Source organism: Streptomyces sp. NPDC088147 (genome assembly GCF_044741565.1).
GTDB lineage: Bacteria > Actinomycetota > Actinomycetes > Streptomycetales > Streptomycetaceae > Streptomyces.
Genome location: NZ_JBIUSY010000001.1, coordinates 336,634 through 798,006, shown reverse-complemented (window position 1 = coordinate 798,006; position 461,373 = coordinate 336,634). Strand labels below are relative to the sequence as shown.

Here is a 461,373-nt window from a genome sequence, read left to right as displayed (position 1 = left end):
AGCATCAGGACGAGCATGGTGATGATGGAGAAGACCGAGGTGATCAGCTCGGCGAGGGTCTGCTGGAGGGTCTGCTGGAGGTTGTCGACATCGTTGGTCGTACGGCTCAGCACCTCGCCCGCCGGATTGCGGTCGAAGTAGCGCAGCGGCAGCCGTCCGAGCTTCTCCTCCGCCCGCTCCCGCAGATCGAAGACCACCCGCTGGACGACGGACGCGACCAGCCGGCCCTGCGCCAGCATGAACAGCGAGGCCGCGACATACAGCACGAGCAGGAGCAGCAGCACCCGCCCGACCGCGCCGAAGTCGACACCGCCGGTGGTGCCCCCCGGCGCCGGGGCGCCCAGACCGTCCACGATCAGGTCCGTGGCCCTGCCGAGCAGCAGCGGGCCGAACGCGTTGAGCGTGATCCCGCCGATGCCCACCAGAAGGGCGACGGCGATCCGCGGGCGGTGCGGCCGGAGCAGTCCGAGGAGCCGGCGACCGGGCCCCCGGGTTTCAGTGGGGCCGGGGCCGGCCGACGAGACCATGGACGGTCTCCTCCTCGGTGAGCTGGGAGAGGGCGATCTCGCGGTAGGTGGCGCTGTCGTGCAGGAGTTCGTCATGGGTGCCGGTGGCGACGACGCGTCCGCCGTCGAGGACGACGATGCGGTCGGCGTACCGCACGGTGGCGACCCGCTGCGCGACGGTGATCACGGTCGACCCCGCGATCTCCGGCGCCATCGCGGTGCGCAGCGCGGCGTCCGTGGCGTAGTCGAGCGCGGAGAAGCAGTCGTCGAAGAGATAGACGGCGGGGCGGCGCAGCAGGGTGCGCGCGATGGCGAGCCGCTGGCGCTGGCCGCCCGAGACGTTCGTGCCGCCCTGGGAGATCTCGGCGTCCAGCCCGTCGGGCATGCGCGCGACGAACTCGTCGGCCTGGGCGATCCGCAGGGCGTGCCACAGCTCGTCGTCGGTGGCGTCCGGGTTCCCGAAACGGAGGTTGGTCGCGACGGTTCCGGAGAACAGATACGGCTTCTGCGGTACGAAGCCCACGGCCCCGCTCAGGACGTCCGGGTCCAGCCGCCGTACGTCGACGCCGTTGACCCGTACCGAACCCTCGGTGGCGTCGAACAGCCGCAGGACGAGGTTGAGCAGTGTCGTCTTGCCGCTGCCGGTGGAGCCGAGGATCGCCACGCTCTCCCCGGGGCCCGCGGTCAGGTCGATCCCCTGGAGCACCGGCTTCTCGGCGCCCGGATAGCGGAACTCCGCCCCGCGCAGCTCCAGCCGGCCGACGGCGTCCGGCGCGGCCCCCACCGGCTCGGACGGCGGGGTGACACTCGTCGGCGTGGCCAGGATCTCCTGGATACGCCCGGCGGAGACCTTCGCGCGCGGCACCGACAGGAACACGAACGCGACCATCACGACCGACATGAGGATCAGCGAGAGATAGCTGAGGAAGGCGCTGAGCGCGCCGATCCGCATCGCCCCGCTGTCGATCCGGTAGGCACCGGCCCAGAGGACGGCGACCATGAACCCGTTCATGAGCAGCAGCACCAGGGGCAGCATCGACGCGATGAGCCGGCCGACCCGGCGCGAGACCTCGAACAGCTCCGTGCTCGTCCGGGCGAACCGCTCGCGCTCGTAGCCGTCGCGTACGAAGGAACGCACCACGCGTACGCCGGTGATCTGCTCGCGCAGCAGCCGGCCGAGCCGGTCGAGATACGTCTGCATCCGCTCGTAGAACGCGCCCATCCGCACGAGCAGCAGCCCGAACGCGACGGCGACGACGACCACGAGGACCACCAGGATCAGCGCCAGCGGTACGTCCTGCTGAAGCGCCAGCACGACGCTCCCCAGACACATCAGGGGCGCGGCCACCACGATGCCGAAGCCCGACTGCGTCAGCGTCTGCACCTGCTGCACATCGTTGACCGTCCGGGTCAGCAGCGACGGCGTACCGAAGCGGCCCACCTCACGTGCGGAGAAGTCGAGCACCCGGCGGAAGACGACGGCGCGGATGTCGCGTCCCATCGCCATCGCCGTACGGGAGGCCAGGGACACCGCGCCGGTCGCCGCGGCCACCTGGACCAGAGCCAGGGCGACCATGACCGCCCCGAGCCGCGAGATGTAGCCGCTGTCCCGCGCGACGACTCCGTTGTCGATCAGGGCGGCGCCGAGCGTCGGCAGCAGCAGCGTGCCGAGGATCTGGATCAGTTGCAGGAGGACCAGCAGGGCGGCGGCTCGCCGGTACGGGCGCACATGGGTACGCAGAAGTCCGAACAGCACGGAAAGACGCTCCGGTTGACAGAGCCGGCCCGAACGCCGACGCACACAGTGCACCGCATCGCGGTCCCGAAAATTACTAGTGTTCCGCCTCTCCGCGCCTTCCCCGCTCCCCTCCGACTCGGGAATTCCCTAGTAAGCACGGGATTTCTTGACACCGTGGTCGGAGGCTTGCGAGCGTGCCGATGTCTATCGTCCGGACAGAAGCGTATTCGATGCAAGGTCGTCGACCGAGCTCTGCGTTTGGGCGGTCTCTCCGTGGTCGAGAAGGGGTTGGTATGACCAAGCGTGCGCTGATCACCGGAATTACCGGGCAGGACGGTTCCTATCTGGCCGAGCATCTCCTGTCACAGGGCTACCAGGTTTGGGGATTGATCCGAGGACAGGCCAACCCGCGAAAGTCCCGGGTCAGCCGACTCGTCTCCGAACTCTCGTTCGTGGACGGCGACCTGATGGACCAGGGCAGTCTGGTCTCCGCCGTCGACACCGTGCAGCCGGACGAGGTGTACAACCTCGGCGCGATCTCGTTCGTGCCGATGTCCTGGCAGCAGGCCGAACTCGTCACCGAGGTCAACGGCATGGGCGTGCTCCGCGTCCTGGAGGCCATCCGGATGGTGAGCGGCCTGAACAGCTCGCGCACCGCGGGAGACGGCCAGATCCGCTTCTACCAGGCGTCGTCCTCGGAGATGTTCGGCAAGGCCGCCGAGACTCCGCAGCGTGAGACGACGCTGTTCCACCCGCGCAGCCCCTACGGCGCCGCCAAGGCGTACGGGCACTTCATCACCCGCAACTACCGTGAGTCCTTCGGGATGTACGCCGTGTCCGGGATGCTCTTCAACCACGAATCCCCGCGCCGCGGCTCGGAGTTCGTGACCCGGAAGATCTCTCTCGCCGTCGCCCGGATCAAGCTCGGACTCCAGGACAAGCTGCATCTCGGAAACCTCGACGCGGTACGTGACTGGGGCTTCGCCGGCGACTATGTGCGCGCCATGCACCTCATGCTCCAGCCCGACGAGCCGGACGACTACGTGGTGGGCAGCGGCACCATGCACTCGGTACGGGACGCGGTGCGCATCGCCTTCGAACACGTGGGCCTGGACTGGCAGGACTACGTCGTCATCGACCCCGAGCTGGTCCGCCCCGCCGAGGTGGAGGTCCTCTGCGCGGACAGCGAGCACGCCCGTACCAAGCTGGGCTGGAAGCCCAGCGTCGACTTCCCCGAACTGATGCACATGATGGTCGACGCCGACCTGAATCAGGTCTCCAGGGAACACGAATACGGGGACCTTCTGCTGGCCTCCAACTGGTAGCGGAACGAAGGCCGCGGAGGACTAGGGAATTCCCGTAGCGGTCCGTACGACACTCGCCACATGGCTTCCCGCGGAACGGCTGCGAAGCCATGTGGCTTTCTCTTTATCGCATTGCACGGCGAACGCGAGATGCCCCGCGTGATTCATGTTCGGCCGTCGGCTGTCGAGATGGGTTGAGTTGAGATGGACAACGAACAGAAGCTCCGGGACTACCTCAAGCTTGCGACCGCCGATCTCCGACGGACGCGGCAGCGGGTCAACGAACTGGAGACGGCTGCCCAGGAGCCGATCGCCATCATCGGAATGACCTGCCGCTACCCCGGTGGTGTCCGCAGCCCGGAAGACCTCTGGCGGCTGGTCGAGGCCGGTGGGAACGGCATCACGGCGTTCCCCGCCGACCGTGGCTGGGACGCCGAGGCGCTCGCCTCGTCCAGCACCTCGTCCGGCGGATTCCTGCACGACGCCCCCGACTTCGACGCCGACTTCTTCGGCATCTCGCCGCGCGAGGCCGTCGCGATGGACCCGCAGCAGCGCGTCGCGCTGGAGTCCGCCTGGGAGGCGTTCGAACGCGCGGGCATCGACCCGACCTCGGTCAAGGGCAGCCAGACCGGCGTCTTCATGGGCGCGATGGCCCAGGACTACCGGGTCGGCCCCGCCGACGGCGCCGAGGGGTTCCAGCTCACCGGCAACACCGGCAGCGTCCTGTCCGGACGCATCTCCTACACCTTCGGCACGGTCGGCCCCGCCGTCACCGTGGACACCGCCTGCTCCTCCTCGCTCGTGGCCGTCCATCTCGCCACCCAGGCACTGCGCACCGGGGAGTGCGCCCTCGCGCTGGCCGGCGGCGTCACCGTCATGTCGAGCCCCGGCACCTTCATCGAGATGGGCCGTCAGGGCGGCCTCTCCGCCGACGGCCGCTGCCGTTCCTTCGGAGACACCGCCGACGGCACCGGCTGGGCCGAGGGCGTCGGCATCCTCGTCCTGGAACGGCTCTCCGACGCCCGCCGCAACGGCCACGAGATCCTCGCCGTGGTGCGCGGCACCGCCGTCAACCAGGACGGCGCGTCGAACGGACTGACGGCCCCCAACGGCCCCTCCCAGCAGGAAGTCATCCAGCAGGCCCTGATCAACTCCCGGCTCTCCGCCGCCGAGATCGACGCCGTCGAGGCGCACGGCACCGGCACCACGCTCGGTGACCCGGTCGAGGCCCAGGCCCTGCTCGCCACCTACGGCCAGGGCCGCGACGAGAACCGGCCGCTGCTGCTGGGCTCCGTCAAATCGAACATCAGCCACACCCAGGCCGCCGCCGGTGTCGCCGGTGTCATCAAGATGGTCATGGCGATGCGCCATGGGGTGCTGCCGCGGACCCTGCTGGCCGACGAGCCCTCGTCCCATGTCGACTGGTCGCGCGGCGCGGTCCGCATCCTCGACCGGAACGCCCCCTGGCCCGGGACCGGCGCGCCCCGGCGCGCGGGCGTCTCCTCGTTCGGCATCAGCGGCACCAACGCGCACACCATCATCGAGCAGGCCCCGGCCGCGCCCGAGCCCGAAGGCGGCACCGACGCGGCGGACGCCCCCTCGGACGGCGCCCGCGTCGAGCCGGGCACCGTACCGCTGCTGGTCTCCGGACGGACCCGTGAGGCGCTGCGCGCCCAGGCCGCCGGGCTGCTGGCCGCGCTGGAGGCCGACCCGGCCGCGACCGTACTCGACACCGCCTACTCCCTGGCCACCACCCGCGCCGGTTTCGAGCACCGTGCCGTGCTCATGGCCGCCGACCGCGACGGCGCGCTCGCCGCGCTGACGGCGCTGGCCGGGGACGAGGAGACGGCCGGCCAGGTGCGGGGAGCCGTCCAGGGCGCCGTCCAGGGTGAGGGGAAGCTGGCGTTCCTCTTCACCGGCCAGGGCTCTCAGCGTCTCGGCGCGGGACGGGAACTCCACGCCAGGTTCCCGGTGTTCGCCCAGGCGCTGGACGCCGCCTTCGCCGCGTTCGGCCCGCTGCTCGGCCGGCCGCTGCGTGACGTGCTCTGGGGCGAGGACCCCGACGCGCTGCACCGCACCGAGTACGCGCAGCCCGCGCTGTTCGCCGTCGAGGTCGCGCTGTACCGCCTGGTCGAGTCCTGGGGCGTCAAGCCCGACTATCTGACCGGCCACTCGATCGGCGAGATCACCGCCGCCCATGTCGCCGGAGTGCTGTCGCTGACCGACGCCGCCGCCCTCGTCGCCGCCCGCGGCCGGCTGATGCAGGCGCTGCCCGAGGGCGGCGCGATGATCGCCGTACAGGCCACCGAGGACGAAGTCGCCCCGCTGCTGGCCGGCCACGAGGACACGGTGTCGGTCGCCGCCGTCAACGGGCCCTCCGCGCTCGTCCTCGCCGGTGAGGAGAGCGCGGTCGCCGCGATCGCCGCCCGTCTGGCGGACGAGGGGCGCAAGACCAAGCGGCTGACGGTCTCGCACGCCTTCCACTCGCCGCTCATGGAGCCCATGCTCGACGAGTTCCGTGCCGTGGTGGCCGGTCTGTCGCTCCAGGCCCCGCTGCTGCCGTTCGTCTCCAACCTCACCGGTGAGCCCGCCACGGTCGCGCAGGTCACCTCCGCCGACTACTGGGTGGACCATGTCCGCCGGGCCGTACGGTTCGCCGACGGCGTCGGCTGGCTCGCCGGCCACGGCGTCACCACGTTCCTCGAACTCGGCCCCGACAGCGTCCTGTCCGCGATGGCCGAGGACTGCCTCGACGCGACGGACACCGGGGGCCACGCCGCGCTGCCCGCGCTGCGGGCCGGCCGCCCCGAGACCGACACCCTCACCACCGCGCTGGCCGGACTGTACGTACGCGGTGTCACCGTCCGCTGGGCGGAGTACTTCGCGGGCACCGGCGCGCACCGTCACGACCTGCCGACCTACGCCTTCCAGCGCCGCAGGTACTGGCCCAGGGGAGGCGCCCAGAACCAGTCGGCCGACCTGCGGGCCGCCGGGCTCGGCGCGGCCCACCACCCGCTGCTCTCCGCCGCCGTCTCCCTCGCCGACTCCGAGGGCGTGCTCCTCACCGGCCGGCTCTCGCTCCAGTCCCACCCCTGGCTCGCCGACCACGCGGTGCGCGGCACCCCACTGCTGCCCGGCACCGCCTTCCTCGAACTCGCCCTCCGCGCGGGCGACGAGGTCGGCTGCGACCTGGTCGAGGAACTGACCCTGGCCGCGCCGCTGATCCTCCCGGAGCGGGGCGGTATCCAGGTCCAGCTGTGGATCGGCAACCCCGACGACTCCGGCCGCCGCACCGTCAACGTCTACTCGCGCCCCGAGGGAAGCGACGAGACGGCCTGGACACGGCACGCCACCGGCGCGCTGGCCGTCGACGAGCGGGCCGGGGAGCGGGGCGCCGGGTTCGACGCCGCGGTGTGGCCCCCCGCCGGGGCCGAGCCCGTCGCCGTCGAGGGCGTCTACGACCGGCTGGCCGACGACGGCTTCGCCTACGGCCCGGTCTTCCAGGGCCTGCGGGCCGCCTGGCGGCGCGACGACGACGTGTACGCCGAGATCGTGCTGCCCGAGGGCGGCGCGGCCGACGCCGACGCGTTCGGTCTGCACCCCGCGCTGCTGGACGCGGCGCTGCACGCGGCGTCCTTCGTCGACCTCGGCGCGGACAGCCGCGGCGGACTGCCCTTCTCCTGGGAGGGCGTGTCGCTGCACGCGACCGGCGCCTCCGCGCTGCGCGTACGGCTCTCCCCGGCCGCCGAGGACGCGGTCTCGATCACCGTCGCCGACACCTCGGGCGAACCGGTCGCCTCCGTCGAGTCGCTGGTGCTGCGCGCGGTCGCCGAGCGGCAGTTGGGCGGCGCCGCCACGGCCGCCCGCGACGCGCTGTTCGGCCTGGACTGGGTCCCCGTACGGCAGGGCGCGAACGCCCCCGGATCCGTTGCCCTGGTGGGCGCCGACGCGTTCGGACTCGCCGGGACCGAGGCCCTGGCCGAAACGGCCGCGGTCCATCCGGATCTGGCGGATCTGGCGGCGGGCGAGGAGCCGGTGCCGGCGGTCGTGCTCATGACCGTCGGCGGTACGGCCGACGCGGACGCGGCGCGCTCCGCCCACGCGCTGACCGCCGAGGTCCTGGCGTCGGCGCGGGCCTGGCTCGCGGAGGAGCGGTTCGCCGGATCACGGCTGGTGTTCGTGACGCGCGGCGCGGTGGGCGGCGCCGATCCGGCGTCGGCCGCGGTGTGGGGACTGGTGCGCTCCGCGCAGTCGGAGAACCCCGGCAGCTTCGGACTGGTCGACCTGGACCCGGCGGCGCCCGTCGCGCTCCCGCTCGGGGCGCTGGACACGGACGAGCCGCAACTGATCGTGCGGGACGGCGAGATCAGGGCCGGACGGCTGGTGCGCAGGGCGCTCGGCGAGATCGGGGCCGGGCCGGTCTGGGACACCGAAGGCAGCGTGCTGATCACCGGGGGTACGGGCGGTCTGGGCGCGGTCATGGCGCGGCATCTGGTGACGGAGCACGGCGCGCGCCGGCTGCTGCTGGTGAGCCGCCGGGGCCCGGACGCCGAGGGCGCAGGAGCGCTGAAGGACGAGCTGACGGAGCTGGGCGCCGAGGTCACGGTCGAGGCGTGCGACGCCGCCGACCGCGACGCGCTGGCCGGGCTGCTGGCCCGCCACACCGTCTCCGCCGTGATCCATACGGCGGGTGTGCTGGACGACGGACTGCTCGGTTCGCTCACTCCGGAACGGCTGGACACGGTCCTGCGTCCCAAGGCGGACGCGGCCTGGAACCTGCACGAACTGACCCGTGGTCAGGACCTGGCCGCGTTCGTGGTCTTCTCCTCGGTCGCCGGAGTCATCGGCAGCGCGGGACAGGGCAACTACGCGGCCGGGAACGCCTTCCTGGACGCGCTGATGGAGCGCCGCGGGTCCGAGGGCCTGCCGGGCGTGTCCCTCGCCTGGGGTCCCTGGGAGCGTACCGGCGGTATGACGGGCTCCCTGGCGGAGGCCGAGGCGGAACGGCACGCACGCTCCGGGGTGCCCGCGCTCCCCGTCGAGCAGGGCGTGGCGCTGTTCGACGCGGCGCTGACCACCGGCGAGGCGGCCGTCGTACCCGTACGCCTGGATCTGCCGGTGCTCCGCGCCCAGGGTGACGTACCGCCGCTGCTGCGGTCGTTGATCCGCATCCGCGTACGCCGCGCGTCGTCCGTCGCGGGGGCGGGTACGGCCGGCGGCCTCGTCCAGCGGCTGACCAGGCTGGAGGCGACCGGGCGCGCCGAGCTGCTGCTCGATCTCGTACGCGGACAGGTCGCCCTCGTCCTGGGACACGCCAGCGGCGCGGACATCGACGCCGGGCGCGCCTTCCGTGAGCTGGGCTTCGACTCGCTGACGGCGGTGGAACTGCGCAACCGGCTCGGCACCGTCACCGGACTGCGGCTGCCCGCCACCCTGGTCTTCGACTACCCGACCGTGCGCGCCCTGGCCGCCCACCTCCTCGATGAACTGCTGGGCTCCGACGCGGCGGTGGCCGTGCCGGCCGCCACGCGGACCGCCGCGGTGGCCGACGACCCCATCGTGGTCGTCGGGATGAGCTGCCGCTATCCGGGCGGGGTCGCCTCGCCGGAGGATCTGTGGCGGCTGGTCACCGAGGGCGCGGACGCCATCTCCGGCTTCCCCACCAACCGCGGCTGGGACATCGAGTCGCTCTACCACCCGGACCCGGACCACGCCGGTACGGCGTATACCCGCTCGGGCGGATTCCTGCACGAGGCGGGCGAGTTCGACCCGGCGTTCTTCGGAATGAGCCCCCGCGAGGCGCTCGCCACCGACTCGCAGCAGCGGCTGCTGCTCGAAGCCTCCTGGGAGGCCGTGGAGCGGGCGGGCATGGACCCGACGACGCTGCGCGGCAGCGCGACCGGGGTGTTCGCCGGGGTGATGTACAGCGACTACGGCGCGGTGCTGGCGAGCCCGGAGTTCGAGGGCTTCCGGGGCGGCGGCAGCTCGGCGAGCCTGGCCTCCGGCCGGGTCTCCTACACGCTGGGCCTGGAGGGCCCCGCGGTGACGGTGGACACCGCCTGCTCGTCGTCGCTCGTCGCGATGCACTGGGCCATGCAGGCGCTGCGCAGCGGCGAATGCTCGCTGGCCCTGGCCGGCGGTGTGACGGTGATGTCGACCCCGTCGGTGTTCGTGGACTTCGCCCGCCAGCGCGGCCTGTCGCCCGACGGCCGCTGCAAGGCGTTCTCCGACTCGGCGGACGGCGTCGGCTGGTCCGAGGGCGTCGGCATGCTGGTCCTGGAACGCCTCTCGGACGCGCGGCGCAACGGCCACGAGATCCTCGCCGTGGTCCGGGGCTCGGCCGTCAACCAGGACGGAGCGTCGAACGGTCTGACCGCCCCCAACGGCCCGTCGCAGCAGCGCGTGATCCGCCAGGCACTGGCGAGCGGCGGACTGTCGGCCGACGACGTCGATGTGGTGGAGGCGCACGGTACGGGCACGACGCTCGGCGACCCGATCGAGGCGCAGGCCCTGCTCGCCGCGTACGGCCGGGACCGCGACCCGGAGCGCCCGCTGCTGCTCGGCTCCGTGAAGTCGAACATCGGTCACACGCAGGCCGCCGCCGGTGTCGCCGGTGTGATCAAGATGATCATGGCGATGCGGCACGGGGTGCTGCCCCGGACGCTGCACGTCGACGCCCCGTCCTCGCATGTGGACTGGTCCGAGGGCGCGGTGGAGCTGCTCACCGAGCAGACCCCCTGGCCCGAGACCGGCCGCCCGCGCCGGGCCGGCGTCTCCTCGTTCGGTATCAGCGGCACCAACGTCCACACCATCGTCGAGCAGGCCCCGCGCACTGCGGCCCCCGCGCGCACCGCCCCGCGCCGCGAGCCCGGAGCCGTGCCCTGGCTGATCTCGGGCCGGACCCGGGACGCCCTGCGCGGCCAGGCCGCCCGGCTGCTCTCCTACGTACAGGCGCGGCCCGGACTCGACCTGGTGGACGCGGCGTTCTCGCTCGCCACCACCCGTACCCGGTTCGAACAGCGCGCCGCCGTCGTGGCGGGGGACCGTACCGCGCTGCTGCGGTCCCTCACCGCGCTCGCCACCGACCGCCCCGACGCCGGACTGATCGAGGGCGAGGCGGCACGGCGGGGCAGGACCGCCCTGCTCTTCACCGGCCAGGGCAGCCAGCGGCCCGCCATGGGCCGCGCACTGTACGAGCGGTTCCCGGCGTTCGCCGAGGCGCTGGACGCCGTGCTCGCCGAGCTGGACCCCCTGCTCGACCTGCCCCTGCGCGAGGTGCTGTTCGCCGGCGAAGGCACGGCCGAGGCCGCGCTGCTGGACGAGACCGGCTGGACCCAGCCCGCGCTGTTCGCCTTCGAGGTCGCGCTGTTCCGTCTCGTACGGTCCTGGGGCGTCACCCCGGACTTCGTGGCCGGCCACTCGATCGGTGAACTCGCGGCGGCCCATGTCGCGGGCGTGCTGTCGCTCGCGGACGCCTGCGCGCTGGTCGCGGCCCGCGGCCGGCTGATGCAGGCGCTGCCCGCCGGCGGCGCGATGGCCGCGGTACAGGCGGCCGAGGACGAGGTCACCCCGCTGCTCGCCGGCCGCGAGGACACCGTCTCGATCGCCGCGGTCAACGGGCCGGGCTCGGTCGTCGTCTCCGGCGACGAGGACGCGGTCCTGGAGATCGCCGCCGCGTTCGACGCGCGCGGGCGCAAGACCAAGCGGCTGCGGGTGAGCCATGCCTTCCACTCGCCGCGCATGGCCGGGATGCTCGACGCGTTCCGCACCGTCGCCGAAGGACTCACCTACCACGCGCCGCGGATCCCGCTGGTCTCCAACCTGACCGGCGCCCTCGCCACCGACGAGGCGATGTGCTCGGCTGAGTACTGGGTCGCGCACGTCCGCGAAGCGGTCCGCTTCGCCGACTGCGTGCGCACCCTGCGCGACGCCGGCACGACCACCTTCGTGGAACTGGGCCCCGACGCACCGCTCTCCGCCATGGTCCAGGACACCCTGGGCGACACCGGCGACGCCGGACTCGTCCCGCTCTGCCGCGCCGACCGCGGCGAGGAGACGGCCGTCACCACCGCGCTGGCGCGGCTCCAGGTACAGGGCGGCACGGTCGACTGGGCGGCCTACTTCGCGGGCGGCGCCCGCCGCGTCGATCTGCCCACCTACGCCTTCCAGCACACGTTCTACTGGCCCGAGCTGCCCACGGCCGCCGCCACGGCGAGCACCGACCCGGGGGACCAGCGGCTGTGGGCGGCCGTGGAGCGCGGCGACGCCGACGAGCTGGCCGCCCTCCTCGGTCTGGGCGAACAGGAACACGACTCCCTCGGCTCCCTGCTGCCCGCGCTGACCTCCTGGCGCCGCGGCACGCGGGAGAAGACCCTGCTGGACTCGCTGCGCTACCGCGTCGAATGGACCGGGCTCGGCAAGCCGGCCGCCCCGGTCCTGGACGGCACCTGGCTGCTCGTCACGAGCGACACCGGCACCGGCACCAACACCGACACCAATACCGACGCCGAAGCCGCGCCCGCCGGGGACGGCGACGACCTCGCCGAGCGGCTGACGGGCGCGCTCAGCGCCCACGGCGCGCGGGTACGCCGCCTCGTCCTCGACCCCTCGTGCGCCGACCGGCAGGTGCTGGCCGCGCGGCTCCAAGCCGCCGCGTCCACCGACGGTTTCGACAGCACCGCCCACGTACTCTCCCTGCTCCCTCTCGACGAGCGCCCGAGCGACGGTCACGCACCGCTCACCCACGGCCTCGCCCTGACGCTCGCGCTCGTCCAGGCACTCGACGACACCGGATCCCGGGGACGCCTGTGGACGGCCACCCGGGGCGCCGTGTCCACCGGCCCCGCCGACCCGGTCACCCGCCCCGTCCAGGCCGCCGCCTGGGGCCTCGGCAGGACCGCGGCCCTGGAGTACCCGCGGCTCTGGGGCGGACTGATCGACCTGCCCGGCACGCTCGACCAGCCGGCCGCGCAGCGGCTCGCGGGCGTGCTCGCCACGAAGGACGCCCCCGACGGCGAGGACCAGGTCGCGCTGCGCGCCTCCGGCGTCCTCGGCCGCAGGCTCGTCCGGTACACCGTCGACGCGCTGCCCGCCGCGGAGGAGTTCACCGCCCGCGGCACCGTACTGGTCACGGGCGGCACCGGTGGCCTCGGCGCCGAGGTCGGCCGCTGGCTGGCCCGCTCCGGCGCCGAGAACCTCGTCCTCACCTCCCGGCGGGGCCCGGACGCCCCCGGCGCCGCCGAACTCCGCGCCGAGCTGGAGGAGCTGGGCGCGCGCGTCGAGATCGTCGCCTGCGACGCCGCCGACCGCGACGCGCTCGCCGCCGTACTCGCCGGCATCCCGGACGAACTGCCGCTGACCGGCGTCGTCCACACCGCGGGCGTCGGCCAGTACGGCCCGCTGGCCGAACTGACCCCCGCCGAGTTCGCCGGGCTGACCGCCGCGAAGCTGGCGGGCGCCGCCCATCTCGACGCCCTGCTCGGGGACCGCGAACTCGACCTCTTCGTCCTCTTCGGCTCCATCGCCGGTGTCTGGGGCAGCGGCGGCCAGAGCGCCTACGGCGCCGCCAACGCCTATCTCGACGCCCTCGCCGAGCACCGGCGCGCCCGGGGACTGACCGCCACCTCCGTCGCCTGGGGTCCCTGGGCCGAGGCGGGCATGGCCACCGACGAGGCGGTCTCCGGCGCCCTGAGGCGTCAGGGACTCGGCTTCCTGGAGCCGGGCCCGGCCATGACCGAACTGCGCCGCGCCGTCGTCCGGCGGGACATCACCGTCACGGTCGCCGACGTCGACTGGGACCGCTACGCGCCCGTCTTCACGTCCGTACGTCCCAGCGCGCTGCTCACCGGCCTGCCCGAGGTACGGGCGCTCGCCGACGCCGGCTCCGGCGCACCGGACGGCCCCGGTGGCGCCTCGGAGTTCGTCACGCGCGTACGCGCCCTGGACGGACCCGAGCAGGACCGGCTCCTCTCCGACCTCGTACGGAGCGAGGCCGCGGCGGTCCTCGGCCACAGCTCCGCCGACGGCGTCCCGGAAGGACGTGCCTTCCGCGACATCGGCTTCGACTCGCTGACCGCCGTCGAACTGCGCAAGCGGCTCTCCGGCGTCACCGGTCTCACCCTGCCGAGCACCATGGTCTTCGACTACCCGACCCCGGTGGAGCTGGCGCGGTATCTGCGGGCCGAGATCCTCGGCTCCGTCCTGGAGGTGACGGGCCCGGTCGCCACCGGCGCGGCCGACGACGAGCCCCTCGCCATCATCGGGATGAGCTGCCGGTTCCCCGGCGGCGCCGACTCCCCGGAACAGCTGTGGGACCTGGTCACCCACGGCGCGGACGCGGTGACGGAATTCCCCGTCAACCGCGGCTGGGACACCCAGGGGCTCTTCGACCCCGACCCCGACCGGCAGGGCAAGACCTATTCGACACTCGGCGGATTCCTGCACGAGGCGGACGCGTTCGACCCCACGTTCTTCGGCATCTCCCCGCGCGAGGCGCTGGTGATGGACCCCCAGCAGCGGCTGCTGCTGGAGACGTCGTGGGAGGCGTTCGAGCGCGCGGGGATCGACCCCGCCGAGGCGCGCTCCAGTCTGACCGGTACCTTCATCGGCTCCAGCTACCAGGACTACGGACTCGGCGCGGGCGACGGCGCCGAGGGCCACATGGTCACCGGCAGCAGCCCGAGCGTCCTGTCCGGACGCATCTCGTACGTCTTCGGGCTCGAAGGCCCCGCCGTCACCGTCGACACGGCCTGCTCGTCCTCGCTGGTCGCACTCCACCTGGCCTGCCAGTCGCTGCGCAACGGCGAATCCACGCTCGCCATCGCGGGCGGCGCCACGATCATGACCACGCCCGCCCCCTTCGTCGCGTTCAGCCGGCAGCGGGCCCTCGCCCAGGACGGCCGCTGCAAGGCGTTCTCCGACGAGGCGGACGGGATGACGCTCGCCGAGGGCGTCGGCATCCTGCTGGTCGAGCGGCTCTCCGACGCACAGCGCAACGGGCACCCGGTCCTGGCCGTGATCCGCGGCTCGGCGATCAACCAGGACGGCGCGTCCAACGGACTCACCGCCCCCAACGGCCCCTCGCAGCAGCGGGTGATGCGCCAGGCGCTGGCCAACGCGCGCCTCGCCCCCTCCGACATCGACGCCCTGGAGGCGCACGGAACCGGAACGCCGCTCGGCGACCCGATCGAGGCGCAGGCGCTGCTGGCGACGTACGGCAGGGACCGTGACCCGGAGCGCTCCCTGCTGCTCGGCTCGGTCAAGTCCAACATCGGGCACACCCAGTCCGCCGCCGGTGTGGCGAGCGTCATCAAGATGGTGATGGCACTGCGCCACGGCGTCCTGCCCAGGACGCTGCACGCCGAGAACCCGTCCTCGCACGTGGACTGGTCCTCCGGCACCGTGCGGCTGCTGCACGAAACCGTCGAGTGGCCCGAGACGGGCCGCCCGCGCCGGGCCGCCGTCTCGTCGTTCGGCATCAGCGGCACCAACGCCCATACGCTGCTGGAGCAGGCGCCCGTGGCCGACGAGCCCGAGGAGGCCGGTCCCGCGCTCCCGCCGGTGCCCGTCGCGGGCGGCGTCGTCCCGTGGGCCGTCTCGGCGAGGACCGGAGCCGCGCTGCGCGAGCAGGCGGACCGGCTGGTCTCGTACGTCGAGAACGCGGACCCCGCGCCGCGCCCGCTCGACCTGGGCTTCTCGCTCGTCGCGTCCCGCTCGGTCTTCGAGCACCGCGCCGTGGTGGTGCCCACGGAGGACAGCGACCCGCTGGAGGCGCTGCGCGCCGTCGGGACCGACGGACCGTCGTCCGTGGTGGCCCGGGGCGTGGCCGATGTCGAGGGCAAAACGGTCTTCGTCTTCCCGGGGCAGGGCTCGCAGTGGGCCGGAATGGGCGCCCGGCTGCTGGACGAGTCGCCGGTCTTCGCCGAGCGGATCGGTGAATGCGCCGCCGCTCTCGGCGAGTTCGTGGACTGGTCCCTCATCGATGTGCTGCGGGAGACGGAGGGCGCGCCCACGCTGGAACGCGTCGATGTCGTCCAGCCCGCCTCGTTCGCGGTCATGGTGTCGCTCGCGGCCCTCTGGCGCTCGCGGGGTGTGGAGCCCGCGGCGGTCGTGGGCCACTCGCAGGGCGAGATCGCGGCGGCCGTCGTGTCCGGCGCGCTGTCCCTGCGGGACGGCGCCCGGGTCGTGGCGCTGCGCAGCCAGGCGATCGGCCGCACGCTGGCCGGCCACGGCGGAATGATGTCCGTGGCACTGCCGGTGGAGCAGCTGGAGAGCCGTCTTGAGACCTGGTCGGGCCGGGTGTCGGTGGCCGCCGTCAACGGGCCGCGCTCGGTCGTCGTCTCCGGCGAACCGGACGCCCTGGACGATCTGTCGGCGGAGCTGACGGCCGAGGACGTACGGGTCCGCCGCGTCGCGGTGGACTACGCCTCCCACTCCGCGCAGGTCGAGAATCTGCGCGACGAACTCCTCGACGTGCTCGCGCCGGTCCGCCCCCGCGCCTCCGACGTCCCGTTCTTCTCGACGATGACCGGCGACTGGCTGGACACCGGGGAGATGGCCGCGGACTACTGGTTCCGCAATCTGCGCCGGCGGGTCCTCTTCGCCGACGCCGTACGCGCGCTGCTGGGCGCCGGGCACCACGCCTTCATCGAGGTCAGCTCGCATCCCGTACTGACCATGTCGGTGCAGGACATGATCGACGAGACGGCCGAACCGGCGGTCGCCACCGGCACATTGCGCCGTGACCAGGGCGGCGTCTCCCGCTTCCTGCTCTCGGTCGCCGAGGCGTACGTACGCGGCGTCGAGGCCGACTGGGCCGGGCTCTTCGCCGGCACGGGCGCCCGCCGGGTCGAGCTGCCCACCTACGCCTTCCAGCACGAGAGGCTCTGGGCCGTACCGCCATCCCCCGCGCACGCGGTCGCCGCCGACCCCGCCGACGAGGAGTTCTGGACGGCGGTGGAGCGGGAGGACCTCTCCGCGCTGACGTCCGCCCTGGGCACGGACGAGGACTCCGTGGCCGCCGTACTGCCCGCGCTGTCGTCGTGGCGCAGGTCCCGCAAGGACCGCGACACCGTCGACTCCTGGCGCTACCGGGTGTCCTGGACACCGGTGGGCACCGTCCCGCGTCGGTCGCCGGCCGGCAGCTGGCTCGTCGTCTCCGCCGACGGGCACGACACCGGTGAGGTGGCCGACGCGCTCGGCGGCCAGGGCACCGAGGTGATCCGGCTGGTCCTGGACGAGTCCTGCGCGGACCGCGCGGTCCTCGCCGAACGGCTGTCCGGCCTCGGCCAGTTCGCCGGAGTCGTCTCGACGCTCGCCGCCGCGGAGGAGCCCGGCGAACTCCATCCCGGACTGACGCTCGGCCTCGCGCTGACCGTCTCGCTCGTCCAGGCCCTGGGCGACGCCGGAATCGAGGCGCCGCTGTGGTTCCTCACCCGGGGCGCGGTCTCCACCGGCCGCTCCGACGAGGTCACCTCGCCCGTCCAGGCGCTGGTGTCCGGCGTCGGCTGGACCGCCGCGCTGGAGCACCCGCAGCGCTGGGGCGGCGTCATCGACCTGCCGCAGGCGCTCGACCGGCGGGCGGCCGAACGCCTCGCCTCCGCGCTCTCCGGCGCACTGGGCGAGGAGGACCAGCTCGCCGTCCGCCCCTCCGGTGTCTTCACCCGCCGTATCGTCCGCGCCGGAGCGGGGGAGCAGGAGGTCCCCCGCGACTGGACGCCGCGTGGCACCACGCTCATCACCGGCGGCTCGGGAACCCTCGCGCCGCATCTCGCCCGCTGGCTGGCCGCACAGGGCGCCGAGCACCTGGTGCTGATGAGCCGCCGGGGCATGGACGCCCCGGGCGCCGCCGAACTGGTCGCGGAGCTGGCCGCGTCGGGCACCGAAGCCGCCGCCGTCGCCTGTGACGTGACCGACCGCGACGCCGTCGCCGCGCTCCTCGCGGACCTCAAGGCGCAAGGCCGTACCGTACGCACGGTCGTCCACACCGCCGCGCTCATCGAGCTGTACTCCCTCGCCGAGACCACCCTGGACGCCTTCTCCCGCGTCCTGCACGCGAAGGTGACCGGGGCGCGGGTCCTGGACGAACTCCTCGACAACGACGACCTGGACGACCTGATCCTGTACTCGTCCACCGCAGGCATGTGGGGCAGCGGGGCGCACGCCGCCTATGTGGCGGGCAACGCCTATCTCGCCGCGCTCGCCGCCCACCGGCGCGCCCGCGGTCTGCGCGCCACCTCCCTGTCCTGGGGCATCTGGGCCGACGACCTCAAGGCCGGCCGTGTCGACCCGAAGATGATCCGCCGCAGCGGTCTGGAGTTCATGGACCCGCAGCTCGCGCTGAGCGGACTGAAGCGGGCCCTGGACGACGACGAGACCGCCATCGCCGTCGCCGACGTCGACTGGGACACGTACCACCCCGTCTACACCTCCAGCCGCCCGACGGCACTCTTCAGCGAGGTCCCCGAGGTCCGCGCGCTCACCGAGGCCGCGGAACAGACCACCGGCACCGTCGTGGAAGGCGAGTTCACGGCCCGGCTGCGCGCGCTGTCCGCCGCCGAGCAGGAGCGGCTGGTGCTGGAGACCGTCCGTACCGAGGCCATGGCCGTCCTGGGCCTCTCGTCCCCCGACGCCCTGCCCGACCAGCGCGCCTTCCGTGACGTCGGCTTCGACTCGCTCACCGCCGTCGGACTGCGCAACCGTCTCGCGTCCGTCACCGGCCTGACGCTGCCGACGACCATGGTCTTCGACTACCCGAGCCCCGCCGCGCTCGCCGGCTTCCTCCGCTCCGAACTGGCCGGCGCGCGCGGCGCCTCGGACCCGGCCGCCGTCACCGCGTCCCTCTCCGCCGCCGACGACGACCCGATCGCCATCGTCGGCATGAGCTGCCGCTACCCCGGCGGGGTCACCTCCTCCGAGGAGCTGTGGAAGCTCGTCCTGAACGGTACGGACGCCATCTCCGGCTTCCCCGCCGACCGCGGCTGGGACGCCGAGGGGCTCTACGACCCGGACCCGGACCGCTCCGGCAGGACCTACTCCGTCCAGGGCGGATTCCTGCGGGACGTCGCCGAGTTCGACCCCGGCTTCTTCGGGATCTCGCCGCGCGAGGCCATGTCGATGGACCCGCAGCAGCGCCTGCTGCTGGAGACGGCCTGGGAGGCATTCGAGCACGCCGGGATCGACATCGTCGCCCAGCGCTCCAGCCTCACCGGCACCTTCATCGGCGCCAGTTACCAGGACTACGCGTCCAGCGTGGCCAACTCCGCCGAGGGCTCCGAGGGCCACATGATCACCGGCACGCTCTCCAGCGTGCTGTCGGGCCGGGTCTCCTACCTCTTCGGCTTCGAGGGCCCCGCCGTCACCCTCGACACCGCCTGCTCCTCCTCGCTGGTCGCGCTGCATCTGGCCTGCCAGTCGCTGCGCAACGGCGAGAGCTCCCTCGCGCTCGCCGGCGGCGTCAGCATCATGTCCACCCCCAGCGCCTTCGTCGGTTTCAGCCGGCAGCGGGCGCTCGCGGTCGACGGCCGCTGCAAGGCGTACGCCGAGGCCGCCGACGGGATGACGCTCGCCGAGGGCGTCGGGCTGGTCCTGCTGGAGCGTCTCTCCGACGCCCGGCGCAACGGCCACCCCGTACTCGCGGTCGTCCGCGGCTCCGCCGTCAACCAGGACGGCGCGTCCAACGGACTCACCGCCCCCAACGGCCCCTCCCAGCAGCGGGTCATCCGCCAGGCCCTCGCCAACGCCGGACTCGCGTCCCGCGAGGTCGACGTCATCGAGGGCCACGGCACCGGCACCGCGCTGGGCGACCCCATCGAGGCACAGGCCCTGCTCACCACCTACGGACAGGACCGGGACGCCGAACGGCCCCTGCTCCTCGGCTCGGTGAAGAGCAACATCGGCCACACCCAGATGGCCTCCGGCGTCGCCAGCGTGATCAAGATGGTGCACGCACTCCAGCAGGGCATCGTGCCGAAGACCCTGCACATCGACACCCCGTCCTCGCACGTGGACTGGTCCTCCGGCGCCATCGGTCTGCTGACCGAACAGGCCGACTGGCCCGAGACCGGCCGGCCGCGCCGCGGCGCCGTCTCCTCCTTCGGACTCAGCGGCACCAACGTGCACACCATCCTCGAACAGGCCCCCGCGGACGAGCCCGTGGACCGGCGCGCGGAGGAACCGGCACCCGACAGCGGGTCCCGCCCCGGCGTCCTGCCGCTGGTGGTCTCCGCCAGGAGCGAGGCCGCGCTGCGCGCCCAGGCGGGACGGCTGCTCTCGCTGGTGGAGGAGCGCCCCGACGCGCGCCTCACCGACCTCGCCTTCTCCCTGGCCATCTCCCGGGCCGCTCTGGAGCGCCGCGCCGCCGTGGTGGCGGGGGAGCGTGACGAACTGCTGCGGGGCCTGCTGGCCCTGCGCGACGGACTGCCCGGCCCCGGCGTCATCGACGGCGGTACGGGCCGTGGCCGTACGGCGTTCCTCTTCACCGGCCAGGGCAGCCAGCGCCCCGGCATGGGCCGGGAGCTGTACGAGCGGTTCCCCGTCTTCGCCGACGCGCTCGACGCCGTACTGGCACGGGTCGACGGCGCGCTGGACCGGCCGCTGCGCGAGATCCTCTTCTCCGCCGAGGGCTCGCCGGAGGCGGCCCTGCTCGACCGGACCGCGTACGCGCAGCCCGCTCTCTTCGCCGTCGAGGTCGCGCTGTTCCGGCTGGCCACCTCCTGGGGCATCACACCGGACTATCTCGCCGGGCACTCCATCGGCGAACTCGCCGCCGCGCACGTCGCCGGGGTGTTCTCCCTGGAGGACGCGTGCGCCCTGGTGGTGGCGCGCGGCCGGCTGATGCAGGCACTGCCCGAGGGCGGCGCGATGATCTCCGTGCAGGCCGCCGAGGACGAGGTCCTGCCGCTGCTCGCCGGACGCGAGGACCAGGTGTCCATCGCCGCCGTCAACGGCCCGGCGTCGCTCGTCATCGCGGGCGCCGAGGACGCCGTCCTCGACATCGCCGCGACGCTCGGGGCCGACGGGCGCAAGACCAAGCGGCTGCGGGTGAGCCATGCCTTCCACTCGCCGCTCATGGACGCCATGCTCGACGACTTCGCGCGGGTCGCGCGGGGCGTCACGTACCACCCGCCGGTGATCCCCCTCGTCTCGAACGTCACCGGTTCGCTCGCCACCGACGACCAGGTGAGCACCCCGGAGTACTGGGTCACGCACGTGCGGCGGGCCGTGCGCTTCGCCGACGGGATCAACTGGCTCTCCGCACAGGGCGGGGTCCGCACCTTCCTGGAGACCGGCCCCGACGGCGTGCTCTGCGGCATGGCCAGGGAGAGCCTCACCGACGCGCCGCGCACCGGACTGCTCCCGCTGCTGAGGGCCGGCCGGCCCGAGGAACAGACGGTCGTCACCGCACTGGCCGGGGCGCACGCCCACGGCGTGGACGTCGACTGGGCCGCGTACTTCGCGGACACCGGCGCCCGCCGCATCGAGCTGCCGACCTACGCCTTCCAGCGCGAGCGCTACTGGCCCGACACGCTCGCCGTCGCACCCCCGGAGGAGAGCGCGGGCAGCGCGGCGGACGCCGAGTTCTGGTCGGCCGTGGAGCGCGACGACATCGGCTCGCTCGCCGCCTCGCTCGGCCTCGACGACGCGACCGTCACCGCGATGGTCCCGGCGCTCACCGCCTGGCGCCGACGCCGCGACGAGCAGTCCGAGGTGGACGCCTGGCGCTACCGGGTCACCTGGAAACCGCGGAGCGGATCCACCGGGCCGACCGCGCTCACCGGCCGCTGGCTCGTCCTCGCGCCGTCCCGTACGGATGACGCCGAATGGTCCGCCGAGGTCGTCCGCGCCCTCGGCACCCCGACCGTCCTGTGCGAGGTCACCGGCGCCGACCGGACCGCGCTCGCCGCACGGCTGGCCGGACTCCGCGCAGAACACGGGGAGTTCGCCGGAGTCCTGTCGCTGCTCGGCCTCGCCGGCTGCGAGAGCGTCGCCCGCACCGGCGTACCGGACTCCCTCCTCCTGACCACCGTCGCCGTACAGGCGCTCGGCGACGCCGGGATCGGCGCGCCGCTGTGGGCCGTCACCCGCGGCGCGGTCTCCGTGGGCCGCTCCGAGCCGGTGGTCGGACTCGACCAGGCCGCCGTCTGGGGCCTCGGCCGTGTCATCGCGCTCGAACAGCCCGACCGCTGGGGCGGCTGCGTCGACCTGCCCGAACGGCTCGACGCCCACACCGCGCGCAGGCTGCGCGGCGTCCTGGCCGGGACCGGCGGCGAGAGCGAGTCGGCCGTACGCGCCTCCGGCGTCTTCGTACGCCGGCTCGCCCACGCCCCCGCCGCGCGGAGCGACGGGCGCCCGTTCGACCCGTCGGGCACCGTCCTGATCACCGGCGGCACCGGCGGCCTCGGCGGATATGTCGCCCGCGGTCTCGCCCGCGCCGGCGCCGAACACCTGCTGCTCGTCAGCCGGCGCGGCGAGGACGCCCCCGGCGCGGACGCGCTGCGCACCGAACTGACCACGCTCGGCGCCCGGGTCACCCTCGCGGCCTGCGATGTCGCCGACCGCGAGGCGCTGGCCGCCCTGCTCGGCACCATCCCCGAGGACACCCCGCTCGGCGCGGTCATCCACACGGCCGGTGTCGTGGAGGACAGCGTGGTGGACACGCTCACCCAGGACAGCTTCAGGACCGTCCTGGACGCGAAGGTCGCCTCCGCGCGCCATCTGCACGAACTGACCGCCGGGCTGCCGCTGTCCGCGTTCGTCCTCTTCTCCTCCACGGCGGGCGTCTTCGGCGCCGCGGGACAGGGCAACTACGCCGCGGCCAACGCCTATCTGGACGCCCTCGCCGAATACCGGCGCGCGCACGGACAGACCGCGCTCTCGGTCGCCTGGGGCCCCTGGGCCGGATCCGGCATGGTCGCCGACGCGGCCGAGATCGAGACCCGCGTACGGCGCGGCGGATTCGAGCCGCTCGCCCCGGAACCCGCCGTCCGCGCCCTCTTCCGGGCCATCGAGCAGGACGACACCGCCCTCGCGCTCGTCCACATCGACTGGACCCGCTTCCTCCGCGCCTTCGCGGCGACCCGCCCCCTGCCGCTCGTCGGCGACCTGCCCGAGGTACGGCGGTCCGCCACCGCCCCGTCCGGCGCCGCCGGCGGGGAGCCGGAACCGCGCCAGCGGCTCGCGGAACTCCCCGAGGCGGAGCGCGCCGGATACGTACGGGACCTGCTGCGCGGTCAGGTGGCAGCCGTGCTCGGTCACTCCGACGCCGGTGCCATCGAGGACGACCGGGCCTTCCGCGACCTCGGCTTCGACTCACTGACCACACTCGAACTGCGCAACGGGCTCGCCGCCGCCACCGGGCTCAGCCTCCCCGTCTCCCTCGTCTACGACCGGCCGACCCCGCGCGAGATGGCCGAGTTCCTGCTCCACGAACTCCTCGGCTCGCTGCCGGAACCGGCCGCCGCCACGCCGCCGGCAGCGGGACGCCCCCTCGACGACGACCCGATCGCCGTCGTCGGCATCAGCTGCCGCTTCCCCGGCGGGGTCTCCTCGCCCGAGGAGCTGTGGCAACTGCTCGACGAGGGCAGGGACGGCATCACCCGCTTCCCGGAGGACCGGGGCTGGGACATCGAGGCCCTCGGCGCGGGCGCGTCCGACACCCTCGAAGGCGGATTCCTCACCGGGGTCGCCGACTTCGACGCCCGCTTCTTCGGTATCTCGCCGCGTGAGGCGCTGGCGATGGACCCGCAGCAGCGCCTGCTGCTGGAGACCACCTGGGAGGCGCTGGAGCGGGCCGGGATCGACCCGTCCACCCTGCGCGGCTCCACCACCGGCGTCTTCGTCGGCACCAACGGCCAGGACTACCCCCACCTGCTGCGCCGGTCCGCCTCCGACGTCCAGGGGTACGTGGCCACCGGCAACACGGCCAGTGTCATGTCCGGCCGGCTCTCCTACGCCCTCGGCCTGGAGGGCCCGGCGGTCACCATCGACACCGCCTGCTCCTCCTCGCTGGTCGCGCTGCACTGGGCCGGCAAGGCACTGAGCGCCGGTGAGTGCTCGCTGGTGATCGCGGGCGGCGTCTCGGTGATGTCGAGCCCCGACTCCTTCGTCGAGTTCTCCACTCAGGGCGGACTGGCCCCCGACGGCCGCTGCAAGGCGTTCTCCGACTCCGCCGACGGCACCGCCTGGTCCGAGGGCGTCGGCATCCTGGTCCTGGAACGGCTCTCCGACGCCGTACGCAACGGACACGAGGTCCGCGGCATCATCCGCTCCACCGCCGTCAACCAGGACGGCGCCTCCAACGGGCTCACCGCCCCCAACGGCCCCTCGCAGCAGCGGGTGATCCGGCAGGCCCTCGCCGACGCCGGACTGACCGCCGCCGACATCGACGCCGTCGAGGCCCATGGCACGGGCACCACCCTGGGCGACCCGATCGAGGCCCAGGCCCTGCTCACCACCTACGGCCGGGACCGGGAGCGCCCGCTGCTCCTCGGCACGGTCAAGTCCAACATCGGCCACACCCAGGCCGCCGCCGGCGTCGCGGGCGTCATCAAGATGCTGCTGGCGATGCGGCACGGCACCCTGCCCAAGTCGCTGCACATCGGGGCCCCCTCCGCGCATGTGGACTGGACGGCGGGCGACGTCCGGCTGCTCACCGAGCCGGAGGCATGGCCGGAGACCGGCCGCCCGCGCCGCGCCGGAGTCTCCGCGTTCGGCGTCAGCGGTACGAACGCGCATGTCATCGTCGAGCAGGCACCGGCCGTCGAGGCGCCGTCGGCGGAGACCGCCGAGCCCGTCGCCACCCCGGCCGTCGTGCCGTGGATCGTCTCCGGCAGGACCCGCGAGGCGCTCCACACCCAGATCGACCGGGTCACCTCCTTCGCCGCGGCGCACAGCGGCCTCTCCGCGCTGGACATCGGCCGCTCGCTCGCCACGGACCGTACGCTCTTCCCGCACCGCGCGGTGCTGCTGGCCGGCCCCGACGGCGTACGGGAGAGCGCGCGCGGTGTCGCGCGCCGCGCCCCCGGCACGACCGCGTTCCTCTTCTCCGGCCAGGGCAGCCAGCGCGGCGCCATGGGCCGCGAGCTGTACGAGCGGTTCCCGGTCTTCGCCGAAGCCCTGGACGCGGTGCTCGCCCATCTGGACACGGAGCTCGAATTCCCGCTCAGGGAAGTGCTGTTCGCCGATCCGGGCACCTTCGAGGCGGAGCTGCTCGACGAGACGGGATGGACCCAGCCCGCGCTGTTCGCGGTCGAGGTGGCGCTGTTCCGGCTTGCCGGATCCTGGGGCCTCACCCCGGACTTCGTGGCCGGGCACTCCATCGGTGAGATCGCCGCCGCGCACGTGGCCGGGGTGTTCTCCCTGGCGGACGCCTGCCGGCTGGTCGCGGCCCGCGCCACGCTCATGCAGGCGCTCCCGCAGGGCGGCGCGATGGTCGCCCTCCAGGCCACCGAGGACGAAGTCGCCCCGCTGCTGGACGGCGACGTCTCCATCGCGGCCGTCAACGGCCCGCGCGCACTGGTCATCGCCGGTGCGGAGGACGCCGTGCTGGAGATCGCCGAGGTGTTCGCCTCCGACGGCCGCCGCACCAGGCGGCTGCGGGTCTCGCACGCCTTCCACTCGCCGCTGATGGACCCGATGCTCGCGGACTTCGCCCGGGTCACCGAGTCACTCACCTACGAGGAGCCCCGTATCCCGGTGGTCTCCAACCTGACCGGCGCCCTGGCGACGGCGGACGAACTGCGCTCGCCCGCCTACTGGGTACGGCATGTACGCGAAGCCGTACGGTTCGCCGACGGCGTGCGCACCCTGCGCGACGCCGGGGCCGGAACGTTCGTGGAACTGGGCCCCGACGGCGTGCTCGCCGCGATGGCCCAGCAGAGCCTGGACGGTGTCGAGCCCGCGCCCGCGGTGGTGCCGCTCCTGCGCAAGGACCAGGGCGAGGAGGCGGCCGTCGTCGCCGCGCTCGCCGCGCTGCACACACACGGCACGGGACCGCGCTGGGCCGCCTTCTTCGAGGGCCTGGGCGCGCGCCGGGTCGAGCTGCCGACGTACGCCTTCCAGCGCGAGCGGTACTGGCCCGAGCCCGCCGCGCTCGCCGCCGCCGGCGCGCCCGACCCGGTGGACGCCGAGTTCTGGTCGGCGGTGGAGCGCGAGGACCTGGAGTCGCTGGCCGCCTCGCTGGACCTGGACGGCGACACCGTCACCACGATGGTGCCCGCGCTCTCGGCCTGGCGCCGCCGCAGGGGCGAGCAGTCCGCCGGTGCCACCTGGCGTTACCACGAGACCTGGACACCGCTCGCCGCACCAGCCGCGACCGCGCCGTCCGGCGACTGGCTGGTGATCGTGGCGGCCGGCGACGACTCGCCGTGGCTCTCCGCCGCCGTCGAGGCGCTGCGCACGGGCACGGCACGGCTGGACACGGTCGTGGCCGACCCCGCCGACCCCAGCGGACTGGCGGCACGGCTGGCCGCGGCGCGCACGGACCGGGACGGAGCCCGCTGCACCGGCGTCGTCTCCCTGCTCGCCGCCGCGGCCACGGCCGCCACCGACGCCGGGTACCTGCCCGCGGACGCGGCCTGGCCCGACGCGCTGCTGACGGCGCTGGGCGAGGCGGGGATCGACGCGCCCCTGTGGTGCGTCACCCGCGGCGCCGTCTCCGTGGCCCCCTCCGAACCGCCGCTCAGCGCCGGGCAGGCCGCCGTATGGGGCCGGGGCCGGGTCACCGCCCTGGAGCAGCCCGACCGCTGGGGCGGCCTGATCGACCTCCCCGGGACGATCGACGCCCCGACGGCCGCCGCCTTCGCCGCGATCCTGACGGACGATCAGGGCCGTGACGGGGAGGACCAGATCGCGGTCCGCGCCGACGGAGCCCGCGGACGGAGGCTGGCCCGTACGACCACCACACCGGCCAACCCGTCCGGCGCCTCCTGGCGGCCCACCGGCACGGTGCTCATCACCGGCGGTACGGGAACGATGGGCGGCCTGGCCGCCCGCAGGCTGGCCCGCGAGGGCGCCAGGCATCTCGTACTGACCGGCCGTCACGCCGCCGACCTCGCCGGGGCCGACGCGCTCGAAGCCGAACTGAAGCGGCTCGGCGCCACCGTCACCTTCGCCGTCTGCGACCTCTCGGACCCCTCGGACCTGTCCGACCTCTCCGGCGATGACGCGCTGAGCGCACTGCTCGCCGCGCTCCCCGAGGACGCGCCGCTGACCGCCGTGATCCACGCGGAGGAGGCGACCGCCACCGGCACCGCGGCCCTCGCCGCCGCGGCGGCCGGAGTCGGCCGGCTCGACACCGTCCTCGGCGACCGGCCGCTCGACGCGTTCGTCCTCTTCGGCACTGTCGCCGGGGTCTGGGGCGTCCGGGGCCGGGCGGACGAGGCCGCCCTCGGCGCGTACCTCGACGCCTTCGCCCGGCAGCGCCGAGCCCGGGGAGCCACCGCGCTCTCCGTCTCCTGGAGCGCCTGGTCGGACGCGGTCGACACCTCCATGGCCGCGCACCTGCGGATGAACGGACTGCCGGTCCTGGACGCCGACGCGGCGCTCGCCGCGCTCGGCAGGGCCGTCGCGGACGGCGAAGCCGCCGTGACCGTGGCCGACGTGCGCTGGGGGACCTTCGCACCGGCCTTCACCGAAGCACGCCGCAGCGCCCTGCTGGCGGACCTGCCCGAGGCGCGCGAGGCCGTCGCCACGGCCGAACACGACCGCGGCGACGAGCGGCCGGCGGCCGACGCCTACCGGCGGCGGCTGCTCGAACTGCCCGAGGCGGAGCGCGCCGACGCCCTCCTCACGCTGGTCACCGACAAGGCCGCCGTGGTCCTCGGACACCCGGACACCGCGGCCGTCGAAGCCGATCTGCCCTTCCGCGACCTCGGGTTCGACTCGCTGACCGCCGTCGACCTGCGCAACCAGCTCACGGCGAGCACCGGCGTCGCCCTGCCCGCCACCCTGGTCTTCGACCACCCGACCCCGGCCGAACTCGCGGCCCATCTGCGCGGCCTGCTGCTCGGCGAACTGCCCGACACCGCGGCCCCCGTGGCGGCCTCCGCTCAGAGCGGCGACGACCCCGTCGTCATCGTCGGCATGGCCTGCCGCTACCCCGGCGGTGTCGGCTCGCCCGAGGACCTGTGGCAGCTCGTCATGGACGAGACCGACGCCGTGGGGGAGTTCCCCACCGACCGCGGCTGGGACCTCGACACCCTGCTCGGCGGCCCGCCCGAGGGCGGACGCGGACGCAGCACCACCGGAAACGGCGGCTTCCTCTACGACGCCGCCGACTTCGACCCCGGAGTCTTCGGCATCTCGCCGCGCGAGGCCATCGTGATGGACCCGCAGCAGCGCATCGTGCTCGAAGCGGCCTGGGAGGCGCTGGAGCGGTCGGGCATCGACGCGGCGACCCTGCGGGGCAGCACCACCGGCGTCTACGTCGGCGGCGGCAGCGGCGACTACCGGCCGCCGGCCGAGGCGGGCCAGTGGGAGACGGCCCAGTCGGCGAGTCTCCTGTCCGGCCGGCTCGCGTACTCCTTCGGCCTCCAGGGACCGACGGTCTCCGTCGACACCGCCTGCTCCTCGTCGCTGGTCGCCCTGCATCTGGCGGCCCAGGCGCTGCGCTCGGGCGAATGCTCCCTCGCGCTGGCCGGCGGGGTGACCGTGATGGCCACCCCGGCGGGCTTCGTCGAATTCAGCGCCCAGGGCGCGCTGTCGCCCGACGGCCGCTGCAAGGCGTTCTCCGAGGACGCGGACGGCACCGGCTGGTCCGAGGGCGTGGGCATGCTCGTCGTCGAGCGGCTCTCCGACGCCCGGCGCAACGGCCACCACGTCCTGGCGGTCCTGCGCGGCTCCGCCATCAACCAGGACGGCGCCTCCAACGGACTGACCGCGCCCAGCGGACCCGCCCAGCAGCGGGTGATCCGGCAGGCGCTCGCCAACTCCGGCCTGACGGCCCCCGAGGTGGACGCCATCGAGGCCCACGGCACCGGCACCAGGCTCGGCGACCCGATCGAGGCACAGGCGCTGCTGGCGACCTACGGCCAGGACCGCGACCCGGGGCGCCCGGTGCTGCTCGGCTCGCTGAAGTCCAACATCGGCCACACCCAGGCCGCCTCCGGTGTCGCGGGCGTGATCAAGATGGTGATGGCGATGCGGCACGGCACCCTGCCGCGGTCGCTCCACGCCGGAACCCCGACCTCGCACGTGGACTGGACGGCGGGCGCCGCCCGGCTGCTCACCGAACCGGTCGCCTGGCCCGAGTCGGGCCACCCGCGCCGCGCCGGAGTCTCCTCCTTCGGTGCCAGCGGCACCAACGCCCACGTCATCCTGGAACAGGCGCCCGCAGGGTCCGCGCCCGCACCCACCGCGCCCGGAGCGCCCGTTCGCGAGGCGGAGACACTGCCGGTCCTGCTCTCCGGCAAGTCCGGGAACGCGCTGCGGGCCCAGGCGCGCCGGCTGCTCGCCCACGTGACGGCGCGGCCCGACGACCCGCTGACCGACCTGGCGTACTCGCTCGCGACGACCCGCGCGGTCCTCGACCACCGGGCCGCCCTGACGGTCACCGGCCGGGACGGTCTGCTCGCGGGACTCGCCGCGCTGGCCGACGGCGGTACCGCCTCGGACCTGGTCGAGCACCAGGTGGAGCGGACCGGGAAGCGCGCGTTCCTCTTCTCCGGCCAGGGTTCGCAGCGGATCGGCATGGGCCGCGAACTGTACGAGGCGGTCCCGGTGTTCGCGGAGGCGCTCGACACCGTACTGAGCGCGCTGGACGCCGAGTCCGGACGTTCGCTGCGTGCGGTGATGTGGGGCGACGACGCCGAGGCGCTGAACGAGACGGGCGTCACCCAGCCCGCGCTGTTCGCCGTCGAGGTGGCGCTCTTCCGGCTCGTGGAGTCCTGGGACCTGAGGCCGGACTTCGTGGCGGGCCACTCGATCGGTGAGATCGCCGCGGCGCATGTGGCGGGGGTGTTCTCGCTGGAGGACGCGGCCCGGCTGGTGGTCGCGCGGGCCCGGCTGATGCAGGCCCTGCCGGCCGGTGGTGCGATGGCCGCCGTCCAGGCCACCGAGGAGGAGGTCCTGCCGCTGCTCTCGGAGCGGGTCTCCGTCGCGGCGGTCAACGGCCCCACGTCGCTGGTGATCTCCGGTGACGAGGACACGGTCCTGGAGGTCGCGGCCCGCCTGGAGGCCCAGGGCCGCAAGACGAACAGGCTGCGCGTCTCGCACGCGTTCCACTCGCCGCTGATGGACCCGATGCTCGACGAGTTCCGCGCCGTCGTCGCCGGGCTGTCGCTCCGGGCGCCCCGTGTCCCCGTGGTGTCCAACCTGACCGGCGCCCAGGCCACGGCAGACGAACTGTGCTCGCCGGAGTACTGGGTACGCCACGTCCGCGAGGCCGTCCGCTTCGCCGACGGCGTACGGACCATGGCGGAGCGCGGCGTGACCACGTTCCTGGAGCTGGGCCCGGACGGGATCCTCTCCGCACTCGCCCAGGAGACGGCGCCACGCGGCGCCGTGGCCGTACCGGTCCTGCGCAAGGGCCGGGGCGAGGAGACCACGCTCGTCACCGCGCTCGCCCGGCTGCACGTCCACGGGGCGAGCCCCCGATGGTCCGCGTTCTTCGCGGGCACCGGAGCCCAGTGGACCGATCTCCCCACCTACGCCTTCCAGCACGGCCGGTTCTGGCCGGACGTCATGCCGGGCGCCACCGCCGCCGACGCCGCCGCGCGGGAGACGGAGACCACGGACCGGGCGTTCTGGGACGCCGTGGAACAGGAGGACTTCGCCTCGCTGGAATCCGCCCTGGACGTCGAGGGCGACGCCCTGTCCAAGGTGCTGCCCGCCCTGATGGACTGGCGCAGGCAGCGGAACGACGAATCGGTCGTCGACGGCTGGCGCCACCGGATCGTCTGGAAGGCACTGGCCGGCGCGTCCCTCGCCCACCGCAAGCCGCTGACGGGCACCTGGCTCGCCGTGGTCCCCGCCGAACTGACCGGGGACGCCTGGGTGTCCGGCGCGCTCGACGCGCTCGGCACCAAGGTCGTACGGCTGGCCGCGGACAGCCCCGACCGGGCCGCGCTGGCCGGCGAACTGCGCGACCTCGCCGCGAGCGCGCACGCCGAGGACGGCACGCGGTTCGCCGGTGTCGTCTCGCTCCTGGCACTGCGCGAGACCCTCGCGGGCAGCGTGCCCGGGGGAACCGCCCTCACCGCCGTACTGCTCCAGGCACTCGGCGACGCCGGGATCGACGCGCCCCTGTGGTGCGCCACCCGGGGCGCCGTGTCCGTGAACCGCGCGGACGGCGCGCACCGCCCGCTCCAGGCCGCCGTATGGGGCCTCGGACGGGTCGCCGCGCTGGAGTACCCGGAGCGCTGGGGCGGTCTCGTCGACCTCCCCGGGACGCTGGACGAGCGCGCCGCCGCGGGCTTCGCGGCAGTGCTCGCGGGCCTCGACGGCGAGGACCAGGTGGCGGTACGCACCTCCGCGGTCCTCGCCCGGCGTCTCGTACGGGCCCCCGGCAAGCGGTCCGCCCGCGCCTGGGACCCGGACGGCACCGTCCTGATCACCGGCGGCACCGGCGCCCTCGGCGGCCAGGTCGCCCGCCGGCTCGCCAGGGACGGCGCCCAGCACCTGGTGCTGCTCAGCCGGAGCGGCCCCGAGGCACCGGGCGCCGACGCCCTGCGCGCCGAACTCGACGCCCTCGGCACCGCCGTCACGATCGCGGCCTGCGATGTCGCCGACCGCGCCCAACTGGGCGCCGTACTGGCCGGCATCCCGGCGGAGCACCCGCTCACCGGCGTGGTCCACGCGGCCGGTGTCCTGGACGACGGAGTGCTCGACCGGCTCACCCCCGAGCGGTTCGAGGCGGTCTTCCGCGCGAAGGTCACCTCGGCCCTCCTGCTCGACGAACTGACCCGAGAGCTGGACCTCACGGCGTTCGTGCTCTTCTCCTCCGCCTCCGCGGCCGTGGGCAACCTCGGCCAGGCCAACTACGCCGCCGCCAACGCCGTCCTGGACGCCCTGGCCGAACGGCGCGGGGCCCAGGACCTGCCCGCGACCTCCATCGCCTGGGGCGCCTGGGGCGGCGGCGGAATGGCCGGCGGGGCCGGCGCCGACGAGGCCGCCAAGCGCGCCGGAATCGGTGCCATGGACCCGGAGCTGGCCTGCGAGGCGCTGCTCCGGCTGGTCATGGAGCCCGAGCCGACCGCGGTCGTCGCCGACGTCGCCCTGGACCGCTTCGTCGGAGCCTTCGGCGCGGCCAGGCCGAGCGCGCTGCTCCGCGAACTCCCCGGCTACGCCGAGAGGGTGGCCGCCACGGCGGCGACGCCCGGAAGCGGCGCGGCCGAGGGCGGTCTGCGGGACCGGCTCGCGGGCCTCCCGGCGAACCGGCGGCTGGAGAAGGTCGTGGACCTCGTCCGTACCCGGGCCGCGCAGGTGCTCGGCTACCCGGACACGGACGCCGTCGGCGCCGAACGGTCCTTCCGGGACCTCGGGGTGGACTCGCTCGGAGCCGTCGAGCTGCGCAACCAGCTCAGCACGGCCACCGGCCTGAGCCTCTCCGCGACGCTCGTCTTCGACCACCCGACGCCCACGGCCCTCGCCGGGCATGTGCTCGGCGAGCTGATCCCCGACGAGGCGGACGCGGCCGGGGCCGACGGCGAGGAAGCGGAGATCCGGGCCCTGCTGGCGTCCGTACCGCTCGCGCGGCTGCGGGACATCGGCGTGCTGGAACCGCTGCTCCAACTGGCGGGCCGGGGCGAGACGGCCCCGGAGCGGGACGAGGAGACCGACGACACCGACGAGTCCATCGACGCGATGGCAGTGGCAGACCTGGTGCGGGCCGCGCTCAACGGCCAGTCCGACGCGTAGCGCGAGAGAGTGATGGAGCAGACCATGAACGCCCCCACCGAGAAAGCCCCCGACGCCCATGTCGTGGACGCGCTCCGCGCCGCGATGAAGGAGGCGGAGCGGCTGCGGCGGCAGAACCGCATGTTCGTCGCCGCGGCAAAGGAACCCATCGCCATCGTCGGAATGAGCTGCCGGTTCCCCGGCGGCGCGCATTCCCCCGAAGGACTCTGGGACCTCGTCGCCTCCGGCACCGACGCCATCTCCGGATTCCCCGCCGACCGGGGCTGGGACCTGGACGCGCTGCGCGACAGCACCACCGACGCGCGCGACACCTCCGTCAGCCAGCAGGGCGGATTCCTCAGCACCGTCGCCGACTTCGACCCGGGCTTCTTCGGGATCTCACCGCGCGAGGCCGTCACCATGGACCCCCAGCAGCGGCTGCTGCTGGAGACCACCTGGGAGGCCATCGAACGGTCCGGGATCGACGCCACCCGGCTGCGCGGCACACGTACCGGCGCGTTCATCGGCACCAACGGCCAGGACTACGCGTACCTGCTGGTCAGGTCGCTGGACGACGCGACCGGCGACGTCGGCACCGGCATCGCGGCCAGCGCCGTGTCCGGCCGGCTCTCGTACACCCTCGGGCTCGAAGGCCCGGCCATCACCGTCGACACCGCCTGCTCGTCCTCCCTGGTCGCCCTCCACCTCGCCGTGCAGTCGCTGCGCAACGGCGAATGCGGACTCGCGCTCGCCGGCGGCGTCAACGTGATGTCCACCCCCGGCTCGCTGATCGAGTTCAGCCGGCAGGGCGGGCTCGCCAGGGACGGCCGCTGCAAGGCGTTCTCCGAGTCGGCCGACGGCACCGGCTGGTCCGAGGGCGCGGGCGTCCTGATGCTGGAGCGGCTGTCGGACGCGCGGCGCAACGGGCACCCGGTCCTCGCCGTCATCCGGGGCTCCGCCGTCAACCAGGACGGTGCCTCCAACGGCTTCACCGCGCCCAACGGCCCCTCGCAGCAGCGGGTGATCCGGCAGGCCCTCGCCAACGCCGGACTCACCCCGGCCGACGTGGACGCCGTGGAGGCCCACGGCACGGGCACCCCGCTGGGCGACCCCATCGAGGCACAGAGCCTGCTCGCGAGCTACGGCCAGGACCGGGAACACCCGCTGCTGCTCGGCTCGGTCAAGTCCAACATCGGGCACACCCAGGCCGCTTCGGGTGTCGCCGGTGTCATCAAGATGGTCATGGCGATGCGGCACGGCGTGGTGCCGAAGACGCTGCACGCCGAGGAACCGTCGTCGCACGTCGACTGGTCGTCGGGCAGGGTCGCACTCCTCACCGAGGCGCGCCCCTGGCCGGAAGCGGGCCGTCCGCGCCGTACGGGCGTCTCCTCGTTCGGGGTCAGCGGCACCAACGCGCATGTGATCATCGAGCAGGCGCCGGATGCCGGGGAGTCCCCGGCCCCGCGGGACGAGACCGCCCCGGCCCGCCGCGCGACCGCGCTGCCGTGGGTCATCTCGGGGCGTACCGCCGAGGCGCTGCGCGACCAGGCCGCCGCGCTGCTGAGCAGGCTGGAGGCCGAGCCCGGAACGCGCGCGCTGGACACCGCGCTCTCCCTCGCCACCTCCAGGGCGAGCCTGGAACACCGTCTCGCCGTCGTCGCGGACGAGGACGGCCGGGCGGGACGCGCGGCGCTGGAGAGCTGGATCGAGAACGGCGCGGCGGCCGGCGCGGTCGAGGGCACGGTGGCGGCACGCGCGAAGAGCGCGGTGCTCTTCTCCGGCCAGGGCAGCCAGCGGCTCGGAATGGGCCGCGAACTGTACGAGGGCTTCCCGGTGTTCGCCGAGGCGCTGGATACCGTACTGGCCCAGCTGGACGGCGCGTTGGACCGGCCGCTGCGCGAGGTCGTCTGGGGCGACGACGCGGAGGCGCTCAACGACACGGGATTCACGCAGCCCGCGCTGTTCGCGGTCGAGGTGGCGCTGTTCCGGCTGGTGGAGTCGTGGGGCGTGGTCCCGGACTTCGTGGCGGGGCATTCGATCGGTGAGATCGCCGCCGCGCATGTGGCGGGGGTGTTCTCGCTGACGGACGCCTGCACGCTCGTGGCCGCGCGGGCGCGGCTGATGCGGGCGCTTCCGCAGGGCGGCGCGATGGTCGCCGTCCAGGCCACCGAGGACGAGGTGCTGCCGCTGCTGTCCGGCGAGGTGTCCGTCGCCGCCGTCAACGGCCCCGCCTCCCTGGTGATCTCCGGTGACGAGGACGCCGTCCTCAAGGCCGCCGCGCTGCTGGGGGAGCAGGGCCGCAGGACGAGCAGGCTCCGGGTCTCGCACGCGTTCCACTCGCCGCTGATGGACCCGATGCTGGACGAGTTCGGCGCGGTGGCGCGGGGCCTCGCCTACGCGGAGCCGGTCATCCCCGTCGTCTCCAACCTGACGGGCCGTCTCGCGTCGGCCGAGGAGCTGTGCTCCGCCGAGTACTGGGTACGGCATGTCCGCGAGGCCGTCCGGTTCGGCGACGGGGTGCGGACGCTCGGCGAGCAGGGTGTGACCACCTTCCTGGAGCTGGGCCCTGACGGTGTGCTGTCGGCCATGGCCCAGGAGTCCGTGCCGGACGGGGCCGTGACCCTGCCCCTGCTCCGCAAGGACCGCCCCGAGGAGACCTCGGCCGTCACCGCGCTGGCCCACCTGCACGTCCACGGCGTACGCGTGGAATGGCCGGCGTTCTTCGCTGGCACCGGCGCCCGGCTGGTGGATCTGCCGACCTACGCCTTCCAGCACGAGCGCTTCTGGCCGAAGACGACCTTCCGGCCCGCCGACGCGACCGGTCTCGGACTGACCTCCGCCGACCACCCGCTGCTGGGCGCCGCCATGTCCGTGGCCGGCTCCGACGAACTCCTGCTGACCGGCACCCTCTCGCTCGCCACCCATCCGTGGCTGGCCGACCATGTCGTCAGCGGGATGGTCTTCTTCCCCGGCACCGGATTCCTCGAACTGGCGATCAGGGCCGCCGACCAGGCGGGCTGCGACCGCGTCGAGGAACTGATGCTCGCCGCCCCGCTCATCCTGCCCCGCACCGGCGCCGTCCAGGTGCAGATCTCCGTCGGCGGCGCGGACGACGAGGGCCGCCGCGAACTGCGCTTCTACACCCGCCCCGCCGACGCGCCCGACGACGAGTGGACCCTGCACGCCTCCGGCCGCATCGGCAACGGCGAGCGCATCCTCGGCTTCGACGGGTCCGTCTGGCCGCCCAAGGGCGCGACCGTGGTGGACATCGAAGGGCTGTACGACCGTTACGCGGGCAACGGACTCGACTACGGACCGGTCTTCCGCGGCCTGCGCGCGGTCTGGCGCCGGGACGAGGAGATCTTCGCCGAGGTCGCCCTCGACCGGGGTGTCGGCGACGCGAACGACTTCGGCATGCACCCGGCGCTGCTCGACTCCGTCCTGCACAGCACCGTGTTCGCCAGCGTGGACGGCGACGACCGCAGCCTGCTGCCCTTCGCCTGGAACGGCGTCTCCCTGCACGCCTCCGGCGCGTCGGCGCTGCGCGTCCGGATCACCAGCAACGGCCAGGACTCCGTCCGGCTCGCCGCCGTCGACGTCCAGGGCGAACCCGTCATCTCGGTGGACTCGCTGCTCCTGCGGGCGGCGGGCCCCCAGGCCGCCGACAGCGGACGCCGGGACGAACTGAACTCGCTCTTCCGCGTCGACTGGGTGCCCGGCACCCCGGAGAAGGTCGCCGAGGACACCGAATGGGTGGTGCTCGGCACGGACCGACTGGGTCTGACGGCCGCCCTCGCCTCGACCGGCGCGGCCACGCTCGGCGCCCCGGCGCGTACGCTCGCCGAGCTGACCGCCCGCGACGAGACGGCGGTGCCGGGGACCGTCGTCGTACCGCTCCGCGGCGACAGCGCGCGCGGCGCCGAGTCGGCACACGAACTCGCCCACTACGCGCTGACGTTGGTGCGGGAGTGGCTGGCCGAGGAGCGCTTCGCGGACTCACGGCTGGTGTTCGTCACCCGGGGCGCGGTCGCGGACGGCGCCATGGACGTCACCGATGTCGCCGCCGCCCCCGTATGGGGCCTGGTGCGCTCGGCGCAGGCCGAGAACCCCGGCCGGTTCCTGCTGGTGGACGCCGACGACGACGCCGGCTCGGCGGCCGTACTCCCCACGCTGCCGGGGCTGGTGGCCGCCGACGAGCCGCAGGCCGTGGTCCGCGCGGGCGCGCTGCGCGTCGGCCGGCTCGCCCGGCTGGAGTCGGGTACGGGACTGGTGCCGCCGGCCGGGGTGCCCTGGCGGCTGGGCAGCCGGGCCAAGGGAAGCCTGGACGGGCTGACCCTGGCGCCGTTCCCCGAGGTCCTCGAACCGCTGACCGGCCGCGACGTACGCATCGAGGTCCGCGCCGCCGGAGTGAACTTCCGCGATGTCCTCAACGCCCTGGGCATGTACCCGGGCGACGCGGGGCTGTTCGGCTCCGAGGCGGCCGGTGTCGTGGTCGGGACCGGACCCGATGTGACCGACCTGCGGGTCGGCGACCGGGTCATGGGCATGCTCTTCGGCGGCTTCGGCACCCATGTGGTGGGCCACGAGCGCATGATGACCCGCGTACCGGACAACTGGTCGTGGGAGACGGCGGCCTCGATGCCGCTCGTGTTCCTGACCGCCTACCACGCGCTGGTGGAGCTGGGCGGGCTGCGGCGCGGCGAGAAGGTGCTGATCCACGCCGGAGCGGGTGGCGTCGGCATGGCGGCGATCCAGGTGGCGAACCATCTGGGTGCCGAGGTGTTCGCGACGGCGAGCGAGGGCAAGTGGGATGTCCTGCGGTCGCTGGGCGTGGCCGAGGATCATCTCGCCTCGTCGCGTACGACGGACTTCGAGGCGGCGTTCGCCGGAGTCACGGGCGGCCGGGGCGTCGATGTCGTACTGAACTCGCTGGCCGGTGAGTTCGTGGACGCGTCGCTGCGGCTGGTCGGTCCCGGCGGCCGGTTCCTGGAGATGGGCAAGACCGACATCCGCGAGGCCGCCGACCTGCCGGAAGGCGTGCACTACCAGTCCTTCGACCTCGGCTGGGTCGACCCCGAGGGCATCCAGCGGATGCTGCTCACGCTGGGCGAACTGTTCGAACGCGGCGTACTGGAGCCGTTGCCGGTGCGGTCGTGGGATGTGCGCCGGGCGCGGGACGCGTTCCGTTTCATGAGCATGGCCAGGCATGTCGGCAAGATCGTGCTGACCATGCCGCCCGTATGGGATCCCGAGGGCACGGTACTGATCACCGGTGGCACGGGCGGTCTGGGCGGTGTGCTGGCCCGGCACCTGGTGGCCGAGCGCGGCGTACGGCACCTGATGCTCACCAGCAGGCGCGGAGCGGAGGCCCCCGGCGCCGCCGAACTGGCCGCGGAGCTGCGGACCCAGGGGGCCGAGGTCTCGGTCGTCGCCTGTGACGTGGCGGACCGGGCGGCGCTCGCCGGGCTGCTGGCGTCCGTGCCCGCCGCGCACCCGCTGACGGCCGTGGTGCACACGGCGGGTGTGCTGGACGACGGCATCGTCGGCTCGCTGACCCCCGAACGCCTGACCCGCGTGCTGCGTCCCAAGGTCGACGCGGCATGGAATCTCCATGAGCTGACCCGCGATCTCGACCTGGCCGCGTTCGTGCTGTACTCGTCCACCGCCGGCGTCATGGGCAGCCCCGGACAGGCCAACTACGCGGGAGGCAACACCTTCCTGGACGCCCTGGCCGCGCACCGCCGCGCCCAGGGCCTGCCCGCGCTGTCACTGGCCTGGGGCGCCTGGGAGCAGGGCGTGGGCATGACCAGCACGCTGGAGGACCAGGACGTACGCCGGGTCAGCGGCGGCTCCGGGATGCCGCTGCTCCCGGTGGAACAGGGCCTGGCCCTGTTCGACGCCGCGACCGTGAGCGACGAGCCGCTGATCGTCCCGCTCTCCCTCGGCGGCGGCGCGATCCCCTCGGCGGCCGGCGTCCCGGCCCTCCTGCGCGGACTCGTACGGACGGGCCGCCGCGCCGCGAAGAGCGGCGCCGCCGGAGTGTCCCGCGCGGGCCTCGTCGAGCGGCTGGCCGCGCTGCGCGAGAACGAGCGGCCCCGGCTGCTGGCCGATCTCGTCCGCGCCGAGGCGGCGGCGGTGCTGGCGCACTCCTCGCCCGAGGCCATCGCCGTGGAACGGGAGTTCAGGCAGCTGGGCTTCGACTCCCTGACGGCCGTCGAACTGCGCAACCGGCTGGCGTCCGCCACCGGACTGACCCTGCCCGCCACCCTCATCTTCGACTACCCGACACCGGCCAGGCTCGCCGCGTACCTTCTCGATGAACTGGTCGGCGAGGACGACGTCGCGGCCGTCACCGCGCGCGAGTCCCGCGACAGCGCCGACGCCACCGACGATCCGATCGCGATCGTCGGGATGAGCTGCCGCTTCCCCGGCGGCGTGGAGTCCCCCGAAGGACTCTGGGAGCTGGTGCTCTCCGGCGGCGACGCCATCTCCGGTTTCCCCGACGACCGCGGCTGGGAGGCCGACGCCTCCATCGGCGCGGTCGAGGGCCAGGGCGGATTCCTGCGGGACATCGCCGACTTCGACGCCGGATTCTTCGGAATCTCGCCGCGCGAGGCCCTCGCCATGGACCCGCAGCAGCGCGTCCTGCTGGAAGTCGCCTGGGAGGCGGCGGAACGCGCGGGCATCGCCCCGGCCACCCTGCGCGGCAGCCGCACCGGCGTCTTCGTCGGTGTCAGCGGCCAGGACTACGCCGGTCTCGTCATGCGGTCGAAGGACGACATGGCGGGCCACGCCACCACCGGCCTCGCGGTCAGCGTCGTCTCCGGCAGGCTCGCCTACGCGCTGGGCCTGGAAGGCCCGGCGATGTCCGTCGACACGGCCTGCTCGTCGTCCCTCGTCTCGCTGCACCTCGCCGCCCAGGCGCTGCGCGGCGGTGAGTGCTCCCTCGCCCTCGCGGGCGGTGTGACGGTGATGACCACCTCCGCGAACTTCGCCGGCTTCTCCCGGATGGGCGGACTGGCCGGGGACGGCCGCTGCAAGGCGTTCTCCGAGTCGGCCGACGGCACCGGCTGGTCCGAGGGCGCGGCCGTGCTGGTCCTGGAGCGGCTGTCGGACGCGCGGCGCAACGGACACAGGGTCCTGGCGGTCGTACGGGGCAGCGCCGTCAACCAGGACGGCGCCTCGAACGGCCTGACGGCCCCCAACGGGCCCGCGCAGCAGCGGGTGATCCGGCAGGCGCTCGCCAACGCCGGGCTCTCCCCGGCCGAGGTGGACGCGGTGGAGGCGCACGGCACCGGCACCCCGCTCGGTGACCCGATCGAGGCACAGGCGCTGCTGGCCACCTACGGCCAGGACCGCGACCAGGACCTGCCGCTGCTGCTGGGCTCGGTGAAGTCCAACATCGGCCACACCCAGGCCGCCGCGGGCGCCGCCGGTCTGGTGAAGATGGTGATGGCGCTGCGCCACGGGACGCTCCCGAGGACGCTGCACCTGACCGAGCCGTCGAGCCATGTCGACTGGTCGGCGGGGGCCGTGGAACTGCTCGCCGACACCACCGCGTGGCCGGAGACCGGACGCGCCCGCCGGGCGGGCGTCTCGTCCTTCGGGATCAGCGGCACGAACGCGCATGTGGTGCTGGAGCAGGCGGACACGGAGCGGCAGGCAGACAGGGCGGAGCAGGCGGGCCCTGAGCGGGACCGGGACGGCGCCGACAGCGCGCCGGTCACAGCCGTGGCCGTCCCGCGCGCCGTACCGTGGCTCGTCTCGGCCAGGAGCGAAGCGGCGCTGGACGGACAGATCGACCGGCTCGGGGCCTTCGCGCGGGAGCACCCCGAGTGCTCCGCCGTGGACATCGGCCACTCGCTGGCGACGGGCCGTTCGGTCTTCGAGCACCGCGCGGTCCTGCTGGCGACGGACGAGGGCGTCTCGGACGTCGCCCGCGGCCTCGCCACCGAGCGGTCATCGGCGGTGCTGTTCTCCGGCCAGGGTTCGCAGCGGCTCGGCATGGGCCGTGAGCTGTATGAGCGCTTCCCGGTCTTCGCCGAGGCGCTCGACTCCGTACTGACCGCGCTGGACGCCGAGTCGACATCCGGGCCGGGCAGTTCGCTGCGTGAGGTGATGTGGGGCGACGACGCGGAGGCGCTCAACGACACCGGGTTCACCCAGCCCGCGCTGTTCGCGGTCGAGGTGGCGCTGTTCCGGCTGGTGGAGTCGTGGGGCGTGCGGCCGGACTTCGTCGCCGGTCACTCGATCGGTGAGATCGCGGCGGCGCATGTGGCGGGGGTGTTCTCCCTGGCCGACGCGGCCCGTCTGGTGGCGGCCCGTGCCCGGCTGATGGGGGCGCTGCCGGCCGGCGGCGCGATGGTCGCCGTACGGGCCACCGAGGCGGAGGTGCTGCCGCTGCTGTCGGCCGGGGTGTCGATCGCCGCCGTCAACGGCCCCTCGTCGGTGGTGATCTCCGGTGCGGAGGACACCGTGCTGGAGGTGGCGGCCCAACTGGAGGCCCAGGGGCGCAGGACGAGCGGGCTCCGGGTCTCGCACGCGTTCCACTCGCCGCTGATGGACCCGATGCTGGAGGAGTTCCGCACCGTCGCGGAGGGCCTGGCGTACGCCGAACCGTCCCTTCCCGTCGTGTCGGGACTGACGGGCGGCCCGGCCTCGGCGGGCGAGCTGTCCTCGGCCGCGTACTGGGTACGCCAGGTCCGCGAGGCCGTGCGCTTCGCCGACGGGGTGCGCGCGCTCGCCGACCGCGGTGTCGGTACGTTCCTGGAGCTGGGCCCGGACGGGGTGCTCTCCGCGATGGCACGCGAGTCCCTGCCCGCCGGCGCCGTGGTGGTACCGGCGCTGCGCAAGGACCGTGACGAGGAAGCCGCGCTGGTCACCGCGGTGGCCCGGCTGCATGTCACGGGTGTGGCCGTCGACTGGACCGGGGTCCTCGCGGGCACCGGCGCCCGGCAGGTCGATCTGCCCACCTACGCCTTCCAGCGCGAACGGTTCTGGCCCGAGGTGGTCGGGGCCGCGCCCGCCGACGGTACGGACCCGGCCGACGCGGAGTTCTGGGCCGCGGTGGAGCGGGAGGACCTGGAGTCCCTCGCGGCCGGCCTCGACCTGGACGGCGATTCGCTCGGGGCCGTACTGCCCGCGCTGTCGTCGTGGCGCAGCCGGCGCAAGGCCCGGTCCACCGTGGACGCGTGGCGCTACCGGGAGAGCTGGAAGCCGCTGACCGTCAGCGGCTCCACGGCCACCCTGGCCGGGACCTGGCTGGTCCTGGCACCCCCGGCACCGGTCGCCGACGCGTGGGTGACCTCACTGATCGACGGGCTCGGCCCGGCGGCCGTCCGGGTCGACGTCGAAGCGTCCGACATTGACGCGTCCGACGTCGAAGCGTCCGACAACGAAGCGTCCGGCATTGACGCGTCCGACGTCGAAGCGTCCGGCAGGGGAGCGTCTGACATCGACGCGTCCGTCCCCGGCTCGTCCGGCAGCCTGGCCGCCCGGCTGGCCGAGGCCGCCTCGGGCGCCCCGGCCGAGATCACGGGTGTGGTGTCGCTGCTCGCCCTGGACGAGACGGCCGGCCCCGCCGGTGTGCCCGCCGGGCTGACCGCCACCGCCGCGCTCCTCCGCACGCTCGGCGACGCGGGCATCGCGGCCCCCCTCTGGGCCGTCACGCGCGGCGCCGTCTCCCCCGTCCGCTCCGAGCCGCCGACCAGTCCGGCGCAGGCCGCCGTCTGGGGCCTCGGCCGGGTCGCGGCGCTCGAACACCCCCGCCAGTGGGGCGGGCTGGCCGATCTGCCCGAGGAACTGGACGAGCGGTCCGTACGGCGGTTCCTCGCCGTCCTGGGCGGCCGGGACGGCGAGGATCAGGTGGCCGTCCGCGCCTCGGGCGTTTTCGGCCGCAGGATGGTGCCCGCGCCCGGCACCGAGGAGGGCGCCGGGTCCGCCGAGGAGCGGTGGCAGCCGTCCGGCACCGTGCTCATCACCGGCGGCACCGGCGCGCTCGGCGCCCGGGTCGCGCGCCGGCTGGCGAGCGAGGGCGTCCGGCATCTCGTCCTCCTGAGCCGCCGCGGCCCCCGGGCGCCCGGCGCCGAGGAACTGCGCGCCGAACTGACCGCGCTCGGCGCCCAGGTCACTCTCACCGCCTGCGACGCCGCCGACAGGGAGCAGCTGACGCGGGTCCTCGCCGAGGTCCCCGAGGACAGCCCGCTGACGGGCGTGGTGCACACGGCGGGTGTCCTGGACGACGGCGTGCTCGCGGGGCTGACGGCCGAACGGTTCGAGACGGTGTTCCGTGCGAAGGCCGCCTCGGCGCTGCTGCTCGACGAACTGACCCGGGATCTCGGTCTGACGGTGTTCGCGCTGTTCTCCTCGGTGGCGGGCGCCGTGGGCAACCCCGGCCAGGCCAACTACGCCGCCGCCAACACCGTCCTCGACGCTCTGGCCGAACGGCGAAGGTCGCTCGGACTGCCGGCGACCTCGATCGCCTGGGGTGCGTGGGACGGCGGCGGTATGGCCGCGCAGGGCACCCACCCCGGCCCGTCAGCCGAGCCCGCCCTCCGGGCGGACGGCGCTGCTTCGCACACCGGCCCCGGCGCGCTCGACCCCGACCTCGCGGTCTCCGCGCTGCTCCGTGTCGTGGTGGAGCCCGAGCCGACCGTGGTCCTCGCCGACCTCCAGCAGCCGCGGCTGCTGACCGCGCTGCTGAGTCTGCGCCCCAGCCCGCTGCTCGCCGATCTGCCCCGGGCGCGCACGGCGCTGACCGCGGTACGGGAAGCGCGGCGGGAGAGCGAGTCGGCCGCGTCCGGGCTCCGTGAGCGGCTGCGCGCGGCGACCGCGGCCGACCGGACGGCCGTACTGCTCACCGTCGTCCGTACCCAGGCGGCGGCCGTACTGGGACACACCGGAGCCGACGCGATCCGGGGCGACAAGGCCTTCCGCGACCTCGGCTTCGACTCGCTGACCGCCGTCGAACTGAGCAACCGGCTCACGGAGACGACCGGTCTGGCCCTCCCCGCCGGCCTGGTCTTCGACTACCCGAACCCGCACGCGCTCGCCGGACATCTCCTCACCGAGCTGCTCGGCGAGGAGGCCGGGGAGCGGACGGGCCCCGGCGCCCCCGGCGCCGATTCCCCCGCCTCCGCCGAGGTCACCGACGACCCGGTCGTCATCGTCGGCATGGCCTGCCGTTTCCCCGGCGGCGTGCGCTCGCCCGAGGATCTGTGGCGGCTGCTCACCGAAGGCCGGGACGGCATCGGGGAGTTCCCCACGGACCGCGGCTGGAACCTCGATGTCCTCGCGGGCGACGGCCAGGGCCGCAGCGCCACGCGCGAGGGCGGTTTCCTCCACGAGGCCGCCGACTTCGACCCGGACTTCTTCGGTATCTCACCGCGCGAGGCCCTCGCCATGGACCCGCAGCAGCGGCTGCTGCTGGAGACCGCGTGGGAGGCGTTCGAGCGCACCGGGACCGACCCGGCCTCGCTGCGCGGCAGCAGGACCGGGGTGTTCGTCGGCACCAACGGACAGGACTACGCCAACCTCATCCTCCGGGCGAACGAGGATGTGGAGGGGCACGCGGGCACCGGACTGGCCGCCAGCGTCATCTCCGGCAGGCTCTCCTACGCCTTCGGCCTCGAAGGCCCCGCCGTCACCGTGGACACCGCCTGCTCCTCCTCCCTGGTCGCGCTGCACTGGGCCGCCCAGGCGCTGCGCGCGGGGGAGTGCTCCATGGCGCTGGTCGGCGGTGTCACCGTCATGTCGACCTCGACCAGCTTCGCCGGGTTCACCCGCCAGGGCGGGCTGGCCCCGGACGGGCGCTGCAAGGCGTTCTCCGACTCGGCCGACGGCACCGGCTGGTCGGAGGGCGTCGGCGTGGTGGTCGTCGAGCGGCTGTCCGACGCCCGGCGCGGCGGCCACGAGGTCCTGGCCGTGCTGCGCGGTTCCGCCGTCAACCAGGACGGCGCGTCGAACGGACTGACCGCCCCCAACGGCCCCTCCCAGCAGCGGGTGATCCGCCAGGCCCTCGCCGCGGGCGGGCTCACCCCCGCGGACGTGGACGCCGTCGAGGCGCACGGTACGGGCACCACCCTGGGCGACCCCATCGAGGCGGGCGCCCTCCTCGCGACGTACGGACGTGACCGCGACGCCGGACGGCCGCTGCTGCTCGGCTCCGTGAAGTCGAACCTCGGGCACACCCAGGCCGCCGCGGGCGTCGCCGGTGTGCTGAAGATGGTGCTGGCGCTCCGGCACGGCGAGCTGCCCCGGACACTGCATGTCAGCGAGCCCTCCACCCGGGTCGACTGGTCGTCCGGCGCGGTGGAGTTGGTCACCGAGCGGCGGGAATGGCCGGAGACCGGGCACGCCCGCAGGGCCGGTGTGTCGTCCTTCGGGATCAGCGGCACCAACGCGCACGTGGTCCTCGAACAGGCGCCGCCCGCCGAGCCGGTGGCCCCGGCCCCGGCCCCCGGGGTGACGCCGGCCGCCGTGCCGTGGCCCGTCTCGGCCAAGAGCGAGGCCGCGCTGGACGCACAGCTGGACCGGCTGCGCTCCTTCGTGGCGGACCGCCCCGGACTCTCCCCGCTCGACCTCGGTTTCTCGCTGGCCGGCAGCCGGTCGGCCTTCGAACACCGGGCCGTGCTCATCGCTCCGGGCGACGGCGCGGCCTCGGACACGTCCGCGGGCGTGTCCGCGCCGCAGGTCGCCAGGGGAGTGGCCGGGGAACGGCCGACGGCGGTCCTCTTCTCCGGCCAGGGCAGCCAGCGGCTGGGAATGGGCCGTGAGCTGTATGAGCGCTTCCCGGTCTTCGCCGACGCGCTCGACTCCGTACTCGCCCATCTGGACGGGGAGTTGGACCGTCCGCTGCGCGAGGTGATCTGGGGGGACGACGCCGGCACGCTGAACCGCACCGCGTACACCCAGCCCGCGCTGTTCGCGGTAGAGGTGGCGCTGTTCCGCCTGGTGGAGTCGTGGGGCGTGGTCCCGGACTTCGTCGCCGGTCACTCGATCGGTGAGATCGCCGCCGCGCATGTGGCCGGAGTGTTCTCGCCGGCGGACGCGGCCCGGCTGGTCGCGGCCCGCGCCCGGCTGATGGACGCGCTGCCCGAGGGCGGTGCCATGGTCGCCGTGGAGGCCTCCGAGGACGAGGTACGGCCGCTGCTCTCCGCCGGGGTCGCGATCGCCGCCGTCAACGGACCCACGGCGGTGGTCGTCTCCGGCGCCGAGGACGAGGTCCTGAGGACCGCGGAGCGCCTGGCGGCGGGTGGACGCAGGACGACCCGGCTCCCGGTGAGCCACGCGTTCCACTCGCCGCTGATGGACCCGATGCTGGACGCGTTCCGGGCGGTCGCCGAGAAGGTCAGCTTCGAGGAGCCCCGGATCCCGGTCGTCTCGAACCTGACCGGCGAACCGGCCACGGCCGGTGAACTCTCCCGCGCCGACTACTGGGTACGGCACGTCCGCGAGGCGGTCCGCTTCGCCGACGGCGTACGGACCCTCGCGGGCAAGGGAGTCGGCACGTTCCTGGAGCTGGGCCCGGACGGTGTGCTCTCCGCCCTGGTCCGCGCGTCCGTACCGGACGACACGGTCGTCGTGCCCGTCCTGCGCAAGGACAGGTCCGAGGAACTGACCGCCGTCACCGCCCTCGCCCGGCTGCACGCGCACGGTGTGCCCACCGACTGGGCCGGGATCTTCGCCGGCACGGGTGCGCGCCGGGTGGAGCTGCCGACCTACGCCTTCCAGCGCGAGCGCTACTGGCCCTCGGTGGCACAGACCGCGGCGGGCGACGCCTCCGGCCTCGGCCTGGTGGCCGCGGGACATCCGCTGCTGGGCGCGGCGATGACGGTGGCCGGCTCCGACGACGTGGTGCTGACGGGCCGGCTGGCGCTCCCCGCGCTGCCCTGGCTGGAGGCTCACCGGATCTCCGACGGGCCCGTGCCGCTGCCCGCGGCGGCCTTCGCCGAGCTGGCCGTACGCGCCGGTGACGAGGCGGGCTGCGGGCTGGTCGAGGAACTGACCGTGGAGTCCGGGCTGTTCGTGCCCGAGACGGGCGCGGTACGGATCCAGGTACGGGTGGGCGCCGCCGACGAGACCGGCCGCCGCACCCTGGACGTGCACGCCCGCCCGGAGGCCGGACCGGATCTTCCGTGGACCCGGCACGCCACCGGCGTGCTGGCCCCCGGCGACGGGGCCGCGGCACCGGACGCGGAGTTCGACACCTCCCTCTGGCCGCCGGCCGGTTCCCGGGCCGTCGCGTTCGAGCGGGACGACGCCGGTCCGCGCACCGCCTGGCGGCGGGACGGCGCGGTGTTCACGGAGGTCGCGCTGGACGAAGAGACGGGCGGGGCCGGCGCGTTCACGATCCATCCGACCCTGCTGGACGCCGCCGTCCGCGCGGCGGGACTGCTGGACGACGTCACCGCGGCCGGGGACGTCGAGGCGTTCGCCTGGCACGGGCTGACGCTGCACGCGGGCGCCGCCACGGCGCTGCGCGTACGGCTGACCGCCACCGGCCGGGACACCGTGTCGCTGGCGGCCGTCGACATGGACGGCGCGCCCGTGATCTCCGTACGCTCGCTCGCCCTCCGCCCGGCCACCGCCGCCGCTCCCGTCGCGGCGGGAGCGGGCGGAGAGGCGGCCTCGCTGTTCGGCGTGGTCTGGGAGGCGGCGCCCGCCCCAGCGGTCCCCGCGTCCCCCGCCGGCCTCCGCTGGGCGGTCGTCGGCGCGGACCCGGTGGGCCTGGCGACCGCGCTGGACGCGGCGCGTACGGCGGACGCGGTGCCCGCCGTACGCGCCGGATCCCTCGCCGAACTCCTCGGCGCGGAAGGGGCGTTGCCGGACCTCGTGCTGGCACCGGTCATCGGGGACCCGTCCGGCGCCGGGCCCCTGCCCGCGGCCCTGCGGACCACGACGGGCGCCGCCCTCGATCTGCTGCGCGCCTGGTCCGCCGATCCGCGGACCGCGGGGTCGCGTCTGGTGTTCGTCACCCGCCGCGCGGTCGGCGCCGGCGCCGAGGACGTACACGACCTGGCCGCCGCCCCCGTATGGGGCCTGGTCCGCTCCGCCCAGTCGGAGGAGCCCGGCTCCTTCCCGCTGCTCGACCTCGACGACCTCGACGACCTCGACGACCACGACGCCACCGATGTCCTGGGCCGGGCCCTCACCGCCCTGCCCGGACTCCTGGACGCCGGCGAGACCCAGGCGGCGCTGCGCGACGGCGCCCTGCGGGTCGCCCGGCTCGCCCGGCTGCCCGAGAGCGGCGTCACCTCGCCGTCCGGCCGGGCCCGCCCGTGGGACCGTGACGGTACGGTCCTGATCACCGGCGGCACCGGCGGCCTCGGCAGCGCACTCGCCAGGCATCTGGTGACCGCGCACGGCATGAAGCACCTGCTGCTGGTGGGCAGGAGCGGCCCCGACGCGCCCGGCGCCGAGAAGCTGCGGGCCGAACTGACCGCGCACGGCGCCGAGATCACCGTCGCCGCCTGCGACGTCGCCGACCGTACGGCGCTCGACGCGCTGCTGGCCGCCGTACCGGCCGCACACCCGCTGACCGCCGTGGTGCACACCGCCGGTGTGCTCGGCGACGCCACCATCGGCTCGCTCACCCCCGCGCTGGTCGACCGGATACTGCGACCGAAGGCGGACGGAGCCTGGGAGTTGCACCGGGCGACCCGTGAACACGCCCCCGATCTGGCCGGGTTCATCCTGTACTCCTCGTTCGCGGGGATCACCGGAGGAAGCGGACAGGGCAACTACGCCGCCGCCAACACGTTCCTGGACGCGCTGGCGGGGCACCGCGCCGCCCTCGGCCTGCCCGCCCTGTCGCTCGCCTGGGGCCCCTGGACCTCGGACACCGGGATGACGGGCACGCTCAACGACACCCATCTGCGCCGGATGTCCCGCTCGGAGCTGGCCCCGCTCCCGCTGGAACAGGGTCTCGCGCTGTTCGACGCGGCGAGCGTCCGCGACGACGTACTGGCCGTGCCGGTACGGATCGCGGTCGGCACGGGCCCGGGGGCGGCGTCCGCGACGGCCGAGGTCCCGGCGATCCTGCGCGGCCTGGCACCCGCCAAGCGCCGTACGGCCGCCGCCCGGAGCCGCGCCAAGGGCCTGGTGGAGAGCCTGGAAGGGCTGGGCACGGAGGAGCGGGAAGCGGCCCTGGTGGAGCTGGTGCGGACCGAGACCGCCGCCGTACTGGGACACGCCACCCCGGACGCCGTCCCGGCCGACCGGGACTTCAGCCGGCTGGGCTTCGACTCGCTGATGGCGGTGGAGCTGCGCACCAGGCTGACCGCGGCCACGGGGGTACGGCTCTCCGCCACCCTCGTGTACGACCACCCCACGCCGCTCGCCGTCGCCGCGCATCTGACGCCGGCGCTGTTCGGCGCGGACGCCTCCGGCACGGACGGCTCGCCGCTCGCCGCGCTCGACCTGCTGGAGGCGGCGCTCACCGACGGCACGCTCGACGAGGTCACCAGGACCGGAGTCGCCGGACGGCTGCGCCGGCTCCTCGCGCGGTGGGACGGAGCCGCACCGGAGCCCGGCGGAGCCGTGGTCACCGAACGGATCGAGGCCGCGAGCGCCGACGAGATCCTCGCCTTCATCGACAACGAGCTCGGCAGGTCGACGGATTCCTGACAGGGGCCCACTCCCTTCGCACGCGATACATCTGAGGAAGGTTCACGGACGATGCCGGACGAAAAGAAACTCGTCGAATACCTGAAGTGGGTCACGACGGATCTGCACCAGACCCGCCAACGACTCGAAGAGGCCGAATCCGGCCGTCACGAACCGGTCGCCATCGTGGGGATGGGATGCAGGTTCCCGGGCGGGGTCCGGTCCCCGGAGGACCTGTGGGCGCTGCTCGCCGACGGCCGGAGCGCCATCTCCGGATTCCCCGACGACCGCGGCTGGGACCTGGACGTACTCGCGGGCGGCGGAGAGGGAAGCAGCGCCACCCAGGAGGGCGGCTTCGTCCACGACGCGCCGCGGTTCGACCCGGGCTTCTTCGACATCTCGCCGCGCGAGGCCCTCGCCATGGACCCGCAGCAGCGGCTGCTCCTGGAGGTGGCCTGGGAGGCCGTCGAGCGCTCCGGCATCGACCCGGCCACCCTGCGCGGCAGCAGGACCGGGGTGTTCGTCGGCACCAACTCCCAGGACTACGCGCACCTGGTGCTCGCCTCGCGCGACGACATGGGCGGCTACGCGGGCAACGGCCTCGCGGCGAGCGTCCTGTCGGGCCGGCTCTCGTTCGTCCTCGGACTCGAAGGCCCCGCGGTCACGCTCGACACCGCGTGCTCGTCCTCGCTGGTGACCCTGCACCTCGCCGCGCAGGCCGTACGCAACGGCGAATGCGCGCTGGCGCTGGCCGGCGGGGTGACCGTGATGGCGACCTCCTCCAGCTTCGCCGGGTTCAGCGTCCAGGGCGGCCTGGCCGCCGACGGGCGCTGCAAGGCCTTCTCGGACGCGGCGGACGGCACCGCCTGGTCCGAGGGCGCCGGCCTGCTGGTCGTCGAGCGGCTGTCCGACGCCCAGCGCAACGGGCATCCCGTCCTCGCGGTACTGCGCGGCAGCGCGGTCAACCAGGACGGCGCGTCCAACGGGCTCAGCGCGCCCAACGGCCCCTCCCAGCAACGGGTGATCCGCCAGGCGCTGGCCGGCGCCGGGCTCTCCCCGTCCGATGTGGACGCGGTCGAGGCGCACGGTACGGGCACCACCCTGGGCGATCCGATCGAGGCGGGCGCCCTGCTCGCCACCTACGGCCAGGACCGCGAGCCGGACCGCCCGCTGTGGCTCGGCGCGGTCAAGTCGAACATCGGACACACCCAGGCGGCGGCGGGAGTCGCGGGTGTCATGAAGGTCGTGCTCGCGCTCCGCAACGGCGTGCTGCCCAGGACGCTGCACGTGGACGCGCCCTCCTCGCACGTGGACTGGACGGCCGGTGACGTACGGCTGCTGACCGAACCGGTGGCGTGGCCGGAGGGCGACCGGGTGCGCCGCGCCGGGGTGTCGTCGTTCGGCATCAGCGGCACCAACGCGCATGTGGTCATCGAGCAGGCGCCGCCCGCCGGGGCGGCGGACGAGCCCGAGCCGGAGCCCGCCATCACGCCGAAGGCCGTGCCCTGGCCGGTGTCGGGCCGCGGCGGGGCCGCGCTCGACGCACAGCTGGACCGGATCCGCGCCTTCGCGGACGCGCCCGGCGGCGACCCGCTCGACATCGGCTTCTCGCTCGCCACGACCCGCACCGCCTTCGAGCACCGCGCGGTGCTGCTGGCCACCCCCGGCACCGGGGACGGGGCGCCCGTCGAGGTGGCGCGCGGGACGTCGGGCAAGGGCGCGCTCGCCGTGCTCTTCTCCGGGCAGGGCTCGCAGCGCATCGGGATGGGCCGGGAGCTGTACGCGCGCTTCCCCGTCTTCGCGGAGGCCCTGGACGCCGTACTGGCCCAGCTGGACGGCGCGTTGAACCGTCCGTTGCGCGAGGTCGTCTGGGGCGACGACGCGGACGCGCTGAACGACACCGGCCGCACCCAGCCCGCCCTGTTCGCCGTCGAGGTCGCGCTGTACCGGCTGCTTCGCTCCTGGGGCGTCACACCGGACTTCCTGGCCGGCCACTCCGTCGGTGAGATCACGGCCGCCCATGTGGCCGGGGTGTTCTCGCTGGAGGACGCCTGCCGGCTGGTCGCCGCACGCGCCCGGCTGATGCGGGCGCTGCCCGCCGGGGGCGCGATGGCCGCCGTACGGGCCACCGAGGACGAGATCACACCGCTGCTGACCGACCGGGTGTCGGTCGCCGCGGTCAACGGCCCCGACGCGGTGGTCGTCTCCGGCGACGAGGCCGCGGTGCTCGACCTCACGACCCGGCTGGCGGCCGACGGCCGCAAGACCACCCGGCTCGCGGTCAGTCACGCCTTCCACTCGCCGCTGATGGAGCCCATGCTCGACGCGTTCCGCGAGGTGGTGGCGGGGCTGTCCGCCCAGGAGCCGGCCGTACCGGTCGTCTCGAACCTGACCGGCGAGGTGGCCACCACCGGCGAACTCACCGACCCCGGTTACTGGGTCCGCCATGTCCGCGAGGCCGTGCGGTTCGGCGACGGCGTCCGCACGCTCGCCGGACGCGGCGTACGGACCTTCCTGGAGCTGGGCCCCGACGCGGTGCTCTCCGCCCTCGTACCCGAATCCGTCCAGGACCCGGCCGTCACGGCGCTGCCGTTCCTGCGCGCGGACCGGTCCGAGGAGACCACGGCCGTCACCGCGCTCGCCGCGCTGTACACGCGCGGTGTCGCGGTGGACTGGGCCGGGCTGTTCGCCGGCACCGGCGCGCGCCGGGTGGAGCTGCCGACGTACGCCTTCCGGAGCGAGCGGTACTGGCCCACGGTCCGCGCGGTCGGCGGCGACGCCTCGGGGCTCGGCCTGGTGGCCGCCGCGCATCCGCTGCTCGGCGCCGCCGTCACGATCGCCGAGTCGGACGAGATCGTGCTGACCGGCAGGCTGTCGGCGCAGTCGCATCCGTGGCTGGCCGACCACCGGGTCTCGGGGAGGACCGTGCTGCCGGGCGCGGCCTTCGCGGAGCTGGCGATCCGGGCGGGCGACCAGGCGGGCCTGGACCGGGTCGCGGAACTGACGCTGCCCGCACCCCTCGTACTGGCCGGACGCGACGCGGTCACCGTGCAGGTACGGGTGGGCGCGTCGGACGACTCCGGCAACCGGACGCTGACGGTGCACTCCCGCCCCGCCGACCGCGACACGGACGGCTGGACGACGCACGCCCGAGGTGTGCTCACGTCCTCCGGGCAGGCCGAGGAGCCCGGCGGCTTCGACACCTCCGTATGGCCGCCGCGCGACGCCAAGCCCGTCGCCCTGGACGGACTGGACGCACGGCTCACCGCCGCCGGCCTGGAACACGGGCCCGTGTTCCAGGGCCTGTCGGGCGTCTGGCGGCGCGAGGGCGAGATCTACGCGGAGGTGGCGCTGCCCTCGGCGGCCGAGGACGCCGGCGCGTTCGGGATCCACCCGGCACTGCTGGACGCCGCCGTCCGCGCGGCGGGCTGCCTGGCCCCCGACGGCGCGTCCGCCGCCGTCCCGGTGTCCTGGAGCGGACTGACCCTGCACGCCGCCGCGGCCTCCGCCCTGCGCGTACGGCTCACCGCGACCGGCCCGGACGAGGTGGCGCTGAGCGCGGTCGACGCGACGGGCGCTCCGGTGCTCTCGGCCGACTCCCTCGTCCTGGGCCCGCCCTCCGGCGAGCCCCGCCGGGCCACGTCCACGGCCGGCGGCAGCGAGCGCGGCTCGTTCCTCACCCTCGACTGGGTGCCCGTCCCCGAGCAGGAGGCCGCCACCGGCACCCGCTGGGCGGTCGTCGGCGTCGACGAACTCGACCTGGGCTACGCGATGCACCGCGCCGACGAGACCGTCAGCGCGTACGCCGAGTCCCTGACCGGCGCGGTCGGCGACAGCGGTGTCGCCCCCGATGTCTTCCTGGTGCCCGTGGTCGGCGACCCGGCGGCGGCCGGACCCGAGTCGGTGCGCGCCCTCACCACCTTCGTCCTCGGCCTCCTCCAGGAATGGCTGGACGAACCGGCGCTGGCACGCGCACGGCTGGTCTTCGTCACCCGGGGCGCCGTCGCCGTCGACGGCGAGGACGTCAGGGACATGGCCGCCGCCGCGGTCTGGGGCCTCGTCAGGTCCGCGCAGACCGAGAACCCCGGCAGCTTCCTGCTGGTCGACATGGACGACGCGTTCCTGTCGGCGGGGGTCCTGCCCGGACTGCTCGGCCTCGACGAACAGCAGCTGGTCGTGCGCTCCCACACGGTCAGGGCCGGCCGTCTCATCCGGCTGCCCGAGAACGACGAGACCCCCGCGGCCGGCGGCGCGGCGCGCCCCTGGGACCCCGAGGGCACCGTCCTGATCACCGGCGGGACCGGCGGCCTCGGCAAGGAACTGGCGCGCCATCTGGTCGCCGAGCACGGCGTACGGCATCTCCTGCTGGCCAGCAGGAGCGGCCAGGACGCCCCGGGCGTGCCCGAACTGCTCGCCTCCCTGGCCGAGCGGGGCGCCGAAGCCTCCGTGGTCTCCTGCGACCTGGGCGACCGCGCGTCGGTGACCAAGCTGATCGCCGGTGTGCCCCGGGAACATCCGCTCACCGCCGTCGTCCACACCGCCGGTGTGCTGGGCGACGCGCTCACCGGCTCGCTGACGCCGGAGCTGCTGGAGCGCGTACTGCGGCCGAAGGTGGACGCCGCCTGGTACTTGCACGAGGCGACCCGCGGCCTCGGTCTGGCCGCCTTCGTGCTCTACTCCTCCGTCTCCGGTGTGCTGGGCGGCCCCGGCCAGGGCAACTACGCCGCGGCCAACGCCTTCCTGGACGCCCTCGCCCGGCACCGCAGGAGCCAGGACCTGCCCGCGGTCTCCCTCGCCTGGGGTCCCTGGGGCCGGGGCAGCGGCATGACCAGCCATGTCAGCGCCGCCGACCTGGAGCGGATGGCCCGGGGCGGCATGCCTCCGCTGGCCATCGACGAGGGTCTGGCGCTCTTCGACGCCGCGCTCGTCCGGAACCTGGCCACGGTGGTCCCGACCCGGATCAATGTCGCCGGACTCCAGGAGCAGCAGGCCCTGCCCGCGCTGTGGCGGGAGCTGGTGCCCCGTACCCGCCGCTCCGCCGCCGCGGCCGACCGCTCGCCCGTCACCCTGCGCGAGCGGCTGCGGCTGCTGGCCGCCGCCGAGCAGGAGGGCCTGCTCACCGAGCTGGTGGTGGGCTACTCCGCCGCGCTCCTCGGCCACCCCGACCCGAGCGGTGTCGACCCCGAACGCGGCTTCCTGGAGCTGGGATTCGACTCGCTGGTCTCCGTCGGGCTGCGCAACCAGCTCGCGGAGGCGCTCGGGCTGCGGCTGCCCAGCTCGGTGGTCTTCGACAACGCGACGCCCGTGAAGCTCGCCCGTTGGCTCCACGGGGAGCTGGCCGGGCAGCTGGCCGCCGGTGCCCCGGGCACCGCCGCCGGAGCCCCCGCCGCCGCGCGCGGCACCGTGAACCGGGACGAGACGCTGGAGGGCCTGTTCTACGCGGCGGTGAAGGCCGGGAAGATGGTCGAGGGCATGCGCATGCTGAAGGCGGTCGCCAACACCCGGCCGACCTTCGAGACCCCCGCCGACCTGGAGGAGCTGTCGGCGCCCGTCGTCCTGGCGGACGGCCCGAGCAGCCCCCGGCTGGTCTTCGTCAGCGCCCCGGGCGCCACCGGCGGCGTCCACCAGTACGCGCGCATCGCGGCGCACTTCCGCGGCAAACGGCATGTCTCCGCGCTGCCGCTCATGGGGTTCGCCCCCGGTGAGCTGCTGCCGGCCACGAGCGAGGCCGCGGCCCGCATCGTGGCGGAGAGCGCCCTGCACGCCAGCGACGGCGAACCCTTCGTCCTGGTGGGCCACTCGACGGGCGGCTCGCTCGCCTATCTGGCCGCGGGCGTGCTGGAGGAGACCTGGGGCATCCGCCCCGAAGCGGTGATCCTGCTGGACACCGCGAGCATCCGGTACCAGCCGGGTGAGGGCAAGGACCTCGACAGGACCACTCGGTACTACCTGGCCGACATCGACTCGCCGTCGGTGACGCTGAACAGCGCCAGGCTCTCCGCGATGGCGCACTGGTTCATGGCGATGACCGACATCGAGACGGTGCCCACCACCGCGCCGACGATGCTCGTGCGGTGTGTGGAGTCGCTGGACGGCTTCCTGTTCGACACCGCGGGCGTCCCCGCCGACGACATCCGCGAGATCCGCGCCAACCATCTGTCCCTCGCCAAGGAGCACTCCGCGCTGACGGCGCGGACGATCGAGGAGTGGCTCGGCGGCCTGCCCGACGGCGAGGCATGACCCCGGGCGGGGCCGGGCGGGGCGGTGGCCGTACGAGGCCGCCCCGCCCGGCCCCGCCCCCACAGGCGGCGGGGACCGGACAGGGACCTGGCACCTGCGCACCACCGACCGACCGTCCAGAGGAGAGACACCCCATGACCACATCCCGCGAGCTGCCGTCGCTCAGGGGCGTGCCCCCCACCGTGCTGCGGCTGAGCCCGCTGCTGCGCGACCTCCAGACCCGGAGCCCCGTCTGCAAGGTGCGTACCCCCGCGGGCGACGAGGGATGGCTGGTGACCCGCCACGCCGAACTCAAGGAGCTGCTCCGTGACGAGCGGCTGGCACGCGCGCACCCCGACCCGGCGAACGCCCCGCGCTATGTCCGGAACCCGTTCCTGGACATGCTCGTCAGCGACGACGCCGAGCTGGCACGTAAGCTGCACACCGAGACCCGCGCGATGCTCACCCCGAACTTCTCGGCCCGGCGCGTGCTCAATATGATGCCGAAGGTCGAGGCCATCGCGGAGAGCCTGCTGGAGGGCTTCGTCGCCCAGGGGCCGCCCGCCGATCTGCACGGCGGGTTCTCCCTGCCGTTCTCGCTGTCCGTGCTCGGTGAACTCATCGGTGTGCCCGCCGAGGACCGCGGCCTGCTCGTCACCCTGCTGTCCCGGATGGGCGGACTGGACGACCCGGACACCGTCCAGGACGGACAGCAGGACCTCTTCGGCTATCTGGTGGAGCTGGCGGGCCGCAAGAGGGCCGAGCCCGGCGACGACGTGATCTCCCGGCTGTGCGTGAACGAGCCCTCGGACGAGCGCATCGGTCCGATAGCGGCCGGGGTGCTCTTCGCCGGTCTGGAGGCCGTCGCCAGCCATATCGACCTCGGTGTCGTGCTGTTCGCCCTCTACCCCGGGCAGCGCGACGCGGCACTGGCGGACCCGAAGCTGATGTCGGGGGCCGTGGAGGAGATCCTGCGCGCGGCGAAAGCGGGCGGGTCGGTGCTGCCGCGGTACGCCACCGAGGACGTCGAGATCGGCGGGGTCACCATACGGTTCGGTGAGCTGGTCCTGCTCGACTTCACCCTCTCCAACTTCGACACCCAGGTCTTCGACGACCCGGAGCTGTTCGACATCACCCGCTCGCCCAACCCGCATCTGACGTTCGGTCACGGGATGTGGCACTGCATCGGCGCCCCGCTGGCCCGGATGCAGCTGAAGACGGCGTACACGCTGCTCTTCACCCGCCTGCCGGGACTGCGACTGGCCCTCCCGGTCGAGGAGCTCCAGGTGCTGGGCGGCCAGCTCTCGTCCGGCCTCACCGAACTGCCGGTCACCTGGTAGCACGGACCCGGTCCCGGCGGGACATCACCACGGGCTCTGCCCCCACCGCCGGTGGGGGCAGAGCCCGTGATGTGTGTGCGGCGCCCCGCTCAGTTCTCCGTGACGGTGATCGCCTGGGACGGGCAGATCAGCCCCGCCTGCCGCGCGGCCTCCCGCCCCGGCTCGTCCCCGGGCTCCTCCAGGACCATGACGATCCCGGAGTCGTCCTGGTCGAAGACATCGGGAGCCGACAGCACACACTGCCCCGCTCCCACACAGCGTTCGGTGTCCACGCTGATGTGAACCATCATTCCTCCGTCGGTTACCTGCGGTCGTGCGTCTTCCCTCACCTGCGCCGGCCGGTCTACCAGCGGACGGGCAGGGCGTGCAGCCCGTACAGCACTCCGTCGTACTTGAGCGGCAACTCCTCGATCGGAACGGCCAGTTCCAGCGTCGGGATCCGCTCGAACAGGGTCCGGTAGGCGATGTCCATCTCGACCCTGACCAGGTTCTGGCCCAGGCACTGGTGCACGCCGTAACCGAACGCCACATGCGAGCGCGCGGACCTGCCCGGGTCGAACTCGTCGGGGCGGTCGAAGACGGTCCCGTCGTGGTTGGCCGCGGCGACCAGCGGGATGATGCCCTCGCCCGCCCTGATGAGCTGTCCGCCGATCTCCACATCCTCGACGGCCACCCGGAAGGCGACCAGGTCGGCGACCGAGTAGTAGCGCAGCAGCTCCTCGACCGCCCGTTCGTCTCCGATCCACCGCGGGTTGGACAGCAGGGTGACGACCCCGAGCCCGATGTTGTTCGCCGTCGTCTCGTGCCCGGCGATCAGCAGCAGCATCGAGACACCGGACAGTTCCTGCTTGCTCAGCGTCCCCTCGGCCAGCAGCTGACTGATCAGATCGTCGCCCGGCCGCTTCTGCTTGATGGTGATCAGCCGGTTGAGATAGCGCAGCAGCGCCGTGGACGCGGCCTGCCGCTGCTCGTCCGTGGAGGTGAGCGTCACCAGCACCCGGGTCTTGGTCTCGAAGAAGTCCCGGTCGGCGTTGGGCACCCCGAGCAGACTGGAGATGACCAGGGACGGTACGGACAGCGCGAAGTCCGCGATCAGATCGGCGGTGTTGCCCGCCGCGAGCATCGCGTCGACGCGCTCGTCGACGATCTGCTGGATGGCCGGCCGCATCTCCCTGACCTTGCGGACGGTGAACTCCGGAATCAGCGTCCTGCGGAACCGTCCGTGCTCCGGCGGGTCCAGCGCCACGAACCAGCCGGGCACCTCGTCCTGGGACGGGACGCCGCCGGTCTTCGCCGCGCGGGGGAAGCCCGGGTGCGAGGGGTTGGAGCTGATCCGCGGATCGGTGAGGACCGTACGCACGTCCTCGTGCCGCGTCACCAGCCACACGGGGACCCCGGAGGGCAGTGTCGTACGAACCAGCCCGTCCTGCTCACGGAAGCCCTGGTACTCCGGCGGCGGAAAGGACTGGCCGGGCCGCCGCAGCGGGAAGGCGACCGGGCACCTGTCGGTAGTTGTCATCTTCTCAATTCCCCTGAGGATCGGAACGTCACAGGCCACGGCTCGCGGGTCGCGCGGATATGGCCTAGCCGCCGTAGAACTTGCGGATCTTTCCCGTGATGAACTCCTGGTCCTCCGCGGTGAGCCCGGTGTGGGTCGGGAGGTAGAAGCCGTCCTCGCTGAAGCGGCTGGCCTTCAGCGAGGGCCAGTCGGGGTGGAGGTATCCGGGCTGCCGGCTCATCGGCTTGAAGAAGAGCCGTGTCTCGACGCCCTCGTCGGCGAGGAAGTCCCGCAGCTCCTCCCGGCGTTCGGCGCGCAGGTCGTACATCCACAGCACATCGCGCGGCGGCATCAGGGTGATCCCGCCGATACCGCTCAGGCCCTCGTCGTACCGCCGCTCGATCTCCCGGCGCGTCTCCAGGATGGCGTCGAGCCGCTCGGTCTGCGCCAGGGCGACGGCCGCCTGCATGCTCGTCATACGGAAGTTGTAGGCCAGCTTCTTGTGCAGGAAGCTGTGGTCCTTGGTGAAGGCCATCGCCCGCAGATGCGCCATCTGATCGGCGAGACGCTTGTCGTCGGTGAGACAGATACCGCCCTCACCGGCGGTGATGATCTTATTGGCGAAGAGCGAGAAACAGGCGATGTCGGCGACCGGCCGCACTCCGTGCGCCTCGGCGGAGTCCTCCACGACCCGCAGGTTGTACTCATGGGCCAGATCCATGATCGTGTCCATGTCGCAGCGGCGGCCGTAGATGTGCACCGGCATGATCACCTTGGTGCGGGGGGTGATCTTCTCCTCGATCAGCGAGACATCGATGTTGAGATCGTCGCCGCAGTCCACGAAGACGGGCGTGGCACCGGTGTAGGTCACCGCCCACGCCGTCGCGATCATCGTGAACTCCGGGACGATCACCTCGTCGCCGGGGCCGACACCGAGGGCGCGCAGGGCCAGCGTGAGCGCCGTCGTACCGGACGAACAGGCGACGCCGTGCGCGATCCCGTTGTAGTCGGCGAACGCGCTCTCGAACTTGCGGACGTAGGGCCCCTGCGAGGAGATCCAGCCGCCGCTGACGGCGTCCGTCACATACTCGAGCTCACGCCCGCCGAGCCAGGGCTTGGAGACAGGATGGGTGTAGGACATGGAAGCCTCGATCAGTCGGTGGCGGGAGCCGGGTCGGAAAGGGCCGGGTCGGAAACGGCCGGGTCGGTGAGGGCCGGACCGGTGAGGGCGGGAAGGCCCAGGAGCAGATCCGCGGCGGCGGCGCGTCCGCCCGCGGCGCGCAGCAGCTTCGCGAAGTGCTCGGCACGCTCACGGAACGCGCTGTCGTCGAGCACCCTGGTGAGCTTGTCGAACACATCGTCCGGATCGACGGTCTCCGGACGGTCGAGGGTCAGACTGACCCCGAAGTCCTGGCCGCGGATGGCCTGGTCGTCGCAGTCGACCCAGAGCGGACGCACCACCAGCGGCTTACCGAAGTACAGCCCCTCGTGGTAGCCGTTGCCGCCGGCGTGCGTGAAGAAGACCTTGACGTTCGGATGGGCCAGCACATCGAGCTGGGACGGGACCCAGTTCTCGATCCTCAGATTGTCCGGCAGTTCATCCCGGGAGGGCAGCAACTCCTGCTGCTCCTTGGGGAGTTTCCACAGGACCGCGTGCTTGCCCGCCAGCCGCCGCGTCACATCCACCAGCGCCCCGACCTGTTCCTCGGTCAGCCGGGTGATCGTGCCGAACCCCATGTAGACCACGGATTCCTGGGCGTCGAGCCACTCGGAGAGCCCGTCGTCGTCCGGAGCCTGCGGCAGCGGCGGCACCATCGCGCCGACCAGCCGCATCTTCTCCGGCATCGGGAACGGATAGTCCAGCTCGGGCACCGAGTAGCAGAGGACCATCTCGGCATGGTCGATCCTGGCCATCATCTGGCGCGCCTCGGGCGCGATCCCCAGCTCCGCGCGGATCCGGTTGTCCTCCTCGACCACCTCGCGCACCGAGGACGTCATGAACATCCCCAGCGTCCGCAGCCGGAACAGCTGGTTCTCCACCCGCTGCGCGAACGTCATGTCCAGCGGCAGCCCCGAGTGCGGCACCGGGAAGCCGCGCGGGGTGTACGACGTGGCGAACGGCACATGCGAGGTGAGCACATTGCTCGGCACGAACGGCACGCCCAGCACGAAGGGGATCTTCTTCGTGATGGCCAGCTCGTACCCGAACTGACACATCGACTCGATGACCATCAGCGCCGGCTTCACCTCGTCGACGACGGCTTCGAGGCGCTTGTACTTCTCCACCCGCGACTCCGGCGCGAAGGAATGCTTGATGACCGCGCGATGCGCCTTGAACCGGGAACGCTGGGTCACCTCCCGGTACGTCTCGTCGTCCCAGGTGACGGCCGACATCTGCGACACCACATCACCCAGTGAAGCGAACTCCACGGGCGTTCCCGCTGTGGCCGCGCCGATATCGGAGCGCCCCTTTTCGTCGGTCGCGAACCACAGATCCTCCACCCCCCGGCGGGACAATTCCTCCGCCAGTACGAGCAGCGGGTTCAGAAGACCGCTTTCGGCATAGCTGACGAACAGGATCGGCCGCCGAATCGAGCCCATGGACAACACCCTTCGGAAGTGGCAGCCGGAGCGTTCGGTGCCACAGGTACCCACACGGCCGGTCGCCGGGTGGCCGCGCCGCGCGAGGAAGCGGAACAGTTACTTGGTCTCACACCACGTTCCGGAGAATCCCTAGTCTTCCGCGGTCATCCGCGCGGAACCGCCGAATTCCTTAGGGAAAAGTACAGCCTTGACACCCATACGATCCGGCACGGAGAGGTGTCCGAGGCCCGACTTTCCCTAGGGGTGTGCAACGTCATGACGATCGGAGCCGACGAAGACCCGGTAGTGGTCGTCGGGATGGCCTGCCGCTGTCCGGGAGGCGTGCGCTCCCCCGAGGAGCTGTGGGACCTGGTCCTGACGGGCCGTGACGCGATCTCCGGCTTCCCGGCGGACCGCGGCTGGGACCTGGACGCGCTGGCCGGTGAAGGACCGGGCCGCAGTGTGACCCGCCACGGCGGATTCCTGCACGACGCCGCCGACTTCGACGCCGGGTTCTTCGGCATGTCGCCCCGCGAGGCCGTGTCCACGGACCCGCAGCAGCGGCTGGTGCTCGAAACCTCCTGGGAGGCCGTCGAACGGGCCGGGATCGACCCGTACGCGCTGAACGGCAGCCGTACCGGCGTGTTCGTCGGCACCAACGGCCAGGACTACGCCACCGTCACCCAGCGGTCCGGGGAAGACCTGGCGGGCCACGCCATGACCGGGCTCTCACCCAGCGTCGCGTCCGGACGGCTCGCCTACACCCTCGGCCTCGAAGGACCGGCGGTCACCGTCGACACCGCTTCCTCCTCCTCGCTGGTCGCCCTGCACTGGGCGGCGCGCTCCCTGCGCGCGGGGGAGTGCTCGATGGCGCTGGCCGGCGGCGTCACCGTGATGTCCACCCCCGTGGGGTTCGTCGGCTACTCCCGGCAGGGCGGGCTGGCCCCCGACGGCCGCTGCAAGGTGTTCTCCGACGACGCGGACGGCACCGCCTGGGCCGAGGGCGTCGGCATCGTCGTACTGGAACGCCTCTCCGACGCCCGCGCCAAGGGCCACCCCGTACTCGCCGTCATCCGCGGCAGCGCCACCAACCAGGACGGCGCCTCCAACGGCCTGACCTCCCCGAGCGGCCGGGCACAGGAGGACGTCATCCGCCGGGCGCTCGCCGACGCGGGCCTCTCCGGAGCCGACATCGATCTCGTCGAGGCACACGGCACCGGTACGAAGCTGGGCGACCCGATCGAGGCACAGGCGCTGCTCGCCGCCTACGGGCGCGACCGTACCCCCGGGCGCCCGCTGCGGCTCGGCTCCCTCAAGTCGAACATCGGGCACGCCCAGGCGGCGGCCGGGGTCGTGGGCTTCATCAAGACGGTGATGGCCATGCGGCACGGGCTGATGCCGCGCACGCTGCACGTGAACCGGCCGACCACCCAGGTGGACTGGTCGGGCGGCGCCGTCGAGCTGCTGACCGAGCCGGTCGCGTGGAACGCGGACGGCCGGCCCCGGCGTGCGGGCGTGTCGTCGTTCGGGATCAGCGGCACCAACGCGCATCTGATCGTCGAACAGGCCCCGGACGCGGACGGACAGGCCCTGAGCGCGGGCGGGCAGGCCCTCGACGCGGGCGAATCGGTCCCGTCCGCTTCCGTACCGGGCACCACGCCCGCCGTGGTGCCGTGGCTCGTCTCGGCCAGGACGGAGGCGGCGCTGAAGGACCAGCTGGCCCGGCTCACGGACTTCGTGGCGGGCGCCCCCGGCCTCCCACCGGCCGACATCGGATACTCCCTGGCGACCGGCCGGGCCGCGCTGCGGCACCGGGCCGTACTGCTCGCGGACGGCCGGGGCGTCACGGAAGCCGCCCGGGGCGAGGCGGGCGACGGCACCACCGCGATCCTCTTCCCCGGCCAGGGCAGCCAGCGCCTGGGCATGGGGCGCGAACTGTACGCGCGCTTCCCGGTCTTCGCCCGCGCCCTCGACGAGGTGCTGGCCGAGCTGGACGGACATCTCGACCGGCCGCTGCGCACGGTCATGTGGGGCGACGACCCGGAGACGCTGAACCTCACCGGCTGGACCCAGCCCGCGCTGTTCGCCGTCGAGACGGCGCTGTTCCGGCTGGTGGAATCCCTGGGCGTGCGCCCCGCCGTGGTCGGCGGCCACTCGATCGGCGAGATCGCGGCGGCCCATGTCGCGGGGGTGTTCTCGCTCGCCGACGCCTGCCGGCTGGTCGCCGCGCGCGGCGCCCTGATGCAGGCACTGCCCCCGGGCGGCGCCATGATCGCCGTACAGGCCGCCGAGGACGAGGTCCTTCCGCTGCTCGCGGACCGCGCGGACCAGGTCTCCCTCGCCGCCGTCAACGGACCCGCGTCCGTCGTCGTCGCGGGCGAGGAGAGCGCCGTAGCGGAGATCGCCGCGCACTTCACCGGGCAGGGCCGCAGGACGAACCGCCTGTCGGTGTCCCACGCCTTCCACTCGCCGCTGATGGAGCCGATGCTCGACGGCTTCCGGCGCGTCGTGGACACGCTCACCTTCCACGAGCCGGCCGTACCGGTCGTCTCGAACCTCACCGGCGAACCAGCCGGCGCGCGGCTGCTGTGCACCCCCGACTACTGGGTGCGGCATGTACGCCACGCCGTGCGCTTCGCCGACGGCATCAGGGCGCTGCGCGACGAGCACGTGGACGTCCTGCTGGAACTGGGGCCCGGAAGCGTGCTCTCCGCGATGGCCAAGGACAGCCTCGGCGAGGCCGCCCGGCGCATGACCGTCGTACCCGCGCTGCGCAAGGACCGTACGGAGGAAGCCGCTCTCGTCGCCGCGCTGGGCGGGCTGCACACCGCCGGAGTCCCGGTCGACTGGCGGGCCTTCTACGCGGACACCGCCGCCCGCCGGGTGGACCTGCCCACCTATGCCTTCCAGCACGAACGCTTCTGGCCGGCCCCGCCGTCGGCCGGCGCGGGCAACGACGGCGCGGGCGCCACCGGACACCCCCTGCTCGGGGTCACCGTGGAACTCGCGGACGGCGAGGGCCTGGTGTTCACCGGCCGGCTCTCCACCCGCACCCACCCCTGGCTGGCCCAGCACGCGATCGCCGGGCGGATCACGCTGCCGGGAAGCGCCCTGCTGGAGCTGGCGATCCGGGCCGGAGACGAGGCGGGCTGCGACCGCGTCGAGGAACTGACCCTCACCGAACCGCTCGTCCTGCCCGAGCACGGCTCCGTACGGCTGCAAGTACGCCTCAGCTCGCCGGACGGCATCGGGTGGCGCGCCGTCACCGTCCACTCCAGGCCGGAGGGCGCCGTCCACCGGCCGTGGACCCGGCACGCGACCGGCGTCCTGACCCCGGTCCCGGGCGAGCCGCGCACCGTCGCCGACCTCGGCTTCGGCACGGGCGTCTGGCCGCCGGAGGGCGCCGAGCCGGTGGACCTGGCGGACCACTACGAACGCCTCGCCGACCTCGGCTTCGACTACGGCCCGGTCTTCCAGGGCCTGCGGGCGCTGTGGCGGCGCGGCGCCGAGACCTTCGCCGAGATCGCCCTGCCCGCCGAGGTGGCCGACGCGGAGGCGTACGGACTCCACCCCGCCCTGCTGGACGCGGCGCGGCACGCCGCCATGTCGGACGAGGGCGGTCTTCCCGACCGCTGGCGCGGCGTGTCCCTGCACGCCTTCGGGGCCTCCGCACTGCGCGTACGGCTCGCCCCGCGCGGCGACGGCGACGGCGGCGCCGGTGACGACAGCACCGGTGACGGCGGCGCGGTCCGTGAGCTGGAGCTGACCGCCGCGGACTTCTCCGGGACACCGGTGCTCACGGCCGAGACGCTGCGCGTACGGCCGCTGACCGCACGGGAGTTGCTGCCCGCCCCCGCGGCGCCCCGGAACGGAGCCCGTACCGAGTCCGCGGGCGCCCGCACCACCCGGCCACCGGCCGCCAGGCCGGGCGCGCGGGACGGAGATGTCCCCACCCTGGTCAAGCGGCTGGCGGAGATGCCCGAGGCCAAGCGGGCACGGTATCTGCTCGATCTCGTACGGACCGAGGCCGCCGCCGTGCTCGGCCACGGCGGCGCGGACGCCATCGGCGCCCGGCACGCCTTCAAGGAAATGGGCTTCGACTCGCTCGCGGGCGTCGAACTCCGCGACCGGCTCGGCCTGCTCACCGGCCGGGAGCTGCCGACCACGCTCGTCTTCAACTTCCCGACGCCCGTACGGATCGCCGATCACCTCGCGGCGCTCCTCACCGCGCCCGCCGCCCCGGCGACGGGCTCGGCGGACGACGAACTCACCAGATTCGAGGCGGTCATCCACTCGGTGTCGTCGGACGGCTGTGAACGCCAGGTGATCGCCGACCGCCTGGAGAAAATCATCTCCACCCTTCGGCAATCCACGCCCTCCGCACTGCGCACTTCCGGCGAGGACATCGAGACGGTGTCGGTCGACAGACTGCTCGACATCATCGATGAAGAGTTCGAAACCACATAGAGAATTGCTGCTTTCGTTCGCGACCCGATGATGAGGACGGACCGGTGCCAGAAGACCAGCAGGACAAAGTCGTCGACTACTTGAGGCGGGTCACTTCCGATCTCCGCCGCGCACGGCAGCGCATCGGCGAACTGGAGCTCAAGAACAATGAGCCCATCGCCCTTGTCGGAATGAGCTGCCGGCTGCCGGGAGGCGTACGTTCCCCGGAAGCCCTCTGGGAACTCGTCGAGTCCGGTGGCGACGCCATATCGGTATTTCCCGCGGACCGCGGCTGGGATCTCGACCGGCTCACCGGGACCGGCGAAGGAAACAGCGCCACCCACGAGGGCGGCTTTCTCTACGAGGCGGCCGAATTCGACGCGGGCTTCTTCGGGATCTCGCCGCGCGAGGCGATCGCCATGGATCCCCAGCAGCGGCTGCTGCTCGAAGTGACCTGGGAGGCCCTGGAGCGGGCCGGGATCGCCCCGGGCTCGCTGCGCGGCAGCCAGGCCGGCGTGTTCGTGGGCGCCTACCACTGGGGAGCGCCCTCGGCCGCCGCGGCCGGTGAACTCCAGGGACACGCGCTGACCGGCACCGCCGCCAGCGTGCTGTCGGGACGGCTCGCCTACACCCTGGGGCTCGAAGGACCCGCCCTCACGGTCGACACCGCCTGCTCGTCCTCGCTGGTCGCCCTGCACGTGGCGGCGCAGTCGCTGCGCAACGGCGAGTCCTCGCTCGCCGTCATCGGCGGCGTCACGGTACTCACCGAGCCCTCCGTCTTCGTGGAGTTCAGCAAGCAGGGCGGACTGGCCCCCGACGGACGGTGCAAGGCGTTCTCCGACGACGCGGACGGCACGGGCTGGGGCGAGGGCGTCGGCGTCCTCGTCGCGGAACGCCTCTCGGACGCCCGCCGCAACGGGCACCAGGTCCTCGCCGTGCTGCGCGGCTCGGCGGTCAACCAGGACGGCGCGTCCAACGGGCTCACCGCGCCCAACGGCCCTTCCCAGGAACGGGTGGTCCGTCAGGTCCTGGCGACGGCCGGACTCTCCCCGTCCGACGTGGACGCGGTGGAGGCGCACGGTACGGGCACGAGGCTCGGTGACCCGATCGAGGCGCAGGCGCTGCTGGCGACGTACGGCCAGGACCGCGACCCGGACCGTCCGCTGTGGCTCGGCTCGCTCAAGTCGAACATCGGCCACACGCAGGCCGCCGCGGGGGTCGCGGGCGTCATCAAGATGGTGATGGCGCTGCGCAACGGCGTGCTGCCCAGAACACTGCACGCGGAGAACCCCTCGTCGCACGTCGACTGGTCCTCCGGCGCGGTACGGCTGCTCACGGAGGCCGTCCGGTGGCCGGAGACCGGACGGCCGCGCCGCTGCGCGGTGTCGTCGTTCGGTATCAGCGGCACCAACGCCCACGCCCTGCTGGAGCAGGCCCCGGTCCCGGCGGAGGCGGAGGCGGCGGGAGACGGGGAAGACGCCCCGGTGCCCTTCGCGGGCCCCGCCGTGCCCTGGGTCGTGTCCGGCCGCGGTGAGGCCGCCGTACGCGACCAGGCGAGCGCGCTCGTGGCCCGGCTGGAGAGCGACCCGTCGGCGCGGCCCGCCGACGTCGGCCACTCCCTTCTCTCGTCGCGCTCGGTGTTCGAGAACCGCGCGGTCGTGGTCGGCGCGGACCGTGCCGGACTCCTGGACGGAGCACGGGCGCTGGGCACCGGCCAGGCATGGCCGGATCTCGTCTCGGGCCTGGCCGATGTCGAGGGCAGGACGGTGTTCGTCTTCCCGGGACAGGGCTCGCAGTGGGCCGGGATGGGCGCCGGACTCCTCGCGGAGTCACCCGTCTTCGCCCGGCGCATCGCCGAATGCGCGACCGCGCTGGGCGAGTTCGTGGACTGGTCGCTGGAGGATGTGCTGCGCGGGGCGCCGGACGCCCCGTCGCTGGAGCGGGTCGATGTGGTGCAGCCCGCGTCCTTCGCCGTGATGGTCTCCCTCGCCGCCCTCTGGCGCTCGTACGGCGTGGAGCCCGCGGCGGTCGTGGGCCACTCGCAGGGCGAGATCGCGGCGGCCGTCGTCGCCGGAGCACTCTCGCTGGAGGACGGCGCGCGGGTGGTCGCGCTGCGCAGCCAGGCGATCGGCCGCACCCTGGCCGGCCACGGCGGGATGATGTCCGTGCCGCTGCCCGCCGACGAGGTGGACAGCAGGCTGGAGACCTGGCCGGGCCGGGTGTCGGTGGCCGCCGTCAACGGGCCGCGCTCGGTCGTCGTCTCGGGTGAGCCCGGCGCCCTGGACGAGCTGTCGGCCGAACTGACCGCCGAGGACGTACGGGTCCGCCGGGTCGCCGTGGACTACGCCTCGCACTCCGCGCAGGTCGAGGACCTGCGCGACGAACTCCTCGACGTCCTGGCGCCGGTCCGCCCCCGCGCCTCCGACGTCCCGTTTTTCTCCACGGTGACCGGCGACTGGCTGGACACCGAGCGGATGGACGCGGGGTACTGGTTCCGCAATCTGCGGCAGCGCGTGCGGTTCGCCGAAGCGGTCGGCGATCTGCTGGCCGACGAACACCGGGTGTTCATCGAGGTCAGCTCGCATCCCGTACTGACCATGTCGGTACAGGACATGACCGAGGCCCACGGTGAACCGGCCGTCGCCACCGGCACGCTGCGGCGCGACCGGGGCGGCCTCTCGCGCTTCCTGCTCTCCGCCGCCGAGGTGTTCGTACGCGGCGTCGACGTCGACTGGGCCGGGCTCTTCGCCGGCACGGACGTCCGCCGGATCGATCTGCCCACCTACGCCTTCCAGCACGAGCGTTTCTGGAACATCCCCGCCGTCCTCGACCGGGTCGACGCCATCGACCCGCTGGACGCCGAGTTCTGGGCGGCCGTGGAGCGGGAGGACCTGTCCGCGCTCACCACGGCGCTGCGTACGGACGAGAATTCCGTGGCCGCCGTACTGCCCGCGCTCTCCTCCTGGCGCAGGTCCCGCAACGACCGCTCCACCGTCGACTCCTGGCGCTACCGCGTGACCTGGTCGCCGGTGGGCACCGTCCCGGCGCGGTCGCTGACCGGCGGCTGGCTCGTCGTCTCCGCCGCGGGCACCGACGACAGCGAGACCGTCGGCCTGCTGGAGGGCGCCGGAGCCGAGGTGACCCGGCTGGTCCTGGACGAGTCGTACGCGGACCGCGCCGTGCTCGCCGAACGGCTGGCCGGTATCGGTCAGTTGACCGGGGTCGGCCAGTTCGCGGGGGTCGTCTCGACGCTCGCCGCCGCCGAGGAGCGCGGCGCGCGCCACCCCGGACTGACGCTCGGCCTCGCGCTGACCGTCTCGCTCGTCCAGGCCCTGGGCGACGCCGGAATCGAGGCGCCGCTGTGGTTCCTCACCAGGGGCGCGGTCTCCACCGGCCGCTCCGACGCGCTCACCCACCCGGTACAGGCCCAGGTCGCCGGAGTCGGCTGGACCGCCGCCCTGGAACACCCACGGCGGTGGGGCGGCGTCATCGACCTGCCGCCGGCGCTGGACCGGCGCACCGCCGGACGCGTGGTCTCCGCCCTCGCGGGCGCGCTGGGCGACGAGGACCAGCTCGCCGTCCGTCCCTCCGGTGTCTTCACCCGCCGTATCGTCCGCGCCGGAGCCGGCGGACAGGGCCCCTCCCGTACCTGGACACCACGCGGCACGACACTGGTCACCGGCGGCTCGGGCACCCTCGCACCCGACCTCGCCCGCTGGCTCGCCGACCGGGGCGCGGACCATGTGGTGCTCGCCAGCCGCCGGGGCATGGACGCCCCGGGCGCCGCCGAACTGGTCGCGGAACTGGCCGCGTCGGGCACCGAAGCCGCCGCCGTCGCCTGTGATGTGACGGACCGCGACGCCGTCGCCGCGCTCCTCGCGGACCTCAAGGCGGAGGGCCGTACCGTACGCACGGTCATCCACACCGCCGCCGTCATCGAGCTGTACACCCTGGCCGAGACCACGATGGAGTCCTTCTCCGACGTCGTGCACGCCAAGGTCACCGGTGCCCAGCACCTGGACGAACTGCTCGACGACGAGGAACTCGACGACTTCATCCTCTACTCGTCCACCGCCGGCATGTGGGGCAGCGGCCACCACGCGGCCTATGTCGCGGGCAACGCCTACCTCTCCGCGCTCGCCGTCAGCCGCCGCGCCCGTGGCCTGCGCACCACCTCGGTGCACTGGGGCAAGTGGCCCGACGACATCGAGCGCGAGCTGGCCGACCCGCACCACATCCGCCGCAGCGGTCTCGCCTACCTCGACCCGCGGCTCGCGCTGGACGGGCTCGGCACGGTCCTGGACGACGACGAGACCGTCATCGGGCTCACGGACATCGACTGGGACACGTACTACCCGGTCTTCACCGCGGGCCGGCCCACCCGCCTCTTCGACGAGGTGCCCGAGGTCGCCCGTCAGCTCACCCGCGCCGAAGAACAGACCGGCGGACGGCCGGAGACGAGCGATCTCGCGGCGCGGCTGCACGAGCTGCCGGGCCCCGAGCAGGAGCGGCTGCTGCTCACCCTGGTCCGTACCGAAGCCGCCGCCGTCCTCGGCCACGCCTCCGCCGAGTCCTTCCCCGAGCGGCGCGCCTTCCGTGACATCGGCTTCGACTCCGTCACCGCCGTGGACCTGCGCAACCGCGTCGTCGCGGCCACCGGGCTGACCCTGCCGTCGACCATGGTCTTCGACTACCCGAACGCCGTCGCCCTGGCGGGCTACCTGAAGTCCGCCGCCCTGGGCGGTGGCCAGGAGACGGCCGTGGCGGCACGCACCACGCCCGCCGGGGCCGACACGGACGACGACCCGATCGCCATCATCGGCATGAGCTGCCGCTACCCCGGCGGCGCGGGCTCGCCCGAGGAACTGATCCGGCTCGCCCTGGACGGCGCGGACGTGATCTCCGAGTTCCCCGCCGACCGTGGCTGGGACGCCCGGGCGCTCTACGACCCCGACCCCGACCGGCAGGGCAGGACCTACTCCACCCAGGGCGGATTCCTGCACGAGGCCGCCGAGTTCGACCCCGGCTTCTTCGGCATCTCACCGCGTGAGGCCGTGTCCATGGACCCCCAGCAGCGCCTGCTGCTGGAGACCTCCTGGGAAGCCTTCGAGCGCGCCGGGATCGACCTGGACTCGCTGCGCGGCAGCGCCGCCGGCACCTTCATCGGCGCCAGCTACCAGGACTACTCGACCAGCGTGCAGAACGGCACCGAAGGCTCCGAAGTGCACATGGTCACCGGCACGGCGGCCAGCGTGCTGTCCGGCCGGATGTCCTACCTGTACGGGTTCGAGGGCCCGGCCGTCACCGTCGACACCGCCTGCTCGTCCTCGCTGGTCGCGATCCATCTGGCCTGCCAGTCGCTGCGCGGCGGCGAGAGCTCCCTCGCGCTGGCGGGCGGCGCGGCCGTCATGGCCACCCCGCACGCCTTCGTGGGCTTCAGCCGGCAGCGGGCGCTCGCGCTCGACGGCCGCTGCAAGCCGTTCTCCGAGGCCGCCGACGGCATGACCCTGGCGGAGGGCGTCGGTGTCGTCCTGCTGGAGCGGCTGTCGGACGCCCGGCGCAACGGCCACCGCGTCCTCGCCGTCGTCCGCGGCTCCGCCGTCAACCAGGACGGCGCGTCCAACGGACTCACCGCCCCCAACGGCCCCTCCCAGCAGCGGGTGATCCGCCAGGCCCTCGCCAACGCGGGACTGACGGGCGCCGAGGTCGACGCGGTGGAGGCGCACGGTACGGGGACGAAGCTGGGCGACCCGATCGAGGCGCAGGCGCTGCTGGCGACATACGGCCAGGACCGTGAGCCGGAGCGTCCGCTGTGGCTCGGCTCGCTCAAGTCGAACATCGGTCATACGCAGGCCGCCGCCGGAGTCGCGGGCGTCATCAAGATGGTGATGGCCATGCGCGCGGGCGTCCTCCCCGGAACGCTGCACGCCGACATCCCGTCCTCGCACGTCGACTGGTCCTCCGGCGCGGTGGAACTGCTCACCGGGCGGACCGCGTGGCCGGACGCCGGCCGGCCGCGCCGCGCGGGCGTGTCGTCCTTCGGGATCAGCGGCACCAACGCCCATCTGATCCTGGAACAGGCGCCGACGGCCGAGGCCGCGGCGGCCGACGGGGAAACGCCGGCGGACGGTGAGCCCGAGGACGAGCGCGTCGTGCCCTGGCTCGTCTCGGCCAAGTCCGAGGCGGCGCTGCGCGACCAGGCGGCCCGGCTGCTCGCCCTCGCCGACGCCGACCCCGGCCTCTCGCCCACCCGCGTGGGCTGGTCCCTGGCGACCACCCGCTCCGCCTTCTCCCACCGCGCGGTGCTGCTCGGCAGGACCCGCGGCGACTTCCTGCGCGCCCTCGAAGCGCTGGCCACCGAGCGCGCCGCGGCGGGCGTCGTCCACGGCACCGTCGGCGAGGCCTCGACAGGTCCCGTGTTCGTCTTCCCCGGCCAGGGCTCCCAGTGGTGGGGCATGGGCCGCGAACTGCTCGCGCGCTCCACGGTGTTCCGGGAGACCGTCGACGCCTGCGCCGGCGCGCTCGCCCCGTACATCGACTGGTCACTCCACGACGTACTGGCGGGAGAGGGAGACCCCGCGCTGCTCGAACGCGTGGATGTCGTCCAGCCCGCGCTGTTCTCGATGATGGTGGCGCTCACCGCGCTGTGGCGCTCGTACGGGGTGGAGCCCTCGGCGGTCGTCGGCCACTCACAGGGCGAGATCGCCGCCGCCCACGTGGCGGGCGCGCTGACCCTGGAGGACGCCGCCGCCGTCGTGGCCCTGCGCAGCCGGGCACTGCCCCGGCTCTCCGGCCTCGGCGGCATGATGTCGGTGGCCGCGCCCGTCGAGCGGGTGACCGCGCTGCTGGAACCGTGGGGCGAACAGCTCTCGGTCGCGGCCGTCAACGGCCCCTCCTCGGTCATCGTCTCCGGCGACGCCGGTCCACTGGACGAACTGCTCACCGCCTGCGAACACGAGGGCGTACGCGCCCGCAAGGTGTCCGTGGACTACGCCTCGCACGGCGCGCACGTCGAGGCCGTGCGCGACGAACTCGCCCGCGTGCTCGCACCGGTCCGCTCCGAGGCCCCGCGCGTGCCGTTCTACTCGACCGTGACCGGCGCCCGGCTGACGGACGCCGCGTTCGACGGCGCGTACTGGTACACGAACCTGCGCAGGACCGTACGGATGGAGGAGGCGACCCGGGCGCTGCTGGCCGACGGGCACCGCGTCTTCATCGAGATGAGCCCGCACCCGGTGCTGGCCGCCCCCATCCAGGAGACCCAGGAGACCGTGGCGGAGGCCGTCGCCGACTCCGCGGTGGTGCTCGGCACCCTGCGCCGGGACGAGGGCGACCTCAGGCGCTTCCTGGCCTCCCTCGCCGAGGCGCACACACACGGCACGGCGGTGGACTGGCGCGCGGCGTTCCCCGCCGGCGGTGCCGTCCCTGTCGAGCTGCCCACGTACGCCTTCCAGCGCCGCCGGTACTGGCCGGAGCCCCGGCCCGTCGCCGGGACAGGCGTCGGTGGCGGCGGTGGCACGGACGCGGACACGGCGTTCTGGGATCTCGTCGAGAGCGAGGACCTGGAGTCGCTGGCCGACGAACTCGGCGTCGGCGCCAACGGGGCGCGCTCCTCGCTCGGCGCCGTCCTGCCCACGCTGTCGGCGTGGCGCGCCAAGTCACGTGAGCGCTCCGCCGTCAACGCCTGGCGCTACCGCGTCGACTGGACCCGGCTGAACGAGCCGGGCGCCACCGCCACCGCCGGCCGCTGGCTCGCGGTGGTCCCGGCCGGCCACGCCGACGATGCCTGGATCTCCGCCACGCTGGCCGCGCTCGGCCCGGACACGGTCCTGTTCGAGGCGGAGGACGGGGCCGGGAACGGCGCCGACGGCGCCGACCGTGCCGCCTGGGCCAAGCGGATCACGGAACTGACCGCCGACGGGACGGAGTTCACCGGCGTCCTGTCCCTGCTGGCACCCGTCGAGCAGCGCCTCCAGGACCATGCCTCCGTGCCCGTGGGGCTGGCCCTGACGCTCACCCTCGTCCAGGCACTGGGCGACGCGGGACTCCGCGCCCCGCTGTGGTGCGCCACCCGGGGCGCCGTATCGGTGGGCCGGGACGACCGGCTCACCCGTCCCGTGCAGGGCGCCCTGTGGGGTCTCGGCCGGGTGGCCGCGCTGGAGCACCCGGACCGCTGGGGAGGTCTCGTCGACCTTCCCGAGACGCCGGACGCGCGGGCCGCGGCCCGGCTGACGGCCGTCCTGGCCGGCCTGGACGGCGAGGACCAGGTCGCCATCCGCCCGTCCGGGGTCTACGGCCGCCGCATGACCCACGCGGCGCCCACCGCCGACACCCCCCGGCGCCGCTGGCGGGGCCGGGGTACGGCACTGATCACCGGCGGCACCGGCGGCATCGGCGGCCGGGTCGCCCGCTGGATGACCGAACGCGGCGCCGAGCACGTGGTGCTGACCAGCCGTCGCGGCGAGGACGCGCCCGGCGCGGCAGCGCTCCGCGCCGAACTGGAGGAGCTGGGCGCCCGCGTCACCATCGCCGCCTGCGACGCCGCCGACCGCGACGCGCTGGCCGGCGTACTGGCCGCGATCCCCGACGCGTTCCCGCTCGCCTCCGTGTTCCACGCCGCGGGCGTGGCGGACGGCGACGCCACCGTCGAGTCGCTGACGCTGGAGCAGCTGGACGCGCTGATGCGGTCCAAGCTGACCGCCGCCCTGCATCTGCACGACCTCACTCGCGAACTCGACCTCGACGCCTTCGTCCTGTTCTCATCGGGCGCCGCGACCTGGGGCAGCGGCGGCCAGCCCGGCTACGCGGCGGCCAACGCGTTCCTCGACGCCCTCGCGGATCACCGCAGGGCCGAGGGCCTGACCGCCGCGTCCGTCGCCTGGGGCACCTGGGCGGAGGTCGGCATGGCCACGGTCGACGAGGTCCACGAGCGGCTGCGCCGCCAGGGCGTCATGCCCATGGAACCGGCACTGGCCATCGCCGCGCTCCAACGGATGCTGGAGGACGACGACACGGCCCTCACCGTGACCCTGATGGACTGGGAGCGGTTCACGCCCAGCTTCACCGCGACCCGGCCCAGCCCGCTGCTCTCCGGGATCCCGGAGGCGGGCCGGGCACTGGCCTCCGGCGAACCGCCGGCCGGCGACGGCGCACCGGCCGCCTCGCCGCTCAGGCAGCGGCTCGACTCGCTGCCCACGGCCGAACGCGACCGCGCGCTGCTCGAAGCGGTACGCGCGGAGGCGTCCGCGACGCTCGGCCACGACGCCGCCGACGCCCTCCCCGCCACCCGCGCCTTCCGCGACGTCGGATTCGACTCCGTGACCGCCGTCGAACTGCGCAACCGGCTGCGGACGGCCCTGGGCCTGCCGCTGCCCGCGGCCCTGGTCTTCGACCACCCGACCCCGGCCGCCCTCGCCCGGCACATCGGCTCGCTGCTCTTCGGAACCGGCCCCGGGCACGCCCACGAGAACCGCGCCGACGATCCCGACGCGGAGATCCGCGACGCCCTCGCCTCCGTTCCCATCAGCCGACTCCGTAAAGCGGGACTTCTGGACATGGTGCTCGAACTCGCCACCGCCGACGCCGCCGAGGCGACCCCCCAGGCCACCGACGGCGAGGACTCGCTCGACGACATGGACGCCGAAAGCCTGTTGCGGCTCGCCACCGAGATGTAGCCCCTCCCGGCGGCGTCCGCCCCGCCCCGCCGTGCCGGGCAGACGCCGCCGGTCGCGCGGTACGTGCGGCACCTGCGAACTGAAAGAGATCTGGAGAGTCCGATGAGCACGTCCACCAACAAGTACGTCGAGGCGCTGCGGTCCTCCCTGAAGGAGATCGAGCGGCTCCGTCAGCAGAACCAGCGGCTGGTGGCGGCTGCCGAGGAGCCCATCGCCGTCGTCGGGATCGGCTGCCGCTACCCCGGCGGGGTGACGTCCCCCGAGGACCTGTGGGAGCTGGTCACCGAAGGCCGCGACGTCATGGCCGGCTTCCCCGCCGACCGCGGCTGGGACCTGGAGCGCCTCGCCGGGGACGGCCCCGGCCGCAGCCTCGCCCAAGAGGGCGGGTTCCTCTACGACATGGCGGACTTCGACCCCGGGTTCTTCGGGATCTCGCCGCGCGAGGCCGTCGCCATGGATCCCCAGCAGCGGCTGCTGCTGGAAGTCGCCTGGGAGGCCCTGGAGCGCGCCGGGATCGACCCGGTCACGCTGCGCGGCAGCCGGGCGGGCGTGTTCGTCGGCACGGCCGGGCAGGACTACGCCACGGTCATCAAGGCGTCCGACGAGGACGCGGAGCTGTACTCGACCACCGGGCACGCGGCGAGCGTCATCTCCGGCCGGCTCTCCTACACATTCGGCGCCGAGGGCCCCGCCGTCACCGTCGACACCGCCTGCTCCTCCTCACTGGTCGCGCTGCACTGGGCCGCGCAGTCCCTGCGCAACGGCGAGTGCTCCATGGCCCTGGCGGGCGGCGCCTCCGTGATGGCGACGCCCGGCCCCTTCGTCTCCTTCACCGCCCAGAGCGGCATGGCCGCCGACGGCCGCTGCAAGTCGTTCTCCCAGGACGCCGACGGCACCGGCTGGGGCGAGGGCGCCGCCGTCCTCGTACTGGAACGCCTCTCGGACGCCCAGCGGGCCGGTCACCCGGTGCTGGCCGTCCTGCGCGGCAGCGCGATCAACCAGGACGGCGCGTCCAACGGCCTGTCCGCGCCCCACGGCCCCTCGCAGCGGCGCGTCATCCGCGCCGCCCTGGAGAACGCCCGGCTGGCACCCGCCGAGGTGGACATCGTCGAGGCGCACGGTACGGGGACGACACTCGGCGACCCGATCGAGGCGCAGGCTCTGCTGGCCACCTACGGCCAGGACCGCGAACACCCGCTGCGGCTGGGATCGGTCAAGTCGAACATCGGGCACACCCAGGCGGCCTCGGGCGCCGCCGGTGTCATCAAGATGATCATGGCGATGCGGCACGGACTGATGCCCCGCAGCCTGCACGTGGGCGAGCCCTCCCACGACGTGGACTGGACCACCGGCTCCATCGAACTGCTCGACCAGCCGCTCGCCTGGCCCGAGACGGGCCGCGCCCGGCGCGCCGCCGTCTCCTCCTTCGGCGTCAGCGGCACCAACGCGCATGTGATCCTCGAACAGGCCCCGCCGGCCGCCGAGAACACCCCCGCCGAGAACGCCTCCACCGGTAACGCCTCCACCGGGAACACCCCCGCCGAGGACTCCGCGCTCCCCGGTGTCATCCCCTGGGCCCTCTCGGGCCGGACCGCCGCCGCCCTGGCCGACCAGCGCGCCCGGCTGCTCTCCTTCATCGAACGCGCCCCCGGGACCCGGCCCGCCGACATCGGCCACTCCCTCGCCACCGGGCGCTCGGTCTTCGAGCACCGGTCCGTGCTGCTCGCCGACCCCGCCGGCACCACCGAACCCCCCACGGTGATCGCCGAAGGCGTCGCCGACGAGGGCGCGCTCGCCGTCCTCTTCTCCGGGCAGGGCTCCCAGCGGCTCGGAATGGGACGTGAACTCCACGCCCGATTCCCGGTGTTCGCCGAGGCGTTCGACGCCGCCGCCGGCGTACTCGACACCCACCTCGACCGTCCGCTGCGCGACATCGTCTGGGGAACCGACCCCGGCCCGCTCGACGAGACCCGCTGGACACAGCCCGCACTCTTCGCCGTCGAGGTCGCGCTCTACCGCCTCGTCGTCTCGCTCGGCGTCACCCCCGACTTCGTCGGCGGGCACTCCATCGGTGAGATCGCGGCCGCCCATGTGGCGGGCGTCTTCTCCCTGGAGGACGCCTGCCGCCTCGTCGCCGCCCGCGCCTCGCTGATGGCGGCCCTGCCCGCCGGCGGCGTCATGGCCGCCGTGCAGGCCACCGAGGACGAGGTCGCCCCGCTGCTCGCCGGAGTCACCGAGCGGGTGTCGATCGCCGCCGTCAACGGACCCACGTCCGTGGTCGTCGCCGGTGACGAGAGCGCCGTACAGGACATCGCCGCACACTTCGAGGCACGGGACCGCAGGACCAGGAGGCTGCGCGTCTCGCACGCCTTCCACTCGCCGCTGATGGAACCGATGCTGTCGGAGTTCCGCGCCGTCGCGGAGAGCCTGACGTACGAGGAACCCGCCATCCCCGTCGTGTCGAACGTGACCGGCCGGATCGCCGAGGTCGCGGAGCTGTGCTCCGCCGCCTACTGGGTACGGCACGTACGCGAGGCCGTACGGTTCGCCGACGGCGTCCGCACCCTCACCGGACGCGGCGTCACCACCCTGCTCGAACTGGGCCCCGACGGCGTGCTCTCCGCCATGGCCCAGGACTCGCTCACGGAGCGGGAGGTGATGGTGCCGCTGCTGCGCAAGGACCGCCCGGAGGAACCGGCCGCCGTCACCGCCCTCGCACGGATCCACGTCCGGGGCGCCACCGTGCGCTGGTCCGGCCTCTACGAAGGGTCCGGCGCCCGCCGCGTCGACCTGCCCACCTACCCGTTCCAGCGCCGCCGCTTCTGGCCCGCCGTCACCCTCGACACGGCCGGCGACATGCGCGCCGCCGGACTCGGCTCCGCCGGACACCCGCTGCTCGGCGCGGCCGTCGAACTGGCCGACGGCGAGGGCGCGCTGTTCACCAGCCGGCTGTCCACGCGGTCCCACCCCTGGCTCGCCGACCACGGCGTGCGCGGCCGTGCCCTGCTGCCCGGAACGGCCTTCGTCGAACTGGCCATCCGCGCCGGTGACGAGGTCGACTGCGGCCGTGTCGAGGAACTGGCCCTCGCCGCACCCCTCGCACTCCCCGAGCACGGCGCCGTACAGCTCCAGGTGCGCGTCGGAGCGGCCGACGCCGCCGGACGCCGCCCGCTGGGCATCTACTCGCGCGTCGAGGACGGCTTCGACCTCCCCTGGTCGCAGCACGCCACCGGTGTCGTCGCCCCCGGCACGGGCGCCCCCGACCCCGGCTTCGACGCCACCGTATGGCCGCCCGCGGGCGCGGAACCCGTCGACCTCGACGGCTGCTACGAACGGCTCGCCGGACTCGGCTTCGACTACGGCCCCGTCTTCCAGGGCCTGCGCGCCGCCTGGCGGCGCGGCGACGAGGTGTACGCCGACGTCACCCTCCCGGAGGACGCGGGCACCGACGCGAGCGCCTTCGGCCTCCACCCGGCACTGCTCGACGCCGCCCAGCACGCGGCGGCCTTCACCGACCTCGGCGCCATCAGCAGGGGCGGCCTCCCGTTCGCCTGGGAGGGCGTGTCACTCATCGCCTCCGGTGCCACGTCGGTACGCGCCCGGCTGTCCCCGGCGGGCGACGACACCGTCTCCATCGCGGTCTACGACGCGGCGGGCGGCCCGGTACTCTCCGTGGACTCCCTCGTCTCCCGCACCGTCCCCACCGAGAGCCTCGACGGCACCGGCGTGGTGCACCGCGACTCCCTGTTCCGCGTGGAGTGGACCGCGGTGAAGGGCCCGGCCCCGGCCGGACCCGACGCGGTGGCCGTGATCGGCGCCGACCCGCTCGGTCTGGCCGGCGCGCTGCGTACGGCGGGCACCCCGGTGACGGCCCATCAGGACCTGACCGCGCTCGCGGCCACGGACGGACCGGTTCCCGGCATGGTCCTGATCACCGCCTCCGGGGCACCCGGCGGCCGGGGCGACGGCGAGGGCGAGGGCGGCGGTGACGGCGACGGAGCGGGTGCCGTAGCGGCGACCCACGCCCTCGGCGCCCGCGTGCTCGGAGACGTACAACGCTGGCTGGACGAGGACCGGTTCGCCGACGCGCGCCTGGTGTTCGTCACCCACGGCGCCCTGACGGGCCACGACCTCGCCGCCGCCTCGGTCCACGGCCTCGTACGGACCGCCAGGACCGAGAACCCCGGACGCTTCGGCCTGCTGGACCTGGGACGTCCCTCGCACGCCCCGGACACCGGCGCGGCCCCGCTCCCCCCGGAGGCCGGGCCGGCCCTCCTGCTCTCCGCCCTCGCGGTCGCGGCCGACGAGCCCGACCTCGCGGTGCGCGACGGAGAACTGCTCGCCGCCCGCCTGACCCGCGTCCCCGCCCCCGCCGCCGAGGAGCGGGCCGCCTGGGATCCCGAGGGCACCGTCCTCATCACCGGCGGTACCGGCGGACTCGGCGGCGTCCTCGCCCGGCACCTGGCCGCCGAGCGCGGCGTACGGCACCTGCTGCTCGTCAGCCGCCGCGGCCCCGCCGCCGACGGCGCCGAGACGCTCCAGGCCGAACTCACCGCACAGGGCGCCCACGTGACCATCGCCGCCTGCGATGTCACCGACCGGACCGCCCTCGCGGAACTGCTGGCGGCCGTCCCCGCCGCACACCCGCTCACCGCCGTCGTCCACACCGCAGGCGTCGTCGACGACGGCGTGATCGGCTCACTGACCCCGGCGCGGCTCGACAGCGTGCTGCGCCCCAAGGCCGACGCGGCCTGGAACCTCCACGAACTGACCAGCGGACTCGACCTGGCCGCGTTCGTGCTCTTCTCCTCCGTCGCCGCCACCCTCGGCAGCCCCGGGCAGGCCAACTACGCGGCCGGGAACGCCTTCCTGGACGCGCTCGCCACCCACCGGCGCGCCCGCGGACTGCCCGGCCTCGCCCTCGCCTGGGGCCCCTGGACCCAGAGCGTCGGCATGACCAGGACACTCACCGACATCGACGTGGAGCGCATCGCACGCTCCGGCATGCCACCGCTCACCGTCGAGCAGGGCGTGGCGCTCTTCGACGCCGCCCTCGCCACCGGCCTGCCGGCCGTCGCGCCCGTACGCCTCGATCTGCCCGTCCTCCGTACCCAGGGCGAGATCCCGCCCCTGCTGCGCGGCCTCATCCGCACCCCCGGCCGGCGCGCCGCCGCACAGGTCTCCGAGACGGCGGGCGGCCTCGCCCAGCGGCTCACCGGACTGAACGCCGCCGAACGCCGCGAGATCCTCCTCGACCTCGTACGCGGCCAGGTCGCCCAGGTGCTCGGCCACGCCGACGCCGCGGAGGTGGAGGCGTCCCGCCAGTTCCAGGACCTCGGCTTCGACTCCCTGACGGCGGTCGAACTGCGCAACGGCCTCAACACCGTGACCGGCCTGCGGCTGCCCGCGACCATGGTCTTCGACTACCCGACCCCGAGCGCCCTCGCCGACCACATGCGCGACGAACTGCTCGGCACCGGGGCCGAGACACCGGCCGCGCCCGTGGCCGCGCCGCCGCCGGTCACCGACGACCCCATCGTGATCGTCGGCATGGCCTGCCGCTACCCGGGCGGGGTGACCTCGCCCGAGGACCTCTGGCGGCTCGTCACGGAGAACGGCGACGCCATCTCCGGCTTCCCCACCAACCGCGGCTGGGACCTCGACGGCCTCTACGACCCGGACCCCGACCACCCCGGCAGGACCCATGTCCGCGAGGGCGGATTCCTGCACACGGCGGGCGAGTTCGACCCGGACTTCTTCGGGATGTCGCCACGCGAGGCGATGGCCACCGACTCGCAGCAGCGCCTGCTGCTCGAACTCTCCTGGGAGGCCATCGAGCGCGCCGGTATCGACCCCGTCTCGCTCCGCGACAGCCGGACCGGTGTCTTCGCCGGTGTCATGTACAACGACTACGGGCCGCTGCTCACCGGCGAGGAGTACGAGGCCTTCCGCGGCAACGGCAGCGCGCCGAGTGTGGCCTCCGGCCGGGTCTCCTACACGCTCGGGCTCGAAGGCCCCGCGGTGACCGTGGACACCGCGTGCTCCTCCTCCCTGGTCGGCATGCATCTCGCCGCGCAGGCGCTGCGGAGCGGTGAATGCTCGCTGGCGCTGGCCGGCGGTGTGACCGTCATGTCCACCCCGAGCACCTTCGTCGAGTTCTCCCGGGCGCGCGGTCTGGCCCCCGACGGCCGGTCCAAGGCGTTCTCCGAGTCGGCCGACGGCGTCGCCTGGTCGGAGGGCGTCGGCATGCTGGTGCTGGAGCGGCTGTCCGACGCGCGGCGCAACGGCCACCAGGTGCTCGCCCTGCTGCGCGGCAGCGCGATCAACCAGGACGGTGCGTCGAACGGGCTGACGGCGCCGAACGGCCCGTCGCAGCAGCGCGTGATCCGTCAGGCGCTGGCGAGCGGTGGACTGTCGGCCGATGACGTCGATGTGGTGGAGGCGCACGGTACGGGGACGACGCTCGGCGATCCGATCGAGGCGCAGGCGCTCCTCGCCACGTACGGACGGGATCGCGACCCGGAGCGTCCACTGCTGCTCGGCTCGGTGAAGTCGAACATCGGTCACACGCAGGCCGCCGCCGGTGTCGCCGGTGTGATCAAGATGGTGATGGCGATGCGGCACGGGACGCTGCCGCGGACGCTCCATGTGACCGAGCCGTCGTCGCATGTCGACTGGTCGGCGGGCGCGGTGGAGTTGCTGACGGAGCCGGTGGAGTGGCCGGAGGCCGGTCGGGCGCGTCGGGCGGGTGTCTCGTCGTTCGGCATCAGCGGGACGAACGCCCACGTCATCCTGGAGCAGCCGCCCGCCGTCATCCGGGGAACGGTGCTCGCCGGGTCCGACGTCCCGGGTGAGGTCCCGGCCGAGGTCCCTGGTGTGGAGCCGGGCGTGGTGCCGTGGGTGTTCTCGGGCAGGACGCCCCAGGCGCTGGCGGATCAGGCGAAGCGGCTGCTGTCCCTCGTCGAGACGGGCCGGGGAACGCGGCCGGTGGATATCGGCTTCTCGCTGGTGACGGGCCGTTCGGTGTTCGAGCACCGCGCGGTGGTACTGGCCGGTGACCCCGCCGACACGGAGCGCGCGCTGACGGCGCTGGCGGCCGGCGACCCGGACAGGGCCGCGGTCTCGGGCACGGCCGCGGTCCCGGGCACGGTGACGGCCGGTAAGCATGCCTTCCTCTTCTCCGGTCAGGGGTCGCAGCGGCTGGGGATGGGCCGTGAGTTGTATGGGCGGTTCCCGGTGTTCGCGGAGGCGCTGGATTCCGTGCTCGCGCTGTTGGATGCCGGGTTGGGCAGGTCTCTGCGTGAGGTGATGTGGGGTGAGGACGCTGATCTGCTGAATGACACGGGGTTTACTCAGCCGGCGTTGTTCGCGGTGGAGGTGGCGCTGTTCCGGTTGGTGGAGTCGTGGGGTGTGCGGCCGGACTTCGTGGCGGGGCATTCGATCGGTGAGGTTGCGGCGGCGTATGTGGCGGGGGTGTTCTCGTTGGAGGATGCCTGTGTGTTGGTGGTGGCTCGTGCGCGGCTGATGGGTGCGCTGCCGTCCGGTGGTGCGATGGTCGCGGTCCGGGCGACGGAGGACGAGGTTCTTCCGCTGTTGTCCGAGCGTCAGGGCCGGGTGTCGGTCGCTGCCGTCAACGGCCCGTCGGCCGTGGTGATTTCAGGTGACGAGGACGTGGTCCTGGAGGTCGCGGCACGCCTGGAGGAGCAGGGCCGCAAGACGAGCAGGCTCCGGGTGTCGCACGCGTTCCACTCGCCGCTGATGGACCCGATGCTGGACGAGTTCCGCGCGGTGGCGGAAGGGCTGTCGTTCGCGGCGCCGCGTATCGGAGTGGTGTCGAATCTGACCGGTGGCCTGGCGTCGGCGGAGGAGCTGTGCTCGGCCGAGTACTGGGTACGTCATGTCCGCGAGGCCGTGCGCTTCGCCGATGGGGTACGGACGCTCGGCGAGCAGGGCGTGGGTACATTCCTGGAGTTGGGCCCGGACGGCGTGCTGTCGGCCATGGCCCAGGAGTCCGTGCCGGACGGAGCCGTGACCGTACCCCTGCTCCGTAAGGACCGTGCGGGAGAGTCCGCCGCGCTCACCGCTCTGGCGCGGCTGTACGTACGAGGCGTGCCCGTGGACTGGCCGGCCGTGTTCGCCGGAACCGGCGCGTCGCGGGTCGATGTGCCCACGTACCCCTTCCAGCATCAGTGGATCTGGCCGGCCGGCTCACAGGCCGGCGCCGCCGGTGATGTGCGGGCCGCCGGACTCGGCTCCGCCGGGCACCCGTTGCTGGGTGCGGCGGTCGAACTCGCCGAGGGTGAAGGCGCGTTGTTCACCGCACGGCTGTCCGTCCAGTCACACCCCTGGCTCGCCGATCACGCGGTGATGGGCCGCATCCTGCTGCCGGGCACCGCCCTGCTGGAACTGGCGTTCCGCGCCGGTGACGAGGTCGGCTGCGACCGGGTCGAGGAGCTGACGCTCGCGGCGCCGCTCGTGCTGCCGGAGGGCGGCGCGGTCCAGGTGCAGGTACGTGTCGGGGTCGCGGACGACGCGGACCGGCGCTCCCTCACGGTGCACTCCCGGCTCGACGGAGCCGACGAGCGGTCATGGACACAGCACGCCATGGGGGTGCTGACGGTCGGAGGCCGGACCCCGGCCGACGGCTTCGACGCGACGGTATGGCCGCCTGAGGGCGCCGAGGCGCTGGAAGCGGCGGGCTGCTACGAACGGTTCGCCGAGCTGGGGTTCGCGTACGGACCGGTGTTCCAGGGCCTGCGCGCGGCCTGGCGGCGTGACGGTGAGATCTTCGCCGAGGTGAGCCTTCCGGAGAGCGCGGAGGGCGACGCGGCCGCGTTCGGTCTGCACCCCGCGCTGCTCGACTCCGCGCTGCACGCCTCGCTCCTCGCGGGCGACGGCGAGGAGGGCGACGGAGGACTGCCGTTCTCGTGGGAGGGCGCGTCGCTCCACGCCACGGGTGCCTCCGCGCTACGGGTGCGCATCGCCCCGGCCGCGGGCCGGGACGCGGTGTCGATCGTGGCCGCGGACCAGTCGGGGGAGCTGGTCGTCTCGGTCGATTCACTGCTCGTACGCGCTGTGTCGCGCGAGGAGGTGAGCGAGGACGCGGCGCTGGCCAGGGACGCGCTGTTCGGCCTCGACTGGGTGCCGGTGCCGGCGGCGTCCGGTACGGATGTGCCCGAGGCCGTCGCGCTGGTGGGGCCCGACGCGCTCGGGCTCGCCGACGGACTGGCGGACTCCGGGGCGCGCGTCGAGCCGCATCCGGATCTGGCGTCGCTGGCGGCGGGGGAGTCCCCGGTGCCGGACGTCGTGCTCGTCGCCGTGTCCGGGGACCGGAACGGGGCCGTGGACGCGGGCGCGGATCCGAGCGGGGACGGGCGCGGGGACGGCCGCGGGGTGGCGGAGTCCGCCCACGCGCTGACCACGGACGTACTGGCGCTCGCACAGGGCTGGCTGGCCGAGGAGCGGTTCGCCGGCTCGCGGCTGGTGTTCGTCACCAGGGGCGCCATGGCGGCCGGTGACGAGGAGGCCGGCGATGTCGCGGCGGCCTCGGTGTGGGGCCTGGTGCGCTCCGCGCAGACGGAGAACCCCGGCTGCTTCGGCCTGGTGGACCTCGGCAGCGCGGACGACGGCGCCCTGGCCCGGTCCCTGACCACGGACGAGCCCCAGGTGGCGATCCGTGACGGTGTGATCCTGGCGGGCCGGCTCGCACGGCTGGCGTCGGGCACCGGTCTCGTACCACCGGCCGGGGTGCCCTGGCGGCTCGACAGCGCGACCCAGGGAAGCCTGGACGGGCTGACCCTGGCCCCGTTCCCCGAGGTCCTCGAACCACTGACCGGCAGCGAGGTCCGTATCGATGTACGGGCCGCCGGGGTCAACTTCCGCGATGTTCTCAAGGCCCTCGACATGTACCCCGGCGACGCCGGACGCATGGGGCGCGAGGCCGCGGGCGTGGTGACCGAAGTGGGTCCCGAGGTGACCGGGCTGCGGCCCGGAGACCAGGTCACCGGCCTGGTCTCCGGCGGCTTCGGCTCGCTGGTGGTCGGCGACGCGCGGCTCCTCACCCGGCTGCCCGACGGCTGGTCGTGGGAGACGGCGGCCTCGATGCCGCTCGTGTTCCTGACCGCGTACTACGCGCTGGTGGAGCTGGGCGGGCTGCGGCGTGGTGAGAAGGTGCTGATCCACGCCGGTGCGGGTGGTGTGGGTATGGCGGCGATCCAGGTGGCGAAGCATCTGGGTGCCGAGGTGTTCGCGACGGCGAGCGAGGGCAAGTGGGATGTCCTGCGGTCGCTGGGTGTGGCGGAGGATCATCTCGCCTCGTCGCGTACGACGGACTTCGAGGCGGCGTTCGCGCGGGTGAGCGGTGCTGGGGGTGTCGATGTCGTACTGAACTCGCTGGCCGGTGAGTTCGTGGACGCGTCGCTGCGGCTGGTCGGTCCCGGCGGCCGGTTCCTGGAGATGGGCAAGACCGACATCCGCGAGGCCGCCGACCTGCCCGAGGGCATGAACTACCAGGCATTCGACCTGGGTTGGGTGGAACCGGACGGTATCCAGCGGATGCTGGTCGCCGTCATGGACCTGTTCCGGCAGGGCGCGCTGGAGCCGCTGCCGGTGCGGTCGTGGGATGTGCGCCGGGCGCGGGACGCGTTCCGTTTCATGAGCATGGCCAGGCATGTCGGCAAGATCGTGCTGACCATGCCGCCCGTATGGGATCCCGAGGGTACGGTACTGATCACCGGTGGCACGGGCGGTCTGGGCGGTGTGCTGGCCCGTCATCTGGTGGCCGAGCGCGGCGTACGGCACCTGATGCTCACCAGCAGGCGCGGGCTCTCCGCCGAGGGAGCCACGGAACTCGTCGCCGAACTGACGGCACAGGGCGCCGCGGTGTCCGTCGAGACCTGTGACGTCGCGGACCGCGACGCCCTGGCGGGCCTGCTGGGCGCGGTCCCGGCCGAGCATCCGCTGACGGCGGTCGTCCACACGGCGGGTGTGCTGGACGACGGGATCATCGGTTCACTGACCCCGGAGCGACTGGCCCGCGTGCTCCGTCCGAAGATCGACGCGGCCTGGAATCTCCATGAGCTGACGCGCGGTCTCGACCTGGCCGCGTTCGTGGTCTTCTCCTCCGTCTCCGGTGTGATCGGCGGCGCGGGACAGGCCAACTACGCGGCGGGCAACGCCTTCCTGGACGCGCTCGCCGCACACCGGCAGGCCACGGGCCTGCCGGGGGTCTCGCTGGCGTGGGGCGCCTGGAACCAGGGCGCGGGCATGACGAGCGGCCTCGGCGAAGCCGATCTGCGCCGGGCCGCCGAAGCCGGTATGCCCCTGCTCTCGGTCGACCAGGGCGTGTCACTGTTCGACGCCGCGCTGGCCACCGGCCAGGCCGCGGTGGCACCCGTACGGCTGGACCTGTCGGTGCTGCGTACGCGGGGAACCGTCCCGCCACTGCTGCGGGGGCTGGTCCGTACGACCGCCCGGCGCACAGCGGTCGCGGGACCCGGAGCGGGCACGGACGCCGGGCTCGCCGAGCGTCTCGGCAGGCTGGAGCGCGCCGAACGGCACGAGACGCTGCTCACGCTCGTACGCGGCCAGGCGGCGCTGGTGCTCGGCCACGCGAGCGGCGACGGGGTCGACCCGGCGCGGGCCTTCCGTGACCTGGGCTTCGACTCGCTGACGGCGGTGGAGCTGCGCAACCGGCTCAACACCGCGACAGGACTGCGGCTGCCCGCCACGATGGTCTTCGACTACCCGACGGTCGAGGCGCTCGCCGAGCACCTGCTCGACGAACTGGTCGGTCCCGACGCGGACATGGACGCGGAGACGGCGGCGCCGGAACTCTCCCGTGCCATGCTCGACGACGACCCGGTCGTGGTCGTCGGCATGAGCTGCCGCTTCCCCGGCGGCATCGGATCGCCGGAAGACCTGTGGCGGGTGGTCACCGAGGGCGCCGAGGTGGTCTCCGACTTCCCGACGAACCGCGGCTGGGACGTCGACGCGCTCTACAACCCCGACCCGGAACACCTGGGCACCTCGTACACGCGGCAGGGCGGATTCCTGCACGACGCGGGCGAGTTCGACCCCGGCTTCTTCGGGATGTCGCCGCGTGAGGCGATGGCGACGGACTCGCAGCAGCGGCTGTTGCTGGAAACGTCCTGGGAGGCGATCGAGCGGGCGGGTATCGACCCGGTGTCACTGCGCGACAGCCAGACCGGTGTGTTCGCGGGTGTGATGTACGGCGGCTACAACACCACCCTGAGCGGCAAGGAGTTCGAAGGCTTCCAGGGCCAGGGTAGCGCGCTGAGCGTGGCCTCGGGCCGGGTCTCGTACACCTTCGGCTTCGAGGGGCCGGCCGTCACGGTGGACACGGCCTGCTCGTCGTCGCTGGTGGCGATGCATCTGGCCGCGCAGGCGCTGCGGAGCGGTGAGTGCTCGCTGGCGCTGGCCGGCGGTGTGACCGTGATGTCGGTCCCCGACACCTTCGTGGAGTTCTCCCGGCAGCGGGGCCTGGCCCCCGACGGCCGGTCCAAGCCGTTCTCCGAGTCGGCCGACGGCGTCGGCTGGTCCGAGGGCATCGGCATGCTCCTGCTGGAGCGGCAGTCGGACGCGCGGCGCAACGGCCACGAGATCCTTGCCGTGATCCGGGGCTCGGCCGTCAACCAGGACGGTGCGTCGAATGGCCTGACGGCGCCGAACGGTCCGTCGCAGCAGCGCGTGATCCGTCAGGCGCTGGCGAGCGGCGGACTGTCGGCCGATGACGTCGATGTGGTGGAGGCGCACGGTACGGGGACGACTCTGGGCGATCCGATCGAGGCGCAGGCCCTGCTGGCGACGTACGGCCGGGACCGCGCCCCGGAGCGTCCACTGCTGCTCGGCTCGGTGAAGTCGAACCTGGGGCACACCCAGGCCGCCGCGGGCGCCGCCGGTGTGATCAAGATGATCATGGCGATGCGCCATGGCACGTTGCCGCGGACGCTGAACGTGACCGAGCCGTCGTCGCATGTGGACTGGTCGGCGGGCGCGGTGGAGTTGCTGACGGAGCCGGTGGAGTGGCCGGAGGCCGGTAGGGCGCGTCGGGCGGGTGTCTCGTCGTTCGGTATCAGTGGGACGAACGCCCACGTCATCCTGGAGCAGCCGGCGACGGTGATCCAGGGAACGGTGCTCGCCGGGTCCGACGACCCGGGTGAGGTCGCGGGTGAGGTCCCTGGTGTGGAGCCGGGGGTGGTCCCGGGTGTGGTGCCGTGGGTGCTCTCCGGCAAGACGCCGGAGGCGCTGCGCGGGCAGGCGGGGCGACTGCTCTCCTACATCCAGGCACGGCCCGAACTGCGGCCGGTCGACATCGGGTTCTCGCTGGCGACGGGCCGGTCGGTGTTCGACCACCGGGCGGTGGTGTCGGCCGGCGGGCGCGCGGAGACGGTACGCGCGCTGGCGGGCCTCGCGGTCGGCGAGCCGGACGCCTTGGTGGTGTCGGGTCCGGTCGTTGGTGGGAAGACGGCGGTGCTGTTCTCGGGTCAGGGGTCGCAGCGGTTGGGGATGGGTCGTGAGTTGTATGGGCGGTTCCCGGTGTTCGCGGAGGCGCTGGATTCCGTGCTCGCGCTGCTGGATGCCGGGTTGGGCAGGTCTCTGCGTGAGGTGATGTGGGGTGAGGACGCAGATCTGCTGAATGACACGGGGTTTACTCAGCCGGCGTTGTTCGCGGTGGAGGTGGCGCTGTTCCGGTTGGTGGAGTCGTGGGGTGTGCGGCCGGACTTCGTGGCGGGGCATTCGATTGGTGAGATCGCGGCGGCGTATGTGGCGGGGGTGTTCTCGTTGGAGGATGCCTGTGTGTTGGTGGTGGCTCGTGCGCGGCTGATGGGTGCGCTGCCGTCCGGTGGTGCGATGGTCGCGGTCCGGGCGACGGAGGACGAGGTTCTTCCGCTGCTGTCCGAGCGTCAGGACCGGGTGTCGGTCGCTGCCGTCAACGGCCCGTCGTCCGTGGTGATTTCAGGTGACGAGGACGTGGTCCTGGAGGTCGCGGCTCGCCTGGAGGAGCAGGGTCGGAAGGTCACCTGGCTGCGGGTGTCGCATGCGTTCCACTCGCCGTTGATGGATCCGATGCTGGACGAGTTCCGTGCGGTGGTGGAGGGGCTGTCGTTCGCGGCGCCGCGTATCGGGGTCGTGTCGAATCTGACCGGTGGCCTGGCGTTGGCGGAGGAGCTGTGCTCGGCCGGGTACTGGGTACGGCATGTCCGCGAGGCCGTGCGCTTCGCCGATGGGGTACGGACGCTCGGCGAGCAGGGCGTGGGTACGTTCCTGGAGTTGGGCCCGGACGGCGTGCTCTCCGCGATGGCACGGGAGTCGGTACCGGACGAGGCCCTCACCGTGCCCATCCTCCGCAAGGATCGTGCCGAAGAACTGTCGGCCGTCACCGCGCTGGCTCAGCTGCATGTGCGTGGGGTCGTCGTGGACTGGGCCGGGTTCTTCGCCGGTACCGGCGCGTCGCGGGTCGATGTGCCCACCTACGCCTTCGAGCATCAGCCCTTCTGGCCCAGCGGCATGCGAGGCGGCACCGACGCGGCGGCCATCGGGCTCGTGGAGGCCGGGCATCCGCTGCTCAACGGCGTCGTGGAGCTGGCCGAGGGCGAAGGCGTGCTGCTCACCGGCCGGCTGTCGGCGCGCTCGCATCCGTGGCTGGCTGATCACGCGGTGATGGGCCGGGTTCTCGTACCGGGAACGGCGTTGCTCGAACTGGCGATCCGGGCGGGTGACGAGGTCGGCTGTGATCGTGTGGAGGAGTTGACGCTCGCGGCGCCGCTGGTGCTCCCGGAGCGGGGCGCGGTGCGGACGCAGGTGCGGGTGGGTGTGGCGGATGAGTCGGGGCGGCGTACGGTCGCGATTCACTCGCGTCCTGAGGGTGAGGTGGAGTTGCCGTGGACGCAGCACGCGACGGGTGTGCTGGCCGTAGGTGCTGCTGGTCCTGGTGCTGAGGCTGGGGCTGTCGTTGAGTTTGATGCGTCGGTTTGGCCGCCGGTGGGTGCTGAGCCGGTGGATCTGGACGGTTTCTACGAGGCGCGGGCCGTGGAGGGCTTCGCGTACGGGCCGGTGTTCCAGGGGCTTCGGGCGGCCTGGCGGCGTGACGGTGAGGTCTTCGCCGAGGTGAGTTTGCCTGACGGCATCGAGGGTGATGCGGAGGCGTTCGGTCTCCATCCCGCGTTGTTGGATGCGGGGTTGCATGCGGCGTGGTTTGTGGGCTCGCCAGGTGACGGCGCTGAGGGTGTTGGTCGGCAGTCGGGTGGTGTCCCGTTTGCGTGGAGTGGGGTGTCGTTGCGGGCGTCGGGGGCTTCTTCGGTGCGGGTGCGGTTGGCGCGTGGGGTGGATGGTGCGGTGTCGATCGCGGTGGCCGATGTGATGGGTGTGCCGGTCGCGTCGGTGGAGTCGTTGGCGATGCGGGCGTTGTCGGTGGAGGCTCTGGATGAGGCGGGTGCGCTGACGAGGGACGCGCTGTTCCGGCTGGACTGGACACCGCTGACCACCCCCTCTGTCGGCACTTCGCAGACGATCGCCGTGGTCGGCCAGGACACCCTGGGACTGGTCGAGGCCCTGCGTGATGCGGGAGCCGAGTCCGAACGCGTCGCGGATCTCGCCGCGTTGGCCGCTGGCGAGGGTCCGGTGCCAGATGTGGTGCTGATCCCGGTGGTCGGAGAGTTGACCACTGACCCGACCGATGCGGTGCGGGCGTTGACGCATCGGGTGCTTGGGGTGCTTCAGGAGCGGTTGGTGGAGGAGCGGTTTGCGGGGTCGCGGTTTGTTTTTGTGACGCGGGGTGCGGTGGGGGGTCGTGATGTGGCGGCGGCTGCGGTGCGGGGTCTTGTTCGGTCGGCGCAGTCGGAGAATCCGGGCTGTTTCGGTCTGGTCGATCTTGACCTTGACCTTGAGTCGGTCGAGTCGGGTGGGTTGGTTGTGTTGCCGTTGTCGGCGTTGGGTGTGGATGAGCCGCAGGTGATGGTGCGGGGCGGTGAGGTGCTGGCGGGGCGTCTGGTGCGTGCGGCGGTGGGTGATAGTGCGGCGGGCCCGGTGTGGGATGGCGCGGGGAGTGTGCTGATCACGGGGGGTACGGGTGGTCTGGGCGCGGTGGTGGCGCGGCATCTGGTGGCCGAGCACGGGGTACGCCGACTGCTCCTGGTCAGCCGCCGCGGCCTGGCCGCCGACGGAGCCGAGGAACTGGTCGCCCAGCTGGAGCTGCAAGGGACCGAAGTCCGGGTCGAGGCCTGCGATGTCGCGGACCGTGATGCTCTCGCCGAGCTGCTGACGCGCCACACGGTGTCGGCTGTGGTGCACGCGGCGGGTGTGCTCGATGACGGTGTGGTCGGCTCGCTGACGCCGGAGCGGCTGGACAAGGTGCTGCGGCCGAAGGTCGACGCCGCCTGGCATCTCCATGAACTGACCCGTGAACAACCGCTGTCGGCGTTCGTGGTCTTCTCCTCGGCTGCCGCTTTGTTCGGGAGTGCGGGGCAGGGTAATTACGCGGCGGGTAATGCGTTTTTGGATGCGTTGGTGGAGCGTCGGCGGGCTGAGGGGTTGCCGGGTGTGTCGTTGGCGTGGGGTCCGTGGGAGCAGTCGGGTGGGATGACGGGGACGTTGTCGGAGGCCGATGCGGAGCGGATGGCTCGTGCGGGTGTGCCGGCGTTGTCGGTGGAGTTGGGTGTGGCGTTGTTCGATGCCGCGCTCGCGACCGGGGATGCGGTGGTGGCTCCGGTGCGGTTGGATCTGCCGCTGTTGCGTGGGCGGGGTGAGGTTCCGCCGTTGTTGCGGTCGTTGATTCGTGTGCGGTCGCGTCGGGCTGCGGCGGTGGCGGGTTCGGCTGCGGCGGCCGGTCTGGTGGAGCGGCTGGCCGTACTGACGGTGGTTGAGCGTCAGGAGGTGCTGTTGGACCTCGTACGTGGCCAGGTGGCTCTGGTCCTGGGGCACGCCGATGGCAACGCGGTCAACCCCGGCCGCGCCTTCCGTGAGCTGGGCTTCGACTCGCTCACGGCAGTGGAGCTGCGTAACCGGCTCAACACCGCCAGTGGGCTGCGGCTCCCCGCCACGATGGCCTTCGACTACCCGACGGTTCAGACACTCGTCGATCATCTGCTCGATGAACTGCTCGGTGCCGATGCGGAGGTGGCCCTGCCCGTGGCGGGGCGTGTCGCCGCGGTGGCCGACGATCCGATCGTGGTCGTGGGGATGAGTTGCCGGTATCCGGGCGGGGTGGCCTCGCCGGAGGATCTGTGGCGGCTGGTCACCGAGGGCGCCGACGCGATCTCGGGATTCCCGACGAACCGTGGCTGGGACGTGGACGGTCTCTTCAACCCGGACCCCGACCACATGGGCACCTCGTACACGCGGGAAGGCGGCTTCCTGCATACCGCGGACGAGTTCGACCCGGCGTTCTTCGGGATGTCGCCGCGTGAGGCGCTCGCGACGGACTCGCAGCAGCGGCTGCTGCTCGAAGCGTCCTGGGAGGCGATCGAGCGGGCCGGTATCGACCCGGTGTCTCTGAAGGGCAGCGCGACCGGCGTATTCGCCGGTGTCATGTACAGCGACTACACCACTCTGCTGGGAGGCCCGGAGTTCGAGGGCTTCCAGGGAGGTGGCAGCACGAGTCTGGCGTCGGGCCGGGTGTCGTACACGCTGGGCCTGGAGGGTCCGGCGGTGACGGTGGACACGGCGTGCTCGTCGTCGCTCGTCGCGATGCACTGGGCCATGCAGGCCCTGCGCAGCGGCGAATGCTCCTTGGCGCTGGCAGGCGGCGTCACCGTGATGGCCACGCCGACAGTGTTCGTGGACTTCTCGCGGCAGCGGGGTCTGTCGCCGGATGGCCGGTGCAAGGCGTTCTCGGAGTCGGCCGATGGTGTGGGCTGGTCGGAGGGTGTCGGCATGCTGGTGCTGGAGCGGCTGTCCGACGCGCGACGTAACGGCCACGAGATCCTGGCGGTGGTCCGGGGCTCGGCGGTCAACCAGGACGGTGCGTCGAACGGGCTGACGGCGCCGAACGGTCCGTCGCAGCAGCGCGTGATCCGCCAGGCGCTGGCCAGCGGTGGACTCTCCATGGACGACGTCGATGTGGTGGAGGCGCACGGTACGGGGACGACGCTGGGCGACCCGATCGAGGCGCAGGCCCTGCTGGCGACGTACGGCCGGGACCGCGACGCGGAGCGTCCGCTGTTGCTGGGCTCGGTGAAGTCCAACATCGGTCATACGCAAGCGGCTGCGGGTGTGGCGGGTGTGATCAAGATGATCATGGCGATGCGCCATGGGGTGCTGCCGCAGACGTTGCACGTCGATGCTCCGTCGTCGCATGTGGACTGGTCGGAAGGCGCGGTGGAGCTGATCACCGAGCAGACGCGGTGGCCGGAGGCCGGTCGCGCGCGGCGCGCGGGCGTCTCGTCGTTCGGGATCAGCGGGACGAACGCTCACGTCATCCTGGAACAGCCGACCACGGTGATCCAGGGAACGGTGGTCGCCAGGCCGGAGGCTCCTGCGGTGGAGCCGGGTGTGGTGCCGTGGGTGCTCTCCGGCAAGACGCCGGAGGCGCTGCGCGGCCAGGCGGAGCGGCTGCTCGCCTATGTCGAGTCCGGTCCGGAGCTGCGGTCGGTGGATGTCGGGTTCTCGCTGGCGACGGGCCGGTCGGTCTTCGACAACAGTGCGGTCGTGTTGGCGGGCGATTCCGCAGATGCGGTGCGGGCCCTTGGGGCTCTGGCGTCTGGTGACGTGGATTCGTCGGTGGTGTCGGGTTCGGTCGTTGGTGGGAAGACGGCGGTGCTGTTCTCGGGTCAGGGGTCGCAGCGGCTGGGGATGGGGCGTGAGTTGTATGGGCGGTTCCCGGTGTTCGCGGAGGCGCTGGATTCTGTACTCGCGCTGCTGGATGCCGGGTTGGGTAGGTCTCTGCGTGAGGTGATGTGGGGTGAGGACGCTGATCTGTTGAACGACACGGGGTTTACGCAGCCGGCGTTGTTCGCGGTGGAGGTGGCGCTGTTCCGGTTGGTGGAGTCGTGGGGTGTGCGGCCGGAGTTTGTGGCGGGGCATTCGATTGGTGAGATCGCGGCGGCGTATGTGGCGGGGGTGTTCTCGTTGGAGGATGCCTGCGCGTTGGTGGTGGCGCGTGCGTCGTTGATGCGGGGGTTGCCGGTGGGTGGTTCGATGATGGCGGTGCAGGCGACGGAGGACGAAGTCAGCCCGCTGCTGTCTGGCCAGGTGTCGATTGCCGCGATCAACGGTCCGTCGTCGGTGGTGGTTTCGGGTGATGAGGATGCTGTCCTGGCGGTGGCGGCGCGGTTGTCGGAGCAGGGTCGTAAGACCACGCGGTTGCGGGTGTCGCACGCGTTCCACTCGCCGTTGATGGATCCGATGCTGGATGAGTTCCGTGCGGTGGCGGAGGGGCTGTCGTTCGGGGCTCCCCGGATCCCGGTGGTGTCGAATCTGACCGGTGGCCTGGCGTCGGCCGAGGAGTTGTCCTCGCCCGAGTACTGGGTACGGCATGTCCGCGAGGCCGTCCGGTTCGGCGATGGGGTGCGGACGCTCGGCGAACAGGGTGTGACCACCTTCCTGGAGCTGGGCCCGGACGGTGTGCTGTCGGCCATGGCCCAGGAGTCCGTACCGGAGGGAACCGCGACCGTACCGATCCTCCGCAAGGACCGCCCCGAGGAAGCCTCGGCCGTCACCGCGATGAGCCGACTGCATGTGCGTGGGGTCGTCGTGGACTGGGCCGGGTTCTTCGCCGGTACCGGGGCGTCGCGGGTGGACGTGCCCACGTACGCCTTCGAGCACCAGGCGTTCTGGCCCAGGAGCCTGCGCGGTGGCGCCGACGACGCGGCGGCGATCGGGCTTGCGTCGGCGGGGCATCCGCTGCTCAACGGCGTGGTGGAGTTGGCCGAGGGCGAGGGCGTGCTGTTCACCGGCCGGCTCTCCGCCCAGACACATCCGTGGCTGGCTGATCACGCGGTGATGGGCCGGATTCTTCTCCCTGGCACCGCGTTGCTCGAACTGGCGATCCGGGCCGGTGACGAGGTCGGCTGCGACCGTGTGGAGGAGCTGACGCTCGCCGCGCCGCTGACCCTGCCGGAGCCCGGCGCCGTACAGATGCAGGTGCGGGTGGGTGTGGCGGATGAGTCGGGGCGGTGTACGGTCACGATTCACTCCCGCCTGGAAGGTCAGGTGGAGTTGCCGTGGACGCAGCACGCGGCGGGTGTGCTGGCCGTAGGTGCTGCTGGTCCTGGTGCTGGGGCTGGGGCTGTCGGTGAGTTTGATGCGTCGGTTTGGCCGCCGGTGGGTGCTGAGGCGGTGGATCTGGACGGTTTCTACGAGGCGCGGGCCGTGGAGGGCTTCGCGTACGGGCCGGTGTTCCAGGGGCTTCGGGCGGCCTGGCGGCGTGACGGTGAGGTCTTCGCCGAGGTGAGTTTGCCTGACGGCATCGAGGGTGATGCAGAGGCGTTCGGTCTCCATCCCGCGTTGTTGGATGCGGGGTTGCATGCGGCGTGGTTTGTGGATTCGTCGGGTGACGGCGCTGAGGGTGTTGGTCGGCAGTCGGGTGGTGTCCCGTTTGCGTGGAGTGGGGTGTCGTTGCGGGCGTCGGGGGCTTCCTCGGTGCGGGTGCGGTTGGCGCGTGGGGTGGATGGTGCGGTGTCGATCGCGGTGGCCGATGTGATGGGTGCGCCGGTCGCGTCGGTGGAGTCGTTGGCGTTGCGGGCGTTGTCGGTGGAGGTTCTGGATGAGGCGGGTGCGCTGACGAGGGACGCGCTGTTCCGGCTGGAGTGGACACCGCTGACTGTTCCGTCGCTCACTAGCACTTCGCAGACGATCGCCGTGGTCGGCCAGGACACCCTGGGCCTGGTCGAGGCCCTGCGTGATGCGGGAGCCGAGTCCGAACGCGTCGCGGATATCGCCGCGTTGGCCGCTGTCGAGGGACCGGTGCCAGACGTGGTGCTGATCCCGGTGGTCGGAGAGTTGACCACTGACCCGGCCGATGCGGTGCGGGCGTTGACGCATCGGGTGCTTGGGGTGCTTCAGGAGCGGTTGGTGGAGGAGCGGTTTGCGGGGTCGCGGTTTGTTTTTGTGACGCGGGGTGCGGTGGGGGGTCGTGATGTGGCGGCGGCTGCGGTGCGGGGTCTTGTTCGGTCGGCGCAGTCGGAGAATCCGGGTTGTTTCGGTCTGGTCGATCTTGACCTTGACCTTGAGTCGGTCGAGTCGGGTGGGTTGGTTGTGTTGCCGTTGTCGGCGTTGGGTGTGGATGAGCCGCAGGTGATGGTGCGGGGCGGTGAGGTGCTGGCGGGGCGTCTGGTGCGTGCGGCGGTGGGTGATAGTGCGGCGGGTCCGGTCTGGGGTGGTGCGGGGAGTGTGCTGATCACGGGGGGTACGGGTGGTCTGGGCGCGGTGGTGGCGCGGCATCTGGTGGCCGAGCACGGGGTACGCCGGCTGCTGCTGGTCAGCCGCCGCGGCCTGGCCGCCGAGGGTGCGGAAGCACTGATCGATGAACTGACGGAGCGCGGCGCCGAGGTGTCGGTCGAGGCCTGCGATGTCGCGGACCGTGATGCTCTCGCCGAGCTGCTGACGCGCCACACGGTGTCGGCTGTGGTGCACGCGGCGGGTGTGCTCGATGACGGTGTGGTCGGCTCGCTGACGCCGGAGCGGCTGGACAAGGTGCTGCGGCCGAAGGTCGACGCCGCCTGGAACCTGCACGAGCTGACGCGAAGTCAAGATCTCTCGGCCTTCGTCGTGTTCTCGTCCATTGCCGCTTTGTTCGGGAGTGCGGGGCAGGGTAATTACGCGGCGGGTAACGCGTTTTTGGATGCGTTGGTGGAGCGTCGGCGGGCTGAGGGTTTGCCGGGTGTGTCGTTGGCGTGGGGTCCGTGGGATCAGTCGGGTGGGATGACGGGGACGTTGTCGGAGGCCGATGCGGAGCGGATGGCTCGTGCGGGTGTGCCGGCGTTGTCGGTGGAGTTGGGTGTGGCGTTGTTCGACGCGGCTCTGTCTGCCGGGGATGCGGTGGTGGCTCCGGTGCGGTTGGATCTGCCGGTGTTGCGTGGGCGGGGTGAGGTTCCGCCGTTGTTGCGGTCGTTGATTCGTGCGCGGTCGCGTCGGGCTGCGGCGGTGGCGGGTTCGGCTGCGGCGGCGGGTCTGGTGGAGCGGCTGGCCGTACTGACGGTGGTTGAGCGTCAGGAGGTGCTGTTGGACCTCGTGCGCGGCCAGGTGGCTCTGGTCCTGGGGCACGCCGATGGCAACGCGGTCAACCCCGGCCGCGCCTTCCGCGACCTGGGCTTCGACTCGCTGACCTCCGTCGAACTCCGCAACCGGCTCAACACCGTGACCGGGCTGCGACTGCCGGCCACGATGGTCTTCGACTATCCGACCGTCGAGGCGCTGGTCGATCACCTGCTCGATGAACTGCTGGGCTCCGACGCGGCGGTGGCCGTGCAGACCGCCACGCGGACCGCGGCGGTGGCCGACGATCCGATTGTGGTCGTGGGGATGAGTTGCCGGTACCCGGGCGGGGTGGCCTCGCCGGAGGATCTGTGGCGGCTGGTCACCGAGGGCAGCGATGTGATCTCCGCCTTCCCGACCAATCGTGGCTGGGACGTGGACCGGCTGTTCAACCCGGACCCCGACCACAAGGGCACCTCGTACACGCGGCAGGGCGGATTCCTGCACGAGGCGGGCGAGTTCGACCCGGCGTTCTTCGGGATGTCGCCGCGTGAGGCGCTCGCGACGGACTCGCAGCAGCGGCTGCTGCTGGAAACGTCGTGGGAGGCGATCGAGCGGGCCGGTATCGACCCGGTGTCTCTGAAGGGCAGCGCGACCGGCGTATTCGCCGGTGTCATGTACAACGACTACAGCACCGTCCTGGGAGGCCCGGAGTTCGAGGGCTTCCAGGGGAGCGGCAGTTCGCCGAGCCTCGCGTCGGGCCGGGTGTCGTACACGCTGGGCTTGGAGGGTCCGGCGGTGACGGTGGACACGGCGTGCTCGTCGTCGCTCGTCGCGATGCACTGGGCCATGCAGGCCCTGCGCAGCGGCGAATGCTCCCTCGCACTCGCCGGTGGCGTGACCGTGATGTCGACCCCGTCGGTGTTCGTCGACTTCTCCCGACAGCGCGGACTCTCTCCCGACGGTCGCTGCAAGGCGTTCTCGGAGTCGGCCGATGGTGTGGGCTGGTCGGAGGGCGTCGGCATGCTGGTGCTGGAGCGGCTGTCCGACGCGCGACGTAACGGCCACGAGATCCTGGCGGTGGTCCGGGGCTCGGCCGTCAACCAGGACGGTGCGTCGAACGGCCTCACCGCCCCCAACGGCCCGTCGCAGCAGCGCGTGATCCGCCAGGCGCTGGCCAGTGGCGGACTCGCAGCCGACGACGTCGATGTGGTGGAGGCGCACGGTACGGGCACGACGCTCGGTGACCCGATCGAGGCGCAGGCACTCCTCGCCGAATACGGCCGGGACCGCGACGCGGAGCGTCCGCTGCTGCTGGGCTCGGTGAAGTCCAACATCGGTCACACGCAGGCCGCGGCCGGTGTCGCGGGTGTCATCAAGATGATCATGGCGATGCGTCATGGAATGTTGCCTCAGACGTTGCACGTCGATGCTCCGTCGTCGCATGTGGATTGGTCTGCGGGCGCGGTGGAGCTGCTGACCGAGCAGACGCGGTGGCCGGAGGTCGGTCGCGCGCGGCGCGCGGGCGTCTCGTCGTTCGGTATCAGCGGGACGAACGCTCACGTCATCCTGGAACAGCCGACCACCGTCATCGAGGGAACCGTCCTGGGTAGTACGGAAGCCCCGGAGACCGAGTCGGGCACGGTTCCGTGGGCGCTCTCGGGCAAGACGGCCGAGGCGCTGCGCAGCCAGGCGGCCAAGCTGCTGGCGTCGATCGAGGCGCGGCCGGAGCTGCGGCCGGTGGATGTCGGGTACTCGCTGGCGACGGGCCGGTCGGTGTTCGATCACCGGGCGGTGGTGTTGGCGGGCGATTCCGCGGATGCGGTGCGGGCCCTTGGGGCTCTGGCGTCTGGTGACGTGGATTCGTCGGTGGTGTCGGGTTCGGTCGTTGGTGGGAAGTCGGCGGTGCTGTTCTCGGGGCAGGGCAGTCAGCGGTTGGGGATGGGTCGTGAGTTGTACGGCCGGTTCCCGGTGTTCGCGGAGGCGCTGGATTCCGTACTCGCCGTGCTGGACGGCGAGTTGGACCGTCCCCTGCGTGAGGTGATGTGGGGTGAGGAGGCCGAGCCGTTGAATGACACGGGCTTCACTCAGCCCGCGCTGTTCGCCATGGAGGTGGCGCTGTTCCGGCTGGTGGAGTCGTGGGGTGTGCGGCCGGACTTCGTCGCTGGTCACTCGATCGGTGAGATCGCGGCGGCGTATGTGGCGGGGGTGTTCTCGTTGGAGGATGCCTGCGCGTTGGTGGTGGCGCGTGCGTCGTTGATGCGGGGGTTGCCGGTGGGTGGTTCGATGATGGCGGTGCAGGCGACGGAGGACGAAGTCGCTCCGCTGCTGTCTGGCCAGGTGTCGATTGCCGCGATCAACGGCCCGTCGTCGGTGGTGGTTTCGGGTGATGAGGATGCTGTCCTGGCGGTGGCGGCGCGGTTGTCGGAGCAGGGTCGTAAGACCACGCGGTTGCGGGTGTCGCACGCGTTCCACTCGCCGTTGATGGATCCGATGCTGGATGACTTCCGCGCGGTGGCGGAGGGGCTGTCGTTCGGGGCTCCCCGGATCCCGGTGGTGTCGAATCTGACCGGTGGCCTGGCGTCGGCGGAGGAGTTGTCCTCGGCCGAGTACTGGGTACGGCATGTCCGCGAGGCCGTCCGGTTCGGCGACGGTGTACGGACGCTCGGCGAGCAGGGTGTGACCACCTTCCTGGAGTTGGGTCCGGATGGTGTGCTGTCGGCCATGGCTCAGGAGTCCGTACCGGAGGGAACCGCGACCGTACCGATCCTCCGCAAGGACCGCCCCGAGGAGTCGACCACGCTCGCCGCGCTGGCCCAGCTGCATGTGCGGGGAGTTCCGGCGGACTGGCCGGCGTTGTTCGCGGGGGTCGGCGCGCGGCGGGTCGAGCTGCCCACGTACGCATTCCAGCGCACGTGGTTCTGGCCGGCGGGGCCCCTGGGCGGTACCGGCGACGTACGGGCCGCTGGGCTCGGTTCCGCCGAGCATCCGCTGCTGGGTGCGGCCGTCGAACTCGCCGAGATCGAGGGCACGTTGGTAACGGGCCGGTTGTCGGTCCAGTCGCATCCGTGGCTGGCTGATCATGCGGTGATGGGCGTGATTCTTCTCCCTGGCACCGCGTTGCTCGAACTGGCGATCCGGGCGGGTGACGAGGTCGGCTGTGACCGTGTGGAGGAGCTGACGCTTGCCGCTCCGCTGACTCTGCCGGAGCGTGGTGCGGTTCAGGTGCAGGTCGCGGTCGGTATCCCTGACGAGTCGGGCCGTCGGTCGGTGGGGATCTACTCCCGCCCCGAGGACGCGGCGGACGGATCATGGACGCAGCACGCCACCGGCGCGCTGACGACCGCCGACACCACTGCCGCCGACTCCGGTTTCGACGCCACGGTGTGGCCGCCGACCGGCGCCCGCTCTCTGGAGGTCGAGGGCTGCTATGAGCGGTTCGACGAGCTGGGCTTCGAGTACGGCCCGGTGTTCCAGGGGCTGAGGGCGGCCTGGCGGCGTGACGGTGAGATCTTTGCGGAGGTGAGCCTGCCGGAGAGCGCGGAGGGTGACGCGGCCAGGTTCGGTCTGCATCCCGCGCTGCTGGACGCGTCTTTGCATGCCTCGCTTCTGGCGGGTGGCGGAGACGGCGACGGGGGCGGTGGTGGTCTGCCGTTCTCGTGGGTGGGTGTGTCGTTGTATGCGACGGGTGCTTCGGCGTTGCGGGTGCGGTTGGCTCCGGTCGGTAAGGACGCGATGTCCGTGGCCGTCGCCGACGCGTCCGGTCAGCCGGTCGCCACCGTCGACTCGCTTCTCGTACGAGCCGTGTCCCGCGAGCAGTTGACCGGCTCCGCTTCCGCGGACCTCGTCCGTGACGCGCTGTTCGGTCTGGAGTGGACGCCGGTGACGGCGGCGGCCGAGCCGGCCGCCCAGGCGTCGCCCACGACGGGGTTGCCCACGACGGGATCGCCCACGACGGGGCCGGTCGTTCCGGGGTCGGCAGTCCCGGGCTCGCTCGTCGTCCTCGGACCGGACCCGATCGGACTCGCCGACGCCATGACCGCGTCCGGTGCGGAGGTCGGTACGTACACCGATCTGGTGTCGCTGGCGGCGGGGGAGTCCCCGGTGCCGGGCACGGTACTGGTGGGCGTCGACGGTACGTCGCCCCTGAACGAGGTCGTGGAATCGGCCCACGCGCTGACCGCCGAGGTCCTGGCGCTGGTCCAGGGCTGGCTGGCCGAGGAGCGGTTCGCCGGTTCGCGGCTGGTGTTCGTCACCCGGGGTGCGGTGTCCGTGGACGGCGGTGCTGTCGCCGACTTGGCGGCGGCCTCCGTATGGGGTCTGGTGCGGTCCGCGCAGTCGGAGAACCCGGACTGCTTCGGGCTCCTGGATCTCCCCGCCGAACTGTCGTCCCTGTCCGACCTGTCCGAAGCGCGAAAGGCTCTCGGTTCCGATGAACCACAGCTGATCGTCCGCGACGGCGCGATCCGCGCGGGACGACTGACCCGTGTCCCCCTGACCGCCGGCGAGAACGGAGACCAGGCCGGCCCGGCCTGGAACTCCGAGGGCACGGTCCTGATCACCGGCGGTACGGGCGGCCTGGGCGGCGTCCTGGCCCGGCATCTCGTCGCCGAGCGCGGCGTGCGCCATCTGCTGCTCGCCGGCAGGCGGGGTACGGAGGCACCCGGCGCCGCCGAACTGGTCGCCGAGCTGACCGCGCATGGCGCGCGGGTCACGGTCGCGGCCTGCGATGTCGCCGACCGGGAAGCGCTGGCCGAGGTGCTGGCCGGCGTACCGTCCGCTCATCCGTTGACCGCTGTGGTGCATGCGGCGGGTGTGCTGGATGACGGTGTGGTCGGTTCGTTGTCGCCTGAGCGGTTGGACACGGTGCTGCGGCCGAAGGTGGACGCGGCGTGGCATTTGCATGAGCTGACGCGTGATCTTGGTCTGAGGGCGTTCGTGGTGTTCTCGTCTGTGGCGGGTGTGTTCGGGGGTGCGGGGCAGGGGAATTACGCGGCGGCCAATGCGTTCCTGGACGCTTTGGTGGCGTGTCGGCGGGCCGAGGGTCTGCCGGGTGTGTCGCTGGCCTGGGGTCCGTGGGATCAGGTGGGCGGGATGACGGGGACGGTGAGCGAGGCGGACATGCGGCGCCTGGCACGTTCCGGGATGCCGCCGCTCTCCGTCGAGCAGGGCATCACCCTCTTCGACGCGGCGCTCGCCTCCGGTGAGACCGTGGTGGCGCCCGTACTGCTGGACCTCCCGGCGCTGCGGGCACAGGGCGATGTACCGCCGCTGCTCAGGTCGTTGATCCGCACCCGCTCCCGGCGGAGCGCGATCGCCGGATCGGTCACCGCCACCGCTGCCGCCGCCGGGCTTCTCGGCCGGCTGGCGGGGCTGACCTCGTCCGCGCGGCACGAAGCGCTGCTGGATCTCGTACGGAGTCAGGTCGCCCTCGTACTCGGCCACGCCGACGCGGCAGCCGTGAACGCGACGTCCCAGTTCCGGGAGTTGGGCTTCGACTCGCTGACGGCCGTGGAACTGCGCAACCGGCTGAGTACGGTGACAGGTCTGCGGCTGACCGCCACGCTGATCTTCGACTACCCGACCGCGACAGCGCTCGCGGACCATCTCCGGGAAGAACTGTTCGGCACCGAGGCCGGGGCCGACGCCGCGACCACGATCCCGGTCAGGATGCTGCCGCCCGTGGCCGACGATCCGATCGTGCTCGTCGGGATGAGCTGCCGCTACCCGGGCGGAGTGGCCTCGCCCGAGGACCTGTGGCGACTGGTCACCGAGGGCACCGACGCGGTCTCCGGCTTCCCGACCAACCGTGGCTGGGACGTGGACGGTCTCTTCGACCCGGACCCGGACCACGCGGGTACGTCGTACACCCGCTCGGGCGGATTCCTCGAGAACGCCGGCGACTTCGATCCCGCCTTCTTCGGGATGAGTCCGCGCGAGGCGATGGCGACGGACTCGCAGCAGCGGCTGTTGCTCGAAGCCTCGTGGGAGGCGATCGAGCGGGCCGGTATCGACCCGGTGTCGCTGAAGGGCAGCGCGACCGGTGTGTTCGCCGGGGTGATGTACAACGACTACGGCACCACACTGAACGGCAAGCAGTTCGAAGGACACCAGGGCCAGGGCAGCGCGGGAAGCGTGGCCTCGGGCCGGGTCTCGTACACCTTCGGGTTCGAGGGCCCCGCGGTGACGGTGGACACGGCGTGCTCGTCGTCGCTGGTGGCGATGCATCTGGCGGCCCAGGCGCTGCGCGGCGGTGAATGCTCGCTGGCGCTCGCGGGCGGTGTGACGGTCATGTCGACCCCGGGCACCTTCGTGGAGTTCTCCCGGCAGCGGGGCCTGTCGCCCGACGGCCGGTGCAAGGCGTTCTCCGAGTCGGCCGATGGTGTGGGCTGGTCGGAGGGTGTCGGCATGCTGGTGCTGGAGCGGCTGTCCGACGCGCGGCGCAACGGCCACCCGGTGCTGGCGGTGCTGCGCGGCAGCGCGATCAACCAGGACGGCGCGTCCAACGGACTCACCGCCCCCAACGGCCCGTCCCAGCAGCGCGTGATCCGTCAGGCGCTGGCCAGTGGCGGACTGTCCCTGGACGATGTGGACGCCGTGGAGGCGCACGGTACGGGGACGACGCTGGGCGACCCGATCGAGGCGCAGGCGCTGTTGGCCACATACGGACGGGACCGGGACCCGGAGCGTCCGCTGCTCCTCGGTTCGGTGAAGTCCAACATCGGTCACACGCAGGCCGCCGCCGGTGTCGCCGGTGTCATCAAGATGGTGCTGGCGATGCGACACGGAACACTGCCGCGCACGCTGCACGTGACCGAGCCCTCGTCGCATGTCGACTGGTCGGCGGGCGCGGTGGAGCTGCTGACCGAGCAGACGCGGTGGCCGGAGAGCGACCGGGTACGGCGTGTGGGTGTCTCGTCCTTCGGTATCAGTGGGACGAACGCGCATGTCATCCTCGAACAGCCGCAGCAGGTAGCCGAGTTGACCGCTGTGCCGACTGCGCCGACCGGGCCGACCGACTCGGCCGAGCCGACCGAGTCGGCGGAGTTGGCCGGGGCGGAGTCCGCGTCGCCCGCCGTGGTGCCGTGGGTCCTCTCGGGCAAGACCCCGCAGGCGCTGGCGGCCCAGGCCGCCAGGCTGCTCTCCTACGTCGAGGAGCGGCCGGAGCTGCGCCCGGTGGATGTCGGGTACTCGCTGGCGACGGGCCGCTCGGTGTTCGAGCACCGCGCGGTGGTGCTGGCGGGTGATACGGCCGGGTCCGACGACGTGGTTCGTGCGCTGGGCGCCCTGGCGTCCGGGGACGCGGATCCGTCGGCGGTGTCGGGAGCGGTGCTCGGCGGCAGGACGACGGTGCTGTTCTCCGGTCAGGGCAGTCAGCGGCTCGGTATGGGCCGCGAGCTGTACGGCCGGTTCCCGGTGTTCGCCGCCGCGCTGGATTCCGTACTCGCCGTGCTGGACGGCGAGTTGGAACGGCCCCTGCGCGAGGTGATGTGGGGCGAGGACGCCGAGCCGCTGAATGACACCGGCTTCACCCAGCCCGCGCTGTTTGCCATTGAGGTGGCGCTGTTCCGGCTGGTGGAGTCGTGGGGCGTGCGGCCGGACTTCGTCGCCGGTCACTCGATCGGTGAGATCGCGGCCGCGCATGTGGCGGGGGTGTTCTCGCTGGAGGACGCCTGCACGCTGGTTCTGGCGCGGGCGAAGCTGATGCGGGCCCTGCCGGCCGGTGGCGCGATGGTCGCGGTACGGGCGACGGAGGACGAGGTTCTTCCGCTGCTGTCCGACGAGGTGTCGATCGCCGCGGTCAACGGTCCCGCTTCCGTCGTCGTCTCGGGCGACGAGACCGCGGTCCTGGCCGTGGCGGCGCTGCTGGAGGCGCAGGGTCGCAAGACCACGCGGCTGCGGGTGTCGCACGCCTTCCACTCGCCGCTGATGGATCCGATGCTGGATGACTTCCGCGCCGCCGCGGAGGGGCTGTCGTTCGGGGCTCCCCGGATCCCGGTGGTGTCGAATCTGACCGGTGGCCTGGCGTCGGCGGAGGAGCTGTGCTCGGCCGAGTACTGGGTACGGCATGTCCGCGAGGCCGTCCGGTTCGCCGACGGTGTGCGGACGCTGGCCGAGCAGGGCGTGCGCACGTTCCTGGAGCTGGGTCCGGACGGTGTGCTGTCGGCCATGGCCCAGGAGTCCGTACCGGACGAGGCGGCGATCGTACCGATCCTCCGCAAGGACCGCCCCGAGGAATCGACCGCCCTCACCGCGCTGGCTCGCGTCCACGCGCACGGGGCGACGGTCGACTGGACCGGGTTCTTCACGGGGACGGGGGCGCGGCCGGTCGAGTTGCCCACGTACGCCTTCCAGCACCAGTGGTTCTGGCCGGCCGGATCGCAGTCCGCCGCCGCCGGTGATGTGCGCGCGGCGGGTCTCGGTTCCGCCGAACATCCGCTGCTGGGCGCGGCCGTCGAACTCGCCGCGGGCCAAGGGGTGCTGTTCACCGGCCGGTTGTCGGTCCAGTCGCATCCGTGGCTGGCTGATCATGCGGTGATGGGCCGGGTTCTTCTTCCTGGTACCGCGTTGCTCGAACTGGCGATCCGGGCGGGTGACGAGGTCGGCTGTGACCGTGTGGAGGAGCTGACGCTCGCCGCGCCGCTGACTCTGCCGGAGCGTGGTGCGGTTCAGGTGCAGGTCGCGGTCGGTACCCCTGACGAGTCGGGCCGTCGGTCGGTGGGGATCTACTCCCGCGCGGACGACGTGTCGGACGTCTCGGACGCACCCTGGACCCAGCACGCCACCGGGGCGCTGGTCGGCCGCTCCGAGGGGGCGGAGACCGGGTTCGACGCGACGGTGTGGCCGCCGGCCGGAGCCGAGTCCCTCGATGTCGAGGGTTGCTATGAGCGGTTCGACGAGCTGGGCTTCGAGTACGGCCCGGTGTTCCAGGGGCTGAGGGCGGCTTGGCGGCGTGACGGTGAGATCTTTGCGGAGGTGAGCCTGCCGGAGAGCGCGGAGGGTGACGCGGCCAGGTTCGGTCTGCATCCCGCGCTGCTGGACGCGTCTTTGCATGCCTCGCTTCTGGCGGGTGGCGGAGACGGTGACGGGGGCGGTGGTGGTCTGCCGTTCTCGTGGGTGGGTGTGTCGTTGTATGCGACGGGTGCTTCGGCGTTGCGGGTGCGGTTGGCTCCGGTCGGTAAGGGCGCGATGTCCGTGGTCGTCGCCGACGCGTCCGGTCAGCCGGTCGCCACCGTCGACTCGCTCCTCGTACGAGCCGTGACGCGCGAGCAGCTGACCGGCCCCGGCGGCGCGGGCAGGGACTCGCTGTTCGGACTGGAGTGGACGGCGTTGACGGCCACGGCCGAGCCGGACGCGCCCGAATCGGCCGCGATCCTCGGACCGGACGCCTTCGGGCTCGCCGGCGTATTCGCGGAGGCCGGTACGTCCGGAACGGCTGTCGAGGCGCACGCCGGTCTGACCTCGCTGGCGGGCGAGGACTCCTCGGTGCCGGGTGTCGTGCTGGTGCCCGTCCTGGGCGAACAGGGCGGTGCCGCAGGACCGGCGGCCGTACCCGGCTCGGTGCGCGAGGTCGTCTCCCGGGCGCTGGGACACCTCCAGGGCTGGCTGGCCGAGGAGCGGTTCGCCGGTTCGCGGCTGGTGTTCGTCACCCGGGGTGCGGTGTCCGTGGACGGCGGTGCTGTCGCCGATCTGGCGGCGGCCTCGGTATGGGGTCTGGTGCGGTCCGCGCAGTCGGAGAACCCGGGCTGCTTCGGGCTGCTGGACCTCGACCCGGCGGATGACGCCGTCGCGTCGGCGCCACTCGCTCGGGCTCTCGGCTCCGAGGAGCCGCAGTTGGTGCTCCGAGGGGGCGAGGTCAGGGCCGCCAGGCTGGACCGCGTCACGCTCCCGGAGCCCGTCACGCCCACCGACGGGGAGCCCGTCAACCAGGCCGACGGGGAGCCCGTCACCGTGACCGACGGGGAGACCGGAGACGTCCGGGCGACAGGAGTGAGCTGGGAGCAGGGCGGGACCGTACTGATCACCGGCGGAACCGGCGGCCTGGGCGCCGTACTGGCCAGGCACCTGGTCGCGGAACGCGGCGTACGGCGGCTGCTGCTGCTCAGCCGCCGCGGTCCCGGCGCCGAGGGCGCGGGAGCGCTCGTCGAGGAGCTGGAGCGGCTCGGAGCCGAGGCCACGGTCGCGGCCTGCGATGTCGCCGACCGGGAAGCGCTGGCCGAGGTGCTGGCCGCCGTACCCGCCGCACATCCGGTCTCGGCGGTCGTCCACGCGGCGGGTGTGCTGGATGACGGTGTGGTCGGTTCGTTGTCGCCTGAGCGGTTGGACACGGTGCTGCGGCCGAAGGCGGATGCGGCGTGGCATTTGCATGAGCTGACGCGTGATCTTGGTCTGAGGGCGTTCGTGGTGTTCTCGTCTGTGGCGGGTGTGTTCGGGGGTGCGGGGCAGGGGAATTACGCGGCGGCCAATGCGTTCCTGGACGCTTTGGTGGCGTGTCGGCGGGCCGAGGGTCTGCCGGGTGTGTCGTTGGCCTGGGGTCCGTGGGATCAGGTGGGCGGGATGACGGGGACGGTGAGCGAGGCGGACATGCGGCGCCTGGCACGTTCCGGGATGCCGCCGCTCTCCGTCGAGCAGGGCGTCGCCCTCTTCGACGCGGCCGTCACCGGCTCGCGGGCGCTGGTGCTGCCCGTCCAGCTGGATCTGGCGGCCCTCCGCGCCCAGGGCGAGATCCCGGCTCTGCTCAGCGGTCTGATCCGTACTCCGGCACGGCGCTCGGCCACGGCCGCCCCGCGGTCGGCCGAATCGCTCGGGCAGCGGCTGACGGGACTGACCGAACAAGACCGCCGTGCCGTTCTGCTGACGCTGGTCCGCGAACAGGCGGCCGTGGTGCTCGGACACGCGGACGGGACGGCGGTCGGCGCCTCGCGGCAGTTCCAGGAGCTGGGCTTCGACTCCCTGACGGCCGTGGACTTCAGGAACCGGCTGAACGCGGCCACGGGGCTGCGGCTGCCGGCCACCCTGCTGTTCGACTTCCCCACCCCGGCCGAGGTCGTGGACCATCTCCACTCCCGGCTGGTTACCGAAGAGGTCACCGGGGCCGGATCGGTGCTCGCCGTCCTCGACCAGCTGGAGAAGGCGATCACGGAGATGACGGTCGACGCGCAGGAGTTCAAGCACGTCGCCGGACGCATCGAGGTGCTCAGGGCGAAGTGGGCCGCGTTGCGGCAGGAGTCGGCGAACGGCTCCGGCGAGTTCGACCTGGAGGCGGCGTCGGACGACGATGTGTTCGCGCTCCTCGACGACGAACTCGGCCTGTCCTGAACCGCGGGGGCTCCGGGAAGCGGCACGGTCCGCCTCCCGGAGCCCCGGACAGTCAGAGCCCCGGACAGTCAGAGCCCCGGACGGTCAGAGCCCCGGACGGTCGGAGCCCTGAGGGGTCGGAGCCCCAGTCGGTCGGAGCCCCGGGCTCCGGGCACCAGGTTCCGGGAGGCGTTTCCTTCACTCCCGAGCGGGTTCCGTCACCGATGTCCCTACAGAGACCAGGGAGAGACTAGGGAATTTCCCACTGTCCGTCCTAGTGGAATGGGGAGGTCGGTCACCGGGCCGGCACGTGGCGGTCGATGAGAGTGCGAGTGGGACGACGCGAGTCGTCCGCCCACTCTGTTGGGTAGGAGTGCCGCATGGAACGTTCGGTTGCTTCGGCGCGATCACGGCGCGCGCGGTGTGCCACGTCCCGTCATATTCCACTGTCATTGGCCCGGAGGCCCGGATCGCTGCGCGGTCCGGATCGCCCGGCCCACGCCGAGGAGGATGCAACACGATGACGACGTCCACCGAGGAGAGCCTCTGGGCACGGTGCTTTCACCCCGCACCGGCCGGCTCGGAACAACTCTTCTGTTTCCCCCACGCGGGTGGCTCGGCGTCCTTCTACTTCCCGGTCTCCGCCCAACTGTCGTCCGTGGCCGAGGTGTTCTCGGTGCAGTACCCCGGCCGCCAGGACCGGCGCAAGGAGACCAGCTCCGGCGATCTCGGGGTCATGGCCGATCAGATCTACGAGGCGCTGCGCAAGCGGCTCCGGGCCCGGCCGACCACGTTCTTCGGGCACAGCATGGGCGCGACGATCGCTTTCGAGGTCGCGCGGCGGTTCGAGGCCGACGGCGGTGAACTGTCCCATCTGTTCGCCTCCGGCAGGCGCGCCCCGTCGCGCCACCGGGCCGAGAATGTGCACGAGCGCGACGACGACGGCATCGTCGCCGAGCTGAAACTGCTGTCCGGTACGAATACGGCGCTGCTCGGCGACGAGGAGATCCTGCGGATGATCCTCCCGGCGATCCGCAGTGACTATCGGGCCATTGAGACCTACCGCTGCGATCCAGCGACGAGGGTCCGGGTCCCGATCTCCGCGCTGACCGGCGACAACGATCCGAAGACGACGCTGGACGAGGCCGAGGACTGGCGTGGCCACACCACGGGAGCCTTTGACCTGAAGGTCTACCCCGGCGGGCACTTCTTCCTCAGTTCACAGGCGCCGGCGGTGATCGCGCTCCTGCGGAAACATCTCTCCGCCCAGGCGTAGTCCGCCGATCCGGCTGAGCCGACCGAGCCCCCTGAGCGGCCGAAATCAGTGAGCGAGCGGTCAACGCCTCTCGGTTGATCAACACCTTCGGGTGGTGTGTGCTCCCTGATGTGCCTCTAGCGCCCGTGATGGCACGGTTGTGCCTGTTGCTCTGGAAGAATGTCTTCTCGTGCGGTCATCCGGATCATCCGGTCATCCGGTTATCCGGACATCCGGGTCTTCGGAGTCGGCGCTGCCCGGACGACGGGCGGCTCGCCGGGCGGGCGTGTCACCAACTCCCGCACGGCGCAATGGCGTCCAGCGGACAGAAGTGCTTGATCCAGTTTGCGCTGGGTAGTTCCCAGGTGCCGAAACGGGCCTCGTGGGTTTCGTGGGTTGCGGGATCTTGTGATCATGTAACCGCGCGCCGCCGATCGTGGAACGTTCAGTTGTTTTTGCGAGATGTGCGAGTTGCGCGGGATGAGCGGGATGCCTCGAGGAGTCATCGCGTCTGTTGTGTCCCCCGAGAGGCGAGGAGACCATGATGCTGGAACAGGCCGACCTCTCCGGTTTGTCCAGCACACTGGTCGGCCGCGCCCGTGAGCTGCGGGTGCTGCGCCGCCACGCCGACGCCGCGCGCGCCGGACGTGCGGGCCTGGTGATGCTGTCGGGCCCCGCGGGCATAGGGAAGACCAGTCTTCTGCGGACGTTCCTCAGGAGCGACGCGTGCCGCAACATGGCGGTGCTGTACGGCTCGTGCGGCGAAGTCGCCGCGGGCGCGGGATACGGCGGCGTACGGGAGCTGTTCGGCTCCCTGGGGCTCAGCGGAGAGGACGCCGGCAACTCCCCGCTGCTGCGCGGCCTCGCCCGTCGCGCGCTGCCCGCTCTCACGGCGGGACCGTTCGAGCAGGAGACATCGGGCGAGTCCGCCGCCTATCCGGTGTTGCACGGGCTGTACTGGCTCGCGGCGAATCTCATGGTGGACCGCCCGCTCGTGCTCGTCCTGGACGATGTGCACTGGTGCGACGAACGCTCCCTGGGCTGGGTGGACTTCCTGCTGCGGCGCGCGGACGATCTGCCGCTGCTGGTGGTGCTCGCCCACCGGAGCGAGGCCGAGCCGGTCGCGCACTCCGCGCTGGCCGACATCGCCGCGCAGCGCCGGCCCGCGCTGATGCGGCTGGCGCCGCTCACGCACGCGGCCGTCGGGGAGATGGCCCGGCAGGTCTTCCAGGCGCCCGTCGAACCGTCCTTCGCCGAGCGCGCCGCCGCCGTCTCCGGCGGCAACCCCCTCACCCTCAGCCGGCTCCTGGGCGAACTGCGCGCCGAGGGCGTGCAGCCCGACGAGAAGGGCGTACGGAGAGTCGCCGAGGTGGGCGGCCAGGTGATCGCGTCCTCCGTGAGCGCGCTGCTCGACAATCAGCCGCTCTGGGTGCGTGAGGTGGCCAGGGCGATCGCGGTCCTCGGCGAGGAGAGCACCGATCTGGTCGGCATGCTCGCCGATGTGCCGCCCGCGCTCGTCGCCGAAGGCGTTGTGTCCCTGCGGCGCGCCGAGGTGCTGGCGGCGGACCGCGCGGACCTCGTGCACGAGGTGGTGCGCGCGGCCGTCCTGGAACCCCTCGGCGTCGAAGCGCTGGCCGGGCTCCGCACCAGAGCCGCCCTGCTGCTGAGTGACGCGGGCAGGCCCGCCGAGGAAGTCGCGGGCCGGCTCATGCTGTTGCCCGCCCTGACGCAGCCCTGGATGCCCGCGGTGCTCCGTGACGCGGCCGTCCAGGCCGAGGGGCGTGGTGCTCCCGAGGCCGCGGTGCGGTATCTGCACCGTGTGCTGGAGGTGGAGCCGGACAGTGTGCCGGTACGTGTCCAGATGGCCACGTCCCTCGCGGAGATCAATCCGGCGGAGGCCATCCGGCTGCTGGAGGAAGCGCTGCCGCTGGCCGGCGACCCACGCGCCAGGGCGATGGTCGCCGTGCGGTACGGAATGGTCTGCCTGGCCGTTCAGCGGGCGCCGGCGGGCGTACGGGTCCTCGAAGAGGTCCTCGCGGAGCTGGAGGCCGAGTTGGGACCCGGCCCGGATCCCGCCGACCGTGAACTGCGCACGCTCGTCGAGTCGGTCCTGCTGATCGCCGGGGCGGACGAGAAGTCGACGGTCCCCGCGACCCTGGAGCGGGCGGCGCTGCTGACCGCGCCCCCCGGTGATACGCCCGCCCAGCGCCAGATGCTCGGGATGATGACCGTACTGACCGCGATGGACGGCCGGTCGGCGGAGCGTACGGTCGAGCAGGCCCGCCGCGCGCTGAGTTCGCCCGGGACGGAGCTGGAGAGCTGGCCACTGCTCGCCTCGTCCTTCGCGCTCAGCCTCGCCGACGAGGCCGAGGAGGCGCTGGACGCGCTCGACCGCACGCTCCAGCACAGCCAGGACAACGCCGCCGTCCGGACCTTCGTGCTCGCGCTGTCCACCCGCGCGCTGGTGCTGCACGGCGCGGGCGCGTTCCCCGACGCGCTGGCCGACGCCCAGACGTCCATCGAGATCATCGGCGAGGAGAGATGGGGCGACGGCGCCGCGCTGCCGCAGATCGCGCTCGCGACGATGCTGGTCGAACGGGGCGAGCCCGAACGGGCCGAGGAGGTGCTCCGCGGTATCACACGGGCCGGCCTGGACCGGTTCGTCCTCGAATACCACTGGTGGCTGATGGCGCGCGCCCGCGCCCGATGGGCGGTCGGCGACCGGGAGGCGGCCCTCGGCCTCTACCGCGCGTGCGGCAGGTCGCTGGAGGAGTCCCGGTTCAGCAATCCGGCGTTTCTGCCGTGGTGGTCCGAGGCGTCCTGTCTGCTCGCGGTCATGAACCGCGGCGACGAGGCCCGGGGCATGAGCGAGTACGGCAGCGAGCTGGCCCGGCGATGGGGCACCCCCCGCGCCCTCGGGCTCGCCGCGCTCGCCCGCGGCGTGATCGCCCCTGGCGGCACGGGCATCGAAACGCTCACCGAATCGGTCCTCACCCTGGCCGGCTCGCCCGCCAGGGCGGAGCACGCCAAGGCGGAAGTGATTCTCGGCCGCGCCCTGCTGAAGACCGGCGACCAGCGCGGCGCCCGTGAGCATCTGCGCACCGCCACCGACCTCGCCCAGCGCTGCGGAGCCCTCGCGCTCGCCGGGGTGGCCCGCAGGCTGCTGGTCACCGCCGGCGGCCGGATGCGGAAGATGAGCGCCTCACCGCTCGACATGCTGACGGGAATGGAACGCAGGGTGGCCGGCCTCGCCGCGGCGGGCGCCAGCAACCGCTCGATCGCGGAGACCCTGTTCGTCACGGTACGCACCATCGAAACACATCTGACCAGCGTGTACCGGAAACTGGGCGTGAGCGGGCGTACCGAACTGGGCGCCGTTCTGCGCACGCCCGACATCCCCGATGGACAACCACCGGGCTGGGTATCCGAATCACGCTGGCGACGCTGAAGCGAACGAGGCGAGGCGGTGCGTGTGACTGGCCGGAACAACAATTGTCTGAGCACGCGGTCCCAGGAGTGGACGCATGGATCCGACACCCCTAGAGACGCGATGGACCTGCTCGAACGAGGCCGCGAGCAGGCGGCGCTGACCTCCCTGCTCACCGCGCTGGGCGGAAGACGCGCGGGCATCGTGACCCTGACCGGGAGACCGGGCCACGCGCAGAACGCCCTGCTGAGATGGGCCGCCCGGCGCGCCCGGGACGGCGGGCTGTCCGTGCTGCACGCCCAGGCGGCCCCCGCCGAACGTGACGTGCGCTACGGCGTGATCGCCCAGCTCATGACCTCGCCGACGGGCCAGGCCGAGTGCGGCCCGGCCGGCGGCTCGCTGCGGGAACTGATGGAGCACCGGCATCCCGATCCGCTGCCCGGACTCGACGCGACCCTTCATTCCGCACAGGAGATGCCTACCCTCGTGGCGATCGAGGACACGCAATGGCTCGATCCCGCCTCCCTGCGCTGGCTCCACGCGCTGGTCCGGCGGCTGACGCCGGACACACCGGTCGCCGTGCTGGCGAGCGGCAGCGGCGTGTCGGCCAAGGGCCGGGACTGGCTCGGCCTGCTGCCCACCTCCCCGGTGCCCGCCAAACAGCTCGTGCTGCGCGGTCTGACCGAGAACGCTGTCGCCACCGTGGTGGAGACGGTCTGCGGCACCCCCGGCGACCAGCGGTTCACCGCGACGGTCGCGGCGGCCACCGAGGGCAACCCCGCCGTACTGCGCGATGTGCTGGGCCAGTTCACCGACCAGGGCCATGAACCGGTCGCCGCCCGGCTGCCCGAGCTGCGTACGATCACCGCCGCTGTCGTCGGCGACCACGCGACGCGCGCACTGCACGGACTGCCCGCCGAGGCCGTCGCGCTGCTGCGGGCGCTGGCCGTCTGCGGCGAACTGCTCAGCTTCCCCCTCGTCCGCGCGCTGGCCGGGCTGAGGCCCGTACGAGGCCAGGAACTGCACGTGATGCTGGAGGCGGCCGGACTCACCGTCTCGGGGGGAACGAAGACACAGGTACGCCACCCCACGGTGAAGGCCCGCGTGCTGGAGGACATGGCCACCGGCGAACGGGCCCAGCTGTACTCCCGGGCCGCCGAACTGGCCCACCGGGCCTGGGCGAACGACGAGGACGTCGCCCAGATCCTGCTCCGTACGCCGCCGCTGGGAGCCCCCTGGGTGGTCAGCACGCTGCGCGACAGCTTCGCCGCCGCCCTGAGGACGGAGGACCACGGCCGCGCCGCCGCGTATCTCTCCCGCGCGCTGCGCGAACCGCTCGAACCGCGCGAGCGCGCCCGGCTCACCCTGGAACTGGCCGCCGCCGAAGCGATGTCGGCGCCCCTGGCGGGGGACCGAAGGCTCGGTGAACTCGTCAGGGCCGGCAGCGGCGCCCCCGAAGGACTCCGGGCCCGCGCCGTCGACCTCGGACTCGCCCGCGGCGACAGCGACTGGGCGCGCAGGGCCGCGGCCGAGGCGCTCTGCGACGTCCGGCCCGGCGAACGCGACAGCCTGATCGCGCTGTTCTGGCTCGCCGACGAGTCCCGGGACGACACCGAACCGATGGTCCCCGAGGTGCCCGCCCTGCCCGAGCGGCCCTCGTCCCCCGCGCAGAGCGGTGCACGCGCCTGGCGGCTCGCCGTGCGCGGCGAGGACCTGGAGACGACCAGGAAGCTGGCCCGCGCCGCTCTCACGGGCGACGGCTCCGGCACCCCGCTGGTACTTCCCCGGCTCGCCGCCTGCCGGGCCCTGATCCTGACCGATGACCACGAAGAGGCCCGCGCCGAGCTGGACGCGCTCCTCACCGCCGCACGGCACGGCCACAACAGGGCGGCCACCGCACGGGTCCTGACGCTGCGCGCCGAACTGTCCCTGCGCGCGGGCAGGTTCGACGCCGTGGAACGGGACGTCGAGACCGCGGAGCGGGCCCTGCCCATGTCGAGCAGGCATCCGCTCATCGCCCCGAGCCTGACGGCCCTGCGCATCGTGACGGCCGTGGAAGCCGGTCGCCAGGGGTACGCGCGGTCGCTCGCCGCCGCGCCCACCAGGCCCGGGGCGGAGGAGAGCGTGGCGTGGTCCGCCCTCCTCTTCGCCAGAGCGCGCGTGGCCGCCGTCGACGGGCGCTGGACGGAAGCGATGGAGCTGGCGAAGGAGAGCGGCAGACGGCTGCTGCGCCGCCAGTGGAGCAATCCGGCGCTGCTGTACTGGCGCCCGCAGGCGGCCGCGGCCTGCTACGCACTCGGCGACCGCGAGGAGGCGGAGCGGCTGAGCCAGGAGGAACTGAGGCTCTCCCGCCGGTGGGGCTCCGCGAGCGCGGTCGGCCTCGCCGAGCTGTGGACCGCCCGGATGCCCGGCGCCGACGGCAGGCCCGTGGTCCGCGCCCGCGAGGCCGTCCGCGTGCTGCGCGACTCACCCGCCCGGCTGTCCTACGCGTGGGCGCTGGTCCGGCTGGCCTCCTGCGAGCTGGAGGACGGCGACAGCCGGGCCGCCGCGCTCTCCCTCTCCCAGCTCTCCACGTTCACCACGGCCTGTCCGCAGGGCCGGCTGGCGACGGCCGTGCGCGGGCTCACCGAACGGCTGGAGAGGCCGGCCGGTCCTGTGCCCCCCGCCCTGCCCCGGGAGTGGACCACGCTCTCGGAGGCCGAACAGCGCACCGCGACCTTCGCCGGACGCGGCCACGGCAACCGCGAGATCGCGGAACTGCTCTCCGTGAGCAGACGCACCGTCGAGCTGCGACTGAGCAACACGTACCGAAAGCTGCGTATTACCGGGCGCGAGGAACTGTGCGTACTGGTAAGGAACATGGGAGAACGGCCGAGCGATGCTTCTTGAGCGGGAGACGGAACTGGCACGGGTGGGGGCCGCGTTGGACGCCGCCGAGGGGGGCACCTCGTCGATGATCCTGTTGTCAGGGCCCCTCGGCATCGGAAGAACGGCCCTGCTGCGGCAGCTCCCCGGTGTCGTCTCCGGCACCGACGTACGGGTCCTGCGCGCGAACGCCGCCCCGATGGAACGGGACTTCGCGTTCGGCGTGGTCCGGCAGCTGCTCGACAGTCTGCTCGCCAGTGCCTCGTGGGCGGACCGCGAGCGCTGGGCACGCGAACCCGACCAGGCCGCCGGCCTGATGCTCGGCGCCGACGACCTTCCGTCCGGCTGCCCGCTCGCCGAAGACACGCCGAGGGGGAACACACCCGGCGGCGCGGGTACCGGAGGACCGGCCGGCGCCGCGTCCGAGGCGACCCTGCACGGCCCGCGCTCGCTCCTCGCCGACATCAGCGAACACGCCAGGCTGCTCATCCTCGTGGACGACCTCCAGTGGGTGGACATCCCCTCGCTGCGCTGGCTCGCCTATCTCACCAAACGGCTGCGGGGCCTGCGGGCCGTACTCGTCTGCACACTCCGGGACGGGGACCAGGGAGCCGGACACGCCCTGGTGCGCGAGATCGCCGCCGCCGCGACCCAGATACTGCGCCCCGCCCCGCTGTCGCGCGACGCCACCCGGGACGTGATCCACGAACGGTCCGGCGTGCCCGGACACGAGGAGTACGTACGCGCCTGTCATGAAGTGACCGGCGGCAACCCGCTGTTCCTGATGTCCGTACTGCTGGGCATGGAGGCACGGGGCCACGCGCCGACCACCGACCACACCGACCGGGTACGCGCCCTGCGGCCGGCGGGGCTGCGGGAGCGGCTGGCGAGCTATCTGAGGACCCGGCCACGGGCGGTACGTGACACGGCCGCGGCGATCGCCGCCTTCGGCGGTCACGGAGATCCCGCGCTCATCACGGAACTCGCCGGACTGGACGAGACCGGCTTCGGCGCCGCCCGGCGCGCGCTCCGCGAGGCGGGGCTGCTGGCCGACGCGCGCGAACCGCGCTTCATCCACCGTGTCGTCCAGGACGCCGTCGAATCCGCGATGTCCGTGGCCGAACGCGAACGCTGGCACGCCGCCGCCGCGGACCTGATGTACCGCAGCGGCCGTCCCGCCGAGCAGGTCGCCGCCCATCTCATGGCCGTCACCACCTTCGGCCGCCCCTGGTCGGTGATGGTGCTGCGCGCCGCGGCCGACACCGCGCTGCGCCGGGGCGCTCCGGAGACCGCCGCCCGCTATCTGCGCCGCGCGCTGCTCGGCCACCGCCGCCAGGACGAGAGCCGGGCCAGACTGCTGGTCGATCTGGCCACCGCGGAGCGGGGGTTCGACCCGGAGGCGTGCCGGCGCCATATCGTCCAGGCGATGCCCCTGCTGACCACGGTCAGGGACCGGACCGCCGCCGCGCTGCGTACCCCGCCGCCGCTGCTCGACGCCGTACCCTCCTCCACCGCCACGCTCCTGCGCGGTGTCCGTGACGAACTCGGGCCGGCCGCGGAACTCGACGAGCCGGCCCGGGAGATGGCGCTGCGGCTCGAAGCCCGGCTCAGGCACTACGGGCACGAGAACCCCGGAGAGCTGGCCTCGGCCGTGGAACGCCTGCGCGAGCTGGGGGAGGAGCCCCCGCTCGACTCCGCGGCCGAACGCGAGCTGATGGCCGTGCTCCTCTTCTCCGGCGCCCTCACCGGCCGGCTGTCCGCGGCCGAGGCGGCGCGCACGGGCGCCCGCATCCTGGAACGCGAACCGGCGGCCTCGGCGGGCGTGCACACCACACTGCCGCTGGTCGTCGTCACCCTCTTCGCCGCCGAGTCGGTACAGGACGTGGGCTCGTGGCTGTCGACCGAACAGCAGACCCGGTGGCAGAACGCGACGGGCGCCGACGGCGTACTCCTCCTCGCGGAACGGGCGTTCGTCCTCGTCTCGCAGGGCAGGCCCACCCAGGCACGCGAGTATGCCGAGCGCGCCCTGGGGTCGGCCGGTGCGGACTGGCGCGAGGTCTCCCTCGTCATCCTGTCCGCCGTCGCGCTCGAACTGCGCGACCCGGCGCTCAGCGAGCGGATCCTCGCCAGGGCCCGGCGGCGCCGGACGGCGGGGCTGGCCCTGACGGCCTCACTCCAGATTCTGCAGGCGTCGGTGGACGCCCAGCGGGGACTGCGGCCCAGAGCACTGGAGACTCTGCTCGCCTGCGGCCGTCAACTGGACGCCTCCCACTGGCGCAACTCGGCGCTTTTTCCCTGGCGTCCGCATGCCATCGGCCTCTACCAGCGGCTCGGCGACCCCCGTTCCGCGCAGCGGCTCGCCGAGGAGGAACTCACCTGGGCCACGGCATGGGGAGCCCCCGCCGCGCTCGGCCGCGCCCTGCGGCTGAAGGGCTGGCTCCACGGCGCGCAGGGCGTCCCGCTGCTGCGCGAAGCGGTCACCGTACTGCGCGGCTCATCCTTCGAACTGGAACTCGCCAGGACACTCGTGTTGCTGGGCCGGCAGCTGGGCAGCGGCACCGAGGCGGAGGCGGCGCTACGGGAGGCGGGCACCCTCGCGGCGGCCTGCGGTGCTCCATGGCTGGTCGAGCGGGCCGAACACGGCCTCGGTACGGCCGCCGCGCCGAAGACCGCCGTCCTCACCCGCAGCGAGCGCAGGGTGATCACTCTCGTCGGCCGCGGGCTCACCAACCAGGAAATCGCGGATGAACTCGGCGTGAGTTCGCGCGCCGTCGAGAAACATCTTACGAATTCCTATCGGAAGCTTGGCATCTCGGGCCGGCATGAGCTGGCGGATGCTCTTCCCGCGTAGCCGCCGAGGCGTAACTGTTAACGGCATGCTACGCGGAGCTGTGACCTGTGCGGCCCCTGGGCGGCCTGGTTCGGTCCCTCTTGCCACGCGTACCCTCAAGGGAACCTCAAACAGGGCTGAATTGCACGGATGCCTCGCCAATCCGTCCCGCCCGGCATGCCGGGTTTTTCCCACCGTCGACATCGTCATTGCGGACCGAACCTTCCGGGGGTGGGACCACAGCTTTAGCCATGTGAGCAGGGCTCTTGTTGACGGGCAACCGCAAAACTACCTACTCTCAATTCAGTAAATGGATAACCCCGCCAATGAGGTCAGGGGAGGCCGGCTGCCGGTGTTATCCCACCCGCATAATGATGTTGAGTATTCCCAATGAATCGGGGGAACTCGAAAGGATGGCGGTCTCGTGGCGATTGCTGCACTCGCAGATTCGGCGCAGGTCACAACGAGCGATCACAAACCAGACCAGAACGGGCACGCCCAGCAGTTCGACCAGCCGGGGCTGTGCATGGCCTCACTCGACCCGGCTCTGACCATCCAGCAGGCGAACGAGGAGTTCTTCCGCCGGTTCGGCGACTCCTCGGCAGGCGTCTGTGGCCGTAGCTTCCGGGATCTGGTGCATCCCAGCGTCCAGCAGCCGCTGATGCGCCAGTTCTCCCGCCTGGTGGAGGGCAAGCGCCAGCGGTTCGCCTCGCACGTGGTGGCCGTGGGACCCGAGGACTCCGCGTTCGCGGGGACGCTGACGGCCGCGGCCGTCAGCGGGGAAACCCCCGACGTGGCCGCGATCCTGGTGCTCATGCGCTCCACGGAGGGGGCTGAGGACGCGGGCGTACTGACCCATCAGAAGAAGATCCTCACAGAGATCGACGCGCGCATTCTCGAGGGCATAGCCGCGGGTCTGTCCACGATCCCGCTGGCCTCCCGGCTCTATCTGAGCCGGCAGGGCGTCGAGTACCACGTCACAGGGCTGCTCCGGAAGCTCAGGGTGCCCAACCGGGCCGCTCTGGTCTCCCGGGCCTACTCGATGGGGGTGCTGAACGTCGGCACCTGGCCGCCGAAGGTCGTCGAGGACTTCATCAAGTGACGACGGAGCCGGAGCCGGCCGCCAACGGCTCGGTCCGCCGCGGTTGATACCGCCTGTACCGCGCGAATCCGCCGAACCGCGCATTCACTCCGGAACCGCAGGTTCTCCCCGGACCGCACATCCACCCGCAGAACCGTGACGCCTTGATCGGCGCCACGGTCCTGCGGGTTTCCGCGTTCTTGTCCGAGTTCCCTCACCGATCCACTCCGTCGGCTATTTCTCCCGGTATCCGTCACGGGTCCGGCCGGCCGGGCGACCGTGATAACTCACTCACGCGTCCGCTTGTGCCGTCTCCGTTGTCTGTTTGCCGAACTCGACAGCACGGGACAGTGGATTTCACATGTTTGTGCTATTTCGCATGACGTGCGAGAAACGTTTCACTTCAGCTGCCCGCAACTGCTCCGAGCCGTGGAGAGTGTGCGACCCACAGTAATTGTGCTGCGCGGCACATTTCGAAGCCCGATGTTCGAATGGAATGGTTACCGTGTGGTTTTGGCCACCGCCGCTTGTGGTTTTGCTGACCGATTCGACCGGCGATTCGGGGCGGGACGGGGGCGGGGCGACGGCGGGCGGGATACCGTCCGCCGGTATCGGCGTCCGAGAAGTGCCAGATGCATAGTCATGCGTCCCGTGAAGCCGCCGTCCGCCTTTCCCCTCACGCCCCGTTCTCAATCTCCCGGCAGCAATCGAATCCGGACCGGCCGTGGCTCAGCCACGGCCGGTCCGGAAGAGACCTCCATACGAGGGCGGACACAGGCGGTGTGGGGGGCGGTGGTCGATCAGACGGACGCTCAGCCGGCGGACGCCTGATAGAGGCCGCGGCCGGCGCGGTGGGCCCGCGAGGTGCCGACGAGCCGGTCGAGCGTGCTGCGTACCGCGTTGATGCTGCCGGGGGTGCTGTCGCGCCCCAGCTCCTTCGCCACATCGCGGGCACGGACGGGAGTGCCGTCGGATGCCGCCAGCACCGCGAGGATCTGCTCGGTCAGTCCGCTCGCCGACTCCTCCGCCGTGGCGGGGGCGGCGGCCGTCTTCTTCGCCGCACGGGTCTTCGTGGCCGCGGCGGGCGCGGACTTCTTGGCCGGGCGGCTCTTCCGCTCCTTGGGAGCCGACGACTTCGCCGCGGAACCCCCGCCGGAGGTACGCGCCGACGCCGGGGCCGACGCCGACGCGGTCGCGGCCTTACGGGACTTGGCCGCCTTGGCCGGCGCGGGCTTCTCCTTGGCGGGGGCTTCCTTGGCGGGAGTCTCCGCGACGGGAGCCTCTTCGGCGGGAGCGTCCACCGCGGGAGTCTCCTTGGCGGGAGTCTCCACGACGGGAGCCGGGGAGGCGACCGTCTCCGCGGCCGACGGCTCCGCGGCCCGCTGCTCCGGCACGGTCTCCTGTGCCTGGCGGGCGGGGGCGAGCGCCTGGAGGGCGCTCAGGGCCGTACGCACCGACTCCAGGCGCTCGGTGACGCCGGCGAGTTCCTGTTCCAGCGACTGCTGCTGTGTTTCCAGCTGGGGCAGTTCACCGCGCAGAAGCTCCGTCGTGGTTTCGATGCTGTCCGGTGTGCCGGATGGTGATGTCATGGTGTAGCCCTCTCGTTCCGTGTCACCGTTGTCGTTGTCCCCGTTGGTGACCGTTGGAGAGCAGACTAGGCTCTGTTGCGTTGTGATTGGTAACGGATGAGCCAGGTACGGCCCGGGGTTCGGGGCGAAGTGCCCGTGCGCCGAGGTGTGAAACGGTGGCCACAGCGGGCCAACTCCCCCTTGAATCAAGGGTGGTGGGGGACGGAAGCGTGAACTGCCTCCCGCGAGGACGCCGTCATAATTACCGGCGGCATTATTGTCGGCGACGGCAGTGTGGTCGTGGGGGTGATCCCGGTGGCCCGAGCGGAGCCGGGAGCCCACCGGGCGGTTCCACCGGCCGGGGCCCACCTGCCGGGAGCCCGCCGACCGGGAGACCACCGCCCGCCGGAGCCGCCCCGCCCCGGAACGCGTGCGACATATGTGCGTAACAGAACGGCTGCTCGAAGGACGAGCGTCGGTGTTACGGTCGTGGGCACGCGGTCGCCGCTGCCCGCCGGTCTGCTTCCCCCGCTCGACGAGACCGGTCGTACAGGAGACTCGTGTCCGCACCGCCTTCCCTTCGCTCTCTTTCCTCCCTCGCGCGCTCCGTGCCCGCCTGGCTCACGCACCCACTGGGCTGGCGCTCCGCGCCCATCCCGTGGACCGCCGTGCTCCGCGGCGCCCTGAGCGCGGGACCGCTGCTGGCGCTCGGCCTGCTGACCGGACACCTGAGCCAGGCGGTCCTCGCCGGGCTCGGCGCGATGCTCGCCGGTGTCAACGACCGGCCGGGTACGCGGCGTACCGGTGTGGTCCACATCGGCCTGCCCGCCGTCGGCGGCGCACTCGGACTGCTGTGCGGGGGACTGCTCGCCGACGGCGGGAGCCGCTGGACCGCCGTGCCCGCGCTCTTCGTCGTGGGCTGGCTCTCCGGCGCGCTGAGTGTGACCGGCCCGGTGTGGTCGGCGGCCGCCATGCAGTGTCTGGTCACCGCCTCGATCGGCGCCGGGATGCCGATTCCCGGCCCCGCGTGGCTCAAGGCCGTCTGCTATCTCGGCGGCGCGGCCTGGCTCCTGCTGCTCCGGTTCCTGCTGCGCGCCCCGCGGCACATGCTGCGGCGCGGCGCCCGCCGCGAGGGGGAGCGCGAGGCCGTCGCCGCGGTCTTCGACGCGCTCGCCGACGCACTTCTCGCCCTCGGCGGCTCCGACGCGGAGCCGGCCCGCCGGCGGCTCATCGCCGCACAGCACCGCGCGGACGAATCGTTGCGCCTGATGCGGCTGCTGCCCTTCCCCGGACGGCGCGAGGGCCGAGGCTCCGCCCAGGCGTACCGGATAACGGAGCGCTTCGCCGCCGCCACCGCCCTGTGCGAGGCGGGGATCGCGCTGCTGTGGGAGGGCAGGCCGCTGCCCCGGCAGGTGGCGGAGGCACCGCGCCTGCTGGCCGCCGCCGTACGGGCCGACTCGGCCCCCGGCGCCCTGGCGAGCCCCGTCTCCGACACCGTCCAGCGCGGCGCGTTCGACCGCGCGCTGCTGGCCGCGGCGGTGACCTTCGACCGTACGGCGCTGCGCGGGACGCCCGTGGCGCCCGCACAGACCGGCCCGTCCGAGCCCTACGAGCCCGATGCGCCGGCGCGTCCGACTCGGCCGGTGCGCCACCCGCGACCGTCCCCCAACACGCGAGGCGTCCGCCGGGCGCTGAAGGAGCTGACGGCACGCGGCTCGCTCCGTACGCTCGGCCGTGTGTTCGCCCCCGCCAGGCGCGAGAACGCGCTGCGCGTGGCGCTCTGCGTCGCGGCGAGCACCGCCGTCGCGCTCAGCCTCCACCAGACCCACTGGTACTGGCTCCCGGCCACCGCGGCCTTTCTGGTGAAGCCCGATCTCGGGCCGCTCTTCTCCCGTGTGGTCAACCGCGTCGCGGGCACCGCCACCGGGGTGCTCGTCTTCACCGTCCTCACCCTGGCGATGGCGGGACTCGGCGCGCTGTGGTGGCTGGTCGCCGTGGTCGTGGCGGGGGGCGCGCTCATCCCGGTCGCCACCCGCCACTTCGGGTTCCAGACCGCGGTGGTGACGCTCCTCGTCCTCTCCTTCGTCTACGCGCTGGGCGACACCGAGGCGACCGCCGCCCGGCTGCTGGACACGGCACTCGCCTGCGGGATCGTGCTGCTCGTCGGCCACCTGCCGCATCTGACGGACCCGCGCGTCCGGGTCGGCCACCGCTTCGCCGTCGCGCTGCGCCGCACGGAACGGTATCTGCGGCACGTACTGGACGCCCCGGAGACGGCGCCCACCGCATCCGCGGGCGCCCCGGGCACGGAGGACACAGCGGGCACAGCGCCGGTGGCGCCCCGCGGCGGGGACGCGACGGGCATCGCGCTGCGGTACGCCGCGTACCGGGCGCTCTCCGAGGCGCGGGCCGCGGCGGAGACGGCCGCGGCCGAACTGCCGGGGCCCCACCGCGCACACCGCCACGACTGGCTGGCCGTGATGGCACGCGCGGAGCGCATCGTGGACGCCGCCACCGTCTGCGCCGTACGTGTCGAGCAGGGGGTGCCCCGGCCCACGGCCACCGAGGCGCGGTGGGTGACCGAGGCGCTGGCCGCGACGGCGGACGCGCTGGAGGGCGGCCGTGGCACGCCGATGCCCACGCTGCCGCCGGTCCCGAAGGACTGCCGTTCGCTGCGCGATGTGATGACCGAGCTGCACGGCATCCAGTCCCTGACGACGGTCACCTGAGCTGTGCGCCGGTCGCCACCCCGGCAGCGGGTTTCGGGCGTTTGCGCCGGGTGAGCGGCTTCTCGATGAGGTAGTGGGACGCCGTGGCGGCGAGGAGACTGGCGGCGACCGTGGCGGTCGCGTGCCATGTGTCGTCCACTCCCAGATCGGAGACCAGCCGGCTGAGCGGGTAGTGCCAGAGGTAGAGGCCGTAGCTGAGATTGCGGCCCACCCAGACGAGCGGGGCCAGGGACAGTCCCCGGGAGAGCCAGGTACGGGGCTGGAGTTCGAGCGCCGCCACCACCGTCGCCGACAGCACGGCGGTCACCAGGAAGCCGACGGTGTACCAGGGCATGGTCCAGGCGTTCGAGCCGGTCATCGGCACGTACCGGACGATCAGCGCCAGGACCCCCAGCGCCGGCCAGGCGAGCCGCGCCGACCAGCGGCGCAGCGCGGCGAGCCGCGGGTCGTCCCTGTGCAGCCGGGCCACCAGGACCGCCAGCACCGCACCGGCCAGCAGTTGGTCCGCGCGGGTGTCCACGCCGTTGTAGATACGGTGTGCCGCGGTCGGGTTCCACAGGATCAACCGCCAGACCAGCGGCAGCAGACACAGCACCGCGGCGCAGAGCAGCACGGTCCGCGCGCCGACCCGACGCAGGAGCAGGACCAGCACGGGCGGCCAGATCAGGTAGAACTGCTCCTCCACACTGAGCGACCAGGTGTGGGACAGCAGAGAGGTGTCACTCGAATAGATGCCGGGCTGGGCGGCCCTGACGATGTTCATCAGGAACGTGGCGGCCAGCACGATCGCCGCCCACGCGCTGTCGAAACTCGGCAGCCGCGTGGTGAGCGCCAGCACCGCGCACACCGCACAGACCGCCAGCAGGGCGGGGACCAGCCGCAGCCAGCGCCGCCAGTAGAAGGACCGCATGGCGACATCGCCGGTACGGGCGAACTCCGCCAGCAGCAGCCGGGTGATGACGAAGCCGCTGATGGTGAAGAAGACATCCACCCCCAGGGCGCCGCCCGGCAGCAGGCCTGGTTCCAGGTGGTAGACGATGACCACCGCGACGGCCAGCGCCCGCAGACCGTCCACACCCTGGACCCGCCCGCCGGCCCGCAGCGCGGAGGGGAACCCGCGCCCGCCCCGGACGAGCCGGCCGCCGACCCGTCGTGGGAGGAGGGCCAGAGCGACACCGGGCCGGGTGGAGTGATGTCCGGCCCGGTCGGGTAGGTGAGCGGCAGCGGTGCCCGCGCTGCCTCGTGTGTCCGCGGTGGGTGGGGTGTCCATTCATTTCCCGTGCCCGCGATGCGGCGGAGCACGCGGCAGTTAACCGAAATCTCAGAAACACCACCCGTCCGCCCCACACCGGCGGCTGCTCCACACCGGCGTCCGGGCCGCGCCGTGGTGTCGCCGCGGTGTCCCGGAAAGCGGCGGGCTACTTCAGGGGTTCGGCGAGCAGCGGGACGACCTTCTCCAGCGCGTACGCCACCGAGAACACCGAGTCCGTCGAGAAGGCCGCGCTGAGGGTCGCGTCGTCGAACACCACCGAACGGCCGGCCTTGACGGAGGGGACGGCCCGGTACAGCGGGTCGTCGCTGATCTTCGCGGCGGGGATCCCGATGGGTGTCATCACCGTCAGATCGGCGTCGAGCAGATCGAGGTTCTCGCGGGAGACGTTGATGAAGAACGACGCGCCGGCCTTCGCGTCGACCCGCGGGTTGTTCGTGAAGCCGAGGCGCTCGACGAAGTCGACGCGGCCCGTGCCGTGCACATAGGCGCCGAACCCCTCGCTGGTCCGGGAGCCGAGCGTGATGGTCCTGTCCTTGAACTCGGGGTGGGCGGCGGCCGAGTCCCGGAACTTCTTCTCGGTCTCGGATATGACCGTCCTGCCCTTCCCGGGAACACCGAGGGCGGCCGCGACCATCTCGGTCTGCTCACGCCACGAGATCTTGTACTGCTCGCCGCCCTTCGGCACGCCGATGGTGGGCGCGATCTTGCTGAGAGTGTCGTAACGGGACTGGTCGCCGCTGGACTTGGTGTCCAGGATCAGATCGGGCGCGAGGGCCGCGATCTTCTCGAACTCCGGCTCCAGTGTGCCGATCATCTGAGGGCTCTTCTTGTAGAGGCCCTTCGCCCAGGGCCCGACCCCGTCGCCGCCGAACGCCAGCCAGTCGCTGGCTCCGACGGGCTGTCCGCCGAGCGAGAGCACCGCCTCGGCGTCGCCCCAGCCCAGTGCGACGACGCGCTCGGGCCGCTTCTCCACGGTGATGTCCCCGAACTTGGTCGCGACGGTGGCGGGGAAGGCACCGTCCTCGGCGCCGGACGCGGCTTCCGGGGAGGAGCCGGCGGAGTCCGATGCGGTGCCGCAGGCCGTCAACCCCATGACGAGGGCGGCGAGTACGGCCCACAGTGCGAGGAGAGCCGGCCGGGAGCGGTGCGGGGAGGGAGCGGAGGGGTTCTTTCGTGATGACATGGAATTAGGTTAGCCTACCCTAAATCACGCCTGAACCGGGGTGATGTGATGACGCCCGATCGGTACGATCATGGGCGTGCCCGAGGCGGGGTCCTCGGTGATCGAACAGCGCATCCCGAACACCTCCGTGACCAGTTCCTCCGTCACGATGTCGCTGGGAGCGCCCTCCGCCACGATCCGCCCCTCCTTCATCGCGACCAGATGGTCCGCGTACCGGCAGGCCAGATTCAGATCGTGCAGGACGGCCGCGATGGTGGAGCCGTACTCCCGGTTCAGATCGGTCAGCAGGTCCAGCACATCGAGCTGGTGGCTGATGTCGAGGAACGTCGTCGGCTCGTCCAGCAGCAGGATGTCCGTACGCTGCGAGAGCGCCATCGCGATCCAGACCCGCTGCCGCTGGCCGCCGGACAGTTCATCGACCGGCCGCCCGGCGAGCTCCAGCACATCGGTGGCCAGCAGCGCCCGCGCCACGGCCGCGTCGTCCTCGGACGTCCAGCGGCGGAACCACCCCTGGTGCGGATAGCGGCCACGGCCCACCAGATCGCTCACCGTGATGCCGTCCGGCGCCACCGGGCTCTGCGGCAGGATGCCGAGCACCGACGCCACTTCCTTGGTCGGCATCTCCTGGATGCTCCTGCCGTCCAGGAGCACACTGCCCGAGGACGGCGCCAGCAGCCGGGCCATCGCACGCAGCAGGGTGGACTTCCCGCAGGCGTTCGGGCCGACGATCATGGTGATCGCGCCGGGCGGTATGTCCAGACTCAGCCCGCCGACGACCTCACGGCCGTCGTAGCCGAGCCGGACGTCCCGCGCCGCCAGCGTGTGCTCCGCACTCATGCGCAGATCCTTCCGTTCCATCGGTCAGCCGCCCTTGCCCACACGGTTCGAGCGGGCCAGCAGCCAGAGCAGATACGGGGCGCCGATCAGGCTCGTCACCACGCCCACCGGGAACTGGACGGAGCCCAGCAGATGTTGTGCCGCGAAGTCCGCGACGCTCACGATCAGCGCTCCCGTCAGCGCGGCGGGCAGCAGGGCCGCGCCCTGCCCCGGCAACAGCCGGCGCGCGATCGGCGCCGCCAGGAAGGCCACGAAACCCACCGGTCCCGCCGCGGCCGTGGCCACCCCCGCGAGCGCCACCGCGCAGCCGATCAGCGCCAGCCGGCCGCGCTCCACCCGGGTGCCGAGGCCCCGCGCGGTGTCGTCCCCGAGTTGGAGCGCGGGCAACGACCGCGCCGCCAGGAAGGTCAGTGGTACGAGCACCACCATGGCCCCCAGCAGCGGCCACAGCTGCGACCAGGACCGGCCGTTGAGGCTGCCCGCCAGCCACGCGAGGGCGTCCTGCGCCTCGGTCACCGCCGAACTGGTCAGCAGATACGAGACAAGGCTGGACAACGCCGCGCCGACGCCGACGCCGACCAGCACGAGCCGGTATCCGGCGACGCCCTCGCGCCAGGCCAGGGCGTAGATCGCCACCGCGGTCAGCACCGCCCCCGCCAGGGCGCAGAGCGAGAGCGGGAGACCGCTGAGGCCGAAGGCCGCACTGGCCAGGACGCCCGCGGCGCTCGCGCCCCAGGTGATGCCGATCATGTCGGGGCTGGCCAGCGGGTTGCGCAGCAGCGTCTGGAACACCGCCCCCGAGAGCCCGAACGCCGCGCCCACCAGCAGACCGGTCAGCGCGCGCGGCAGCCGCAGTTCGATGATGACGAACCGCGAACCGGCGTCGCCCCCGCCGGCCACGGTGGCGACGACCTCGCGGAGCGGGAGGACGAGATCGCCCACGGACAGCGCCAGACACAGCGTGGCGAGCGCCGCGACCAGCAGGCTGACGGTGACCACGGCGGCGCGGGCCCGGCCCGCCCTGCGGACCAGGGCGACCTCCCGTACGGCACCGGCCAGTCGCTCCTCCGTGAACGGGCCGCCGGGGGTCCGTATCTCTCCGGCCACGTCACGTCCCACTTCCGCCGCCCACTCCCTCACAGCTCCGCCAGATCGCGGCGGCGCACCAGCATCACGAAGGGCACGGCGCCGATGGCGGCCGTCACGATCCCCACCTGTATCTCACCGTTCGAGGCGATGAGCCGCCCCACGATGTCCGAGACCAGCAGCAGCACGGGCGCCAGGAGCATGCTGTACGGCAGGATCCACCGGTAGTCGGGGCCGGTGACGACCCGGGCGGCATGCGGGACGAGAAGGCCGACGAAGCCGATGGGCCCGGCGACCGCGGTGGCCGCGCCGCACAGCAGCACCACGGCCGCGGCGGACGCCAGCCGGGCCATCCCCACGCGCTGCCCCAGCGCCCGCGCGAGGTCGTCACCGAGCGAGAGCGCGTTCAGCCGCGGACCCAGCGCCAGCGCGAACACGGCGCCCACTGCGATGAACGGCAGCGCCTGCCAGAGCACATCGGGATCCCGGTCGGCGAGCGAGCCGACCTGCCAGAAGCGGAACTGGTCGAAGGTCTGACGATCCGTCAGCAGCAGGGCGGTGGTCAGCGAGGTGAGGACGGCGCTGGTCGCCGCGCCCGCGAGAGCCAGCTTCACGGGTGTGGCCCCCTCCCGGCCGAGCGAGCCGATGCCATAGACGAGGACGGCCGCGCCGAGCGCGCCGAGGAACCCGAACCAGATGTACTGCGGCGGCCGCGTCAGCCCGAGCACCCCGATCGCGAACACCACGACCACGGACGCGCCCGCGTTGATCCCGAGGATGCCCGGGTCGGCCAGCGGATTGCGGGCCACCCCCTGCATGACCGCCCCGGCCAGGCCCAGCGCCACGCCCGCCAGCAGACCGGCGACCGTACGCGGAACACGCACCTCCCGCACGATCAGCTGCCCCTTGTCGGACAGATCGGGATCGAGCAGCGCACGGAACACATCACCCGCCCCGGCGTCTCCCGAACCGGTCACCAGGCTCGCCCAGGTCGCCAGCGCGAGGACGGCGGCGGTCAGCAGCAGCCCCAGGGCGAGCAGCGGACGGCTCAGGACCGCACGACCGGCTTTCCCGGTCCCCACGCCGGCCAGTGAGTCCGCCGTCACGCCCCGGGGACCTTCGAACCGATCGTGCCACCACGCATGCGAGCCGCCCTCACTGCCTCTCCGCGACCGGCTGTCCACCGGGCGGAATCTCACCATCCGAAAAGTAAGGTGACCCTAACATTGAAGCGCGGCCGGGTGTGCACCCGGCCGGGAGCACCGACTCGCCCGCCGGCACCCTCGGCGTCACGCCGATTCGCGCCGTACCAGTTCGGTGGGGAGGATCACCGTGGACGTGTCCTCACCGCCGATCTGCGCGAGCAGCACGCGCACCATCTCCGAGCTGATGCGGTCCCACGGCTGCCGGATCGTCGTGAGCGCGGGCCGGGTGCCCAGCGCCGCCGGGGAGTCGTCGAACCCGCCCACCGCCACGTCGTCGGGCACCCGGCGGCCCGCGTCCCGCAGCGCGCTCAGCACACCCTGCGCCATCAGGTCGGACGCGACGAACACCGCGTCCAGGTCCGGTGCCCGGCGCAGCAGTTCACCGGCGCACGATTCGCCGCTCGCCCTGCTGTAGTCCCCGGTGGCGACCAGCCGTTCATCGGCCTCGATACCGGACTCGGCGAGGACGTCCCGGTACCCGGCGAGCCGCTCGGTGCCGCCCGGGGTGTCGAGCGGACCGGTCACCGTCGCGATCCGCCGGCGCCCGCTCCGTACGAGATGGCGGACCATCTCCCGGGCGCCGTCCCGGTCGTCGGCCGCGACATAGCTGACCCGTGAACTCTGCCCCAGCGGCTTGCCGCAGGCCACCAGTGGGACGCGCGCCGCGCGCAGCTGCTCGGCGACCGGGTCGCCGGAGTGACTGGACACCAGCAGCACACCGTCCACATGGCCGGCGGTGATGTACCGCGTGATCCTGCGCCGTTCGTCCTTCGTACCCGCGATCATCAGCAGCAGCGGAATGTCATGGCCGGCCAGCGCCTGCGTACAACCACGCAGCAGCACATTGAAGTTGGGGTCCTCGAAGAAGCGCTCCTGCGGTTCGGTGAGCAGAAAGGCGACCGAGTCGGACCGGCCCGTGATCAGACTGCGCGCGTGCCGGTTGACCACGTACCCGGTCTTGCGGATCGCGGCGTTGACCGCCTCCTCCGCCGCCGGGCTCACGTAGTGGCCGCCGTTGAGCACGCGCGAGACGGTGCCCCGTGAGACACCCGCCTCCCGTGCCACGTCATGGATCGTGGGCGGCTTGCGGCGGCCGTTGCTGTCCGTGCGGCTCATACCTGTCGTTCTCTCATGATCGTGCCTGTCGCGTCAGGACTTTACGGCCCCGGACAGCAGATCCAGGCTCCAGAACCGCTGGATGACCAGGAACAGCGCGATCAGCGGCAGCACCGCGAGCAGTGCGCCGGTGATCACCAGGGTGTAGAGGGCGGGGGTGTTGGAGCCCTGCTGGAGCAGGGTGTAGAGGCCCAGCGTCACAGGGAACTTCCGGTCGTCGCCGAGCATGATGTACGGGAGCAGGAAGTTGTTCCAGACGGCGACGAACTGGAAGAGGAACACCGTCACCAGTCCCGGCACCATCATCGGCAGCGCCACCGACCGGAAGATCCGCCACTCGCCGCCCCCGTCCATCCGCCCCGCCTCCACCACATCGGGCGGCACGGCCGCGGCCGCGTAGATCCGGGCGAGATAGACCCCGTACGGAGAGAGGATCAGCGGGAGCAGCACGGACGGATAGCTGTCCGCCAGGCCGGCCTTCGCCATCAGCAGATACTGCGGTACGGCCAGGATGACCGGCGGCATCAGTACGCCCGCCAGCAGTACGTTGAAGAGGGTCTCGCGGCCCCGGAAGCGGTAGACCGCGAGCGCGTAGCCGCCGAGCGCGGACACCGCGGTCGACAGCAGGGCGCCGAACCCGGCGTAGAAGAGGGAGTTGAGCATCCACCGCCAGTACACCCCGTCCCGGTACGCGGACAGGTCGGCGACATTGCCGGCGAACCCGGTGCCGGGCAGGAAGGTGAAGGTGGAGAACAGCTCCCGGCCGGACTTCGTGGCGGCCACCACGACCCAGGCCACCGGCAGCAGGCAGTACAGGGCGCCGAGCAGCAGCGCCGCGGTCGGCACCCAGGCGATACGGCGGGTGGTGGCGGCGGTCACTGGGTCTCTCCCCGGTTCGAACGGGAGCCCACGGTCCTGAGGAAGCCGAAGGACAGCACGAGCGTGATGACGGCGATGACCACCGAGGTGGCCGCCGCGGAATAGATGTCTCCCTTGACGAAGGCGTCCTGATAGACCTTCATCAGCGGGGACCAGGTGGTGGACAGCGAGTTGGTCAGCGGCTTGAGCGTCGTGGGCTCGCTGAACACCTGAAGCGTCGCGATGATCGAGAAGAAGAAGGTCAGCACCAGCGAGGGCGCGACGATCGGGATCTTGATCCGCAGGGCCGTCTGGAGCGGGGACGCCCCGTCGAGCCGGGCCGCTTCGTGGATCTCCGCGGGGATCGAGCGCAGCGACGTATAGATGACGATCATATTGAAGCCGGTGCCGCCCCACAGGGCGATATTGGCGAGGGCCGCGTAGAGCGGTCCGCCGTCCAGCAGATCGGGCGCCGGCAGACCCGCCCTGCCGAGCAGATAGTGGAACGGGCTGACGTCCGGCAGATAGAGGAAACCCCACATCAGCGCCGCGATCACCCCCGGGACGGCGTACGGCAGGAAGATCGCGAGCCGTGAGAAACCGCCGAGCCGGGTGCGCTCGGCGTCCAGCATCAGCGCCAGGACGAGGGCGAGCCCGAGCATCGACGGCACGACGATCGCCCCGTAGCCCAGCACGCGCAGCGCACTGGCGAGCAGCTCGGAGTCGGACAGCGCGACGGTGTAGTGGGAGAGCCCCGCCCACACCTCCTGCCGCGCCCCCGAGCCCAGCCCGAGCCCCTTGACCTCGACCTTTCGCAGGCTCAGATAGACGGCGTAACCGATGGGCAGGGCGAAGAAGAGCGCGAACAGTACGACGGCGGGGAGGAGGAAGGCGTACGGGGCGCCCCGCACCCGCCACCCGGAGGGGCCGCGTCCGGAGTGCCCGGCCCGAGCGGCACGCGGGTCCTGGGCCATCACCCGGTGACCTCGAAGCCCTGCTTCTCCAGGTCGGCGACGGTGTCCCGCTGCATGACGCCGAGGGCCGCGCCGAAGTCCGACGTGTTCTTGGCCGCCGAGGCGAACGCGTCACGGAACGCGGTGTACGCGACGTTCACATTCGGCCCCCACGCGGAGGGCGCGGCGGTCTTCGCGATCCCGGCCGCCTCGGCGTAGAAATCCGGCTGGTTGGGGAAGAAGGCGGGGGCCGCGCTCAGCGCGCCGCCCGTCTGCGCGGCGGTGGCGGCGGGATAGATCCCGCCCTCCTTCACCAGCGCGGCCAGCGCCCGGCTGTCCGTGTTCAGCCAGGCGGCGAACCGCGCGGCGGCCTTCTTGTGGCCGGAGTCGTTGGTGACGCCGGTGGAGGAGCCGCCCCAGCTGCCCGTCGTACGCTCGCCCGCGCTCCACTGCGGCAGCGGCGCCATCGCCCACTTCCCCTTGGTGTCCGGCGCCGCGGTGGTCAGGGTGCCGGGCGCCCATACCGCGCTCACCCAGGCGAGTTGCCCGCCCGTGTTGAGCGCCTTGTTCCAGGAGGGCGTGTACATGGGCTGGTTGTCGATGACGCCTTCCTCGACCAGGCCGCCCCAGAAGTCCGCGACCTTCGCCGTCGCGGCGTCGGCTATCCCGACCTTCCACGTGTCTCCCCGCGTCGTCCACCACTTGGCGCCCGCCTGCTGTGCCAGACCCGCGAAGAGCCCCGCGTCATTGCTGGAGAAGGTGGTCAGCGCCCTGGACGGGTCCTTCTTCTTCAGAGCGCGCGCGGTGTCGGCGAACGCGTCCCAAGTCGTGGGCACCGTCAGCCCGTACTTCTTGAAGAGATCCTCGCGGTAGTAGAACATCATCGGCCCGGAGTCCTGCGGGACCGCGTAGACGGCGTCCGTGCCGAGTGTCGTCTGCTGCCAGACGCCCGGGGCGAACGCGCCCTCGGCGGACGCCACTTCGGAGGAGATGTCCGCCAGTACGTCATTGCTGACGAGCGTCGGGAGCGCCTGGTACTCGGCCTGCACGAGGTCGGGGGCCTTCTTCGCCTTGGCCGCGGTGATGATCTTGGTGACCAGATCGTCCCCGGACGCCTGCTTCTTGACCGTGACGGTGACGCCGGTCTTCCTGCCCTCCGTCGTGTTCCAGATATCGGCGACCTTGTCCATGCCGGGTGCCCAGGCCCAGTAGGTGAGGGAGACGGGACCGTCGGACCCGGACTCCGCGTCGTCCCCGTCGCCCGAGCCGCAGGCGGCGAGGGTGGTGGCGCCGAGCGCGACGGTGAGGCACATGGCCACGAGGCGTCCGCGCGTGCTGAATTGCATGGTGTTTCTCCCCTGACGAAGGTCCCCGACCTGGCTGCGTCGGACCGGCCGTGCTCTGTGAGCGTTCACAGTAGAGAAACGTCCCGGACACTTGTCAATGGTTGTTCCTGTGCGCTTATGTGGGAACTGCGTCGCCGCTTATGTGTGTGCACGTTCCCACACTCCGCAGTCCTCATCGCACGCAGCACAGGAGGCACCTTCATGCCGGACACCGCACCCCGAGGGCTCGAAGGGCTCGCGTTCGGCGGGGACTACAACCCCGAACAGTGGCCGGAGGAGGTCTGGCAGGAGGACGTCCGCCTCATGCGCGAGGCAGGCGTCAACCTGGTGAGTCTCGGCATCTTCTCCTGGGCCCTGCTGGAGCCCGAGCCCGGCCGCTACGACTTCGACCGGCTCGACCGGATCATCGGCCTCCTGCACGAGCACGGCATCCGGATCGACCTCGCCACCCCCACCGTCGCCCCGCCCGCCTGGTTCTACCGCGCCCACCCCGACGCCCTCCCGGTGAGCCGGGAGGGTGTGCGGTACGCGTTCGGCTCGCGCGGGGCGATCTGCCACAGCTCACCGGCGTACCGTGCCGCCGCGGCGGCCATCACGGGACAGCTCGCCCGCCGCTACGGCGGCCACCCCGCGCTGGCGCTGTGGCACGTCCACAACGAGTACGGCGTCCCCGTCAGCGCCTGCTACTGCGACAACTGCGCGGTCCACTTCCGCAGCTGGCTCCGCGCCGCGTACGCCACGGTCGACGCCGTCAACGAGGCCTGGGGGACGGCGTTCTGGGGTCAGCGCTACGGCTCGTTCGACGAGATCGAACCGCCCCGCGCCACCCCCACCGTCTGCAACCCCGCCCAGCGCCTCGACTACACGCGCTTCGCCGACGCCACCATGCGGGAGAACTTCGTACGCGAACGCGACCTGCTGCACCGGCACTCCCCGGGCATCCCCGTCACCACCAACTTCATGACGGCGCTCAGCCAGTGCGACTCCGTCGACTACTGGGCCTGGGGACGCGAGGTCGACCTCGTCACCAACGACCACTACCTCATCACCGACGGCCGGCGGACCCATGTGAACCTCGCCATGGCCGCCGACCTCACCCGGTCCGTGGCGGGCGGCGCCCCCTGGCTGCTGCTCGAACACTCCACCAGCGGTGTCAACTGGCAGCCGCGCAACCCGGCCAAGGCGCCCGGCCAGATGGCCAGGAACAGCCTCGCCCATGTGGCCCGCGGCTCGGACGGCGCGATGTTCTTCCAGTGGCGCCAGTCCCGGCGCGGCGCCGAGAAGTTCCACTCCTCGATGCTCCCGCACGCGGGCACCGACAGCCGCGTCTGGCGCGAGGTCGTCGGGCTCGGCGCCGCGCTGGGCGGTCTGGAGGCGGTACGCGGTACGAGAACGGCCGCCGACGCCGCCCTGGTCTGGGACTGGCAGTCCTGGTGGGCACAGCGCCTCGAATGGCGGCCGAGCGAGGACCACGACGCCCGCGAACGGGCCGACACCTTCTACGAGGCGCTCTACGACCGCCATCTCACCGTCGACTTCGCCCACCCGGAAGCCGATCTGTCGCGCTACCCCCTCGTCGTGGTGCCCGCCCTCTATCTCGCGGTCGAGGTCACGGGACGCAACCTCCGTACCTACGTGGAGAACGGCGGCACACTCGTCGTCTCGTACTTCTCCGGAATCGTCGACCAGCACGACGCCGTCCACCCCGGCGCGCACCCCGGCGTCCTGCGCGACGTCCTCGGCCTCACCGTCGAGGAGTTCTCGCCCCTCGGCGAGGGCGAACGGGTCCGGCTCACCGAGGCCGGCGGAGCGGAGCTGACCGGCGACGTCTGGAGCGAGTTCGTCGTCCCGCGCGGCGCCGAGACCGTCTGGACCTACGCCGACGGGCTCACCGCCGGACGGCCCGCCATCACCCGGCACCGGCTGGGCCGGGGCACGGCCTGGTACGTCTCCACGCGCCTGGACGCCCGCGCCCTCGACACCGTCCTCGACGCCGCCGCCGAGGACGCCGGGCTCGCGCCGCGCACCGGCCTGCCGCGCGACGTCGAGGTCGTACGCCGCACCGGCGAGGGCGGCGACTACCTCTTCGCCGTCAACCACACCGGCACCGACGCCAAGGTGCCGCTGCCCGCGCACGGCACCGAACTCCTCACCGGTGAGAGGACGGCGGGCCGGCTCGGCCTGCCCGCCGGAGCGGTACGTGTCGTGAAGCTCGACGACTGAGCCCCGTCACCCCCCGAAGGGACATCGACGATGCACCTCGCACATCGCACCCGGACCCGGCGCTCACCACGCGCCGCCGCGCTCTGCGTGCTGGGCGCCCTGCTCCTCACCGTCCTGCCCGCCCAGCGGGCGCACGCCGCCGACAGTCTCGGCAACGCCGGATTCGAGGCCGACCCCACCGGTACCACCACCCCGGCCGGCTGGAGCACCTACTCGGCCACCGGGCAGAACACCGCCTCCTACAGCGAGAACGGCGGCTACAGCGGCAGCCGCCGGCTCACCCACTGGTCGGCCTCGGCCTACAAGGTCGAGACATATCAGTACCTGACGGGACTGGCCGCCGGTACCTACACACTCAGCGCCCGGGTCCGCTCCAGCGGCGGCCAGAACGCCGCCTACATCGCCCTGCGCGACTGCGGCGGCGCGGAACAGCGCACCGACCTGCCGCCCACACCGAACGGCGAGTGGATCCGTATCGTCACGTCGGTACGGGTGAGCGGCGGCAAGTGCACCGTCAGCCTCAACTCCGACGCCCACGCGGGGGAGTGGGCCAACTTCGACGACCTCACCTTCACGGCCGGCACGACGGGCCTGGCCGTCAAGGGCGGAGACCTCTCGACACTCACGAAGAACGAGGCGTTCGGCGCCGCCTACCGCGCCGCCGACGGCACGAGCGCCGACGCCCTGCGGATCCTGCGCGGCGCGGGGATGAACTACGTGCGGCTCAAGGTCTGGGTGAACCCGGCCGACGGCTACAACAACAAGGCACGGATCCTGGCACTGGCCAAGCGCGCCAAGGCCGAGGGCATGAAGCTCCTGATCGACTTCCACTACTCGGACCGCTGGGCCGACCCGGGGCAGCAGAACAAGCCGGCCGCGTGGGCCTCCCACCCCTACAGCCGGCTGCGCACCGACGTCCACGACCACACCTTCGATGTGCTGAACGCGCTCAAGGCCCAGGGCACCACCGCCGACATGGTGCAGATCGGCAACGAGATCAACGGCGGGATGCTGTGGCCGGAAGGCTCCACCGACAACTGGACGCAGCTCGCCGGACTGCTCACCTCCGGAGCGCGGGCGGCGAAGGCCGTCTCCGCCACCACCCAGGTCGTTCTGCATCTGGCCGAGGGCGGCGACAACGCGGGCACCCGCTGGTGGTTCGACCAGGCGGTGGCGCGGCAGGTGCCGTTCGATGTGATCGCGCTGTCGTACTACGGCTACTGGCACGGCCCGCTCTCCGGTCTCCAGGCCAACCTGGACGATGTGGCGGCGCGGTACGGGAAGCCGGTCCTGGTGGCCGAGACCGCCTACGCCCACACGCTCGCCAACGGTGACTCCCTGGTGAACAACGTGTCCTCCGCCGCCCAGCTGGCGCCCGGCTATCCGGCGACCCCGGCCGGTCAGGCGGCCAATCTGCGCGATGTCATGAACGTCGTCGAGGCGGTCCCGGGCGGTCGCGGCCTCGGCGTCGTCTACTGGGAGCCGGCCTGGACCGCGGTGAACGGAAGCGGCTGGGACCCGCAGGACCCCTCGTCGGGCAACGCGTGGGAGAACCAGGCGCTCTTCGGGTACGACACGCGACTGCTGCCCGCCGCGGGGTGGTTCGGGCACCGGTAGAACCGCCATGGGGGTGTGTGCCGGAGGGCATTTACCATGGTCGCCGTGACCGTGATTGATGCCGAGGAAGTCCGCCGTATCGCGCTGTCCCTCCCACAGACCGTGGAGAAGGAGGCGTGGAGCATGCCCACGTTCCGTGTCGCCGGGAAGATGTTCGTCACGGTCCCGGACGATCAGACGTCGTTCGCCGTGCGCTGCCCCCGGTACGAACGGACGGAGCTGATCGCGGCCGAGCCGGAGAAGTTCTGGGTGCCGCCGCACGAGGCGAGTTCCGCGTGGGTGCGGGTACGGCTGAGCGCGCTGGAGGATCTGGACGAACTGCGCGACATCCTCGTGGACTCCTGGAAGCAGGCCGCGCCGGACCGCCTCGTGGAAGAGTTCCCCGCCGCGGAGGCCGGTACGGGCACGGACTGAGCCGCACGGACCGGCCCGCACGGACCGGCCCGCACGGACCGGCCCGCACAACAAGAACGCCCCCTCCGTCGGAGGGGGCGTCGTGCTGCTCGATCACGTCGGCCGGGGCCGACGGCGGGATTCGTACCCGCGAACTGGGAAGACCATAGCCCGCGATCGCCGCGCGTGGGTGGAGTCCGGCGGGACACGCCGGCCGGCAGGGGAGTGGATTCACCCATTCGGCTGAGCCGTCGACGGTATTGATCACGGTGGGGCCCGGGACATACATTCCGGTCCGTGCCGCGCCGACGGACCGTGGGAGGGGCGGGACGGACAGGACCGACGGGCTGTGCGAGGCGGATGGGGGGCCGAGATGGGGAAGTCCGGAGTGACGGTCACGGAAGGCGGGGAAGACGCGCAGGTCGTGATCGTCGGTGGCGGACCGGTCGGCATGCTCCTCGCCGCCGAGCTGGGGGCGTACGGCGTCGACACCGTGGTCCTCGAAGCCCGTGCCACCACATCGGACCGGCCGAAGGCCACCACCGTGCACGCGCGGACGGTGCAGTGCCTGGCGCGGCGCGGCCACTTCCCGGCGCCCGACGCGGCGGCGGAGGGCACCGTCTCGCGGCTCTTCCACTTCGCCGGCCTGCCCGGACTCCGTATCACCGCTCCCGCTTCCGAACCCGAGCCTCTCCTGAAGGAGTCCCAGGCGGTTCTGGAGCGGTCCTTCGAGGCACGGGCGCGGGCCGTCGGGGCGCGGGTGCTGCGCGGGTACCGGGTGACCCGGGCGCGGCAGGGCCCCGAGGGCGTGGACGTCACGGCCGAAGGCCCGGACGGCGTACGGGTGTTCCGTGCCGCGTATCTGGTGGGAGCCGACGGTTCGCGCGGCGCGGTCCGCGCCTGGGCGGGCATCACGGCGGACACCCGGCCCGCGACGGTGTCCGCGCTGATGGGGCTGGTCCGCTTCACGGGGGAGCGGGTCCCGCCGCTCGGCTGGCACCGTACCCGACGCGGCTGGATCGTCACCAAGACCATGGCCGACGGGCGCGTCCTGGTCCGTGCGCTCGACTGGAAGGGCGGGCACGGCGACCGCAACGCCCCGGTCTCCCTGGACGAGTTGCGCGCGCGGGTGTCGTGGATCGCCGGACACGATGTGGAGATGGCGTCCCCGAGCCGGCTGAGCCGGTTCAGTGACTTCGCGCGGCAGGCGGACCGTTACCGCGCCGGGCGGGTGCTGCTCGCCGGCGACGCGGCGCATGTGCATTTCCCCATCGGCGGGCAGGGCCTGAGCACCGGTCTGCTGGACGCTCTGAACCTCGGCTGGAAACTGGCGTTCACCGTGCGGGGTACCGCGGGCGCCGGTCTCCTCGACACCTATCACGACGAGCGCTGGCCCGCCGCCCGCCGGGTCATCGACAACACCTCCGTCCAGGTCGCCCTGATGCGTCCGGGCCCCGAACTCGACCCGCTGCGCGCGTTGTTCGCCGGCCTGCTCGCGGGCGACGAGGCGAAAGAGGGAGACGGCGCGGAGCGAAACGGCACGGAGGGAGACGGCGGTGAGGGGCGAGACCGGGGCGAGGACGGGGCCCGGCATCTGAGCGACATGATCAGCGGGCAGGACACGGCGGTCGCGCCCGGGTCGGTCCGGTCCTCGCGGTGGGAGGGACGGTTCCTGCGGAACACCACGCTGCTGACGGAGTCGGGCCCGGCGCAGGTGATCGGGCTGCTGCGCGGCGGCAGGCCGCTGCTTCTGCTGTTCGGTGAGCGGGGCCTTCCGTACGCGGCCGACGCCCGGGGATGGGCCCATGTGCTCCGGGTGGTGCGGACCGAGCCCGTACCGGCGTTGCCCTGCGCCGCCCTGCTGGTACGCCCCGACGGCTATGTCGCCTGGGCCGCGGAGGACGGCGCCACGGACGGCGCGGGTCCTGGCGAGGCGCTGCGCCACTGGTTCGGCGGGCCGCGATGAACGCGCGCGCCCCGGACGGTCGTTCCAAGGGGAGTTCGTGCCAGGTAGTGCGCCACAACTGAGTGATCTGCGCCACATTCGGACCGATTGTGGATTGAACTGCACGCGAGGGCGACTGGCGGCGGCTCGGTCCGCATGGTCGCGTCGGCGCAGGTCGGAGCCTGCCTGAGGGTGTTCGTACGATCACACGGTGTGGCGCATGTGGCGGATGGGACGGCTTCCGCACGTAACGGGACGATCGCTTTCCGTATTTTTCTTGGGTGTCGCGTTGCACGTTTGACCACCCCGGTCCGAAAAGCTGCTTCTTGAGGACATCGAAGTCCTCCAGCACCAGCGGGAGTTCGAGGTGCTGCTCAGTAGAAGAAGGACATGCCGTGACGCCCAACGACGTCTTCGCCCTGCTGGTGCTCGCCACCGCCGCGCGCGTCTTCGCCTCGGACCTGCGCTACCTGACGCGGCGTCTGCTGCGCGCCGGGGTGCGGGTGGGAGCCGCCGCGCTGATAGAGGACCGCCACCGCGGTGCTCCCCGTGCTCCCCGGACCGAAGTGCTCACGCCCGCCAGTCACGACGAGGAGGCCCAGCCGTGAACACCGACCTCCCGTCGCCGGACGACCACGGCGAATACCTGGCCGAAGTGCAGTACACCCTGCCGCCCGCCCTGGAAGCCTTCCACGACCTGTATGTGAAGGCCTATCTGAACTACGCCCACGCCATGCTCGGCGACAAGGCCGCCGCCGTCGCGGTGGTGCGCCGCTGCTTCTCCCATCTGGCCCTCAACTGGGAGCGCGTCATGCGGGCGGAGAGCCCGGAGGCGTACGCGTGGGCACTGCTCAAGGCGCGGGTGGACACCCATCTGCGGCTCGCGGGCCTGGACCCCCAGCTCGTGGAGACCGCCGCGTTCCAGCGCACCGCCCGCGCGGTTCTGGAGTCGGTGCGGTGCAAGTTCGAGGTGATGGAGACCTCGCTCGGCCTCTACACCGCCATCGCCTCCCTGCCCGAGCGGCAGTACGACGTGATCGTGCTGCTGTACGTGCTGGGCTACCCCTCGTACCGGGTCGCCCGCATCATGGGCGTGGAGCGCGACACCGTCCGTTCCCACCGGCGGCTCGCCAAGCGGCGCATCGCCCAGAAACTCGGCCTGCCCCCGTACACGGACGCCGGCAAGGAGAAGGAGTGAACCCCATGCAGCCCCCGCGCGGCATCGACGAAGTCCTGGAAGACGCTGTGATCCCCGACGCGTTCGCCGAGTACGACCTCGCGGCCTCCAAGGCGCAGCTCGCCCGTGATGTCGCCGACACCCTCATGTTCGACACCTCCGGCGCCCGTGGCGCCGGTATCGCCCGCTCCCATCCGGCGGCCCCGGCCGGCTTCTTCCCGACCGTCCACGACCAGGCGGGCAAGGATCTGCACGCGCTGTCGGCCGAGGCGCTGCACGGCATCGACGCGGCCGGGCAGCTGGCCCGGCTCGCCAACTCCCGCCGTATCGACCCCGACGGCGCACTGCACTTCGCCTGCCTGCTGAATCTGGCCGGATGGCATGAAGGCGCCCAGTTCTGGTGGCAGTTCGCGGCCGGCGCCGGCAACCCCACGGCCGCCTACTGCCTCTATCTCCTCCACCTCGGCAGAGGAGAGCGGCGCGACGCTGCGCACTGGGCGGACCAGGCCGCCGATCTCGACTCCGGGCTCGTGGCGCTCCCGGCGGGGCGGCTCAGCGTCTGCCACCCCACCACACACCACCGGCGCCCGCCCAGCCCGGCACTGCGCGCGGCCGTGCAGCGCCTGACGATCGAGGAGGACGAGGAGTTCGGCAGCGTCCCCCACCCCGACCCGCATCTCGCGGAACAGATCGGGGAACTCGCCGACGCGTTGTGAGCCGACGCGTGGTGAGCCGACGCGTGGTGAGCCGACGCGTGGTGAGTCCGTCTCCGCGCTTCCCCGGCCTCCTCACCGGTGGAGGGCCGTGTCGCGGAAGGTGCGCAGCACGGCCGGCGGCGGCGCGTCCTCCGGCGCCGGATGGGGGTGACCCGCGGCCAGGACGTACAGCGGGGTACGGGCGATGTTGTCCAGGGCACAGCGCTCCGCGACGGCCGAGTCGTGGAACGCGCCGGTCTGCGCCGGGCCGAGGCCGAGCGCGGTGGCGGTGAGGGCGAAGGTCTGGCCCAGATGACCGGCGTTGAGCAGGCAGACGCGATAGCAGCGGGGTGTCGGGTACTTGGCGCTCATGCGCTCCAGCGCGGCGCTGAGAACGACCAGGAACGCGGCGCCGCCCGCCCAGGCCTGGTCGGCGCAGAGATGCGCGGCCTCGTCGGGGGTGAAGCCCTCACCGATCAGTTCGAGTGAGTGCTCCAGCGCGTTGTAGTGGTACATGCCGGGAGTCACCTCACTGACGTTGAGGACGCCGACGTACGCGTCGAGTTCCTGCCGGGCGCCGCCGGCCGGGCTGGTGCGCCGGAACAGCGCGCCACGGCCGGAGTCGATGAAGTCCACGGGCCCGAACACCACGGCCAGCAGCGTGGCCAGCGTCCTCAGCGGAACGGGCTCGCGGGTGAAGTCGCGGTGCGTACGCCGGCGGTAGAGCACCTCGTCGTAGGGGACGCGCAGATCCGCGGGCAGCCGGGGCAGCGGCAGCCGGTCCGCACCGGGATGGGTGGTGAACAGCGGGGGCATGTCCGCGGCGCCGGGGGCCCGTTCGGAGACCGCCTCATGGTCGGGGTAGGGCACGTCCTGGGTGGCGTAGTGGAAGAACGGGGCCTCGGGCGCCCACGTACCCCAGTGACGGGCGATGAGCTCGTCGTGCTGCGCCTGCGGATTGCCCTCGGACATCAGCAGCCCGGCCTCGTGCAGCGCGGGAATGGCCTCGCCGAGCGTCTCCGGCGCGAGATGACCGAGTGTCCGCGCGGCCTCGGCGGGGTCGGTCCACTCCTCGAACGCGGAGAGGATCTCCGCCGCCGCCGGGTGGAGTGCGACGGGTGTGCCGCGCGGATACGGATGCACGACGAACTGGCCTTCATGCCAGTAGCAGGACAGGCCGCGGGGACGGCGAAGACGCATCACGAACCTCCGGTGTGACCGGTGTATGAGCGGCGCCGGCGGACGGAGGGGCCGGCGGACGGTGGGCCCTGGAGGGCCGGAGCCCCTGCGGACTCCGGCCCCGGCGCGCGAACACGGGCGAGTGGCCGGTTACGCGTAGTACCACCGCCAGCTCCACGGCAGTCCGGCCCGGTCGGAACGGGACACTGCCTGGGCGTTGATCGAAATACGGCGCATGGCTCACACCTCCTCTCAGCACCTGATGGGAGGCGTTATCCCCGGCTTGAACGCAAATATGAGAAATGCGGCCTGATAGGGGTTGAAACAACCTTTTAGTGTGCTGTTGAGGCGTGCCGCTCTCTCATCGCACGCTTGAGGTACGGCTGGTCGACCTCCGGCGCACGCCCGGCGAGGGGCGCGGAGCCCGGTCCCCGGCGACGGCCTGTGGTGACGACTTCCGGTGACGGACCGCGGTGATGGCCCGTCAGCTCCGTGCCGTCGCCGGCAGAGCCCGCAGCCAGTCGGTCAGCAGCCGGTTGACCTCGTCGGCGCGTTCCTGCTGCACCCAGTGCCCGCAGCCGTCGAGGATGTGCGAGGAGACCAGACCGGGCAGGGTGGTGGGATACGCCGCGATCGCGTCGGCCAGCCATGTCGTGGACGCGTCGAGCGCACCGCCGATGAACAGCGACGGCTGGGTGATCGGCGCCGCGTCCCACGCGGCGAGATCCTCCCAGTCCCGGTCCATGTTGCGGTAGCGGTTGAGCGCTCCGGTCAGCCCCGTACGCTCGAACTCGGCCGCGTAGACATCGAGATCGGCCTCGCCGAGCCACGACGGCAGGGCGGCGTCGGGGAAGCGGTCCGAGAGCTTGCCGCCCGCCGGGACGAAGTGCGGGTCGCCCCCGTCGGCCGGGGGGACCGCGTCGCCCGAGAGCGCGGCGTAGAACCCCGCCAGCCAGCCGCGCACATCGCGTTCGATCTCCGCCTCCGCCCGGCCGGGCCGCTGGAAGTAGCTGACGTAGAACTCTTCGGGGCCGCCCATCAGGGAGAAGGCGTCCGTCGGCCGGAAACCCCCGCGCGGCGCGTAGGGAACGCTGAGCAGCCCCACGGCGGTGAAGACATCGGGCCTGAGCAGCGCCGTATGGGCGGCGATGGTCGATCCCCAGTCATGGCCGATGACGACGGCGGTCTCCTCGCCGAGCGCCCGCACGACACCGACGTTGTCGGCGACATGGGCCAGCATCCGGTACGCCTCGATGTCCTGGGGCTTCGACGAGCGCCCGTATCCCCTGACATCGACGGCCACCGCCCGGAACCCGGCCGCGGCGAGCACCGGGAGCTGGTGGCGCCAGGAGTACCAGGACTCGGGGAACCCGTGGATCAGCAGAACGAGGGGGCCGGTGCCCTGCTCCACCAGATGGATCCGGCCGCCCGGAACATCCACCAGCCGGTGTGTCACGTCCAGTACCTGAGCGGGCTGAGTCATGCGTCCTCCTCGTGCGTTCTGCGTTGGCCGTGCGACGGCGCACCACGGCGGGGAAGCCGCCTGTCAGCGCCTCCCCGTGGCGAGCGCCGCTGTGGCCGGCGCCGCCGTCACGACACGACCATGTCGCCGTGACCGGGCCATGGGCAAGTTTCCTTGCCGACTCGGCAAACCGGCTCAGGGACACCCGGACAGGGGCCGGGGCGTGTCCGCGGACGCCGCGCGCAGCAGCCGGAGCTGGCCGATCTCGGCGACGTTCTTCATCAGCTCGGAATTCACCCAGCCGGCCATATCGGCGACGGTGTGCCCGGGGTCGTTCTGCCACGGGAAGGGGGCGGTGGCGTCCAGGCCGGTGTCGGTGAGCCGGTCGAGCACCGCCAGCCACTCCGCACGGAGGGCGCGCAGCCAGGCGATGGCCGCCTCACCGTCACCCGGCCACCGCACGTCCTCCCGCTCCCGTGGCGTCCGTCCCCGCGCGTGATCGACGGTCACGCTCCACCACCACCCGATGTGCCAGCTCAGCCAGCCGATCGTGGGGACGGGGACGGGGTCGGGTTCGGTCTCCGCCCAGTCCGGCACCCATGTCCCGTCGGCGCCCTGCCGTACCGTCCAGCAGTGGGACGTCGGCTCCCACAGGAAGTCCGCGGGCTCCAGCCGCTCCAGGTGGTAGTCGAAGAGCTGCCAGGTGAGGTCGAACTGCCGGCGCAGCAGCTCACATCGGGATGCGTTCACCGGCCGACCCTGTCATGCCGCCGTCCCGCCGGGGAAGCCGTTTTCCGGTGCCGGCCCGGTACGGGAAGCCCTCGCGGGGTGTCAGATCTTCCCCGTGCCGGCGCCCGCCGTCACCGAGGCGACGACGCTCGACGCCGGTTCCGCCGTGTAGCTGTACGGCGGCGCGGTGAAGGACCCCGTCTGCGAGACCTCGGTGGCGGCGCCCCCGAGGTCGTTTCCGCGCAGCACCGCGTAGCCGTCCACATCGCTGCTGCGGTTCGTGGTCACCGCGACCTTCGTGTCGCGGAAGACGTTGTTCTCGACCAGCATCTGCGCCCCCATCCGGGAGTGGCAGGCGGTCTCGGCGCCCTGGACGTAGTTGTCGTAGAAGTGGCCGGTGCCGAAGCGCAGGCTCGGGATGCGCGAGTAGACGTTGCTGAAGTGGTTGTGGTGGTACGTCACGCGCAAGTGCCCGGTGTCCTCACCGCTGTTCTTGTCGCTGTGCCCGACGAGCGATCCCTTGTAGTGGTCCTTGAATGTGTTCCAGGACACCGTGACCTGGTCGGACGCGTGGGAGATGTCGAGCAGACCGTCGTAGTGGTCCTTGTCGTGGTCGCGGTCCGCCGAGAAGGCGTTGTGATCGATCCACACCTTCGTGGACTTCTGCACGGTGATGCCGTCCGCGGGCGCGACGGGATTGCTGATCCGGAGGTTGCGGATGATGACATTGGCCGATTCCTTGACGCGCAGTCCGCCACCGGTGAAGCCCGACGCCGAACCCACCCCCAGGACCGTGGTGTTGGAGCCGATGTCGACCTGGCCGCTGAGCGTGATCAGCCCGGAGACCCGGACGACCTTCGCGGAGTCGTCCGCGACGGCGGAGGTGAACGCGGCGAGTGTGCTGACCGTGACGGGCGTCGCGCCGCCGCCTCCGGTGGTGCCCGCGCCGAACCCGACGGGCGTGGTCTCCGCGGCGGCGGCGGAGTGCTGCGGTATCGCGCCGAGGGCGGCGACGGCGACGGTGGAGGCGAACAGGGCCGCCAGGCGGCGCCGGCTGATGATCGAGGACATACCGGTGTGTCCCTTCGAGGGCGAGGAGAGGGAGGGGGACGGGCGCTGTGCGCCCGGGGCACTTCACCCTCTTGTCGCCGACGGGGACGGAAAGGTTGCCGGTCCGCGGGGGACAGGGCCGGCGCCCGGCGAAGGTCAGCCCCCGGCAGCCGGGCCGGCGGAATCCGAGGAGTCGGCGGCCGGATCGGTCGGGCCGGCCGGATCGGACGAGTCGGCGGCCTGCGTGATCGGCAGACACACCTGGAACCGGGTACGGCCCGGCCGCGACTCCACTCTGATGTCGCCGTGATGCTTGTTGACGACGATGCGGTACGAGATGTCCAGACCCAGGCCGGTGCCCTCGCCCACCGACTTGGTGGAGAAGAACGGTTCGAAGATCCGCGGCCTGACCTCCGGCGGGATACCGCTCCCCGTGTCCGTCACCTCCACGAACAGCCGGTCGCCCTCCCGCCGCGTGCCCAGCGTGAGCGTGCCCTCGCCCTCCATGGCGTCGACCGCGTTGTCGATCAGGTTCGTCCACACCTGGTTCAGCTCGGCGCCGAACGCCGGGACAGGCGGCAGCGTACGGTCGTACTCCTTGACCACCCGGATCCCGGCGGGGATCTTCGCCCGCATCATCGTCAGCGTGGCGTCGAGCAGCGCGTGCACATCCACGGCCTGATGGGGCGCCCGGTCCAGCTGGGAGTACTGCTTGGCCGCCCCGACCAGGTCCGAGACCCGGGTCACGGCGTCATCGATCTCCCCCATCAGCAGCTCGGTGTCGATGGTGTACGCCAGCCAGCGCACCGCCGAGTCCAGATGGTCCTCGCCCACCGCCTCGGCGACGGCCTCCAGCCAGGGCACATTGACCCCTCCGGAGACCAGGACGGACGCCACGTCCCAGGGGCCGGCCACCTCGTGCTCCTCCAGCCAGTCGGTCAGTTCGTCCTCGGCGTCCGAGGCGTCCAGCGCCGACAGGGGAGAGGCCGCGGCGGCCTGCTTGACCGCCGCGTCCTGGAGCTCCACCAGTCCGCGCAGCCGCGTGCCGTCCAGCCGGCCGTCCGCGATCAGGGCGAGTTTGTGCCGCATACCGGTCACCCGCTCGCGCAGCGCCTCAGTGGCTCGCACCGCCGCCGCGGCCGGATTGTTGAGTTCATGGGTGAGCCCGGCGGACAGCGCGCCCAGCGCGACCAGCCGCTCCCGCTCGCCCAGGATCGTGTCCGCCGCACGCGAGCCGAAGAAGAGCCCCTCCAGCAGATGGAGCGCCATCGGGAACCAGGTGCGTATGGCCGTGGCGAACTCATCGGCCGGCAGGACGAAGAACTCCGCGTCGCTGACGGCCCGCAGCGTGTTCGGATAGACCTGGTCGACACGGTCACCGAGGTACGCCTGCGTCGCCCCGCTGTAGACACCGCGCCGGTCGGTCCTGGTGACCTCGATGTCGTCGCCGTGCAGCCGCCTGCTGAGCGTCACCGCACCACCGAGCAGCACGAAGAAGCAGGTGGCCGGTTCACCCTCGTTGTAGACGGCGCTCCCGCCCGTCCGCTGTTCCACTCTGCCCCGCTCCGACAGCCAGGCCAGCTGGCTCTCGTCGAGCGCCTCGAACAGGAACAGGGTGCGCAGTTCCGTCGGCGTCAAACGGTTCGAAGCGCTCACTGTGACTCCAAGTAGCGGTGGACCAGGGAAATGGCCATCGCGCCGTCACCGACGGCGGAGGCGACACGTTTGAGCGACGCGGCACGCACATCACCGGCCGCGAACACCCCCGGCACGCTGGACTCCAGGTGGTACGGGTCGCGTGGCAGCGGCCAGTTGGCCGGCCGCTGCCCGTCGGCCACCAGGTCGGGGCCGGTGATCACGAACCCCCGCGCGTCGCGCTCGACCACGCCGTCCAGCCACTCCGTACGCGGCTCGGCGCCGATGAAGACGAACAGCCAGGACGAGTCGACGGAGTCCGTCGCCCCCGAGCGGACGTCCCGCAGGGTGAGCTGCTGCAAGTGGCCGTCGCCCTTCCCGCCGACCACCTCGGTCCAGGGGTGCACGACGATATGGTCGATGTCGCCGATCTGCTCGATCAGGTACCGGGACATGGAACGGGTCAGCTCGGCGCCCCTGATCAGCAGGTGCACCCGCCGTGCGTAGCGGGAGAGATACACGGCCGCCTGCCCCGCCGAATTGGCGCCGCCCACCAGATACACGTCTTCGCCCGAGCAGGTGGTCGCCTCGGTGACGGTGGACCCGTAGAAGACCCCCGCCCCCGTGAACTCGTCCAGGCTGGAGGTCGCCAGGCGGCGGTACGAGACGCCGGTGGCGAGCACCACCGTATGGGCGGTGATGGCGCTGCCCTGCCCGAACCGCACCACCCGGCCCGATCCCGCCGCGTCCAGCCCGACGACCTCGCGGGCACTGAGGATCTCGGCGCCGAACTTCAGCGCCTGGCGGCGGGCCCGGTCGGTCAGCTGGGCCCCGGAGACGCCGTCGGGGAACCCGAGGTAGTTCTCGATCCTGCTGCTCTGTCCCGCCTGCCCGCCGGTCGCCTCGCGCTCGACCAGGACCGTACGCAGCCCCTCGGACGCGCCGTACACAGCGGCGCCGAGCCCGGCGGGTCCGCCGCCGACCACCACGAGATCGTAGAAGTCCGAGGTGGGGATGGTGCTCAGGCCGACATGCGCGGCCAGCTCGCCCTCGGCCGGTGCCACCAGCGACGTGCCGTCGGCGGTCACCACCAGCGGTACGTCGGCGGGGGCCACCCCGGCGGCGGCCAGCAGCCTGGCGCCCTCGGGCTCGTCGGCCGGCAGCCACCGGTACGGCACCAGATTGCGGGCGAGGAAGTCACGCACGGCGAAGGACGGAGCCGACCAGCGGTGCCCCACCACCCGGGTCTCGGTGATGCCCGGGTCCGGGGTGGTCGCCCAGGCGTCGAGCAGCTCGTCGATCACCGGGTACAGATGCTCCTCCGGCGGGTTCCACGGCTTGAGCAGGTAGTGGTCCAGATCGACGACATTGATCGCGTCGATGGCGGCGCCCGTATCCGCGTACGCGGTCAGCAGCACCCGCCGCGCGAGCGGGAAGAGGTCCATCGCCGCTTCGAGGAACTCGATGCCGTTCATCTGCGGCATCCGGTAGTCGGCGAGCATGACCGCGAGCCGTTCACCGCGCAGCTTGATCTCGCGCAGCGCCTCCAGTGCCTCTGCCCCGGAGGCGGCGCGCACGACCCGGTACCGGCCGCCGTATCTGCGCCGGATGTCGCGGGCGACCGCCCTGGAGACCGCCGGATCGTCGTCGACGGTCAAGATCGTCGGGTTCGCCATGCCATCACCATCGCCTGAGGACGAAACGGCCTTCAAGGAAACAGTCTACGAGCGCCCGCCCCGTCCGCCTCCAGACGGACGACGTACGGATCAGTGCGGAGATCAGTGCGGAGATCAGTGAGGAGACCGGAGGTCACCTGCGGTTACATACGGTTACAGTCCGGCCGGCCCAGGGGCGGCGCCCGGCCCCGGCGCCCCACCGGTACCCGGCGGCACGCGGTGCCCGCTCCGGGGGACACCCTCCCCCGAGGCGGGTGGGGCGGGCGGGGCTGGCGAGGGGCCCGGTTACGGTGTGGCAGATCATGGTCTTCGAGATGTCAGCCGCCCGTTGGCGTCCGGGGGTTGCGGGGAGGGTCGATGAGGCTCTGTTTTGTCGTGGAGGAGCAGTACCGGTTCGACGGCATGCCGGTGGAGGTGATCCGTCAGCTCGCCGTGTGGGGGCACCGGGTGGACGTGGTGCGGCCGGGCACGTCACTGCTGCGGTTGTCCGAGGTCGTACGGGCGGGCGGACATGACGCGTGGGTACTGAAGACCGTGTCCGGGGGCCCGGGGCTGGCGCTGCTGGAGGCCGCCGCGGCGGTCGGACTGACGACGGTGAACGACGCCCGGTCGATCCGAGGCGTACGGGACAAGGTGGTGGCGGCGGTGATCGGCCGCGGCCGGGGGCTGCCGGTTCCGGAGACATACGCCGTCGCACGCCCCGAGTTGCTGGCGGAGCTTCCCGCGGCGGCGTTCCCGCTGGTGGTCAAGCCCGCCGAGGGGAGTTCCGGACGGGGGGTGCGGCTGGTGCGGTCACCGGATTCGCCGGCGGCGAGCGCCGGGCTCTCGGAGGAGGGGATGCTGATCGCCCAGCCGTACATCCCCAACTCGGGCGTCGATCTGAAGGTGTACGGGGTGGGCGGCGAACTGTTCGCGACGGAGCGGTCCTCGCCGCTCCATCCCGGCGCGCCGCGGCGGGAGCGGTCCGTGCCGCTGTCCGCGGAGGTGGCGGGGATGGTCGCCGAGGCCGGTGAGGTCTACGGGCTCGATCTGTTCGGTGTGGATGTGCTGCTGGGCCCGGACGGTCCGGTCATCGTCGATGTGAACGACTTCCCGAGCTTCCGGTGTGTGCCGGACGCGGTGGCGCGCGTGGCGAGGGCGGTCCTCGATCTGGCCCGTACGGGCGGCAGCGCCCCGGGCACGGCGGCAGTTGGCCCGCTCCCGCCGCCGGAGCCGGTGGCCGGGCCGGTGTTCGGCACGATGCCCGGCCCCGTCTGCGAGTCGGTCCCCGTTCCGGGTCCGGTGTCACTCCTGACATCCGCCGGGGTTCCGTTCCGGATACCCGCGACGGCGGGTGAGGCCGGATGAGGATCTGTCTGATCACGTCCCGGCCCGATCACCCGCTGCTGGCGGCCACCACCGCGCTGCTGACGCCCCACCACCGGGTGGAGACGATCGACCCCGGGACGGAGGGCGACGGCGCGCCGGGTGACCCGGCGGCTCCGGGCCCGCTCGCCGACGTCTACCTGCTGAAGGCACACACACCGCGGTCGCTGGCCCTGGCCGGATCGTTCGAGGAGCGCGGGGCCCGGGTGCTGAACTCGGTGGCGGCGACCACGCTCTGCCAGGACCGTACGGCGATGGCCGGTCTGGCCCGGCACGCCGGGCTGCCGTTCGCGGCCACCCGGACCGTGGCGAGCCTGGCCGAACTCGCCGACGAACGGGACCTGCCGTACCCCCTGGTGGTCAAGAGCAGGCACAGCCGGCGCCACGACCTCGTCACCCGGGTCGACAACGCCGCGCGACTGCGCGGACTGCGCTCCGGCTGGGCCCAGGAGCCGGTCGTGGTGCAGGAGTTCACGGAGAACAGCGGCTGGGACCACAAGCTCTGGGCGATCGACGGCCGGGTCTTCGCCGCCCTGCGCCGCTCCGAACTGGCCGAGGGCGGGCAGGGCCCGACACTGCCGCTCGCACTCGGTGATCTCCCGCACGGCTGGCAGGACGTGGTGCGCACGGTCGGTTCCGTCTTCGCGCTGGACGTGTACGGAGTCGATGTGATCGACGCGGGCGACGGCACCCCGCTGATCGTGGACATCAACGCGTTTCCCGGAATACGCGGCCAGAGCGGCGCCCCGGAAGCCCTCGCGGCCCTGGCACTACGCGCGGGCGGGCGTCCCCGGGGCCGCTCCTGACGTGCCGGGCCGTCGGCGCGACCGGCGCCTCACCCGCTGTCCGTGCCGCCTTCGGCCCGGGAGCCGGGGCGGCGGGTGCTCTCCCGCCTGCGGGCGCGGTGGCTGGCCACGTTGAGCCGGTTGCCGCACACCTCCGGCATGCAGTAGCGACGGCGCCCGGCCTTGCTGGTGTCGACGAACATCCCCTCGCACACCGGTGAGGCGCAGCGGCGGAACCGGTCATGGCTCAACGTCCGCAGGGCACCGAGCAGCCCGGTGCCCATGAGGACGGCCAACTCGTCGGCGACGGACGTACCGGGTGAGGTCGCGACGTACCACTGCCAGCGGTTCCCGGCGTCGCGGTACAGGGAAGGACCGATGCCTCCCCGCCCGACCAGCGCGCTCGCGGCCTCCACGACGTGCTCCTCGGAGCCGGCCTCCAGAATGGCGCGGATCTCCCCGCGCAGGGCGCGTACCTGGTCGAGGTCGGCGTCGTCCGGCCGCCGGCCGTCGGCCAGGGCGTCGGGGCGGACGTCGTGCTCCGCCAGGAAGAGCGCCAGCGCGGCGGGGCCGGTGAGGATCTCGCCCAGGCCCGTACGGACCACGGGTGAGGTGTTGACCAGATCGGTCGCTACGCCCGCCCCCAGCTTGTAATCGGAAAAAGGAATCTTCAAGCCTTACTCCATGCTAGGGTAACCGGATAAATCAACTATACCCATTAGCCTGCGACCTCTCGGAGCCGGCCGTCAGGGGTCGATACGCCGGTGCCACCGAAACCCGCTGAGGAGAACACCATGGACACCGCTCCCTTCCTGGCCTACCTCGACGGACGCCACGTCCGCTGGCAGCTGACACTCGACCAGTGTGTCGACGACGCGGGCGAAGACCCGCGCGCCCGGCTCCTCGCCGTCTTCGACGCACTGCGGTCGTGGGCGGCCTCGTCGCCGGGCTTCCGCGGCTGCGCGCTCGTCAACGCCATGGTCGAGCTGGCCGACCCGCGGCACCCGGCCCGCTCCGTGACCGCGGCCCACAAGCGGGCGCTGCGCGCCAGGATGCTGGAGCTCGCGGAGGCGACGGGCGCGCCCGATCCCGGCCTGCTCGTGGACCAGCTCCTGCTGGTCTACGAGGGAGCGATCGCCGGACACGCCGTGGGCAGCGTCGAGAAGGCCGAGGACAAGGCCCACCTCACGGCCCGCCGGCTGATCGCCGCCGCCACCCCGTACCCCATGGACGGCTTCTGGGCCGGCCCTGATCCCACCTCGCGTTAGCGCCGCGGAGGAACGCGCCAGGCCCGGGTGACATCATCGGGCGCATGACTCCGATCGAGGTCGTGCAGGGCGACATCACGCGCCAGGACGTGGATGCCATCGTCGCCGCGGCGAACGAGTCGCTGAGGGGCGGAGGCGGCGTGGACGGCGCGATCCACCGGGCCGCCGGGCCGCGGCTCGCCGAGGCGGGCGCCGCGATCGGGCCCTGCCGGCCGGGCGACGCCAAGGCGACCCCCGCGTTCGACCTCGACCCACCGATCACGCATGTGATCCATACCGTCGGCCCGGTCTGGAGAGGCGGACAGCACGACGAGGCCGAGGTCCTCGCCTCCTGTTATCGCCGCTGCCTCGAAGTCGCCGACGAACTGGGCGTCAGGACCCTCGCCATTCCGGCCATCGCCACCGGTGTGTACGGGTTCCCGGCGGAGAAGGCGGCGCGGATCGCCGTCGCCACCGTCAGATCCTCGCCGACCTCTGTCGAGCGCGTCCGGCTCATCGCCTTCGACCAGGAGACACACGATCTGCTGGCAGCCGCGCTCGCGGAGTGACACGCTCCGGACCGGACCCGGCACTTCCCGTACGGCCCGGTCCACGCCAGGCTGGGGCGGCACGAGTCACCAGCGAGAGGAGCCGACGGCAATGACCTTCGACGTGGCGGCGGTACGCGCGTCCTATCCCGCGCTCAGCGACGGTACGGCGTATCTCGACGGCGCGGCCGGCACGCAGGTGCCGACCGCCGTCATCGACGCGATCACGGACACCTACCGGTCCGGGATCGGCAACGTGGGCGGCTCGTTCGCGGCCAGCCGGCGCGCGGGGGAGATCGTCGCCGCGTGCCGCCTGGCGGTCGCGGACCTGGTCGGCGGGGTCCCCGAGGGCATCGTCCTGGGCCCGAACACCACGTCGCTCATCTACCGCTTCTCCCAGGCACTCGCCTCGACCTGGCGGCCCGGCGACGAGATCGTGGTCTCCCGGCTCGACCACGACGCGAACATCCGGCCGTGGCTCCAGGCGGCGGCCCGCGCGGGCGCGGTCGTACGGTGGGCCGAGGCCGACCCGGCGACGGGCGAACTCCCGGTGGAGCAGTACGACGCCCTGCTGGGCGACCGTACCCGCCTGGTGGCGGTGACGGCGGCCAGCAACATCCTCGGTACCCGGCCCGATGTCCCGGCCATCACCGCCAAGGCGCACGCGGTCGGCGCCCTGACGTTCGTGGACGGGGTCCACGCCACCCCGCACGGCCCCGTCGACGTCATACGGCTGGGCGCGGACTTCTACGCGACGAGCGCCTACAAGTGGTCCGGTCCGCATATCGGCGCGGTGGCGGCGGACCCGCGGCTGCTGGAGTCCCTGAGCCCGGACAAGCTGATCTGTTCGCCCGCCGCGGTGCCGTCCAGGTTCGAGACCGGCACGGCGCCCTTCGCGGACCTGGCCGGAGTCACGGCCGCCGTCGACCATCTGGCCGCACTCGCCGGACCCGCCCCGGGAAACCGGCGCGAGCGGCTGCTCCGCTCGATGGCCGCCGTCGAGTCGTCCGAGCGGGAGCTGTTCGCCGTGATGCGGCGGGGGCTGGCGGAACTGCCCGGCGTCACGCTCTATGGCGAGCCCGCGCACCGGACCGCGACCGCCTACTTCCGGGTGGCGGGCCGCACGCCCGGAGAGGTCTCCGCGTGGCTGGCCGGACGCGGGGTGAACGTCTGGGACGGGCACTGCTACGCCTGGGAACTGGCCGGCGCGCTGGGGCTGCGGGACACCGGCGGCGCGGTACGGGCCGGGCTGGTGCACTACAACGACCGCTCGGACGTGGACCGGCTGCTGGCGGCCGTCGCGGAGCTGGGGGACTGACGGGCGCGCCACCACCGCCGGGCGCCGTCCCGCCGGGAAATCCGGTGGGCCCGTGGCCGCCGGTTGCCTACGATGCGGACGACGCGGTCCTCCCGGCCGTCGCCGCGGCCGTGTCGCGTACGAAGGGACGCCAGTGACAGGCCCAGGTACCGAAGACATCGTCGGCGTGGTGCGGCAGGTGCTCGGCGCGGACGTCGTCGGCGGCTACCTGCACGGCTCCGCCGTGCTCGGCGGCCTGCGGCCCCACAGCGACATCGATGTGCTCGTCGTCGTCCGCCGGCCCACAACACCACGGGAGCGGCGGGCACTTGTCGACGGGCTGCTGGAGATCTCCGGCCAGAAGGCCCGGCACGGCCCCGCCCGTCCCGTCGAGCTGACCGTCGTCGTCCAATCCGACGTCAACCCGTGGAGCTACCCGCCGCGCTGCGACTTCCAGTACGGGGAGTGGCTGCGCGAGGCATACGAGCGGGGCCTGACGCCCTCGCCGGTGCCGAGCCCCGATCTGGCCCCCTTGATCACGATGGTGCTGCTCGGACAGGCCCCGCTGACCGGCCCGCCGCCGGGCGACGTACTCGCCCCCGTCCCGCACGAGGACCTCGTCCGCGGGATCGTCGACGGCGTACCGGACCTGCTCGCCGAGCTGGGATCCGACACCCGCAACGTCCTTCTGACGCTCGCCCGGGTCTGGATGACCGTCGCGACCGGATCGGTCGCCTCCAAGGACGCCGCCGCCGCGTGGGCACTCGCACGGCTCCCGGCCGAGCACCGCCCGCCGCTGGCACGCGCGCGAGCCGTCTACCTCGGAGACGAGGAGGAGCGCTGGGACGATCTGCTGCCGTACACGGACGCGCTCGCCGCACATGTCGTGGCGGCGATCGACCGGGCGACAACGAGGCCGGACGTCACCTCCTAGCGACCGTCGCTGAGGAGCACGGGGGAGACCGGGAGGAACACCGACGGGTTCCCGGGGCGTGTCCCGGCGCGGGCGTGTCAGGCCGGGGCGCGCGGTGTACGGACGTACGCTGAGCCGGCGGCCCGGCCGGACCTCGGGCGTCGCACCACGAGGACGGCACGGAGGCCGGTGTCCGGCGCGCGCGACGGTCCGCGGCCCTTCCCTCTCGCCCCGGAGGCGTCCTTGCGGTTCAGCACACCCTCGCCGCGTCTGTTCAGCCGTATTCCGCTGGCCGGGCGCTATCCGGCGGCGGTGGCGCTCTCACTGCTCGCGCTGAGCCCGTATCTGATCCTCACCACCGCCACCGCCCTGGCGGAACCGCAGATCATGGGGGACATCGGCGCCACCGCGTTCGAGCTCCAGCTCGCAAGCGGCATGTCGAACGCGGCGTACGCGTTCGGCGCGGTGCTCGCCGCGGACCTCGTCCAGCGGGTCGCGCGGCGCAGGATCTACCTCATCGCCGAGACGGCGTTCGTGCTGAGTTCGGTGCTGGCGCTCAGCGCACCGGGCGTCGGCCTGTTCACGGCCGGTGTGGTGATCCAGGGCCTGTGCACCGGGATGCTGCTGGTCGCGGCGCTGCCCCCACTGGTCACCGGGCACCCCATCGGACGGCTTCGGACGACCGCGGCCGTCGTCAGTCTCGGGCTGTTCGGCATGGTGGCCTTCGGGCCGCTGGTGGGCGGGCTCGTCGGCAGTCTGGGCGGCTGGCGGGCGCTGTTCGCGGGCCTCGCCGCGCTGGCGGCGATCGGCCTGACCGTCGGGGCCCTGACGTTCGAGGGCAATGAACCACCGGCCCGCCGGGCGCGGTTCGACTGGTCCGCGATCCCCCTCGCGTTCGGCACCACCACACTGCCGTTCTTCGGCGTCTCATGGCTGACCCGCGGCTCGTTCAGCGACCCCGAGTTCTTCGTGCCGGTCGTCTGCGGGCTGATCTGCGGAATGCTTCTGGTGGGAGGCCAGTACCGCAAGGCCCGTCCGCTGATGCCGGTACGGCCCATCAGCAACACACTGCCGGTCGTCGGGACGGTCAACGCGATGCTCGTCGGTGCGTGCTTCACCTCGCTCCTGGAACTCACCGAGGTCTATCTGACGCGGGAGGCGCACTACGCCCCGCTGCGTGTCGGGGTCCTCATCACGCCCCAGATCCTCGGCGTGTTCGTGGCCGCCGTCCTGTTCCGGCGGCTGGTGTCGACCCGCTGGACCCCGTATCTGGCCCTGTCCGGCACGGTCAGCGTGGCCATCGGCGCCGCCGTCCTGCTGACCGTGTCCACGGCGAACGCCTCCTCGGTCGTCCCCGTCGCCGCGCTCTTCCTGGGCTTCGGTGCGGGCGCGGGCGTGACGCCGGGACTCTTCCTGGCCGGCTTCTCCGTACCGTCGGCACAGATCGGCCCGACCTTCGCGCTCGTCGAACTGCTGCGGTCGGAGGCGGCGTTCCTGGTCGGGCCCGTGCTGCTGCACCTCGCCCTGACCACGGGTCTGGCGCACGGCTTCCACCTCGCCGTGACGATCACACTCGCGATCATCGTGATCGGCGCGCTGCTCCTGGTGGGCCTCTACGCGCTCGGCGGCGCGCGTCCCCAGCCGCCGGACCTCGAATCCTGGCTCTCCGGCCCCTCGACGGCGTACCACTCACCGGCTCTGCTCGCCGCGATCCGCAAGACCTGAGCGGGGGAGCCGGTGGCGCTGGGGGCGCACCCGCCGGTGGTGCGCCCCGGTGACCGCGTCAGCCGGGCGACGGCGCCTCCAACAGGCCGCGGACCTCCTCCGCGGTGGTTTCCTGAAGCTCATCCGCGAGGAGCAGCCAGCGGGTGATGCCGGCCGCCTCGAGGAACGGCAGATCGTGGCTGGCGATCAGGAGCGCGCCCTCGTACGACGCGAGCGCGCTCGTCAGCTGCCGCACACTGGCCGTATCGAGGTTGTTGGTCGGCTCGTCCAGCATCAGCAGTTGGGGGGCCGGCGCGGCGAGCATCATCGCCGCGAGCGTGGCGCGGAAGCGTTCTCCGCCCGAGAGAGTGCCCACGGGCTGCTCGGCGCGCGCGCCCTTGAACAGGAATCGCGCGAGCTGGGAGCGGATGTGGTTGTCGGTCACCCCGGGAGCCATCCGGGCCACGTTCGCCGCGACGCTCAGCTCGTCGTCCAGCACATCCAGGCGCTGTGGCAGAAACCGCAGTGGCACGAACGTCCTGGCCTCCCCTGCCAGCGGAGCCAACTCCCCGGTGAGGGTGCGCAGTACGGTGGTCTTGCCCGCGCCGTTACGCCCGACCAGCGCGATCCGTTCGGGCCCGTGCACCTGGAGGTTCCCCTCGCGCAGCCCCCCGAACCGGGGACGCAGCTCGCGCAGGCTCAGCACGGTGCGGCCCGCGGGCACGGCCGTACGAGGGAGGCTCACGCGGATCTCCGCGTCGTGACGGACCGCGTCCGCCGCCTCCTCCCGGCGCTGGCGCGCCTCATGCAGCCTGTCCTCCTGAAGGCCGCGCAGCTTGTCCCCCGACTCCTGCGCGGAACGCTTCCGTTCGCCCGCCACGATCCTCGGGGCCCGCCGCTGGGCGTCCATCTTCTTGCTGTGCCGCTGCCGCCTGGCCAGCTTCACCTGGGTCTCCTCCAGCTCGCGTTTCTGCCGGCGTACGTCCGCCTCGGCGGCCCGCAGCATCCGCCCGGCCGCTTCCTGTTCGGTGGCCAGGGCTTCCTGATAGGCGGACCAGCCGCCGCCGTACCAGCTCACGGATCCGGCACGCAGCTCGGCGATACGGTCCACGCGTTCGAGCAGTTCGAGGTCGTGGCTGACGATGACGAGCACACCGGAGCGCCAGGAGTCGACGGCCTCATGGAGTCTGCGGCGCGCGGACAGGTCGAGGTTGTTGGTCGGTTCGTCCAGCAGGAGGATGCCGGGACGCTCCAGCAGCGCGGCGGCCAGTCGCAGCAGGACGGTCTCCCCACCGGACATCTGGCCCACGGTGCGGTCCAGCTCGACATCGCCGAGGCCGAGGGAGCCCAGTGTCGCCAGGGCCCGTTCCTCCACGTCCCAGTCGTCGCCGATCGTCTCGAAGTGTGTTTCGCGGACGTCCCCGGCCTCGATGGCGCGCAGCGCGTCCCGCCGCTCGGCGATGCCCAGAGCCTCGTCGACGCGCAGCGCGGTGTCGAGGGTGACGTTCTGGGGAAGGTACGCGAGGCTGCCGCTCGCGCCGACCGACCCCTGGGCGGGGCGCAGCCGGCCGGCCAGCAGCCGCAGCAGTGTGGACTTGCCCGCGCCATTGGCGCCGACGAGACCGGTGCGGCCCCGGCCGATGGTGAGGGACAGCCCGTCGAAGAGGGTGGTGCCGTCGGGCCACTGGAAGGACAGGGCGGAGCAGGTCAGGGAGGCCGTGGGGGTGGTGGGTGTCGCCATGGGGATTCTCGCAGTCGAAAGCGCGGTGGACGGGGGGCTTCGTGGGCGAGCACCACGCGGCGACCAAACCGGGAAAAGGGGAGAGTGCGGCGGTCCGAGGGACGGGGAGGACGGCCCATGCACCGAGGTCGCATCCACGCGGGCGTCACGGGCGGCACAGAAAGCCGCTACGACGTGACAGGCGTACGGCGAGAGCCGTACGGCGCGGTGATCGCGAACCTCAGATGCGCAACGTCCACCTCAATCGGAGACAACAAGGCCGTGTGAAACCATAACGACCCGTCCGGCGAAAGGCAAAGCCCTTGCCGGAGGCCCTCCTCCCGGGGCCCGACGCGTGCGGAGGCGGTGCGGCCGTGCCGCGGCACACGCCGATCGCCCGGTCGGCCGTACGGATTGTTGTGCCGGGGCCGTCGGGGGTACGTGGCCCTTGATCGCGGGTGCGCGGGTCCTGTGGACCCGCGACCGTTCCGCTGAACCCGCGACCGTTCCGCAACCCCCGAGAACCCGGAATCCGAGGGAGCCGCTGTGAAGTTCGGTGTATCGACCTTCATCACCGACCAGGGCATCGCGCCCACCACGCTGGGGCGCGCCATCGAGGAGCGAGGACTCGACTCCTTGTTCATCGCCGAACACACCCATATCCCGGTGGAGCGCCGGTCGCCGTACCCCGGCGGCGGCGAACTGCCGGAGATGTACTACCGCACTCTCGACCCGTTCGTCGTGCTCAGCGCCGCCGCCGCGGTCACCGAACGGATCCTGCTGGGCACCGGCATCGCGCTGGTGGTCCAGCGGGACCCGATCATCACGGCCAAGGAGGTGGCGTCCCTGGACCTCGTCTCCGACGGGAGGGCGGTCTTCGGCGTCGGCGTCGGCTGGAACGAGGAGGAGATGGAGAACCACGGCACGGACCCGCGCACCCGGGGCCGCCTCGTGGACGAGCGGCTGCGGGCCATCCGCGAGCTGTGGACGAAGGACAAGGCCGAGTTCCACGGGGAGTTCGTCGATTTCGACCCCGTCTACTCCTGGCCGAAGCCGGTCCAGCGTCCGCACCCGCCCATCTACGTGGGCGGCGGCGAGGGTGCCTTCCACCGGGTGGCCGCCTTCGGTGACGCCTGGCTGGCCAACAGCATGCCGCCCGAGGAGCTGGGGCCGAGGATCCACCGGATGCGAAGCGTCGCGGGCCGGGAGGTGCCGGTGACCGTCTACGGGGTGAGGAAGGAATCCGAGCTCGTCGAGCAGTACGCACAGCTCGATGTGGAACGAGTGCTGTTGTATCTGCCGACGATGCCCGAGGCCGGGACGCTGTCGTATCTGGACGAACTCGCCGCCGTAGCGGAACGCTTCCGGTGAGCCGGCGGATCCCGCCGTGCCGAGGATGACGAGCGGCCTGGCCCGGGAGTACTTCGCCCGTGCCCGGATCGCCCGTCTCGCGACCGTCGACGCCGCCGGCCGCCCGCACCTGGTCCCCGCCGTCTTCGCCCTCACCGGTGACACCCTGGCCTTCGCCGTGGACCACAAGCCGAAGCGGTCGGCGCGGCTGAAGCGGCTGGCCAACATCCGGGCCCACCCCGGGGTCTGCCTCCTCGTCGACGGCTACGACGAGGACTGGGACCGCCTGTGGTGGGCGCGCGCGGACGGAACAGCCACCGTGCTGCCGCCGGCCGGGGGATCGGAGGTGTCCGCGCGGTACGTAAGCCTGCTCACGCGCAAGTACCGGCGGCAGTACGCCGACCGCCCGCCGGAAGGACCCGTGGTGGAGATCGCGGTGGCCCACTGGTCCGGCTGGCACGCCACCTGACTGACCGGCTGCCCTGGCCGGATGCCGGACCTCGGCGTTTGGACCCGGGGGTCCCGTAATCACAGTGCGAGCTGTTTGTCCTGTTCTGATGGGCTGAGCGGGTGACATAGTCTGGGATTTCGCGGAAAAGGCGGTATACCAGGGCATGCATCCGATGTTCGCTTCACCTGACGTAGGGAGCTCACATGCGTATCCGTACGGCGCTCGCCGCCACCGCCCTCGCCACCACCGCTCTGCTGGGCGGCGCCAGTTCGGCGTTCGCCGGGGAAGGTCACGAAGTGACCGCCGCGGCGGGCGGCTTCGAGGCGGCGGGCGGCACGGGTCACTACCACAACCTGGGCGGCGACGCGGGAATCACCGAGGCCGACCACTCGGCGTTCGAGATCGCGGGCTGGTTCGGCTTCCTCGACTTCTGATCCGCACTGCCGTTGCCGCACCGCCCCCCGCGCCCAGCGCGGGGGGCGGTCGGCGTTCCACGCGACGTGGGGCGGTCAGTAGACGCTGACGCCGTACGCGTTCAGTACCGGAATGATCGGCTGGAAGAACGACGTTCCGCCGCTCGCGCAGTTTCCGCTGCCGCCCGAGAGCACACCGATGGCACGGTTGCCCGCGTAGAGCGCGCCACCGCTGTCGCCCGGTTGTGTGCAGATGTTGGTGACGATCAGGCCGTTGACGATGTCGCCGCCGCCGTAGTTCACCGTGGCGTTGAGGCCCGTGACCACGCCGCTGACGACGCCGGAGACCGCGCCGCGGAAGGTGACGGCCATACCGATGGTGGCATGGGCCGCGCCGGTGATGTCGACGCTTCCGACCGTGCCGGACGCGGGCACCGCGGAGGTGTAGCGCACGAGGCCGTAGTCGTGGTTGGGGAAGCTGGACCCCACGGTGGGGCCGATGACCGTGGTCAGCCCGGAGTTGGCGTACCAGGTCGAGCCGGCGCGGGCGCAGTGTCCCGCGGTCACGAGGTAGTACGTACCGCCGCTGACGACATTGAACCCGGCCGAGCAGCGCGCGCCCGCGGAGTAGATGGCATCGCCGCCGGAGAGCTGGGTGGAGAGCCGGCCGGCGGTGCGCTCGATGCGCAGCGCACCGGCGTGCGGGCCCGCTGCCCGTTCGATCGCGGCGGTCTGCGCGGCGGTGACGGTGCTGTCCGCGGTGACGACCACGGTGCCGGACGCGGGGTCGGCGTACCAGGCGGTGCCCGCCACACCGGCGTCCAGGACCGCGTCACCGGCGGCGGCGAGCACGCTCGCGCCGGACGCGTCGGTGACGGTCCCGGCGCTCGCCGCGGGGACCGCGAGCGCCACGGCGGCGGCCAGGCCCGTGGCGACGGCGAGCAGACGCGGGCGTCTGGGTGTGCGGGCGCGGTGAGAGGTGCGCTTGATCCTCACTTGGCGTTCTCCCGGGAATCGGGGGCCCTCCGAGGCGTACGGGCCCGTGAGGCGCGGCGTGGGTGGCCGTGCACTCCGGCCGGACCGCGCGCCCCCGGCCGGCGTTGCTCGGGAGTATCGGGGGCCTCAACTCGCCGCGCAAGGGCGCCTTTTGGCCGTGACCCGGCGTGCCGGCGGACCGCGGGCCGGACCCCGGGGCGACCACCGGTCCGGCTGTCAGCCGAGGTGCAGGAGACGCTCGGCGTTGCCGTGGGCGATTTTGCCGAGATCGGCGTCGCTGAGGGGGAGGCCGCGGAGGAAATCGGTGGCCTGGGTGCTCGACTCGTACGGGTAGTCGATGGCGAAACAGATGTTGTCGATACCGATCGCGAGGACCGCCCCCAACAGAGCGCTGGTGGCCATGACGCCGCTGGTGGTGATGTGGAAGTTGTCGATGAAGTACTCGGAGGGCTTCTTGGCCAGCTTCACGTCGGAGTCGATGTACGACAGCCGGGTGTCGACCCGGGACAGATGGAAGGGCAGCATCTCACCCATGTGGCCGAGGATGACCTTGGCGGTGGGGAACTGGTCGAACAGTCCGGCGCAGATCAGGCGGAGCGCGTGGGCGCCGGTCTCGATGGTCCACGCGTAGGTCGGTCCGATCAGCTCGGGACGGCCCTCGAACACCGACCAGCCCAGGGGTGCGCTGTTGGGGTGCAGATACAGCGGCACGTCGTGTCCGGCGAGCGCTTCCCAGAAGACACGGAACTGGGGTTCGTCGAGGTAGTGGCCCAGGGTGTGCCCGTTGACCAGAACGCCGGACAGGCCGAGGCCGTTCACGGCGCGGTCCAGCTCGCGCACAGCGGCGGCGGGGTCCTGAAGGGGCATCGCGGCGAGCCCCGCGAACCGGGTGGGGTGGTCCTGGACGACGCCCGCGAGGACGTCGTTGGCCAGTTGTGCGTCGGAGACGGCGATGGCGGCGTCGGGCTGCATCTGTACGCCGGGATTGGTCAGGGACAGCACCTGCATGTCGACGCCGTGCTCGTCCATGTCCTTGAGGCGCAGTTCGTTGAAGTCGGGCAGCCGGCGCTCGAACTCGGCCAGCACGCTGGGCCGGAATTTCGTCGGCTGGTGGAGGGACGCTCCGGCGGTGGCCATGCCGGGCACGCTGAAGGCCTCCTCAAGCGCGATGATCTTCATGATGGTATTCCCCTTCTGCTCGGTCGTCGTGTGCCGGGGCGCCGAGGCGGTCCGTACGTCACCGTGCGGTCGGCGAGGGCGGGGCAGCCGTCTGCCTCCTGGGAGCCGGCGGATGGACCATTGGGGGTGGCCGTCCCGCGCCGTATGAGAACGCGGCCTGCCGCGGCTCCTTCGCGCCGTGGCCGTCGGCGGCGGGGCCGTGCGTGCGGAGGCAGCTGTGCGGAAGTGCTGTGTGGAAGTGCTGTCTCGAATATGGAGGACGCCGGTGCCGGCCGCAAAGCGGGGCCGGCCCGGCCGGAGAGGCCCGGCTCCGTGGTTCCGTCGGTGTCGGCACCTGTCGTGCGTCGGTGACGACAGGCGCGTACCGGGTCAGCGCTGATAGCGGTCGAGGATGCGGTTGCCGTCGTCCGCCAGGCGTTCGCGCAGTTCCGCGACGCCGAACGCGCCGTTGTAGTACTCCTGGTAGGCGGGGGTGGCGATCTTGTCCTTCCACTCCGGGTAGCCGCGTACTCCGAGCACCGGGGACGGGCGCAGGCCGGCCGCGAGGTCGGCGCCGGTCTTCCATCCGTACGCCTCGGTGTTGAGGGACGGATCCTTCAGGGCTTCGACGCTGGTGGGCAACAGCCAGTCGCCGCGTGCCAGGCGCACCTGGTGTTCTGGCCGCGTGAGGAAGGCGATGAAGTCGGCCGCCGCCCGCTTGTGCGCGCTGGCCTGGGAGACCGAGAGGGTCTGCGGGATCGTGCCCTGCGTCGGCTCCCCGTTGCCGCTGGGCATCGGCAGGACCGTCCAGCCGAAGCCCTTGGGGGCCTGCTGCCGCACCTGCTGGCGGAAGGAGAAGTTGAGCGGAAGCATCGCGTAGCGGCCCGCGAAGAAGCCGGGCAGGGTGTCGGAACCCGACATACCGAGGCCGTTCTTGGGCGCGGTCCGGTCGTCGTTGACCTGTCGGTCGATCAGCTGTGCGACGGCTGAGTCGGCGCTGTCGTAGCGGATCTCGTTCTTGCCGTCCGCGTCCTTGTAGAAGATCTTGCCGCCGGTGGACAGCGACAGATTGACGGACTGGGCGACCGGCTCCTTCATGGACCAGGCCACGCCGTACTGGTCGTTCGTGCCGTCGTTGTTCTTGTCGCGTGTCAGCTTCTTGCTGACGTCCTCGAACTCGTCCCAGCTCCAGGGGTACCGGGGGGTGGGGATGCGTACGTTCGCCTGTTGCAGGAGAGTGGTGGCGGCGATCAGGACGCGTGGTTCCTGGAGGAACGGGACGCCGTATGTTCCCTTGCCGTAGGCCGTGGTGTCCCACGAGGCCTGCGGGATGTCCCCGCGCAGCGTCCTCGGCAGATAGCCGCTGAGGTCGGCGAGATAGCCGCCGTTCGCGAAGTCGGTCAGGTCGGAGGCGTCGTTGTGGATGATGTCAGGGGCCTCACCGCCCTCGAAGGAGGTGAGGAGCTGGTCGTGGATGTTGTCCCAGGCGCCCTGTACGTATCTGACCCGCACATCGGGGTGGGACGTGTTCCACTGCCTCACGAGCGCCTTGTTGGCCTCGACGGACTCCTTCTGCCAGGCCAGGCTGAGGAAGTCGAGGGTGATCACGCCGTCGGAGGAGTCCGGCTCCGGGCCGGTGCAGCCGGCGACCAGGGCCAGCGCGAGGGCGGTGGCCGCGCAGGCGCTCAGCCTCTTCGTACGGACGCGCATCAGCCCTTCACCGCCCCGCTGAGCATGCCGTCCACGAGCCGACGCTGGAGCAGCGCGAAGAAGAGGAGGCTGGGGATGGTCGCGAGGACCGAGGCCGCCGCGAGCGGGCCCAGGTCCACCACGCCCTCGGTGCCGAGGAAGCGGGTGAGGATCACGGACATCGTCTGGTTCTCCGGAGATTTGAGCAGCACGAGGGCGAAGAAGAACTCGTTCCAGGCGGTGACGAAGGAGAACATCAGCGTCGCCACCAGGCCCGGCGTGAGCAGCGGCAGGACCACGCTGACGAGCGTCCGCAGCCGGCCCGCGCCGTCCATCGCCGCGGCTTCTTCGAGGGAGCGCGGCACCGACGTGACGTAGCCCTGGAGCATCCACAGCGAGAAGGGCAGGTTCCAGACGACGTACACGATGATCAGGCCGGTCAGGCTGTTGATCAGGTGCAGGTTCTTCAGGACCAGGAACAGCGGGATGATCACCAGCACGAACGGGAACATCTGGCTCACCAGAATCCAGACGGTGCCCGCCTGGCTGACCCGCGTCTTGTGGCGGACCATCACATACGCGGCCGGGACGGCGATCGACACCGAGATCACCGAGGAACTGACCGCCACGATCAGGCTGTTGAGCGCCGAGCGGAGCAGTGGCTGCGTGTCGAACGCGGCGCGGTAGTTGTCGAGGCCGGCGTCGGTCGGCAGCCACGTCGGGTCGATCGAGCCCAGCTCCTGGGGCGATTTGAAGGACGTGGACACCAGCCAGAGGAGCGGGAAGGCCAGGAAGACCAGGAAGCCCAGCAGTGCCACGTACTGGCCGGTGCGGCCCGCGGCGCGCAGGGCACGGACCTTGGGCGGGACAGGCGTCGTGCTCATGCCGCGTCCTCCGTCAGCTTCCTGCGCAGGAACAGGGTGAGGAGGACCGCGATCACGGCGACCATGACCAGGCCCATCGCGGCGGCGTAGCCGAACTGCCCGTATTTGAAAGCCTCTTCGTAGGCGAAGAGCATCGGAAGACGCGTCTGCCCGCCCGGACCTCCCTGCGTGAGGACGTACACCAGGCCGAAGGAATTGAAGTTCCAGATGAAGTTCAGGGCCGTGATCGCGAGGACGACCGGCTTGAGGGCGGGCCAGGTGACCGAGGCGAAGCGGCGCCAGAGGCCGGCGCCGTCCAACTGGGCGGCCTCGCGCAGCTCGTGAGGAACGTTCTGGAGACCGGCCAGGAGCACGACCGTGGTCTGCGGCATGCCCGCCCACACGCCGACGGCGATGACCGCGGGTAGCGCGTAGGAGAGGTCGGCGAGCCAGTCGACGTTCTCGTGGAGGAGACCGAGCTGGGTGAGCGTCTTGTTCAGGACACCCGCGTCGGAGTGGTACACGAGCCGCCACATGATGCCGACGACGACCTCGGGCATCGCCCACGGTACGAGCGCCAGCGTCCGGGCGAGCCAGCGGAAACGCAGATTCTGGTTGAGCAGCAGCGCGAGGCCCAGGGCCAGTACGAACTGGAGCAGTGTCACGCACACCGCCCAGACGAGGCCGATGCGGAAGGACTCCCAGAACAGCGAGTCGTGACGCAGGTCGAGGAGGTTGTCGGGACCGATGAACCGGGTGGCCGCCGTGCGTCCCGCCTGCGCGTCGGTGAACGCGAGCGAGGCGCCGTACAGGAGCGGCCCCACGCTGAGTATCAGGATCGGGATCAGCGCGGGGAGGAGCAGGAACCACGCGCCCCGGTCCAGCCCGAGGGCCTGCCTGCGCCGGGCGGGGGAGCGGGGCGGCGGGGTGCCGCGGCTGTCCGGGTCGGCCTCGGCCCGGGACGCGATAAGACTCATGAGGACCTCGGGCTCTCGCTGCCGTGTCCTGCCGTCCCGGCGGGAACGGGCCACCGCGTCGGGTACGTGGCCCGGTCCGGCCGCGGCGCGCTCCACCCTCTCGACGGTGTTCCGGCGGGCGTCCTCGGCCACGGCATCGGTTCGGTCCCCCTGCGTCCGCTTACTTCCCGGCTTCTGCGCACGTCTCCGGCGACGGGAAACGTTCGCAGATAGTGCTGCCAGGATTTCCGGCCGTCAAGAGGAGGCAAGGATGGAGCGTCTCATGGTGAGACGGCGCGGGTGAACTCCGGCCCGCCGCACGGCCGTTCCGGCAGCCGGACCGAGTCGGGCCGGCTGCCGGGGAAGAGCCCTGTCACCGGGTGACGGGGTGTCGCTCACGCCTGGACGGCGGACTTCTCCGGCTCGGGGGCCGCCGGGGTCTTGTCCGGACCGGCGGCGATGTGGCGCACGGCCGGGATGACGGCGGCGATCGCGGCGGAGACCACGGCGATGCCGCAGCCGATCAGCAGTCCCGTACGGAAGCCGCTCTCGGAGGTGATGTCCTGTCCGCCGACGCTGGTCGTCATCTGGGAGAGGACCAGGCCGATCACGGCGGCGCCGACGGAGGTGCCCAGGGAGCGCATGAGGGTGTTGAAACTGTTCGCGGCGGCGGTCTCCGAGAGCGGTACGGAGCTCATGATGAGCGCCGGCATCGAGCCGTAGGCGAGGCCCACACCGCTGTTGATGACCATGATGGCCAGCATGATTCCCCACGCGGAGCCCATCAGGGCGAGCGAGAGTCCGTAACCCGCGGCGATGACCAGGACTCCGCTGAGCAGAGTGACCTTCGGGCCGCTGGCGTTGGTCAGTTTGCCGCCGAGCGGGGAGACGATCATCATCATCACGCCGCCGGGTGCCATCCACAGGCCGGACGCGAGTATCGACTGTCCCAGTCCGTAACCGGTCGCCTCGGGGAACTGCAGCAGCTGTGGCATCACCAGCATGCTGGCGTACATCGCGAAACCGACGAAGACCGAGGCGATGTTGGTGAGCAGCACCCGGGGGCGGGCCGTGGTGCGCAGGTCGACCAGCGGGTCGGTCGTACGCAGTTCCCACGCTCCCCAGGCGGCCAGGAGTACGACGGCGGCGGCGAACAGGCCGAGCGTGGTTCCCGAACCCCAGCCCCAGTCGGCCCCCTTGGAGATGGCGAGCAGCAGACAGACCAGGCCGGCGCCGAGACCGAGCGCACCGGGCGCGTCGAAACGCTGTCCCTTGGCGGCGGCCGGCACGTTCGGGATCAGGAACCAGATCAGTACCGCGATCACCGTGGCCAGTACGGCGGATCCCCAGAAGAGCACCCGCCAGTTCGCGTACTGGGCGACCGCCGCGGCGATCGGCAGGCCGAGGCCGCCGCCGATCCCCATGGAGGCGCTCACCAGCGCGATGGACGAGCTGAGCTTCTGCTCGGGAACGACGTCACGCAGCAGGGCGATGCCCAGCGGCACCATGCCCATCCCCATGCCCTGGAGGCCGCGTCCGATGATCATCGGGATGACGGAGGACGCGAGCGCGCACACCACCGAGCCCGCGATGAGCGGTACCGAGCACGCGAGGAGCATGCGGCGCTTGCCGATCAGGTCGCCCAGTCGGCCGACGACCGGAACGCAGACCGCCGCCACGAGGAGGGTGGTGGTGATGACCCAGGTGGCGTTGGAGGGCGTGGTGTGCAGGATCCGCGGCAGCTCCGCGATGAGCGGCGTGACCAGTGTCTGCATGATCGCCGCCGTGGTGCCGGCGAGCGCCAGCGTGGCGACCACGCCACCCGAACGGGATGCGTGCTGTGGGGCGTCCATCAGGGACTCCTATGACTGTGCAAAGGGGGAAGCAGGGGAGATGAGCTTGTGCATCATACATACTGTGTGCAACGACCACTTTACGTGCATGATTCATGTGGGCGGCGTTGAAGTGAGGGCCGTTCACATGCGATGCGAGAATGGCCCGCGAGAGAGGCAGGAGGCGACATACGCATGACCGGCGCCACCCACGAGGTCGAGTACGAGCAGATGCTGCTCAGCCGTCACACGTTCTTGAACCAGAGAGGCGGCCGACGCAAAGACGCCGTACTGGACCGCAGCGCCTACATCCTGCTCAGCCGCATCCGCATGCAGGGACCGATGTCGATCGGTGAACTCAGCGACGCCTTCGGGCTGGACGCCTCCACCCTGAACCGGCAGACGGCCGCGACGGTACGCGCCGGATTCGCGGAGCGTATCCCGGACCCCGACGGCGGCATGGCCCGCAAGTTCCGCCTCACGCCGGAGGGCGCGCGCGCACTCGACGAGGAGAGGGAGGGCATCGTCCGCTCCTTGGACCGGGTCATGGCGGACTGGCCCGAGGAGGACATCGCTGCCTTCGCCGCGTATCTGAAGCGCTTCAACACCGATATCGAACGGCTCGGCGGCAGGCCCTGGCCCCGCGCGTGAAAGCCTCGCGGACCGCGGGCCCGCGCCGGGCATGGGCCCGCGCCGAGGATGGGTCCGCACGGTCGTACGGGCCCACCCCCGGCGCGTCACCACCGGCTCATGCCGCCGCCCGGGAGCGGACCTCGCCCTCTTCCCCTCCGTCCACGTCATGGTGAATGGGCGTACCCGAACCGGTCAGCGGAACCCCTGTCCCGCCCCGGCGCGCCGCGATGATCTCCGCCGCGATGGACAGGGCGGTCTCCTCGGGCGTGCGGGCGCCGAGGTCGAGGCCGATCGGTGAGCGCAGACGCGCCAACTCGGCCTCGGTGACGCCGACGTCGCGCAGACGCCGGTTGCGGTCCTCGTGCGTGCGGCGCGAGCCCATCGCGCCGACGAACGCGACGGGCAGCCGCAGGGCCGTCTCCAGCAGCGGCACGTCGAACTTGGCGTCATGGGTGAGTACGCACAGGACGGTCCGTTCGTCGGTCGCGGTGCGCCGGAGGTAGCGGTGCGGCCAGTCGACCACGAGGTCGTCGGCGTCGGGGAAGCGGACGCGGGTGGCGAAGACCGGCCGGGCATCGCACACGGTCACGTGGTATCCGAGGAACTTGCCCGCCCGTACGAGCGCCGTCGCGAAGTCCACGGCGCCGAAGACGATCATCCGGGGCGGCGGCACCCTCGACTCCACGATCAGTGTCACGCCGCCGGGGCAGCGCGATCCGTCCTCCGCGATCTCGATGGTGCCGGTGCGGCCGGTGTCCAGCATCGCGCGGGCTTCCGCGGCCGCCGTCCGGTCCAGTTCCGGGTGTCCGTCGAGGCCGCCCTCGTACGAGCCGTCGGGACGGACGAGCAGCGCCCTGCCGAGGAGTGCCTCCGGGCCCCGGGCCACCCGGGCGAGTGCCGCCGTCTCCCCTCTGTCCGCGGCCGACACCGCCGCCCGGAACACCGCCGCGTCCGCGCGGACCGGCGTGACGAGGACGTCGATGACGCCGCCGCAGGTGAGCCCCACCGCGAAGGCGTCCTCGTCGCTGTATCCGAACCGTTCACGCACCGTCCTGCCGTCCTGGAGCGCCTGGACGCACAGGTCGTACACCGCTCCCTCCACGCAGCCGCCGGAGACGGAACCGATGGCGGTGCCGTCACGGTCGACGGCCAGGGCCGCGCCCGGACCGCGCGGCGCGCTGCCGCCGACGGCGACGACGGTGGCGACGGCGAAGTCCCGGCCCTCCTCGAACCAGCGGTTCAACTGCTCGGCGACATCAAGCACTCCGGGCTCCTCCGGCCGCCGCGCTCCGGGCTCCTCCGGCCGCCGCGCTCCGGGCTTCGCCGGCGGCCCGGCGCCGGGCTTCGTCCGCCGCCCGCAGGACGCGGTCCGGACGGATCGGCAACTCCCGGTGGCGTACACCGGTCGCGTGCCACACCGCGTTGGCGATCGCGGCGGCGACACCCACGACACCGATCTCGCCGATGCCCTTGATCCCGACCGGGTCGTCCGGGTCCGGGTCCTCCACCCAGTCCGCCTCGATGAGCGGCACATCGGCGTGCGCGGCGAAGTGATAGCCGGCCAGGTCGGCGCCGACGTGGCCGCCCGATTCCCGGTCCCTGACCGCCTCTTCGTGGAGGGCCATGGACAGCCCCCAGGTCAGTCCGCCGATGAACTGGCCGCGGGCGGTGAGCGGATTGACGATCCGGCCCGCGGCGTAGATGCCGAGCAACCGTCGTACGCGTACCTCGCCGGTGGTGACATCGACCGCGACCTCGGCGAACTGCGCTCCGAAGGAGTGCCGTTCCTTCTTCGCGAGGGCGCCGATGGCCTCGGCGGTGTTCGACCGGGCGGTGATCCCCTCCGGCGGGATGCTGCCTCCCAGGGCCAGTCGCTCCCGCAGTTCGTCCGCCGCGATCGTCACCGCCCACGCCCAGGAGCGCGTGCCCATCGAGCCGCCGGCGAACATGGCCGGGCCGAGATCGCTGTCCGCGATGCGCACCCGGATCCGGTCGGGCGCCACACGCAGCGCGTCCGCGGCGACCGAGGTCATCGCCGTCCGCGCGCCGGTCCCGATGTCCGCCGCGTTGATCCGCACGGTGAAGGTGCCGTCCGGCTCGGCGGTCACGGCCGCCGTGGACGGGCCCGCGCCCGACGGGTAGGTGGCAGCCGCCGTTCCGGTGCCGAGCAGCCAGCGCCCCTCACGGCGCAGACCGGGACGCGGGTCACGGTCCGCCCAGCCGAACCTGCGGGCGCCCTCCTCGAAGCAGGCGAGCACATTGCGGCTGCTGAACGGCAGCCCGGACACGGGACCCGTCTCGGGTTCGTTGCGCGCGCGCAGCGCGATCGGGTCCATGCCGCACTTCTCGGCCAGTTCGTCCAGCGCGGATTCGAGGGCGAAGGAGCCCGGTGCCTCGCCCGGCGCGCGCATCCAGGCCGGGGTCGGCACGTCGAGCCGTACGAGCCGGTGGAGCGTGCGATGCGCGTCGGCGTCGTACAGCACCCGCCCCAGCACGGCGCTGGACTCGATGAATTCGTGCACGGTCGACGTGAGACTCAGTGCCTGGTGGTCGAAGGCGCGCAGTCGGCCGTCGGTGTCGGCGCCGAGCCTGATCCGCTGCGCCGTGGGGCTGCGGTAGCCGACGAGAGAGAACATCTGACGGCGGGTCAGCACGACACGCACCGGGCGGTGGAGGACGGTCGTCGCCATCACCGCGGCCACTTGGTGCGGGCTGAGCCCCTTCGATCCGAAGCCGCCGCCGACATGTTCGGACCGTACCCGAACCGAGGCCGGGTCGAGGGAGAAGAGCTGCGCGAGTTCGGACGCCACCCAGGTGCTGCCCTGGTTGGAGTCGAGGACGTCGAGCCGCCCGCCGTCCCAGCGAGCCGTCGCCGCGTGCGGCTCCATCGGGTTGTGGTGTTCCTCAGGAGTGGTGTACTCCTCGTCCACGACGACGGCGGACGCGTCGAGCTGGGCCGTCAGGTCCCCCTTCTCCGTCTCCGCCCGGACCATCGGGTTGCTCTCCGGCGTGTACGCGCCGGAATGTCCGGCGAAGAACGCGACGTCGTGCGGCTCCTCGTCGTAGCGCACCACCAGCGCCTCGGCGGCCTCCCTGGCCTGCTCGGACGTTTCGGCCACGACCAGCGCCACCGGCCATCCCGAGAAGGGGACACGGTCGTGCTGGAAGATCCCGAGGACCGGGTTCGGCCGCCCCACCATGCCCATGTAGTCGGTCTCGACACGCGGCGCGTTCCCGTGGTGCAGCACGGTGAGGACGCCGGGCATGGCCAGGACGGGGGAGTCCTCCACGGAGCGGATACGGCCGCGCGCCACGGTCGACAGCACGAGCCAGCCGTGGGCGAGTTCGGCGAAGGGGATCTCTCCGGCGTAGCGGGCCGCCCCGGTGACCTTGTCGCGGCCCTCCACGCGGGTGCGGGCGGAGCCGACGGCTCCTGTCACGGCGGAGACTCCGGTCGCCGTGGCCGTCGTCGTCGGGGACGCCGGCGTTGTCGGCGTGGTCATCGGGGTGCCTCCTCGGTGAGTTCGGTCAGCACGGCCACCACGAGGTTGCGTGTCAACGTCACCTTGTATCCGTTCTCGGGAAGCGCTTCCGCTGCCTCCAGTTCGGCATCGGCCGCGGCGGCGAACGCCTCCGCGCTCGCCGGGCCGCCGATCAGCACACGCTCGGCCGCGCGGGCCCGCCACGGCCGGGACGCGACCGCCCCGAACGCGAGGCGCACGTCGCGTACGACACCGTCCCGGACGTCGAGCGCGGCGGCGATCGAGCCGATCGCGAACGCGTACGAGGCACGCTCGCGTACCTTCCGGTACCGCGAGTGGGCGGCCACCGGGGCCGGCGGCAGTGTGACGCCGGTGATCAGCGCGCCGGGCGGAAGGACGGTCTCGATGTGCGGGGTGTCGCCCACGGGCGGGTAGAACGCGGTGATCGGCGACTCGCCCGGCCCGTCCGCCGTCTCGTACGAGATGACGGCGTCGAAGGCGGCGAGCGCGACCGCCATGTCCGAGGGATGGGTGGCGACGCAGTGCTCGGAGGCGCCGAGGATCGCGTGGTTGTGGTGCTCACCCGCGAGGGCGGGGCAACCACTGCCCGGTGCACGCTTGTTGCACCGTTTGCTGAGATCGGTGAAGTAGCCGCAGCGGGTCCGCTGGAGGAGATTCCCGCCGACCGTGGCCATGTTGCGCAGCTGTCCCGAGGCGCCGGCCAGCACGGCCTGCGCCAACGCCGGGTAGTGACGGCGTACTTCGGGATGGGCCGCGAGATCGCTGTTGGTGACGGTCGCGCCGATGCGCAGCCCGCCGTCGTCCGTGAACTCGATTCCGTCGAGGGGGAGTTCCCGTATGTCGATGAGCAGCGCGGGCCGTTCCACACCTGCCTTCATCAGATCGATGAGGTTGGTGCCGCCGCCGAGGAAACGGGCCTCGGGGGCGCCGTCGAGCAGGGCGACCGCTCCGGAGACATCGAAGGCGCGTTCGTAGCCGAACTCCCTCATGCGGCGGTCTCCTTGACGTCGGTCCCGGTCTCGGTCTCTGTCTCTGTCTCTGTCTCGGCCTGGGCCTGGGCCGCTTCCGCCGCCCGCGCGACGGCCTGCACGATCGACACGTAGGCGCCGCAGCGGCACAGGTTGCCGCTCATCCGCTCGCGTATCTCCTCGGCGGTGAGCGCGGGCACCCCCGCTTCCGGCCGGACATCGCCGGTCACGGCGCTCGGCCAGCCCGCCGCGTGTTCCTCGATCACCGCGAGGGCCGAACAGATCTGCCCCGGTGTGCAGTAGCCGCACTGGTAGCCGTCGAGGTCGAGAAAGGCCTGCTGCACCGGATGCAGCCGCTCACCCTCGGCGACGCCTTCGATGGTGGTGATCGCGCGCCCCTCGGCCGCGACCGCGAGCTGAAGGCAGGACACCGCCCGGCGGCCGTCGAGAAGTACCGTGCAGGCGCCGCATTGGCCCTGGTCACAGCCCTTTTTGGTACCCGTCAGATCGAGATGCTCGCGCAGGGCGTCGAGCAGGGTGGTGCGATGGTCGACGGGGAGTGTGTACTTCTCGCCATTGATGTTCAGGGTGATGGCGCTGTGCGTCGGGGTGGCGGCTGCCGATGAGGGGGGTGGGGCCATGATCAGCCTTCTTTCGCGTTGCTGATACGCGTCGAACGAGACGATCCGGGGGACTGTCCGGATGGGAGAGGGCACAGGTCGGCCAGACTGGCCGGATATGCCGCTATGGTGAACCTAAGCGGACAATTGTCCGCTCACCATCGAACCTAACGGACAGCTGTCCGGTTAGCAAGGCGGGGCTTGGCCGTTATTCCGGGGCGAGGACTGGCTCTCCGATTCCGGAAGGATGACGAGCGCGGCCGGAAGGAGGACGAGTGCGGGACGAACGAGTACGGGACGAGACGACTCTGCGCTCGGACGCGCAGCGGAATCGCGAGCGCATTCTGGACGTCGCGCTGGCCGAGCTGACGCGCGCCGCGGACGCCCCGCTGAGCGCGATCGCGAAGAAGGCGGGCGTCGGCCAGGGAACGTTCTACCGGAACTTTCCCAACCGCGAGGCCCTCGTCCTGGAGGTCTACCGCTACGAGATGCAGCAGGTCGCCGACACCGCCGCCCAACTGCTCCAGACCCGCGCACCCGACCGGGCCCTGAGGGAGTGGATGGACCGGCTGGCCCGGTACGCCATGACCAAGGCCGGTCTGGCCGACGCGCTGCGCAACGCCACCAGCACGTACGGCAGCCTGGCGCAGCTGGGGCACGACCCGGTGACCCGGGCGGTCACGCTCCTGCTGCACGCGAACGAGGAGGCGGGCACGATCCGCCCGGGGCTGACCTCCGACGACTTCCTGCTCGCCATCGCCGGGCTCTGGCATCTCGACCCGCGCAGCGACTGGCAGCCGCCCGCGACGCGACTGCTGGACCTCGTGATGGACGGGCTGCGGGCGGGGGCGCCCGGAGCGGGCGGATCCGCGGCGGACGGCCCCGAGGCGGCGGACGTGCCCCCGGCGGACGGACCGGGGGCCGGACGGACCTGAGACAGGGCCCCGGATCTCATCGGGACACGTCCATGCGCTGCGTGCCGATGACCGACAGCAGCCGCAACGCCTCCTCGGACGGCGAGCCGGGGGTGGCGGTGTAGATCACGACCCGCTGGTCCCGGTCGGTGATGTCGAGGGCGTCGCAGTCGACGGTGACCGGGCCGACCAGCGGGTGCTGGAAGGTCTTGCGCAGAGCGGGCTCGGCGGACACGTCGTGGGAGCCCCACAGCCGGGTGAACTCCTCACTGCCGGCGAGGAGTTCGTCCACCAGCTCGGTCACCTCGGGATCACCGGGGTAGCGGGCGGCGACGGCGCGCAACTGCTGGGCCGACGCACGGGCGAAAGCGTCCACGTCCGACACTCCGTACAACCGCTGTCCCCGCGGGGACGGATCGAGGAAGGTACGGCGGACCAGGTTGCGGTCGCGTCGTGGCACGGCCGAGAAGTCCTCCATGAGGGCGGCGGCGAGATCATTCCAGGCGATCACCTCGTACGTCGCGGACGTCACGATCGCGGCGGCCTGCGGCAGTCGGCGCAGCAGGTCGAGGATGCTCTGCCGCACCTCGCGCGAGGGGCCTGGCGGAGGGCCCGGCGGCGCGCCGGCGAGGTGATGGAGGTGGTCGCGCTCCGGGTCCGACAGGCGCAGGGCCCGCGCCAGCCCGGCCAGCACCTCGCGCGACGGGCGGGGGCCGCGGGCCTGCTCCAGCCGGGTGTAGTACTCGGTCGAGATGTACGCCAGCTGCGCCGCCTCCTCGCGGCGCAGCCCCGGGGTACGGCGGCGCGGCCCGGCGGGCAGGCCCACGTCGGCGGGGGTGATCCGCTCCCGCCTGCTGCGCAGGAAGGCGGCCAGTTCTTGTCTGTCCACCTCTTCAGTGTGCGCGGGAGCACGGTGGCTATCCAGGTACCGCCGGTGCCTGGATAGCCACCGCCGACGGGCGCAGGCTCGCTGCCATGGACCACACCTCACCATCCACCCCCGACACGCGCACCGGCACGCCCGCCGGCACGCGCACCGACATCACCACCGACATTGGCCGGGGCCTGCTGGCCGGCAAGGTCGCCTTCATCACCGGTGCGGGCCGTGGCATCGGCGCCGCCGCGGCCCGGCTGTTCGCCAGGGAAGGCGCGCGCGTGCTGCTCGCGGCCAGGACGGAGGCCCAGCTGAAGGCGGTGACCGAGGAGATCCGGGCCGCGGGCGGCACCGCGGACTACGTGCTGTGCGATCTGGCCGACGCGGCCGGCGTACGCGCCGCTGTGGACCGCGCGGTGGACCTGTACGGCCGGCTCGACGTCGCCTTCAACAACGGTGCGACGATCACGCCGCCCGGCCCGTTGGACCAGGTGCGGGAGGCCGACTTCGACCGCCTCTACGCCGTGAACCTCAGGGGCCCGTGGCTCGCCATGGCCGCCGAGATCGCCGCCATCCGGGCCACCGCCGGGACGGGGGCCATCGTCAACAACTCCAGCGTCGGCAGCCTGATGGCCAACCCCGAGCTGCCCGCCTACGGTGCGATGAAGCGGGCGGTCAACAGCCTCACCGAGTCGGCCGCCGTGACCTACGGCCCGGAGGGCATCCGCGTCAACGCCATCGCCCCGGGCGGCACGCTGACCGAGATGATCCGCACCTGGGAGGCGCATTCGCCCGGTCTCGTCGAGCGGCTCACGGCGAACACCCCGCTGCGCCGCGCGGCCGGACCCGACGAAATCGCCGAGGCCGCCGCCTGGCTCCTCAGCGACCGCGCCTCCTACGTGACCGGCACGGTCCTGCGGGTCGACGGCGGCGCACGCGCCTGAGCCGGGGAAGTGCGGCGCGCGCGCCTGAGCCCGGGGAGCGCGGCGCACCGGTCTGAGCAGGGGTGCCCCGCCGGAACCACGCGCCGCGCCGTCGCGTCTGTCGTGGGCATGAGCGAAAGAGCCACGCGAGGGACCACGGCGATGAACCCGACGACCCGGGGCGCCGCCGGATGCTTCCTCGCCGTCCTCGGCGCGACGACCGCGGCACTCGTGTGGGCGCCGCGAGCGGCCTTCAGCATCGACGGCGGATTCGAGGGCCATGCCCGCGATCTGAGCGTGCTCTTCGTCGATCTGCCGCTCATCGTGCTCGGTGGCGCTCTGGTTCCGCTCCTCGCCTGGGGCCTGACCACGAAATGGGTGCACCGCCCCTGGGCCGCCGCGCTGGTGGCCGTGGCCGCGCTCGCGCTGGGCGTATGGGGGCTCACCGAGTGGTGGACCCCGCGCCGGCAGCCGGATCCGGGGTACGGCCCCGGGATCTGACCCCGTGCCGTCCGGCGCGGGTACCGCGGCGCGGGACCGGGACTCATGCTCGACGTCGCCGTTCTCGGCCGACACTCCGCCCGTACCCGCCCTGGGCTCCGGCATCGACCGTGACGCCGCCGTGCCACCATGGTCGCCACCGCGATCCCGCGTGCCCGAACCTCACCCCCTCCCGGAGCCCCCTGTGAACGTCGTCATCTTCGGAGCGTCCGGCATGGTCGGACACGGTGTGCTGCGTGCCTGCCTTCTGGACCCCGCGGTCACCAGCGTCCTGGTGGTGGGCCGCGGCCCGCTCGGCATCACCCACCCCAAGCTGCGCGAGGTCATCCACCAGGACCTCACCGACCTGTCCGCCCTCAGCGGGCAACTGGCCGGCCTCGACGCCTGCTTCTTCTGCGTCGGCGTCTCCGCCGCCGGGCGCGACGAAGCCGAATACACCCGTATCACCTACGACGTCACCCTCGCCGCGGCCTCCGCCGTTTCCCGGCACAACCCCGGCATCACGTTCGCCTACGTCTCCGGCGAGGGCACCGACAGCACCGAACGCAGCCGCGCCATGTGGGCCCGCGTCAAGGGACGGACCGAAAACGCGCTGCTGGCCATGGAGATGGACGCCTACATGTTCCGTCCCGGCTACATCCAGCCCCGTCACGGTGCCGTCTCCAGGACCCCCGCCTACCGCGTGATGTACACCCTCACCTCCTGGCTCTACCCCCTCCTGCACCGCATCGCGCCGGGGCACACCACGACCACCGAGCACCTCGGCCGCGCGATGCTCGCCGTCGCCCGGCCCCACGCGGCCCTGCCCGGCGCGGAGATCCCCCGCGTCCTGGACAGCCGGGAGATCAACCGCCTGGCCGCGTAGCCGCGGTGTCGCGTTCAGCGTGCCGGCCTTCGTCATGAAGGCCGGCACTTCGGCCTGGGCGGACGCGGACCGGCGGGACTCCTGAGGGGCGCGAGCTGCGTAGGGGCTCATAGGGGTTGTAGGGGATGAAGTTCATCCTCCCCTCTTCGTAGGATGGCTTTGCCCGAGGGAACACGGAAAGGCGGCGCACCGGAAGCCGCGAACCACCAGGGGCGGCGGATTCTCCGAATTCGCCCGTCCGTCATGTGTTCCGCCCTCGGCTTCGCACTGTCCTGGAAGGGGACACGAGGAGCGAATCTCTGCCAGCGCTGAGGGCCCAGGGAGGTCTCGTATGCCGGTCGGTGTCTTAGGGGTTGGATTTCATGTTCCTGAAGTAGTCATCGACAACGCGTGTATCAGCGAATGGGCGGACACCCCGGAGGACTGGGTGGCCCGGCGCACCGGAATTCACGAGAGGCGTTACGCGCCCGCCGGGGTGGCGACCTCCGACCTCGCCTACGAGGCCGTCACCGACCTGCTGAGCAGAACTCCCGGGATCGAGCGGGACATCGGCCTGGTGATCGTCGCCACCGCCACTCCCGATCAGCCGCAGCCCGCGACGGCCGTGGCCCTCCAGGGCCGCCTGGGCCTGGAGGCGGCGGCGTCCTTCGACATCAACGCCGTGTGCTCCGGCTTCGTCTACGGGCTGACGATCGCCGACGCGCTGCTCTCGACATCCTCCGCCTTCGGTACGTACGCCCTCGTCGTGGGCGCCGACATGTTCTCCTCCGTCATGGACCGCACCGACCGGAGAACGGTCAGCCTCTTCGGTGACGGCGCCGGGGCCGCGCTCCTCGGGCCGGTGCCGGAAGGGTACGGAATCAGCGCGTCGCGCATGGTGGCGCACGGGAGTCTGCGCTCACTGGTGGAGGTGCCGGCCGGCGGTACCAGACAACCGCTGACCCCTGAGGCGCGTGCCGCGGGCGAGCATCTGTTCAAAATGGACGGAAGGCCCGTCGCGGAGTACGCCCTGCGGGCGCTCCCCGAGGTCGTCGGCGGGACTCTGGCGGACTGCGGGCTGTCGGTCGACGACATCGACCGGTTCATTTTCCATCAGGCCAATGTGCGACTGCTGGAGAACATCACGTCCGAACTCAAACTGGACCCGGACCGCGTTCCGATGACGGCCCCGCGGTACGGCAACACCGGAGCGGCTTCCATTCCCATCACGATGCGGGACGCGCAATCGCGCAGGCCGTTCCAGCGCGGTGAGCGCATTCTCCTGGCGGCAGTGGGAGGTGGAATGACAGCGGCGGCCACTGTTCTGACCTGGTTCTAGTTCTGTCTTCCTCTGGATTCCCCCCACCGGATTCATCCCCGGATTCCGCCGGATCCCTCCGGACAGTTATTTGCGATTGATCGCGCCTGAGAACTGAGAAGAAGAGGTTGGAAAGTGACAGTCTTCGAAACCGAGTCGGTAGACGACGCGCTCAATGGCCAGGTGGCCGCCGGGCCCGCCGAGGTCCTGAGCGAGCCGCCCGAGGGTCTGTACGAGGTGCTGGACGGCCGGATGACCTGCGACGAACTCCACGACGTCATCAGGTCGGTGCTCCACGACGACGGCCGGCCCACCGCGGAACACACCCTGGAGGTCCTCCAGCCCGGGAACTACCGGGTGCGGCTCGGCGACAGCTGCCTGGACGTCCGGAGCCGCCCGCTGCCCGATGTCGCGCCCGACACCCTCGACCACATCCTGCCGGCGGCGGGCAGCCGCCGGGTGCTGCTCACCACCTCCGGCCCCCTGCCCGACGACATACGCGCCCTGTTCGTCGCCCTGCTGGAGAAGCTGACGCTCCGGGGCCAGTGCTACAGCGAAGCGGAGATCGATTCCATCGTCCGGGCCATGCCGCTGGTCGACCGGTACGCCACGAAGGAACCGGCCCTCGCCGACTGGGCGTTGATCTTCCGTGACCACTACGTCGAGAACAGCGTGGGCTTCCTGCTCGGCATGGAGCGGGCCGGTCTCGACCCGAACTGGGTCTTCGCGCTCTCCAAGGGCGACCGGACCCTGCACCGCAGCCGGGTCCACGCCTGGTTCCTGAACCACGGCTATCTCAGCGATGTACTGGACAACTCGGTCATCAACGACACGGCCGACCCGGCCGCCCAGGCCTACGCGCTCGGCGTCAACGAACGCGTCAACGCCTTCATCCGGCAGGCCCACGCCGCCGGCCGCAAGGTGCTGGTCATCGACGACGGCGGACTGCTGGCACAGGGATACGGAGCGGACGGACAGCTCACCGAATACATCGACGCCGCGCTCGAACTGACCGTCAGCGGCCTGAAACGCATCGCCAACGCCCCGGGCACACTGTCCATCCCCGTACTCAACATGGCCCGCTCGCGGCTGAAGACGATGCTCGGATACAACGAGATCGCGGACTCCTGCGTCCGGCGTCTGCGCGCCATCCTCCCCGGCGAGAAGTTCATCGGCCGGCATGTGCTGATCCTCGGCTTCGGCACGCTGGGAGCGCGCGTGGCGCACGCGCTGCGGGCTCTCGGCTGCCGGGTGAGCGTCGTGGACACCGACATCCTCGCCCTCATCACGGCCGCGGAACACGGCTTCGAGACCTACACCACCGCCGCCGAGGCGCTGCGCGGCCACTCCCCGTTCCTGGTCATCGGTGGCACCGGAGAGCTCGCCATCACCGCGGAGGACCTGCCGCTGCTGCCCGACGGCGTCTATCTCGCCGGGTTCGCCACCAAGGACTTCAGCATCCTCAGCGAGGGACACGCGGGGGCCGAGCCGACGGTCGTGCCGTACGTCGGGGTGCGCTACGTCCTCCCCTCCGGAGCCGTGGCCACGGTGCTCGGCGACGGCCGTTCGCTCAATCTCTTCGAGTACGAGGGGATCGCCAACCGCGGTTACGACGCCTACCGGGCCGGAACGCTGATCGCCGCCAAGGTCCTGTGCCGGGAGATCGGTTCGCTCGAACCCGGTCTCCATCTGGAGCCGGTGGACCGGGCCATCGACGAGGCCGAGCTGTTCCACGCCTACTACCGTGAGTACCTCGCCGGGAAACAGCACCGGCCGGCCGAGCCCGAGCACCTCCTGACCGCCACCGCCCTGTGACAGCGCGCATGTCCAGGACACATGTGTGCGTGGTCGGCCACGGAGTCGCGGGCCGGCTGCACGAGCGGCTGCTGAGCGCCCTCGGACACCTGGTCAGTGTGGTGGACCCGCTGGCCGGCGCGCCCGGCACGGGCGCCCCCCGGTACGGCCGCGTGGCGGACGTGCCGCGTGACGTGCCCGTCGACGTGTGGTCGGTGTGCTCGCCGACCGCGACACACCTGGAGACCGTGGCGGAGGTGCTCGCCCGGGACCCGGCGGCCCGGCTGCTGGTGGAGAAGCCGGTCTGCCGCCCCGGCGAGGAAGCCGGTCTCACCGCCCTGCTGGCCGAGTACGAACGGGCCCGGCTGGTGGTGATGAACCAGTACGGGCACGCCCAGGCCGGCGCCGTGCTGCGCACTCTGAAGAAGGAGTTCGCGCCCGGACACCCGGTGAGCGGCGTCCGGGTCGGCTTCGGCAAGGACCGCAGGGAGGACATCGCGGCCGGCCGGTTCGTGGACCACGACTACGGGGTCTTCGGCTACGAGTGGCTGCACATGCTCGCTCTGGTCGGCGGCGTGCTGCCGGCCGGCGTGTACGACCGGTATCTGCGCACCGACCCGGCCGAGCACGACGTACGTGTGGAGGCCGACCCGGAACTGACCAGCACCGCCGCCTATGAGACCACCACCGTCGACGACCTCACCATCGAGCTGTACTCCACCATCGTGGGGCCCGACGCCCACCCGCTCGTCCCCACGCCGAAATGGATGGGACCGGCCCCCGAGGGCGCCGAGAGCAGACAGCGGCTGGTCGAGATCACCGCGGGACCGGTGCGGTTCACCGTGAAGCTGGATCCCGTGACGCTGCTCGACGGCTCACCGATGGCACGCAACACGCACTGGCTGGCCGTCGAGGGACCCGACCACCGGACGGAGTGGTTCTTCCACGACTCCCCGATGGACAACGCGCTGCGGTGGTCGATGGACGCCCTGCTCACCGAACCCGCCCGCCCCGAGGTCGACCTGCGGCCGATTCGCCGCATCAGCCGACTGGCCGAGGTGGCCCGGTCCCGCGAGGGGCTGCCATCCACGGCACAACCGCATGCCACCCCCTCCGCCCGTCTGTGAGGTCACACACCCATGAGCCGAATCTGCCTGGTGGTCCCCAGTAACAAGTTCGACCAGTACTTCATACAGATCCCCCTGGACATCCTCATGGCCGCGGGCCAACTGCGCGCGGAAGGCCACGAGGTCACCGTCTGGGACCAGCGGCTGCAGGACGCGCCGCCGGGTGGCGACGACCCCGACATCCTGCTGATCTCCTCCGCCATCGCCGACCGGGCCCAGTGCTACCCGCTGGACCTGGGCCCGATCAGGGCCGCCACGGACGTCGCGAAGGCCCGCTTCCCCGGCGCCCGCACCATCGCCATCGGGCCGCACGGCACCCACCTGCCCGAGGCGACCAGGCTCGACCTCGGCGTCCAGCACGTCGCCCTCGGTGAGGCGGACTCGGCGGCCGTCCAGGCCGTCCGCAGCCTGAACGCGGGCGTGACGGCCCCGGTGCTGTCCGGCGATGTCGCGCCCGTCTCCCCGCTCGCCATCGTCGGGGACCGCCCGAAGCCGTACCCGAACATCCCCCTGGAGGAGTTCGCGCTCCCCGCCTACGACCTGGTTCCCCTGCGGAACTACACGGCCGAGGTCATCGTCGACGGGCTGCCCCAGCCCGGCCCCTGCGGGATGGTGCTGGCGGCCCGCGGCTGCACGTACGGCTGCACGTTCTGCCATCTGCCGTTCGGCAACCGTATGCGGATCCAGCCCGTCGACCGGGTCATCGCCGAAGTGGAGGCCCAGCAGACGGCCGGCCTGGACTTCCAGTTCTTCCTGGACTACGTCTTCGGCATCAACAAGACCTTCTACACCGACATCTGCCACCGTCTGCGCGGCCAGGGGGTCGGCTGGGTCGGCCAGACCCGCGCCGAGATCGTGCTCAAGAGCGATGTCACCGAATGGGCCAGGGCGGGCTGCCAGGGCATGTGGCTGGGCGCCGAGTCGCCCGCCGTGGCCGGTACGGGCGTCCACAAACGCGTCAGCGAGCAGCAGATCCACGACGCCGTGCTCAAGCTGAAGGACGCCGGGATCGTCCCCTTCGCGTTCATCCTTCTGGGACTCCCCGACGACGACGCCTGCATGTCCGACTGGCTGGTCGACTGGGCGGGCGGTGTTCCCGGATGGTTCGGCATCAACCAGCTGTTCCTGCGCCCCGGGACCAGCCTCTACGACCAGCTCGCCCCGCGGTACAACGACGGGGTGATGCCCACGAGCTGGCGCGAGATCCAGGACGTGACCCGGCGCTATCGCGAGCGCTACCCGGCCGACCTGGACGACCAGGAACGCCGTCTCACCACCCTGCCGAACTACCTGGGGAACGCCATTGTCCCGGTCGGGTGATCCTGTGGAGCTGAGGTTCGGGATCATCGGCTGCGGGTCCATCGGAGGTTTCCTGGGGCGGCTCCTCACCCGCGAGGACCCCGAGCTGAACGGCCGGGCCCGGCTGACCGCCGTGGCCGGCCGGGAACGGGCGCGCGCCCGGGAGCTCGGTGCCGAACTCGGCTGCGACCACCACGACGTGCCCGGACTGCTCGCCCGTACGGACGTGGACGCCGTCCTGCTGTGCACACCGAGCGGGACACACGCCGACCTCGGAGCCGCCGCGCTCCGAGCGGGCAAGCACCTGCTCGTCGAGAAGCCCATCGACGTGTCACCCGCCGCCGCCGACCGGCTGATCTCGGTCGCGCGGCAGGAGGGCGGCACGCTCGGTGTGGTCTCCCAGCGCCGCTTCGACCCCGCGACCCGCCTCGCCCGGTCGGCGATCGACGCCGGAGAGCTGGGGCGTATCACCTCCGTCCTGATCGAACTGCCCTGGTGGCGCGAGCAGTCGTACTACAGCTCGGGCAGCTGGCGCGGTACGCGGCTCCTCGACGGGGGAGGGGCGCTGATGAACCAGGCCGTGCACGCGGTCGACCTGGCCCAGTGGCTGGCCGGACCTGTCGTGGAGGTGGCCGCGCACACCGCCCTGCTCGCCCACCACGACATCGAGGTGGAGGACGTGGCCACCGCGAGCCTGCGGTTCGCCGGCGGCGCGCTCGGCGTACTGCTGGCCACCACCGCCGCCTACCCGGGCCGTACCGCCCGGATCTCGGTGCACGGCGACCGGGGCTCGGTGGTCATCGACAGCGACGAACTGGAGTACTTCCACGCCGCGCGCGAAGGTGAACGGGCGCCCGCCTACGGGGCGTTCGGCAGCGCCAACCAGGCCGCCGACCACGCCCCGTCCCAGAAGCGCGACACGGCCAGGGACCGCATCGGTCTGCTGTACCAGCCGCATCGTGACCAACTCCTGGACTTCCTCGACGCGGTACGGGACGGCAGGCCCCCGCTGGCGGACGCGGCGGCCGGACGGCGGGCGGTGGCCGTCGTGACCGCCGTCTACACATCGGCGGCGACCGGAGGACCGGTACGGCTCGGTACCGGCACACGACACGAGGAGGGCACACCGTGAGCGACATCGCGCAGGACAGGGAGGCGGACCGGAAAGCGGCGCTGGCCCTGCTCTTCGACCGCAGCGCGCCGACCTACGAGCGGGTCGGGGTCGAGCACTTCAACGACCTCGGCCGGCGGCTTGTCGACCACGCCAAGGTCACCACCGGGCAGCGAGTGCTGGACGTCGGGTGCGGCACCGGCGCCGTGCTGGTTCCCGCCGCACGGGCGGTCGGACCCGAGGGCGAGGTCATCGGCGTCGACCTGTCCGGCGGGATGGTGGCACGGGCTCAGGAGGAGGCGGCCCGGCAGGGGCTGCTGCACCAGGTGCGGGCCGTCGTCGGTGACGCGGAGACCGTCGCCCTGGCGGACGTACCCACCGCGCCGGGCTCCTTCGACACCGTCCTCGCCGGGATCTGCCTGTTCTTCTTCCCCCACCCGCAGGCCGCCGCCGCCCGCTACCGCGAGCTGCTGAAACCGGGAGGCCGGTTCGGGGTGTCCTGGTGGGGGCGGCCGGACCCGCGGTGGGACCCGGTGTACGCCGCCAGTGCCCCGTACGGCCGGGGCCCCTCCTCGCACACCCTGCCCGCGACGAGCCCCTTCCGTTCGGTCGACGCCCTGCACGCCATGCTCGGCGAAGCCGGCTTCGACGAGGCCGAGACGGCCGAGGAGGACTGCGTCACCCACTTCGCCCACGCCGAACAGTGGTGGCGGTGGGTGTGGTCGACCGCCGGGCGCCAGTTCTGGGAGAGCGTCCCCGACGACGAGCGCGACAAGGCCGTCGCCGCCGTGAACGCGGAACTGGACACCCTCAAGGCACCCGACGGGTCCCTCACCATGACCTCGAAGGTGCGGTTCACCCTGGCCAAGAGGTCCTGATGGGGACGGCTCCCGCCAGGACGGACCCGTCTGCCACCACCGTCCCGACCCGGTACGCGCTGTTCTCGCCGGAGTGGCTCGGCAGCGCCGGCACCGCGTTCGCCGCGCTGCCGGCCGACGAGAGCGCCGCCATCCGGATCGCCCTGGACATCACCGACGCTCCCGAAGGCACCGCGGACGCGCTCGACATCCTGATGGACCTCACGACCGGTGCCCTCCGGTTCGCGCCGGGCCACAGCGCCGTGCGTCCCACGCTCGCCTTCACACTCACCCACGCGGACGCCGGCACGCTGCTGTTCGGAGACCAGACGCACCGGACGCGTCTGTTCGAACACGGCGGCCTGCGGCTGGAAGGCGCGTTCCTGTTCGTCTTCTTCCTCGACCGGATCCTCCAGCAGGACGTATCGGGAGGGCTGGCGGGACTGCGGGCCGGAACCGCCGGCCTCGCGCACCCTCCCGGCTCGCCGCCCGCGCGGACCCACCGCACGGGCCCCGGCCAGGAGGACGAGACAGCGGCGGTGGAGGCGGCGTACGACACACTGCCGCGGACCATGGCGGTCCTGCGCGCCGAGCTGGACCGCACCACCCCCGGCGCGCAGCTCTATGTCTCGCACGCCCCGTCGCGTACCGCCGTCTCTGTCGCCCTCGGGGAAAGCCGGCCCCAGGTGCCCTTCACCCGCCGGTCGTGGCCGATCTGGTACTGCTGCTCCAAAGCGGTCGGGGCCGTGGCCGTCGGACAGCTCTGGGAGCGGGGCCTGGTGGACCCGCTGCGTCCCGTCGCCGCGTATCTGCCGTGGTTCGAGGGCGAAGGACGGGAGAACATCACCCTCTTCCAGCTGCTGACCCACACCACCCCGGTCCCCATGGCACTGGACCCCCTGCACGGCACCTTCGCCGCACCGGTGGCGGTACGCCGCGAGCAGCTGCGCACGATGCGGATCCCACCGGGCGCCGAACCGGGGACCAGGATCAACTACGCGCCCTGGTGGGCCTGGTTCCTGCTGGCGGAGATCGTCCGGGCCGTCGACGGCCGGAGTTACGAGCGCTATCTGACCGAAGAGGTGCTGGCACCCTGCGGGATGACCGACACCCGGATGGTGCTCACCCCCGAGGAGTACCGGGAGACCGCCGACCGGCTGCCGCTGATCCACATCACCGGAGGCGGCTTCCCGGCCGAACCGACGCAGTGGTACGCCACGGAGGCCTCGTGCACCCGGCCCATCCAGGGGCTCAACATGCGCGGACCGATCCAGGACCTCGGCCGGTTCTTCGAAACGCTGCTGGCCGACGGCCAGGGAACGGGCGGCCGGATCCTGCGGCCACAGACCGTCATGGCGATGACGGCACGCCACCGCGTCGGCCTCACCGACGCCTTCGGCAATGCCGACTGGGGGCTGGGATTCCGACTGGAATCACATCACCTCGGCAAGGAGTACACAGCATTCAGCCAATATGCCTCCCGCCGTGCTTTCGGCCACTACGGACTGTGGACGTCCGTGGCCTTCGCCGACCCGGACACCGGAGTGGTGGCCGCCGTGCATCTCAACGGCAAGGCGTCGCAGGACGAACACCAGGAACGGATGCTCGCCATCGGCGACGCCATCCACCACGATCTCGGCCTTGTGTGATGTGCCGGTTCTTTCAAGAGGGGAATCAGAATGACTCAGCCGCGGAATGACGCCGGATCCATCGGGCCGGCCGGATCTCCACACGCCATCATCGACATCGCCACCGCGTTCTGGAAGTCGAAGGTCCTGCTGAGCGCCGTCGAACTTGGCGTATTCACCGAGCTGTCCGGGCGGTCCCGTACGGCCGAGGAACTCTGCGCGCGGCTCGGGATCAAAGGCAGGGGAGCGCCCGACTTCCTGAACAGCCTGGTCTCCCTGGGAATGCTGGAGCGTACGGAGGGGCGGTATCGTAACTCCCCGGTGGCCGAGGAATATCTCAACCCCCACAAACCCGCCACCGACGTGTCCGGATATCTGTCCTTCCTGAATTCCGGATTCGGCTGGTGGTCCCGGCTCTCCGAAGGGCTGCGCAGCGGCGACCGGCTCGATTTCTCCGGAGCCCTGGCCGAATCGGGCGGCGGCGACGGCCGTACGGCGGGCGACGGCACCCTGGTGGAGGCCGACGCCACCAGCGACACCTTCGGCGAGGCGTTCGCGACCCCCGACCAGGTCACGGGATTCGTCCGGGCCATGACCGGCTACAGCATGGGGGCGAACCAAGCCATCGCCACCGCGTTCGACTGGCAGCCGGTACGCACGGTCGTGGACGTGGGCTGCTCCGAGGGCGCACTGCTGGCCCAGGTACTCGGCGCGCACGAGCACCTGAACGGCATCGGGTTCGACCTGCCCGCCGTGAGCGACCGCTTCACCCATCACCTCGGCCAGGCGGGGGTCACCGACCGGTCCCGGTTCGCCGGCGGCGACTTCTTCCACGACCCGCTGCCGGCCGGGGACGTGATCGTCATGGGCCATGTCCTCCACGACTGGAACCTCGACATCAAGCAGATGCTCATCCGCAAGGCGTACGACGCGCTGCCGTCCGGCGGCTCGCTGCTCATCTACGAATCGCTCATCGACGACGACCGCCGGACCCACACCACGGGCATGCTGACCAGCCTCAATGTCTCCCTGGTCTCCGCCGGGGGACTGGGCTACACCGGCGCCCAGTGCCGGGACTGGCTGACCGCGGCAGGCTTCCGGTCCGTCGCGGTCAGCCACCTCGACGGGCCCGAGTACATGGTCGTCGGCGTCAAGTAGACGGATCCGGCCAGATGACGACCGACGAAGGCGAGTTGTCCTTGTCCCGGACCGCTCCCGGCGGCTGTCCCCGGACCACATCCGGGGCCAGCGATCCGTCCGGGGGCGTCCCCCCGTCCGGCGGCATCCCCCCAAGGGCCCCCGGACATCTGGCGGTTGCCGCGCACACCCAGCACGCCACCGGGGTGCAGCGCGGCCCCATGCTCCCCTACCTCCCACGGCACCCCGTACCGGACGTGGTGCGTGTGCTCGCGCCGACCGGCGACCGGCTCTGGCTCGTCACCCGGTACGAACTCGGACGCCAGGTGCTGACCGACCCCCGGTTCAGCCGGGCCCTGGCCGTAGCGGAGTCGGCACCCGCCATCCACCCCCTGCGCCCGGACCCGGTGGCCCTCACGAGCCTCGATCCGCCCGCGCACGGCCGGCTGCGCAAACTGATCAACCGTGCCTTCGTCCCCGAGGCCATGGCCGCCCAGGAGGGCCCGATCCGGCGGGCGGCCCGTGGCCTGCTCCAGGGCAGACGCGCGATCGACCTCGTATCCGGCTACGCGATGCCGCTGTCGGCTTCGACGATCTGTCAGGTACTGGGCGTACCGGAGGCCGAACAGGACCGGTTCTCCCGGCTGGCCGACCGGGCGCACGGCATCACCCCCTGCTCACCGGGGGAGTCGGAGACGGCCAGGCGCGAACTGCGGGCGTACTTCGTCGAGCTGGCGGATCACGCCCGCCGTGACCCCGGGGACGACCTGCTCGGCACGCTGATCCTGGCCCGTGAGCAGGACGGCGCGCTGGACGAACCCGAGCTGCTCGCCCTCATCGAACTGCTGCTCAACGCGGGGTACGAGACCACGATCGGCCAGATCGGTCTCGCGGCGCTCGCTCTGCTGGAACACCCGGCGCAGTGGCGGGAGCTGGTGTCCCGGCCGGAGCTGGTCCCGGGGGCGGTGGAGGAACTGCTGCGGTACGCGCCCGTCGTCCCGATCAGCTTCACGCGCGTGGCGCGGCAGGACGTCGAGCTGGGCGGGGAGCGGATCAGCGCGGGGGACGGTGTGCTGGTATCCCTGCTGCACGCCAACTTCGACGCGGCGGAGCACGCGGAACCCGAAGTCCTCGACGTCCGGCGGGACATGCCCAGGAATCTGACGTTCGGGCACGGACCCCATGTGTGTCTCGGGGCCCAGCTGGCCAGGCTCCAGCTGCGCGTCGCGCTGGAAGAGCTGGTCCGGGCGGCCCCCGGGCTGTGTCCGGCCGTGGCCCCGGCCGCCCTGCGATGGCGGCCCGCCGAGGCCGTCGTCCGCGGACCGACCACTCTCCCCGTGTCATGGTGAGGCGCGGCCCGGGGAGTTGAAACGGACCCGCCGTGCGGCGGTGAGCCTGTTCGCCGGGGGCCGACCACCGCCCGTCCCCCCCGGCCCGTCGTCCCTCGTTCCCGGTCCCTCGCCCCTCACTGCCTCGCCCCTCGCCCCTCACTCCCTCGCCCGTCGCGATCCTCGCGGCGGGCGACGGTTTTTCTGCGGTCCCGCCGGCTTTGCGGGTGACGCGGTAAATTCGAGGTAAAGCTATGGCCGGAGTACGCCGACAGTCATTGGTACGTACCGATGGCGTGGAGCGGAGAATCAGTCCGGCAAATCACCACCGTATGACCGATCTCTCCAGTACGTGGACGGAAGGGAAAGCGCCGGGTAACTCCGCAGTCAAGCCGACCGGTTTTGGCGCGTAATTGCTCACGCAACGTTCATTCGTGCGTTCTCGCTGGTTCGCGGTTACCGCCCGGGGGCGGTAGGGGACGGGCGACTTGGCGGCGCGCTTCACGGAGAGGTGAAAGCGTGAGAATGGCGAGTATGCGTCGTATCCCGCTCGCCGGGTTTCGAGTCCGATTGCGTCCCCGGAACCGACGAGGTGATGCCCGGTCGGGCACGTTGCGAACGTTTGCGTGAGGTAGCCGGGTCTGCACGCACTCAAGACAGTTCGCACTCGACTGATTACACTTGATAACCACGAGGTTCGGATTGCGGTGATTCTGCGTTCCTGGGTTTCAGCAACACATTCCTTGAGTGCAAAGGTAGGACGATGAGTTGGGCGAGCCGACGGGATTACGTGGCGGAATTCGGTGAGCTGCTGGCGGATGCCGGGCCACATCAGGGCGGTGTGATGGCCCTGCACGGAGGCCCGGGGACGGGGAAGACCACGCTGCTGGGCAGATTTCGCGAACACGCCGCGGAGTCCGGGGCGTTGTATCTGGCCGCCACCGGTTTCCGCAGCGAGAACGACGTGCCCTTCGCCACCATCGAGCAACTGACGCACTCCTCCGGCGTGCCCGAGGAGGCGCGGGCGGCCGTGCACCGGTTGTGGGAGGACGGCGTGCCCCGGGGGGCGTCCGACCGCGGGCACGTGGAGCGGATGCGGGACCTGACCTCCGCGCTGGAAGCCGTCGCGCGGGAAACGCCCCTGGTCGTCGCGGTCGACGACGCGCAGTACGCGGACGAGCTGTCCCGCTCCTGTCTGCTGCATCTGGCCCGGCGTGCCCAGAGCAGCGGAATCATCATGGTCATGACGCTCGATCGGTCGATGTGCGAGTGCCACCTGGACCGGACGGAGGAGTTCCTGCTCGTTCCGGGATGCCGGGTGGGGGCGATCACGCCCCTGCCGGAGGCGGAGGTGCGGCGGCTGCTGGAGAGCAGGCTCGGCGCGGACACGGCGGCGGAACTGCTCGCCCCCGTCCACCGCGTCAGTGGTGGCAGTCCCGCCCTCGTGTACGCGCTGATCCGCGACCACAGGGCCGCCGCCCGCAAGGCCGCCCCGGGCCCCGGTGCCCCGGCGGGTGAAGGCGGCGTCGTGGTGGGGGAGACCTTCGAACGCACGTATGTGGCCCGTCTGAAGCACCATCCTCAACTGCTGTCGTGTGTAAGGGCGCTGGCCGTTCTCGACCGGCACGCGACCCCGGCCCGGCTGGGCCAGCTGCTGGACCGCGGCCCGGAGCGGCTTGCCATGGAGATGCGGGAACTGGAGCTGGCGGGGTTGCTGGAGGACGGCGCGTTCCGGCATCCGGCGGCCCGCAGGGCTGTGCTCAAGGCGCTCGGCGGGGACGAGTGCGCCGGGCTCCATCTGCGTGCGGCGGAGGTGCTGCGCGCCGAGGGAGCGTCCGTGACCACGGTGGCGGAGCATCTCATGGCCGGCGGCGCGATACCGGACGAGGCGGGCATCGCGGTGTTGTTACGCGCGTCGCGGCAGTTGTTGGCGGAGGGGGACGTGGACGCCTCGCTCCGGTGCCTGCGACTGGCGGACCGGGCCGGGCTGGAGGAGCCCCAGCGGGTGGAGGTCGCCCTGGGGCTGCTCGGCGCGCTGTGGTGCGTCAACCCGGCGGCGGCGGAGCCGGAGGTGAGCCGTCTGATGTCCGTGATGCGCGCGGGAGCGCTCAACGCGCGGGCCGTCCACGCGCTCGTCACGTGGCTGCTGTGGTTCGGCCGGACGAAAGAGGCGGGCGAGGCGATCACGTATCTGGAGAAACCCCACGACCCACGTGATCCGCGTGCGAGAGAGCGGCTGGCGGCCACCAGGACGATCGTGGCGCACCTGAGTCCGGCCCTGCTGCCCGAACTGCCGGAGTCGGATCCGCTGTCGGATACGCGGGACACCCTGTCGGCCGCCTATCTGGAACACGCGGCACACATGTCCCGCGGCAGCTCACGCGTACCCGTCGGCGACATCGACCCACTTGTCCTCGGCCACACCGAGACGGACTACGGAGAAACGTTACCTCCCCCCGTTCCCGGACCGCGGTACTCCTGGGACCGTGATGCCATCACGCTGATCGAACTGCTCCAGCACGGGGATCTGCCCCAGGCCGAGCGGCTCGGCACGGCGCTGCTCGACCGGCTTCCCGGTGAGGGATCGCCCGCGCGCGTCGCGATCTTCCGTAGCGTGCACGCCTATATCGCCCTGCAACGCGGTGAGACGGCCACGGCCGTCACACGCGCGGCCTCCGCTCTGGAACTCCTTCCGCACCACGGCTGGGGTGTGGTCATCGGCTCCCCCCTGGCCACCCTGGTGGCCGCCCACACCGCCACGGGCCAGTACGACGAGGCCGCGCGCTACCTCGAATATCCCGTCCCCGAGGAGATGTTCCACTCCACCGTCGGTCTGTTCTATCTGGTCGCCCGCGGCCACCACAGCCTGGCCACCGGCCGTCCTTACGCGGCTCTCAACGATTTCACCGCCTGCGCACCGCTGGCCGAGCGATGGCACTCCCCCTCGCGCCACCTCCTCGGCTGGCGCACCGGAACCGCCGAGGCGTACGTCGCACTCGACGAACCGGCCCGCGCCCGCGCCATGGTCGAACGCGAACTCGCCGACGTCGGCCCCCGCCCCTCCCGCTTCCGTGGCAACGCCCTGCGCGTTCTGGCCGCCGCGAGCCCCCCGGGCGAGCGTGAGCAACTCCTCCGGGAAGCGGTGCGCATTCTGCGCCTGTCCGACAGCCGTCTCGCCCTGGCGCGCGCCCTCGCCGATCTCGGCCGGAGCCATCCCGACAACAGCCACGACCACGAGTCCCGCCCCCCGTGGCCCGAGACACAGGAACCCGGACACCGGAGCGAAGCCCCCGCCTCCCCGTGGATGACCTGGACACCGAGCCGGCCCCGCACCACCGCCGGCCTGCCCGCCGCCACCCCGGCCCCCGCCGACAAGCCGCTTCTCTCCGACGCCGAACGGCGCGTCGCCGCCCTCGCCTCCGAGGGCAAGTCCAACCGGCAGATCGCCCGGCACCTCTACATCACCGTCAGCACCGTCGAACAGCACCTCACGCGCGTCTACCGCAAACTCTCCGTTCGGCGCAGAGCCGAACTCACACAATTCCTCGGACTCCTCACCAACGGTATGGACTTCCCCGCCGACTGAGCCGACCGATCGAGGGGTTACCATATGAGCGCCCCCTAGCTCGAAAGATAAACCTGTGACTGTCACTGAGGAATCGTTCACCAACTGGAAGCACCGCGAGGAGATAGCGGAGGCGATGATCCCGATCATCGGGAAGCTGCACCGCGAGCGGGACATCACCGTCCTGTTGCACAGCCGCTCCCTGGTGAACAAGTCGGTGATCAGCATCCTCAAGACCCACCGGTTCGCCCGGCAGATCGCCGGCGAGGAACTCTCGGTCACCCAGACCCTTCCGTTCCTGCGCGCTCTCACCACGCTCGATCTCGGCCCTTCGCAGATCGACATCGGTATGCTCGCCGCGACCTACCAGGCCGACGACCGGGGTCTCTCGGAAGAGGAGTTCACCGCCGAGGCCGTCGCCGGCGCCACCGGCGAGAACAAGATCGAGCGCCGCGAGCCGCGCGATGTCGTCCTCTACGGCTTCGGCCGCATCGGCCGCCTCCTCGCCCGCCTGCTCATCGAGAAGACCGGCTCGGGCAACGGCCTGCGGCTGCGCGCCATCGTCGTACGCAAGGGCGCCGGCCAGGACATCGTCAAGCGCGCCTCACTGCTGCGCCGCGACTCCGTCCACGGCCAGTTCCAGGGCACGATCACCGTCGACGAGGCGAACGACACGATCATCGCCAACGGCAACGAGATCAAGGTGGTCTACTCCGACGACCCGACGACGGTGGACTACACCGCGTACGGCATCAAGAACGCCATCCTCATCGACAACACCGGCAGGTGGCGTGACCGCGAGGGTCTGTCGAAGCACCTCCGCCCCGGCATCGACAAGGTCGTCCTGACCGCGCCCGGCAAGGGCGACGTCCCCAATGTCGTCCATGGCGTCAACCACGAGACGATCAAGCCGGACGAGCGGATCCTCTCCTGCGCGTCCTGCACCACCAACGCGATCGTCCCGCCGCTGAAGGCGATGGCGGACGAATTCGGCGTCCTGCGCGGCCACGTGGAGACCGTCCACTCGTTCACCAACGACCAGAACCTGCTGGACAACTACCACCAGTCCGACCGCCGCGGCCGGTCGGCGCCGCTCAACATGGTCATCACCGAGACCGGCGCCGCCTCCGCCGTCGCCAAGGCGCTGCCCGACCTCGACGCACGGATCACCGGCAGCTCGATCCGCGTCCCGGTGCCGGATGTGTCGATCGCGATCCTCAGCCTGCGGCTCGCGCGCGAGACCAACCGCGAGGAGGTCCTCGGCCACCTCCGCAACGTGTCGCTGAACTCGCCGCTCAAGCGCCAGATCGACTTCATCAGCGCCCCGGACGCGGTGTCGAGCGACTTCATCGGTTCGCGCCACGCCTCGATCGTGGACGCCGGCGCGACCAAGGTCGAGGGCGACAACGCGATCCTCTACCTGTGGTACGACAACGAGTTCGGCTACTCCTGCCAGGTCATCCGTGTCGTCCAGCACGTGTCAGGGGTGGAGTACCCGACCTACCCGGCTCCGGCGGTCTGATCCGACGGCCGAGGGCCGCGCTCCTCAGCCGGTCGGCTTCGAGCCGCCGCGGCCCTGGCTCAGCGCGCGGGCGCACCACCCGATCACCACGGCGTTGACCAGGGCGCCGAGGCCGATCGCGATGAAGATCATGGAGGCGTGGTCCGGCAGCGCGATCACGAGAAGGCTGACCGGTGCGGTGGCGATCAGCGGCACCACCCCGGCGAAGGAAGCATCGGGGTTGTCGCCGAGGCTCACCACCACGGCCCAGATGACCAGGACCACGATCACGGCGAGGTAGACGCGGGCGAGGACGCTGCCGAGCGCGTAGCGCACGGTGCGCAGGGCCGGGTGTGTCGACGTGGACTCGGTCATGACGGTGGTCTCCTTGTGTGTGGTGCACGTGGCATGGCCGCATCTGTCCTGCGGTCATGGGATGGCTGTGCGGACGTCAGAGGTGCGTGCCGGGCGGTGTCACGCGGGCGAGGCCCAGGTCGTACGCGAGGATGGTCGCCTGCACCCGGTCACGCACCTCGAGTTTGCGCAGCAGCGCGTTCACATGGGATTTGACGGTTCCGACGGTGATGTCGAGTTCGGTGGCGATCTCCGCGTTGTTCATTCCCGAGGCGATCAGGGTGAGGACGAAGCGCTCCCGTGCGGTCAGCCGGTCCAGGGCCGCCGCGTCCCGTCCGGTCCGCGGTCCCGGCGGACCGGACGCGTAGTGGCCGATGAGCCGGCGCGTGGCCGACGGGGCGAGGACACTCTCCCCGCCGGCCACGACCCGGATGCCGTGCAGCAGTTCGGCCGCCTGCACGTCCTTGAGCAGGAAGCCGGACGCACCGGCGCGCAGCGTCTCGAACACGTAGGCGTCGAGGTCGAAGGTGGTCAGTACGAGGACGCGCGGCGGATTGTCGCGCCCGGTGATGATCCGGGTGGCGGTGATGCCGTCGAGTCCGGGCATCCGTACGTCCATGACCATCACGTCGGGCGCCAGCCGGTCGGCCAGGGTCACCGCGGCGGCGCCGTCCCCGGCCTCGCCGACGACTGTCATGTCGTCCTCGGCGTCGATGACGGCGGCGAAGCCCGCACGGACGACTGCCTGGTCGTCGACGACCACCACGGTGAGGGTCATTGGGGTTCCTCCTGGTCGCCCCTGAGCGGGGCGCTCTCTGTGCGGCGCGGCGCACGCGGGTCGGTGTCGGCGTCGGGGCGCCCGGCGTTCGGCGCGCGATCGGCCCGGGGTGTCGCTCCGTCGCCCGGGACGGTGCTCAAGGGCAGACGCAGCAGGACCGTGTCCGGCTGTTCGGTGGTCAGGGTGCCGCCGAGGGCGGCGGCCCGGGTCACCAGCCGCTCGCGTGCGGCGAGCCGGGTGGCGTAGGACACGCCGGTTGCGGTGAGGGTCAGCACGTGGTCCGCGGCGTCGAGGACGAGCGCGGCGGGCTCGTCACCGCCCGCTTGGAGAATCGTCTCGGCGGCGCGGTAGGCGGCGATGTCCACCTCTGCGGGCAGCGCCTTCGGCACCCGGTCGGTGAGCCGCACCTCCACCTGGCGGCCGGTGGCCCGGCACTGGCTCACGAGCAGGTCGAGGGCCTGGAGCGTGGGCTGCGGACGGAGTTCGGCGTGCTGTTCCCCGGCACGGACCGTTTCGAGCAGGGACCGCATGGCGGCCAAGGCGTCGCGAGCCCGTTCCGCCGTCTGCGCGAGCCGTCCCGCCTCCGCCTCCTCGACCACGTCGGCCGTGCGTGCCAGCACGGTGGTCTCCAGCCCGACGGTGATGCGGCGGCGTTCGGCCCACGCGTCCCGGACGGCCTCCTCGGTCCACGCCGCGAGACGGTCCCGGTGCGTGTCCCGCTCGACCCGCCCGCGCTTCCCGTACCAGGTGCCCACGGACCAGGCGGCGGCAGCGGCCGACGCCGTCGTGGCGGTCGCGGCCCCGATGACAGCCCAGGCAGGCGTGGTGACATCGCGGGCCAGTACGGCGGCGGTCACCGCGGCGGTGTGGACGACGGCGGCCACGACCGGTACGGCCCGGCGCCGCACGGCCACGCCCGTGACCCGGCGCGGAAGTGCCGTCGCCCCCTCCGCCACCTCCCCGGAGGGACTACCCGGGCCGGCCTCCGAGGAGCTGACCGCCAGCATGGCGAGCGCCACGCAGGTGGCGATCATGCTCAGCCCCGGCGGCAGGAGCACCGGGCCCGCGTATCCGCTCACGGCCATCGCCGCCGGCCAGAGTCCGGCGAGGACCAGCAGCACACTCAGCGCGGTCCGCGGAGCCTGCCGCAGCCACAGCAGCGTGAGCACCTGCGCCGTGGCGAGCAGCGCGAAGAGCGCACCGGCGGAGACCCCCGGCCCGGTGGGCGTCGCACTCTCCCGGATGACGAGGAACGGCAGCAGCGGCTGGAGGCACAGCCCCGCGGCGGCGGTGAACTGGGCGAGGCGGTACGTGCGCGGAACGGAGGCCGACGGCGCCGGCCTGTTCCGCCCCGGCAGTACCGCACGCACCTCCCACCCCCCGTCCGGTGTCGGCCCGCTGGTGAGCGTGCCGCCCGCCTCCCGCGCGCGGCCGCGCAGGAAGTTCTGGCCGTTCCCGCCCCCGAGTCCCTGGCCGCGCGGCGTACCGGGGCCGGACGCGTCCGGCGGCGCGTTGCGCACCACGATCTCCGTGTGGTCGTCGCCGTAGGCGCACCGCACGGTGGTGGGGGCGCCGGAGGCGTGGCGGACCACGTTGGTCAGTGCCTCGCGGACGATGCCGTACGCGGCGTCGCCGACGGAGCCGTCCGGCAGGGCCTCGGTCCGGCAGGTCACCGGCTGCCCGAGAGCGCGGAAACCGGCCACCAGTTCCCGCAGCCGCTCCTCCGGCGCCGGGAGGTCCTCCGGTGTGGGCGTCGGGGCCCGCACCGCGCTCAGCGCCCGGGTCACCTCGCGGCCGGTCTCCGCGGCGAACTCGATTGCCTCGTCGGCCAGTTCGGGCCGGCGGTCGCGCAGTCCGAGCGCCGCCTCGACGGTCACGACCACCGCGGTGAGGTGGTGGGCACTGACGTCGTGCAACTCCCTTTCCATCCGGCGCCGTTCCGCCGCCGGGAGCCGGTGCCGCTCGTCCTCCGCCCGGTGCAGACGCCGTTCGGCGGCTCGCCGGGCGGCCCGCAGCCGCCGCAGGGACAGCCCCGTACCGGTGGCGGCGGCGTAGAGCAGCGCGGTGAGGACGAGGTCGAGGCCCTGGCCGCCACCGAGACCGTGCAGGCTGAGACCGTGTACGAGCTGCCAGACCGCGAGCGTCGCCACACACAGCAGCGCGGTGGTGGTGTCCCGTTCGACGGCCACCGTGAACAGGGCCAGCGCGACTCCGGCGGTGCCGAGCACGGCCACCGCGCCCGCGGGCAGAGGCGCCGCGCCGACCGCGCAGGCGGCGGCGACCAGGATGAGGACGGGCACGGGGCGGGTACGGCGGACCGCGAGGGCGACGGCCACCAGGCCATCCACCAGAGTGGCCGCGAGGAGTTCCGCCGCCGTCGGAGTGGCGCCCCGCAGCAGCGCGTACCCGGGCCACACCACGGCCTGGGCGCCGAGCAGGAGGACCGGGAGAAACCGGTGGTCAGTACGTTCCATGATGTGCCCACGTTATGGTCGCACGCGGATCGCGGGCATCGGGCCACAGGACGATCACCGCCTCTAACCAGAGATAGAGACAGGCCGACGATCGATATCGATGAGGTCACGTCGACGACGGGTGAGGTCACGGAGCGCGGTCCGTGCCGTCCCCTTCCGGGGCGAGGGTCGGGACGAGGGTCAGGTGTCGGATGTGCGGCGGGGTGTGGCGCGCGAGTTGCGCAGTTCGTCGTTGATGCGCCGGGCTTCCTCGAGCTGGTCTTCGAGGATGACGATGCGGCAGGCGGCTTCGACGGGCGTGCCCTGGTCGACCAGCTCGCGGGCGCGAGCGGCGATTCTCAGCTGATAGCGCGAGTAGCGGCGGTGTCCGCCTTCGGAGCGCAGGGGAGTGATGAGGCGGGCTTCGCCGATGGCTCTCAGGAAGGCGGGGGTGGTGCCGAGTATCTCGGCGGCGCGGCCCATGGTGTAGGCGGGGTAATCGTCGTCGTCGAGACGGCCGAGAGGGTTTCCTGCGGTCATGTGCACCTCTGATCGGGTAACGCGTCGAGGGGCCTTGGCGCCGTACGGCACCAAAGCCCGGGGGAGGCGCAACACCGTCTGCCGGCGGGGCATGCAGTACTGCTGGCTACGAGGAGGACATTAATCCTGGTAGACCCGTATGTCTACTCTCGTCATGACAGATTTTCTACGCGGGGGAATGCCGGGCTTCTGTCGTCAACACTGTCGCCGACACCGCCCGGAAGGCCGCGCCATCCGGCGCCGGACAGCGTGTCGCGGCCCGGGGCGGGGGCGGCGGCGGGAACCCGTTGGAACGTGTCGGTAATGCCTCTGGGGGGTGATCGGCGACGGACCTAGCGTGATGGGCAGTTCCCGCGCCGGTCCGGTCGCGCCACCCGCCCGAGAAAGGGCACACCCATGCAGTACCTCATGCCGGTCGTCATCGGCATCCTCTATGTGTCGCTGATGTCCCTCATCCGTGAACCGCACCGGCGGCGCTTCAACGCGATCATGATCGCCGGGGCGGGGGCCGCCTATCTCAGCGGTGGCGGTATGGGCGGCTGGGAGTTCGCGTTCACCGCGCTCCTCGCCTATGTCGCCTACCGCGGCCTGGACTCGTGGACCTTCATCGGTATCGGCTGGCTGCTGCACACCGCGTGGGACGTGGTCCACCACCTCAAGGGCAGCCCGCTGATCCCCTTCGCCCACGACTCGTCGCTGGGCTGCGCGATCTGCGACCCGGTCATCGCGCTGTGGTGTCTGCGAGGAGGCCCGTCCCTGCGCGAACTCCTCCGCAGGGGGCGCCCCGCGACACCCAAGGACCAGGCCATTCCGCACGAGGTCATTCCGCACGAGGCTGTTCCGCGCGAGGCTCTTCCGGACCAGGCCGCTTCAAACCAGGCCGCTCCGGGCCGGGCCGTCCCCAGGGACAGCCCGGCCGCCTAGCCACCACGCCTCGACGGCCCGGCCGCCATCAGCGCCGGGCCGTCGAGGCGGGACCTGGTCCGGTCCGGCCTAGTTGGTCATCGCCCGGCCGGTCTCCAGCAGGGTCTTGAGATCGCTCAGCAGCAGGCTCCAGCCGCCGCCCGCCTCGCTGATCTCTCCCGCGACCTGGGCCGCGTGGGCCGGTGCGCCGGTGACGTCGTGGGTCACGGTGAGCCTGGTGACGCCGCCGTACGGCTCTTCCTCGATCTCGTAGGTCAGGCGGGTGAACGGCTCGCCCGCCAGCTCGGGGGAGAAGAGCATCCGGTACGTCTGGACGAGTCTGCGCGGCGGGTCCGCTTCGACGATCTCACCCTCGATGATCTGTTCCGGCGCGCCGTGGCGGCGCATCTCGTCGCTGGACAGCACCCGGAACGTACCGCCGGCCCGCGGGTCGAGTTCGGACGCGCAGCGGTAGCCGTACCTCTCGCTCCACCCGGGCTGTGTGATCGCGTCCCAGACCGCCTGGGGTGTCGTCCTGATGTAGACCCGGTGGACCTGAACGGTCGTGGTCTCCTGGGCTGACACGGTCATGTGTTCCCCTCCAGCTCGTTCTTGAGCTCGGTGAGCGCCGTCACCTGGCGCTCGGTGTACTTGTCGATCCACCGGTCGTGGATCAACCGGATCGGCACCGGGTTCAGGAAGTGCAGCTTCTCCCGGCCGGACTTACGTGTGACGACAAGTCCTGCTTCCTCCAGCACCTTCAGGTGTTTCATCGCTCCGTACCGCGTCATCTCCAGCTCGGACTCCAGCTCGGTCAGCGTGCGGCCGTCGCGCACGAAGAGCAGGTCCAGCAGAAAACGACGCGTCGGATCAGCCAGCGCCTTGAAGACACGGTCGTCGTCGGTCACGACTCCAAAATAGGTGACCAGATGGTCACATGTAAAGCCGTCGGACCCCGCTCGATCTCCGGTTCAGGTCGACGGTCTACGGTCGACGACGTGACCACGACGCGGATCTCGCGGCTGTTCACGCCCCCCCGCTGACCACCATGGTCAGCGGTCTTTTCACCACCCCCGTGCGAGGAGTACGTACGTTGCCGTCGTCACCCGGCCTGGTCGCAGGCATGGAACGCCACCAGGTCGCCGTCTATGTCGGGGCCCTGGCCGCCGGGGGACTGGTGGGCTGGACCGCACCCGGCGCGGGGCCCGGCCTGGAGCACGCCATCAACCCGGTGCTGGCCGCGCTGCTGTACGTGACGTTCCTGCAAGTGCCCGCCTCGGAGCTGGTCCGCTCACTGGGAGCGGGCCGGTTCCTCGCCGCCACACTGGTGGTGAACTTCCTCGTGGTGCCGCTGGTGGTCGCCGCGATGTTCGCCTTCCTCCCGGACGACCAGGCAGTCCGTCTCGGCGTGCTGCTCGTCCTGCTGGCCCCCTGCGTCGACTATGTGATCGTCTTCAGCGGGCTCGCCGGAGGCAGTAGCAGGCGCCTGCTCGCGGCCACCCCGCTGCTGCTGCTCGCCCAGATGGTCCTGCTGCCGGGCTATCTGTTCCTCTTCATGGGCCAGGACCTGGCCGACGTGGTGGCGGCCGGACCGTTCGTCGAGGCGTTCGTCGTGCTGATCGTCATCCCGCTTGCGCTGGCCTGGCTCACCCAGGCCTGGGCCGCGCGCCGCCCGGCAGGACAGAAGACCGCGGACGCGATGGGTACGGCGATGGTGCCGCTGATGGCCGCCACCCTGTTCACCGTGGTCGCCTCGCAGGTGCCCAAGCTCGGCGACGCCGACAGCCTGACGGACGTGGCCCGCGTCGTGCCGTTCTATGTGCTCTTCCTGGTCGTGATGGCATTCGCCGGGCTCGGTGTCGCCCGCGCGTTCCGCCTCGACGTGCCCGCCGGGAGGGCGGTCGTGTTCACCGGAGCGACCCGCAACTCCCTGGTCGTCCTCCCGCTCGCGCTGGCGTTGCCCGACGGTCTGGCCGTCGCCGCGGTGGTCGTGGTCACCCAGACCCTGGTCGAGGTGATCGGCATGGTGATCTACGTCCGGGCCGTGCCCCGGCTGCTCCCGCTCCAGGGCTGATCCGCCGTCACCCGTTCGGCTGTACTTTCACGCGCGCGCCGACCGGGGACAGGTGACCGCTGACAGGCCCAGGTCCTGTCCGCACCCGTGGGACGTTTCATATGCGGGCAACGCTGCTTACACGTAGCGGCATCACACTGAGGAACTATGCGTCCGACATCCCCCGCCACCCGCATCAGCCGCCGGCAGTTGCTGGCCGTCTCCGGTGCCCTCGCGCTGACCGCCGCCTGCGGCTCCAACACCGGCCGCGGCGGGGGAGCGGGCGGCGGCCCCGCGCTCGATCAGTGGTACCACCAGTACGGCGAGGCCGGCGTGGAACAGGCGGTGAAGCGCTACGCGGCCGCCTACCGGAAGGCGCGCGTCACCGTCCAGTGGCGGCCGGGGAATTACGACCAGCAGACGGCCGCGGCACTGCTGACCGAGAACGCGCCGGACGTCTTCGAGGGCGGACCGACCCTGGACCAGATCCGGGGCGGTCAGGTCGCCGACCTCACCGGCCTGCTGGAGGGCGTACGGGACGATTTCCATCCCGCGGTGCTCGCGCCCAAGACGTATCAGGGCAAGGTGTACGGCATCCCGCAGGTCATCGACACGCAGATGCTCTACTACCGCAAGAGCCTGCTGGACAGAGCCGGTGTCCGGCCGCCGCGGACCCTCGACGAACTGATCGACGCCGCGAAGGCGTTGACGACGAAGGACGTCAAGGGCCTGTTCCTCGGCAACGACGGCGGCGCCGGCGTCCTCGGCGCCACCCCGCTGCGCGCCGCGGGCCTGGAACCCGTCACCGCCGGCGGAGACGTCGGCTTCGACGACCCGCAGGCCGCCAAGACCCTCGGCAAGCTGCGCCAGTTCCACGCGGACGGCTCACTCCTGCTCGGCGCTCCCACCGACTGGTCCGATCCGTCCGCGTTCGTCCAGGGGCTGACCGCCATACAGTGGACGGGGCTGTGGGCCCTGCCACAGATCCGGAAGGCGCTGGGCGACGACTTCGGTGTGCTGCCCTTCCCCCAGGACGGCCCGCGGGGCAGGCCGTCGGTCCCGGTCGGCGCCTACGGCGCGGCCGTCAGTACGCACAGCGCCGATATCGACGCCGCGAAGGCGTACGTGAAGTGGCTGTGGGTCGAACGCACCGACTACCAGGAGGACTTCGCGCTCTCCTACGGCTTCCACATCCCCGCCCGTATCTCGCTGGCGAAGAAGGCGGCCGGGCTCTCCGAGGGCGCGGCGGCCGACGCCGTTCGGTTCACGACCGACCACGGATACGCACAGCCCCTGCTGTGGACCGAGAAGAGCCAGACCGCCTACCAGGACGCCCTGAGCCGGATCATCACCGACGGCGCCGACCCGGAAGCACAGCTCAGGGCGGTCATCGCCACGACACGGGCCGAGTTGGAACGGGTGCGGTCATAGATACCAGGACATCCACCCCGGCATCGCCCCGGACAGCCGCCGGGACCTCCCCCCGGACCGGTGCCCGGACAACTCACGGGACCGGCGGCTCAGTTGGGCGGCGCCTGCGCGGACCCCAGAACCGCTACGTATGGTTCTGGGTCTTCGTCGGCCCCTTCGCCATCGGGCTCGCTCTCTTCACCTACGTACCGTTGGCGTGGAGCGTATGGCTGAGCTTCTACGACGCCCACAACACGGTGACCCCGACCGAGTTCGTGGGTCTGGACAACTACACCGAAATCCTCAGCGACCCCTCCTTCACCTCCAGCCTCACCACCTTCGCCGTCTTCTCCCTCTTTATCGTCCCGGCGACATACGCCCTCTCGCTCTCGCTCGCGCTGATGGTGCACCGGCTGCGCTTCGCCCAGGCGTTCTTCCGCTCGGTCTTCTTCCTGCCGACCGCCTGCTCCTACGTCGTCGCCGCGATCATCTGGAAGCTGTCGGTCTTCAACGGCGTGCGGTACGGGCTGGCGAACACGGTCCTGGACTGGTTCGGCGGCTCCGGCATCGCCTGGCTGTCGACCACCAGACCACCGTGGTACTGGCTGGTCATCGTGACCGTACGGCTGTGGCTCCAGGCCGGCTTCTACATGGTGATCCTGCTGGCCGGGCTGCAACGCATCCCGCCCGCCCTCTACGAGGCCGCCGCGGTCGACGGGGCCCGCCCCGGCTGGCAGGTCTTCCGGCACATCACCTTCCCGCAACTGCGCGCGACCTCCGTCGCCGTCGTCCTGCTCCTGGTGGTCAACGCGTTCCAGGCCTTCGACGAGTTCTACAACCTGCTGTCCACCTCGGGCGGTTACCCGCCCTACGCCAGGCCGCCCCTGGTGTACCTGTACTACGCCGCACTGGGCCAAGGGCAGAATCTGGGGCTCGGCAGCGCGGGCGCCGTGATCCTCGCACTGATCATCGCCGTTGTGACGGTGGTACAGGCACGCTGGTTCGGCCTCGGACGCCGGGAGGACTGACCCATGCCACGACACCCGGCCGGCGGCCCGGCGGCGTACGCGGCGAACCAAGGCCTCCAGCGGTTCGCCCGCGGGCTGCGGCTCGCCCTTCTCATCGCGCTCGCCGGGCTCTTCCTCATCCCGTTCTATCTGCTGGTACGCAACGGACTGGCCACGGAAGCGGACATCACCGGGACCGGCTGGACGTTCTTCCCGGACAGCCTCCACTGGGACAATCTCCGGGAGCTGTTCGACGACAGCAGCGTCCCCATGCCGCACGCCCTGTGGAACTCCGCCGTGATCGCCGTCCTCACCACCACCGGCACCCTGCTGCTCGCCTCACTGGCCGGATACGGCCTGGCCCGCATCGCATACCCCTACGCGAACCACGTCTTCTACGCGTTCCTGGTCACGCTCATGATCCCGTCCGCCGTCACCTTCGTCCCGAGCTTCGTCCTGGTCTCCTCGCTCGGCTGGATCTCCACCCTGCGCGGACTGATCATCCCGACCCTCTTCAGCGCCTTCGCGGTCTTCCTCTTCCGCCAGTACTTCCTCGGGTTCCCGCGCGAGCTGGAGGACGCGGCCCGGGTGGACGGGCTCGGCCACTGGCGTACGTACTGGCGGATCGTCGTGCCCAACACACGGCCGGTCTTCGCCGCGGTCGGCGCGATCGTCTTCATCGGCTCCTGGAACTCGTTCCTGTGGCCGCTGGTGATCGGCCAGGACCGCGACGCCTGGACCGTACAGGTCGTCCTCGCCACGTTCACCACCGCCCAGACCATCAACCTCCACGAACTCTTCATCGCCGCCGCCGTCTCGATCCTGCCCCTGCTCGTGGTCTTCCTGCTGTTGCAGCGCCACATCGTCGCGGGCGCCGAGCGCTCCGGGATCGACGAGTGACCGGGCCCGGCAGTGGCGCCCCACGTTCCCCGGTGGCGCTCCCCGGGCCCGTACGGCGTCCGCCAAGGGTCAATCGGTGTACACCTCCGCCCGGTCCACGCTCACGAACCCGCCCTGCGACGCGGCGTTGTGCTCGCCGGTCACCCGCACGCGCAGGGTGTGGCGGCCGTACGGGAGGCGGGGGCTGAGGTACTGGACGCTCTCGCCGGTCCGGATCGCGCCGTAGAGGTCGACGCGCTGCTCGGCGCCCCCGTCGACGCTCAGGGCCGCGATGCCGTTGCCGGTGTCGCGGACGGACAGCAGGGCGACGCGGGTGCCGGTGAAGGTGAAGGTCGCCGTGTTGCCGGCCCGGTCGCTCCAGTGGTCGTCGCCCCAGAAGCACTGAGTGGCGCAGCCGGTGCCGGAGTTCCAGGTGCCCGAGTAGGCGACGGCGCCGTCGCCGCTGGAGCGGCCGTCGTCGTTGATCCAGTGGCCGCCGGATCCCGGGTCGCCGGAGGGCAGGTCCTGGGTCGCGCCCAGGGCGAGCGGACGGCCGAGGTCCGGGCTGCCGTCGGCTTTCCAGGTGATCTTCTGGGCGCGGGTGGTGCGGTCGGTATAGGTGTTCGTGGCGGTCGTCCTGGCGTGGTAGACGATCCAGTCCTCGGTGCCGTCGGGCGAGCGGAAGAAGGCGTGATGGCCCGGCCCGTAGACGCCGCGGTCGTCGGCGCGGGAGAACACCGGCCCGGAGTGCTGGGTCCAGTCGCGGGGCGCGAGCGGGTCGGCGCCGTTCGGCAGGGACATCATCCAGACCTGGTAGTCCGGTTTGCCCGTGTCGCACGTGGAGTACGTCATCCACGTACGGCCGTTGCGGCTGAGGAACTCCGGGCCCTCGCGGACCTCGGGGCAGCCACCGGCGGCGTCGAGGGCGACCGCGTCGCCGGAGACGGTGTAGGGGTTCGACATCGGAGCGATGTTGAGGCCGTTGTGCTGGTACGGATTGAGACCGCTGTAGGCGAGATAGAGGCGGCCGTCGTGCTGGAACACGCTCGGGTCGATCGCGAAGTCGGAGGCGTGGTTGGGCGGGGCGAGCCTGGCCTTGAAGCGGTACGGGCCGGCCGGGTCGTCGCGTTCGGATTCCAGGACGTACAGCCGGTGGTGTTCGTCGGTGCCGTCGTCGGCGGTGTAGTAGAGGTACCAGCGGTCGCCGAAGCGGTAGAACTCCGGCGCCCAGATGTTGCGGTCGCGTGAGGTGTCGGTGTCCGTCCACACCGTCACCGGGGCGGCGGGGAGCAGGGTGCCCAGCGAGGGCGAGCGCCACATCCGGATGCTGTTGCCCTGGGTGGAGGTCAGGTAGTACGCCCCCTTCCAGTACGTCGTGAACGGGTCGGGCCCCGAGTTGAGCGGATTGCGGAAGGTGGTGCCCGCGGCGGCCGGGACCGGACTCGTGGCGGCCGGTGCGTGGCCTCCGGTGGCAGGGGCAGGGGCAGGGGCAGGGGCCTGGCTCGCGGCGACGGCCGGCGGGGCGGAGACGAGGCCGAGCAGGAGGGCCAGGAGTACGGCGACGAGGGCCGCGCGACGGGCCGGGCGGGATGGCGTACGCATGGGCGGGCTCCTTACATCGATGTAAATCCCCGTCGGGCACCGTAGGGAAGGCGCGTGGAGCTGTCAACGGCACGGGACGTAAAGGCGGTTGCCCGCCCCGGGCCGTTCTGATCACTGGCCGCCGAGCCCCGTCGTGGCCACGGACTTGACGATGTGCCGCTGGAAGAACATGAAGACCACGACGAGCGGCAGCGCGGCGAGGACGGCCGACGCCATCGACTGGGCGTACTGGATGCCGTAGGCGTCCTTCACCGACGTGATGCCCACGGGCAGGGTCATCAGGGCGGGATCGGAGGTGGAGATGAAGGGCCACAGGAAGTTGTTCCACGCCCCGATGAACACGAAGATCGACACGGCGGCGAGCATCGGCCGGGACAGCGGCAGCAGCACCGACCAGAAGATCCGCCAGTGGCCCGCGCCGTCGATCCGGGCGGCTTCCTCCAGCTCGTGCGGCAGCGAGTCGAAGTGCTTCTTCAGGATGAACACCATCACCGGCGCCACGGTCTGCGGCAGGATCACCGCCGCGTACGTGTCGAGCAGACGCAGGCTGAGCATCTGCTGGAACCACGGCACGATGAGGATCTGCGGCGGTACGAGCACGGCGGCCACGGTGACGGCGAACAACCACCTGCGCCCGGCGAACAGCGTACGGGAGAAGGCGTATCCGGCCATCGCGGAGACCAGCACCGTGATCACCGTGACGGCGGCCGAGATGAGGAGGCTGTTGAGCATCCACAGCGGCAGGTCACCGCGTTCCCAGACGGTGCTGAAGCCCTGGAGCGTGAAGCCGTGGGCGGGCAGGAGCCAGTGGAGGGGATCGCTCGCGTCCTGCTCGGACTTGAAGGCGGTCAGCAGCGCCCAGGCCATGGGCAGCAGCCACACCAGGGCCATGACCGCGAGGGCGGCCAGGGCGAGCACGCGCGTGGTCCGGCCGTCGCCGAGGGTGAGGTGTGTCCGGGGACGGGAACCGGGCGCGCGGCGCCGGACCGCCGTCACCCGTCCGGTGTGCGGCACGTGCGGTGCGTGCGGGGCGGGGCCGGAGGCGTCGCGGACGGGCAGGTCGGTGGAGGTCATGTCACTTCTCCCGGCGGCGGAGGGCGGCGTACTGGGCGGCGGAGGCGAGGATGACCAGGGCGAAGAAGATATAGCTGATCGCCGAGGCGTAGCCGAGCCGGTAGCCGGTGAAGCCGACGTCGTAGACGTACTCGACGACCGGGCGGGTGGAGTTGTCGGGGCCGCCCTTGGTGAGCAGATAGACCTGGTCGAAGACCTTCAGCGAGGCCAGGATCTGCAACACGGTGATGACGACGGTGATACGGCTCAGCTGGGGCAGTGTGATCGACCGCAGCCGCCGCCAGGCCCCGGCGCCGTCGATGGCGGCGGCCTCGTACAGATGGTCGGGGATCGACTGCAACGCGGCCAGGTAGAGCAGGAAGTTGAAGCCGACGGTCCACCACAGCGTGGTCAGGGCGATCGCCCCCATGGCCACCGACTCGTCGCTGAGCCAGGCCACGTGGCCGAGGCCGAGCGCGTCGAGCAGATGGTTGTACAGGCCGAGGTCGGGCTGGTACAGCCAGATCCACAGCAGGCTGACGACGCCGACGGGCAGCAGGTAGGGGGCGAAGAACGCCAGCCGCCACACCCACTGGCCGGGCAGACCGGTGTGGACGAGCAGCGCCATGCCGAGCGCCATCACGACGAGCGGGACGGTCGACAGGACGGTGAACCACACGGTGTGGCCCAGGGCGCGCCACATCTCGGCGTCCGCCAGCGCCTCGGTGAAGTTGTCGAGGCCGATGAAGGACGGCGCGTGGGCCGACAGGGAGGCGTCGGTCAGGCTCATCCACAGTCCCTGGCCCAGCGGCCAGAGCAGGAAGACGGCGAACAGGACGAGGAAGGGGAGTGCGAAGAGCAGGCCGGGGGAGAACAGCCGGCGCGCTGACAGGGCCCCGGGGCGGGGTGCGGCATGGGGAGAGGACATCGTTGTGCCTCCTGCGCGGTGGTTCGCAGCCGGTCAGGCCGGGCTGGGCTTGGAGAGGAAGGTGTTGAGGCGCCGCACCATGGCGCGCGCCGCGCGGTCGGGGGCGAGGCCGTCGAGAAGGGCCTGCTGAAGGACCTGGGACATGGCGTTCTGGAAGTCGGATCCGGCGCCGGCGAACCAGACCGCCGGGTCGAGCACGACATGGCTCTGCGCCTGTACGTAGTGCGCCTGGGGCCGCAGACGCGCGTACTCCTTCGTGCGGGTGACGGGCCGGTAGGCGGGGATATGGCCCGCGGTGGCCCAGATCTGGCCGGCCTTCAGCAGCGCCGCCGTCGCCTGGTGGGTGCGGCGGCGCTGTGCGGCGTCCGGGCGCGGGCGGTGCGGCAGGACGAAGGAGTGCGCGTCCGCGTAGACGGCGGGCGTGCCGAACACCGTGGGAAAGGACGCCGCCTGGACGTTCTTGTCGGCGGCCCGGAAGGTGCCCAGCTCCCACTCGCCCGACAGGATCATCGCCGTCTGCCGGTTGGCGAAGGCGGCGATGGCCGCCGCGTAGTCGAGACCTCTGGGGTTGACGCGGCCGTCGACGAGCCGGGCCATGAAGGCGATGACCTCGGCCATGCGGTCCTCGTCGACCTCCGCCGGTCCGCCCTCGGGCAGCCGGAAGGCCCCGCCGGTCTGCCGGTACAGGCCGTAGAAAAGACGCCAGCCCTGGGCGGTGTCGGTGACATAGCCGAAGGCGATGCCCTGCTTGCCCGAGGCCCTGGCCAGTTCCCTCCCGGCGGCCAGGAAACGGTCGGGCGAGCTGAACGCCTCCGCGTCCAGGGTGCCGTCCTTGGCCAGCAGGCCCGCGGCGGCGGCGGGTTCGGGGTGGAAGAAGACGATGAACGGATGGGTGTCCAGCGGGATCGCGTACGTCGCGCCCTCGGACTGCGTGCGGGACCACACCGCGTCGGCGAAGTCGTCGCGGGTGACGCCGTAGTCGGCCAGGACGTCCAGGTCCCACGGGTCCAGCAGCCCCGTGGGCGCGTACCCGGCGAGGCGCGACATGTGCGCCACCGCCATGTCGGGACCGCGGCCGCCGGCGGAGGCCATGGCGAGCTTGGTGTAGTACGGGGTGCCCCACTCCAGGACGGTGCGCTCGATCCGCGTGCCCCGCGTATCGGTACGCGCGGCCCGCGTCATGTCGTTGAGGAGGGCGCCGTCGGCCCCGCTGAACAGGTCCCAGAGGTGGACGGTCGGCTCGTCGGCCGCGGCCGCGGATCCGCAGCCGCTGAGCGCGCCGCCGCCGAGGACCGCCGCCCCGGAGGCGAGGGCCGCCGTCAGCGCGCGGCGCCTGGTCAGGCCGGGGCGACCGACTGGTACGGGCGTGCCGGTCATGTGACTCCTTTCCGGCGGGAGACGGTGCGGAGGGCGGGAACACGGTGGCTCCCGCCTCGCCGGCACCGCCGCGCCGCGGTCATACATCGATGTAAATGCGCGGGCGGAGTGAGCGGTTCATCCCTGCCGTCCGCGCGGGTTCAGGGGATGCCGCGGTGCTACGGCGAGCCTTCGAACGCCGCCGGGCGGGTCTGGGCGTCGCGGAGCAGCGCGGTGTCGACCTTCTCGGAGCGGTCGAAGCGGTAGACGCCGTTGCGTTCCTGGAAGACGTCGGTGAGCTGGGTGTAGCAGTAGCCGAACATGCCGGGGTCGGAGAGCAGTACGCCGGTCAGGCCGGTGAAGCGCTCGACGAACTCCTCGGCGGTGCGGGGCCGTTCGCCGTAGCCCCAGGACGCGTCCCGCTCGGTGCCGGCCGTCCCGGCCGCCGCCTGCGGGTCCCACCAGATACCGCCGAACTCGCTGCAGAAGTAGGGCTGTCCGCGGTACGGAACCGACCACGGCCGCCCGTCCGGCGCGGTGTTGACGTAGGGCCGGTCCTCCGCCAGGCCCTCCATGGTCCTGGCCAGGGCGGCCGGGTCCTGCTCGTAGCAGTGGGAGTCGTACACGTCGGTCTCCGGCACCCGGTGCGCGTATCCGGAGGCGTCGATCACCGGGCGGGTGGGGTCGGCCCGCTTGGTGGCGAGGAACATCGCCCGGGTCACGTCGTCGAGTGTGGTGATGCGGTCGTGCAGCGGCTGGTACGTCTCGTTCAAGGGGCACCAGCCGACGATCGAGGGGTGCGAGTGGTCCCGCTCCAGGGCCTCCAGCCACTGGGTGACGTACGACGCGTCGGGGCGCTGGTTGTCGTCGCGGGCGCCCACCTCGCAGCCCCAGTCGCCGAACTCGCCCCAGACGAGGTAGCCGAGCCGGTCGGCGTGGTGGAGATAGCGCTCCTCGAAGACCTTCTGGTGCAGGCGGGCGCCGTTGAAGCCGGCGCGCAGGCCCAGTTCGATGTCGCGGACCAGGGCGGCGTCGCTCGGGGCCGTCATCAGCCCGTCCGGGTAGTAGCCCTGGTCGAGCACCAGACGCTGGAAGACGGGTTCGCCGTTCAGGACCAGCCGCTTGCCGTGGACGGCCACCGAGCGCAGACCGGCGTAGGAGCGCGCCGTGTCGACGACGGTGCCGTCGGTGCCGAGGACTTCGAGGGACAGGTCGTACAGGTGCGGATCCGCGGGCGACCACACCCGCAGCCGGTCGTCGGGCAGCCGCAGTACCAGGCGCGGGCACAGGTCGAGGTCCGCGCGGGCCTCGGCCGTGGTGATGTCGCCGTCGCCGTCGCCGAGGGTGGCCCGGACGCGGTGGCCGGGGGCGTTCGCGGTCAGCGGCAGTTCGAGGTGGAAGGAGCCGGAGGCCAGGTCGGGGGTGATACGGGGACGCTTGAGGGCGACGGCGCGCGGGACCGGCTCCAGCCACACGGTCTGCCAGATGCCGGTCGTACGGGTGTAGTGGCAGTGCGAGTTGGCGTACCAGGTGGCCTGCTTGCCACGGGCCTGGACACCGTGACGGCTGTCGCGGGCCCGGACGACGATCGTCAGCTCCTCGCCCGGTACGGCGACGTCGCCGAGGTCGGCCGTGAACGGGGTGAAGCCGCCGCGGTGCCGGGCGACCTCGCCGCCGTCGGCCCACACCGTGGTGTCGTGGTCCACGGCCCCGAAGTGCAGCAGTACCCGGGAGCCGGCCCAGTCGGCGGGCACGGTCACCGTCCGCCGGTACCAGACGGCCTCCAGGAAGTCCGTCTCCCCGATCCCGGACAGCTCTGACTCGGGGCAGAACGGGACGAGGATTCGGTCGGCCAGCTCGCGTTCCAGCAGACCGCGCTCGAGACCGGTGTCGGACCGGTCGGTCTCGAACTGCCACTCGCCGTTGAGATTGAGCCAGGCCTCACGGGCGAACTGCGGCCTGGGGTACTCGGGACGGGGCACGTCCGAGAGGGACGGGACGGGCATGGCGCTCCTTGCAACGAGTAGTGCCGGGTCGGTGCGAGGCTTATGGCACCATGGCGATTACATCGATGTAAATACGTCGGTGGAGGGTGGTCCGGCCCGCAACCGTTTCGTGATGGTCGGTACGATCACGGCCGACGGAAGGATGAACACAGTGGCGGCGAGGCCGAGGATCAAGGACGTGGCGCAGTACGCCGGGGTCTCTCCCAAGACCGTCTCCAACGTCATCAACGACTTCGAGCACGTGTCGGAACAGACCCGCGCCGCCGTGCGCGAGGCGATCGACGCGCTCGGCTACCGGGTCAACATCGCCGGACGGCAGCTGCGTCAGGGCCGCACCGGCATGATCACCCTGGCGGTCCCGGAACTCGACGTCGCCTACTTCTCCGACCTGGCCAAGCACGTCATGGCCGAGGCCGACCGCCGGGGACGCACCGTCCTGCTCCATCAGACCGAGGGCGTGCGCGAACGCGAGCTGGCCGCGCTGCACGGCTTCGACACGCAGTTCTCCGACGGCGTCATCCTCAGCCCCCTCTCCCTCCTGCCCCGGGACCTCGCCACCCGCGACCAGCGCCTTCCGGTGGTGCTCCTTGGCGAACGGCCCGTCGCGGGCGGCACCGACCACGTGGGCATCGACAACGTCCGGGCCGCCCGGGAGGCCACCGAGCACCTGCTGTCCCGGGGACGCCGCCGCATCGCCGTCCTGGGCGGAGCCGTCCGCGGACGCCAGGGCACCGACCGGCTGCGCACCGACGGCTACCGCCAGGCCATCGAGGCCGCCGGCCTGCCCTTCACCGCCGACCTCGTGGTGCCCGTCGAGGCGTACCACTGGCGGGACGGTGCCCGCGCCGCGGCGGCGCTGCTGGAGCAGGAACCGCACCCCGACGCGCTGCTGTGCCTGAACGACCATCTCGCCCTGGGCGCGCTGCGCACGCTGTACGAACAGGGCCGCTCCGTCCCCGGGGACCTCGACGTGGTCGGCTTCGACGACATCGAGGCCTCGCGGTTCAGCGTGCCGAGCCTGACGACGATCGCCCCCGACAAGCCGGAAATCGCCAGAGCCGCCGTATCCCTGCTGCTGGAACGTATCGACGAGCCGGACACCGGCTCCCTCCAGGACCATGTGGCCGGGCATCGGCTCATCGTGCGGGAGAGCAGCGGCGGCTGACACGGCCCCCGCCCGGACAGGACCTGCGCGAGCGGCGCCCGGCTCCTACTCCCGGGGGCCGCCCGTCGGGAGGGGGCGGAGGGGGCCCTCGATGAGGTCGCGCAGCTGGGAGCGGGCGGTGATGCCCAGTTTGGGAAAGCTGCGGTAGAGGTGCGAGCCCACCGTGCGCGGGGAGAGGAAGAGCCTCTCGCCGATCTCGCGGTTGGTCAGCCCGCGGGCGGCGAGCCCGATGATCTGCCGCTGCTGCGGGGAGAGTCCGGTGAGCGCGTCGGGCGCCGAGTCCGTGACGTCGAGGCCGGCGGCGCGCGATTCCGCGCGGGCGCGCTCGATCCACGGGCGCGCGCCCAGGCGCCGGAAGATCTCCAGGGCCTCCGTCAGCGGCGGTCGCGCCTCCGCGACGCGCCGACGGCGCCGCAGCCACTCGGCGAGATCCAGCAGGGTCTGGGCGCGTTCGAAGGGCCAGTGCTCCAGCACCGGGTCCGCCAGCGCCGCCCGGAAGTGCGGCTCCGCGTCCCCGGCGTCCGCCAGCAGTCCGCGCGCCCGGCCGATCAGCGCGCGCAGACGGGGCGAGGCGTTGTCCGCGAGCGCGTGTGCGCAACGCTCGACGATCACGGCCGCCTCCTCGCGGTGGCCGGAGCGCACCGCGGCGGCGGCCAGATCGGCGAGGGCCGGACAGGAGGCGTGGTAGTGCACGGGTGCGCCGTCCGCCGTGAAGACCATGCGGAGCTGGTGGTACGCGGTCTCGTGGGCGCCTTCGGAGGCCGCCGCGGCACCGAGTGCCCGCCGGGCACGGACGGACACCGAGCGGCTCTCCAGCGGATCGATCAGGGCGAGAGCGTCGGCGGCCCGGGAGCGGGCCGCCGACACGTCGCCCTGGAAGGCCAGTACGGTGGCATCCGCCGAGGCCGCGCACGCCACGGCGTGGTCGAGGCCGGCCGTCGAACCGACCGCGGTGGTACGGGCGCAGAACTCCCGGGCCTGGTCCCATCTCCCCTGTTCCACAAAGGCCCAGGCGACCGCGCCGCCCAGCCCCTCCGGCAGCGGTCCCCGCGGCTCCCAGCGGCCGACGGCCTCGTCGACGGCGCGGACGGCGCATGGGGTCTCGTCCAGGAGCCATGCCATGATCGCGAGGGTGATGAGCCGGTCGGGCCGGCGTTCCGCCTCGGCGGCCAACCGCGGTAGCAGGGAGACGAGTTCGGCTCTGCCGTCGAAGGGATCGGACACGGCTCTCACCCACGTACGCAGCCAAGCGTCCGACGCGTCGTCGGGGAGGCGCCGCAGGAGGGCCCGGACGCGGTGCCGTTGGCACTCCTCCCCGGAGTAGTAGCGGACCACGGCGGCGGTGGCCAGGAGGTCCAGCGCGTCGGCGGGCCGCGAGACCGTCAACCGCTCGGCGGCGTCGGCCAGTCGGGAGAAGACGACGGTGTGGCGCACGGTCAGCGCCGCCAGCCGTCCGGTCTGCACCGCGGCGGACGCCAGCAGCGAGGCGTCGTCGGTGCGCGCGCGGGCAGCGGCGGCGAGTTCCTCGACCCAGCCGATGTCGCCGGTGAACACGGCGGTCTCGGCGGCCTCGACCAGCAGCCTGGCACTGTCCTCACGCCGGGGCGCGAGTTCCGCGGCGCGTTGCAGGGCCTTGGCCGCCGCCGCGTAGCCACCACGGCGGCGGGCCCGGCCCGCGGTCCGCTCCAGCTCCGCCGATACGGCCGCGTCCGGGCGGGAGGAGGCGGCGGCGAGATGCCAGGCACGCCGGTCCGGTTCGTCCCGCAGCATCCCGGCGAGTGCGAGATGGGCCGCGCGCCGCGCGTCGAAGGGCGCGGCGTGGTACACGGCGGACCGGACCAGCGGGTGGCGGAACCGGACGCCCCGGCCCGTCCGCCGGACCAGCCCGGCCCGCTCGGCGGGCGGCCACGCGTCGTCGTCGGCCTGCGGCGGCCCGGTGGGGGCGGCGATCGCGGAGTCGACGCCGTCCATGGCGGCCAGGAGCAGCAGGGCCCGCGTGGTGGACGCGGGAAGGTCGTCCAGACGGGCGGCGAAGATCCGCTCCAGGCGATCGGTGAGCGGGAGCGGACCCGCGGTCGGCAGATCTACGGACGACGGATTTACGGACGGCAGACGTGCGGACGACCGATCTGCGGACGGCAGACGTGCGGACGACGGACCTGTGGATGACAGATTCGCGGTCGGTGGCGTGGCGCTCGCTCCGTGCGCGGTGGCCGCCCTCGCCAGTTCGGCCAGTGCCAGCGGGTTGCCCCCGGCCTGGTCGAGGATCTGTGTCCTGGTCCTGCCGCTGGGGGGCCTCGGCCGGCGGTCCAGCAGTCTGCCGGCCGCGGCGTCGTCGAGCGGTCCGAGGATGAGCGTCGGTACATGCCGGTCGAATCCCGGGAGAGGGTCGCCGACGCGGGCTCCGATCAGCAGCGTGACCCGTTCACCTCGCAACCGTCTGGTGGCGAAGGCCAGCGCGTCCAGGGAGGCACGGTCGCACCACTGCGCGTCGTCCAGCACCACGAGCACGGGGCCCTCGTCGCTCAGGGCCGACAGCAGGCTCAGGACCGCGACCCCGATGAGCATGAGATCGGGTGCCGCCGTGGCCGGCCCCACGCCGAAGGCGTCGTGGACCGCCGTGCGCTGCCTCTCCGGCAGCCCGTCCACCGCCGCCCGCACCGGCCGCAGCAACTGATGCAGCGTGGAGAACGCGAGGCTCGACTCCGACTCGCTCCCGTCGGCGCGCAGTACGCGAGCGCCTCTCGCTTCGGCGCGGAGCGCGGCCGAACCAAGGAGCGTGCTCTTTCCCGTGCCCACCTCGCCGACGAGCACCAGCACCGGTTCGGCCGATACCGAGCCGGCCGCCGGACCCGAATCGGCCGCCGGACCTGAGCCGGCCGTCCATCCCGGGCCGGCCGCCGATACCGCGTCCACCGCGCGGAAGAGGCGTGCCAGCTCCGCGTCCCGGCCGACGATCAGCTCCCCCGTATCCGGCTCCGGTCCTCCGACCGCGCCGGGGTCGCCTGCCTGCTCGTCCACAGAGTCTCCGGGAATCGTGGCTCCCGAGCGGAGCCGCCGTGCCATGTCACACCCAGGCTACAAGCGGCGAGTCCGGTGTCCGGAGTTCACGAGTACAGGTGCAGTCAGCTGACGGATACCGCACGCGCCAGGCCCGCTCGTACGCTTCCGGGAAATCTTCCGAATTCTTGAGGACGCCCTGTGGAACACATCAAGCTCGGCGATGTCACCATCACCCGGATCTGGGAATACTTCGGTTCCGTGGAAATGGCGCCCGACACCTTCTTCCCGGAAAGTTCGAAGGAGGTATGGGACGACGGTGCCTCCTGGCTGACCCCGCATTTCCTCGATTCCGAGACCAATATCGTGAACTCCGCGATCCAGACCTGGCTGCTGCGCAGTGAGGGCAGGACCATCCTTGTCGACACGGGCGTGGGAAATCACAAGGAGCGCCCGTACGCACCGGTCTGGAGCCATCTCGAAACCGGCTTCCTGGCCAATCTCGCGAGGGCCGGTGTCGAGCCCGAGGACGTGGACATCGTCGTCAATACGCATCTCCACGTCGATCACGTCGGCTGGAACACGTATCTGGACGGGCGGAGCTGGGTTCCCACCTTTCCCAACGCCACTTATCTGATGCCGAAGGACGATTTCGACTTCTGGAATCCCGAGAACGGCCACAAGCCGTCGCTCGGCCGCGGCAACCAGAACGTCTTCGAGGACAGCGTGGCTCCGGTGCACGAGGCCGGCCGGACGCTGCTGTGGGAGAACAGCCATCGGATCGACGCCGCCCTGCGCCTGGACGCGGCTCCCGGGCACACCCCTGGCTCCTCCGTGCTGACCCTCGAATCCGGGTCGGATCGCGCGGTGTTCGTCGGCGACCTGCTGCACAGCCCGGTGCAGATCCTCGAACCGGACGCCAACAGCTGCTTCTGCGAGGACCCCGCGGGCGCTCGCGCCACCCGCCGCAAGGTTCTGGGCTGGGCGGCCGACAACAACGCGCTCCTGATCCCCGCGCACCTGGGCGGTCACGGCGCCGCGGAAGTGGCGCGTGACGGAAGCACGTTCGCCATCAAGGGCTGGGCTCCCTTCGCCCCGTACTCCGAGCAGGGCTGAGGCCCACGGAAAGGCATGACCGTGAACCACCAGAACCACCAGAACCACCAGAACGACGTGAATGACGCGAGCGACGCGAACGACGCGAATCACCACCCCGACCCCGTGGTGACCACCGCACAAGGGGCGGTCCGCGGCCTGCGCCAGGGCAGTACCACCGCCTTCCTGAACATCCCGTACGCCGCTCCTCCCCTCGACGCCGGCCGGTTCGCGCCACCACGGCCGCACGCGCCCTGGGACGGCGTACGCGACGCCACCACACCGGGCCCCAACGCGCCGCAGTCCCCGCGCAGGCTCGGCAGCGTGAACATGTCCCCGTACTTCGGCGACGGTTGGAGCCCTGGGGAGGACTACCTCACCGTCACCGTCTCGACGCCCGCGGACATGGACGGTGACCTGCCCGTCATGGTGTTCGTCCACGGCGGCGGATTCGTCGCCGGATCGACGCGGTCCGCGATCTACGACGGGTCCGGGTTCGCCCGCGACGGCGTCGTCCTCGTCACCCTGAACTACCGGCTCGGTATCGCGGGGTTCCTCGACCTCCCCGGAGCACCCGCCAACCGCGGCCTGCTCGATGTCGTCGCCGCGCTGCGCTGGGTACGGGAGAACATCGCGGCCTTCGGCGGTGATCCGCACAACGTCACCCTCTTCGGCCAGTCGGCCGGGGCAACGGTCGTCGGCGGCGTCCTCGCCACCCCCGAGGCCGCGGGACTCTTCCGCCGCGCGATCGTCCAGAGCGGCAGCGGCCTGGGGGCGTTCACGACCGAACAGGCCGCCCGCGTCACCAGGGCGGCGGCCGAAACCCTGGGCGTCGAGCCCCATGCCGACGCCTTCGCGGAGATCTCCGACGAGCGCCTGGTCGAGGCCGCCTCCCGGCTCGCGGGAATCGACCTGCGCACCGAGACGCACAGCGACCCGCTGGCCGGGCTCAGCCCCTTCAGCCTGGTCCTCGACACACAGCCCGCGGAATCCGTCGCCGCCGGCCTGGGCGCCGGGGTCGACCTGCTCATCGGGACCAACACCGAGGAGGGAAACCTCTACCTGGTGCCCGTGGGCCAGTACTCCACCTCGACCGCGAGCGATGTCGACGCGCTGGCGACGCGCGCGCACCCGAGTCCGGCGCGGCTCGTGGAGGCGTACCGGACGGCACGCCCGGACGCGTCCTTCGGTGAGCTGCGGTCCGCCATCATGGGCGACGCGCTGTTCGGCGCGGGCAGCTGGGCCCTGGCCGACGCGCATGCCGCGCGTTCGCACGCCGAATCCGGCACCTTCCGCTACGAGTTCGCGTGGCGCTCCGCTGCCCTGGACGGAGAGCTGGGCGCCACTCACGCCGTGGAGCTGCCCTTCGTCTTCGACCTCGCGCATCTTCCTCAGTTGCACGGACCCGATGGTCTGCTGGGCCCCGACAAGCCCCCCGCGGACCTCGCCGCCCGTATGCACGAGGCGTGGATCCGGTTCGCCAGGACCGGTGACCCCGGTTGGGACCCGTACGACGACGAGCGCCGGACCACGATGCGTATCGACGCCGTGTGGACCCAGATCGACGACCCCCGGGACCAGGAACGGCAGGCGTGGAGCTGACCCGTCGTACACCTCGTTCCGCGTGGAACCGGGACGAATTACGAGTGGAACCCGGCCCGGGGGAGGTGCGTCACAGGGGCGGCAGGGCGGTGCGTCACAGGGACGGCAGGGTTCCGCGCTGAACGCGCGGCTGCCGCTCGTCGCCGTCACCGCCGTCAGCACCGTCAGTCCTCGGGGGGCCCATGCGTACGGAGACCGGACGCGCCGTCAAACCGGCCGTTCTGCTCGCCCTGTTCACCGCCGTGGGCGGCGCCCTCGCCGGCTGCGGCGGGGACAAGGCCGACCGGGAGGCCCGTGCCCGCGAAGTCGCCGAAGCCTGGGCGGGTTCCCAGGCCGCCGAGGTGTGGGGCGCGGGCTACTACCCGATGGGGGAGGTGATCCAGCCGCCCCGGAGCGGCTTCCACGGCGACGCCGACGAACGCGCCTACGCAACCGGGAAGTTCGTCCTGCGCGGCGAACTTCCCACCACCCCGCACAAGGACGGACAGGTGCGATGGGAGAGCGGCGGCTCGCTCACGCTGCCGCTGACGGACGCGCGAACGGCCTACGAGAGCGTGGCCCGCGGCGGCGGCGACGAACCGCGCCTCACCGTGACCGCGGTGAAGTTGGGCGAGATGACCCTCCCCACCAGCCGTGGTCCGGCGACCGTCCCGGCCTGGCTGTTCTCCCTGGAGGGCTACGACACTCCGCTCAAGCGCGTCGCCCTCGCCCCGTCGAAGCTCCCCGGGCCGCCGGTCAAGACGGCCGAGGACACGCCCGCCGACGAGCTGGCGCCGCTCGGCCGACTGGTGGAGGTGGCCCGGGACGGGCGGTCCGTCACCGTGATGGCCAACCATGGATCCTGCGACGACGGCCCCGCCGTGGACGTGCTGGAGACGAGTGACGGCGTGGTGCTGTCCGCGTATGTCGTCGGGACGAAGGGCGGTCCCTGCACTGCCGACCTGCGCCACGAAGAGCTGACGGTGAGGCTGGACCGGCCGGTGGGCGACCGTATCGTCCTGGACGCGTACACGGGCCGACCCGTGCCGTACGGACAGCCGAACCAGCCGTCGGCGAGCTGGAGCTGATCTGACGTCAGGGAGTCGGAGCGCACGACGTCACCGCGTCGCCGGTCCGTACACGAGGGCCCGGACCCCCGGAACCCGCCTCCCGGACCCCCGGGACCCCCAGACCCCCGGACCCCCCCGGACCCCGGCCGTTCCGTGCGGCTGACGGACGAGAGAATGCCGGTATGAGTATCAGTGCGCACGCGCTCAACCGGGCCACTCTCGCCCGGCAGTTGCTGCTGGGCCGTGAGCCGCTCGACGTCGAGGACGGCCTACGACGTGTGGTCGCGTTGCAGGCACAGCAGCCCGCCTCGCCGTACATCGCGCTGTGGAACAGACTCAGCGGCTTCGACCCGGCCGGCCTCGACACCGCCCTCGCCGGACGCCGGGCCGTCAAGGCGACACTGATGCGACTCACCCTGCACGCGGTTCACGCCGAGGACTACCGGGCCTTCCGTGAGGCCATGGAACCGACACTGCGCGGCTCCAGGCTCGGCGACTCGCGCTTCACGGCATCCGGGCTCACCGTCGACACCACCACCGCCCTGGTCGCGGATCTGCTGCACTACGCCGAACAGCCCCGGACCGTCGCCGAGCTGGGAGGCCGGCTACGGGCGCGGCTCGGCGCACCGATGGAGCCGGCGGCCCAGCGCATGCTGCGGCAGTACGCCCCGCTGTGGCACGCGCCGACGGGAGGACCCTGGTCGTTCGGGACCCGGCCGTCGTACGTCGCGGCAGACACCCGGCCGGTGCTGGCGGAACCCGACGTCGCCGCCGGAAGCCTCCGGACCCTGATCCGCCGCTATTTGGAGGGCTTCGGGCCGGCGTCGGTGGCGGACATGGCGCAGTTCGCGCTGGTGCAGCGGGCTCGGGTCAGAACGGCCCTGACCGCGCTCGCCGGCGAACTCGAACAGCTGGAGGGCCCGGACGGCACGGTGATGTACGACCTCCCCGGCGCACCACGGCCCGCCGAGGACACCCCCGCCCCGCCCAGACTGATGGCGATGTGGGACAGCACCCTGCTGGCCTACGCCGACCGCAGCCGCGTCGTTCCACCCGCGTACCGCAAACACGTGACGCGTGTGAACGGCGACGTACTGCCCACGCTGCTGGTCGACGGCTACGTCGCCGGTGTCTGGCGTGCCGTGGACGGCGGGATCGAGGCCACCGCCTTCCATCCCCTTCCCGGCCGTGTCTGGGAGGGACTGGCCGCGGAGGCCGGATCGCTCATGTCGTTGCTCGCCACCCGTGACCCCCGGGTCTACGGACGCTACGACCACTGGTGGACCAAGGGGCTGCCGGGCGCCGAAACACGGTTGCTCCCCGGTGACTGAACCGTCGGGCCGCCGCGTACCCGCTCCGTGACAGCGCGGCCCGCCTGCTCGGTCACCGCGCGGTCCGTAGGATGCGTGCCATGCCGGACGCCGTGCCTCGCCCCGAGCCGTTCACCCCTCACACCGCCCCCGCCGCGCTCGAGGACCTCCGCGCGCGGCTGCGCGCGACACGCTGGCCGGACTCGCCCGAGGACGCCGGGTGGTCGCTCGGGACCGACCTCGCCTACCTCCGCGAACTCGTCGCCTACTGGGCGGACGGCTTCGACTGGCCGGCGCGGGAGGCGGCACTCGCCCGGCTTCCCCACTTCCGCGTCCGGCTCGGCGGCCTCGGGATCCACTACGTACATGTCCGGGCCACCGGGCCGGCCGGGCCCGTGCTGCCGCTGGTCCTCAGCCACGGCTGGCCGGACTCGTTCTGGCGCTACGCGAAGGTCATCCCGCTCCTCACCGATCCCGGCGCGCACGGCGCCGACCCCGCCGACGCGTTCGACGTGGTCGTGCCCGACATGCCGGGCTACGGGTACTCCGACCGCCCCACCGGCCCGCCGCTCGACTCCATCGCCGTCGCCGGCCTGTGGGCCGAGCTGATGAGCGTCCTCGGATACCCGCGATTCGGGGCCGCGGGCGGGGACATCGGCAGCCATGTGAGCCGCTACCTCGGGCTCGACCACCCCGACCGGGTCGTGGCCGTCCACCGTATGGACGCGGGCCTGCCGATCTTCGCCGGAGACCCGGCGGACCTCGCGCCCGAGGAGCGTGCCTGGTTCGAGGGCGTCGCGGCCTGGGGCGTGACCGAGGGTGCCTACGCCGCCATGCACCGCACCAAGCCGCAGACCGCCGCCGTCGGGCTCACCGACTCGCCGGCCGGGCTCGCCGCGTGGATCGTCGAGAAGCTCCGCGCGTGGAGCGACTGTGACGGCGATGTCGAACGGAGCTTCACGAAGGACGAGATCCTCACGAACGTCACGCTCTACTGGCTCACGGGGACGATCGGCTCGTCCATGCGCATGTACCACGCGAACGCCGCGATCCCGCCCGCGCAGCACGCCCGCCGGGTCGAGGTGCCGTCCGGATTCTCGCTCTTCCCCGGTGACATCGTCCGGCCGCCGCGGGCGTGGATCGAGCGCACGGCGAACGTCGCGCGCGTGACCGAGCCCGCGCGCGGCGGGCACTTCGCACCGTTCGAGGAGCCCGAGCTGTACGCGGAGGAGCTGCGCGCGTTCTTCCGCCCGTACCGTGCGGCGGCGAGTGGCTGAGGGCGCCTCCCCGCGCGCCCGGGGAGGCGGCGGGTCCTTGAACGGACGGTCCTGTACGGGCAGGTCCTGTACGGGCAGGTCCTGTACAGGCGGGTCCTGTACAGGCGAGTCCTGAACGCGGGGTCCGACAGGTCTCGTACGAAGGTGACCGGCGTCCGTCCCGACCCGGCGCCTGTCTCAGGGGACCGGAGGCGGCGTGGCAGGCGCGGCGGACGCGTCGCCCGCGGCGTCGGCGTAGCGGCGGGCCAGCCGCGCGAAGGCGTCCTTGAGTTCGGCGGGGCCCACGACCTCGATGCCGGCGTCGAACCGGCCGATGGCGGCGGCCAGACCGGGCCATGACCACGAGCCCAGAACGAGCCGGCAGCGGTCCTGGCCGAGTTCCTCGACGACGCCGTCGCGGATGTAGCACGACACCGCGGCGGCCGGCAGGTCGAGGATCACCTCGCCGCGGCAGGGCCAGTCGCCGGCGCCGTCCAGGCCCTTGAACCGGCCGGCCACGAATGCCGCCACGTTCCCTCCGGGCAGTTCACGCGGGGTGAAGCGGGGCCCGGTGGGGGTACGCGGGGTGATCCGGTCCGCTCGGAAGGTACGCCAGTCCTCGCGGTCGAGGTCCCAGGCGACGAGGTACCAGCGCCCGCCCCAGGTGACGAGGTGATGGGGCTGCGCCCGGCGCGGCGGGGGGTCGGCGCGGTCGTCGTCGGTGGCTCCCGCCGGGGACGCGGGAGCGTAGTCGAAGCGCAGCACCTCGCGGGCGTGGACGGCGGCGCTGAGTGCCATGAGCACGCCGCCGTCGGCCTGGGGGTTCGGCCGGATCGCGGACGGTTCGACGGCGGTGAACCGGAGGGTGTCGATACGGCGGCGCAGCCGGGCGGGCATGACCTGCCGGACGGTGGTCAGCGCGCGTGCCGCGGCTTCCTCGATGCCGGCACCGGTGGTGGTGGCGATCTGGAGCGCGACGGCGAGGGCCACGGCCTGTTCGTCGTCGAACAGCAACGGGGGCAACTCCGCGCCGGCGTCGAGCCGGTACCCCCCGTCCGGCCCCTTGGACGCCACGATGGGATAGCCGAGCTCGCGCAGGCGGTCGACATCGCGGCGCACGGTGCGTTGGCTGACGTCCAGCCGCTCGGCCAGCAGCGCCCCCGGCCAGTCCCGGCGCGCCTGGAGCAGGGAGAGCAGGGAGAGCAGTCGGGCTGAGGTTTTCGGCATGTCCCGATCGTGCCACGGAGAAGCGGTCACACCCTGTCCGCTTCTCCTGCGACTGTTGCCGTATGCCGGAGAACGCCCCGGCCGGCGGGCGCGCGGCGCGCCTGAGGCGAAGGGCCTGCTCCCGGTGACCGATGAACTCCTCAGTCACACGGGAAGATCCGCACCGTCGACGGCTTCGCGATCGAAAAGGGTTTGCGGACGGGAGCGCGGTTGGATAGACGTTACCCCTGGACTCCCGCCGCGAGGGGTGAGGGGCCATGACAGCGAGAGGAGGGATAAGCCCATGATCGCCATGATCACCGCGCTTGTGTCCTCCCGGGGCGCGGACCACGTCTGACCCCGGAGCGGACGGGCGCCTTCACCGGAGCGTGCCTTGACCGTGGAACAGAACCACCAGAACCACCAGAACCACCTGACTATGCGTCCGATCACCGGACGTGAAGAACTCGATCTCTTCTCCCGACTGCCCTACGTGCTCAACGAGGAACTGGCGGACGACCTCGCCGCCGGCCGCCGGCGCCCCGCATGGATGTGGCTCGCCCTGCGCGGTGACCGTGTGCTGGCCAGGGCCGCCTGGTGGAGCCGGCCCGGCAGCGACGCGCCACGCGTCCTGGACATCCTCGACATCGACGACAGCGTCTCGGGTCCCGACCGTGTGGACATCGGAGTGCGGCTTCTGCGCGCCGCGATGGCGGCCACCCTCCCGAGCGGCTCGCCCCGCCCCGCGTACAGCCGTTTCGTCCCGCCGGACTGGCGTGAGAACGCGCGGACCAGACAGTCCGTCGAGGACCGCATGACAGCATTGGAACGGACCGGTGCCCGGCTCTTCGTCGAACGGCTGCGCCTGGAATGGCGTCCGGAATCGGCACTTCCCGAACCCGGCGGACGCCTTGTGTTCCGGCGGATCCACGATGCCGGGGAACTCGTGTCCCTGATGGCCCTGGCCATGGACGGGACGCTGGACGCACACAGCCGTGACGACCTGACCCGCATGTCCGTCCACGAAGCGGCCACCCGGCACTACGAGGACGAACTCGCGCGCTACACGAGCCCGCGGGACTGGTGGCGGATCGCGGCACTGCCCACCGGGGAGCCGGTGGGGTTCGTCCTCCCCGCCCGCAACGACTACAACCCGATCATCGCGTACCTCGCGGTCCTGCCCGCGCACCGCGGCAACGGCTATATCGACGACATTCTCGCCGAGGGCACCCGCGTCCTCGCCGCACAGGACGTCCCCCGCATCCGCGCGTCCACGGACCTGGGCAACGTTCCGATGGCGAACGCCTTCCGGCGCGCCGGATACGTCAATTTCCAGCGCGAGATCAACATGACCTGGAGCTGAGCGAGCGGGGGGCCGGGGGCCCGCGCCGCGTACTCGGCGGCTCGCGCGACAGCCTGACCAGCGCGGAGGAGCGACCGAGCGCACACCGCGCATCCAGTTCGTCGGGAGAAACTGTTGATGTGTCAATTGCCTTACTCTAAGGTCGCGTTCATCGAACGACCGCCCCCGGTCGGGAGTGCACCACCAGGAGCCCAGCCGTCCCCGGGCGGCGCGGAACAAGGGAGATCCATCATGGTCAAGCACTACGTCAAGTACGCGTTCAGCACGCTCACCGCGGCGATGTTCGCCAGCATGGTCTGACGTTCGGTCCCGGCCTGGACCGGGAGGACAACCCGGTCCAGGCATCAGGAGACCCCTTGTTCGGTACCGCTCTCAGCCAGCTCCGCTACGGCATGGCGATCCTGCGCAACCGTCGCATCCGCCCGCAGGACCTGGAACGCATCGCCCGCGACCTGATCGCGACCCTGGCCGAGTTCGGCGAGCCCGGGGCGGACTCGGCTCTGCTCCCCGGCCAGGCAGGGGCCGTCGACCCCGCCGTACGACGGACCGTCACGGAGCGCAGCCTGCGGGCCACCGCGTGCGCCGCCGCCCGGCACACGGCCCACTACCGGCGGACCTTCGACGTCCTGGGACTCGACCCGGGCACCCTCACCCCGGAGACCTGGGACCGCGTACCGGTCACCTCCAAGGAGGCCCTGCGCGGTCTGCCGGCCGCCTTCGTGTCCGCCGCCTCCACTCCCGCGCTGATGGCGCTCACCACGGGGACCAGCGGTACCCCCACCACGGTCTGGTACTCCAGGGCCGAGGTGGAGATCGCGGTTGCCATGAGTACGGTCTCGGCCGTGCTCGGCATGGGCCTGCGGCCCCGCCACACCATGGCGTACGCGGGCTGCTCACGGGCGACCCTGCCGCTGCTCAACGTGGAGGAGTCGGTGACCCGGATCGGTGCCTCGTTCGTCCAGATCGGCACCGTGGACCCGGCCGTGGCGCTGGACCGGCTGGCCGCCCCGCTCGGTCTGCGGGGCAAGGCGCCGCAGATCACCCATCTGACGGTCTCCGCGTCCTATCTCTCCGCCCTCGTCGAAGAAGCGGAGCGAAGCGGCTGGCACGCGTCGGACTTCGGCCTGGAATCCATCGGCGTCGGCGGTGAAGTGCTCTCCGACCCACTGCGGGAGCGGGCCACCACCGCCCTGGGGGCCCGGATCTCCACGGCGTACATGATGACCGAGACGCTCCCCTCGGGCGGCACGCCGTGCGCCGAGGGACATCTGCACCACACCACCGAGTTCGGGCACATGGAGATACTCGACCCCGTGACACACGAGCCGACACCGCCGGGCGCCGTCGGCATCATCGTGCAGACGCCGTACGTCCCCTACCGGGACTGCACCCTGCTGCTGCGCTACGCGACCGGCGACCTGGTCGCGCGCCCCGAGGCCGAGCCCACGTGCGAACTGGCCCATCTGCCCGCGACCTCGCCCATACTCGGCCGCTGGTCGGGTCCGCGGAGCATCGCGGTGCCCACCCGGTCGGTGCTGAACCTGCTGGAGTCCGAACCGGACATCCCGCTGCCGGCGCGCTACGCACTGGTCGACCGGCCCGGGGACCCCGTCCTTCATGTCCTCGTCCGCCGGCTGCCCGCCGCCGCCCTGCTCGGCAGGCTGGAGGAGCGGGCGACAGCGGCGGGCCTCGCGCTGGACGGCATCGTGCTCCATGACGATCCGGCCGCACTGCCGCCGACCGGCCCGGTCCGCGCCGATCTGCGCGAGCACACCTTCGAGTCGGCCCGCCCCGCCGCCGTACGCGTGTCGAGCCCGGCATGAGTACCGGCCTGGCCCTCGTGGGCCTCAACTGCGCCGTCGCCGCGATCACGGTGGCAGGTGCCGTCTACTTCGCGCGGGTCCGGATGCCCCGCCCTCCGGTCGGCAAGTACGAACTGCCCGACGTCGTGGCGATGACCGCCGTCGTGGTGGCGGCGCCCCTGGTGTATCTGGCAGTGCCCCGGACCGCGGTGGCCGTCGTCTTCGGCCTGGTCCTCTGCGTGGCGCTCCAGTTCACCCTCGCGCCGTTGATCGGCGGCGGGCGGGCCTGGCTGGCCGCGGCGGTCTCCGTGGCCGCCACCGCCGGATGCGCGTTCGCGGACCTGCCGGTCGCCGTGACGGCGCTGACCGACGTACTGCTCGCCATCGCCGTGGTGGGAGTGGCCAACATGTGGGCGCAGAGTGGGTTGCGCTCCGTCCATGCGGCGTGGTTCGCGGGCCTGCTCTGCTGCTATGACCTGGTGGCGACCGGACTCACCTCCGTCATGGACCGGTTCGCCGCCCAGGTCATGGGACTCCCGTTCGCCCCACTGCTGGCCGTCACCCAGGACAGACCACCGGTGGCGCTCGGCCTGGGCGACCTGCTGCTCCTGGTGCTCTTCCCCCTGGTGGCGCTCAAGGCCTTCGGGCGGGCCGCCGGTCTTCTCGCGGCCGGGGTCGGACTGGCGGTGTCCGCGAGCGTCAGCCTGCTGTTCGGGCTGGGAGTGCTGACCGGGGCGTTCCCGCTCCTGACGGCGCTCGGACCGCTGATCGTGCTACAGCACGTGCTGTGGTCACGGGCCAGGTCGGGCGAGCGGACCACCGCCGAGTGGCGCGCGGGAACACCGCGCGCGGCGGCGGCCGATATCCCCACGGACCCGGACCCGGCGCTGCTCCAGGCCCTCGAACCGGCCGGCGTGGACGAGCTGCGGACGGAGCTGTCCAAGGGCGACTGGCTCGCGGTCGTCGACGGCCGGGCGGTGGGCAGCGGGAAGTCGCCTGGTCAGGCGCGCAGGGACGCCCGTATCCGCGGCTGTGAATCGGTGCCTGTGGTACGCCAGAAGTGAGCCGGGCGGACGGCCGGGGCGATGGCCGGGCGGTCATGCGGTCATACGCCCGGCCGGTCGGCCTCTGTCCCGGATGTGCGGGCCAGCAGGTGAACCTCCTGGAACTGCCGTCGGTCGGTGGGCTGAGGCTCGCGAACCATCCGGGCCACCTCGGCCAGGCCGGACGTGCGCAGCAGCGCGGCGAGGTGATCCGGCGCCCACCGATAGGCCGGCGCCACGGCGTGATCGAAGACCTGCGTCGGGTGAGACGCGTCATCGGTGGCCGAGAAACCGAGCAGAAGGTGGCCGCCGGGTGCCAGCACGCGGTGGAACTCCGCCAGGGTGACGGGGAGTTCCTCCGGCGGAGTGTGGATGATGGACCAGCGTGAGAGTACGCCGCCGAGCGCGCCGTCGGCGATGTCCAGCGCGGCCATCGAGCCCACCTCGAACCGCAGCCCAGGATAGGCCTGTTGAGCCAACTCGATCATCGCGGGAGAGGCGTCGACGCCGAACGCCGCCAGCCCCGACTCGTCAAGGTGAGTGGTGATATGGCCGGGCCCACACCCCACATCCGCGACCTGGACGTTCCCACTCGCACGTACGAACTCGGCGAAGACATCCAGGATCGCGCGGTCCAGGGGACTGTCACGCAGCGTGTCGCGGAACAACTGGGCATAGGTGGAGGCAGCGGTGTCGTAGCCCTCGCGGGTGACACTGAGGGCATCGGGTTCGACCATGGTCGCGACCGTAGTGCCTGGCGCCGAGGCGAGCCAAGAGGATTACGGCTTCCCCGCTTCCCGCTCGGCCGGACCCCAACAGGGGCCGGTTGACGGGCTTTTCCGGCGCGGGTCAGCCGAGCGGTGGACCGCCGGCGGCACTCCGGAGCGGACGGGGCGGCTGTTCGACCTCGTCGTCGACGCACCGCGCCCATCGCGCGGATGAGGAGGGTGAGACGGCGCAAGCGACTTACTTGCCAAAAGCACCGCCCGGAATGCCTGGCCAATGCACTATTTGCCGTCCTCAAGAGTGTCCGAAGGTGACAGGCAAGCATTTTGTCACCGCTGTTGACTAACTACGGGGCGGGTGTCAGCATCGCTGCGACTTCTGGAGATCCGTCTTCCCGGTCAAGATCGCACAGGAGAGCCGACGTATGACGTCCCGTAGTACTGCTGTGTCCGTACACAATCCAGGAACAGGTGAAGTCCTCGGTGAGATCGAGGACTTCACAGCCGAGCGCATCGGCTCCGCACTCGAAGCCGCGGCGAACGGCCAACGGGCCATGGCTGCGCTACCGGCCCACGCGAGGGCACAACTCCTGCTGAGAGCAGCGGAGTTGATCGAAGGTGAGGCCGACGCGCTGGCCCGGCAGCTCGCCGCCGAGAACGGCAAGCCGGTCTTCCAGACCACCGAAGAGGTCCGCGCCGCCATCAGGATCTTCCGTGGCTTCGCGGGCGAGGCCACGCGGCTGCTGGGGAGGCAGATTCCCCTCGACGCCGTGCCGGGCCTGGAGCGCCACCTCGCCGTCACGATGCGCGAACCCCTCGGCCCCGTCGCGGCGTTGGTGCCCTTCAACTACCCCGTCGAGCTGTACGCCCACAAGGCCGCCGCCGCGCTCGCCGCGGGCAACGCGGTGCTCGTCCACCCGCCCGTGCGGTGCCCGCTCACACTCATCCGGATCGCGGAACTCATCGCCGCCGCCGGCTTCCCCGACGGCGCGCACCAACTGCTCACCGGCGGGGTACACGTCTCCCAGGAACTGGCCACCAGGGCGGGCGTCGCCGCGGTCAGCCTGACGGGATCCACCCACGCCGGACGCGAGATAGCCCGCCGTGCCGCGGACACCCTCAAGAAGGTCCACCTCGAACTCGGCGGCAACGACGCCCTGATCGTCTGCGACGACGCCGACGTGGAAGCCGCGGCGAACGCCGTGATCCTGGGGCGTCTCGCCCGCGGCAACGGGCAGATCTGCTGCGCGGTCAAGCGCGTCTACGTCCAGAACGGCGTGCACGACGCCTTCGTGGACGCCCTCCTGTCGGGCGCCGCCAAACTCAGCGTGGGCGACCAGCTCGCCGACGGCACCGACGTCGGCCCGCTGATCAGCGAGGCCGCCGCCGAACGCGTGGAGCAGGCCGTGGGCACCCTCGTCTCGGACGGCGCCCGCAAAGTGGCGGGCGGCGCCCGCCGCGGCGCCTTCTACGACCCCGCCGTCCTCGTCGACGTGCCCACCGACAGCGCGGCCTTCAACGAGGAGATCTTCGGACCCGTCGCCCCCGTGGCCCGCTTCGAAGACCCCCTGGACGCCGTCCGGATGGCGAACGCCTCCCCGTACGGACTCCAGGCCGCCGTCTTCACCCGGGACATCCAGCGCGCCTACACCCTGGCCGGCCGGCTGGACGTGGGCGGCGTCGTGATCAACGGATCCACCGCGCTGCGCGCCGAGAACCTGCCCTTCGGCGGCCCCAGGGACACCGGCGGCTCCGCCGAGGGACTGCACGACACGGCTCTGGAGTTCACCCGGCAGAAGACGGTCATCGTGATGGAGGCCTTCCAGTGAGCGGTGCGTCCGCTCCGCCGGCTCTCGACGTGCGGGGGGTGCACAAGTCGTACGGCGGCACGAAGGTGTTGCACGGCGTGGACCTCAAGGGCCATGCCGGTGACGTGCTCGCCGTGGTCGGCGCGAACGGCGCGGGGAAGTCCACCCTCATCAAGATCCTCGCGGGCGCGGAGCGCATGAGCAGCGGCGAACTGCGCCTCGACGGGCAGACCGTGGCCCTGCGCTCCCCGCATGACGCGCACATCCATGGCATCAGGACCGTCCACCAGGAGCTCACCCTCGTCCCCGAACTGTCCGTCACGGAGAATCTGTTGATGGGCCACTACCCGCGGATGCTGGGCGGCCTCATCAACTGGCGGGCCGCGCACGCCCGCGCCCGGGTCCTTCTCGAGGACATCGGATACGGGGCGATCGACCCCCGGGCCACAGCAGGCAGCCTCACCGTCGCGCGCCAGCAGATGGTGGAGATCGCCAAGGCCCTCGTGGACGAGAGCGGAGAGCCGAAGGTGCTGGTCCTCGACGAGCCGTCGGCGGTGCTCGCCGGCGCCGACCTGGAGGCCCTGTTCGCCCTGATCCGAAGGCTCCAGAAGCGCGGCGTGGTCATCGTCTACGTGTCGCACCGGCTCGCCGAGGTCACCGAACTGGCCACCACCATCGTCGTCATCAAGGACGGCCGCGTCGTCGCCGAGACCACCCCGCGGCACACGGACGAGAACGAGATGATCCGCCTGATGGCGGGCCGCCGTCCGCAGCAGCTGTACCCCGGCCGGCGCACCGACACGGGGCCCGAACTGCTGTCGGTCCAGGGACTCAGCAGACCGGGTGAGTTCGACGACGTCTCCTTCACCCTGCGGGCGGGCGAGATCACCGGCCTGTTCGGTCTCGTCGGGTCGGGACGCAGCGAGCTGGCCCACTGCGTCTTCGGTGCCCGGCGCGCGGCCGAAGGGACGATCAGGGCCGAGGGCTCACGCACCGACCGGTTCCGCAGCCCCAAGGAGGCCATCGGCGCGGGGCTCGCCCTGGTCACCGAGGACCGCAAACGCACCGGCCTCGTGCTCGGCCTCAGTACCGAGGACAACATCGGCCTGACCACGCTCAAGACCGCGACCAGAGGACCACTGCTGGACACCGCCCGGCGCAGACGGGACGCCCTGGCGATGACCGAACGGCTCGACATCAGGCCCGCACATTCCCCGCGGCTGCCGGTACGCACGCTCAGCGGCGGCAACCAGCAGAAGGCCGTTCTGGCGAAGTGGCTCCTCACGTCGCCCCGCGTGCTCCTCCTCGACGAGCCGACCCGCGGTGTCGACATGGCGACCCGCGTGGAGATCTACCGCATGCTCGACGAACTCGCCCGCGACGGCATGGCCGTCCTGCTCATCTCGTCCGACCTCACCGAGGTCCTCGGCGCCACCGACCGCGTGCTGGTGATGCACGAGGGACGGATCGCCGCCGAGCTTCCCTCTGACCGTACGTCCGAGGACACCGTCCTCGCCCACGCGATCGGACACGCCGCATGACGGACCAACTCTCGGCATCTCCACGGGATTCCGGGCATCTCTCGCAGAACGCCGCCGGGCCGGGGGCAGGCTCGCGGCTGCCCAGGATCAGGGTGGCGGGGCGCGACATCACCCTCGAAGTGGGCCTCGCCGCGCTGCTCGTCGCCTTCATCGCGATCGCCGGTGCGACCACCGACGCCTTCCTCACCGAGGCGAACGTGACGAACCTGCTCAAGCAGATGGTCACCACAGGACTGCTCGCCTACGGCATGCTCACGGTGATCCTGACGGGCGGCATCGACCTGTCGGTCGGCTCGGTGGTCGCCTTCTCCGGCATTCTCGCCGCGGGCCTGTCCGCCGGACTGCCCGTGTGGCTGGCGATGCTGATCGGCGTCGCGTCGGGCATCGGGTTCGGGCTGGTCAACGGGGCACTCGTGGCCCGCTTCCAGCTCGCCCCCTTCGTCGTGACACTCGCCGCGCTCACCACCATCCGCGGACTGGCCTTCGTCTACTCGGAGACCCCGGTCGCCCCGGAGAAGGCCGGCTTCTTCGAACTGGGATCGGCCGCGGTCGGCCCTGTGCCCGTGTCCACGATCATCATGATCGCCGTGTTCCTGCTCGGCGGAGTCTTCCTCGGCCGCACCCCGGCGGGCCGGGCGCTGACCGCGATCGGCGGCAGCGCGGAGACCGTACGCCTCGCGGGCATCGGCGTACGGCGCCATGTGGTGCTCGCCTACACCATCAGCGGCGCCTGCGCCGGGCTCGCGGGCGTCATCCTCGCCAGCCGCGTCGGCATCGCCCAGCCCAGCGTGGGCACCGCCTTCGAACTCGACGCCATCGCCGCCTGCGTGATCGGTGGTGCCAGCCTGGCCGGTGGCAAGGGCACCGTACGGGCGACCTGCGCCGGAGTTCTGGTGCTCGCGCTGATCAACAATCTGCTCAACCTCTACGACGTACAGAGCTTCTGGCAGCAGGTTTTCAAGGGGCTCATCATCGTTGCCGTCATTCTCGTCCAGCGTGCGGGGCGGCTCCGTCCCGCCGCCGGAGCGACGACCCCGGGAAAGGGATCGCTGTCATGATCGCCCACAGCAAGATGCGCTGCGCCGGACTGCTCGCCGGGGCCGTTCTCGTCACCACCCTGTCGGGCTGCTCGTCCGACGGTGGGAACGCGGGCGGTGAGGGGGACGGCGACTACACGGTCGGCGTCGCCAACTTCACCTTGAGCGGGCCCTACTTCAACGGCATGGACCGCGCGATCAAGGAACAGGCGAAGAAGAAGGGCGTCGAGATCCGCAGCACGGACGCGGGCGGAGACGCGGCCAAGCTCGCCTCGAATGTCGAGGACCTGCTGAGCAAGGGCGTGGACGCGGTCATCATCTCGGGCGGCCCCCTGGAGTCGGCCCCCGCCGTCCTCAACGCCATCAAGGCCGCGGGCAAGCCCGCCGTGCTCGTCGACCGCAAGTTCAAGACAGGCGAGTACACGAGCTGGATCGGCCCCGACAACGAGGCGATCGGCAAGCAGAACGGCGAGTTCCTGGCCGGACAACTGCCCGACGCGGCCACGGTCGCGATCGTCAAGGGCGGCCCCGCCGACAACAGCATCGGCCTGGCCCGCACCAACGGTGTCAAGAGCGCCCTCACCGGCGCCGGACTCAAGATCGTCGAGGCCCCCGACTTCGGCAACTGGAGCTCCGACGGGGGACTCACCGTGACGGAGAGCCTGCTCGCCTCGCACCAGGACATCGACGCGGTGTTCTGCGAGAACGACGCCATGTGCCTGGGTGCCCAGCGCGCCATCAAGGACGCCGGCCGCGACAAGGACATCGTGCTGGCTGGCGTCGACGGCCAGGCCGAAGCTCTCAAGGCCATCTCGGACGGCACGAACTACCTGGTCACCGGCCTCAACGACGCCGATCAGATCGGCAGCCTGGGCCTGGACAGGACCATCGACATCCTCGGCGGCAAGAAGACGGAGAAGGACACGGTGGTGCCTTCGCCGCGCGTCACCAAGGAGAACGCCGACACGTACTACGACCCGGACGGGGAGTTCTGATGAGCCGCAACGAATCGCACCGAGCCCGTCTCCCGCTGCGAAGAACACACCGCTACGTGCTGACCGCCCTGGTCGGCGGCGCCCTCGCCCTCACGCCGCTGCTCGCCGCGGCGCAGACCTCGGGCGACAGCGCCCCCGCGTCCCTCGCCGGGCAGAAGCCGCCCGCGCAGAAGCCGCCGACGAAGCAGCAGTGGAAGCTGCTGCACTCCGAGAACTTCGCCGGGAAGCTCGACCCGGGGAAGGCGCCATGGGTCAGGGAAGCCTACGACAACCCGTTCGACACCGTCATGGACGACAACGGCAAGTGGTTCCACAACGACTACGGTGATGCCTGGGACGAGCAGCTCAACTCCTTCGCCACCTACCGGAAGGAGTTCCCGGTCGGCGAGGACGGCTGGCTGACCGCGTCGCTGTCGGCCCGCGACTGGAACAAGGACGGCACCATCGAGAAGCCGCCGTCCATCACCAACGGCACAGCGGGCACGTCCACCGTCGCCAAACTCGATGTCCCCGACCACACGGGCGGCGCCATCTTCCGGCCCACCGAGTCACTTCCCGATCAGTACCGCATCGAGTACAAGCTCAAGACGCTCGACTTCGGCGGCAAGCGCAACGGAACCATCGACTACGACAACCGCGTCAACGGGTACAGCAAGGACGGGTGCAAGACACAGCACCCCTGGGGCGAGGGCTCCAGAAGCCCCGGCTGGGAGGGCGACGCCTCCGCCCCGTACTGCGAGTGGCAGGACGTCCGCGCGGGCAAGTACGGCTACAACGGATTCCACTACCTGTCCATCGTGGACTTCGCCGACCCCGCGCCCCGCAACAACCACTTCTGGCACTACCGGCGCAAGGTGCTCATGGACTCCTTCGCCCAGCACCCCGACCGCGTCGGCACGGGCACCGGAGGCCGCGTCTGCAACGCGAAGACCAACGAGTACTACGACTACAAGGACAGCAGCTTCAACACGGTCAACATGTGGATCAGCGGACTGCCGAACTGGGCCCCGGGCCAGGGCGGTCTGGCCGGTAACTCACAATGGTTCATGACCAGTTGCTCCAACGGTGTCGCCGAGCAGGAGCTGTCGTCCGCGGCCGAACTCCAGCCCGAGCTGATGCCGAACGAGGACTACACGTTCGCCATCGAGCGCGACGCGACCGGCTACACGCTGGAGGCCAGCGGGAACTTCGCCCGCGCCGGACAGCAGACACTCCGCTTCCACCGCGACTTCATCGTGGACAACAATCCGATCTGGCACTACAACGTCAAGCCCGACGAGTACGACGGCCGCTACAACAACACCCTCGTCCAGGGCAAGGACCTGAACGGGAAGGCCGAATGGCCCGACCAGTGGCCGAAGGACTCCGCCTACCCGGACTCCTTCGTCATCGGCGACCTCTACACCAACGTGTACGAGGGCAGCGCGAGCCTCACCGACATCAAGCTGTTCGTGCCGAAGCCCGGGAAGAAGTGAGCTGACTCCCGGACTCCACGGCTCCGCCTCCTCGCCCGGCCACCAGCGGGCGAGGAGGCGCGGCCATGCCACGCGGACCGTGCCGCGGAAGTCGAAGACGACGGGAGCGCCGAGGCCGTGATCGGTAATTCGATGGCGGCGAAGGCGAGTTGACGGGCACACTCGCTGATCGACTGCTTCCCGCGCGGGAAGTCACGCGGTCCAGGAAGGCACCTATGCCCGTCATCGAGGTGACAGACCTCGTCAAGGAGTTCCGCAGACCCAAGCGGCACGAAGGCTCGTTCGCGGGCATCCGCACCCTGCTGACCCGTGAGTACACCGTCAACCGGGCCGTCGACGGCATCAGCTTCCGGATCGAGCCGGGCGAGATAGTGGGTTACCTCGGTCCCAACGGCGCCGGGAAGTCCACCAGCATCAAAATGCTCACCGGCATTCTCGTCCCCACCTCCGGCACCGTCCGCGTCGCCGGAGCCACGCCCTGGCGCGACCGGGCCCGTAACGCCCGCCAGATCGGCGTGGTCTTCGGCCAGCGCAGCCAGCTCTGGTGGGACCTGCCACTGCGCGACTCGCTGTGGCTGATCGGCCGGCTCTACGACGTACCCGCGGGCCGGTTCGCCGAGAAACAGAAACAGTTCACCGAACTGCTCGACCTCGGCTCCTTCCTCGACACCCCGGTGCGCCAGCTCTCGCTCGGCCAGCGCATGCGCGGCGACCTCGCCGCCGCCATGCTCTACGACCCGAGCATCCTCTACCTCGACGAACCCACCGTCGGACTCGACATCGTCGCCAAGGAACGAATACGCGGCTTCGTCGCCGAACTCAACCGCGAGTCCGGCACCACGGTCGTCCTCACCACCCACGACCTCGACGATGTCGAGGAACTGTGCCAACGCATCGTGCTCATCGACCACGGCAAAGTCGCCTACGACGGCGACGTGGACGAACTCAAGGCCCGCTACGCCCCGCACCGCGAACTCGTCGTGCGGACCGAGCACCTCGACGAGGTCGAGGGCGCCGAGATCGTCCGCCGCGAGGAGGGCAAGGTGTGGCTCCGCTTCGACCCCGCGCGGACCTCGCCCGCCCGGCTGGTCGCCGCGGTACTGGCGGAACACCGGGTGACCGATCTGTCGATCGTGGAACCCGAGCTGGAGAGCGTCATCCACCGGATCTACGCGGACCGCGGATGAAAGCCCATCTCGCCTGCGCCCGGATGGAGTTCCGCGTCGCCCTCGCCTACCGCACGTCCTACCTGTCGACGTTCGTGATGATGCTCCTGCAGATCTACCTGCTGACGGTGGTGTGGAGCGCGTTCTACGACGGTCGCGAGGACGTGGACGGGATCCCCCTCGGCACCATGACGGCGTACGCGACCCTGGCCACCCTCCAGTACACGCTGGTCAGCCCCTGGCGGTCGTCGCCCATCGACCAGCGGGTGCGTGAGGGCAAGGTCGCGGTGGACCTGCTGCGCCCCATCGGCTTCCCCGGGCAGATGCTGGCGGGCCAGCTCGGGTGGATCTCCGCCTCGGTGCCGGTCCTGGTGGTGGCACTGCCGTTCGCGCTGCTGGTCGGCGCGGGCCGGGCCCCCGCGTCACCGGCCGCCGCGTTCGCCTATCCGCTGGCTCTGCTCGGCGCGCTGGTCGTCAGCCAGCTGCTGGGGCTGCTGCTCGGCATGGTGTCCTTCTGGACACTGGAGGTGAGCGGAGCCCTGCTGGCCTACCGCTTCGTCGCACAGTTCTTCTCCGGTGCCCTCGTACCCCTGTGGTTCATGCCGGATCCGGTCAGGTCCGCCGCGGAACTGCTCCCCTTCCAGGCGACCGCGCACGCCCCGGCCGCCATCTACCTCGGCCAGGCCGAGGGCTCCGGTATCGCCGCCGCCCTCGCCGTGCAGCTGGGGTGGATCGTCGCCCTGAGCGGGCTGGCCGCGCTGGTCTGGTCGCGGGCACGGCACCGCGTCATGTCGCAGGGCGGGTGAGCGCGATGCGAGGGCTTCGTGTCTACCTGCTGCTGGCCGGTGCGGCGTTCCGCGCCGAATTCCAGTACCGGGGAAACCTGTTCATCAACATCATCGGCGGTCTGTTCTACCAGGGCGTCGGGCTGGCCTTCATCTGGGCGGTCCTCGATCGTTTCGGCGAGGTCGGCGGCTGGGGGCTGTCCGAGATCGCCTTCCTCTACGGGCTGCGTCTCACCGCCCACGGCCTCTGGCTCGTCCCGGGCCACCAGCTGATCCATGTCGACGAGGTCGTCGTCGAGGGGGAGTACGACAGGTATCTGATCCGGCCCGTGTCGCCGTTGGTCCAACTCCTCACCCGCCGGCTTCGGCTGAGCGCGCTCGGCGATCTGCTGGGCGGGTTCGTACTGCTGGCCTTCGCCTCGGCCCAGGCGCCGGTCGACTGGTCACCGGGAGCCGTCGGCTTTCTGCTGCTGGCGGTCGTCGGTGGCGCGCTGGTGGAGGGATCCCTGCAACTCGCGGCCTCAGGACTGGCGTTCAGGATGAAGAAGGTCACTCCGATCAAGTTCGCCATCGACATGATCTTCAGCGACTTCGGCAACTACCCGCTGAAGATCTTCGGTTCGGCCGCCGGCTTCGGTCTGACCTTCGTCTTTCCCCTGGCGTTCGTCGCCTACCTCCCGGCCACCGTGCTGCTGGACCGCGAGGAGGAACTGGCCGTGCCCGCGTGGCTCGGCTGGGGAGCGCCCGTCGTCGGCGTCCTGCTGATGTACGCCGCGTACCGCTTCTGGGTGCACCAGTCCCGCCACTACGAGAGCAGCGGGCACTGAGCGGGACCTGTGGAGAGCGGCGGTCACTGAGCGGGACCTGTGGAGAGCGGCGGTCACTGAGCGGGACCTCGTGGCCCCGCGGGCCTCTCCCTTCAGAAACGCGGATCCTTCACTTCAGGAACAAGGAGCGGAGATAGGCCGACACATCAGACAGTTCGCCGCCTTCCTGGACGACCTTCCGTTGCCGGCCGGCCCAGGAGCCGTTCGCGCGTAACTCCGCGAGCAGATCGCCGGCCAGATCGAGGTCCCCCGCGTCGGACAGCGCGGGAGCGACATGCTCCACCAGTCGTTCCACCGATGTCCAGGCGGGTAACGGGCGCCCGGAGGACACGTCCAGGGCGTCGCCCTCCAGTCCGTACCGGGCCGCCTGCCAGTGGGCCGCGGCCAGCAACTGATCGGAGACCGGGGGGAGTTCGGTGTCCCGTTCCACATCCCGCAGGCAGGTGGCGACCAGCGCGCGGGTCAGTCCCGCCAGCAGGATCACGGTGTCGCTGGTGGGGCAGACATCCATGACGCGTATCTCGATGGTGGGTACGTTCTCGGAAGGGCGGGCGAACCAGTACGCCATCTTCCGGTCGAGGAGCACCTCCGAGGCGACCAGGCTGTCGAGCAGGGCGTCGTACTGACCGGCGTCGGCGAACAGCGGAGCCGGACCCGCCACCGGTGTGTATCCCCACCAGGTTGACCGAAAGCTCGCGTATCCGGTCTCCCTCCCCAGCGAGATGGGGGAGTTGGCGGCGAGCGCCTGGAGTGTGGGCAGCCAGGTCCGAAGACGGTTGCTCACCCGGACGGCATATTCCCGGTCGGGCATACCGACGTGGACGTGCAGGCCGCACGGTATGTGGCCGAACACGAGAGCACCGTACTTCTGGCGGATCGCACGATAGCGGGCGCCACTGGTCGACGGCATGTACGGCCCGGACACCAGCTCCGTCCCGCACGCCAGCACCGCACAGCCCGCCTTCTCCGCGGCGGCCGAGGCGGCCGAGCGCAGGGAGCGCACGTCGTCGGCCAGCAGGGACAGTTCATGATGAGGCTCCGTCACGGCCTCCACCACCGCCGCGGACACCTCCGGCTTCAGCCGTTGAGCGGGGCCGGTGGTGGGCGCGGCCGCGATCACCGCCTCGAAAGCAGGCACGGCCGCCCCACTGTCCGGGTCGACCAGCAGGAACTCCTCCTCAACACCGACGGACAACGGCTGTGCCATGGGCTTCCCCTCCCGGGCTTCGGAGCCTTGAGTATGTGCACGGCCGAAGCCCCACCGCTATACCACCTCACCCGTAACCGGCCACCTGCCCCAGAGCCCACGGAAGCCGCCGACCACGCGCGGCGAGCGCTTCGCCCGCTGTCCGGCGCCGCACCGCGCGATCGCCCGCGATGCGCGGACTGCCGGTCGAGGTCCCCGTCAAGAAGACCCGGTCGTGTCCGGGGCCTTCACCTCCACGGACACGACGGCTTCGCTCGTGTGGACGAGGAAGGTCAGCGTCTCCTGGAAGTACAGACGGACAGCGCGCTCGTCGTGCGACAGGTATCCGATGGACACGTCCTGGCCGATGCGCAGTTCGAAGTCGCCGCCCCGGGTGGACAGTAGGAAAGCCCCCTCGATCGCGGGCGCCCACACGATGTCGCCGTCCAGGAGCCGGGCCATGTGCTTGATGACCGGATAGCCGTAGTCGGAGGTCTCGCTGACGGCGGTGTACGCCTCGGCGCTCAGCGCGAGGGCGTACGGACCGCCGACCCCAGCCAGCCGCAGCGCGCTCGCGGCCTTGCTGACGACGGTCGGATAGTCGCGCACGTCGGCGGGCACGGTCAGGGCCCGGTTCGACGCGCTCGCCCGCAGCCCCGCGACACCGGCGGCGGGATAGCCCTCGAACACGGCACGGTCCTCGGCGAACGCGAGTCTTCGCGCCGCGTCCTTCACGGGCTGCCAGTCCGCGTCCTTGGCCCCGCGTTCCACATCGTCCACCTGCTGCCGGTCCACGGTGAACGGCACGCGCAGCTCCACAAGGGGCTGAAAGCCACGTGCATGGGCCGTGACCCCGGGGGCCGGGGCCTCGGCAGCCTCAAGATGGCCGGTGCCCACACCGGACAGCTCGGCGCCGCCCGGCTCGGGAACGTCCACGATCCGGCGGCCCGCCACATGGCGCGTGAACGTACGCCGCGCCTCCTGCTCCATATCGGCCCACGCGGCGGAGGAGATGGGCGCCAGTTCACGGTGCAGATTGCTCATCGGCGGTACTCGCCTTCTGTCGCTCTCTCAGGCCCCCGACCCCCAGGGAGCCGTCCACGGCGGAGTCGTCCACGGCCGGGAACCGGGCCACAGGGGGGTCGGGGACGGCATCGGTGTCAGCCCTCCCGGCTCTTCCGGCGTTCTCGCCGCGGCCCGGCGGATCGGGGAGATCGTCCAGGAAATCGCTGGTCGGCACGTAGAACAGTGACCCGGTGACCGCTGTGGAGAAGTCCAGGATCCGGTCGTGCGACACCGGGGGAGTGTTGTCGTGGGGCACCGGGGGAGTGCCCAGGAACATGCGCTCCAGCATCCGCTCGGTCACGGTCGGGGTACGGGCGTATCCGATGAAGTACGTGCCGAACTCGCCCTGTCCGACGGTCCCGAAGGGCATGTTGTCGCGCAGGATCTCGTGCTTGGTCCCGTCCGGGTCCTCGATCGTGGTGAGGGCCACATGGGAATCGGCCGGCTTGACGGCGTCGTCGAGTTCGATGTCGGACAGCTTCCTGCGCCCGATCGCCCTCTCCTGCGCCTCGACCGGAAGAGCGTTCCAGGCCCGCAGATCGTGCAGATACTTCTGCACGACCACATAGCTGCCTCCGCGGAACGGCGGGTCCTCCTCGCCGATCAGCACGGCGGCGCTCGCCGCCGGGCCCGTCGGATTCTCGGTGCCGTCGACGAATCCGAGCAGGTCACGCACGTCGAAGTACTTGAATCCATGGACCTCGTCGCACACGGTGACGACATCACGCAGCCGCGCCATGATCTCGGCCGCGAGCGCGAAACACAGGTCCAGGCGGGCGGCTCTGATGTGGAAGAGCAGGTCACCGGGTGTCGACACGGCGCGGTGGCGGGATCCCGTCAGCTCGGGGAAGGGATGCAGCTCCGCCGGGCGGGCCCCGGAGAACAGGCGGTCCCACGCCTGCGAGCCGATGCCCACGACGGCGCCGAGCCTGCCGTCCGGTGTGGCGCGGAAGCCCACTGCCCGCTGTAGCCCGTTCAGGTCCGACAACAGCCCCCGTGTGACCGGCTCGCCGCCCCGGTTGATGGTGAGGACCAGGAAGATCGCCGCGGCTGTCAGCGGGGACAGCACCGGCTGGGGAACCGGCTCGTGGGAGTGGACGCCCATGGGCCACATCCCTTTCTCGCGTCACGGCTCGGAAGGCGAGGCTCCGTCCACCGTATGGCGGGACCGCGACACCCGCCACCGCGCCGCTCGGCCCCTCTCGCCCCCGGGCCGTACCGGGGCGCGGAGCCGCTACATGGGCGGGACGCGGTAGACGGAGACGTGAGAGCGCGACTCGGCCGTGAACGCGGATCCGTCCCAGTCCCCGTGCCTGGTCTCCAGGTCGAATCCGGCCAGCCGGGCCATGAGGTCGAGTTCGGCCGGCCAGATGTAGCGGTGAGGGCTGCGGAACAACTGCGCCTGCTGGGTCTCGTCGAACCGGAAGTGGTGCGATACCACGTGCTGGCGCAGGACGTCGTAGGTGTCCAAACCGATGTAGCCGGGTTCGCAGTGCCAGACGGTGGCCTCCTGGCCCGGCGGTAGCTTGCGCAGCTCGGGCACCCAGAGCTCGATCACGAACCGGCCGCCGGGCGTGAGATGGCGGGCGGCGTTGTGGAAACACTGGACCTGCTCGTCCTGGGTGAGCAGGTTGGAGATCGTGTTGAAGACGAGGTAGACGAGGTCGAATTTCCCGGGGGCGACGGCGGTCGCCATGTCACCGATGACCACGGGGATCGTCGCTTCGTCCACCTTGGTCCGCAGTCGCTCCACCATCGGGCGCGAGAGCTCGATGCCGGTGACGGAGACCCCTCGCTCCGCGAGCGGGACGGCTACCCGTCCGGTCCCGATGGCGAACTCAAGCGCCGCTCCGTCCCCGGCGAGCTGAGCGAGGCGGTCCACGGTCGGTCCCAGCACCTCGGGCGCGAACATGCCGGAGCCGGGCGTGTCATAGCGCTGGGCGGTATCGGCGTCCCAGATCTCTTCCTGCTGCATGCCGCCAAGCTTGCTGCCGCCCGACGCGTTGTCCAACGATTTTCCCGCCACCGCCACCGCCACCGCCACCGCCACCGCCACCGCCACCGCCACCGCCACCGCTCCCACGCCGACGACCGGTTGGCTGGGCGCGGGACTCTTTGTGGCTGGCTGGCTGGCTGACGGGACGGGCATAGGCTCGAGTGTCTTCGTTTCATGATCCACTCGCGCTGGACGAGGACTTCTTCTCGGCCCCGCATGCCTCCTATGCGGCCCTGCGGTGCAAGGGCGACGTCCATCGGGCCGTCACTCAGGACGGCGCCCCACTCGTCCTCGTCACCGGGTACCGGGAGGTGCGGGACTCCCATCTCGCCTTCGGGCACGGACTGCATTATTGCCCCGGCGCGTCTCTCGCCCGCTTGGAAAACAGCGTCGCCGTCGTCTCCCTGATGTCCAGGTTCCCTGGATTATCACTGATCGATCACCCTGACAGGTTGCGGTGGGTCGCCTCTCCGCGGAGCCGCTGTCTCTCCGAACTGCGTGTTTCCCTAGGTCCGTTCCAGGGCTGAGCCTGGAGAAGCGGGCCCGTGCGGGCCCAGTGTCGCGCGCGTTTTCGGACGCGGCCCCGTTCACCGGCCTGAGCCCATGCTGTTTCCGTACGTTGGTCACCGCGCCGCGCCGCGCAAGGGCTGGTGCCCGCGCGTACGAGGCCGCGCCGTGCACCGGCCTGGTGCCATGCCGGCGGGGCCCCGCGACGAGGGGCTGCCCGATCCCTCGAAAGACACCCGGGCCTGTGAGCCGTCCTGCGGATAGCCGATCGCCGCGATGGCCACTGACAACACCACAGCCCAGCCCGCACCCGCGCCTCCACTGCTCACACCACACGAGCAGTCCCGGGCGTAGCGGCAGCACGGCTGCCGCCACGCTGACGGACTCCACCTCGCCTCCGCAGTGATTCCTCGAGGCAGGGCACGATTCGGCCAGAGAGAGTCAGCACCACAGGTGTGCCCAGTTATTGGAACTGCCGTTGTCGCCGTGGATCGCGTCACTGGGGGAGGAAGTCTGAGGCTGGATGGCCTTAACGGTCCCTTGGTAGTTCCTGGCGGACCAGACGCAGGCGATCATGCCCTCGGTGCCATTGTTGTACCAGGAGGAATCCTTGTTCTCGATGTCCCAGGAGCCCCAGGAAGCGTTGCTACCACCGAACTTGAACATCCTGCCCTCGTAGTTCGGATGCTCCCAGACACACAGGTAGCCGCGCGGACAGTCCGCCGTACCGGCGGAAGCAGTGGTTGCGGGGCCGGCGAGTGTCAGAGTGGCGGCGAATCCGACAGAGACGATGGAAACAAGAGCGCGACGCATGGTGATCTCCTCTTTCGCCTGGGCCGTTGGGTCGATCGTGCCTTCGCAACCTACGGCGCCCCGGAGGCGGTATGCCGTCGGCGCCGCGGTCTGTGACGGAAAGTGATTCACCCTCGGCTCAAGATGCTCTCTACCTCCGAATGTGCCTTCCTGCTAACGCGTCTTGGCCCCTTGGACCGTGTCCAATGGAGTGGTCAGGAACCGCCACATGAGAGACAGCACCGCCGTGGCCGGTTTCGTCAGTTCACCTGGTTCCGCGGGGTCGGTAGTGTCGTGGTCAAAGCGGTGCGCCCACGGCCGGCCGTGTACCGCTTGATAAGGAGGACCCGCAATGTCATGGATCACCAGATGCCTTCGAGCACTCAGCGGTGAGATGCGTGCACGTCGAAACCAGTACGGCGACAGGTACGGGCGGAAGGATTGATTCTCTGTTCCTGCGCGACGGGATGCGTCGTCGGATCGACGTATCCCGTCCCCTGTCGATGGGCTTAAGAACTCGTGTTCCTGGACAGACAGAGCCTGTGGCGTCATCTGCGGCAGTGGGAAAACCTGGCGGCGGAGGCCGAAGGCCCGTTCAGGCTGCGCTTCGGGACACTGTTCGTCGCCGACGCGGATTCAGCACGGGAGATTCTGGTCGACTCGGCCGACCGATATATACAGCAGTCCGGATTCTTCCGCCTCGGTCCCGAGCCTCTTCCTCAGGCGCTTCGGACGGCAGCGTCACATGAACTGCTCAGAGCCTTGAGCCATCACGATCTCCATGCGCTGTTCGACGTTGACGACGCCATTCATGAGTTGAGCGACAGCCGGGGCCATCTTCGGCACCAACGGTGGGGAGTGAGGCTGGTCCGGCGGTACTTCGCCCCCGTGATCGCGCACCATCGTCATACCGCACTCAACTCGCTTGTCGACGCGTACGTGGAATCCAGCGTCATCGCCGACGACGTCGTCGGCCGTGTGGTGACGCCCTCACACCGTTCGGTACGCCGCATCCGGGCCGGGTTCGCCGAACAGCTCAGACGGCTTCCGGCGCGGGAAACCGAAGCCGCAGCCACACCCGCAACAACTGCAACCGACGCCGACGCCGACGTGCGGGATCTGGTCGACGTGGTACTCGGTCTGCGGGGGGAGTTGACCCCGGCGGACCGCGCGCAACTTCTCCAGCGACTCATACTCTCCATGGTCGGCTTCACCGGAGCCGCCCTCGAATGGGTCGTGCTCCTCGGCATCCAACACGGGTACAACACCCCGGCGGTACGGCCGGACCAGGTCCGCTCTCTGGTCAGGGAGACCTTGCGCCTGTACCCGACCGCATGGCGCCTGGTCAGGGAAGCGGCCACCGACCACGAGATACGTGGCGTGCCGGTCAGCAAGGGCGAACATGTCATGATCGGCACCCACGCGATCCACCGGTCGGGAGCCGTATGGGACAGGCCACTGGATTTCGATCCGTCACGCTGGGAAAGGCTCACCGACGACCAGCGGCGAGCCTTTCTCCCCTTCGGTAAAGGTGCGGAGATGTGCCCGGCCAACGGATTCGCCCTCAAAGCGCTGGAGCATCTCGGCCACCTCATCCTGCACGGCTACCGGGGCACCGTGCGGATACGGAAACGGACGCCGCACGCCCGCACGCTCCTGGCACCACCAGCGGGCTGGACCCGCCTCACCAAGAGCGGATGACGCGATCCCCCGCATCGCGCCGTCGCTGTCCACCCGTGAGCCACACCGCACCACACCACTCCACACCACACCGAGAGCAGGTCGCCGCCGTCGGACACGGACGGTCCCGACGGCCGAAACGGTTGCTCAGCTCAGCCCGGACCAGAAACGGAGGAGTACGCGTCATCCCGGGGGAGGAGGCGGTCCGGTCGGCGGTTCCCGGCAGGAGCCGTGCGGCCAACAGCCTTTCGGGCAGCGGCCGTTCCGACAGGAGCCGCCTCGTGGCCTCCACGCTTCGCGTGCCGACCCGGGACGAGCCCCGGCAGCAGCATGGCGGGGAATGTTTACTTCTGTTGTTCCTCTTGTTCTTTTTTGGTGACGGCCCTACTTTCCAGCTATGACCTCGGATGAATGGCCTCGGACACCTCCTCGAAGGAACGACATGAGATCTCTGCGACCGGGCTTCGCCCCCTCTCGGTTCGGTGGGCGAAACGCCGTCCGATCCGCCACTGTCCTGGCCGTCGGGGTGTTGACTGCCCTGATGGGAACGGCCACCGCGCAGCCCGCCCTGCGACCGCAGACCTCCACGGTCATCGGAGGTCTTGGCGGTGCGGCCGTCGTGGACAACACCGGCCGCACGGTCATCGACGTCACGGACTTCGGCGCGGACCCTTCCGGCAAGGCCGACTCCGCGGCGGCCGTCGACGCCGCGATCGCCCACGCGAAGACCGTGGACGGTCCCACCACCCTCCACTTCCCGTCCGGTACGTACCACATCTGGCCCGAACGGACGCCGAAGCGGGAGCTGTACGTCAGCAACACGGTCGGCAGCGACCAGGCGTTCAAGACGAAGAACATCGGCATCCTCATCGAGGACATGCGGGACGTCGTCGTCGACGGCGGCGGGTCGACGATCGTCAACCACGGCTTCCAGACCGTCTTCGCGGCGATCCGATCGAGCGACGTGCGCTTCACCAACTTCTCGCAGACATGGGTCGCCCCCAAAACGGTCGACATCACGGTCGCCGACGCCGGGGTCGACTCCGGGCAGGCGTACCGGATCATCGACATCCCCGAGACGTACCACTACGCCGTGGAAGGCACCTCGGTGCGCTGGAACGGCGAGCGGAGCCCGGCCACCGGACAGCCGTACTGGACCGGCACGAACTCCTTCGACTACTCCCAGGTCCACGACCCCGCGACCAACAGGACATGGCGCACGTCCAACCCGGTCTTCCAGAACGTCACGAACATCACCGAACTCGGCGGCGACAGGCTGCGGATCACCTACGGCGACAGCACCGCCCCCGGCGACCGCGGATACGTCTATCAGATGCGCGAGGTCACCAGAGACACCCCGGGCGCGCTGTTCTGGGAGTCGTCGCGTGTCACGGTCGATCACCTCCGGCTCGGCTATCTGCACGGCTTCGGCATCGTGGGCCAGCTCAGCGAGGACATCAGCGTCGACTCGGTCACCTTCAAGGCCGACCGCGGCAGTGGCCGCGTCACCTCGGGCTTCGCCGACCACATCCAGATGTCCGGCGTCAAGGGCACCGTACGCATCACCAACAGCGTCTTCGACAACCCGCAGGACGACCCGATCAACATCCACGGCACCTACCTCCAGGCGACCGCCGCAGAGCGGGAGACGCTGAGCCTGCGCTACATGCACAACGAGACGTCCGGATTTCCCCAGTTTCATCCGGGCGACACGATCGAACTCGTCGACAAGCGCACCATGCTCGCCGCCCCCGGCGCGACGGCGAAGGTGGTCTCGGTGACCGGACCGACCGGCAGCGGTGTCCCGGCCGGCGCGGACCCGGACACCTACCTGCGCACCATGACCGTGGTCCTCGACCAGACACTGCCCGCCGCGGTGCTCGCCGCCCCGGGCGACTACGTGGCCGAGAACACCACCTACACGCCGACCGTCGAGATCACCGGAAACACGTTCCAGGCCGTTCCCACGCGAGGGATCCTCGTGACAACGCGCAGGCCGGTGCGGATCGAGAACAACCGCTTCGACGGCATGAGCATGGCCAGCATCTACATCTCGTCCGACGCCCGCTCCTGGTACGAGTCGGGCCCGGTACGGAACGTCACCATCCGCGGCAATGTCTTCGACCGCCCCGCGAGCCCGGTCATCTTCTTCGACCCCACCAACCAGGACTTCGTCGCAGGGCAGCCGGTGCACCGCAACGTCCTCGTCGAGGACAACGACTTCAACCTCACCGGCGGGACCATTCTCTCCGGCCGCGGTGTCGGCGATCTGACCTTCCGTGACAACCGCGTCGAGCGCTACGCCAAGCTGCGGCTCACCGGACCCTCGCGGGCCCTGCGTGTGGGTGACACGGCGACCGTGACCACGGACGCGCCGCCCGCGAGCCATACGTCCCCGCTGTTCACCTTCGACGGCGCGGATGACATCACCCTCGCCGGCAACACCTATGGCAGGGGCTTCAACAAGCGGGTGAACACGGCCAATATGGATGTTTCCGAGATCACGGTCACCGGTGACGGCCTGGCCCTCAACGCCGACAGCATCTCGTCCGCGCCGGTTGCCGTCAGCTACTCGAGCTCCCGCCCGAAGGTTGCCACGGTCGACAGCGAGGGCGTGGTCAAGGCGGTGGGCGGCGGCACGGCGTCGATCACCGCCCGCGCCACCATCGGCGGGGTACGGGTGACCTCCAACCCGGTGAAGGTCCTGGTCACCACCACGAGGTGACCAGGGCCGGTACGACCACGCCGCCCGGACGGACATCGCCCCGGGCGGCGTCTCCGCCGCTGGTCAGGCGGTGGTGGCAGGGGTGTCGAAGTAGTGCCCCTTGTCGAGGTTGTCGAGGTCGTCGAGGTCGTCGAGGAGGCCGGGGTGGGTCGGCCGCCAGTCCAGCAGCTCGCGGGTCAGGGTGTTCGACACCAGGGCGTCGAGACCCATGAAGGGGCTCAGCCAGGTGACGTGCCCGGCCACGGCCTCGGGGCGACGGAGGCCACCGGCACGTCGAGGTGGCGGCCGATCACCTCGGCGATGTCGCGGAGCGCGACGCCCTCCTCCGCGACGCCTCCTCCGCGACGCCGTGCAGCGCCGATCCGGCGGGCGCCTTCTGGACGGCCAGGCGGAACAGCCGTGCGACATCGGGGCGGTGGACCGCCGGCCAGTAGTTAGGTGTCGGAGCGGGCGAGCCCGGCGACCTCGTGTCCCGCGTCGACGAGATCGGGAACGACGGCGGAGCCGATGAAGCCGGACGCGCCGGTCACCAAGACGCGCACGAGGAACCTCAACTATTGACGTCAGTTACTGTCATCGAGCCTCCATCTGATATCAGCCGCTGTCATCACGTAGGATCCGCCCATGGGCAGATGGGAGCCGAACGCGCACGGGCGCCTGGCGACAGCAGCGCTGGAGCTCTACAACGAGCGCGGATACGAGCAGACCACCGTGGCCGAGATCGCCGGACGGGCCGGGCTCACGGAGCGGACCTTCTTCCGGCACTACGCCGACAAGCGCGAGGTACTGTTCGCCGGCTCCGGCGAGTTGCAGGAGCTGTTCGTACGGGCGGTCGCCGACGCTCCGGAGTCCGCGACGCCGATCGACGCACTGGCGGCGGGCCTCGACGCCGTCTCCGAGACGTTCGCCGACCTCCGCGAGTACGCGCGGAGGCGACAGAACGTCATCACGGCGAACCCGGAACTCAAGGAACGTGAGCTGATCAAACTCGCGTCGATCTCGGCCGCGCTCGCCGACACCCTGCGCCGACGCGGCGTCGCGGAGTCGGCCGCGAGCCTGACCGCCGAGGCGGGCGTCGCCGTCTTCAAGGTCGGCTTCGAGCGGTGGATCGTGGCCGCCGAGGAACGTGACATGGCGCAGCTGATGCGGGAATCGCTGGACGAGCTCAAGGCCGTGATCGCGGGCGGCCGGGGCGTGTGGTGAAAGAGGCGCGGTCCGCCCGCGGGGAGGGGCCCGCGTCCGCCGCGGCGGCCGAGGGGTCCCGGGCGAACTCCTGACGCGACCGGCCGGGAACACCACCCGTGGTGTGCGTGTCATCCGAGTGTTCTGGGGGCGGGCAGGACCGCCTCTGTCGCAACGGGCTCCCACCGCGTGCCGGTCAGACGTCCGAACGCCTGGTCACCGAAGTGGAAGGCGAACCCGGTCGTTCCCGGCCGTGCGAGTTCCCCGGCGATGCGCTTGCGCGCCGTCATGACCGCGGCGCTGTCGGAGTCCGGGCGCGACCCCCAGTGCGGATGCGCGATCTGCGCGGGGATGTGGAAGACATCGCCGAAGACCACGACCCGCTCGTTTCCCGCAGTGATCACATACGAGGTGTGTCCGGGAGAATGCCCCGGCGTCACCAGGGCGTGCACACCATCGAAGATCTCGTCTCCGTGTGAGATCAGGGTGTGCGCGTGCTTCATCGGTTCGATGGTGTCCTGAGCCGGTGCGCCGGGAACGATCTCGCCGCGGCTGTGCGGTGCCCACTCCTCGACGGCGACGAGATAGCGCGCGTCGGGGAAGAACTTCTCCGGTGTGAAGGACCAGCCGGTGTGGTCGGCATGCAGGTGGGTGAAGGCCACGGCCTCGATGTCGTGCGGCGCGATACCCAGCGCGGCGAGGGTTTCCGGGAGCGCGCCGGAGTTCGTGTGTCCGACAGGCTCTCCGTGGACCCTGGTCGGCCCGGACACGGGTCCGAGGCCGGCGTCGATGAGCAGGCGGCGGCCGTCGCGCTCCACGAGCAGTCCTCCCGCCGACATGGCGACCAAGCCGTGCTCGTCGAGCGTCTCCGGATGCTCCTGCCAGTACTCCGCGGGTACCTCGGGGAGGAAGCTCTCCGGCAGCATGCCCATCGCGCCGTCGACGACGTAGGTGAGGCGGGCGTCGCCCAGCTGGAGAGAGCGGACGGCGGACTGTTCGTTCAGTGCACCCATGAGTCGGGCCTGCTTCCTTGGTATCCGGTGGTACCTGCCGGTGCGGGACGAGTGGGGCTGTCCACGGCCACCAGCTTGCGGGCGCCGTCGGCCGTGTGCTGCCCGTTCTCGGGTTCTGGGTCACTAGGGATTTTCCCTGGTCCGTTCGGAGACCGCTCACGAGAGAGTGGCAATCCGTCGGCGCTTCCCGCGTCGGCCGACGTGAACACCGCGCGCTGCCGTGAGGCCACCGCACGCGCGCGCGTGGGGAAGTGGGCGAAATCGGCACGGCCGCGGCGGTCCGCGGCCTCACACACAGCTGTCGCTGGGCAGGCATATCGCAGGCGAACGAGGGCTCCAGGTCGTAGCACTTCAGGTTTGCCGGAAGGGCAGGCGAAGGTGAAGCGACCGTGGAGCGGCCGATGACCGACAGGAAACGCGACGAGCGCATCTCGATCATTCTCACGCTTCTGTCGCAGCGCGGAGACCTACAGGTCCACTTCCTTCCGAAAATTCTCGGAGTCTCCGGAGCCACGGTCCGCAGGGATCTGGCGGTCATGGAGGAAACGGGCCTCATCCGCCGTTCTTACGGCAAGGTCACCGCGGCCCGGCGCGGCGTCGAACTGCCGGTGAGTCTGAGGCATTCCCAGAACACCGAGGCGAAACGACGCATCGGATCCCTGACCTCGTCCCTGATCCCCAGTCGTCCCCTCACCATCGCGCTGACCGGCGGCACCACGATGGACTTCGTCGCCAGAAACCTGGCGACCCGCTCGGATCTCACGGTCGTGACGAACGGCCTGGACACGGCCACGTCCCTTATGGCGCGTCAGATGGTCCATGTCGTCGTCACCGGAGGAACCGCCAGGGCGCTCTCCAACGACCTCGTCGGAAAGGGAGCCGAGGAATCGCTGCGTTCGTACCGCTTCGACTTCGCGATCGTCGGGGCGGACGGCATCAGCCCGGCAGCTGGAATCACGCGCCACAGCTCCCGCGGAGCGGAGATCGACCGCGTCATGCTGGAGCAGGCGGAACATAGGATAGTCGTCGCCGACAGCTCCAAACTGGGCCGGGTACACAAGGCGAAAGTCGCCGACATCGGTTCCGTCGACACCGTAGTGACCGACTCGCATGCGAATCCCGCCATTGTCGCCGCTCTCCGGAAGGCCGGCGTGACGACGACCATGGTGGTTGTTCCTCCCCTCGGCGGCGCCGCTCAACAGCGCCGCCGTCAGCGGTGAGCGGCGGGAGAGAACCCGGTCCCGGAACGCGCCGAACGCGCCGAACGCGACAATGATCAATCCGAGTGCGCGTTGTCGGACGCGCCTCGATCCGCTGTCGTGGACCGTGGTGACCACCGTGTATTCGCCCTGATTTCGGCCACGTATCGCGAGCAGTGAGCAGTCAGAGTAAGCGGTGTGACGGTACGTAACAGAAAACCTTGTGAGCCGGAAAGGCAGCTTCTAGGGTGTGCGGGAGCGCCCGCCCGATCCTCCATTTGTGGGCGGTGGAAGGGCGCTCGTACCTTCGATCCCTTTCCCACGTCGTCTTCTGCCGAAGGAGGTTGTCCGACGTGCGTCCCCCACGCACACCCTGGTTATTACCGGGTGCGGCACCCGACGGTATCCCCCCACGAAAGAGGTTCACCATGACGTCGCGTTCCACCCGCTCCCTGATAGGCGGGGTGTTCGCCGCCGGAGCGCTCGCCCTGTGCGCGGTTCCGGCCGTTGCCGTCCCGGAGGCGCCCGTGGGCGACACCACGCAGGCGATCTCCCAGAAGGTCTCCGTGCCCGCCTACTTCTACCCCGGTCCTCTGTGGGACCAACTCACCCGGTCCGGAACGGGGGTTGGGCTGGCGGTCGCCAACCCGTACAACGGTCCCGGCGACGGTGACGACCAGTACACCGCGGCCATCAAGAAGGCCGACGCCGCCGGCATCACCGTCATCGGCTATGTGGCGACCGGCTACTTCGGTACCACCGGAATGACCACGCGGTCCGGCTCCACGGACCCGGACGAGTGGATGCGGCAGATCAAGGCCGATGTCGATGTCTGGTACCAGCTCTACGGTGGCGCGGGACTCGGCGGCATCTTCTTCGACGAGGGCCTGGCGCGCTGCGGTTCCGGAAACACCGACGTGAACCGGTACATCGAGCTGAAGAACTACGTCGAGAGCCGCTATGGCGACGACGCGGTCGTCGTGGACAACCCGGGGACCGGTGTCGAGGAGTGTTATACCGCGGCCGCCGACACACTGGTCACCTTCGAGGGCGACGAGAGTTCCTACCGCGGCCACCAGCCCGAGGCATGGGAGAGCAGCGCTTCCCCGGACAAGGTCTGGCACCTCGTCTATGACGTCCCGGACGAGGCCCGGATGCGTGGCGTCATGGAACTGGCACGCCAGCGCAATGCCGGGCATGTCTACGTCACCCCGGACACCATGGCGGACAAGAACCCCTGGGACACCCTGCCCCCGGACGCGTACTGGAACTCCGAGATCAGCCTCGCCGGCGGCGGTGCGGCCCGGCGTTGACGTCCGCCGGCCGTGCACGGGCACCGCCCCGGGCGCTCGGTCCCCCCTCTTGTCACAGGCTCCTGGCAGCTCCGAGCTATTCCTTTTCATCCCCACGTGATTGGAAGACAGCATGAAACTCTCCACGCGAACCGCCGTCTACGCGCTGTTGCCGGCGGTCGCCGCGGGGGCCGCGCTGATGACCCTGGGCGGCCCCGCGCAAGCGGCCGAGATATGCGGTCAGTACGACAGGGCCACGGTCGGCGCGTACACGGTGCAGAACAATCTGTGGAACCCGGCCGGCGCGCAGTGTGTCAGCCCCACCGGGTCCGGCTTCGAGGTGACGAAGGCCGAGGGGCAGGTCCCCACCAATGGTGCCCCCAAGTCCTATCCGTCCATCTTCAACGGCTGCCACTACACGGCGTGCTCGCCCGGCACCGAGCTGCCCGCGCGGATCAGCTCCATCAGCAGCGCCCCGAGCAGTGTGTCCTACGGTTACACCGCTGACGGGGTCTACAACGCGTCCTACGACATCTGGCTCGACCCGGAGCCCAAGACGGACGGTGTGTCCCAGGTCGAAATCATGATCTGGACCAACAAGGTCGGTCCCATCCAGCCCATCGGTACCGATACCGGCACCACCGTGACGATGGCGGGCACGACATGGCAGGTGTGGGAGGGTGACAACGGCCGGAACAAGGTCATCTCCTACGTGGCGCCGTCCGCCGTCGACGAACTGAACTTCGATGTCAAGGAGTTCGTCAGTCACGCCAACAGCCGCGGCTTCGGTGACTCCTCGTGGTACCTCACGAGCGTCCAGGCGGGCTTCGAACCGTGGCAGGGCGGAGCGGGCCTCAAGGTCAACTCCTTCTCCTCCGAAGTGAACACAGGCTGATCCGTCCAGCGGCGTCGCCATCCGGCGACGGTGCTCCACACCAGTGAGAGAAGCCTCCTCAGCGAGCGGGTCAGCCGCTCCCTGAGGAGGCCGTCGTGCTGCCGTACCGGCGCCGGTCACCCCCCACCTGACCGCGCGTCATTCCCTTCCCCTTCCTCCCGCCCTCACGGGCACACACGCCCCCTTTGGAGTTCCTCATGCGCTCCCGCCGCCGTTCCAGGACCGGAGCCATCGTGGCCGGCCTCGCCATAGCGACCACCCTCGGCGCCGCCGCCACCGCGCTCGATCTGACCAGGGCCGGGGCCAACCCGACCTTCACGCTTCCTCCGGTCAACGCGCCCTTCGACTACCAGATCGGCGGGGCGTACACCCCGCCCTCCGGGGTGAAGGTCGTCAGCCGTGATGTGAAGGCATCCCCGGCATCGGGTCTCTACAACATCTGCTACGTGAACGCCTTCCAGACCCAGCAAGAAGGCGACTCCGGCGGACCGCAGGAATGGGACAGCGACCTGTTGCTGACCGATGCCGGCGGCCCGGTCGTCGACCCCGACTGGGACGAGGTCATCCTCGACATCACCACGGACGCCAAGCGCCAGCGGATCGCGGACAAGATCAATGGCTATATCGACCAGTGTGCGTCCAAGGGCTTCGACGCCGTCGAACTCGACAACTACGACACCTTCACCCGTGACGTGGTGGACGGCAGGATCACCGCAGGCCACGCCCAGTCCTATATCCGTCTCCTGTCGCAGCACGCCCACGCCAAGGGACTGGCCGTCGGGCAGAAGAACACCGTCGAACTGGCCGGCGACCGGAAGGCCAACGGGCTCGACTTCGCCATCGCCGAGGAATGCGGCGACCCCCGGTGGAACGAGTGCGCCGAGTACCTCTCGGCCTTCGGCGACAACGCCATCTTCATCGAGTACACGAGCGCGGGCATGAAGAACGCGTGTGTCTACGGCGACCGCGTGAGCGTGGTCCGACGGGATGTCGACGTCACTCCGGCGGGCGGCAGCGGGTACGTGCGCGAGACCTGCTGACCCGGGCACCGCACTCCGCGGAACGACGAGCGGGCCGTGAGGACGCGTGAACCGGTGACGGTTACGCCTCCTCACGGCCCGTCGCCCGCTTCCGCGGGCCCGGATCAGGGCGTGGGGATCACTTGACGGACCCCGCCATCACCCCCTGCACGAAGTGCCGCTGGAAGGCGAAGAAGACCACGACGGGCACGATCAGCGAGAGGAAGGCCCCGGGGGCAAGGACGTCGATGTTGCTGCCGAACTGCCGTACCTGGGACTGTAGTTCCACCGTGAGCGGCTGTGATGACGTGTCCGCGAAGAGCAGCGCGACCAGCATGTCGTTCCACACCCACAGGAACTGGAAGATCGCCAGGCTGGCGATGGCCGGGCGTCCCACCGGGATGACGAGCCGGGTGAAGATCCGCCACTCGCTGCCGCCGTCCATCCGCGCGGCCTCCAGCATTTCGCGCGGTATGTCGGCGAAATAGTTGCGCAGCAGGAAGATCGCGAACGGCAGCCCGTAGGCGACGTGGAAGAGCACCACACCCGGGATGGTGCCGAACAGGCCCAGCTGCCCGAAGAGCTTGGCGACCGGCAGCAGGCCGATCTGGACCGGGACCACGAGCAGGGCCACGACCAGCAGGAAGATCCAGTCCCGGCCGGGGAACTCCAGCCAGGCGAAGGCGTATCCGGCCAGCGCCGCGATCACGACGACCAGCGCGGTGGCGGGCACCGAGATGAACACGGTGTTCCAGAAGGCCCGGGTGATCCCCGTGTTGCCCAGCAGTGCGGTGTAGTTGTCGAAGGACAGCTGCCCCGGGCTGGTCAGGGTGGTCCACCAGCCACTCGCCGCGTTGTCCTGTGCCGAGCGGAGGGAGGACAGGAGCAGGCCGGCGAGTGGGGTGATCCAGACGAGACTGATCACGACGAGGAATGCCTGGACCAGACTGTTGCCCAGCCAGCGGCCGAGCCGGCCGCGCGCGGTGCGTCGCGGACGCGCGGGCCCGACGGACGCAGGCTGCTTCACCTCCGCCGGCCGGGTGGGTGCGGTGGTGCTCATGACTGACTCCTGCGGAAGCGGCGGACGTTGAAGACCATGGCGGGGATGACCAGGAGCAGGAGCAGGACGCCGAGCGCGCTTCCCAGCCCCTGGTTGTTGCCTCCGCCGAACGAGACCAGCCACATCTGGGTGGCCAGCACGGTGGCGTCCTCCTGCACCGGGCCGGGCGCGATGATGTAGACGAGGTCGAAGACCTTCATCACATTGATCACCAGGGTCACGAAGACCACGGTCAGGATGGGAGCGAGCAGGGGCACGGTGATCTTGCGGAACACCTGCCACTCCGTCGCGCCGTCCATACGGGCCGCTTCGAGCGTGTCACGCGGCAGCGAGGCCAGCCCCGCGCCGATCAGCACCATGGCGAACCCGGTCCAGATCCACAGATACGCTCCGATGATGGCCGGGGTGACCAGCGCGGGTCCGAGCCAGGAGACGCCTTCGTAGGGCGGGGCGAAGTTCGTCGCCGGAAGCCGCACGGTGTACGCGCCGGGGTCGAGGTTCCGGAAGCTGAAGGAGCCGTCGGCCGCCGTGGTGGCACGGGCAACGGTCTCGCCGTCCCGCACCGCCTCGACGGCGACCTCCGGCAGCCCGCTCTCGGCCTTGTCGACCTTGCCCTGCTCGCCGCCACCGCCCGGAGCGAAGTCCAGATACACCACGCCGCGCAGCTCCGTCCCGGCCGCCGGCCGGGCAGCCGCCGCGAAGGCGGATTCGGCCTGGGACGGGACGTCCTTGGGTGCTACGCCGACGAGCCCCAGGGCCGTCGTCCCGCCGGGCGACACCGTGTCCGACGTCGCGTACGACCCGTCGGGGCCCTTGGTGAGGCCCTGGCCGTCACGGGCGCGTGCGGAGGGATAGGAGGCCGAGTCCTCGAAGGCGTCGTGCACCCCGACGGCGGCGGCGTTGAGGACACCCTTGTCGGGGTTCTCCTCGTAGGCGAGGCGGAAGATGATCCCGGCCGCGAGGAACGACACGGCCATCGGCAGGAACAGCAGCAGTTTGAACGCGGTGGCCCAACGCACCTTCTCCACCAGGACGGCGAGGATCAGGCCGAGCCCGGTGAGCACGGTCGGAGCGACGACGATCCAGATGGTGCTGTTGCGTATGGCCTTGAGCGTCGCCGGATCGCGGAACACCTCGGTGTAGTTCTCGCCGCCGACGAACCGGCTGCCGCCCGCGTCGAAGAAGCTGCGGCCGATCGAGAACAGCACCGGGTAGACGACGAGCGCGCCGAGGAGGAGCAGGGCCGGCAGGACGAAGGTGACGGCGACGGCCCGGCGGCGCCGCGTGGCGCGCTGACGGGCGTTCGTCCCCGGGGGAGCGGAGCCGGCCGGAACTTCGGCGCGGGCGGGGGCGGTGGTGGCGGTCATGATGTCCGCCTCAGCCCTGGTACGCCTTGGCGGCCGCGGCTTCGAGGCGGCCCGCCGTGGCCTTGGGGTCGGAGGGGTCGCGCAGGAAGTCCTGGAGGAGCTTCCACTCGCCCATGCCCTTGGTTCCGCCGAACGCGGCAGGCGCCTGGTCGGACATGTCGAAGCGGACCGAGTCCCCGGCCCCGACCAGCGATTCGGCGGTGCGCCGTGTGGTCTCGTCGCCGTACTTCGCGAGGTCGACGTTCTTGTTCGGGGAGACGAAGCCTCCCAGCTCGGCCCAGACCTCCGCCGCCTCAGGGCTCGCCAGGTACTCCATGAAGGCCATGGCCGCCTTCTGGTTCTTGCCGTCCTTGAGCACCACGGCGGCGTCGCCGCCGCTGACCACGGGGGCCTTTCCGCCGTCGACGGCGGGGAAGGGGAAGAAGGTGGCTTCCTCGCCGATCTTCTTGCCGAATTCGTCCTTGGCGACACCGGCCACGAAGTCGCCCTCGTAGACCATGCCCGCCTCGGGCTCGGGGCCGAAGACCTTCTCGACCGAACCGGGGAAGTCGGTGCTGAGGGCGCCCTTCTGGCCGCCCGCGATCAGTTCCTTGTCGGCGAAGAGGGTGCCGAGCGTGGTGAGTGCCTTGACCACCGTCGGGTCGGTCCACTTGATGGTGTGGGCGGCGAGCTGGTCGTACTTCTCGGGGCCGGCCTGCGAGAGGTAGATGTTCTCGAACCAGTCGGTGAGGGTCCAGCCGTCCTCGCCCGCGACGGCGAAGGCGGAGAGCCCGGAGTCGGAGACCGCCTGTGCCGAGGTGAGCATCTCCGCGTAGGTCTTCGGCGGCTCGACGCCCGCCTGGTCGAGGGCCTCGGGGCTGTACCAGACGGTCGACTTGTGGGCCGCCTTGTAGTACAGACCGTACAGCGAGCCGTCGACACTGCCGTACTTCTTCCACACGGACGCGTAGTTGGCGTCCACGGACTTCTGTACGGTCGCGGACAGCGGCTTGAGCCAGCCCTGCTTCGCGAACTGCTGGAGTACACCCACCTGGGGCACCATCGCGACATCGGGGGCGTTGCCGCCCTCGATCTTGCTTCCGATGACGGTCGAGACGTTGTCACCGGTCGAGACGAACTCGGTCCTGGCGCCGGTCTTCTCGGAGAAGGCGTCGAGCACCTTCTGGAAGTTCTTCTGCTCGGCGCCCGACCACACGCCGGCGACGGAGATCGTCTGCCCTCCGAGGGACTTGTCACCGCCGCCCGCGGTGGTGACGGGATCACCGCCGCAGGCGGTGGCGCCGAGTGCCAGGGTCACCGCGGTACAGCTCAGGAGCATCGCGCTTCGTCGCGTCATGGTCTGCTTCCTCTGGGGGTTGGGATGGGGGTTCGTGCGGTAAGCACGGGGAGACACCGAGGGGTGCCGGCGCTCTCAGAGTTCGGTGTGGTCGCTGATCCACCAGGCGGCGGTGGATCCTGGAAGCACACCGATGGGGCAGGGCCCGCTGGAGAGCAGGGGGGAACCGGAGACCGGGGCCGGTACGGGGGCGGTGCCGAAATTCACGGCGCAGACGAGCCCGTCGCCTCGGACGAAGGCCAGCACGTCGGGCCGGGTCTCCAGCCAGCGCAGGGTTCCTTCGCCCAACTGAGGCAGTCCGGCCCGCAGTTGCAGGCCGTCGCGATAGAGGTGCCAGAAGGAACGGGTGTCGGCGAGCGCGCGGTCGGTGGCGTGGTCGGCGAACCAGCCGGGCTGCGGCAGCCAGGGCTTGGCCCCGTCGGCGCCGGACGTGAAGCCGAACGGGGACGCGTGTCCTGACCAGGGCAGCGGGACCCGGCAGCCGTCGCGTATCCGGGCCCGGCTGCCGGTGCGCCGGAAGATGGGGTCGGTGACCACGTCGTCCGGAAGGTCGACGACCTCCGGCAGGCCGAGCTCCTCGCCCTGGTAGATATAGGCCCCACCGGGCAGCGCCAGCATCAGGAGGGCGGCGGCACGGGCGCGTGCCGCGCCCAGCCCGCTCTTCTCGGTGCCGGACTCCCCGTAACGGGTCACTGTCCGGACCTGGTCGTGGTTGTTGAGGACCCAGGTGACGGTGGAGCCGGTGCCCGCGATGTCCTGCATGGCCTCCGAGACGACCTTGCGGAAGGCGTCGGCGTCCCATGGCGCGCTGAGCAGGTCGAAGAAGAAGGCCTGGTGCAGTTCGTCCGGGCGTACGTACCGGGCGTGTTCGCGCGCGGTCGGCACGGAAACCTCGCCGACCAGCAGCCGTTCACGGCCGTCGCGGGCGGTGTACTCCTCGCACACCGACCGCCAGTGCCGCCATATGTCGTGCACCTCGGGCTGGTTCCACGCCAGTGGGTTCACCGAGTCACGGGTGCGGGCGTCGGCCTCGGGGTCGGGGGAGTCGGGCAGGTCAGGGTGTTTGAAGAGGCCGGCCGCCACGTCGATACGGAATCCGTCGACACCGCGGTCGAGCCAGAAGCGCAGCGCTTCGTCGAAGTAGGCGCCGACCTCGGTGTTGCGCCAGTTCAGATCGGGCTGCTCGGGCGTGAACATGTGCAGGTACCACTGGCCCGGTGAACCGTCCGCCTCCGTGACCCGGGTCCATGCCGGGCCGCCGAACATCGCGTGCCAGTTGTTCGGCGGCTCCTCGCCGCCGGGCCCCCTGCCGTCGGCGAAGTGGAACCGGGCGCGTGCCGGACTCCCGGGCGCGGAGGCGAGCGCTTCGGTGAACCACGGGTGTTCGCTGGAGCAGTGGTTGGGGACGATGTCGAGCAGCACCTTCACACCGAGCCGGTGTGCGTCGCCGACCAGCACACCGAACTCGGTGAGGTCGCCGAAGACGGGGTCGACGTCGCAGTAGTCGGCCACGTCGTAGCCGTGGTCGTGCTGGGGCGACGGGTAGAAGGGGCTCAGCCAGATGCCGTCGACACCGAGCTTCTTGAGATAGGGCAACCCGGCACGGACGCCGGCCAGATCACCGATCCCGTCTCCCGTGCTGTCCAGGAAGCTGCGCACATAGACCTGATAGATCACCGCGTCGCGCCACCAGGGACGTGCCGCGGAGAGTATGGGGCCGTCGCCGACCGGAGCTGGAAGCTTCACCCGTTGACCTTGTTTCTGCGCGAAGGGCATCCGCAGTTGACCCTGCGGTTATGCATACATGTTAGGTAGAGGTTTCCAGACAGTGTCAACGGTCAGTCCGAAACACAGGAGAAGTTGAGCCCTATATCCGCATTTGGCGGCCAGGAGGGCATGGCGAGAGGCGTCGTTCAATGCCTAACAAGTAACTAGGGTGTGTGCGAGGGGAGGGGGAGAATCAGCCGCGGCGCGCGATGGCCGCCAGCTCGACGGCCAGCCGGCGCACAGCGGCCTCCGGCGTCTGATGCTGCGCCATCGCGTCGTTCACCACGGCCTGCACGGCGAGACTCACCTGCTCGTACCGCGGGCTCTTGGGCCGGGGCGCGGCGGCCAGCACGCTCGCGCGCAGCGCCGGCAGGTAGGGGAACCGGCGTACGAGCTCGGGGTCCTGATAGACCGACGCCCTGACCGGCGGGAGCGAGCCCTCGGTGAGCACTCTGCGCTGCACCCGGTCGCTGGTGAGATAGGCGATCAGATCCCTGGCGGACGCGGGATACCGGGCATGCGCACCGACCGCCAGATTCGACCCCCCGAGAACGCTTGTGCCCGGACCATCGCTGCCCGGCAGCGGTACGGCACCGAACTTCCCGGCGATCTCCGAGTCGGCGCCGGACGCGCCGGCGAAGGCGTACGGCCAGTTGCGCAGAAAGAGCAGCCGGCCGTTCTGGAAGGCCCGCCGGGACTCCTCCTCCTTGTACGTCAGCGCGGCCTTCGGGATCCAGCCGTCACGCACCCCGCGGGCCAGGAGGCCGATACCGGTACGGGCCGCGGCAGAATCCACCGTCACCCGGTCGCCCTCGTCGCCGAGGATCGAGCCGCCCGCCGAATAGACCATCTCGGCGGCGTTGACGGTCAGGCCCTCGTACGGCAGGAACTGCCCCGCGTAGCCGCCGACACCGTACTTCGGGGCGATCGTCCTCGCCTGACGCTCCAGCTCGGACCAGGTGCGCGGGGGCCGCTCGCCCTCCCGGTCCAGGAGGTCCTTGCGGTAGTAGAGCATCCCGGCGTTGGTCACATACGGGACGGCGTACAGCTTCCCCGCGTAGGTCGCGGTCTCGACCACCGGCGGAAGGAAGGACTCCAGCGGGAACCTGCCGGGCTCCAGTGGTGTGATCCAGCCGGCCTCGGCGAACTCCGAGGTCCAGGCGACATCGATGTTGAGGATGTCGTAGCGCCCGGCACCGGAGCGCAGCTCCGTGATCATCTGCGCCCGCGCCTCGTCGGCGGAGTCCGGCAGTTCGACAAGCGTGACCTTCTCCCGCGGATGGCCGCGGTTCCAGTCGTCGAGCAACGGCCCCAGATAGTTGGTGAGGTCCCCGGCCGTGGCCAGCGTCATCGGCCCGCGCCCACCGTCCCGCACCCCGCCGGCCGCTTCGCCGCCGCGCACGCCGGCACCCGCGTAACCGGTCAGAACCATCGTGACGATCAAGAGCGCCCTACCGGCGGCACGTATCCACCGCATAGGTTCCTCCCTGTGCAAGGCCTCCAGGCATCGTCGTCCGGGGTTCCTGCATGTATACCCGTTAGGCATGGGCGATACTAGGCCCGGTCAGACGACGGGGGCGATCCGGGCCCACAGGCCGAGCGGCGAGGAATCCTCCCGGCGCGTGGCCCGACACCAGGGAGGAGTGAGCGCCCATGCGCATGCCTCTCCTGGCGCTGTTGTCCAGAGGACCGGCCCACGGATACGAACTCAAGCAGGACCTTGAGCAACTGCTGGGCGCAGCGTACCCTCAGCTGAACGTCGGCCAGATCTACGTCACCCTGAGCCGGCTGGAGAAATCGGGGCTGATCGCGGGCGAGGAGATCGCCCAGTCAAGCCGGCCCAACAAGAAGATCTACCGACTGACGGACGCCGGAACCGAAGCACTGAGCGTCTGGTTCGAGGAGACGGCGGACGAGCCACGGCTCCGGGACGACTTCTTCATGAAACTCGCCCTCGCTTCGCACACCGGTCTGGCCGACCAGATCGGCCTGATCAACAATCAGCGACGCGAATACCTCAACATCATGCGTGGTCTGTCGAAGCTGTCGATCACCGAGAACCGTGACAACCGCATCGCCCAACTGCTGATCGAGGGAGCCATGCTGCATCTCCAGGCCGATCTCGACTGGCTGGAGCGCTGCCAGGAAGAGCTGGAGGGCCCGCGATGAGCCGACCGGCCGACGCCGCCCATGTCGCGCTGCGCGCCGAAGCCCTGACCAAGACACACCAGGGAGAAGGCGCCCCCGCCCACGCGGTCCGCGGAGTGGATCTGACCGTGCGGCGTGGGGAGTTCGTCGCCGTCAGCGGGCCCTCGGGCGCCGGCAAGTCCACCCTGCTGCACCTTCTCGGCGGTCTTCAGCGCCCCGACAGCGGCAGCATCTGGCTCGACGGCGAGTGCACCGACTCCTACAGCGAAGCGCGCTGGGCCGTCGAACGCCGCCGCAGCATCGGCATCGTCTTCCAGTTCTTCAACCTTGTCTCGAACCTGACCGTCGCCGACAACATCGAGCTGCCCGCGCTGCTGACCGGCACCCCATGGAAGAAGGCGCGCGCGAAGCGCGAGGAACTGCTGTCCGAACTGGGCCTCGAAGGCAAAGCGCGCAGTATGCCGGGCGAACTGTCCGGCGGCGAGCAGCAGCGGGTGGCCCTGGCCCGCGCCCTCGTGAACCACCCGCGGCTCCTGCTCGCCGACGAGCCCACCGGCAGTCTGGACAGCAAAGGCACCCGGGAAGTGCTGCGACTGCTCTCCCGCTTCCACCAGCGCGGCCAGACGATCCTCCTGGTCACACACGACGCCCGGCTCGCCAGCACCGCCGACCGCGTCATCAGCTTCTTCGACGGCCGCATATCCGACGACGCCGAACTGGGCGGCACACACGCACGGCGCGCCGGCCTGTCCGGCGTCCTCGAACTGAAGGACTGACCGTGCGGGCAACCCTTCGCTGGGCGCACACCGATCTGCGCACCCACCGTGGCGAAGCACTGTTCATCGTGTCCGCCACCACCGGAATCGTCATCGCCCTGCTGCTCGCCGCCGCCCTGTTCGGTTATGCCACCAACCCCTGGCAGCGGATCTTCACCCAGTCCCAGGGCGCGCATGTCTGGATCCACACCGGACCCGCCGCCGACCCCGGCCGGCTCGCCTCCCTGGACGGTGTCGAAGCGCTGTCCGGCCCCTACCGCACCGCGTCCGCCACCCTCGAATCCCATGGCGCCCGAGCCAGTGTGGAACTGCGCGGCGCCGACGAGAACCCACCCGGCACGGCACGGCCGCTCATCGTCTCGGGCCAGTGGCTCACCTCCGGGAGCCCGGACGGTGTGGTCCTGGAGAGCAGCCTGGCCCGCGCCCTGTGGGCCGAGCCCGGTGACACCCTCACCGTCCCCGGCAGCGGCCGGACCCTGACCGTCCGCGGTGTCGCCGACAGCCCCGAACCCCGCTACCAGCCCGGCGAGCGAACGGGCACCGTATGGGCGCTGCCCGCCGCCGCCGAACGCGCGGGCGCCCCATGGTCGGGGCAGATCACCGGACTGCTGCTGACACAGCCCGACGACACCGACTACGCGATCCAGCGCGCCGTCACCGAACTCGGCGCGGGAACCGTGACCGACGTCTCCAGCTGGCAGCAGGCGCGCGCCGAAGCGCAGGGCGACACCCGGCTGCTCGGGCAAGTGCTCGCACTGTTCGGACTCGGGGCACTGGTCGCCGCCGCGCTGGCCGTGTTCGGGGCCATCAGCACACGGGTACGCGGACACCTGAGAGACATCTCCGTACTGAAGGCGATCGGATTCACCCCCGGGCAGGTCACCCGGGTCTTCCTGGCGCAACACGTCGCCCTCGCCCTGCTGGGCGCGCTCATCGCGACCGTGTTGACCGAGACGCTCGTCGGCCGGATCCCCGGCAGGCTGGGCGAGGCGGTCGACGTCTGGCAGCGGTTGCCCGGCCACTCCACCACACTGCTCGCCGTGCCGGTCGGCGCCGTCCTCTTCATCGGCGCCGCCACGTGCCTCGCCGCCTGGCGGGCCGGGCGGGTGCCGCCCGTACCCGTGCTTCCACCGGCGGCGGCGCCCTCCGGCCGGCTCTCCCGAACAGCGGGGAAGGGACTGGCACTTGGTGTGCCGGCGGCCCTGGTGCTGGGCTGGCACCGGACGCTCGTGCGCGGCCACCGGACACCGGCGACGATCGTCCGGCTGGCGCTGCCCCTTCTGCTGATCACGGTGGCCCTCAGCGCCTGGACCACCGTGGGCCGCTTCGAGAGCAGACCCGCGCAGATGGGAATGGCGGCCGCTCTCACCGCACGCGCCGAACAGGGACTGACCGACCGTGAGGCACGCTCGGTGCTCGAAGCGGGCGACCAGGTCGTGGCGGCCCACCCGGGCGTCGAGGTGGCGGCGCTCGTGCCGGGACAGACAGGGACCATCGCGCTGCGCGGCCTCGGCACCCGGGACGAGCCCTACCCCTTCACGGTCGTCGAGGGCAGACCCGCCGACGGGCCGGACGAAGCCGTCGCGGGCCAGGGGCTGCTCGACCTTCTCGATGTGAGAATCGGCGACTGGGTGCGGATGACCGTCGGCGGGCGACCGCAGATCCTGCACATCGTCGGCCGCAGCATCGAGCCCGAGAACAGCGGGCGGGTGATCTCCACCTCGCTCGACACCCTCCGCCAGAACGATCCCGGCCTGAGCCCCACGCTCTACCAGCTGAGGCTGCGGCCCGGCGCCGACCCCGAGGAGGTCCGCACGGCACTGACGGACGCCGCCCGGGGGCGCCTCGACATCCGCGAGGTCACGAGCCCGGGGGACCGGCTCTCCCCGATGCTGGGCGTCGTCGTCGGTGTGGTCGCCGTGCTCGCGCTCATCGGCCTCATCGAACTGTCGACGGCGATCGGCGGCAGCGTACGGGCGGGGGAGCGTGACCTGCTCGCGCTCAAGGCGATCGGCTTCTCACCGGGGCAGATCACCGCGGTCACGGTGACGGCCATCGGCTCCACGGCCCTGCTCGCGGCGGTGGCCGGCACGGTGCTCGGGGTGCCCCTCGCCCACTGGCTCATCGATGCCGAGGCACACTCCAGCGGGATCGGTGCGGGAGTCGCCCAAGCACCCCCGCTGCTCCATCTCGTACTGCTCGCCACCGCCGCGGTCGTGGGCGCTGTCTCCCTGGCCCTCCTTCCCGCCACCCGGGCGGCCCGGCGCCGGCTGGCGGACACGGTCGGCGTCGTCGGCTGAGACGTGTGGTGAAGGCGGCGCCGCCGCGCGGACTCAGGTGAACCGGGTCCGGCCGCCCGCGGGCGTGGGAGGAACCACGACCAGGGTCGTCGTCACACCGCTCTGCCGGATGGCCGCGACGATGGCGGCATTGGCCTGCGAGTCGGTGACGATGGTGTGGACGGAGCCGAGATCGGCGATCTTCGCGCGATGGACTCGGCCCAGTTTCGAACTGTCGGCGACGACGATGGTGTGGTCGGCCTGCTCCAGCATGATCCGGTCGACCTCGGCGCCCCGGGAACTGTGCCCTGTGAGCCCGGCCTTGGGGTTGATGCCGTCCACGCCGACGACGGCGAAGTCGAAGCGGTAGGAGCGCAGCGACTTCTCCGCCTCCTTTCCCACGAGATCGTTCGACAGCGGCCTGGCGGTTCCGCCGGTGACGACGACCTGCACCACCTGCCGGGTCATCAACTGGGCCGCCGTGTCCAGCCCGTTCGTCACGACCTTCAGATCCGCCCGGCCGACGAGCGTTCTCGCGACGAAACCCGCCGTGCTGCCGCCGCTCAGGGCCATGGTGAGCGGACGGTACGGAATCAGGGACGAGACCAGAGCACCTATACGGCGTTTGGCCTCGGTGTTCTGGGAGCGCCGCAGGCTCACCGGCAGTTCGGCTCCGGGCCGGGCGGCCATGATCTTCCCGTAGGAGCGACGGATGAGCCCCTGTCCCTCCATCCCGGCCAGATCGCGTCGCACCGTGGCCCCCGACGTGCCGAGGATCTCCTGGAGGGTGCGGACCTGCAATTCTCCGCGTTGAGCAACAAGCGTCAGGATCCTGGAGATGCGTTCGTCTCGCGTGCTGTCATTCACCGGCGGCCCTGCCGAATCCCTGCACAGGCATTTCGGCGAACTCCTGGGTATTCTCCCGCAGAGGCTCCGCTGCCGGGGAACATGTCCGAAAGTCTCGCGCGCGAGTACTCGTTATCCGATTTCATGGAATTTCCCGTGTGGCCGTTCCGATGGGGGTTCCGTGATGGAGCGATAGATGTACGGGGCGACAGTGCCGGGCGGTGGTGCGCGAAAGGCGCCGGGATCCTTACCTCGGACCTGGCCGTCACCGCTCCCCGGCCGGCGGACCGTCCGGCCGGGTCGGCTCCTCCGGGTACGCCGGCAGGACTCCATCTCGCATTGCCCGGAAAGAAGCGCCAGAGGCGTTATCTTTCAAGGCAACTATATTGCAACCTTGTTGCAATATTCGCCGTCCCGGACGAAGTGATCATTCGGTGTGAGCGTTTCAGGAGGGTCTTCCGGCGTCAATGACGCTCGTGCGCGGAGAACGTCACAACGTGGAGGGGTGATCCTCCGTCAACCCGGCGAAGTGCCCCTCGCCCATGGGCCGTCCGTGGATCCCGTCGACCACTGCCGGAGCACGACAGCGGTCAAGAAGTACAGGAATATCCGGCATCACTTCGACTGCGTCGAAAGTACTCATGCGCACCAGCCAAACACACGCCACTGACAACGCCCCGCACGCACATGTCGCCGTGGAGGGGCCCCTGCGAAACACCGCGCGAACGCTCACCGCGCATGAGTGCTTTCTCCGTTCCGGAGTGCGGGGGACGGTGCTCATGCAACGCTTCGAACGGCCGCGACGCACACGGCGATACGGCGTCCGCGACGCGAAGTGCTTCGACCGAGGCCGTCCGTGTGTCGGGCGGTGCCTCGCTTCACAACGCCGCCCATGAAAGAGGACTCGTGTCTCACTGGCTTGCTTCCAGGATGCCAAGGCGCCGGTCGGTCGTCGACGGCGGGAAAGCGGTGTCCGATCTCGGTCTCGGACTCTGGGAGGACGAACTCGGTCCCGTCCTGGCGTACGCGCGGATGTGCACGCGGAGCCGTGCCGCCGGGGTCGAACTCGCCGCGCAGGCCGTCGATTGCGGTCGCGCGAGGACATCGCCGCAGTCCGTCTCGTGGGCCGACGAACTCCCCAGTGTTCCGCGTGCCCTGCGCTGGGTTCTGGACACCGCGGTCGTGTGGAGCACAACGGACGCGCGGCGCGAGCACCTCGCCCCCGCGCTGTTGCGGTGGCTGGAGGACAGCGGTGCCCAGGAGAGCCGGCGGCGGCTCGCCTTCAACGAGGATTCGCTCGCTCTGCGCGGCCTGAGAGCACTTGCCCCGTCCGACGGGGAGTTGTTCTGGTGGAGCCGTGTGGAGGCGGTGCCCGTGCCCGAACTCGCGCGGCGGCTCGGGCGCTCGTCCCACGACGTGTCGGCGGAGGCCGACCGTGTGGCGGCGGAGTTCCGGGAGCGGTGCTGGAGCACGCACCGACTCGAACTCGCGGATGCGACGTGCCGTTCGTACTCCGGCATGCTGGACGCCATGGCCCGGGAGAGCGCCCCGTCACCCCCCTCGGACCTGCCGGAGCACCTCGGCTCCTGCGAGCGATGCGCGGAAGCCCTCACATGTCTGAGTGTCAAGAACGCGTCCCTTCCCATGGTTCTGGCCGAGGCCGCCCTGCGGTGGCGTGGCCCTGCCTATGTCGCACGGCGGCGGAAGCATCCGGCCGTGGCCGCGTCCGCCGCACCCGCGGACACGACCCGCCCGCTGCCCCCTCCCGGGTCGCCCGGCGGCGGGGCAGGCAATGGGCCGCGGCCGTCCGTCCTGGTGGGAGCCGTCACCGGGGTCGTGCTGATACTGGCGGCGGCCTACGCGCTGCGCGATGACCCGGTGGTCGAGAGCGGGCCGCCGTCCGACGCGTCGCCGCCCCGGCAGGAGCGGACGGCTCCGTTGCCGCCCACCGAGGTCCCGGAGGACATGCGCACCAGCTCTCCCTCGGCGAGCATGCCCGAGAGTCCGTCCCCGTCCCCGAGCAGCCCCAGTTCGTCGTCGACCGCCGGGCACGAGAAGAAGCCACCGGCCGAGAAGCCCCCCGCGTCGCGCGACGGCGCCGGCTGCACCACACGCTTCGCGGCGCGGAACACCTGGCCCGACGGAGTGCAGGCGGACCTGTTGCTCCAGCCGGGCCGGGCCGTCCCCGAGGGCTGGGTGGTGACCTTCGACCTCGCACCCGGCGCACGCGTCGACCGCCTGTGGCACGGCCGTTACGCCACCGAGGGCAGCCGGGTGTCGGTCAGGGCGGTCGACTACAACCGCACATTCTCCGCGAGTGCGACCGTGACCGTCGGCGTGGTGCTGCACGGTGACCCCGGGGGCGCGTGGGTCTCGGACGTCCGGATGAACGGGCGGTCCTGTCGGCCGACGGCGTAGCGCCGCGCCGGTCCGGGGCCGGGAGAGGGCGGTCCGGCCCCGGACCGGGACAGCGGCCTTGTGCCGCACAGGCCGCTGTCTCAGCCGGCGTTCATGGAGAGCTTCTCGATCTCGGCCGCGTCGAGTGTGTCGCGTACCGGAGGGGTCGAAGGCACGGTGAACGGCTTGTCGAAGTCGGACAGGAGCAGTGCCCCCTTCGGTTTCTGCCCTTCCACCTTCACCGTGTACGGTCGGCCCTCGGTGGCGACGTACACGGTCGACTTGCCGTCCTTCGCCGAGTCGATGTGTACGGGCACCGCCTTCACACCCTCCACCGTGGTCACGGCGCCCTTGGTCAGCTTCGCTCCGTCACCGGGGAGCTTCGCGAGACCGTCCGGCCCCCCGAACTCGCAGGACGCCGACGCCATTATCAGCACGAAGGAGTCTTCCACGTCGCCGTACAGGTACTTTTCCCTGGCATCGGGGAACTTGTCGAGAATCGGCTTGGCGACCGGGTCGTTCCAGTACGAGTCCTCCAGCTTGAGCCAGACCTTGTCGCCCTTCCTGATGACACGGTTGGTGAAGCCCTCATTGGTGAACGTACCGGCGCAGTTGCCTGCCTTGTCCATCGTCAGGTCGAGGGAACTCGTGGTGGAGCCCGCCGTGGAGACGCGCATCGTCCTGGCCGACGTGGTCGCCTCCGCGCTCTTTGCCAGGATGTCCCGAGCAGAGAGCTTTTCCACTCCCGAGGGGCCCTTCCGGCCGCCGGAAGAGGATTCCGTGTCCCCTGTGCCGGAGCTCCGGCGGTCCTTCTCCTTCACGGCGCTCCCGCTCTTCGCGTCGCTCTTCGTGCCGCTCTTCGCGCCGGGCTTGCGGCCGTCGTCACCCTCGCCGCCGCAACCGGTGACGCCCAGTACGACGCCGGCGCATACCGCCGCCGTCAGCATGGTGTGTTTCCTTGTCATCACTGACTCCTTCATGGATGTGAGGTGCGTCGATACGGAGACCGGGAGCAGCCGGCCTCCGCCTCTGCCCGAGCGGCGGTCCGAGCCGCGCCCGGGTGCCTGGCTTCCTTCGAGAAGCGCACGGGGACACGGATATTCGCTCACCGCATCGAACGTACGTGCTGCTTCACATCACAGCACACACGACTGACACCTCAGGGTCCGTGCCGTGGTGCCCGCGTGCACTCCTCGCCGATCCGCCGCCACACTGCTCATCCTTGCTGCGCGTTGTGTCCGTGCGGAGTCCGCGTTCCGGCCCGTACGCCTGGGGGTGGAGCGGTGCTCGACCGCACCACATGAACTGCGCGCGGCGTCCGAGCACTTCCGGGGGCCGGCTCGGCGCCGACGCCTTCTTCTCCTCGGCCCGTACAGCCTTCCGTACGTCCTCGGGGGAAGAACGTGGACGCCGGAGCCCTTGTGAACGCTGCCCGGCGCGTTCTCACCGGGCGGTTACCACGCGGTACGACGCGACGGTCGCCGCGCTTTACCCGACGTACCCGGCAGAGAGCAACGCCCCGGAGCGCGACCGCCGTTGCCTCGCCCGAACTGTGGTGGGGCACCCCACCGGTGTGGCACCGTGGTCATGCGCTTGGACCGCCCTCCCCCGTGGCGGTCCAAGCCTCTTCCCTCCCTGAGCAGACAAGCCTCCCCCCCCCACAGCAGACGTGACGCGCTCGAAGTGCCCCTGGCGTACCCGGCACAGGTTGATGTGCCGCGGGGGAGAAGCGTAGGAACGTCTCCGCCCCCAGGTCCTGTCCGGCCGGGTGGTTCCGGCGCGCGCGATGCGGCGGGGGACTCCTCGACGACCGCCGACAGTCCCAGGAGATCCGACGTGCCGCACCCCGGGCGCAACCTGCCCCTCTCTCCCGACCGGTCATCAGCGTCACCCGATCCTTCCCTCCGGGGCGCGGCGGGGTTGAGCGATCGCGAGCTGGTACGGATAACCCTCCGTGCCTCCGGCGGGGCGGAAGCCGCCGCCCGGGAGCTCTCCGACCGTCACCGTGGCGCGGCGACCGCCTACGCGGCTCAGTGCACCACCACCCCGACCGCCGCGGCTCTGCTGCTCACCGCCGCGGAGGTCGCGGCGGCGCAGTCGTTTCTTGTCGACGGCGGTTCCACGGCCTGGCGGCCCTACCTTCTGAACACGCTCGTGCGCACGGCCGCCGAGTGGGCCGGAGGGGACGAACAGCACCATCTCGCGCCCGATCTGTGCTCCTGGCTGGCGGAGTCCGGCGGAGTGGTCGCGGATCCGGTCCAGGGAGACGACAGCGCCGGTGTCGTCCTGCTCGTCCAGGCGTTCCACCAGCTTCCGGAGCGCCTTCAGGTCGTTCTCTGGCACAGGCTCGTGGACCAGGAGGACATCGCGCAGGTCGCACGGTGTACCGGCACCAGCCAGGACTCCGCCCGTATATGGGCCGACACCGTGGAGGACAAGTTCCTCACGCTGTACGGCCGGTTGTACGAGGAGACGGCGGCGGCGCGGTGTCGTCCCTTCAGCCGTCTGGTGCTCACGACGGCACGGACCGGTCTCCCCCGAGCGCTCGGCAACGGTGGCGCGAGCGGGCTCACAGGGCACCTGGCCGTGTGCGGGAACTGCGACCGGGTGTTCCGCCATCTGTCGCGGCTGCACGGGCACGAGTGGGGACCGCTGCTGGCGGAGAGCCTGCTGCTCTGGGGCGCGGAAGACTACTGCGCGGGCCGGGCGGTGGTCCGCGCGGGGGAGCCGCCCACCGGAGCGACGGCCGGGGACGTACCCGCGGCGTCGTCCCTCCGGCCGCGGACTCTCCGGACGCGGGCACTTCGGACGCGGGCGCTTCGGACGCGATCCGGCCGGGCCCTCGTCGCGGCCACCGTCGCCGGGGCCGTGCTCGGTGTGGTGCTTCTCGGCACCGGAGACTCCGACCCGGCCCCCGGCGATCCCGCGGCCACACTGCGGGACTCCCACGACAGCTCCCACACCTGGAGCGGAAGCACCACGCCTCCGAAGGGGCCGGGGCCGTCCCCTTCGGTGTCATCGTCCGCGTCGACGTCGTCGGAGTCGTCGACATCGTCGACGTCGCAGTCGGAGCCACCGGCCGACTCGCCCTCGGCGTCGAAGAGCCCCCCGCCGCCCCGGGCCGGGAACCTCGCGGACGCCCGGCTGCGCTGGGACTTCGAGAACGCCGGTGAACGTCCCGAGGACACCTCCGCGGCCGGACGTCCGGGCAGCTACCACGGCCGGGTCGAGTGGAGCGACGACCGGAACGGCTCGGTGTGGTTCAACGGCGTGAGCTACGTGGAGACCTCGCGGGCCGTGGTCGACACGGCCCGCAGTTTCACCGTCTCGGCATGGGCGCGGCTGACGTCGAGCGGGGAGTTCTACACCGTCGCCGCACAGGACGGTGGCGACATCAGCGGGTTCTTCCTCCAGTACGCCCAGGACGACAACCGCTGGCGGCTCGCCATGGGACATTCCGACTCCACGGAGGCGGGGGAGGACGAGGCCGAGTCGGACGGCCCACCGGCGATGAACACGTGGCAGCACCTCACGGGGGTGTTCGACGCGGAGAAGCGGCAGATCAGGCTGTATGTCGACGGCCGGCTCCAGAGCACCGCCGCGCACCGCTCCACCTGGAACGCGAACGGATCCTTCACCGTCGGACGTGGCCTGTGGGAAGGGGACGAGGCCGACCGGTACAAGGGCTACGTGGACGACGTCCGCGCCTATCAGCGGGCCATGAGCGCCTCGGAGATCTCGGCCCTGGCCTCCGCGGGTCCCAACGGCTGACATTCCTCCTCCCCGCGGCCGGGAAGGGCGGTTCACCGGGGAAGCGCGCGTCCGTCATGAGCACTTGGCGGCTCGCCGCGCCCGCCTCCACACCACCGCGGGCCGCACCGGCGTACCGCCGTACTGCCGGACCCTGGACGAGCGGCAAGCGTCGCCCCCTCCTGCCCTCCGAGGATCATGGGACCGAGATGAAGTGCTCATGCAAACGAGCGAATGATCTCGTTACACTCCGCCCCATGTATCTCACCCCCCACGGCAGGACGCGGAACACGCAGGGCAACCAGCCTATTTTCATTGAGCGTTCAGGTAAACGTCGCAGGATAGTGCGGTTCGCGGCGATCGCCCTCGGCGGTGCCTGCGGGGCATACCTGATGTTCGTCGCGATCGTGATCGCCGGGCTCTGGCTGCCGGCCGGACAACAGACCCCCACCGACGAGCGGGGCTACCAACAGGTCCGGCCGCCGTCGCCGCTCCCGGACAGCTCCCTCTCCCCCCATCCGGCCGAGGCCACTCGCGGATGAGCCCCCGGCACGCACTGCGCCGTCCCCCACGCGGGCACTGGGTGCTGTTGTCGCTCATCCTCACGGTCGTCGCCGTCACCCTCCTCTTCGAAGGCTGGACCACACACGAGGTCGACCCCGCGCGCACCAAACGCCCCTGCGCCGAGTCCATCCCGCGCGGCGCCGACACCGGGCGGCCCGTGCTGAGATTCACCGGCGCCGGTACCGAGACGGCCGCCATGCCCCCGCGCACGGTGGCCCTCACGTTCGACGGCGGCCCGGACCCGGTCTGGACACCCCGTCTCCTCGACCTGCTGGCGGTCCACGGCGCGAAAGCCACGTTCTTCGTCCACGGCAAGCAGGCGGCACGCCATCCGGGGCTCGTCAGACGCATCCGGGACGAGGGACACGAGATCGGCTCCTACACCTACACAGGCGGCGACCTGGGAGCGGCCTCCCGTCCGCGCGCCCGGATGGAACTGGGCCTCACCCAGACGGTGCTGGCCGGTGTGATCGGTGCGCACACCCGGCTGCTGAGGCTGCCTCACACCACAACGGCGGACACCCTGTGCGGGGCCGAGTGGCCGGCCGCACGGCGCGCCGCTGGTCAGGGCTATCTCATCGTCGCCTCGGACCGCCAGGACCGGAAGCCCGCCGACGGTGTCGTGCGCCAGTACAGCCACACCGGTCTCGGTTTCCGTGAGGCACGTTCGGTGCTGCGCGATCCCGGGGTCGAACGGTTCACGACCGTCTCGGCCGGCCTCGGGCAGCCCGGGGCCACCGGCCGAGCGCCGCTCACCGAGCGGCTGAAGGGCAGGGGCCTCCTGCACGCCCAGGAGCTGGGCCGGGCACTTCCCCGGGCGATGGCCTGGGCGCTGGTCGTGGCCGGCGTACTCGGTCTGCTGCGGCTGGCGATGCTCGTCCGGTTCGCACGGATCCACGCGCGTAGGCGCGGCGCCCGTCGGCCGGGCGGTCCGCGGGCATCCGGGGTGACCGGACCCGTCACGGTGCTGGTGCCCGCGCACAACGAGGAGGCGGGCATCGTGGCCACACTGCACTCGCTGCTCGGCTCCACCCACCGGGACCTTCAGATCATCGTCATCGACGACGGCTCCACAGACGGCACGGCGGCGGCCGTCGCCCGCCTCACCGACCCTCGGGTGACTCTGGTGCGCCAGCCCAACACCGGTAAACCGGGCGCCCTCAACGCCGGTCTCGTGGCGGCGCGGCACGCCCTCGTGGTGATGGTCGACGCGGACACCGTGCTGGAGCCCGACGCCATCCACCATCTCGTCCAGCCGATGGCCGACCCCTCGGTCGGGGCGGTCAGCGGCAACACGAAGGTGGGCAATCGCCGCCATCTGCTGGGCAAGTGGCAGCACTTGGAGTACGTGCTCGGCTTCAATCTGGACCGGCGCATGTTCGAGGTGCTGGAGTGCATGCCCACGGTCCCGGGCGCCATCGGTGCCTTCCGCAGGGAAGCGCTGCTGGGCGTCGGCGGCGTCAGCGACGACACCCTCGCCGAGGACACCGACCTGACGATGGCGCTGTGGCGGGCAGGCTGGCGGGTCGTCTACGAGGAGTCGGCCGTCGCGTGGACCGAGGTCCCGGACACCCTGGGGCAGTTGTGGCGACAGCGGTACCGCTGGTGCTACGGCACGCTCCAGTCGATGTGGAAGCACCGGCACGCCGTGCGCGAGACCGGCAGGGCGGGCAGGTTCGGCCGACGAGGGCTGGGCTATCTGGCGCTCTTCCAGGTCGCGCTGCCGCTCTTCGCACCCGTGGTCGACGTCTTCGCGCTGTACGCCGTGTGCTTCCGCGACCCGGTCGAAGCGGTCGCCGTCTGGCTCGGCTTCCTCGGCGTACAGCTGGCCACCGCGGGCTACGCGCTGTGGCTGGACGGCGAGCGGCTGCGGGTCCTGTGGTCGCTGCCGCTCCAGCTGTTCGTCTACCGGCAGCTGTTGTACCTGGTCGTCCTCCACTCGGTGATGACGGCGCTGCTCGGTACCCGGCTCACCTGGCACCGTATGCACCGCACCGGGACCGCCGACCCCTACCAGCTCGTCGAGCCGCCCACGGACGACCGCGGCCCGAGACCTGACCGCTCGAAGGGAGCCCCGCGATGACCGACCCGCTCGGTACAGCCGGCACGAGCGCACCGGGCCCGGCGGCGGCGCGGCGCGCGGCCTACGGATGGCGCGGCACCACGCCCCGGCGGCGGGGCGGGCGGCGTGCCGCACCGCGCCGCGGGCGCCGAATGGTACGGACCGTGCTCGCGCTGACGCTCACCCTGGCGACGGCCGCGTGCGGTACGTACGCCTGGGCGGAGGTGGAGCTGAACCGGGGTGTGGACCTCGACGCGTACGGCGCCGGGCCGACGGCGGGGAAGGGCACCAACTACCTGATCGTCGGCTCGGACAGCCGCGAGGGGCTCTCGGACGCCGATGTGCGCGAGCTGCGCGCGGGCGGCGGGGGAGGCCGCCGGACGGACTCGGTCATGGTGCTGCACACCGGGGCCCACGGCACGGTGATCGTCAGCCTGCCGCGCGACTCCTGGGTGACGATCCCCGGCTTCCACGATCCGGCGACCGGTAAGAACGTCCCGCCCGCCAAGGACAAGCTGAACGCCGCTTTCGCCTACGGCGGACCGGAGTTGCTGGCCCATACCGTGGAACACAACACCGGTCTGCGCATCGACCACTACGCGGAGATCGGTTTCGCCGGCTTCGTGAAGGCCGTCGACGCCATCGGCGGCGTCCGCTTCTGCCTGGATCGGGACATCAAGGACGAGAAGTCCGGGGCGGATCTCCGCCGGGGCTGCCGGACGCTGCACGGCAGGGAGGCGCTCGCCTTCGTCCGCCAGCGGCATCAGGAGGCCGAGGGCGACCTCGGGCGCTCGGCGAACCAGCAGCGGTTCCTCTCGGCACTGGCGCGGGAGGCCGCCACGTCGAGGACCTTGCTGGACCCCTCCCAGCTGTATCCCCTGCTGGACGCGGGCCTCGACACGCTGGTCGTGGACCGGGAGATGGACCTGCCGGAACTGGCGCGGATGTTCCGCTCGTTGCGAGGCTCCGGCGGGCAGGTCGGACGGGTGGTCATGCCGGTGGACGCGGTGGGGCTCCCCACCTCCAAGGGGCATGTCGTCCGCTGGGACACCGCGCGCGCCGCGCGGCTGCTCCGGCAGATCCGGGAGGACCGGCCGGTGACGGATCCCGGCGGCCGCGGGGACCGACCTCCGCACGGAGAGCGGTCGGCCCCGGCCGGCGCCAACCCCGGCCCCGGCCGAAACGCTCACCGTCGCTGAGCGTTTCGGACAAAGGTGCTACCGGTCAGTAGTAAGAATGTCGCCGGGCATTCATGATGAGACGCGAGCATGACAACTCGTTCGTCAGACCACTGTCCACGAGCCGTTGGCAGCTTCCCCCACATTCAGGAGAGCCCCGATGCACGCACGCGCCACCATCCCGCGCACCGCTGCGGCACTCGCCGCCACCTTCGTCCTCGTCGCGGTCCCCGTCACCTCGGCCACCGCCGCCGAGACGGCTCCGGCGGCCCGCACCACCGAGGCCACCGCCTCCGTCGCCGGTGTCGACTACACCGTCTGGCAGCGGGACGTCGCCGCCGTCGTCGCCGAGGCACGCCCCTGGATCGAGGCCCGCACCGCGAGTGCGGGCACCGAGAAGCAGGCGATCGTCCTGGACATCGACAACACCGCGCTGGAGACGCACTTCCACCCGTTCTGGCAGCTGCCCACGCCCGCCGTCTCGGACGTCCGGGAGCTGGCCCGCTACGCCGACTCGCGCGGTGTGGCCGTCTTCTTCATCACAGCCCGTCCCGGCATCATCTACTCCCTCACGGACTGGAACCTGAAGGAAGCCGGCTACCCCGTCGACGGACTGTACGTACGCGACCTGCCCGACCTCTTCGACGAGGTCAGCGCCTACAAGACGGAGAAGCGAGCCGAGATCGAGGCGAAGGGCTACACGATCATCGCCAACATAGGGAACAACACCACCGACGTCGTCGGCGGCCACGCCGAACGCACCTTCAAGCTCCCGGACTACGACGGCCAGCTCTCGTAGTGTCCTGAGCCGGGGAGTGCGTTGAGGAAGTCCCGCGACCGCGCGATCGGCCACCGCGCGGTCGCGGGATTCATGGTCCGACCGGTGTCATCCCGGATTCTCCTCCAGGACCTCGGTCAGGTCGAGGAGGAGTTCGGACGCCGCGAGGGGATCGAGCACGCCGAAGCGGACCTCGCCCCGATGGTTCGCGTAGTCGTTCCAGCATGTGTCGATCCAGACGTCCGTCAGCCGGACGGGGGCCGCGTAGTCCAGGTCATTGATGTTGAAGCCGTCTTCGGACGCCACGCTCACCACCTGATGCGGACCGCACACCTTGTAGACGCCGCCGAAGATGCCCGCGTCCCTGACGTCCATACGCTGCCAGCCGCGCTTGGTGAGACCGAGGAGCGTGCCGGTGACGGCCATGGCCCGCTCGAAGCGTGGGAGGCTGGACCCGGCGGCCTCCTCCGGCGTGAGGCTGAGGACCGGCCGGGCGAGCTGGCGGAACGGCTGGAGGATCTCGTAGTCCGCGAAGACCTCCCGCCAGGCCGGAAGCGTGTCACCGAGGTGCAGCGGGTGCGGGATCCGCACGGTCGCGTCGTCGGACAGGACGAACGTGTCGTCGGCGTGGTCGGCGAGGGTGCCGTCCTCGGCGACCCGGAAGGTGTGTTCGCCGGACCCGTGGACACTCGACCACACCAGGCGGCGGGCCATATGACGCATCAGCGGGTGGTGCGCGAACAGCTCGCGGAACTCGCCCGCCGTCCACGTACCGCCCAGGACCATGGCGGTCTCCAGGCGCTGGATCCGGTCGGCCGCGACGGTGCGTACGTCCTTCTTCAGCGCGCTGAAGCGCTTGCGCGCGGCGGTCGCGAGCCCGGTGTCGTCCGCGGCACCGGGCTTGGGCAGGTCCTTGCGGCGCTTCCCGGCCCCGTCCAGGACGTAGGGCCGCAGGAGTTCGTCGAAGCCGACGGTGAAGCGGCGCGTACCGTAGTCGATGACGGTGGTCCCGTCGGGTCCGAGGCCCAGGTCGGGCACGAGCCGGTCGGCCAGCTGGTCGGTCGTCAGGCCCAGCCCCTCGGCCACCTCGCCGATCTTCTTCCGGGCGTGCCCCTTCAGTCCGGTGAACTTCACCCGCTGCGCGATCCCGTGCAGATGGGTCAGGGCCACGTCGCTGCCGATTTCGGCCAGCACGTCCAGCCCGTTCACCGCGCGGCGGTGCGCCGACTCTCCGGGCCAGGCGCGGATCACGGGGGTCAGCCGGCGTACGGTCTCGTCGTCGCCGAGCCGGCCCAGCGCCATCAGCGCCCAGCTCTGCTTGGCCGGCATGTGGGCCTCGCGCCAGCGCTGGAACACGCTCCACGCGAACTCGGAGAGGGACGCGGGCTCGCAGATCTCCTCGGCCACGTCCAGCCCTGGATAGTGCACGCCCGGCTGGGACAGGGCGAGCATGGTGACCACGTGCCGGGTCGCCTCAGAGGGCAGCGCGCCACCGGCCCGGACCGCGATCTGCGGCAGCAGCCGGGGATCGGCCCAGTCGGGAACCCGCGGCATGGTCCGGGGCAGTGTGTCCGTCAGCGGGTCGGCGTGGTCCAGCAACTGACCGACCGCGGCGGCGGCCTTCGGCCCGTAGCCGGCGGCGGCCTCGCGCACCACGGCGTCGCCGTGCCGGAGGGCTATGTGCCGCAGGGCCGCCTCGGCGGCACGGCGGGCCGGACCGGTCAGGCCGACCGCGTCCGGTACCAGGAGTTCCGCCGCCCGGGGGCCGTTCCTGTCCAGCCATGAACGTGCCGTGGCGGCCGACGTGGTGAGCCGCACCAACCAGTCGGCCATCATCCGGGCGATGTCGGCGCTGACGAAGGGCAGGAGCAGGTGCCCGGCGATCTGCGGCTCACGGGCGGCCAGCCGGGCGAGGAACGTGTGTGCTGTGAGGCCGAACCTGGCCATGAACGGCCGCAGGACCTCCTGCCCGCTGACGAAGGAGGTCGGGGCCCAGTCGTCGAGCAGCGGCAGGATCCGGTCCTCGGGGAGTTCCATGTACCAGCCCGCGCTGTGCACTTCGTCGGACAGCCGTCCCTTGCGCAGCCGGTCCTTGTCGTACTTCATGGAATCGGGCCAGGGCCAGGGCACGTAGTCGGTCGGGGTGGCGGCCCACTCCTCGCGTTCCCCGGGCAGCCACGCCTCGACGGGTTCCTCGGGGGCGGCCAGGCCCGTGACGGTCAACGGCCGGACGGTTTTACGGGGCCGGGTCCAGGGCGGGCTCACCAGCAGGCCGGGCAGGCAGGCGGCGTCGGCGTCCGGCAGCCGGCCGGAGTCGTCGAGGACGGCCCGGACGGCCTCACCGGCCGCCGCGTCGAGAGAAGGCAGATGCTCGGCGGTCAGATCCGGATGAGCCCCGATGTGCGAGACGAGCAGGGCATGGACGGCGGAGCCCGCTCCGTCCACCGCCGCCGCGCGGGCCAGCAGCCTCAGGGCGCGTACGGGATAGCGCTCCATGGCCTTGACGGCGTAGGGCCGTATGTCCTTCTCGCCGGCGTGCGCCACGAAGTAGGACAACGCCCGGTCCGTGGGGACTTCGAGTAGCGCGCGACGCAGTTCGGTGGGCTTGCGGTACCAGGTAGGCGAGTGTTGCCACGTTTCCAGCCCCTGGATGATCAGTTCATCGACGGCGACACCCGCCCCTTCGGCCACGGTCGCGAACTCCTCCTGAACCGGGGGCACTTGGTCGTGCTCGGCCAGCGTCGCGACCTGCTCGGCCGTGTGCGGCAGACAGCGCAGCAACGCTCGCAGACCGTGATGGGCCGCCAGGGGCACGGCGTTGGCGAAGCAGTCGGCGAAGCACTCGGCGACCCAGCCGGTCTCGGTCGGGACGAGGTAGGCCACCACGACCCGGCGGGTGAAGTCGTCGCGATGGCCGGACAGCCGCGCGACGGCTTCGTCGTACGTCCGGTCGTCGCAGTCCGCGAGCAGCTCACGGACCCGGTCGAACGCTTCCCGCAGTCCGCCGTGAAGCGGCCTCTCGGTTCCGGCGACGGCGGCGACGGAAGGGTGGATCGGCCCCGCCAGGAGGGAGGCGGTGTTCCCTCGGTCCGTCAGCTCATAGTACTCGGAAGGGGAGTCCGCACCCCAGAACAGAGCGGAGGACCGGTCCCACAACTGGTCGCGCAGGCGCACCAGACGAGGATCCGCCTGGTGCACCCAGGCGACCTCAAGACCCAGCAGATGCATGACCCCGGACGCCGCGAACGGCAGCCCGTGAGCGGCGGCCCACGCGTCGACGACCGCGGGCAGGCCGACGTCGACGGTGGTCGCCATGGTGCCGATGACGGCGGCACCGAAGGGGTCGGGTTCGCCGTCGAGGTGTGCCAGCGCGGCCTCGACCAGCGCCGGGTCCGTCCGTTCGCTGAACGTCGCCGGAGTCCAGTGCTCGCGGTCGCGCAGCAGTGCCGGCGTACGGGCGCCCTGTTCCGGATCAGGAGCGGACGGCGGACGGCGGGCACCGCCACGCCGCGGGTACAGCTTGTCCCGCCACGCCGTGGGGAGCTGGAACGTGTCCTCGTCCGGGCGCCGTTGTGCCGTGGGCGCGGCGTCGGCCCGCGTTGTGGCGACCGGGGCCCCGGCGGTCGTCTCCTGGTAGCCCTTGCGTTCCTTCTGCGTGATCGTTCTGGCCAGGTACGCCTGGGCCGCCGAGGCGTCGGCGAACTCCTTCTCCTGCTCCTGCCCCCGTGTCCCCGTGCGTCCGTAGCGGACCGTCACCACGGTGCCCGAGACCTCCGCTTCCCAGAACTTCGAAGAGGTCCCCTGGTCGAACTCCCAACGGCGCATGGCGCGGACCGTCCTTTCCTTCGTACGGGTGATGTCGTGCGGGCCGGTCACAGCCCCGGTGCCGCCGTTCCGGCGGAGGCGGCCCCGTGGAGCGAGGCCGCGGTGAGGAGAAAGAGATGGGCGTCCGTCCAGTACGGGACGGCCGCTTCGGGCTCGCCCCGGGTGAGCGCCCCGGCGACGGCGCCCACCCGGGCCGCGGCCTCGCCGAGACCGGTTCGCGCCAGGGCCGCCGCGACGTCCTCCAGCCGGTGCGGGTCCGGTCCGTCCAGGTGGCGCAGGCCCCGGTGGGCGGTCTCGTCAAGGGCGTCGACGGCGTCGTCCAGCGCGGCGGTGATCGGGTCGGCGACGGCAGGGGCGGCTGGTGGGGGACCCGCGTGGCCACTCACCGGCGCCAGGTCGAGCACGGTCACGCCGGTCCGGGTCAGGACGGCGATCGGGTCCAGCAGCAGATCGCCGGACGCGGTCCCCGTCACGAAGGCGCTCACGTGGCGGGGCCCGTCCTCGGCCGCGTCACCGAGCGCGGCGGCCAGCGCGTCCAGCCCGCCGGGGCCGTACGGGTTGTACGGCGCCGCGAGCACGGCCCGGTGACCGTACGCGTCATGGACCACCGCGGTCAGGCTCTGCTCGGCGGGGTCGTAGCCGAGGTCCTCCACGGCGTGCACCGCGAAGACACGGACGTCGTCGGCGGCGACCCGGGGCCGGACCAGGCGCGGCGGGAGATCGCGCAGTCGTCGGGCGTGCGCGGCGAAATCGCGGACCAGCAGCGATTCCGGCAGCTCGGTCCAGGAGGTGCCGAGAGGGGAACACCCGGCGGCGACCTGGCGCGAGGCGCCGAGCACCAGGGCGTGCCCTGCGGTGCGGACGGCGTTCTCGGTGACCACCTGGGAGAGGGAGAGCCGGCCGAGGGTGGTCCCGGCGACCCGGCGGGACGCGAGGACGGCGCCGGCCGGGCCGACGGTCCGGCCGGTCCCCGGGGCGCCGGACCCGGACAGCTCCCAGCGGTGGCGCAGCACCAGGACGAGACCCGTGTCGCCGTGGCCGAAGTACACGTCGGCGGTGCGGGAGGTCCGGTCGCCGGAGATCCGGCAGCCGAGGGAGCTGAACCGGGCCTGGCGCATCGGCGTACGTCCGGGGCCGCCGTCGCCGTGGCGGCCGGTGCGGTGCCTGGCGTGGAGTTCGGTGAGGAGCGCGGCGAGCCGTCCGCGGTGGTGGTGGGCGGCGCGCGAGGCGTAGGCGTCGAGCTGGCCGGACAGCTCGCCGAGGGCGTCGGCGGTCCAGTGCAGGCCGTGTTCGGCGAGTTCGTCCCGGAGGCTCCGCAGGGCGGTGCCGAGGGCAGGACCGGCGTGGGCGGCGCCGTCCAGCACCAGCCGGGCGGCGAGTTCCACGGCTGCCGCGGCGGCGTCCCCGGCGTCCCGCCGGCTCGGAGCGGCAGCGCCGACGCGCACCTCGGCCGGAGGGTCTTCGGAGTCCATGGCCAGTGCTTCGCGGAACGCCCAGACGGCGAGTGCCACGGCTTCGCCGCGCTGCTCGTCGCGGCTGTCGGTGAGCGCCCAGGCCAGGGCTCCCGGCACGGTGAACCGCACAGTGGCGGTGGGCAGTTCGGCGCGGGCCTCGTCGTCGGCCCCGGTGGGGTGGACGAGCCGGGCGGTGTAGCCGCGGGCCCGGGTACGGCGGGCCGCCGCGACGGCCCGCGCGCCGACGGCCGTGGTCAGCTCGTCGTCGGCGATGCTCCCGGGCGACCAGGGGGCGGCCGGAGTGTCGGGACGGTCCCGTTCCGGGGGCGCGGCGGACTCCTGGCAGGCCAGGACCAGGCCGATCAGATGGCGGCAGACCCCGGTGGCGGCGCAGGCGCAACTGCCCAGATCCAGCCCGGCGCCCGGCGGCAGAGTCGCCTCGGTGCCATCGGGGTAACGGCCGGTGAGCGTACCGTCCGGAGCGAGGACGACAGTGGCGCCGTCGCCCGCCGCGTGCTCCTTGGCGGCCCGCTTCACCAGGCCGCGGTTGGCGAGCGCGGCCAGTGTCTCCGGAGTCAGGGCCATCAGATCGGCGCGGATCATCGGCCGAGCCTCTCCGCGACGAACAGGGCGAGCTGACCAGGGGTCATGGCCCCCACATACGCTCCGGCGTTCGCCAGGCGCTGGGCCGTCTCACGGTCGTACGCCGGGTTCGCCTCCTCGTCGAGCGCGGCCAGGCCCAGCACGGTGGTGCCCTGTTCGACCAGCCGTTGCACGGTGCGCACCAGCCGGGCGGGGTCGCCGCCCTCGTAGAAGTCGGTGACGAGGGCCACGATCGCGCGGCGCGGGGCGTCGATGAGCCCCTCGGCGTGGTCGACGGCGCGGGCGATGTCGGTTCCGCCGCCGAGCCGCACCCGCATGAGCAGTTCGACGGGGTCGGTGACCTCGTCGGTCAGATCCACCACCGAGGTGTCGAAGGCGACGAGATGCGTCCTCAGCCCGGGGAGCCCCCACAGGGCGGACGCGGTGACGGCCGAGTGGATGACCGAGCCGGCCATGGATCCGGACTGGTCGACGAGCAGGATGAGCTGCCGGCGTTCGAGATGGGGCCTGGTCCGGGAGGTGAACCGCGGCTTCTGGACGATGAGCCGCCGCTCCTCGGGCCGGTAGTGGGACAGGTTCGCCCGGACCGTGGCGCGCAGATCGAAGTCCCTGGCCCGCGGCAGCGCGCTGGGCCGCCGCGAACGGGTGCCGTGGAAGGAACGGCGGATCTCGGGCGTCAGCTTCGCCAGCAGTTCCCGGACGACGGCGTCGACGATGCGCCGGGCCGCCCGCAGGACGTCGGGGTTCATCAGATGCTTGGTGCGCAGCACGGCGCGCAGCAGGGTGGGGTTGGGGGCGACCCGTTCCAGGACGCGCGGGTCGGTGACGATCTCGTGGATCTCGTACCGTTCGACCGCGTCGCGTTCCAGCCGTTCGACGGTCTCGCGGGGGAAGAGCCGGTGCACGTCCTCCAGCCAGTCGACGGCCGTCACGACGGACGGCCCGTGGCCGCCCTCCCGGGAGGAGGGGGCGTCCCGGTGGTGCGGCACGAGGCCCTGGCGTACGCCGCGGCCCTCCTGTTCGGGGTCGCGTCCGTACAGCCAGTCCAGGGCGGCGTCCTGGGCCGCGGCCTCTTCGCCGAGTGCGCCGGTGCAGGCGCCCACGGGGCTGCCGAGGATCAGCCGCCAGCGTTCCAGTCCGGGGTCGGGCGCGCTCATCGGGCCGCTCCGAGCCCGTGCCGGTCGAGGGTGCGCAGCACGTCGTCCTCCAACTGGCGCGCGTGGGCGAGCAGCAGCGGGTCGCCGGTGGTCCGCAGCAGGGACCGGGCGGAGCCGCGCAGCCCACGCCGTTCGAGGAGCCGGTCCGCGATCCGCCGGCGTTCCCGGGGCGGGAAATAGGCGAACGCCTGCCGCAGGGCGGGCAGTCCGACGAGGAACTCGGTCCCGCTCAGGCCGGTCACCAGCGTGTCGAGGGTGGCGAGCAGGCTCCGGGAGTCGTCGCCGGGGGTGGTCAGTTCCTCCCGGGCGAGAGCGAACAGACCGGCCAGCCAGTCGCCGAGAACGGCGGGCCCCGAGAGGGACGCGACCGCCGCCGCCGGGTCGGCGCCGGTTCCCAGGGAGCGGCACAGGCCGAACGCGGCGCCCCGCAGGTCGGCGGGGGCCTCCCGGTCGCCGCTGACGCGCGTGCAGACGGCGACGGCCGCGTCCTGGTCCAGGGTGAGCCGGTCGGCGGCGTGCAGCAGGGCGTCGCGGACGGCGGCCAGGGCGCGCAGCCGTCCCAGATCGGCGTCGGCGGCGCCCCGCACCCCTTCGACCAGCCACAGCACCCGGTGCGCGGCGGCGTCCACGAAGCCCGCGAGCAGCGGATCGCGGCCGACCCCGTACACCCGGTCGTGCCGCCACAGGCCGAGTGCGGTGTGCAGCGCTTCCCCGAGCGGTCCGGGGTCCGCCGACCGGCCGACCGCCGCGCGCAGTTCGGCGAGCAGCGGGCCGAGCAGTCCGGTCACCCCGCAGACGACGGTGTCGAACAGGACACCGGCCAGCGCGTCGGGCGCGGAGCCGCCGGCCCGTATCCGTTCGGCGAGGGCGGCGGCGGAGGCGTCCTCCAGGGTCCTGCCGTGGCTCCCCGCCTCGATGAGGGCGGCCTCCCGGCCGACGGCGGGGCCCGGCTCCCAGCGCTCGGTGTACTCCGGGTCGGTGCCGTGGCCGGGGCCGCGGGTACGGAGGTATCCGGGGACGGCGAGGATCCGCAGCCGGTGCAGCAGCCTGCTGCGCTCACGCCCGGCGGTCTCGGTCAGCCGCAGGGTGACCGGGCCCGAGAAGTCCAGGCCGAGCGCGGCGAGCCGGTCGGTGACGTCCCGTACCAGCGGGGGCAGCGGGGTGTCGGGGTGCAGGCGGCCTGTCCGGTCGCCGCGGCCGGCGGCGACGAGTTCGGCGAGCACCGGATGGGTGCCGGAACGGAGCCGGCCGTGCCGGGTCCACGGCAGTGGTTCGTCGACGGCCTCGTCGAGCAGGGCACCGGCGAGGCCGTCGAAGAGGTCGAGCCTGGCGGGGCGGGTGTGCCCGCGCAGCGCGGCGAGTGCCCCCGCGGCGGCCCGCGCCCCGATCAGCGCGGCGGTGGAAACGTGCACACCGCGGGCGCGGAGCCGTCCGGTGACCGCCCGGACCAGGGCGTCACCCGCGGCGCGCGGACCGTTCTCCCACAGGTCCTGGTGGTAGCCGGGCGAGGGCATGCCGGACTGGTAGCCGGTGAACGCGTCGAGCCGGTGGAAGGAGTAGGGGACGAGATGGCTTCCGGCCTCGGCGTCAGCGGGTGGCCGGGGCACCTCCGGCCCGCCCTGCCGGCCGGAGGTCCCGCCCGCGGGCCTCTCGACGAGGGCGCGCAGCGCCGGCCGGTGGAACCCGCCGGTCACCACCAGCACGGGACGCTCGCCCGCTTCGGCGAGGGAGGCGCGGACCCATCCGGCCATGTACTCCTCCCGCGCACGGTCTCCCGTGTCGGCCTCGGCGTCGCCGCGCAGCACGTCGAAGTAGAGGGCGAGCCGTTCGGCGAGGGCGTCCTCGCCGTCCGGGTCCGGCGGATCCTGCGGGTCCGGTGAGCCGCCCGGGTCCGGCGGGTCGGCCGCTTCGAACAGCCGGTCCCACAGGGCGTCCGCGCAGTCCACACCGAACCTGTCGCGGAGCCGGGCGGACGCCCGTACGTAACGGGCCTCCGCGTCCGCGTACCGGTTGGAGCGTCCCTCGAACGCCGGGTGCCAGGCCGGCAGGTCGATGAAGCGGACCCGGGCGCCCGCCGCCCGGCCCTCGGTGAGCGCCACCCACTCCGGGGAGTACGCGCAGAACGGCGTCCACGACGTGGTGGTACGCACCGCGTCCCGGTAGTGGCTGAACACGGCGACGGGCAGCTCGTGGCCCAACAACAGTTCGTCGAGCCGGTCGTTCATGTCGGCCGGGCCCTCGATCAGCACATGCGAGGGACGCAGCGTGGCGATGGTCCGGGCGACGAGCCGCGCGCAGACGGGCGAGTGGTGGCGTACGCCGAGGAAGGTGGCCGGCATGTCAGCCCGCCAGCAGGTGCCGGGCCGCGTGCAGTTGCCGCCAGGCCCGGCCGACGTGGTGGACGGCCCGCTGCTCCAGGTAGCGGCGCAGCCGGACCAGGTCCTCCGGGCTGTCCTTGGCCGCCGTACCGGCGAGGCAGGTGACCAGGTCGGCGGCGTTGCCCGGTTCGCCGCGCAGGTACCAGCCGCGGACGCCGACCGCGTGGGCGACCGAGACGGCCTCGGCCGTGCTCATCACGGCGGTCATCGTGTCGCCTCCGCCGCTGCCGTCCTCGCCGCCCGAGCGGAGGTCCCGGAACGTGGTGACGAGGACCTCCATGACCTCGGGGTCGGGCGTCACGGTCACACCGGAGCGGCGCAGCAGGGCGGCGGCCTCGGCCTCGACCAGAGCGCTTTCGGTGTCATGGTCGGCGATGGGCAGCACGGTCTCGAAGTTGAAGCGGCGCTTGAGGGCGGCGCTCATCTCGTTGACGCCGCGGTCACGGGTGTTGGCGGTGGCGATGATGTTGAACCCGTGACGGGCGAAGGCCATGCCGCCGGGGCCGGGCAGCTCGGGGATGGTCACGACCCGTTCGGACAGCAAGGACAGCAGGGTGTCCTGTACCTCCAGCGGGCAGCGGGTGATCTCCTCGAAGCGCACCAGCGCGCCGTCCCGCATGCCGCGCAGCACCGGTGCCGGGACCAGCGAGCGGTCGGACGGCCCGTCGGAGACGAGGAGGGCGTAGTTCCAGGAGTACTTGATGTGTTCCTCGGTGGTGGCCGCGCCGCCCTGGACGACGAGGGTCGAGTCACCGCTGACGGCGGCGGCGATCAGCTCGGACAGCAGTGACTTCGCGGTGCCGGGCTCCCCGACCAGCATCAGGCCGCGGTTGGTGGCCAGCGCGACCAGGGCCCGTTCCACGAGCGCGATGTCGCCGACGAACTTGCGGCTGACACCCGCCTCGGCGTCACCGCAGATGAAGCGGCGGGCGGCGCGCAGGCTGAGCGCCCAGCCGGGCGGCCGGGGAGCGTCGTCGGCGGCCCGCAGGGCGGCGAGATCGTCGGCGTACCGGACCTCCGCGGGCGGACGCTGGAGGTTCTCCGGCTCCGTGTGCGCGGTGCCCGGGGACGTACCGCCGCCGGGGGCGGACGCCTGCCCGCCCGGGGGTACGTGAGGGCGCGGCCCGCCGATGCCGTCGCTGCCCTCGCCGTCGTGCTCCCAACGCCGCACCGCTCCTCCGCTCCGTTGTGACCGATGTTGCCGAGGACCATAACCACGACGACTGACAACGGACCGGGACACCCGGACACGGGAAACGGGGTGCGACAAGCCCTGATCATCCCGTTTCGTGCCGATGCTGGGAACCGATGAGGGCCGAGGTGTGCCCCGAGCACCGCCCGACACGGTCCCCTATTGCTCACTTTCTCTGAGCAATTGACGTCGGCACTCGGGGGGAGTGCGTCGCGGGAACGGCCGGGAGGCGGCGCGCGTACCTCGGCGTGTGCGTGTGCGTGTCCGCCGCCCGGCCGGATCGCTCAGCCGGCGCGCCGGACCGACACGTTGTCGATGTTGAGCCACTTGTCCTTCGCGCTGTCCGCCCAGATGCCGAGGTTCGCCCTCCCCGACGTCACGGTGAAGTTCACCGTCTTCGTCGTCCAGGCCTCCTGCTTCGTCGTGAGGTCGGTGCGCACCGCGGACGACCCGTGGTCCTTCACCTCGAAGTAGGCGTTGTTCTGACCGCCGCTGGTCCGGTAGTCGAAGGACAGCTTGTAGGAGCCGTTGGGAAGGGTGACCTGCTGGTCGACCCACGCGGAGTAGGCCGTGTCGTCCCACAGGCTGAGCTGGCGACGGCTGTTGCCCACCGTGGACTCGTCCACGCGAGCCGCGCCCGTCACCTTCCACTGGGGGATCTTGGTGCCGGTGACGTCCTGGTCGAAGCGGCCGTTGGCGACGGGGTTGCCGGTGACCGTACCCGCGGCCGCGTCGACGTCGACGTCGGTGTAGCCGTGCAGACGGGGCACTCCGCCCTCGAACGTCAGCGGGTACCAGGCGTTGCGGCCGATGCCGCCCGGTGCGTGAGCGCCGGGCTCGTAGTACTGCGAGTACCGGTCGCCGTTGTAGAGGTAGGAGGTCCCCTGTGCGCCGACCACCGGGATGATCTGCTCGAACTGCGTGCCGTACGAGTTGTCCGACGCGGGCTGCGTGGCGACGGACTTCCAGGAGTCCTGGCCCCAGGAGCTCATGTCCTTGCTCGTCCGGTACGAGGTCGGCGTGGCGTTCCACCAGTCCATGCCGGAGGCGAACAGGTAGTACGTCGAGCCGGCCTTCACGATGCCCGGGGCCTCCTTGTGGCCCGTGTTTCTCTCGGACCAGACGGCGGGCTCCACCGTGGTCCAGTTCGTGCCGAGCGGCGCCACGTTGACCGTGGAGTTGATGTCGCTGCCCTGGTCCCCCACATAGACGAGATAGGCGTGGGAGCCGTCGACGAAGACCGAATGGTCGCCCATCGTGGTGCCGTTGACCGGGGTGGCGCCGTCCTCCGTCGGCTTGTAGGTGCCGTCGACGGTGGGGCTCGTGGCGAAGAGCACATGGTTGCGCTTCGTCGTGGGGTCGGTGACCTCGACCACGAGGACGAACGTCCCGGTGGTCGGGTTGCGGATGAGCTGAGGACGCCCGAGCCACAGGTTGCCGGTGGCGGCCAGGGGGCCCTCGGTGCCGGACTGGCTCAGGATGGGGCCCTTGAACGTCCAGTTCTCCAGGTCGGTGGAGCTGTACAGGTTGACCTGCTTGGGCTGGCCGCTCACCAGCTTCGTGCCCACCCAGTAGTAGGTCGCGCCGACCTTGAGTACGTTGCCGCCCTGGGCGAGGATGGGGTTCCCGTCGGTGTCGGTCCAGACGGTGTCGTTGGCGATGACGGACGCGGGTCCCGCGGCGTGTGCGGGCAGTGTGAGGGCGCCACTCAGAGTCAGGGCGACGACGGCGGCGGTCAGTGTGGTGAGGTGCGTGGCACGTGCTCCGACGTTCATGGGGCTCCTCTGCCGGTAGGGGTTGGTGAAAAAAATTATCACGCAAGCTATCCAGATGACCCTTGCGTGAAATAAATTTGAGGAGCGGGTTGGCCGTCACCTCCCCGGGGCGCCCATCGCATCAGCACATCCCAGCGGCTCTGGAGTACACATGAAGAAAAGGTCGGCCTCAACGCCGCCCAGGGCGCCGGTCGTCCGGCGGCCCCTGAAGCGGCGGTTGACCGGATGGGCCTTCGTCCTGCCCTTCGCGGTGCCGTTTCTCCTCGCTGTCGTCGCCCCGATCGTCTACACGGCGGGCCTCAGCGTCTTCCAGGAACGGCTCGTCGGCGGTGTCACGTTCGTCGGCCTCGACAACTACCGGGACCAGCTGAGCGACCCGCGGTTCTGGGACGCCGTCGCGCGGGTAGGGCTCTTCCTCCTCATCCAGGTCCCGCTCATGATGGGGTTCGCGCTCGGCGCGGCCCTCGCCCTGGACAGTGCGCGGCTGTACGCTCCCGCGGTCTTCAGGCTCGGCATCTTCCTTCCCTACGCCGTGCCGGGCGTCGTGGCCTCCCTGCTCTGGGGCTACATCTACGGAGCGCAGTTCGGCCTGGTCGGAGACCTCAAGGAGATCTTCGACATCGCCCTGCCCGACCCACTGTCGAGCACACTCATCCTGCCGTCGATCGGCAACATCGGCCTGTGGCTCTACGTCGGCTACAACATGCTCGTCTTCTACGCGGCGTTGCAGGCCATTCCCTCGGAGCTGTTCGAGGCCGCCAGGCTCGACGGAGCGGGCACCTGGCACATCATCACCGGCATCAAGCTGCCCGCCATCCGCCCGACCCTGGTCGTCGCCACGGTCTTCTCGGTGATCGGCGGATTCCAGCTCTTCAACGAGCCCAACATCCTGCGATCCATGGTGCCCAACGTGATCAGCACCGACTTCACACCCAACATGTACGCCTACACACTGTCGTTCGCCGGACAGCAGTACAACAGCGCCGCCACCGTCGCCATGATCATGGGCGTCGTCACCGCGATCGTCGCCTTCGCGGTGCAGCGCCGCGGTATGGGGAGGGCCGTCTGATGCTCACCCACGAACAGCCGGCCGGCGTGGACCGGCGTACCTCCCGGCGCCGCGGAGTCGCGGCGGAACGCGGCCCGGCGTACGGGGCCGGGACCCGCCCCGGGCCGCGACGGCAGCGCTCGGTCGTCCTGACCGTACTCATGACGCTGCCGCTGCTCTACAGCCTGATGCCCCTGGTCTGGCTCGTCATCAACGCGACCAAGTCGCGGGATCAGCTGTTCTCCAGCTTCGGGCTGTGGTTCGGCGGCGACTTCTCCCTCTGGGACAACATCGTCGAGGTCCTCACCTACGACGGCGGCATCTTCGGCCGCTGGTTCGCGAACACACTGCTCTATGTCGTCGTCGGCGCCGCCGGTTCGACCCTCCTGGCGGCGCTCGCCGGATACGGGCTGGCCAAATTCGAGTTCCCCGGCCGCCGGGCCGTCCTCGCCGTCGTGCTGGGAGCCGTCGCCGTGCCCGGGGCCGCGCTCGCCGTGCCGACCTTCCTCCTCTTCGGCGAGCTGGGGCTGACGAACACTCCCTGGGGGGTGCTGATTCCGCTGCTCGTCACCCCATTCGGCCTCTTCCTCCTGTTCAGCTACGCGAATGAGGCCGTACCGAACGAGATCCTCGACGCCGCGCGCGTCGACGGCGCGGGTGAGTTCCGTACGTTCTTCACCGTCGTACTGCGGCTGCTGTCACCGGCGCTCGTCTCCGTCTTCCTCCTGGAAGTGGTGGGCGCCTGGAACAACTACTTCCTGCCACTCATCATGCTCAACGACCCCTCCTGGTTCCCCCTGACCGTGGGCCTGAACCAGTGGAACAGCCAGGGCGCCACCGCGGACGGCGAGGTCGTCACCCACCTGGTCCTCACCGGCTCGCTCCTGACGATCATCCCCCTCGTCATCGTCTTCCTCTGCCTCCAGCGCTTCTGGCGCGCGGGGCTGGCGGCGGGCAGCACCAAGGGCTGACATCCGCCCGTCCACCGCGTGGGGCCCACCACCCCACGCCGTTCACAGAACCAACGACAAGGAAACACCATGAACAGATGGTCGCGTCAGCGCAGAACGACCGCACTGCTGCTCGGCACCGTACTCACCGCGGTGAGTCTGGCCGCCTGCGGCGGAGGTCCGGGCGACGGCTCCGAGACCGAGACGGTCAGTGAGGCGGAGATCCAGAAGGCACTCGACAAGCCGTCGGAACTGACCGTGTGGAGCTGGTCCGCGAGCCTGGCGGATGTCGCCAAGGCGTTCGAGAAGGAGCACCCCAAGGTCAAGATCAGTGTCAGGAACGTCGGCACAGGACCGGCCCACTACACGAAGCTCCAGAACGCGATCAAGGCAGGCAAGGGCGGACCCGACCTCGCCACCGTGGAGTACAGCGCCATCCCGCAGTTCGCCCTGTCCAAGGCGCTCGTCGACCTCAACCGGTTCGGCTTCGACTCCCTGAAGGACGAGTTCACCTCCGCGACATGGGAGGCCGTCAATGTCGACGGAGGTCTCTACGAGCTTCCTCTGAACTCCGGCCCGATGGCGCTGTTCTACAACAAGAAGACGTTCGACACGTACGACATCAAGGTCCCCACCACCTGGGACGAGTACCTCGACGCGGCCCGCGCGCTCCGGAAGGCCGACCCCGACACGTACATCGCCGCCGACAACGGCAACCCCGGGCTCACCGAGAGCCTCATAGCCGCCGCCGGTGGCCGCCCCTTCAGCGCGGACGGTGACAAGCTCACCGTCAACCTCCAGGACGCCGGATCCAAGAGGTACGCCGAGAGCTACCAGAAGCTCCTGGACGAGAAGCTCCTGTCACCCATCGCGGGCTGGAGCAACGAGTGGTACCAGGGCCTGGCCAAGGGCAATATCGCCACCCTGCTGTCCGGGGCCTGGATGGCGGGCACCCTGAAGTCCGGCGTTCCCGAAGCGGCCGGTGACTGGCGGGTGGCCCCGCTGCCCACCTACGGCGGCGAGTACGCCACCTCCGTCAACGGCGGCGGCAGCCTGGCGATGATGGAGCAGAGCGACAACCAGCTCGTCGCCGCCGCGTTCCAGCGCTACGTCAGCGCGGAGAAGGGAGCGGACCTCACCCAGGCGACCGGCTCCTTCCCGGCCCGCGCCAAGGTGCTCGCGTCGGAGAAGTTCCTCGGCGAGAAGGACCCGTACTTCGGGGGCCAGGAAGTCAACCGTGTCCTCGCGGACTCACTGGCCGCGGTACGGGAGGGCTGGCAGTTCCTGCCCTACGACGTCTACGCCCTCAACATCTTCAACGACAAGGCCGGCAAGGCGTACACCGGCTCCACGACACTCCAGGAGGGCCTGAACCTCTGGCAGGAAGACCTGATCAAGTATGGAAGGGAGCAGGGATTCACCGTCAACTAGCCCTGGAGAACGGGTGGTTGGCCGCCGTGTGTACGGCGGCCACTGCCCTGACCGTCAGTGATCGAGTGATGCGGAACCGCGACCGCGAGGAGGGTAGAGTGTCATGAAGTGTGAGACCGGCCGGGGCGATCCCGCTGGCAGACCGACCGAAGCAGCCATCCCGTCCGGCGAGCGTCGAGACCGCCGCGGCCGACCCACAGTGAGGGAGCAGTCCGTGAGCCGCGACTCGGAGCCGACCCGGCGCCCCTCCAGGTCCCGGTCGCCCGAGGACGGCGCACCGGTGTCCCCGGCGAACGGGAAGGGCGCTCACGGCCGCGGAGGCCGTGCCGGAGGGGCCGAGGAGAACGAGAACCGGCGGGTCGGCGGTGTGGGCGAGGCCAGTCCGCTGGAACTGCTGCGATCCGCTCTCTCCGACCTCTCCGGCGCCAGGCTCCGGGTCGCCGAGGTCATCCTGAGGATCCCCGCCGTGGTGGGCCGCAGCTCCATCACCTGGCTCGCCGAGGAGGCCCGCACCTCACCGGCGACCATCACGCGGCTGTCGACGGCCCTGGGCTTCGAGGGTTTCCCCGAACTGCGCGCGGCGCTCGCCCGGGAACACGGCAGGGGCGTCCAGGCCGGCTGGGAGAAGGACATCGGCTCCGCCATCACCCCGGACGACCCCGCCGACAAGGTCCTCAGCACTCTGGCGGCCAATCAGTTCAGCGCGGCGCGCAACGCCATGGCCTCGGTGGACCTGGACGCCATGGCCCGGGTGGCGGACCACATCGTGTCCGCCCAGCGCGTGCAGCTGTTCGGCGAGTGGGGGGACGCTCCTCCGGCGTACGAGCTCTACCTGCGGCTGTTCCGCATCGGCATCCCCGTCTGGTACAACGAGGGGGCCTACTTCGCGCAGGTGGGGGCGAGCCTGCTGACGCCGGGCGACGTGGCCCTGGTCATCTCCCGCTCGGGCGAGAGCCCCATCGCCACGAAGTTCGTCGAGGTCGCCCGCGAGCATGGCGCGATGACCGTCCTCATCACCGGCGACCCGCAGTCCTCCCTGGCCACCGAGGTCGACGTCCCCCTGCGGACCGGCACCGGGGTGGACGGCTCCTGGACGGACTACTTCGCCGGGCGTTCGAGTGACGCCCTCGTCGGCGCGCTGCTGTGGGCGCTCGTCGCACAGCGGGTGCCGGACCGTATCTACGACCGGATGAACCAGAGCGGCCCACCCGAGCCGCGCACCCGGAGCCAGGCCATCTTCGACAACCCCGCGCACTGATCCCGTCCGCCGCGCGACGCGGCGGCGGGACACCGCACCAACGGCCCGCAGCGCGGCCGGGCGACCTCTCCGAGGAGCGTGTCCGCACACCACACGTCGGCCCGGCGCCATATGCGCCACGCCGCCGTAGGCCATCGCCTCCGCACGCCGGGGCCTTCCGTACGCCATTCCCTCCGTACACCGCCCTCGCCGTACGCCATTGCCTCCGCACGCCGGGACCGGGCCCTCGCCCGCCCGTCGCCGTGCCCTCAACAGAGAACGAGACACACCCATGCCCGAACTGAGCATCGCCGACGACGGCTTCCGCATCGGCGGCGAGCCGTTCCGGATCATCTCCGGGAGCCTGCACTACTTCAGGATTCATCCCGGCCAGTGGGCCGACCGACTGCGCAAGGCCCGCCTCATGGGACTCAACACGGTCGACGTCTACGTCCCCTGGAACCTGCACCAGCCCCACGAGGGAGGCCCGCTCGTCCTGGACGGCGGTCTCGACCTGCCCCGCTTCCTCGACCTCGCCGCCGCCGAGGACCTGTGCGTACTGCTCCGCCCCGGTCCCTACATCTGCGCCGAATGGGAGGCGGGCGGGCTGCCCGCCTGGCTGCTCGGAGACCCGGATGTGCGGCTCCGGACGTCGGACCCCCGCTACCAGGAGCCGGTCGAGCGGTACTTCGACCTGCTGCTGCCGCGTATCCGCCGCCATCTCGCGACCGCGGGCGGGCCCGTCATCGCCGTCCAGGTCGAGAACGAGTACGGCGCCTCCGGCCTGGGCGACAGCGCCCATCTCGCCCACCTCGTCACCCTGCTGCGCGAAGGAGGCGTCGACGTACCCCTGTTCACCTCCGACCAGGCCGGCGACCTCGCCGACGGCGGCATCCCCGGCATCCTGCGGACCGTCAACTTCCGCCGCGGTGCGGCGGAGCACCTGCGCACCCTCCGCGAGCACCAGCCCCGGGGCCCGCTGATGTGCGCCGAGTTCTGGGCGGGCTGGTTCGACCGGTGGGGGAGCGAACACAACGCGCGGCCCGCGTCCGAAGCCCGCGACACGCTGGACGAGATCCTCGCGGCGGGAGCGTCCGTCAACATCTACATGTTCCACGGCGGCACGAACTTCGGCTTCACCAACGGCGCCAATGACAAGGGCCATTACCGGCCCACGATCACCTCCTACGACTATGATGCCCCGCTCGACGAGGCCGGTGACCCCACCGACAAGTACCACGTGTTCCGCGAGACGATCGCCAAGTACGCCGCCGTGCCCGGCGAACCGGTTCCGTCCCCCGGCGCCAAACTGTCCCCGCGGGACATCCGGCTCACCGAGAGCGCGTCCCTGCTCGCCCAGGCCGGCCGTCTCGGCGCCGCCCGGCGGGCGGACCGTCCGCTCACCATGGAAGAGCTGGGGCAGGCATTTGGATACGTCCTGTACGACACCGCGCTGCCCACGGCCGGCGACGGAGTGCTGCACATCCCGGAGACGCGCGACCGTGCCCAGATCTTCGTCGACGGACAGCCGGTGGGCACCCTTGAGCGCGAGAACCACGAGCGGGCCCTCAGTCTCAGGTCCCCGGCCGAGGGCGCGAGGCTCACGATCCTCGTCGAGAACCAGGGACGGGTGAACTACGGCGCGGGGCTGCGGGACTGGAAGGGCATCGCGGGCCCCGTCACGTTCGACGGGCGCGAACTGTCCGACTGGGCCTGTACACCGCTGTCCCCGGACAGCCTGGAAGCCCTGGAAACCCTGTCGTTCTCGTCGGCCGGTGCCGAGGCCGGCCCGGCGTTCTTCCGGGGGAGGTTCGAGGTACCGGCTCCCGCGGACACCTTTCTCCACCTGCCGGGCTGGACCAAGGGCCAGGTCTGGATCAACGGGTTCGCGCTGGGCCGGTACTGGTCCCGGGGGCCGCAGCAGTCCCTGTACGTGCCCGGCCCGGTGCTGCGCCCGGGAGACAACGAGATCGTGGTCCTGGAACAGCACGGCCGCCGCGACGGCGTTGTGCACCTGGCGGAGACTCCGGACCTGGGGCCGACCGAGTAGGGAATCCCCTGATCGCCCCTGTCATAGATGAAAATATTTTTCTCATACTCAGGGTTCGATCATGAAGGATGATAATGTCTTTCGGGCGAGTGTCCCGGACAGACGACACGCACATCACGCACAAGAAGGTGGGCTGGCATGCAGCGGCTATCGGTCGAGACCGACGTCACCGTCGTCGGGGGAGGTCTCGCGGGCGTCGCGGCGGCCATCGGTGCGGCCCGCACCGGTGCCCGGGTCGCCCTGATCAACAACCGGCCCGTGCTCGGCGGCAACGCGAGCAGTGAGGTCCGCGTCTGGGTCTGCGGAGCGACCGCGCACGGCGCGCAGAAATACGCGCGGGAGACCGGCGTCATGGGCGAGCTGTTCCGGGAGAACCAGTACCGCAACCCGGAAGGCAACCCGTACCTCTGGGACCAGGTCGTCCTCGACGCCGTTCGCGCCGAGCCGGGGATCCGGCTCTACCTGAACACCGACGTACGCGAGGTGGAGGCCGACGGCGTCGTGGACGCCCGGACGGTCCGGGCCGTGACGGGGTGGCAGATGGGGTCGGAGCGGATCATCCGCTTCACCTCCCCGGTGTTCATCGACGCCACCGGGGACGGACTGGTCGGCGCCCAGGCCGGCGCCTGGTACCGCTCCGGCCGTGAGGCCGCCCACGAGTTCGGCGAGGAATGGGCGCCCGACCAGGCGGACTCCGAGATGCTCGGCAGCACGATGTTCTTCTACACGAAGGACACGGGGGAGCCCGTCCGCTTCGTACCGCCCTCGATCGCGAAAGACGTCGCGGCCACCTCCATCGTCCGTAACCGGCCCATCAGCACCACGGCCAACGGCTGCGACTACTGGTGGATCGAGTACGGGGGGCAACTCGACGCCGCCGCCGACAACGAGGCGATCCGCGACGAACTGTGGGCCGTGGTCTACGGCATCTGGGACCACATCAAGAACTCGGGGGAGTACGACGCGGACACCCTCACCCTGGAGTGGGTGGGCTCGGTGCCCGGCAAGAGGGAGTACCGGCGCTTTGTCGGCGACCACGTCCTCACACAGCGGGACATCATCGAGCAGACACGGTTCCCGGACGCCGTGGGCTTCGGCGGCTGGTCCATAGACCTGCACCCCGCCGGCGGCATGTACGCCGAAGGCGACGGATCCAAGCACCTCTTCTCCGCCGGTCTCTACCACATCCCCTTCCGCAGCCTGTACTCCCGGAACGTGGGAAACCTCCTGCTGGCCGGCCGTGACATCTCGGCCAGCCATGTGGCGTTCGGCACCACACGCGTCATGGCGACCTGCGCGGTCACCGGCGAAGCGGCGGGCGTCGCGGCCGGGCTCTGCGTCCGCGACGGCCTGACCCCCCGGCAGCTGGGCAACGACCACATCGACCGGCTCCAGCAGGAACTCCTGCGGCACGACGCCTCGCTGCTCGGCGTCGAGTGGCACCACCCGGCCGACCTCGCCCCAGCCGCGCGGGCCACCGCGTCGAGCGAACTGCGCACCCTGCGGGCGGAGCCCCGGCCCGGTGAGCGGACGAGCCGGCAGTCCCTCGACGGTCACGACGTCGGGCTCGTCATCCCCGTCGAGCCCGCCATCGAGTCGGTGGATCTCCTTCTCGACGCGTCGGAGGCGACGCCTCTGGAGCTCGAACTGTGGTCGACCGGCGGCGGGGAGAACCACATACCGGTGGAGCTGCTCGACCGCGCGTCCGTCCGGCTGGTCCCCGGTGAGCAGTGGGTCCGGGCCCCGTTCTCCCACCAGGCTCCCCGCGGTCGGAACGTGGTCCTGCTCCTGCGCCGCAACCCCTCCGCCGCGCTCGTGGTCGTCGACAGACCGGGTCCCTACGGCGTTCTGGGGCTGGTGAGCCGTACGCCCCGGACCGTGAGCGAGCGGCCGCAGTCCAATGCGTGGTCCGCCGAGGAACTGCGCCGCCGCTGCCCGGTGATGGTGGTGCGCGGCGACAGCGGCGCCCACAGCGCCGACCAGGTGACGGGCCCGTTGCAACGCCCCTACGACGGTCCGCGCATGTGGTCGTCGGAATCCCTCGGCGAGGACCCCGAGCCCTGGATCCGGCTCGACTGGACGGAGCCCCGCACCCTCGGATGCGTCGATGTCGTCTTCAACGACGACGTCGACCTGGATCTCATCAACCTCCACCATCACCGCACACCGTTCCCGGTCGTCCCGGAACTCGTACGGGACTACGGCATCGAGGTCCTGGTGGACGGTGACTGGCACACCGTCGTGTCGGTGCGGGACAACCGGGAGCGGCGCAGGTCGCACCCGCTGGCGGCACCCGTCGCCGCCACGGCCGTACGGCTGAACGTCGGCGCGACCAACGGATCCGAGTGGGCCACCGTCGTGGCGCTGCGGGTGTTCGAGGCGAAGGAGAACTGACGCGTGTCCGAGACCCCTCTCACACCGGAACACACCCGGCCCGTTCCGCCCGCCCTCGCCTTCGGCGGGGACTACAACCCCGAGCAGTGGCCCGAGTCCGTCTGGCGCGAGGACGTACGCCTGATGCGGGAGGCCGGCGTCAACCTGGTCAGCGTCGGTGTTTTCTCCTGGGCCCTGCTGGAACCGGAGCCGGGCCGGTACGACTTCGGCTGGCTCGACCGCGTTCTCGGCCTGCTGCACGAGCACGGCGTCCGCGCCGACCTCGCCACCCCCACGGTGGTCCCGCCCGCCTGGTTCTACCGCGCCCATCCCGACGCCCTGCCCGTCACACGCGAGGGCATCCGCTACGCCTTCGGCTCGCGCGGCGCCATCTGCCACAGCAGCCCCGCCTACCGCGAGGCCGCCGCCCGCATCACCACCGAGGTGGCCCGGCGCTACGCCGAGCACCCCGCGCTCGCGATGTGGCACGTCCACAACGAGTACGGTGCTCCGCTGAGCGCCTGCTACTGCGACCACTGCGCCGTGCGCTTCCGCCGGTGGCTCGCCGCCCGCCACGGAACGGTCGACGGCGTCAACGAGGCCTGGGGCACGGCCTTCTGGGGCCAGCACTACACCTCGTACGAACAGATCGACCCGCCGCGGCTGACACCGGCGGTGTGCAATCCGGCCCAGCAACTGGACTACCGGCGGTTCGCCGACGCCACCATGCGCGAGAACTTCGTGGCGGAGCGGGACATCCTGCACCGCCTGTCGCCCGGTGTGCCGGTCACCACCAACTTCATGACCGCGCTCAGCCAGTGCGACTCCGTCGACTACTGGGCCTGGGGGCGTGAGGTCGACCTCGTCACCAACGACCACTACCTGATGACCGACGGCCGCCGTACCCATGTCAACCTCGCGATGGCGGCCGACCTCACCCGCTCGGTCGCCGGCGGCGCGCCCTGGCTGCTCCTGGAGCACTCGACCTCGGGGGTCAACTGGCAGCGGCGCAACCCCGCCAAGGCGCCGGGCGAGATGGCCCGCAACTCCCTCGCCCACGTGGCCCGCGGCTCCGAGGGCGCGATGTTCTTCCAGTGGCGCCAGTCCCGGCGCGGCGCCGAGAAGTTCCACTCCGCGATGGTGCCGCACGGCGGCACCGACACCCGCGTCTGGCGCGAAGTGGTCCGGCTGGGCGCCGACATGAGAGCACTGGCCTGCCTCCAGGGCACACGGACCGTACCGGACGTGGCCATGGTGTGGGACTGGCAATCCTGGTGGGCGCAGCAGCTGGAGGGACAGCCGAGCGTCGACCACGATCCCCGCGAACGCGCCGACAGTTTCTACGAGGCGCTCTACGACCGGCATCTGACGGTTGACTTCGCCCACCCGGAAGCGGACCTGTCGCCCTATCCGCTCGTCGTCGTCCCCGCGCTGTACCTCGCGGCGGCGAGCGCCGGAGACAACCTGCGCCGGTACGTCGAGAACGGCGGGACGCTCGTCGTCTCCTATTTCTCGGGCATCGTCGACGAGCACGACGCCGTTCACCCGGGCCCCTGCCCGGGAGCGCTGCGTGATGTGCTCGGGCTCACCGTCGAGGAGTGGTCACCGCTGCTCCCCGGTGACACGGTCCGGGTCACGGATGCCGACGGGACATCGGCCGACGCCGACGTGTGGTCCGAGTTCGTGATCCCGGACGGGGCCGAGACGGTGTGGAGTTACGACGACGGCCCGGCGGCGGGCGGCCCGGCCGTCACCCGTCACCGCTACGGCGCGGGCACCGCCTGGTACGTGTCCACGCGCCTGAGCCCCGCGGGGCTGGCCACGGTACTGCGGGCGGCGTGCGACGACGCCGGCCTCACGGACCGCGGCACACTGCCCCGTGACATGGAGGTGGTACGGCGCTCCGGCGACAGCGGGGAGTACCTGTTCCTCATCAATCACTCGGCACAGCCGGCCCGGGTCCCGCTGCCGGACTCCGGAACCGAGCTGTTGAGCGGCGAGCGCGTCGCCGGGCGGCTCACCGTTCCTTCCGGCTCGGTCAGGGTCGTCCGTCCGGGCGGCTGACGGTCGCGTCGCTCATGTCCGGCGGGACTGCATCAGGTCGCGGAGCTGCCGCCTGCCCTTGATGTCGTTCCGCGTGTAGATGTTGCCCAGGTGGTACTCGACCGTCTTGACACTGAGGTACAGCTGCGCGGCGATCTCACGGTTCGTCCAGCCGCGGGCGACCAGGTCGGCGACGTCCCGTTCCCGGTCCGACAGTGTGTCGCAGAAGTACGTGCCGTCCGCCGCCCGCGCCGACGAGTCATCGAGGCTGTCCAGCAGGGTGCGGCAGCGCCGCCGGGACGGCTCCGCGCCCAGCAGGGCGAACGCCCGCTCGGCGGCGCTCAGGTGGCCGCGGGCCTGCTCGGTGTCACCGGCCGCCAGCAGCGCGGCGCCCAGGTCCTCCTCCGTGAAGGCCTTGTGCACCACGGGATCTCCGCCGTCCGGAGCCACGGCCAGTCCTTCCGCGTAGGCACGGGCGGCGGCCTCCGGGTCCCCGTCGGCGGCGGCGATGGCGCCCCGGAGCCAGTGGACCGCGACCGGGAGGAGCGCGCCGTGGGGCTCCGCCGCCTCCAGGCCGCACAAGACCGAACGCGCCTGGTCGGTCGCGCCCGTGCGGGCGTACGCCACCCCGAGCAGGGGCATGTGCCGGACGGCGTAGAGACGTGAGCGGCTCTCGTTGACGGGCATGTCCACCACGGGGCCGATGCGCGCGACCACCTCCTCGTAGTCACCCGCGGCGAACGCCACCGCCGCCCGGGTGGTGGCGAGATGGAAGTGCGGCCCCGCGAAGTCCGCCGCGGACTCCAGCGCCAGCGCTTCCCGCAGCGCGGCCCTGGCATCGTCGAACCGGCCGCTGAAGGCGTGCAGGACGGCGATGAAGCAGTTGAGGGCGAAGAAGTCGGCCGGGCGTCCCGAGGCGTGCGCGATGTCCAGGGCGACGGAGAGGTCGCGCCGCGCCTCGTGCCACTCGCCGAGCATGAAGTGACACCAGATGCTGTGGGTCAACGCGGACACACTGCTGATCCTCGACACTCCCAGGCTGCGTCGCCGGGCCGCCGCCGTGAGATCGCCGACCGCACCGGCCAGGTCGCCCGACAGGCCGCGGAACACCCCGCGGTAGATGAGGGCGTCGGTGCGGGTGGCCGGTACGCGGGAGGGGACCACCGGCAGATGACCGACGTGCCGCAGACCCCGGGCGGGGCCGCCGATGAGTGCGTGCCCGTACGCGAGGTTGGCCTGGGCCAAGCCCCGTACCGCCTCGTCCGGGGCGTGCCGCAGCGCGTACTCCGAGGTCCGCAGCGACTGCTGTCCCAGCCCCAGGAAACCTTCCGCGACACCCAGTTCGGACGCGGCGCAGGCCGCGTCGGCCAGGTCTCCGCGCGCCGCGAAGGCGTCGAGGGCGCGGCGCAGGTACGAGCGGGCGCGGGAATCCCCGCCCTTCGCGAGGCTGAGCAGGCCCAGGGCCTCGTCCCGCCGCGGCCCCGCGGAGGACCGGAGCAGCGCCTCCTCCTGGCGCAGCGCCGTCCGGTACTGGCCGCCGGTGACCTGGAGCCGCACGGCCGCGACCAGATCGTCCTGCCGGCGCTCGCCGTCAGGGTCCATCTCGGACGAGGCGAGCAGGTATTCGGCGGCGAGCGCCGCATGCCCGGTCTGTGCCTCGCGCAGCGCCGCGTCGCGCAACTCCGCGGCCAGGGAGGCATCGTAGGTCTCCGCCGCCGCCACCTGATGGCGCCAGCGGACCGGCGGCTCCAGCAACGCGGCGACCCGCAGATGCATACGGTCGCGCTCCGGCCGGGCGATGGCCGCGTACAGCGCGTCCCGCTGCCCCGCGTGGACGAGCCGGAGCGTCGGTACGCCGCCCGGCACCCACACCGCGGCGTGCTGTTCCAGCAGGGCCTCGGCGTCGGCACCGACGCGGTCCGAGCCGAGCAGCCGGCTGAGCAGCGGGACGCTGGCCGGAGTGTCGAGGACGGCGAGCATGTTGAGGATCGCCAGACCGGCGGGAGAGAAGGAACGGGACCACGCGCCGACCGCTTCGCTCAGCGACGCGGGCACGCGGATCGTGGCCGGGTCCTCGGGCAGGTTGCCGCCGAAGGCTCCGAGAGCGGCCTCCAGGAACAGCGGATTGCCATGGCTCCACACGGCGAGGCCGCGCAGCCTCGCCCCGGAGTGCGGCCGTGAGGTCCGGTCCTCGACGAAGTCCCGCGTCTCCGACAGGGAGAATCCCGTGAGTCCGATGTGGTCCGATTCCGACAGCAGGTCCGACACGGCCATGTCCCGCACGGTCCTGGCGGCGTGCTGCGTGCAGATGACGGTCAGCACGCGCTCCGCACCTTGGCGCAGCAGGGCGAAGCCGATCGCCTGCAAGGATTCCGGATCGATCCTGTGGGCGTCGTCCAATACGAAGAGCACCGGGCCGGTCTCCTGTGACGAGCCGAGCAGATCGATGACCGCCCCGCCCATGCTGAGAACCGAAGGCTGGGTACGGGAAGGATCGTACCGACGCCGTGCCGAGGACTCCGCGTCGCCGTCGGCGAGCAGCCCGGTGACGGTGTAGAAGGGGAGATTCGTCCTCGGCGGAGCGTCCGACGCTCTGACGACCGTGAGTTCCCCGCCGGCCTCTTCCGCGAAGTGGTCGACGAGCGCCGTCTTGCCCATGCCTGCCATCCCCGAGACGACGACGATCCGGGGGCTTTCCCGGACGGCGTCCCGGGCCGCCTTCCGCAGGATCCGCAATTCACCGGCCCGGCCGATGAACCGATGACCGGGAGACTCTTTCATACGCACCTCTCGATGCCGTCGTGGCTCACACGGCTCGGCAGTGTGCGTTCCAGTCTACTGATTCCGGTGTGTCACCCGCGGAGGCGGACCCGGTGTCCTACGCCATGACGCCGTCCACCTCCAGCGTCTGCAGACACTTCCCCGAGATCGGAATGGTCACCGTCTTGCCGGTCAGGGTCGCCGAACGGGCGGTGTAGGCGTCACCGGCCCCCGTGTTCCACCGGGGCACCAGGCCGTCCGCGCCCCCCGTCACCGTCGTGAAGCGGGAGAGGTCGAAGGTGAGGTTCTGGCGCGTGTCGGAGGTGTTGGCGACGACGATGACCAGCTTGTTCGCCTTCTCGTCCAGGGCCGCGGCGGCGTAGTTCACGCCGGTGTGGAGGATCCTCATACCCGGCCGGATGTGCCGGCTGAACTGCGCCATCAGGTAGTACTTGTTCTTGACGGCGCCCGGTGTCCTCGTGTCCGGGTCGTAGGCGATCATCCCCCAGTTCGGGTTCGGGTCCATCACCTGCCAGTACACCCAGGCGGTCGGGTGGAGCGCGTGGAGATCGCTCAGCAGGGAGAGGGCCATCGAGAAGCCCTGGCCGTCGCCGTTGCCCGTCTCGGAGTTCCACAGGCTCTTGCCGGACGTGGTGACGACGTCCTTGTGGAGCAGGTCCCGGGGGCCGCCTCCCTGCTCGTAACCGTGCACGTTCACGCGGTCCACCAGGGCCTTCGTGGCGGGGGTGAAGGCGGCCCAGGTCGCACGGGCGTGGCTGACGCTCGTCTCGTCCGATGCCGCGATCTTCGTCGCCGTCAGACCGCGCCGGTCCAGTTCGCTTCTGAGGAGGGGCAGCACGTCCGCCTGCACCGCCCGGTCCATGTGGCAGCCTTCCTGAATGCCCTTGTCCCACCAGTAGCTGGTGCTCGGCTCGTTGAAGGGCTCCACGGACCCGAAGTCAACGCCCCAGTTCTGCTTGGCGTACAGCGCCACGGAGGCCAGGTGGGAGGCGTGCTGGCGGTAGTTCCAGGGCTGGAGGTTGTTGCCCCGGTCGGCCGCTCCCGACGGGTTGTGGTTCTTGCACATCCACCACATGGGGGAGTTGGCGAACAGTTCGCTCATCGCCCCGCGTTGTGTCGCCTTGATCAGCATGGCCCGCTGACTGGCGTCGGCCGACCAGTTCCAGGCCGAGGAGGCCGGGTCCTCGTTCCTCCAGTCCTGCCAGTAGCCCTCGATCTGCTTGAAGTCCGGGATGTTGGGGGAGGCGGCCATCCTGGTGCCGTCCACGTCGTTCCAGCCGCACGCGCCGAGGTTGTAGCGGGCGATGTTCAGGCCCAGGCCGGGGCGGGACGTGCCGTCGTAGGTGACCCACTTGGTGGTGAAGAAGAGGTCGGCCAAGTCGTCACGGTCGCCGAAGAGCTTCGCCCACCAGGCCAGAGACGTTCCCCAGCCCTCCCAGATGCCGTAGTCCGTCGACGGGTCGACGGGGATCGTCACGTCGGCGTGTGCCGTGCCCGTCGCCAGGGCACTGCCGAGGAGGCCGGCTCCCGTAGCGGCCAGGAGAGTTCGTCGTCGCATCATCAGAGGTCTCCGCTCGATCGATTGCGGGTGGTCGAAGGGGCGTCGCTGCCGTCCGTTCCAGCGCGACTGCCGAACCAACAACACACACACTGCAACACCGAGGGCCTCGCCGTCGAGGCCCTCGGTGCGTATCCGTCGGCGTGAGACGGGCGGGAAGCCCTCCCGGAACGCCTCCGGACGCTCAGCGGGTGGTGAGAACGAGCTGGCTGGAGCCGTTGGGCAGGCCGGTGATGCCCACTTGGTCGCCCGCGAACGCCCCGGCCCCCTTGATGCCGCTCACACGCCGGAACGGGGTCCAGTCGCCACCGGAGGAGCGAACGCCGTGGTAGACATTGCCGTCACGTCCCACGGCGGCCACCTGGACGGACCCGTCGGGCATCCCGGCGAGGGAGACCGCGGAGGCTTCCATCGTGCCGCCCGACACCCCGGCCGGGAGGCCCCAGTCCGACCAACTGCCGTCGGCCCGGTGGGTGGTGTGCCAGACGTTGCCGTCGTTGCCGATCGCCGCGATCTGGCTGTCGCCGTTGGGCAGGGCCGCGATCGAGAGCGCCGATCCGGCGAAGTCCGGCGCGTTGACGCCCGCGACGGTCTTCCAGGCGCTCCAGGCGCCGTCGGCGGCCCGGGTACCCAGGCGCATCCTGCCGTCGCCGCCGAAGACCAGCACCTGGGCGGAGCCGTCGGGCATGCGGGCCGCGGCGACCCTGGTCGCCTTCAGCAGGCCCGCGTCATGGCCGGGCATGGACGCCCAGCCCTGCCAGCTGCCGTCGGCGAAGCGGATGTTGTGGTACGCGTAGCCGTCCTTGCCCACGGCCACGATCTGGGCGTCGCCGTTGGGTGCGGTCGTGAGGGCGATGTCCTCGGCGGCGAAGCCGGCCTTCTTGTTGTCCGCGGCCAGAAGGGCGTTCCAGCCCTGCCACCTACCGTCGGGGCGACGGATGTTGTGCCAGATGTTGCCGTCCACCCCGACGCCGAGCACCTGAACGCCACCGTCACGCATCGCGCTCACGGCCTGCCGGTCCCCGACATAGCGGAACGACGTGCCCGCTCCGCGCAGCGCGCTCGGCCCGGTCCACGTAGCGTCGGCCTCGCGCGTGGAGGTGTAGAACGTGTGCGAGGTGATCCGCTGCGGGAGGTTCTTGGAGATGATCTCCCGCTGGAGTTCCCCGGCGGCCACCCCGTTGCGGTTCTGGTTCACGTCGTCCGTCATGACGATGTTCATGTTGTCGGTGACGTTGGTGTTGTTCCAGGACGTGCGCAGTTTCGCCAGGAGTTGCCTGTTCAGCTCGTTCTCCATGCTGATCAGGAAGTTGTCGGCCTTCCACTCCGACACGAGCTTGAGCTTCTCCAGGATCTGGATGACGGCGGCGCTGGGTATGGAGTTGGAGGGATCGATCATGGCCTGCTGGACGAAGAGCTTCTGCTCGCTCCCCGGCTCGGGTGTCCTGCCCAGCACCTCGTCACCGCGCCTGAGCACCGCGTCGTACGTCTTCTGCTCCAGCGCCGGGTCCAGCGCCGCCTTGAGGATGTCGTCCCACTTGGAACTGACACCGACGTAGCTGCCCCGGTAGTCCTGTACGTTCGGCTGCTGCCAGGCCCATGGGTACGTCGTGCTGTTCGTGTCGTCGACGACGACCACGTGCTTGCCCGCGGCCATGAACTCGTTGTACGTCGACGTGGGCTTCAGCGATCCGTCCGCGATCGCCGGGTTGTCCAGCCCGCCGCCGCCCACCAGGCCGCCCAGAGCGGCGATGGCCGCGCGGCTGTCCTCCTTGAGGGTCGCCGCCGGGCCGGTGGTCTTCACCCGGAGGATGACGATCTCCTCGGGGTGCCGGTCGATCCAGTCGGCGAGCTCGCGCGCCTCTCCCGGGACGATCCCCTGGTTCCCGCCGAGCGAGTCGAAGAACTGCCGCCCCAGCGGGCCGCCGTGGTAGCTGTACCACTTGTCGCCCTGCTTGCACAGGCGCAGGTCCAGGTAGCGGGAGCCGGCTTCGAGCTGCTCCACGAGAGAGCCGCTCTGTGTGCGCGACATGCTGGAGGCCAGTTCGGGCCACATCCGCGCGGTGTCGACCGTGTCACCGGCATCGCACATGCCGCTGTTCTTCGTGATGCCCGCGCTGCCGGCGTCATGGCTGCCCGGTATCACGATCTGGTTCAGGGGACGGTCGCCGATGGTGCTGCCGAGCTGGGACATCCACGAGCCCAGCTGGATGTTCTCCGCGGCCGGCGTGACCCGCGCCGACGGGGCGCCGGAGTCCTGCCCGGCCACCGCGGTCCCGGCCGTGACGGTGCCCGCGGTGGCGGTACCGGTCGTCAGAACCCCGAGCACGACCGATAACGCCCCCAGCGTCGTCCCGCGCCGCACCACTCTGCCCACTGAGTCCATGGCTGTTCCCTCTTCTTCTGCGGTATTCCGCGGTGTAGGAAGTGGACCTCGGTCACCTCACGCACTCCGGCACACCGACCCTATGGGAGCGCTCCCAAGCCCGCCCGGAGCACGAAGGGGATGTATGGACCGCGTCAACTCGTGTGACCAAGGAGCGAAGTTACTCGGTAGTCGTGAGCGGCTGGGGTCCTCCGCGCCGGTTCCGGCGTCCGCCGCCACAACGCCGCGCGCGGCGTTGTGGGGGTCACCTGCCGGTACGCGGCCCGAGTGCGGCCGTCGGCCGCGCCGAACTGCTCACATCGATTGAGCGTTGTGAGTTCCGCTCTCAGGTGTCCGCCGCGCAGCGGAAGCCGCAGTTGCCACTGCTGGAGTCAGGGGTGTTGGCGGTGCGGGCCGCGACCCGGTACCGGTTGCAGTACGAGTCGTGGCACAGGTAGGAGCCGCCGCGCATGACCCGGCTCCCGCCCGCGTCGGGGCCGCGCGGGTCGGTGCGGGGCGTCGCCGCGTGCGAGGCCGTGAAGCGGTCGGCGACCCACTCCCACACGTTGCCCACCGTGTTGTACAGGCCGTACGCGTTGGGTCGGTACGCGCCGGCCGGGGCGGTGCCCGGGTAGCCGTCGTCGACGGTGTTGACCACGGGGAACTCGCCCTGCCAGATGTTGCAGCGCCAGCGGCCGCGCGGGGTCAGTTCGTCGCCCCACGGATAGCGGGCCTGGTCGAGGCCGCCACGTGCCGCGTACTCCCACTCGGCCTCGGTCGGCAGCCGCTTGCCCGCCCACGCCGCGTACGCGTGGGCGTCGTCCCAGGTCACATGGGTGACGGGGTGCTGGGACCGGTCACCGATGCCGGAACCGGGGCCCTCGGGAGTCCGCCACGCCGCGCCCTCGACGCCCCGCCACCACGGGGTGCCGGCCGCGGCCCGGCTCTCGCGCACCCGCTCCGGTGTGAGGAACCCCGCGAAGACGTAGGACCAGCCGAACCGTTCGGCGGCCGTGATGTATCCGGTGACCTTCACGAACGCCGCGAACCGGGCGTTGGTGACCGCGGTCTCGTCCATGAGGAACGGCGAGACGGTGACGTCGCGCACCGGCCCCTCCCCGTCTCCGGGGTTGGCGTGCGCGTCCTCGTTGCCCATCCGGAACGTACCGCCGGGCAGTGTCACCATGCCGCTGCGCGAGGCGCGCCGCGTGCGTGGCACGGCGGGTGCCACGGGCAGCGGTCCGCCCCCTCCGGCGGGCGCGCAGCACGCGGAACCGGTACCCGCACCGTCGCCGGGCGGCGTAAAAAAGTTTTGCACGGTCAATGGACTCCTCCTAGTCGAACATGGATTATCAGAACCGCACAGATTGATCCGCAAAAACCCTCGCAATCAAAACTGCTACGGAGAAGCTATGCCCAACCGTCGTCAGTTCCTCGCGGGTTCGGCCGCGGCGCTGGCCCTCGCGGGCCTGCCCAGCACACCAGTCTCGGCCGCCGCGCCCCGCGCTTCCGGCCGGGCCCCGAACATCGTGCTCGTCCTCGCCGACGACCTCGGCTACGGCGAGCTGGGTTCCTACGGACAGAAGCTCATCGCCACACCGAGACTCGACGAACTCTCCGCGCAGGGGCTGCGCTTCACCCAGGCGTACTCGGCGGCGGCCGTCTGCGCGCCGTCCCGCTGCTCGCTCCTGACGGGTCTGCACACCGGACACGCGACCGTGCGGCAGAACCCGTTCAGCGGCCCGCAGGGTGCGCTCGGCGACGGCGACACGACGTTCGCCGAGGTGCTGCGCGCCCGCGGCTACCGCACGGGGTGCATCGGCAAGTGGGGCTTCGGACCGGACGAGGCCGACCAGCCCAGCCATCCCAACGCGCGGGGCTTCGAGGAGTTCTACGGCTACATCGGGCACGGTCACGCCCACCAGTACTACCCAAGTTACCTGTGGCACAACGGCGAGCGGACCGACATCCCCGAGAACGCGAACGGCGCGAAGGGCGCGTACGCGATCGATCTGATCGAGCGGCGCGCGCTGGACTTCCTCGACACCCACGCGGACGAGCCGTTCCTGCTGTTCCTCACCCCTACCACTCCGCACGCGCCCTCGGACATCCCCAGCGACGGCGCGTACGCGAGCCGGCCCTGGCCCGCCGCGGACAAGGGGCACGCCGCCCAGGTCACCCGGCTGGACACGCTCGTCGGCAAGGTCGTGGACCGGCTCAAGGCGCTCGGCATCGACCGGGACACGCTGGTCCTCACCACCAGTGACAACGGCCCGCACGAGGAAGGGGGCGTCGACCCGGACCGCTTCGACGCGAACGGCCCCCTGCGCGGCTACAAGCGCAATCTGTACGAAGGCGGAGTGCGTGTTCCGCTCATCGCCTGGCAGCCGGGAACGGTCCCCGCGGGCACCACCGGCCGGCCGACCCCGCTCATCGATCTGCTGCCCACCTTCGCCCAGCTGGGCGGCGCGTCCGCGCCGCGCGACGTGGACGGGATATCGGTGGCCCCCCTGCTGACCGGCTCCACGGCACCGCGGCACCCGCAGCTGTACTGGATGCGCAACGACCCGTACGCGACCGGCCGCGCGGACGCCGCCGACAACGGTCGCAACCTCAGGCTGGCGGAGTCCATTCGCAAGGGGGACCTGAAAGCGGTCCGTTTCGCCCCCGCGCGCGACCGGACGGTGCCGGACGACCAGTGGCAGCTGGAGCTGTACGACCTCGCGGCGGACCCGGGGGAGAAGAACGACCTCGCGGCCGCGCGCCCGTCGGACGTCGCGGAGCTGACGGCCCTGCTGCGCGCGTCGTGGGTGGACACCTACGCGCGCGAACCCTACGGCGTGTCCCTGACGGTCCCCGGGGTCGTGGCCCGAGGGAAGGCGTTCACGGCCCGCGCCACCTTCGGCAACGCCTCGGCTTCGGCCTGGACCGGCCCCCGGGTGACACTCGACGTGCCGGACGGCTGGCAGGCCCGCGCGACCACACCGGTCACCGCGGACCAACTCGCCGCGGGCGGCACGCTCGTCGTGGCCTGGGAGGTGACACCGCCCTCGGACGCGGCCGTGGACGCCTCGTTCCCCCTGCGCGCCGAGGCCACCGCGTCGTACGGCGGGAACACCCTGCGGTTCGGCGACGACCGCACCACCGGGACCGTCGCGTCGCTGCCCGCGCCCCCCACGTCCGACGCGTATCTGAGCGACCTCGAGTGGGTGTCGGCGGCCAATGGCTGGGGGCCGGTCGAGCGGGACGCCTGCAACGGGAAGCAGGCCGCGGGAGACGGCACGCCGATCAGTCTCGGCGGGACCACGTACGCCAAGGGGCTGGGCGTGCACGCGCCGTCCGAGGTCGTCTACCACCTGGGCGGACGGGCGAAGCGGCTGACCGCACGCGTCGGCATCGACGACTTCTCGGCCGGGCAGTCCGCCGCCGGCGGGGTCCGGGCCCGTGTGTCCGGGGACGGTGTGCAGCTCTTCGACAGCGGAACGCTCACGGCCGCGGGCGGGCCGAAGTCCGTCGACGTGGACGTGACGGGCGTACAGATACTGCGGCTGGTCGTGCAGGACGCCAACGGCAACGGCTCGTACGACCACACGTCGTGGGCGGAGGCCCTCGTGCGGGTCTGAGGCCGCGCGTGGTCGCTCTGCCGTCACACGGATGGACCGCCGTGCGGTGACCGTCGTACGGACGACGCACCGTGCGGTGAGCGGTGCGTGCCGTGCATGTCATGGGGCGGGCGGCGAGACCCCCGCTCCCTCAGTGAAGGAGCCTTCCATGGTCAAACCTGCCATCCTGCGTGTGCTGGTCGCCTGTGCGGGCGTGGTCGCACTGCTCTCCGCGGGGGTGTCCGCGCAGGCGGCCCCGGCCACCGTGACCAACGGGACCCAGTTCGAGGACACCGGCGGCGCCGCGGTCCAGGCCCACGGCGGCGGGATGATCAAAGTCGGATCCGCCTACTACTGGTTCGGCGAGAACCGCAACGCCGACAACACCTTCAAAGCCGTGTCCGTATACCGCTCGACCGATCTGAAGACCTGGGAGTACCGACGCGACGTACTGACCCGGGACAGTGACCCCGAACTGGCGGTGGCCAACATCGAACGACCGAAGGTCGTCTACAACAGCACCACCGGCACATACGTCATGTGGATGCACAAGGAGAACGGCACCGACTACAAGGAGGCCCGTGCCGCTGTCGCCGTCTCCGACACGGTCGACGGTGACTACAGCTGGCAGGGCAGCTTCCGGCCGCCGAGCGGCACCACGTCACGCGACCAGACGCTGTTCAAGGACGACGACGGCACCGCGTACCAGATCACGTCCGCCACCAACAACGCCGACCTCCAGATCTACCGGCTGAACGCCGACTACACCGGTTACGAGAGCCTGGCCGCCAATCCCTGGCCGGGCGGCTTCCGCGAGGCGCCCGCGCTGTTCAAGCGTGACGGCGTCTACTTCATGCTGACCTCGGGCAACAGCGGCTGGGCCCCCAACCAGCAGCGGTACGCCACCGCCACCAGCATCACCGGTCCCTGGTCAGCCATGGCCGACGTCGGAGACGCCACCGGCTACGGCTCCCAGACCACCTTCGTACTGCCGGTCCAGGGCACCTCGGGTACGTCGTACCTCTACATGGGCGATCGCTGGGGCAACTCCTGGCCCGGCGGCACGGTCAACGACTCGCGGTACGTCTGGCTTCCGCTGTCCTTCCCCACCCGTACCACCATGACCCTTCCGTGGTATCCGCAGATCTCCGTCGACGCCGCGGCCGGCACCGTCAGCGGCGTCGGCGGTGGGCCCTACTACACCCTCGTCGCCCGTCACAGCGCGAAGTGCGTGGACATCAGCGAGAACTCCGCGGCGAACAAGGCGACGGTCCTCCAGTACACCTGCGCCGGCGGACTCAACCAGCGGTGGCGCACACAGGACACGGGCGACGGGTACGTCCGTATCATCGCCCAGCACAGTGGCAAGTGCCTCGACGTGTCCGGCGCCTCTCCGGACGACGGGGGCGTGGTACAGCAGTACTCCTGCTCCGGAAGTACCAACCAGCAGTGGCGGTTTCAGGACCAGGGCAACGGTTACTACCGTGTGGTGGCCCGTCACAGCGGCAAGTGTCTCGACGTGGCCAATGCCTCCACCGCCGACGGTGCCCGCGTCTTCCAGTACACCTGCGGCAGTGGCACCAACCAGCAGTTCCGGCGCCCGGTGGCATGAGCAACGCCGCCCGCACGAGCGGCAGCGAGCGCTCCGGGCCAGGTCAGAGGCGTATTCGCGGGGTTCACAAGCAGGCCGCCCGTAATAAAGGGTAAGAACAGGGCATAGGGCGACGTCGCCCCTGGCATTCACAACAACTCCCGCGCACGTCCCGGTTGTTGTTGAACCTCGTCCCACGGGCACTGCAAGATGACGAGTGTCCGGTGGGAGAACGTGTCACCCCGGGCCTGAGCATCCACGTCGCGAGCCGGGACAACCCGGTCGGGCGGTCATGTCACATGTGAGGAGTCGCGGCGAATGGGCAACAGAAAACGGCGTAACAAGCTGGCAGCGATCACGGGCGCCGGCATTCTGGGAGTCGTCTGCACGGTGTCCGTCACCGTGGGCTCGGCGGACGCCGCGCCCGAGGGGGACGAGCGGCACTGCACGGCCAACGTGGGCAACGGGGAGGAACAGTGCTTCAACACCCTTGAAGAAGCCCAGCAGTACGCCAACGTGAGGATCAAGGGCAACCCCGGCGGGGCTCAGACCCGTGTCGAGAAGCCCACCGACGTGGTGATCGGCACCCTCTTCGAGGACTATCGCTACGGCGGTGACTCGATCACCCTGTGGGGCAGTCGTCCCTGCACCTCCGAGCGCAAGACCGCCTTCTACTTCAACCTCCCGGACGAGTGGAAGGGCAGGGTCTCGTCCGTCCAGGGCTGGGCCGAGTGCGAGGTCACCCTGTACACGCGGTCCTACCTGGAGGGAGTGTCCTCGCCCCGCTTCAAGGACCTGACGCCGGTGCTCGACGGGACCTGGAACGACCTCGCCGAGTCCATCGAGTTCAGGTGAGGGTGCGGTCCATGTCCGAGATATCGCGTTCGAAGACCGACCGTCGCTCCGGAGGCGCACCGAGCATGTCACGCAACCGTGCCCGATGGGCGGGTGTCCTGGCGCTGCTGGTCGCCGGGGGCAGTCTGCTGACCGTTCCCTCGGCGCAGGCCGACGACAGCCGGCCGTCCGATGCCGAACTGCTGGCGAAGTGCGACAACGGCACCAAGAAGTGTGTCTTCCACCCCAGTGGTCCACCGGTCAAGTTCGCCGGTCCGGTGCGCAAGGTGGGCGACGAGGACTACAACTGCACCTCTCTCAGCCAGCGTTCGGGCATCTCCTGGTCGGACACCGTGGAGGAGTCCAACAGCGTTGGCCTGTCCATGACCGTCGGTCTCGGCTGGGAGGGGGTCTTCAGCACCAGCATCACCACGTCGTTCGAGACGTCCTGGAGGAAGGCGAAGACCGAGAGCGCCACCACATTCATCGATGTGCGTCCCGGTCAGGTCGGCTGGGTGACACGTGCCCCCGACACGCAGAAGGTGAAGGGGACCTACGAGCTGATCTTCAAGGACCGGTTCCGGGGAAAGCGTTACTGGTACGTCCCCTTCGAGGCCAGCGCACCGCTGGACACCGGCAGTATGGCTCAGAGGACCAGGCCCATGACGGAAGACGAGAAGGCGAACCACTGCTGAGGGCACGTGCCATGACGGCCCGTAGAAGGAGATCCTGAACATGTCACATTCGCGAAACCGTGCCCGATGGGCGGGTGTCCTGGCGCTGCTGGTCGCCGGGGGCAGTCTGCTGACCGTCCCGTCGGCGCAGGCCGCCGACAGCCGTCCGTCCGATGCCGAGCTGCTGGCGAAGTGCGACAACGGCACCAAGAAGTGTGTCTTCCACCCGTCCGGCGACGTTTCCATCGTGCCGGGGGAGGGCCACCAGGTCGGTGACCTCGCCTACAACTGCACCGAGGACCCCCAGACCTCGTCGCGGGCGTGGGAGGACACCACGGGGGAGTCCAACACCGCCGGCGTGTCCTTCCGCCAGGAGCTGGAGAACAAATTCCCCTTCGGCCCGGTCTTCAAGCTGGCCTTCGAGCAGTCCTACAAGCGCACCTGGGCCTCGTCACAGACGGAGAGCCAGTCGACGTTCATGAATGTTCCGCCGGGGTACGTCGGCTGGGTGACCCGGGCTCCGAAGCTCCAGAAGGTCAAGGGCACCTACGAGTTGATCTTCAAGGACCGGTTCGAAGGAAAGCGCTACTGGTACGTCCCCTTCGAGGCCACGGGACCGGCCACGGACGAACCCAGCGTCAAGACCCAGCGGGAGAGGCCGATGACGGCGGAGGAGCGGACCATGTACTGCTCGTAGAGCCCGCGGGCCGCGGAGCCGTGGTCCGGATACCGGGACAGCGGAACTCCCCCGTGTGACACCGGAGGCCGGTGCCTTCACCACAGTGCCGGCACCGGTTCCTGCGGTCCGCGCCCCGGCGCACGGGATGCCCGCGGGTACTCGGCCGCCTTGGTGAGGGCCGAAAGCATCTGGTTCAGGCAGGGCGGTGTGGCCAGCATGCTCCAGACCGCCGAGAACCGGCCCTCCGGCGCGTCCTCCAGTACGAGCGGTACCAGGCCCTGCGGTGGGTGCGCCGTATAGGACAGGGGCTGGAGCATCACCGCTTCGGTGGTGGTGAGGCGGGCGTGCGCGATGCTGAGCCAGGTCTCCGTCACGGCCGGGGACGGTCCCGTCATGGAGGCGAGCCGGTGGACCGCGCGCCAGTGCCCGGGATGGCTGGAGCGCGGCCAGCTGAGCCACTCGTAGCCGGCCAGTTCCACTGTGGCCACCCGCCCGCGAGCGGCCAGCGGATGCTCCGGACCGACCACGGCGCACCACGCTTCACGCCCCACCTCCTGGCTGGCGATCCGGCTTCCGCCGAAGGTGAGTTCCAGCCCCACGCCCAGATGCACACGCCCCTCGGCGACGGCGGACCGCAGACCGAGTTCCGTGTGCTGTTCGCTGCGCAGCTGGAGTTCCGGGGAGGTACGGTTCAGCAGGCCCGCGGCACGGGGAAGCAGCCGGTGCCCGGCCGACGCGGTGTGACCGACGACGAGGATCGTCCCGTCATGGCCGGCCGCCTCGCGCGCGTCGATGATCGCTTCCTCCATGGCCTGAAGGACCGGGCGCATGCGCTCCTGGAGCAGCTTGCCGGCCCGGGTGAGGTGGACGTTTCGGGTGGTCCGCCGGAACAGCTGCACGTTCAGGCTGGTTTCGAGCGCCCGTACCTGGGACGACACCGCCTGTTGTGTGAGGTAGAGCCGCGCACCGGCCCGGGTGAAACTCAGTTCGTGTGCGACGGCCATGAAGGTCTTGAGGAGCCGAATATCGATCAGGTCGTCGTCCGGACCCGCGCCGGCCATGTGTTCCCCTTTCACCGGCTCTCGTTCAGCCGGTCCACGCCCCGTCCCTGGCGCATCCCAGGCCGACGGCTGTCCGACGCGGACGGGGCGAATCGAGGGCGGGAGCCCGGTTGAACAAGTCCGTCATCAGGACCAGTATGAGGTCAGCGGTTGTCCCGCAGTGTCGTCCGGCCGGAAACGCTCACTCGCCATGGGTGGTTGTCCGGCCTCGGACGCGTCGCCCACCGGAGCGTCACGACGATGTGACTCCGGTGCCGTACACCCCGTCTCCGCACCCCGTCCCGAACAGGAGCCCCATGCCGCAGCCACACCAGGCCGACGGACCCGCACAGCACGCGGCGGGCAGGCCGCTGCCCGCACCGCGGACCCCCTCTCCCCGCGACGCGCCCCCTCTGAACTGGGGTGTCATCGCTCCCGGCGGCATAGCCGGCTCCTTCGTCGACGCGCTGCGCACGCACACCGAGCAGCGAGTGGTGGCGGTCGGGTCCCGCGACCCGGAGCGGGCGCGCGCGTTCGCCGACCGGTTCGGGATACCGGCGGCCTACGGCAGCTACGCCGAAGTGCTCGACGACCAGCGTGTGGACATCGTCTATATCGCGTCACCGCACTCCGCCCACTTCGCCCAGGCCCTCCAGGCGATCGAGGCCGGCCGGCACGTGCTCGTGGAGAAGGCGTTCACCCGCAACGCCCGCGAGGCGGAGCAGTTGATCGAGGCCGCCAGGGAACGCGGGGTGTTCCTGATGGAGGCGATGTGGACGCGCTTCCTGCCGCACATCGACGTCGTCCGCCAGGTGCTCGAATCCGGACTGCTCGGCGAGGTGCGCACGGTCGCCGCCGACCACGGCCAGTTCATGAACCCGGACGCGGCCCACCGGCTCTTCGCCCCCGAACTGGCGGGCGGAGCGCTGCTGGACCTCGGCGTCTACCCGGTCTCTTTCGCGTCGATGGTGCTGGGGCCGTTCGCCTCGCTCACCGCCGTGGGGGAGAAGGCCTTCACCGGCGTCGACGGACAGGCGTCGATCGTCGTCACCAACGGATCCGGCGCCCACGGCGTCCTGAACACCACCCTCTTCGCCCGCACCCCGACCACGGCGTCGATCTCGGGCACGCACGCCCGCCTGGAGATCGAGGGCGACTTCTACGCACCCGCCACGGTCCGCCTGATCAGCCGCGAGCGCGAAGTCCTCGACTCCTACGTGCCCGCACAGCGCGACGGCGGGCTCTGCTACGAGGCCGCCGAAGCGGCCCGGTGTGTCGCCGCCGGGCGGCTGGAGTCCGACCTGATGCCGCTCGACGAGACCCTGCGGGTCATGCGCGCCCTGGACGAGATCCGCCGCGACCTGGGCGTCGCCTACCCCGGCGAATGACACGCTTTCGCCCTCCCCGGTGCCGCACGGCGCCGGACGTTCCCTCCAGCCAGATCCCCGAGGAGTACCAACCTCTCATGACCCAGAGCCGTCTCGAGCGCCTGAAAGTCCTTTTCATCGGTGGCACCGGAGTCATCAGCTCGGCCTGTTCCCGGCGCGCCGCCGAGCTCGGCGCCGATCTCCACCTGCTCAACCGGAGTGTCTCCTCGGCGCGGCCGGTTCCCGACGGCGCCACCGTCATCACGGCCGACATCCGCGACACGGACCGGACGCGCACCGCGCTGAAGGGCCAGGAGTTCGATGTCGTCGTCGACTTCCTGAGCTTCACGACCGAGCATGTCGCCAGCGCCGTCGAGCTGTTCGGCGGACGGACCGGCCAGTATGTCTTCATCGGCTCGGCAGCCGCCTACCAGAGGCCCCCGGGTCTGCTGCCCCTCCCCGAGACCGCGCCGCTGCACAACCCCCACTCCGCCTACGCCCGCGACAAGATCGCCTGCGAGGAACTGCTCGGCAGGGTCCACGAGGAGGGGCGGCTGCCGGTCACCGTCGTGCGGCCCTCGCACACCTACGACCGCACCGCCGTGCCGTTCGACGGGGGCTGGACGGCGGTGGAGCGCATGCGCCGGGGACAGGAGGTGCTGGTGCACGGCGACGGGACCTCGCTGTGGACCCTCACCCATCACACGGACTTCGCCCGCGGCTTCGTCGGCCTCCTCGGCCACCCCGAGGCCCTCGGCGAGACCTTCCACATCACCGGCGACGAAGTGCTGAGCTGGGACCGGATCTACCGGACCGTCGCCGAGGCGGCCGGCGTCGAACCGCGGCTCGTGCACGTGCCCTCGGACGCGATCGCCGCGGCCGACCCGCAGTGGGGTGAGGCACTGCTCGGCGACAAGGCGCACTCCATGGTGTTCGACAACGACAAGATCCGCCGGGTGGTGCCGGAGTTCACGGCGTCCATACCGTTCTCCGAGGGCGCGCGGGAGATCGTCGAGTGGCATGACGAGGACCCGTCCCGCCGTGTCGTCGACGCGCGGCTCGACGCCCTCATGGACCGGCTGATCGACGCCCACCGGCCGCACACGTCATAAGCCGCGGCCACCGGCCACCACGGCACGGCGTACCCTCGTGACGCCCGTGTGACGGAGTGTCAGAAGACCTTCCGTCCACGGGCGTTCCACGCCACGGGTGTTCCACACCACCGGTGTCGCCGCGCCCGAACCGGCGCTCACAACCAGCCGAGGGCGCCGAACACGGCCAGGGCGAGAGCGTCGATGCCGAGGATCGTCCCCACCGTGACGGCCTTCGTGCGCACCCTGGGCATGTCATGGACGACGAAGCAGGCCAGGAAGAACGGGACGTACCCCACGAGGAAGAGCACGAACGGGAAACCGGCCCGCCACCAGTCCCACTCCCAGGTGAGCACGCCGGCCCTGTTCAGCACGATCTCGACGCCCACCGCCGCGGCGGAGTTCACCGCGATCAGCACGGGGCGGTTCGGCAGCCCGAGGACGCGGGTGCCGCGCGGCGGAAGGAACTTCGCCGCGACGATGCCCATGACGGCGAACATGAAGCAGATCTCGATGTTCAGCCCGATGAGGATCTGGTACGCCGTGTCTCCCCGGGCGCCCCAGACCGGTGCGCGCCCGCTGAAGTGAAAGACCAGCGCGTTCCAGATCTCGTTGAACCAGTCCATGCCCCACAGGGCGAGCCCGGCGAACAGCACGTCCCAGTTCCGGCGCTCCACCTCGGCGGCGTACGCGTAGAGCACCAGCAGCAGGAGCGGGATGACGTACCACTCGAACTGACTCGCGTCACGGAGCTGTTCCAGTGCCGCTCGGGCGTCGTCGGTCATCGTCTCCCTCTCGCCGGCGACGGATCGGTTACCGGTCGGTAAGGATGGTGCCGGGGCATGTCCCCGTCAAGGGGGCGCCGTACGCCCCGGCATACGCCCCGGCGCCGTACGCGGGGCGTACGGCGCCGGAAGGACGCGAAGCCGACGTGGCCGAAGGGGACCGGGGACGGCCGGGTACGGCCGGGGTCGCCCGGCCCGCCCGGCTACGGCAGCGCGGCGCCGCGCGCGGTGATCCAGAGTGAGTACCACTCCTCGTGGGTGAGCTCGGGGTCCCGCAGGGCCGCGTCGCCGCACGCGCGGATGCGCTCGGGCCGGGCGCTGCCGACGACCGGTGCGATGCGGGCCGGGTGCCTCTGCAACCACCACAGCAGAATCGTTTCCGGTGTCGTGCCCTTCGCCTCGGCGAGCGCGGCGACATGCTGCGCCGTCGCCCGCTCGACGGGTGTCTCCTGCCGGCCGGTGAAGCGGCCCCGCGCGAGAGCGCCCCAGGCCTGTACGCGGATCCCGTTCGCCCGGCAGTGCTCCAGCGTCCCCTGCGGGAAACCGACGGACGTCTCCTCCGGCGTGTTCACCAGCACACCGCCCTCCAGCCAGTCCCTGCGGTGCAGGCTCATCTCCAACTGGTTGGCCACCAGCGGGAATTCGAGGTGTGATTGGAGCAGCGCGATCTGCGCGGCGCTCATGTTGGACACCCCGAACGCGCGCACCAGCTTCTGCCGGTGCAGCGAGGTCAGCGCGCGGGCCACGTCCTCGGGATCGGCCAGCGGGTCCGGCCGGTGCAGCAGCAGTACGTCGATGACGTCCGTGCGCAGGCGGCCGAGACTCTCCTCGACGCGGCTGACGATGGTCTCGCCCCGCAGGTCGTACATGCCCGGCCGGTCGCCGTCGGCCAGCCGGATTCCACACTTGGTCTGCACCACGATGCGCTCGCGCAGCCCGGGTGTCCGTGCGAGAACCTCGCCGAACACCGCCTCAGATTTCCCGTGCCGATAGATGTCGGCGAGGTCGAACACCGTGATCCCGCTGTCGAGTGCCGCCTCGACCGCGGCCTCGGCCTCCGCGATGTCCACCGCGCCGTACGGGGTGGTGTCCCAGCCCCCGCCGAGCCCCATGCACCCGTACAACAGCCGTTCTTCGCCCAGGCCCTGGGCCGTATTCGCATTCGTTGTCACGGGCGGTCAGCCTTCCACAGGCGCGCACCCCGGCCAAACGACTTCGCGACCCGGCCGGGAAACGCTCGGCGAAGCTGATCGGTTCACGGGGAACGGCGCGTGCCCCACGGTGGTGGGGCGGTACGGGCGTGTACGACGCCCGTGTTGCCCCGGCACGGCACCGCGCGGCGTGGCGTGGGCGGGGTCGGCGGCGGGCCCGGCTCGGGCCTCCTCGATCCGCCCCGGTAGGCTACGGCGGAAGACAAGACGGCAAGGCGCCGCCCGCAGCCCCCGCACCGCATGACACATGTTTTCCGCCGGGCCCGCCCTTCCCCCACACCCCTGGAAGCTGCGACACCATGTCACCGACGGCACCCGCCACCGAACCGGGCGCGCAGCGCACGTCCGGCGCGGTGCGGGCGGCCGGGTTCGCGGCCCTGTGTGTGCTGCTCCCGCTGCTGGGGCAATCCGTCTTCGGCGGACACGCACCGACCGGTATCGCCGTGTGCGCGGCCGTCGCGTCCCTGGGCATGGCCGTGGGCGTCCTCGGCCGCCGCACCCTCTCCCCGCAGCAGTCACTGGCGGCGCTGGCCGGAGCCCAACTCGCCTTCCACGCCGCCTACACCCTGCCCGGGGCCTGTGCCGCCGCCGGATCGCGGACCGCGGCTCTCTGGCTGGAGCACACCACGGGCAGTGCGCATCCCGTGGGGGAAGAGCTGGTCGCCCATGTGGTGGTCGTCGTGCTCGCGGGACGTCTGCTCGGCGTCGCCGAAGCCTTGCGTCAGCCCCTGCGTTTCCTGATCGACGCCGCGCGCGAGCGGGCGGCTCTGCTCCGTGTGCGGACGGGGCCCTGGTGTCCGCTGCTGCCTCTCGTCCGGGCGGACGGGCCGCGTATCACTCCGACCGGGTTCCGTGCCCCGCCGAGGCGCGGGGTCAGGGCACCGCCCCAGCACCGGCAGCACCCACACGCTCCGCTTCCCACCCGGCTCGCACCGGGCGGCGGTGCCCTGCCGGCCTGATGGCCGAAGGCGGCCCGCCCCTCTGGCGCGGCCACCAACCGCCCGACCGTACCGACTGGTCGGAGTGAAGGCACCGTCATGACCTCATCGCCGTTCACACGTGTGATCACGGCGGGGGTGCTGGCCTGCGCCGTATCCGGCGCGGCCGTCGTCCTCGCACCCCCCGCCCAGGCGCACACCGCGCTTGCCTCCAGCAGTCCCTCCGACAAGTCGACACTGTCCGCGTCTCCTGGGGAGGTCGCACTGACCTTCAACGAGACGATGGACGGCGCGTACGCCCGTATCGCCGTGACCGGCCCCGACGACCGCTCCGTCGTGAGCGGGAGCGCGACCGCCGAGGGCCGGACCGTGACGCAGCGGCTGAAGGCGGCTGCCCCGGCCGGCCGCTACACCGTCGCCTTCCGGGTGGTATCCACCGACGGGCACCCCGTCACCGGCAGCCTCACGTACACCGTGACAACGCCACCCGCGCCCTCCGCTTCATCCGGCGACGCCGCCGCGGACCCGGACCACTCGGCCACTCCCAGCGCCGCCCCGAGCGGAGAAAGAGGAGGGCGAAGGGAACGGGAAGGAGAAGGGGGCGGTATCGGCGTCTCGACAGCCGCCGCGGTGGGCGCCGTGCTCTTGATCACCGCAGCGAGTGCCACCGCGTACAGGCTGAGGCGGCAACGGCGAGGCCACCATGGTGCTTGAACCCGCCGTACGACGCGCGGCCCTGCGCGCGCCACTGCTGATCACGGCCGCCCTGGCCGTCGCCGGTGCCGCGACGGCCGGAGCCGTCCGGTTCGGCGGCGGCATCCCCGAGGCGCTGCCCGGACTGCCCCAGGCCGGACCTGTCACCTCCTGGGGCCTGCCACTGGCCGAGACCGCCGCGAATCTGGCCGCCGTACTCACCGTCGCCATGCTGCTCCTGGTGACCGTCCTGATCCCCTCCGGACAGCGGCGCCTGACCACACGTCGGCAGCACGCCCTGACCTGTGCCTGGGGAGCGGCCGGACTCTGGCTCGCGGCCACCGTGGCGACGCTGCTGCTGACCGCCTCCGACCTGCTCGCCCAGCCGGTCGGACAGATCCTCGAACCTCGCCTGCTCACGCATTTCGCCGTCTCGCTGCCCCAGGGACGCGCCCTGGCACTCACCGCCGGCGCGGTACTGCTGCTGGTGACGTTCGGCCCCGGAGTCACCACCGTACGGAGCGCGCGCGTGGCGCTGGTGATCGCGCTCGCCGCCCTCGTGCCTCCCGCGTTCACCGGTCACTCGGCCTCGGCCGAGAACCACGACGCGGCCGTCATCAGCCTGGCGGTTCATATCGTGGCCGCCACCCTGTGGATCGCCGGCCTCGTCGCCGTCGCGGTCACCACCGTCCGGGCCCGCGGCCACGCGGCGAAGGCCGTCGGCAGGTTCAGCGCGCTCGCCGGCTGGTGCCTGCTCGCCGTCGCGGTCTCCGGCATCGTCAACGCCCTCGTCCGTCTCGACTCGCCGATCCGGCTCGTCACCACCCCGTACGGGCAGTTGCTTCTCGCCAAGACCGCCGCGCTGGCCGTGCTCGCGGCCTGCGGGGCCTGGCACCGGCGCCGTACGATGGCGGAACTCACGGCTGGGCGTCCCGCGGTGTTCGTGCGCCTGATGGTGGCCGAACTGCTGCTGATGGCGCTCACGGCGGGGCTGGCCGTCGGGCTGTCCCGCAGTCCGGCGCCCGCCGGGGAACCACCGCCCTACTCGGCGGCACGTGAACTCATCGGATACCCGATGCCGGCCCCCCTCAACGCCCTCCGCCTGCTGACCGAATGGCGCTTCGATCCGTTCTTCGCCCTCGTCGTCGCTGTCGCCGCCCTCGCCTACTGGCGCGGCGTACGGCGCCTCACAGCCCGTGGCGACGCCTGGCCCCGGGGGCGGACGGTGGCCTGGATGCTGGGTCTGCTCGCCCTGGTCCTGTGCACCATGAGCGGCCTGGCCACTTATGGACGCGTCATGTTCAGCGTCCACATGGGCCAGCACATGGCGATGGCCATGGTCGTCCCGATCCTCCTCGTCCTCGGTGCGCCGATCACGCTGGCCCTGCGCGCGCTGCGGCCCGCACCCCGAGGCGGCCCGGCCGGGGCACGCGAACTGCTGCTGAAGTTCCTGCACAGCCGGGTCAACTCGGTACTCACTCACCCGGTCGCCGCCATGGCGCTCTTCATCGGCAGTTCGTTCATGGTCTACTTCACGTCGCTCTTCGAGACCGCCATGCGCAACCACCTCGGTCACCTGGCCATGCAGCTGCACTTCCTCGCCATGGGCCTGCTGTTCTTCTGGGTGATCATCGGTGTCGACCCCACGCCGCGACATGTCCCGCACTTCGCGAAACTGATCGTTCTCGTGCTCGCCATGCCCTTCCACTCGTTCTTCTCCATCGCGCTGATGAGTTCCACCGACCTGATCGGCGGGGACTACTTCCAGGCGGTGGAACGCGTCTGGGGCGCGACGCTGGCGGCAGACCAATACCGGGCGGGCGCCATCGCCTGGGCCACCGGCGACATTCCCATGCTGATCACCACCATCACCCTGGCCGCCCAGTGGGTTCGCTCGGACGCCCGGGAGGCCAGACGCGTCGACCGAGCCATCGACCGGGGCGACGGCAAGGACCCGCTCACGGCGTACAACGCCTACCTCGCCTCGCTCCACCGACGCGACCGGCCGGGCAACCCGCCCGCATCCCCCACCCCTGCCTCTGCTCCTGCCACCGCCACCGCCACCGCCACCGCCACCGCCACTGTCCCTGACCCTGACCCTGCCCTTTCCTCTTCCCGTTCGCCTTCCCCGGATGATGGATCATGACGAAGAACCTGAAGATCTCCCTCGCTCTGGCCGCGACCGTACTGACCGTTGTGGCCGTGTTGTTGGCGGCCAACCGTTCCTCCGCCCCGGACGCGCGTGCCGACGGCGCGTCGGAAGCGCCTGAGGCGGCGGCTTCGGCATCGCTGCTGGTACGGCCGGACAGCCACCGGTTGTCGACCGCCAAGGACGGCAAGGTCACCGTGGTGGAATTCCTGGACTTCGAGTGCGAGTCGTGTCGCGCCGCGTTCCCGGTGGTGGAGCGGCTGCGCAAGCAGTACGCCGGACGCGTCACCTTCGTACTGCGCTACTTCCCGATCCCCAGCCATCGGAACGCCGAGTCGGCGGCGCGCGCCGTGGAAGCCGCCGCCGCGCAGGGGAAGCTGGAGGCGATGTACACGAAGATGTACGAGACCCAGGAGGAGTGGGGGGATCAGCAGGTCTCGCACGAGAAGACCTTCCGGGGTTTCGCCCGTGAACTGGGCCTGGACATGGCGGTGTTCGAGAAGACGTGGAAGGACCCGGCCACCGCCGAGCGGGTGAAGAAGGACCGCGAGGACGGCCTGAGGCTCGGCGTGCAGGGCACCCCGACGTTCTTCGTCAACGGCAAGCGTCCGCAGATCACCTCGTACGACGACTTCACGGCGGCCATCGACGCGGAGCTGGCGAAGTGACCGTCCCGGCACGGCGGACGACCGGGCACGCTGTCCCGGGTACGGACGCCGACACAGCTGTCGCTGGCACCGCGGCCGATGGCACCGCGGTCGCCGTGCCGGCCCGGTGGCTCGCGTGGCTGCTGGTGACGGGCGGGCTGACCGGTCTGCTGGCCGCGTTCACGCTCACCATCGAGCGGTTCGCTCTGCTGGAGGATCCCTCCTACACCCCGTCGTGCAGCATCAACCCGGTGCTGTCCTGCGGCTCGGTGATGACCACTCCGCAGGCGGAGGTCTTCGGCTTTCCCAATCCGCTTCTGGGGATCGCCGGATTCGCGGTGGTGACCGTCCTCGGGACGGTACTGCTGGCGGGTGCGATCCTGCCGCGCTGGTTCTGGCTGGTGATACAGGCCGGGGTCACCCTGGGGGCGATCTTCGTTCACTGGCTGATCTTCCAGAGCCTGTACCGGATCGACGCGCTGTGTCCCTATTGCATGGTCGTCTGGGCGGTGATGATCCCCGTCTTCTGGTACACCACCCTGCACACTCTTGCCCACCACCTCCGCACCGCGCCCACGTGGTGGCGTGGGGCGGTGCGAAGGCTGGCCGGCTGTCACGGCGTGGTGCTGACTGCCTGGTACCTGCTGATCGTCGTCCTGATCGTGCAGCGATTCTGGCTCTACTGGACCAGTCTGTAACGCTGCCGCCCGGCCTGAACCGGAGGCTACGGGGCAATCTCCTACGCGCGGGTCACGGTCCGTGCGCTGTTGTATGCCTCGGTCTGAAGGGCGGGCCGTCCGGAGTGAAGGGCGTCCGCCGGCCAGGACAGGGTCACCGTCCGGGACTCACCGGGCAGCAGCCACAGGTAGTTGTCGCTGTAGAGCGTCGGCAGCACGCGTCGTCCGTTCTGCGCGTCGAGCAGCGACAACCGCACCATCGACGCGACAGCGGCGCCCCGATTGCGCACGGTCGCGGTCATGGTGCGCCGCGCCCCGGACCGGGAGACATGGCCCAGGTCCGCCGTGATCGTGACCGTCCTGGTCCGGTTGAGCGCCCGCATGTCGGCTGTCTCGCGGTAGCGCCAGTAGGTGTTCTGGGACAGCGGCCTGCCCTTGCTGTCCTCCAGGCTCAGCCGCAGCAGATGCAGGTCCGGGAGGTCCGATCCGAAGCCGGCGGTGAACGCGACGGCCGTGGCCGACGGAGCGACGTCGAGCTTCGTACGCCGGGTGGACCCGAGTTGGCGCCCGGACAGATCGTGGAGCCGGGCGGTGACCGTCACACCTTTCAGCTCGCGGGCGGTGTGATTGACGGCGATGACCTCCCACTTCTGTGGGTCGGCCTGCACATGGAACGGTTCGCAGGCCGTGCGCGCGCCGTAGTAGGTGCCGTTGACGTCGAAGTCGTAGTCGTACGTCTGCCAGACGGTGCTGTGCCAGGCCGGGTGGGACATCCAGAGCATCAGGCCGCTGGCGTCCTTCCACAGGTTGGCGTTCCACGCCTCGAACATGGCCCGGGTGCTCTCGTAGTTGACGAACTGCGCCTTGCGGGCGAAGTCGTCCAGATCCTTCGCCGTGTCGAGGCGGGCCTCGATGGCGGCGCGGTAGTTCTGCGGAGCCTGATTCCCCCGGGTGCTCCAGTCGTGGTAGTACCACGCGTCGCCGATCGGCCATTCCGGCTCGTCGCCGACCAGGTTGCGCATGCTCTCGGCCGTGGAGACCACGGGCATGCCGATCTCGGTGTGGAAGCCGAAGTGGCCGCCGCCGTAGGTGGACCGGGAGAAGTAGCGTTCCGGCTCGACCCAGCCGTACGGGCCGCCGCCGGAGATGATGCCACCCGCGGAGTTGTTCTGGTACAGGATGCCCGGTGCCTGCGACTGGACGGCCTCGCGCATGCCGGTGTCGATCGCCGCGGGCGGGTTGCCCTCGTTGGCACCGCACCAGACGACGACACTGGGGTGGATGCGGTAGCGGAGCACGGTGTCGCGCGCCACGCTGTTGAACGCGTCGTGATCCGGCGGGTCCATCGCCCAGGCGTTCGGGAAGTCGTTCCACACGAGCAGGCCGTACTCGTCACAACTGGCGAAGAACTCCTCCCGGTTGCTGCTGCCGAGCCAGTTGCGGATCATGGTGAAGTTCATGTCCCTGTGCATGCGCACCGCCGTGTCCATCCGCTCGGCGGGCATCCGGCGCAGCAGTTCGTCCCAGCCCCAGTTGCCGCCCCGGCAGAAGACCCGGACGCCGTTGACACTGATCTTCAGCGGCTCGGGGGTGTTGTCGACGGCCTTCACATCCGTCCAGCTGTCACCGTCGTCGGACACCTGGATGACGTACGTCTTGGGGTAGGCCGGCTCCCACACGACCACGACGCGGTCGAAGGACACGGACCCGCCGAGGTCCACCTGGATCCACTGGTCGTCCTCGTACGCGGAGGACCAGCGGGTGTCGGACCTGCCGTCGGTGGCGTTGGCCGCCTTGTTGTCGCCGTCCTCCGTGGAGGCGGTGGCGGTCCTGCGCAGCGCCAGGTCGGTGCCGGGCGCCGCGCTGTCGATCACCGACAGGCTCCACAGCGAGGAGCCCCAACTGGTCGCCCGCTCACCGCCGCTCAGCCGCACGTACCGGGCCTCGTGGGCGCCGATGTCGACGCTCTGGAGACTCGCGTTGGCGTTCTCGAACGGCAGGGGTACCGCCGAGTTGTCGACCGACTCCGCGTCCGTCCAGGTGTCGCCGTCGTCCGAGACCTGCACCACATACGTCCTGGCGTACGCCCGCTCCCACCGCAGCTCCACCCGGTCGAAGGACACCGCCCCGCCGAGGTCCACCTGGATCCACTGGTCGTCCTCGAACGCCGATGCCCAGCGTGTCTTCGCGTCCCCGTCCGTGACATGGGCGGCTTCATGGCCCGCCTCGTCGACGGACGAGGCGGTGGCGGTTCTGTGCAGTGCCAGGTCGGTGCCGGGCGCGGCGCTGTCGATCACCGAGAGGCCCCACAGCGACGAGCCCCAGTCGGTGGCGCGCGTCAGGCACCTGACGCGCACGTACCGGGCCTTCCTGGCGCCCACGTCCACCGACTGCGTATACATGTCGGTGCCGCCGCCGAAGGGGAGCGGCACCGCGTACTCATAGCCGAACTGGCGGATGCCGAAGCGGGTGGTGCGCCGGTCGCTCTCCGCGCCGTCGACCGCGGCGACGAGCGTCAGATCGTGCAGGGCGGGCTCGCCGTAGCCGTTGGGCCACCACAGCTTCGGGTCGCGCACGCGCAGCCGCGCGTGGTCGGCGGGCGCGAAGATCACGTCGGTGCTCGTGCCACCGGGCACGGTGACGGTCCTGGAGACCCGTACGTCGTCGAACGACGCGGTCACGGTCACGCGCCGTTCGGCGGAGTCCGCGTTGCGCACCGGCACCACGATCGTGACCTCGGCGGTGCCGGTGTCGGGCAGTCCGGGCAGTGTGGTGTCCACGCGCGGGTCACCGAGGACGGCGTGCCCCGTCGAGCGCAGCCGTACGTGGTTCCAGATGCCCGAGACACGGTCGCGTACGGCAGGCATCCAGTCCCAGCCGGAAGCGGCCAGATACGTGGGTGAGTTGCGGTTCATCATGGTGGCCCCGGCGTCCACGAAGGCCAGACCCGCCTCGCTCTTGTCCCCGGGGCTGCCGGGGAAGGGCATGGGCGTGATCCGTACCGCGAGCGCCTGCTCGCCGCCGCCGGAGACCAGCAGGCGCGTCACGTCGTGGGCGGAGCGCGCGAAGGGATACGTCAGCCCGCCCACCTGCTCGCCGTTGAGCCAGATGTCGGCCTGGTGGTTGACGCCGTCGAACTCCAGCCAGACGTGGCGGCCGGGGCCGGTGCGCAGACCGCGCGGCAGCCGGAAACCGCGCCGGTACCACCACGCGTGGCGCGAAAGGGCCTCGGGTATGCGGAGGTTGTTCAGCCCGGCGACCGGATCGGGCAGGTGGCCCTGGTCCACCAGCGAACCGAGGACGGTGCCGGGTACGGTCGCGGGCAGCCAGCGGCTGGTGTCGACGGAGGGCCGGGACAGCTCGGCGCCCTCGGCTCCGGCCCAGTCGTCCATCGTCAGCGTCCAGCCCGACTCCAGCGGGACCGTTCCGTCGTCGGCGACCTCCAGCGCGGGCGCGCGGTGGTCGTGCCTGCCCCAGTCGGTCCATCCGCTGGCCGCGGGCCTGTGGCCCCTGGCCGTGCCGTAGACCTCGAAGCCGTTGAGGCCCAGTGGGTTGGCGTTCGACCGCTTCGTCACGGTCATCCGCACCCAGCGCGCCCTGACCGGCTTGGCCAGCTCGATCTCCGCCACCCCGCCGGCGCCCGACGCGGTGCGGTACACCGTGGTCCACTCACGCCTGTCCCGGGACGTCTCGATGGTGAAAGCCACCGCACAGCTGGACAGGATCTCCTGGCCGGTCGTGCTGTCCCGCGGATTGCCGCTGGTGGACGGGGTGAAGACCGGGTCGTCCTTGGTCGCCTCGAAGGTCAGCCGTACGGAATCGACCTCGCACTCCGCCTGGAGATCGATGGAGATCCACTGCGGGTCACCCCCGGCGGCCCGCCACCCACTGCCCTTCACACCGGTGGACGTGAGCTTGTCCACCACGAACTCGCCCGGTGTGGGCGCGTAGTCGACGGACGACACCTCGACGGGCCGGTACGCGGCGAGTTCACCCCGGGACCCGGCGTCGCCGGCGGCGACCGCGGCCCCCGCGGCGTAACTCGTACCGGAGAACGCGGCCCCGAGCCCGAAGCTCGCGAGCAGGGTCGATCCGGTCGCGACAACGGCCCTGCGGGAAGGGTGAGATGACTGGTCAGACATGAGTGACGTGATCCATTCCAGGCGAGCCCTCAAGAGCAGGCGGCCTGAACCGGCCCGCCTGACAACGTTGCCATAGGCTTTAATCCGCCAACGAATCTGTCAAGAGTCTGAGCGAGGTCCGCCGGATCACGGTGGCCCGCCGGGCCGCCGCGGGACCTGTTGTGGCATCGAAGGAAACGCGGCCTCACTGGCTAGGCTGAGACGCGAGAGGGACCTCGCGGACAGGCTGGATGGGGTGCGGCATGGTGGACGGCAGTGAACTGCGGTACTTGCGGCGCTGTGTGGAGCTGGCGGCCGAGGCGCTGGAGGCCGGTGACGAACCCTTCGGCTCGGTGCTGGTGGCGGCGGACGGCGCGGTGCTGGCCGAGGACCGCAACCGGGTGGCTTCCGGCGATCACACCCGTCACCCGGAGTTCGAGCTGGCGCGTTGGGCGGCGTCCCATCTGACGCCACCGGAGCGGGCGGCGGCGACCGTCTACACGTCCGGTGAGCACTGCCCCATGTGCGCGGCGGCGCATGGCTGGGTCGGTCTCGGCCGGATCGTGTACGTCGCCTCCTCGGAGCAACTCGTATCCTGGCTGGGCGAGTTGGGGGTACCGGCGCCTCCGGTGCGGGCCCTGCCGATCAACGACGTCGTGCCCGGGGTGACTGTCGAGGGCCCGGTGCCGGAACTGGCCGCACACGTACGCGAGCTGCACCGCGGATTCCACCGTTCCGTCGGCCCGGCGGACGCGGAGGGATGAGAACGGCGGGGGTGGGCGGCTCCCGGAACACCTCCCGCGGCCGGGCCACCGGACACTGCCGGGAGCCGGTCGGGACCGACGGACCGCGCGTCGGGAGCCGGTCGGGGTCGCCGGACCCCGCGTCGGGAGTCGGCGCATACCTCCAGGTCAACGGTGTACGAGGCCGTCGATCATCAGGGCGAGGGTGAAGTCGAACCGGTCATGTCCCTCGCCGGCCGTGAGCTCGGCGGCGTGGCGGGTGGTGTGGGGAAAGCTCCCGGCGGGCAGGGCGGTGAACCGGCGGAGCAGTTCGTCCCGGTCGAGGACCCAGGCGGCGTCGTCGGCGTGCGCCGATCGCCGGCGCGCGATCGACACTTCGAGGCAGTAGGCGGCCACGTACAGCAACAGGGCGTCGATGGCCCAGGCGGCGGCCTGCGGGGCGACGCCGCCGGCGAGCAGGATCGCCAGCATCCCTTCGGTGACGCGCACGGTCTCGAGGTCGCTGGGGGCCATGGCGAGCGCGGCACGGGAGATTCCGGGGTACTTCAGGTACTGGTCGCGCATCTGGGTGCACACACCGCGGATCTGTTCCCGCCAGGCCGCGGGGTCGGGCTCGGGCAGTACGAGCGCGGCGCACAGCCGCCCGATGAGCAGTTCGTCGAGGTCGGCCTTGTTCACCACGTGGGCGTAGAGCGAGGCGGGTCCGGTGTCGAGCGCGGCGGCGAGGCGGCGCATGGTCAGCGCCTCGTAGCCCTCTGTGACGATGACGTTCAGTGCGGTGTCGACCACCTGCTCCACGGTGATCGGGGCCTTGCGGCGCCGTGGCCTGGGGCCCGCTTCGGCCTCGGGGTTCGGTGGCCGGTGGCGCGCCGCGCGTCGTTCTCTCGGGTTCACCCCGCCATCATAGCTTGACACGAACAGCGTTCGTATATAGAACGCTGTTCGTGACGACATATGCGAACGATGACGATGACGTGGATGTGGATGTGGACGTGGATGTGACCGTGGTGGGAGCCGGGCCGGTGGGCCTCGTGCTCGCGGCGGAGCTGGCACTCTCCGGGGCGACGGTGCGGGTGATCGAGCGGCGGGCCCGGCCGGACGAGGCGATGAAGGCGCAGTCGATCAACGTGCCGACAGCCGAGGCACTCGACCGCCGCGGTCTGCTGCCCGCGGCCGAACAGGTGCAGCGCGAGACGCTGGAGCGCGTGGGGTCGTTCTCCGGCACGGCCGACGCCCCGCCCGCCGGAGTCGGCGGGCGAGCGCCCCGGTCACGATTCACCGGGCACTTCGCGGGAATGAGCCTCGACCCCGACCTCGTGGACTGGTCCGATCCCGACCTTGCCGCGCACGCCGCCGCCGACGGGGCACGGATGGTGCCGCAGCCTCAGCTGGAGGCGCTGCTGGCCGGCCACGTCGCACGACTCGGCGTGCCGGTACGTCGCGGGGTGGAGGTCACCGCGCTCGACGACACCGGCGACGGTGTGTTCGTCACCACCACCGCCGGCACGATGCGCACCGGATGGCTGGTCGGGTGCGACGGCGGGCACAGCGCCGTGCGCCGTCTCGCGGGCATCGGCTTCCCGGGCACCGACCCCGAACTCACCGGCTACCAGGCGGTCGCCGACATCGCCGACCCCGAGAAGCTCGCCAACGGATGGGTGTGGTCGACCCGAGGGGCGTACCGCTACGGGCCACAGCCCGGGAGGGTGGCCACGCTGGAGTTCGACGCGCCTCCCGCCGACCGCTCGACACCGGTCACCCTCGAACAGGTGCAGACCAGTCTGCGCCGGATCTCGGGCACCGACGTCACACTGACCGCGCTGCGCGCCGCCCCGACCCGCTGGACGGACAACACACGCCAGGCCGCGGCCTACCGTTCGGGGCACGTGCTCCTGGCGGGCGACGCCGCGCACGTGCACCCGCCGTTCGGCGGTCAGGGGCTGAATCTCGGGGTCGGCGACGCGATGAACCTCGGGTGGAAGCTCGGTGCCGTGGTCGCGGGGTGGGCGCCCGACGGGCTGCTCGACACCTACGACGCCGAGCGTCGTCCCCTCGGCGCCTGGGTGCTGGACTGGACGCGGGCCCAGATCGGAGTGTTGCGCGGGGACCCCAAGTCGGCCGCGCTCCGGGAGGTCGTCGCCGGTCTGCTGAGCACCCGGGACGGCACGACCTACGCGGTGAAGAAGATCTCCGGCGTCACGCAGCACGTCGACCTGCCCGGCGGCCATCCGCTGGTCGGCCGGTTCGTCCCCGACCTGTGGTGCCGGGACGGCTCCCGTCTGGCCGACCACGGTCACGGCGGCGGGTTCCTGCTGCTCGACCGCACTCCGGACGGCGCGTTCGCCCGCCTCGCCGCGACCCGGTCCGGGCGAGTGACCACCGTGACCGACGGCCACGGGACGCCGACGGGGGTGCTGGTACGCCCGGACGGCGTGGTCGCCTGGGCCTCCGACACCACCGGCGGCGCCGCCGTCGCCGGCCTCGAAGCCGCCCTGCGCCGCTGGACCGGCGCGCCCTCGTCCGCGCCCGGGAAAGAGCCGATGGGCTGAACCGGCACCACGCCGAGCGGTGACACGAAGACGGCCGGGACGAAGACGGCCGGGACGGGGACGGCCGGGACGGGGACGGCTTCGACGGGTCGGCTGATCCGTCCTGTTACAACACCACCACCGAGCGGAGCACGTCGCCCTTGTGCATGCGCGTGAACGCCTCCTCCACGCCGTCCAGTCCGATGGTCTCGGTGACGAAGGCGTCCAGGTCCAGTCGCCCCCGCCGGTACAGATCGATCAGCATCGGGAAGTCCCGGGACGGCAGGCAGTCGCCGTACCAGGAGGACTTCAGCGCGCCGCCGCGCCCGAACACGTCCAGGAGCGGCAGGTCCACGCGCATGTCGGGCGTGGGGACGCCGACGAGGACGACGGTGCCGGCCAGGTCACGGGCGTAGAAGGCCTGTTCGTACGTCTCCGGGCGGCCGACGGCCTCGATGACGACGTCGGCGCCGTGGCCCCCGGTGAGCGCGCGGATCGCCTCCACGGCGTCCTGCGAGCGGGAGTTGACGGTGTGCGTGGCACCGAGCCCGCGGGCCGTCTCCAGCTTGCGGTCGTCGATGTCGACGGCGATGACGCACGCCGCACCGGCCAACGCGGAGCCCGCGATCGCCGCCGCCCCGACGCCGCCACAGCCGATCACCGCCACCGAGTCGCCCCGGCCGACGCCTCCGGTGTTGATCGCGGCTCCGATACCGGCCATCACACCGCAGCCGAGGAGACCCGCGGCGGCCGGTGAGGCGGCCGGGTCGACCTTGGTGCACTGACCCGCGGAGACCAGGGTCTTCTCGGCGAAGGCACCGATGCCGAGGGCGGGGGACAGTTCGGTGCCGTCCGTCAGGCTCATGCGTTGCCGCGCGTTGTGGGTGTCGAAGCAGTACCAGGGCCTGCCCCGGCGACAGGCGCGGCACCGGCCGCACACCGCACGCCAGTTGAGGACGACGAAGTCCCCCGGGGCGACATCCGTCACCCCCTCGCCCACGGACTCCACCGTTCCGGCCGCCTCGTGGCCCAGCAGGAACGGGAAGTCGCCGCTGATCCCGCCCTCGCGGTAGTGCAGATCGGTGTGGCACACCCCGCACGCCTGGACCTTCACCACGGCTTCGCCGGGACCCGGATCCGGCACCACGATCGTCTCCAGCCGGACCGGTTCGCCTTGCGCCCGCGCCACCACGCCTCGTACCCGCTGTGCCATCTTCACGGCCTTTCTCGTGTCTGGTCCGATATCCGCCGCCGCTTCCACGGCGGCGGCTCCTGTCCGGCGATGCCCCGGCGGCGTCAGGGCAGGTGACGTGCGATCACGATGCGCATGATGTCCGACGTGCCCTCTTCGATCTCTTCGAGCTTGGCGTCACGCATCCACTGCTCCACCGGGTATTCGCGTGAGTAACCCCAGCCGCCGAGGGTCTGTACGGCGGCCCAGGTGCAGAACATGGCGGTCTCCGACGCGGTCAGCTTGGCCATGGCCGCCAACCCGGTCACATCCGCTCCGGCGTCCACCGCGCGTGCGGCGCGCAGGACCAGCAGCCGTGCCCCCTCGATCCGGTTGGCCATGTCGGCCAGCCGGAACGCGACGGCCTGGTGCTCGATGATGGGCCGGTCGAACTGGATACGCGTACGCGCGTAGTCCCGGGCGTATTCGTACGCCGCCCTGGCGGCGCCGACGGAGGCCGCGCCGAGGATGACGCGCGAGATGTCGAAGGTCCGCATCAGACCGTGGAAGCCCTGGCCCTCGGCGCCGAGCCGGTTCTCCTCGGGAACGAAGGCGTCCGAGAAGAACAACTCCCGGCAGACGATGGCCCGCTGGCCCATCTTCCGCATCGGCTCGCCGACGGTGAGCCCGTCGGTGTCCGCGTCCACGAGAAAGGCCGTGATCCCCCTGGACCGCTGGGTGGGGTCCGTCTTGGCGAAGACGACGTAGGACCGCGCGGCTCCGGCGTTGGAGATCCACGCCTTCTGGCCGCTCAGGACGTACCCGCCGTCGACGCGCCGGGCCACGGTCTTGATCGACGCGGCGTCCGACCCCGAGCCGGGCTCGGTGGTCGCCAGCGCGGTCATCGGCGCGTCCGGGCCGACGAGCGGGCCGAGCCAGCGCTTCTTCTGGTCGTCGGTGCCCAGTTCGAGCAGCGGGTCGGCGAAGAAGCCGTTGGAGCAGACGAGGTTGCCGATGCCGGGGTCGCCGAAGCAGAGTTCCTCCTGGACGAGACACTGGGTGAACACATCGGTGAATCCACCGCCGCCGACCTCGGTCGGCAGCATGAAGTCGGTGATGCCGACCTGCGCGGCCTTGCGCCAGATGTCGACCGGGGTGACGACATCGGCCTCGTCGACCTCCCGGGCACGCGGCCGGATCTCGTTCCGTGCGAAGTCGCGGCAGAGTTGGACGACCGCCCGCTGCTCGTCGGTGAGCGGCCAGGGTTCAGTGGGTGCGTTCATGGTTTCCTCCGGTGAGACGGTTTCCTCCGGTGAGGTGGTGCGGCCGTACGCCGGCGGTCCGGAAGTACGGGCGTACCTCCCCGTCCGCCGCGCGTGTCATCGGGCGGCGTCCTCGGGCAGGTGGATCAGCGTGGGGCGATCGGCGGCGAGCGCGGTCTCCAGTTCCCGGGCGAGCCGCGCGGTGCCGTCGATCCGTACGCCGTGGCAGCCCATGGCGCGGGCGATCCCGGCGAAATCGGGCCGTGGCAGATCGACGGCGTGGACGGTGTCCCCGCGGCCGGCCATCTCGTCGCGGATCTCGCCGTAGCCGCCGTTGTCCGAGACGATGACGGGGAGCGGCAGCCCCAACTGGGCCGCCGAGGCGAGTTCCTGGATGGTGAACATGATCCCGCCGTCGCCGTGCAGCGCCACCACCGGAGCGTCGGGGCGGGCGAGTTTCGCGCCGATCGCGGCCGGCAGTCCGTAGCCGAGGGTGCCGAGGCCGGTCGGGTACAGGAACGACCGAGGGTGATGGGCGGGCAGATTCGACAACGCGCCGTAGTAGCAGGCCATGGCGGAGTCTCCGACGAGGAACCCCTCGCGGCCGAGCGCCTGGGCCAGGGCTCCCGTGAGTCCGAGGTAGCGTGCGCCCTCGGCCCGTGCCTGGGCGGTGAACGCCGTACGGGCCTCCGCGGCACGGGTGTTGCCCAGGGCGGACGGGCCGGCGGGCGGCAGCCGGTCACGGATGGCACGGAGGGCGAGGGCCGCGTCGGCGACGACGGCGACGTCGGCGCGGGCGTTGGTCACGACGGCCTGCGCGTCGATGTCGACACGCACCAGCGGTCCGGTGACATCGAGCGGACCGTTCCACAGGTCGGCGGGCGCGAGTTCCGTGCCCACGGCCAGCACCACATCGCTGTCCGCCACGAGGGCGCGCACCGCGGCGTGGTGCGGTCCGGCACCGATGGCGAGCGGGTGCCCGTCGTCGAAGGTCCCCTTGCCGTTCGCGGTGGTGACGACCGGCGCGCCGAGCCGCTCGGCCAGCTCCCGCAGTTCGGGGGCGGCGCCGCTGCTCCCGCCGCCCGCGATGATCACGGGGCGCTCGGCGGCGGCCAGCACCCGTGCGGCGGCGGCGGCCTGTTCGGCGGACGGGACGGCCGGAGGCACCGGCACCGGCGCGGGCACATGGACCCGGTCCCGCTCGTCGAGAAGGTCGAGCGGGATCTCCAGGTGCACCGGACGCGGCCGTCCGGTCGCCATCGCGGCGTACGCCTGGGCCACCGCGAGAGGGATCTCCGCCACGCTGGTGACCCGGTGGCTGTACGCCACGACGGCGTCCATCGCGGCGCGCTGGTCCTTCACCTCGTGCAGATAGCCGTTGCCGCGGCCGGGATGGCGCAGCGGCAGGCCCGGTGACACGAGCAGCATCGGCACCGAGTCGGAGTACGCCTGGGCTGCGGCCGTCGCGGCGTTGAGCAGGGCCGGTCCTGTCGTGGTCACACAGACGCCGGGTTGTCCGCCCGCACGGGCCCAGCCGTCCGCGGCGAAGGCGGCGCCCTGTTCGTGCCGGGGCGAGACATGCCGGATGCCGTAGCGCGCGAGCGCCATGTAGACCGGCAGGTTGTGAGTGCCGGGAATCCCGAAGACGGTGCGGACGTCGTGCTTGTGCAGCGCGGCGACGAGCGCCTCGCCACCGGTCAGGGTGCCGCTCATGGTGTGTCCTGCTGGGTGGTGTAGATGGACTTGCCGAGCCACTGGCCGCCGTCGGCGACGAGCACATCGCCCGTGATGTACGAGGCGCGGTCGCTGACCAGGAACGCCGCGGACTCCGCCACCTCCTCCGGGGTGGCGAACCGTGCGGCCGGGACGCTGCTGAGCACCTGCGCGCGGGCGGCCCGGGTCGGCCAGAGAGCGGCCGAGGCACCCTCGGTCTCGGTCGGACCGGGAGCGATGCAGTTGAGCCGGACACCGCGAGCCGCCCACTCCACGGCCAGCGTCCGTGTCATGGCGAGCACGCCCGCCTTGGCGGCGGCGCTGTGCACGGTACCGGGGTGTCCGTGCCACGCGTAGCCGGCGATCACGCTGAGGACCGCGCCGCGGCCCTTCGGCAGCATGTGCCGCGCGGCGGCCCGGGTGCAGTGGAACGTGCCGTTGAGGACGATGTCGATGACGGCCTTCCAGCCGTTCGGCGACAACTGTTCACCGGGCATCACGAAGTTGCCCGCGGCGTTGTTGACCAGCACGTCGAGCCGGCCGCGCTCCGCGGCCACCCGGTCCACGGCCGTGTCCACGGCATCGGCGTCGCGCACGTCGCACGGCACGGCGTCGGCGCTGCCGCCCGCGGCCTCGATGAGCGCGACGGTTTCCCGCAGCGCCTCTTCGCGCCGGCCGAGGACCGCCACGTGACCGCCGCCGGCCGCCCAGCGTCGCGCGACGGCCCGGCCGATACCCGATCCGCCGCCGGTGACCAGTGCCACCCGTCCGTTGAATTCGTCGGGCTGTATCCGGTGGTTCATGTCTTTTCCTTGGTATCGAGGGCGGTGTCGTCCCGGTCCGTGAGCAGCAGCGCGTCGACGGCGATCACACCGTCGGGCCCTGCGCGCAGGGGGTTGACCTCAAGTTCGACGCGGTCGCCGGTGAGCCGCGCCACCAGCTCGGACACCGCGACAACAGCCCTGGCCAGTGATTCGACGTCCACCGCGGGCCGTCCGCGCCATCCGTCGAGGAGCGGCGCGCAGCGCAGTCCGCGCACCATCGCTCTCGCCAGGTCCAGATCGACCGGAGCGCATTCGGTGACGGTGTCCCGGTGCACCTCGGCCTCGGTACCGCCGGCGCCGACCGTGACCATCGGCCCGAGGCAGGCGTCCCGTCGTCCGCCGACGATCACTTCGGCCACGTCCGGTCGTACGTCCTGCTCCTCGAGGACGTAGGGTCCGTCGCCCAGCCGCGCGCGCATGGCCGTGAACGCGCGGACCGCGTCCGGGGTGTCGTCGAGACCGGTCCGCACCCCGCCGGCTTCGCTCTTGTGCTCCAGCCAGCCGGCCTTGAGCACATAGGGCGCGCGGAGTTCTTCCGTGGCCCGCGCCACTTCCTGGGCGTCGTGCACCCGGCGCGCCGCCGGGAACGCGAGACCGGCCTCGCTCAGCAGGGCGCGTGCCGCCCAGTATCCGGTCCCTTCCGGCGCGTCGACGGCGCCGGCCGGCGCGAGGAGACGGCCGGGATGCGCCTGGAGCGCGACCGCGCCGGCCAGCGCGTCGGTGGCGGTTTCGATGGTGGCGAAGACGGGGACGCCCGCCTCGCGCAGGATGCGGGCCGCGTCGCTGTCGGCGCCCATGGAGTGCAGGAGGAGCGGCCTTCCGGCGGCCCGTGCCGTCTCCGCCAGTTCGGCCGCGACGCGCTGCTCCGCCGCGGCGAGCGCCGGGCTGTCGAGACCGTATCTGCCGAAGTACCCGGACAGGATGACGCTGTCGACCTCTCCGGAGCGCAGCAGGGCGGCCGTGACCTCGCGGTAGGTACCGAGGTCGCGTTCACCGGCGCCCGCGAGATCGACCGGGTTGGCGCTCGCCGCGCCGTCGGGCAGGGAGCGGGCGAGCGCCGAGGCGACCGGCTCGCTCAGTTCCGGCACCGACAGGCCCCGCCGGCTCGCACGGTCGGCGGCCAGTGCCCCCTGTCCGCCGCTGTCGCTGACGATCCCGACCCTGGGCCCGGCGGGCATGCTGTCCGCGAGCAGGCACGCGGACACGTCGACCAGCGCGGACGGCGTTCGCACCCGCACCGCGCCCGCCGCCCGGCAGGCGGCGTCGACCAGCTCCATCGGTGAGGTGAGCGCGCTGGTGTGGGAGCGCGCGGCGCGGGCCCCGGCCTCGCTGCCGCCGGCGGCGAGCAGCACGACGGGTTTGCCGGCGGCTCGCAGGGCTCGTACCGCGTCGAAGATCCGCCGGCCGTCCTGGAAGCCTTCGAGATAGACACCGACGGCACGGGTGAGGCCGTGGTCGACGAGGTCCTCCAGCAGATCCGCCGTCGTGACGTCGGCCTGGCCGCCCACGGAGACGAACCGGGATATCCCGAGGCCGGCCCGCCGCGCGAGCAACGCGATCTCGCTGCCCACCTGTCCGCTCTGCGACACCACGGCCAGCGCGCCGGAGGGGAAGTCCCCCCACGCGATCCGCAGGGAGGAAGCGGCGTCGAAGAGGCCGAGGCTGCTGGGGCCGATCATCCTGGCACCCGACGCGACGACCCGGGCGGCGAGTGCGGACTCGTCCGGTACCCCGGCGGTGATGCCCAGCAGCCCCCGGACACCCAGGGCGAGGGCCTCGTCGACCACCGCCGGTACCTCCGAGGCGGGTACGCAGAAGGCGACCAGCTCGGGCACTTCGGGGAGGTCGCTCAGCGAGGCGGCGGTGGGGGAGCCGAGGATGTCGCCACCGCCGCGGGTGACCAGGTGGACCGCGCGCCGGGCCGAGCCCGTCAGGGCGCCGCGGGCCAGCCAGTACCCCCACTTCGCCGGGTTGGCCGACGCACCGACGACGGCGACGGAGGACGGGTCACGGAAGACGGCGAGGCCGCTGTCTCGGGTTCCGCGGTCGGACGGGATCGCAGGCATCGTGCCGGCAACTCCTCTCTGCGAAGGGGAGGTTGGGGTGGGGGCGGGGGGCGATCACCCGGAGGGGCACGGTCCGTACCGGTCCGGCCTCCGGTCTTCCGGTGGTCACTACTGACTGACGGAACAGTCAAGTAAGGGGAAGCATGTGGCGGCCCTCAAGCCTTGTCAATGCTTCTCGCGCGATATTCCCGAAGCCCGCGCGACACCACCGGCGACCCGCTCTTGACAGGCGCGAATCCGTTACTGCATCGTCGTTCAGTATTCGCTCCCTCGCGGGGGCCGCCCTCACGCGTCGGCCCCGCCCCGGGGCGCCGTTCCGACCACCGCGAGTGGTTCCCGAGCCCTTTCCGTCGTCGCCGTTCCCCGTGGCCCAGTCCGCGGAACGCGCGACACGAGCTCCACGTCGAGAGGCCACCTATGAACGTGCACACAGGGACCGAGTCGTTCGATGTCGTCGTCGTGGGTCTGGGAGGACTCGGCTCCGCCGCGGCCTGGCATCTCGCGGCTTCGGGGCGGCGTGTGCTCGGACTGGAACAGTTCGCGCTCGGCCACGAACGCGGCGCGTCGCACGACACGTCACGCATCCTCCGGCACAGCTACCACCGACCCGACTACGTGCGCCTGACCCGCCACGCGTACGACGACTGGGCCCGCCTGGAGCAGGCCGCCGGTGAGCGGTTCGTCACGCGCACGGGCGGAGTCGATCTGTGCCCGGAGAACTCCGGCCTCCCGCTCGACGACTACTGGCAGAGCCTCGCCGCCGAGCGGATCCCCTACGAACTCCTGGACGCGGACGAGGTACGCGTCCGCTGGCCCCAGATCGCCGTCCCCGACGGCACGACGGCGATGTACCAGGAACGTACGTCCATCGTGCCCGCGGCGCGGTCCACGGCCGCGATGCAGCGGCTGGCCGTCGAGGCGGGCGCCCGGCTGCGGGACAACACACCGGTCACCGGGATACGGCACGGCGCACACGGGGTGGAGGTCATCACACCGCACGCGCGCTACTCCGCCGACCAGGTCGTGCTGTGCACGGACGCGTGGGCCAACACCCTTCTGGAGCCGCTGGGATGGGACATCCCGCTGGTGGTGCTGGAGGAACAGGTCACCTACTTCGAGCCGGCGGACCCGGCCCGGTTCGCACCCGGGGCCTTCCCCGTCTGGATCTGGCTCGACGACCCGTGCTTCTACGGCTTCCCGGCCTACGGCGAGGCGACGGTGAAGGCCGGTCAGGACTGCGGCGGTCCGGAGGTCCGGCCGGACGACCGGTCCGGTACGACCGACCCGGACATGCTGCGCCTGCTGTCCCGCTTCATGGAGGAACGGTTCCCCGGGAGCGGCCGGCCGGTCCGGTCCAAGCGCTGTCTGTACACCCTCACACCGGACCGCGACTTCGTGCTCGGCCCGGTACCGGGCGCGGAGCGGGTGCTGGTGGGCCTCGGCGCCGCGCACGCCTTCAAGTTCGCGCCCACGCTCGGCCGGATGCTGTCCGAGCTCGCGCGGGACCCGGCGCTCGCGACGGCCGAGCCCTACACGACGTTCCGGCTCGACCGGCCCGCGCTGACCGACCGCGACCACCCGGTCAACTGGATGACCTGACCGCCCCGGGCGTCCCGCCTCTCCGTACGGCGCCCCGCTTCCCGGAACGGCGCCCCGCGTCACCGGAGCAGGCGGCCGTCCCCCCCTCGCCCCCTTGAGAACGCACCCGTCTGCGACGAGTGCCCGCACCGGACGGAAGCCATGACAGCCAGCCCGCTCAGCACTCCCCGCACGACCACCACCGTCGCCGCACCGCCGCACCTTCAGATGATCTGGACCGACCCGGTCACCGGACGGCAGGGATTCGTCGTCATCGACCGGCTGGTCAGAGGCGTCGCCAGCGGAGGACTCCGCATGCGCGAGGGGTGCACACTCGACGAGGTGCGTGGCCTGGCGGCCGGAATGACCCGCAAGGAAGCGCTCCACTACGACCCGGTCAGCCGGTACATCCCGCTCGGTGGCGCGAAGGGCGGCATCGATTGCAGTCCGCACGATCCGGAGGCCCGTGCCGTCCTCGGCCGCTTCCTCGACGCCGTACGGTCCGTCCTGAAACACCACTGGACCACCGGCGAGGACCTGGGGCTGCGCCAGGACACCATCGACGACGTCCTCACCGAACTGGGCCTGGACAGTTCCATCGAGGCCATCTACCCCCTGCTGGACGATGCCGCGGAGGCGCGCCGACGACTGGCGGACGCGTTCGCCGTCGATGTCGACGGCATCCCGCTCCCCGAACTCGTCGGCGGTCTCGGTGTCGCCGAATCGGCCCTCACCGCCCTCGACCACCTCGGTATCGCCCGCCCATCGGCGCGGGCCGTCGTCCAGGGATTCGGATCCATGGGCGGCGCGACCGCCCGCTACCTCGCGCGCGCGGGCGTCACGGTGGTGGGTCTGGCCGACGCCCGGGGCGTGATCGTCAACCCCGAGGGACTCGACGTCGAGCGGCTGCTCCTCACCCGCGACGCCCTGGGCGGAATCGACCGCGCGCAGCTGAGCCCCGGGGACAGCCTGGCCGCCGGTGACGCGTGGCTCGACATCGACTGCGAGATCCTCGTCCCGGCGGCGGTCTCCTACTGCATCGACGCGTCCGGCCAGGCACGGATCAAGGCCCGCGTCATCGCCGAGGCCGCCAACATGCCCACGCTCCCCGAGGCGGAAGCCGCGCTGCACGCGCGCGGCACCCTCGTCCTGCCCGACTTCGTGGCCAACTCGGCGACGAACGCGTGGTGGTGGTGGACGCTCTTCGGTGATATCGGCGCCGACCCGGCCCAGGCCCACGCCAAGGTCAGGGAAGCCATGAGCCGCCTCACCGCCGACATGCTCTCGGACGCCGGGAAGCACGGTGTCACGCCGCGTGAAGCGGCGCTCGGGGTCGTGGACCGCAAGATCGCTCACATCGAGGCCCGGTTCGGCCGGCACGCCGGGCCCGCCGGAACACACCCCACCGGAGGCGGCCATGACGACCCGTGCTGAACTCATCGTGATCGGTGGCGGGCTGATGGGCGCCGCCACCGCCTGGGCGGCCTCGCGCCGCGGCCTGTCGGTGCTCCTGCTGGAGCAGTTCGATCCCGGGCACCATCAGGGCAGTTCGCACGGCAGCGCGCGTATCGTCCGGCGCGGTTACGAGGACGCGCTGTACACCGAGCTGACCGGAAGGTCGTTCGAACTCTGGCGGGAGCTGGAGTCCGACGCGGGTGTGTCGTTGCTGCGGATGCTCGGCAGCCTGGACTTCGGAACGGACCAGTACGCCGGTGCGGTCGCCGCGCGGCTCGCCGCCGCGGGTGTGGACCACGAGGTGCTGGACGCGCGGGAGGCGGAACGCCGCTGGCCGGGCATGCGCTTCGAGGGCCCGGTCGTCCATCACACGCAGGGCGGGACCGTCGACGCCGCTTCGGCGGTGACCGCGTTCCTGGACCGCGCCGTCCACAGGGGCGCGACCGTCCGGTACGGCGCGGCGGTCCGCTCGCTCGACGCGACGACGGACGGGGTCCGCGTCCTGCTGGCCGACGGCGACACCCTGCGGGCCGAGCGGGTCGTCGTCGCCGCCGGGGCGTGGACGGCGGGGCTGCTCGGCGCGCACCTCGCCCTGCCCCCGCTGACGGTCACCCAGCAGGACACCTTCCATTTCCCGCGGCTGGATCCGGCGGCCCCCGCGTGGCCCAGCGTCCTCCACGAGCGGGGGGACGGGATCTACCACCTGGCGGGCGGCCGTGACGGCGGGCCGGACGACGACCGCAAGATCGGCGAGCACTACAGCGGCCGGAGGACGACCGCCACCGGCAGGGACGGCGTGATCACTCCGCGCTCGCGGGCCCGGGTCACCGAGTACGTGAAGCGGTGGCTGCCCGGTCTGGATCCGACGCCGCGCTCCGAGAGCAGCTGCCTGTTCACCTTCACGCCGAGCGAGGACTTCCTGCTCGACCGCGTCGGACCGTTCGTCGTCTGCTCGCCCTGCTCGGGGCACGGGGCGAAGTTCGCGCCGCTCATCGGCGAACTCACGACGGACCTGGCGACCGGGGCCGGAGGACCGCCCGAGCGGTTCCGGCTCGCCGCCCACGTCCTCGGCGCCGAGGGTTCCCGCTGACCGGCGCCCGCCGATCGTCCCCTGGGGGCCGGCCGGGCGTCCTGACACGCGAGTCAGGACGCCCGGGTAGGGTGTCCTCCGTGGCACGCAAAAAGGTTGTCCTGAGGCGTGAGGAAATCCTCGAAGCGACAGTGGAGCAGATCAAGCAGCGGGGCATCGCGACCACGCGGGTCGCCGATGTCGCCGGGGCGCTGAAGGTGAGCAGTGGGCTGGTCCACTACCACTTCGCGACCAAGGAACTGCTCGTGGAGGAAGCCTTCGCCTACGCGGCGCGGCGCGAGATGGAGGCCCTGCGGACGACGGTCGCCCGGTCCGGGTCCGTGGTGGCCCGGATGAAAGCGCTGATCCGGCTGTACGCGCCGACGGGACAGGCGCCCGGCTGGCGGCTGTGGATCGACGGCTGGTCGGCGGGCATGCGGGACAAGGGTCTCCACGACGTGATGCGCGAGATGGACGAGGAGTGGAAGTCCCGCATCACCGCGCTGGTCCAGGAGGGAATGGACAACGGGGAGTTCCGGTGCGCCGACGCGCGGGTGGTGGCGTGGCGCATCACGGTCTTCCTCGACGGTCTCGCCGTGCAGCTCGTCGCCCGGCGCGGAGCCCTGGAGAAGGCGGAGGCCGCGCAGTGGGTGCGTGAGCATGTGGCCGGGCAGCTCGGGATCGATCCCGCGGTCCTCGGTCCGCGCCGTACCGCCGGGCAGCCGGCCGCCGACATCTCCTGAACCTCCCGAGACATGGCCTCGGCCGTACGCCGAGGCCGGTGGGCATCGTCACGAACCCAGCTATTGACTGACGAATCAGTCAGTAAATACGCTCGATCAATACGCTGTGATGGGCGAACGCCCGTCGTGGCCCAACCGACCGCCGCGTACCGCGAGGGGGACTCAGTGGTGTCGACGCGTCAGACGGGAAACGTCCCCGGCCGGAGGGACCCGGGCCGCCGCATCGCCTTCCTGGCGCTGACATGTGCCACCGCGGTCTGGGGCTGGAGCTATCTGGCGACGGTCTGGCTCCTCCCGGAAATGGGCACGGCCAGTCTGGTCGCCGTCCGTTTCCTCCTCGCCGGACTGATCATGGTGGCGGTCCGGCCCCGCGCGGTCCTGGCGCTCGGCCGCCGGCACACGCTCGCCGGACTGGGCCTCGCCTGCTTCCTCGGATCCGGGACGCTCCTCCAGGTCCAGGGGCAGCACTACCTCCCCGCCTCCCAATCCGGCTTCCTCACCTCGCTGTTCGTGATCCTGACGCCGCTGGTGGCGCGGATCCTCTTCAAGACGAAGGTGACGCGGGGCGTCTGGGGCGGTGTGATCGCGGCGACGGCGGGCCTGGGCGTCATCGCCTTCAACGGGGTCTCCTTCAGCTTCGGCACCTGGCTGACCCTGGCGGGCGCGCTGTCGTACTCGGTGCAGATGGCACTCCTGTCGGCGTACTCGTCGGCCGACAAGGTCTACGGGCTGGCCACACTCCAGATCCTCGGCACCGGCGTGATCGCCTCGATCTGGGCGGTACCGAGCGGGATCGACCTGCCGGACACCCCGGCCGGCTGGGGCTGGCTCGCCTACTCGACCCTGCTGGCGACACTCGGCATGTACGTGGTGCAGACCTGGGCACAGTCCCGGCTCACCGCCGCGAGCGCCGCGGTCGTCATGGCCTGCGAACCACTGTTCGTGGCCCTCTTCAGCCTGCTCGTGGGGGCTTCCCTGTCGGACCGGACGATCGTCGGCGGACTGCTGATCCTGCTGGCGATGTACCTCGTCATCGCCGTCGACCGCCCGGTCGCGCCACCACTCGCGGATCCGCTCGCCGTCAACCCCGCGCCGCCAGAACGTTCTTGACGATCTGTCCGCCCTTCATGACGAAACGCACGTCCGTGAACGCCGACAGATCGCCGGACGTGCCCGGGACGGCGATGAGATCGGCGTACTTGCCCGGTGTGATCGAACCGACCCTGTCCTCCCAGCCCATGCACTCGGCGCTGGTGAGCGTGGCCGTACGCAGCGCCTGCGCCGGCGTCATGCCGTACGCGCACAGGGTCGTGAGCTGACGGGCCTGCATGCCGTGCGGGAACCCGCCGGCGTCCGTACCGAAGCCGATCTTCACACCGGCCCGCACGGCCTTCGTGAACGCCTGGCGCTGTGCTTCGGTGGCGTGGTCGTTCTTGGCCTGTGACTCGGCGTCGAACCCCGCGGCGTCCGCGTGCTCGGCGAGCCAGTCGCTCCACCAGAGGTCGGCGGAGAGATAGGTGCCGTGCTCCAGCATGAGCTCGATGCCCTCGTCGTCGAGATAGCAGCCGTGCTCGATGGAACGCACGCCGGCGCGGGCCGCCCTCCTGATGCCCTCGCTGCCGTGGGCGTGCACCGCGACGTACGCCCCGTAGAGAGCCGCCTCCTCCACCGCGGCGCGGATCTGCGCCTCGGTGAGTTCCGGTGCGCCGGGGACGGTGCCCGTCGCCATGACCGCGCCGGTGCCGATCAGCTTGATCAGGTCGGCGCCGCCGTGCAGGATCTGCCGGACACGTTCGCGTACGTCGTCCACGTCCCGCACGGAACCGAAGCGGAACTCCCTGGGCAGTTCGATGTCGTGGGCCAGACCGGTGATCATCCCGCCCCCGGTGGAGACCGTCACATAGGCCCCGGCGACGGCCATCCGGGGCCCGATGACGATGCCGCTGTTGATCGCGTCCCGCAGGGCCGTGTCGACGAACGCACGGAAGACGCCCACGTCCCGGACCGTGGTGAAGCCGGCGAGCAGGGTGTCGCGCGCGTGGTTGATCGATTCGAACGCCTGCCGCGCGGCACTCTGCTTGATCTCCTGTACCGGGTCCCCGCAGGCGGCGATACCGACCAGATGGGTGTGCAGGTCGATCAGGCCGGGGCTGAGCGTGGCCTCGCCCAGATCGATGACCTCGACACCGCCGGGAACCGGCGCCGCGCCGGGCAGCACCGCCCGGATCCGTTCCCCTTCCACCAGCACGGTCCGGTCGGTCAGTACCTCACCGGCCTCGACATCCATCAGGCGCGCGCAACGCAACGCGAGGGCCATCAGTCCTCCTCGACGAGTTGAACGCGGAGGCCGGGAACGTCCCGGCCTCCGCGCGACGGTACGAACTCACTGCTCCAGCACGGCCATGGCCGCGTTGTGACCGGGGATACCGCTCACACCGCCGCCGCGCACCGCGCCGGCGCCGCAGAGCAGCACGTTCTTGTGCGAGGTCTCGACTCCCCAGCGGCCGGTACCCCTCTCCTCGTCGGCGAACGGGAACGCCAGCGACCGGTGGAAGATGTTTCCCCGTGGCAACCGCAGCTCCTCCTCCAGGTCGAGGGGGGTCTTCGCCTCGACGCACGGCCTGCCGTCCCCGTCCAGCGCCAGACAGTCGGCGATCGGCTCGTCCAGCACCGCGTCGAGTTCGGCGAGAGCCGTCTTGAGCAGCGCCTCCCGCTTCGCCGCGTTGTCCTCGGCGAACAGCCGCGCCGGTGCGTGGACTCCGAACATCGTCAGTGTCTGATAGCCGCGGGCGACCAGCTCGGGGGCGAGGATGGTGGGGTCGGTGAGCGAATGGCAGTAGATCTCCGAGGGAGGTGACGACGGCAGCGAGCCTCCGGCGGCCTCCCGGTAGGCCGTGGCCAGTTGTCCGTAGCCCTCCGCGATGTGGAACGTACCGGAGAACGCCTCGCGCGGGTCGACGGAGGTGTCGCGCAGCCGAGGCAGCCGGCGCAGCAGCATGTTGACCTTGAGCTGGGCGCCCTCGGCCCGCTCGGCCGGGGCCTCGTCGCCGACGAGCTGGGCGAGGGCCTCGGGGGAGGCGTTCACCAGGACCTTGCGGGCCGCGACGGTGCCCTCTCCCTCCCGGGTGCGGTAGGTGACGACCGAGTGGGGATCGTCCGGGTCGATGCGGAGCACTTCGTGACCGGTGACGATCTCGGTCCCGGCCGCGCGGGCCGCACGGGCCAGCGCGTCGGTGAAGGCGCCCATGCCGCCGACCGGAACGTCCCAGTCTCCCGTGCCCCCGCCGATCACGTGGTACAGGAAGCAGATGTTCTGGGCCAGGGAGGCGTCGTGCGCGTCGCTGAAGGTGCCGATGATGCCGTCGGTGAGAACGACGCCGCGCACCAGGTCGTCCTTGAACTTCTCCTCGATCGCGACGCCCAGCGGCTGCTCGAAGAGCATGTGCCAGGCGGTGTCGTCGCCGATCCGCGCGCGAAGCGCCTCGCGGCTGGGCAACGGCTCGGTGAGCGTGGGGAAGACGCTCCGGGCGACGCGCTCGGTCGTGGCGTAGAAGTCCTGCCACGCCGCGTACTCGGCATCGGATCCCGTGAGAGCGCGGAAGGACGCGCGGGTGCGCTCCTCACCGCCACCGATGAACAGCCCGGTGGCACGGCCGTCGCGCACCGTGGGCGTGTAGGACGCCACCGTGCGCTTCCGTACGGCGAAACTCAGGCCGAGGTCGTCGACGACCTTCGACGGCAGCAGGGAGACGAGGTACGAATAGCGGGACAGGCGCGCGTCCACGCCGGCGAAGGCCCGGGTCGAGACGGCGGCGCCGCCCGTGACGTCGAGACGTTCGAGGACGAGTACGGAGCGTCCTTCCCGGGCGAGATAGGCGGCGGCGACCAGCCCGTTGTGCCCACCACCGACAATGACGACGTCGTAGACGTCCCTGGTGAATTCCGCGTGTGCAGCCATGACGGTAATATTCCGTTCCTTTCGTGTCTCCTGGACATCCAGGGTCATACGGGCGCCTGCTCCGCGCCCTCCGGTGCGGCCGGGGAGCCGGGCGCCGGCTTGGCGCCGATGCGCCGTTCCCGGGGCGAGACGGCGGGGACCGCGCCGAGCAGCCGCCGCGTGTACGCGTGCCGGGGACGGTGGGTGACCTGGTCCGCGCCGCCGCGCTCCACGACCGTGCCACGCAGCAGCACATCGACCTCGTCGCTGATCCGGCGGACGACGTCCAGATCGTGGGTGATGAACAAGTAGGCCAGTCCGCGCCGCCGTTGGAGGTCCAGAAGCAGATTGAGGATCTGTGCCTGGACGGAGACGTCGAGCGCCGACGTGGGCTCGTCACAGATGACCAGGTCGGGGTCGGTGGCCAGGGCCCGTGCGATGCAGACGCGTTGTCGCTGGCCTCCGGAGAACCGGTGCGGGTAGGCATCGGGTTCGACGCCCTCCATACCGACGGCGTCGAGCAGTTCGCGGACGCGGCCCCGTTCGTCGTGCCGGTGCAGCCGGTGGGCGCGCAGCGGCTCCGCGACGGCCTCGCCGATCGTCAGCCGTGGATCGAGCGACTCGTAGGGGTCCTGGAAGACCATGCCGACACTGCGGTGGAACGCCTGCCTGGCGCGACGGCCCCGGACCGTCTCGCCGCGGAAGCGCACGGTGCCGCTGTCGGCGCGCTCCAGCCCCACGAGGACACGCGCGAGAGTGGACTTGCCCGAGCCGGACTCGCCCACGATGCTCACCGTGCGGCCCGCCTCGATACGCAGGTCCACCGCGTCGAGCGCGGTGTAACGGCCGTAGCGTTTGGTGATGCCGGTCGCCTCCAGCAGCGGCGTCGCGTCGCCGGTGGCGTGCTCGGCATGCCCGGCCTCGTTCACCGGACGTTCTGCCGTGTTCATCGGACGTCCTCCAGACGGTGGCAGGCCGCGACGTGGTCCGCCGACAGCCGCAGGGGCTCGGGGAGATCGGTGCCGCAGCGGACATCCGCGTGCGGACACCTGGTGTGGAAGGGGCAGCCCGCGGGGGGACCACCGATGGGCGGGCTCCCGGAGATCGTGGTGAAGGGCTCCTTGGGCCCGGCGCCGCGACCGCTCCGGAAGCACTTGAGCAGGGCCTGGGTGTACGGGTGCTCGGCGCCCTCGAAGAGGGTGAGCACATCGGTGTGCTCGACCAGCCGGCCGCCGTAGAGCACCGCGACATGGTCGGCGATCTCCGCGACGACCGACATGTCGTGGGTGATCCAGACGACGGTGAGTCCGTACTCCTGCTGGAGCCGGCTGATCAGTCCGAGGATCTCGGCCTGCACGGTCACGTCCAGCGCGGTGGTCGGCTCGTCGGCGATGAGCAGCTGGGGATGGAAGGCGAGCGCCATCGCGATGATCACGCGCTGCCGCATGCCGCCGGAGAGCGCGTGGGGGTAGAGCCGGGCGACGCGATCGGGGTCCGGGATGCCGACATCGGCGAGGGCCTCACGAGCCAGCCGGTCGGCCTCCGGCCTGCCCGCCCCGTTGCGGACGCGGTGGACCTCCGCGATCTGTTTCCCCACGCGGATCACGGGGTTGAGGGCCGCGGAGGCGTCCTGCGCGAGGTAGGCCGCGGTGCGGCCCCGCGCCTCGCGCAGGGCCTTGCCGTCGAGTGCGGTCAGTTCCACGTCCCCGACCCGCACCGACCCGGTGGTGATCCGCGCGCCCGCCGGGAGAATCCGGCCCGCGGCCAGGGCGAGCGTGGACTTGCCGGAACCGGACTCGCCGACGAGGGCCGTGGTGGTGCCGGCCGGTACGTGGAGCGTGACGTCCCGCAGGGCGGGAAAGTCGCCGTAGGCGACGCCGAGACCGTCGATCGCGACGTCACTGCCGAGGCGGCGCGCGGTGGGTGTCTCCGGGGTGGGGGTCATGGTGTCTCCGATGCGGCACGGGGGTCGATGGCGGTCCTGACCAGGTCCACCAGCAGGTTCGCCGTCACGACGAGGGACGCGGCGACGATCACCGTGCCGGTGAGCAGCGGACGGTCGAGCGCGGCGAACGCCGATGTCTGCATCTGGCCGATGCCCGGCCACCCGAAGATCGTCTCGACGAAGACGACGCCGGAGAGGAACACCGCCACGTCCATGCCGAGCAGGGTCGTCACCGGGGACGCCGTATTGCGCAGCACATGCCGGGTCACGATCCGGCGGCGGCTCAGGCCCTTGGCGACCGCCGTCCGCACATAGGCCGAGGAGAGCGCCTCGCGCACACTGTCCCGGACGACGTTCGCGTAATAGGGGGCGCCGAGGATCCCGAGCGTCATCGCCGGCAGCACGATCTGTGCCGGACCGGTTCCGCCGTCGATCGGGAAGACCGGCAGCTTGTATCCGAAGAAGAGCAGCAGCAGGAAGCCGAGCGAGAACACGGGCATCGACAGCAGGCCCACGTTGATGGTGGCCAGCAGCCAGCTGCGCCTGGGCCGCAGCGCCTCCCACAGTCCCCACAGACCGCCGAGGACCAGCTCCACCGTGAGGGCGGCTGCCGCGAGGACGGCGGTGGCGGGAAGCCGTTCGAGGATCAGCGAGAGGACGGGACGGTCGTGGGAGTAGGAGGTGCCCAGGTCTCCGGTGGCCACGGAGCCCAGATAGTGGCCGAGCTGCGACCAGAGGGGGTCGTCCAGCCGGAGCCTCCCGCGGATCTCGGAGAGGACCTCGGGACTGGCCTTGGGACCCGCGATGCTGCGGGCCGGGTCGCCGGGGACCACGTACTGAAGGACGAAGGTGAGCAGGACCACCGCGGTGACGGTGAACAGGCCCAGCAGGATGCGTATGCCTATGCGTCGAGCCATGAGCGTCGCTCCGAGAGTGGGTTGCGGCGGTTCAGCCCTTCGGCGATCAGAACGAAGGCCAGGACGGTCGCGATGACGAGGGCGAGGGGAATGAACAGGGTGTGCGGGGCGTAGGTCATGCTGTCGGACCCGTCCGCGAGCATGTTGCCGATCTCCGGGGTGGGCGGCTGGATCCCCGCCCCGAGGTACGACAGGCCGGCGCCGACCACCACGACGGCCGCGCCGTTGAGCGCCGCGACGTTGAGCAGGACCGTGGACAGATGGGGCAGCACATGGCGGCGCAGTGCGGTGTGGCGGCGCACACCGTGCGCGAGGGCCGCCTCGACGTATCCGCGGTTGCGCAGCCGCAGCGTCTCACCGTGTACCAGCCGCGCGGTCCAGGCCCAGTACAGGGCTGTGACGACGATGATGATGCCGGTGGTGCCACGGCCCACGATGCTCGCGAGCGCGAGACCCGACAGCACGGTGGGGATGGACAGGAACACATCGACCAGACGCATCAGGCACTGCTCGATCCAGCCCTGGTAGAAACCGGCGACGAGCCCCACCACCGCGCCCAGTCCGACGGAGGTGATGTTGGCGACGAGCGCGATGACCAGCGTGGCCCGCAGTCCGTGGAGCGAACGGGCGAGCAGGTCACGGCCGATGGCGTCGGTCCCGAGCGGGTGGCCGTCCGCGCCGATCCCGGCGGGCAGACCGTTGGCGGTGAGACTGTCGGTGTGAATCGTGTACGGCGATCCGGCCAGGGGGGCCAGCAGCGCCAGCAGGCCCAGCACACCGAGCAGGCAGAGCCCGGCGAGCCACAGACGGCTCCCCTTGTCCCGCGCGGACCGGGACCCCGCGGTGGCCGGTCCGGGGAGACCGTTCCCCGGGGCGGATTTCGCCGCCGTGGAGGCGGCCGTCCGCGTGGTGACGGGAAGAGTGCTCATCGTTTCACCCACAACCGGTCGTAGTACGTGCCGGTCTCTCCGCGCATCTGGTAGTTGCGGACCTCCGGTGCGCGTGCGGCGAGGAAGTTCATGCTCCCGATGAAGATCCCGGCGGCGTCCCGGACGAGTTCCTCCTCGACCTCCGCGAGGAGCGAGTTGGCCGCCTCCGCGGTGGGCGCCTTCCGGGCCCTGGCCGTCAGGGCGTCCACACGAGTGTTCGCGTACCCGGAGTAGTTCTGGGCGGCGGACGAGGTGAAGCAGGACGAGGCGGTTTCGAGGGCGCTGTCCAGCGTGACGTACAGGTGGGAGCCGTAGAGATCGCCCTCGCCCTTCGACGTGGCCAGCTCGAACGCGGACTGGCTCATGGCGTTCAGGCTGATCTCCACCCCCACCGCCTTGAGCTGCTGCTGGAGGACCTGGCCCAGCAGCGGCCAGGGATCCTGGGTGCCGTGCAGGAAGTCCAGGCGGAGGCGGCGCACCCCCGCCTGTTCGAGGAGGCCGCGGGCCCGCTCGGGATCGTGGGTGTACGGCTTCGCCGTGCGCCGGTACCGGCTGAGCCGCTTGGGGAAGGGACATCCCCACGGATCCGACAGGCCGAAGGACAGCCGCATGAGCTGTTCCCGGTCGACCGCCCAGTTCAGGGCCTGCCGCACACGCGGATCACGGAGTTCCGCGCGCTTGTTGTTCGCCGAGACCCACTGGCTGCCGCGCACCGGGACGGTCTGTACGTACCGCTCGCGCATGGACGGGTCGGCGGTGAACCTGGCGGCCTGGCTGGCCACCAGCCCTTCACCGAGCACATCGACCCTGCCCCCGCTGAGCTGGAGCGTCTGAAGGGGATAGTCGATGCCCCAGCGGTACTCCAGGGTGTCGATGAGCGGGGTGCCGCGCCAGAAGTACCGGTCGAACGCGGTGAAGACCGCTCGCCGGCCCTTGCTGTCGTACCGGGCGATGCGGAAGGGGCCGTTGCCGACCGGAGTGCGGCCGAAGTCCGGGCCGAGGCGGCGGATCTCCTCCTGGGGCAGGGCGGCGGTGTAGGGCATGCACAGCACCGCGAGCAGCAGGACGTCCGGCTCGGTGAGCTGGATCCGCAGTGTGTGCGCGTCCAGCGCCCGCAGTCCGCTGACCTTCGCCGCCTTCTGCTGGTTGACGGCCTCGGCCCCCTCGATCCCGAAGAGATAGCTGGACGCCCAGGACGCCAGTTCGGGATCCAGCAGACGCGTCCACGTGTAGATGTAGTCCTCGGCCGTGACCGGCCGGCCGTTGTGGAATCGCACGTCCCGCCGCAGGGGGACGGTGTACACCCTCCGGTCCGCCGATATCCGGGGCATGGCCGCCGCGGCGTGCGGGGCGGGTCCTTCGTTCTGCCGGGCGTACTGGTACAGCGGGGCGTACAGGACCGTCGAGATGGCCTCCCAGCTGTGCAGATCCCAGCCGATCGCCGGGTCGTAGGACTGTGCCTCGTTCGACCAGGCCGTGATCACCCTGCCCTCGCGCCGTGCGCCGGCCGGGTCACCCGGCCCCGGCGCCCATTCCACGACATCGGCCACGGGGCCGGGCCGGGAGCGCGGCGGACCGGCGTCGCAGCCGCTCAGCAGCACGCCCGCGGCGCCCGCGGCCCCTGTGGTCAGCACCTGTCGTCGGGTCGGTTTGTGGTGTGGTCCGGCCATGAGAGTCCTCTCCTGAAGCTGCCGCTGCGCGGAATGACCGGACGGCGGGGCAAGTCCTGGCCTCGGATGTGAGGTATGGCGTTTCACCTGGAGGCACGCCATCGGGAGCATGGGGCTGCGCGGGAGCCGGGGACGGTCCTCCCCGGGCGATGGTGTGATCCGGGTGGCAGCGCGCCCGGCGTCGTCCGGACCCATCCCACCCCACCCGGGGTCGCTCTGTCACCATTGGATTGTTTTCGTTTCCATATATTCGAGGAGTCCTGGTACGCCCAGTTCCCGCCCGATCCCGGATTGTTTGTATCCCCCCGTGGGGGCGAGGACGTTGAACGCGCCGCCGTTCACGGTGACGAGCCCGGCCCGGATCCGCCGGGCGATCCGCTCCGCGCGGACCGGATCGGCACACCACACCGCTCCCGCGAGTCCGTAGATCGAGTCGTTGGCCATCCGGACGGCCTCCTGCTCGTCCCGGTAGCGCATGAGACACACCACCGGGCCGAAGATCTCTTCCCTGGCTATCGCCATGTCGCCGGTGACGTCGGCGAAGACCGTGGGGAGGACCCAGTGGCCCGCGTCCAGACCGTCGGGAATCCGGTCCTCCGGGGCGCTGCCACCGGCGACCAGACGCGCGCCTTCCGCCACCCCCCGCTCGATATGGGACAGCACACTGACGTACTGCCCGGCCGTGGCGACGGGACCGATGTGGTCACCGGCCACGGCCGGATCGCCGAGCCGCCAGCGGCCGGCCTCCGCGGCGGCGAGCGCGACCGCCTCGTCGTACACCGCGTCGGGCAGCAGTACGCGGGTGCACGCGGTACACGTCTGCCCGGAGTTGAAGAAGGCGTCGGCGAGCGCCACCCGTACGGCCCGGTCCAGATCCGTGACCGTCCGGCCGTCCCGCTCATCGGCGAGGATCACCCGGGCGGACTTCCCGCCGAGCTCCAGACCCACTCGCTTGACGGTTCCGGCGGCGGCAGCAGCGACGGACCGGCCCGCCGCGGTGGACCCGGTGAACGAGACCGCGTCGACATCGGGATGGGAGGCGAGAGCGGCGCCGACCACCGCGCCCGAGCCTGTGATCAGGTTGAACACCCCGCCGGGCGCGCCGACGGCGGAGCACGCGTCGGCGAGGACCTCGGCCAGCAGGAAGGCGTTCAACGGGGCGTCGCAGCTCGGTTTGAGGACGACCGTGCAGCCCGCGGCGAGTGCCGCGGCGACCTTGGCCGCGGCGAGATAGAGGGGATAGTTCCACGGTGTGATGGCGGCGACGACGCCCACCGGTTCCTGCACGACCTGGGAGGAGCCGATGCGTTCCTCCCAGGCATGGCCGGCCAGGATGTCGGCGTAGGAACGGAACACCTCGGCCGCGAGACGCGTCTGCGCGTGGAGGGCGTTGTCGAGCGGGGCGCCCATCTCCGCGCTGATCACCTCGGCGAAGTCCGCCTCGCGCTCCCGGATTCCCGCCGCGACCGCGGAGAGCAGCGCCCGGCGGGTGGCGACGTCCGTCGCGGCCCAGGCGGGGAACGCGGCGCGGGCCGCGGCCACCGCGAGGGACACATCCTCCCGCGTCCCCTCCGGCACCTGGCCCACCGCACCGCGGCCGGTGGGATCGGTCACGACGGTGTACGGGCCGCCGGGCCCGCCGGAGGGAGCCTGCCACGCGCCGCCTATCCGGAAGTGCGCGCGTTCCGTGTCGAGGCGGCCTCTGGTGGTGTGGGTGACCGGATGACCCATGGTCGTGCTCCTCAAGGGCGACTGGGGATTCGGTGGAGACGGCGCGGCGGGCCGGCGGGGCAGCCGCGCCTGGCTGGTTCCGAACGGTAGGTCGCTACTGATTCGAGAGTCAATAGAGGTCGCGCAATTGCTGACTCTCGAATCAATATCCGGCCGCCCGCCTCGCGGTGCGGCGGGCCCCGGCCCGCGCGCGATCCCGGTGGCCACGGGGGCGCGGAGGCGGCGGGTGCGACAGAAGGCGGGACAGAAGGCGGGACGGAAAGCGGGACAGGAATCGGAACGGCAAACGGCACGGCGGACGGAACGGGGTGTGGGACGAAAGCCGAACGGGAAGCCGAACGGAAAGCCGAACAGCGGTGCAGGGGCGCGTTATTGGTCTAGGCCAAGCCGCCCTGTCCCTGTATCCTCATCCGTAGCCAGTAGCACACAATCCCCCCACCCAGGTTGCGTGCTGGCACGGGCGACGCCCCTACAACTGCCCAAAGCAGCCGGGTTCCCCCCATTCGCCGCACCAGGAGGGTCACGGTGAAAGTTCGCACCAGAAGCTCCGCGATCATCGGCTCCATCTGCCTCGTCGCTTCCCTCGCCTTAACCACGGCGTCCGCCGACGAGCCCGCCGTCCCGCGTCAGGCGGCGGCCGAAGTGGCGCTCACGAAAGTGGCCACAGCCCAGAATCCCATCGCCGGCGCCGCCGGGCCCGGTGACACGGTCTGGATAGCCGAACGCGCGGGCACCGTAAGGGTCCTGGGCGATCAGGGGCTCGGCGAGCCCGTCCTCGACATATCGGGCGAGACCACCACCGACGGCGAACGCGGCCTGCTGGGCATCGCGTTCGACAAGGAGTTCGCGCACTTCTACATCTCGTTCACCAGTCTTGAAGGCACCAGCACCGTGGACGAGTTCGCCGTAAAGGACGGCCGGCTCCAGCCGGACACCCGGCGCACGGTCCTCACCCAGACGCAGCCGTACCCCAACCACAACGGCGGCGACATCAGGTTCGGCCCCGACGGCTATCTCTACATCGCCTTCGGCGACGGCGGTTCGGGCGGCGATCCGCACGGCAACGGGCAGAAGCTCGACACGCTGCTCGGCAAGATACTGCGGATCGACCCGAGCGGCGGCGAGCCGTACGCGATCCCGTCGGACAACCCGTTCGTGAACGACCCGAACGCCAAGGGCGAGATCTGGGCGTACGGGCTGCGCAACCCGTGGCGGTTCTCCTTCGACTCGGGCACGGGCGACCTGCTGATCGCCGACGTCGGCCAGAGCGCCTGGGAGGAGATCGACTGGGCCCCGGCGGACAGCAAGGGCGGCGAGAACTACGGCTGGTCCTCGATGGAGGGCAACCACCCCTTCCGGGGCGGGACGGAGCCCGCGAACCATGTGCCGCCGATCCACGAGTACGACCGTAACGGGCTGGGCTGCTCGGTGACCGGCGGATATGTCTACCGGGGCGAGGCGATCCCGGACCTCAAGGGCCAGTACCTGTTCAGCGACTACTGCGACGGCACCGTCCGCGCTCTGCGAATAGAGAACGGCAAGGTGACCGGCGAGAGCGACCTCGGAGTCAACGGCGGCGAAACGATCTCGTTCGTCCAGGACGGCGACGGCGAGCTGTACGTGCTCGCCATCGGCGGCAGCATCTCCCGCATCGACCCCGCGTAACCACGAGTCCGGTTCGAAGGGGCCGTGGGTTGACGGCCCACCGCCCCGGTGGATGAAACACACCAGGTCAGGCCCGGTGCTGAGAAGTCAGCACCGGGCCTGATGTGCTGTGCGGCTCCCGACGGCGGACTACCGAACGTGACGACGCGGCCCCGACCGGTACGGTGCGTCGTCGACCGTCTCGGGAGACCATGGAAGCACCGGAAAGGCACGGGAGCCATTCCGGCGCCGCGGCTCCAGGGCGCGCGCCGGGAACGCCCCGCACCGGCAGGTGGAAGGAGCGTCCGGGATGGCTGAAACGGGATCCGCTGAAACGGGATCCTTCGGTGCCGGCGGTGCCGGCGGTGCCGGCGGTGCCGGCGGCTCCTCCGGCCCCTTCCCGGAGCGGCCGAGCGGGGTGCTGGACGCCCTCGGTGTGGCGGTGGTGGCGCTGGACACGGCCGGGCGGATCATCCTGTGGGGCCCGCGCGCCGAGGAGCTCTTCGGCTACTCCGCGCGGGAAGCGCTGGGACGGCACGCGGCGCGGCTGCTGGTCGACGACCGGTGCGCGGACCTGGTGGCCGGCGCGTACGAACGGATGCTGGAGACCGGTGTGGGCTGGGCCGGTACCGTTCCCGTCCGGACCGCGGACGGCTGCCGGCGGCTGGTGGAATTCCGCTGGACGCGACTACCGGGCGATCAGGGGGACTTCTTCGCGCTGGGTACCGCAACGGACGCGTCGACGGTGCGTGAGGTGGAGCGGGACATCGCGTTGTCCACGCAGCTGATCGCCCAGTCGCCGATCGGGCTGGCGGTTCTGGACACCGAGCTGCGCTTTGTGGCCGTCAATCCGGCGATGGAACGGATCCACGGTCTGCCGGCCAAGGATCAGCTGGGACGGAGTCTCGGGGAGGTCCTGCCCTCGATCAGCGTCGAGGCGTCCGAAGCGATGGCCAGGGACGTGGTCGAGTCCGGACGCCCCCAGATCGACACGTACACCACCGGCCGCACCGCGGCCGACCCCGACAACGATCATGCCTGGTCCGTCTCCGTCTACCGGCTGGAGGATTCCCACGGACAGGTTCTGGGGGTGGCCACGTCGGTAGTGGATGTCACCGACCGCTACGGTGCGATCACGGCGGCGGCCGAGGCGCGCCGGCGTCTGGCCCTGATCGCCGAGGGCTCCGCCCGTATCGGAACCACCCTGGACCTCACACAGACCGCCCGTGAACTGGCCGACGTCGTGGTGCCCGGAATCGGCGACCTCGCGGTGGTGGACGTACTCGACTCCACCCTGGGCCATCGCCGCCCCGCGGTACTCGACAGCGGCCCGGTGCTCCTGCGCACCCTCGCGATGAAGGCCGCCTGCCCCGCGGAGGGGGTCCCCGCTTTCGGCGCCGCCGGCCAGCTGGTCCGCTACGACCCCGACCAGCTGGTCACCCAGTGCCTGCGGACCGCTCGCCCGGTCATGGTGGCGCATATGGACGAAGGCGATCTGGCGCGCGTCGCCCGCGACGCCGGAGCCGCCGCCGCCCTGGCCAGAAACGGCATCCACTCGTATCTCGCGATACCGCTGGCCGCCCAGGGCGAGGTACGGGGAGTGCTGAGCCTGATGCGCGGCCCAAATCCCCGCCCTTTCACGGCGGACGACTCCATCCTGGCCGGTGAGCTGGCCGGCCGGACCGCGGTGTCCCTCGACAACGCGCGCCTGTACGAGAGCGTCCGCGACACGGCGGTGACCCTCCAGCGCAGCCTGCTGCCGCGACCGGCGTCGCCCGAGGGCCTGGAGGTCGCCACGCGCTACCAACCCGCGGTCGCCACCGACGAGGTCGGCGGCGACTGGTTCGATGTCATCCCTCTCGCGGGGGACAGGACCGCGCTCGTGGTGGGCGATGTGATGGGCAGTGGCATCGACGCCGCCGCCGCGATGGGCCGCCTGCGCACCGCCACCGCCACGCTGGCCGACCTCGACCTCCCGCCCTCCGAGGTGCTGCGGCACCTCGACAAGATCACCGCCGGTCTGGAGCCGTACTTCGCCACCTGCATCTACGTCGAGTACGACCCGCACAGCGACCGATGCCGCATCGCCGGGGCCGGACACCTGCCTCCGGCACTCATCCCCGCGGGCCGGCCTCCCGAACTGCTCGACCTGCCGTCCGGCGCACCGCTCGGGGTCGGCGGGGTCCCCTTCGAAACGACCAGCGCGCCCCTGTACCCCGGGGACCAACTGGTCCTCTACACCGACGGCTTGGTCGAAACCCGCCGTGACGCCATCGACGAACGCCTCGGCGTCTTCCTCGGTGTGCTCGACGGTCCCGGCCGTTCTCTGGAGGAAACCTGCGACCGTCTTCTGGACACGCTGCGTGATCCGTACGATCAGGACGACGTGGCGGTACTGATCGCCCGGCCTCGACCGCACCCGTGACCGACCGCATCCCTGACCGACCGCATCCCTGATCCGCCGCACCCGTGATCCACCGCGGACGCCGGTCAAGGGCCGAGAAGGGGCCACGACGGCCCCCTCCCGGCCCTCGACTCCCGTCAGGACGCGGGAAGTTCCGCCCGTACCGTGCGGGCGGCGGAGACCAGGTTCTCCAGAGACGCGCGGGTCTCGGGCCAGCCCCGGGTCTTCAGACCGCAGTCGGGGTTGACCCACAGCCGGTCGGCCGGGATGGCTTCCAGCCCCTTGCGGAGCAGCGCGGCGGCTTCGTCCACGTCGGGCACGCGCGGGGAGTGGATGTCGTACACGCCGGGACCCGCCTCGCGTGGGTAGCCGTGTGCGGCGAGTTCGCTCGCGACCTGCATATGGGAGCGGGCGGCCTCCAGACTGATGACGTCGGCGTCGAGGTCGTCGATGGCCTGGACGATGTCGCCGAACTCGGCGTAGCACATGTGGGTGTGGATCTGGGTGTCCGGACGCACGCCGCCGGTGGTGAGGCGGAAGGACTCGGTGGCCCAGTCCAGATACGCGGCGTGGCCGGCGGCGCGCAGCGGCAGGGTCTCGCGCAGGGCGGGTTCGTCGACCTGGATGACCGAGGTGCCGGCCGCCTCCAGGTCGGCGACCTCGTCGCGCAGGGCGAGGGCCACCTGGCGGGCCGTGTCGCCGAGCGGCTGGTCGTCGCGGACGAAGGACCAGGCGAGCATGGTGACCGGGCCCGTGAGCATGCCCTTGACGGGGCGCTCGCTGAGCGACTGGGCGTAGGAGGTCCAGCGCACCGTCATCGGCTCGGGGCGGGAGATGTCGCCGGCGAGGATCGGCGGGCGGACGTAGCGGGTGCCGTACGACTGGACCCAGCCGTGCTGTGTGGCGAGGTAGCCGGTGAGCTGCTCGGCGAAGTACTGGACCATGTCGTTGCGTTCGGGCTCGCCGTGCACCAGCACATCGATGCCCGTCTTCTCCTGGAAGGAGATGACCTCGCCGATCTCGGCCTTGATGCGCTCCTCGTAGCCGGCGGTGTCGATCCGCCCCGTGCGCAGATCGGCGCGGGCCGTGCGCAGTTCACCGGTCTGCGGGAACGAGCCGATGGTGGTCGTCGGCAGCAAGGGCAGCCCGAGGTGGGCGCGCTGGGCGACGGCGCGCTCGGTGTACGGCTGCGAGCGGCGGCCGTCGGCGTCGGTGACGGCGGCGGTCCTGGCGCGTACGGCCGGGTCGTGGGTGAGCGCCGAGTTGGCGCGGGACGCGAGGTCGGCGCGGTTGGCGGCGATCGCGGCGGCGATGGTGTCGGTTCCCCGGGCGAGCCCCTTGGCCAGGGTGACGATCTCGTCGGTCTTCTGACGGGCGAAGGCGAGCCAGCGCAGGATCTGCGGGTCGATGTCCCGTTCGGCCGCGGTGTCGAGCGGTACGTGCAGGAGGGAGCAGGAGGCGGCCACATCGACCCGGTCGGCGAGGCCGAGCAGGGTGGCGAGGGTGGACAGCGACTTCTCGAAGTTGTTGATCCAGATGTTGCGGCCGTTGACGACGCCCGCGACGAGACGCTTGCCGGGCAGTCCGCCGACGGCCGCGAGGTCGTCGAGGTTGGCGGCGGCGGCGTCGGTGAAGTCCAGTGCCAGACCGTCGACCGGGGCCTTCGCGAGGACGGGCAGAGCCTCGCCGAGCCGGTCGAAGTAGGAGGCGACGAGCAGCTTCGGCCGGTCGGACGCACCGCCGAGGTCACGGTACGCGCGGGCGGTGGCGTTCAGCTCGGCGGGCGTGCGGTCCTGGGCCAGGGCGGGCTCGTCGAGCTGGACCCATTCGGCGCCGGCGGCGCGCAGTCCGGCGAGCACCTCGGCGTAGACGGGCAGCAGCCGGTCCAGCAGGGTCAGCGGTTCGAAGTCGGCGGCCACCCCAGGGGCGGGCTTGGCCAGCAGGAGATACGTGATCGGGCCGACCAGCACCGGGCGGGCGGCGAGGCCGAGCGCGAGGGCCTCCCTCAGCTCGGCGACCTGCTTGGTGGAGTCGGCCGCGAAGACCGTGTCCGGGCCCAACTCGGGAACGAGATAGTGGTAGTTGGTGTCGAACCACTTGGTCATCTCAAGAGGGGCCACGTCCTGGTTGCCGCGGGCCATGGCGAAGTAGCCGTCGAGCGCGTCGGCTTCGACGGCAGCACGGTGCCGCTGGGGGACAGCGCCGACCATGACGCTGGTGTCCAGGACATGGTCGTAGTACGAGAAGTCACCTGTCGGCACCTCGTGGATGCCGGCGTCGGCCAACTGCCGCCAGTTCGAACGGCGCAGGCCCTCGGCGGTCTCCCTGAGGGCGTCGGCGGTGACCCGGCCCTTCCAGTAGCCCTCGATGGCCTTCTTCAGTTCACGGTTCCGACCCTGGCGGGGGTAGCCGTACACGGTGGCCCGTGCTGCCGCGGCCGCGGACTTCGCTGTCACGGAAATCTCCTTCGCGAGATGACTCCTGAACTCCCGGAGACGGGACGCGGACGCGAAGGGGTGACGAACCGTACGGACCCGGCTCGCGCATCCGCGCGGCCTTCCGTCTGGTATGTACGCCGACCCGCCCACGAGGTCACCGGGATATCCGCACGCGATCGGTCGCGTACGGGCAACGGGCAGGTCTTCGGACTCGCGGGCACGTCTGCCGGGGCAGATTCCTACTGGCCGTCGCTTCCCAGATCCACGGTCGGATCCAGTGCGTATGACGGCGGTCGTTCCCGCTCACCGCTGCGGGGCAGTCCCGGATTCCCACCGGGTTCCCTCTTACGACGCTCCTGCCTGGCGGACAGGGCGAACCAGCTGCACGGCCCACCCTAGAGGGCGGACCATTCCTCGCGCATCACCGCTCACATTCCGGAACGTGACATGAGACACGGGATCCGCCCCCGCGGGCCGGTCGTCAGGGACGGCTGGTGAGATAGCCGCCCATGGAGGTGAAGTACTCGGTCGCGGGCAGCTCGCGGCCGTCCTCCGTCCGTACGCGGGTGATGGCCAGGCCGTGGTTGCGGCCGGTGCGGGCGTCCGCGCCGGCGACGATCACCACGCCCTCGCCCTCGCGGTAGAAGACGCGGCCGGGGGTGCCTCCGTAACGGCCCTCCGAGACGACCGCGGTCAGCACCTCCAGGCGCTTGCCCTTGTGGAAGGTGAAGGCGCTCGGGTACGGCGCGGACTGGGCGCGGACCAGGCGCTCCAGGACATCGGCCGGCCAGTCCCAGTTGATCCGGATGTCCGCCTCGGCCCGCTTGTGGAAGAAGGTGGCCTGGGAGCGGTCCTGCTTGGTGAACTCGGTCTGCCCGGAGGCGATCCGGTCCAGGGCGCCGACCGTCACGGGGGCGATGAGGTCGACGGTCTTGTGGAACAGGTCGGTGGCGGTGTCGGTGGGCTCCACCGGCACCGCGCGCTGGTCCACGATGTCGCCCGCGTCGAGCACCTCGTCCATCATGTGGGCCGTGACGCCGACTTCCCGCTCTCCGTTGATCAGGGCCCAGATCAGCGGCGAGAAACCGGCGTACTTCGGCAGAAGCGAGTCGTGGATGTTCAGTGTGCCGAAGCGGGGAAGGCCGTAGATCCGCGGCGGGATCCAGGTGCGCCAGTTGTTGGCCACGATGATGTCCGGGCCGGCCTCCTTGAGCCGCTGGAACAGCTCCTCGTCGTCCGGCCTGTTGCGGATGATGACGGGGACGCCGTGCTCCTCGGCCAGGTCGGCGACCGAGTCGCTCCAGATCTTCTCGTAGGCGTGCTCGCTCTTGGGGTGTGTCACGACCATCACCACGTCGTGCTCGGAGTCCAGGAGTGCTCGCAGGGTGCGATGTCCCCAGGTCTGGTAACCGAACATGACGACCCGCATGGGGTTCCTCCTCAGAAGAGCGAATGATCGCAGTAAGTAAAGCAAGCCTTACCTAAGGATGCAACGGGCGCCGTTTCCGGGCCCGTTCGACACCGAGGTGGGTCGCATGTCCGATTCATCCGGTCGACAGGTCGACCTAGGTCAGGTTAGCTTTACCTAACTTCGACTGGCCGGTGTTCTCGGCGGGCTCGGCGTCTTCGTTTCTTCTCACCCACGCCTGACAGGCGGCTGTCCCGCACGATGGGAGTGACATGTCACAGGTTCTTCCTGGCGACGCACCTCTGATCCACGACCTCATAGGAATCGGCTTCGGGCCGTCCAATGTGGCCATGGCGATCGCGCTCAGCGAGCACAACGCGAGCGTCGGCAGGCAGGAGGCGGTCACTGCCCACTTCTTCGAGAGCCAGCCGAACTTCGGCTGGCACCGCGGCATGCTGATCGACGACGCGACGATGCAGGTGTCCTTCCTCAAGGACCTGGTGACGCTGCGCAACCCGTCCAGCGAGTACACGTTCCTGCGGTACTTGCAGAGCAAGGGCCGGCTGATCGACTTCGTCAACCACAAGAACCTCTTCCCGCTGCGCGTCGAGTTCCACGACTACTTCGAGTGGGCCGCGGCGAAGGTCGACGACATGGTCTCCTACGGCCACGAGGTCGTCGCCGTCGCCCCCGTCATACGCGACGGAGTCGTGGAGTACCTCGATGTGACGGCCCGTTCGGGCACGGAGACGGTGGTCCACCGTGCCCGCAATCTCGTCATCGGCACGGGTCTGCGCCCCCTCCTGCCGGAAGGGATCGAGCGGACCGAGCGTGTCTGGCACAACTCCGACCTCCTGGCGAAGGTGGACAGCCTGGAAGGCGCGGACCCCACTCGCTTCATCGTGGTCGGCGCAGGCCAGAGCGCCGCCGAGAACGTGGCGTACCTGCACCGCCGTTTCCCGGGCGCCGAGGTCTGCGCCGTCTTCTCCCGTTACGGCTACAGCCCCGCCGACGACAGCAGCTTCGCCAACCGCATCTTCGACCCCGAAGCGGTCGACGAGTACTTCACGGCCCCCGACGACATCAAGCGCCGGCTGATGGACTACCACGGCAACACCAACTACTCCGTCGTGGACATCGATCTGATCGACGACCTGTACCGGCAGGCGTACCAGGAGAAGGTCCTGGGCACCGAGCGGCTGCGCTTCCTCAACATCTCCCGGCTGACCGCCGTCGAGGAGGTCGAGGGCCAGGTCCGCGCCACCGTCACCTCCCTGGTCAACGGCGAGGAAGAGGTACTGGACGCCGACGTCGTGGTCCTCGCCACCGGCTACAGCCAGGCGGACCCCCTCGGCCTCCTCGGCGAGGTCGCGGACAGCTGCCACCGCGACGGCCAGGGCCGTGTCCGCGTCGAGCGGGACTACCGCATCACGACGGACCCCGAAGTGCGCTGCGGCATCTACCTCCAGGGCGGCACCGAGCACACGCACGGCATCACGTCGTCCCTGCTCTCCAACACCGCGATCAGGGTCGGCGAGATCCTGGACTCCATCCTCGACCGTGGTCAGGAGCCCGCGCGGGGCGAGTCCCGGCCGGTCGCCGACGGCATCGGCTCCGTGCGCTGAGGACTCCTCCGTCCCCGAGATCCCTCCCTGACAGACCTTCCTGGCAGACCTCCCCGACCAGACCTCCCCGGCCCCACCGCCACGCTCGCCTCCTGGCGCCGTCGTACGCGACGGGCGTGGCACGCACCGTGCAATCCCCGTGAAAGGAACATCCGTGTCCACTGGTACCCGCCCCCCACTGACGCGTTTCGTCAGATACGTCCCCCGTGTGGCCGTCGCCACTGCCGCCGCACTCGCTCTGTCCGCCTGTGGGGGCGGTACCGACACGGCCGAGTCGAAGCCCTCGGGCGCGGCGGGCGACTCGTCGGCCGCCTTCCCGGTGACGGTGGAGCACAAGTACGGCAGCACGACGGTCGAGGCGGAGCCGAAGAGGGTGGTCACCCTGGGCCTGTCGGACCAGGACGCGGTGCTGGCGCTCGGCGTCAAGCCGGTCGGAGCGGTCGACTGGTTCAAGGAGAAGCCGTACGGCAAGTGGCCCTGGACGAAGGACAAGTGGGGCTCCACCACACCGGAGATCGTCGGCGAGCGTGACGAGTACAACATCGAGAAGATCGCGGCGCTGAAGCCGGACCTGGTCGTCGCGCAGTACTCGGGGATGAAGAAGGAGCAGTACGACACGCTGTCCAAGTTCACCAAGGTCGTCGCCCAGCCCAAGGGCCTGCCCGACTACGGGGCGTCCTGGCAGGTGATGACCCGGCAGATCGGCAAGTCCCTCGGCAAGGAAGCGGAGAGCGAGAAGCTGATCTCCGGCATCGACGCGCGCTTCAAGGCCGTGCGCGAGAAGAACCCCGGGTTCGCCGAGAAGACCCTCGCCGTCGCCGACAGCTTCGAGGCGGGCAAGTACTCGGGCTTCACGAAGACCGACCCGAAGTCCATCTTCTTCTCCGAGCTGGGATTCAAGCTGAAGCCCGAGCTGGACACTCTGGCCAAGCCGGGCTGGAACGTGGCCGAACTGAGCGCCGAGAAGCTGAACGTGCTCGACGTCGACCGTCTCGTCTGGGTCACCTCCAGCACGGAGGCCAACGACCGCATCAAGGCCGAGCCGCTCTACCAGAAGCTGAAGGTCCACCAGGAGAAGCGTGACCTGTTCGTCCCGTACCAGGACCCGGACATCGGCGCGGCCTTCTCCTTCAACACCGTCCTCTCGATCCCGTACGCCATCGACGAGGTCGAGCCGCTGATCGCGGCCATCAAGTAGGCGCCGGTCCAACGGGGTCCCGTCCGTCCGCGCCCGGCAGGAGCGCGGACGGACGGGACCCGCGACACACCTCACTGACGTACCACCAGGGAAAGGCCCTTTCGAACGATGTTTGACGTCGAGTCGGACCGGACATCCGCTTCCGGCATACCCGTCACGGGTGGGCAGTCCGGTATCTGGCTTGCCCAGCAGATCGACCCGGACAGCTCCGCCTACAACATCGTTTTCGCTCTGGACCTGCGAGGCCGCGTCGACCTCGACCGTCTGGCCGCCTCCGTCCGGCAGGCCGTCGGGGAAGCCGGGAGCCTGCACGTGCGGGTCGGCGCCGGGGACGGCGGACCGCGGCAGACGCCCGCTCCCGTCCCCTTCGACGTCCCCGTCGTCGACCTGCGCGGAGCCCCGGACCCCGAGCGGGCCGCCGCCGACTGGATGGACGCCGAGCGGGATCGCCCGGCCGATCCGGCCGGGGGCGCCCTCTTCGCCCAGGCACTGCTGCGCCTGACGGACGACCACGTCACCTGGTACCAGCGCTACCATCACATCGTCAACGACGGCATGGGCGTCGCGCTCATCACGCGCCGGGCGGGGGAGATCTACAGCGACGGCGACCGGGCCGCCGCCCCCGGCGACTGGCGGATCTCCCGTCTGGTCGAGGCGGACCTGGCCTACCGCGCCTCGGACCGCCATCAGGAGGACCGCGCCTACTGGCTGGCCCGCATGGCCGAACGCCCCGAGCCCGTACGCCTCGTGGAACGCGCCCCGGCGCTCATGACGCGACGGCTGCGACGCACGTCGGAACTGTCCGCCGCGGACGTCCAGTCGCTGTACGCCGCCGCCGAGCGGGCCGGCACCCGCGTCTCCCGCCTGCTCATCGCGGCCGTGGCCGCCTACCTGCACCGGGTCAGCGGCGAGCGGGACCTCGTCCTCGGCCTGCCGATCGCCGCCCGCCAGGACGCCGTGTCGGCCGGCGTCCCCGGCATGGTGTCCAACATCGTCCCGCTGCGGCTCTCCGTCCGTCCGGACACGACCGGCACCGAACTTCTGGCCGCTGTACGCGACGCGGTCACCGAGGCGGTGGACCACGGGCGTTACCGCGCCGAGGACCTCGCCAGGGAACTGGGCCTGGCCGACGGCGTGCCCGAACTCGTCGGCCCGACGGTCAACGTCCTGCCCCGCGGCGACGACCTGCGGTTCTCCGACCACGAGAGCGAACTCGAACCGGTCTGGGTCGGCCCCGTCAGCGACCTGGCCCTCAGCTTCGTCGAGACCCGCAGGGGACTCGGTCTCCGCGTCCACATCGACGCCGACGCGGACATGTGCGACGAGGACACCCTGCGCGCCCACGAGCGCCGCTTCCTGGCGCTGCTGGCCGACCTGGCCGAGGACCTGGACCGCCCCGTCGGCCGCATCGAGCTGACCTCCGGCGCGGAACGCGCCCGGCTCCTCGACGACTTCGGCGTGTCACCGCGCGAGACGGCCGAGCTCTCCTGGCCCGCCGCGTTCGAGCGCCAAGTCCGCCGCGCCCCGGACTCCGTCGCCCTCGTCTGCGAGGACCGGGAGCTGACCTACACCGAACTGAACGCGGCGGCCAACCGGCTGGCCCGCCTCCTCGCCGCCCGCGGCGTGGGCGCCGAGGACGTCGTCGCCGTGGCCATGCCGCGTTCCCCCGAACTCGTGGTGTCGCTGCTCGCGGTCATGAAGGCGGGGGCCGCCTATCTGCCGCTGGACGTCGACCACCCGCAGGACCGCGTCCGCTACATGCTGGACGACGCCGGGGCACGCACCGTCATCACCACCCGTGAGGTGTCCGGCGTCCTCCCGAAGACCCCCGGCGTCGGCCACCTGCTGCTCGACGACCCGTCCGTGGCCTCCGCGTGCGCCGCCCTCGACGCCACGGACCCGCGCGTGCCGCTCACCCTGGACCGGGCCGCGTACGTCATCTACACCTCGGGCTCCACCGGCCGGCCCAAGGGCGTCGTCGTCTCCCACGACGGCGTCGGCAGCCTCGTCGCCACCGCCACCGACCGCATCGGCATCACGTCCGACAGCCGCGTCGTCCAGTTCGCCTCCGCCGGTTTCGACGTGACGGTCTGGGACCTGATCATGTCCCTGTGCGTGGGCGGCCGTGTCATCGTCGTCCCCACCGAGCGGCGCGTCGCCGGACCCGCCCTCACGGACTACATCGCACACCATCGCGCCACCCATATGATCCTGCCGCCGTCCCTCGTCTCGGCCCTGCCGCAGGACTGCGAGCTGCCCGACGGCGCCGTGCTGATCGTCGGCACCGAAGCCGTGCCCAGCGAGCTGATCGGCCGCTGGTCCGGCCGGCTCCGGGTGGTCGTCGCGTACGGCCTCACCGAAGCCACCGTCAACTCCACCCTGTGGACCGCCACCCCGGACAGGCCGGGACCCGCTCCCATCGGCGAGCCCGACCCCAACACCCGTGCCTACGTGCTCGACTCCGCGCTCCGCTGCGTACCGGTCGGCGCCGTCGGTGAGCTGTACGTCGCCGGACGCGGCCTCGCCCGCGGCTACCTGGGCAGGCCGGGGCTCACCTCGGAACGCTTCGTCGCCGACCCGTACGCGGCCGAGCCCGGCGCGCGCATGTACCGGACGGGCGACCGCGTCCGCTGGGCCGCCGACGGCAACCTGGAGTTCCTGGGCCGCGCCGACGGACAGATCAAGATACGCGGCCACCGCATCGAGCCCGGCGAGATCGAGAGCGCCTTCATGGCCTGCCCCGGCATCGCCCAGGCCGCCGTCCTCGTCCGCGAGGACCACCGGAGCGCCAAGCGGCTCGTCGCCTACCTCGTGGCCGAGGCGGGTACGGACGCGGACGCCTCCGTGGCGGACGCGCGCGCCCGGATCGCCGGAGCGCTGCCCGACCACATGGTCCCCTCCGCCGTCGTACGCCTCGACGGGCCGCTGCCGCTGACGCCCAACGGCAAGCTCGACAGCCGCGCCCTGCCCGAGCCCCGGTGGACCGCGACGGCCGGCGGCGACGCGCCCACCACCCCCGCCGAGACCACGCTCGCCGCGCTGTTCGCCGAGGTGCTCGGACTGCCGTCGGCCGGCGTCCACGACAGCTTCTTCGAGCTGGGCGGCGACAGCATCGTCGCGATCCAGCTCGTCAACCGCGCCCGCGACGCCGGACTCGTGATCACCCCACGCGAGGTGTTCCGGCAGCGGACCGTGGCGGCGCTCGCCAGGACGGCGGGCCTGTCCGGCGCGGACGGGGCGCCGGCGGCCGGGACGGCCGTACGGGCCGTCCCCCTCGACGAGGACGCCCTGCCCGTCTCCCCGCTCCAGGAAGGCTTCTTCTTCCACGCGGAGTTCGACCCGGAGGCCGGCGATCTGTACGTCGTCCAGGAACTCCTCGACCTCGCGGGCACCGTCGACCCGGACCGGCTGCGCCGGTCCCTCCAATTGCTGCTCGACCGGCACCCGCTGCTGCGCGCCTCGTTCCGCCAGCTCCCGGGCGGCGACGTGGTCCAGCGCATCCCCGGCCACGCGGCCCTTCCGTGGCGCGAGGCGGACACCGCCGACACCGCGCTGGAGGACCTGCTGCGCCAGGACCGTGCCGAGCGGTTCGACCTCGCCCGGCCGCCCCTGCTGCGGGCCACCCTGATCCGGGACGGGCAGCGTCGGCGGCTCCTGCTCACCCTGCACCACATCATCGCCGACGGCTGGTCCGTCTCCGTCCTGCTGCGTGAACTCACCGCCGTCCACCGGGGCGAGGCCCTGCCCGAGCCGTCCGCCCCCGGGCCGTATCTGTCCTGGCTGGCCGGCCGGGACCGCGACGCCGCCCGCGACGCCTGGCGGCGGGCTCTGGCCGGTCTGGACGGCGCCACCCGGCTGACCGCCTCCGCTGCCGCCTCCGCCTCTGCCGCCTCCGCTCCCGCCTCCTCCGTCGCGACGGGCGACGAGCAGGCGGCACCCGCCGCCGGATCCGAGCACGTGGACGTCCGGCTGCCCGAGTCGCTCACCGCCGACCTGACCGCCTTCTCCCGCGGCCACGGCCTCACCCTCAGCACCGTCGTGCACGGCGCCTGGGCCCTGCTGCTCGGCGGCCTGACCGGCGGCCAGGACATCGTGTTCGGCACCACCGTCTCCGGACGCACCACCGAGGTCGAGGGCCTGGACTCGGCCGTGGGCCTGTTCATCAACACGGTGCCGGCCCGCGTCACCCTGCGCGCGGGGGAGTCGCCCGTCGACCTGCTGCGGCGCGTCCAGGACGAGCACGCGGCCCTCCTCGACCACCAGCACCTCGGGCTCGCCGAGATCCAGCGGATCGCGGGCGGCGGGGAACTCTTCGACACGCTCGTCGTGTTCGAGAACTTCCCGGCCGGTGACCTGTCCACCGGACAGGACGAGGACGCGTTGCGCGTCACCGGCGCCGAGGTGTTCGACGCCGTGCACTACCCGCTCGCGCTGATCGTCGAGCCCGGCACCCATCTGTCCCTGCGGTTCACGTACGACGCGGTCCGGCTCGACCAGCTGTCCGTGGCGGTGATCGCCCGCCGGTTCGAGGCGCTGCTGCGGGCACTCCTGTCCGACCCCGCCCGCCCGGTCGCCCGCGTGGGGCTGCTGTCCGGCCGGGAGCGTGAGCGCCTGACCGCGCTGAACGCCACGGCGCACCCGCTGCCCGCCGCGGACGCCACCCTCGCCTCGCTCTTCGCCGCACAGGTGGAACGGACCCCGCACGCCCCGGCCGTCGTCTTCGAGGACACCACCCTGACCTACGCCGAACTGGACCGGCGCGCGGAGGCACTCGCCCGGCGGCTGCGGGCACGCGGCGCGGGCCCGGAGCGGTTCGTCGCGGTCGCGGTGCCCCGCTCCGCGGAGCTGATGGTCGCGCTGCTCGGCGTGCACAAGGCGGGCGCCGCCTACCTGCCCGTGGACCTCGACTACCCCGCCGACCGGGTGGCGTTCATGCTCGCCGACTCCGGGGCCCGGACCGTCGTGACCACCGGCGACGCGGCCGGGCGACTGCCCGGCGTGCCCGGTCTCGGACACCTCGTCGTGGACCACGACGAGGAGGTCCCCGACACCTCCGACACGCCCGGCACCCCCGGCGCGCACGCGGGACCCGACCACCCCGCGTACCTGATCTACACCTCCGGATCCACCGGGCGCCCCAAGGGCGTCACCGTCACCCACCGGGCGATCGTCAACCGCCTCGGCTGGATGCAGGGCGCGTACGGACTCACCGCCGACGACCGGGTGCTCCAGAAGACCCCGTCCAGCTTCGACGTGTCCGTCTGGGAGTTCTTCTGGGCCCTGGTCGAGGGCGCGACCGTCGTCCTCGCCCGGCCCGACGGCCATCGCGACCCCGCGTACCTCGCCGAGCTGATCCACGCCCGGCGGATCACGACGGCGCACTTCGTACCGTCGATGCTGGCCGCGTTCGTCCAGGCGATGGACGCCGCCGCCGACGCCCCGGACTGGACGGCGAGCCTGCGCCGGGTGTTCTGCAGCGGCGAGGCCCTCACCGGACCGGACGCCCGCCGCTGGCGGGAGCTGACGGCCCGGCACGGCCATGGCCCGGTACCGCTGCACAACCTGTACGGCCCCACCGAGGCGGCCGTCGACGTCACGTACTTCCCGTACGAGGGCGGCACCGAGCCCGCCGTGCCCATCGGCCGGCCCGTGTGGAACACTCGGCTGTACGTGCTCGACGCCTTCCTGCGCCCCGTCCCGGACGGCGTGCCCGGCGAGCTGTACCTGGCCGGCGCCCAGTTGGCGCGCGGCTACCACGACCGCCATGGCCTGACCGCCGAGCGGTTCGTCGCCGACCCGTTCGGCGGGCCGGGCGAGCGGATGTACCGGACCGGCGACCTGGTCCGGCGCCGCGCCGACGGCGCCGTCGAGTACCTGGGGCGCACCGACCGGCAGGTGAAGATCCGCGGCAATCGTGTCGAGCCGGGCGAGATCGAAGCCGCCCTGGCCGCCCTGCCGGGTGTCGCCCGCTCCGCCGTCATCGTCCGTGACGGGGTGCTTCTGGGCTACGCCGTACCGGCCCCCGGCGCCGCCCCGGACGCCGAAGCCCTCCACCGGGCGCTCGCCGAGGCACTGCCCGCGGCGATGGTGCCGACGGCCGTCGTGGTCGTCGGGGAACTGCCGCTGACCCCCAGCGGCAAGCTCGACCAGATCGCCCTGCCCTCGCCGTCCGTCGTTCCGGGGGCCGGTGGCCGGGCGCCCCGGGGCGAGCGCGAACGCGCCCTGTGCGAGATCTTCACCGACGTCCTCGGCCTGGCCGGGATCGGTGCCGACGACGACTTCTTCATGCTCGGCGGCGACAGCCTCACCTCGATCGCCGTCGCCACCGGGGCCCGTGAAAGGGGACTGACCATCAGCCCGCGCGATGTGTTCGAGCACCGCACGCCCGCCGCGCTCGCCGCGGCTGTCGCGAGCGCGCCCGCGGAGCCCGCTCCCGCCGGCCCGAGCGGTACCGGCGCGCCCACCGGCGCCGTGACCGTGTCCGCCGCCGAGGCCGGGCAGGCCGCCGCCGCCCTCCAGGCCGTGCTCGCCCAGCAGCAGCGGTCCGGGGCAGGGGCCGACCCGGCCCTGAAGGCGCTCCTGGACCAGCTGACCGCCGGCGTACCGACGGAGCCCGAGGCCCCCGCCCCGCTGGGCGGGCTGGAGTTGTCCCCGGAGGAGAACGCCCGCGTCGAGGCCGTCGCCGGGCTGCCGGTCGCCGACATCTGGCCGCTCTCCCCGCTCCAGGAGGGCATGTACTTCCACGCCACCTACGACGCGGGAGACGCGCTCGACGTCTACCTGTCACAGGAGACCCTGGACTTCGACCACCGCCTGGACATCGACCGGCTGCGCGCCGCCTGCCGGGCTCTCCTGGAGCGCAACGCCAGCCTGCGCGCCGGATTCACCAGCGACGGCCCGCCCCGGCCCGTGCAGTTCATCGTGGACGGTGCCGAGATCCCGCTGGTGGAGACCGACCTCTCCGGACTGCCCGCGGAGGAGCGGCGCGCCCGCGTGGACGAGCTGCTCGCCGCCGACCGCCGCGAGCGCTTCGATCTGTCGGCGCCGCCGCTCTGCCGCCTCCAGCTGATCCGGCTCGACGACGGCCGTGACCGGCTCGTCGTCACCCACCACCTCATCCTGTGGGACGGCTGGTCCGCGTGGCTGTTCCTGGAGGAACTCTTCACGCTCTACGAGCGGGCCGGCGACACCACGGGCCTGCCCGCCCCCGGCTCCTACCGCGACTACCTGGCGTGGCTCGACGACCAGGACACGAGCCGGGCCGCCGGCGCGTGGCGCGGCGCGCTCGGCGGTCTCGACGAGCCGACCCTCGTCGCCCCGACGGGCCGCGACGCGGATCCGGTCATCCCGGCCGACTTCGACGCGGTGCTGACACGCGAGACCAGCGACCGGCTGCGCGCCCTGGCCCGGCAGTACGGCCTCACCCTGAACACGGTGCTCAACGCCGCCTGGGGGCTGGTCCTCTCCGCGATGACCGGCCGCGACGACGTCGTCTTCGGCACGGCGGTCGCCGGACGGCCCGCGGACGTGCCGAACGTCGCCGGCATCATCGGCATGTTCCTCAACACCGTCCCGGCACGGATCGGGTTCGCGCCGGACGAGCCACTGCTCGACCTGCTGCGGCGCATGCAGTCCGAGCGGGCCGCGGTCATGCCGTACGAGTACGTCGGACTCGGCACGATCCAGCAGGAGACCGGCCACCGCCGCCTGTTCGACACGCTGTTCGTGCTCCGTTCCGCCGACGGCGAGGACCGGGCGGCGGCGCTCCGGCAGCGCCACGGCATCACCGACGTGTCGAACGTGGACGGCACCCACTTCCCGCTCACCCTCATCGTCACGCCCGAGACCCGGCTGCGGGTGACCCTGGCGGCCCGGCCCGACCTGTTCGGCGCGGAGGCCGCGACCACGATCCTCGGACGGTTCACGACCGTCCTCGAACGGCTCGGGGAGAGCCTCGCCGCCCCGGACGCCGCCTCCGCCCGTACCGTCGGCGTGGACCTGCTGCTGCCGCCGGAGCGCGCCGCCCTGGCGGCCGAGTGGGCCGGCAGCCGGGAGCCCGTGCCGAACGAGACCGTCGCCGACATGCTGGCGGCCCAGGTCGCCCGTACCCCGGACGCCGTGGCGCTGGTCTTCGGCGAGCGCGCCCTCACGTACGCCGAACTGGACGCGCGCGTCAACCGGTTCGCCCGCCTGCTCCTTGCCCGGGGCGCGGGACCCGAGAAGGTCGTGGCGCTGGCGCTGCCCCGGTCGATCGACATGGTGGCCGCGCTGTTCGCCGTCCTGCGCACCGGCGCCGCGTACCTGCCGCTGGACCTGGACCACCCGGCCGACCGGCTGCGGCTGATGATCGAGGACACCGGCCCCCTGTGCCTCGTCTCCACCACGGCGGTCGCCCCGGCCCTCCGCGGTGACACCGGGGCGGCGGCTCCCGAACTCCTCCTGGACGACGCGGCCGTGGCCGCCGAACTGGCGGCCCTGCCCGGCGGGGAGATCGCGGACGACGAGCGGCGCGCGTTCGCCCACGACGTGCGGGACCGGCTGGAACACCCGGCGTACGTCATCTACACCTCCGGCTCCACCGGCCGTCCCAAGGGCGTCGTCACCCCCTACCGGGGACTGACCAACATGCAGCTCAACCACCAGAAGGAGATCTTCGACCCGGCCATCGCCTCGGCCGGCGGGCGGCGCCTGCGCATCGCGCACACGGTGTCCTTCGCCTTCGACATGTCCTGGGAGGAACTGCTCTGGCTCGTCGAGGGCCACGAGGTGCACGTCTGCGACGAGGATCTGCGCCGCGACGCCGAGGCGCTGGTCGCCTACTGCGACCGGCACCAGGTCGACGTGGTCAACGTGACCCCCACCTACGCCCAGCTCCTCATCGAGGAGGGCCTCCTCGACCGGGACGACACGGCCGGCAAGCACCGCCCCGCTCTCGTCCTCCTCGGCGGCGAGGCCGTCTCCGACACCGTGTGGACGAAGCTCCGCCGGACCGACGGCACCTACGGCTACAACCTGTACGGGCCGACCGAATACACCATCAACACCCTCGGCGGCTCGACGACGGACAGCGCCACCCCCACGGTCGGCCTGCCCATCCGCAACACCCGCGCCTACGTCCTGGACGCCATGCTGCGCCCGGTTCCGCCGGGCGGCCCCGGCGAGCTGTACATCGCCGGCACCGGTCTGGCCCGTGGCTACCACGACCGTCCCGCTCTGAGCGCCGAGCGGTTCGTCGCGGACCCGTTCGGCGATCCGGGCGAGCGGATGTACCGCACGGGCGACCTCGTACGGCAGCGCCCCGACGGACTGCTCGACTTCCTGGGCCGTACCGACGACCAGGTGAAGATCCGCGGCTACCGGATCGAACTGGGCGAGATCTCCACGGCCCTGTCCTCGCACCCCGAGGTCGCCCACGCGGCGGTCGTCGTGAACGAGAGCACCGGCACGAAGCGCCTGGTCGGCTACTTCGCGCCGGAGGACGGCACGGAGCCGGGGGAGCACCTGCTCCAGCGGCTGCGCGACCACCTGAAGGCGGGGCTGCCCGACTACATGGTCCCGTCCGCGCTCGTCCCCGTGGACACGCTGCCGCTCACCGTCAACGGCAAGCTGGACGTACGGGCCCTGCCCGCCCCGGACTTCGCCGCGACGGGCACGAGCCGCGATCCCCGCACGCCGCGCGAGGAGACGCTGTGCGCCCTCTTCGCGGAGGTGCTCGGCCTGCCCGAGGGCAGCGTCGGCATCGACAGCGACTTCTTCGAGCTGGGCGGCCACTCCCTGCTGGCCACCCGTCTCGTGAGCCGCGCCCGCACCGCGCTCGACGCCGAACTCGCGATCCGCGACCTGTTCGAGGCGCCCACCGTCGCCGAACTGGTCGAGCGCGCGGCCCGCTCCGCGGCCCCGGCACGCCCGGCCCTGACCGCCGGTGAGCGGCCCGGCGTGCTGCCCCTCTCGTACGCCCAGCAGCGGCTGTGGGTCATCCAGCAGATCGAGTGCGCCTCCGCCGCGTACAACTTCCCGCTGGTCATGCGGGTGCGCGGCGACCTCGACATCGAAGCGTGGGGCGCGGCGCTCGCCGATGTGACGGCCCGCCACGAGGCCCTGCGGACGGTGTTCGTGGAGCCCGACGGCCAGGTGATCCAGCACGTACTGCCCGCCGACGAGGCACGGCCCGTCGTGGAGCGGCTGCGCGCCACCGAGGACGAGGTTCCCGCGCTCGTCGACGCGGCCGTCAACCGGCCGTTCGACCTGGCCGCCGAACCGCCGTTGCGCACCACGATCCTGGAGCTGACACCGCGGGACCATGTCGTCGTCCTGCTGCTGCACCACATCACCACCGACGAGTGGTCGGACCGCCCGTTCCTCCGCGACCTCGCCACCGCCTACGCGGCCCGCGTCTCCGGCGCGGCACCGCGGTGGGAGCCGCTGCCCGTCCAGTACGCCGACTACGCGCTGTGGCAGCAGCGCCTGCTCGGCGACCCGGCGGACGCGGCCGGTCTGGCGGCCCGGCAGCTGGAGTACTGGCGTACGACGCTGGAGGGCGCCCCCGAGGAGCTGGAACTGCCCACGGACCGGCCGCGCCCGGCGCGGCCGGCGTTCTCCGGCGCCGAGTTGGACCTCGCGTTCGACACCGATGTCCACGAGGGGCTCAAGCGGCTCGCCCGTGAGACCGGCGCCAGCATGTTCATGGTGGCGCACGCCGCCGTGGCCGCCCTGCTGTACCGCATGGGCGCCGGTACGGACATCCCCCTCGGCTCGCCCATCGCGGGACGCGGCGACGAAGCGCTGGACGACCTGGTCGGCTTCTTCGTCAACACGCTCGTGCTGCGCACGGACCTGAGCGGCGACCCGAGCTTCACCGAACTGCTGGCCCGGGTGCGGGAGACCGACCTGGCCGCGTTCTCGCACGCGGACGTGCCGTTCGAGTCGGTCGTGGAGAAGCTCAACCCGACGCGCTCGCTGTCCCGGAACCCGCTGTTCCAGGTGATGGTCGGCTACCACGCCCGCACGGGCGACGGACTGGAACTGCCCGGCCTCCGGGCGGACTACATGCCGTTCCGTGTCCGCTCGGCCAAGTTCGACCTCGTGTTCAGCTTCACCGAGCACACCCCGGCCGACGGGGGAGCGGGCTCCCTGGGCTGCCGCCTCGAATACGCCACCGAGCTGTTCGACCACGAGACCGCCGCACGCTTCGGCGATCGCCTGCTGGCGCTCGTCGCGGCCCTCGTCGCCGCACCCGGGCGGCCCGTCTCGCGGGCGGAGATCCTCGCCGACGACGAGCGGCGGATGGTCCTGGAGGGCTTCAACGCCACGGCCCGCGAGGTCGAGGAGGAGTCGTTCCCCGCACTGTTCGCACGGCGCCTCGCCGAGCGCCCCGACGCGGTCGCCGTCGTCGACCGCGCCCGCTCCGTGACATACGCGCGGCTCGACGCCCGCGCCGACCGCGTGGCCCGGCTGCTGGCCGCGCGCGGCGTGGGCCCCGGGAGCGTGGTCGGCGTGGCCGTGCCCCGCTCGGTCGACATGGTCGCCACGGTGCTCGCCGCGATGAAGCTGGGCGCCGCGTTCCTGCCGCTCGACCTGATCCACCCCGCCGACCGCCTGACGTACATGATCGAGGACTCGCGGGCGGCGCTCGTGGTCGGCACCGAGCCGGTCGCGGGCAAGATCCCGGACGTGGCGGGCGTGCCGGTGGTGCTGCTCGACGAGCCCGCGGTGGCCGCCGAACTGGCCGCCCTGCCCGAGACCCCGGTCGAGGGCGGGCGGATCGGCCTGGACCAGGCCGCGTACGTCATCTACACGTCCGGTTCGACCGGCCGCCCCAAGGGCGTGGTCGTCCCGCACGAGGGCATCGCCAGTCTCGTCGCCACCGCGGTCGACCGGATGGGGCTCGAACGCGACAGCCATGTCCTTCAGTTCGCCTCGATCGGCTTCGACGTCTTCGCCTTCGAGCTGTCCATGGCGCTGTGCCGGGGAGGCCGGCTCGTTCTCATCACCGACGAGGCGCGGGTCGCCGGCCCCGCGCTCACCGACTTCCTCGCGGACCAGCGGATCACCCACATGATCCTTCCGCCGTCCCTCGTGTCGGCCCTGCCGCCGGGATGCGAGCTGCCCGAGGGGTCGACCGTCCTGGTCGGTACGGAGACGGTGCCGCCGGACCTGTTCGAGCGGTTCGGCGACACGGCCCACCTGATCTGCGCGTACGGGCTCACCGAGGCGACCGTCAACTCCACGCTGTGGCCCGCGCGCGAGCACGGCGGACGCCCGTCCGGCCGCGTGCCCATCGGCCGGCCCGACCCCAACACCCGCTGCTACGTCCTGGACGAGAACCTGCGGCCGGTCCCGCCGGGTGTCACGGGCGAGCTGTACGTCTCCGGACGCGGCCTCGCGCGCGGCTACCTCGGCAAGGCCGCCCTCACGTCGGAGAGGTTCGTCGCCGACCCGTACGGCCCGCCCGGCGGCCGGATGTACCGCACCGGCGACCGCGCCCGCTGGCGCCCGGACGGCAACCTCGACTTCCTCGGGCGCGTCGACACCCAGGTCAAGGTCCGCGGCTTCCGTATCGAGCTGGGTGAGATCGAGGCGGCCCTCGCCGGACACCCCTCGGTCGCGCAGGCCGCCGTGGTGCCCGACCGCGACGGCGACATCGTCCGGCTCGTCGGCTACGCCGTACCGGACACCGGCGCGCTGGACCCGCGCGAACTGCGCGCCCATCTGGCCGGAGTGCTGCCCGAGTACATGGTCCCGGCGCTCGTCGTCCCCCTGGACGGCCCGCTGCCGCTGACCCCCAACGGCAAGCTGGACCACAAGGCGCTGCCCGCGCCGGACTGGACCGCGATGACCGGCGGCGCGCTCCCGGCCACCGAGGCGCAGGCCAGGCTCGCCGGGCTGTTCCGCGAGATCCTCAAGCTGGAGAAGGTCGGCATCCACGACAACTTCTTCGCGCTGGGCGGCCACTCCATGGCGTCGATGCGGCTCCTGGCCCGGATCCGCGCCGAGTTCGGGGCCGAGCTGAGCATCCGGGACGTCTTCGACGCGCTGACCGTCGCCGGTCTCGAGAGCAAGCTGAAGGACGCGTCGACGGCCCGCCCGGCACTGCGCCCGGCGCGGGAACGCAGGCAGCCGCAGGCGGCCGCCCCGGTCCAGCGCTGGCAGTGGGACGCCCACCGCCGTGCCGCGCGCTTCGACCACGCGCTCGTCCTGCGCTCGTCCGGCGGTCTGGACGCGGAGGCGCTGTCCGCCGCGCTGGCCGATGTGACCGCTCGTCACGAACCGCTCCGCACGGCGTTCACGGAACGGGACGGCGCGCTGTACCACCGGGCCGCCGAGCCCCCGGTCCTGGAGCGGGAGGAGTGCGACGACCTGGAGGCCCGCCTGACGGAACTGGCGGCCGGGGCGCCGGACCCGGTCCGCGGGGCACCCCTCGCGGCGCACCTGCTGACGGCGGCCACGGGAGAGCAGGCCCTGCTGCTGACCATGCACTACCTGGCGGTGGACGAGTGGTCCGTCGTCCCGCTCTTCCGCGACCTGACGGCCGCGTACGCGGCCCGTGCGGAAGGCCGGGCGCCCGAGTGGCACCCACTGCCGGTCTCGTACGCGGACTACGCCCAGTGGGCCGGTGAGATCCTGGGCGACCTGGACGATCCGGACAGCAGGGGCGGCCGGCAGCTCGCCTACTGGCGGGAGACGTTGAAGGACGTACCCGCCGAGCTCGCTCTCCCGGCGGACGGCCCGCGCTCCTCCTCGCCCGGCGCCGGCCAGGTGGGCTTCGTCCTCGACGAGCGGACGCACGCGGCCGTGGACGAGCTGGCCCGCGCCACCGGCACCAGCATGTTCATGGTTCTGCACTCCGCCCTGGCGGCGCTGCTCACCGCCCGCGGCGCGGGCACGGACCTGCCCATCGGCACGATGGTCGCCGGCCGCACGGACGATCAACTGGCCGACCTGGTCGGCTGCTGCTTCAACACGGTCGTGCTGCGCACCGACGTGGCGGGCGACCCGACGTTCCTGGAACTGCTGTCCCGCGTACGGGAGACCACGCTCAGCGCTCTCGACCGGCAGGACGTCCCGTTCGAGGAGGTCGTACGGGCGACCGGACTGCCTCCGGAGGGCCCGCGGGTGATGGTGATCCATCACGAGCAGGCGGACCTGGAACGGCTGGAAGGCGGCGTCGGCTCCCTCGACGCCGTACCGACCGGTGCGACCCGCGCCCGGCTGACCCTCAGCTTCTACGAGCCTCAGGGTGACGGCCCCGTGCACTGCGCCCTGATCCACGCCACCGACCTGCTCGGCACCGCCGAGGCACGACGACTCGCCGACGAACTCCAGGGGCTGCTGCGTACCGTGGCAGCCGACCCTCAGCAGCCGCTCTCGGAGCTGTTCACCGCCCTGTCGACAAGGAGTGACACCGCATGACCACCAACCCGTTCGAGGACCCGCAGGGCCGCTTCCTGGTCCTGGTCAACGACGAGAACCAGCACTCGCTGTGGCCGTCCTTCGCGGAGGTTCCCGCCGGGTGGCGGACCGCCTTCGGCGAGGACACGCGCGAGGCCTGCCTCGCGTACGTCGAGGAGCACTGGACGGACCTGCGCCCGGCGAGCCTCGTCGCTCAGCAGGGCTGACCCGCACCGCACGGCCGGACGCCGCCACCCATGGAGAACCCTCTCCATGGGCGGCGGCGTTTCCGCGCGTGGCCGGTCCGCGGTCCGCGCGGCCCTCCGACAGCACGAGGCTCCCGCCCGGATGTGCCGGGCGGGAGCCTCGCGGGAGGTGAATCGGGGGAGACTCTAGGCCGGCAGGGCCGGTTCCTGGTCCGGTTCCCGGCGGCTGTCGGACCACGCCGACCAGAGCTCGGCGTAGCGGCCGCCCGCCGCGACGAGTTCGTCGTGGGTGCCCGTCTCGACGACGCGGCCCTCGTTCAGGACGACGACGCGGTCCGCGGTCGCCGCCTGGGGAAGGCGGTGGGCGACCATCACGCCCGTACGGCCCTCCAGCGCGCGCAGGGCGGCCGTTTCCAGCACACGGGCGCCCGCGCTGCCCGCGTCGGCGGTGGCCTCGTCCAGGATCGCGATGGGCGGATCGGCGAGCACGAGCCGGGCGAGGGCGAGTTGCTGGGCCTGGGTCACCGTGAGGCGGTGGCCGCCCTCGCCCACGACCGTTGCCAGGCCCTCGGGCAGCGCGTCCGCCCAGTCCAGCGCGTCGACGCGGGCCAGCGCGGCGCGCAGCTCCTCGTCCGTCGCCTCGGGCCGGGCCAGCCGCAGGTCCTCGGAGAGCGGGCCGGCGAAGACATGGACCTCCTGGCTGATCAGCGTGACGGACTGCCGGATCCCGGCGGGGCCCAGCTCCCGGGAGTCCACGCCGCCCAGGGAGATCGCGCCCGTCTCCGGGGTGTGGACGCCCGCGATCAGCTTCGCGAGCGTGGTCTTTCCGGCGCCGCTGGCACCGACCAGGGCCACGCGTTCGCCGTCCCGCACCTCCAGGTCCACCGCGCGCAGCACCGGGTGGCCGTCCACGTACGCGTGGCCGAGGTCCACCACCTTGACCGAGCCGTCCACCGGCGCGGCGGCCCGGCCGTCGGGCTCCCGTTCGGCGGGGAGGCTCGACACGCCGACGAGACGGGCGAGGCTCGCCCCGGCGGACTGGGCGTCGTCGATGAGGAAGAGCGCCGCGTTGATCGGGTTGAACAGGCCGTGGAAGTAGAGCGCCGCCGCGGTCGCCGTACCGATGCTCGCCGAGCCGCTGTCGACGAGGAGGAATCCGGTGACGAGGATCGACGTCATGCCCAGGAACTCGGCGATGTTCAGCCGGGAGAAGAAGCCCGAGACGAGGCGCATGCCCCGCGCCGCCAGGTCGACGGCCGCCTGCGACCGCTGCTCCAGCAGATCCGCGTGACGCCCGTTCAGACGGAACGCCCGTACCGTACGCACCCCGCCGACGCTGTCGAGCAGCTGGTGCTGGAGGGCGCCGGTCGCCACCCGGTGCGCGGCGTAGACGCGCGCGGCGCGCGGGATGTACCAGCGCACCGTGAGGACATGGACCGGGACGGACACCAGCACCGCGAGCAGGAAGCGCCAGTCGAGGACGGCGAGACCCCCCAGCGTCAGCACGATGGTGAGGAAGGCGCTGATGAACTCCGGCAGCGCCTGCCGTACCGCCCTCGCGATCAGGGTGACATCACCGGTGACCCGTGACGTCAGGTCGCCGGAACCGGCCCGTTCCACCCGTTCCAGCGGCAGTCGCAGCGCCCGCGCGATGAACCGTTCCCGCAGGTCCGCGAGGACCGTCTCGCCGAGCCTGGCGACGAGGGACTTGCCGATGGCGGTCGCGACGGCCCTGGCGACGGCGACGGCCAGGAGGAGCACCATCGGTACGGTCAGCGCGCTCGCGCCGCGCTCGTCCACGACCAGGTCCACGATGTGTCCGAGCAGCGGCGCGGTCAGCAGCCCGGTGCCCGTGCCGATGACCAGTACGGTCACCGCGCCCACCGTCAGCGACCGGTGCCGGCGCAGCAGTCCGCGGACGACGGCGAGGGTCCGGGCGCCGGTGGCGGTGGGCAGGAGTTCGCGTTCCGCCGTGCCGGGTCCGCTCATCGTCCGTCCCTCGTCCTTCTCGTCCGGGTCCCGCGGGTCTCTGTCCTGAGGGGTCGTCATGCCAGCACCGCCGAGCGGTACGTCTCGTGGGCGCCGGCCAGCTCGGGGTGGCTGCCCCGGGCGGCCACCCTGCCGTCGTCGAGCATGAACACGACGTCGGTTCCGGCGAGCAGGGCGGGGCTGGTGGTGACCAGGACCGTGGTGCGGCCCCCGCGCAGGTCCCGCAGCCGGGCCGCGATGCGGGCCTCGGTGACCGTGTCGACGGCGGTGGTCGGGTCGTGGACGACGAGGACCGGCGGGTCGGCGGCCAGGGCCCGCGCCAGGGCCACCCGCTGGCGCTGGCCGCCGGACAGCGAACGGCCCCGTTCGGTGAGGACGGTGTCCACCCCGTCGGGCAGGGCTCGGGCGACGTCGTCCGCCGCCGAGGCGGCCAGCGCCGCGTTCATGTCCGCCCCCTCGGTGTCCGATCCGGCCCGTACGTTGGCGAGGAGACTGTCCTCGAACAGGTCGGCGTCGTGGTGGGCGACCAGGATCGTGCGCCGTACGTCGCCGGGATCGAGGTCGGTCAGGGGTACGCCGTCGAGTTCGACGGTCCCCTCGGCGGGGTCGAGTTCGCGGCCCAGACAGAGCAGCAGATCGTTCGCGGCGGCCGGGTCACGGGTGACCACACCGACGAGGCTGCCGGGGGCGATGTCGAGGTCGACGCCGCGCAGCGCGCCCTGGGTGACGCCGCGCAGCCGCAGCCGCCCGGCGACCGGCTCGGGGAGCGCGGACTTCCCGGCCACGACCGCCGGAGGCGACGCGAGGATTTCGGCGATCCGGTCGGCCGAGGCGCGGCCCTGGGCGAACTCCCCGTTGACGAAGGTGAGGAGCTGGAAGGGACCGAGGAGGTACTGGGCGAGACCGACGGCCGCCACCAGGTCACCCACGCTGATGGTGCCCCGCATCGCCAGATGGGCGCCGACGAGCCCGATGACCGCGATGAAGATGCCCGTCAGGGCGAGGATCGCGCCGTCGTGCCAGGCCCGGCTGCCGGCCGCCCGCAGCGCGGCGGACAGCGAGCCGCGGCTCGTCTTCCGGTACCGGGAGACCGCGGCCGATTCGGCGCCGATCCCCTTCAGTACGCGCAGGCCGGTGACCAGGTCGGCGGCGACCCCGGACGCGTGGGCGGCGTGCTCCTGTTCGGCCTCGCTGCGCCGTTCGAGCGGGCGGCTGATGAGATGGCCGATCCACAGCAGCGGCGGGACGCCGAGCAGGACGAGCAGGCCGAGCGGCACGGAGATACGGAGCAGCGCCACCGCGCTGATGGCCAGCCCGGCGAGTGCGGACAGCGCGTACGGCAGTGCGGAGGCGACGGAGCCGACGCGCCGGGCGTCGCCGGTCGCGACGGCGGTGAGCGCGCCGGGCAGCCGGCCGGAGTCGGCCCCGCCCCGCGGATCGAGCACGCGGGCGGCGAGGTCCAGCCGGATCCGGTGCGCGGCGCCTTCGCCCGCGCCTTCGGTGAGCCGTGCGGAGTTCCGGTAGCACGTGGAAAGCACGAGGAAGAGACCGGCGAGCACCAGCAGCCAGCGCAGGAGGGCGCCGGAGGAACCGGTCGCCACCGCCTCGTCGATGACCAGGCCGATGACCACGGGGACGAGGGCCTCGCACGCCTGGTGCGTCATGCCGAGGACGGATGCTCCGACGACAGGGCGGCGCTGGTCGGCGAGCGCTCTCCGGAGGACCAGGCCCCCCGTTGGTCCTCCAGCGGGTGGTCCTCCAGCGGGCATGCGCGGCCTCCACAAGAACAGAGCAGGATAGTTAGGTAAGCCTACCTTAATCGTAGGCCGGGCCAAGGGTGTGCGTCCGGGACCGGCGATGGTCCACGGGGGCGGGTATCGGCGCAGGCGGAGCCGTCGCGTTGACCCCGTCACGGCCGTACGGTTAGGCTCACCTAAGTTTCATCGTTCGTACGTCATATCGCTTGCGGCACCCCCATGTTCAACGCTTCGCGCGCTGCGTGGGGCTCGAAAGCGCCGCCAGGGGAGTGGTCCTTGTCTGTCGAAGTCCGGGCGGCGTCCGGAAGCGAGACCGGTGGTCCCGTCGTGCCCGCGGCACGTCCGGCCACGGTGGCCCTGCGCGGGCTCGGGCTGCTCGTGACGCTCGGCGCGCTCGTCCTGGTCTCGCTGATCAGCGTCTGGGTGGGCACCAGAGGGATTCCGTTCGCGTCGACATGGGGCCTGCTGTGGAGCCCTGACGGATCGGAAGCCTCCGTCATCGTCCACGACTACCGCATCCCCCGCACCCTCCTCGGCGTCGTCGTCGGAGTGGCCCTCGGACTGTCCGGCGCCCTGATGCAGGCCCTGACACGCAACCCGCTCGCCGACCCGGGACTCCTCGGAGTGAACCTGGGCGCCTCCGCGGGCGTCGTCGTGGCCATCGCGTTCATGGGCGTGGCCGCGCCGCTCGGCTATGTGTGGTTCGCCCTCGCCGGGGCGGCCGTGGCGTCCGTGGGCGTGCATCTCCTCGGCTCCTCCGGACGGAAACTGGCCACCCCCGACCGGCTCGTCGTCGCGGGAGCGGCGGTGACCGCCGTGCTGTACGCCTTCAACTGGGGCGTGCTGCTCTTCGACCCGGAGGCGTTCGACCAGTTCCGCTTCTGGACGGTGGGCTCTCTCGCGGGCCGGTACTACGACATCGTGTTCCTCGTCCTGCCGTTCGTCGCCACCGGTACGATCGTCGCCTTCCTCCTGGCCCCGTCCCTCAACGCCCTCGCGATGGGCGACCAGTTGGGGCGTGCCCTGGGCGTGAACGTCGGCCGCACCCGCGTGCTGGCGGCGGTCGCCGTGATGCTGCTGTGCGGCGCCGCCACCGCCGCCGTGGGACCGATCAGCTTCGTGGGCCTGGCCGTTCCGCATGTCGCCCGGTTCCTCTCCGGAACCGACCAGCGCTGGGTGCTCGCGTACTCGATGCTGCTCGCACCGGTCCTGCTCATCGGCTCGGACGTGCTGGGCCGTGTGCTCGGCGCCCCGGGCGAGGTGCAGGTCGGCATCGTCACCGCGTTCATCGGCGCGCCCCTGTTCATCGCGCTGTGCCGCCGTCGAAAGCTGGTCATGCTGTGAGTGCCGTGGAGGAGGCGGAAACCTCCGTGCCCGGATCCGCCGACACCCCCGCCCCCCGCGTCGTCAGCGGCCGGGTCCTGCGCACCGGAGCGGGCGGCGTCTCGCTGCGCGTCCAGGGCCGTGTGGTCGCCGTGACCGCCCTGCTGCTCCTCGCGCTGATCGCCGTCATGGGGGTCACCCTGACCACCGGCGACTTCCCGCTCTCCGTCACAGAGGTCCTCCAGGCCCTGACCGGAAGCGGATCCGACGCCGCGGGCTTCGTCGTCAACACCCTGCGCATGCCGCGCATCCTGACCGCGGTGTTCGTCGGCGCGGCCCTCGCGGTGAGCGGGGCGATCCTCCAGAGTCTCACCCGCAACTCCCTCGGCAGCCCCGACATCATCGGCTTCACCAACGGCTCCGCCGTGGGCGCGCTCGTCGTCATCATCGTGCTGCACGGCAGCATGACCCAGATCGCGTTCGGCGCGCTGATCGGCGGTCTCGCCACGGCGCTCGCCGTCAACCTCCTCATGGTCGGCCGGGGTCTGCAGGGGTTCCGGCTGGTCGTCATCGGCATCGGCGTCAGCGCCCTGCTGCTCGCCGTCAACTCGTACCTGGTCACCCGGGCGACCTTCCAGGAGGCGCTGGAGGCCCAGGCCTGGCTGATCGGCAGTCTGGGGAACCGGCTGTGGACGCACGCGAACGCCATCGGGCTCGCCCTCGCCGTGCTGCTGCCGCCCGCCTTCCTGCTCTCCCGCCGTCTCACCATGGTGGAGATGGGCGACACCACCGCCATGGCGCTCGGCGTCGACGTGCGGCGCACCCGCACGGTCCTCCTCGTCATCAGCGTCGCCCTCGCCGCGTTCGCCACCGCCGTCACCGGCCCCATCTGGTTCATCGCCCTGGCCGCGCCCCAGGTGGTCCGCAGACTCACCGGGTCGTCCGGGCCCGCGCTGCTGCCGTCCGCCCTCATGGGCGCCTTCCTGCTCGCCCTGAGCGACCTCGTCGTGCAGCGGGTCTTCGCACCCGCGCTCCTTCCGGTGGGCACGGCGACCGGCGCCATCGGCGGGCTCTACCTCATCTGGCTGCTGATCACCGAGTCGCGAAAGAGCCGCGCATGACTGCAACGAACTCCCCGCGGCCCCGGCTGCGCGCCGAGGACCTCACGCTCTCCTACGACCAGCGGACGGTCGCCACGTCCCTGAGCGTCGACATCCCCGACCACTCCTTCACGGTGATCATCGGGCCCAACGCCTGCGGCAAGTCGACACTGCTCACGGCGCTGGCGCGGATGCTCAAGCCCAAGGCCGGGCAGGTTTATCTCGACGGCGCCGCCATCGCCTCGTACCGCTCCCGCGAGGTCGCCCGCCGCCTCGGCCTGCTCCCGCAGTCCTCCAGCGCGCCGGGCGGGATCACGGCCGGCGATCTCGTGGCCCGCGGCCGGTACCCGCACCAGCGGCTGCTGAAGCAGTGGTCCGTCGAGGACGAGGAGGCCGTCACCGAGGCGATGCGGCAGACCGGCGTACTCGAACTCGCCGACCGGCCCGTGGACGACCTCTCCGGCGGACAGCGGCAGCGCGTCTGGCTGTCCATGGTGCTGGCCCAGCAGACCTCCATCCTTCTGCTGGACGAACCCACCACCTTCCTCGACATCGCCCACCAGGTCGAGGTGCTCGACCTGTGCGCCGAGCTCCACGCCCGCAAGGGCCACACCGTCGTCGCGGTCCTGCACGACCTCAACCAGGCGTGCCGCTACGCCACTCACCTCATCGTGATGCGGCCGGGCGGGGTCATCGCCGCCGAGGGAGACCCCGCCACCGTCATGACCGCCGAGCTGGTCGAGGACGTGTTCGGCCTGCCCTGCCGCATCATCGCCGACCCCGAGACCGGCACCCCGCTGATGGTTCCGGCCGCCCCCAGGCGGTACGTGCCGGAGGACGGCGGCGCGGCCGTCGTCCCGGACCCGGCCACCGACTCCGTGCTCGCCGAAACCTCCTGAGGACGGACGGACCGCCCATGATGCTCTGTACGAGGCTGACGAACGCGCACATCCTCACGATGGATCCGGAGCATCCGGTCGCTCACGACCTGGGCATCTGGCGGGGGCGGATCGCGGGCCTGGACGAGGCCGTCAGCTCACTGCCCGCCCGTGAGGTGATCGACCTCCAGGGCGCCACCGTCCTGCCGGGGTTCATCGACAGCCATGTCCACCTGGCGTGGACGGGGCTCAAGGCCAGCTCCCCGAGCATCGCCGGCCTCGCACGCGTCGAGGACGTCCTCGCCGTCGTGGAGGAGGCCGTCTCCCGCGAGCACACCCCCGGTGAGTGGGTGCACCTCGGCGGATACGACCAACGAGCCCTCGGACGGCACCTGACCGCGGCGGATCTCGACCGGGTCAGCCACGGCCGGCGGGTGTTCGTGATGCACGACTCCGGCCACGCCTGCGTGGTCAACAGCGCCGTGCTCGATCTGCTGCCCGCCGAAGTCCCCCATGACAACGGCGTTCTGGTGGAAGGCGCGATGAGCGCCGTACGGCGCCTGCGCCTGCCGTACTCCCAGCGGGAGCTCGCCGACGCCATCGAGTACGCCGCGCGCGCCTGTCTCGCCGAAGGCATCACGGGCTGCGCCGAGGCCGGCATCGGCGCCGGCCTGCTGGGGCACAGCCCCGTCGAGCTCGGCGCCTACCAACTCCTGCGCGACCAGGGCCGGCTGCCCCTGCGGATCCAGCTCATGCCGGGCGCCGACACGCTGCGGCCGATCGACGCGCACGAGCACGACGGCATCCCGCGCGCGCTCGACCTCGGCCTGCGCACGGGGTTCGGCGACGACTGGCTGTCCATCGGCGCTCTCAAGATCTACACCGACGGCGGCATGATGGCCCGTACGGCCGCCCTCACGGCGCCGTACGAGGGGACGACACACACGGGCCAGCTCCAGGACGACCCGGAGCGCCTCACCTCCCTCATCGTCGACGGCCACCTGGCGGGCTGGCAGCTCGCCGTCCACGCGATCGGCGACCGGGCCGCGGACCTCGCCCTGGACGCCCTGGAGCGGGCCCGGACGCTGCGGCCCCGCACCGACGCGCGCCACCGGGTCGAGCACGCCGGGCTCATACGGCCCGACCAACTGCCCCGCTTCGCCCGGCTCGGACTCAGCGCCGTGATCCAGCCCAACTTCCTGCGCCACTTCGGCGACGACTACGCGACGGTCATGGGCGCGGAGCGTGCGCCCTGGATGTATCGCGGCCGGGCCTTCCTCGACCACGGCATCACGCTCGTCGGCAGCTCCGACCGGCCCGTCACCGACGGATCACCGCTGAAGGCCATTCAGTTCATGGTCGAGCGTGCCTCGCTCTCGGGGCGGCTCATCGGGCCCGACGAGGCGATCACCGTCGACGAGGCGCTGCACGCCTACACGGTCGCCGGGGCGTACGCCTCGCGGTGGGACGACAGCGCCGGCAGCCTCACGCCCGGCAAGCGCGCCGACTTCGTCGTCCTGGGCGACGATCCGCGTCGCGTCGAGCCCTCCAGGATCGGCGGCATCGAGGTCGTCGCGACCTTCGTCGACGGACGCGAGGCGACGGAGGCACGGACACGGTGAGCGCGTCGGCCGCGACTTGGCCGTGAGCTTAGGTAAGGCTAACCTTAGCTTGACTGTGCTTCACTGACGCGGGCCCGCGCACCACATGGGGGCCTCACGCGGTGAAGCCGAGGAAGGAACGCCTTGATCACGGCCAGGCCGCGCCCCGCACCGCAGCTGTCCGACACGCCCCACCCGATATCCCCGCCCTCTCCATCTGTCTGTTCGGTGCGTCCCGCCCGCCCCCGGGACGCCGCGGCGCTCGCCGCTCTCTCCGAGCCGTTCGTCCGCTCGGGCGCACTGCGTGCCAGGCCGTCCCAGGTCTACGCCTGGCACGCCACGGATTTCCTGGTGGCCGAGGCGCCTGACGGGTCGTTGGCGGGCTGCCTGGCGCTCCGTGTCCACCCGGAACCGACGCGCGACGGGCGGGTGAGCGGCGTTCTGTACAACTTCTGTGTCGCGCACGGCAGTCAGGGCAGTGGCCTGGGGGCACAGCTCCTGACCGCCGCCCTCGCCGAGGGGGGTTCGCGGGCGCTCGACGCGCTGTTCACCGCGACGACCGGAAGCGGCCGTCTCTTCCTCCACCACGGCTTCGCCCCGGTCTCCCCTCGTCTTGCCCCGGAGACCTGGGCGCGTTCGCTGGATCCGCGGCGCGGCGCCACGGTCCTCGCCCGCGTCCTGTGACCACGCCCCGGCGCGGGGGCGGCACAACGGCGGGGAGGGTCCGGGCCGGATGGCCCGAGCCCTCCCCGCCGGTCCCGCGGACCTACACCTGGACCTCCGCGTCCGGGACGACCGTCGTGCCCGTGCCCTCCTCGGAGAAGACACCGCGCAGCAGTGCGTGCGGCACCCGGCCGTCCAGTACATGGGCTCTGCGGACCCCGGCACGTACCGCCCGCAGGCATCCCTCCATCTTCGGGAGCATGCCGCTCGCGAGCCCCGGGAGCAGCGCGTCCAGTTCACCGGCGGTGAGCCGGCCGATCACCTCGGTGCTGTGCGGCCAGTCCGCGTACAGTCCCTCGACATCGGTCAGTACCACCAGTCGCTCAGCTCCGAGCGCGGCGGCGAGCGCCGACGCCGCGAGATCGGCGTTGATGTTGTAGACCTCCCCGTCCGTGCCCCGGGCGATGGGGGAGACGACGGGGATGCGGCCCGCCTCGAGCAGTGTGCGCAGGGTGCCGGGGTCCACGGACACCACCTCTCCGACGAGGCCGATGTCGACCGTGCGTCCGTCCACCCGCGCCGGGCGCCGTACGGCGGTCATGGTGTGCGCGTCCTCGCCCGACATGCCCACGGCGTAGGGGCCATGGGCGTTGAGGGCGCCGACCAGATCCCGCTGGACCCGGCCGGTCAGGACCATGCGGGCCACGTCCATGGTCTCGGGCGTGGTCACTCGCAGCCCCGCCTCGAAACGGACCTCCAGACCGAGGCGGTCGAGCATCGCGCTGATCTGGGGTCCGCCGCCGTGTACGACGACCGGGCACAGCCCCGCGCGCCGCAGCTCCACGACGTCCTGCGCGAACGTCCGGTGAAGCGCGGTGTCCACCATGGCGTTACCGCCGAATTTGATGACCACGGTGCGGCCCCGGAGGTCCTTGAGCCACGGTGGATCCGCTGTGACCAGGCCGGCGGCGGTCTCGGGCCGGCTGAAAGGGAGTGATCTCATCCGCGTCTTCGTTCCGTCTTTCCGCGTGGGGAGGAGCTGGTGGATGGGGGCGAGGGTTCTCATGTGATCCGTGTCGACTTGTGGAGAAGCAGGTCGCGCAGCAGCGCGTCCGTCGTGCGGACCACGCCGCACCTGGCCGCCCACCGCAGCGCCATGGTGTGGTCCTCCGCGGAGACGTCGGCCACGGCGTCCGCGACGACGAAGGGCTGAATGTCGTTCATGAAGGCGTCGGCGGCTGTCAGGAGAACCCCGAGGTGCGCGTGCACACCGCAGATGATCAGCTGATCGCGGTTCTCCAGACGCAGCAGTCTGCCCAGATGGCTCCGGAGAAAGGCGTTGTGGCGGACGTTCGTCACCAGATGTTCGCCCCGTCGTGGGGCCAGCGGGGCGATGATCGCCGCGGCATCGGGCTCGTCGCCGATCCCGGGACCCCAGACGTCCCCCATGAGCCCGCGCCGGCCGGGCGGTTGGGCGGCCGGCTCGGCGGTGAACACCACCGGCATGCCGAGTGTCCGGGCGAGCTCGCGCAGAGCGGCGATGTTGCGGACCATGTCGGTGACCGGGGGCACGAAGGCCGGAAACGTCCCTACGAAATGGTTCTGCATGTCGTGCACGAGCAGTGCCGCCCGGCCGGGATCGATGTCCCATGGGGCACACGACGCGGGGAGCGCGGAACGGTCGGGCATCGGATACGACGCGATGGCCGGCAGGCCCATGACTGTCCCTCCCCGGGTGACGTGGACGCCCCACCGAATGAACTTAGCTAAGCCTAGCCTAACTTGCATCGTGTTCGGTCAACTCGCCCTCCGGTGACGGGCGGTGCGCGGCTCTCGTCCCCTCCGTCCGTGCTCCATGGCCCCGGACGGGGAACATGCCGAGACGGCAAGTAAGGTAACCCTAAGAGTGCCTGGTCAGCGTCCCGCTGCGGCAGCCCCTCACGGTACGGAGCACCCCTTGTCGAACGCCTCGCCGGGCGCCCGCCCCACCGCCCGGGATCTCCTCGCCGGAGCCGTACCCGTGCGGTCGGCCGACGAGTTGCGCGACATCCTCGGCCTGCCCCACCCCATCGTCATCGACAAGGTGCACGACCGGCTCACCGCGGAGGACCTGGACCTGCTGGCACGCTCCCCCTTCTGCGCCCTGTCCACCGCGGACGCGTCGGGGAACTGCGATGTCTCCCCGCGCGGCGACGGCCCGGGGTTCACCCACGTCCTCGACGCGTCCACCCTCGCCCTGCCCGACCGCCCGGGTAACCGGCGCGGCGACAGCTTCCACAACGTGCTGTCCAACCCGCATGTGGGACTGCTCTATCTGATACCCGGCGTGATGGACGTGCTGCGCGTCAACGGCCGCGCCCGCGTCCTCAGGGACGCCCCGTTCTTCGACGCGATGACGGTCAGGGGCCGGCGTCCGGACCTCGCCCTGGTCGTCGAGATCGACGAGATCTTCCGCCACTGTCCGGCGGCGCTCCGCCGCTCGGGCGTGTGGTCGCCGGAGACATGGGAGCGGGCCGCCGGGCCGGCCCCGGCGTGACGCGGTACCCCGCGCTCCCCGCTATCCGGCGGCCTTCGACCGCCACAGCAGCCAGCCGAAGTAGGGGGCACCGATCACCGCGGTGACGACTCCGACGGGGATCTGAGCGGGCGCGATGACCGTACGGCCGAGCAGATCGGCGACCACCACCAGCAGGGCGCCCGCCAGCGCGGCCACCGGGAGCACCCGGCCATGACGCCGGCCCACCAGGGCGCGCGCCGCATGCGGTGCCACGAGCCCGACGAAGCCGATGACCCCGACCGCCGCCACCGACGCGGCGGTGAGCACCACCGCGACGCCGAGCAGCGCCAGACGCGTGCCGCCGAGGCGGATCCCGAGCAGTCGTGGTGTGTCGCCGTCCAGACCGATGAGATCGAGGTTGCGGCGCATCGCGGCGAGTACCGGCAGGGACACGGCGAGAGCGGCGAGCACCGGGAGGACCTCCGGGAACGTACGCCCGTAGGTCGAGCCGGACAGCCACACGAGCGCTTTCGTCCCGTTGTGCGGATCGGTCAGCACGATCAGCAGACTGACCAGCGCCGCCGCGCCCGCGGAGACACCGATACCGATCAGCACCAGCCGGTTCTGCTCCAGTCCGTGCCGTGCCGCGAGTCCGAAGACCAGCGCGGTGGCCGCCGCGGCCCCGGCGAGCGCGGATCCGCCGATCAGCCAGAAGCTCGCGAGCGGGACGGCCGTCAGGGTGATGACGGCGCCGACCCCCGCTCCTCCGACGACCCCGAGGATGCCCGGTTCCGCGAGCGGATTGCGCGAGACCGCCTGGACGACCGTGCCCGCCGTCGCGAGCGCGGCACCCGAGAGCAGCGCCGCGGTGACGCGCGGCATCCGGGTGTCGAGCACGTAGGTGACGAACTGTCCGGATCTGCCCGTGAGCCAGTTCGCCACATCGCCGAGCAACAGCGGGGCGTCGCCGAGGAGAGTCGCCGCGACGACCGCGACGACCAGAGCGGCGGTCACCACCGAGAGGGTGAGCACGAAGGCCCGGCGGCTCCGCAGCCGGGCGAAGGCCGCCTCGGGGCCGGTGGAGCCCCCGTCCCGGGACCGGTGGGCGAGAGCGACGAGAACCACGGCGCCGAAGAAGCTGGTCACGATGCCGGTCGGTACGGCCGCGCCCGCCTGGGCCCCGAAGAGGGCACGCAGCAGGACATCGGCGCCGAGCACGACGAGTACGCCCGCCAGCGCCGAGGCGGGGATGAACGCGCGGTGGCGCAGGAGCGCGGGCATCCGGGAACCGGCCAGCCGGACGATCGCGGGCGCGCACAGCCCGACGAAGCCGATGGGCCCGGCGACGGTCACGGAGACGGCGGCGAGGACCACGGACAGGACGACGGCGACGGCCCGGGTGAGACGGGGGCTCACCCCCACCACCTGGGCTTCGTCGTCACCGAGTCCGAGGATGTCCAGCCGCCTGCCGAGCATGACCAGCCCGGTCAGTGCCACGAGCGCGACCGGGGCGAGCCGGTCGATCGTCTGCATGCCGGTCTGGGCGAGGGAGCCGTTGCCCCACGCGTAGAGGCCGGTGGTCTGCTGGGCGCGCAGAAGGAGGAGCATCTGGCTCAGTCCGCCGAGCCCGAGGGTGAGTGCCGAGCCCGCCAGGACGAGCCGGGTGGGGCCCGCCCCGGCACGGGCGAGGCCCAGCACGAGGACGGCGGCGAGCAGCCCGCCGGCCAGGGCCGTGCCGCCGGCCGGGAAGGCGGGCAGGGTGATGCCGAACGCGGCGACGGCGACGACCGCGAGATAGGCGCCGGCGTTGACGGCGAGTGTGTCGGGCGAGGCCAGGACATTGCGCGACACCGACTGCAATACGGCTCCGGCCGCGCCCAGTGTGCAGCCGACCACCAGCCCGGCGGCGAGCCGTGGCAGCCGCGAGGCCACCAGCACGGCGTCCGCCTGGGCCGAACCGTCGCCGCCGGCCCACAGGGTGCTGAAGGCGCGCCAGAGGGCGTGCGGTCCGACGGCCGCCGTGCCCTGGCCGATGTGCACGACCGCGAGTACGGCCAGCACGAGCAGCGCCCCGAGCGCGAGAAGCGCGGGAGAGCCGCGGTGTGCCGGCCCGCCTGCCCCGGCGGAGGGTGCCGCGTCCGTCGGGACCGGCGGTGTGTCCTCCGCCGGGGCGGCCGGAGAGGCGCCCGCGGCCTTCGTCGTGCGGGTGCTCACGCTCACGGGGCCAGTGCGTCCACGAGCGCGTCGACGTACTGCGACATCGACGCCGTGCCACCGAACATCCAGATGCCGTCCGGGAGCCGGTGGACGTTGTCCTTCTTGACGAAGGGCAGCGACTTCCACACCGCGTTGTCCTTGAGCCCTTCGGCGAACGGGTCCCCGTTGTCGGCGGTGTTGGCGATGTACACGAACTGGGCGTCGCCGATCTTCGTCAGGCCCTCCACGTCCGTCGCCGCCAGGCCGTAGCCCTTGTCGCCCTTCATGGTCCAGGGGCTGACGAGGCCGAGTTCGGTGTTGATGTCGGTGATGAGCGAGCCCTTCACGTAGGGGCGCACCGAGACCTGGCTGCCTTCCTGCCAGCCGTCGGCGAAGGCGACCTTCTCGCCGTCGAGGCCGGCGGCCGCGAGCTTCTTCTTCCCCTGGGCGATCTTCTCGCGGAAGGCGGCGATCTCGGTCCTGGCCCTGTCCTCGGTTCCGGTGGCCCTGGCGATGAGGTTCACGTTGTCGGTCATCTGCTCGATCTGCCGGCCCGCGTCAGCCGCCCGTACCACGATGAGTGGGGCCACCTTGGAGAGTTGCGTGACGGCGGAGGCCGGCAGGTCGTCCGTCGCGACGATGAGATCGGGCTCGAGAGCGGCGACCGTGTCCACGCTGGGCTCGCCGCGCGTACCGATGTCCTTGACGTCGCCGGTCAGCGGAGCGGCGGTGTCGTATGCCGTGTAGCCCTTCACGTCGGCGACGCCGACCGGGTCGACGCCCAGCGTGACGAGCGATTCGACGACGTTCCATTCGGTGCCGACGACACGCTTGGCGGGCCCGTCGAGCGTCACCTTCTTGCCGCGTGCGTCGGTGATGGTCAGTGCGGAACCCGAGGCGGAGTCCTCCGCGGGCGCCTCGGAGGTGCCGCAGCCGACGAGGGTGATCGCGGCGGTCCCGACGATCACGGGCCATGCCCAGTGCTTGGTCGTCATGAGGTGTTTCAGGGCCTTTCGAGCCGAAGGTGGTGCCGTCCCACCGCACGGGTGCGGGGGGTGCCAGTGGCAGGGTCGGATTCGACCTCGATACGGATGCCGTAGGTGTCGGTGAGCAGGTGGGGGTCGTACACCTGGGCGGGCGTCCCTGCGGCGGCGACGCGGCCCGAGGACAGCAGGACGACCTGGTCCGCCACCGCGGCGGCCTGATCCAGGTCGTGCAGCACGACGCCGATGGTCACGCCGTGGGTGTCGGCGAGATCCCGCACGAGGTCCAGGATCTCCACCTGGTAGCGCAGGTCGAGATAGGTCGTCGGTTCGTCGAGGAGCAGCACCTCGGTGTCCTGCGCCAGGCAGCAGGCGAACCAGACGCGTTGGAGCTGGCCTCCGGAGAGGCTCTCGACGCCGCGGTCGGCGAGTCCCGCGATGTTCGTGACGGCCAGGGCGTGTTCGACGAGCCGCGCGCCGTCCGGGTCGCTCCCTCTCAGCCGGCCGCGGTACGGGTGCCGGCCGAAGCCGACCACCTCGCGGACGCTGAGACCGGCCGGGGTGGTGCGGCTCTGCGCGAGCAGGGTGACGCGCCGGGCGAAGTCCGTACGGGAGAGGGCGAGGGCGTCGACCGGCCCGGGGGCCTCGGCGTCCTCGGCCGGTACGGTCACGCTGCCGGTACGAGCCCGGTGCAGGCGGGCGACAGCCCGCAACAGGGTTGATTTTCCGCTGCCGTTCGGGCCGATGAGCGCGGTGACCCGCCCTCTCGGAAGACGGAGGTCCGCCTCGTGCACGACGTCCACGCCGTCGTAGGCGACCGTGATTCCCGTGGCGGCGAGGCCGGACGGAAGTCCGGCGCTCCTCGCGGACGCGCCTGGGGGGCCGGCCAGGGTGTGGTGAGGCCGAGGGGTGTCCGGTCGGCCGGATGGAGTCACGATCACCCGACAGAGGTTAGCCTAACCTAAGTGACAGCTGAAAATCGGCCCTAAATCAGGGGTGGTGGCTGGAAATGAACCTGGAGAGCGTTGACCGTCCCGGCTTCCCGTGGCGGTGCCGGTCTTCCGCCGGGGAGCAGGTGCGCTGTCGCGCGGCACGCGTCTCCCGCGCCTGCGGTCTCACCTCCGGGGGCTGACTCCCTCCATGGTCAGAGTGAGCAGCCGCTGTGCCTCGGCGGCGGGGTCCGGATGGTGTTCCGTGGCCAGGGCGATGCCCGTGACCAGCGTGACCAGGTCGGCGGCGGTCACGTCCGGTGCCACCGCACCGGCCCGCGCGGCGCGGTGCAGCAGCGGGTCGGCCGCCCAGGTGAGCTTGGCCGAGCAGGCGTTCACATGGCCCGGACCGTCCGTCTCGTCCAGGGCCAGCGCGTCGGCCATGCCCCGCGCGGAGGCCGCGTAGGCGGTGAGCCCGCCCAGCCACTCCAGCAGGGCGGCCCGCGCGTCGGCCGCCGCGGCCAGCTCCGTGGCGCGGGCGCACAGAGCCTCGATCCGTTCGCCGAACACCGCTTCCAGCAGTGCGCGCCGGCCGGGGAAGTGCCGGCGCACGGTGGCCGATCCGACCCCCGCGACGCGGGCGATCTGCTCCAGGGAGGCGTCGGCGCCGTGCGCGGCGACCTCCTCCTCGGCCACGGCGAGGATCCGCGCGTAGTTGCGCCGGGCGTCCGCGCGCTGGACGGTCATGGCGTCATCTCCGGGGTTGCTAAGTGGCGGGGTCCTCCGTATCGTACCGGAGCGTAAGTGGCGGGCCTCGCCACTTAGCCCTGTCCGGCCGGTCCTCGCAGGTCCGCGACGCGACCGGACGGCACCTGACTGCCTCTCACCACCCGAGGAACCACCATGACGTCACCTACCGCACCCGCCCTGGTCGTCGGCGCCACCGGCCGGCAGGGCGGCGCCACCGCCCGCGCCCTGCTCGCCACGGGCATCCCCGTCCGGGCGCTGGTCCGTGACCCGGCCACCGACCGGGCGAAGGCCGTCGAGGCGCTCGGCGCCGAACTGGTCACCGGCGACCTCGACGACCTCGACTCCGTGACCAGGGCCGCCGAAGGAGCCCGCGCCGTCTTCTCGGTCCAGATGCCTGACATGAACGGACGCGCCTTCGAGGGCGAGGTCGCCCAGGCCGTCCGTCTGATCGAGGGCGCGAGGGCCGCGGGAGTGCCGCAGTTCGTGCACACGTCCGTCTCCGGCGCCGGGCAGCACACCAGCTGGGTCAAGGACCGCTGGGCCTGGATGGACCCCTACTACGCGGCGAAGGCCGGGATCCAGGACCGGGTCCGTGAGGCGGGCTTCACGCACTGGACGCTCATCAAGCCGGGCTTCTTCATGGAGAACTTCCTCCCTTCCGAGGAAATCCTGTTCCCCCGCGGGGTCCGGGGCGGTCTGGTGAGCCTCCTGAAGCCCGCGACCCGGCTGTCGCTCGTCGCCGTCGAGGACATCGGCACGGCGGCCGCCGCGGCCATCGCCGCGCCCGAGCGGTTCGACCGTGTCGAACTGGAGTTGGCCAGTGACTATCTGACGATGACGGACATCGCCGAGGTCCTCTCCCGCGCCCTGGGCGCCGAGCTGACCGCGCCCGACATGACCGCGGAGGAGGCGACCGCCGCCGGGATGCCCGACATGGGCTTCGGGCAGGCGCATGTCAATGAGTTCCCGCAGCCCGCGCTCCCGGAGTTCGCGCGGGAGCTCGGTCTCCCTCTCACGACCTTCGAGGTGTGGGCGCGGGACCACCTGCGGCCAACTTTCAGTTAATTAGTAATAATTATTGACACGGTGTGGATGGGGCAGCACAGTCATCGACGTGCGCCGCCCCTCCGTGAGCAGGGGAGCGCGGCGCTCGTCATCCCCAACTCTCGGGAGTATCAAGTGACTTCGCATCGTGCAGGGATGGTGCGCGCCCGTCGGGCCGTCGCCGTGCTCGGGGCCGCCGCGCTGGTCCCGGTGGCGGCACCCGTGGCGCGGGCCGCCGAACCCGTGGCCGCGGGAGCCCCGCGGTTCCACGACAGTGGGCCCGCCCCGACGCCGTACATGGGCTGGAACACCTACTACGCCCTCGGCGCTCCGACGGAGGCCCAGGTCAAGGGAGTCGCCGACTATCTGGTCAGCAGCGGCCTCAAGGACAGCGGCTACGACATCGTGTGGCTCGACGGCGGCTGGCAGGCGGACGATCCGCGGGACAGCGCGGGCCGGCTGACGGCGCATCCGGGCCGCTTCCCCTCCGGCATTCCCGCGCTGGTCACCTACCTGCACCAGCGGGGACTGAAGGCCGGGATCTACACGGATGCCGGGACCTACGACGGCGGCAAGACCTGCGGCCTCGGCAGCCGCGGCCACTACCAGGAGGACGCCGACCAGTTCGCCGGCTGGAAAGTCGACGCCATCAAGGTCGACTTCCTCTGCGGGATCACCGAGAAGCTCGATCCCGGACCGGCGTTCAAGGAGTTCGGCGACGCCGTCGCCAAGTCCGGCCGTCGCATGCTGCTCAATCTGTGCAACCCGCTCACCGACGACTGGGGGCTCCCGCACACCCCGGCGCAGGACGCGCACAACGCCTACGTGTACGGACCGACGACCGGCGACTCCTGGCGCACCGGTACCGACATCGCGTGGGGCACGCCGACGCCCGGTCAGTGGCCCAACGTCCTGCGCAACATGGACGCCAACGCCTGGCACCCCGAGGCGCAGGGGCCCGGCCGCTACAACGACCCCGACTACCTCATACCGATGCGCGAGCTGGCGGACGGTTCGTACGAGCTGACCGAGGAGGAGTCCACCACCCAGCTCGTCATGTGGGCCGTGATGGGCTCCCCGCTGGTCATCGGCTCCGACCCGCGCAAGCTGCCGCAGTCGATGATCGACACCCTGCGCAACCCGGAGATCCTCGCCGTCGACCAGGACCCCCTCGCCATCCAGGGGGTGCGCGTCGCCACGGACGCCACCGGTGACGTCTACAGCAAGGTGCTCCAGGGCTCGGGCAGGCGTGCGGTCGTGCTCCTCAACCGCTCCGACCGGCCGGCCGAACGCACCGTACGGTTCGCCGACGCCGGTCTCGCGGGCGAGGTCGCCGTACGGGACCTGCGGGCCGGAGAGGGCCGGGGCACCCACTCCGGTACGTACACCGTGACCGTCCCCGCGCACGGCACGGCGTTCCTCTCGCTGAGCGGCACGGACGACGCGCCCGGCGCCTCGCTCGGGGTGCGGACCGACGCCACTCCCGCCCTCGTGCGCGACGGTGACCGGCTGACCGTGTTCACGCGGGGCGGGGACGGTTCGCTGCGGCAGCAGACCGGCCGGGACGGCCACTGGTCCCCGGCGACCACCCGTCTCGGTGGTCCCACGGACGGCCGGATCGTCGGACAGCCCGCCGCGTACTCCACCTCGCCCGGACGTATCGACGTCTTCGTGCGCGGCACGGACAACGCCGCGTACCGGCTGAGCCATCGCGACGGGCACTGGGGCCGCTGGCAGAAGCTCGGCGGGCGGCTCGCCGACGCCCCGGGTATCGCCTACGCGGGCCCGGACGACTGGACGCTCTTCGCGCGGGGCGAGGACGGACGGATCCACACGCGTGGCGCGGCCTCCGGCTGGACCTCCTTCGAGGGGCCGGGCGGGGTGGCTCTGTACGGGCGGCCCGCCGCTGTCACGGATCCCGCGGGACGCACGCATCTCGCCGTGCGAACCGCCGACGACTCGGTCCGGACCCGGGTACGCGACGCGGCGGGCACCTGGTCCGACTGGTCCTCACTGGGCGGGACCGTGAGTGGCGGCCCCACGCTCGTCGCCGTCGGGGACACCGTACGGCTCTACGCGCGCGCCGGGGACTACACCCTCTGGCAGCGCACCTACGACGCGACGGGCGCCGGCGGCTGGGGCGACTGGTCGAAGCGTGAGAAGTTCGCCAGCGGAGCCTTCGACGGCGAACTCGGCGCGGTCGCCGGGTCCGACGGCGGCGTGCTGACCGTGTTCCGCGGCGTGGGCGGACTCGTCCGCCAGGGCCGGGACTGACGGGCCTGCCGCCTCATACCGGGCCTGGCCGAAGCATCGGTAAATAAATTAGTAATTAATCTTGACGCGGGTGTGGTGCCGCGTCAGTCTGTAGCAGCCGAACGAGAGCCCGGCCGTCAGGGGGCCGGGCCTCGTTCCTCGGGCGCTTAGGGAGACCCATGAACACCTCAGCACACAGCCGCCGCACCTTCCTCGTGGGTGCCGGCGCCGTCGGCGCCGCCGCACTGATGAGCGGCTGCGTCACCTCCTCGTCATCGAGCGGCAAGAGCGCGTCGGGCGGCGCTGTCACCCTGCAGTCCAACCTCTCCGCACCGCAGGCCAAGTCCGCGATGCAGGACGTCATCGACGCCTTCAACAAGCGGGGCGGCGCCCAGGGGTCGCTCAACACCGTCGCCTCGGAGACGTTCCGTACCCAGCTGCCGACCTACCTCACCTCGGCCAACCCGCCGGACCTCTACACCTGGTACCCCGGATCGGTCGCCGAGTCGTACGCCGGCAAGGACCTGCTCCTCGATGTCAGCGACATCTGGCAGCAGCCCGAACTCGCCGGATACTCCGACGCGTTGCGGAAGCTGTGCACCGACTCCTCCGGCAAGAAGGTCTTCGTCCCCACCACCTTCTACTGGTGGGGTGTGTTCTACCGGAAGTCGAACTTCGCCAAGTGGGGCGTCGAGGAGCCCCGGACCTGGGACGATTTCCTCGGCCTGTGCGACACGCTCAAGAGCAAGGGAGTCGCACCGATCGGCCTCGGGGCCGGCGGCAACACCCCCTGGGTGGCCGCCTCCTGGTTCGACTACCTCAACATCCGGATCAACGGCGCCGCCTACCACCGCGAACTGCTCGCGGGCAAGCACCGCTTCGACGACCCCGAGGTCCGCAAGGTCTTCGACCGCTGGGGCGAGGCCCTGCCGTACTTCGACCCGAACGGGACCGCGCTGCCCTTCCAGGACGCCACCACCGCGCTCCTCCAGGGCCGTACCGGCATGATGCTGATCGGCACCTTCTTCGCCGACTCCACCCCCAAGGACCAGCTCGACGACATCGACTTCTTCCGCTTCCCGGTGATCGACCCCAAGATCCCGCTCGCCGAGGAGGCCCCCACCGACGGCTACTTCGCCAGCGCCCGCACCGGCCGCGCCGACGAGACCAAGGAACTCCTGCGCTACCTCGCCACCGCCGAGTCCCAGGAGATCTACCTCAAGGGCTCGTCCGGCACCTCGCTGCCCACCCACCCCGACGCCAAGGACAGCGGAACGCCCCTGGTGACCAAGGGCCGCAAGCTGATCGAGGACGCCGCGGACATCACACAGTTCTTCAACCGCGACTCCAGCGACGCCCTCGCCCCCACCGCCGACACCGCGCTCACCCGCTACCTGGCCAAGCCCAAGGAGATCGGCTCCATCCTCACGACGTGGCAACGCGACGCGCAGAAGATCTGGAGCCAGTGACATGGCGGTCCTCACCGCACCCCGGAAGACGGCCGGCGGCCGGGCGACCGGCCGGCCCCCGGCCCGCGAGCGGGCGACGAGGGTCCCACCCACCGTGCTCGCCTTCGTGCTCGTACCGCTGCTCGCCGAGGCGTTCTGGGTGTTCTGGCCGGCGGTCCAGGGGGTCTATCTCTCCTTCACCAAGTGGGACGGCGTCAGCGCCCCGCAGTTCATCGGTCTCGCCAACTTCCGCGAGATGTTCGGCGACGCCGTCTTCCGCACCGCCGCCCTGGACACCGTCATCTGGCTGGTGCTCTTCGGCGGACTCTCCGCCGCCCTCGGCCTCGGCGCGGCGCTCCTGCTCCAGCAGGAACGCCGGGGTGTTGGTTTCTACCGCGCCGCGCTGTTCCTGCCCGTGGTGTTCTCGCTGGTCGCGACGGCCCTGGTGTGGCAGGCGATGTACCAGCCCGACGGGCTGATCAACAAGACCCTCGAAGGGATCGGGCTCGGCAGCCTCACCCATGCCTGGCTCGCCGACCAGGACACCGCCCTGTACGCCGTGATCGTGCCCGCGCTGTGGCGCCAGATCGGCTATGTGATGGTGCTCTACCTCGCCGGACTCAAGGGCATCGACCCGGTGCTCTACGAGGCGGCGAAGGTCGACGGCGCCACCCGCCGGCAGCAGTTCCGGCACATCACACTGCCCCAGCTGAGCAGTGTCAACGCCGTGGTGCTCTCGGTCGTCGTCATCGACTCGCTGCGCTCCTTCGACGTGGTGTGGGCACTCACCCGCGGTGGCCCCTACCACTCCTCCGAACTGCTCAGCACCTACATGTACTCCACCGCCTTCCAGTCGCTGCGACTGGGCTACGGCTCCGCTCTCGCGGTCGTGATCTTCGTTCTCGCCTTCGGCGTCATCGCGTCCTACCTCGTCCGCGCCTTCCGGGAGGCCGACTGATGAGCGTCACCCACGCCTCCGCACCGCCCACCGACGGACACGGCACCGCCCCGGCCCCACAGGACCGCGCCCGGCCGCGGAACCGCCGCGGGATCTGGCGAACCGCGGGATTCCACCTCAGCGCCGGGCTGCTCTCCGCCCTGTGGCTGCTGCCCATCGCGCTCGTCCTGGTCACCAGCACCCGGTCCTTCGACGATGTGGCCGCCCACGGCGTCGGCAGCCTGCCGCACTCCTTCACCCTCGACGGATTCCGGCAGGCATGGGTCGACGGCGGCCAGCAGCGCGCACTGATCAACAGCCTCCTCGTCACCGTGCCGACGGTGCTCCTCTCGCTGCTCCTCGCCTCGACGGCCGCGTTCGCCCTCAGCCGCTACGACCTGCCGCTGCGCCGTACCCTCCTGCTGCTGATGCTCGGCGGAAACCTGCTGCCCCCGCAGATCCTCCTGGTACCGGTCTCCAAACTCAGCGAAATGCTGGGCCTGTACGACTCGTTGTACGCGCTCATCGGCGTCCAGGTCGGCTTCGGCGTCGGCTTCTACGTCTTCGTCCTGCACGGCTTCATGCGGGCCATCCCGCCGGAGATCCAGCAGGCCGCGGTCATCGACGGCGCCGGTCCGTGGCAGATCTACACCAGGATCATCATGCCCCTGGCCAAGCCCGCCATGGCCGCGCTGAGCGCCCTGTCGTTCACCTGGATCTTCAACGACCTGCTGTGGGCCATCACCGTCCTGCGCACGGACAGCCAGATGCCGATCACCGCCTCGCTGATCGGACTTCAGGGCCAGTACGTGTCCATGTGGAACGTCATCGCGGCGGGCTCCGTCATCGCCGCGGCCCCGACCGTCGTCGTATTCCTCACGTTCCAGCGCCACTTCGTCGCCGGACTCAACCTGGGAGCGGTGAAGTGACCCACGACCGCTGGCTGCTGCGCACCGAGAACACCACCTACGCGGTACGGCTCGCCGGCCGGGGACGCTGGGCCGAACTGGACGCCTGGGGTCCCCACGGCGCCGAGACCGGCCCCTCGCCCTTCGAGCACCCGCACCGCACCCACTTCCTCACCCCCGCGGACGCCGCACCGGCCGAGTACATCCCCCACGGCCTGCGGCCCTTCACCGGAGCCGACCTCGTGGCCCGGCGCCCCGGCGGGGAACGCGGCGTCTGGTGGACGTTCGACACCGCCGCACACGACGGCGACCACGCGCTGCGCCTCGACTTCACCGACGAGGAACTGGGCCTGCGCACGGCGCTCCACTACGAGACCGTACCCGGCACCGATGTGATCCTGCGGTGGACGGAGCTGACCTGCACCGGCGACGAGGGACTGCGGCTGGAGCGCCTCGACTCGGCTGCCGTGAACATTCCCGTCGCGGGCGGCGCCCGGCTCACGTATCTCACCGGCCAGTGGTCCCAGGAGTTCCAGCGCACCCAACTGGAGCTCACCCGCGGCCGTTTCGAGATGGCCTCCACCCAGGCCGTGCCCGGCCACGCGTACGCACCCTGGCTCGCCGTCCAGGACGCCTCGGAACCGGACGGGGGGAACACACCCACGTACGGCATCGCCCTGGAGTGGTCCGGGAACTGGCACATGGCCGCGGACGCCGAGCCCGGCGGCGCCGTCCGGGTCCGCGCGGGCCGTGTGCCCCACGAGGGCTCCCTCCTCCTCGCCCCCGGTGCCACCCTCACCACCCCCCGGCTGGCCTGCGCGTTCAGCCCGGAAGGACTCGACGGACTGGCCCGTGTCTGGCACACCTACGAACGCCGGCTCAGCGGCGAGCGCCTCCACCGGCCCCGCAAGGTCCTCTACAACTCCTGGGAAGCGACCGGCTTCGACGTCGACGCCGCCGACCAGCTGGAACTGGCCACGATCGCCGCCGAGATGGGAACCGAGGTGTTCGTCGTCGACGACGGGTGGTTCACGGGACGCCACGACGAGACCGGGGGACTCGGCGACTGGCACCCGGACCCGGCGAACTTCCCCGACGGCTTCGACACCTTCATCGACCGGATCCGCGCCACCGGCATGGACTTCGGCCTCTGGATCGAGCCCGAGGCGATCAGCCCCCGCTCCGCGCTCTACGCCGAGCACCCGGAGTGGGTCTACCGCGTCGACGGACGGCCCGCCACGCTGGTGCGCGAGCAACTCCTGCTCGACCTGGGCCGCGAGGACGTCCAGGACTTCGTCATCGCCACCCTCGACCGGCTCCTCGGCGAACACGCCATCAGCTACCTGAAGTGGGACATGAACCGCCCGCCCACCGAACGCGGCCGGCCCGGCACCGTCCCCGTCGAAGAGCAGGACCTGGACGCCGCGCACGTCGCCGGATACCTGCGCGTACTCGACCACCTGCGCGGCCACCACCCGCGGGTCACCGTCGAAGGGTGCGCCGGCGGTGGCGGCCGGATCGAACACGCCACCCTCGCCCGTACCGACGTGGTGTGGCCGAGCGACAACACCGCACCACTGGACCGTCTCGCCATCCAGTACGGCTATCTGCACGCCCACGCCCCGCACACGATGAGCTCCTGGGTCACCGACTCACCGGGCGTCTTCGACCCGCGGCCCCGGTCACCGGCCTTCCGTTTCGTCACCGCCATGGCCGGTGTCCTCGGAATCGGCGCCGACATCCGCACCTGGCCGGCGGAACGGCGCGCCGAGGCCGCACGCTGGGTGGCCCGCTACAAGGAGATCCGCGACGTCCTCCACCACGGCGAGGTCCGGCTGCTGAACACGCCGTCCGACCCCTGCTGCGGTGTCCAGTACGACGCGCCGGGTGGCGACCGCACCGTCGTCACCGCCTGGAACACCGGCCGCCTGGACGGGGCGCCCCTCGTCCCCGGCCGCCCCGCCCGGCTGCGGCTGCGCGGCCTCGACCGGACCGCCCACTACACCGACCAGGACACCGGCACCGTCTACAGCGGAGCCCATCTGACGCAGTACGGCCTGCCGTTCGCCTGGACCGCCCAGTACGACGCGGAACTGGTAGTCCTGGTCCGGACGTAGTCGTCACCGGCCCCGGCACACTGTCACGAGAGCCGCCGATACCGCCGGATACTGTTCACGAACCCCGAGGAGTCGACCCGCCCCATGAACGGACCCACCCGCTTCGCCGACCAGGTGGCCGTGGTCACCGGAGCCGCCTCGGGCATCGGCGCGGCCACCGCCGGACGTCTCGCCGCCGAAGGGGCCTCCGTGATCCTCGCGGATGTCGCGGCGGCACCCGGCGAACGCGTCGCCGAGGACATCCGCGCACAGGGCGGCCACGCGCGGTTCGTCCACGCGGACGTCGCGGACCAGGGGGACTGGGAACGGATCGTGTCCGCCGCGCACACCTTCGGACCGGTCTCCGTACTCGTCAGCAACGCCTTCACCGTGGACGTGGCCCCCGCCCACGAGATGACCGTCGCGTCCTGGGAACGCCAGCTCGCCGTCAATCTCACCGGCGGGTTCCTCGGATTCCGGGCCGCGCTGCCCGACCTGCGCGCCCACGACGGCGCCGTCGTCCTGACCTCCTCCGTCCACGCGCACAAGGGCATCCCCGGCCACCCCGCGTACGCCGCGTCCAAGGGCGCACTGCTCTCGCTGTGCGGACAACTCGCCGTGGAGTACGGGCCCGAGGTCCGGGTCAACGCGGTGCTGCCCGGCCCCATCCTCACCGGGGCCTGGGACCGGGTCCCGGAGGAGGACCGGCGGAAGAGCGTCGCCGAGACCGCCGCACAGCGCTTCGGCACCCCGCGGGAGGTCGCCGCCGCCATCGCCTTCCTGGCAGCCCGGGAAGCCTCCTACATCACCGGATCGAGCCTGCTTGTCGACGGCGGCTGGTCCGTCGTCAAAGCCTCGGCCTGACCGCCGCCGTCCCCCATCCCACCAGCAGAAAGGCACACCACCATGACGCCATACGCGCGCCGCGGAGTGCACGGCCAGACCGTGGAGACTCTCGCGCGCCGGGTGCTCAGCGGCGAGATCCCCGAAGGGGCGACACTCGATCTCGTGTCACTGCAAGGCGAACTGGACGTCAGTCTGACCGCGCTGCGGGAGTCCCTGAAGGTCCTCGCGGCCAAGGGGATGGTCGACGCACGCCAGAAGCGCGGCACCTTCGTCCGCCCACGCTCCGACTGGAACCTCCTCGACGCGGACGTGCTGCGCTGGCAGTTCGCCGGCAGCGCGGGCACCGGTACCGACCTGGCCCTGCTGCGCAACCTGGGCGAGGTCCGCGGCATCATCGAGCCGGCCGCGGTCAGGCTGGCCGCCGAGCGCCGTACCGACGCCGATCTCGACGCGCTGGAGGCGGCCCTGACGGCGATGGGCGAGGACGAGGGGGGCGCGGCGCACGCGGTCGAGGCGGACCTCGCCTTCCACCGCGCGCTCCTCGCGGCCACCCACAACGAACTCCTCGAACGTATGGAGATGGTCATCGAGTCCGGTCTCGCTCACCGTGACGAGATCGTCCACAGCACCCTCCACGGCGAGAACCCGGTCCCCAGCCACCGAGCCGTCCTGGACGCCGTGCGCGACCAGGACCCGGAAACCGCCGAACGCGCCATGCGAGCCCTCCTCGACCAGGCGGTCCGCGACCTCGACCGGGTCCGCGGCAGCGAGAGCGACAGCGCCGGCGCGCCGGCGACCACCGGCGACACGCACCACGGGAGCCCGGCCCAGTGAAGATCACGCGCATCGAGACCTTTCTCGTCCCGCCCCGCTGGCTGTTCTGCCGGATCGAGACCGACGAGGGAGTCGTCGGCTGGGGCGAACCCGTGGTCGAGGGCAGGGCCGAGGTGGTGCGCGCCGCGGTCGATGTCCTGGCCGAGTATCTGATCGGCCAGGACCCCCTGCGCATCCAGGACCACTGGCAGGTGCTCAGCAAGGGCGGTTTCTACCGCAGCGGCCCCATACTCTCCAGCGCCGTCGCCGGAATCGACCAGGCGCTGTGGGACATCGCGGGCAAGGTGTACGGGGCGCCCGTGCACGCTCTGCTCGGCGGGGCGCTGCGTGACGAGGTCCGGGTCTACGCCTGGGTGGGAGGCGACGAACCCGCCGGGCTCGCCGACGCGATCGCCGCCCAGGTCGAGGCGGGCTTCACCGCCGTGAAGATGAACGCGGCGGCCCGTACCTCCCCGATTCCCACCCTCGCGGAGACGGCCGCCGTCGTCGAGCGCGTGGCCGTGGCCCGTGAGATCCTGGGCCCCGACCGCGATGTGGCCGTCGACATGCACGGCCGGTTCGGACCGGCCGCGGCCCGCCGAGTCCTCCAGGCCATCGAGCCACTGCACCCGCTGTTCGTCGAGGAGCCGCTGCTGCCCGAGCAGGGCCATCTGCTCGCCGCGCTCGTGGGTGCCACATCCGTCCCCATCGCCACCGGTGAACGGCTCTACGGCAGGGCGGAGTTCCTGCCCGCCCTCCACGCGGGCATCGCCGTCGCCCAGCCGGACCTGTCGCACGCCGGCGGCATCTCCGAGGTCCACCGCATCGCGTCGCTCGCCGACACGTACGGCGTACAGCTCGCGCCGCACTGCCCCCTCGGTCCGATCGCCCTCGCCGCGAGCCTCCAGATCGCCTTCTGCACCCCGAACTTCCTCATCCAGGAGCAGAGCCGGGGCATCCACTACAACAAGGACGCCGATCTGCTCTCGTACGTCGTCGATACGGATCCGTTCCGCTTCGTCGCCGGACAGGCTCCGCGTACCGCACTCCCGGGACTCGGCATCACCGTCGACGAGGCCGCCGTACGCGCCGCCGACCGCACCGGGCACGCCTGGCGCAACCCCGTGTGGCGCCACCCCGACGGATCGTTCGCCGAATGGTGAACGCCCCGTCCCCGATCCGGATCACCACCGACCCGGCCCACGGCGGACGCTGGACCTCGCTGTGGGCGGCCGGCCGCGAATGGCTCTGGCACCGCGAGGAACCCCGGCGCCCGCACGTCGTCCCGGGCGACGCCTTCGCCGACGCGGGCGGCCTGGAGGAGTGTGTTCCCACGGTCCGGGGCACCCCCGACCACGGGCACGCCTGGGCCAGGGCCTGGCGGTGCGACGGTGACACGGAATCCGTCACCTGCCCGGACTTCCGGCTCAGCCGCCGAATCCGTCACCAGGACCGGCGCGCGGTGGCCGACTACCGGCTCACCGCCCGGCCCGGCTACCGCTTCCTCTGGGCGGGACACGCCCTGCTGGATCTGTCCGAGCACGCGCACCTCGGCATGCCCGACGGGACGCACACCCGGGTCTACCCGGACGGCGGGTCCCGGTGGACCCCCTGCGCGTGGCCGTGGTGGCCGGCGGAGTCGGCCGCGCTCGACCGGCTGGGACCCGACGACGGCACGGCCGTCGGCCTGATCGCCGACACCTCCCAGGTGGACGTCCACGAGGGAACCGCCGTGCTGCGCCTGTCCGTTGAGGCCGAGGGACAGCCCGTGTCCGTCGCCGTGTGGCGCAACCTCCGCGGCTTCCCCGACGACGATCCCTACCGGTCCATCGGGGTCGAACCGATGCTGGGACGCGTCTTCGACCTCGCCGCGGCCGGGGAAGGCGACGCGGCATGCGTGCCGGCCGGCGGGGAAGTCCGGTGGCGGCTCAGCGTGAGCGCGGGAACGGAACGAACGTGACAGCACCTCGGACTGGAAAGGAATCCCGCACGTGGATCTGCTGACCGCGCTGCGTACCCACCGGATCGTCGCCATCGTGCGCGGCGACGACGCGGACGCCGCGCTCAGGACCGTCCTCACCCTCGCGGAGGAGCACATCCCGCTCATCGAGGTCTCGCTCAGCGGCAAGGACGCGCTGAGCGTCATCCGCCGGGCACGCGCGGCTCTCGGCCCCGCCGCTCCGCTCGGCGCGGGTACCGTCCTGACGGCGCGGGACGCGCGGGCGGTGCACGAGGCGGGTGCCGACTTCGTCGTCACCCCGGCCGTCTGCGAGGGGATCACCGAAGCGAAGCGGCTCGAACTGCCCGTTCTCGCCGGGGTGATGACCCCCACGGACATCGTCGCCGCACAGCGGCTCGGCGCCGACTCCTTCAAGATCTTCCCGGCGGCGCAGGCGGGCGGCCCCGCGTATCTGCGCGCCCTGCGCGGCCCGTTCCCGGCCGCGCCGTTCGTACCCGTCGGGGGAGTGGACACCGAAGCGGCCGTCGCCTATCTCGCACACGGCGCGACGGCGGTGGGAGTGGGGTCGCCGCTCATCGGTGACGCCGCCGACGGTGGCAGTGTCGACGCCCTGCGCACCAGAGCCCGCGCCTTCCTCGGCGCGGTCCGCGCCACCGGCCCCGGGGCGGCGGGACGATGACGGGCGGCGCACCCGCCGCGGACCGGACCGGCCGCCCCGGCGCCCGGTCCCTCCGCGACGCCCCCGCATGGCGGCCGGCCCACGCCCCGGTGGCCTGCGTCGGCGAGACGATGGCCGCTCTCGTGCCGGATCCCGTCGCTCCGCTGGACAGCGCCGACCTGCTCCGGGTCCGGATCGCCGGCGCCGAGTCGAACGTGGCGATGTACCTGGCCGGCCACGGGGTGCCCGCGCGCTGGGTGTCCGCGCTCGGCGACGACCCGTTCGGCCACCGGATCCGCGACGAAGTGGCCGCGTCCGGCGTCGACATCAGCGGCGTACGCACCGATCCGCACCGCCCGACCGGACTCCTCGTGAAGAACCCGGGCCCCGGCGGAACCACGGTCCACTACTACCGGCGCGGCTCGGCCGCCTCCGCCCTGGGCCCCGGCGTCCTCGACGACGAGGCCGTACGGACCGCCGGGCTCGTCCACCTGAGCGGTATCACTCCCGCGCTCTCACCGGACTGCCTGGCTCTCGTCGCCGCGCTGCTGCGGCCGGTGCCCGGAACACGCCCGTGCCCCGTCAGCTTCGACGTCAACCACCGGCCGGCCCTGTGGAGCGGAGACACGGCCGCCGCCGTGCTCCACGACTTCGCGGACCGGGCGGACATCACGTTCGTCGGACTCGACGAGGCCCAGGCGCTCTGGGGGAGCGGGCTGGCCGGGCCCACGGACGTACGGTCCCTGTTGCCCGGACCCCGCATCCTCGTGGTCAAGGACGGCGGGTACGCCGCGACCGCGTTCGAGGGCACCCGTGTCCACACCGTGCCCGCGCCGAAGACCGGGATCGTCGAACCGGTCGGGGCGGGCGACGCGTTCGCGGCCGGATTCCTCGCGGGGCTGCTGCGCGACGAGGGCATGGTGCGGTCCCTGCGGCTCGGACACCTCACGGCGGGCGCCGCGCTCAGCGTGACAGGAGACCATGGCCCGCTGCCGGACCGTGGCCGTATCGCCGCTCTCCTCGACATGCCCCCCGAGACGTGGGCGTGAGACCGCGGCGGCCCGCCGCAGTCGGACGCGCCCGACGCGACGCGCACGGGAACTGGCCGACAGCCGGGCGGAGTTGCTCACGGCGTTGCACGCGGTGGGCGTCGCCCCGTACGACCGGAGCACGTCGACGGACACCCGCGTGCGGGACACCGGCGAAACAGGAAGCGCCGGGATGCTGTTCGGCACCCCGGCGTCCACGAAGAGGGCGAGGAAAGCGGAAGGACTAATTTCATAGAAGAAGGAGAAGGAAGTCCCTCCATGGCCTCGCCGAGTCCCACGCTAGCAGTCAGCCGGGGATCAGGTCGCGCAGATTTTCCGGCGTGACGATCCGGGACTCCGGGTGCAGTCCGTCCGGGCGCTCCAGGCCGATGTAGGTGACCGGGCCGTCCGGGACCGTCGTACCGTCCCACAGTGTGGTGCCCGTGGCACGGTCGGCCATCAGGCCGGTGAGGTACCGGACCGTGAGGTAGTCACGCTCGACGATGCCGCGCACCAGCGTGGCCACCGACACCCGGTTCTCCTCGACGCGGTTGGAGTCCGGGGTGCCCTGGAGGTACAGGTGGAGCCACTTGGCGTGCCAGCGGCCGTCGCTCCCGCGCCGGAACGCCAGCGGCAGCGCGACTCTTCCCGGGCCGCGCAGGTCCGACTTCATGCGCACGGTACGCGGCTCGAAGGGGCGGCCCCGCTGCTCGGCATCGCGCTGCATGAAGCCGAAGAACGACTCCTCGACCGCTTCGAAGTCCTCCCCCGAATAGATGTTGACCTGCGGGACGATGAAGGTGCCGCGCACGGCGCCCAGGCGCAGGTTGATGAACTCCGAGGCGCCGTCCGGCGCGTCCGTGATGTCGCCCGAGTGCTCGCCCCCGACCTCCGTGAGAGCGGTGTACGACAGCCAGCAGACGGTCGCGTACGCGGCGTCGAGCATCAGCGCCGACAGGTCGTAGTCGGTGCTGTGGCTCTTCTGCTTCCAGTGGACGAAGAAGCGCAGCAGTTCACCGTCGACGGGGGAGAGGGAGCCACGGGGCAGCACGCCGAGCCCGGCGGCCGACGCCTTGCCGCTGAGCGGGAGCGCGACATCGAGGACGTCGGGGTCGATCAGCAGATGCCCGGGGTCCGGAAGGCGGCGGCGCGTCTCGGTATCCAGCGCGGCGATCAGGCGCCGCCGCTCGGGCGGCAGTACGGGGAGACGGGTGTCGGCGGTGACCCAGGCGCGGCCCCGCTGGTTGACGAAGACGCGACGCTCGCCGGTCTCCCGCACGCGGTTGTGCAGGTGCTCGCGGACCGACAGCAGGACACGGCCGGAGACCCGCGAGGCGACCTCCTCGGCGGCGGCCACGACGGCGTCGCGTTCCTCCTGGGTGACGCACGCGCGCAGCAGCCGGTCCAGAGCACGGAACAGCTTGCCCGGGGCGGCGGTCAGCAGCCGCGCCGCCCCGGTGACGTCGTTCAGGCCGAGCAGTTCCTCGACACGGCTGTCGAAGGACCGGGCCTCCCTCTCGCCCCGGGCGACGGCGAACACCTCGGCGGCATGCGGCCAGCGCGGATACTCGTGCGGGTGGAGGCGCTCGCCGAGGCGCTTGAACGGTTCGCGCCGCGCGGTGACATCGGCGAGCTTGGCGGGAGCGGCCGCCACCACGGCGTCGAGACCGGCGAGCAGGGCGCGCCGGGCCGGTCGGGACAGCGACCGGAAGCGGGTGGGTTCCACGAGGGTCACGTCGCCGTCCGAGAGCGCGCAGGCCAGCCGGAGGACATCGGTGACGGTGTCCAGAAGGAGATCCCGGCCGGCTGTGAGACGGGCGACGTTGATGACCGCTCGGTTCTCGCGTACCGGTATCGCCTCGGGCTGCGGGCTGTCGACGCACCGCTCCGCGAGTGCCCGGAGGTCGCGCAGTCCCTCGTCGCCCAGCGGGGTGACGCTGCCGGCCAGCGCCAGGTACAGGGCATCGACCTCGTCGTCCGGGGCGCCGCCCAGGTGCAGGAGCGTGATGCGGTCGCCCGCGGCGGCGATCAGCTCATCGTGCGCGGCGAGCATCTCGGCGTACGTGTGCCGGTAGGTGCCGTACGACGGAAGCGTCAGCAGGTCGACCACCCCGGCGCGCAGCTGGGCGAGCGTGCTGTCGCGCGAGGCGTCGTCGGCGAGCGCCTCGGCGATGCACTGCCTCCAGAAGTCGAACGTGTCCGGCACGTTGGCCGGGAAGTCGAGGAAGTAGACGTTGTGCCGCACGTGGTCGCCCACCATCTCGCGGACGGTGTCCAGCGTACGCGCGGCGGTGGCGACGACTGTCTCCGCGGACAGCCCCGACAGACGCTCCATCACGGCCGCCGAGAGTTTGAAGCCGACGGACATCAGCGCGGCATCGAACTGCCGCGCCGCGACGTCGCCGTGCCCGGCCGGTCCGGAGGGGGCGGGCAGACGGTGGGTGTGCCGGATGACAAGAGGGTCGAGAGGGTGGGCCATCCGGGCATGATCCCAGAACCACCCGAGCCGGAGCATTCGGGTTTTCGCCCATGGTGTGCGCCACGACGGCGGGCCGAGGTCACGAGCGTTCAGGGCGGCAGGCGCGGTGATGGCCGCGGTGCAGGCGAAGAACGCGCCCAGCATGAGCGGAGGCGGCTATAGACTGCCTGAGCAGCGCGAGATCCGATCGGGAACAACGCGAGTGGCAGGAACAGCCGTCGTCCGGTCTCGCACGGCTTCCGCAGGCCACGGACATGGAGTTGAGTACGTGCCGTCGAACACGGACGGGTGGTTGGCGGACACCCGCGGCTCCTACGACACGGTCGCGGTCAGCTACGCCGACCACATGCGCGGAGTGCTGGCAGGGGAGCCGTATCTTCGGGCGGCACTGGCGTTGTTCGCCGGCATGGTTCACACCGCCGGCGGCGGGCCGGTGGCGGATGTGGGATGCGGACCGGGGCATGTCACCGCCCACCTGCGTGAGTTGGGCGTCGACGCGTTCGGTATCGACCTCTCACCCGTGATGATCGACGTGGCCCGGCGGGACCACCCGGGCCTGCGGTTCGAGGTGGGCTCGATGACGGATCTCAACCTCGCCGACGCGTCGGTCACCGCCCTGCTCGCCTTCTGGTCGTTGATCCACGTCCCCGACGACGCGATCCCCGCGGTCCTCGGCCATTTCCGGCGGGTGCTGCGCCCCGGCGGACCGCTGCTGCTCGGCTTCCACATCGGCGACGAGTCGCGGCTGAAGACGCGGGGCTACGGCGGCCATCCGATGAAGGTCCATGTCCATCGCCGACGGCCCGACCAGGTGACCGCCTGGCTGCGCGACGCCGGATTCACCGTCGAGGCCCAGTTGTTGCTCGACCTCGACGGAAGCCGTCCAGGAGCGGTCCTGTTCGCGCGCCGCCAGTCCTGACACCGCGTCGAGCCGGCCGCTCCCGTATCACCGGCGCGAGCCCGCCCGATCCCGAACCGGCCCTCGGCCGCGACACCGCTGTCGGTGCGGCGGAGCCGCTCGACCACGAACGGCCGTCCCCCGCTCGTCGGCCGCTGAGTGGCGGCGCCCTTCCCGCTGACGTCGAATGGAGCGAGAGACCCGTCCCCGGTCACGAGGGCTCGGTCTCCGTTGGGTGTGCCCGATCCCAGGAGTCCACGTGTCTGTCGTGCCGCTTGCCGACATCCTGTCCGACGCCTTCGAAAAGCGTTACGGCGTGCCGGCCATCAACGTGTTCAACGACCTCACCATGGAGGCGGTGCTCGCGGCCGCGGTGGAGAAGGACTCGCCACTGATCGTGCAGACGTCTGTCAAGACGGTCAAATCGATCGGAAGCGAGGTGCTCTTCGCGATGTGGACGTCCATGACGGCCGGTATCGAGGTGCCCGTCACACTCCATCTGGACCACTGCCCGGAGCGCGAGGTCATCACGGAATGCCTGCGGCGGGGCTGGAACTCCGTCCTGTTCGACGCCTCGAACCTGCCGGTGGCGGAGAACATGCGGCAGACGGTCGAGGTCGTCGCCGAGGCCCGCGGGCACGGCGCCCACGTGGAGGGCGAGATCGAGTCCATCACCGGAGTCGAGGACGACATCGGCAGCGACAGCGCGGCCGCCCAGCAGGATCTCGACGTGGCACTGGAGTTCCTCAGAACGACACACGTCGATGTCTTCGCGCCCGCCATCGGCAACGCCCACGGAACGTACAAGCGCCCACCGGTACTCGACTTCGAGCGGGTCTCCGACATCGTCACGGCGTACCCCCTGCCGATCGCGCTCCACGGCGGCAGCGGTCTCTCCGACGAGCAGTTCCGCGATCTCATCTCCCGGGGCTGCGCGAAGGTCAACATCTCGACCGCCCTCAAGGAGACGTTCATGAAGTCGGGCCTGGCCTTCCTCGAATCGGCGGCGGAGAAGCAGAAGTGGGACCCGCCCTCGCTGTTCCGGTCCGTCCGCCAGGACGTCATCGGGATGACCGGCTCGCTCATGACACTCTTCGGCAGCGCCGGCCGGGCCGGGTGACACCGTGCCCGCCCTCCTCTTCGACTGCGACGGCGTCCTCGCCGACACCGAGCGCTACGGGCACCTGCCCGCGTTCAACCAGACCTTCCAGGAGTTCGGCCTGCCCGTACGGTGGAGCGACAGCGACTACGCCGAGAAGGTGAAGGTCGGCGGGGGCAAGGAACGGATGAAGACGCTCCTCACCCCCGACTTCATCGCCGCGACCGGGCTGCCCAGCGACGCCGACGCGCTCGACGAGCAGGTCGCCCGGTGGCATCGGCGCAAGACCGAGATCTACACCGGGATCATCGAGGGCGGCACCGTTCCGCCCCGGCCCGGCGTACGGCGGATCGCCGCCGAGGCCGACGCCGCCGGATGGACACTGGCCGTCGCCTCCACCTCCGCGGAGCCGTCCGTACGCAGTGTGCTGGAACTCGCCGCCGGACCCGAACTGGCCCGGCGCTTCAGTGTGTTCGCCGGAGACATCGTGCCGCACAAGAAACCGGCGCCGGACATCTACCTGTACGCGGCGGACCGGCTCGGGCTCGACCCGGCGGGCACCCTCGTCATCGAGGACAGCCGCAACGGGCTGCTCGCGGCACGGGGCGCGGGCTTCGGCTGCACCGTCACGACCAGCGCCTATACCGCGCTGGAGGATTTCACCGGTGCGTGGCTGGTGGTGTCGTCATTGGGCGATCCCGAGCCGGAGGAGGCCACCACGAAGGTGCTGAGCGACCCCTTCGGTGCCGACCCCCGCCCGTTCGTCAGGCTCGCCGACCTCGAATTCCTGCTCGCCGCCGGCGCGACGTGACGGTCAGGACGGACAGTCAGGAGAGCCATGCCATCGACAACAGCCAGTGATCTCGAGTTCGTCGTCAGGACCATCGCCAGGACGGCGGTGGACAACGAGCGCGAGTTCGGCGAGCTCGACGCCGTCGTGGGCGACGGGGACTTCGGGTACTCGCTCGCGCGCGGCTTCGAGATCGTTCTCGCCGACTGGGACTCGCTGGACCGCGGCTCCCCGTCGGCGTTTCTGAAGAAGGTGGCCCTGGTGATCTCCAAGCGGGTGGGCGGAACCTCCGGGCCACTCTGGGGCACCGCGTTCCTCCGGGCGGCCGGAGCCGTCAACGACCGCTCCGAGCTGAACGGTGAGGACGCGGTCGCCATGCTGCGCGCCGCCGCCGAGGGCATCAAGGTGCGAGGCAAGTCCGACCTCGGTGACAAAACACTGCTGGACGCGCTGATCCCGATGACCGACGCACTGGAGAACGCGCTGGCGAACGAGGGGAAGACCGGCGAGGGCCCGGCGGCCGGCCCCGCCGCTCTCGCCCGGGTCGCGGCCTCCGCGGCGCGTACCGCCGCTGAAGCCACCACACCGATGATCGCCAGGCGTGGCCGGCCGAGCTACACCGGGGAACGCAGCATCGGTTCCCCGGACGCGGGAGCCATGGCGGTCGCCATCATGGCGGAGCGCGTCGCCGACGAATGGGCCGTACGTACCTGAACCCGCCGTGCCCCCGGGACCGGGCCCGTACGGGGCCCGGGACCGGGCCCGTACCGAGCCAGTCCGTGTCCCCACGCCGAGATCCAGGAGCGATCGCATGAAGAAGTTCGTCAACGACCCGAAGAACTACGTGCCCGAGATGCTCCAGGGACTGGCCCTCGCCAACCCCGGCACCCTGCGGTACGTCCCCGAATACAACCTGATCATGCGCGCCGACGCGCCCCGGCCGGACAAGGTCTCCCTCGTCCAGGGCTCGGGCTCCGGACATGAGCCGTCGCATGTCATGACCGTCGGCAGGGGAATGCTCGACGCCGCCTGCCCGGGTGACGTCTTCTCCGCGCCCCCCACCGACTACGTATACGAGACGGTCAAGCTCGTCTCGTCCCCCAAGGGCGTCCTGCTGCTGGTCAACAACTACACGGGCGACCGCATGGCCTTCGAGATGGCCGAGGAGCTCTCGCAGGCCGACGGTGTCACCGTTCGTACGCTGTTCATCGACGACGACGTTTCGGTGCAGGACTCGACGTACACGGTCGGCCGACGCGGGGTGGCCGGCAACTTCTTTGTGATGAAGGCCACCGGCGCGGCGGCGGAGCGTGGTGCCGATCTCGACGAGGTGTACCGGATCGGCGAGAAGGTGAACTCCGTCACGCGCACCATGGGCATGGCGCTCACCGCGTGCACGCCGCCGGCCAAGGGGTCCCCGCTGTTCGAACTGCCCGACGACGAGATCGAGATGGGCGTGGGGATCCACGGCGAGCCGGGCCGGCGGCGGGAGAAGATGAAGCCCGCGGACGCGATCGTGCGGGAGCTGGTCACCGCTGTCGTCGACGACCTGCCCTACGTCTCGGGCGACGGCGTCGCCCTCATGGTCAACGGCCTGGGCGGCACCCCGATCGGCGAGCTCTATCTGGTGTACGGGCTGGCTCACAGGCAACTGGCAGAACGGGGCATCGAGATCCGCCGCAGCTACGTGGGCGAGTACTGCACCTCGCTCGACATGGCCGGCGCGTCCATCACCCTGGTCCGTCTGGACGACGAGATCTCCGGCCTGCTCGCGGACCCGGCCGAGATCCCGATCCGCGTCTTCTGACCGACGCGTGTGGTGAAGTACGTCTCCGGCGGCGACCGGGCGGACGTCACCGTCGGGTTGAACACTTCATGGCTGCCGGGGGCGTCCCGCGTGTACGGGCCCCATGAAGTCCACCGCGCGTCGGCTGGTGTGGCCGTGGCGCCCGATTCGGGTGTGCGGGACGTGCGAGCTGACCCGTGGCGAGCGGGCACGAAGCCGAAGCGGGCGGTAAACGGGCATCATGAGCGGTCAAACGGGCGCCTGTTCGGTCACGGGTGCCGGCCCCCGGAGTCGGGGTGCGGTGCGTGGGGCGCTCCGACGCCAGGTTTCGCACATGTGAACGGCGCGAAGCAGCCCCAGGTAGTGGCGGCGCCGGTGATTCGTGACGGCCGATGCGTGGGCGTATTCACCACGTGGGGGAACGCTCCTGCGCGCCGGTATGGAAGTGTTATTCCGCTTCCAATAACCACAAGGGAAGAGGCTGGAGCGGGCAACGCCGATTCCGATACCCTTGGGGCAGGCAGGGATCGCGAGGCTTTCGCATTCATTGCGGCCTTGTAAGATCTACCGGGCGCATCCAATCGGGTTTCCCCGTGGCGCCGCTCCCTTGGTCCTCTGTATCGAGCGCGATACCCGGAGTTCATGTAAAGGGACTAAGGCCCGGTTACCCGCGATGCGGGTTCCGGCACTTCTCGGTGTGCCGCCCTCGGCTTCTGCGCGGAGAAACAGGTCGCGCTGTTGGTTTTACTCATGTGCCGGCCATCCTGTGGTTCCAGCGTATTCATCGCGGACCTCGACTCCGGCTTTCGTTTCGGCGAGGTAAACAGGGTGTTGTTTGTAATACGGTTTCACATCCTTCGCAAGCTGGCTGATTGATCCCCCCGGGTATGGCTTGATTGGTCGCTTCGCCGTCATAACCGTTCACTCCGGCCTCGGGGTGGTGAGTGGCGTAACCGTCGTTATTCGGCCGGGCGGTGCTGAGGCCGACTCTCCCGAGCCCTTGGCCGGCCCTGTGATCAGCGGCCGAGCGCTGTCACTCCCTGGGTGCGCGCATTCCTGAGGTTATTGCTGCTGAGGCTTCCCCCGTACGGTTCGCGCCAGGCCGCGCCCCTGCCGCGGGGCGGCGTCGGGCTCCGGCTTTCGTCGCTGCCGCGCGAGCGTCGCAGTTCAGCCAGAACGCCCGATGTCCCCGGCCTATGCCACTGGTCTCCGGGCGCAGGCCCGCGGCCGCGGGGCGCGGCGGGATTTCGTCGAGATGCCGCCACGCCTCCCCGGCTTGAATCCATGCGTCGCCGTCCGGACGGCATATCGGGCGTTTCCGTGTGAACTCCGACGCGTCCGGCTGAATGAGGTCGGTTTTCTGTCTGTATACCGTTGGTGATTCCGGGCGGAGATATGCAAGGGCACGTGCGCGGACAAGTGCCCAGTCAGTCATTTCCTGGAGGCGCCGAGAGGCGGGTAAATTTCGGAAGTTCGCGCGGTAAATTTCGAGAGTCCTCGCGCTCGGACACGCGCCTGTGTGTCCTTGACGGGCATTCTCGGCCTGGCGCGCTACCGTCAACGCAGCCGGCCATGCGCTGGTTGACAATTCCCGAAGCGCTGGCTTGAATTGCGCCCGTTATGGCGGCGGCGTCGCCAAGAAAAGCGTTTCGATTCTGGTGGACGACTGACGAGAGCAGAGGCTGCCATGTGCGAATCAGCACGAGTGGACACCGGCACTGTCGCCGTCATCGGGGCCGCGCCCGCGGTACCGGTGCGGGCGGAGCGCGATCCCGGCGCGCTGACCGAACTGGCCGGTATGCCGCTACCCGCGGACCGAACGGCCGAACTGGAGTCCGCGTGGGCGGCCTGTGAAGACGCGGGCGTCGGAGCCGACGACCCGTCAGGCGTCGGTGTCTATCTGGCCGCCGGCGGAGCGGGCACGGACGACGCCGACGGGCTGGCGCGCGTGCTCGGCTTCCACGGCCCGAGCCGGACCGGGCACGACCCGGTCGCCGAGGCCGTCGCCGCGGTGCGGTCCGGCGAGTGCGACGTGGCCCTGGTCGGGGCGGACGGGGCCTTCGCCGTGCTCACGCGTGGGAACGGCGCGCGGACCGGGACCTTCGCCTACCGAATAACCACCGACGACGAGTGGCCGGACGCCGTCCCCGCGCTGGTCGAGGCCGCGTTGCGCGCGGGCCGTCCCGAGCCCGGCCGCGCCGCGCCGGACGGGCCCGCCGTCGCCATCGCGCTGTCGGCGCACAACCAGGACGCGCTGCGCGCGCGGGCCGCCGACCTGCACGCTCTTCTCGGCGCCGAGCCGGCTCTCCCGCTCGTCGACCTCGCCTTATCCCTCGGCTCGTCCCTCACCACGACGCAACCCGCGTTCGGTCAGCGCGCTGTGTTCGTCGGCGGGGACCGTACGCGGCTCGCCGACGAGTTACTCGCCGTCAGCGAGGGCCGGCCGGTACCGGGGCTCGCGACCGGAGATCCCGCGCGAGCCGCCGCGAACGGTGTCGCCTTCGTGTTCCCCGGGCACGGGCCGCAGTGGCTGGGCATGGCCGACGAATTACTCGAAGAATCGCCGGTGTTCGCCGAGCAGCTGCACGCCTGTGTGGAAGCCCTCACACCGTTCGTGGACTGGCCCGTGATGGACGTGTTGCGCGGCAGGACGGACACACCGTCGCTCGACCGGCCGGATGTGGGCCAGCCCGCGCTCTGGGCGATGATGGTCTCCCTGGCCGCGCTGTGGCGGTCCTGGGGCGTGGAGCCCGGCGCTGTGATCGGTTCCAGCGTCGGCGAGATACCCGCCGCCACGGTCGCGGGCGCCCTGTCCGTCGAGGACGGCGCACGGGCCGTGGCCCTGTTCAGCCAGGCGCAGGTGCACCTGCTCGAACGCGGTGTGATGGTCTCCGTGCTGGCGTCCGCCGACGAGGTACGCGAGCGGCTGACCCGCTACGAGGGGCTCGACCTGGCCGCCGTACACGCCCCCGGCTCCGTCCTGGTCTCCGGGACCGAGGACGCGGCCACCGAACTGCTGGCCGAACTGGCCGCCGACGGCATCAGGGCCAGGAGCATCGCGATCCGCCTCGCGGCGCACGGCCGCCAGGTCGACTCCGTGCTCGACGCGATGCGCGACGGCCTCGCCCCGATCACACCACGCCCGACGGACGTGCCCATCTACGTGGCCACGACGGGCACGAGGGTCGACCCGCTCACACTCACCGCCGACCACTGGTGCCGCAACCTCCGCAACACCGCGGACTTCGAGAGCGCCACCCGCGCCGCGCTCGCCGCCGGGCACCGCCTGCTGCTGGAGTCGAGCCCGCACCCCGTCCTCACCAGGGCCATGCAGGAGACCGCCGAGGACGCCGCCGTCGAGGCCGCCGTCATCGGTACGCTGCGCAAGGAGAAGGGCGGCGCCGGCCAGATGGTCTCCGCGCTCGCCGAACTCCACGCGCACGGCGTGCTCCCCGACTGGCGGTCGGTGTTCGCGGGCCGGGACGCGCGCGCGGTGCCGCTGCCCGCGTATCCGCTGCACCCGGCGCCCGCGGCCGGCCCCGCCCCGTCGCTGGCCGACCGGCTCGCGGACGCCCCCGACCGCATCGAATTCCTGATCGACCTGGTCCGCGCGCAGGTCGCCGCCGTCGTCGGCGGGGACATCGACTCCTCCGCCTACGCGGACGCCCCGCTGCTGGAGCTGGGCGTCGACTCGGCGGGCGCGGTGGCGCTGCGCAACCTGGTGAACGCGGCCACCGGCCTGAACCTGCCCGTGTCGGCGGTCTTCGACAACCCGACGTGCCGCGGCCTCGCCGAGCTCATCAGTCGCGTCCTGCTCGGCGAGCCGGCCGAGGACGACGAACTCGTGGCTCCCGCACAGCTCGGGGACGACGAGCCGATCGCCGTCGTGGCGATGAGCTGCCGCCTGCCCGGAGGTGTGAACAGCCCCGAGGACCTGTGGGAGATGCTGTCCACGGGCGGCGAGGGCATCACCGCGTTCCCCACCGACCGGGGCTGGGACCTGGACGGGCGCTACGACGAGGACGCCGAGCGGGCGGGCGGCTACTACCAGCGCGAGGCCGGCTTCCTGCCCGACGTCACCCAGTTCGACCCGGAGTTCTTCGGCATCGCGCCGCGCGAGGCCCTGGCGATGGACCCGCAGCAGCGACTGCTGATGGAGATCGCCTGGGAGGCGCTGGAGCGGGCGGGCCTCGACCCGAAGGAGCTGCGCGGCAGCCGGGCGGGCGTGTTCGTGGGCGCGATGACGATGGACTACGGGCCGAGGCTGCACGAGGCGCCCGCGGACCTGGAGGGCTACCTCCTCACCGGCAACACCGGCAGCGTCGCGTCCGGCAGGCTCTCCTACACGTTCGGGTTCGGAGGGCCCTCCATCTCCGTCGACACGGCGTGCTCGTCCTCGCTGGTCGCCCTGCACCTGGCCGTGCAGTCGCTGCGGCGCGGCGAGTGCCCCCTCGCACTCGCGGGCGGTGTCACGGTCATGCCGTCGCCCGGCATGTTCGTGGAGTTCAGCAGACAGCGCGCGCTGGCCCCCGACGGGCGGTGCAAGGCCTTCTCGGCGAGCGCGGACGGATTCGGCCTCGCCGAGGGCGGCACGATGGTGCTGCTGGAGCGGCTGTCCGACGCGCGGCGCAACGGGCACCCCGTGCTCGCCCTGATCAAGGGCACCGCGATCAACCAGGACGGCGCGTCCAACGGCCTCACCGCTCCCAGCGGTCCCGCGCAGCGCCGGGTGATCCGGCAGGCGCTCGCCAACGCGGGCGTGGAGGCCGCCGAGGTCGACGCCGTCGAGGCGCACGGCACCGGCACACGGCTGGGCGACCCGATCGAGGCGGACGCGCTGCTCGCCACCTACGGCCGGGAGCACCCGGCCGACCAGCCGCTCCTGCTCGGCTCGTTGAAGTCGAACATCGGCCACACGCAGGCGGCGTCCGGCGTCGCCGGCCTGATCAAGATGGTGCTCGCGCTGCGCCACGGCGAGCTGCCCGAGAGCCTGCACATCACCGAACCCACTCCCCACGTGGACTGGTCGTCGGGCGCGGTGTCACTCGTCACCGAGACCACGCCGTGGCCGCAGTCCGCGCACCCCCGGCGGGCCGGTGTGTCCTCGTTCGGCATCAGCGGCACCAACGCCCACGCCGTGCTGGAGCAGGCGCCCGACGAGACCCCGGTCGAGCCGCCCTCCCCGTCCGAGCCCGTCCCGATGGTGTTCTCCGCGTCCACGGAGGACGCCCTGCGCGCCCACGCCGCCCAGCTCGCCGCCGCCGCGGAGCGGCTGGCACCGGCCGACATGGCGAACGCCCTGCTGTCCCGGTCGGTGTTCGACCACCGGGCCGTGGTAGTGGCAGGCGGAGCCGACGCGCTGACAGCGGTGGCCCGAGGGGGCGAGTCCGCTCGCATGGCGATCGGCGTCGCACGGCCCCCGGGCAAGGTGGCGTTCGTCTTCCCCGGCCAGGGCTCGCAGTGGCTGGGCATGGGCGCCGCGCTGGCCGAGTCGTCGCCGGTGTTCCGCGACTCGCTCGACGCGTGCGCCGAGGCGCTCGCCCCGCACGTGGACTGGTCGCTGTGGGACGTCCTGGCCGACGGCGCCGAACTGGACCGGGTCGACGTCGTGCAGCCCGCGCTGTTCGCCGTGATGGTGTCGCTGGCCGCGCTCTGGCGCTCGTACGGTGTGGAGCCGGACGCGGTGGTGGGGCACAGCCAGGGCGAGATCGCCGCCGCCCATGTCGCGGGCGCGCTGTCGCTGGCCGACGCCGCCAAGATCGTCGCACTGCGCAGCAGGGCGCTGCCCGCGCTGTCCGGCCAGGGCGGCATGGTGTCGCTGGCCGCGACGGTCGACGACGCCCGCACGCGGATCGCACGGTGGGACGGGCGGATCTCCGTCGCCGCGATCAACGGACCCGGCTCGGTGGTCGTGGCGGGCGACGCCGACGCCCTGGACGAACTGGTCGAGTCCTGCGCCGCCGACGGCGTACGGGCCCGGCGGGTCCCCGTCGACTACGCGTCCCACTCACCGCACGTCGAGCGCATCCGGGACACACTGGCGACCGTGCTGGCCGGGGTGGAACCCATGCCCGCGCGCGTGCCGATGCTGTCCACCGTCACCGGGGAGTGGCTGACCGGGACCGAGGTGGGCGCGGAGTACTGGTACCAGAACCTGCGCGAGACCGTACGGTTCGAGGACGCCACCCGCGGCCTCCTCGACCGGGGCGTCGGTGTGTTCGTCGAGTGCAGCCCGCACCCCGTGCTCACCATCGGGGTGCGCGAGACGCTGGACGCGACCGGTGCCGACGCCATCGTGGTCGGCACACTGCGCCGGACCGACGGTGACCTCGACCGGTTCCTGCTCTCCGCCGCCGAGGCCTATGTGGAGGGTCTGCCCTTCGACTGGCGTGCCGTGGTGCCCGCCGGGCGGCAGGTGGACCTGCCGACCTACCCGTTCCAGCGCAGGCGGTTCTGGATCGACGAGCCGGCCCGTCCCACGGCGGCCGGCGACCCGGCGCTGGAGGAGTTCTGGTCCGCGGTGGAGCGGGGCGACCTCGCCGAGACGCTGGACGTGCCCGCCGACGCGCCGCTGACCGACGTCCTGCCCAGCCTGGCAGGCTGGCGGCGCCGCAGGCAGGAGCGGTCCGCCGTCGACTCGTGGCGCTACCGGGTCACCTGGCGCCCGCTCGCCGCCCCCGCCTCGCCGGTCCTGACCGGCACCTGGCTCGTGGTCGGCTCGCCGTCCGAGGCGGAGCACCCGTGGCGTGCGGCGGCCGTCGACGCGCTGCGCGCCCACGGCGCCGACGTCCTGGAAGCCGACGGCTCGGTGGAGTCGCTGCGCGCCGCGGGCGTCGTGCCCAGTGGTGTGCTGTCCCTGCTGGCGCTGGACGAACGGCCCGACCCCGCGGCGCCGGCCGTCCCGAGCGGACTGTCCGGCACGCCGGAGCTGGTACGGGCGCTCGGCGAGGCCGGAATCGGCGCCCCGCTGTGGCTGGCCACGACGGGCGCGGTGTCCGTCGGACGGTCCGACCCGCTGACCCACCCGGCGCAGAGCCAGCTGTGGGGCCTCGGGCTCGCCATCGGCCTGGAGCACCCGGACCGCTGGGGCGGCATCGTCGACCTCCCCGTGACCCCCGACGCCAGGACCGCGACACGGCTCGCCGCCGTCCTGGCCGGGCAGAACGACGAGGACCAGCTGGCGATCCGCGCCTCCGGCGTGTCCGTACGACGGCTGACCCCGGCCCCCGCGCCCGCGGCTCCGGCTCCCTGGCGCGCCCGCGGCACCGTACTGATCACCGGTGGCACCGGCGCCATCGGCGGCCAGGTCGCCCGCTGGCTGGCGTCCAACGGCGCCGAGCACATCGTGCTGACCAGCCGCAGTGGCGCCGACGCCCCCGGCGCCCACGAGCTGGAGGCCGAGCTGACCGCGCTCGGCGTCCGGACCACCATCGCCGCCTGCGACGCCGCCGACCGTGCCGCGCTGGCCGACCTGTTCGCCCGGTTCGACGCCGACGGCGCACCGATCCGCTCCGTCTTCCACGCGGCGGGCACCGTCCCGTCCCTGCCGCTGGCCGACACGTACACCCCCGACCTCGCGTACGCCCTGGCGGCGAAGGCCGTCGGCGCCGCGCACCTCGACGAGCTGTGTGCCGGGCGCGAGCTGGACGCGTTCGTCCTGTTCTCCTCCGGGTCCGCGGTCTGGGGCAGTGGCGAACTGGGCGCGTACGGCGCCGCCAACGCCTTCCTCGACGGCCTCGCGCAGCGCCGCCACGCCGACGGCCTGCCCGCCACCTCCGTCTCCTGGGGCATGTGGGCGGGCGAAGGGATGGCGGCCGGCGACCTCAACGACCAGCTGCGCCGCAGGGGTATGCGCCCGATGCGGCCCGAACTCGCGGTCGGCGCGCTCGCCACCGCCCTCGCGACGGGCGAGACGACCCTGACGGTCGCGGACGTCGACTGGGCCCGCTTCGCCCCCGGCTTCACGGCGGCCCGCTCGCGCCCGCTGATCAGCGAGATCCCCGACGTCGTCGCCCTGGCCGAACAGGACACGGCGGAACAGCCTGCCTCCGGCGGGGCACTGGCCGACCGGCTCGCCGGGCTCACCGAGGCCGACCAGCACCGGCTCCTGCTCGACCTGGTGCGCGGCCACGCGGCGGCGGTCCTCGGCCACGACGGCCCCGACGCCGTCACACCGGACCGGGCCTTCCGCGAGCTGGGCTTCGACTCCCTCACCGCCATCGAGGTCCGCAAGCGCCTCAACACCGCCACCGGCGTACGGCTGGCCACGACCGTCGTGTTCGACCACCCGACGCCGGACGCGCTCGCCCGCCACCTGCACACCGTGGTGCTCGGCGAGCGGGAGACCGCCGCGCCGGCCGGCCGGACCGCGACCCGTGACGCCGACGAGCCGATCGCGGTGGTGGCGATGAGCTGCCGCTACCCCGGCGGCGTGCGCGGACCCGAGAACCTCTGGTCCCTCGTCATGGACGGGCACGACGCCATCGGTCCCTTCCCGGACGACCGGGGCTGGGACACCGACCGGCTGTACCCGGCCGACGCGGAGGCCCAGGGCCACAGCCGCACCCTGGAGGGCGCCTTCGTCGACGACGCGGGCGGGTTCGACGCGGGCTTCTTCGGTATCGCCCCGCGCGAGGCACTGGCGATGGACCCCCAGCAGCGGCAGGTACTCGAACTGGCCTGGGAGGCCTTCGAGCGGGCGGGCATCGACCCGTCCTCGGTACGCGACAGCCTCACCGGCGTGTTCATCGGCGCCTCGCCGCAGGGCTACGCCGGCACCCTGGAACAGGCGACGCCCGAGATGGACGGCTACCGGCTGACCGGCGACGCGCTGAGCGTCATGTCGGGCCGGATCGCCTACTCGCTGGGCCTGCGCGGGCCCGCCGTCACCGTCGACACCGCGTGCTCGTCCTCGCTGGTCGCCCTGCACCTCGCGATGCAGGCGCTGCGGTCGGGGGAGTGCTCGATGGCCCTGGCGGGCGGCACGGCGATCATGGTGACACCGACGCCCTTCGCCGAGTTCAGCCTCCAGGGCGGCCTGGCCCCCGACGGCCGGTGCAAGCCCTTCGCCGACGCCGCCGACGGCGTCGGCTGGGGAGAGGGCGCGGGCCTGGTCCTGCTGGAACCCCTCTCCGCCGCCCGCGCCAACGGCCACGAGGTGCTCGCCGTCGTCCGCGGTTCCGCGATCAACCAGGACGGCGCGTCGAACGGACTGTCCGCACCGAACGGCCCCGCGCAGCAGCGAGTCATCCAGGCGGCCCTCGCCAACGCCGGCCTGACCGCCTCGGACGTGGACGCCGTCGAGGGCCACGGCACGGGCACCCGGCTCGGCGACCCCATCGAGGCGCAGGCACTGCTCGCCACCTACGGCCAGAACCGCCCCGCCGACCGGCCGCTGCTGCTGGGCGCGCTGAAGTCGAACATCGGCCACACCCAGGCCGCGTCGGGCATCGCGGGCATCATCAAGATGGTGCAGGCGCTGCGGCACGGCGTACTGCCGCGCACCCTGCACCTCGACCGCCCGTCCCAGCACGTGGACTGGACGACCGGCGCCGTGGAACTGCTGGCCGACGAGCGCCCGTGGCCGGAGACCGGCAGGCCGAGGAGGGCCGCCGTCTCCGCGTTCGGCGTCAGCGGCACCAACGGCCACGTCATCCTCGAACAGGCCGAGCCCGTCACCCCCGCGCCCGCGGACGAGCCCGACGGCCGCACCCTGGCCTGGGCGCTGTCCGCCCGCGACACCTCGGCGCTGCGCGAGCAGGCCGTCCGCCTGGCGACCGCCATGGACGAGCGGCCCGAGCTGTCGCCCGTGGACATCGCCGCGACGCTCGCGGCCGGGCGGGCCGCGCTCGACCACCGCGCGGTCGTTCTCGGCACCGGCACCCCCGAACTGCGCGCCGGACTCGACGCGCTGGCCCGGGGCGCGGACGACCCGGCCGTCGTACGAGGCACCCCCGACGGCGGTAGGCTCGCCGTACTGTTCTCCGGCCAGGGCTCCCAGCGCATCGGCATGGGCCGGGAACTGTACGAGACGCACCCCGTGTTCGCCGACGCGCTCGACGAGGCGTTCGCCCACCTCGACCCGCTGCTGGCCGTGCCGCTGCGCGACGTGGTCTTCGGCGACGACCAGGCCGTGCTGGACCGCACCGAATACGCCCAGCCCGCGCTGTTCGCCGTCGAGGTCGCGCTGTACCGGCTCTGGGAGTCCTGGGGAATGCGCCCCGACGCGCTCGCGGGCCACTCGATCGGCGAACTGGCCGCCGCGCACGTGGCGGGCGTGTTCTCGCTGGCCGACGCGTGCGCGATAGTCGCCGCGCGCGGCGCGCTCATGCAGGCACTGCCCGCCGGCGGCGTCATGGTCGCGGTGCAGGCCACCGAGGACGAGATCGCGCCGGAGTGCTCCGAGGACGTCGGGATCGCCGCCATCAACGGCCCGAACTCGCTCGTCCTGTCCGGCAGCGAACTGGAAGTGCTCGAACTCACCGACCGCCTCAAGGCACAGGGCCGCAAGGTGACCCGACTGCGGGTCAGCCACGCGTTCCACTCGCCGCTCATGGAACCGATGCTGGCGGAGTTCCGCCGCGTCGTGGCGGGCGTGACCGCCAACCCGCCCGCGCTGCCGATCGTGTCCACACTGACCGGCGCGCCCGTCGACGCCGAGGAACTGGCCTCGCCGGACTACTGGGCACGGCACGTACGCCGGCCCGTACGGTTCGCCGACGGTGTCACGGCGCTCGTCGCGCAGGGCGTGACGACGATGGTGGAGGTCGGGCCCGGCAGTGTGCTCACCGCGATGGGCCAGGACAGCGCCCCCGACGCCGTGTTCGTGCCGACGCTCCGCACCGACCGGCCCGAAGCGGACACGCTGACCCTCGCCGCCGCGCAGCTCCACGTCCGGGGCGCGCGGCTGGACCTGGCCGCCGTGCTCGGCGACCGCGGCAGCCGCGTCGACCTGCCCACGTACGCCTTCCAGCACGACCGGTACTGGCTGACCGCCGCCGTCGCCCCCGCGGGCGACGGGGCGACGGCGGCCCTCGGTGTCGCCGCCGGCGACCACCCGCTGCTCCGGGCCGCCGTCGCGCTGCCCGACTCCGACGGCGTCGTGTTCACCGGCAGGCTGTCCACCCGGACCCAGCCGTGGCTCGCCGACCACGGTGTCGGCGACCGGGTGCTGTTCCCCGGCACGGGCTTCCTCGACCTCGCCCTGCACGCCGCGGGCCACTGCGGACTCGACGAGGTCGAGGAGCTGACCCTGCAAGCCCCGCTGGTCCTGCCCGAGCGCGGCGGCGTCGCCCTGCGGGTCGCGGTCGGCGCGGAGACCGACGACAGGCGGAGCATCCGGGTCCACTCGCGGGCCGAGGACGCCGACCGGGACGCGCCATGGACCGAACACGCCACCGGCACGCTCACGACCGGCGACGCACAGCCGACCGAACTGGCCGCGTGGCCGCCGCGGGGCGCCACCCCGATGGACGTCGACGACGTCTACCACCGCCTCACCGAACTCGGCTACGACTACGGGCCCGTCTTCCGCGCGCTGCGCGCCGCCTGGCGCCTCGACAGCGATGTCTACGTCGAAGTGGCCCTGGAGGACGCGACCGGCGGCGAGGGATTCAGCCTGCACCCCGCCCTGCTCGACGCCGCGCTGCACGCCCCCGTGCTGCGCGCACTGGACGAGACCGGCGGCGGCCCCCGGCTGCCCTTCAGCTTCACGGGCGTACGGCTGCACGCCGTCGGCGCGTCGACGCTGCGGGTGCGCTGGACGCCCACGGGTCAGGACGAGATGGCGCTGGCCGTCGCGGACCAGACCGGCAGGCCCCTGGCCACCGTCGAGTCGCTGGTGATGCGACCGGCGGAGCTCAAGAAGGTCGCCTCCCGAACCACCGACGCCCTGTTCGCCCTGGAGTGGACGCCCGTCGACGAGACCGGGGACAGCCCGGTCGGGCTCGCCGTGCTCGGCGCGGACGCGGACGGCCTCGGCCTCGACGCGCCGGCCGTGTCCGGCTTCGGCGCCCTCGACGGTGTGACCGACCTGCTCGCCCCCTGCCCCCGGCCGTCCGGCGGGGACGACGGCAAGGCGGCGCGGGAAGCGGTGTCCTGGGCACTGACCCGGGCCCAGGACTGGCTCGCCGACGAACGGACCGCGGACACCCGCCTGGTGTTCGTGACCCGCGGCGCCGTCCACACCGACGCGCCCGACCCGGCGCACGCCGCCGTGTGGGGGCTCATACGGTCGGCGATGACCGAGAACCCCGGCCGGTTCGCGCTCCTCGACCTCGACGACACCGAGGAATCCGCCCTCGCCGTACCCACCGCACTGGCCTCCGGCGAGCCCCAACTCGCCGTACGGGCCGGACTGGTGACGGCGCCCAGGCTCGCCCGCGCCACCACCGGCACCCCGCCCACCCCGCCCGGCGACGGCCCGTGGCCGACGGACCCGGACCGCCCCGTGCTGGTCACCGGCGGCCTCGGCACACTCGGCGCACTCGTGGCACGGCACCTGGTCGCCGACCGGGGCGTCCGGAACCTCGTACTGGCAGGTCGCAAGGGCCCGGCGACCGAGGGCGCGGAGGAACTGCGCGACGAACTGGTCGCGCTGGGCGCCGAGGTGTCCGTGGCGGCCTGCGACATGGCCGACCGCGACGCGGTGGCGGCCCTGCTCGCCTCGCTGGACCGCCCGCTCGGCGCGGTCGTCCACGCCGCGGGCGTCGTCGACGACGGCGTACTGGAGTCGCTGACACCCGAACGGGTCGACCGCGTATTCGGCCCGAAGCTCGACGGCCTGCTCCACCTGGACGAGCTGACCAGGGGCACCGACCTGTCCGCGTTCGTCGTGTTCTCCTCGGCGGCCGGGATCCTCGGCAGCGCGGGCCAGGCGAGCTACGCCGCCGCGAACGCGGCGCTCGACGCGGTCGTACGGCGCCGCCACACGCTCGGCCTGCCCGGCGTCTCGCTGGCCTGGGGCATGTGGGCCGCCGCGAGCGGCATGACGGCGGGACTCGACACGGGCGACCGGGCCAGGCTCGGCCGCTCCGGCATCCTCGAACTGCCCACCGAGGACGGGCTCGCACTGTTCGACGCCGCCGCCCAGGACGGCCGCGCCACGCTCGTACCGGTCCTGCTGGACACCGCGGCGCTGCGCGGACAGGCGGCGGACGGCACACTGCCCCAGATGCTGCGGGGCCTGGTCCGCGCCCCCGCCCGCCGCGTCACGACGACGGCCCCCGTCGCGACCACGACGTTCGCCGACACCATCGCGGGCCAGTCCGCCGCCGACCGCGAACAGACCGTGCTCGACCTGGTCTGCGCGCAGGTCGCCGCGACGCTCGGCCACTCCGGCGACGCCCACGTCGATCCCGGTCGCGCGCTGCGGGACCTCGGATTCGACTCGCTGACCTCGGTGGAACTGCGCAACCGGCTCACCGCGGCCACCGGGCTGCGGCTGCCCTCGACGCTCGTCTTCGACCACCCGTCGGCCGCCGCGATCACCCGGCACGTGCTCACGCTGCTCCCGCGCACCGAGCCCGATCCCGAGACCGGCGTGCTCGACCAGCTCGACCGGCTGGAGAGCGCGCTGCTCGCCCTCACCGACGACGGCGCCGCCACAAAGGCGGACCTGCGGCTGCGCGCCCTGCTGGCCAAGTGGAGCGACACCCGGACCGGTGACGCGGTCGAGGACATCGAGTCCGACCTCGACTCGGCCACCGACGACGAACTCTTCGGCTACCTCGACAACGAACTCGAGACCTCGTGACCGGGCCGGACCGCGTCGATCTCGCCCCCACCGCTGTAAGGAGCGCACGCCAGATGGAGAACGAGGACAAGCTCCGCGACTACCTCAAGCGGGCCACCACCGACCTGCGCACCACACGCCGGCGTCTGCGCGAGGTCGAGGAGCGGGAGAACGAGCCCATCGCGATCATCGGGATGAGCTGCCGCTATCCCGGTGGTGTCGAGTCGCCGGAGGACCTGTGGCGGCTGCTGGCCGACGGCGGGGACGCCGTCGTGGAGTTCCCGGCCGACCGCGGCTGGGACACCGAAGCGCTGCACAACCCCGACCCGGATCACGTCGGTACCTCGATCACCCGGCACGGCGGATTCCTCCAGGACGCCACGGGCTTCGACCCGGCGTTCTTCGGAATCTCACCGCGTGAGGCGCTGGCGACGGATCCGCAGCAGCGGCTGCTGCTGGAGACCTCCTGGGAGGCCTTCGAGCGCGCGGGCATCGACCCGTTACAGGCCAAGGACACCAGGACCGGCGTGTTCGCGGGCGTCATGTACAACGACTACGCGACACGGATGTCGCAGGCGCCCGAGGGGTTCGAGGGCTTCCTCGCCAACGGCAGCGCCGGCAGCATCGCGTCCGGCCGGATCGCCTACACGCTCGGCCTGGTCGGGCCCGCCGTCACGGTGGACACGGCATGCTCGTCGTCGCTGGTGGCGCTGCACCTCGCGATGGTCGCGCTGCGCCGCGAGGAATGCTCGCTGGCGCTCGCCGGCGGCGCCACGTTCATGTCCACGCCGCGCACATTCGTCGAGTACAGCAGGCAGCGCGCGCTGTCCGTGGACGGCCGCTGCAAGGCGTTCTCGGACAGCGCCGACGGCACCGGCTGGGGCGAGGGCGTCGGGATGCTGCTCGTGGAGCGGCTGTCCGACGCCCGCCGCAACGGCCACCAGGTACTGGCGGTCGTACGCGGTTCCGCGGTGAACCAGGACGGCGCGTCCAACGGCCTGACCGCGCCGAACGGACCGTCCCAGCAGGCGGTGATCCGTCAGGCGCTGGCGAGCGCGCGGCTCACCCCGGAGCAGGTGGACGCGGTCGAGGCACACGGCACCGGCACCACGCTCGGCGACCCGATCGAGGCCCAGGCCCTCATCGCGACCTACGGAGCCGAGCGGGCCGACGACCGGCCGCTGTGGCTGGGGTCGCTGAAGTCGAACATCGGCCACGCCCAGGCGGCGGCCGGGGTCGGCGGCATCATCAAGATGGTCATGGCGATGCGGCACGGTGTGCTGCCCAAGACCCTGCACGTCGATGAGCCGAGCAGCCACGTCGACTGGTCGGTGGGCACCGTGGCGCTGCTGACCGAGGGCCGGCCGTGGCCGGAGACCGGCGAACCCCGACGCGCCGGTGTGTCCTCGTTCGGCGTCAGCGGGACGAACGCCCACGTCATCCTGGAGGAGCCGCCCGCCGCCGATGAGCAGTCCACCGCGGACGTCGAGCCGCGGGCCACCGCTGTCGCGCCGTGGGCGCTGTCCGCCCGTACCCCCGACGGGCTGCGCGCGCAGGCGGACCGTCTCCTGTCCGCCGTGGAGGCTTCCGCCGACTTCGACCCGGTGGGGGTCGGCTTCTCGCTGGCCACGACTCGGAGCGTGTTCGAGCACCGCGCCGTCCTGCTGGCCGAGGACCGGGCCACCACCACCGACCGGCTCGCCGCTCTCGCCGAGGGGCGTGGTGGTCCGGGTGTCGCGGTGGGTGAGGCGACGCCGCACCGGCTGGGTTTCCTGTTCTCGGGGCAGGGCTCGCAGCGGCTGGGGATGGGGCGTGAACTGGCCGAGCGTTTCCCGGTGTTCGCCGAGGCGCTGGACGCGGTGCTGGGTGAGTTCGATCCGCGGGTGCGTGAGGTGCTGTTCGGTGAGGACGCCGACGCGCTGAACGAGACGGGTGTGACGCAGCCGGCGTTGTTCGCGGTCGAGGTGGCGTTGTTCCGCTTGCTCACGTCGTGGGGTGTGAGGCCGGATGTGCTGGCCGGGCATTCGATCGGTGAGCTGGCTGCCGCGCATGTGGCGGGTGTGTGGTCGTTGGCGGACGCGGTGAAGGTGGTGTCGGCGCGTGGTGCGCTGATGCAGGCGCTGCCGTCGGGTGGTGCGATGGTGGCGGTCCAGGCGTCCGAGGCCGAGGTGGCGCCTGAGCTGCCGGAGACCGTGGGTATCGCGGCCGTCAACGGTCCGGACTCGGTCGTTGTCTCCGGCGTTGCCGCCGATGTGGAGGCGGTCGCGGAGCGGTGGCGTGAGGCGGGGCGCAAGGTGTCCCGGCTGCGGGTCAGCCATGCGTTCCACTCGCCGCTGATGGACCCGATGCTGGACGAGTTCCGCCGGGTGCTGGAGGGCGTGTCGTACGAGGCGCCCGCGATCCCGATCGTGTCGACGCTGACCGGTGCGCGGGCCACGGCCGAGGAGTTGGCCTCGCCGGAGTACTGGGTGCGGCACGTACGCGGGTCCGTACGGTTCCACGACGCGGTCGTGGCACTGCGCGAGCGAGGCGCCGATGTCTTCCTGGAGATCGGTCCCGGCGGCGTGCTGTCCGGTCTCGGGCAGCTCAACGCCCCGGAGGCCGCCTTCGTACCCGCCTTGCGCGGTGACCGGCCCGAGCTTGTCGCGCTGACCGCCGCCGTCGGTCAACTGCACGTACGCGGCGTCCCGGTGAACCTGGCCGCCTGTTTCGACGACACCGGCGCGCGGCAGGTGGACCTGCCGACGTACGCGTTCCAGCGGGAGCGCTACTGGCTGGAAGCTCCGGCCGCCGACGAGGCCGTCGAGCGGATGTCGCCGGTGGAGGCGCGGTTCTGGGAGGCCGTGGAGGAGGGCGACCCCGATGATCTCGCCCGCACGCTCGATGTGTCGCCCGACGATCCGCTGAGTGCCGTGCTGCCCCGGCTCTCCGCCTGGCGCAGGAAGCAGCGGGACCGGTCCGCCGCCGATGACTGGCGCTACCGGGTCGACTGGCTGCCGGTAGCCGCCGAGGGGCGGCGGTTGGACGGTGCCTGGCTGGTGGTCGCGCCGGCCGGGGAGCCGCGTGCCGAGTGGGTCCGCGACGCACTGGTCCGGAATGGTGCGGACGTGCAGCTTCTGTATGTGGGTGCGGAAGGTGTGGACTGGACGGGTCAGTTGGGCGGGTTGCCCGCGCTGAGTGGTGTGGTGTCGCTGTTGGGGCTGGCGGGTGTTAGCGGTTCGGTGGTGCCCGAGGGTGTGGCGGGCACGATTGGTCTGCTGGGGGCGTTGGGTGGCGCGGATGTGCCGGCGCCGTTGTGGTGTGTGACGTCGGGTGCGGTGTCGGTGGGTGCGGGTGACGCGGTCGCCGGGTTCGAGCAGTCGATGCTGTGGGGTCTGGGCCGGGTGGCGGCACTGGAACACCCCGATCGCTGGGGCGGCCTGGTCGATCTGCCCGACGCGCGGGACGAGGCGACCGGCGACCTCCTTGCCTCCGCCCTCGCCGGAACGGCCGGCGAGGACCAGGTCGCCGTACGCGGCGGCGCGATCCTCGGCCGCAGGCTGGTGCCCGCGCCGCTCGGCGATGTTTCCGGGGAGGGCTGGGCGCCGCGTGGCACGGTCCTGGTCACCGGCGGTACCGGTGCCCTGGGCGGTCGGGTGGCGCGCTGGCTGGCGGAGCGCGGGGCCGAGCACATCGTGCTGGTGAGCCGGCGTGGCCGGGCCGCCGAGGGGGCCGACGAACTGGAAGCCGAGCTGGTCGAGTTGGGCGCGGACGTCACGTTCGCCTCCTGCGACATGGCCGACCGGGAGTCCGTCGCGGCGCTGCTGGAGAGCGTCCCGTCGCTCACCGCCGTCTTCCACACGGCGGGCATCGAGCGCTCGGCGACTCTCGCCGACCTCGACCCGGACGACCTCACCGACGTCGCCGATGTGCTGGCGGCCAAGGCCGACAGCGCCAGGAATCTGCACGAGCTGCTGGCCGGCACACCGTTGGACGCGTTCGTGCTGTTCTCGTCCATCGCCGGTGTGTGGGGCAGTGGCGGCCAGGCCGCCTACGGCGCGGCCAACGCCTACCTGGACGCCCTCGCCGACCACCGCAGGGCGGCGGGTCTGACCGCCACCGCGGTCGCGTGGGGTCCGTGGGGCGGCGGCGGTATGGTCGCGGACTCCGGGCAGGCCGCACACCTCCAGCGCAGGGGCCTGACCACGATGGCCCCCGAGGCGGCGCTCGCCGGACTCGGCACGGCCATCGAACACGGTGACGGGAAGGTCACCATCGCCGATGTCGACTGGTCCCGGTTCGCGGGCACCTTCATGGCGCGGCGGCCGAGCCCGCTGCTGCGTGAACTGCCCGAGGTCCGCGCCGCGTTCGACGCCGCTCCGGCGGCCGACGGTGGTACGTCGGCCCTCGCCCAGCGGCTCGCGGGCCTGGACGAGGCCGAGCAGGAGCGGGAGCTCACCGAGCTGGTCCGGTACGAGGCCGCCGCGGTGCTCGGCCATGTGTCCGCCGCCGCCTTCTCCGCGACCCGCGCCTTCAGGGAGCTGGGGTTCGACTCGCTGACGGCGGTGGAGCTGCGTACGCGGCTCAGCGAGGCCACCGGCGTCGCCCTGCCCGCGACCGTGGTGTTCGACTACCCGACAGTCGGGGCGCTCGCGGCCTGTCTCCGTGCTGAGCTGTCCGGTGTGGTGGCGGCCCCCACCGCCGCCGGTCCGGTCGCCGTGCCGGGGGTGACCGACGAGCCGATCGCGATCGTGGCGATGGCGTGCCGGTTCCCCGGCGGCGTCGAGTCGCCGGAGGACCTGTGGAACGTACTCCTGTCAGGTGGGGACGCCGTGTCGGAGTTCCCGGCCGACCGTGGCTGGGACGTGGAGTCCCTGTACGACCCGGATGCCGCCCGTGCCGGCACGTCGTACACCCGCATGGGCGCTTTCCTCGACCGCGTGGCGGACTTCGACCCGGCGTTCTTCGGGATCTCGCCGCGTGAGGCGCTGGCGATGGACCCGCAGCAGCGGCTGTTGCTGGAGACGTCGTGGGAGGCGTTCGAGCGGGCGGGTATCGACCCGAACTCGTTGCGGGGCAGCCGGTCCGGTGTGTTCGTCGGCACCAACGGCCAGGACTACACGACGTTGATGATGGCCGCGCCGGAGAGCGTCGAGGGCTACTTCGGCACCGGCAGCGCGGCGAGTGTCATCTCCGGCCGGCTGTCGTACACGTTCGGCCTTGAGGGCCCCGCGGTGACGGTGGACACGGCGTGCTCGTCGTCGCTCGTGGCACTGCATCTGGCGGTGCAGGCGCTGCACAAGGGCGAGTGCGAACTGGCGCTCGCGGGTGGCGTGACCGTGATGTCCACGCCCGCCGCGTTCGTGGAGTTCAGCAAGCAGCGCGGGCTGTCGGTGGACGGCCGGTGCAAGGCGTTCGGGGCGGGCGCGGACGGTACGGGCTGGGGCGAGGGCATCGGGATGCTGGTCGTCGAGCGGCTGTCCGACGCCCAGCGCAACGGCCACCAGGTGCTCGCCGTCGTGCGAGGCTCCGCGGTGAACCAGGACGGCGCGTCGAACGGTCTGACGGCTCCGAACGGTCCCTCGCAGCAGCGGGTGATCCGGGCCGCACAGGCGGCCGCGGGCCTCGCGCCGTCCGACGTGGACGCGGTCGAGGCACACGGCACCGGTACGACGCTGGGTGACCCGATCGAGGCGCAGGCGCTGCTGGCCACGTACGGTCAGGACCGGCCCGCCGACCGGCCGTTGTTGCTGGGGTCGGTGAAGTCGAACATCGGTCACACGCAGGCGGCAGCCGGTGTGGCGGGCGTGATCAAGATGGTCATGGCGATGCGGCACGGTGTGCTGCCGCGCACCCTCCACGCCGACGAGCCGTCGCCGCACGTGGACTGGTCCGCCGGCGCGGTGGAGCTGCTGACGGAGGCGCGGCCGTGGCCGGAGACCGGTCAGCCGTGGCGGGCGGGTGTGTCGTCGTTCGGGTTCAGCGGGACGAACGCGCACACCATCATCGAGCAGGCCCCCGTGGTGGAGCGCGAGGACGCCCCCGAGCCGTTGCCCGCCGGGACGGTCGTCCCATGGCTGGTGTCGGCCGGGAGCCCCGAGGCATTGCGGGAGCAGGCCGCGCGACTCACATCGTTCGTTGATGACTCGTCGGATCTGTCCGTGGCCGACGTGGGCCGCACGCTGGTGTTCTCGCGCGCGGCGCTGGAGCACCGCGCGGTGGTCGTCGCGGCGGAGCCCGCCGAGTTCCGGTCCGCTCTGGCCGCTGTCGCCGAGGGGCGCGGTGGTCCCGGTGTGGTGGTGGGCGAGGCGGAGACGCACCGGGTGGGTTTCCTGTTCTCGGGCCAGGGCTCGCAGAAGCTGGGGATGGGTCGTGAACTGTCCGCCCGCTTCCCGGTGTTCGCGGAAGCCCTGGATGCCGTGCTGGGTGAGTTCGATCCGCGGGTGCGCGAGGTCCTGTTCGGCGAGGACGCCGACGCGCTGAACGAGACGGGTGTGACGCAGCCGGCGCTGTTCGCCGTTGAGGTGGCGTTGTTCCGGCTGCTGGAGTCGTGGGGTGTGCGCCCCGACGTGCTGGCGGGCCACTCGATCGGTGAGCTGGCCGCCGCGCATGTGTCCGGTGTGTGGTCGTTGGCGGACGCGGTGAAGGTGGTGTCGGCGCGTGGTGCGCTGATGCAGGCGCTGCCGTCGGGTGGTGCGATGGTGGCGGTCCAGGCTTCTGAAGCCGAGGTCGTCTCGGACCTGCCGGACACCGTGGGCATCGCCGCGGTCAACGGTCCGAACTCAGTGGTCGTCTCCGGTGTGGCCGACGACGTGGACGTACTGGCGGAACTGTGGCGCGAGGCGGGCCGGAAGGTGACACGGCTGCGGGTCAGCCACGCGTTCCACTCTCCGCTGATGGAGCCGATGCTGGACGAGTTCCGCGCGGTGGTCGAGGGAATCGGGTTCGCTGAACCCGAGATCCCGATCGTGTCGACGCTGACGGGCCGGTTGGCGAGCGCCGAGGAGCTGGCCTCGCCGGAGTACTGGGTGCGGCACGTACGCGAGTCCGTACGGTTCGCCGATGCCGTCGGCACGCTCGTGGACGAGGGCGTGACCCTGTTTGTCGAGGTCGGTCCTGGCGGCACGCTGTCGGCGCTGGGCCAGGAGTCCGCGCCGGACGCGGCCTTCGTGCCGGTGCTGCGCGGTGACCGTCCGGAGGCCGTGGCGGCCACCACGGCCGCGGGACAGTTGCACGTCCGCGGTGTCCGGGTGGACTGGCAGCCCTTCTTCGGCGGCCGTGGTGCCCAGTGGCTCGACCTGCCGACGTACGCGTTCCAGCGCGAGCGCTACTGGCTGGACGCGCTCCCCGTCGACGACGGCGCCCAGCGCATGTCGCCGGTGGAGGAGCGGTTCTGGGAGGTCGTCGAGGGCGGTGACCTCGATGATCTCGCCCGTACGCTGGACGTGTCGTCGGACGACCCGCTGAGTGCCGTGCTGCCCCGGCTGTCCGCGTGGCGCAGGGAGCAGAGGGACCGTTCCACCGCTGATGGCTGGCGGTACCGGGTCGACTGGCGGCAGGTGACCGCCGGAAGCCGGCGGCTGGACGGTGCCTGGCTGGTCGTCGCGCCGGCCGGTGAGGACCGCGCGGAGTGGGTCCGTGACGCGCTCGCCCGGAACGGTGCCGACGCGCACGTACTGCGGGTGGCCCCGGAAGCCGACGACTGGGCGGGGCGGCTGACCGACCTGCCCGCGCTGAGTGGTGTGGTCTCGCTGCTGGGACTCGCGGACGCGGGTGTCGCGGCCACGATCGGTCTGCTGCGGGCGTTGGGTGACGTGGATGTGCCGGCGCCGTTGTGGTGTGTGACGTCGGGTGCGGTGTCGGTGGGCGCGGATGACGCGGTCGCCGGGTTCGAGCAGTCGATGCTGTGGGGTCTGGGCCGGGTGGCGGCACTGGAGCACCCCGGTCGCTGGGGCGGTCTGGTGGATTTGCCGGACGCGCGGGACGAGGTGACCGGTGATCTGCTGGCCTCGGTGCTCGCCGGGTCGAGCGGTGAGGACCAGGTCGCCGTACGCGGTGGCGGGATCCTCGGCCGCAGGCTGGTGCCCGCGCCGCTGAGTGCGGCCACCTCCGGCGCCGGCTGGACGCCGCGCGGGACGGTCCTGGTCACCGGTGGTCTCGGTGCCCTGGGTGGTCACGTGGCGCGCTGGCTGGCGGAGCGCGGGGCCGAGCACATCGTGCTGGCGGGCCGGCGTGGCCGGGCCGCCGAGGGCGCCGACGAACTGGAAGCCGAGCTGGTCGAGTTGGGCGCGGACGTCACGTTCGCCTCCTGCGACATGGCCGACCGGGAGTCCGTCGCGGCGCTGCTGGAGAGCGTTCCGACGCTCACCGCGGTCGTCCACGCGGCGGGCATCGAGCGCTCGGCCGCCCTCGCCGACCTCGACCGGGACGAACTCGCCGATGTGCTGGCGGCCAAGGCCGACGGCGCGAGGAATCTGCACGAGTTGCTGGGCGACGCACCGTTGGACGCGTTCGTGCTGTTCTCGTCCATCGCCGGTGTGTGGGGCAGCAGTGGGCAGGGCGCGTACGCCGCCGCCAACGCCTACCTGGACGCCCTCGCCGACCACCGCAGGGCGGCGGGCCTGCCCGCCACGGCCGTCGCGTGGGGTCCGTGGGGCGGCGGCGGCATGGTGGCGACCGCCGAACAGGCCACACTGCTGAACCGCTGGGGCCTGTCCACGATGGCTCCGGCCGGCGCGATCGCGGGTCTGGCCACGGCGCTGGAGCGCGGGGACGGGAACGTCGTCGTCGCCGATGTCGACTGGGAGCGGTTCGCGGGCACCTTCATGTCGCAGCGGCCCAGCTCGCTGCTGGGCGAACTGCCCGAGGTGCGCGCCGCGTTCGAGGCCGCTCCGGCGGAGCAGGGCCTGTCGGCACTCGCTCAGCGGCTCGCCGGCCTGGACGAGGCCGAGCAGGAGCGGCAGCTCACCGAGCTGGTCCGGTACGAGGCCGCCGCGGTGCTCGGTCACGTATCCGCCGACGCGTTCTCCGCGACCCGCGCCTTCAAGGAGCTGGGCTTCGACTCGCTGACCGCGGTGGAACTGCGTACGCGGCTCAGCGAGGCCACCGGCGTCGCCCTGCCCGCGACCCTCGTCTTCGACTACCCGACGGCCGCCGTACTCGCCGCCTACCTGCGGACCGAGTTGTCCGGTGCGGGCGTCGTCACTCCCTCCGCTCCGGTCGCCGTCGCCGGTGTGACCGACGAGCCGATCGCGATCGTGTCGATGGCGTGCCGGTTCCCCGGCGGGGTCCTGAGCCCCGAGGACCTGTGGGACGTGCTCCTCGCGGGCGGGGACGCCGTGTCGGAGTTCCCGGCCGACCGCGGCTGGGACGTGGAGGCGCTGTACGACCCGGACCCGGACGCGGTGGGGACCACGTACCTGCGTTCCGGCGCGTTCCTGTCGGACGTGAGCGGGTTCGACGCCGGATTCTTCGGGATCTCGCCGCGCGAGGCGCTGGCGATGGACCCGCAGCAGCGGCTGCTGCTGGAGACCTCCTGGGAACTGCTGGAACGGGCCGGCGTCGACCCGGAGTCGCTGCGCGGTGAGCGCGTCGGTGTGTTCGTCGGCTCGAACGCGCAGGACTACGGCCTGGTGCTGGGCAAGGCCACCGAGGACGTGGGCGGTCACATGGCGACCGGCAACGCCGCCAGCGTGGCCTCGGGACGGCTGTCCTACACCTTCGGCTTCGAAGGCCCCGCGGTGACAGTGGACACCGCCTGCTCGTCGTCACTGGTCGCCCTGCACCTGGCGGTGCAGGCACTGCGGTCCGGCGAGTGCTCGTCCGCACTGGCGGGCGGTGTCACCGTGATGTCCACGCCGGGCGCGTTCATCGAGTTCAGCCGCCAGCGCGGACTGTCGATGGACGGCCGGTGCAAGGCGTTCTCCGCCGACGCCGACGGCACGAGCTGGGGTGAGGGCGTTGGCATGCTGCTCGTGGAGCGGCTGTCGGACGCCCAGCGCAACGGGCATCCGGTGCTCGCCGTCGTCCGCGGTTCCGCGGTGAACCAGGACGGCGCGTCCAACGGTCTGACCGCTCCGAACGGTCCCTCGCAGCAGCGGGTCATCCGCCAGGCGCTCGCGAGCGCGGGTCTGGCTCCGTCCGATGTGGACGCGGTCGAGGCGCACGGCACCGGTACGAGGCTCGGTGACCCGATCGAGGCGCAGGCGCTGCTGGCCACGTACGGTCAGGACCGGCCCGCCGACCGGCCGTTGTTGCTGGGATCGGTGAAGTCGAACATCGGACACACGCAGGCGGCAGCAGGTGTCGCCGGTGTGATCAAGATGGTCATGGCGATGCGCCACGGAGTGCTGTCGAAGACACTGCACGTGGATGAGCCGTCGCCGCACGTCGACTGGACGGCGGGGGCGGTGGAACTGCTCACCGACCAGCGCGCGTGGCCCGCCGTGGACCGGCCGTGGCGGGCGGGTGTGTCGTCGTTCGGGTTCAGCGGGACGAACGCGCACGCCATCATCGAGCAGGCCCCCGCCGGGACACCGGCCGACGCCGAACCCGGTGAGCCGGCTGTCGTGCCCTGGATCTTGTCGGCGCGGTCCGGCGAGGCACTGCGCGAACAGGCGTCCCGGCTCCGCGAGGAGTGCGAGCACGAGACGGCCGCCTCGGTCGCCGATATCGCCCACTCGCTGCGGTCCCGGACGGTCTTCGACCACCGGGCCGTGGTGGTGGGGCTGGACCGGGAGGAGTTCCTCTCCGGGCTCACCGCCCTGGCCGACGGCCGTGAGGCGCCGAACGTCGTGACCGGTGTGGCGGAGAACCCCGGCGCCGGCGTGGTGTTCGTCTTCCCCGGCCACGGCTCCCAGTGGGTCGGCATGGCGCTGGAACTGCTGGAGTCCTCCCCGGTGTTCCGCACGCGGATGGAGGAGTGCGCACGGGCGCTGGACGAGTTCGTCGACTGGTCGCTGCTGGACGCGATCGGCGACGCCGGCCTGATGGAGCGGCTGGACGTCGTCCAGCCCGCCCTGTTCGCGGTGATGGTGTCGCTGGCCGCCACCTGGCGGTCGTGGGGCGTCGAGCCGAGCGGCGTACTGGGGCACTCGCAGGGCGAGATCGCGGCGGCGTGCGTCGCCGGCGCCCTGTCCCTGGAGGACGCGACGCGGCTGGTCGTCGTACGGAGCAAGGCGCTGGCCTCGCTGTCCGGTCAGGGCGGCATGGTGTCGGTCGCGCTCGGCGTGGCCGCCGTACGGGAGCTGCTGACCCGTTGGGACGGCCGGCTCGCGGTCGGCGTCGTGAACGGCCCCGCCTCGGTCGTCGTCTCCGGCGACATCACCGCGCTCGACGAACTCGTGGAGGTCTGCGCCGAGGAAGGGGTGTGGGCACGGCGGGTCCTGGCGGACTACGCCCCGCACTCCCACCACGTCGAGCGGATCGAGGCGCAGCTCATGGAGGCGCTGGCGGACGTGTCACCGCGCTCCGGCGACGTGCCGTACTACTCCCCGCTGACCGGCGGGTGGCTGGACACGCGTGAGATGGACGCCGCGTACTGGTACCGGAGTCTGCGGCAGACGGTGGAGTTCGCCGACTCCGTCTCCGCCCTGGTGGCGGAGGGCTTCACAACCTTCGTCGAGGTGAGCCCGCACCCGGTACTGGTGGCCGGCCTGGGCGAGCTGGTCGGCGCCGACGGCGTGGTGGTCGGCTCGTCGCGGCGCGGGGACGGCAGCCTGGCCCGGCTGATGACCTCGGCGAGCACACTGTTCGTACGCGGCGGCCAGGTGGAGTGGGAGCTCTCCGGGGCACGGCGGGTGGACCTGCCGACGTACCCGTTCCAGCACCAGCGCTTCTGGCCCACGACGGCGCACACCGCGTCCGGCGACGTGACCTCGGCCGGGCTGGGCCGGGTGGACCACCCCCTGCTCGCCGCCGTCACCGAACTCGCCGACTCCGAGGGCCTGGTGTTCAGCGGCAGGCTGTCCCTGCGCACCCACCCGTGGCTCACCGACTACCGCGTCCTGGGCACCGCCGTACTCCCCGGAGCGGCCTACACCGACCTCGCACTGCGCGCAGGCGACCACGTCGGCTGCGCGTCGCTGGACGACCTGGTGCTCGGGGCGCCCCTGGTGCTGCCCGAGCGGGACGGCGTTCAGGTGCGGCTCAGCCTCGACGGGCCGGACGCGTCGGGCAGGCGGGCCTTCACCGTCGATTCCCGGGGCGATGAAGGCGGAGCCTGGACCCGCCACGCCACCGGCACCCTGGCGGCCGAGGCGGAACCCGTCACCGACGACCTCATCGCCTGGCCGCCGAGCGAGGCCGAGCCGGTCGAGCTGGACGGCCACTACGCCACCCTCGCCGCCTCCGGCCTCGACCACGGCCCCGCCTTCCAGGGGCTGCGCGCGGCCTGGCGCAAGGGCGACGAGGTGTTCGCCGAGGTGGCGCTGCCGGACGGCCTCGCGGACGAGGGCTTCGGCCTGCACCCGGCTCTGCTGGACGCCGCGTTGCACGTCATCGGGCTCGGGGTGAGCTCGGAGGGGCTCCCGTTCTCGTGGGCCGGGGTGCGGCTGCTGGCCACCGGCGCGACGGAACTGCGGGTCCGGTTGACGCCGGTCGGCGTGGACGCCGTCGCGGTACTGGTCGCCGACGGCCACGGCGAGCCGGTCGCCGCTGTCGACGAGCTGAGCCTGCGGCCCATCTCGGCCGACCAGTTCACCCTCGCGCGGTCCGCCCACCGCGACTCGCTGTTCGAGGTCAAGTGGGTGCCGATGCCGGACGCCGCTCCCGACAGCGGCACCTGGGCGGTCCTCGGCGGCGACACCGCCCGGTCGGCCCACGCGCTCACCGCGGCCGGTGAACCGGTCGACGAGCACGGCGACCTGGCCGCGCTGCTGGCCGCCGTCGACGCCGGCGCGCCGGTGCCCCGGTTCGTGGCCGTGACGCCGGGCGAGGGCGCGACAAGCCCCCGCGAGGCGACGCGCCTCACCCTCGAACTGCTCCAGAAGTGGCTCGCGGACGACCGGTTCGCCGAGTCGCGGCTCGTACTGCTGACAAGCGGCGCGGTCGCGGCCGGACCCGAGGAGGACGTCCCCGACCTGGTGCGCGCTCCCGCGTGGGGCCTGGTGCGCTCCGCGCAGTCGGAGCACCCGGCGCGGTTCGTACTGGTCGACGTGGACGGGCACGAGAAGTCGCTGCGCAGGCTGCCCGCCGCGGTGGCGACCGGAGAGCCACAGGTCGCGATCAGGAACGGCGCCGCCTCGATGGCCAGGCTCGCACCGCTCGCCGTTCCGGCCGACGCGCCCGAGCCGCCGGCGTTCGCCCCCGACGGCACGGTCCTGATCACCGGTGGTTTCGGCATGCTCGGCGGCTTGACCGCGCGGCACCTCGTCACCCACCACGGAGTCCGGGACCTGGTCCTGACCGGCAGGCGCGGCGCGGCAGCGCCGGGTGCCGAGGAGCTGACCCGGGAGCTGGAGACACTGGGCGCGCGGGTCACGGCCGTGGCCTGCGACGTGAGCGACCGCGACGCGGTCGCCGCACTGCTGGCCGAACACCCCGTGACCGCCGTCGTCCACACGGCGGGCGTACTGGACGACGGCACGATCGAGTCGCTGACCCCGGAACACGTCGACGCGGTGTTCCGCCCCAAGGCCGACGCCGCGCTGCACCTGCACGAGCTGACCCTGGGGACGGACCTCACGGCGTTCGTGCTGTTCTCCGCCGTCGCCGGTGTGTTCGGCAGCCCCGGCCAGGGCAACTACGCGGCGGCCAACACGTTCCTCGACGCGCTCGCGCAGCACCGCCGGGCCGCGGGACTGTGCGCGACCTCGTTGGCCTGGGGTCTGTGGGCCGAGGCCAGCGGTATCACCGGCCACCTCGACGACGCCGATGTGCGGCGGATGGCGAGGGGCGGCATGGCCCCGCTGTCCTCCGAGGACGGCATGGCGCTGTTCGACGCGGCGCGCGCGACCGGCGCCGCGACCGCGGTACCCGCCGCGATCGACCTGGCCGCGCTGCGGGCCCACCCGGAGCAGGTGCGACCGCTGCTGCGCGGTCTGGTACCCACGCCCGCCCGCCGGTCCGCGCGGTCCGGCAACGGCTCCGGCGCGGTACCGCTCACCCAGCGGCTCGCGGGCCTCACCGAGGCGGAGCAGGACCGCGCGCTGGTGCACCTCGTACGTACCCACACCGCGGCCGTGCTCGGCTTCGCCGGACCCGAGACCGTCGAGGCGGACCGGGCGTTCAAGGAACTCGGGTTCGACTCGCTCACCGCCGTGGAGCTGCGCAACAGGCTCGACGCCGAGGTCGACTCGCGACTGCCCGCCACCCTGGTCTTCGACCACCCGAACCCGGCGGCGCTCGCGGCCCACCTGCGGACGACGGTGCTCGCCGACCACGGCACACCCGCCGCCGCGGTGCTCAGCGAACTGAACAAGCTGACGATCGACATCTCCAAGCTCGACCCGGACGACGCGCTGGTCGGGGACATCCGGCTGAGGCTTCGGTCGCTCCTGTCCACATGGGACGACAAGGAGGCCGAGGTCGCGGTGGACGACCTGAACTCGGCAACGCTGGACGACGTGTTCGACATCATCGACGAGGAACTCGGCAACTCCTGATCCACGGGTCCCGAGTCTCACCAAGAGGGGTTAGCAAGAATATGTCGAATGACGACAAGGTCCTCGACTACCTGAAGCGCCTGACCGCCGATCTGCGGCAGACCAAGCAACGGCTTCGCGAGGTCGAGGAGAAGGCCAGCGAGCCGATCGCGATCGTCGGTATGAGCTGCCGTTTCCCCGGTGGTGTCGAGTCGCCCGAGGACCTGTGGCGTCTGGTGGCCGAGGGCGGGGACGCGGTGTCCGGGTTCCCGGCCGACCGTGGCTGGGACGTGGAGTCCCTGTACGACCCCGACCCCGACCACTCGGGCACCACCTACAGCCGTAAGGGTGCCTTCCTCGACCGGGTGGCGGACTTCGACTCCGGTTTCTTCGGGATCTCGCCGCGTGAGGCAGTGGCGATGGACCCCCAGCAGCGCTTACTGCTGGAGACGTCGTGGGAGGCGTTCGAGCGCGCGGGTATCGACCCGAACTCGTTGCGGGGCAGCCGGTCCGGTGTGTTCGTCGGCACCAACGGCCAGGACTACGCGTCGTTGTTGCTGGCCTCGCAGGAGACCGTCGAGGGATACATAGGCACCGGTATCTCGGCGAGCGTCATCTCCGGCCGGCTGTCGTACACGTTCGGCCTTGAGGGGCCCGCCGTCACCGTGGACACGGCGTGCTCGTCGTCGCTGGTGGCACTGCACCTGGCGGCTCAGGCGCTGCACAAGGGTGAGTGCGAGCTGGCGCTGGTCGGCGGTGTGACGGTGATGACCACGCCGGGCTCCTTCGTGGAGTTCAGCCGCCAGCGCGGCCTGTCGGTGGACGGCCGGTGCAAGGCGTTCTCCGACAGCGCCGACGGCACCGGTTGGGGTGAGGGTGTCGGCATGCTGCTGGTGGAGCGGCTGTCGGATGCCCAGCGCAACGGGCACCAGGTGCTGGCGGTCGTGCGCGGTTCCGCGGTGAACCAGGACGGCGCGTCGAACGGTCTGACGGCTCCGAACGGTCCGTCGCAGCAGCGGGTGATCCGGCAGGCGCTCGCGACTGCGGGTCTGGCCCCGTCCGATGTGGACGCCCTGGAGGCGCACGGCACGGGCACGACGCTGGGCGACCCGATCGAGGCGCAGGCACTGCTGGCGACCTACGGCCAGGACCGCGGTGGTGAGCCGCTGTGGCTCGGTTCGGTGAAGTCGAACATCGGTCACACGCAGGCCGCCGCCGGTGTGGCCGGTGTGATCAAGATGGTCATGGCGATGCGGCACGGTGTGCTGCCGCAGACGCTGCACGTCACCGAGCCGTCGTCACACGTGGACTGGTCCGCCGGTGCGGTGGAACTGCTGACGGAGGCCCGGCCGTGGCCGGAGACCGACCGGCCGCGCCGGTTCGGTGTGTCGTCGTTCGGTGTGAGTGGGACGAACGCGCACACCATCATCGAGCAGGCTCCGGAGGCCGAGGAGTCGGGTTCGGTTGTGGCGTCCGGGCCGGTTGGTCTGGTGCCGTGGGTGCTGTCGGCGCGGAGTGCGGAGGCGTTGCGGTACCAGGCGGAGCGGCTGCACTCGGGTGTGGTCGGTCTGGATCCGGTGGATGTCGGGTTCTCTCTGGCGACGTCGCGTGCGTCGTTCGAGCAGCGTGCGGTGGTGGTCGCGGAGGACGCGGAGGCCGGGCTGATCGCTCTGGCCGCGCTGGCCGAGGGCCGGCACGTGGCGGGTGTGGTGACGGGCTCTGTGGTGAGCGGGATGCTGGGCTTCCTGTTCTCGGGTCAGGGGTCGCAGCGGCTGGGCATGGGTCGTGAACTGTCCGCGCGTTTCCCGGTGTTCGCCGAGGCGCTGGACGCGGTGCTGGGTGAGTTCGATCCGCGGGTGCGCGAGGTGCTGTGGGGCGAGGATGCCGACGCGCTGAACGAGACGGGTGTGACGCAGCCGGCGCTGTTCGCCGTTGAGGTGGCGTTGTTCCGGCTGCTGGAGTCGTGGGGTGTGCGCCCCGACATGCTGGCGGGCCACTCGATCGGTGAGCTGGCCGCCGCGCACGTGTCCGGTGTGTGGTCACTGGCTGACGCGGTCAAGGTGGTGTCGGCTCGCGGTCGTCTGATGCAGGCGCTGCCCGAGGGCGGCGCGATGGTGGCGGTCCAGGCGTCCGAGGCCGAGGTCGCCGCCGACCTGCCGGAGACCGTGGGCATCGCGGCGGTGAACGGTCCGACGTCGGTGGTCGTCTCGGGTGTCGCCGCCGATGTCGAGGCGGTCGCGGAGCGGTGGCGTGAGGCGGGGCGCAAGGTGTCCCGGCTGCGGGTGAGCCATGCCTTCCACTCACCGCTGATGGACCCGATGCTCGACGAGTTCCGCCGGGTGCTGGAGGGCGTGTCGTACGAGGCGCCCGCGATCCCGATCGTGTCGACGCTGACGGGCCGGTCGGCGAGCGCCGAAGAACTCGCCTCGCCGGAGTACTGGGTGCGGCACGTACGCGAGTCCGTACGGTTCGCCGACGCCGTGAGCACGCTGCGGGACGAGGGCGTGACCACGTTTGTCGAGGTCGGCCCTGGTGGGACGCTGTCGGCGCTGGGCCAGGAGACCGCACCCGACGCCGGGTTCGTGCCGGTGCTGCGCACCGACCGTCCGGAGGAGTCGGCGCTGACCGCCGCGATCGCGGAGGCACACGTACGTGGCGCCCACGTGGACTGGGCCGCCTACTTCAAGGGCAGCGGCGCTCAGCGGGTCGACCTGCCGACGTACGCGTTCCAGCGCGAGCGCTACTGGCTGGACGCGCTGCCGCTGATCGGTGATGTCTCGGCCGCCGGGCTCGGTTCGGCGGAGCACCCGCTGCTGGGCGCGACGGTCGCCGTGGGTGACACCGACGGTGTGCTGCTGACCGGTCGCCTGTCGGTCCAGACCCATCCGTGGCTGGCCGATTATGTGGTTCAGGGCTCCACCCTGCTGCCCGGTACGGCGTTCCTCGAGCTGGCGATCAGAGCGGGCGACCAGGTCGGCTGCGACCTGGTCGAGGAGCTGACGCTGGAGACGCCGCTCGTCCTGCCCGAGAACGGCTCGGTGCGGGTGCAGGCGTGGGCCGGTGCCGAGGACGAGTCCGGCCGGCGCGAACTGACCCTCTATTCCAGCACGGGCGACGACGACCGTTCGTGGACCCGGCACGCCACCGGCGTGCTGCGCCAGGACGGCCGTTCCGCCGGGACTTCCCTGGTCGAGTGGCCGCCGGCCGGGGCCGAGGCCGTGAACCCGGACGGGGCCTACGACCGGCTGGCGGAGCAGGGCTTCGGCTACGGCCCGGTGTTCCAGGGTCTGCGGTCGGCGTGGCGCAAGGGCGATGAGGTGTTCGCCGAGGTGGCCCTGCCGGATGGTGTGGGTGTGGACGGGTTCGGTCTGCACCCGGCGCTGCTGGACGCGGCGCTGCATGCCGTCTCGCTGATGGGTGATGCCGATGTGCTCGGCGGGCTGCCGTTCGCGTGGTCGGGTGTGCGGCTGCATGCCTCGGGTGCGACCGTTCTGCGGGTGCGGTTGTCGCCCGCAGGGGACGGGGTCGCGTTGGCCGTCGCGGACGGGGCGGGAGCCCCGGTGGCCACGATCGACTCGCTGGAACTGCGCCCTGTCTCGCCGGAACAGTTCACCGGTGACGACGGCGGTGACGCGCTCTTCGGCATCGACTGGGTGCCGGTGCCCTTGGCCGACCGCGACCTTCCGACGACCGAGTGGAGCGATCTGGAGGCGCTGGCGGAGTCGGCGGAACTCCCCGGCTTCGTTGTTCTGCCGTGCCCGGTCACCTCGGCGTCTGACCCGGTCGCCGGCGCGCACAAGGCGGCGCACTGGGCGCTGAACGCGGTGCAGGCCTGGTTGGCGGAGGACCGGTTCGACGCGTCACGCCTGGCCATCGTGACCAGTGGCGCGATCGCCACCTTGCCTGATGAGGATGTCCGGGACGTCGCGCAGGCGGCGGTGTGGGGCCTCGTACGGTCCGCACAGTCGGAGAACCCGGACCGGATCGTCCTGGTGGATCTCGACGACGAGGCGGCCTCGCTCGACGCGCTGCCGTCCGTGCTGGCCACGGGAGAGCCGCAGTTGGCGGTGCGTTCGGGTGCTGCCAGTGCGCCGCGCATGGCGCGGGTCCGGCAGTCCGTGGTGGACGACCCCGGGTTCGGTTCGGGCGCGGTGCTGGTCACGGGCGCGACGGGCACGCTCGGCGGCCTTGTCGCCCGGCATCTGGTCGCGGAGCGCGGCGTACGGAACCTGCTGCTGGTCAGCAGGCGCGGCGCCGCGGCCGAGGGCGCCGAGCAACTGCGCGACGAACTCGTCGCGCAGGGCGCCGCAGTGGTGCTCGCGGCGTGTGATGTGGCGGATCGGGACGCGGTGGCGGCGCTGCTGGCCGAGCACCCTGTAACGGCTGTCGTCCACACGGCGGGTGTCCTGGACGATGCCACGATCGGCTCGCTGACACCGGAGCGGATCGATGGTGTGTTCCGTCCGAAGGTCGACGCGGCCTGGCATCTGCACGAGCTGACCCGCGACCTGGACCTTTCCGCGTTCGTCCTGTTCTCGTCCGCCGCCGGTGTGTTCGGCGGCCCCGGCCAGGGCAACTACGCCTCGGCGAACGCCTTCCTGGACGCCCTCGCGCAGCACCGCCGGGCGGCCGGTCTGGCGGCGACCTCGCTGGCATGGGGCCTGTGGGCCGAGGCCAGCGGTATCACCGGCGAGCTTGACGAGGCCGACGTACGGCGGATGACCAGCGGAGGCATGATCCCGCTCGGTTCGGCCGAGGGTCTGGCGCTGTTCGACGCGGCGGGTTCGACGGGGCGTGCCGCGCTGGTGCCGGTGCCGGTGGATCTGACCGTGCTGCACCGGCGGGCGCGCTCCGCCCCTGTGCCGCACCTGCTGCGTGGACTGGTGCGCGGCACAGTACGCAGGACCGCCGAGTCCGGGTCCGCCGCGACCGGGTCCGCGCTGGCGCGGTCGCTGGCCGGGATGAGTGCCGGAGAGCGGGAGAAGGCGCTGCTGGATCTGGTGCTCGGCCATGTGGCCGTGGTGCTGGGTCACAGCTCGGCACAGGCCATCGCGCCCGACCGGGCGTTCAGGGAGCTGGGTTTCGACTCGCTGAGTTCGGTCGAGCTGCGGAACCGTCTCAACGCGGCGACCGAGCTGACGCTGCCGGCCACGCTGGTCTTCGACTTCCCGACGCCCGCTGTTCTCGCGGCGCGACTTGGCGCTGAGCTGCTGGGCGGGGTACTTGACGAGGTGGCCGAGGGCTCCGCCGCGATCGTGACCGACGAGCCGATCGCGATCGTCGGTATGAGCTGCCGCTTCCCCGGTGGTGTCGAGTCGCCCGAGGACCTGTGGCGTCTGGTGGCCGAGGGCGGGGACGCGGTGGCGGGGTTCCCGGCCGACCGTGGCTGGGACGTGGAGGCGCTCTACGACCCGGATCCCGCCCACATGGGCACCACCTACAGCCGTATGGGTGCCTTCCTCGACGGTGTGGCGGACTTCGACTCGGGTTTCTTCGGGATCTCGCCGCGTGAGGCGCTGGCGATGGACCCGCAGCAGCGGCTGTTGCTGGAGACGTCGTGGGAGGCGTTCGAGCGGGCGGGTATCGACCCGAACTCGTTGCGGGGCAGCCGGTCCGGTGTGTTCGTCGGTACCAACGGCCAGGACTACGCGTCGTTGTTGCTGGCCGCGCAGGAGACCGTCGAGGGGTACGCGGGCACGGGCATCTCGGCGAGTGTTATCTCGGGTCGGCTGTCGTACACGTTCGGGCTCGAAGGCCCTGCGGTGACGGTGGACACGGCGTGCTCGTCGTCGCTGGTGGCACTGCACCTGGCGGTGCAGGCGCTGAACAGGGGCGAATGTGACCTGGGGCTGGTCGGCGGTGTGACAGTGATGTCGACGCCCGGCTCCTTCATCGAGTTCAGCCGCCAGCGGGGCCTGTCGGTGGACGGGCGCTGCAAGGCGTTCTCCGCCGACGCGGACGGCACCGGTTGGGGTGAGGGCGTCGGCATGCTGCTCGTGGAGCGGCTGTCCGATGCCCAGCGCAACGGTCACCAGGTGCTGGCGGTCGTGCGCGGTTCCGCCGTGAACCAGGACGGTGCGTCGAACGGTCTGACGGCTCCGAACGGTCCGTCGCAGCAGCGGGTTATCCGGCAGGCGCTCGCCAGTGCGGGGCTCGCGCCGTCCGATGTGGACGCCATGGAGGCGCACGGCACCGGCACGACGCTGGGTGATCCGATCGAGGCGCAGGCGCTGCTGGCGACCTACGGCCAGGACCGTAGCGGCGAGCCGCTGTGGCTCGGCTCGGTGAAGTCGAACATCGGTCACACGCAGGCGGCAGCCGGTGTCGCCGGTGTGATCAAGATGGTCATGGCGATGCGGCACGGTGTGCTGCCGCAGACGCTGCATGTGAACGAGCCGACTCCGCAGGTCGACTGGTCGGCCGGCGATGTCGCGCTCCTCACCGAGACCCGTTCCTGGCCGGAGACCGACCGGCCGCGCCGGTTCGGTGTGTCGTCGTTCGGGTTCAGCGGTACGAACGCGCACACCATCATCGAGCAGGCTCCGGAGGCCGAGGAGTCGGGTTCGGTTGTGGCGTCCGGGCCGGTTGGTCTGGTGCCGTGGGTGCTGTCGGCGCGGAGTGCGGAGGCGTTGCGGTACCAGGCGGAGCGGCTGCACTCGGGTGTGGTCGGTCTGGATCCGGTGGATGTCGGGTTCTCTCTGGCGACGTCGCGTGCGTCGTTCGAGCAGCGTGCGGTGGTGGTCGCGGAGGACGCGGAGGCCGGGCTGATCGCTCTGGCCGCGCTGGCCGAGGGCCGGCACGTGGCGGGCGTGGTGACGGGCTCCGTGGTGAGCGGGATGCTGGGCTTCCTGTTCTCCGGTCAGGGCTCGCAGCGGCTGGGCATGGGCCGTGAACTGTCCGAGCGCTTTCCGGTGTTCGCGGAAGCCCTGGACGAGGTCCTGCGTCGGTTCGATCCACGGGTGCGCGAGGTGCTGTTCGGTGAGGATGCCGACGCGCTGAACGAGACGGGTGTGACGCAGCCGGCGTTGTTCGCGGTCGAGGTGGCGTTGTTCCGCTTGCTCGCGTCGTGGGGTGTGAGGCCGGATGTGCTGGCCGGGCATTCGATTGGTGAGCTGGCTGCCGCGCATGTGTCGGGTGTGTGGTCGTTGGCGGATGCGGTGAAGGTGGTGTCGGCTCGCGGTCGTCTGATGCAGGCGCTGCCTGAGGGCGGCGCGATGGTGGCCGTCCAGGCGTCCGAGGCCGAGGTGGCGCCTGAGCTGCCGGAGACCGTGGGTATCGCCGCGGTCAACGGTCCGGACTCGGTGGTCGTCTCCGGTGTCGCCGCCGATGTCGACGCGGTTGCTGAGCGGTGGCGTGAGGCGGGGCGCAAGGTGTCCCGGCTGCGGGTGAGCCATGCGTTCCACTCGCCGCTGATGGACCCGATGCTGGACGAGTTCCGTGCGGTGCTGGAGGGCGTGTCGTACGAGGCGCCCGCGATCCCGATCGTGTCGACGCTGACCGGTGCGCGAGCCACGGCCGAGGAGTTGGCCTCGCCGGAGTACTGGGTGCGGCACGTACGCGAGTCTGTACGGTTCCATGACGCCGTCCTGACACTGCGTGAGCAGGGTGCCGGTGTGTTTGTCGAGGTCGGGCCGGGCGGGACGCTGTCCGCGCTCGGTCTCGGCGGGGCGCCCGACGCGGTGTTCCTGCCGGCGCTGCGCACGGACAGGCCTGAGGAGATGGCGCTCGTCACCACCGTCGCCGCACTGCACGCGCACGGTGTGGCGGTCGACTGGACCGCCTACTTCGCGGGCAGCGGGGCCCGGCGAGTGGATCTGCCGACGTACGCGTTCCAGCGCGAGCGCTACTGGCTGGACATGCCCGCCGAGCGCACCCAGCGGATGTCGCCGGTGGAGGCACAGTTCTGGGAGGTCGTGGAGGAGGGCGACCTCGATGATCTCGCCCGTACGCTGGACGTGTCGTCGGACGACCCGCTGAGCGCCGTGCTGCCCCGGCTGTCCGCCTGGCGCAAGGAGCAGCAGGGCCGTTCCGCTGTGGACGGTTGGCGGTACCGGGTCGACTGGCTGCCGGTAACCGCCGAGGGCCGACCGCTGGACGGTGCCTGGCTGGTGGTCGCGCCGGCCGGGGAGCCGCGCGCCGAGTGGGTCCGCGACACGTTGGTCCGGAATGGTGCGGATGTAGAGCTTCTGTATGTGGATGCGGAAGGTGTGGACTGGGCCGGTCAGTTGGGCGGGTTGCCCGCGCTGAGTGGTGTGGTGTCGCTGTTGGGGCTGGCGGGTGCGGGCGGTTCGGTGGTGCCCGAGGGTGTGGCGGGCACGATTGGTCTGCTGGGGGCGTTGGGTGGCGCGGATGTGCCGGCGCCGTTGTGGTGTGTGACGTCGGGTGCGGTGTCGGTGGGCGCGGATGACGTCGTCGCCGGGTTCGAGCAGTCGATGCTGTGGGGTCTGGGCCGGGTGGCGGCACTGGAACACCCGGGTCGCTGGGGCGGCTTGGTGGATCTGCCGGATACGCGGGACGAGGTGACCGGTGATCTGCTGGTCTCGGTGCTCGCGGGAACGGCCGGTGAGGACCAGGTCGCCGTACGCGGTGGTGGGATCCTCGGCCGCAGGCTGGTGCCCGCGCCGCTGGGCAAGGCGTCCGGGGTCGGCTGGGCGCCGCGTGGCACGGTCCTCGTCACCGGCGGTACCGGTGCGCTCGGTGCGCGTGTCGCCAGATGGCTGGTGGCGAAGGGCGCCGAACACCTGCTGCTGACCAGCAGGCGTGGGCTGGACGCCGAAGGCGCGGAGGAACTGCGTGCGGAGCTGACCGAGCTGGGTGCCCGCGTCACGGTCGCGGCCTGTGACGTCGCCGACCGGGACGCGCTGGCGGACGTGCTCGCCTCGGTGCCCGACGAGTTCCCGCTCACCGCGGTCGTGCACACGGCGGGCATCGAGCGCTCGGCCGCCCTTGCCGGCCTCGATCCGACCGACCTCGCCGAGTTCGCCGATGTGCTGGCGGCCAAGGTCGTCGGCGCGAGGAATCTGCACGAGCTGCTGGGCGACACACCGTTGGACGCGTTCGTCCTGTTCTCCTCGATCGCCGGTGTGTGGGGCAGTGGCGGGCAGGGCGCGTACGCTGCCGCCAACGCCTACCTGGACGCCCTCGCCGACCACCGCAGGGCGGCGGGCCTGACCGCCACCGCGGTCGCGTGGGGTCCGTGGGGCGATGGCGGAATGGTCGCGGACGCCGGGCAGGACGCGGCGGCCCAGCTGCGCCGCAGGGGCCTCATCACGATGGCTCCGGCTGTGGCGATGGCGGGTCTGGCCACGGCCCTGGAACGCGGTGACGGGAACCTCGTCGTCGCGGATGTCGACTGGGAGCGGTTCGCGGGCACCTTCATGTCGCAGCGGCCGAGTCCGCTGCTGGGTGAACTGCCTGAGGTGCGGGCCGCGTTCGAGGCCGCTCCGGCGGAGCAGGGCCTGTCGGCCCTCGCTCAGCGGTTGGTCGGTCTGGACGAGGCCGAGCAGGAGCGGGAGCTCACCGAGCTGGTCCGGTACGAGGCCGCCGCGGTGCTCGGCCACGTATCCGGTGACGCGTTCTCCGCGACCCGCGCCTTCAAGGAGCTGGGCTTCGACTCGCTGACCGCGGTGGAGCTGCGTACCCGGCTGAGCGAGGCCACCGGCGTCGCGCTCCCCGCGACGCTCGTCTTCGACTACCCGACGGCCGCCGCGCTGGCCGCTTTCCTGCGGGTCGAGTTGTCCGGTGCGGGCGTGGCCCCCACCACCTCCGCTCCGGTCGCCGTCTCCGGTGTGACCGACGAGCCCATCGCGATCGTGTCGATGGCGTGCCGGTTCCCCGGTGGTGTGTCGAGCCCGGAGGACCTCTGGGACGTACTCCTCGCGGGTGGGGACGCCGTGTCGGACTTCCCGACCGACCGCGGCTGGAATCTGGAGACGCTGTACGACCCGGACCCGGCGGGTGTGGGCACGTCGTACAGCCGCATGGGTGCCTTCCTCGACCGTGTGGCGGACTTCGACTCGGGATTCTTCGGGATCTCGCCGCGCGAGGCGCTGGCGATGGACCCGCAGCAGCGGCTGCTGCTGGAGACCTCCTGGGAACTGCTGGAACGGGCCGGCGTCGACCCGGAGTCGCTGCGCGGTGAGCGCGTCGGTGTGTTCGTCGGCTCGAACGTGCAGGACTACACGCTCGTGCTGGACGGGGCCGCCGATGACGTGGGCGGATACGTGGCGACCGGCAACGCGTCCAGCGTGGCCTCCGGCCGGCTGTCCTACACGTTCGGCTTCGAAGGCCCCGCGGTGACGGTCGACACCGCCTGCTCGTCGTCGCTGGTCGCCCTGCACCTGGCGGTGCAGGCACTGCGGTCCGGCGAGTGCTCGCTCGCGCTGGCGGGCGGCGTCACCGTGATGTCCACGCCGGGCGGGTTCATCGAGTTCAGCCGCCAGCGCGGACTGTCCGTGGACGGCCGGTGCAAGGCGTTCTCCGACAGCGCCGACGGCACGGGCTGGGGTGAGGGCATCGGGATGCTGTTCGTCGAGCGGCTGTCCGACGCCCAGCGCAACGGCCACCAGGTGCTGGCGGTCGTGCGCGGTTCCGCGGTGAACCAGGACGGCGCGTCGAACGGTCTGACCGCGCCGAACGGTCCCTCGCAGCAGCGGGTCATCCGCCAGGCGCTCGCGAGTGCCGGTCTCGCGCCGTCCGATGTGCAGGCGGTCGAGGCACACGGCACCGGTACCACGCTGGGTGACCCGATCGAGGCGCAGGCGCTGCTGGCCACGTACGGCAAGGACCGCGAGGGCGAGCCGCTGTGGCTCGGCTCGATCAAGTCGAACATCGGTCACACGCAGGCCGCGGCCGGTGTGGCGGGTGTGATCAAGATGGTCATGGCGATGCGACACGGCGTTCTGCCGCGCACGCTGCATGTCACCGAGCCGTCCACGCACGTGGACTGGTCCGCCGGTGCGGTGGAGCTGCTGGCGGAGGCGCGGCCGTGGCCGGAGACCGGCGGGTCGTGGCGGGCCGGTGTGTCGTCGTTCGGGTTCAGCGGGACGAACGCGCACACCATCATCGAGCAGGCCCCCGTGGTCGAGCGCGAGGAAGCCCCCGAGCCGGTACGTGACGGCCTGGTGCCGTGGGTGCTGTCGGCGGGTGCCGAGGGTGCCCTGCGTGGTCAGGCCGAGCGCCTGATGGCGATGGTGGAGGGGCACGCGCCCGTTGATGTCGGCTACTCACTCGCGACTTCGCGATCGGCGTTGGACCACCGTGCGGTGGTGGTCGGCGCCGACCGGTCCGAGTTCCTGGCCGCTCTGGCGGCCGTGGCCGACGGTCAGGCGACCGGTGCCGTGGTCGCGGGCGTCGTGGACGAGCCCGGCCGGGTGGGTTTCCTGTTCTCGGGTCAGGGGTCGCAGAAGCTCGGGATGGGTCGTGAACTGTCCGAGCGGTTCCCGGTGTTCGCCGCGGCGCTGGACGAGGTGCTGGGGCATCTGGCTCCGGAGGTCCGGGAGGCGCTGTTCGGCGACGACGCCGAGGTGTTGAACCAGACCGGTGTGACCCAGCCGGCGTTGTTCGCGGTCGAGGTCGCGCTGTTCCACCTGCTCAAGTCGTGGGGTGTCCGGGCCGACATGCTGGCGGGCCACTCGATCGGTGAGCTGGCCGCCGCGCACGTGGCGGGCGTCTGGTCGCTGGCCGATGCCGCCAAGGTGGTGTCGGCTCGCGGTCGTCTGATGCAGGCGCTGCCCGAGGGCGGCGCGATGGTGGCGATTCAGGCGTCCGAGGCCGAGGTCGCCTCGGACCTGTCGGAGTCCGTGGGCATCGGTGCGGTGAACGGTTCGACGTCGGTGGTCATCTCCGGGATTGCCGCCGATGTGGAGGCGGTTGCTGAGCGGTGGCGTGAGGCGGGGCGGAAGGTGTCCCGGCTGCGGGTGAGCCATGCCTTCCACTCGCCGTTGATGGAGCCGATGCTGGATGAGTTCCGTGCGGTGCTGGAGGGCGTGTCGTTCGAGGCGCCCGTGATTCCGATCGTGTCGACGCTGACCGGTGCGCGGGCGAGCGCGGAGGAGTTGGCCTCGCCGGAGTACTGGGTGCGGCACGTACGCGAGTCGGTGCGGTTCGCCGACGCTGTCGGCACACTCGTGGACGAGGGTGTGGGCACGTTCGTCGAGGTCGGTCCCGGTGGGACGCTGTCGGCGCTGGGCCAGGAGTCCGCGCCGGACGCGCTCTTCGTACCGGTGCTGCGCGGTGACCGTCCGGAGGCCGTGGCCGCAACGACGGCCGCGGGACAGCTCCACGTCCGCGGTGTCCGGGTGGACTGGGAACCGTTCTTCACCGGCCGTGGCGCTCAGCGGGTCGACCTGCCGACGTACGCGTTCCAGCGCGAGCGCTACTGGCCGGACGCGCTGCCGCTGATCGGTGACGTCACCGCGGCCGGGCTCGGTGCGGCGGAGCACCCGTTGCTGGGCGCGGCGGTCGCGGTGGGTGGCACGGACGGTGTGCTGCTGACGGGTCGCCTGTCGGTCCAGACCCATCCGTGGCTGGCCGATTATGTGGTCCAGGGCTCGACTCTGCTGCCGGGTACGGCGTTCGTCGAGCTGGCGATCAGGGCGGGTGACCAGGTCGGTTGCGACCTGGTGGAGGAACTGGCGCTGGAAGCGCCGCTCGTCCTGCCCGAGAACGGCTCGGTGCGGGTACAGGTGTGGGTCGGTGCCGAGGACGAGTCCGGCCGACGTGAGCTGACCTTCCACTCCAGTGCGGGTGACGCGGAGGACGGCCGTACGTGGACCCGGCACGCCACCGGTGTGCTGCGTGCCGGCGAGAGCTCCGCTGGGACGTCCCTGGTCGAGTGGCCGCCGGTGGGCGCCGAGGTCGTGGACCTGGACGGGCTCTACGACGGCATGGCAGACGGCGGTTTCGCCTACGGGCCGGTGTTCCAGGGACTGCGCGCGGTATGGCGCGGCGGGGACGAGATGTTCGCGGAGGTCGTGCTGCCGGACGGTGTGGCTGCGGACGGGTTCGGTCTGCACCCGGCGCTGCTGGACGCGGCATTGCACGCGATCGGCCTGGCGGGCGGCGATTCCGATCGGTGGCCCTTCGCGTGGTCGGGTGTGCGGCTGCATGCCTCGGGTGCGACCGTTCTGCGGGTGCGGTTGTCGCCCGCCGGGGCGGACAGGCTGGCGTTGGCGGTCGCGGACGGCACCGGCGCGCCGGTGGCCACGATCGACTCGCTGGAACTGCGCCCGGTGTCGGCGACACTGACGCGGCAGGACCGGGACTCGCTGTTCGGCGTCGACTGGGTACCGGTGCCGGTGTCCGACGGTGACCTTCCGACGACCGAGTGGAGCGATCTGGAGGCGCTGGCGGAGTCGGTCGACCTGCCTGACTTCGTCGTTCTGCCGTGCCCGATCACCTCGGCGTCCGACCCGGTCGCTGGCGCGCACGAGGCGGCGCACTGGGCGTTGAACACGGTGCAGAGCTGGCTCGCCGACGAGCGGTTCGACGCGTCACGTCTGGCGATCGTGACCAGCGGCGCTGTCGCCACTACGGCCGACGAGGATGTGCGGAACCTCGCGCACGCCACGGTGTGGGGCCTGGTGCGGTCGGCTCAGTCGGAGAACCCGGACAGGATCGTCCTGGTCGACATCGACGACGAAACGACATCTCTCGACGCGCTGCCTTCGGTGCTGGCCACGGGAGAGACGCAGCTCGCGGTGCGTTC

The 461,373-nt window shown here is 71.7% G+C and carries 245 protein-coding genes, 3 pseudogenes and 1 riboswitch (2 of these 249 cut by a window edge); of the genes and pseudogenes, 145 read left to right on the top strand and 103 right to left on the bottom strand.

The features are described from left to right. Together ACIOGX_RS02715 and ACIOGX_RS02710 are read right to left on the bottom strand one after the other, a co-directional pair. Positions 1–527 carry the beginning of an ABC transporter ATP-binding protein gene (locus ACIOGX_RS02715; protein WP_401909685.1) on the bottom strand. Its footprint begins 1,312 nt before the window's first position, so 527 of the gene's 1,839 nt are visible here — the first part of the coding sequence; its start codon is at positions 525–527; its stop codon lies off the left edge, out of view. After that, on the bottom strand, positions 496–2,262 hold the full coding sequence (locus ACIOGX_RS02710; protein ID WP_401759196.1) for an ABC transporter ATP-binding protein: 1,767 nt from the start codon (positions 2,260–2,262) through the stop codon (positions 496–498). The genes ACIOGX_RS02715 and ACIOGX_RS02710 overlap by 32 nt, the downstream gene beginning before the upstream one ends. Positions 2,263–2,537: 275 nt before the next feature. Here ACIOGX_RS02710 and ACIOGX_RS02705 point away from each other — a divergent pair, with 275 nt between their 5' ends. The 5 genes from ACIOGX_RS02705 (at position 2,538) to ACIOGX_RS02685 (ending at position 56,545) form a co-directional block, all read left to right on the top strand. Then, positions 2,538–3,569, top strand: coding sequence for a GDP-mannose 4,6-dehydratase (locus ACIOGX_RS02705; protein WP_129767501.1), 1,032 nt, complete (start codon positions 2,538–2,540; stop codon positions 3,567–3,569). A 183-nt stretch (positions 3,570–3,752) separates the two neighbouring features. Further along, complete coding sequence (locus tag ACIOGX_RS02700) at positions 3,753–32,402, top strand: type I polyketide synthase (RefSeq protein WP_401909681.1); 28,650 nt, start codon at positions 3,753–3,755, stop codon at positions 32,400–32,402. Between the two features lie 24 nt (positions 32,403–32,426). Beyond that, complete coding sequence (locus ACIOGX_RS02695; RefSeq protein ID WP_401909679.1) at positions 32,427–49,007, top strand: type I polyketide synthase; 16,581 nt, start codon at positions 32,427–32,429, stop codon at positions 49,005–49,007. A 51-nt stretch (positions 49,008–49,058) separates the two neighbouring features. Then, a complete protein-coding gene (locus ACIOGX_RS02690) occupies positions 49,059–55,226 on the top strand; it encodes a type I polyketide synthase (RefSeq protein WP_401909677.1) in 6,168 nt (2,055 codons plus the stop codon). A gap of 134 nt (positions 55,227–55,360) precedes the next feature. Then, the gene (locus ACIOGX_RS02685) at positions 55,361–56,545 is read left to right on the top strand and encodes a cytochrome P450 (RefSeq protein WP_401759183.1); all 1,185 of its coding nucleotides are present in this window, start codon (positions 55,361–55,363) and stop codon (positions 56,543–56,545) included. A gap of 89 nt (positions 56,546–56,634) precedes the next feature. Here the strand turns inward: ACIOGX_RS02685 and ACIOGX_RS02680 are convergent, their stop codons facing one another. The 4 genes from ACIOGX_RS02680 to ACIOGX_RS02665 form a co-directional block, all read right to left on the bottom strand. Beyond that, positions 56,635–56,835 (bottom strand): ferredoxin, encoded by a 201-nt coding sequence (locus ACIOGX_RS02680; protein WP_401909675.1) that lies wholly within the window; start codon positions 56,833–56,835, stop codon positions 56,635–56,637. A 53-nt stretch (positions 56,836–56,888) separates the two neighbouring features. Then, on the bottom strand, positions 56,889–58,064 hold the full coding sequence (locus ACIOGX_RS02675; RefSeq protein WP_356509708.1) for a cytochrome P450: 1,176 nt from the start codon (positions 58,062–58,064) through the stop codon (positions 56,889–56,891). A gap of 64 nt (positions 58,065–58,128) precedes the next feature. Continuing rightward, positions 58,129–59,184, bottom strand: a complete 1,056-nt coding sequence (locus ACIOGX_RS02670) for a DegT/DnrJ/EryC1/StrS family aminotransferase (protein WP_356509710.1) — start codon at positions 59,182–59,184, stop codon at positions 58,129–58,131. Between the two features lie 11 nt (positions 59,185–59,195). Then, the gene (locus ACIOGX_RS02665; protein ID WP_401759178.1) at positions 59,196–60,644 is read right to left on the bottom strand and encodes a glycosyltransferase; all 1,449 of its coding nucleotides are present in this window, start codon (positions 60,642–60,644) and stop codon (positions 59,196–59,198) included. Positions 60,645–60,848: 204 nt separating this feature from the next. Here ACIOGX_RS02665 and ACIOGX_RS02660 point away from each other — a divergent pair. From ACIOGX_RS02660 to ACIOGX_RS02620, 9 genes and pseudogenes are all read left to right on the top strand, one after another. Further along, positions 60,849–64,457, top strand: a pseudogene (locus ACIOGX_RS02660) (type I polyketide synthase); the annotation flags it as partial. A 144-nt stretch (positions 64,458–64,601) separates the two neighbouring features. Next, the gene (locus ACIOGX_RS02655; protein ID WP_401910507.1) at positions 64,602–65,093 is read left to right on the top strand and encodes a phosphopantetheine-binding protein; all 492 of its coding nucleotides are present in this window, start codon (positions 64,602–64,604) and stop codon (positions 65,091–65,093) included. Between the two features lie 44 nt (positions 65,094–65,137). Beyond that, a complete protein-coding gene (locus ACIOGX_RS02650) occupies positions 65,138–74,746 on the top strand; it encodes a type I polyketide synthase (protein ID WP_401909672.1) in 9,609 nt (3,202 codons plus the stop codon). 102 nt (positions 74,747–74,848) lie between these two features. Continuing rightward, positions 74,849–108,217, top strand: a complete 33,369-nt coding sequence (locus ACIOGX_RS02645; RefSeq protein WP_401909670.1) for an SDR family NAD(P)-dependent oxidoreductase — start codon at positions 74,849–74,851, stop codon at positions 108,215–108,217. A 499-nt stretch (positions 108,218–108,716) separates the two neighbouring features. Beyond that, positions 108,717–109,472 carry a thioesterase II family protein gene (locus ACIOGX_RS02640; RefSeq protein WP_401909668.1) on the top strand — a complete coding sequence of 252 codons (756 nt, stop codon included), beginning with the start codon at positions 108,717–108,719 and terminating at the stop codon, positions 109,470–109,472. A 520-nt stretch (positions 109,473–109,992) separates the two neighbouring features. After that, positions 109,993–112,899 (top strand): AAA family ATPase, encoded by a 2,907-nt coding sequence (locus tag ACIOGX_RS02635; protein ID WP_401909665.1) that lies wholly within the window; start codon positions 109,993–109,995, stop codon positions 112,897–112,899. 102 nt (positions 112,900–113,001) lie between these two features. Then, entirely contained in the window at positions 113,002–115,767 is a 2,766-nt protein-coding gene (locus ACIOGX_RS02630) for a LuxR C-terminal-related transcriptional regulator (protein ID WP_401909662.1), read from the top strand. After that, entirely contained in the window at positions 115,757–118,594 is a 2,838-nt protein-coding gene (locus ACIOGX_RS02625) for an ATP-binding protein (protein WP_401909659.1), read from the top strand. The genes ACIOGX_RS02630 and ACIOGX_RS02625 overlap by 11 nt, the downstream gene beginning before the upstream one ends. A gap of 499 nt (positions 118,595–119,093) precedes the next feature. Beyond that, entirely contained in the window at positions 119,094–119,675 is a 582-nt protein-coding gene (locus ACIOGX_RS02620) for a LuxR C-terminal-related transcriptional regulator (protein ID WP_356509917.1), read from the top strand. Between the two features lie 791 nt (positions 119,676–120,466). Here the strand turns inward: ACIOGX_RS02620 and ACIOGX_RS02615 are convergent. Continuing rightward, positions 120,467–121,243, bottom strand: coding sequence for a hypothetical protein (locus ACIOGX_RS02615; RefSeq protein WP_383969802.1), 777 nt, complete (start codon positions 121,241–121,243; stop codon positions 120,467–120,469). Between the two features lie 539 nt (positions 121,244–121,782). On the opposite strand from ACIOGX_RS02615, the gene ACIOGX_RS02610 reads away from it, so the two are divergent. Next, positions 121,783–123,951: an FUSC family protein gene (locus tag ACIOGX_RS02610; RefSeq protein WP_401909656.1), complete on the top strand. Its 2,169-nt coding sequence runs from the start codon at positions 121,783–121,785 to the stop codon at positions 123,949–123,951. On the opposite strand, the gene ACIOGX_RS02605 is transcribed toward ACIOGX_RS02610, so the two are convergent. From ACIOGX_RS02605 to ACIOGX_RS02565, 9 genes are all read right to left on the bottom strand, one after another. Further along, entirely contained in the window at positions 123,944–125,221 is a 1,278-nt protein-coding gene (locus tag ACIOGX_RS02605; protein ID WP_356509730.1) for an acyltransferase, read from the bottom strand. The genes ACIOGX_RS02610 and ACIOGX_RS02605 overlap by 8 nt on opposite strands. Positions 125,222–125,369: 148 nt before the next feature. Further along, the gene (locus ACIOGX_RS02600) at positions 125,370–126,407 is read right to left on the bottom strand and encodes an ABC transporter substrate-binding protein (protein WP_401909654.1); all 1,038 of its coding nucleotides are present in this window, start codon (positions 126,405–126,407) and stop codon (positions 125,370–125,372) included. Between the two features lie 24 nt (positions 126,408–126,431). Continuing rightward, on the bottom strand, positions 126,432–127,244 hold the full coding sequence (locus tag ACIOGX_RS02595; protein ID WP_356509734.1) for an ABC transporter ATP-binding protein: 813 nt from the start codon (positions 127,242–127,244) through the stop codon (positions 126,432–126,434). 24 nt (positions 127,245–127,268) lie between these two features. After that, complete coding sequence (locus tag ACIOGX_RS02590) at positions 127,269–128,363, bottom strand: FecCD family ABC transporter permease (RefSeq protein WP_401909651.1); 1,095 nt, start codon at positions 128,361–128,363, stop codon at positions 127,269–127,271. A gap of 17 nt (positions 128,364–128,380) precedes the next feature. After that, a complete protein-coding gene (locus tag ACIOGX_RS02585) occupies positions 128,381–129,436 on the bottom strand; it encodes a FecCD family ABC transporter permease (RefSeq protein WP_401909648.1) in 1,056 nt (351 codons plus the stop codon). A 183-nt stretch (positions 129,437–129,619) separates the two neighbouring features. Beyond that, entirely contained in the window at positions 129,620–130,651 is a 1,032-nt protein-coding gene (locus tag ACIOGX_RS02580; protein WP_356509741.1) for a LacI family DNA-binding transcriptional regulator, read from the bottom strand. A 33-nt stretch (positions 130,652–130,684) separates the two neighbouring features. Continuing rightward, positions 130,685–131,530 carry a carbohydrate ABC transporter permease gene (locus ACIOGX_RS02575; RefSeq protein WP_356509743.1) on the bottom strand — a complete coding sequence of 282 codons (846 nt, stop codon included), beginning with the start codon at positions 131,528–131,530 and terminating at the stop codon, positions 130,685–130,687. Further along, complete coding sequence (locus tag ACIOGX_RS02570; RefSeq protein ID WP_401909644.1) at positions 131,527–132,483, bottom strand: carbohydrate ABC transporter permease; 957 nt, start codon at positions 132,481–132,483, stop codon at positions 131,527–131,529. The genes ACIOGX_RS02575 and ACIOGX_RS02570 overlap by 4 nt, the downstream gene beginning before the upstream one ends. After that, the gene (locus ACIOGX_RS02565; protein WP_401909641.1) at positions 132,483–133,808 is read right to left on the bottom strand and encodes an ABC transporter substrate-binding protein; all 1,326 of its coding nucleotides are present in this window, start codon (positions 133,806–133,808) and stop codon (positions 132,483–132,485) included. The genes ACIOGX_RS02570 and ACIOGX_RS02565 overlap by 1 nt, the downstream gene beginning before the upstream one ends. 201 nt (positions 133,809–134,009) lie before the next feature. Between ACIOGX_RS02565 and ACIOGX_RS02560 the strand changes: the two genes are divergently transcribed. The 7 genes from ACIOGX_RS02560 (at position 134,010) to ACIOGX_RS02530 (ending at position 141,879) form a co-directional block, all read left to right on the top strand. Beyond that, positions 134,010–136,031, top strand: a complete 2,022-nt coding sequence (locus ACIOGX_RS02560) for a beta-galactosidase (RefSeq protein ID WP_401909638.1) — start codon at positions 134,010–134,012, stop codon at positions 136,029–136,031. 30 nt (positions 136,032–136,061) lie between these two features. Next, on the top strand, positions 136,062–137,648 hold the full coding sequence (locus ACIOGX_RS02555) for an arabinogalactan endo-beta-1,4-galactanase (RefSeq protein ID WP_401909635.1): 1,587 nt from the start codon (positions 136,062–136,064) through the stop codon (positions 137,646–137,648). A gap of 36 nt (positions 137,649–137,684) precedes the next feature. After that, entirely contained in the window at positions 137,685–138,062 is a 378-nt protein-coding gene (locus tag ACIOGX_RS02550; RefSeq protein ID WP_356509752.1) for an MmcQ/YjbR family DNA-binding protein, read from the top strand. A gap of 367 nt (positions 138,063–138,429) precedes the next feature. Further along, complete coding sequence (locus ACIOGX_RS02545) at positions 138,430–140,007, top strand: FAD-dependent monooxygenase (protein ID WP_401909632.1); 1,578 nt, start codon at positions 138,430–138,432, stop codon at positions 140,005–140,007. Positions 140,008–140,381: 374 nt separating this feature from the next. Next, positions 140,382–140,594 carry a hypothetical protein gene (locus ACIOGX_RS02540; protein WP_356509755.1) on the top strand — a complete coding sequence of 71 codons (213 nt, stop codon included), beginning with the start codon at positions 140,382–140,384 and terminating at the stop codon, positions 140,592–140,594. Beyond that, positions 140,591–141,184: a sigma-70 family RNA polymerase sigma factor gene (locus ACIOGX_RS02535; protein ID WP_356509757.1), complete on the top strand. Its 594-nt coding sequence runs from the start codon at positions 140,591–140,593 to the stop codon at positions 141,182–141,184. The genes ACIOGX_RS02540 and ACIOGX_RS02535 overlap by 4 nt, the downstream gene beginning before the upstream one ends. Before the next feature lie 5 nt (positions 141,185–141,189). Further along, a complete protein-coding gene (locus tag ACIOGX_RS02530) occupies positions 141,190–141,879 on the top strand; it encodes a hypothetical protein (protein ID WP_356509759.1) in 690 nt (229 codons plus the stop codon). A 72-nt stretch (positions 141,880–141,951) separates the two neighbouring features. Here the strand turns inward: ACIOGX_RS02530 and ACIOGX_RS02525 are convergent, their stop codons facing one another. From ACIOGX_RS02525 to ACIOGX_RS02500, 6 genes are all read right to left on the bottom strand, one after another. After that, complete coding sequence (locus ACIOGX_RS02525) at positions 141,952–143,058, bottom strand: SagB/ThcOx family dehydrogenase (RefSeq protein ID WP_401909629.1); 1,107 nt, start codon at positions 143,056–143,058, stop codon at positions 141,952–141,954. Positions 143,059–143,521: 463 nt separating this feature from the next. Continuing rightward, positions 143,522–144,520 carry an alpha/beta fold hydrolase gene (locus tag ACIOGX_RS02520; RefSeq protein WP_401759128.1) on the bottom strand — a complete coding sequence of 333 codons (999 nt, stop codon included), beginning with the start codon at positions 144,518–144,520 and terminating at the stop codon, positions 143,522–143,524. Positions 144,521–144,694: 174 nt separating this feature from the next. Continuing rightward, the gene (locus ACIOGX_RS02515) at positions 144,695–145,249 is read right to left on the bottom strand and encodes a DinB family protein (protein ID WP_401909627.1); all 555 of its coding nucleotides are present in this window, start codon (positions 145,247–145,249) and stop codon (positions 144,695–144,697) included. Between the two features lie 81 nt (positions 145,250–145,330). Next, on the bottom strand, positions 145,331–146,299 hold the full coding sequence (locus ACIOGX_RS02510; protein ID WP_401909625.1) for a polysaccharide lyase family 1 protein: 969 nt from the start codon (positions 146,297–146,299) through the stop codon (positions 145,331–145,333). Positions 146,300–146,434: 135 nt separating this feature from the next. Beyond that, the gene (locus ACIOGX_RS02505) at positions 146,435–147,934 is read right to left on the bottom strand and encodes an ATP-binding protein (protein WP_401909623.1); all 1,500 of its coding nucleotides are present in this window, start codon (positions 147,932–147,934) and stop codon (positions 146,435–146,437) included. Beyond that, positions 147,931–149,589, bottom strand: a complete 1,659-nt coding sequence (locus ACIOGX_RS02500; protein WP_356509771.1) for an FAD-dependent oxidoreductase — start codon at positions 149,587–149,589, stop codon at positions 147,931–147,933. The genes ACIOGX_RS02505 and ACIOGX_RS02500 overlap by 4 nt, the downstream gene beginning before the upstream one ends. Before the next feature lie 357 nt (positions 149,590–149,946). On the opposite strand from ACIOGX_RS02500, the gene ACIOGX_RS02495 reads away from it, so the two are divergent. Further along, a complete protein-coding gene (locus ACIOGX_RS02495; RefSeq protein WP_401909620.1) occupies positions 149,947–150,936 on the top strand; it encodes a RimK family alpha-L-glutamate ligase in 990 nt (329 codons plus the stop codon). Continuing rightward, positions 150,933–151,760 carry a RimK family alpha-L-glutamate ligase gene (locus tag ACIOGX_RS02490; protein ID WP_401909618.1) on the top strand — a complete coding sequence of 276 codons (828 nt, stop codon included), beginning with the start codon at positions 150,933–150,935 and terminating at the stop codon, positions 151,758–151,760. Before ACIOGX_RS02495 ends, ACIOGX_RS02490 begins: the two co-directional genes overlap by 4 nt. A 29-nt stretch (positions 151,761–151,789) precedes the next feature. Here the strand turns inward: ACIOGX_RS02490 and ACIOGX_RS02485 are convergent, their stop codons facing one another. After that, the gene (locus ACIOGX_RS02485; protein ID WP_401909615.1) at positions 151,790–152,413 is read right to left on the bottom strand and encodes a CGNR zinc finger domain-containing protein; all 624 of its coding nucleotides are present in this window, start codon (positions 152,411–152,413) and stop codon (positions 151,790–151,792) included. Positions 152,414–152,533: 120 nt separating this feature from the next. Here ACIOGX_RS02485 and ACIOGX_RS02480 point away from each other — a divergent pair, with 120 nt between their 5' ends. The 5 genes from ACIOGX_RS02480 (at position 152,534) to ACIOGX_RS02460 (ending at position 157,469) form a co-directional block, all read left to right on the top strand. After that, entirely contained in the window at positions 152,534–153,007 is a 474-nt protein-coding gene (locus tag ACIOGX_RS02480; protein ID WP_401909612.1) for a TetR family transcriptional regulator C-terminal domain-containing protein, read from the top strand. A gap of 44 nt (positions 153,008–153,051) precedes the next feature. Next, positions 153,052–153,555 (top strand): O-acetyl-ADP-ribose deacetylase, encoded by a 504-nt coding sequence (locus ACIOGX_RS02475; protein ID WP_401909610.1) that lies wholly within the window; start codon positions 153,052–153,054, stop codon positions 153,553–153,555. A 91-nt stretch (positions 153,556–153,646) separates the two neighbouring features. After that, a complete protein-coding gene (locus tag ACIOGX_RS02470) occupies positions 153,647–154,852 on the top strand; it encodes a cysteine desulfurase-like protein (protein WP_356509782.1) in 1,206 nt (401 codons plus the stop codon). 133 nt (positions 154,853–154,985) lie between these two features. Continuing rightward, entirely contained in the window at positions 154,986–155,765 is a 780-nt protein-coding gene (locus ACIOGX_RS02465; RefSeq protein ID WP_401909607.1) for an aminoglycoside adenylyltransferase family protein, read from the top strand. A gap of 222 nt (positions 155,766–155,987) precedes the next feature. Further along, complete coding sequence (locus ACIOGX_RS02460) at positions 155,988–157,469, top strand: MFS transporter (RefSeq protein ID WP_401909604.1); 1,482 nt, start codon at positions 155,988–155,990, stop codon at positions 157,467–157,469. Positions 157,470–157,527: 58 nt separating this feature from the next. Here ACIOGX_RS02460 and ACIOGX_RS02455 read toward each other — a convergent pair whose 3' ends face one another. After that, positions 157,528–159,189: an ATP-binding cassette domain-containing protein gene (locus ACIOGX_RS02455; RefSeq protein WP_401909602.1), complete on the bottom strand. Its 1,662-nt coding sequence runs from the start codon at positions 159,187–159,189 to the stop codon at positions 157,528–157,530. A gap of 525 nt (positions 159,190–159,714) precedes the next feature. Between ACIOGX_RS02455 and ACIOGX_RS02450 the strand changes: the two genes are divergently transcribed. From ACIOGX_RS02450 to ACIOGX_RS02440, 3 genes are all read left to right on the top strand, one after another. After that, positions 159,715–160,539, top strand: a complete 825-nt coding sequence (locus tag ACIOGX_RS02450) for an LLM class F420-dependent oxidoreductase (protein WP_401909599.1) — start codon at positions 159,715–159,717, stop codon at positions 160,537–160,539. Between the two features lie 16 nt (positions 160,540–160,555). Beyond that, the gene (locus tag ACIOGX_RS02445; protein WP_356509792.1) at positions 160,556–160,987 is read left to right on the top strand and encodes a TIGR03668 family PPOX class F420-dependent oxidoreductase; all 432 of its coding nucleotides are present in this window, start codon (positions 160,556–160,558) and stop codon (positions 160,985–160,987) included. Between the two features lie 185 nt (positions 160,988–161,172). Next, a complete protein-coding gene (locus ACIOGX_RS02440; protein WP_356509794.1) occupies positions 161,173–161,403 on the top strand; it encodes a hypothetical protein in 231 nt (76 codons plus the stop codon). Between the two features lie 75 nt (positions 161,404–161,478). Here the strand turns inward: ACIOGX_RS02440 and ACIOGX_RS02435 are convergent, their stop codons facing one another. The 6 genes from ACIOGX_RS02435 to ACIOGX_RS02410 form a co-directional block, all read right to left on the bottom strand. Next, positions 161,479–162,378 (bottom strand): S1 family peptidase, encoded by a 900-nt coding sequence (locus ACIOGX_RS02435; protein ID WP_356509796.1) that lies wholly within the window; start codon positions 162,376–162,378, stop codon positions 161,479–161,481. 216 nt (positions 162,379–162,594) lie between these two features. Beyond that, positions 162,595–163,557 carry an amidohydrolase family protein gene (locus ACIOGX_RS02430; RefSeq protein ID WP_401909596.1) on the bottom strand — a complete coding sequence of 321 codons (963 nt, stop codon included), beginning with the start codon at positions 163,555–163,557 and terminating at the stop codon, positions 162,595–162,597. 369 nt (positions 163,558–163,926) lie between these two features. Next, complete coding sequence (locus tag ACIOGX_RS02425; RefSeq protein ID WP_401909593.1) at positions 163,927–165,246, bottom strand: ABC transporter substrate-binding protein; 1,320 nt, start codon at positions 165,244–165,246, stop codon at positions 163,927–163,929. Further along, the gene (locus ACIOGX_RS02420) at positions 165,246–166,109 is read right to left on the bottom strand and encodes a carbohydrate ABC transporter permease (RefSeq protein WP_384771906.1); all 864 of its coding nucleotides are present in this window, start codon (positions 166,107–166,109) and stop codon (positions 165,246–165,248) included. The genes ACIOGX_RS02425 and ACIOGX_RS02420 overlap by 1 nt, the downstream gene beginning before the upstream one ends. Further along, positions 166,106–167,065, bottom strand: coding sequence for a carbohydrate ABC transporter permease (locus ACIOGX_RS02415; RefSeq protein WP_383970021.1), 960 nt, complete (start codon positions 167,063–167,065; stop codon positions 166,106–166,108). Before ACIOGX_RS02415 ends, ACIOGX_RS02420 begins: the two co-directional genes overlap by 4 nt. A 374-nt stretch (positions 167,066–167,439) precedes the next feature. After that, positions 167,440–168,897 (bottom strand): MFS transporter, encoded by a 1,458-nt coding sequence (locus ACIOGX_RS02410; protein WP_401909589.1) that lies wholly within the window; start codon positions 168,895–168,897, stop codon positions 167,440–167,442. A gap of 174 nt (positions 168,898–169,071) precedes the next feature. Here ACIOGX_RS02410 and ACIOGX_RS02405 point away from each other — a divergent pair, with 174 nt between their 5' ends. Continuing rightward, positions 169,072–169,527 (top strand): MarR family winged helix-turn-helix transcriptional regulator, encoded by a 456-nt coding sequence (locus ACIOGX_RS02405; RefSeq protein ID WP_129768622.1) that lies wholly within the window; start codon positions 169,072–169,074, stop codon positions 169,525–169,527. A gap of 97 nt (positions 169,528–169,624) precedes the next feature. On the opposite strand, the gene ACIOGX_RS02400 is transcribed toward ACIOGX_RS02405, so the two are convergent. From ACIOGX_RS02400 to ACIOGX_RS02385, 4 genes are read right to left on the bottom strand one after another with little or no spacing between them, the layout of a single operon-like run. After that, entirely contained in the window at positions 169,625–170,773 is a 1,149-nt protein-coding gene (locus ACIOGX_RS02400; protein ID WP_401909586.1) for an XdhC family protein, read from the bottom strand. Then, positions 170,766–173,012, bottom strand: coding sequence for a xanthine dehydrogenase family protein molybdopterin-binding subunit (locus ACIOGX_RS02395; RefSeq protein WP_401909583.1), 2,247 nt, complete (start codon positions 173,010–173,012; stop codon positions 170,766–170,768). Before ACIOGX_RS02395 ends, ACIOGX_RS02400 begins: the two co-directional genes overlap by 8 nt. Continuing rightward, positions 173,009–174,001, bottom strand: coding sequence for a xanthine dehydrogenase family protein subunit M (locus ACIOGX_RS02390; RefSeq protein ID WP_356509811.1), 993 nt, complete (start codon positions 173,999–174,001; stop codon positions 173,009–173,011). The genes ACIOGX_RS02395 and ACIOGX_RS02390 overlap by 4 nt, the downstream gene beginning before the upstream one ends. Then, positions 173,998–174,621, bottom strand: a complete 624-nt coding sequence (locus ACIOGX_RS02385) for a (2Fe-2S)-binding protein (protein ID WP_401909580.1) — start codon at positions 174,619–174,621, stop codon at positions 173,998–174,000. The genes ACIOGX_RS02390 and ACIOGX_RS02385 overlap by 4 nt, the downstream gene beginning before the upstream one ends. A 254-nt stretch (positions 174,622–174,875) precedes the next feature. On the opposite strand from ACIOGX_RS02385, the gene ACIOGX_RS02380 reads away from it, so the two are divergent. Then, positions 174,876–175,535, top strand: a complete 660-nt coding sequence (locus ACIOGX_RS02380) for a TetR/AcrR family transcriptional regulator (protein WP_383969924.1) — start codon at positions 174,876–174,878, stop codon at positions 175,533–175,535. A gap of 16 nt (positions 175,536–175,551) precedes the next feature. On the opposite strand, the gene ACIOGX_RS02375 is transcribed toward ACIOGX_RS02380, so the two are convergent. Further along, positions 175,552–176,403, bottom strand: a complete 852-nt coding sequence (locus ACIOGX_RS02375) for a helix-turn-helix transcriptional regulator (RefSeq protein ID WP_384771924.1) — start codon at positions 176,401–176,403, stop codon at positions 175,552–175,554. Positions 176,404–176,489: 86 nt separating this feature from the next. Here ACIOGX_RS02375 and ACIOGX_RS02370 point away from each other — a divergent pair, with 86 nt between their 5' ends. From ACIOGX_RS02370 to ACIOGX_RS02305, 14 genes are all read left to right on the top strand, one after another. Next, complete coding sequence (locus ACIOGX_RS02370; RefSeq protein ID WP_401909577.1) at positions 176,490–177,332, top strand: SDR family NAD(P)-dependent oxidoreductase; 843 nt, start codon at positions 176,490–176,492, stop codon at positions 177,330–177,332. 141 nt (positions 177,333–177,473) lie between these two features. After that, positions 177,474–177,812, top strand: a complete 339-nt coding sequence (locus tag ACIOGX_RS02365) for a hypothetical protein (RefSeq protein ID WP_356509821.1) — start codon at positions 177,474–177,476, stop codon at positions 177,810–177,812. 184 nt (positions 177,813–177,996) lie between these two features. After that, on the top strand, positions 177,997–178,677 hold the full coding sequence (locus tag ACIOGX_RS02360; RefSeq protein WP_401909575.1) for an NAD-dependent epimerase/dehydratase family protein: 681 nt from the start codon (positions 177,997–177,999) through the stop codon (positions 178,675–178,677). Between the two features lie 331 nt (positions 178,678–179,008). After that, the gene (locus ACIOGX_RS02355) at positions 179,009–179,995 is read left to right on the top strand and encodes a 3-oxoacyl-ACP synthase III family protein (protein WP_401909573.1); all 987 of its coding nucleotides are present in this window, start codon (positions 179,009–179,011) and stop codon (positions 179,993–179,995) included. 114 nt (positions 179,996–180,109) lie between these two features. Continuing rightward, positions 180,110–181,789 carry a hypothetical protein gene (locus ACIOGX_RS02350; protein WP_401909571.1) on the top strand — a complete coding sequence of 560 codons (1,680 nt, stop codon included), beginning with the start codon at positions 180,110–180,112 and terminating at the stop codon, positions 181,787–181,789. A gap of 8 nt (positions 181,790–181,797) precedes the next feature. Continuing rightward, positions 181,798–182,895: a Gfo/Idh/MocA family oxidoreductase gene (locus tag ACIOGX_RS02345; protein WP_401909568.1), complete on the top strand. Its 1,098-nt coding sequence runs from the start codon at positions 181,798–181,800 to the stop codon at positions 182,893–182,895. Positions 182,896–182,907: 12 nt separating this feature from the next. Further along, positions 182,908–184,215 (top strand): radical SAM protein, encoded by a 1,308-nt coding sequence (locus ACIOGX_RS02340; protein WP_356509831.1) that lies wholly within the window; start codon positions 182,908–182,910, stop codon positions 184,213–184,215. A 4-nt stretch (positions 184,216–184,219) separates the two neighbouring features. After that, positions 184,220–185,326 (top strand): Gfo/Idh/MocA family oxidoreductase, encoded by a 1,107-nt coding sequence (locus ACIOGX_RS02335; RefSeq protein WP_356509833.1) that lies wholly within the window; start codon positions 184,220–184,222, stop codon positions 185,324–185,326. Continuing rightward, on the top strand, positions 185,323–186,183 hold the full coding sequence (locus ACIOGX_RS02330) for a methyltransferase domain-containing protein (protein WP_356509835.1): 861 nt from the start codon (positions 185,323–185,325) through the stop codon (positions 186,181–186,183). The genes ACIOGX_RS02335 and ACIOGX_RS02330 overlap by 4 nt, the downstream gene beginning before the upstream one ends. Further along, positions 186,183–187,811 (top strand): serine hydrolase domain-containing protein, encoded by a 1,629-nt coding sequence (locus ACIOGX_RS02325; protein WP_356509837.1) that lies wholly within the window; start codon positions 186,183–186,185, stop codon positions 187,809–187,811. Before ACIOGX_RS02330 ends, ACIOGX_RS02325 begins: the two co-directional genes overlap by 1 nt. 30 nt (positions 187,812–187,841) lie before the next feature. Beyond that, entirely contained in the window at positions 187,842–188,948 is a 1,107-nt protein-coding gene (locus ACIOGX_RS02320) for a methyltransferase (protein WP_401909563.1), read from the top strand. A 200-nt stretch (positions 188,949–189,148) separates the two neighbouring features. Continuing rightward, on the top strand, positions 189,149–190,276 hold the full coding sequence (locus ACIOGX_RS02315) for a cytochrome P450 (protein ID WP_401909560.1): 1,128 nt from the start codon (positions 189,149–189,151) through the stop codon (positions 190,274–190,276). A gap of 742 nt (positions 190,277–191,018) precedes the next feature. Next, entirely contained in the window at positions 191,019–193,841 is a 2,823-nt protein-coding gene (locus tag ACIOGX_RS02310; RefSeq protein WP_401909558.1) for an AAA family ATPase, read from the top strand. A 55-nt stretch (positions 193,842–193,896) separates the two neighbouring features. After that, positions 193,897–195,342 carry a glyceraldehyde-3-phosphate dehydrogenase gene (locus tag ACIOGX_RS02305; RefSeq protein WP_356509845.1) on the top strand — a complete coding sequence of 482 codons (1,446 nt, stop codon included), beginning with the start codon at positions 193,897–193,899 and terminating at the stop codon, positions 195,340–195,342. Between the two features lie 24 nt (positions 195,343–195,366). Here the strand turns inward: ACIOGX_RS02305 and ACIOGX_RS02300 are convergent, their stop codons facing one another. The 4 genes from ACIOGX_RS02300 to ACIOGX_RS02285 form a co-directional block, all read right to left on the bottom strand. Then, positions 195,367–195,696 carry an SCO4225 family membrane protein gene (locus tag ACIOGX_RS02300; protein ID WP_401909556.1) on the bottom strand — a complete coding sequence of 110 codons (330 nt, stop codon included), beginning with the start codon at positions 195,694–195,696 and terminating at the stop codon, positions 195,367–195,369. Between the two features lie 76 nt (positions 195,697–195,772). Continuing rightward, entirely contained in the window at positions 195,773–196,453 is a 681-nt protein-coding gene (locus ACIOGX_RS02295) for a response regulator transcription factor (RefSeq protein ID WP_356509849.1), read from the bottom strand. Further along, complete coding sequence (locus tag ACIOGX_RS02290; RefSeq protein ID WP_401909553.1) at positions 196,450–198,927, bottom strand: histidine kinase; 2,478 nt, start codon at positions 198,925–198,927, stop codon at positions 196,450–196,452. Before ACIOGX_RS02290 ends, ACIOGX_RS02295 begins: the two co-directional genes overlap by 4 nt. Positions 198,928–199,107: 180 nt before the next feature. Next, entirely contained in the window at positions 199,108–199,446 is a 339-nt protein-coding gene (locus tag ACIOGX_RS02285; RefSeq protein WP_356509853.1) for a MerR family transcriptional regulator, read from the bottom strand. Positions 199,447–199,842: 396 nt separating this feature from the next. On the opposite strand from ACIOGX_RS02285, the pseudogene ACIOGX_RS02280 reads away from it, so the two are divergent. Next, positions 199,843–200,235, top strand: a pseudogene (locus ACIOGX_RS02280) (DUF6010 family protein); the annotation flags it as partial. Positions 200,236–200,439: 204 nt separating this feature from the next. On the opposite strand, the gene ACIOGX_RS02275 reads toward ACIOGX_RS02280, so the two are convergent. Next, entirely contained in the window at positions 200,440–200,940 is a 501-nt protein-coding gene (locus ACIOGX_RS02275) for an SRPBCC domain-containing protein (RefSeq protein ID WP_401909549.1), read from the bottom strand. Next, entirely contained in the window at positions 200,937–201,257 is a 321-nt protein-coding gene (locus ACIOGX_RS02270) for a helix-turn-helix transcriptional regulator (RefSeq protein ID WP_129770166.1), read from the bottom strand. The genes ACIOGX_RS02275 and ACIOGX_RS02270 overlap by 4 nt, the downstream gene beginning before the upstream one ends. A 140-nt stretch (positions 201,258–201,397) precedes the next feature. Here ACIOGX_RS02270 and ACIOGX_RS02265 point away from each other — a divergent pair, with 140 nt between their 5' ends. From ACIOGX_RS02265 to ACIOGX_RS02250, 4 genes are all read left to right on the top strand, one after another. Then, the gene (locus ACIOGX_RS02265; protein ID WP_401909546.1) at positions 201,398–202,423 is read left to right on the top strand and encodes an arsenic resistance protein; all 1,026 of its coding nucleotides are present in this window, start codon (positions 201,398–201,400) and stop codon (positions 202,421–202,423) included. Positions 202,424–202,570: 147 nt separating this feature from the next. Beyond that, positions 202,571–203,833: an ABC transporter substrate-binding protein gene (locus ACIOGX_RS02260; protein ID WP_401909543.1), complete on the top strand. Its 1,263-nt coding sequence runs from the start codon at positions 202,571–202,573 to the stop codon at positions 203,831–203,833. A 104-nt stretch (positions 203,834–203,937) separates the two neighbouring features. Further along, positions 203,938–204,840, top strand: a complete 903-nt coding sequence (locus ACIOGX_RS02255) for a sugar ABC transporter permease (RefSeq protein WP_356509923.1) — start codon at positions 203,938–203,940, stop codon at positions 204,838–204,840. A 3-nt stretch (positions 204,841–204,843) separates the two neighbouring features. Then, positions 204,844–205,719, top strand: coding sequence for a carbohydrate ABC transporter permease (locus ACIOGX_RS02250; RefSeq protein ID WP_356509861.1), 876 nt, complete (start codon positions 204,844–204,846; stop codon positions 205,717–205,719). 69 nt (positions 205,720–205,788) lie between these two features. Here ACIOGX_RS02250 and ACIOGX_RS02245 read toward each other — a convergent pair whose 3' ends face one another. The 5 genes from ACIOGX_RS02245 to ACIOGX_RS02225 form a co-directional block, all read right to left on the bottom strand. After that, the gene (locus ACIOGX_RS02245; protein WP_401909539.1) at positions 205,789–207,300 is read right to left on the bottom strand and encodes a glycoside hydrolase family 43 protein; all 1,512 of its coding nucleotides are present in this window, start codon (positions 207,298–207,300) and stop codon (positions 205,789–205,791) included. 111 nt (positions 207,301–207,411) lie between these two features. Continuing rightward, on the bottom strand, positions 207,412–208,374 hold the full coding sequence (locus ACIOGX_RS02240) for a carbohydrate ABC transporter permease (protein ID WP_401909536.1): 963 nt from the start codon (positions 208,372–208,374) through the stop codon (positions 207,412–207,414). Position 208,375: 1 nt separating this feature from the next. Then, complete coding sequence (locus tag ACIOGX_RS02235; RefSeq protein ID WP_401909533.1) at positions 208,376–209,281, bottom strand: carbohydrate ABC transporter permease; 906 nt, start codon at positions 209,279–209,281, stop codon at positions 208,376–208,378. A gap of 33 nt (positions 209,282–209,314) precedes the next feature. After that, complete coding sequence (locus tag ACIOGX_RS02230) at positions 209,315–210,658, bottom strand: extracellular solute-binding protein (protein ID WP_356509869.1); 1,344 nt, start codon at positions 210,656–210,658, stop codon at positions 209,315–209,317. Between the two features lie 158 nt (positions 210,659–210,816). After that, a complete protein-coding gene (locus ACIOGX_RS02225; protein WP_401909529.1) occupies positions 210,817–212,643 on the bottom strand; it encodes a glycoside hydrolase family 2 protein in 1,827 nt (608 codons plus the stop codon). Between the two features lie 142 nt (positions 212,644–212,785). Here ACIOGX_RS02225 and ACIOGX_RS02220 point away from each other — a divergent pair, with 142 nt between their 5' ends. After that, the gene (locus ACIOGX_RS02220; protein ID WP_401909526.1) at positions 212,786–213,808 is read left to right on the top strand and encodes a LacI family DNA-binding transcriptional regulator; all 1,023 of its coding nucleotides are present in this window, start codon (positions 212,786–212,788) and stop codon (positions 213,806–213,808) included. Positions 213,809–213,853: 45 nt separating this feature from the next. Here ACIOGX_RS02220 and ACIOGX_RS02215 read toward each other — a convergent pair whose 3' ends face one another. Then, complete coding sequence (locus tag ACIOGX_RS02215; RefSeq protein ID WP_401909523.1) at positions 213,854–216,829, bottom strand: AAA family ATPase; 2,976 nt, start codon at positions 216,827–216,829, stop codon at positions 213,854–213,856. Positions 216,830–217,009: 180 nt separating this feature from the next. Between ACIOGX_RS02215 and ACIOGX_RS02210 the strand changes: the two genes are divergently transcribed. The 5 genes from ACIOGX_RS02210 (at position 217,010) to ACIOGX_RS02190 (ending at position 223,141) form a co-directional block, all read left to right on the top strand. Further along, a complete protein-coding gene (locus tag ACIOGX_RS02210) occupies positions 217,010–217,924 on the top strand; it encodes an MBL fold metallo-hydrolase (RefSeq protein ID WP_401909520.1) in 915 nt (304 codons plus the stop codon). Between the two features lie 15 nt (positions 217,925–217,939). After that, complete coding sequence (locus ACIOGX_RS02205) at positions 217,940–219,505, top strand: carboxylesterase/lipase family protein (RefSeq protein ID WP_401909517.1); 1,566 nt, start codon at positions 217,940–217,942, stop codon at positions 219,503–219,505. A gap of 182 nt (positions 219,506–219,687) precedes the next feature. Continuing rightward, positions 219,688–220,572, top strand: coding sequence for a hypothetical protein (locus ACIOGX_RS02200; protein WP_401909514.1), 885 nt, complete (start codon positions 219,688–219,690; stop codon positions 220,570–220,572). 164 nt (positions 220,573–220,736) lie between these two features. Then, positions 220,737–221,885 carry a winged helix DNA-binding domain-containing protein gene (locus ACIOGX_RS02195; RefSeq protein ID WP_401909512.1) on the top strand — a complete coding sequence of 383 codons (1,149 nt, stop codon included), beginning with the start codon at positions 220,737–220,739 and terminating at the stop codon, positions 221,883–221,885. 80 nt (positions 221,886–221,965) lie between these two features. Next, the gene (locus ACIOGX_RS02190; RefSeq protein WP_401909510.1) at positions 221,966–223,141 is read left to right on the top strand and encodes an epoxide hydrolase family protein; all 1,176 of its coding nucleotides are present in this window, start codon (positions 221,966–221,968) and stop codon (positions 223,139–223,141) included. Between the two features lie 177 nt (positions 223,142–223,318). Here the strand turns inward: ACIOGX_RS02190 and ACIOGX_RS02185 are convergent, their stop codons facing one another. Further along, complete coding sequence (locus tag ACIOGX_RS02185; protein WP_356509885.1) at positions 223,319–224,347, bottom strand: WYL domain-containing protein; 1,029 nt, start codon at positions 224,345–224,347, stop codon at positions 223,319–223,321. 418 nt (positions 224,348–224,765) lie between these two features. Between ACIOGX_RS02185 and ACIOGX_RS02180 the strand changes: the two genes are divergently transcribed. From ACIOGX_RS02180 to ACIOGX_RS02165, 4 genes are all read left to right on the top strand, one after another. Continuing rightward, positions 224,766–225,689 carry a GNAT family N-acetyltransferase gene (locus ACIOGX_RS02180; RefSeq protein WP_383966855.1) on the top strand — a complete coding sequence of 308 codons (924 nt, stop codon included), beginning with the start codon at positions 224,766–224,768 and terminating at the stop codon, positions 225,687–225,689. Between the two features lie 126 nt (positions 225,690–225,815). Continuing rightward, on the top strand, positions 225,816–225,989 hold the full coding sequence (locus ACIOGX_RS02175; RefSeq protein WP_401909508.1) for a hypothetical protein: 174 nt from the start codon (positions 225,816–225,818) through the stop codon (positions 225,987–225,989). A gap of 56 nt (positions 225,990–226,045) precedes the next feature. Next, on the top strand, positions 226,046–227,512 hold the full coding sequence (locus tag ACIOGX_RS02170; protein ID WP_401909505.1) for a phenylacetate--CoA ligase family protein: 1,467 nt from the start codon (positions 226,046–226,048) through the stop codon (positions 227,510–227,512). Continuing rightward, a complete protein-coding gene (locus tag ACIOGX_RS02165; RefSeq protein WP_401909503.1) occupies positions 227,509–228,555 on the top strand; it encodes a hypothetical protein in 1,047 nt (348 codons plus the stop codon). Before ACIOGX_RS02170 ends, ACIOGX_RS02165 begins: the two co-directional genes overlap by 4 nt. 41 nt (positions 228,556–228,596) lie before the next feature. Here ACIOGX_RS02165 and ACIOGX_RS02160 read toward each other — a convergent pair whose 3' ends face one another. Beyond that, complete coding sequence (locus tag ACIOGX_RS02160; protein ID WP_401909501.1) at positions 228,597–229,271, bottom strand: methyltransferase domain-containing protein; 675 nt, start codon at positions 229,269–229,271, stop codon at positions 228,597–228,599. A 413-nt stretch (positions 229,272–229,684) separates the two neighbouring features. Here ACIOGX_RS02160 and ACIOGX_RS02155 point away from each other — a divergent pair, with 413 nt between their 5' ends. From ACIOGX_RS02155 to ACIOGX_RS02120, 8 genes are all read left to right on the top strand, one after another. Beyond that, the gene (locus tag ACIOGX_RS02155) at positions 229,685–231,088 is read left to right on the top strand and encodes an aldehyde dehydrogenase family protein (protein WP_401909499.1); all 1,404 of its coding nucleotides are present in this window, start codon (positions 229,685–229,687) and stop codon (positions 231,086–231,088) included. Further along, positions 231,085–232,608: a sugar ABC transporter ATP-binding protein gene (locus ACIOGX_RS02150; protein ID WP_401909496.1), complete on the top strand. Its 1,524-nt coding sequence runs from the start codon at positions 231,085–231,087 to the stop codon at positions 232,606–232,608. The genes ACIOGX_RS02155 and ACIOGX_RS02150 overlap by 4 nt, the downstream gene beginning before the upstream one ends. Beyond that, positions 232,605–233,666, top strand: a complete 1,062-nt coding sequence (locus ACIOGX_RS02145; RefSeq protein ID WP_356517573.1) for an ABC transporter permease — start codon at positions 232,605–232,607, stop codon at positions 233,664–233,666. Before ACIOGX_RS02150 ends, ACIOGX_RS02145 begins: the two co-directional genes overlap by 4 nt. After that, positions 233,663–234,640 carry a substrate-binding domain-containing protein gene (locus ACIOGX_RS02140; protein ID WP_356517571.1) on the top strand — a complete coding sequence of 326 codons (978 nt, stop codon included), beginning with the start codon at positions 233,663–233,665 and terminating at the stop codon, positions 234,638–234,640. Before ACIOGX_RS02145 ends, ACIOGX_RS02140 begins: the two co-directional genes overlap by 4 nt. Next, positions 234,640–236,115 (top strand): mucin-5B, encoded by a 1,476-nt coding sequence (locus tag ACIOGX_RS02135; RefSeq protein WP_401909492.1) that lies wholly within the window; start codon positions 234,640–234,642, stop codon positions 236,113–236,115. Before ACIOGX_RS02140 ends, ACIOGX_RS02135 begins: the two co-directional genes overlap by 1 nt. Before the next feature lie 215 nt (positions 236,116–236,330). Continuing rightward, entirely contained in the window at positions 236,331–237,302 is a 972-nt protein-coding gene (locus tag ACIOGX_RS02130; RefSeq protein ID WP_401758969.1) for an ATP-binding cassette domain-containing protein, read from the top strand. Next, positions 237,299–238,087 carry an ABC-2 family transporter protein gene (locus ACIOGX_RS02125; protein WP_356517565.1) on the top strand — a complete coding sequence of 263 codons (789 nt, stop codon included), beginning with the start codon at positions 237,299–237,301 and terminating at the stop codon, positions 238,085–238,087. The genes ACIOGX_RS02130 and ACIOGX_RS02125 overlap by 4 nt, the downstream gene beginning before the upstream one ends. A 5-nt stretch (positions 238,088–238,092) precedes the next feature. Further along, a complete protein-coding gene (locus ACIOGX_RS02120; protein ID WP_356517563.1) occupies positions 238,093–238,893 on the top strand; it encodes an ABC-2 family transporter protein in 801 nt (266 codons plus the stop codon). Between the two features lie 109 nt (positions 238,894–239,002). Here ACIOGX_RS02120 and ACIOGX_RS02115 read toward each other — a convergent pair whose 3' ends face one another. The 5 genes from ACIOGX_RS02115 to ACIOGX_RS02095 form a co-directional block, all read right to left on the bottom strand. After that, complete coding sequence (locus ACIOGX_RS02115) at positions 239,003–240,100, bottom strand: glutamate--cysteine ligase (RefSeq protein WP_384769672.1); 1,098 nt, start codon at positions 240,098–240,100, stop codon at positions 239,003–239,005. Positions 240,101–240,298: 198 nt separating this feature from the next. Beyond that, on the bottom strand, positions 240,299–241,123 hold the full coding sequence (locus ACIOGX_RS02110) for a family 1 encapsulin nanocompartment shell protein (RefSeq protein WP_401758964.1): 825 nt from the start codon (positions 241,121–241,123) through the stop codon (positions 240,299–240,301). Beyond that, a complete protein-coding gene (locus tag ACIOGX_RS02105; protein WP_356517557.1) occupies positions 241,104–242,249 on the bottom strand; it encodes a Dyp-type peroxidase in 1,146 nt (381 codons plus the stop codon). The genes ACIOGX_RS02110 and ACIOGX_RS02105 overlap by 20 nt, the downstream gene beginning before the upstream one ends. A gap of 129 nt (positions 242,250–242,378) precedes the next feature. Further along, a complete protein-coding gene (locus ACIOGX_RS02100; protein WP_401910503.1) occupies positions 242,379–243,119 on the bottom strand; it encodes a class I SAM-dependent methyltransferase in 741 nt (246 codons plus the stop codon). A 969-nt stretch (positions 243,120–244,088) separates the two neighbouring features. Next, positions 244,089–244,460, bottom strand: a complete 372-nt coding sequence (locus ACIOGX_RS02095) for a peptidase inhibitor family I36 protein (protein WP_356517553.1) — start codon at positions 244,458–244,460, stop codon at positions 244,089–244,091. An 867-nt stretch (positions 244,461–245,327) separates the two neighbouring features. Between ACIOGX_RS02095 and ACIOGX_RS02090 the strand changes: the two genes are divergently transcribed. Together ACIOGX_RS02090 and ACIOGX_RS02085 are read left to right on the top strand one after the other, a co-directional pair. Next, complete coding sequence (locus ACIOGX_RS02090) at positions 245,328–246,140, top strand: cytochrome P450 (protein ID WP_401909486.1); 813 nt, start codon at positions 245,328–245,330, stop codon at positions 246,138–246,140. 520 nt (positions 246,141–246,660) lie between these two features. Beyond that, complete coding sequence (locus ACIOGX_RS02085; RefSeq protein ID WP_401909483.1) at positions 246,661–248,844, top strand: right-handed parallel beta-helix repeat-containing protein; 2,184 nt, start codon at positions 246,661–246,663, stop codon at positions 248,842–248,844. 63 nt (positions 248,845–248,907) lie between these two features. Here the strand turns inward: ACIOGX_RS02085 and ACIOGX_RS02080 are convergent, their stop codons facing one another. Together ACIOGX_RS02080 and ACIOGX_RS02075 are read right to left on the bottom strand one after the other, a co-directional pair. After that, positions 248,908–249,087: a hypothetical protein gene (locus ACIOGX_RS02080; protein ID WP_401909480.1), complete on the bottom strand. Its 180-nt coding sequence runs from the start codon at positions 249,085–249,087 to the stop codon at positions 248,908–248,910. A gap of 191 nt (positions 249,088–249,278) precedes the next feature. Next, entirely contained in the window at positions 249,279–249,386 is a 108-nt protein-coding gene (locus ACIOGX_RS02075; protein ID WP_401909477.1) for an NAD-dependent epimerase/dehydratase family protein, read from the bottom strand. An 82-nt stretch (positions 249,387–249,468) separates the two neighbouring features. On the opposite strand from ACIOGX_RS02075, the gene ACIOGX_RS02070 reads away from it, so the two are divergent. After that, the gene (locus tag ACIOGX_RS02070) at positions 249,469–250,047 is read left to right on the top strand and encodes a TetR/AcrR family transcriptional regulator (protein WP_383966644.1); all 579 of its coding nucleotides are present in this window, start codon (positions 249,469–249,471) and stop codon (positions 250,045–250,047) included. Between the two features lie 110 nt (positions 250,048–250,157). Here ACIOGX_RS02070 and ACIOGX_RS02065 read toward each other — a convergent pair whose 3' ends face one another. Beyond that, a complete protein-coding gene (locus ACIOGX_RS02065) occupies positions 250,158–251,039 on the bottom strand; it encodes an MBL fold metallo-hydrolase (protein WP_401909473.1) in 882 nt (293 codons plus the stop codon). Positions 251,040–251,440: 401 nt separating this feature from the next. On the opposite strand from ACIOGX_RS02065, the gene ACIOGX_RS02060 reads away from it, so the two are divergent. From ACIOGX_RS02060 to ACIOGX_RS02045, 4 genes and pseudogenes are all read left to right on the top strand, one after another. Beyond that, positions 251,441–252,259: a DeoR/GlpR family DNA-binding transcription regulator gene (locus ACIOGX_RS02060; RefSeq protein WP_401758944.1), complete on the top strand. Its 819-nt coding sequence runs from the start codon at positions 251,441–251,443 to the stop codon at positions 252,257–252,259. Positions 252,260–252,666: 407 nt separating this feature from the next. After that, on the top strand, positions 252,667–253,551 hold the full coding sequence (locus ACIOGX_RS02055) for a spherulation-specific family 4 protein (protein ID WP_401758942.1): 885 nt from the start codon (positions 252,667–252,669) through the stop codon (positions 253,549–253,551). 112 nt (positions 253,552–253,663) lie between these two features. Then, positions 253,664–254,422 (top strand): annotated as a pseudogene (locus ACIOGX_RS02050) (glycosyl hydrolase family 5); the annotation flags it as partial. A gap of 200 nt (positions 254,423–254,622) precedes the next feature. Next, on the top strand, positions 254,623–255,465 hold the full coding sequence (locus tag ACIOGX_RS02045) for an endo alpha-1,4 polygalactosaminidase (RefSeq protein ID WP_401909470.1): 843 nt from the start codon (positions 254,623–254,625) through the stop codon (positions 255,463–255,465). 118 nt (positions 255,466–255,583) lie between these two features. On the opposite strand, the gene ACIOGX_RS02040 is transcribed toward ACIOGX_RS02045, so the two are convergent. From ACIOGX_RS02040 to ACIOGX_RS02020, 5 genes are all read right to left on the bottom strand, one after another. Further along, positions 255,584–256,504 carry a carbohydrate ABC transporter permease gene (locus tag ACIOGX_RS02040; RefSeq protein ID WP_401909467.1) on the bottom strand — a complete coding sequence of 307 codons (921 nt, stop codon included), beginning with the start codon at positions 256,502–256,504 and terminating at the stop codon, positions 255,584–255,586. Continuing rightward, positions 256,501–257,871 carry an ABC transporter permease subunit gene (locus ACIOGX_RS02035; RefSeq protein ID WP_356517534.1) on the bottom strand — a complete coding sequence of 457 codons (1,371 nt, stop codon included), beginning with the start codon at positions 257,869–257,871 and terminating at the stop codon, positions 256,501–256,503. The genes ACIOGX_RS02040 and ACIOGX_RS02035 overlap by 4 nt, the downstream gene beginning before the upstream one ends. Positions 257,872–257,881: 10 nt before the next feature. After that, positions 257,882–259,207: an ABC transporter substrate-binding protein gene (locus ACIOGX_RS02030; RefSeq protein ID WP_401909463.1), complete on the bottom strand. Its 1,326-nt coding sequence runs from the start codon at positions 259,205–259,207 to the stop codon at positions 257,882–257,884. A 75-nt stretch (positions 259,208–259,282) separates the two neighbouring features. Further along, complete coding sequence (locus tag ACIOGX_RS02025) at positions 259,283–260,983, bottom strand: glycoside hydrolase family 13 protein (RefSeq protein ID WP_401909460.1); 1,701 nt, start codon at positions 260,981–260,983, stop codon at positions 259,283–259,285. Between the two features lie 184 nt (positions 260,984–261,167). Beyond that, positions 261,168–262,451 (bottom strand): ABC transporter substrate-binding protein, encoded by a 1,284-nt coding sequence (locus ACIOGX_RS02020; RefSeq protein ID WP_401909457.1) that lies wholly within the window; start codon positions 262,449–262,451, stop codon positions 261,168–261,170. A 176-nt stretch (positions 262,452–262,627) separates the two neighbouring features. Between ACIOGX_RS02020 and ACIOGX_RS02015 the strand changes: the two genes are divergently transcribed. From ACIOGX_RS02015 to ACIOGX_RS02005, 3 genes are read left to right on the top strand one after another with little or no spacing between them, the layout of a single operon-like run. Beyond that, positions 262,628–263,143, top strand: coding sequence for a PadR family transcriptional regulator (locus tag ACIOGX_RS02015; protein WP_129770212.1), 516 nt, complete (start codon positions 262,628–262,630; stop codon positions 263,141–263,143). Further along, positions 263,140–263,898, top strand: a complete 759-nt coding sequence (locus ACIOGX_RS02010; protein ID WP_356517526.1) for an ABC transporter ATP-binding protein — start codon at positions 263,140–263,142, stop codon at positions 263,896–263,898. The genes ACIOGX_RS02015 and ACIOGX_RS02010 overlap by 4 nt, the downstream gene beginning before the upstream one ends. A 2-nt stretch (positions 263,899–263,900) precedes the next feature. Then, on the top strand, positions 263,901–266,198 hold the full coding sequence (locus tag ACIOGX_RS02005) for an ABC transporter permease (RefSeq protein ID WP_401909453.1): 2,298 nt from the start codon (positions 263,901–263,903) through the stop codon (positions 266,196–266,198). A 33-nt stretch (positions 266,199–266,231) separates the two neighbouring features. Here the strand turns inward: ACIOGX_RS02005 and ACIOGX_RS02000 are convergent, their stop codons facing one another. Next, positions 266,232–267,044 (bottom strand): DeoR/GlpR family DNA-binding transcription regulator, encoded by an 813-nt coding sequence (locus tag ACIOGX_RS02000; protein WP_401758923.1) that lies wholly within the window; start codon positions 267,042–267,044, stop codon positions 266,232–266,234. 909 nt (positions 267,045–267,953) lie between these two features. On the opposite strand from ACIOGX_RS02000, the gene ACIOGX_RS01995 reads away from it, so the two are divergent. Continuing rightward, positions 267,954–269,441: a cellulose binding domain-containing protein gene (locus ACIOGX_RS01995; protein ID WP_401909450.1), complete on the top strand. Its 1,488-nt coding sequence runs from the start codon at positions 267,954–267,956 to the stop codon at positions 269,439–269,441. 80 nt (positions 269,442–269,521) lie between these two features. Here ACIOGX_RS01995 and ACIOGX_RS01990 read toward each other — a convergent pair whose 3' ends face one another. After that, positions 269,522–270,385: a hypothetical protein gene (locus ACIOGX_RS01990; protein ID WP_401909447.1), complete on the bottom strand. Its 864-nt coding sequence runs from the start codon at positions 270,383–270,385 to the stop codon at positions 269,522–269,524. A 955-nt stretch (positions 270,386–271,340) separates the two neighbouring features. Between ACIOGX_RS01990 and ACIOGX_RS01985 the strand changes: the two genes are divergently transcribed. From ACIOGX_RS01985 to ACIOGX_RS01965, 5 genes are all read left to right on the top strand, one after another. Continuing rightward, positions 271,341–273,191 (top strand): LamG domain-containing protein, encoded by a 1,851-nt coding sequence (locus ACIOGX_RS01985; RefSeq protein WP_401909445.1) that lies wholly within the window; start codon positions 271,341–271,343, stop codon positions 273,189–273,191. Between the two features lie 236 nt (positions 273,192–273,427). Further along, complete coding sequence (locus ACIOGX_RS01980) at positions 273,428–273,712, top strand: hypothetical protein (RefSeq protein WP_401909443.1); 285 nt, start codon at positions 273,428–273,430, stop codon at positions 273,710–273,712. Further along, positions 273,709–275,817 (top strand): bifunctional polysaccharide deacetylase/glycosyltransferase family 2 protein, encoded by a 2,109-nt coding sequence (locus ACIOGX_RS01975; RefSeq protein ID WP_401909440.1) that lies wholly within the window; start codon positions 273,709–273,711, stop codon positions 275,815–275,817. The genes ACIOGX_RS01980 and ACIOGX_RS01975 overlap by 4 nt, the downstream gene beginning before the upstream one ends. Continuing rightward, positions 275,814–276,995: an LCP family protein gene (locus tag ACIOGX_RS01970; RefSeq protein ID WP_401909437.1), complete on the top strand. Its 1,182-nt coding sequence runs from the start codon at positions 275,814–275,816 to the stop codon at positions 276,993–276,995. Before ACIOGX_RS01975 ends, ACIOGX_RS01970 begins: the two co-directional genes overlap by 4 nt. Before the next feature lie 139 nt (positions 276,996–277,134). After that, a complete protein-coding gene (locus ACIOGX_RS01965; RefSeq protein ID WP_401909434.1) occupies positions 277,135–277,773 on the top strand; it encodes an HAD family acid phosphatase in 639 nt (212 codons plus the stop codon). A gap of 87 nt (positions 277,774–277,860) precedes the next feature. On the opposite strand, the gene ACIOGX_RS01960 is transcribed toward ACIOGX_RS01965, so the two are convergent. The 6 genes from ACIOGX_RS01960 to ACIOGX_RS01935 all read right to left on the bottom strand — a co-directional run bounded on the left by ACIOGX_RS01960 (position 277,861) and on the right by ACIOGX_RS01935 (position 290,136). Beyond that, a complete protein-coding gene (locus ACIOGX_RS01960) occupies positions 277,861–281,577 on the bottom strand; it encodes a WGR and DUF4132 domain-containing protein (RefSeq protein ID WP_401909432.1) in 3,717 nt (1,238 codons plus the stop codon). Positions 281,578–281,624: 47 nt separating this feature from the next. Next, positions 281,625–283,634 carry a hypothetical protein gene (locus ACIOGX_RS01955; RefSeq protein ID WP_401909429.1) on the bottom strand — a complete coding sequence of 670 codons (2,010 nt, stop codon included), beginning with the start codon at positions 283,632–283,634 and terminating at the stop codon, positions 281,625–281,627. Beyond that, positions 283,631–284,791, bottom strand: coding sequence for a VWA domain-containing protein (locus ACIOGX_RS01950; RefSeq protein WP_401909426.1), 1,161 nt, complete (start codon positions 284,789–284,791; stop codon positions 283,631–283,633). Before ACIOGX_RS01950 ends, ACIOGX_RS01955 begins: the two co-directional genes overlap by 4 nt. Next, on the bottom strand, positions 284,788–287,130 hold the full coding sequence (locus tag ACIOGX_RS01945) for a DUF5682 family protein (RefSeq protein WP_401909423.1): 2,343 nt from the start codon (positions 287,128–287,130) through the stop codon (positions 284,788–284,790). The genes ACIOGX_RS01950 and ACIOGX_RS01945 overlap by 4 nt, the downstream gene beginning before the upstream one ends. A 1-nt stretch (position 287,131) precedes the next feature. Next, on the bottom strand, positions 287,132–288,340 hold the full coding sequence (locus tag ACIOGX_RS01940) for an AAA family ATPase (protein ID WP_401909420.1): 1,209 nt from the start codon (positions 288,338–288,340) through the stop codon (positions 287,132–287,134). A 305-nt stretch (positions 288,341–288,645) separates the two neighbouring features. Next, positions 288,646–290,136, bottom strand: a complete 1,491-nt coding sequence (locus ACIOGX_RS01935; protein WP_401909417.1) for a family 43 glycosylhydrolase — start codon at positions 290,134–290,136, stop codon at positions 288,646–288,648. Between the two features lie 151 nt (positions 290,137–290,287). Here ACIOGX_RS01935 and ACIOGX_RS01930 point away from each other — a divergent pair, with 151 nt between their 5' ends. The 7 genes from ACIOGX_RS01930 (at position 290,288) to ACIOGX_RS01900 (ending at position 301,289) form a co-directional block, all read left to right on the top strand. Next, positions 290,288–291,205, top strand: coding sequence for a carbohydrate ABC transporter permease (locus ACIOGX_RS01930; RefSeq protein WP_401758885.1), 918 nt, complete (start codon positions 290,288–290,290; stop codon positions 291,203–291,205). Then, positions 291,205–292,155: a carbohydrate ABC transporter permease gene (locus ACIOGX_RS01925; protein WP_401909413.1), complete on the top strand. Its 951-nt coding sequence runs from the start codon at positions 291,205–291,207 to the stop codon at positions 292,153–292,155. The genes ACIOGX_RS01930 and ACIOGX_RS01925 overlap by 1 nt, the downstream gene beginning before the upstream one ends. Positions 292,156–292,224: 69 nt before the next feature. Then, entirely contained in the window at positions 292,225–293,565 is a 1,341-nt protein-coding gene (locus ACIOGX_RS01920) for a sugar ABC transporter substrate-binding protein (protein ID WP_356517491.1), read from the top strand. Between the two features lie 214 nt (positions 293,566–293,779). After that, complete coding sequence (locus tag ACIOGX_RS01915) at positions 293,780–294,823, top strand: MurR/RpiR family transcriptional regulator (protein ID WP_401909410.1); 1,044 nt, start codon at positions 293,780–293,782, stop codon at positions 294,821–294,823. A 271-nt stretch (positions 294,824–295,094) separates the two neighbouring features. Continuing rightward, entirely contained in the window at positions 295,095–296,852 is a 1,758-nt protein-coding gene (locus ACIOGX_RS01910) for a glycoside hydrolase family 35 protein (protein WP_401909408.1), read from the top strand. A 138-nt stretch (positions 296,853–296,990) separates the two neighbouring features. Next, positions 296,991–299,246, top strand: coding sequence for an FAD-dependent oxidoreductase (locus ACIOGX_RS01905; RefSeq protein ID WP_401909406.1), 2,256 nt, complete (start codon positions 296,991–296,993; stop codon positions 299,244–299,246). 3 nt (positions 299,247–299,249) lie between these two features. Next, complete coding sequence (locus ACIOGX_RS01900) at positions 299,250–301,289, top strand: beta-galactosidase (RefSeq protein ID WP_401909403.1); 2,040 nt, start codon at positions 299,250–299,252, stop codon at positions 301,287–301,289. 12 nt (positions 301,290–301,301) lie between these two features. On the opposite strand, the gene ACIOGX_RS01895 is transcribed toward ACIOGX_RS01900, so the two are convergent. From ACIOGX_RS01895 to ACIOGX_RS01880, 4 genes are all read right to left on the bottom strand, one after another. Further along, positions 301,302–304,049 (bottom strand): AAA family ATPase, encoded by a 2,748-nt coding sequence (locus ACIOGX_RS01895; protein WP_401909400.1) that lies wholly within the window; start codon positions 304,047–304,049, stop codon positions 301,302–301,304. A 97-nt stretch (positions 304,050–304,146) separates the two neighbouring features. Next, positions 304,147–305,610 (bottom strand): glycoside hydrolase, encoded by a 1,464-nt coding sequence (locus tag ACIOGX_RS01890; protein ID WP_383966738.1) that lies wholly within the window; start codon positions 305,608–305,610, stop codon positions 304,147–304,149. Between the two features lie 181 nt (positions 305,611–305,791). Next, on the bottom strand, positions 305,792–307,993 hold the full coding sequence (locus ACIOGX_RS01885) for a hypothetical protein (RefSeq protein ID WP_401909397.1): 2,202 nt from the start codon (positions 307,991–307,993) through the stop codon (positions 305,792–305,794). Between the two features lie 325 nt (positions 307,994–308,318). Then, positions 308,319–309,191 (bottom strand): formylglycine-generating enzyme family protein, encoded by an 873-nt coding sequence (locus ACIOGX_RS01880; protein WP_401909395.1) that lies wholly within the window; start codon positions 309,189–309,191, stop codon positions 308,319–308,321. Between the two features lie 193 nt (positions 309,192–309,384). Between ACIOGX_RS01880 and ACIOGX_RS01875 the strand changes: the two genes are divergently transcribed. From ACIOGX_RS01875 to ACIOGX_RS01855, 5 genes are all read left to right on the top strand, one after another. Further along, positions 309,385–311,595 carry a sulfatase-like hydrolase/transferase gene (locus tag ACIOGX_RS01875; RefSeq protein ID WP_401909392.1) on the top strand — a complete coding sequence of 737 codons (2,211 nt, stop codon included), beginning with the start codon at positions 309,385–309,387 and terminating at the stop codon, positions 311,593–311,595. A gap of 148 nt (positions 311,596–311,743) precedes the next feature. Then, on the top strand, positions 311,744–313,186 hold the full coding sequence (locus ACIOGX_RS01870; protein ID WP_401909390.1) for an RICIN domain-containing protein: 1,443 nt from the start codon (positions 311,744–311,746) through the stop codon (positions 313,184–313,186). Positions 313,187–313,483: 297 nt separating this feature from the next. Next, positions 313,484–314,020, top strand: a complete 537-nt coding sequence (locus ACIOGX_RS01865) for a hypothetical protein (protein ID WP_401909387.1) — start codon at positions 313,484–313,486, stop codon at positions 314,018–314,020. Between the two features lie 65 nt (positions 314,021–314,085). After that, positions 314,086–314,694 carry a hypothetical protein gene (locus tag ACIOGX_RS01860; RefSeq protein ID WP_356517469.1) on the top strand — a complete coding sequence of 203 codons (609 nt, stop codon included), beginning with the start codon at positions 314,086–314,088 and terminating at the stop codon, positions 314,692–314,694. 40 nt (positions 314,695–314,734) lie between these two features. Beyond that, positions 314,735–315,370: a hypothetical protein gene (locus ACIOGX_RS01855; protein ID WP_401758851.1), complete on the top strand. Its 636-nt coding sequence runs from the start codon at positions 314,735–314,737 to the stop codon at positions 315,368–315,370. A gap of 77 nt (positions 315,371–315,447) precedes the next feature. On the opposite strand, the gene ACIOGX_RS01850 is transcribed toward ACIOGX_RS01855, so the two are convergent. Beyond that, positions 315,448–316,413 carry a LysR family transcriptional regulator gene (locus ACIOGX_RS01850; RefSeq protein WP_401909384.1) on the bottom strand — a complete coding sequence of 322 codons (966 nt, stop codon included), beginning with the start codon at positions 316,411–316,413 and terminating at the stop codon, positions 315,448–315,450. A gap of 296 nt (positions 316,414–316,709) precedes the next feature. Here ACIOGX_RS01850 and ACIOGX_RS01845 point away from each other — a divergent pair, with 296 nt between their 5' ends. Both ACIOGX_RS01845 and ACIOGX_RS01840 read left to right on the top strand, forming a co-directional pair. Continuing rightward, positions 316,710–317,780 (top strand): Gfo/Idh/MocA family protein, encoded by a 1,071-nt coding sequence (locus ACIOGX_RS01845; RefSeq protein ID WP_401909382.1) that lies wholly within the window; start codon positions 316,710–316,712, stop codon positions 317,778–317,780. A 77-nt stretch (positions 317,781–317,857) separates the two neighbouring features. Then, the gene (locus ACIOGX_RS01840; protein ID WP_401909379.1) at positions 317,858–318,871 is read left to right on the top strand and encodes an NAD-dependent epimerase/dehydratase family protein; all 1,014 of its coding nucleotides are present in this window, start codon (positions 317,858–317,860) and stop codon (positions 318,869–318,871) included. A 137-nt stretch (positions 318,872–319,008) separates the two neighbouring features. Here the strand turns inward: ACIOGX_RS01840 and ACIOGX_RS01835 are convergent, their stop codons facing one another. Further along, a complete protein-coding gene (locus ACIOGX_RS01835; protein ID WP_401909377.1) occupies positions 319,009–319,635 on the bottom strand; it encodes a hypothetical protein in 627 nt (208 codons plus the stop codon). A 203-nt stretch (positions 319,636–319,838) separates the two neighbouring features. After that, complete coding sequence (locus ACIOGX_RS01830; protein WP_356517457.1) at positions 319,839–320,807, bottom strand: aldo/keto reductase; 969 nt, start codon at positions 320,805–320,807, stop codon at positions 319,839–319,841. 338 nt (positions 320,808–321,145) lie between these two features. Between ACIOGX_RS01830 and ACIOGX_RS01825 the strand changes: the two genes are divergently transcribed. The 5 genes from ACIOGX_RS01825 (at position 321,146) to ACIOGX_RS01805 (ending at position 325,971) form a co-directional block, all read left to right on the top strand. Further along, positions 321,146–321,805: a hypothetical protein gene (locus tag ACIOGX_RS01825; protein ID WP_401909374.1), complete on the top strand. Its 660-nt coding sequence runs from the start codon at positions 321,146–321,148 to the stop codon at positions 321,803–321,805. Positions 321,806–321,883: 78 nt separating this feature from the next. Beyond that, a complete protein-coding gene (locus tag ACIOGX_RS01820) occupies positions 321,884–322,498 on the top strand; it encodes a copper resistance protein CopC (RefSeq protein WP_401909372.1) in 615 nt (204 codons plus the stop codon). Then, positions 322,488–324,623 carry a cytochrome c oxidase assembly protein gene (locus ACIOGX_RS01815; protein WP_401909369.1) on the top strand — a complete coding sequence of 712 codons (2,136 nt, stop codon included), beginning with the start codon at positions 322,488–322,490 and terminating at the stop codon, positions 324,621–324,623. The genes ACIOGX_RS01820 and ACIOGX_RS01815 overlap by 11 nt, the downstream gene beginning before the upstream one ends. Continuing rightward, entirely contained in the window at positions 324,620–325,294 is a 675-nt protein-coding gene (locus tag ACIOGX_RS01810) for a DsbA family protein (protein WP_401909366.1), read from the top strand. The genes ACIOGX_RS01815 and ACIOGX_RS01810 overlap by 4 nt, the downstream gene beginning before the upstream one ends. After that, positions 325,291–325,971 carry a vitamin K epoxide reductase family protein gene (locus ACIOGX_RS01805; protein ID WP_401909363.1) on the top strand — a complete coding sequence of 227 codons (681 nt, stop codon included), beginning with the start codon at positions 325,291–325,293 and terminating at the stop codon, positions 325,969–325,971. Before ACIOGX_RS01810 ends, ACIOGX_RS01805 begins: the two co-directional genes overlap by 4 nt. A 41-nt stretch (positions 325,972–326,012) precedes the next feature. On the opposite strand, the gene ACIOGX_RS01800 is transcribed toward ACIOGX_RS01805, so the two are convergent. Beyond that, the gene (locus ACIOGX_RS01800) at positions 326,013–330,092 is read right to left on the bottom strand and encodes a discoidin domain-containing protein (protein ID WP_401909360.1); all 4,080 of its coding nucleotides are present in this window, start codon (positions 330,090–330,092) and stop codon (positions 326,013–326,015) included. A 242-nt stretch (positions 330,093–330,334) separates the two neighbouring features. Between ACIOGX_RS01800 and ACIOGX_RS01795 the strand changes: the two genes are divergently transcribed. Beyond that, on the top strand, positions 330,335–330,835 hold the full coding sequence (locus ACIOGX_RS01795) for a nucleoside deaminase (RefSeq protein WP_401909357.1): 501 nt from the start codon (positions 330,335–330,337) through the stop codon (positions 330,833–330,835). 147 nt (positions 330,836–330,982) lie between these two features. Here the strand turns inward: ACIOGX_RS01795 and ACIOGX_RS01790 are convergent, their stop codons facing one another. After that, on the bottom strand, positions 330,983–331,708 hold the full coding sequence (locus tag ACIOGX_RS01790; RefSeq protein WP_401909355.1) for a TetR/AcrR family transcriptional regulator: 726 nt from the start codon (positions 331,706–331,708) through the stop codon (positions 330,983–330,985). Positions 331,709–331,758: 50 nt separating this feature from the next. On the opposite strand from ACIOGX_RS01790, the gene ACIOGX_RS01785 reads away from it, so the two are divergent. Next, on the top strand, positions 331,759–333,363 hold the full coding sequence (locus ACIOGX_RS01785; protein WP_401909352.1) for an FAD-dependent monooxygenase: 1,605 nt from the start codon (positions 331,759–331,761) through the stop codon (positions 333,361–333,363). A 106-nt stretch (positions 333,364–333,469) separates the two neighbouring features. Here the strand turns inward: ACIOGX_RS01785 and ACIOGX_RS01780 are convergent, their stop codons facing one another. From ACIOGX_RS01780 to ACIOGX_RS01760, 5 genes are all read right to left on the bottom strand, one after another. Further along, positions 333,470–334,555, bottom strand: a complete 1,086-nt coding sequence (locus ACIOGX_RS01780) for an S-(hydroxymethyl)mycothiol dehydrogenase (RefSeq protein WP_401909350.1) — start codon at positions 334,553–334,555, stop codon at positions 333,470–333,472. 83 nt (positions 334,556–334,638) lie between these two features. Continuing rightward, positions 334,639–335,796: an acyl-CoA dehydrogenase family protein gene (locus ACIOGX_RS01775; protein WP_356517437.1), complete on the bottom strand. Its 1,158-nt coding sequence runs from the start codon at positions 335,794–335,796 to the stop codon at positions 334,639–334,641. Positions 335,797–335,892: 96 nt separating this feature from the next. Beyond that, on the bottom strand, positions 335,893–337,488 hold the full coding sequence (locus tag ACIOGX_RS01770; protein ID WP_401758816.1) for a 5-guanidino-2-oxopentanoate decarboxylase: 1,596 nt from the start codon (positions 337,486–337,488) through the stop codon (positions 335,893–335,895). Further along, a complete protein-coding gene (locus ACIOGX_RS01765; RefSeq protein WP_356517433.1) occupies positions 337,485–338,291 on the bottom strand; it encodes an SDR family oxidoreductase in 807 nt (268 codons plus the stop codon). The genes ACIOGX_RS01770 and ACIOGX_RS01765 overlap by 4 nt, the downstream gene beginning before the upstream one ends. Further along, entirely contained in the window at positions 338,288–340,378 is a 2,091-nt protein-coding gene (locus tag ACIOGX_RS01760; RefSeq protein WP_401909345.1) for an acetate--CoA ligase family protein, read from the bottom strand. The genes ACIOGX_RS01765 and ACIOGX_RS01760 overlap by 4 nt, the downstream gene beginning before the upstream one ends. Positions 340,379–340,795: 417 nt before the next feature. On the opposite strand from ACIOGX_RS01760, the gene solA reads away from it, so the two are divergent. From solA to ACIOGX_RS01735, 5 genes are all read left to right on the top strand, one after another. Next, positions 340,796–341,977: an N-methyl-L-tryptophan oxidase gene (gene solA, locus ACIOGX_RS01755; protein ID WP_401909342.1), complete on the top strand. Its 1,182-nt coding sequence runs from the start codon at positions 340,796–340,798 to the stop codon at positions 341,975–341,977. Between the two features lie 141 nt (positions 341,978–342,118). Next, positions 342,119–343,390: a Glu/Leu/Phe/Val dehydrogenase dimerization domain-containing protein gene (locus ACIOGX_RS01750; RefSeq protein WP_401909339.1), complete on the top strand. Its 1,272-nt coding sequence runs from the start codon at positions 342,119–342,121 to the stop codon at positions 343,388–343,390. Beyond that, positions 343,374–344,501 carry an FAD-dependent oxidoreductase gene (locus tag ACIOGX_RS01745; RefSeq protein WP_401909336.1) on the top strand — a complete coding sequence of 376 codons (1,128 nt, stop codon included), beginning with the start codon at positions 343,374–343,376 and terminating at the stop codon, positions 344,499–344,501. Before ACIOGX_RS01750 ends, ACIOGX_RS01745 begins: the two co-directional genes overlap by 17 nt. Before the next feature lie 80 nt (positions 344,502–344,581). Beyond that, positions 344,582–345,223 carry a TetR/AcrR family transcriptional regulator gene (locus ACIOGX_RS01740; RefSeq protein WP_356517425.1) on the top strand — a complete coding sequence of 214 codons (642 nt, stop codon included), beginning with the start codon at positions 344,582–344,584 and terminating at the stop codon, positions 345,221–345,223. A gap of 165 nt (positions 345,224–345,388) precedes the next feature. Next, a complete protein-coding gene (locus ACIOGX_RS01735) occupies positions 345,389–346,333 on the top strand; it encodes a DMT family transporter (RefSeq protein ID WP_401909333.1) in 945 nt (314 codons plus the stop codon). Here ACIOGX_RS01735 and ACIOGX_RS01730 read toward each other — a convergent pair. From ACIOGX_RS01730 to ACIOGX_RS01695, 8 genes are all read right to left on the bottom strand, one after another. Continuing rightward, positions 346,305–347,540: an amidohydrolase family protein gene (locus ACIOGX_RS01730; RefSeq protein WP_401909331.1), complete on the bottom strand. Its 1,236-nt coding sequence runs from the start codon at positions 347,538–347,540 to the stop codon at positions 346,305–346,307. The two genes, ACIOGX_RS01735 and ACIOGX_RS01730, sit on opposite strands and share 29 nt — an antisense overlap. 66 nt (positions 347,541–347,606) lie before the next feature. Continuing rightward, entirely contained in the window at positions 347,607–349,181 is a 1,575-nt protein-coding gene (locus ACIOGX_RS01725) for a phytoene desaturase family protein (RefSeq protein ID WP_401909328.1), read from the bottom strand. 44 nt (positions 349,182–349,225) lie between these two features. Continuing rightward, positions 349,226–350,110, bottom strand: coding sequence for an ABC transporter ATP-binding protein (locus tag ACIOGX_RS01720; protein WP_356517417.1), 885 nt, complete (start codon positions 350,108–350,110; stop codon positions 349,226–349,228). After that, on the bottom strand, positions 350,107–351,105 hold the full coding sequence (locus tag ACIOGX_RS01715; protein WP_401909324.1) for an ABC transporter ATP-binding protein: 999 nt from the start codon (positions 351,103–351,105) through the stop codon (positions 350,107–350,109). Before ACIOGX_RS01715 ends, ACIOGX_RS01720 begins: the two co-directional genes overlap by 4 nt. Beyond that, positions 351,102–352,022: an ABC transporter permease gene (locus ACIOGX_RS01710; RefSeq protein ID WP_401909321.1), complete on the bottom strand. Its 921-nt coding sequence runs from the start codon at positions 352,020–352,022 to the stop codon at positions 351,102–351,104. The genes ACIOGX_RS01715 and ACIOGX_RS01710 overlap by 4 nt, the downstream gene beginning before the upstream one ends. After that, complete coding sequence (locus ACIOGX_RS01705) at positions 352,007–352,951, bottom strand: ABC transporter permease (protein ID WP_401909318.1); 945 nt, start codon at positions 352,949–352,951, stop codon at positions 352,007–352,009. Before ACIOGX_RS01705 ends, ACIOGX_RS01710 begins: the two co-directional genes overlap by 16 nt. Beyond that, positions 352,948–354,621 (bottom strand): ABC transporter substrate-binding protein, encoded by a 1,674-nt coding sequence (locus ACIOGX_RS01700; RefSeq protein ID WP_401909315.1) that lies wholly within the window; start codon positions 354,619–354,621, stop codon positions 352,948–352,950. Before ACIOGX_RS01700 ends, ACIOGX_RS01705 begins: the two co-directional genes overlap by 4 nt. A 219-nt stretch (positions 354,622–354,840) precedes the next feature. Further along, positions 354,841–356,352, bottom strand: coding sequence for an aldehyde dehydrogenase family protein (locus ACIOGX_RS01695; RefSeq protein ID WP_356517407.1), 1,512 nt, complete (start codon positions 356,350–356,352; stop codon positions 354,841–354,843). Between the two features lie 525 nt (positions 356,353–356,877). Between ACIOGX_RS01695 and ACIOGX_RS01690 the strand changes: the two genes are divergently transcribed. Continuing rightward, positions 356,878–358,017 (top strand): PQQ-dependent sugar dehydrogenase, encoded by a 1,140-nt coding sequence (locus tag ACIOGX_RS01690; protein ID WP_356517405.1) that lies wholly within the window; start codon positions 356,878–356,880, stop codon positions 358,015–358,017. A 289-nt stretch (positions 358,018–358,306) separates the two neighbouring features. Then, on the top strand, positions 358,307–360,421 hold the full coding sequence (locus ACIOGX_RS01685) for a SpoIIE family protein phosphatase (RefSeq protein WP_356517403.1): 2,115 nt from the start codon (positions 358,307–358,309) through the stop codon (positions 360,419–360,421). Between the two features lie 116 nt (positions 360,422–360,537). On the opposite strand, the gene metE is transcribed toward ACIOGX_RS01685, so the two are convergent. Together metE and ACIOGX_RS01675 are read right to left on the bottom strand one after the other, a co-directional pair. Then, a complete protein-coding gene (metE, locus tag ACIOGX_RS01680) occupies positions 360,538–362,856 on the bottom strand; it encodes a 5-methyltetrahydropteroyltriglutamate--homocysteine S-methyltransferase (RefSeq protein ID WP_356517401.1) in 2,319 nt (772 codons plus the stop codon). A 160-nt stretch (positions 362,857–363,016) separates the two neighbouring features. Next, a riboswitch (cobalamin riboswitch) is annotated at positions 363,017–363,235 on the bottom strand. A gap of 84 nt (positions 363,236–363,319) precedes the next feature. Then, positions 363,320–364,267, bottom strand: coding sequence for a methionyl-tRNA formyltransferase (locus tag ACIOGX_RS01675; protein ID WP_356517400.1), 948 nt, complete (start codon positions 364,265–364,267; stop codon positions 363,320–363,322). 251 nt (positions 364,268–364,518) lie between these two features. On the opposite strand from ACIOGX_RS01675, the gene ACIOGX_RS01670 reads away from it, so the two are divergent. The 4 genes from ACIOGX_RS01670 to ACIOGX_RS01655 all read left to right on the top strand — a co-directional run bounded on the left by ACIOGX_RS01670 (position 364,519) and on the right by ACIOGX_RS01655 (position 381,684). Further along, positions 364,519–365,871, top strand: a complete 1,353-nt coding sequence (locus ACIOGX_RS01670) for a lysine N(6)-hydroxylase/L-ornithine N(5)-oxygenase family protein (protein WP_401909310.1) — start codon at positions 364,519–364,521, stop codon at positions 365,869–365,871. Between the two features lie 154 nt (positions 365,872–366,025). Beyond that, the gene (locus ACIOGX_RS01665) at positions 366,026–367,069 is read left to right on the top strand and encodes an iron-siderophore ABC transporter substrate-binding protein (protein WP_401909308.1); all 1,044 of its coding nucleotides are present in this window, start codon (positions 366,026–366,028) and stop codon (positions 367,067–367,069) included. A gap of 108 nt (positions 367,070–367,177) precedes the next feature. Continuing rightward, complete coding sequence (locus ACIOGX_RS01660; protein ID WP_401909306.1) at positions 367,178–381,478, top strand: amino acid adenylation domain-containing protein; 14,301 nt, start codon at positions 367,178–367,180, stop codon at positions 381,476–381,478. Beyond that, on the top strand, positions 381,475–381,684 hold the full coding sequence (locus tag ACIOGX_RS01655) for an MbtH family protein (RefSeq protein WP_356631317.1): 210 nt from the start codon (positions 381,475–381,477) through the stop codon (positions 381,682–381,684). Before ACIOGX_RS01660 ends, ACIOGX_RS01655 begins: the two co-directional genes overlap by 4 nt. A gap of 165 nt (positions 381,685–381,849) precedes the next feature. Here the strand turns inward: ACIOGX_RS01655 and ACIOGX_RS01650 are convergent, their stop codons facing one another. Then, positions 381,850–383,712 carry an ABC transporter ATP-binding protein gene (locus tag ACIOGX_RS01650; RefSeq protein WP_401909303.1) on the bottom strand — a complete coding sequence of 621 codons (1,863 nt, stop codon included), beginning with the start codon at positions 383,710–383,712 and terminating at the stop codon, positions 381,850–381,852. Continuing rightward, entirely contained in the window at positions 383,709–385,421 is a 1,713-nt protein-coding gene (locus tag ACIOGX_RS01645) for an ABC transporter ATP-binding protein (RefSeq protein ID WP_401758762.1), read from the bottom strand. Before ACIOGX_RS01645 ends, ACIOGX_RS01650 begins: the two co-directional genes overlap by 4 nt. 264 nt (positions 385,422–385,685) lie before the next feature. Between ACIOGX_RS01645 and ACIOGX_RS01640 the strand changes: the two genes are divergently transcribed. From ACIOGX_RS01640 to ACIOGX_RS01620, 5 genes are all read left to right on the top strand, one after another. Further along, entirely contained in the window at positions 385,686–386,753 is a 1,068-nt protein-coding gene (locus ACIOGX_RS01640; protein WP_401909299.1) for a FecCD family ABC transporter permease, read from the top strand. Beyond that, complete coding sequence (locus ACIOGX_RS01635; RefSeq protein WP_401909296.1) at positions 386,750–387,853, top strand: FecCD family ABC transporter permease; 1,104 nt, start codon at positions 386,750–386,752, stop codon at positions 387,851–387,853. Before ACIOGX_RS01640 ends, ACIOGX_RS01635 begins: the two co-directional genes overlap by 4 nt. Next, positions 387,850–388,731 carry an ABC transporter ATP-binding protein gene (locus ACIOGX_RS01630; RefSeq protein ID WP_356518768.1) on the top strand — a complete coding sequence of 294 codons (882 nt, stop codon included), beginning with the start codon at positions 387,850–387,852 and terminating at the stop codon, positions 388,729–388,731. The genes ACIOGX_RS01635 and ACIOGX_RS01630 overlap by 4 nt, the downstream gene beginning before the upstream one ends. Before the next feature lie 20 nt (positions 388,732–388,751). Further along, a complete protein-coding gene (locus ACIOGX_RS01625; protein WP_401910500.1) occupies positions 388,752–390,332 on the top strand; it encodes an amidohydrolase in 1,581 nt (526 codons plus the stop codon). A gap of 207 nt (positions 390,333–390,539) precedes the next feature. Beyond that, entirely contained in the window at positions 390,540–390,995 is a 456-nt protein-coding gene (locus tag ACIOGX_RS01620; protein WP_356518767.1) for a GNAT family N-acetyltransferase, read from the top strand. An 82-nt stretch (positions 390,996–391,077) separates the two neighbouring features. On the opposite strand, the gene argB is transcribed toward ACIOGX_RS01620, so the two are convergent. Continuing rightward, positions 391,078–391,977, bottom strand: a complete 900-nt coding sequence (argB, locus tag ACIOGX_RS01615) for an acetylglutamate kinase (RefSeq protein ID WP_401909293.1) — start codon at positions 391,975–391,977, stop codon at positions 391,078–391,080. 59 nt (positions 391,978–392,036) lie between these two features. After that, on the bottom strand, positions 392,037–392,693 hold the full coding sequence (locus tag ACIOGX_RS01610) for an isochorismatase family protein (RefSeq protein WP_356513270.1): 657 nt from the start codon (positions 392,691–392,693) through the stop codon (positions 392,037–392,039). Positions 392,694–392,931: 238 nt separating this feature from the next. Between ACIOGX_RS01610 and ACIOGX_RS01605 the strand changes: the two genes are divergently transcribed. Then, a complete protein-coding gene (locus ACIOGX_RS01605) occupies positions 392,932–393,510 on the top strand; it encodes an MSMEG_1061 family FMN-dependent PPOX-type flavoprotein (protein ID WP_401909290.1) in 579 nt (192 codons plus the stop codon). A gap of 21 nt (positions 393,511–393,531) precedes the next feature. On the opposite strand, the gene ACIOGX_RS01600 is transcribed toward ACIOGX_RS01605, so the two are convergent. From ACIOGX_RS01600 to ACIOGX_RS01585, 4 genes are all read right to left on the bottom strand, one after another. Then, positions 393,532–395,685 carry an iron ABC transporter permease gene (locus tag ACIOGX_RS01600; RefSeq protein WP_401910497.1) on the bottom strand — a complete coding sequence of 718 codons (2,154 nt, stop codon included), beginning with the start codon at positions 395,683–395,685 and terminating at the stop codon, positions 393,532–393,534. Positions 395,686–395,687: 2 nt separating this feature from the next. Next, complete coding sequence (locus ACIOGX_RS01595; RefSeq protein ID WP_356513266.1) at positions 395,688–396,662, bottom strand: iron-siderophore ABC transporter substrate-binding protein; 975 nt, start codon at positions 396,660–396,662, stop codon at positions 395,688–395,690. 8 nt (positions 396,663–396,670) lie between these two features. Further along, on the bottom strand, positions 396,671–397,474 hold the full coding sequence (locus ACIOGX_RS01590) for an ABC transporter ATP-binding protein (protein ID WP_401760146.1): 804 nt from the start codon (positions 397,472–397,474) through the stop codon (positions 396,671–396,673). A 291-nt stretch (positions 397,475–397,765) separates the two neighbouring features. Continuing rightward, on the bottom strand, positions 397,766–398,326 hold the full coding sequence (locus ACIOGX_RS01585; RefSeq protein WP_401758745.1) for a TetR/AcrR family transcriptional regulator: 561 nt from the start codon (positions 398,324–398,326) through the stop codon (positions 397,766–397,768). A 156-nt stretch (positions 398,327–398,482) separates the two neighbouring features. Between ACIOGX_RS01585 and ACIOGX_RS01580 the strand changes: the two genes are divergently transcribed. The 12 genes from ACIOGX_RS01580 (at position 398,483) to ACIOGX_RS01525 (ending at position 412,341) form a co-directional block, all read left to right on the top strand. After that, entirely contained in the window at positions 398,483–399,394 is a 912-nt protein-coding gene (locus tag ACIOGX_RS01580) for an NmrA family NAD(P)-binding protein (RefSeq protein ID WP_401909286.1), read from the top strand. Positions 399,395–399,529: 135 nt separating this feature from the next. After that, positions 399,530–401,647 (top strand): glycoside hydrolase family 27 protein, encoded by a 2,118-nt coding sequence (locus ACIOGX_RS01575; protein ID WP_401909283.1) that lies wholly within the window; start codon positions 399,530–399,532, stop codon positions 401,645–401,647. Between the two features lie 158 nt (positions 401,648–401,805). Beyond that, positions 401,806–403,095 carry an extracellular solute-binding protein gene (locus ACIOGX_RS01570; protein WP_356513258.1) on the top strand — a complete coding sequence of 430 codons (1,290 nt, stop codon included), beginning with the start codon at positions 401,806–401,808 and terminating at the stop codon, positions 403,093–403,095. Between the two features lies 1 nt (position 403,096). Further along, the gene (locus ACIOGX_RS01565) at positions 403,097–404,032 is read left to right on the top strand and encodes a carbohydrate ABC transporter permease (RefSeq protein ID WP_401758736.1); all 936 of its coding nucleotides are present in this window, start codon (positions 403,097–403,099) and stop codon (positions 404,030–404,032) included. Further along, positions 404,032–404,940: a carbohydrate ABC transporter permease gene (locus ACIOGX_RS01560; protein WP_356513254.1), complete on the top strand. Its 909-nt coding sequence runs from the start codon at positions 404,032–404,034 to the stop codon at positions 404,938–404,940. The genes ACIOGX_RS01565 and ACIOGX_RS01560 overlap by 1 nt, the downstream gene beginning before the upstream one ends. Further along, a complete protein-coding gene (locus ACIOGX_RS01555) occupies positions 404,937–407,036 on the top strand; it encodes an alpha-galactosidase (RefSeq protein WP_401909278.1) in 2,100 nt (699 codons plus the stop codon). The genes ACIOGX_RS01560 and ACIOGX_RS01555 overlap by 4 nt, the downstream gene beginning before the upstream one ends. An 84-nt stretch (positions 407,037–407,120) precedes the next feature. Further along, positions 407,121–407,879 (top strand): SDR family oxidoreductase, encoded by a 759-nt coding sequence (locus ACIOGX_RS01550; RefSeq protein ID WP_356513250.1) that lies wholly within the window; start codon positions 407,121–407,123, stop codon positions 407,877–407,879. 42 nt (positions 407,880–407,921) lie between these two features. Then, entirely contained in the window at positions 407,922–408,695 is a 774-nt protein-coding gene (locus ACIOGX_RS01545) for a FadR/GntR family transcriptional regulator (protein WP_401909275.1), read from the top strand. Next, positions 408,692–409,837, top strand: a complete 1,146-nt coding sequence (gene dgoD / locus ACIOGX_RS01540; RefSeq protein WP_356513246.1) for a galactonate dehydratase — start codon at positions 408,692–408,694, stop codon at positions 409,835–409,837. Before ACIOGX_RS01545 ends, dgoD begins: the two co-directional genes overlap by 4 nt. Beyond that, positions 409,831–410,634 carry a hypothetical protein gene (locus ACIOGX_RS01535; RefSeq protein ID WP_401909272.1) on the top strand — a complete coding sequence of 268 codons (804 nt, stop codon included), beginning with the start codon at positions 409,831–409,833 and terminating at the stop codon, positions 410,632–410,634. The genes dgoD and ACIOGX_RS01535 overlap by 7 nt, the downstream gene beginning before the upstream one ends. Positions 410,635–410,665: 31 nt before the next feature. Continuing rightward, entirely contained in the window at positions 410,666–411,313 is a 648-nt protein-coding gene (locus tag ACIOGX_RS01530; protein ID WP_401909269.1) for a bifunctional 4-hydroxy-2-oxoglutarate aldolase/2-dehydro-3-deoxy-phosphogluconate aldolase, read from the top strand. Beyond that, entirely contained in the window at positions 411,310–412,341 is a 1,032-nt protein-coding gene (locus ACIOGX_RS01525; RefSeq protein ID WP_401909266.1) for a sugar kinase, read from the top strand. The genes ACIOGX_RS01530 and ACIOGX_RS01525 overlap by 4 nt, the downstream gene beginning before the upstream one ends. 286 nt (positions 412,342–412,627) lie before the next feature. Here the strand turns inward: ACIOGX_RS01525 and ACIOGX_RS01520 are convergent, their stop codons facing one another. Then, on the bottom strand, positions 412,628–414,799 hold the full coding sequence (locus ACIOGX_RS01520; protein ID WP_401909263.1) for a hypothetical protein: 2,172 nt from the start codon (positions 414,797–414,799) through the stop codon (positions 412,628–412,630). Between the two features lie 268 nt (positions 414,800–415,067). Here ACIOGX_RS01520 and ACIOGX_RS01515 point away from each other — a divergent pair, with 268 nt between their 5' ends. From ACIOGX_RS01515 to ACIOGX_RS01480, 8 genes are all read left to right on the top strand, one after another. After that, positions 415,068–415,718, top strand: a complete 651-nt coding sequence (locus ACIOGX_RS01515) for a class I SAM-dependent DNA methyltransferase (RefSeq protein WP_401758712.1) — start codon at positions 415,068–415,070, stop codon at positions 415,716–415,718. Positions 415,719–415,956: 238 nt separating this feature from the next. Continuing rightward, on the top strand, positions 415,957–416,817 hold the full coding sequence (locus ACIOGX_RS01510; protein ID WP_356513236.1) for a class II fructose-bisphosphate aldolase: 861 nt from the start codon (positions 415,957–415,959) through the stop codon (positions 416,815–416,817). Between the two features lie 4 nt (positions 416,818–416,821). Then, on the top strand, positions 416,822–417,607 hold the full coding sequence (locus ACIOGX_RS01505; protein ID WP_356513234.1) for an HAD-IA family hydrolase: 786 nt from the start codon (positions 416,822–416,824) through the stop codon (positions 417,605–417,607). A gap of 27 nt (positions 417,608–417,634) precedes the next feature. After that, positions 417,635–418,300, top strand: a complete 666-nt coding sequence (gene dhaL / locus ACIOGX_RS01500) for a dihydroxyacetone kinase subunit DhaL (protein ID WP_401909259.1) — start codon at positions 417,635–417,637, stop codon at positions 418,298–418,300. Positions 418,301–418,397: 97 nt separating this feature from the next. Beyond that, entirely contained in the window at positions 418,398–419,393 is a 996-nt protein-coding gene (dhaK, locus tag ACIOGX_RS01495) for a dihydroxyacetone kinase subunit DhaK (RefSeq protein ID WP_383971042.1), read from the top strand. Positions 419,394–421,077: 1,684 nt separating this feature from the next. Further along, positions 421,078–433,125, top strand: a complete 12,048-nt coding sequence (locus ACIOGX_RS01490) for a type I polyketide synthase (protein ID WP_401909256.1) — start codon at positions 421,078–421,080, stop codon at positions 433,123–433,125. Between the two features lie 53 nt (positions 433,126–433,178). Further along, positions 433,179–447,686, top strand: coding sequence for a type I polyketide synthase (locus tag ACIOGX_RS01485; RefSeq protein ID WP_401909253.1), 14,508 nt, complete (start codon positions 433,179–433,181; stop codon positions 447,684–447,686). 41 nt (positions 447,687–447,727) lie between these two features. After that, positions 447,728–461,373 carry the 5' portion of a type I polyketide synthase gene (locus tag ACIOGX_RS01480; RefSeq protein ID WP_401909251.1) on the top strand. The gene runs 11,011 nt beyond the window's last position, so the window shows 13,646 of its 24,657 coding nt (coding positions 1–13,646); its start codon is at positions 447,728–447,730; its stop codon lies beyond the right edge, outside the window.

What these genes read in the sequence shown, in the direction of transcription:
- ACIOGX_RS02145 (WP_356517573.1), top strand. Translation starts at nt 232,605, where the DNA reads ATGACGGACCAACTCTCGGCATCTCCACGGGATTCCGGGCATCTCTCG.
- ACIOGX_RS02410 (WP_401909589.1), bottom strand. Translation starts at nt 168,897, where the DNA reads ATGGACGCCCCACAGCACGCATCCCGTTCGGGTGGCGTGGTCGCCACG.
- ACIOGX_RS02295 (WP_356509849.1), bottom strand. Translation starts at nt 196,453, where the DNA reads ATGACCCTCACCGTGGTGGTCGTCGACGACCAGGCAGTCGTCCGTGCG.
- argB (WP_401909293.1), bottom strand. Translation starts at nt 391,977, where the DNA reads ATGAGATCACTCCCTTTCAGCCGGCCCGAGACCGCCGCCGGCCTGGTC.
- ACIOGX_RS02520 (WP_401759128.1), bottom strand. Translation starts at nt 144,520, where the DNA reads ATGACTCAGCCCGCTCAGGTACTGGACGTGACACACCGGCTGGTGGAT.
- ACIOGX_RS02560 (WP_401909638.1), top strand. Translation starts at nt 134,010, where the DNA reads ATGCCGGACACCGCACCCCGAGGGCTCGAAGGGCTCGCGTTCGGCGGG.
- ACIOGX_RS02470 (WP_356509782.1), top strand. Translation starts at nt 153,647, where the DNA reads ATGACCTTCGACGTGGCGGCGGTACGCGCGTCCTATCCCGCGCTCAGC.
- ACIOGX_RS01920 (WP_356517491.1), top strand. Translation starts at nt 292,225, where the DNA reads ATGAACAGATGGTCGCGTCAGCGCAGAACGACCGCACTGCTGCTCGGC.
- ACIOGX_RS01780 (WP_401909350.1), bottom strand. Translation starts at nt 334,555, where the DNA reads ATGGCACAGCGGGTACGAGGCGTGGTGGCGCGGGCGCAAGGCGAACCG.
- ACIOGX_RS01560 (WP_356513254.1), top strand. Translation starts at nt 404,032, where the DNA reads ATGAGCGTCACCCACGCCTCCGCACCGCCCACCGACGGACACGGCACC.
- ACIOGX_RS02645 (WP_401909670.1), top strand. Translation starts at nt 74,849, where the DNA reads ATGAGCACGTCCACCAACAAGTACGTCGAGGCGCTGCGGTCCTCCCTG.
- ACIOGX_RS02705 (WP_129767501.1), top strand. Translation starts at nt 2,538, where the DNA reads ATGACCAAGCGTGCGCTGATCACCGGAATTACCGGGCAGGACGGTTCC.
- ACIOGX_RS01885 (WP_401909397.1), bottom strand. Translation starts at nt 307,993, where the DNA reads ATGGACTCAGTGGGCAGAGTGGTGCGGCGCGGGACGACGCTGGGGGCG.
- ACIOGX_RS02275 (WP_401909549.1), bottom strand. Translation starts at nt 200,940, where the DNA reads ATGACCGTGTCAGCCCAGGAGACCACGACCGTTCAGGTCCACCGGGTC.
- ACIOGX_RS02250 (WP_356509861.1), top strand. Translation starts at nt 204,844, where the DNA reads ATGCCACGACACCCGGCCGGCGGCCCGGCGGCGTACGCGGCGAACCAA.
- ACIOGX_RS01980 (WP_401909443.1), top strand. Translation starts at nt 273,428, where the DNA reads ATGTATCTCACCCCCCACGGCAGGACGCGGAACACGCAGGGCAACCAG.
- ACIOGX_RS02595 (WP_356509734.1), bottom strand. Translation starts at nt 127,244, where the DNA reads ATGAGTGCGGAGCACACGCTGGCGGCGCGGGACGTCCGGCTCGGCTAC.
- ACIOGX_RS02700 (WP_401909681.1), top strand. Translation starts at nt 3,753, where the DNA reads ATGGACAACGAACAGAAGCTCCGGGACTACCTCAAGCTTGCGACCGCC.
- ACIOGX_RS02040 (WP_401909467.1), bottom strand. Translation starts at nt 256,504, where the DNA reads ATGAGCACCACCGCACCCACCCGGCCGGCGGAGGTGAAGCAGCCTGCG.
- ACIOGX_RS02675 (WP_356509708.1), bottom strand. Translation starts at nt 58,064, where the DNA reads ATGACAACTACCGACAGGTGCCCGGTCGCCTTCCCGCTGCGGCGGCCC.
- ACIOGX_RS01730 (WP_401909331.1), bottom strand. Translation starts at nt 347,540, where the DNA reads ATGGCCCTCGCGTTGCGTTGCGCGCGCCTGATGGATGTCGAGGCCGGT.
- ACIOGX_RS01525 (WP_401909266.1), top strand. Translation starts at nt 411,310, where the DNA reads ATGACGGGCGGCGCACCCGCCGCGGACCGGACCGGCCGCCCCGGCGCC.
- ACIOGX_RS02340 (WP_356509831.1), top strand. Translation starts at nt 182,908, where the DNA reads ATGAGCCGAATCTGCCTGGTGGTCCCCAGTAACAAGTTCGACCAGTAC.
- ACIOGX_RS01850 (WP_401909384.1), bottom strand. Translation starts at nt 316,413, where the DNA reads ATGGCCGGCGCGGGTCCGGACGACGACCTGATCGATATTCGGCTCCTC.
- ACIOGX_RS02655 (WP_401910507.1), top strand. Translation starts at nt 64,602, where the DNA reads ATGCCCGAGGCCAAGCGGGCACGGTATCTGCTCGATCTCGTACGGACC.
- ACIOGX_RS01650 (WP_401909303.1), bottom strand. Translation starts at nt 383,712, where the DNA reads ATGACGACCCCTCAGGACAGAGACCCGCGGGACCCGGACGAGAAGGAC.
- ACIOGX_RS02510 (WP_401909625.1), bottom strand. Translation starts at nt 146,299, where the DNA reads ATGTCCTCGATCATCAGCCGGCGCCGCCTGGCGGCCCTGTTCGCCTCC.
- dhaL (WP_401909259.1), top strand. Translation starts at nt 417,635, where the DNA reads ATGCCATCGACAACAGCCAGTGATCTCGAGTTCGTCGTCAGGACCATC.
- ACIOGX_RS01570 (WP_356513258.1), top strand. Translation starts at nt 401,806, where the DNA reads ATGAACACCTCAGCACACAGCCGCCGCACCTTCCTCGTGGGTGCCGGC.
- ACIOGX_RS01875 (WP_401909392.1), top strand. Translation starts at nt 309,385, where the DNA reads ATGCCCAACCGTCGTCAGTTCCTCGCGGGTTCGGCCGCGGCGCTGGCC.
- ACIOGX_RS01860 (WP_356517469.1), top strand. Translation starts at nt 314,086, where the DNA reads ATGTCACGCAACCGTGCCCGATGGGCGGGTGTCCTGGCGCTGCTGGTC.
- ACIOGX_RS02690 (WP_401909677.1), top strand. Translation starts at nt 49,059, where the DNA reads ATGCCGGACGAAAAGAAACTCGTCGAATACCTGAAGTGGGTCACGACG.
- ACIOGX_RS02685 (WP_401759183.1), top strand. Translation starts at nt 55,361, where the DNA reads ATGACCACATCCCGCGAGCTGCCGTCGCTCAGGGGCGTGCCCCCCACC.
- ACIOGX_RS02665 (WP_401759178.1), bottom strand. Translation starts at nt 60,644, where the DNA reads ATGGGCTCGATTCGGCGGCCGATCCTGTTCGTCAGCTATGCCGAAAGC.
- ACIOGX_RS01950 (WP_401909426.1), bottom strand. Translation starts at nt 284,791, where the DNA reads ATGAGCGCGCCCGACCCCGGACTGGAACGCTGGCGGCTGATCCTCGGC.
- ACIOGX_RS02115 (WP_384769672.1), bottom strand. Translation starts at nt 240,100, where the DNA reads ATGGCACAGCCGTTGTCCGTCGGTGTTGAGGAGGAGTTCCTGCTGGTC.
- ACIOGX_RS02240 (WP_401909536.1), bottom strand. Translation starts at nt 208,374, where the DNA reads ATGACCTCCACCGACCTGCCCGTCCGCGACGCCTCCGGCCCCGCCCCG.
- ACIOGX_RS01960 (WP_401909432.1), bottom strand. Translation starts at nt 281,577, where the DNA reads ATGCGCCGTTGGGAGTTCGACCAGGGGACCTCTTCGAAGTTCTGGGAA.
- ACIOGX_RS02125 (WP_356517565.1), top strand. Translation starts at nt 237,299, where the DNA reads ATGAAAGCCCATCTCGCCTGCGCCCGGATGGAGTTCCGCGTCGCCCTC.
- ACIOGX_RS01710 (WP_401909321.1), bottom strand. Translation starts at nt 352,022, where the DNA reads ATGGCTCGACGCATAGGCATACGCATCCTGCTGGGCCTGTTCACCGTC.
- ACIOGX_RS02390 (WP_356509811.1), bottom strand. Translation starts at nt 174,001, where the DNA reads ATGAGGGAGTTCGGCTACGAACGCGCCTTCGATGTCTCCGGAGCGGTC.
- ACIOGX_RS02300 (WP_401909556.1), bottom strand. Translation starts at nt 195,696, where the DNA reads ATGACCGAGTCCACGTCGACACACCCGGCCCTGCGCACCGTGCGCTAC.
- ACIOGX_RS02130 (WP_401758969.1), top strand. Translation starts at nt 236,331, where the DNA reads ATGCCCGTCATCGAGGTGACAGACCTCGTCAAGGAGTTCCGCAGACCC.
- ACIOGX_RS02355 (WP_401909573.1), top strand. Translation starts at nt 179,009, where the DNA reads ATGCCGGTCGGTGTCTTAGGGGTTGGATTTCATGTTCCTGAAGTAGTC.
- ACIOGX_RS02325 (WP_356509837.1), top strand. Translation starts at nt 186,183, where the DNA reads ATGGGGACGGCTCCCGCCAGGACGGACCCGTCTGCCACCACCGTCCCG.
- ACIOGX_RS02625 (WP_401909659.1), top strand. Translation starts at nt 115,757, where the DNA reads ATGCTTCTTGAGCGGGAGACGGAACTGGCACGGGTGGGGGCCGCGTTG.
- ACIOGX_RS02565 (WP_401909641.1), bottom strand. Translation starts at nt 133,808, where the DNA reads ATGCAATTCAGCACGCGCGGACGCCTCGTGGCCATGTGCCTCACCGTC.
- ACIOGX_RS02640 (WP_401909668.1), top strand. Translation starts at nt 108,717, where the DNA reads ATGACGACGTCCACCGAGGAGAGCCTCTGGGCACGGTGCTTTCACCCC.
- ACIOGX_RS02200 (WP_401909514.1), top strand. Translation starts at nt 219,688, where the DNA reads ATGCGTACGGAGACCGGACGCGCCGTCAAACCGGCCGTTCTGCTCGCC.
- ACIOGX_RS01800 (WP_401909360.1), bottom strand. Translation starts at nt 330,092, where the DNA reads ATGTCTGACCAGTCATCTCACCCTTCCCGCAGGGCCGTTGTCGCGACC.
- ACIOGX_RS02055 (WP_401758942.1), top strand. Translation starts at nt 252,667, where the DNA reads ATGACGTCGCGTTCCACCCGCTCCCTGATAGGCGGGGTGTTCGCCGCC.
- ACIOGX_RS01535 (WP_401909272.1), top strand. Translation starts at nt 409,831, where the DNA reads ATGGTGAACGCCCCGTCCCCGATCCGGATCACCACCGACCCGGCCCAC.
- ACIOGX_RS01675 (WP_356517400.1), bottom strand. Translation starts at nt 364,267, where the DNA reads ATGCGGGTCGTCATGTTCGGTTACCAGACCTGGGGACATCGCACCCTG.
- ACIOGX_RS01845 (WP_401909382.1), top strand. Translation starts at nt 316,710, where the DNA reads ATGCCGCAGCCACACCAGGCCGACGGACCCGCACAGCACGCGGCGGGC.
- ACIOGX_RS02185 (WP_356509885.1), bottom strand. Translation starts at nt 224,347, where the DNA reads ATGCCGAAAACCTCAGCCCGACTGCTCTCCCTGCTCTCCCTGCTCCAG.
- ACIOGX_RS02160 (WP_401909501.1), bottom strand. Translation starts at nt 229,271, where the DNA reads ATGGTCGAACCCGATGCCCTCAGTGTCACCCGCGAGGGCTACGACACC.
- ACIOGX_RS01955 (WP_401909429.1), bottom strand. Translation starts at nt 283,634, where the DNA reads ATGATCCGCGCCGATCTGATGGCCCTGACTCCGGAGACACTGGCCGCG.
- ACIOGX_RS01715 (WP_401909324.1), bottom strand. Translation starts at nt 351,105, where the DNA reads ATGACCCCCACCCCGGAGACACCCACCGCGCGCCGCCTCGGCAGTGAC.
- ACIOGX_RS02490 (WP_401909618.1), top strand. Translation starts at nt 150,933, where the DNA reads ATGAGGATCTGTCTGATCACGTCCCGGCCCGATCACCCGCTGCTGGCG.
- ACIOGX_RS01970 (WP_401909437.1), top strand. Translation starts at nt 275,814, where the DNA reads ATGACCGACCCGCTCGGTACAGCCGGCACGAGCGCACCGGGCCCGGCG.
- ACIOGX_RS02430 (WP_401909596.1), bottom strand. Translation starts at nt 163,557, where the DNA reads ATGAAGATCATCGCGCTTGAGGAGGCCTTCAGCGTGCCCGGCATGGCC.
- ACIOGX_RS02095 (WP_356517553.1), bottom strand. Translation starts at nt 244,460, where the DNA reads ATGCGTCGCGCTCTTGTTTCCATCGTCTCTGTCGGATTCGCCGCCACT.
- ACIOGX_RS01890 (WP_383966738.1), bottom strand. Translation starts at nt 305,610, where the DNA reads ATGATGCGACGACGAACTCTCCTGGCCGCTACGGGAGCCGGCCTCCTC.
- ACIOGX_RS01905 (WP_401909406.1), top strand. Translation starts at nt 296,991, where the DNA reads ATGCAGCGGCTATCGGTCGAGACCGACGTCACCGTCGTCGGGGGAGGT.
- ACIOGX_RS01580 (WP_401909286.1), top strand. Translation starts at nt 398,483, where the DNA reads ATGACGTCACCTACCGCACCCGCCCTGGTCGTCGGCGCCACCGGCCGG.
- ACIOGX_RS01810 (WP_401909366.1), top strand. Translation starts at nt 324,620, where the DNA reads ATGACGAAGAACCTGAAGATCTCCCTCGCTCTGGCCGCGACCGTACTG.
- ACIOGX_RS01815 (WP_401909369.1), top strand. Translation starts at nt 322,488, where the DNA reads ATGGTGCTTGAACCCGCCGTACGACGCGCGGCCCTGCGCGCGCCACTG.
- ACIOGX_RS02475 (WP_401909610.1), top strand. Translation starts at nt 153,052, where the DNA reads ATGACTCCGATCGAGGTCGTGCAGGGCGACATCACGCGCCAGGACGTG.
- ACIOGX_RS02365 (WP_356509821.1), top strand. Translation starts at nt 177,474, where the DNA reads ATGAACCCGACGACCCGGGGCGCCGCCGGATGCTTCCTCGCCGTCCTC.
- ACIOGX_RS01550 (WP_356513250.1), top strand. Translation starts at nt 407,121, where the DNA reads ATGAACGGACCCACCCGCTTCGCCGACCAGGTGGCCGTGGTCACCGGA.
- ACIOGX_RS02425 (WP_401909593.1), bottom strand. Translation starts at nt 165,246, where the DNA reads ATGCGCGTCCGTACGAAGAGGCTGAGCGCCTGCGCGGCCACCGCCCTC.
- ACIOGX_RS01670 (WP_401909310.1), top strand. Translation starts at nt 364,519, where the DNA reads ATGTCACAGGTTCTTCCTGGCGACGCACCTCTGATCCACGACCTCATA.
- ACIOGX_RS02525 (WP_401909629.1), bottom strand. Translation starts at nt 143,058, where the DNA reads ATGCGTCTTCGCCGTCCCCGCGGCCTGTCCTGCTACTGGCATGAAGGC.
- ACIOGX_RS02265 (WP_401909546.1), top strand. Translation starts at nt 201,398, where the DNA reads ATGGTCAGCGGTCTTTTCACCACCCCCGTGCGAGGAGTACGTACGTTG.
- ACIOGX_RS01795 (WP_401909357.1), top strand. Translation starts at nt 330,335, where the DNA reads ATGGTGGACGGCAGTGAACTGCGGTACTTGCGGCGCTGTGTGGAGCTG.
- ACIOGX_RS02100 (WP_401910503.1), bottom strand. Translation starts at nt 243,119, where the DNA reads ATGCAGCAGGAAGAGATCTGGGACGCCGATACCGCCCAGCGCTATGAC.
- ACIOGX_RS01935 (WP_401909417.1), bottom strand. Translation starts at nt 290,136, where the DNA reads ATGAACGTCGGAGCACGTGCCACGCACCTCACCACACTGACCGCCGCC.
- ACIOGX_RS02180 (WP_383966855.1), top strand. Translation starts at nt 224,766, where the DNA reads ATGCGTCCGATCACCGGACGTGAAGAACTCGATCTCTTCTCCCGACTG.
- ACIOGX_RS02205 (WP_401909517.1), top strand. Translation starts at nt 217,940, where the DNA reads ATGACCGTGAACCACCAGAACCACCAGAACCACCAGAACGACGTGAAT.
- ACIOGX_RS01925 (WP_401909413.1), top strand. Translation starts at nt 291,205, where the DNA reads ATGCTCACCCACGAACAGCCGGCCGGCGTGGACCGGCGTACCTCCCGG.
- ACIOGX_RS02550 (WP_356509752.1), top strand. Translation starts at nt 137,685, where the DNA reads ATGGTCGCCGTGACCGTGATTGATGCCGAGGAAGTCCGCCGTATCGCG.
- ACIOGX_RS02680 (WP_401909675.1), bottom strand. Translation starts at nt 56,835, where the DNA reads ATGATGGTTCACATCAGCGTGGACACCGAACGCTGTGTGGGAGCGGGG.
- ACIOGX_RS02195 (WP_401909512.1), top strand. Translation starts at nt 220,737, where the DNA reads ATGAGTATCAGTGCGCACGCGCTCAACCGGGCCACTCTCGCCCGGCAG.
- ACIOGX_RS01775 (WP_356517437.1), bottom strand. Translation starts at nt 335,796, where the DNA reads ATGAACGCACCCACTGAACCCTGGCCGCTCACCGACGAGCAGCGGGCG.
- ACIOGX_RS01485 (WP_401909253.1), top strand. Translation starts at nt 433,179, where the DNA reads ATGGAGAACGAGGACAAGCTCCGCGACTACCTCAAGCGGGCCACCACC.
- dhaK (WP_383971042.1), top strand. Translation starts at nt 418,398, where the DNA reads ATGAAGAAGTTCGTCAACGACCCGAAGAACTACGTGCCCGAGATGCTC.
- ACIOGX_RS02615 (WP_383969802.1), bottom strand. Translation starts at nt 121,243, where the DNA reads ATGACATCACCATCCGGCACACCGGACAGCATCGAAACCACGACGGAG.
- ACIOGX_RS01855 (WP_401758851.1), top strand. Translation starts at nt 314,735, where the DNA reads ATGTCACATTCGCGAAACCGTGCCCGATGGGCGGGTGTCCTGGCGCTG.
- ACIOGX_RS02045 (WP_401909470.1), top strand. Translation starts at nt 254,623, where the DNA reads ATGCGCTCCCGCCGCCGTTCCAGGACCGGAGCCATCGTGGCCGGCCTC.
- ACIOGX_RS02370 (WP_401909577.1), top strand. Translation starts at nt 176,490, where the DNA reads ATGGACCACACCTCACCATCCACCCCCGACACGCGCACCGGCACGCCC.
- ACIOGX_RS02480 (WP_401909612.1), top strand. Translation starts at nt 152,534, where the DNA reads ATGGACACCGCTCCCTTCCTGGCCTACCTCGACGGACGCCACGTCCGC.
- ACIOGX_RS01745 (WP_401909336.1), top strand. Translation starts at nt 343,374, where the DNA reads ATGACGACCCGTGCTGAACTCATCGTGATCGGTGGCGGGCTGATGGGC.
- ACIOGX_RS02225 (WP_401909529.1), bottom strand. Translation starts at nt 212,643, where the DNA reads ATGCCCGTCCCGTCCCTCTCGGACGTGCCCCGTCCCGAGTACCCCAGG.
- ACIOGX_RS02695 (WP_401909679.1), top strand. Translation starts at nt 32,427, where the DNA reads ATGAACGCCCCCACCGAGAAAGCCCCCGACGCCCATGTCGTGGACGCG.
- ACIOGX_RS01565 (WP_401758736.1), top strand. Translation starts at nt 403,097, where the DNA reads ATGGCGGTCCTCACCGCACCCCGGAAGACGGCCGGCGGCCGGGCGACC.
- ACIOGX_RS02030 (WP_401909463.1), bottom strand. Translation starts at nt 259,207, where the DNA reads ATGACGCGACGAAGCGCGATGCTCCTGAGCTGTACCGCGGTGACCCTG.
- solA (WP_401909342.1), top strand. Translation starts at nt 340,796, where the DNA reads ATGAACGTGCACACAGGGACCGAGTCGTTCGATGTCGTCGTCGTGGGT.
- ACIOGX_RS01840 (WP_401909379.1), top strand. Translation starts at nt 317,858, where the DNA reads ATGACCCAGAGCCGTCTCGAGCGCCTGAAAGTCCTTTTCATCGGTGGC.
- ACIOGX_RS01595 (WP_356513266.1), bottom strand. Translation starts at nt 396,662, where the DNA reads ATGACGACCAAGCACTGGGCATGGCCCGTGATCGTCGGGACCGCCGCG.
- ACIOGX_RS02635 (WP_401909665.1), top strand. Translation starts at nt 109,993, where the DNA reads ATGATGCTGGAACAGGCCGACCTCTCCGGTTTGTCCAGCACACTGGTC.
- ACIOGX_RS02065 (WP_401909473.1), bottom strand. Translation starts at nt 251,039, where the DNA reads ATGGGTGCACTGAACGAACAGTCCGCCGTCCGCTCTCTCCAGCTGGGC.
- ACIOGX_RS02220 (WP_401909526.1), top strand. Translation starts at nt 212,786, where the DNA reads ATGAACACAGTGGCGGCGAGGCCGAGGATCAAGGACGTGGCGCAGTAC.
- ACIOGX_RS02245 (WP_401909539.1), bottom strand. Translation starts at nt 207,300, where the DNA reads ATGCGTACGCCATCCCGCCCGGCCCGTCGCGCGGCCCTCGTCGCCGTA.
- ACIOGX_RS01825 (WP_401909374.1), top strand. Translation starts at nt 321,146, where the DNA reads ATGTCACCGACGGCACCCGCCACCGAACCGGGCGCGCAGCGCACGTCC.
- ACIOGX_RS02290 (WP_401909553.1), bottom strand. Translation starts at nt 198,927, where the DNA reads ATGGAACGTACTGACCACCGGTTTCTCCCGGTCCTCCTGCTCGGCGCC.
- ACIOGX_RS02455 (WP_401909602.1), bottom strand. Translation starts at nt 159,189, where the DNA reads ATGGCGACACCCACCACCCCCACGGCCTCCCTGACCTGCTCCGCCCTG.
- ACIOGX_RS01720 (WP_356517417.1), bottom strand. Translation starts at nt 350,110, where the DNA reads ATGAACACGGCAGAACGTCCGGTGAACGAGGCCGGGCATGCCGAGCAC.
- ACIOGX_RS01865 (WP_401909387.1), top strand. Translation starts at nt 313,484, where the DNA reads ATGGGCAACAGAAAACGGCGTAACAAGCTGGCAGCGATCACGGGCGCC.
- ACIOGX_RS02310 (WP_401909558.1), top strand. Translation starts at nt 191,019, where the DNA reads ATGAGTTGGGCGAGCCGACGGGATTACGTGGCGGAATTCGGTGAGCTG.
- ACIOGX_RS02580 (WP_356509741.1), bottom strand. Translation starts at nt 130,651, where the DNA reads ATGAGCCGCACGGACAGCAACGGCCGCCGCAAGCCGCCCACGATCCAT.
- ACIOGX_RS02155 (WP_401909499.1), top strand. Translation starts at nt 229,685, where the DNA reads ATGACGTCCCGTAGTACTGCTGTGTCCGTACACAATCCAGGAACAGGT.
- ACIOGX_RS02395 (WP_401909583.1), bottom strand. Translation starts at nt 173,012, where the DNA reads ATGACCACGCCGACAACGCCGGCGTCCCCGACGACGACGGCCACGGCG.
- ACIOGX_RS01965 (WP_401909434.1), top strand. Translation starts at nt 277,135, where the DNA reads ATGCACGCACGCGCCACCATCCCGCGCACCGCTGCGGCACTCGCCGCC.
- ACIOGX_RS01945 (WP_401909423.1), bottom strand. Translation starts at nt 287,130, where the DNA reads ATGCCGGCCACCTTCCTCGGCGTACGCCACCACTCGCCCGTCTGCGCG.
- ACIOGX_RS02025 (WP_401909460.1), bottom strand. Translation starts at nt 260,983, where the DNA reads ATGCCCTTCGCGCAGAAACAAGGTCAACGGGTGAAGCTTCCAGCTCCG.
- ACIOGX_RS02630 (WP_401909662.1), top strand. Translation starts at nt 113,002, where the DNA reads ATGGACCTGCTCGAACGAGGCCGCGAGCAGGCGGCGCTGACCTCCCTG.
- ACIOGX_RS01645 (WP_401758762.1), bottom strand. Translation starts at nt 385,421, where the DNA reads ATGCCCGCTGGAGGACCACCCGCTGGAGGACCAACGGGGGGCCTGGTC.
- ACIOGX_RS02015 (WP_129770212.1), top strand. Translation starts at nt 262,628, where the DNA reads ATGCGCATGCCTCTCCTGGCGCTGTTGTCCAGAGGACCGGCCCACGGA.
- ACIOGX_RS01990 (WP_401909447.1), bottom strand. Translation starts at nt 270,385, where the DNA reads ATGACAAGGAAACACACCATGCTGACGGCGGCGGTATGCGCCGGCGTC.
- ACIOGX_RS01575 (WP_401909283.1), top strand. Translation starts at nt 399,530, where the DNA reads ATGGTGCGCGCCCGTCGGGCCGTCGCCGTGCTCGGGGCCGCCGCGCTG.
- ACIOGX_RS01725 (WP_401909328.1), bottom strand. Translation starts at nt 349,181, where the DNA reads ATGGCTGCACACGCGGAATTCACCAGGGACGTCTACGACGTCGTCATT.
- ACIOGX_RS02010 (WP_356517526.1), top strand. Translation starts at nt 263,140, where the DNA reads ATGAGCCGACCGGCCGACGCCGCCCATGTCGCGCTGCGCGCCGAAGCC.
- ACIOGX_RS02415 (WP_383970021.1), bottom strand. Translation starts at nt 167,065, where the DNA reads ATGAGTCTTATCGCGTCCCGGGCCGAGGCCGACCCGGACAGCCGCGGC.
- ACIOGX_RS02105 (WP_356517557.1), bottom strand. Translation starts at nt 242,249, where the DNA reads ATGGGCGTCCACTCCCACGAGCCGGTTCCCCAGCCGGTGCTGTCCCCG.
- ACIOGX_RS02230 (WP_356509869.1), bottom strand. Translation starts at nt 210,658, where the DNA reads ATGACCGGCACGCCCGTACCAGTCGGTCGCCCCGGCCTGACCAGGCGC.
- ACIOGX_RS01610 (WP_356513270.1), bottom strand. Translation starts at nt 392,693, where the DNA reads ATGGGCCTGCCGGCCATCGCGTCGTATCCGATGCCCGACCGTTCCGCG.
- ACIOGX_RS02315 (WP_401909560.1), top strand. Translation starts at nt 189,149, where the DNA reads ATGCTCCCCTACCTCCCACGGCACCCCGTACCGGACGTGGTGCGTGTG.
- ACIOGX_RS02165 (WP_401909503.1), top strand. Translation starts at nt 227,509, where the DNA reads ATGAGTACCGGCCTGGCCCTCGTGGGCCTCAACTGCGCCGTCGCCGCG.
- ACIOGX_RS01630 (WP_356518768.1), top strand. Translation starts at nt 387,850, where the DNA reads ATGACTGCAACGAACTCCCCGCGGCCCCGGCTGCGCGCCGAGGACCTC.
- ACIOGX_RS02440 (WP_356509794.1), top strand. Translation starts at nt 161,173, where the DNA reads ATGCGTATCCGTACGGCGCTCGCCGCCACCGCCCTCGCCACCACCGCT.
- ACIOGX_RS02420 (WP_384771906.1), bottom strand. Translation starts at nt 166,109, where the DNA reads ATGAGCACGACGCCTGTCCCGCCCAAGGTCCGTGCCCTGCGCGCCGCG.
- ACIOGX_RS01520 (WP_401909263.1), bottom strand. Translation starts at nt 414,799, where the DNA reads ATGGCCCACCCTCTCGACCCTCTTGTCATCCGGCACACCCACCGTCTG.
- ACIOGX_RS02140 (WP_356517571.1), top strand. Translation starts at nt 233,663, where the DNA reads ATGATCGCCCACAGCAAGATGCGCTGCGCCGGACTGCTCGCCGGGGCC.
- ACIOGX_RS01695 (WP_356517407.1), bottom strand. Translation starts at nt 356,352, where the DNA reads ATGGGTCATCCGGTCACCCACACCACCAGAGGCCGCCTCGACACGGAA.
- ACIOGX_RS02385 (WP_401909580.1), bottom strand. Translation starts at nt 174,621, where the DNA reads ATGGCCCCACCCCCCTCATCGGCAGCCGCCACCCCGACGCACAGCGCC.
- ACIOGX_RS01655 (WP_356631317.1), top strand. Translation starts at nt 381,475, where the DNA reads ATGACCACCAACCCGTTCGAGGACCCGCAGGGCCGCTTCCTGGTCCTG.
- ACIOGX_RS02285 (WP_356509853.1), bottom strand. Translation starts at nt 199,446, where the DNA reads ATGACCGCAGGAAACCCTCTCGGCCGTCTCGACGACGACGATTACCCC.
- ACIOGX_RS01895 (WP_401909400.1), bottom strand. Translation starts at nt 304,049, where the DNA reads ATGAAAGAGTCTCCCGGTCATCGGTTCATCGGCCGGGCCGGTGAATTG.
- ACIOGX_RS01750 (WP_401909339.1), top strand. Translation starts at nt 342,119, where the DNA reads ATGACAGCCAGCCCGCTCAGCACTCCCCGCACGACCACCACCGTCGCC.
- ACIOGX_RS01760 (WP_401909345.1), bottom strand. Translation starts at nt 340,378, where the DNA reads ATGCCTGCGATCCCGTCCGACCGCGGAACCCGAGACAGCGGCCTCGCC.
- ACIOGX_RS01975 (WP_401909440.1), top strand. Translation starts at nt 273,709, where the DNA reads ATGAGCCCCCGGCACGCACTGCGCCGTCCCCCACGCGGGCACTGGGTG.
- ACIOGX_RS02495 (WP_401909620.1), top strand. Translation starts at nt 149,947, where the DNA reads ATGAGGCTCTGTTTTGTCGTGGAGGAGCAGTACCGGTTCGACGGCATG.
- ACIOGX_RS02405 (WP_129768622.1), top strand. Translation starts at nt 169,072, where the DNA reads ATGACCGGCGCCACCCACGAGGTCGAGTACGAGCAGATGCTGCTCAGC.
- ACIOGX_RS01770 (WP_401758816.1), bottom strand. Translation starts at nt 337,488, where the DNA reads ATGAGCGGCACCCTGACCGGTGGCGAGGCGCTCGTCGCCGCGCTGCAC.
- ACIOGX_RS01700 (WP_401909315.1), bottom strand. Translation starts at nt 354,621, where the DNA reads ATGGCCGGACCACACCACAAACCGACCCGACGACAGGTGCTGACCACA.
- ACIOGX_RS01685 (WP_356517403.1), top strand. Translation starts at nt 358,307, where the DNA reads ATGGCTGAAACGGGATCCGCTGAAACGGGATCCTTCGGTGCCGGCGGT.
- ACIOGX_RS01870 (WP_401909390.1), top strand. Translation starts at nt 311,744, where the DNA reads ATGGTCAAACCTGCCATCCTGCGTGTGCTGGTCGCCTGTGCGGGCGTG.
- ACIOGX_RS02035 (WP_356517534.1), bottom strand. Translation starts at nt 257,871, where the DNA reads ATGACCGCCACCACCGCCCCCGCCCGCGCCGAAGTTCCGGCCGGCTCC.
- ACIOGX_RS01545 (WP_401909275.1), top strand. Translation starts at nt 407,922, where the DNA reads ATGACGCCATACGCGCGCCGCGGAGTGCACGGCCAGACCGTGGAGACT.
- ACIOGX_RS02060 (WP_401758944.1), top strand. Translation starts at nt 251,441, where the DNA reads ATGACCGACAGGAAACGCGACGAGCGCATCTCGATCATTCTCACGCTT.
- ACIOGX_RS01835 (WP_401909377.1), bottom strand. Translation starts at nt 319,635, where the DNA reads ATGACCGACGACGCCCGAGCGGCACTGGAACAGCTCCGTGACGCGAGT.
- ACIOGX_RS01765 (WP_356517433.1), bottom strand. Translation starts at nt 338,291, where the DNA reads ATGAACCACCGGATACAGCCCGACGAATTCAACGGACGGGTGGCACTG.
- ACIOGX_RS02260 (WP_401909543.1), top strand. Translation starts at nt 202,571, where the DNA reads ATGCGTCCGACATCCCCCGCCACCCGCATCAGCCGCCGGCAGTTGCTG.
- ACIOGX_RS02020 (WP_401909457.1), bottom strand. Translation starts at nt 262,451, where the DNA reads ATGCGGTGGATACGTGCCGCCGGTAGGGCGCTCTTGATCGTCACGATG.
- ACIOGX_RS02600 (WP_401909654.1), bottom strand. Translation starts at nt 126,407, where the DNA reads ATGTCATCACGAAAGAACCCCTCCGCTCCCTCCCCGCACCGCTCCCGG.
- ACIOGX_RS02235 (WP_401909533.1), bottom strand. Translation starts at nt 209,281, where the DNA reads ATGTCCTCTCCCCATGCCGCACCCCGCCCCGGGGCCCTGTCAGCGCGC.
- ACIOGX_RS02320 (WP_401909563.1), top strand. Translation starts at nt 187,842, where the DNA reads ATGACTCAGCCGCGGAATGACGCCGGATCCATCGGGCCGGCCGGATCT.
- ACIOGX_RS02555 (WP_401909635.1), top strand. Translation starts at nt 136,062, where the DNA reads ATGCACCTCGCACATCGCACCCGGACCCGGCGCTCACCACGCGCCGCC.
- ACIOGX_RS02070 (WP_383966644.1), top strand. Translation starts at nt 249,469, where the DNA reads ATGGGCAGATGGGAGCCGAACGCGCACGGGCGCCTGGCGACAGCAGCG.
- ACIOGX_RS02135 (WP_401909492.1), top strand. Translation starts at nt 234,640, where the DNA reads ATGAGCCGCAACGAATCGCACCGAGCCCGTCTCCCGCTGCGAAGAACA.
- ACIOGX_RS01625 (WP_401910500.1), top strand. Translation starts at nt 388,752, where the DNA reads ATGCTCTGTACGAGGCTGACGAACGCGCACATCCTCACGATGGATCCG.
- ACIOGX_RS01910 (WP_401909408.1), top strand. Translation starts at nt 295,095, where the DNA reads ATGCCCGAACTGAGCATCGCCGACGACGGCTTCCGCATCGGCGGCGAG.
- ACIOGX_RS01660 (WP_401909306.1), top strand. Translation starts at nt 367,178, where the DNA reads ATGTTTGACGTCGAGTCGGACCGGACATCCGCTTCCGGCATACCCGTC.
- ACIOGX_RS02500 (WP_356509771.1), bottom strand. Translation starts at nt 149,589, where the DNA reads ATGGCGAACCCGACGATCTTGACCGTCGACGACGATCCGGCGGTCTCC.
- ACIOGX_RS02190 (WP_401909510.1), top strand. Translation starts at nt 221,966, where the DNA reads ATGCCGGACGCCGTGCCTCGCCCCGAGCCGTTCACCCCTCACACCGCC.
- ACIOGX_RS02345 (WP_401909568.1), top strand. Translation starts at nt 181,798, where the DNA reads ATGTCCAGGACACATGTGTGCGTGGTCGGCCACGGAGTCGCGGGCCGG.
- ACIOGX_RS02605 (WP_356509730.1), bottom strand. Translation starts at nt 125,221, where the DNA reads ATGGACACCCCACCCACCGCGGACACACGAGGCAGCGCGGGCACCGCT.
- ACIOGX_RS02085 (WP_401909483.1), top strand. Translation starts at nt 246,661, where the DNA reads ATGGGAACGGCCACCGCGCAGCCCGCCCTGCGACCGCAGACCTCCACG.
- ACIOGX_RS02120 (WP_356517563.1), top strand. Translation starts at nt 238,093, where the DNA reads ATGCGAGGGCTTCGTGTCTACCTGCTGCTGGCCGGTGCGGCGTTCCGC.
- ACIOGX_RS02110 (WP_401758964.1), bottom strand. Translation starts at nt 241,123, where the DNA reads ATGAGCAATCTGCACCGTGAACTGGCGCCCATCTCCTCCGCCGCGTGG.
- ACIOGX_RS01820 (WP_401909372.1), top strand. Translation starts at nt 321,884, where the DNA reads ATGACCTCATCGCCGTTCACACGTGTGATCACGGCGGGGGTGCTGGCC.
- ACIOGX_RS01930 (WP_401758885.1), top strand. Translation starts at nt 290,288, where the DNA reads ATGAAGAAAAGGTCGGCCTCAACGCCGCCCAGGGCGCCGGTCGTCCGG.
- ACIOGX_RS01585 (WP_401758745.1), bottom strand. Translation starts at nt 398,326, where the DNA reads ATGACCGTCCAGCGCGCGGACGCCCGGCGCAACTACGCGCGGATCCTC.
- ACIOGX_RS01995 (WP_401909450.1), top strand. Translation starts at nt 267,954, where the DNA reads ATGCCAAGGCGCCGGTCGGTCGTCGACGGCGGGAAAGCGGTGTCCGAT.
- ACIOGX_RS01705 (WP_401909318.1), bottom strand. Translation starts at nt 352,951, where the DNA reads ATGAGCACTCTTCCCGTCACCACGCGGACGGCCGCCTCCACGGCGGCG.
- ACIOGX_RS02570 (WP_401909644.1), bottom strand. Translation starts at nt 132,483, where the DNA reads ATGGCCCAGGACCCGCGTGCCGCTCGGGCCGGGCACTCCGGACGCGGC.
- ACIOGX_RS02670 (WP_356509710.1), bottom strand. Translation starts at nt 59,184, where the DNA reads ATGTCCTACACCCATCCTGTCTCCAAGCCCTGGCTCGGCGGGCGTGAG.
- ACIOGX_RS02530 (WP_356509759.1), top strand. Translation starts at nt 141,190, where the DNA reads ATGCAGCCCCCGCGCGGCATCGACGAAGTCCTGGAAGACGCTGTGATC.